Here is a 461,373-nt window from a genome sequence, read left to right as displayed (position 1 = left end):
CGACGTCGTAGAGCGCACTGCGAGACTGATTGCGCAATGGCAAAGCGTAGGGTTCGCCCACGGCGTGATGAACACCGACAATATGTCGATTCTCGGCTTGACCCTCGATTATGGCCCCTACGGTTTCCTCGATGACTACAAACCCGATTTTATCTGCAATCATACCGATAATCAGGGCCGCTACAGCTTTGATAATCAGCCTTCGGTGGCCTACTGGAATCTGCATAGACTGGCGCAGGCACTGTCGGGCCTGATGTCTACCGAAGAGCTGCAATCTGCGCTGGCCGCCTATGAACCTGCGCTGATGACCGAATATGGCCGCCTGATGCGCGCCAAGCTGGGTCTCTTTACCCAGAGCAAAGAGGACAACAATATCCTGACCGGTCTATTGAGTCTGATGGCGAAAGAGGGGCGCGACTATACCCGCACGTTCCGTGCTCTTGGCAACGTCGAGCAGCATCAGACTCTGTCGCCGCTGCGCGATGATTTTATCGATCGCGACGCGTTTGACCGCTGGTACGAGAGTTATCGTCAACGTCTGTTGCAGGAAAACATCGACGACGCGACGCGCCGAAAAGCGATGAATAACGTGAATCCCCGCATTATTTTGCGTAATTATCTGGCGCAGCAGGCGATAGAAAGCGCGCAGACGGATGACATCGAGCAGTTAAAAACGCTGCATGAGGCGCTGCAACAACCGTTTGGCGACGACCCGCGTTTTGATGCTCTGGCGGCACTGCCGCCGGATTGGGGCAAACATCTTGAGGTGTCCTGTTCCAGTTAACGCTGCCTTGAAATGAGACGCTCCCGGTGTGTATGCCCGGGAGCGTTTTTCATTACTGGCGCAGAAAAACTTGCGGCACAGGGCTTTCGGGATGTCTGATAACCCCGAGGTCGGCTCGATACCAGCGTTGTAGCACGTCGGTTTGCAACACTTCCTGCGGCGTGCCGGCTGCGACCAGTTCTCCTTCATGCAGCAGCAGAATTCTATCGGCGTAAAGTGCAGCCAGATTGAGGTCATGCAAGACGCAGCACACGGCGAGCGGAGAGTGTCGCGTAAGCTGATGAAGCAATCGCAGACTGTGTTGCTGATGATAGAGATCCAGCGCCGAAGTGGGTTCGTCGAGAAACAGCCAGCGAGGCGTTGGCGAGGGGCTCCATAGCTGAACCAACACGCGGGCAAGCTGAACCCGCTGCTGGCTTCGCCGCCCGAAAGCTGACGATAGTCGCGGTCTGCCAGCGACAGGCAGTCAGTTTGTTCAAGCACTTGGTGCAATGCCTGATGCAAATGCGTGTTGTTATGCGGCGAGCGGCCCAGACAGATAACTTCGCGCACGCTGTAGCCGAAGGCAAGGTCACTGTTTTGACGCATTACGGCGCGGGTGCGGGCTAGCTCGAGGGGATCCCACTGGGTTAATGGCTGCCGCTGGAGAAGGCAACTGCCTGATTCGGGAAGCAGGTAGCCGGTCAGCAATCTGAGCAGAGTAGATTTTCCGGCACCGTTTGGGCCAATCAAAGCCACCAGCTCACCGCCTGCCAGCTGGAGGGAAATATCTTTGATAAGCCGTTTATCGCCTGCCGAATAACATAGATTCCGTGCTTCGAGCAGCGCATCATGAAGAGGTTCAGCCACGGCGTTGGCCTCCGGCACGTAAAATCAGCCATAGGAAATAAGGGCCGCCGAGCAGTGCGGTCAGCAGGCCAACCGGCATTTCGGCAGGCGCAACCCACGTTCGGGCCAGCGTATCGGCCAGCAATAGCAGACAGGCACCGCCAAGGGCTGAACCCGGCAGCAGCCAGCGGTGATCGGCACCGATTTGCATGCGCAGCAGGTGCGGAATAACCAGACCGATAAAGCCGATAATGCCGCAGACCGCCACCGAAGCCCCGACCAGAAGGGCGCTGAGCAGCAATAGAATGCGCTGTGTCTGGCGCACGTTGACGCCGAGATAATGCGCGTCTTCGTCGCCTAGTTGCAGTAGGTTTAATTTGCGCGCCAGAAATTGCGTGGCGATGCTGGCAGGAATAATTACCGAGGCGGCGACGGTCAGCGTCGACCATTGCGCCTGGCCGAGCGTGCCCATGCTCCACAGCGAAAACTGCCGCAACTGGCTGTCGTTACTGACATAAGTCAGCACGCCAACGGCTGCGCCGCAGATGGCGTTGATGGCGATGCCGGCCAGCAGCAGACGCGACAGGCCGTTGTGTTCCATTCTACTCAGCAGAAATACGATAAAGGATATCGCCAGACTTCCACAGAAAGCCCCCAGCATCTGGCTATAGAGTGCGAAAACGCCGGGCAGCGGCAGAGGAAAGACAATAATCAGCGCGACAAAAAGCGCCGCTCCGCTACTTATCCCCAATAACCCCGGGTCGGCCAGCGGATTGCGAAACACACCCTGCATCACCGTGCCGGAACAGGCAAGCCCGCAGCCGACGACCATCGCCAGCAATACGCGCGGCAGTCGAATCGTTACCCAGATGTCCCACAGTTGCCGGTCGAACGGTTGATGAAAAAGCGTGGTCACGGAAAGGGCGATGGCCCCGCTGTTGGCGGCGACCAGCGCCAGAATCAACAGCAGGGCGACCAGTCCGACCAACACCCACACCTGCGCCGGAATGCGCGTCATTTGCGGCGTGCTGATACTGCTCATTTTACCTGTTCCGCCGCCTGACGCAGTCTGGCGAGCGCTGCGGGAGTCTCGAGACCAAAGCCGAGCAATGCCATATCATCAACAATCAGCACCCGCTTGTTCTTCCCGGCTGGCGTCATGGCGAGTCCGGGTAATTTCCAGACGTTGTCGATTCCGCCCAGAGTCTTGACGCCGTCACCCGTTAGCAGCAACAGATCGGGGGCGGCGGCAACGATGCCTTCCTGCGACAGCGGACGATAGCGGCTGAACCCCTGCATCGCGTTTTGCGCGCCCGCCGAGGTGATGATGGAATCGGCAGCCGTATTTTGCCCTGCCGCCATCGAACTCATCCCGCCATGACTCATGATAAACAACACTTTGGCGTGCAGCGGCGTGCCTTGAATGGCTTTCAATTGATTACGATAATCGGTTATCAATTTCTCCCCTTCGGCCTGACGACCCAGCGCATTGGCGATAACTTCAATTTTCTGCACGACGGTATCGAGGGTAGGACTGCCCGGCACACGCACTACCTTGACATGACTTTGCGCCACCTGCTGTAACGCGAGCGAGGGCTGAGCCAGTTCGGAACTCAGCACCAGTGTCGGCTTTGTGGACAAAATGCCCTCTGCATTGAGCATACGCATGTACCCGACATCCGGCAGTTTGGTTGCCTTATCCGGATGCGTGCTGGTGCTGTCACGTGCGACGAGTTCGTTACCTGCGCCCAATGCATAGACAATTTCGGTCACGTCGCCGCCGATGCTCACAATTCTTTCGGCAGCCTGTGAAGAAAACATGGCGGCAACAAGCAGGCCACCTAATGCCAGTTTCACGCGGTTTTTCATGCCGCCACGCCCTGTGGATCAAGCGCCGAAATCTGGTCACGCCAGACGGTTTGCTCCGGCTGGCCTTCAGTACGTTGTCCGAACAACTGGGCAATCTGACTGCCGTCGGCGGCAAAAAGCTCAAGACTGGTCACGAAACCGTCTTTGGTCGGCTTACGCGTGACCCAGCTTTCGGCAATGGCCGTCTCGACCACGTGCAGGGTAAAGCGCGCGTTGAAGACATTGATCCACTCGCCGTGCGGCATGACCTTTTCGATTTGGCCGGTAAAGATCTGCACACACCCTTTGTTGCTGACGAAAATCATGATTTCGTTTTGCGCCTGATTGGCCTTGTTCAGGATTTCGGTCAGCGCCGAATTATCAACCTGATAGGCTAAATCGTCGCCCACGGCGCGAAATGCCTGCTGGCGCGTCAAATTACGGCGACGCAGAATCTGGAAGAACTGGTGCACATCGGTCATGGCACGCCAGTCGGCATCCAATCCCTGGGTATCGCCCTGAACCGGCTCAGCCGAGTCGGCAGGTTTGATTTCAAGGGGCAACGCCGATTTAGCTGAATATTGTTCAACGAGTGCGTTCCATGCCTGGAGATGGGTTTCATCGGTGGCATAAACCTTGTGCACGGCATTACCCTGCGCATCAAAAAATTGCAGGCTCTGGCCCGGGCCTTTTGGCGAGACTTCATTAAGGGCATAGACGGCGTGCCACTGACTGAGGAACAGACGTAAATCAAGCGCACGCGGATTGAGGACCAGACCGGCGTGTCCATTAAGGTGCTGATTTTTATATTCGCCCTGTTGTTCATGCACAGCAAAGGCATTACGGGTGATGGATTTTGTCCCGCCCACGCTTTCAAGCGCCGTCAAGAGCGTGCGCGCGTCGACATCGAGGCGGATGGCGTCATGATTAACACGTGCGTCGGTTAATTCCGCTTCACTGATGCCCAGAATATCGGCTAAATCGCGGGCATATTTTCCAGGATTTTGCTGTTTGGCTTGCTGATAAATTTCATGGCTGATTGTCGGCATAGAAGGCTTCTCGCGAATAAAAGGAGACACAAGTCTTATTGTTAATGGTAATTAGTATCAATTTGATAATCATTATCAAGTTAACAAAGTCTTTCATCAAGCTCTATTTCATGACCTAACAGGCATTACACCACCGCAGGAGTAGGACTTCGCACAATCTGATAACATTTAGAAAAACAAAAAGGGGCATTGAAGCCCCTTTGCAGACAAAAACTTTACAGAGTTCCCGTTTAAAGCCTGTCTAGGCTTTGAATCGGCTGCGCGCGGCTTCATCAAGCATCGACAGCAAGGTTTCGGTATCTTCCCAGCTCAGGCAAGGATCGGTGATGGATTTGCCGTACACCAGCGGTTCGCCACTGACGATTTTTTGCGTGCCTTCAATCAGGAAACTTTCAGCCATAATACCGGCGATGCCATTGCCGCCCTGTTTGATTTGCTGGCAGATATCGGTAGCGACCTCCAACTGGCGGCGATGTTGTTTCTGGCAGTTGGCATGGCTGAAATCGACAATCAGACGCTGCGGTAAATCAAATTCGGCAAGGTTGTCACAGGCTTTGGCAATATCTTCGGCATAGTAGTTAGGTTTCTTGCCACCACGCATAATGACATGTCCGAAAGGATTGCCCGAGGTGCGGTAAACCGTCATCTGGCCGTCTTTGTCCGGAGAGAGGAACATGTGGCTCGCACGTGATGCCCGAATGGCATCGATGGCAATCTGCGTATTACCATCGGTACCGTTCTTGAATCCGACCGGGCAGGACAGGGCAGAGGCCATTTCGCGATGGATCTGGCTTTCTGTGGTTCTCGCACCGATAGCGCCCCAGCTGATTAAATCTGCAAAATACTGACCAATAACCATGTCCAGGAATTCGGTGGCCGTTGGCATGCCGATTTCATTGATGGCGAGCAGCACTTTACGCGCCAGTTCAATGCCGTGATTCACGCGGTAACTGCCATTCAGGTCCGGGTCCGAAATCAGCCCCTTCCAACCTACGACAGTGCGCGGTTTTTCAAAATAGGTGCGCATGACGATTTCAAGGCTACCCTGATATTTCTCACGCAGCACATTGAGCTTTTTGGCGTAATCGATAGCGGCTTCAATATCGTGAATTGAACAAGGCCCGACGATAACCAGCAGGCGCTTGTCTTCGCCATTGATGATTTTTTCAATTCGCTGACGCGAAGCAGTAACGTTTTCGGCGACGGCGTTGGAAACAGGCAAAGTTTCTGCCAGCGCCCGTGGCGTAATCAGGCTGCCAATGCGCGTAGTGCGCAGTTCATCTGTTTGTGACATGTCTATCTCTGAAATTTTGTTCTTCGCAGCGGCAGGAGTACCGGGAAGTGATGAAAATCACAATAAACCAAAATCAGATCTATTCAACTGTCGTCCGCAGATAATCTGGCTCAAGTCAGTAAATTTCAGCATAACCCGCCTGAGTATTTCTCGCTTTTTAGCGTTATCACGTTAGAACATACGGCGACTCATGCCGAAACTGTCGAGAATTTTTGCCGAAATTTCTTCAACGGAATAGTTGGTACTGTTGAGATAACGTATCTGATTTTTACGAAATAGCGCTTCGACTTCGGCGACCTCCATTCGACATTGTCTGAGCGAAGCATAGCGGCTGTTTTCGACGCGCTCCTGACGAATCGCGGCAAGTCGTTCGGGTTCGATGGTCAGGCCAAAGAGTTTGTGATGATGGGGTTTGAGCGCCGCAGGCAGTTGAATATTATCCATATCGTCGGCAGTAAAAGGGTAATTCGCGGCGCAGATACCAAATTGCAGCGCCAGATAGAGGCTGGTGGGCGTTTTGCCACAACGCGACACGCCGAGCAGAATAACCTGGGCCTGTTCCAGATTACGCAGCGAAATGCCGTCATCGTGCGCCAGCGTGTAATCGATAGCGGCGATACGGGCATCGTACTTTGAGATGTTGCTCGCCGTCAGCCCGTGTGTTCGGTTGGCGATGGGCGAAGGGTTGACGCCGAGTTCATTTTGCAAGGGCGCAACCAGCGCCTGAACGATGTCCTGACAAAAACCTTCGCTGCTGGCAATGATATCCCTTACTGCAACGGTAACAATGGAATAAAACACCAAAGGTCTTACCCCGGTTTTTTCAAAGATGTCATTGATTTGCTGGCATACGGCTCTAGCGCGGCTCTCATTCTCGACAAAGGGCAGGGAGAAGGTCGTGGCATTGACCGGAAACTGTGACAACACGGCATGACCAAGCACTTCGGCGGTGATGGCGGTACCGTCAGAGATATAGAACACGCTTCTGTCCATTTTGATTCCCTGAAAATATGAAATTGGCGATGCATTCATTATTAACGGCTTTTTTTTGAATAAAAAGGCTTCTTCAAGAATGAGTTTTCATTTTCGAGACGTAGCGCATTTATCCTGCAAGACTTGTAACGTTCTAAAATTTCTTCCAGCAATCCTCGAAGCTTTTACCTTATCTTCAGCAAACTATCAGCAAGAGGCTTACAGTCTGTGCATTGGGCTTGAGTACAAGTGATAAAGACTGATTTACAAGAAATTTCCCGAAATTTGTGATCCAGGTTCAATTATGAATTAGGAACAATTCTTAAAGCAGAAGTTAAAGATTAGCTGTAACGATTCACCTATATTTTGGATATGGATCATTATGCTAGGCTGACAAAGTTGAGCACTTCTCAACCATAATTTTAATGACTACGTCTGAAGATACGTACTCTCAAATTTAGCCCTACATTTAAGGATTGTTTCATGGCCAATCTTGACTCTGATTTACGTAATGTTATCTGGTACAACCAGCTTGGCATGCACGACGTTGATAAAGTCGGCGGTAAAAACGCCTCACTGGGTGAGATGATCACAAATCTGACCGATTTAGGGGTATCTGTACCCAACGGCTTCGCCACTTCCTCACAGGCGTTTAACAATTTCCTGGATCAGAGCGGCGTCAATCAGCGAATTTATGCCCTGCTGGATGAAACCGACGTTGATGACACCGTTCAGCTGGCCAAGGCGGGAACCCAGATTCGTCAATGGATTGTCGAAACCCCATTCCTTCCTGAAATGGAAAAGGATTTGCGTGACGCCTATCAACAGTTGTCTGAAGGAGAGCCCGATGCTTCCTTTGCCGTGCGTTCTTCGGCAACGGCCGAAGACATGCCCGATGCCTCCTTTGCCGGTCAGCAGGAAACCTTCCTTAATGTGCAGGGATTTGACGCGGTTCTGACCGCGGTTAAACACGTCTATGCTTCCCTTTTTAACGATCGCGCTATCTCCTACCGCGTTCATCAGGGATATGACCATCGCGGCGTAGCGCTGTCTGCAGGTGTACAGCGTATGGTGCGTTCCGATCTTGCGGCAGCGGGCGTCATGTTCACCATTGATACCGAATCAGGGTTCGACCAGGTGGTCTTTATCACCTCGGCGTATGGATTAGGTGAAATGGTGGTGCAAGGTGCCGTTAATCCTGACGAATTTTATGTGCATAAACCTACGCTTGAAAAAATAAGCCCTCCATTGTGCGCCGCACGATGGGGTCAAAAAAATTCGCATGGTTTATGCCGAGAGTCAGGAACACGGCAAACAGGTCGAGATCGAAGACGTTCCCGAAGCACTCAGCCAGCGCTTTTCACTGACCGATCAGGAGATACAGGATCTCGCTCGTCAGGCCGTGCTGATAGAAAAACATTATGGACGCCCGATGGACATCGAATGGGCAAAAGACGGCCACAACGGCAAGTTGTACATTGTGCAGGCGCGTCCTGAAACCGTTCGCTCCAACGGACAGGTCATGGAACGCTACCAGCTCGGCGGTAAAAGCAAGGTATTGGTAGAAGGGCGTGCCATCGGCCATCGTATTGGCGCAGGCCCGGTCAAAATTATTCACAACATCAGTGAAATGCATCACGTCAAGGCAGGCGATATTCTGGTAACAGACATGACGGACCCTGATTGGGAGCCCATCATGAAAAAAGCCTCGGCGATTGTTACCAACCGTGGTGGCCGTACCTGCCACGCGGCTATCATCGCCCGCGAACTGGGTATTCCTGCTGTGGTTGGCTGTGGCGATGCAACAGAACGTCTTGCAGAAAACCAGAAAGTTACCGTGTCCTGCTCCGAAGGCGATACCGGTTATGTTTATGAAGACGAGCTCGAATTCAGCGTGCAAAGTTCCGAGGTGAATGAACTGCCGACACTGCCGCTGAAAATCATGATGAACATAGGTAATCCGGACCGCGCATTTGATTTTGCCTGTTTACCCAATGAGGGCGTCGGCCTGGCGCGTCTCGAATTTATCATTAACCGGATGATTGGCGTACACCCGAAAGCGCTGCTGGAGTTTGACAAGCAGGAACCTGCCTTACAGCAAGAAATCACCAAGATCATTCAGGGCTATGATTCACCGGTTGAATACTATGTTGCGCGTTTGACGGAAGGTATTGCCACCCTCGGCGCGGCATTCTGGCCGAAACGCGTTATCGTGCGTTTATCTGATTTCAAATCCAATGAATATGCGAATCTCGTGGGTGGCGAGAAGTATGAGCCGCATGAAGAGAACCCGATGCTGGGGTTCCGCGGCGCAGGCCGTTATGTGTCTGAAAACTTCCGTGACTGCTTTGCCCTTGAATGTGAAGCCATGAAACGAGTGCGTAACGACATGGGATTAACCAATGTCGAGGTGATGATCCCGTTTGTACGCACTGTGGCGCAAGCCGAAGCCGTTGTTGCAGAGTTGGCCAATCAGGGACTTAAGCGCGGTGAAGACGGCCTGAAAGTTATCATGATGTGTGAAATTCCATCCAATGCGCTGTTGGCCGAGCAGTTCTGGAACATTTCGACGGTTTCTCCATTGGTTCGAATGACATGACGCAACTAGCGCTGGGCCTTGACCGCGACTCAGGTGTGGTATCGGAATTGTTTGACGAGCGAAATGAGGCAGTGAAAGCACTGCTTTCCATGGCGATTAAAGCCGCGAAGAAACAGGGCAAATATGTCGGTATTTGTGGACAGGGGCCCTCCGACCACCAGGACTTCGCTCAATGGTTGATGGAAGAAGGCATTGATAGCCTGTCATTGAATCCGGATACCGTCGTGCAAACTTGGTTGGCATTGGCCGAGAGCAAATAGCGTTTCGGCAACATACTAGTCACAACATTAAGTCGTGAGGAAATTTTCTTCACGGCTTATACATGAATGTGACCGAAGATGAATATCAAGCTTGGTTAACAATATCTATACGATATATCGGTATTAACCCTACAATTTATTTGAATCATTAAAATAAACTGTAGAAATAATATGGACTGCCGAATTGTAGACAAAAAAAGGCCCGTCATAGAAGACAGGCAAAGACTACACACAGCAATTCTTTGTCATGCAGGCTTATCAAAAGCATGCATATAAATCATGGGGTTGTGAAACCTACTGTTAATAATAGTAGGGTTCATGCCGCTCACAGTCTCTAAGAAAATTCTTAATAGGCAATTATTGAGTATATTTATACTTTTTGTGGAATATATCTGGGCGGGGAATGAAAAGGGGAGCGGGATTTATTTTAGCAAAGATAGCCGCCCGCGTGGCAATTGAATTTCGGGCGGCTTAAAAAACAGGCATTATTCTCCGAGCAGTTTGTTCACTTCTTCAAGATCTTCCTGAGGCTCGGGGGCTTCATTAATCCATAGTGAAATCAGTCGGTAGGAGACAGCAAGTACGACAGGACCGATAAACAGGCCAATAAGCCCGAACGCCACGAGTCCGCCAATAACGCCCGAGAGCACCAACAGCATGGGAAGGTCGGCTCCCATGTGAATCAAAATAGGTCGCAATACGCTATCGAGCGAGCCAACGACACAGCTCCAGATCAGCAGTACGGTGCCCCAGGTATTATCACCCGACCAATACAGCCAGATGATAGCGGGTATCAGTACCAAAAGAGGCCCCACCTGCGCGACACAGCAGACAAACATGACAACGGTTAGCAGCGTGGCATACTGAATGCCCACCACAGCTAGTCCGATACCGCCAAGCACGGATTGCACGATGGCCGTTACCACCACGCCAAGTGCCACGGCGCGAATAGCTTGTCCGGCCAGAATGACTGCGGCATCGCCTCTGCCGCCTGCGAGGCGAATCGCAAAGTGGCGAATGCCCATGCCCACGTTTTCACCGCGGCTGTAGAGCAGGGCGCTAAACAGCAGCATCAGTGAACAGTGCAGAATAAAACGCCCGATATTGGCAGCCTGTGAAACAAACCAGCTGGCGGTCTGGCCCACATAAGGCTGAACTTTGGCCATCAATGCACTGCCGCCGCTATTGATGAGGGTATGCCAGCCGACATAGATTTTTCTGCCGACCAGCGGAATTTCGCGCAGCCAGGCAAAATCGGGCAGGTGCAACTGTGAAGGATTACTGGCGATACGGGCGAGTGGAGCACCATTTTCCACGGCGCTGGTAATAAGGAGAGCAATAGGCAGAACAAACAGCAGAATCAGCAGCAGGGTCATCACAATCACCGCCAGACTACGACGGCCCCAGAGGATGGCCTGAATTCTTATCATCACGGGCCAGGTGGCGATAACAATCATCCCCGCCCACGAGAAGCCCAGTATAAAGGGTTTGACTACCCAAATACTGGCTATGGTCATCAAGGCAATAAACAGCACGCCAAACATGATTTTTGGTAAATCATAATTTTTGTTCGGGAGATTCATGGTGGTTTCTCGTTTTATAAGGCATAGCTGCACAGCCAGAAATTGGCGTCAAACGATCCCTTTAAGCATGGAGTATTATGCGGTGTTTTAGAAGCGCTGGAAAACGAAGTATGTTAGTTTTTAGATTGCTTTAGACAGGGTGGATACGTTTTGCGGATCCAGCGGCCGCCTACAGGCCTGCAAACAACAACAAAGACAGAGTCGTAATCAATGATCCCACAAATTTCTCAGGCACCCGGCGTCATTCAATTGGTGCTCGACTTTTTGGAAGCGTTAAAGAAAGACGGATTTACGGGTGATATGGCAACCAGCTATGCCGATCGTCTGACTATGGCGACCGACAACAGTGTCTACCAACTCCTACCCGATGCCGTGTTGTTCCCACGTGCAACCTCGGATGTCGCCTTGCTGGCTCGTCTGGCAGGGCAGGAGCGTTTCAAAACGCTGGTGTTCTCTCCTCGCGGCGGCGGTACCGGCACCAATGGTCAGTCGCTCAACCGCGGTATCGTGGTTGATATGTCCCGTCATATGAACCGCATCCTCGATATCGATACCGAGGCAGGCTGGGTCAAAGTTGAAGCTGGCGTGATTAAAGACCAGTTAAATGACTTTTTGCGCCCGCTCGGCTACTTTTTCTCACCTGAACTGTCAACCAGTAACCGCGCCACTCTGGGTGGCATGATTAATACCGATGCCTCGGGGCAAGGCTCGCTGGTTTACGGTAAAACCTCGAACCATGTTCTGGGTCTGCGTGCGGTAGTGCTCGGCGGTGAACTGCTCGATACGCGCGCCATGCCTACCTTGCTGGCGGAACAGCTTGGCGAAGAGAAATCTGCCGTCGGCAACATCTATCGCACGGTACTTGAAAGCTGTCGCGACAACCGTCAGCTGGTCATTGATAAATTCCCTAAACTTAACCGCTTCCTCACCGGTTATGATTTACGCCACGTTTTCAGTGACGATCTCCAGACCTTTGACCTGACCCGCATTCTGACCGGTTCCGAAGGTACGCTTGCCTTTATTACCGAAGCACGACTGAATATTACGCGTATTCCCAAAGTCAGGCGTCTGGTCAATATCAAGTATGACTCGTTCAACTCCGCGCTGCGCAATGCGCCACTTATGGTAGAAGCCAAGGCGCTGTCGGTGGAAACGGTCGACTCGAAAGTGCTTAATCTGGCGCGTGAAGATATCGTCTGGCATACCGTCAGCGAATACATTACCGATGTACCTGGCAAAGACATGCAAGGCCTGAACATCGTCGAATTCGCGGGCGATGATTTACAGCTTATTGAAAAACAAACGGAATCGCTTTGCGAGCGGCTCGATGGGCTGATTCGCGATGAAGAGGCCGGCGTCATTGGCTACCAGATCTGTGCCGACCTCGCGGGCATCGAGCGCATTTATAATATGCGCAAAAAATCTGTCGGATTGCTGGGTAATGCCAAAGGCGCGGCCAAGCCGTTGCCCTTTGCCGAAGATACCTGCGTGCCGCCTGAACATCTCGCCGATTACATTGTGGAATTCCGCGCTTTGCTCGACAGCCATAACTTGAGCTATGGAATGTTCGGACACGTCGATGCGGGCGTGCTCCACGTTCGTCCGGCGCTCGACATGTGCGATCCGCAGCAGGAGATGCTGCTCAAGAAAATTTCCGATGAAGTGGTAGCACTGACCGCGAAATACGGCGGCCTGCTGTGGGGTGAACATGGCAAGGGTTTCCGTGCTGAATACAGTCCGGCCTTTTTCGGCGAGGAACTCTTCCATGAATTACGCCGTATCAAGACCGCCTTCGACCCGAATAATCGCCTGAATCCGGGAAAAATCTGTTCGCCCGTTGACTGCGACGAGCCGATGCTAAAAGTCGATGCGCCAAAACGCGGCACGCTTGACCGCAGGATCCCGGTTGAGGTTCGCACCGCCTATCGCGGTGCCATGGAGTGCAATGGCAACGGATTGTGCTTCAACTATGATGTGAAAAGCCCGATGTGTCCGTCATTCAAAATCACCGCCAGCCGCGTGCATTCCCCGAAAGGTCGCGCAGGAATGGTGCGCGAGTGGCTGCGTCTGCTTTCCGAACAAGGCGTAGAGCCGCTGGCGCTCGAGCAGGCATTACCGCAACAGAGCATGAGTTTCAGGACGTTAATCGAGAAGACCCGCAATAGCTGGTACGCCAGCAAGGGCGAGTATGATTTCTCCCACGAAGTAAAAGAGGCGATGTCGGGCTGTCTGGCGTGTAAAGCCTGTTCCACGCAATGTCCTATCAAAATTGACGTGCCCGGATTCCGTTCGCGTTTCCTGCAGCTTTATCACACCCGTTATCTGCGCCCGGTGCGCGATTACGTGGTCGCCGAGGTTGAAAGTTACACTCCACTGATGTCGCGCGCCCCGAAGGTGTTTAACTTCTTCTTTAAGCAGCCGTGGGTGCGTGAACTTAGCCGCAAGAGTATTGGCATGGTCGATCTGCCTTTGCTTTCAACGCCGACACTGCGCGAACAGCTTTCCGGACACCTTGCGGCAACCATGACGCTGGAGCAGCTCGAGAGCATTCCGGCCGCCGAGCGCGCGCAATATGTGCTGATTGTGCAAGATCCCTTCACCAGCTATTACGACGCCAAAGTCGTAGCCGATTTTGTAAGGCTGGTCGAAAAATTCGATCTCAAGCCGGTGCTGCTGCCGTTCTCGCCAAACGGCAAAGCCCAGCATGTGAAGGGTTTCCTGCAACGCTTTGCCAAGACCGCGCGTAAAACGTCGTTATTCCTGAATCGCGTTTCTCAACTCGGCATGCCGATGGTCGGCGTCGATCCCGCCTTGGTGCTGTGTTATCGCGATGAATACAAAGAGATTCTGGGTGATTCGCGCGGCTCGTTCCAGGTTCAATTGGTTCACGAATGGCTTATCAAACTGCTCGAAGATCGTCCCGAGATGCAGCAGAGCGGCGAATCCTGGTATCTGTTTGGACACTGTACCGAGAGCACGGCATTGCCGACCAGCGGCAAGCAGTGGGGCGATATCTTTGCCCGTTTCGGTGCCAAGCTTGAAAACGTCAGTGTCGGTTGTTGCGGCATGGCCGGAACATATGGCCATGAAACGAAAAACATCGAGAATTCGCTCGGCATTTATGAGTTGTCATGGCATCAGTCATTGCAGCGCCTGCCGCGCCAGCGCTGTCTGGCAACCGGCTATTCGTGCCGCAGTCAGGTAAAACGTATTGAAGGAAATGGCCTGCGGCATCCGCTTCAGGCCTTGGTCGAACTCATTTAATGAGAGAATCTGTATAACCCGAGGGAGAAGAGAAACACGTGGCACTTTGGAAACGCGAAACAACGCTCGAAGAGCTGAACCAAACCAGTCAGGGCTGCATGGTCGGCCACATTGGCATCGAGTTTACCCTACTGGCCGAAGACCGGCTTGAAGCGACCATGCCGGTTGATGCGCGGACCACACAACCGTTCAAATTGCTGCACGGCGGCGCCTCGGTGGTTTTGGCGGAATCTTTGGGTTCAATGGCAGGGTATCTGTGTACCCGCGGCGACCAGCAGATTGTCGGCATCGAGGTTAATGCCAATCATCTGCGAGCCGCACACAGTGGTCTTGTCACTGGCGTTTGCAAGGCTCTGCACGTGGGGCGGCGCAATCAGGTCTGGGAGATAAAGATTTACGATGAAAATCAGCAGTTATGCTGCATATCCCGCCTAACGACCGCCGTTATCGACCTCTAATCGTCGATCGGTGCTAAAATAGAGGGTGAGGGTGAAGGAAAATCAGGCCTTCATCCTCTTTTTTTGGGCGGTAAATAGTGAGGGTTGAACCCATGGCCATATTTATCACGCCGAGAGTGAAGGTAAAAAAGTAAATTTTACCGACGCGAATACGCATGAGCTTTATAGGGTTATTGAGCAGAATTTTCCCGAATTGATTTAAATATCTGCATTATTTGGCTCGCAGGAATATATTTCCCGCAATTAACCACAATCTTATTAAGCTTATTATCCGTTCTGGCAGCGATTACGACTGATTTATTTGTCTTTATTCGCGGTTAACGAGTAAATAAAACGACTAAAGTTGAAACGGCACGCGCTTAACAAAGTCAGTTTGAAATGCTGTCGCTTTGTCCCAGATGCCTAACATGGCATAATACTGGCAGATAAGCTTTAGAGTGTGGCGTGCAAAGTGATAGCTCTGTACATGGAACAACTCATTGCGTTTTGGGTTATTAATCTCCAGAATCAAGCGGTTATGCAGTTTGCAAAGTGCATGGAGATAACTGTGGTCATCACCGTTTTGCAGGCACATGTTTGCCATGTCCAGACACAGACTATTAAAGCTTTTAAGCTGGGAAATATCGGCCTCGGGGCGTTTTAACGCCGCGTCAGCCAAATAAAAGTCAACGGTGGCGTCGCGCACGTTAAATTTATATTCGTCGATTTTAGCTTGAAGCCATGCATTTACCGATTGAGCCATGAGCGCATTCCGATTTGAATGATAACTATTATCATAATTAAATTAATCATATTGGCAAAAATGCTGCGGATCAACGTTTTCAAAGACCTTTTTTGTCCCTGTAAAAGGTAGGGGCAAGAGGCAAAAAGAGCCTTATTCGCTTATAGGCGTGAGGAAATGCATAAATAGGTATTTCCGATGGATGAATTATCGTAGTAAAAAGTAGTGATTCACCGTCAACGAATGCCCGAAATGTTTCGGTTTTTAACAAAAAATTGACAACTTATTCAATTAGTTGATGAGGTGACGCCAAAATGCCTTAAAATGGCGGTGTCATCTGGATGGACAAGTAAAAGCAACATTGCGGTCCGTCATAGCGATACCCTCTTAAAACAAGAGGTTGAAGTGATAAGTGTAATCACTAAAATAGAGACCAAAGGGTTGTCTTCACTGACCCGATATTTATCACCCGTATGTTACGAGGTAAACAGATGCAAACCGAAAATGTCGGCACGTTCTCATTGGATGACAACGTTTGGCAAGGCGTGACGCTTACAGATGCTGCTGCCACTCAGGTCAAGAACCTGATGACCCAGGATCCCGAGGTCAAGGGTCTGCAGCTTTCCGTCAAGCAGTCAGGCTGTGCAGGTTTCGCCTATGTCCTTGATCTGACCAAACAGCCAGCAAGCGACGATGTGGTGTTTGAACATCAGGGCGCACAGCTATTTATTCCGTTGAAAGCCATGCCTTTCATCGATGGAACTGAGGTGGATTTTGTCCGCGAAGGGCTGAACCAGATCTTTAAGTTCAATAATCCAAAAGCTCAACATGCCTGTGGGTGTGGTGAAAGCTTTGGCCTGTAATTCTAATGTAATCGAAGCGATGTAACCAACATGTCACGAAGCAACGTAGAAATTCCAGACAACGTGCAGTCTTGGGTCGGCGATGGAAATAAATACAAGGAAGGATTTTTCACCGCGCTGGCAACCGATGAACTCGCATCCGGCATCAATGAAGATGTCGTACGTGCCATTTCCGCGAAGCGTAATGAGCCGGAATGGATGCTGGAGTTCCGTCTGCAGGCTTACCATGCTTGGCTCAAAATGGATGAACCGCATTGGTTGAAAGGCGAGTATAAACCGCTCGACTATCAGGACTACAGCTACTATTCCGCACCTTCATGCGGAAGCTGTGACGATGCCTGCGGTTCCCAGCCTGGCGCAACTCAGCAGTCTACCGCCGATTCACTGGCCCTGCCTGCGCTCGATAAAAACTACCTGACCAGCGAAGTCGAAAAAGCATTCGACCAGCTGGGCGTTCCCGTGCGCGAAGGTAAAGAAGTCGCGGTCGATGCCATCTTTGACTCCGTATCGGTCTCCACGACCTACCGTGAAAAACTGGCGGAATCCGGTGTTATCTTCTGCTCGTTCGGCGAAGCTATCCACGACTATCCCGAGCTGGTCAAACAGTATCTGGGCACCGTGGTCCCTGCGGAAGACAACTTCTTCGCAGCGCTCAACGCGGCCGTCGCCTCCGACGGAACTTTTGTCTACATTCCGAAAGGCGTCCGTTGCCCAATGGAACTGTCGACCTATTTCCGTATCAACGCGGCGAAAACCGGTCAGTTCGAACGTACCATTCTGATTGCCGATGAAGGCAGCTATGTCAGCTACATCGAAGGCTGTTCCGCACCGGTTCGCGATTCCTATCAGCTGCACGCGGCTGTGGTTGAAGTCATCATCCACAAAGACGCGGAAGTGAAATATTCAACGGTTCAGAACTGGTTCTCGGGCAGTGAAGAGAGCAGCGGCGGTATCTTGAACTTCGTTACCAAGCGCGCTATCTGTGAAGGTTCAGGTTCGAAAATGTCCTGGACGCAATCCGAAACTGGTTCCGCTATCACCTGGAAGTACCCGAGCGTTATCCTGAAAGGCGATAACTCGATCGGCGAATTCTTCTCAGTTGCGCTGACCAGCGGTAAACAGCAGGCCGATACCGGCACCAAGATGATTCACATTGGTAAAAATACCAAATCGACCATCATCGCCAAGGGTATCTCTGCGGGTAAAAGCGAAAACACGTACCGCGGTTTGGTGAAAATTCTGCCTTCTGCCGAGAATGCCCGTAACTTCACTCAGTGTGACTCGATGCTGATTGGTGCGGACTGCGGCGCGCACACGTTCCCGTACATCGAAGTACGCAACAACAGCGCACAGCTCGAGCACGAAGCCACCACTTCGAAAATCGGTGAAGATCAACTGTTCTACTGCCTGCAACGCGGGATCAGTGAAGACGATGCCATCTCGATGATCGTTAACGGTTTCTGTAAGGACGTCTTCTCCGAGCTGCCGCTGGAATTTGCTGTCGAAGCGCAAAAACTTCTGGCAATCAGCCTGGAACACAGTGTCGGCTAATCTCGGGATTCTCGAGGTTTATCAGCAGAATGAACTTGAAGAACAACAGATTTACGAGCGCACAGACGCACAATCAAGGATACACATGTTAAGCATTAAGAATTTAAAGGTCCGTGTAGAAGAAAAGGAAATTCTTAAAGGGCTTGATCTCGAGATCAAGCCTGGGGAAGTGCACGCTATCATGGGGCCTAACGGCTCAGGTAAAAGTACGCTTTCCGCTACCCTTGCGGGCCGTGAAGACTACGAAGTCACTGATGGCACTGTCGAGTTTAATGGTAAAGATTTGCTCGAGCTCGATCCTGAAGATCGCGCGGGCGAAGGCGTATTCATGGCGTTTCAATACCCGGTTGAAATCCCAGGCGTCAGCAACCACTTCTTCTTGCAGACTGCGGTAAACGCAGTACGCAAATACCGTGAACAGCCTCCAATGGATCGCTTTGATTTCGCCGACTTTATGGACGAAAAAATCGCGATGCTCAAAATGCCTGAAGACCTGCTGGGTCGTTCAGTCAACGTAGGCTTCTCCGGCGGCGAGAAAAAGCGTAACGATATTCTGCAAATGGCCGCGCTTGAGCCAAGCCTGTGCATTCTGGACGAAACCGACTCCGGTCTGGATATCGACGCCCTGAAAATCGTGTCCAGCGGCGTGAATGCCCTGCGCGACGGTAAGCGTTCCTTCATTATCGTGACCCACTACCAGCGTATCCTCGACTATATCAAGCCTGACTACGTGCACGTTTTGTGGCAGGGCCGCATTGTAAAATCCGGTGATTTCAGCTTGGTTAAACAGTTAGAGGAGCAGGGTTATGGCTGGCTTACCGACGAAGAGTAATGCCCCGGCAGCCGGTAGCTCGCATGCCATGCAGCAATTCTACCGTCTGTTCGAAAGTGTAGGTGGCGAACAGTCTTCCCATGCGCACAATCATTGGCAGCAGGTTCTGCGCCTTGGATTCCCGCATGCCAAGATGGAAAACTGGAAATATACCCCGGTAGCGCCGCTGCTCGGTAATCAGTTTTTCGCGCCTGAACGTCAGACCGTGTCTGCCGAGACACTGAAATCACTGACGCTGCCGCTTGACACTTACCGTCTGGTGTTTGTCGATGGCCGCTTCGATGCCGATCTCAGCGACACCGATACCGGTGACTATGAAATCGAAAAACTGACGCCGACGAGTCAGCAGACCCTGCCCGATGCCATTCAATCGGAAGTGTTCCTGCATCTGACCGAAAGTCTGGCGCAGGAAGGTCTCAAAATCCGTCTGGCGGCGGGCAAGCAGGCTGACAAACCGCTGTATCTGCTGCATATCAGCAGTGGCCGCGTGCAGTCCCGCGAATTGAACACGGCGCATCATCGCTACCATGTGGCGGTTGAACGCGGTGCCAATGCCGAAATCATCGAGCACTATGTGAGCCTCGGCGATGCCGGCCACTTTACCGGTGCGCGCCTGACGGCAGATATCGGTGACAATGCCGATTTCACGCATTACAAACTTTCTTTCGAAAGTCAGGCGAGCTATCACTTCGCCCATAACGATCTGGTCGTTGGCCGTGATGCCCGCGTGGCCAGCCACAGCTTCCTGCTGGGAGCCGGCCTGACGCGCAACAATACCAGCGCCCAGCTCAACGGCGAAGGCAGTGAGCTGAACATCAATAGTCTGCTGCTGCCGATTGATAGCGAAATAGCAGATACCCGTACTTATCTCGAGCATAACAAGGGTTACTGCAACAGCCATCAGCTGCACAAAGTCATCGTCAACGACAAGGCGAAAGCTGTGTTCAACGGCATGATTCAGGTGGCGAAAAACGCTATCAAGACCGACGGCAAGATGACCAACAACAACCTGTTGCTGAGTCCGAAAGCCGAAGTCGATACCAAGCCGCAGCTGATCATTTTCGCCGATGACGTGAAATGTGGACACGGTGCCACCGTAGGCCGCATGGACGACGAGCAGCTGTTCTATCTCCGCGCACGCGGGATAAGCGGTCTGGACGCGCGTAACATGATCATTTTCGCTTTCGCGGCCGAGTTGACCGAAGCTATCGAAAACGAAACGCTGCGTGAAGTTGTGATTGCACGAATTGCAGGCCGACTGAACCGAGGTGAGTAATGAGTTTTCCACTGGAAAGAGTGCGTAATGATTTCCCTCTGCTGAGCCGCGAAGTCAATGGTAAGCCGCTGGCCTACCTTGACAGTGCCGCCAGCGCGCAAAAGCCGCGTCAGGTGATTGAGCGCGAGAGCGAATTCTATCAGCACGACTATGCCGCCGTGCACCGTGGAATTCATACTCTCAGCGTTGAAGCGACAGAACAGATGGAAAACGTCCGCAAGCAGGCCGCCGCATTTATCAATGCGGCATCTGTCGAGGAAATCGTCTTTGTGAAGGGGACGACGGAAGCCATCAATCTGGTTGCCAACACCTTTGGTCGCACCCAGCTTGTCAAAGGCGATCGCATCATCATTACCGAGATGGAGCATCACGCCAATATCGTTCCGTGGCAGATGCTTGCCGAAGAACCGCGGACTGCATATCGACGTCTGGCATTTAACGCCGCAGGGCGAGCTGGACATGGCTCAGTTCGAATCTCTGCTGACGCCGCAGACCCGATTGCTGGCACTGACCCACGTTTCCAACGTGCTCGGAACGCGCAATCCTATCGAAACTATCGTTCCGCAGGCCAAGGCCGCCGGACTTTATGTGCTGGTGGATGGCGCGCAGGCTGTCATGCATCACAAGGTTGACGTACAGGCGCTGGACTGCGACTTCTATGTCTTCTCGGGCCACAAGCTGTATGGCCCGACCGGCATTGGCATTCTCTACGGCAAGGCGGCACTGCTCGACGAAATGCCACCGTGGGAAGGCGGCGGTTCGATGATAAAGCACGTCAGCCTGACCGAAGGCACCACCTATGTCAAAGCGCCCTGGCGTTTTGAAGCAGGTTCGCCAAACACGGGGGCATGATAGGTCTTGGCGCTGCCTTTGATTACGTCAATGAACTGGGTCTGGATGCCATTCACGACTACGAGCAGGAACTGATGCACTACGCGCTCGAGCAGATGGCCGGTATTGCGGATATTCATATCTACGGCCCGGCTACCCGTTCCGGCGTGATTGCCTTTAATCTGGGCAAGCATCACGCGTATGATGTGGGCAGTTTCCTCGATCAATACGGCATTGCTATCCGTACCGGTCACCACTGTGCCATGCCGCTGATGTCGTTCTTTGGCGTGCCGGCCATGTGTCGCGCTTCGTTTGCGATGTATAACACGCGAGAAGAAGTTGACCGTTTAGTGGCGGGACTAAAACGCATTAGCCTGCTGCTGGGTTAAGCCGTCAATTTTGGCGCAAGAAAAGACGCCAACGCCAACAGAGTCAGGATGGTTTTTTATGGCAAATTTGCCAGACAAACAGAAATTAGTCAGAAACTTTTCCCGGTGCCCGAACTGGGAAGAAAAATACCTGTACGTGATCGAACTTGGCGCGCAGCTGGATCCGCTGGCTGACGAAAACCGTCAGGCGCAGAATCTTATCTCCGGCTGTCAAAGTCAGGTATGGATTGTGATGAACAAGGCCGGGAACGGTCAGCTCGAATTTGTGGGCGACAGCGATGCGGCCATCGTCAAGGGCTTGCTGGCCGTTGTCTTCAGCCTGTATCACGGCCTGACAGCCGAAGAGGTGATGGCTCTCGATGTGCGTCCATTCTTTGGCGAGCTCGAGTTGAGTCAGCACCTGACGCCTTCTCGCTCCCAGGGGTTGGAAGCAATGATCCGTGCCATTCGCGCAAAAGCGGCGGCCTTGGTCTGAGAGTCCGTTCAGTAAGGTATTAATCTCGTTGTAAGACGCTGCATCAAGGCCCGGCCCATTAGGAATAATCTGCTAATGAACCGGGCCTTTTTTATTTCCCTCTCTTCCCGCACCTGATTTATTTCTGATTTTTCATTACCTTAAAGTCTGAGTTTTTCCTGAGAATGCCTTAAATCGGTATTTTGTAACTCATTGATTTTCCGTCCGTAAAGCCTCTTTAGGACTAGCACTGCTAGTATTAACTCACGCGATCAACGACTCTTGAGCACGATCAAATCGGGTCAATAACTTGATGAGTAGGAATCTGCATGAAACTTTCTGTACCTCTTATGGGGATGCTTGTCGCCTCGCTATTTACGGGCGCAATGACGGCGTCATGGGCGGCTGAATACCCGCTGCCTGCCGAGAACAGTCGCCTGATTGGCGAGAACAGCACTTACGTGGTGCCAAACGACGGCAAACCGCTGGAAGATATCGCGGCAAAATATCAAATCGGGCTGATTGCCATGCTGGAGGCGAATCCGGGCGTGGACCCGTTGCTGCCAAAGGCGGGCACGGTACTGACTATTCCAAGCCAGATGCTGTTGCCGGACACAAAGCGCGAAGGCATTGTTATCAACCTCGCCGAGCTGCGCCTCTATTACTATCCTAAGGGTGAAAACAAGGTCATCGTCTATCCCATCGGTATTGGCCAGCTCGGGCGCAACACACCGGAAATGGTGACGTCGATAAGCCAGAAGATCCCGAACCCGACCTGGACGCCTACACCCAATATTCGCAAGATTTACCTGAAAGAGCAGGGCGTGACTTTGCCGGGCGTCGTGCCGGCCGGTCCGGATAATCCAATGGGGCTGTTTGCAATGCGTCTCGCGGCCGGACAAGGCCACTATCTGATTCACGGCACCAACGCCAACTTCGGTATCGGCATGCGCGTAAGCTCGGGCTGCATTCGTCTGCGTCCCGTCGATATTGAAGCGCTGTTTAACAGTGTGCCGAAAGGAACCCGGGTACAGGTCATCAATCAGCCGGTGAAATTTGACGTCGAGCCTGACGGCAAGCGTTATGTCGAAGTGCATCAGCCGCTGTCGCGTACTGAAAAGGATGACCCGCAAACCATGCCGATTGCCATCAGCACCGCGCTCAAAAAGTTCAGAGCCAATGATGAAACCAACGCCGAGATGCTGAAAAGCGCGATTATGCGTCGTTCGGGAATGCCGGTTCTGGTTAACAAGGGAACCGAGCAGCCCGATTCCCAGCCTGCCGGCGAAACGATGTAAACAGATTTCGCGCAACGATTGTCGAGTTTGCACGCAGTCAGGCTCGCTCACTGTATTAAATGCTTTTAAACGCCACCAGAACGCTTTGGTGGCGTTTTTATTTGAAAGTCATACGTGAGGGAGGGTAAGCGCGAGAAAAGGTCTGGCAGGCTTTTGAAGCGGATTTGGGAAAGAGAGGGAAAACGGTTGAGTAAAGCGTGACAAAAAAATGGCGCACAATGTGCGCCATTTAGCTATGAGAAGTAAATATTACTTCTTGTAAGCGTGAGCTTGGTTGTCAAGACGTTGGTTAGCACGTGCTGCGTCGTCTTTAGCTGCCTGAGTGTCAGCTTTAACAGCTGCAACGTCGTTGCTCAGCTGATCAACTTTAGAGTTCAGAGTTGAAACGTCAGAAGACAGTTGGTCGATTTTAGCATTGCTTGAACAACCAGCCAGCAGAGTAGAACCCAGGATTACTGCGCCCAGTACCAGTTTAGTGCGATTCATTATAAAACCCTCTAGATTAAGTTAATCTCCATGTAGCGATACAAGTATTACACAAACCTTTTTCTAATGAGAATAAATTTTTACCGGCAAATGCTTTATTTTGTTCATTCGCTCAAAGAAGCATCTTTTTTTACATAAAAGTTGAAAAACGTTATCTAAAACAGACTGATTCCATGAGACTTGTCCCATTTTCAGAACATCGTATTTGACAACCTTTTCTTAAAATTTTCGAAATTGGTCAAAAAAAACGCCGCATTGCGCGGCGTTTTTTAATTGTTTAACTCATCAGAGCTTATAACGTGTGTACGGAAGAGGTATTCGTGGTGCCGCTTGGGACCAATGCGCCCGAAACCATGACCACTTTATCGCCTTTCTGTGCGAATCCACTTTCGAGTGCCGCTTCTTTACCAATGCGATAAAAATCGTCGGTTGAGGCGATTTCTTTCACCAGTTGGGTAATTACGCCCTTGGTCAGGATCAGCTGACGCGCAGTGACTTCATTGGTTGTCAGCGCAAGGATGATGGCGTTAGGGAAGTATTTACGCACCGCAATGGCAGATTTACCGCCCTGGGTCGCAACCACAATCAATGGTGCGTCCAGCTTCTCGGCCATTTCTACCGCACCGCGGCAGACCGCTTCGGTAATGCGCAGTTTGCGGCTGTCGTTCTGACCGTCGATACGGCTCTGCATGACGCGGTCGGTACGTTCGCAGATGGTTGCCATGATGCCAACGGCTTCCAGCGGATATTTACCCTTGGCGCTTTCGCCGGACAGCATCACGGCGTCGGTACCGTCGATGATGGCGTTGGCGACATCGCCCGCTTCGGCGCGGGTAGGGCGCGGGTTTTTGATCATCGAGTCGAGCATCTGGGTCGCAGTGATCACGACTTTACGTGCACGGTTACATTTTTCGATCATCATTTTCTGCGCGAAAATAACTTCTTCAACCGGAATTTCAACGCCGAGATCGCCACGGGCAACCATGATGCCGTCGGAAGCTTCGAGGATTTCGTCGAAGTTGTTCAGGCCTTCCTGGTTTTCGATTTTGGAGATGATCTGAATGTGTTCGCCGCCGTGGGCTTTCAGATGCTCACGGATTTCGATGACGTCCGAACGTTTGCGAATGAAAGAGGCTGCCACGAAATCAACGCCTTGTTCACAGCCGAAGATCAGGTCGCGCTTGTCTTTCTCAGCCAAGGCAGGCAGAGCGATGGATACGCCAGGCAGGTTAACGCCCTTGTTTTCGCCGAGGTCGCCGTTGTTCAGCACTTTACAGGTAACTTCTGTGTCGCTGACGTGGGTGACTTCCATGCCGATAAGGCCATCATCGACCAGAACGGTGTTGCCCACTTTCAGGTCGGCAGCAAAACCGGCATAGGTAACGGCAACACGTTCGTTGTTGCCGATAACGCTTTGATCGGTGGTGAACACGAAAGTCTGGCCCGCAACCAGTGCAGCGTCTTTGCCGCCTTCCAGTTTGATGGTGCGGATTTCAGGACCTTTGGTGTCCAGCAGGATACCGGCTTTCTTGCCGGTGGTAGCCATGACGTTGCGGATGTTCTTGATGCGCTGACCATGCTCTTCATAATCACCGTGAGAAAAGTTCAGACGCATGACGTTCATGCCTGCATCAAGCAGTTTAGTCAGCATCTCTTCGGATTCGGTTTTTGGTCCGATAGTACAAACGATTTTAGTCTTTTTCATGACGATTTTTTCTACAAGTTGTGATGGAAAGGATAAGAGTGCGCAAGGCGGCAAGACGGTCACCGTCGGCGCTGAATGATTTTCTGACCTGGTTTGGGAAACGCTTCAGTTTGTGCAAAACACTTTTAAGGGTAGGCGAGTACGGGAGAAATGCAGTGTAAAGTTCGACGGGCACGCAACTGTCTGGACGCGTTGTCGTCGCTTCGGAGTTGAAGACGCTTGTTATAGGACGATATCGATAGATCAAGGGGCTGAATCCGTTCAATCTAAGAAGCTGTGCCAATTTACGTTGGCGTTAGTATAGAGGTTATGGAGGGGGAAACCAAATAAATATTGGGGACATGCGCAAGAGAACGTATTTATTCGCGCATTTGTTGCGCAAAGGCGAGGAAGTAGTCAAAACGGGCTAACATGTTGTTTTAAGGCATTAACAACCGGAAATAACGGCGGATAACCGGAAACATCTTGCGCTAATCGATACATAAAGTCGCGAAGTTACACAAAGCGGATTACGTATCAGGACAGGAAATAATTAAACGGATTTTTATAAAAGAGGGAATAAAGTCAGAAAAAAGGATGAGGCATAGGGACGTATTCGGGAAGTTTGCATTGGTGCGTCCGAGTGGACTCGAACCACCGACCCCCACCATGTCAAGGTGGTGCTCTAACCAACTGAGCTACGGACGCACATCAAAATGCAATTTACTGCTGTCTGCGAGATTTGGTGCGTCCGAGTGGACTCGAACCACCGACCCCCACCATGTCAAGGTGGTGCTCTAACCAACTGAGCTACGGACGCATCGTTATCTCTGTCTGCCAGTGCTGGCAGCGGGGACGAATATTAACGACCTACCCGATGGCTGGCAAGGGAAAAAATGCATTTTCCTGCGATATTCCGTCTGATTGGTGCGCTAACGCTCATTACGTTGATTTTTTAAACATTAACGGCGGCACGCGCGCCCCTTTTTGCCAGAAATTCGTACAAATTCATTTTCCGCAACAGAGGGGCGCTTGCCTTACATGGTTCAATAATTTTCTTTTTGCAGCTTATCGGCCTGCACGTTGCAGAATGGAAAACGATGATTGCTTCTGGATCCAGCGCATTCTGAGCGACATCATGGTGGCGGCGAAGGTCAGGCCGATGATAAATCCGCACCAGAATCCGCTCGGCCCCATTGCGGGCACCAGAAAATCGGTGAGCGCCAGCAGATAACCAATCGGCAGACCCAGAATCCAGTACGCGGTGAACGTAATATAAAAAATCGACCGCGTGTCTTTGTAGCCGCGCAGCACGCCGCTGCTTATTACCTGAATCGCATCTGAAATCTGGAAGATTGCCGCAAACAGCATCAAATGCGAAGCCAGACTTACCACTTCGGGACTGTCGTTATACAGACGCGCGATATGCTCACGGAAAATTACCGCTGCCGTGGCGATAAAGCAGGCCATGATCACGCCCGTCGCGATGCTGGTATAGGCCGAAACCTGCGCCGCCTGCGGATTCGATTCTCCGAGCCGTGAACCCACACGGATAGTGGCGGCTACGCTTAGCGAAAGCGGGACCACAAACATCAGCGAGCCGACGTTGAGCGCAATCTGATGGCTGGCAACCGCCACAATGCCGAGCGGCGAAACCAGCAGTGCCACCACGGCAAACAGCGTCACTTCGAAGAACAATGCCAGCGCGACCGGCAGGCCGAGTTGTGTTAATCGCTTGAGCACCGCCCAGTCGGGTTTGGCAAAGGGCCGGGTCGCCACAATGTCTTTGAGCCAGTAAGCGCGCTTGGTGTAGATGCGCATCATGATAAACATTACCCAGTAGACCGTCCCGGTGGCGACACCACACCCGACGCCGCCAAGCGCAGGCGCGCCGAACTTGCCGTAGATAAAGATGTAGTTGACCGGAATATTGACCAGCAGGCCGATAAAGCCGAACACCATGCCCGGTTTGGTCTTCGACAGGCCTTCGCACTGGTCGCGCAGCACCTGGAAGAACCAGATAACCGGGCGCGCCCCACATGATGGCACGCAGATAGCCGATGGCCTTCTCCTTGAGCAGCGGGTCGATGTTGTGCATCAGGCCTATCATCAGGTCACAATTGTAGATGACAATCATCACCAGCAGCGACACGCCGCCGGCCAGCCAGAATCCTTGCTGCACCTGATCGCCAATCTTGTCGCGTCGGCCTGCGCCATTGAGATGCGCAACGGTTGGCGTGAGCGCCAGTAATAGCCCATGACCAAAGAGAATGGCCGGTAACCAGATGGATGTGCCGACGGCAACCGCAGCCATATCGGTCGCGCTTACCGATCCTGCCATTATGGTATCGACCACGCCCATGGCGGTTTGCGCAATCTGGGCGAGGATAACGGGGATAGCGAGAGCCAATAAACTACGCGCTTCTGTCAGATACTTCTGCACGCATTACACCTTTTTATAGTAATGAATAAACCAAAAAAGCCACCCGAAGGTGACGATAAACCCGAAGGTCGCAATAATAATTCAGAGGTTGCCTCGTTCAGCCGGAAGTGTATCCGGGCATTCCCGAAAATACCGTCACAATAATATAATGAGGAATTGCCGAAAGATTGTACCTTGTCGGCTTTTTTAAGCAAATCGTAAGCTTAAGTGTCACCCAATCTTCATCCGCTGGTATTTTATACCGCGATGTTGATTTGATCCTGTATTGAATTTGGCTTTCGTGAGGAACTGCGGCAAACTTATCAATATTATCAGTTCTTATTAAATTGAATTTGCGAGGCGCGCCTAATGTTTACCGGAATTGTGCAGGGCAAGGGCACTGTTGTGTCGATTGACGAGAAACCCAATTTTAGAACCCACGTGGTCAAACTCCCCGCCGAGTTGCTGCCGAATCTCGCGCTGGGTGCTTCGGTGTCTCATAATGGCTGCTGTCTGACGGTGACGGCCATCGAAGGTGACCTGGTAAGCTTTGATCTGATTAAAGAGACGCTGCGTCTTACCAATCTGGGCGAGCTGAAAGTGGGTGACGACGTCAATATTGAACGTGCGGCCAGCTTCAACGACGAAATTGGCGGCCACCTGATGTCGGGGCATATTGTCTGCACCGCCGACATCCAGAAGATTTTGACCTCGGAAAATAACCGTCAAATCTGGTTCCGCCTGCCGCATCCGGAATATATGAAATATATTCTGCACAAGGGGTATGTCGGCATTGACGGCATCAGCCTGACCGTAGGCGAAGTGACGCCGACCCGTTTCTGCGTGCATCTTATTCCTGAAACGCTGGAGCGCACCACGCTCGGTGACAAGCGACTCGGCGACAAGATAAATATCGAGATTGACCCGCAGACCCAGGCGATCGTCGATACCGTCGAGCGCGTGCTGGCCAGTCGCGAAGCTGCGCAGGCTGCCGCTGCGGCACTGGCCGAACAGCCTAAATAACCGCAGAATTTCGCCCAGAGAAAAGCCGGAGGCAATGAATATCGCCTCCGGCTTTTTTGTGCGTGCTGCCAATGTGTAGAATCAAGTCCGTATCAAAAATCGCAAGATACGGGAATACAGAAACTTAACGTGGTACGCGAATGCCGCCTTCAACCCCGTTTGGACTCAGGACTACCTGCCATAGCTGAATGTCGCGCGCGCGAAAAGCACCTGCACAGGCGTTCAGATAGTAGGAGAACATGCGGTAGAAACGGCTGGAATAGTTGTCGGCAATCGTTGGCCAGGCTTGCAGAAAACGCTCATACCACGCCATTAATGTGCGGTCATAGTCTGCGCCAATATTGTGCCAGTCTTCCATGACGAACAACCCTTCGGTGTATTGAGCAATATGTTTAACGGAAGGCAGACAGCCGTTCGGGAAAATATATTTATCAATCCACGGATCGACATTGAGATCGGTTTTGTTGGCGCCGATGGTATGCAGCAGGAACAGCCCTTCCGGTTTCAGATTGCGTTTTACCACATTGAAATAAGTCTGATAGTTTTTCGGACCGACATGCTCGAACATGCCTACCGACACGATGCGGTCGAACTGATCGTCGAGATCGCGATAATCCTGCAAAAGAATGGTCACGTCGAGGCCTTCGCAGCGCTGCTGGGCCATCTTCTGCTGTTCTGCGGAGATGGTAACGCCAAAGACGCTGACGCCGTAATGTCGCGCGGCATACTCGGCGAGCCCACCCCAGCCGCAACCGATATCCAGCAGGCGCTGGCCGGGTTGCAGTTGCAGCTTGTCGCAAATCATCTTAAGTTTGGCTTCCTGCGCCTGCTCGAGTGTGGTGGCGTCTTTCCAGTAACCGCAGGAGTATTGCATATAGGGGTCGAGCATTTTACTGAACAGATCGTTGCCGAGATCATAATGCTCTTTGCCCACGATCCAGGCACGTTTTCTGGATTGCAGGTTGGTCAGACGTGCCGCCGCGATGCGAAGGGTGTCCTTTAAATGATGCGGAAGTTTGCTCTCGAGTCCGGCGGCGACCACGCGCTGGAAGAAAATGTCGAGTCTTTCACATTCCCACCAGCCGTCCATGTAACTTTCACCCAGACCCAGTGAGCCTTCCTGCAGGACGCGTTTAAAAAAATCGGGATTTTTTACGGTAATGTCAAAAGGGCGGGATCCATTAACTTCAATACCTGCCATCGATAACATTTCGTTCGCGATTCGGTACCACTGATTGTCTTGAATACTTAAGTCTTCTACACACGATGTACTCATAGCTTCTCCATCACTTTTCTCTTCTGACTTATTAACCTGCTTAAAAAGCATGGGCTATCGGCAGGTCTTATGAGAACAGACGAAATAATCTTCTTGTCTGATATACGACTATGAACAGAGGAAAATACGAAGGACACCTGACGTTGTAGCGCCGCGGTGAAACATCCTTGTACTAATAATGTGACGCGTTTCCCGCGCCCAAAAGTAACTTGTGCTAAAAGTTTTGTAAAAGTGTTATTTTATTATGTTGAATTGAGTATAAGCTCGCCTGCGCGCATTCTCAATAATAAATGTTTGCAGGCGCACCTATTGTTCAAGTTACTGTTTGATATAGCAATTACCGCGATCAGTTAGCATGCTTTGCTTCTGGATGTCTGGACTTCTGTTTAACCACTTTCCGCGTCATGAAATATCCCACTACTGTTAATCCTACCGTCGTTAACATTACCGTGACCGTCGCCAACAGCGGCCGGGCAATAAACGTCGACACCAGCATACTGGCAATAAAACAGAGCCCAAGCTGCAAGGTATTTTGTAATGCTGCCGCCTTGCCGGTATTTGCCGGGAAAGGCATCAGCGCATTCGCCACCACAATCGGATAACAGGCACCATTCACAAAAGCCATGAAACAGAATGGGGTAAGCAATCCTGTTAATGGCGCTGAAGTCAGCGTGGCGACCAGGAACAGCGAAATAACGCTAAAAGCATAGCCCAATAATAGCCACGGGAGCAGGCGGGTGCCGTCAATTTTGCCGATAAGCATTCTGCAACCATATCCACCCAGTAAAAATGCAATAGTTTGAGGGACATAACTCAGACCAATGGCAGAAGGCCCATAACCCATCTCGCCTAAAATAAATGGCGATCCGGTCAGCCATGCAAAGAATCCGGCCGAACTGGCGGCATAAATCAGTACGTTGCCGCTATAGACGGGTGAAGCCAGCATACTGCCAATGCCGTTTTGAGGAGAGCTGGACTGCGCGGCGCTTTTTACCTTTTCCTTGAGGGTCAGGGTAAAGAACAGCAGCAGGGCGCCCAGAATCAGCAGCAACGCAAAGATAACCCGCCAGTTAAAGTGATTCAGCACCCACGCGCCAACCAGCGGTGCGAGAGCCGGTGAAAGCGCCACCAACGGCATGATGCTGGCAAAGGTGCGTCTGGCGACGGTCGCGCTATAGCGATCGACTACCAGCGCCTGCCAGCTTACCGCCGCCGCACAGACGCCGACCGCCTGCACGAAGCGCAGCGCCAGCAGTAACGCCGTACTTTGTACCCAGATCATGCCAAGGCAGCCTGCCGTGAACAGGCCGAGTCCGGCGAGCAGGATAGGTTTGCGGCCAAAACGGTCGGAGAGCGGACCCCAAATCAGCTGCGCCGCCGCGAAGCCGGCAAGGAAGACGCTCAGACTTGAGCTGATGGCACCGGCCGAGGCCTCGAGACTTTCTTGCATCGCGCCGAAAGCGGGCAGGTACATGTCGGTCGCCAGGAATCCGAGCATACTCAGACCGGCTAAATAAAGTAAAAAGCCAAACGTAGGTTTCATGATGTTCTCTTATATTGCTAAAACATAGCCGAAGCTGTTGTAGGGGCATGTTTTGGTAGAGGAAAGCAGTGGCGCAGTTTATCCGCTTGGGGCAAGGCTTGTGAAACGCTAATATTTGCACCATTGATTCAAATATTTTGAAAGCAGAGCGCAGCGGCGTCTGCGGTGGTGAGGAGAGAGGAATGTGGTCGGAATATTCACTCGAAGTCGTTGATGCGGTGGCGCGCAACGGCAGCTTTACGGCTGCGGCTCAGGAGCTGAATCGCGTTCCTTCGGCCATCAGTTATCAGGTGCGCCAGCTTGAAGAGTGGCTGGCCGTGCCGCTGTTTGAAAGGCGGCATCGCGATGTGGAATTAACCCCCGCAGGCCGATTATTTGTCGATGAAGCGCGGGTGCTTATCAAAAAAATGATATCAACGCGCCGCCATTGTCAGCAGGTAGCAAACGGCTGGAGCGGACAGCTGCGGGTTGCCATCGACCGCATCGTCAAACCTGCGCGCGTGCGCCAGCTGGTGGTGGATTTCTATCGCGCCTTTCCCGATACCGAGTTGCTCATTCAGGGCGAGGTGTTCAACGGCGTCTGGGACGCGCTGGCAGACGGTCGTGCCGACGTGGCGATTGGCGCGACCAGTGCCGTGCCGGTTGGCGGCCGCTTCAGCTTTCGCGATATGGGCACCTTGCCCTGGCACTGCGTGGTGAGCGTCTCGCATCCGCTGGCGCAACATCAAGGTCCGCTCAACGATGACGCGCTTCGTCCGTTTCCCGCATTGTGTATCGAAGACACGTCAAGAAATCTGCCGAAACGCGATACCTGGACACTCGACAACCAGCGACGCCTGGTGGTGCCGGACTGGACCTGCGCGCTGGATTGTCTCTGCGAAGGGCTGTGCGTGGGTATGCTGCCGGTGCACATGGTGGAAAGCTGGATTGCGCAACACAAGCTCTGCGTGCTGGATTTAGCCACCCGTTTTCCGCAAAGCCCGTGCTGCCTGACCTGGGATCAGCGCAATCACTCCCCGGCGCTGGACTGGCTGCTGGATTATCTGGGCGATAGCGAAACGTTGAACAGAGAATGGCTGCGTTAGGGCGGAGCATCAATAAAAACGCCTGCAAAAGCAGGCGCTTGAAAGAGCAAGATGAAAAGCTTGCGGTTAACGACGATAGTCGATGAACGGACCGTCGGCGACAGAACGACGTTCGACCAGTTTCGGTTTCACTTCAATCGTCTGCTGAATCTCGCGCTTGCTGATGATGCGGTCAAGCAGCATGGTGAATGCCATTTCACCCAACCGCTCTTTCGGCTGATGCACGGTAGTCAGCGCAGGCGAGAAGTAGCGGGCGTTGCGCACGTTGTCATAGCCAATTACCGAGATGTCCTGCGGGACGCGCAGACCCATTTCGTCGGCGGCGCAAATCGCGCCCATCGCCATGACATCGCCACCACAGAAAATCGCCGTAGGTCGTTGTTTCTGGTTGAGGATTTTCTGCATCGCCTGATAACCCGACTCCGGCTCGAAATCGCCCTGAACCACCCATTCGTCGCGCACGGCGATATTGGCTTCGTTCATGGCTTTCAAGAAGCCGCGATAACGGCCGCCGCCGGTGTTGCGGTTTAACTGACCCGGAATGGCGCCGATGTCGCGATGCCCGCGCTCGATCAGGTAACGTCCCGCCAGATATCCGCCTTCAAAGGCGTTATCGATGATGGAGTCGGTAAAATCATTCTGCGCTTCGCCCCAGTCCATCACGACCATAGGGATGGAACGGTACTCTTCCAGCATCGCCAGCAATTCGGCAGGATATTCGGCGCACATGACCAGCAGACCGTCGACGCGCTTTTGCGCCAGCATCGCCAGATAGGCTTTCTGCTTTTCGAAATCATTATGCGAGTTGCAGAGAATGAGCGTATAGCCTTTGGCGAAGCAGCTGTTTTCAACGGCTTCGATCACTTCGGCAAAGTAGGGCGCTTCGCTGGAGGTGGCAAGCAGTCCGATAGTCTTGGTGTTGTTGACCTTGAGGCTACGCGCCACGGCGCTCGGCGAATAGTGCAGCTCTTTGATGGCGGCACGCACGGCGGCTTTGGTTTCTTCGGCGACGAAACGGGTTTTATTGATGACGTGCGACACGGTTGTAGTCGAAACACCAGCGCGCTTGGCGACATCTTTGATCGTGGCCATGTAAAAATCACTCCTGAACTAACCCTTTTCAGCACGTTAGTTTTTTGTTAATCGTTTGCCTGCGTGCATTCAACTGCTTAAATCATTTTAGGCAGTCAAATCGTTGGGGGTTTCAGGATGGCCTGAAAGAAGCGTCGGACAGCAAAGACCGGGCACACAGCGTGGTAACCGCTAATTTTCTCTTATATCTTAATAAAGGGAAAGCCAAATTTGCGTTTTCGCGCTCTTGGTGAGTGTGAAACGCCTTGGCAGGGTCAAAAAAGGCAATAAAAAGGGCGATTTCCTATTAAAGAAATCGCCCTCTACTATTTTACCCTACGTGCCCGGCACGCTAAGGTTAAACCATTCGTTAAATGCTATTCACAGGTTTCAAGCGAGAAATCATTATTTAACGAATCGTTTTGGGGGTCATGACCCGGCGCGCGCCTACATAGTGGTTTTGCCAGTAGTTGTCGCCCAGATAACTGATTTTTATGTCTTCGCCGGTACGCGGTGACTGAATGAACTTGCCGTTACCTACGTAGACGCCAACATGGTCTGCCGCGCCGCGATTGGAGATGCGGAAGAACACCAGATCGCCCGACTCGAGTTCACCGCGAGCAATTGGCGCGGCATCGCGCAGGTGATACATCTCGTTGGCGGTACGCGGCATGCGAATACGCATTAAATCTTTATACGCGTAATACACCAGACCACTGCAATCGAAACCGGTATTGGGCGAGGTGCCGCCCCAGCGATAAGGTTTGCCAACCTGGTGCATCAACTTGTTCATCGCGGTCTCTTTGGCATGCAGATACTTTTTCTTGTGTGCGGCACTCAATGTTAGTGGGGCGCAGGTATCGGCTTTTGCCTTGTGCTTTCGGTGGCGGCCGTAAGCTTTTTCACGTCTGTCGCGCAGAGCACATTGGTGGTCGAGGCAACAGAACGGGTAATCGAGGTAATCTCTTTCTTCGGCTTTTCGGCTTTGGTTCTGACAAGCTTGGTGCTGGCAGGATGTTTACGAATGATTTTGCTTTTCGCCTGCACCCGGGTTTTGCTTTTGCCATGCTCTTTTGCTTTTGTCTGCTCCTTTACCGGAACAATCTTGGACTTTTTACTGCTTTTGGCGACGACCTTTCGCTTTCGTCGTTCATCAGGTTTTGCCTGATTAATATGTTTTTCCGCCTGCTGCACGGAAACGCGACTGCTTGGCGAAGCATGCGCCAAATTCAAAAAAGCTGGGTAAACAGCAGCACAAAAAGCGTAAACATTAAACGCATGGCGTCGCTACCAATATTAGGCCGAAGTTAAACATCAAAAGATGTCCCAGTATTCCCCAAAAGCGGGTGACAAAACAGCACGAATTGCTTCGATTCTAATTCATATTGTGAGAAAAAGTTAACAACTTTTTTTAGGGCAAAATATGAACTATGATGCTGCAAAAATAACCGAGATTCAGAGGGTTAAATCGACATTCCCTAAAAGATCCCCTCTGGATCCTTTGGGTTAAAGTCACAGAATAAAAATGTTATTCTATATGAATCTTTATTTTTGCACTGTTTTGGCAATCAGGGATACTATCACCGACATTACCGTGATGCATTAACTTACGCGCTAAAGACCCTACAAAAAATGGCGTTTTTATCCGTGGCCTGCCATCGTTACAATGGCAGACAGTTGATCTGGTTTTTCCCTGAATTGAGTAATGACCGTGACAGCCAAATAATGGCTTGAGGAAGCAAGAAAATGACCACTACCATTGAAAAAATTCAACAGCAGATTTCCGAGAACCCGATCCTGCTCTACATGAAAGGCTCTCCGAAACTGCCAAGCTGCGGTTTCTCTGCTCAGGCCGTTCAGGCGCTGTCGGCCTGCGGTGAGCGTTTCGCCTACGTCGATATCCTGCAAAACCCGGATATCCGCGCAGAAATGCCTAAATTCGCCAACTGGCCAACCTTCCCGCAGCTGTGGGTTGACGGCGAACTGGTCGGCGGCTGTGACATCGTCATTGAAATGTATCAGCGCGGCGAACTGCAGCAGTTGATCAAAGAAACGGCAGAGAAGCATAAATCTCAGGAAGAACAGCCGGAATAAGCGGTTTTCTTCCATAAAAAAGAGCGGCCCTTGAAAGCCGCTCTTTTTTTATGTCTCGATTTCGCGAAAAGCGTTACTTTTCGTGCAGGTTGTCGGCGTCTTCGCGCTCTTCCACGGGAAGAGGCAATGGCCAGCCGCCCAGACGTTTCCAGCGGTTGACCAGCTCGCAGAACAGGTGCGCCGTCTGCTCGGTGTCATACAGCGCCGAGTGTGCCTGTGAACTGTCAAATGTCATACCCGCCGCTATGCAGGCTTTTGCCAGCACGGTCTGCCCCAGCACCAGGCCACTCAACGCGGCGGTGTCAAAGGTTGCAAACGGATGGAAAGGGTTGCGCTTGAGGCCCGCGCGTTCGGCAGCGGCCATCAGGAAGCTGTGGTCGAAGTTGGCATTGTGCGCCACGATAATCGCGCGGTTGCAGTCCTGCTCCTTCATGCCCTTGCGAATGGCCTTGAAAATCGCATGCAGCGCATCGTATTCGCTCACGGCACCGCGCAGCGGATTGGTCGGATCGATGCCATTGAAGGCCAGCGCTTCAGGATGCAGTATCGACCCTTCGAACGGCTCGACGTGGAAATGCAGCGTTTCATCGTTTTGCAGCCAGCCATCTTCGTCCATTTTCAACGTGACGGCGGCTATCTCGAGCAGGGCATCAGTCTGGGCATTAAACCCGGCGGTTTCTACATCTATTACCACAGGATAAAACCCGCGGAAACGACCTTTCAGGGCGTTAACGTCACTTTTGTCAGCCATTGGTATCTTTTCATTAAACGAATTCAGCGCGCATTATGGCAAAATTTCAGGCCAGATGCAGGAAGGAGTGCAAAATGAAGAAAGGGCGCAGGATATGCGCCCTTAAGTCATGCGGTCAGGCGCTTAGTTGCCCAGACCGTGACCGACGTGTTCGGACTGAATCAGTTCGATTTTGTAGCCATCCGGATCTTCGACGAAAGCGATAATGGTTGAACCACCTTTTACCGGACCCGCTTCACGTACGACGCTGCCGCCTGCCTTGCGAATGTCTTCGCAGGTTTGCGCGACGTCATCCACGCCCAGCGCCAGGTGACCAAACGCGGTGCCGTGGTCATAGCTGTCAACGCCGTAGTTGTAAGTCAGCTCGATAACTGCACCTTTGCTCTCGTCTTCGTAACCCACGAAGGTCAGATCATATTTGTATTCTTTGTTCTGGCTGGTGCGAAGTACACGCATGCCCAGCACTTCGGTGTAAAATTTGACGGCACGCTGCATGTCGCCAACGCGGATCATGGTATGAAGTAAACGCATAATTTCCTCTGATTCCAGTTTAATTCTATTAATACTAGACTAGCGCAATGAGGCTGCTTTGTCTGTAACAGCACGCCCGACTGCGCAGTCTATAAGCACCTGGCTTACGAATAACGACCTGAATTTACAGGGTCGGATAGTCCGTATAGCCTTCCGCGCCGCCGCCGTAGAAGGTTTCCGGCTGCGGTTCGTTCAATGGCGCATGGCTTTTCAAACGCTCGACCAGATCCGGGTTGGCAATATAGCTGCGGCCAAAGGCGACGGCGTCGATATAGCCTTTATCGAGAAGTTCCTGTGCCTTCTCGGCGCTGTAGGCACCTGCCGCGACGATAACCCCCTTGTAGTGTTCGCGGATCTGCTTGCGAAACGCCTCTTCATACGGCTTGCCACCCGCCCAGTCAGGCTCGGAAATATGCAGATACGCAAGCTTTCGGGTGTTCAGCTCGTCGAGAAGATACAGTGCGGCGGCTTCCTGGTCTTCGCCGTTGTCCAGACCGTTGAACGGACCCAGCGGCGATATACGAATACCCACGCGATCGGCACCGATTTCGGCGATGGCGGCGTCCACCACTTCCAGCGTCAGGCGCGAACGGTTTTCAATGCTGCCGCCGTACTGGTCTTCACGCAGGTTGGAAGCCGGAGACAGGAACTGGTGCAACAGATAGCCGTGCGCGGCATGCAGCTCGATATAATCGAAACCTGCTTCACGGGAATTCGCGGCCGCCTGACGGAAATCGTTCACAATACCCGCGACTTCAGCGGTTTCCAGCGCACGCGGCGTTGAACACTCTTCACGCACCGGATTGCCCTGTGCATCGCGCAGGCTGGTACGGGTTCCGGCTGCTATTGCCGAAGGCGCGACCGGTGGCTGATTGTCCGGTTGCAGGCTGGTGTGCGAGATACGGCCAACGTGCCATAGCTGTACGGCGATGTGGCCTTCCTTTGCGTGCACGCCCGCCACAATTTTCTTCCAGGCCGCAATTTGCTCCGGCGTATGCAGGCCCGGCGCACCGGCGTAGCCTTTTGCCTGGAAGGAGATCTGCGTCGCTTCGGTGATAAGCAGGCCGGAGCTATGGCGCTGCGCGTAATATTCGCCCATCAGCGGAGTCGGGATATCGCCCGGCTCAATGCTGCGCAGACGCGTCAGCGGCGCCATGAAGACGCGATTTGGCAAGGTCTTGTGACCCACGGTAATTGGGGTAAAGAGTGTCGACATAGCGTGAAATTTCCTTGAATTAAATAGACAGGTCGTTCGATAAAACCTGTATTTACGGTAATAGACCGATCGGTCTGGGTCAATGTGGGGAGGCCGTCCACCGCTCATATTGCTACGTTGAACCGCAGGTTTTGCTTAGCTATGGTCTAAAATATAAGCAGGAAAGGGCAGTGTTCACCTATTGGCACCTCATCGCGGAGGCTATTTGGCTCAGCAACTCGAATTTTTTGATATTCCGGTCCCAAGCCCGTGCCGCAATGTCTGCGAACTGGGCCCGAGAGGATATTGCCGCGGCTGTTTTCGCAGTCGACAGGAGCGCTTTGACTGGAACACAATGAGTAACGACGAAAAACGGCATGTGCTTCACCTTTGTCATCAGCGTCTGCTGCGCCTCAGGCGTGCGGAGAAACCAGCGGATGACCCCGGTCCCGAACAGCCTTCGCTGTTTTAAGCCTTACGCAGGTTTGGCGGCCGCGTTCGGCGTGCTGGCCGCGACGTCTTCAATGTTGATGGCCGATTGCAACTGCGACAGCGAACAATAAAGTCGCCAGATAACCCCCGCCAATTCGCGCGCCGATGCATCAGGGTGCCGCGACAGCGCTTCACTGATGCGCTGCAATTCCAGCAGGCTGGCATCCAGTTTCGGATGGCTTACGCCGCGTTCAGTCATGATCCCCTTCAGGCAGTGAATGCAGACATCCCGCACCTTGGCCAGCGGATTGGACCGCGACTCCCAATCGCGCAGTTGCCAGACAATGTGGCTACAGTTCAGCAGCACCACCCCCAGCGCAGCAGCCAGGTGCGCGAAACCTGATCCTTGCTCTGATTGAGCTGGTTTACGCGGTAGTAAATCAGTGACTCGAACTGATGATGCGAAAGCTGGGGGCGACGGCTGAGCTGATCGATAAAATCTCGCCGCAGCGCGCGAATGAGACGACGGCTCTTGCGGCTGTCGGAGCTGGGCCGCAGGACCTGAAAGAACAGCCCCGCCAGCATCACGCCTGCGATTTTCGCCAGTCCGTCATTGATAAAAGATTGATAATCGTAGGTCGGCGGATTGGTCACGGCCAGAAAAGAACCGCCAAACACGATGAGTTGCCCCCACAGCGCGGCGTAGCGTTTATATCGCAGTTTGCACAGCTGCATACTGGCGAGCAGGGGCAGCAGAAAGGCGCAGAACAACCAGAAATCGTTGATTTGTACCATCAGGCCAAACTTGATGACAAAGCAGCCGATAAACAGAAAAATCAGTGATTTGGTCAGCAGGGTAATGCTGTTGATGGGCGAGGCGGTGGAAGAGTAAAGCACGCAGCCGATAGCTGCCAGCGTCACGCCGGCGGCACCTGAATCCCACTGCGTATCAATCCAGTAGGCGCAGGCGAGGACGATACACAAAAATGTTCTTATCCCGCTGTAGGCGGCTTCGTAAGTGTCCGCGTGACGCGTCAGGCGACTGACTTTCGGCGCCTGCAACTGTTCGACGGCCACGAGATTGGCATTTTCTACGCGTTGCAGCAGCCGTTCCGTACGCAGATACAGCCAGCAGAAATCGCGCAATCTCAGCCAGAAAGCATGATGACGATAATCGGCAGGATCGGGTGATTTCAATTTGTACAGCGTCTGTGCCAGCTGATACTTGTTGGTTTCGGGGTCGCGCAACTGCTCGAGCAGGGCGGTCAGCAGCGGCGCAAGATTGTCGGGTTGCGACGGCCAGTTGAGCATCATCCGCCGCAGGCTGGAGATATAACTGGTCAGCCGCAGTTGCTGGTGCAGCAAATAGTTCAGCACGTTGTTTTGCTGTCGCAGGCGATAATGACTCCAGAAACGCCTGAATCCGCAGCAGGTTCAGGGTCAGAATCTGATTGATTACCCCTTCGTGCGACACGCGAATCTGCTGCGTCACCTCGCTGCGCCACAGCAGTTGCGCATGTTCCAGCAACTGCGTGTGCATCTTGCGCAGCGAGGTCAGCAGGGCATCGCCATCGGAGGTGCTCGGCAGCACCATCATCATGAAGGCCCCGCACAGAATGCCGGTTATCACCTCGCAGACACGGGCCTGCGCGATATCGAAAATGGTGGCGGTATCGGTAACATCGACCGTCGAGAAGGCAATAATCGCCGCCGTATACCCCGCCAGCGCAAAGGCGTAGGAAACGTTGTTCTGGTAGAGGTTGGAGACGTAGGTACAGACGCCAAGCCAGGCGGCAATCGCAAAGGTAAACAGCCACGGGTCGTTGAGGCTGTGTCCTGCAATCAGCACGGCGGCAGAAGCCCCCAGCAAACTGCCAAACACGCGGCCGATACTTTTACTGATAACCCCGCCGACGGTCGGGAAACTGACCACCGCCGCCGAGGTCAGCGCCCAGTAGGGTTCGTCCAGTTCGAGCACAAAGGCAATCCACAGCGCCAGGCACATGGCAATCGCATTGCGCATCGCGTAACGCCACTGCCCGGCCGTGGATTTTCCCCACAGCGTGTTTTTCCATTCCAGCCACGAAATATTCACGCCACGCCCTTAATAATGGATGGAAATCGTGCAGGTGGTGCCGGCGACCAGCACCAGACTGGCCGGCAGGTTGGTAATGCGGATCCTCACGGGCACGCGCTGCGCCAGTCTGACCCACGGCACATTCGGCTTGACGTCCAGCAGCAGGCCGGTGGAACTCTCGACGCTCTGGTCGTAGATGGCCCGTCCTACACTTTCGACCTGACCCTTGAGCGGCACATTGCCGTCGTACAGGACAATATCCGCGGCGTTGCCGACCTGAATATGCTTGAGTTTGGTCTCTTCGAAATAACCTAGAACATAGAATGAATGCGCATCGACCAGTGCCACCAACGGCGTTCCGCTTGAAGCATAGTTACCCTTGCGCGCCTGTAAATTCGTGATGTAACCGTCTGTCGGGGCGACAATTTTGGTCTTGCTCAGATTCCAGCGCGCCTGTTCGAGCGTGGCTTTTGACGCTTCAAGCGTGGCCTTCATCGACTTGGCTTCCAGAACGGACTGGTCCAGCGATTCGGTGGAAATCACGTCGCGACCCAGCTTTTGTCGGCGCTGCGCCTCGTGGTTGGCCTTGTCCAAATCGGCCTGCGCCTTGTCGACGGATGCCTGGGCATTATCGACCGCAATCTGGAAAGGCACGGCATCCAGGGTAAACAGCACCTCCCCGGCATGAACATACTGATTGTCGTGAACGGTAATATCGGTAATCCGGCCCGAAACCTCCGGCGTGATATCAACCAGTTCGGCCCGCACTTTGCCATCGCGGGTCCACGGAGACTGCATGTAATAATTCCACATCCACCAGCCTGCACATAAGGCTACGGCAACGACTGCGATGGTTGAAAAATATTTAAGTGTTTTGAATTTCATTTTTTACTCATTCACAATCAAAAACAGCGCAGCACATATCGATATGACAAATAAGGATAAATCCATCAAGGTCGGGTGCCAGATTTCACCGGAATAGATCCAGTCGCGTAATAGGTGATGAATTAACAGCCAAATAAAGAGTCCAAGTAAAAAAGCTTTGAAGATTGGAGGGAAATAGAGGGAAGCACCCAGCACAAGATCGGGAAGAAAAGGGCCGGAATGGAACATTTGGGCAATCACAATATTAATCTCTGCATCGGGTTGTGTTATAAATAACCGGCATTTCGAATGCGTTTTTGCATTTGGGGCACAAGTCTCGGATTAATTGTATAAGGCGTTACAGGTTTAAGTGTAATTTTACGATTAAAAGCTCGAGAACTAAGCTAAACTCTGGGGAGTTATCTTAGCATGCTAATTATAAGGAGGGTGCATTGGAATCGAACCTCGGCTCAGATCTCGCACGTTTAGTTCGCGTCTGGCGCGCATTGATCGACGAACGGCTCAAGCCGTTACAACTGACGCAAACTCACTGGGTGACGTTGCATAACATCAATATTCTGCCGCCTGAACAGTCTCAGATTCAGTTGGCGAAGGCGATTGGCATCGAACAGCCCTCGCTTGTGCGAACGCTGGATCAGCTGGAAGAGAAAAACTTGATTACCCGGCAGACCTGCGCCAGCGATCGTCGTGCGAAGCGCATCAAACTGACGGAAGAAGCGGCGCCTATCATCAACCAGATGGAAACCGTCATTGACGATACCCGTCAGGAAATCCTCTCAGGGATCTCCTCGACCGACATCAAGCTGTTGCTCGACATGCTGGCCAGACTGGAAAAAAACATCGCTGCACTGCAGAACAAATCATAACGATCGCAGCGTAATTAACTGATTGACATTGCGGCACTTATTGGCCCCTGCCTTGGCATGGCCTTTTGAATGTGAACCAGGCGAGACGTGACAGACCACAAAACAAATCGGAACCCTGTTGTCAGGATTCCGATTTTTTTTGCCTGCGCAAACGGGCAGGCCGAAGGAAACGCGGGGATTACACGCTAGGCGAGACGGTAATGCTGCTGCCGCTGCTGGCCATGCTCACGCGCTGGCCGACGTAGTACTTGGTGTTGCTGTCGGCTTTCTGCACCACCATGATGGTGTTGCCGTCGTCTTTGCGAATCTGCAATTCGACACCGTTTGAACGGTTAAGGGCGCTGGACACGCCCTGACCGGCAAGACCACCGGCGACAGCGCCACCGGCCGTCGCGAGGCTGCGACCCGCACCGCCGCCCAGGGTGTTACCCAGGAAGCCACCCAGTACCGCACCACCGATTGCCCCGATAACGTTGTTCTCGTCGCCGCCCTGAATCTGAACCGGACGTACTGAAACCAGTGTACCGTAGGTGACGTTCTGGATTTGTTTCGCCTGCGAGGCAGAGTAGACGTTGCCCGAGAGAGTGTTGTCGCTCACGCAGCCTGCAAGGGTCGACCCGACCAGAGCAACGATGAAAATACGCTTGATCATAAAAAAGCTCCTGTTTATTTACACGCCAACGCGATACCGCCTTCGACGTTTGAAATCGGGACACAGTTCAACATCACTGTGGAACCTGTCAGCTACTATGATAGCTCAAACCTGTAACCATCATATCGACCCGCCTATCAACTAAGAATAAACGTTGATTTAATTTTGCGAGATTATCAGAAAATTAACCTGTCTAAATCATTTCTTTCTGACAGTCTGTTCCATTACCCTCTAGCCTATATGGATTTTTTCGCGGGAGTTAAAGATGTTATCGATGAAATCGGGCCGTTATATCGGCGTGATGTCGGGCACCAGTCTAGACGGTGTCGACGTAGTGCTGGCCGCGATAGATGAAAGAATGGTCGCGCAGCAGGCGAGCTATCTGCATCCCATTCCGGCGGATATCAAGCAGGCCGGTTCTCGGCATGTGTCAGGGGCAGGCGGTAACGCTGGCGCAGGTCGGCGAACTGGACGCGCGGCTGGGCAATCTGTTCGCCGAGGCGGTAAACGGCCTGTTGAGCAAGGCCGGTATCGAAGCCGAAGAGGTGACGGCGATAGGCTGCCACGGCCAGACCGTGTGGCATCAGCCCAGGGGCGACACGCCGTTTTCGATGCAGCTTGGTGACAACAATCGCCTCGCCGCGTCGACCGGCATCACCACCATTGGCGATTTCCGCCGCCGCGACATGGCGTGGGGCGGGCAGGGCGCGCCGCTGGTGCCTGCGTTTCATCAGGCGCTGCTGGCGCATCCCGTCGAGCGGCGCATGATCCTCAATATCGGCGGTATCGCCAATCTGTCGCTGCTGCTGCCAAACCAGCCGGTGCGCGGATTCGATACCGGGCCGGGTAACATGTTGATGGACGGCTGGATAAGCGAGCATCTGGACCTGCCCTACGATAAAAATGCCGAATGGGCCTGTCAGGGGCAGGTTCATCTCGGGTTGTTGCAGCAGATGCTGGCAGATCCCTATTTTGCCGAGCCTGCGCCGAAAAGCACCGGCCGCGAGTATTTCAATAAAGACTGGCTTAAACGCCAGCTCGCGCCGTTTGCAGCGCTTTCGCCGCAGGACGTGCAGGCCACGCTGACCGAACTGACCGCTGCCAGCATTGCGGAGCAGGTTCAGCTGGCCGGAGGCTGCGATCGCCTGCTGGTCTGTGGCGGCGGGGCGCGCAATCCGCTGGTGATGGCGAGACTGTCGGCACTGCTTGCCGGCACCGAAGTCAGCCCGACGGATGCCTTTGGCGTCAGCGGCGACGACATGGAAGCGCTGGCGTTTGCCTGGCTGGCGTTTCGTACCCTGTCGGGTCAACCCGGCAATCTGCCGTCGGTCACCGGTGCCAGCCGCGAAACCGTGCTCGGTGCGATTTATCCGGTTTTCTCAAACGCGCAACGCCCCTAGGCGACGCTTTCGAAACCCAGCCCAACGTTATGGAGATAACAATGAAAAAAGCCGTTCTTGTTCTGAGCGCTCTGACGCTGTCAGGCTGTAGCCTGCTTCACCCTCACTCGGCCGAGCAGAAAAACACCGTGGAACCGCTGCATTATCAGTGCGGCACGACGCCGCTGACCGTCAATCTCGATAAATCCGCGCAGAAGGTCAGCATGATTCTGGACGGCGTCCAGCTGACGCTGCCACAGGTTGAGGCCGCATCCGGAACACGCTACAGCGACGGGCATTACACATTCTGGTCGAAAGGCAATGCGGCGCGGGTTCAGCGCGGTGACGATGTGATAATCGATGACTGTGAACTGCACTAATCGCCCGATGGACGCGCGAATTTAATGGCTCGTTCTGACATTTAACGGCAGTGAGATCATTGTCATCGTTCTCGCTTGAGAGCAGAATGACTTTATCCTTTATTAACGCGTGATGACTCTATATGTCTGAAAAGAATCAGTTTGATGTCGCAGATTTGCGACGTGAATATATTCGGGGCGGCCTGCGCCGCAAGGATTTGTCCGATACGCCTCTGCCGCTGTTCGAGCAATGGCTGAAACAGGCGTGTGAAGCCAAACTGCCCGACCCGACCGCCATGTGCGTGGCGACCGTCGATGAAAACGGCCAGCCTTTCCAGCGTATCGTGTTGCTCAAACACTATGACGAACAGGGCATGGTGTTCTTTACCAATCTCGGCAGTCGCAAGGCGCAGCAGCTGGCGCATAATCCGCGCATCAGCCTGCTGTTCCCGTGGCATATGCTGGACAGGCAGGTCATTGTGCTCGGTCAGGCCGAACGTCTGCCCACGCTCGACGTCATGAAGTATTTCACCAGCCGCCCGAAAGACAGCCAAATCGGCGCCTGGGTGTCGCAGCAGTCAAGCCGCATCTCGGCGCGCGGTGTGCTTGAAAGCAAATTCCTCGAGCTCAAGCAGAAGTTCAGTCAGGGCGAAGTGCCGCTGCCGAGCTTCTGGGGTGGGTTCCGCGTCAAGTTTGACTCGATGGAGTTCTGGCAGGGCGGCGAACATCGTCTCCACGACCGCTTCATTTATGAGCGCGAGCGCAGTAGCGATGCAAATGGAACGACAACTGGCTGGAAAATAGACCGTCTCGCGCCTTAAGCTGCTAAAAGTTGTCTGAAAACCTAGCGCTCGCCTCGCGGGCGCTTTATTCTATAGGCCTTGCAAATCTATGGGCCGTGCAATCTCCGGCTGTTCTTTTTTTGCATCCCTGTCTTTTATGAATGCGTAAAGGCACAAGCGTGTGGACGAGGGTGTCGACACGCTGTTTTGCATAAACGTTTATGCATAAATTATCCCAATAAACGATTTTCCAGAATTGATGGAGTTTTTGATGGCAAGCAGCAACTTGATTCAACAATTGCAGGAGCGGGGGCTTATCGCCCAGGTAACGGACGAAAAAGCGTTAGCAGAGCGACTGGCGCAAGGGCCAATTGCACTCTATTGCGGTTTCGATCCTACCGCCGATAGCCTGCATTTGGGCCATCTGGTGCCTTTGCTGTGCCTGAAACGCTTCCAGCTGGAAGGTCACAAGCCGGTTGCCCTGGTAGGCGGCGCGACCGGTCTTATCGGCGATCCAAGCTTCAAGGCGACCGAGCGCAAGCTGAACACCAACGATACCGTCAACGAGTGGGTCGAAAAAATCCGCAATCAGGTATCGCCATTCCTGGATTTCAACTGTGGCGAGAGCAGTGCCATTACCGCCAACAACTACGACTGGTTCGGCGGCATGAATGTGCTGACCTTCCTGCGTGACATCGGCAAGCACTTCTCCGTGAACCAGATGATTAACAAGGAAGCGGTCAAGCAGCGTCTGAATCGCGACGACAGCGGCATCTCGTTTACCGAATTCTCCTATAACCTGTTGCAGGGCTACGATTTCGCGTCACTGTACGACCTGCACAAGGTCGAGCTGCAAATCGGCGGTTCCGATCAGTGGGGTAACATCACCTCCGGTATCGATTTGACCCGTCGTATGCATCAGCAGCAGGTATTCGGCCTGACCGTTCCCCTGATAACCAAGTCAGACGGCACCAAATTCGGTAAAACCGAAGGCGGCGCGGTATGGCTGGATCCCAAGAAAACCAGTCCTTACAAGTTCTACCAGTTCTGGATAAACACCGCCGATGCCGACGTCTACCGCTTCCTGAAATTCTTCACCTTCATGGACATCGAAGACATCAATGCGCTGGAAGAAGAAGACAAGAACAGCGGCAAGGCCCCGCGCGCGCAGTACGTGCTGGCCGAACTGGTCACCGGCATGGTTCATGGCGAAGAAGGTCTGGCGGCGGCGCGTCGCATTACCGCAAGCCTGTTCTCGGGTTCGGTGAACGACATGACGGAAGCCGACCTGGCGCAACTGGCGCAAGACGGCATGCCGTCTGTGGAGCTTGAAGACGGTGCCGACCTGCAACATGCGCTGGTAACCGCCGAGCTGGAGCCTTCCCGTGGCCGCGCGCGTACCGCAATTTCGTCAAACGCCGTCATGGTGAATGGCGAAAAGCAGGGCGATCCCGAGTTTACCTTCAGCGCCGAAGACCGTCTGTTCGACCGCTTCACGCTGCTGCGTCGCGGCAAGAAAAACTACAGCCTGATCGTCTGGAAATAACGACAGTCTGGAATTAACGTTCCACTCGCGACTGAACCGCCGACGAAATACACCGTGTTTCGTCGGCTTTCTCATCTTACCCGTTGCGCCATCTTGTGGATGACGTCGCCATCGGACCTAGCATGAAAAATATTCTCTCGATTCAATCCCACACCGTTTTTGGTCACGCGGGCAACAGCGCCGCCGAATTTCCGATGCGCCGCATGGGCGCAAACGTTTGGCCGCTGAACACCGTCCAGTTTTCCAATCATACGCAATACGGTCACTGGACCGGTTGCGTCATGCCGGCCAGCCATTTGACCGATATCGCCCGCGGTATCGCCGAAATTAACCGCCTGAAAGACTGTGACGCGGTACTGAGCGGTTATATCGGCTCGGCGGAGCAGGGCGAACACATCCTGCAAATCGTCAGTCAGGTGAAGGCCGCCAATCCCGATGCCTGGTATTTTTGTGACCCGGTCATGGGGCATCCCGAGAAAGGCTGTATCGTCGCGCCCGGCGTGGCGGAATTCCACTGCAAGCAGGCGTTGATCGCCTGTGACATCATTGCGCCGAACCTGCTCGAGCTGGAAATGCTGTCGGGTCACACGGTCAGCAATGTAGAAGAGTCCGTGATTGCCGCACGCGAGCTTATCGCCAAAGGGCCGAAAATCGTGCTGATCAAGCACCTGAGCCGCGCGGGTTATCACAGCGATCGTTTCGAGATGCTGCTGGTGACCGCCGACGAAGCCTGGCATATTCATCGTCCACTGGTCGATTTCGGTGTGCGTCAGCCGGTTGGCGTGGGCGACTTGACCAGCGGCCTGCTGCTGGTGGATCTGCTGAAGGGCGTGGCGCTGGACAAAGCGCTGGAGCATGTCACGGCGGCGGTTTACGATGTGATGCTCACCACCCATTCGATGGGCGAATACGAGCTTCAAGTTGTGGCCGCACAAGACAAGATTGTGACGCCGACCCAGCACTTCCCGGCCGTCAAACTGTAAGCCGCAAACAAAAACGGCTCGCTTCCTGTTACAGAAGCGAGCCGTTTTTTTATTTAACGTTCTACTTTAATCCTTCCGCCGTCAGCGCCGCATCGACCGCCGGTCGAGCCGCGACACGCGCCTTGTACTCTTCCAGTGTTTGCAATCCCGACAAGTCGAACTTGAGGATTTTAGCCCAGCTCAGCATGGTAAACAGGTAGGCATCGGCGACGCTGAAACGGCTGCCGAGCAGAAAATGTTTATCTTCCAGCGAGGCATTCACGTAGGTGAATTTACGCATCAGCCCCTCGCGAGTCAGGGTTTTGAAGTCGTCGGGCGTTTTCGAGTTAAACAGCAGACTCAGGCTGCGGTGAAGTTCGGTGCCGATATAGTTCAACCACTCCAGCGCGTGATAGCGCGCCAGCGTGCCTGCGGCGGGCAGCAGTTGGCGATCGGGCTTTTGATCGGCAATGTATTGCACAATTACCGGCCCTTCGGTCAGTAAGGTGCCGTCGTCAAGCACCAACGCGGGAACCTGACCTTTGGGATTGATATGCAGATAGTCTTCATCCAGCTCGGTTTTCTTGCTGGAGAGATCGACGGCGGTCAGCGTGAAGTCCAAATCGGCTTCACGCAGAACGATATGGGGAGAGAGTGAACAGGCACCTGCTTTGTAATAAAGTTTCATATAACCTCCGTCTGATGGGTGGGCACGTCGGGACCGTATATAAAAGAATAGGGCTGTTCACATTATACGCTATCTGCTTACCGTGTTGAGATAATCGGCAATGGCCTGCTCGACCTCAACCGGCGCAGGCAAAAGCGGCGCACGGACTTCATTTTTCATCAGCCCGTCCAGAGACAGCGCATACTTGATGGCCGCTGGATTAGGTGCCGAGAACATCAGGCGAATCATCGGCATCAGCCGATAAAAATTGGCGCGTGCGGCCGCGAGATCACCGGCTGCAACCTGTTTGACCAGTTGCACGAATTGCGCAGGGAAGAGATGGGCCGACGCGGTAATGGCGCCCGTGCCGCCCATGCACAGGGTAGACAGAATCTGCCCGTCTTCCCCCGACATGATATCAAGCTCGCCATCGGCAATCAGGCTGTAGGTCAGGTCGCTGTCCCCGCCACAGTCCTTGACGGCCACGATGCGAGGATGTTTTGCCAGACGGCGCAAGGTGGCAAGTTCGAGGTGAATACCGCTGCGATACGGCACGTTGTACACCACAATCGGCACCGCCGAATTGTCGGCCAGTTCGGTAAACCACACTTCCAGCGCCGCCTGCGAGGGGCGAATGTAATAGGGCGCAGGCAGGAGAATACCGGCAATCGGACGCTGGCAAATGGCGTTTCTGCATCGCAACTACGGTCGGCATATGGGTACCTGAAAGGCCCATCATCACTTTTTCGCCCGGCACTTTGGCCAGCACGGCGTCGAGCACTTGCAGTTGTTCTTCCTTGGAGAGCATCGGCGCTTCGCCGGTAGTCCCGCAGACCACGACGCCATCGACGCCCTGATTCATCACGTAATCACAAAGCGCATCCAGCGCCGCAAAATCAATTTCACCCTGATTGAAAGGGGTAACGAGGGGAACCCAAATACCGGAAAATGTAGACATAATTCACACGCATGACGCAGAGGTCATCCAAAAGAGTGCAGAGGAAGAGGCCGTTGAAACCGCTAGTTTTCGCTTTTATTCGCTGGCAAACAGTCTGCGTTAAAAACCTTGTGACGGCTAATGGAATGATTTAATAAGCCCGCTGGCATTATTTGTGCGGCTAATGAGGCGCGGTAGCCGAGTCAGTCTGGAAGGATTTTCAGGTCTGAAGGGGAGGCGGCGATTACTTTTGCGGCGGTGGTGGCGCATACTTTTCGCGATATTCACGACGATAGGCGCGGGATTTGTGGCGGCCATGAAGCCAGAGATAGGTACAGACGATGCAGATCCCGCCTGAAAAGACGATATTGCGCATGTCGCGGTCGTAAAAATAGACCAGCAGGCAATCCAGCAGCGCCACAATGGCGAACCATTTGTGTACGTGAGAGAGTTTGCGGGTTTCGGCGTTGAGCCTTTTGAGTTGGCGTCCTTCATCCAGGACTTTTCTCTTTTCCATAATGGCCTTCCTGGTGAGCGTCGGGTTTCAATATAACAAAACCGTTAAGCAAAGAGTGGGCCGTTTTGAAAATTATCCGCATTTTTTGTCAAAATGTGAAAAGGGGAACGCAAGCGCTCCCCTTTTTGCTGTCTGTGGATTACCGGTTGTGCCGGAAAATCGCCTAGACCAGTTCGATCACGTCGAATTTGGCTTCGGCAGAGACATCGGCATCGTAATCAACGCCTTTCAGACCAAAGCCGAACAGACGCAGGAACTCGTCCTTGTAGCCTTGATAATCGGTCAGTTCATAGATGTTGTCATCGTTGAGCTGAGACCAGATAACGCCACAGGTTTTCTGCACTTCATCGCGCAGTTCCCAGTCGTCCAGACGCAGACGGTTTTTCTCGTCGGTATCCGGCACGGAATTGTTGTAAAGCTTGGTCGCGAACAGACGCTGGATCTGCTCGATGGTGCCTTCGTGAATACCCTGTTCTTTCATGATTTTGAAAGCGATGGAGATATACAGTGGCATGACCGGAATAGCGGCAGAAGCCTGAGTCACCACGGATTTCAGTACGGCAACGTTGGCAGAACCGCCCTTGGCTTTCAGCTTGCTGTCGATTGCCTGCGCCGCGCGGTCAAGGTCTTCTTTCGCCTTGCCCAGCGTTCCGTGCCAGTAGATAGGCCAGGTCAGCTCGGTACCGATGTAGGAGTAGGCCACGGACTTGGCGTTGTCGGCCAGTACGCCTGCGTCTTCCAGCGCGTTCATCCACAGTTCCCAGTCCTGTCCGCCCATCACCTGAACGGTATCGGCGATTTCCTGCTCGTTGGCAGGCTCGACTACCGCGGTAACCAGTTTGTCTTTGTTGGTGTCAAGCGCCGTGGATTCGTACGGTTCGCCGATAGGTTTCAGCGCAGAACCGGACCAGCTCGCCGGAGTCAGGCAGTTTACGCACCGGAGAGGCCAGCGAGTAGACCACGAGATCAATCTGACCCAGATCTTCTTTGATAAGCTTGATAACGGTGTCGCGGCATTCGTTGGAGAATGCATCGCCGTTGATGCTCTTGGAGTACAAGCCTTCTTCTTTGGCGGCTTTGTCAAAAGCGGCAGAGTTGTACCAGCCAGCAGAACCGGTTTTGCTTTCGCTGCCCGGCTTCTCGAAGAACACCCCGATGGTCGCCGCATCGGCACCAAAGGCGGCATTAATTCTTGAGGCAAGCCCATAACCTGTGGAGGCACCAATGACCAGGACGCGTTTTGGCCCGTCTTTCAGTTTGCCTTGCGCTTTCACGTATGCAATTTGCTCACGCACGTTGGCTTCACAGCCGATTGGGTGAGTGGTCGTACAGATAAATCCACGAATTTTAGGTTTGATAATCATGACAAGGCTTATCTTGTTGGTTATTAATGGACGGTAATATTACCTTATTTTCTCTCTAAGCTTAACACTCCCGTTTTAACTCGGGGTGAAATGTGGAAATTAATAGAGAAATTAGAGAGTTAAAACAGAGTGGGTGGCGAGGAAATGACCATTTGAAGAGACTGCGCGGCGGGGGATTGCCGCGCAGTTTACTTCCCTGCCATCCGAAAACGGCTGTGACAGGGAAGGCGTGCCAATCAGGAATGCGTTGCCAGTTTGGCTTCCGGCTGCGGCGCATCGCTTTCGCGGTCCAGCGTCATGCGGTGCAGTTTTGGCGCGGTCAGCAGCATCAGCAGGGCAATGACACCGGTAATGACACCAATCTGCATAAACACGTGGCTGTAAATCGCCAGTGAAGCGTGTGCGTCATTGATGTTGCCAGGCACAGCGGTCAGTGCAGCCACTTTACCGGCAATGATCGCGGCCGCGGCGGTGGTCAGATACCATGAACCCATGATGAAGCCCATCAGACGCTGCGGCACGAGCTGCGCAACCATCGCCAGACCCAGACCCGAAATCATCAGCTCGCCAATACTCTGCAGGGCATAGCTCAGCACCAGCCAGTTGACCGACACGATACCGGCTTCATTCGCAAGGCTTGCGCCCCACGGCAGCACCAGAAACGCCAGTGAACACAGCACCATGCCAATCGCAAACTTGTGCGGCATCGGCAGGCTCTTGCCAAAGCGGGCATAAATCATTGCCAGAATCGGACTGGCCAGCATGATAAAGAACGGGTTCAGCGCCTGATACTGCTCAGGCTGGAAATCCATACCCAGCAGGTGATTGTTTACATTGTGAATCGCAAAGAAGTTCAGCGAGGTCGGCATCTGGCTGTACAGCACGAAGAAGACGATAGCTTCCAGCATCAGCAGGAAGGCGACGATCATCTTGCGACGGGCGATGTCCTTCAGGGCGAAAGTCTCTTTGGCGAAGACGATAATGATGCCGATAGACACCACCGCCAGCGCCCAGCGGGCGATAGACTGGTTGTGCAGCAGGAAGCTGGACACTGCAATCAGCGCCACAACGCCGACGACAACCATCAGCAGCTTGCTGTAGTTCACCGGTTTGAAGTCAGGTTTTGAACCGTGATCTTTCACCCAGCGGCGACAGAACATAAAGTTGACCAGCGTAATCAGCATGCCGACTACGCTCAGCGAGAACGCCACGCCCCAGCCAAATTTTGCTGCCAGATAAGGTGTCGCCAGCATGGAGAAGAAGGAACCAATGTTCACGGACATGTAATACATGGTGAACGCGCCATCGAGACGGGGATCATCTTTCGCGTAGCAGGTGGAAAGCAAAGAGGAGGGATTTGCCTTGAACAGGCCGCTGCCGACGGCAATCGTCGCCATGCCCATGTAAACCCAGAAGATATCATGACCCGAATAGGCTACCTGCGCATAGCCCAGCGCCAGCACTATCGCGCCAAGTACTATCACGCGTTTGGAGCCGAGGACTTTATCACCCAGCCAGCCGCCAATCGCTACAAAGCCGTAAACCAGTGCGCTAAAGGAGGAGAACAGGGTAATGGAATCGGCTTCGCTCAGGCCAAGCATTTTGACCAGGTAGACCGCCATGATGCCCTGCAGGCCGTAGTAACCAAATCTTTCCCATAATTCGATGGAAAAAATAAGGTAGAACGCCCGGGGCTGTTTGAAGGCGTTCATGCTGACGCTTTCTTCCTGAGTTGGTGTTGAGTTTGTTTTTGACACAAATACCTCGATTTATTTCTTCCCGCCACGTGGACGGTCAGCACATAAGTAGCGCAGGTAAGCGCTCTCAGCATAGTTATAGGGTGTATTACGGGGAGTAATGTTCCCTATCTTGGCGGGGTAGACAAGTATTTTGACATATTCTGTTACCATTGCCCTCGGCAGCCTGATTAAACTCTATACGATTTGTTATCCAGCATTAACGTTTATGTTTAATAAAATTGTCGAAGGATTGTTCTGTTTGATAATTGCTCAATACGGGCATGGGGGAAAGCGCTATAAAACAGGCGAAATTAAGATAAATGTCGCGTTATTATCGGAATAAACCGAAGGAAGTTTCGATAACAGGGGTTTTAAGCAGTTTTTCGTAAAATGGGTGTCGCGAGGTTTTGCAAGCATTTTTTACGCGACGATTGTAATGTGATATTCGTCACTTTTTAACACTAAATTTTAGATAGGAATTAAGCCAAGTACCAGATACGCAGGTAGATAGCAGAAGGGATAAGCTGAAAAGCCCCATCGCAAAGTGATTTACCCTGCGATGGACGCTAAAACAGCAGGTTAGTTTAAACGAGACTCTCCCAAAGTCTGAATCAGTCTGTTAAGCCAGTTAAACAGCGCGCTGCTGAGCAGAATATCGAGGATCTGCGTGTGAGAATAACCCGCATCCCGCAGAGGTTGCACGGCGGCAGCATCGAATTTTTCCGGCGTCCGGGTCAGGACACAAACCGCCTTGAACAAAGGATCCTGCTGCGTCAACGCCGTGTGCATCTCTGCTACTTCGGCAAATAGCGTATCGATTTGCGTGGATTCTCCGCCCGCCTGCAAATAATAACGGCCATGAATTCCGGCACAGAACAGACAGCCGTTAATGCGTGACGTGGCGGCAGCGGCCCACTCCTTGAGCGCCGATTTTTCATCATTCGGCTGCTGCATGATATGGCCCGAAACCGCAGACAGGGCTTCAAGCGTTGGCGCGTCCTGCGCCAGCAGTCGATAAAACGACGAGTCGCGTGCCTCAGGTGCGCTTGAATCCAGCGCATCCAGTTGCTCTTTGGTGGCCTTCCTGACCTCGACTTCCGCTAGGCGCGACTGCCAGCTGCGCAGTCCGAGCGAGAAACCTTTTTGTTCGCACTCTTCTGGTTGTGGAAAACCGGGCAACACGGTCGCAGGGCGTCCGGCAAGGGCATTGACGACGGCCAGCACCCGCGCCTGAAAGCTGACAAAGCCAATCAGTTGCGAAAACAGGACGATATCCTGAGGACCCAGCCCCACTTCGCCCAACTGCGCCAGCATCGCCGGGGTAATCAGCGTCGGCTGAGTCGCCAGCAGGCGGGCATACTGGGCAAGGTGGGTTTGACGAATGTTGCTTTCGCGCGAGGCGTCGGGGCAGTTGAGCGGGGCGAGACGGGCCGCATAGTGGCTGCAAAGCGGTTGAATGCCGGTGACCTGCGCCACGGTGAGTGCGCTGCTCAACCGGTCGTAGAGCGAGAGCGTTTGCCTGCGCGACAGCGCCACATGTTTGGGAAACAGCTTGTTATAACAGGTTTGGCCCGCAAACAGCAGACCGTTGCGTTGTGTCAGCGTGCGGCGCAGCGAGGGTTCTATTTTCTGTTCAAGACCCAGAAGAAAACTGTCGGAAGAGGGCGTTTGACAGGGATCCAGAGGGGTGTGCCGCAGTGGACTGGTCTGGGTTTCGTGATACCAACCATCCAGTGCGGCCCGGCGCTGTTGTTCCATGATTGAGTCCTTTGCGTAGGGCATTTTCAGACTCTATCCTTGCTTATCGTTCACACCCTATAAAATACTGTTAAGTGATAAATCATAGCTAAAAGGAATAGCGAAATTTAAAACGCCCGGGCGAACGTGCTACGCCCGCGCATCCCGCCGCCAGGCATCGGCGGTCAGCGCCTCGCCAAAGTGGCTTGCCACCAGTCTTTTGGTCAGATCATGAAAGGGCGCCGCCAACACTTCTGCCGTACACCCGCGCTCGACCACTTCGCCATTGTGCATCACCAGTACCTGATCGCTGATGTGTTTCATCATGCCGAGATGCTGGGTCACATAGATGTAGGAGATGCCCTGTTTCTCCTGCAATTCGAGCATCATGTTGATTATCTGCGAGCGCATCGACATATCCAGCGATGCCAGCGCCTCGTCGGCAACAATCACTTTGGGTTGCAGAATCAGCGCCCGTGCCAGCGCCACGCGCTGAACCTGACCCGACGCCAGCATATGCGGATAATAATTGGCATGGTCGGGCAGCAATCCCACCTGACGCAGCGTCTGGTTGAGGCGGATTTCGCGTTCGTGCGCCTCCATATTGCTGGTCAGGCGCAGCGGGGCTTCGAGTATCGCGCCAATCCGCTGACGCGGATTCAGTGACGTCGTCGGATCCTGAAAAATCATGCGCACCGTCTGACTGCGCTGACGATAATCGCCGAACTTCAGCACCTGATCGTCAACCAGAATCTCGCCGTCGGTCGGTTCAATCATGCCCGCCAGCATTTTGGCCAACGTCGATTTCCCGGAGCCAGTTCTCCCCAATAATCGCCAGCGTCTGTTTGGCGCGCAGCGTGAAATTCACCGGCTTCACCGCCTGCAAATTCATTTTGCGAAACAGACCCGTGCGATAACGAAAGGTTTTGCACAGATTTCTGACTTCAAGCAGCGTCTCGGCCATTATTTTTCCTCCATATTCAGCGGAAAGTGGCAGGCATAGGCATGCGTCTTCGCCAGCAGCAGACGCGGGGTTTCGATACATTTTTTCTGCGCATAAGGGCAGCGCGGGCCGAGGCGGCAGCCAATGGGCAAGTGTTCCAGTGAAGGAATGGCGCCGGGCAGCGTATTCAAACGGCTTTTATGCGGCAGCGAACGGCCAAAGTCGGGCATTGCGCGAATCAATGCCTGAGTATAGGGGTGGTGCGGCGTCGCCAGCAGTTCTTCAACCCCCGCGCTCTCCACCGTTTGTCCGCAGTACAGCACGTTAACCCGATTGGCCCATTTGCTCATCATCTGCAAGTCATGACTTATCAGCAAAATCGTGGTGCCGTTGTTCTGGTTCAGACGTGCCAGCAGGCGGAAAATCTGTGCCTGCGTGGTCGGCTCCATCGCGTTGGTCGGCTCATCGGCAATCAACAGCCGTGGCTGATTCGCCAGCGCAATGGCAATCATCACCTTCTGGCATTCACCCTCCGTCAACTCATACGGGAAGCTTGCCATGATATCTTTGTGATCCTTGATACCCACGCGGTGCAACAGTTCGATGGCGCGTTTCCTGCGCCAGCGGAAACGCTGATACCACAGGCCTTTGTAGGTCCAACCCGGAATGGCCTGGGTAAGCTGTTTACCGATGTTTTCCGAAGGATCCAGACAGGATTGCGGCTCCTGGAAGATCATCGAAATGTTGTGACCTATTAATTTGCGCCGCTCGCGCGGGCTAAGGTGCAGCAAGTCGATGCCGTCAAAACGCATCCGGTCTGCGGTGACGCGCCAGTTGTCTTTGGTAACACCGCAAATGGCTTTGGCTATCAGGCTCTTGCCGGATCCGGATTCCCCGACCAGGCCGCGCACTTCACCGGCAGTCAGCGAAAGACTCACGCGATCGACGGCTTTCACCGGCCCTTCGGAGGTCATGAATTCAATGGTCAGGTTGCGAATATCCAGTAATGGCATTATTTCACCCCCGCAATAATCGCGCGGCGTACGCCGTCGCCCAGCAGGTTAATCAGCAGCACGCTGACCAGTATGCAGGCACCGGGGAGCATGACCGTCCACGGCGCGACATACACCAGCTCAAGCGAATCGCCGAGCATGGCGCCCCATTCGGGCGAAGGCAACTGCGCGCCGAGATCAAGAAAGCCCAGCGCGGAGATGTCCATGATGGCCATCGACAGCGCGCGGGTAAATTCGGTCACCAGCACCGCCACAATATTCGGCAGCACCGCATAACGCAGGATCTGGAAAGTGGTCGCGCCGTCAAGACGTACCGCGACCACATACTCTTTCTCCATTTCATCGTGGACCGCGACATACAGCGTTCGCGCCACGCGAGGCAGCAGCGCCATCCACACCGCCAGATAGGCGTGCTCGAGTTTCGGGCCGATAAAGGCCACCACCACAATCGCCAGTAATAAAGAAGGAATGGACAGCAGGGTATCGAACACGTGATTCAGCACCGCCGAGCGCAGACCGCGCGTACTGCCCGCCAGCACGCCGATGATGACCGCGCAGAATGCCGCCGCCAGCGTCACCAGAATGGCACCGCCGATAGTCGGCGCGGCGCCGCTGAGAATACGGCTTAGCAGGTCGCGGCCTAAATCGTCGGTCCCCAGAAAGAATGACACATCGCCATAATGTGACCAGGAAGGCGGCAGCAGTTGATAGCCGAGAAACTGTTGATCCAGCTGGTAAGGGGCCAGCAGCCCGCCAAACAGACACAGCAGGATGAGGGCGACGACGCCATAAAAACCGATCATCGACAGGCTGTCGCGATAGAAAATACGCCAGGTGTAGCGCAGCGGACTGGCAACCTGTTTCTCGCGATACACGTTATCTGAAGGCATACCACTCCTTATGTTTCAGTGGATTCAAAATGGCGCCCAGAATATCGGAAAGCACGTTGACGACGATGACCAGCGATCCTGCGACCATGACGCCCGCCGAAATTGCGGCGTAGTCCTGCTGGCGGATGGCGTTTATCATCCAGCGGCCCAGCCCCGGCCAGTTGAAGACCATCTCGGTTATCATCGCGAGCGTCAGCATGGTAGAAAATTGCAGGCCAAGCTGCGGAATAATCGGCGGCAGCGCGTTGTGCAGCACGTGACGGCGAATGACCGCAAAGCGGGAAAGGCCACGCGTGGCCGCCGCCTTGATGTAATTCTTACCGAGGATCTCGTCGGTTGAAATCCGCATCAGGCGGATGACTTCCGTGGTGGGCGCAACGGCCAGCGCCGCAATCGGCAGAATCATATGTTTTACCGCGCTAACCAGCATTTCGTGGCGATACGGCGAGGTTCGACAGCCACGCGTCGATCAATTCGAAACCCGTGACCGGTTTGAGCTGATAGAGCAGGTCGATACGCCCGGAAACCGGCAGCCAGCCAAGTTGCAGCGAGAAAAACAGCATCAGCAGCAAAGCCAGCCAGAAAACAGGAATCGAAAAGCCGAGCAGGGCGAGGGTGCTGATAGCGACATCCGGCCACTTTCCACGCATCACCCCGGCGGTAATGCCAAGCGGAATGCCGACCAGCAGCGCAAAGATAAACGCCAGAATACACAGCTCCATCGTAGCCGGGAACACACTCAGCAGTTGCCCGTTGATGGCCTCGCCGTTGATGCTCGATACGCCGAAATCAAATTGCAGCAGGCCGGTAAAGAAGAAGCGGTAGGCGTCCCATAGCGACGCGCCCTGCAATGGCGCGTGCGGGGTAAAATAGCTCAGGCTGAACGACACCAGACTGAGCAGAAACAGCGTGATGATAAGCAGCAGCAGCCGACGTAAAATAAAGATAATCACGGCGTTTTCTCCTCCGCTGACCGCGAAATACTGACATCGCTACTGTTGCCCGTGGCATCACGGAACACCCCGGCAAACGACGAGTTGCCAAACGGACTTAGCACCAACCCCTTGATGTCAAAGCGGTAGGCCTGCAATCTCAGCGAAGAGGCGAGCGGCAGTACCGGCAACTCTTTTTCGAGAATATCCTGCGCCTGCTGATAGTAGTCGATACGCTGGGACAGCTGCTGTGAGAGCAGCGCCTGATGCAGCAGGGCATCAAACTGCGGGTTACACCAGTGAGCATAGTTGGTCTGTGACCGAATTGCCGCGCAGCTCAGCACAGGGCGGAAAAAGCTGTCGGGATCGTTGCTGTCGGTCGACCAGCCGGAAAGGGTCAGGTCGTGATTCATTTCCATTAAACGTGCTTCCTGGAAACGCCCCTCGACCGGTCTTATCAGCACTTTAATGCCGACCTGCGCCAGATCGGCCTGAATGAGTTCGGCGGTTTTCAGCGGACTCGGGTTATAGGACTGCGAAACTATCGGCACCCAGAGATGCAGCACGAGATCTTTTTTGCCGAGGCTTGCCAGAATCTGCCGCGCCTTCTCGGGATTGTACTCGGTGACTTTCGCGCCGCTGTCATACGCCCACGAGGCGCGTGGCAGCACAGACGCGGCAGTTTCGGCCGTGCCGTAATAAATGGATTGCATCAGGCGCTGATTGTTGATGGCAAGCGCCACGGCTTCGCGCACGCGGGGATCGTTCAGCGGCGGTTTATTGGTATTGAACGCCAGATAGGCGACGTTCATGCCCGGACGCAACGTCAGGCGCAGGCGCTGATCGTCGCGAAGAATCGACAGCTGACTCGCCGCCGGATAGGCCAGCACGTCACATTCGCCGGTCAGCAGTTTCGACAGGCGTCCGGTACCGCCCACACCCATATCGATAACGACCTGCTGCATGCGCGGAATGCCTTTCCAGTATTTGCCATTGCGCGCAAGGCGCACATATTGTCCGGCACGGAAATCGGCCAGCTGGAACGGACCGGTGCCGACCGGCAAGCGGTCTATCTGTTCTTCGATGCCGCGTTTTTTCAGGTTGGCCGCGTATTCCGCCGACAGCACCGGCGCATAGTGGGTCGCCAGATGCCACAGGAACGAGGCATCAGGATTATTCAGCTTGAATTCAACCGTATAGTCATCGAGTTTTTTAACGCTTTTTACCGTATTGGCGAACTGTAGACTGTCGAAATACGGATAATCCGAGCCATTGACGCCGTGATAGGGATTATTTTCATCAATGACACGTTCGTTGCTGAACACGACGTCGTCGGCATTCATATTGCGGGTCGGCTTGAACCACGAGGTGGTTTGAAACGGCACATCTTTGCGCAGATGAAAGCGGTAGGTCGCGCCGTTGTCCAGCACTTCCCAGCTTTGCGCCAATTCGGGAATAAGACGATAGGTATAAGGGTCGACATCCAGCAAACGGTCGTAAAGCTGTGCCGCGAGGGTGTCGATAATCAGTCCGCTGCTGGCTTTCTGGGGATTGAAAGTGTTGACCATTCCATTGACGCAATAGACGAATCCGCTGTTGCGGATATCGGCAGGCGGCGTGGGCCTTGCGGATGAATGCGTTTTTTCGTTGACGGTATCGGCAGCGGAAGGAGCCGCCGCAAAAGTGGTCACGGCAGAAACATACCGAGGCAAGACCGGCCAGTATCAGCATCCAGGGGGTTATACAACGCATAAGGGCTTCAAATGTAAGTAAGCGATCTGCTAAGTGTACCGCACTCTGTCAGACACCCCAATCCATTGCGTTAAACAGTAGCCGCAAACTTAGTATGGTAATGAGAAAAATTCTCAACAAAGTGCTTTACAGATGGTACTGATAACTATTATCATCTTTTTACCGACTGCATAACGCCCCGCCCGGGACGCTAAACAGTCGGTACGACATTGCTCACATTGCTTCCAGTATTATTTAGCCAGCTCGGGTGCTGGCTTTTTTTGTCTGCTATTTGGCCGTTTTCTCTTCACTGTCAGGCGCATTGACCTGCATGCCGTGCTTCTTCAACATTCCCCGCAGCTGGTGATACGTCAGACTCAACAGGTCGGCGGCGCGTCGCTGGTTAAATTTCGCCTGCTTCAACGCCTGCTCAATCAGCGATTTTTCAACCTCATTCAGAAAGGCCCTGCTGTCTATCGGCAAGGTCGGCAGACCAGCGCCCGTTTGCGGCGTCGCGGTTTGGGCTTCGGGCGGTGCATGGCGGCTAAAGGGATTGAGGACGATATTATCGAGCGGCGTCTCGCTGGTGCCGTGACGGTACATGGAGCGTTCAACCACATTTTTCAGCTCGCGAACATTGCCCGGCCAGCGGTAGTCCAGCAGTGTGTCCTGCGCCTCTTCCGTAAAGCCCGGAAACAGCGGCAGGGACAGCTCGCGGCACATCTGAATGGCAAAATGTTCGGCCAGTAACATGATGTCCTGCTGGCGTTCGCGCAGCGGCGGCAGTTGAACCACATCAAAGGCCAGCCTGTCCAGCAGGTCGGCGCGAAACTTGCCTGCGGCGGCGAGGGCGGGCAAATCGTCATTGGTGGCGCACACCAGACGGACATCGACCTGCAACGGCTGGCTGCCACCGACGCGCTCGAGATGACCATATTCAATGACACGCAGCAGTTTTTCCTGCACCAGCATGGGCGCGGTCGCCAACTCGTCAAGAAATAGCGTGCCGCCGTCGGCGCGTTCGAATCGTCCCAGATGCCGTTTTTGCGCGCCGGTAAACGCCCCCGCTTCATGGCCGAAGAGTTCGGAATCCAGCAGGCTTTCGTTAAGCGCCGCGCAGTTCAACGAGATGAAAGGGCCTTGCCAACGCCCGGAAAGATAATGAAGACGGTGGGCAATCAGCTCTTTACCGGTTCCGCGTTCGCCCGTCACGAGCACCGGTTTGTTCAAGCGGGCAAGTTGCGAGACCTGTTCCAGAACGTCAATAAATGAATTGGCTTCGCCGAGCAAATTGTCGATAGTGTTTGTCATGGTGAAATTTACCAACCCTTGGTTAAAATTATCAGTGCTTTTTAAAGCCTAGCAGAAGTCCAAATTAAAAAAGTGTTTTTATTCAGCGAGATACTCTTTTTTAAAAGTTGGCACGCGTTTTGTAATACCTATATCAGCAAAGACAGGCAGTTAGCCGTCTGTCGATTTAATTCACATTGACCTTATGGGTCATAAACAAGTCAAAGAGGAAGCTTCACTATGGGTATTTTTTCTCGTTTTGCCGATATCGTAAACGCCAACATCAATAATCTGCTGGATAAAGCCGAAGACCCCCAGAAGCTGGTGCGTTTGATGATTCAGGAAATGGAAGACACGCTGGTTGAAGTGCGTTCCACCTCGGCGCGTGCACTTGCCGAAAAGAAACAGCTGAAACGCCGTATCGAACAGGGCGAAGCCCAGCAGAACGAATGGCAGGAAAAAGCCGAACTGGCGCTGCGCAAAGATAAAGACGATCTGGCTCGCGCGGCGTTAATCGAAAAACAGAAACTGGTTGAATTGGTGACTACGCTGAAAAATGAAGTCGCTACCGTTGAAGAAACGCTGGACCGCATGAAGTCCGAAATCGGCGAGCTTGAAAGCAAACTGACTGAAACCCGTGCCCGCCAGCAGGCGCTGACTTTACGTCATCAGGCCGCTTCTTCCTCTCGCGATGTGCGTCGTCAGCTCGACAGCGGCAAGATTGATGAAGCAATGGCGCGTTTCGAGCATTTCGAGCGCCGTATCGACACCATGGAAGCCGAGTCGGAATCTTACAGCATCGGCAAAAAGAAAACGCTCGACCAGCAGTTTGCCGAACTGAAGGCCGATGATGAAATCAGTGCCCAAATCGCAGCCCTGCGCGCCAAGATGCAGGTCGGCAAGGACGCCTGATAATCTTCCTGAAGTCATTCGCCGCCCCGAAAGCGGGGCGCGTTTCAGGCGATTTTTAAGCATGGTTATCCTAAAGGAGTAGAGATGAGTGTTCTGTTTTTAGCCATTCCACTGACCATATTTGTGCTGTTTGTCGCCCCTATCTGGCTGTGGCTGCATTACAGCAGCCGTTCGCAGAACGGCAGTCAGCTCAGTCAGAACGAGTATCAGAATTTACAGCAGCTAACCGGCGAGGCGCGTCGCATGCGCGAACGTATTCAGGCGCTGGAAGAAATCCTCGATGCCGAGCACCCGGGTTGGAGGCAATCATAATGTCAACCACGCTTGCGGAAAGAAAACTGTATCGCGTGCCCGAAGAAGGCATGTTGAAAGGCGTTTGTGCCGGGCTGTCGCATTATCTGGGCGTGCCGGTCAAGTTGCTGAGACTGATTGTCGTGTTGTCGATGTTCTTTGGTCTGTTCATGTTTACCGTCGTGGCCTATTTTTTGCTGGCCTGGCTGCTGGAACCCGTACCGGCCCAAAGTTTCGACGATGAACAGCCTGCCTCCGCCCATGAGTTGCTGGTTGAAGCCGATCGCCAACTTGCGGCCGGCGAGCAACGGCTTCGCGAGGTGGAGCGGTACGTGACCTCCGAAACCTTCGGGGTCCGCAGCCGCTTTCGGGAGCTCTGATCCGGCATTTGTTATACTGTAGTTATCTGTCCGGAAACATTTTGCGTTTTCCGGACGCATTGTGAAAGCGCCTGCGGGCGCTTCACCTATTTCAGTCGTGTCATGGCTTATCATCGGATAAGTTGGGCGCTGGACTCGGGAGGCAATATTTATGCGCTATACACCAGCCGTAACCACGTCGTCTGCACCTCATTCAGCCGCGTCAACTCCGGCAAAAAGTAGCTTGATGAAGAAAGTTTTTAAATTGATTATTACACTGGTGCTGACCTTTGCACCGGCGGGCGTCGCAGCCAGACTGCTTGGCGTATTGGGTCGTGGTCCGCTTCGCTATATTCTGGCGATTGTGCTTGAGCCTTTAATCAGAAGGTTGTTAACCGCCCTGTTGGGGCGTCATGCCAGGGAGAGCGATGAAAAGATTACAAAATGAGTTTGGTTCACTGGTCAACCGCGGGTTGGACCGTCATTTACGTCTTGCAGTCACCGGCTTAAGCCGCAGCGGTAAGACGGCTTTTATTACCTCTTTAGTCAATCAGCTTCTTCATGTTCACAGCGGTGCACGATTGCCGCTGTTTTCCGCCGTGCGCGAAGAGCGTTTGCTGGGCATCAAGCGGGTGCCCCAGCGCGACCTCGGCGTATCGCGCTTTACCTATGATGAAGGTATCGCCCAGCTTTACGGCACGCCCCCCGCGTGGCCCACGCCGACGCGGGGCGTCAGCGAAATACGACTGGCGCTGCGTTACCGCTCCAATGATTCCCTGCTACGCCACTTCAAAGACACCTCTACGCTGTACCTCGAAATCGTCGATTATCCGGGGGAATGGCTGCTCGATTTACCCATGCTGGAACAAGACTATCTGAGTTGGTCACGGCAGATGGCCAGTCTTCTGTCGGGCAAGCGCGCCGAATGGGCGGCGCCCTGGCTGACGCTCTGCCAGCAATGTGATCCGCTTGCGCCCGCCGACGAGAATCAGCTGGCCGCGATCGCGCAGGCCTATACCGATTACCTTGTCCGCTGCAAAGACGAAGGGCTGCATTTTATCCAGCCGGGCCGTTTCGTGTTGCCGGGCGATCTCGCGGGCGCGCCTGCGTTGCAGTTTTTCCCGTGGCCCGAGTTACATCGTTATACCGACACCCAACTGGCGCAGGCCGATAAACACAGTAATCTCGGCATGCTGCGCCAGCGCTTTGACTACTACTGCGCTCAGATCGTTAAAGGCTTCTACAAAGAGCACTTTATCCGTTTCGATCGCCAAATTGTGCTGGTCGATTGTCTACAACCGCTAAATAGCGGCCCGCAGGCGTTCAACGATATGCGCCTCGCACTGACACAGCTGATGCAAAGTTTTCATTACGGCAAACGTACCTTGTTCCGCCGCCTGTTTGCGCCCTGTATCGACAAATTGATGTTTGCCGCCACCAAAGCTGACCATATCACTGGCGATCAGCACGCGAATCTGGTGTCTTTACTTCAGCAACTGGTGCAGGAAGCCTGGCAGAATGCCGCCTTTGAAGGAATAAGCATGGACTGTGCCGGATTGGCCTCCGTGCAGGCGACTGAAAGCGGGCTGGTGGAATATCAAGGACAGTCGATTCGGGCGGTCAAGGGCCAGCGTCTCGACGACGGACAGGCACTGACCGTGTTTCCGGGCGAAGTGCCCGCGCGTTTGCCGGGCAATGCGTTCTGGGAGCAGCAGGGTTTCCATTTCGATGCCTTCCGTCCTCGTCAGATGAATATCGACCAGCCGATGCCGCATATCCGCATGGATGCCGTAATGGAGTTTTTATTGGGAGATAAAATGCGATGAACGCGCCACTCAAGCCAAAAATCAATTTTGAACAGGATATCAAAGCGCCCGAAGAGCCGGTGTTGCGTGCTGCGCAGAGCTTTGAAGGGGAGCAGGGCGAACACTTTCTTGCCGTCCCCGAATCCGACCCGTTATTGCCCGAAGACGGGCAGGCCGAAGCGGTAGTGACGCGCGCGCTCAAACCGCGCCGAAGCCTGTGGAGCAAGATGGTCCGCCTTGGCGCCGCCGTGTTTGCCGTCAGTGTGGTCGGGCAGGGCGTGCAGTGGATCCATCAGGCATGGGTTCAGCAGGACTATATCGCACTGGGAGCCTGTACCGCAGGCGGGCTGATTGTGGCGGCCGGTATCGGCTCTGTGCTGTCTGAATGGCGTCGTTTGTATCGCCTGCGCCAGCGCGCGGAGGAACGTGATACCGCCACCGATTTACTGCACAGCCATGCGCTCGGGCAAGGACGCGCCTTTTGCGAGAAGCTGGCGCGTCAGGCCGGACTCGATCAAAGTCATCCGGCCTTGCAGCGCTGGCAGGCTTCTCTGCATGAAACGCACAGCGATCGCGAAGTGGTCGAACTCTATGCACGACTGGTTCAGCCCGTGCTCGACGGGCAGGCAAGGCGCGAAATAAGCCAGTCTGCGGCTGAATCTGCGCTGATGATAGCCGTCAGCCCGCTGGCGCTGGTCGACATGAGCTTTATCGCCTGGCGCAACCTGCGTCTGGTTAATCGTATCGCCAATCTTTACGGTATCGAACTGGGGTATTACAGCCGTATCCGGCTGTTTCGTCTGGTGCTGTTGAATATGGCGTTCGCCGGCGCGACCGAACTGGTTCGCGAGGTCGGGATGGACTGGGTTTCGCAGGATTTGGCGGCCAGACTCTCCGCCCGCGCGGCGCAGGGGATTGGTGCGGGTCTGCTGACCGCGCGACTGGGCATTAAAACGATGGAGCTATGCCGTCCTTTGCCGTGGCTCGAAGGCGACAAACCGCGTCTTGGGGATTTTCGCAGCGAACTGGTGGGCAAGCTCAAGGCGACAATGAGCAAAAGTGCCAAGCCGAAAGCCTAGTCTCAAGCCTTATATTTCGGTGCCGACAGGGAGGTTGGCATCGGACGAGAACAAACGCGTCTGGGAAGCCGATGGGTTTTAAATAACGAAAGAATACATTGGTGGTGTCAGACAGGATGTTCGGGCTGAAGCTTATTTCGTTGCGTTGAAAATGCTGGAGTAAAGCAGGAGAACGTCAAGACAGGCTAATGCGAGATGGTGGTGGGGGAAGGATTCGAACCTTCGAAGTCGATGACGGCAGATTTACAGTCTGCTCCCTTTGGCCGCTCGGGAACCCCACCACGAAATTCGTGGATTTCTCTTTTTCTTGCAGAGAGGAAAATGACTTTTCCTTTCTCTCTTTCCGCGTGGCTTGTCGCGGTAAGCGGGGCGCATCATATCAAATGAAACGCCGCTGTAAAGTCTTGAAATCGATAATGGAGTTTGAATGCCGATTTTTTAGACTTGCGGGTGTTTTCCTGAACAGAAACACCCGCCATTGCCTACAGAATAACCGTGCGGTTGCCGTAAACAAACACGCGCTGTTGCAGCACTTTATAGATGGCGCGGCTCAGCACATTCTTTTCGACGTCGCGACCCGCGCGCATCATATCGTCTGCGGTATAAGTGTGGTCGACGTGAATCACGTCCTGCATGATGATCGGGCCTTCATCCAGATTGTCATTCACATAGTGCGCGGTAGCGCCGATGATTTTCACTCCACGTTCGTACGCCTGATGATACGGGCGCGCGCCGATAAAGGCCGGCAGGAACGAGTGGTGAATATTGATAACCTGATTCGGATAATGCTGCACGAAGCCCGGCGTTAGCACGCGCATGTATTTCGCGAGCACCACATAGTCAGGCTGATACTGGTCAATCTGTTCCATCATGGCGCTGTCATGCTGCTCGCGCGTCAGGCCTTCATGGCTGACCAGATGGAAAGGAATATCGAAACGCTCAACCAGCGTTTGCAGCGTATCGTGGTTGCCAATGACCGCCGCAATTTCGACATCCAGACCGCCGTAAGCCGATTTCATCAGCAGATCGCCAAGGCAATGCGCCTCTTTGGTCACTAAAATAACAATGCGGCGGCGATCGGTGCTCTGCAGCTCGCGAATGGAGCCTTTTGGCAGCGCGCTATCAAGGTCGGCAAGCAGCGTGTTGTCGTTGAAAATCCCTTCAAGCTCGGTACGCATGAAAAAGCGGCCGGTACGGTGATCCACATATTCGTTGTTTTGCACGATGTTCAACTCATGCTTGTAACAAATATTGGTGATCTTGGCGATCAGGCCTTTCTCATCCGGACAAATGGTGCGCAGAACTTTGGTTTGAACGTTGTGTTGTGACATTTAGGTCTACATCCTGTCGCCTCCACCTCTTTCGGGCGGCGCAGGGGCCACGCGGAATAAGCGGAGGTAAGTTAATTTTATGTTGGTCTATTTATGGCGCATTATGCCGCGTTATCAGCCGCAGCACTTCTTATATTTTTTGCCGGAACCGCAGAAGCAAGGATCGTTTCGGCCAAGCTGAGGTTTGACGCCGTCAATATAATACCAGTGTTTGGCAATTCTCAAAAAACGCGAACGTTCATGCAGGGTGACGATGCTATCCTGCCCGTTTTCCTGATACCGTGCGATAAACTCGACATAACCTTCGTCGGCATTTTTACCCGCTTTGGTCGCGACAATTTGCAGCCCCAGCCACTCGGTAACGGCAAAACCTTCTTCGAGCGCGGCGCGCAGTTCAGGCACACGGCAATCCGGATGCCAGCTGGCAATAAGGTAATCGGCATCCTGGGTGACATAGGCGCTGTAACGCGATCGCATCAAGGCTTCGGGCGTCGCCGCAGGGCGTTCACCGCGGATTGCCGGTTGGCAGCATTGTTCAAATTCGGACTCGCTGCCGCAAGGACATAAAGTGGTCACATTAACTCCGGTAACGGCATCGCCTGGCGTGCGCTATTGAATGCAAAGGGGCGTTATGTTACCTAACAATGTCACCGGGTGACAACGCGCAAACGGCGGCAAAGCGCTCTTTGGTCGTAAATAGTCGATTAAACGACAGAGATAGGAAGAATAATGGCACGACAGCTGAAAATTGGTCTGGCGTTAGGCTCCGGCGCGGCAAAGGGTTGGGCGCATATTGGGGTTATCAACGCGCTGCATGAAATGGGCATCGAAGTCGATATTGTTGCAGGATGTTCGGTCGGATCGCTGGTGGGTGCGGCCTATGTCAGCGGTCGCCTGCCCGCGATGGAAGGGTGGGTACGGTCATTCAGCTACTGGGACGTGTTGCGGCTGATGGATTTCTCGTGGCGTCGCGGCGGATTGCTGCGGGGTGAGCGCGTCTTCAATGCCGTGTCGCAACTCCTGCGCATCGACGATTTCGAGCAGTGCAACCGCAAGTTTGGCGCGGTGGCCACCAATCTAAGCACCGGCCGCGAACTCTGGCTGACCAAGGGCGACCTGCATCAGGCGGTTCGCGCTTCATGCAGCATGCCCGGACTGCTGGCACCGGTGTGGTTCAACGGCTATTGGCTTGTGGACGGCGCGGTGGTGAATCCGGTGCCGGTCTCTCTGACCCGTGCGATGGGGGCCGACATCGTGATCGCCGTCGACCTGCAACACGATGCGCACTTGATGCAGCAGGAGATGCTTTCCGTGCAGGCGACGCCGGATGATATCGGCGACCCTATCGAATTGAACTGGCGTGACAAGATACGTCAAAAGCTGGCGCGTCCTCCCCTGCGCCAGAGCCACCATACACCGACCGCCATGGAAATCATGTCGACCTCGATTCAGGTGCTCGAAAACCGTCTCAAACGCTATCGCATGGCTGGCGATCCGCCCGACGTGATATTGCAACCTTATTGCCCGCAGATTTCTACGCTGGATTTCCACCGCGCGGATGAAGCCATCGAGGCAGGACGATTAGCGGTTGAAAAACAGACCGATCTCCTTTTACCATTGATTAAAAGCAATCATTTCTGAACGGCTTAGCGAGAAACGCGCGTTATATGATAATTCAAACGCGCAAAAGTGCGCGTTATAGGCCACTATTAGGAGTAAGAAATTCTGGGAGACCCTGATGGACAAGCCACTTACAAGCAAGCACATTCTGATCGTCGAAGACGAAGCCGTTTTCAGATCGGTACTGGCAGGCTATGTGAGTTCGCTGGGTGCGACCTTTACTGAGGCTCAAAACGGCCTGGAGGCTTTGTCGCTGGTTGAAGATGTGCCACCGGATTTGATTCTCTGCGATCTTGCCATGCCCGAAATGGGCGGCATCGAATTCGTTGAAAATCTCCGTTTGCAGGGTAACAAGATCCCTGTACTGGTTATTTCGGCCACTGACAAAATGACTGATGTAGCCACAATGCTGCGTCTGGGCGTGGAAGATGTTCTCCTCAAACCGGTTAACGACCTCAACCGATTGAGAGAGGCGCTGCTGAGCAGCCTTTACCCCAAACTGTTTTCTTCGCAGGCCATGGAAAAGAACGATCTTATCCAGGACTGGGAAGCCCTTTGCCGTAATCCTCATGAGGCCGCCCGACTGTTGCAGGAACTGCAACCGCCGGTACAGCAAACTCTGGCTCACTGCCGTATCAACTATCGTCAGCTGACGATGGCACAAAGCGCCGGACTGGTGCTCGACATCGCCGCATTGTCTTCAAAAGACATCGGCTTTTACTGCCTGGATGTCACTCGCGCCAATGAAAACGGCGTGCTGGCCGCGCTGTTGCTGCGCGCGATATTCAATGGGCTGCTGCGCGAACATCTGAGTAATCAGAGTCAGCGTCTGCCGCAAATGTCTGCCTTGCTGAAAGAGGTGAGTCACCTGTTTAAACAGGCACACCTGCAAGGGCAGTTCCCGCTGCTGATGGGATATTACAATTCCGAACAGAAAAATCTGATTCTGGTTTCGGCCGGGCTGCATGCCAATATCAATACAGGCAACAATCAGATTCAACTGAGTAACGGGGTGCCGCTGGGCACGCTCGGCTCGTCTTACTCCAATCAGGTCAGTCAGCGCTGCGAAGCCTGGCAGTGTCAGGTCTGGGGTGCAGGCGGGCGTCTACGACTCATGCTCTCCGCCGAGTAATGCCGGTCGCGTTGATATCGCCTTTTCCAAGCCGGGTGAAGACTCGGTTTTTGTTTTTTCAATATTACCTATACTGCCTGCCGTATTACCTGAAGCAGCGCATGTTCTGCGTCGCCAACCCCGCCTAAGCTGTTATACTGCCGCCCAATAATTGCCGTGCCCGTCCAGAAGTGTCGGGTATCGCGACATCTGCGTAAGAATTATGCGTATCGAATAGTGGAGTAATGCCAATGAAAGTAACCGTCTTTGGAATTGGTTATGTGGGTCTGGTTCAGGCAGCCGTTCTGGCAGAAGTGGGACATGACGTATTGTGTATCGACGTCGATGCCCAGAAGGTCGAAAACCTCAAGAAAGGGCAAATACCGATTTTCGAGCCGGGACTCGCTCCGCTGGTTAAGCAAAACTACGAATCTGGACGTCTGAAATTCAGTATCGACGCCGAAGAAGGGTGGCCCACGCCCAGGTCCAGTTCATTGCCGTCGGCACGCCACCTGATGAAGACGGCTCGGCCGATCTGAAATACGTCACCGCCGTAGCCCGCACTATCGCGCAGTACATGACTTCGCCGAAAATCGTTATCGATAAATCAACCGTCCCGGTCGGTACGGCAGACAAGGTGCGCGACGTAATGAACGCGACCTTGCAGCAGCGCGGCGTCAGCCTGGAATTCGACGTTATCTCCAATCCCGAATTCCTGAAGGAAGGCGCTGCGGTAGCAGACTGCATGCGACCTGAACGTATTGTTATCGGCACCGATAATCCGCAGTCTATCGATCCTATCCGCGAACTGTACGAGCCGTTCAACCGCAACCATGATCGTATGATTATCATGGATATTCGCAGCGCCGAGCTGACCAAATATGCCGCGAACTGCATGCTGGCGACCAAAATCAGCTTTATGAATGAAATGTCCAATCTGGCGGAAATGCTCGGCGCAGATATTGAAAAAGTGCGTCAGGGAATTGGTTCGGATTCGCGCATTGGTTATCACTTTATTTATCCAGGCTGTGGATACGGCGGTTCCTGTTTCCCGAAAGACGTGCAGGCGCTGATTCGCACCGCCGAACAGATTGGCTATCAGCCAAGTCTGTTGCAGGCCGTTGAAAAAGTGAATGCCAAACAGAAATACAAGCTTTCAAGTTTTGTCGAAAAACATTACGGCGCCGATCTCTCCGGCAAAACCTTTGCGCTGTGGGGATTATCTTTCAAGCCCAATACCGATGACATGCGCGAAGCATCAAGCCGAGTGTTAATGGAACAACTCTGGGCGGCAGGGGCGTCAATTAAAGCCTATGACCCCGAAGCCATGAATGAAACTCAGCGCATTTATGGTCATCGCAGCGATTTGGAGCTAATGGGCACCAAGGAAGCGGCATTACAGGGTGCCGATGCGTTGATTATTTGCACGGAATGGCAAAACTTCCGCGCGCCCGATTTTGATTTGATTAAAAATTCACTCAAGAATCCGGTTATTTTCGACGGGCGTAATTTGTATGATCCCGAGCGTCTCGAGAAAAGAGGCATTACCTATTACGGGATTGGCCGCGGTGCTTCCGTGAATCCGGTATTGTAAGGAGAGATAATGAATTATTTAGTAACAGGTGCAGCGGGTTTCATCGGTTATTACGTTTCATTGCGCTTGCTGGCGGAAGGACACCAGGTTACCGGTCTGGATAATCTGAACGATTACTATGACGTCAATTTGAAATTGGCGCGGTTGAATCAGCTCGAAAATAAATCGGGCTTTTCGTTTATCAAAATGGATCTCGCGGATCGTCCGGGCATGGCGACACTATTTGCCGAAGGCCAGTTTGATCGCGTAATTCATTTGGCTGCACAGGCCGGTGTTCGCTATTCAATCGATAATCCTCTGGCGTATGTCGATGCCAATTTAGTCGGTTTTGCCAATGTGCTGGAAGGATGCCGCCATAATAAGGTCAAGCATCTCCTTTATGCGTCTTCAAGTTCCGTATATGGCATGAATCGCAAACAGCCGTTTTCTACCGAAGACAGTGTTGACCATCCTATATCGCTTTATGCGGCGACCAAAAAAGCCAATGAGTTGATGGCCCATACTTATTCTCATTTGTATGGCTTGCCGACAACCGGAATGCGCTTCTTTACCGTATACGGCCCGTGGGGTCGTCCTGATATGGCGTTGTTTAAATTCACCAAGGCTATTATTGCCGATCAGACGATTGACGTTTATAACCACGGGGAAATGCGCCGCGATTTTACCTATATCGACGATGTCGCCGAATCCATTATGCGCCTGCAGGATATTATTCCCGAGGCCCAGCCAACGTGGACCGTCGAGAGCGGCGAGGGCGCAAAGAGCGCAGCCCCGTACGTTGTCTACAATATTGGCAACAGTCACCCCGTGAAACTCATGAGCTACATCGAGGCGCTTGAGCGTGCGCTGGGCATTGAGGCGAAGAAGAACCTGATGCCGATGCAGCCAGGCGATGTCCATGAGACAAGCTCCGACAGCACGCCGCTCTTCGAGGCTACCGGCTTTAAACCACAGACCGCCGTGCAGGAAGGGGTTAAACACTTTGTCGACTGGTATAAGGATTTTTATCAGGTTTAAGGCAATGGAACGGGCATGATGTAAAGCGATAACGGAAAGGCTGCGTAAGCGGCCTTTTTTATGTCTGCAATTTCTTTTTCTATAAGTCGGCTAACTAAAAAAACGACGTAATAAGGTGATTAAATATTGCACGGCCAACGAACCCGCAATAAAAAAACCACCGACTAGGCGGTGGTTTGAGAGCATTATTTTGAGACTGTCGTACAGCCGGAAAACTTACAGCAGGAAATCGTCCAGCTGTTTGCCTTCGTCTTCGATAGCTTTTTTGATTACCGCAGGAGTACGGCCCTGGCCTGTCCAGGTTTTGCTTTCGCCGTTCTCGTCGATATATTTATATTTAGCAGGACGAGCAGCGCGTTTTGCTTTACCCGTTGCTTTAGTTGCAGCCATAGTCTGCAGCAGTTCATTAGGATCGATACCGTCTGCAATCAGCATTTCGCGGTATTGTTGCAGTTTACGAGTGCGTTCTTCATTTTCCGCAGCGGCCTGATTATCTTCATCACGGCGCTCATTAACTACAACTTCTAATTTCTCTAGCATTTCTTCAAGAGTTTCCAGAGTACATTCGCGAGCCTGGGCGCGCAGCGTACGGATGTTGTTCAGAATTTTTAATGCTTCGCTCATTATACAAGTCTCAATTTAATAGGTGGGGGGCGTTTGAGTAATAATAGAATGCTCTACTGTATTCTGCAATAGCCAATTTGTTATGTTGACGGGAATTTACCATTTATAAGCAATATTATTTCACCGTCCGGAAATATAAGTCGGTTAAAATGTCAATTAAGTAAGGCGCAGTAAGGCAAATTCATTAGCCTTTAGTGCGGAGTGTCACAGGTTTTTAAACCTGGCTTTTATAACGCGTGCCGAGCCGTTACAAATATCAATAGGCTTAACGTATAACTGACGAACCGCTGTACCCGATTACCCTCTGCCAATTTAGCGATACGTGCCACACCTTTTGACTTTACGTGTGAAAAAGAGTCAGACGCTTTATAAATACACTTAATAGCTATTTGTTTAATAATTGTTTTATTCGGTCAGTTACGGGCACAGTGTCGCGCGCGGCCGGAGACAATGTTCTAATTAGGATGAACAGTATTCACAATAACCATTGTAAGTATCTGTAATTTTCCTGCATCATTATTGCTGCGCGGCAGCGCGAGGGGCATAACCGTCCCTTCTCATCTGCACGTAGGCGCACTATTATCAGCGAGTATCCTTACAAGACGTTAGCACCGAGAGACGTTACCCGTATTTTATACTGTCGGAGTTTCGAGCGCATGGCTCAGCTTTATTTTTATTATTCTGCGATGAACGCCGGGAAATCCACTTCCCTGCTGCAATCTTCCTATAATTATCAGGAACGCGGTATGCGTACGCTGGTGTTAACCGCAGCCATCGATAATCGCTTCGGAGTGGGTAAGGTAAGCTCGCGTATCGGATTATCGTCGCCAGCCGAGCTGTATGGCCCGCAGACAGACTTACTCGAGTTGATCACCCAATCCCATTACCAGCAGACGCTGCACTGCGTCTTGATAGACGAGAGCCAGTTTCTGAGTCGTCAACAGGTTGAGCAACTGACCGACGTGGTGGATGCGCTGGATATTCCCGTAATGTGTTATGGCCTGCGTACCGATTTCCAGGGCGAGTTATTTAGCGGCAGTCAATATTTGCTGGCCTGGGCAGATAAACTGGTCGAACTTAAAACTATCTGCCATTGCGGGCGCAAGGCAATTCAGACCCTAAGGCTTGATGAACACGGTAACGCGCTGCACGATGGCGCGCAGGTGGTTATCGGCGGTAATGAGCGTTATGTTTCGGTATGTCGAAAACATTATAAAGAGGCCATGGCAAAGTAAGACGGTTCCTAATAACGTATTCTTAACAAAGCTGTTACGCGCCTATTATTTCACTTCACTAATAATTCAGCAAAATGATTAATGGCAGTAATGTTTATCGCAGAAAAAACCCGCCATCAGGCGGGTTTGTTTTTTCAGGCGAAGCGCCGTTAATTTATAACACGGCTTTGGTTGTTGCAGGCGTTTTAGACGTTGATGCGATCTTGATCACCTTTTCCGCTTTCTCTTGCAGAACGATAGACGGCAAATCTTCGCTGAATTTATTCCCGTAATAGGTATCCATCAATATTTGTTTAAGTTCCGAAATGAGCGGATAACGTGGATTGGCACCGGTACACTGGTCGTCAAATGCATCTTCCGAGAGTTTATCTACTTTTGCCAGGAAATCGGCTTCCTGCACGCCCGCTTCGCGAATGGAGGTTGGAATGCCCAGTTCGGCTTTTATTTCTTCCAGCCAGTTCAGCAGTTTCTCAATTTTCTGTGCAGTGCGATCGCCGGCAGCACTCAGCCCCAGATGGTCGGCGATTTCAGCGTAGCGGCGGCGCGCCTGAGGGCGGTCGTACTGGCTGAAGGCCGTCTGTTTGGTCGGATTGTCATTGGCGTTGTAACGTATGACGTTTGAAATCAGCATGGCATTGGCCAATCCGTGCGGGATATGGAACTCGGACCCCAATTTATGGGCCATGGAGTGACAGACACCCAGGAAGGCGTTGGCGAAGGCGATACCCGCGATGGTCGCGGCATTATGCACCCGTTCACGCGCAACCGGATTTTTCGCGCCATCGCGATAGCTTGCCGGCAGAAACTCTTTCAGCAATTTCAGCGCCTGCAATGCCTGACCATCGGAAAATTCGTTCGCCAATACGGAAACATAGGCTTCAAGCGCATGAGTGACCGCATCCAGTCCCCCGAAGGCGCAGAGCGATTTCGGCATATTCATCACCAGATTGGCATCGACAATCGCCACATCCGGGGTGAGGGCATAATCTGCCAGCGGATATTTCTGGCCGGTTGCATCGTCTGTGACTACCGCGAAAGGCGTGACTTCCGAGCCGGTACCCGAGGTTGTGGTAATGGCAACCATTTTTGCCTTCACGCCCATTTTCGGGAACTTATAGATACGTTTGCGAATATCCATAAAGCGCAGCGCCAGATCTTCAAAGTGAGTTTCCGGATGTTCATACAGAACCCACATGATTTTCGCCGCATCCATCGGTGAACCGCCGCCGAGCGCGATAATCACGTCCGGTTTGAAGGAGTTCATCTGTTCCGCCCCTTTTCGCACAATACTCAGGGTCGGATCGGCTTCTACCTCGAAGAACACTTCGGTTTCGATACCGTGGCTTTTCAGCACGCGCGTTACCTGATCGGCATAGCCATTATTGAACAGATAGCGGTCGGTCACGATAAAGGCGCGTTTCGCTCCGTCGGTCGCCACTTCTTCAAGCGCGATAGGTAGAGAACCACGACGGAAATAGATGGATTTTGGAAGTTTATGCCACAACATATTCTCTGCTCGCTTCGCGACCGTTTTCTTGTTGATCAGGTGTTTTGGCCCGACGTTTTCAGAAATTGAGTTACCGCCCCATGAACCACAGCCCAGGGTGAGGGAAGGAGCCAGTTTGAAGTTGTAGAGATCGCCAATCCCGCCCTGTGATGCCGGGGTATTGATCAGAATACGGGCGGTCTTCATTTTGTCGCCGAAGAAACGCACGCGTTCCGGCTGGTTGTCCTGATCGGTATACAGGCAGGAGGTATGGCCGATACCGCCCATGGTGACCAGTTTCTCGGCTTTGTCGACCGCGTCTGCAAAATCTTTGGCGCGATACATGGCAAGTGTAGGGGAGAGTTTTTCGTGCGCGAGCTGGCTCTGACTCATCGACCTTGCTGACTTCACCAATCAACACCTTGGTATTGACCGGCACGGTAATGCCTGCCATTTCGGCAATTTTCGTCGCGGGCTGGCCTACGATATCGGCATTCAGCCCGCCATTTTTCAAAATGATGTCCTGAACCGCTTTCAACTCGTTGCCGACCAGCATGTAGCCGCCATGAGTGCTGAAACGCTCGCGCACGGCGTCATAGGCGGAGTCGACGACGATGACAGACTGTTCGGAGGCGCAAATCACCCCGTTATCAAAGGTTTTCGACATCAGAATCGAGGCGACAACCCGTTTGATGTCTGCCGTTTCATCGACGACCACAGGAGTATTGCCTGCGCCGACGCCGATTGCCGGTTTACCGGAACTGTAGGCCGCTTTCACCATGCCGGGACCGCCTGTCGCCAGGATCAGATTAAGGTCGGGGTGGTGCATCAACTCGTTGGACAACGGCACGCTTGGCGCGTCTATCCAGCCGATAATATCTTTGGGCGCACCGGCTTTCACCGCGGCTTGGAGCACGATATTGGCCGCCTGAATCGTCGCTTTGGCCGCGCGAGGATGCGGTGAGAAGATAATGGCGTTACGGGTTTTCAGGCTGATAAGCGCCTTGAAAATTGCCGTAGAAGTTGGATTGGTGGTAGGAACAATACCGCAGATGATGCCGATAGGTTCGGCGATGGTCAGGGTGCCGTAGGTTTCGTCTTCGGCAACGATACCGCAGGTCTTTTCATCTTTATAGGCATTGTAGATATATTCGGAAGCAAAGTGATTTTTGATGACTTTATCTTCGACGATGCCCATTCCCGACTCTTCAACCGCCAGTTTGGCGAGAGGGATTCGCGCATCGGCCGCGGCGAGGGCGGCGGCCCGGAAGATTTTATCAACTTGCTCTTGTGTGAACTCTGCGTATTCACTTTGCGCCTTTTTAACACGAGCTACTAACTCGTTTAGTTCAGCAACGTTGGTGACAGCCATGGTGTTCTCCTGAGAATGTTAAACTTTTTTAGAAAATATCCGGGCCAAATCAAAGTATAGTCACGGTGAATAATGCTGCCGTTTCCTTTAAAAACAGATTTTTATCATAAGGTTAAAATCTGGATTCCTATATTTTCTAAAAAAGCCAGAGTGCTTGTAGTCTGTAAGGTGACAAATGTTGTCTAAAATCGGTTTTAAACTGACTTTATCCTGTCGTTAAAACTTTCTAAATTTGTTGTCTTGGATAAAGTTTACGCGCAACGCGGGAGGGTGAATTTGATCCAGATCAAGGGATTTTACGAAGCTGACACCATTCAGCTAGGCGATTGTTGCCGGTTTGGTATAAATGTTAGGCAGTGATTGAAGTGAGTACGGAGAAAGTAAAATCGAACTAATCGGAAATTATGCGCTGGTTTATTTCTCTAAATGATTCCTGAAATCTGGTGGTTAATGCTAGATATCTTCATGGCGTGAGGGCAGTGAATCGAGTACATTAGCGCCAGCCAAAATCCCTGTTATCTTCTTTCTTTTACTACCCTTATGCGGAGCACTGCGTGAGCCAGACACTGCTAGATTTTTCCGGTTACATCAAATTTTTTGTCGGCCTGTTTGCGCTGGTGAACCCGATTGGTATTTTGCCCGTGTTTATCAGCATGACTAATTATCAGGGCGCGGTAGAGCGCAATAAAACCAACCTGACCGCCAACCTGTCGGTCGCCATCATCCTCTGTACTTCGCTGTTTCTGGGCGATGGCATCCTGCACCTGGTTCGGTATCTCGATTGATTCGTTTCGCATTGCAGGCGGGATTCTGGTGGTGACGATTGCCATGTCGATGATTAGCGGCAAACTGGGGGAAGATAAACAGAACAAGCAGGAGAAATCGGAAACGGCTATCCGTGAAAACGTGGGCGTTGTGCCGTTGGCATTGCCCTTGATGGCCGGACCCGGTGCCATCAGTTCGACCATCGTCTGGAGTTCACGCTACCACAACTGGGAAAACCTGCTGGGCTTTACTCTGGCGATCGCTTTTTTCTCTTTTTGCTGCTGGTTGCTGTTCCGCGCGGCACCGATGGTGATGAAATTGCTGGGGCAAACCGGAATCAACGTGATCACCCGTATTATGGGTCTGTTGCTGATGGCATTGGGCATCGAGTTTATTGTTGCCGGTGTGAAGACCATTTTCCCTGGCCTGCTGTAATCCTTCTCCAGTCCTGGCTCTCTGCTTAAAGGCTTTTCGACGGGGAATACCTCGTCGATTCCTTTACTCTCTACCGCGTCACTAAAAAGGCCTACGCGATCACAATTTCGCGAATTATTATCTAAACTTATAATGCGTCGCCTTATAATAGTGCATCTAATGTTTCCTGAATGTGCTTCTGCACCCAAATGTGGCATAAAATCCCATCCCGCTTGCAATATTTGTTAAACCGCCTATTTCTATACGTTTTCTTGGCACTTTACGGGCTTTTTTGCGACTTTTATTGCCCGTATTGGCGTTATATTAATCATATCAATCTATAGCACTTGTACATGCTCATTCGAGATGTTATTAGTGTTTACCACGCAGTTAACAGGGCTTTATTCTTAAAAGTAACCAAATATTAACGTATTGTGTCAGCCCGATTTTTACGCCGAAAAAGGTATTTATCAAAAGTTGAATATTTAAAATAATTTTTATAATCAACAGGTTGAGCAGGGTATTTTTAGGTTTAATTGAGCGCTGAGTTACCGTTTTTCGCCCTGAAAATAAAGCGAATGTCACATTTTCGCAAAATTTTCGGCCGCGGAATTAACGTGCCTCTGTGTTGTTGAATGTCTTCCCGAGGGATAAATGTTTCGGCCTCCTGCCGAAGTGAGAACGGATCTTGCAAAGCTTTATCAGCTACGTACTAAAGATTGTCTTAAACCTCTATTCAAGGAGATATTCGCGTGACAACAACGGTGACTCGGCAAGCTGTTTTTCCCGTCCCACGGCGTTATTCCTCTATTGCCTTGGGGGCGGCGAATTCATCATTTTGTATTTCGGGCATGAGGGATTTTAACGTTACCACGTTATCTCCTTGATGCCGTCTTGTCGGAATTTCCTGTTCCGGCGCTCTGCCAATGCACATTTTATGCATTGGTAAGTCTTTAAAAGCTGTAGTCACCGTATTTCCCACACGGTATGGGTAGCACAACTTCCGTACGTAATGACAAGTACCTTTAGCAGGTAAAAAATAACAATTGGAGTTGATAGTAATGACCAACATCACAAAAAAACATCTTCTTGCGGCCGGTATTCTGGCTGCAGTAAGCACAGTAACCCCTTTCAGCAGCTTCGCCGCCGACGTTCCGGCCGGTGTGCAATTGGCCGCCAAACAGGAATTGGTAAAAAATAATGGTTCGGAAGTGCAGTCTCTCGACCCGCACAAGGTCGAAGGCGTACCTGAATCCAATGTCATTCGCGATTTGCTCGAAGGGCTGGTAAATACCTCGCTCAAAGACGGCAGCGTAATTCCGGGCGTGGCAGAAAGCTGGGAAAATAAAGATTTTAAAGTCTGGACCTTCCATCTACGCAAAGACGCCAAATGGTCGAATGGCCAACCGGTTACCGCGGCCGATTTCGTTTATAGCTGGCAGCGTCTGGCCGACCCGAAAACCGCGTCGCCTTACGAGAGCTATCTGCAATACGGCCACATTGTGAATATCGACGATATTATCTCCGGCAAGAAAAGCCCCGACACGCTGGGCGTGAAAGCGGTGGATGACCACACGCTGGAAGTGACTCTGAGCGAGCCGGTGCCGTATTTCGTCAAAATGCTGTCCCACACCGCGATGAAGCCGGTCTATAAACCTGCAATCGAGAAGTTTGGCGATAAATGGACCCAGCCTGAAAATTATGTCGGCAACGGGGCCTATAAACTGAAAGCCTGGACCGTCAACGAACGTATTGTCGTCGAGCGCAATCCGCAGTATTGGGACAACGCCAAAACCGTGTTGAATCAGGTGACTTTCCTGCCTATTTCGTCGGAAGTATCAGACGTTAACCGCTATCGCAGCGGCGAAATCGACATGACCTATAACAACCTGCCTATCGAACTGTTCCAGAAACTGAAAAAAGATATCCCGCAAGAGCTGCACGTCGACCCTTATCTGTGCACCTATTATTATGAAATCAATAACCAGAAAGCGCCGTTTACCGATGCCCGCGTGCGTGAAGCGCTGAAGCTGGGTCTGGATCGTGATATCATCACCAACAAAGTGAAAGCGCAGGGGGATATCCCGGCCTTTGGCTTTACACCGCCTTATACCGACGGCACCGATGGCAAGCTGACACCGCCGGCCTGGTTCAAGGAAACGCAGGAACAGCGCAATACCGAAGCTAAAAAACTGCTGGCCGAAGCGGGCTTCACGGCAGACAAGCCGCTTACATTCAGCCTGCTCTACAACTCTTCCGACCTGCATAAAAAGCTGGCCATCGCCGCTGCCTCCATCTGGAAGAAAAACCTGGGCGTTAACGTCAAGCTCGAAAATCAGGAGTGGAAGACCTTCCTCGAAACACGTCATCAGGGCAACTTCGATGTTTCGCGTGCGGCCTGGTGTTCCGACTACAACGAACCGACCTCGTTCCTCAACATCATGCTGTCAAACAGCAGCAACAACACCTCGCATTATAAAAGCCCGGCGTTTGACAAGCTGATAGTCGATGCGCTGCAGGTGAAAACCGACGAAGAGCGCGCGGCGCTTTACCAGCAGGCGAAACAGCAGCTGGATAAAGACTCGACCATCGTGCCGGTTTATTACTACGTGAATGCCCGTCTGGTTAAGCAGTACGTGGGCGGCTACACCGGTAAAGACCCGCAGGACAACGTTTACGACAAAGATCTCTACATCATCAAGCACTAATCAGGCTCGGCAGCAGGGCGGTTACCCGAGCCGCACTGCTGCCTTATGCACGATGTAGAAACAGTTACAGGTTGAGCAAGGCAGGTACGAGCAATGTTGAAATTTATATTACGACGCTGTCTGGAAGCGATCCCGACGCTCTTTATTCTCATCACGATTTCGTTTTTCATGATGCGTCTCGCGCCCGGTAGCCCCTTCACCGGCGAGCGCAATCTGCCGCCGGAAGTGATGGCAAACATCGAGGCGAAATATCACCTCAATGATCCTATGTACAAGCAGTATTTCCACTATCTCGAGCAGTTGGCGCACGGCGACTTCGGCCCCTCCTTTAAATACAAGGATTACAGCGTCAACGATCTGGTCGCCACATCCTTCCCCGTTTCGGCCAAACTTGGCCTCGCGGCCTTTATTCTCGCCATCGTCCTTGGCGTCTCGGCAGGCGTCATTGCGGCGCTGAATCAGAACACCAAATGGGATTACACCGTCATGGGAATTGCCATGACCGGCGTGGTGATCCCGAGTTTTGTGGTCGCGCCCTTACTGGTGCTGGTATTTTCCATCATGCTGAAATGGCTGCCCGGCGGTGGCTGGCACAACGGCGGATTCAAATACATGGTATTGCCGATGGTGGCGCTGTCACTGGCCTATATTGCCAGCATCGCGCGTATTACCCGCGGTTCGATGATTGAGGTCCTGCACTCGAACTTTATTCGTACCGCACGCGCCAAAGGCTTGCCGCTGCGTCGCATCATCCTGCGCCATGCGCTGAAACCGGCGCTGTTACCGGTTATCTCCTACATGGGACCGGCCTTTGTCGGGATTATCACGGGTTCAATGGTTATCGAAAGCATTTATGGCTTGCCGGGCATCGGCCAGCTGTTTGTCAACGGCGCGCTAAACCGTGACTACTCGCTGGTGCTTAGCCTGACCATTCTGGTGGGTGCCCTGACCATCCTGTTCAACGCGATTGTCGACGTGCTCTACGCCGTTATCGATCCGAAAATCCGTTATTAAGGCTGGGCACGCTTATGATGTTAACCAAAAAGAAAAACAGTGAAGCGCTGGAAAACTTCACCGAAAAGATGGAAATAGAGGGGCGCAGCCTATGGCAGGACGCGCGTCGCCGCTTTATTCATAACCGCGCGGCGATAGTCAGTCTGGTGATATTGCTGCTGATTGCCCTGTTTGTGACCTTCGCTCCGATGCTGGCCCAGTTCCGCTACGACGACACGGACTGGAACATGATGTCGGCGGCACCGGACATGGCCTCCGGCCACTATTTCGGCACCGACTCGTCAGGGCGCGATCTGCTGGTACGCGTGGCGATTGGCGGACGCATTTCGCTGATGGTCGGCGTGTCGGCGGCGCTGGTTGCGGTGATCCTCGGCACCTTGTACGGCTCGATTTCGGGCTATCTCGGCGGTAAAACCGACTCGGCGATGATGCGTCTGCTGGAAATTCTCAACTCTTTCCCGTTCATGTTCTTCGTTATCCTGCTGGTGACTTTCTTCGGACAGAATATCTTTCTGATCTTCGTCGCCATCGGCATGGTGTCGTGGCTGGACATGGCGCGTATCGTGCGCGGCCAGACCCTGAGCCTCAAGCGCAAGGAGTTTATCGAAGCCGCGCTGGTCAGCGGCGTCTCAACCTGGAACATCGTGCTGCGCCACATTGTGCCGAACGTCCTCGGCGTCGTCGTGGTCTATGCCTCGCTGCTGGTGCCAAGCATGATCCTGTTCGAATCCTTCCTGAGTTTTCTGGGGTTGGGCACGCAGGAGCCGCTAAGCAGCTGGGGTGCCTTGCTGAGCGATGGCGCCAACTCGATGGAAGTTTCGCCGTGGCTGCTGTTCTTCCCGGCCGGATTTTTGGTCGTGACGCTGTTCTGTTTCAACTTTATCGGCGACGGGCTGCGTGACGCGCTCGATCCGAAAGACCGCTAAGGAGTGCCATGATGAGCACAATCGAACCTATTTCAGGCACGTCTCGGGCGATCGACAACGCGGGCACGCCGATTCTGCTGGATGTCAAAGACCTGCGCGTCACCTTCGGCACGCCCGACGGCGATGTCACGGCGGTCAACGACCTTAACTTCGACCTGCGCGCCGGTGAAACGCTCGGCATCGTCGGCGAGTCGGGATCGGGCAAATCGCAGACCGCCTTTGCGCTGATGGGGCTGCTTGCCAGCAACGGGCGCATTGGGGGCTCGGCTAAATTCAACGGACGCGAAATCCTCAACCTGCCGCAAAAACAGCTCAATACGCTGCGCGCCGAGCAGATTTCGATGATTTTCCAGGACCCGATGACCTCGCTGAATCCGTATATGAAAGTCGGCGAGCAGCTGATGGAAGTGCTGATGCTGCACAAGCACATGAGCCGCGCCGAGGCATTCGAAGGCTCGATTCGTATGCTGGATGCGGTGAAAATGCCGGAAGCGCGCAAGCGCATGAAGATGTATCCGCACGAGTTTTCCGGCGGCATGCGCCAGCGTGTGATGATTGCAATGGCGCTGCTGTGCAGCCCGAAACTGCTGATTGCCGATGAGCCGACCACCGCGCTCGACGTCACCGTGCAGGCGCAGATCATGACGCTGTTAAACGAGCTAAAGCGTGAGTTCAACACCGCCATTATCATGATTACCCACGACCTCGGCGTCGTGGCGGGTATCTGCGACAAGGTGCTGGTGATGTACGCGGGCCGCACTATGGAGTACGGCAAGGCGCGGGAAGTGTTTTACCAGCCGAGCCATCCGTATTCAATTGGTCTGCTCAATGCGGTGCCGCGTCTCGATGCCGAGGGTGAATCACTGCTGACCATTCCGGGCAATCCGCCCAATCTGCTGCGTCTGCCGAAGGGCTGTCCGTTCCAGCCTCGCTGCCCGTATGCGATGGAAATCTGCGCCGCCGCGCCGCCGCTCGAACGATTTGGCGACGGCCGCCTGCGCGCCTGCTTCAAGCCCGTGGAGGAGTTGGTATGAGTGAAGTCATTAGTCTGTTTCCTTCCAGAGGCGCGGCGCATGTCGATGAAAGAAAGGTGCTGCTCGAGGTCGCCGATCTCAAGGTGCATTTTGATATCAAGGACGGCAAGCAGTGGTTCTGGCAGCCGTCAAAAACCTTGAAAGCCGTAGATGGCGTGAGTTTGCGGTTGTATGAAGGCGAAACGCTGGGCATCGTCGGCGAGTCGGGCTGCGGCAAATCGACCCTGGCGCGGGCGCTGATTGGCCTGGTAAAAGCCACCGACGGCCGCGTGGCGTGGCTGGGCAAGAGTCTGCTCAATATGTCCGATGCTGAATGGCGCAACACCCGCAGTGATATTCAGATGATCTTTCAGGATCCGCTGGCCTCGCTGAATCCGCGCATGACCATCGGCGAGATCATCGCAGAACCGCTGAAAACCTACAATCCCCGGATGTCGAAGTTGCAGGTCAAGGAGAAGGTCAAGGCGATGATGCTGAAGGTAGGGCTGCTGCCCAACCTGATTAACCGCTATCCGCACGAGTTTTCGGGCGGGCAGTGTCAGCGTATCGGCATCGCGCGCGCGCTGATCCTTGAGCCGAAGCTCATTATCTGCGACGAACCGGTGTCCGCGCTGGATGTGTCGATTCAGGCGCAGGTGGTCAATCTGCTGCAACAGTTGCAGCGCGAGATGGGTTTATCGCTTATTTTTATCGCTCACGATCTGGCGGTGGTAAAGCATATCTCGGATCGCGTGCTGGTGATGTATCTCGGGCACGCGGTGGAGCTTGGCACCTATGACGAGGTTTACCATAATCCGCTGCATCCTTACACGCGCGCGCTGATGTCGGCGGTGCCGGTGCCGGACCCCGACAAGGAGCGCAACAAGACCATTCAGCTGCTGGAAGGGGAGTTGCCGTCGCCTATCAATCCGCCGTCGGGCTGCGTGTTTCGCACCCGCTGTCCGATTGCCGGCCCGGAATGCGCCGTGACGCGTCCGCTGCTCGAAGGCAGTTTCCGCCATGCGGTGTCCTGCCTCAAGGTCGACCCGCTTTAACCGCGAGACGCCGACTGACAGACATAAAAAACCCCGCTGACAGTGGCGGGGTTTTCTTTTGTGCCGAGTGGGTCAGCGTCTTACTCTTTCCACAGAATGTGGCACAGCTTGTGGTCTTTCTCGCGACACAGCAGGACACGGGCAAAGACATCGTTGATGGGTTCGCCGTCGGCATCTGCCAGACCAATCACCACTTCGGCAAAGAAATCGGGATTCAGGTCAAAATCGACGTGCTCTACCCAGTCTTCGGCCGGGTCGTAGAGTTCGGCACCGCCACGCTCTTCAAATTGCAGGTTGAAGATCAGGATGTCCGCCGGATCCAGGTTATCTCCAGCCAGTTCGAGGAAGATATCGTAGGCTTGTTCAAGGGTTTCGTCTTCGGTCAGGCGATTATTCAGATCCATAGTCTTCTCATTCAATAGTTTGTGACGTGCAAGGCGGGATTCAGAGTCGCCGCCCGGCACAGGGCCTATTAGAACATTCTCGCTGCCGCTTTTACAGTAACGGACTGAAAAAGTAGAAAAGGCGTTCGACGATACGATGCCAGAACGGGCGCTTGAGCCATTCTTTTGGATCAAGCAGTCTCGAACGGGCCAGATAATCCTCCTGAACCACGGCCAGATCGCTGCCAAAACCGGCATCGTCAATGACCAGCGTAATCTCGAAGTTCAACCACAGGCTGCGCATGTCCAGATTGACCGTGCCAACCAGGCTGAGCTGACCATCGACCAGAATGCTCTTGGTATGCAGCAAACCGCCTTCGAACTGGTAGATTTTAACGCCCGCTTCCAGCAGTTCGTTAAAGAACGCGCGACTTGCCCAGTCCACCATCATTGAGTCATTCTTCATCGGCATGATAATGCTGACGTCAACCCCGCGCTGTGCGGCGGTGCAAATTGCGTGCAGTAAATCGTCACTCGGCACGAAATAGGGCGTTGTCATGACCAGCTGTTCACGCGCCGAATAGGAGGCGGTGAGCAGCGCCTGATGAATCATGTCTTCGGGGAAACCCGGCCCCGAGGCGATAACCTGAATCGTATGGCCGCTCTCCTGCTCGAAAGGCATCTGATTGACCTCGGGTTCGGGCGGCAGAATGCGTTTGCCGGTCTCGATTTCCCAGTCGCACGAGTATACGATGCCCATCGTGGTTGCGACGGGGCCTTCCATACGCGCCATCAGATCAACCCACTGGCCCACGCCCGCGCCCTGTTTGAACAGCGCCGGGTCGACCATGTTCATGCTGCCGGTGTACGCCACATAGTTATCAATCAGCACCACTTTACGGTGCTGGCGTAAATCCATGCGCCGCAGGAACACACGGAAGAGATTAACTTTCAATGCTTCGACGACTTCGATACCGGCGTTGCGCATCATGGCCGGATACGGGCTTCGGAAAAATTGCAGACTGCCTGCCGAATCCAGCATCAAGCGGCAATGTACGCCGCGTCGCGAGGCCGCCATCAGGGATTCCGCGACCTGATCCACGAGTCCGCCGGGCTGCCAGATATAGAACACCATCTCGATATTATGCCGCGCCAGTTCGATGTCGCGCATAATCGCCTTGAGCGTGTCGTCGCTGGTGGTCAGAAGCTGCAACTGATTGCCCTTGACCCCGGCAATGCCCTGACGACGTTCGCACAGCTGAAAGAGTGATTTCGCCACATCGCTGTTTTCGGTAGCGAAAATGCGATGCCAGCCTTTCAGGTCATTCAGCCATCGCGCGGTGGAGGGCCACATCGCCTTGGCGCGCTCTGCTCGACGTTTGCCCAGATGCAACTCGCCGAAAGACAGATAGGCAATAATGCCAACCAGTGGAATAATAAAGATAATCAACAGCCAGGCCATGGCGGAAGGGACCGCGCGGCGTTTCATCAAGATGCGTAGCGTTACGCCGGCAATCAGTAACCAGTAACCGAAAACCATCAGCCAGCTGATTACTGCATAAAATGTCGTCATAGGGGCGAAGGATCCTGTTCGCGTGCAATTTTTGTGAGTTTACGCAGAGTGCGCTTAAGGTTAAACCTTTTAACTATTTTTATCTTCGTCTTCAATCGGCTAGCGCTGAAAGTATTGTCCGCAAACGTCAGTTTTTGCCCTGACGTGTAATTAAGCGTAGCTAAAACTCTCAATCAGGAGAGCGGTTGATCTATAATATTCGCGCTATTTGAACAGAGACCTTGGTAAAGGAATTTTTGTTGTATGAAACGTAGTAGAAATGAAGTCGCCCGCTGGCGTTTAAAGCGTCAGGCTCAGAAAAGAAAGAGCCGATGGCTTGAGGGCCAGTCTCGACGTTACCGACATATATACCGTATTCGAGCTATCCACTCTCTGCAGCATCAGCATCTTGCGTTGTACCATGTTATCCACGGATGGTGAGGGTCTGACATCAGGCGCGTAAGGCGCCTTTTTTTCGCCTGTCATTTCCGTTCTAGCGGTCGTTTACTCGAAACAGTGCGCCACATTTCGGGCAAACCAGCGTCGCGGTTCTTGCGCACCTTGGCACTGATTTGCTCGGTGGAAGCCTTGCATTCGGGACAGACGACTTTGGTGGATTTACTGGTCAAAAACTTCAATCCGTCGAAGAGTGACATAATGGCTAACCTCGCAGGTTGGGGTAAACAGTTTACCACGTACATGCCTGGCTTGGCCGTTAATCTTGTCCGACGCCTTCTTTATGCGGGAGAGCAGGTCAGGAAAAAAGAAGCAGGGCGCGCCTGCTTCCGTGACGGACTTGTATTTAGAGGGTCTGCTTGAAAGGTTTGACGGTGACATTTTCATACACACCGGCCAGCACGTAGGGATCAACCTCGGCCCAGCTTTTGGCCGCTTCGAGGCTGTCGAATTCGGCGATGACCAGAGAGCCGGTCATGCCCGCATCGCCCGGTTCTTCACTGTCGATAGCCGGGAAAGGACCGCCTAGTACCACGCGACCCTGTTCTTTCAGCTTTAGCAGGCGTTCAATATGGGCAGGGCGTGCAAGACGGCGTTTTTCAAGCGAGTCAGTGACATCTTCGGAATAGATCACGTAAAGCATGGTTCACCTTAATAGTGTATTTGCAAAAAAGGGTTGCAAAGAAAGTCTCGAGGGCAAGTCAGGGGTGAATGATGAAAAGCCAATGCCGATTTCAATCATCAAGCCTTCTTACAACACGTACCATAGCGAAACCCTGCGACGAGTGAAAGCGCGTTGTTTGAATCAAAAGTGCAGTATTTGAGAATAGTTTTCATCTCCTTATTGAATATGATTGCTATTTGCATTTAAACTTGCGGATTCACGGGGAAATCGAATTATTATGCAGCCAACAGCGATGTCTTTATCTAATGCTATGCCGTTAAAAAAACAGTCCATCATTCGCAGAGTAACGTTGCCGGCCATCCTGTCTCTCGGGATCCACGGCGCACTTATCGCCGCGTTACTCTATGTCACCATCACCGACAGCGTGAAGATGCCGAAGCAGGAAGAGCATGTCATGAGCGTCAGCATGGTGAATCCGGAAGTGTTTACGCCACCGCCAACGCCGCAGCCCGTCGTGGAACCCGAGCCTGAACCCGAGCCGGAGCCTGTGCCGGAGGTCAAGCCTGACCCGGTCGTGACGCAGCCTGTCGAAGTGCCGCTGCCAAAACCCAAGCCTCAGCCCAAGCCAAAACCGAAACCGGTGAAAAAGGTTGTCGAAAAACCGAAGTCCAAGCCGCAACCGCAGCCACGGCCGGTCGAGAAGACCCAGCAGATGACCAAAGCCGAGTCGTCGCCGTTTACCTCGCAGAAAGCGCCGACTGCGCCCGCGCCTAAACCGGCCGCGCAAACCAGCGGCAGCAGCAGTGGTCCGCGTCCGCTCGACAGAAGCAAGCCGCAGTATCCTGCGCGTGCCTTTGCGTTACGCATCGAAGGGCGGGTAAAAGTGCAGTTTGACGTCGACAGCGACGGGCGCGTTGATAACATCCGCATCCTGTCCGCCGAACCGCGAAATATGTTCGAGCGCGAAGTGAAAATGGCGATGAATAAATGGCGCTACGAAGCCAAGGAAGCCAAAAACCTTACCGTTACGCTGGTATTTAAAATGAGCGGCGGCGGTGGCGTAGAAGATTAATTTAATTACGCCAGTCCCATGAATTAAATAAAGGGGTAAAACTACGGTTTTGCCCCTTTTTTTAAAGTTGATTCATTGCGCGTGTTTTTTTATAGCGAACTCGATTTTATTGTCTATCCTCTAATTGATTGATAGTGAATTATCCTTTTTATTTCCAACTCCAAAGGACAAGTCATTATTAGTATGCCTTTTTATTTCGTATGAATACCGGCTGCCGCTTGCGATTGACTTAGCCTGGTCAACGAGCTGCTTTAACGGCCGTCTGCTGCTTCAAGTCATTAATTTATAGAGGAAATAATTATGACGCATAATGATCCCACTCTGTATCAGTCTCCGGATGGAGTCGTTACGGACGTTTATCGTAATAATAATGCGCGACGTATTTCATGGGGTGCAATTTTTGCAGGTGTAATAATTGCGATTATCACGCACATGCTTTTATCTCTACTGGGTACGGCGATTGGCGCATCAACGGTTGATCCTCTCAAGGAATCAAACCCGCTGGATGGTTTGGGAACGGGCGCATTAATCTGGATGCTGGCCAGCGTCTTAATCTCCTATGCGGTCGGTGCTTATTTCGCAGGACGTTTGGCGCGTCGTGAAGGCGCACTGCACGGGGTACTTTCCTGGGGTGTTGTTACGCTGATTTCAGCCTATATCTTTGTCACCCTGTTTAGCAGCGCCGTAGGTGGCGTGATGAATGTGGCGGGCGAAGGTCTGAAAGCGGCAGGAAGCGGGATTGCCAGCGCGATGCCGCAGGCGGGTAACATGGTCAAGGAGCAGTTGCAGAAAGCCAATTTCAACCTTGATGACCTGCAAAATGAACTGACCACCACACTGCGCCAGACCGGTAAACCTGAACTGCAACCTGAAAATCTGCAACGCCAGGCGCAGGACAGTGCCAACGCTGCCGAACAGCAGGCAGGCAGCCAGCAGGCACCTAGCCAGGATCTGCAACAGTGGTTTAGCGGCGTGATTCAGCGCGGCGACAGCACACTGCAGGCGGCCGATGTCGATGCCCTGAAAAATATCATCAAGGCACGTACCGGTAAATCCGATCAGGAAGTCGATCAGATTGTCGCCAAGGCGCAGCAGTCCTACCAGCAGGCTTACCAGAAGTATCAGCAGCTGAAAGCCGATGCCGAACAGAAAGCGCGTGAAGTGGCCGACAAGGCAGCGGATCAGCTTTCCAAAGCCAGCTGGTTTGCTTTCGTTCTGCTGGTTATCGGTGGCGTTGTTTCCGGTTTTGCGGGCGAGTGGGGTCGTCGTACCCAGCCTCATCATCTGGCCAACGGTGAAACCGTGCACGGCGACAAACACGTAAGACGTTAAGTCTTTAACCGTCGTCAAAAAAATCCGCGGTCAGCACATCGACCGCGGATTTTCTCTTTAAGACCGGATAAATCAGAAAGCGGAATCAGTCGTCGAGGGAACCGGCAGAATCCACGCTGAAGTTACTGCGACCGTCCGGCAACTGACGCGATTTGCCTTCGTTGTCTACCGCGACATAGGTAAAGACCGCTTCGGTGGCGATGTAGCGCTGACCAATCGGCTCGGAAGAGACCTTCTTCACCCAGACTTCAACATTGATGGTAATCGAACTGTTGCCGGTCTTGATGCAGCGTGCATAACAGCACACCACATCGCCCACGGCGACGGGTTTCAGGAAGGTCATGCCGTCGACACGCACCGTAACCACACGGCCTTTGGCAATTTCCTTGGCCTGTATGGCCCCGCCCATATCCATTTGAGCCATCAGCCAGCCGCCGAAGATATCACCATTTGCATTGGTATCAGCAGGCATGGCGAGGGTGCGCAACACCATTTCACCATTGGGTAACTTGTGTTTTTCGTTCATACGATGGGCTTCACATTAAAGTCGAAATATCCAGATCTCCAAACCGCAGTTCGGAGATCTACGTCGGAAATAACTCTCGGTAACGCTATTTTTTTTGTTCTTTTTCTTCTTCAGGCATGTGTCTGAAGATATAAATACCGCTTAACAGCGTGAAGAGCAGGGTCAAGACGGTAAGGCCGAATACCTTGAAATTAACCCAGACATTCTCAGGTAGCCAGAACGCCACATAGATATTTGCAAGCCCGCAGAGCAGGAAGAAAATAGCCCAGGCCACGTTCAGTTTGCCCCACACCGCATCGGGTAGCGTCAGTTCTTTACCCAGCATTCTCTGTATCAGCGGTTTTTTCAATATTAGCTGACTGACCAGCAGCGCGCCCGAGAACAGGACATAAATAACTGTAACTTTCCATTTAATAAACAGGTCATCGTGGAATACCAGCGTCAGCGTGCCGAAGACGGCGACCATGACAAAGGTAATCAGCGTCATTTTCTCGACCTTGCGGTATTTGATCCAGGTCAGGATCAGCGCCAGCGCCGTTGCAGCGATCAGCGCACCCGAAGCCACATAGATATCGTAGAGTTTATAAAAGACAAAAAATACAATCAGGGGAAGAAAATCAAGAAGCTGCTTCATACTTCATTCCATATTGGAGGACGGCACCGACGACGGCGTCTCCTCGTCAACCGGTAAAAGAGCAACCCGTAAAAGGGGCGTCGCGGCGCCCCTCCTGCGAATCACACGATAGGCGTTGCCACCTGACTACGCAGCTTGCTGTACAGGCGGTACAGATAAATAAGCAGGTAGGCGGAAATCAGATTGCTGACCGCACTCAGAACGATAGTGGCCACTTCCGGCCCCAGGAACTTGAGGTGGCTCACAGCCAGTAGAACCAGCATCTTCGCGGCAAGCCACAGCATGATGGCAGGCACGATAACGCGGGTATTGGCAAAGGCCAGTTTGGCACTGAGTTTGATCGACTTGAAAACACCGAGCTTTTCGGTCGAGACGATAATCGGCGAAAGCGAAACCGCCACCGCGATAATCAGACCCGGCACGATAAAGAGTGTCAAACCAAGCTGGACCACCAGCGTGCACAGGAACATGAGCAGCAGAAACGCGGGGCAGGGTCGGTGCCGATGCGCCAATCGCGCGCAGGGCGCTGGTGCGTGCCCCCGCCGAAATCTGCTGGATGAGCATCAGCATGCCGCCGACCAGCAACACATTGCCGACCAGCGCCGAGAAGGTTGCCGCCGCAGAGACCTTGAGCAGCACCATCTGTTGCTCGGGGGACATCTGCTGGATAATCTCCTGAATACTCATGCCCGCCGTATCGGAAAGCGAATCTGAACCGCTGGTCAGCAGGCTGAGCTGATCGGCATCGGGTGTAAAGGTGTGGTTTAAAATGACGGTAATAAATGCGGTCAGCAGGCACATCAGCAAAATGCTGCCCAGCTGGTTACGCAAAAAATTGAAACTGTCACGGTACAACGTACTGGCCGTGATAGGCATGAAGACTCCTAGACTATCTATTATTGTTTCCAAACCGCGATTGTACCCTGTAATTGCGCCGCTGGCATCCTGCCAGAGAGTCTTATCACGACCCTTACGAACTCTTACGCTTGATGAATTTTCAAGCAGGGGGCATTGCGGCCCTTTTTGCATTAATAACAGGATTTTTAAGAAGTAATTCCCGAGACAATTGCAACAAAAAAAGATTCAATGTTTAGATAAATAAATGAAAGATCGCTCTTTTTGCGTAAATTGGCTTGATTGTTTATTTTTGTAAAACTAGGATGCAGGGAGTTTACTTACCTTAGCTGCGAATATGAAAATTCTTTTAATCAGGCGTGACAATATTGGTGACCTTATCCTCACCACTCCTCTTATTGCGACCTTGGCAGGGCAAAAAAATACCACTCTGGACTTACTCGTTAATACTTATAATAAAGATGTTCTCGAAGGCAATCCGCATATTGGTCAAGTCCATCTCTATTGCAAATCACATCACCGCAAGGGCGGTCAATCGCTGCTGAGTGTTTATTTCCAGCGTTTCAAAACCATGATGGCGATTCGATTGGCGAAATACGATGTGGCGATCGTCGCCAGTACCGACAGGCGTCCCTTGCAGTGGGCCAGACTGTCAGGCGCGAAGCGTATCATCGCAACCGGCAAGAATACCCATGAATGGGTCACCGACTTTATTCCGTATCAGGAAGACCAGCATATCGTCCAGCGCCTGAACGCGCTCTCCGGCCCTTTGGGTATCGACGAGATCCCAGGCCCGCTCGAGCTTTATGTCGAGCCGGAAGAAGTGGCGGCGATGGCCGCAAAGTACAAGATTCACCGCGACAGGCCGGTTTACGGCATTCAGATAAGCGCGCGCAAACCGCAGCAGCGCTGGCAGATTGAAAAGTTCATCGAGCTTGCGCATCATCTTGCGTCGCGTGAAACGTGCCAGATTATCCTGTTCTGGTCGCCGGGTGCCGAAGACAACCCCGAGCATCCCGGCGATGACAACAAGGCCCAGAAAATTGTCGAGGCCTGCAAGGGTATCGATCTGGTTCCTCTGCCGACGTGCACCATTCGCGAACTGATGGCGGCGATGTCACTCTGTGACCAGATAATCACCAGCGATGGCGGCGCACTGCACATTGCGGCGGGCGTGCAAAAGCCGGTCGTGGCGCTGTTTGGCAACAGCGACGCCGTATACTGGGCACCGTGGAAGGTTCCGTGCGCGGTTATCAAGGCCCCGTCCGACAATGTCGGTCTGCTGAGTGTCGAACACGTGCTGAACGAGTTCACCGCGCTGCGTGAGAAAGTCCTGACACAGGAATAACCCCTTCCAGCAAGCCTGTTGGTACTCCCTCCAAAGGCGGCATGCCATAACGGGCCCGCGCTCTGTCGCAGGCCTCGTTGGTGACGCCGTTTAATCCGGATTGATCAAACTCGTGACAGGGAGACGGTCGGTTCAGATAAATGGAACATGACACCGCTTTTCCTATCTCGCCTTCAAGCGCCACGCAGCGGGGAGAACGGGAGTGGGTGCCCTGCATACAGCTCAGAAAGGGCGTGACCTGTTCCGTCAATGCCTGGGGCACCACGCCACCGGCCTCTTCAGATTCAGCCCAATAAAACGACACGCGGAAATAGGCGCAGCATGCGCCGCAGGAAATACAGGGATTATCTTTATCGCTCATCTTGGACGCTACCGTAAACGGAGAACTGAAACCAAAACAACCATGAGTGAGCAAAATACGCATTTGCTATTTTTTAAGCAATCGTTATTTCCGTGTTAAAAAAATTAACAAAACAGGACATTGTTTGATCTAGATCAATTCCTTTGTTTTTAATGGCTTGGAATCAATTTAACCCAGTGCAATTTCCCCGCTTTTCCTATAAAAACCTGAACTCGCTACGGCAAAGTATTCGCAGGGTATGGCTAAATACCCGAAGTCATCACAACGAGGGAATGGATAATGAAAGCAGCATATTGGGCACTTTTAGCGGCAGCCGCCTTACCAACGGTCGCCAGTGCCAATCAGGCAGGGGATGTTATTGTTCGCGTAGGGACCGCCACAGTCAGACCGTCGGCCAACTCGCCGAGCGTATTGGGTTCACTCGGCTCGTTCAATGCCAGCAATGACACGCAAATGGGCCTGACGCTGGGCTACATGTGGACCGATAACATCGGCACCGAGCTGCTGGCCGCCACTCCGTTCCGTCACAAAATCGGCCTTAACGGCATGGGTGACATCGCCACCGTGCGCCAGCTTCCGCCGTCGTTGATGGCGCAATACTATTTTCGCAGCAAGGAAGACAAACTGCGTCCGTATGTGGGCCTCGGCGTGAACTACACCACCTTCTACCACGCCCGTTTCAACCAGACAGGCTCCGATGCCGGACTTTCCGATCTCAGCATGAAGCACTCCTGGGGCTGGGCGACGCAGGCCGGCGTTGACTACAACCTCAACCAGAACTGGCTGCTGAATGCCTCGGTGTGGTGGATGGACATCGACACCACCGCGCGCTTCAAGGCGGGCGGTGAACAGCAATCCGTCAGTACCCAGCTGAATCCGTGGGTATTCATGTTTGCCGTAGGTTACAAGTTCTAGCTTTCGCCCACGAAAAAGGCGTCGAATTCTCGACGCCTTTCCTGATATTGCGACAATCAAACAGGGTTATTTGACCTGAGTGTCGTTCTCTACAGATTTAACCCCGGCAACACCACGCGTTACCGATACCGCACGGCTCGCTTCCGCCGGAGAGGTAACGAAACCGCTCAGCTGGACACGACCCTTGAAGGTCTCGACGCTGATTTCACGCGATTTGATATTGTCGTCTGCCAGCAGGGCAGATTTCACTTTGGTCGTGACCACGGTGTCATCAATATAGCCGCCGGTGCCTTCTTTTTTGGCGTAGGCGCACAGGCTGCAAGAGTAGTGACTACGACCGCTGCCATACAGATAGCTGAAAGACTTTTTAAAAGCTTCATATTTTACTCTCCATGCAATGTGTTATTTGAAACTCATAAATTCAACAAAATAGGCAATCTGGTGCTTATTCCAGGGTGCAGACAAGTGCCTGATTAAGAATAATAAACAATGCGCGAAGTAAGTGTGGTTTAAAAATTCAGGATGTACAATTTCAGAGCGTAAAAAAAGAAAAATTTTAAAAAAATAAAGCCCCAATCACAGATGTGTGGGGCTTTGGAGAAGCGGAAATAGGCTTATTTACGCGTCGCGGCTTTCATGTCGGTAACAAAACGAGAAAGTTGCGCCAGCATTTCTGCTGGATTATCAACGTTGTTTTCGATGATGCGGACAATCGCCGAGCCGGAAATCGCGCCTGCCGCACCCGCGGCCAGCGACTCTTTCACCTGTGAAGGTTCGGAAATGCCGAAACCTTGCAGCGGCGGTGCGGCATGGTATTCACGCAGCTTGTCGACCAGATGATTCAGCGGCGTAATCGCCCGCTTTTCGGTACCGGTCACGCCCGCGCGCGACAGCAGATAAGTGTACCCACGGCCGTGCGAGGCAATCTCGCGCAGCAGGTCGTCGCTGGCATTCGGCGGACAGATAAAGATAGGTGCCACGCCGTGACGCATGGCCGCCGCGCGAAACGGTGCAGACTCTTCAAGCGGTACATCGGCGACCAGCACGGAGTCTACGCCCACCTCGGCACAACGGGCATAGAAGGTGTCGAGGCCGTTGTGGAACACCAGATTGGCATACATCAGCAGGCCAATCGGAATATCAGGATGTTTGGCGCGAATTTTTTCCAGCATGCCAAAACACTGTGTTGGCGTTACCCCGGCCGCGAAGGCGCGCAGGTTGGCGTTTTGAATCGTCGGACCGTCGGCCAGCGGATCGGAGAAGGGCACGCCCAACTCCAGCGCATCGGCACCGGCTTCTATCAAGGTATCGATAATCGCCAGCGACAGCTCCGGATTCGGATCACCCAGAGTCACGAAAGGAACGAATGCGCCTTCATTCTGGCTTTCCAGACGCGTGAAAAGTTGTTGATAGCGTTCCATCAGATCTCTCCCCGAGCCGTCAGAATATCGTGTACGGTAAATATGTCTTTGTCGCCGCGACCAGAAAGGCTCACCACCAGAATCTGTTCTTTTTCAGGATTTTCCTTGATGAGCTTCAGAGCATAGGCCAGCGCGTGGGAGGATTCCAGCGCAGGAATAATCCCCTCGAAGCGCGACAGCGCCTTGAAGGCGTCCAGGGCTTCGTCATCGGTAATAGACACGTAGTCGGCACGGCCGATGCTGTTCAGATAGGCGTGCTGCGGGCCGACGGACGGGAAGTCCAGACCGGCCGAAATCGAGTAGGACTCTTCAATCTGGCCTTCGGAGGTCTGCATCATCGGCGCTTTCATGCCGAAATAGATGCCGACCGGCGCGTGTTTCAGCGGTGCGCCGTGCTGACCGGTTTCGATGCCAAGACCCGCAGGTTCGACGCCGACAAGCTTGACGCTGGCATCGTCGATAAAATCGGCAAACATGCCGATGGCGTTGGACCCGCCGCCCACACAGGCTATCACCGCATCAGGCAGGCAGCCTTCGCGTTCCTGCATCTGCGCCTTGGTTTCTTCGCTTATCATGCGCTGGAATTCGCGCACGATAGTGGGATAAGGGTGTGGACCCGCCGCCGTTCCCAGCATGTAGTGGGCCGTTTCGTAGCTGCCGGACCAGTCGCGCAGCGCCTCGTTGCAGGCATCTTTCAGCGTGGCCGAACCGCTGTGTACCGGAATGACTTCCGCCCCCATCAGGCGCATGCGGAACACGTTCGGCGACTGGCGCTCGACGTCCTTGGCTCCCATATAGATGCGGCATTTCAGGCCGAGCAGGGCGCAGGCCAGTGCCGAGGCCACGCCGTGCTGACCGGCACCGGTTTCGGCGATGATTTCGGTTTTACCCATGCGTTTTGCCAGCAGCGCCTGACCCAGCACCTGATTGGTCTTGTGCGCGCCGCCGTGCAGCAGGTCTTCGCGCTTGAGATACAGCTTGGTGCGGGTGCCCGCCGTCAGGTTCTTGCAAAGCGTCAGCGCCGTGGGACGACCCGCATAGTTTTTCAGCAGATCGATAAATTCGGCCTGGAACTCGGGATCGCGCTGCGCATTCACAAAGGCTTCTTCGAGCTGAACAAGCGCAGGCATCAGAATCTGCGGCACATACATGCCGCCAAATTCGCCGAAGTACGGATTAAGTAACGTCATTTGATCTCTTCCTTTAACACGTATTTAGTAAGCGCGCAGCGTGCGGAAGACGGCGGCAATTTTTTCCGCGTCCTTGATTCCGGGTTCGCTCTCGACGCCTGAATTGAAATCCAGACCCGCGCAGCCTTGCTGGGCCGCCTGCACGCAGTTGTCTGCGCCCAAACCGCCGGCCAGCAGGACGTTGTCCAGCTTTTCGCCCTCAAGCTTGCTCCAGTCGAAACGCTGGCCCGTGCCGCCTTTGCCGTTATCCAGCACATAGCGCTGCACGTGTTCGAGGTTGCGGGCAGGCACCGTGTCGGTGACGCTGAGCGCCTTCCAGATTTGACAGCCCTGCGGCAAAATCTCGCGCAGATGCGTAATGTAGGTCTGATCTTCGTCGCCGTGGAGTTGAACGGCAAACAGGTTCAGCGATGTCGCTTTTTCGGCGACGTCGGCGATATCGGCGTCGCGAAAGACACCTACGTATTTCAGCGGTGCACCGCTTTGCACCTGACGCGCCTGTGCGCTGTCGATAAAGCGCGGAGAGGCTTCAACGAAAATCAGTCCGCCGTAGGTGGCACCGGCATGATAGGCGGCGTTGGCGTCTTGCTGACGCGTCAGTCCACAGATTTTGTTCTCGCCAAGCAGGACGCGGCGCACGGCGCTTCTGAGATCCGGTTCGGACATCAGCGCGCTGCCAATCAGGAAGCCGTTGGCGAAACGGCTCAGCTCGCGGATTTGCGCGTAATCGTTGATGCCGGATTCGCTGATGACCAGCGTGCCGTGCGGCACACGCGGTGCCAGCTCGCGCGTGCGATTCAAGTCGATGGACAGGTCACGCAAGTCGCGGTTGTTGATGCCGACGACCCTGGCATTGAGTTTAATCGCGCGCTCAAGCTCTTCTTCATTGCTCGCTTCGGTGAGCACACCAAGCTTGAGGCTGTGGGCGACGGCCGACAGTTGCACGTATTGTTCGTCATCCAGTACCGACAGCATCAGCAGGATGGCATCGGCCTGATAGAAGCGCGCCAGATAAATCTGGTAAGGGTCGATGATAAAATCTTTGCACAGCACCGGCTGTGTCACGGTTGCGCTCACCAGCGGCAGGAAGTCGAAACTGCCCTGAAAATACTTCTCGTCGGTAAGCACGGAAATGGCCGACGCAAAGTCCTTGTAAACGCCCGCGATTTCTACCGGATCAAAGTTGTCGCGGATTTTGCCTTTCGACGGCGAGGCCTGTTTGCATTCAAGAATAAAGGCGGTTCTGGCACCCTGCAGGGCGTCATAAAAACTGCGCTGGCTTGGTGTGATTTCGTTTTGAAAACTGGCCAGGGGTTGCTGTTCTTTACGTGCCGCGACCCAAATTTCCTTGTCGCGAACAATCTTGTGGAGCACGGTTTCCTGCTGCATCACTTATCCTCTTGCTGCCAATGCGGTAACGCGCTGGAATGGTTCTCCGCTGCGCATTACGTCCAACGCTTTCTGTGCGTTTTGCTTTAAATCTTCCTGGCCGAACAGTCGCAGTAACATGGCGACGTTGGCGGCCACGGCGGCCTCGTGTGCCGGCTCACCTTTACCTTGTAACAAGCGTGCCAGAATGTCACGGTTTTCTTCCGGTTCACCGCCGAGCAGTGCGGAGATAGGGTAGTTGTCCAGCCCGAAGTCCTGCGGTGTCAGCTCGTACGTGGTGATTTCACCGTTTTTCAGCTCGGCAACCTGCGTCGGCGCGTGGATGGCGACTTCGTCCATGCCTCCGCCGTGAACCACCGCTGCGCGCTCGTAACCCAGTGTGCGCAGCGTTTCGGCGATAGGGCGCACCAGCTCGGGACTGTAAACACCAATCAGCGCCAGCGGCGGACGTGCCGGATTGATAAGCGGGCCGAGCACGTTGAACAGGGTGCGGGTCTTCAGCGCCTTGCGAACCGGCATCGCGTGGCGAAAACCGGTGTGATACTGCGGCGCAAACAGAAAGCATACGCCCAAATCATCCAGCGCCTCACGAGAACCCTGCGCGGGCATATCCAGCTGAATGCCGAACGCGGCCAGCAAGTCCGACGAACCCGAACGGCTGGAGACGCTGCGGTTGCCGTGTTTGGCAACGCGTGCGCCGCAGCAGGCCGCAACAAAGGCGCTGGCGGTGGAAATATTGATGCTGTTGGTGCCGTCGCCGCCGGTGCCGACGATATCCGCAAACGGGTAGTCGGGACGCGGGAAAGGCTCGGCGTCGGCCAGCAGCGCCTGCGCCGCACCGGCGATCTCCGCCGGTTGCTCGCCGCGCACCTTCATGCTTATCAGCGCCGCAGCCAGCTGGGCGGGTTCAAGCTCGCCCTTGATGATGGCGGTAAACAGGGTTTGGCTCTCTTCCTGAGTCATCGTCTGTGCCTGGTAAAGGTTTTCCAGAATACCTGCAATAGTTTGCGTTTCCATGACTGTTCCTCTTACGCCAAAGCCCAGGCCAGCGTCTGTTCCAGCAGACGGGCACCCTGAGAGGTTAAAATAGATTCCGGGTGAAACTGGAAGCCGCATACGCGGTCTTCGTCGTGGCGCACGGCCATGACCATGTCGCCGAAGCGGGCGTTGACCGTGAGTCCCTCCGGGATCTGGCTGCCTACCAGCGAGTGGTAGCGCGCGACCGGCAGCGGGTTGTTCATTCCGGCAAACATGCCTTGATCGTCGTGGGTAATCGACGAGGCTTTGCCGTGCAGGATTTCGCCCGCCTGACCGACATGACCGCCGTAGGTTTCAACAATCGCCTGATGGCCGAGGCAGATGCCGATAATCGGCAGTTGTCCGCGCAGACGGCGCAGCAGTTCGGGCATGCATCCCGCTTCCGACGGCGTGCCGGGTCCCGGCGACAGCAGCAGTACCGGCCTTTCAAGCTGGCCGAGTTTCTGGATAATGACGTCGGCCGGGATTTGGTTGCGATAAATCACTACGTTATGCCCGCTTGAGCGCAGCTGGTCGACCAGGTTGTAGGTAAAGGAATCTACGTTGTCGATAAGTAAAATGTCGGCCATCTTAAAACACCTCTTTGACATGATGCGCTGTGGCGATGGCACGCAGCACGGCACGGGCTTTGTTACGGGTTTCGTCGGCTTCGGCCTGCGGGATGGAGTCGAGCACGACGCCGCCGCCTGCCTGCACGGTGGCAATGCCGTCTTCAACGTAGGCCGAGCGGATGACGATACAGGTATCCAGATCGCCATGAGCGGTAAAGTAACCCACCGCGCCGCCGTAGCTGCCGCGACGCGACTGTTCGGACTCGGCAATCAGTTGCATGGCGCGGACTTTCGGCGCACCGGTCAGCGTGCCCATGTTCATCACCGCCTGATACGCGTGGAGCACGTCGAGGTCGGCGCGCAGCGTACCCACCACGCGAGACACCAGATGCATGACCACGGAATAGCGGTCAACCTTGGTCAGGTCGGCCACATAACGACTGCCCGGCTCGCAGATGCGCGCCAGATCGTTACGCGCCAGATCAACAAGCATCAGGTGTTCGGCAAGTTCCTTGTGATCGGTACGCATTTCCAGTTCGATACGGCTGTCGAGGTCGGCATCCAGCGAGCCGTCGGCGCGACGCCCGCGAGGACGCGTACCGGCAATCGGGTAGATCTCGATTTGGCGGCTGGTGGCTTCATATTTCAGCGCGCTCTCGGGCGAGGCGCCAAACAGGGTGAAATCGTTGTCCTGCATAAAGAACATGTAAGGACTTGGATTGCTGTTCTTCAGCGTTTCGTAGGCCGCCAGCGGCGCAGGGCACGGCAGGGAGAAACGACGAGACGGCACCACCTGGAAAATTTCACCGGCGCGGATAGCGCCTTTCATCTGCTCGACCACTGTGCCGAACTCGGCATCGCTCTGATTGCAGCTCAGTTGCATGTTGTTCACCGTCTGATGCGGAATGGCATGCGGCGGTTGCTTGAGCTGGTGTTGCAATTGTTCGAGACGTTCAACCAGGCGCAGTTTCTCTTCCTGATTCGGCGTGAACAGGCTGGCCTGCAGGCGGCTGGTTCTTTTCTGGTGATCCAGCACCAGCAGCGTTTCGGCCAGATAGAAACAGAAATCCGGGCAGCGCTGGTCGGCGCGCAGTTGCGGTAAATCTTCGAAACCGGCGACCAAATCGTAGGCAAACAGACCGCCGAGGAACATCGCCTCGCGCTCGTCTTCCGGTGATTCGACCAGGTTCAGCACATTGCGCAGCGCATCGAATACCGATTTGGAACGCAGACGCGCGTCTTCATCCTGCATGGTATCGATGACAGGGAAGGTCAGTTCGCGGCCGTTTGGACGCGCCGTGTTCAGCACGTCCTGCGGCAGGGAGGCGTCCAGCAGAGGCAGCAGAGACGCGCCGTTGGCGGTCAGCGCCTGAATGTTGACCACGCGACCCATCGCCGTAATACGCAGTGCGCTGTCGATAATCAGCAGGCTCTTGAGGCTCTCTTTGGTGTTGATTTCCGCGCTTTCAAGCAACAGGGTGGCAGGACGTGCGCCGCAGAGTTGATGGAAAATGGCAGTAGGATCGCCACGATGACTTCCCTGCGATGTCAACAATTCCAATTTATGTCGTTGATTAATCATGATGTTTCCTAAAATTTATCCACAAAAAAGCCCGCGTTGAGCGGGCTTCGGGTATCTGCAGCGTCTGATGACAGCTATGCGCAATTACACCGCCCGCGAAGGGGAAGCGCGCCACCAGCTGTTGGAAAAGGTCATGTAAGTTTTCATCATCAGTCACTCTTGTCTGTTGTGTTGCTGAATTAGGTTGTCACGTGTCTCGTGAACTTGCGTACTAGTTAACTAGTTCATTGATGTAAAGTCAACCTTCTTTTATCCATTCTTAAGACAAAAAGGGGAGAAAAGTGGCGACAGGGGATTAATTGATTAAAAGCTGTTCAAGGCCGAGTGAATACCGAGATAGCGGTAACGTCAAGATGCCTTACGCGCTATGATAGATACAGTTTTTTATTCAAGGCCTTTCAATCATTATTATGACATCCAGCGTATCCGATAATCCTGCCTTCACCCTTTATGACCTGCACAGCCACACGACTGCCTCCGACGGCTATCTCACGCCCGAACAGCTGGTGGCGCGCGCGGTCGAAATGCGCGTGGGCGTTCTGGCGATTACCGATCATGACACCACCGACGGACTGGCGCGTGCCGCTGCCGCCATCGACGCGCAAAACCTGCCGCTCCAGTTGATAAACGGCGTGGAAATCTCGACGCTCTGGGAAAACCACGAGATTCACATCGTGGGTCTGCGTATCGACCCCGAGCATCCGGCAATGATTGCACTGCTGCAAAATCAGGCGCGACTGCGGGTTGAGCGCGCTCAGGAAATCGGCCGTCGACTGCAGAAGGCCCGCATCGAAGGCGCATGGGAAGGCGCGCTGCGTCATGCCCAGGGCGGCGCGGTCACACGTGCGCACTTTGCCCGCTATCTGGTGGAAATCGGCGTCGCCGACAATATCGCCAAGGTGTTTAAGAAATATCTGGCAAAGGGCAATACCGGCTACGTTCCGCCACAGTGGTGTACACTTAAAGAAGCTATTGATGTTATTCACCAATCTGGTGGACAGGCCGTAGTGGCGCATCCGGGTCGCTATGATCTTTCGACCAAATGGCTTAAACGTCTGCTCGCGTATTTTGCCGAGCAGGGAGGCGACGCGATGGAAGTTGCGCAATGCCAGCAAGCGCCCCACGAGCGCACGCAGCACGCCGCTTTTGCACGCGACTATAATTTACTGGCGTCGCAGGGGTCCGATTTTCATCAACCCTGCTCGTGGATTGAACTGGGCCGCAAGCTCTGGTTACCGGCCAATGTCACCGCAGTCTGGGACCAATGGCCTATCCTGCGTTCTTGACGCGGGAAAAGCCACGCGGTAATCCACCTATTGCCAAAGAAGTGAAGAGGAAATGTTATGAGTCAGTATTTTTATGTTCATCCTGAAAACCCGCAACCCCGTCTGATTAATCAGGCCGTAGACATGCTGCGCAAAGGTGCCGTCATTGTATATCCGACCGATTCGGGTTATGCGCTGGGTTGTCGGCTTGAAGATAAAGGGTCGATGGAACGCATCTGCCGCATTCGCCAGCTCGATGGCAACCACAACTTTACGCTGGTATGCCGCGACCTGTCGGAGTTGTCGACCTATGCCTACGTCGATAACACCGCCTTTCGCTTAATCAAAAACAATACGCCGGGCAACTACACCTTTATTCTCAAGGCGACCAAGGAAGTACCGCGTCGACTGATGAATGACAAACGCAAGACGATTGGCCTGCGCGTGCCGTCCAATCCTGTTGCGCTGGCGCTGCTTGACGTGCTGGGCGAACCGCTGATGTCGACCACGCTGATGCTGCCGGGCAATGACTTTGCCGAAGCGGATCCGGAAGAGATCAAAGACAGCATCGGCAAGCTGGTGGACCTGATACTGGACGGCGGATCGATCGGTCAGCAGCCGACTACGGTTATCGACCTGACTGACTCGGTACCGGAAGTCATTCGCGAAGGCGCGGGCGACCCGGCACCTTTCCGTTAATCGCCGCTTTTCTGGCCTTCCGATAATCATAGGAGGCCAGAAAGCGATCGTAATGCCGATAAACCAGCCGCTGAATCTGCATCCGCGCAAACAGATAAACACGATCGTCTGTCATCATCGACCATACGTCAGCCGAGACGTCGTGAGGTCTGCCTTCTCGCGCCACCCCATATTCCGCAAACACGGCAATAATAAACAGCGCAGGTAATCGCTCGGCCAATGAAGGTTGATGTCTGCTATAGGCTGCCTGCAGCAACGCGCGCTGGTCTGCCTGATAAACAGGCGAAAACGGTCCCGCATTATTCTGCCGGTGTGGCCGATAGACACATTCGGGATGACTAATGTTCAGGGCTGTTTTCAGGTCGCCCAATAGCTGTTGCATAAAGGGCTGTAATAACGAGGCGGTGATACTGGCGAGAAAGTATTGCCCTGCCAGCAGATCATGAATCAGGCCATCGATAACAAAATTCTTATCCCAATCCGCCATGCTGAACAGGCTTAATCGACTCAATACCTCGGCGAGATAGCGACTGCTGACCAGATCGTCTTCAACATCGGGCCGGTAAATGGTCCAGCGAATATCTTGCACCAATTGCTGCATGAAATAGACGAGATGAGCATGAGCGCCGCCATGAAGTCGCTGCATTATTGCCGGTGTCAGCGAGGCATTGTTTCCTGCTTGTACACTGGCAATGATAGCCTCCAGCATCTCGGGCGGAGGAACCTCAATCTGGGCATGCTGCATTAATTGCAGGAGCGTGTCGAAATCGCTGTCCCATAACGGCACGTAGAATTGCTTGAGATAATGAAAGTACGCCTCCATTGACGGGCTGACCGAGATCAGGCTCACCCTGACCGGCACCCAATTTTCTGCAACCTGAAGGTTGACCTGAACATGATGCAGAGCGCGATGCCAATAAACCGGGTTGTCACTTCTAAATAGGCTTAACAATAAAGTCCGATAGAGCGTGCGCCTGATTTCAAGCTGCTCGTCAGAGTCGTAATCGCCTAATCTTACGGGCGTAATCTGCTCAAGGGCGACTAAGTCGCAACGCGAACGCAGACGATTAAAGCTGCATATTTCTTCATTGAAATTAACGTCATAAGGCAGATACGCCTGCGGATTGGAGATCTCCTCGATGATTTCTCCGTGGTGAGTGGCGAGAAGTTCATTGAGAGAAATTTGATATTTTTGTCTGACACTGCGAAAAACTTTGGGGCCGATTTTTTGCCCGAGAAAGCCGACGGCGGGCGCGGCATTGCCCTTGATGCCCTGCGCCAGCGTTTTCAGTAATAATCCTTTGTTCATATTGCTGACCGCATGGAAGAGGCCGGGCATATCCCATTTGAAAAAATTGGGCAGCGGAATGGGAGAGCCTCGGGATATAAAGGTATAGATGCCATCGACGACCAGTTCGGCAATCCCTTCTTCGCTGATTTTATACAGTTCATGACTGTAGAGCGTTTTATAGAGCCGTTTGAATTCGACCCGTGCTTGAGGGGGAACGCCCGGGATCTCGCTGGAAAAAAGCGATCGACCGACTGCATCATCGCGGTTTTTAATGCGCCTCGACTTGGACGCGTTAACTTTCGCGCGCCTTTAATAATAATCCTGACGGGCGCAGTCACTATTTTACCGGCGGGAATAAAATTCAGCCCGCAGGTCAGACCATCAATGGCGGTGATCCAGCTTTTTCTCTGCCATTGGCCAGTCCCGAGGTCAGGTCATAGCATTCGATAAATGGTAACCACGGGCGCAGCGCCAGCCAGCGGGGATCCTGCAATAAATCGCGCTCCTCTGCCGTTTCCGCAAATGCTTTACTTTTCGCATCTCGTCGAGGCTGTAGATTATATTGCCGGAGTTGCGCCATAACCTGCTGCTGCGTGCTGAAATCCATTGTTTCCAGCTCATAGGAATAGGAAGAGATAGCCCACCTGGGAATAGGGCAGCGCTGATGACGATTATTTTCAATAAATAGATGCGGCCGGGCGGACATATACCGTAATAGATAAGCAAGCGTGGTGTTGATATCGGCGTGTGAACTGCATTCGGCGAGACGGCTTATCAGACTGCCTTTGAGCATTTTGAGATAATAGCGTCGATTAAAGGCATAAACCTGCAACCGGGAAGACTTGACGGCAATTACGAGGCTCGCCAGTTTCCAGGTGGCGTATAACTCTTTCCTGTGCCCTTCGGGCTGCGCAAAGAAACTCAATCGGGTATGGGCAAACTTGACCAGATTCACCATGATATAACGGTCCGCCTCAATGAAATATTGCCTGTTTTCCTGACTTAACAGCGCCAGGGACAGCGTAAGGGATTGCTCTATCAGCAGGCTTTCCTGCACGAGATCGTCGTCATATCTGCGGCTGAACAAGATATTGAGTGTCGGCAGCGGAATAATGCTTTTAAGCAGTTGAGCAATATGACGATAAGGAGCGGGAATAGATAGATTGGCGAAAACGTCGGGGTCGACTTCCAGCATGACGGTGAGATTGCCGTTGAGGGCAATATATTGCTCCAGCCAGTTTCGCTGTCTTTCAATGGCGACAAGATGACTGCGCGGAATCACCGCCCCCGGTTCTTCCGCTGCGACTTTCGCGATATTTAAAATCATTATGAATGGTCTTGAAGGCCTGCTCGACGGAAAGATTGCCCGGATAGGGAAGCGTGCTTTTCGCCGTCCACGGCACGCGGCGTTGAGCGCCGAGCGAAGAAATGGCGACGGTAATCATCGCCATTCTATCGATATAGCCGAGATTGCCTATGCTGTTTTCAAGGGCGGCAATGTCGTATTCGACCGCAAATACCATGCGGTGAATATCGGCAATGAATCCCTGTTTTTTAAACGCTGCCGCAAAGACCTCGCTGTGGGTGATCAAATTAATTATCCGTATGTCTTCATTTTTAACCTGATCGATAACGGCATAATAATTGGCGAAGCTCAGCTCATCGCCTCTATTCTTCAAGGCCAGATCGGCATGAATGGCATAGGAATTCTGTTTGCTGATGCCGGGAGCGGTGCCGTTATCAAACAATATGCCGATAGCCACATTGGGCATTTCGAGAAAGACAAGAAACTGGATAAGCCGCGCCACGTCGGCGTTTTGCGCATTATAGGGCGCAATCGCCGCCCGCAATTTATCTTCCAGTCGGTGATTAAATTCGCCCAGTGTCAGATTCGGCGGTTTCACCCGAATAACGGGGCTGGGGCGGTTATTGATATACCACTGATAATAAAGCCCGACGGCATGGTATTTCATCTCGGTCAAACTGTTGATAATGGGAAAGCCATTGCCACTGGCGCGTAACGTAAGGTGCATGAGCAAGGCAAGGGCATCGCGAAGTTCGGGACGGGTTATTTTGCGTGCTGCAATATCCTGGGCGAGATCGATACTCGTTTTAGCAGACCAGATAATTAATCCGGCCTCGGAACTGTTGCCGCGATGATGACCCGAAAACCCGATCTCCTCCAGGCTTCCCGCCTGCATAATGGAGGTGAAAAGCGCATTGATTTGCGGATAGACAAAATCCAGTCGGTCATCGAAGATACGCGCCGCCAATGCGGCAATCAGCGTCATTCCGCAAGATGAAGACAGGGCACTCCGATTTAATAATGTTCTGACCGCCGATAATACCGGCACGTCGATTTCATCGTGCGGCGTAAAATTCGACAGGTGCAAGGTGCGAAAAGGAGCGGGATTAACGGCCTTTCGACTCCGCGTCGCTCGACCATTTTGAAGGAGGAGAATCGTTGCCACCTCATGAGGCGGTGACTGAGGCCGTCGAGTTAAATATATTCCCAGCTGATAACCTGCATAAGTGACGAGCGCCGCGGCTATTGATATCGCGGTGGCAAGGGCGGTTGAACGTGAGGTGGCATAATAGCGACCCAGTTGCCACCCGATATTGGCCGCACCTACGGTGGCAGGCAGCAGGGGAAACATCAGTTTGGAGGTAGCGTCATTACCCGCAGTGACACCTTCCCTGTCATTATATTTTGGCACTTCATAGGTCAGCGCGGGAATACGTCGGGTATCGATTATGGGCGCAGGTCTGGAAAGCAGCACAAGCGGGCCGATAGCCATTAATCGCGAGGTAATCGACCAGAACGCATTGAGCGCAACACAAGTTTGCGGCACGTTCGGTTTAATCCGCCAGAGAACAAGCAGGCAGGCGAGCAGCGTAAATACCGGGTTGAAACACGCATCCTGTCCGGCCCCAAAAACATCAATGTTCCACCCTGACATCAGCCATTGTGCGGCCGAATAAACTTCATCCGAGAGGGGAATTTCCCGATAAACCTGTAGTGCAAGATAAAGCGCCGGTAAGTCCGCGGCCGCCCCTGACAGCCTATTTCCCACAGTGATATCGCTCAGCCGGTTAAAGGCAAAATCCGCCAACTGATACAGCAGGACTTTGCTTTCATACGGCGCGGCCATGAGCCGAAGGGGTTGCATTAGAACGGTATAGATGACAGCGGCCTGATTGCGTCGCCGAAAGGTGTGCAGAAGCGGGCTTATCGTGACGGGCCTGATAGCGGTTTCAAGCGCCAGCGCACTGGTGAGGGTGGTCAGCGGCCGAATCAATACGGCAATATCTTCGGGTATCAACCGATTTTCCAGCAGCGGATTCAGCACGGCGTAGTGTATTTGGGTCAGGGAATCAGCGCCTTTAAGCGCCGCGATGTCCACCAGAAATGCCCGCCCGTTTTGTTGCCAGTCGCTGGACAAACTCGGTGCAGCGAGACTGGATAATCGGGTTGAAACATTGCGCAGTAAAGAAAGGACGAGGTTGAGCGGATTGACGCGGTAATAAAAGGACGAGCAGGGCCGGAATTCCGCACTGGCGATGATGCGCATCATGGCTTATCCGTAGAGTGAGGGACAGGTCTGAATGCTAATCCTAGCGCTGTGACTTTATAAAAACTTCAATATTTCAACCATTATGGGGTGGCAAATTGCGACCTTGTCATTCGTGAGTCGACTATGCAGCGCTGCTTTTCCGCCAGGTCTTCCAGCAAATTAATATAAAAAAAGTGACCCACACTGTGGTAAACTATCTCCCGTTATTCACCTTTGTATCGCGTCGTACGCCTAACCCTTATATCTAATTGATATTCATAAAGATTATTTGGCGTGCCGACTCTATAGTAAAAATGACGCCTGTGAAGGCGACAAAAGAGGCTGCTCAATGAGCGAGAAGTTTAATTCCAGTAAGCAAAAAAACGATAAATTTTCCTCTGACAAGCCGCGTTCATCACGCAGCGAGTCGGATAAGCCGCGCGGCAAAAAGCCCGGCGCCGAAAAATCCCGTATAGAATCTGCCCGTGGTGGAAAATCCGCTGCGGATAAATCAGGTGCAGGCAAAAGCCGTACCGATAAGCCACGTAATGGCCGCCCGCAGGGTGACAAGCCGCGCAGCACCAAGCCGCGTTTCTGAGTCACTGCAGGCAAAAAAGTGACCGACGAAGAAGTAGAAGACGCACCAAAATACGAAAAGCCGAAGAACGCGCTGGACGACGGTGAAGGCCTGCAAAGCGAAAAGCTGCAAAAGGTCCTTGCCCGTGCCGGTCACGGTTCACGTCGTGAAGTTGAAGCGATGATTCAGGCTGGCCGTATCAGCGTCGACGGCAAGATTTCGACCCTCGGCGATCGCGTTGAAATGACGGCGGGCACCAAAATCCGTCTCGACGGGCATGTGCTGTCCGTGCTCGAAGCGGAAGACACCGTATGTCGTGTGCTGGCTTACTACAAGCCGGAAGGCGAGCTGTGTACGCGCAGTGATCCTGAAGGTCGTCCGACCGTGTTTGACCGTCTGCCGAAGATGCGTGGATCCCGCTGGGTTGCCGTTGGCCGTCTTGACGTGAACACCTCCGGTTTGCTGCTGTTCACCACCGACGGTGAACTGGCCAACCGCCTGATGCACCCAAGCCGTGAAGTCGAACGCGAATACGCCGTGCGCGTGTTTGGTCAGATTGACGATGCCAAAATCCTGCAACTGAGCCGTGGCGTTCAGCTGGAAGACGGTCCGGCCGCTTTCCGCACCATTAAATATCAGGGCGGAGAAGGGCTGAACCAGTGGTACAACGTCACGCTGACCGAAGGCCGTAACCGCGAGGTTCGCCGCCTGTGGGAAGCCGTTGGCGTGCAGGTGAGCCGTCTGATTCGCGTGCGCTATGGCGATCTTAATCTGCCTAAAGGCCTGCCTCGCGGCGGTTACAAAGAGCTGGATCTGCCGGACATCAACTACTTGCGTCAGCTGGTCGACATGACCGATGAAACCGTAAGCAAGATGCCGGTCGAGCGCGATCGTCGTCGTGTGAAAGCCAATCAGATTCGTCGTGCGGTGAAACGTCATACCGCCGTGACGCCATCGCGTCGCAGCAACGGTCCTGCCAAGCGTTAATCCGCTTTGCTGGATTGCCGAAACCGCAGCCTGAGTGCTGCGGTTTTTTTGCCTGAAAATCGTTACCAGTCGATGCCCTGCTGCGCCATGATACCGGCATCGAAAGCATGCTTGACCGGACGAAGTTCGCTGACCGTATCGGCCAGTTCCAGCAATGTGCGATGACAACCGCGACCCGTAATGATTACCGTCTGGTGCGCGGGGCGGGCATTGAGCGCATCAATGACTTCCTGCAAATCCAGATAACCAAAACTCAGCATATAGGTCAGCTCATCGAGCACCACGAGATTTAACGAGGCATCGGCCAACATCCGTTTTCCGTGCTGCCATACCGCCTGACAGGCCAGCGTATCGGTCTCTTTGTTCTGGGTTTCCCAGGTAAAACCGGTGGCCATCACCTGAAATTCAACGCCGTGCGGCTCAAGCAGGTTACGCTCGCCGTTCGGCCATTCGCCCTTGATGAACTGGATAACGGCCGCGCGCTGACCATGACCGACCGCGCGCGTTACCGTGCCAAATGCGCCCGTGGTTTTCCCCTTGCCATTGCCGGTCAGCACGATAAGAATGCCGCGCGTTTCATTGGCGGCTTCGATACGGGCGTCAACCTGTTCTTTCAGCTTCTGCTGGCGCTGCTGGTGTCTGTCTTGCGTCATGAAAACCCCTGTTTATTCAGCGGGTCCGGCTTTGCGGCCGGGTTGGGCATCATAGCTGGTGCCGGTTTTACGGCGGCTGTCATCCCCCATCAGATAAAGGTAGAGCGGCATGATGTCGGCAGGGGTTTTCAGCTTCATGCTGTTCTCTTCCGGGAAGGCCGATGCGCGCATGCTGGTGCGCGTACCGCCCGGATTGATGCAGTTAACCCGCAGATTGGTATGTTTATATTCGTCGGCCAGCACCTGCATCAATCCTTCGGTCGCAAACTTGGATACCGCGTAGGCACCCCAGCCGGCACGGCCTTCACGACCCACGCTTGAACTGGTAAACACCAGCGAGGAGCTGGCGGATTTCAGCAAAAGCGGCAGCAGACTTTGGGTCAACATAAAGGTCGCGTTAACATTGACCTGCATGACGTCATGCCAGTCCTGCAGTTTGATTTCGCTGACCGGCACGATTTCGCTCAGCAATCCGGCATTGTGCAACACGCCATCGAGACGCGGCACCCATTCGGCAATGCGCTCGGCCACGTTGTCGCAATCCTGCCGGGACGCGGTCAGTAAATCGAGCGTGATAAACTCGGCAGGTTGTCCGCCCGCTCGGGCAATGTCCTGCTGCACCTGGGCGAGTTTGCTTTCGGTGCGCCCAAGCAGGATAACGCGCGCGCCAAAGCGGGAATAGGTGAGGGCGGCTTCGCGGCCAATGCCGTCACCGGCACCGGTGACAAGAATAATACGCTGGCGAAGCAGGTCGGATTTAGGATGATAATGCACGGGAGAGGCCCTCTAAAAAGTGTCGGAATGCGGTGGACGTTGCCAGCAACGCATCAATTCAAGCCGTTTGCCGGGAGAAAAAACCTCAACCGGTCCAAACGAATTGGCAGAATATTCAATGACAATGGCGTCATGATGGCTGTTATATGCCTGAAATGGGCATCAGTTTCAATGATTAACCCACGGCAAAGCAGATCATTTGTAACAAAAATGGACTTAAGGCGCATCATGTTTAGCGATTTTCACCCGATTATCCTGAAAATACGCGCGCCGTTGAAGAACTTGCCTCTTTCTCGCAAGACGCATCGCCGGCGATTGACTAGAATAGACTTCGTGTCTTATCAGAATGTTAATAGGCGGTATCTGTGGATTTACTCTCTCTATACGGGCTGTTTCTAGCCAAGATTGTCACGGTGGTGGTGGCCATCGGCGCGCTGGTGGTGCTGGTCATTGGGCTGCGCCAACGCAAATCATCATCGAAAGGCGAGTTGCGACTGACTGACCTGGGTGAAGAATACCGCGAGATGCAGCGTGAAATGCGCACTGCGCGCCTGCATCCGGCTGAACAGAAACTTAAACTGAAAGCCTTCAGGAAAGAAGAGAAGGCGCAGGCGAAAACCAAAAAGTTGCAGGCGAAAAACGGCAGCGCCAGCAGCGGAAAACCTTGTTTGTACGTGCTTGATTTCAAAGGCAGCATGGACGCCCACGAAGTGACCTCGCTGCGTGAAGAGATTTCGGCGGTGCTGGCGGTGGCGACCCCGCAGGATGAAGTACTGCTGCGTCTCGAAAGTCCGGGCGGTGTCGTGCATGGCTATGGTCTGGCGGCCTCGCAGCTGGCGCGTTTACGTCAGGGCGGCGTGCGTCTGACCGTTGCGGTCGATAAGGTCGCGGCGAGCGGCGGATACATGATGGCCTGCGTAGCGGATCGCATCGTGGCGGCGCCTTTTGCCATTATCGGCTCCATTGGCGTAGTGGCGCAGATTCCGAACTTTAGTCGTCTATTAAAGAGAAACAATATCGACGTCGAACTGCATACTGCCGGGCAGTACAAACGCACGCTGACGCTGTTTGGCGAAAACACGGATGAAGGGCGCGAGAAATTCCAGGAAGACTTAAACGAAACTCACGTATTGTTCAAGGAATTCGTGCATCAGCATCGTCCTTCGCTGGACATCGACGCGGTGGCGACCGGTGAGCACTGGTTCGGAACCCAGGCGCGTGAAAAAGGGCTGATCGATGCCGTGGGCACCAGTGATGATTTGCTGATTGCCGAGATGAAAAATCACGAGGTCATTTCGGTACGTTTCGCACGTCGCAAGCGCATGATGGACCGCTTTACCGGCAGTGCGGCGGAGAGTATCGACCGGCTGTTTCTACGCTGGTTGCAGCGCGGTGAAAAGCCGTTGCCGTGAAGAAATAACAGGGGGCTTCGGCCCCTTTTTTTATCGCTTTTTTATCCCTCGAAAGGAGTAGGATATTTAATTAATTCCCTAATGAATTCGATTAAAAAAGAAACGGCCTCGACAGCCGGTATTTATCCGAAAAAAGATGGGCAAGATGTTTAAACATATTAAATACAGCGGTTGTTTTAACGGTCGGTAATCCGTCTTCATCCAGGAAGAATTCCCCGCGAAAGACTAAAACCGCCTCTCTTTGTTCAACTTCTGTTGCATTCATACCGGTAAGATAATTTTCGTGCTGGCGAATAACTTTATTTGCTTCTATAAGTAGTGCAGCAGGCGTTATTGTCAGCCGGGAGGTTTGCATGGGGTTTGCCTCGTGTTTTTAGGGTGTCCACGAGTCTACTCCCGTAAACGGCCCGCTCACAACCCGCGTGGCGCAAGGCGGCATGACAGAGATCAAATTATGATCGGCTTGGCAGAAAGCACATTTACACGTTAATTAGGTTGCGCGGCAATTTTTATCAGGTAGAGTGTGGGATTTTCTGGCTTCGGGTGGAATGATTTGTTTACGCTCGAAAATTATTTTGTGCCATGATTGCGGTTTCCTTTTCCCTGTCCGGGCTTACACTCCAACGATTCACTGGGTAGTCCCTCTGGAAGACGGTTGAAAAGGCTGAGCTAAAAAAAGGGTTGATCTCCTGACCGAGTGCCGCAATATAAAAAAAGACATTAAATGTGCCGCGGCATAATCAAGACAAAATCTTCTTTCCGAGAAGAATAATTTAGGTAAAAGGTAATTATGGGCAAAGCTCTCGTAATAGTTGAGTCCCCGGCAAAAGCCAAAACGATTAATAAATATTTAGGAAATGACTACGTGGTTAAGTCCAGCGTCGGTCATATCCGCGATTTGCCAACCAGTGGTTCTGCGAGTAAAAAAAGCGCTGCCTCTCCTGAAGACAAAACAAAGAAAAAAGTTAAAAAGGATGAGAAAACGGCGCTGGTCAACCGCATGGGCGTGGATCCTTTCCATGGTTGGGAAGCACAGTACGAAATATTGCCGGGTAAAGAGAAAGTCGTTGCCGAGCTGAAAGCGCTGGCTGAAAAAGCCGACCACATCTATCTCGCAACCGACCTTGACCGCGAAGGGGAAGCCATTGCCTGGCACCTGCGGGAAGTGATCGGCGGTGATGACAAACGTTTTAGTCGCGTGGTGTTTAACGAAATCACCAAAAACGCCATCCAGCAGGCTTTCGAACAGCCGGGCGAACTGAATATCGACCGTGTCAATGCCCAGCAGGCGCGTCGCTTCATGGACCGCGTAGTGGGTTACATGGTGTCGCCGCTGCTGTGGAAAAAGATTGCCCGTGGCCTGTCGGCCGGCCGTGTTCAATCGGTTGCCGTCCGTCTGGTGGTCGAGCGCGAAAAAGAGATCAAGGCTTTCGTTCCCGAAGAGTACTGGGAACTGCACGCCGATTTGCAGTCCAAAGACAATATCGCGCTGCAAATGGAAGTGACGCACCACCTTGAAAAAGCCTTCAAGCCGGTCAATCGCGAACAGACCCATGCCGCCGTTGCGCTGCTTGAAAAAGCCCGCTTCGACGTGGTGGACCGCGAAGACAAGCCGACCAGCAGCAAGCCGGGCGCACCTTTTATTACCTCTACGCTCCAGCAGGCGGCAAGCACGCGTCTGAGCTTCGGCGTAAAGAAAACCATGATGATGGCCCAGCGTCTGTATGAAGCCGGTCATATCACCTACATGCGTACCGACTCGACCAATCTGAGCAAAGACGCGGTAGACATGGTTCGCGGCTACATCGGCGACAATTTCGGCGAGAAATACCTGCCGAAAGCGCCGAACCAGTACAGCAACAAAGAGAATTCCCAGGAAGCGCACGAAGCGATTCGTCCTTCCGACGTCAATGTGGTTTCCGAGCAATTGAAAGACATGGAAGCCGATGCCCAGAGATTGTACCAGCTTATCTGGCGTCAGTTTGTAGCCTGCCAGATGGTGCCGGCACAATATGACTCCACAACGCTGACCGTGAAGGCCGGTGATTACTCGCTGCGTGCCAAGGGCCGTACCCTGCGTTTCGATGGGTGGACTCACGTCATGCCCGCGCTGCGCAAGGGCGACGATGATCGTACTCTGCCGCCGATTGAAGTGGGATCCACTCTTGATCTGCAACAGCTGTTGCCGACCCAGCACTTCACCAAGCCGCCAGCCCGATTCAGCGAAGCGTCTCTGGTCAAGGAGCTTGAGAAGCGCGGCATCGGCCGTCCTTCCACCTATGCGTCGATCATTTCGACCATTCAGGACCGAGGCTATGTGCACGTCGAAAATCGCCGTTTCTATGCCGAGAAAATGGGCGAAATCGTCACCGATCGTCTGGAAGACAACTTCCGCGAACTGATGAACTACGATTTCACCGCGCGCATGGAAGACGGTCTGGATCAGGTTGCCAACAACAAGGCCGAGTGGAAAGGCGTGCTGGACGACTTCTTCGCCCAGTTCAGCCAGCAGCTCGAAACCGCCGAGAAAGATCCGGAAGAGGGCGGAATGCGCCCGAACCAGATGGTGATGACCAGCATCGATTGTCCGACCTGTGGCCGTCCGATGGGAATCCGTACCGCCACGACCGGCGTGTTCCTCGGCTGTTCCGGTTACGCATTGCCTCCGAAAGAGCGCTGCAAAACCACCATCAACCTGGTGCCGGAATCGGAAGTGCTCAACGTGCTGGAAGGCGACGATGCCGAAACCAACGCGCTGCGCGCCCGTCGCCGCTGTGTCAAATGCGGCACGGCGATGGACAGTTACCTGATTGATACCGGCCGCAAGCTGCATGTCTGCGGCAACAACCCCGAGTGCGACGGTTACGAGATTGAAGAAGGCGAGTTCCGCATCAAGGGGTATGACGGTCCTGTGGTCGAGTGCGACAAGTGTGGTTCCGAAATGCACCTGAAAATGGGGCGCTTCGGCAAGTACATGGGGTGTACCAATGAAGACTGCAAGAACACCCGCAAGATCCTGCGCAATGGCGATGTCGCGCCACCGAAGGAAGATCCGGTGCCGCTGCCTGAACTGCCTTGCGAGAAGTCCGATGCCTACTTTGTGCTGCGTGACGGCGCGGCCGGCGTGTTCCTTGCCGCCAACACCTTCCCTAAATCGCGTGAAACCCGCGCGCCATTGGTGGAAGAGTTGCTGCGATTCAAAGACCGCCTGCCGGAAAAATTAAGCTATCTGGCCGATGCGCCGGTGGCGGATCCCGAAGGCAACAAGTCGATGGTCCGCTTTAGCCGCAAGACCAAGCAGCAGTACGTCTCCTCCGAAAAAGACGGCAAGGCGACGGGCTGGACAGCCTTCTTTGTCGACGGCAAATGGGTCGAAGGCAAGAAATAAGCCCTCGCGCCTCTAATGCTTCACGCTAAAAACCAGCCTTGATGGCTGGTTTTTTTATTGTCATCAGGCCAGGCAACGTGAGACTTTATTGCAAAGTGTTGCGCCGAACAACGGATTCGCTGCCCATATTGATTTTTTTATAATCATTGGCAAGACAAAATTGTTTGATAAATGATACAGTTGGTATATAAAATATCGTTTTTATGCATTATTAGAATTAAACGACACACACAATACTTTAGCCCGCATAATAAGTGCCTGTTCCTTTCTGCCAGCATAGAGAGTGAAAGAGTTTGGTCAGGGTTTGCAACTAGGATGGTATAAGATATGAAATTGCAGCAGCTGCGTTACATCGTAGAAGTTGTTAATCACAATCTGAACGTCTCTTCGACGGCAGAAGGCCTCTACACCTCACAGCCTGGCATCAGCAAGCAGGTTCGCATGCTGGAAGATGAACTCGGGATCCAGATTTTTGCCCGTAGCGGTAAACATCTTACCCAGGTTACGCCCGCGGGACAGGAAATCATCCGCATAGCCCGCGAAGTGCTGTCAAAGGTTGACGCCATAAAGGCCGTTGCCGGAGAACATACCTATCCCGATAAAGGCTCGCTGTATGTCGCGACCACGCACACACAGGCACGCTACGCGCTGCCGAATGTCATCAAGGGCTTTATCGAGCGCTACCCGCGTGTGTCGCTGCATATGCATCAGGGCTCGCCTACGCAAATCGCCGAGGCCGTGTCGAAAGGCAATGCCGATTTCGCCATCGCGACCGAAGCGCTGCATTTATATGATGACCTTATCATGCTGCCTTGCTATCACTGGAACCGCGCGGTGGTGGTTCAGCCCGATCACCCGCTTGCGGGCAAAGAAAAGGTCACTATCGAAGAGCTGGCGGCGTATCCGATTGTGACCTACACCTTCGGCTTTACCGGCCGCTCGGAACTTGATACCGCCTTCAATCGCGCCGGTCTTACGCCTCGCATCGTCTTTACCGCGACCGACGCCGACGTGATCAAAACCTATGTGCGTCTCGGACTCGGTGTGGGCGTTATCGCCAGCATGGCGGTTGACCCGGTACAGGATCCTGATTTGGTCACGGTGGATGCCAGCGATATCTTCACCCACAGCACCACCAAAATCGGCTTTCGTCGCAGCACTTTCCTGCGCAGCTACATGTATGACTTCATTCAGCGCTTCGCTCCGCACCTCACGCGAGACGTGGTCGACAGCGCCATCGCGCTGCGTTCCAACGAAGATATCGAAGCCCTGTTCAAAGACATCAAACTGCCGCACAAGTAACTTCCTCATCGGGCCGCACTATTGCGGCCCGGTTCGCTTTTCCCGTCTCCGCTTTTCGCCTTCTCCCATTCGCACACTGAATACGGGCTGTAATCCCTATTTTCCACAAGGATGAGTTAGCAGTTCGTGTTGTTATAAAAGTGTTAATTCTAATTTGTGTTATCTTTAATAGAACACTTACGGTCTGGCGGGTCTTTCCCGCTGGCTACACTTGAATGTTAGAGCCATACACAAGAAAAGCGCGTGACAAAGGAGAAGCTATGTCGTCCGATCTTCGCAAGAATAGTCAGGATAAGCTGGCAAACCTCGATAAGGAATATCACTTTTACAGCTTGCCGAAAGCCGCGGCCACCTTGGGCAACATTGACCGGCTGCCAAAATCCATGAAGGTTTTACTGGAAAACCTGCTGCGTAATATTGACGGAGATACCGTCACCGAGGACGATTTACAGGCTATCGTCGACTGGCAACAAACCGGTCACGCCGACCGCGAGATTGCCTATCGCCCTGCGCGCGTGCTGATGCAGGACTTTACCGGCGTGCCTGCCGTGGTCGACCTTGCCGCCATGCGTCAGGCGGTTGAACGCCTCGGCGGTGACGTCAATCAGGTTAACCCGCTTTCTCCCGTCGATTTGGTCATCGACCACTCGGTGACCGTCGATGAGTTTGGCGATCGCGAGGCTTTCGGCGAAAACGTAAAACTGGAGATGGAGCGCAACCACGAGCGCTACATTTTTCTGCGCTGGGGCCAGAAAGCCTTTAACCGTTTCCGCGTTGTGCCGCCGGGAACCGGGATTTGTCACCAGGTTAACCTCGAGTATCTGGGGCAGACCGTGTGGCACGAAGAACAGGATGGCAGAGAAGTGGCCTACCCGGACACGCTGGTCGGCACCGACTCGCACACCACGATGATCAACGGTCTGGGCGTGCTCGGCTGGGGTTGTGGCGGTATCGAAGCCGAAGCGGCGATGCTGGGCCAGCCCGTTTCCATGCTTATCCCCGATGTCGTAGGTTTTAAACTCACCGGAAAACTGGGTGAGGGCATTACCGCAACCGACCTGGTGTTGACCGTGACGCAAATGCTGCGTAAACACGGCGTGGTGGGCAAATTCGTTGAATTCTATGGGGATGGGCTTGCCGATCTGCCGCTGGCGGACCGCGCGACCATTGCCAATATGTCACCGGAATTCGGGGCTACCTGTGGTTTCTTCCCGGTCGATGATGTGACCTTGAGTTATATGAAACTCAGCGGCCGCAGCGATGAACAGATTGCATTGGTGCAGGCTTACAGTCAGGCGCAGGGATTATGGCGTCATGAGGGCGATGAGCCGGTGTTTACCAGCACGCTGGAACTGGATATGGCCGAGGTCGAGTCGAGTCTTGCCGGTCCTAAACGTCCGCAGGACCGCGTGGCATTGCCGAATGTGCCGCAAGCCTTTAAAGCCGCGACCGAACTTGAGCTGACCAACCTGTTGTCAAACCACAGTGAAAGTGTCGATTTCACCTACAACAATCAGCAGTTACAGCTGAAAACCGGTGCCGTGGTGATTGCCGCAATTACCTCCTGTACCAACACCTCCAATCCCAGCGTCTTGATGGCCGCCGGTTTACTGGCAAAAAATGCCGCCGCTCGCGGGCTGAAAAGCAAACCGTGGGTCAAAACCTCGCTGGCGCCGGGTTCCAAAGTGGTGACCGAGTATCTCAACGCGGCAGGCCTGATGCCTGAGCTGGAAAAACTCGGCTTCAATCTGGTCGGATACGGCTGTACCACCTGTATCGGTAACTCCGGGCCACTGCCGGACGCAGTAGAAACCGCCATCAAGCAGGGCGATTTAACCGTTGGCGCGGTACTTTCCGGTAACCGTAACTTTGAGGGACGTATTCATCCGCTGATTAAAACCAACTGGCTGGCTTCTCCGCCGCTGGTCGTCGCCTATGCGCTGGCGGGCAATATGTCAGTCAATCTGACGCACGATTCGCTGGGTGATGATGCGCAGGGCAATCCGGTCTATCTGCGCGATATCTGGCCATCGGCCAACGAAATCGCCAAAGCGGTCGAGCAGGTGAAAACCGACATGTTCCACCGCGAATACGCCGAAGTCTTCAACGGCGACAAGGATTGGCAGAATATTCAGGTGGAGGGCACACCTACCTACGCGTGGCAGGAAGACTCGACCTACATCCGTCATCCGCCGGTTCTTCAGCGATATGAAACGCGAACCGGATGCTATTCAGGATATCAAGGATGCACGGATCCTGGCGATTCTGGCCGACTCGGTAACCACCGACCATATTTCTCCGGCCGGTAACATCAAGAAAGAGAGTCCGGCAGGGCGCTATCTTGGCGAACACGGCGTGCAGCCCGGCGATTTCAACTCCTACGGTTCACGACGCGGTAACCATGAAGTCATGATGCGCGGGACTTTCGCCAATATCCGTATTCGTAACGAGATGGTGCCCGGCGTGGAAGGCGGCGTGACTCGCCATATTCCCTCTGGCGACCAGCTGGCAATCTATGACGCGGCCATGCGCTACCAGAGTGAAGGTGTGCCGACCGCGGTAATTGCGGGTAAAGAGTACGGTTCAGGGTCGAGCCGTGACTGGGCGGCCAAAGGACCGCGACTGCTGGGCGTGCGCGTGGTTATCGCCGAATCTTTTGAACGAATTCACCGCTCGAACCTGATAGGGATGGGGATTCTCCCGCTGGAGTTCCCGGAGGGCGTGAACCGCAAAACGCTGAACCTCAAGGGCGACGAAACCATCAGCGTGAGCCAGATGCAGACCTTGAGACCCGGACAGCAGGTGCCGGTGCACATCACCTATGCCGATGGTCACAAAGAGATAATCAACGCGCGTAGCCGAATCGATACCGGCAACGAGCTGACCTATTTCGAGAACGGCGGTATCCTGCACTATGTTATCCGCAAGATGCTGTAATCCTGCATCAGAGGATTAACGCCATAAAAAAAGCACCGAGCTGTCGGTGCTTTTTGTTTTGAGACGCGGCGGAGATTATTTATCCAGCAGGTGGCCCATCTTTGCCGCCTTGGTGGCCAGATAGTGCTCATTCTTGGGATTGCGACCCACAATCAGCGGCACGCGCTCGACGATGTTGATGCCCGCTTCGGACAGGATCTCGACCTTTTTCGGGTTGTTGGTCAGCAGACGCACCGCGTCGACGCCGAGCAGCTTGAACATATCGGCACACAGCGTAAAGTCACGCTCGTCGGCGGCAAAGCCGAGCTGGTGGTTCGCTTCGACCGTATCGTAGCCTTTATCCTGCAACGCATAGGCGCGGATTTTATTCAGCAGACCAATATTACGCCCTTCCTGACGATGGTACATCAGGATGCCACGGCCTTCTTCGGCGATGTGGTTGAGTGCCGCTTCGAGCTGAAAACCGCAGTCGCAGCGCAGGCTGAACAGCGCGTCGCCGGTAAGACACTCGGAATGCACGCGCGCAAGCACCGGCGTATCGCCACTGATATCGCCAAACACCAACGCGAGGTGATCGTGCCCGGTTGCCAACTCTTCAAAACCCACCATCAGGAAATCGCCCCAAGGCGTTGGCAGTTTGGCTTCTGCCACCCGTTTCAGCTGCATGTTACTCTCCAAAACCTGCAATTATTCTTAATTCTTGTGGCGCATCCTACGTAGAGATGAACAGGTTGACCAGAAAAAATCTGCCTATTCCTTCACGCCATTCAACGGCTGCGTAGATAAAGCCCTAAATTTTTGACCAGAGGGTCAAACAATGGGATAACACGAGGCCCGTCCCGTGATGCTCGTCATACACGGCGGGTCGCCCAAATATTATTCGCAAGTATAACATTCACGGCTGGACTGCGTTGCAGGCCGCTGCGTAGAATGCGCATTATACCTTTCATTTTCATGAATCTTTAGATATTAGGGCCATACAATGTTTCAAATCGCTATAAGGACATCCTGCGCAGCGCTGCTGCTCTTGTTGATGCCTGCACTGGTGTGGATAAGCGGTTGGCTCTGGTCGCCCGGTATGCGTGACATTATCTTACGCCCATTTTACATCATAACAGAGACGGTTAGTGCGCCCTGGGGAACGCTGACCAATATTCTGCTGTGCGCGTGGTTCCTGTGGTGCCTGCGTTATCGCCTCAAACCGGCGGTAGTGCTGGTGATTTTGCTGAGCGCGGCGGTGCTGATTGGGCAGGGTGTCAAAACCTACGTCAAGCAGCAGGTGCAGGAGCCGCGGCCTTATGTGCAATGGCTCGGCAAGACGCAGGGCATGGACGTCGCAGCCTTTTACGAGCAAAAGAGCAAGGCGCGGAGCCGGCAGGTTCATGAAGAGTTGATGAACATGGAAGACAAGGCGCAGATCCCGCACTGGCTTGGCAAAAGCTGGCAGGCAGACACCGGCTTTGCGTTCCCGTCCGGCCATACCATGTTTGCCGCCAGCTGGGCGCTGCTTGGCGTTGGGCTGCTTTGGCCGCGTCGCCACTATAAAACGATTGCCGTGCTGCTGGTCTGGGCCGGCGCGGTGATGGCGAGTCGCCTTCTGCTTGGCATGCACTGGCCGCGAGACTTAATGGCGTCGGTGGCCATCAGCTGGATATTGGTCACGCTGTCATGCTGGCTGGCACAAAAACTCTGCGGACCCTTTACTCCGCCCGTGCAGGAACAGCAGGAAATCGAGGCGCGCGAACCCCAATAGCCTTTGGCCTTTAATTTGTGATTGTTGCCCCCATATAATTTTCATGGCCGCACAATAATCTGCCGAAAAAGCCTATAGTTAAGGACGGATAATGGAAGACGGGCAGCAATATTGCCAACGGGTTGGCTGAACTTTCCGCAATCCCCCTTTTATCCGGCCTCAATGTTTCCCTGACGTGTTGGGAAATGCTAACTTATTAGGTTAGGACGTCAGTTTTTGGCATAATTTATCCGGACTCTCCGGCATTACAGGAATGAATGTGAAATATTTGCTGATTTTTTTGTTCGTGCTGGTCATCGTCGTGATTTCCATCACTCTGGGTGCCCATAACGATCAGGTAGTCACCTTTAACTATTTACTGGCACAGGGCGATTACCGCGTATCGACTCTGCTGGCGGTGCTGTTTGCCACCGGTTTTGTGCTTGGATGGGTTATCTGCGGCCTGTTTTATCTGCGACTTCGCCTGTCGCATGCTCGTGCACAGCGTAAAATCAAACGCCTCGAGCAGCAAATTGCACCCGCTTCGACCGAGCCTGCCGAACAGCAGCATGCGGTCAGTAAGGAATAACCTTCTATGTTAGAACTGCTGTTTCTGTTATTGCCCGTTGCCGCCGCCTACGGCTGGTATATGGGGCGCAGAAGCTCACAACAGGATAAACAGCAGAATGCCAACCGTTTATCTCGTGAATATGTAGCGGGGGTAAACTTCTTACTCTCGAATCAACAAGATAAAGCGGTCGACCTGTTCCTCGATATGTTGAAGGAGGACAGCAACACCGTCGAGGCTCACCTGACTCTCGGAAATCTGTTTCGCTCCCGAGGCGAGGTGGACCGCGCGATTCGTATTCACCAGTCGCTGATGGAGAGCGCGTCGCTGACTTTCGAGCAGCGACTGCTGGCTATTCAGCAACTCGGCCGTGACTACATGGCGGCGGGTTTCTATGACCGCGCCGAAGACATGTTCAATCAGTTGGTCAAAGAGCAGGATTTCCAGCTGCTCGCGCTGCAACAGTTGCTTATCATCCATCAGGCCACCAGCGATTGGCAGAGCGCGATTGATGTCGCCGAAAAACTGGTCAAGCTCGGCAAGGACAACAAGAAGCAGGAGATCGCGCATTTCTACTGCGAGCTGGCGTTACAGGCGATGGCCGGAGACGATCTCGACAAGGCCGCCGGTCTGCTCAAGAAAGCCGCTTCCGCCGACAGGCTGTGCGCCCGCGTTTCTATCATGCAAGGTCGAATCCTGATTGCACAGGGCGAATACAGCAAGGCCGCCGATGCGCTGAAACGCGTACTGGAGCAAGATAAAGAAGTGGTGAGCGAAACGCTGCCGATGTTGCAGGAGTGCCATCAGCATCTTGGCAACAAGCTGGAATGGGCCGAGTTTCTAAAACGCTGCGTCGAGGAAAATACTGGCGCGACCGCCGAGCTTATGCTGGCCGAGGTATTGCAGCAGGAAGAGGGGCGTGAAGTCGCTCAGCTGTATATCAATCGCCAGCTGCAACGCCATCCTACCATGCGCGTATTTCATCATTTGATGGACTATCACCTGGCGGACGCGGAAGAAGGGCGGGCAAAAGAGAGTCTGGTGCTGCTAAGAGATATGGTCGGAGAAGCAGATCCGTACCAAGCCGCGCTATCGTTGCCATAAATGCGGATTTACTGCCCATTCGCTGTATTGGCATTGTCCGTCGTGCCGTGCCTGGGCAACGGTGAAACCGATACGGGGTCTCGACGGACAATAAAAAACGTGGGACTACTTCTTTTTGCCGGTGGATTTTGCCGTCGTTTTACCGGCTGACTTATTGATTAACAACCGTAGTTTTTTAAGTTCTTTCTGGGTGAGTGCCGGTTCGGTTTGCTCGCCCAGATGCTGATTATCAATCGCAAATTTCTCCGCTTTACCGTTTTTTTCATCCGTCACCGCAAAGCTTTTTTCCAGTCTGGCGCAAACTTCGGCGCTAAGAGAGTGCTCGCCCGATAACGCCGCATCGCGGATTTGCTCTTTCAGCGCTGCCGGGATCTTGATCGATAGGGTAGAAATCTCGCTCATGGTTAAGTTTCCTAAAATAAAACATCAAATTATGCCAGTCGACATTGACTGTCTAGCCGTTCACAAAAAATTCATAAAACCGTAACATCGTCTCTTTTAAAGTCGCAAACGATTGGCTGGGCTTTAGGCTGGATGCCATGTAGAATGCGGGCGTCAGAATTTTGTCCTACCCTTCTTATGTTGAAAACTTGCAAAAGGTGAAGAAATGAAGTCAGAAAATAACCCTCATAACAACGACTTGAAATCATCGCCTATTGTAGTCGCTCTTGATTACGCCAATAAGTCAGCGGCGCTGGAATTCGTGGATCGCATCGATCCTCGTGATTGCCGCCTTAAAATCGGCAAAGAGATGTTTACCCTGTTTGGTCCGCAGCTGGTAAAAGACCTGCACGATCGCAATTTCGACGTGTTCCTTGATCTTAAATTCCACGATATCCCGAACACGGTTGCCCATGCGATTGCCGCTGCGGCCGATCTCGGGGTGTGGATGGTCAATGTTCATGCCAGCGGTGGCGCGCGCATGATGGCAGCGGCGAAAAATGCCCTGACGCCGTTTGGCAAGGATGCGCCGTTGCTGATTGCCGTGACCGTGCTGACCAGCATGGAAGCCAGCGATCTTGCCGACCTGGGCATTACCCAGAGTCCGGCAGATTATGCCCTGCGTCTGGCGACCCTGACCCGCGATAATGGCCTTGACGGCGTAGTCTGTTCCGCGCAGGAAGCCGTGACCTTTAAATCCCGTTTGGGCGATGCCTTCAAGCTGGTGACGCCGGGCATCCGTCCTGCCGGTAGCGCCGCCGACGACCAGCGCCGTGTGATGACTCCGCGTGACGCACAGCTTGCCGGGGTCGATTACATGGTTATTGGCCGTCCGATCACCCAATCCGCCTCGCCTGCGCAAACCCTGAAGGATATTCGCGCCTCGTTGGCGTGAGAGGAGCCGTGATGAAAAGTGATGACAACAGCCGTCTGGTCTACTCTACCGACAGCGGAAGAATAGAAGAGCCGAAAGCAAAGGTCGAAAGGCCGAAAGGCGACGGCGTAGTGCGCATTCAGCGCCAAACCAGTGGCCGCAAAGGCAAGGGCGTGTGTCTGATAACCGGCGTAGATGCCGATGACGCAACGCTTGAAAAGCTGGCCGCAGAACTCAAGAAAAAATGCGGCTGTGGCGGGGCGGTAAAAGACGGCGTCATTGAAATTCAGGGTGACAAGCGGGATTTGTTAAAGCAACTGCTTGAGGTCAAGGGGTACAAGGTGAAACTCGCCGGCGGCTAACTCCGGCGTCCCTGGCTCGATAACGTTGTTGGCTGCGCTCATTAACCCGAATCACTGAAATTATATTTTTTTCGTGGTAAGCGTCAGGCTTTCACGCAATAAAAAAACGCGCCAGCGGGTAAAATAGCGGGCGCGTTTTATTCAGAGGTGAAAATTTTGGATGTGTACAGTTAAGGAATAAAAGTTAATTAAGCCAAATATAAATTTTCGACAATTATTTACTTTAATTTACTGACGTCGCCCATTTATATTGCAATAAAGTCAAATTCTGGTTTATCGGCTGATCTGGTGACCCACTACGCCGCCAACAGCAGCGCCGCCAACGGTACCCAGAGCACTACCACGCGTTAATACAGCGCCGCCCAATGCACCGGCACCGGCACCTAGAGCAGTATTACGATCTCGATTTGACCAGTGACCACCACAGGCGCTCACAGATAAAGTTACAACGAGAACCAAGCCAATACTGGCAACACGTTTGTTTAATAACATTGTCATACTCCTCTAAAGGATCACTTAAATAACGCTTATAAGTATAGTTAATTTTTGGCTACTTTGCGTAACATCATTAAATTACTCATTACTAAAATCAGTGGATAGGTAAATATTCTTAATTAAACTTTTCGCCAAATGGGCAGCGCACAAAAAGCTACCTGCCTGTCAAAATTGTTATTGCAGCAGAACTGCACGCACTCTTTAGCCATTTCACCCATACCCTCCGATACACAGTGATCCCAGAATAGGTCCAGAGCCAATTCAAGGACATCCCAATGCTTAAGTCACTGAAAGAACAAGTACTCGAAGCCAATCTGGCGCTTCCACAACATAAGCTGGTGACTTTTACCTGGGGCAATGTCAGCGCCATCGACCGCCAGCAGGGATTAATGGTGATTAAACCTTCAGGGGTCGAGTATCAGCACATGGGGCTGGATGACATGGTGGTCGTGGAACTGGAAACGGGCAATGTCGTCGAGGGGAGTAAAAAGCCTTCGTCCGATACCGACACGCACCGTATTCTTTATCAACGTTTTACCGAAATAGGCGGCATTGTTCACACCCATTCTCGTCATGCAACGATCTGGGCGCAGGCTGGCCGTGACATTCCCGCCTGGGGCACCACGCATGCCGACTATTTTTATGGTCCGATACCCTGCACGCGAATGATGACCGACAGTGAAATTACCGACCGCTATGAGTGGCAGACGGGAGAAGTGATTGTCGAGACTTTCTCGCAGCGACAGCTTTCGCCGAATGATGTGCCAGCCGTTTTAGTGCATTCCCACGGGCCGTTTGCGTGGGGAAAAGATGCCGACAATGCGGTACACAATGCCGTGGTGCTGGAAGAAATTGCCTATATGGGGATCTTTTCACAACAGCTGACCCCCGGATTGAACCGATGCAACAGACTCTCCTTGATAAGCATTATCTTCGCAAGCACGGCAAAAATGCCTATTACGGGCAATAGCACGACCTCCCAACCTGCCCATTTTTCTCTGCCCGTGTCGCGCCTGATACGGGTTTTTTTGCCCGCCATCACAAATAGAAACAAGGGATCTTTAAAAAAGAAACGTTGTTTCATTTTTATGTTCCCGATCACTTTTATTCGTTCAAGAAATAGATACTTTGGCATCCATCAGCGAAGTTATTGTCGCTTATCGGCCGAATATCCGGCGCGTTCACCTCAATTGATGCTCTGTTACTCAGGTGGGTACAACATGCAAATAAAACGTGCAATCGAGAAAATCCCTGGTGGAATGATGTTGGTGCCGCTGTTTATTGGCGCAATTTGCCATACGCTGGCACCGGACTCCGGTAAGTATTTGGGTTCCTTTTCAAATGGTCTGATAACCGGCACAGTGCCCATTCTGGCCGTCTGGTTTTTCTGTATGGGCGCGTCTATTAAACTCAGCGCAACCGGTACCGTTTTGCGTAAATCCGGTACGCTGGTGGTCACCAAAATTGCCGTCGCCTGGGTTGTGGCGGCGCTGGCTTCAAAATTCATTCCGGAGCATGGGGTCGAATTTGGTTTCTTCGCTGGATTGTCGGTGCTGGCGCTTGTCGCATCCATGGACATGACCAACGGCGGACTCTATGCCTCCATCATGCAACAATATGGCACCAAGGAAGAGGCGGGCGCTTTTGTACTGATGTCTCTGGAGTCAGGTCCTTTAATGACCATGATTATTCTCGGCACCGCAGGTATCGCCTCCTTTGAGCCTCACGTCTTTATCGGTGCGGTACTGCCATTCCTGGTCGGCTTCGCGTTGGGGAATCTGGATCCCGAACTGCGCGAATTCTTTGGCAAGGCTGTGCAGACGCTTATTCCTTTTTTGCCTTCGCGCTCGGCAACACCATCAATCTGAGTGTCATTTTGCAAACCGGTCTTCTGGGCGTGCTGTTGGGCCTGTCCGTTATCGTGATTACCGGTATTCCACTGATGCTGGCAGATAAATTTATTGGCGGCGGCGATGGTACCGCAGGGGTAGCGGCGTCAGGTTCGGCAGGGGCAGCGGTTGCCACGCCAGTGCTGATTGCCGAAATGGTGCCGCAGTTCAGAGACGTCGCCCCGGCGGCAACCGCATTGGTAGCGACGTCGGTGATAGTGACCTCCGTGCTGGTGCCCATACTGACAGCGATGTGGTCAAAACGTATCAAGAATCGTGCGGTCAAAGGGAAGGTCAATATCGACGATCAGTTGGCGCGCATCAAATAATCTCCTTCTTCTTTTTAACGATGACGGCGTTGGCTTCCTTCATTCACCCCAGTCACTTACTGATGTAAGCTCCTGGGGATTCATTCAGTTGCCGCCTTGTCCTCGCTAAAAAGCTTTTGGAGATGCCTCTCCTTTATTATTTTAACGATGACGGCGTTGGTTTCCTTTACTCACCCCAGTCACTTACTGATGTAAGCTCCTGGAGATTCATTCAGTTGCCGCCTTATTCTCGCTAAAAAGCTTTTGAAGATGCCTCTCCTTTATCATTTCAATGCTTTAATGTGGCTGTCGTAAAACGGCAGCCACTGGTGTAAAAATCAGATCTTTATCAGGTTTATCTCAGACTGAATACTTGCTGATTGGCTTAACAAGGGCATTTCCCCAGTTTTCCGGCTTCACTAGGAAAACGCGCATCCAGACAATATCGATGAAAGGCTTTCTCCGTCATGGGCGTCTGCTCGGGATGATGCAATTGCATATGGCGGACATAATTGGGGTAATCCTGTACCCCGACCATCAGCCGAAAACTCTGTGCGATCCCTTTTCCGATAAAGGCTATCCACTGCCCGAGTGTCTCGGGTCGCGGCGATTGCGGCACCATCGGCTGGCAGCGCGTAATGGTGAGCCGATGAAGCGGTTGATGGCGATAAGGCAATCCATAATCAGACATGACGAGCCTCCCGAGTCGCAAGCGGACTGGTTTCATGCACGGTAGGTTGCGGTGACTTCAGGGCACGACGAATCACGAAAATAGCCGAAATCAGCATCGTGACGGCAACGAGCATAAAGAAACCACACAGCGCGGCGTTGATCTGGTTATTCATGACAATGGTGTGCATGTCGGCCAGCGTTTTAGCCGGTTTAATGACCATATTATTGTCGATACCGTTTGAGAATTTTTTGGCCTGTGCCAAAAATCCAATCGAGGGATTTTGATGGAAGATTTTCTGCCAACCCGCAGTCATGGACGTAATGAACAGCCAGATGGTGGGCAAGATAGTGACCCACGCGTAACGCTGTTTCTTCATTTTAAACAATACAACGGTACCAAGAATCAACGCCATCGAGGCAAGCATCTGGTTACCGATACCAAAAAGAGGCCACAGAGTATTGATGCCGCCGAGTGGGTCGACCACGCCCTGATAAACGAAGAATCCCCATCCTGCGACAGCAACCGTGGTTCCGGCAAGGGTTCCTACCCAGGAGCGGTTATTGGCCAGTGAAGGCACGGCAACACCCACGAGATCCTGCACCATGAAACGACAGGCGCGAGTACCGGCATCGACGGCGGTCAGGATAAACAGCGCTTCAAACAGGATGGCGAAATGGTACCAGAATGCCATCATGGCGCGACTGTTGAACACGTCGGTAATAATGTGAGCCATGCCGACGGCGAAGGTTGGCGCACCACCCGCACGGGAGAGTATTGACTGCTCGCCCACGTCGCGCGCAATGGCCGTCAACATTTCGGGTGTTACGACAAAGCCCCAGCCGTTGATGACCTGAGAGGCATTTTCAACGGTGGTGCCAATCAGCGCCGCCGGGGAGTTCATGGCAAAGTACACGCCCGGATCGATAACCGAAGCGCAAATCAGCGCCATAATGGCAACGAACGACTCCATCAGCATCGCGCCATAGCCGATAAAGCGGATATGACTTTCCTTTTCAATCAACTTTGGTGTGGTACCGCTGGCCACCAGCGCATGGAAACCGGATATGGATCCACAGGCAATGGTAATAAACAGGAAGGGGAACAGGCCGCCGGAGAATACGGGTCCGCTACCGTCGATAAATTTGGTCACGGCGGGCATTTTCATCTCGGGCATGGCAAACACGATGCCGACAGCCAGACCCAGAATCACGCCGATTTTCAGGAAGGTAGAAAGATAGTCACGCGGAGCCAGCAACAGCCAGACCGGCAAGACAGACGCGATAAAACCGTAAATCACTAAAACCCAGGTCAGCGTGGTGCCGTGTAACGTAAAGAACGGCCCCCAATACGGGTCTTGCGCCACATTGCCGCCGTAAATAATTGCAAGCATCATCAGCACAAAACCGATAATGGACACTTCGGCGATTTTACCGGGACGCAGGAAACGCATATAAATGCCCATAAACAGGGCGATTGGAATGGTTGCCGCGATGGTAAATAAACCCCAGGGACTGTCGGCCAGGGCTTTCACCACCACCAGCGCCAGCGCGGAGAGGATGATAATCATCACGCCGAGCGCGCCGAGCATGGTGACTACACCGGCAAATTCGCCGAGTTCCTGCTTGGCGATTTCGCCAAGCGAACGGCCATCGCGTCGGGTCGAGATAAACAGGATAAGGAAGTCCTGCACGGCACCGGCAAGCATGACACCCACCAGAATCCAGATGGTGCCCGGCAGAAAACCCATCTGCGCCGCGAGAATAGGGCCAACCAGGGGACCCGCACCGGCTATGGCGGCGAAGTGGTGTCCGAACAGCACCCATTTATTGGTGGGAACATAATCCAGTCCATCATTTTTTCGAAACGCCGGCGTCGTTCGGCGATCGTCCAGACCAAAGACTTTTTTGGCGATAAACAGACTGTAAAAACGGTAGGCGATGCTGTAGCAGGCGATGGCCGCGATCACCAGCCAAACGGCGTTGACGTGTTCGCCGCGGCGTAGCGCCAGCATACCAAAAGCAAAGGCTCCCACTAACGCCACCACCAGCCAGATAATTCCGGACTTGACGTTTTTCATGTTAAACCACTCCTTCAAGATGCAACCTTGGGGGTCACTATTGTTTTGTCATTTGCGCGGCACGAACGGGACGGGCCCATTACTGCCAGAGGTAACTTGTTGCAGTCATTGAGGATTACAGCGCAAAAATCGGCAATACACAGCCGCAAAATCAAACAGAGGATCAGAAGTGTGATGCAGTAAACGCTTTCAGTGAGTGAGGAAGGCGGGAGATGACATATTCGCGGTACGAGGCTCTGATTCGGGCATAAAAAAACCGGCCCTGAGGCCGGTTCAACACAATAAATGTCAGGTCGGATTACGCAGCAGGTTTGGCATCTGCTTTGTGTTCGCGCTGATGCTCGGCCATTTTTTCGCCGTGTTTTTGATAATTTTCATTAAACTGCTTTTTCTGCTCAGGTGTCAGCAGGTTATACATCTTGTTCTCGACCTTGGCGCGTTCCAGCATGCGAGCCGCCTGGGCCTGTGAAATCTGATCGATTTCGGCTTTCACCTTGGACTCGTCGAAGCTGTTTGACGCGACCAGACCATGCAGGGTATCCATTTGCTTTTTCATATCGCCGCGGTCAGGACGCGGAGAATCTTTCATCAGCGCCTTCATTTGCGTACGCTGCTGTTCGGTCAGGTTCAGACCGGCAAACGGATTATGGTGGCGTGGACCTTTATGGTGGTCCATTTTGCCCTGAGTCTGGGCCGGAGCTGGGGTGGCTGGCGTGGTTTCTGCCGCGAAAGCAAAAGAAGCCGAGCTCAGAGCCAGAGTTGAAGCCACAACCATTGCGGTAAGTTTGCGCATAATTCAATTCCTCATTGTTCTGTTATAGCCAGATTCTAAACCAGCTAGTTTTGTCTTGTTAAGTCGACAAGTGTTATGCCTTGTCGGGTTGACGAAATACAGTCTACATCCTGAAATGAATAGTAGTGCGAGGTACTGTAAATGTCTGAAAGCAGGCGTGTCATAATTACATCGATCGTGGAGGAATTGTTTGGAATTCGTAAGGATTTCGCTGTGGATTACTGAAAAACAAAGGGTTTTAAGATTATTCTCTACCGAGAATTCCATGAGATTTGGCGGCTGGACTTTCCATGAGATTATGATGAACTGCAAATAATCATCAGCGCCAATTTTTGGATACCGTTATCTCGTGCATGAAGCCGAAACAGGGTAACCTTGGAGTAATGCAGGATTAACCTATAACAGTAGGCATAAATATCATGAGTCTGACACGCTATCAGCAACTGGCACAAACGCTGCGTCGACAGATAGATGCCCAGGTCTGGCTGCCCGGCGAGAAACTGCCTTCTTTAAGGGAAAGCTGTAAGCAGTCAGGTTTTAGCCTGATGACCGTCTTGCAGGCCTATCAGCTTCTGGAAAGTCAGGGCACAATCCTTTCCAAACCCCAGTCCGGCTATTACGTTGCGGCCCGTCAGCAGCCGGAGAGGGCGGATAGCGGCTTGCATACGCTGCATGCTGCGGAGCAGATAGACGTTAATGACGCGATTTTCGACATCCTCAAGGCCGGGCAAGACCCCGATATTGTGCCGTTTGGTTCTGCCTTTCCCGATCCCACGCTTTTTCCGCAGCCAAGACTGGCGCGCTCGCTCGCCAGTGCGGTGAGACGAATGTCGCCGCACAGCGCCATCGCCAACCTGCCGCCGGGCAATGACGAACTCCGCCGCCAGATTGCCCAGCGCTATGCGCATCATGGTATGGAAGTCACGCCCGACGAAATTGTCATTACTTCGGGCGCCATGGAGTCGCTGGGATTGAGCCTGCAGGTGTTGACACAGCCCGGTGACTGGGTTGCTATCGAATCTCCTGCCTTTTATGGCGTATTGCAGGCAATTGAACGACGTAAGTTAAAAGCAGTCGCGATTCCGATGGATGAGCAACAGGGCATGGATTTACAGGCGCTGGAGCAGGCGCTGGCCACCTATCCCATCAAGGCCTGCTGGTTGATGTCCAATTTCCAGAATCCGTTGGGTTGTACGCTGTCTGTCGAGAAAAAGGCACGGCTGGTGGAAATCCTGCAAAAGCATCGTGTTGCCCTCATTGAAGACGATGTTTATGCAGAACTTTACTTCAACGGTGAACGGCCCGACCCGTTGAAAATGTCTTCTTACAGCCAACAGATTCTACATTGTTCATCCTTTTCGAAATGTCTGGCGCCGGGTTTCCGTGTTGGATGGGTCGCGGCAGGTGCCTATGCGTCGCGAATACAGAGATTGCAGCTCATGAGCACGCTTTCGGCGAGTGTGCCCGTCCAGCTGGCGCTGGCGGATTTTCTGCATCAGGGAGGGTACGATGCGCATTTAAAGCGCCTTCGCCGCCAGTTGGAACTCCGGCAAATTGCCATGCGCAATGCCATTCTCTCTGCTTTTCCGCCACAGATTCATGTTAGCCAACCGGCGGGAGGATACTTTCTGTGGATCCATCTTGGAGATAACATCGACGCAACCAAAATTTACCAGCTGGCGCTCGCCAAAGGCATCAGTGTTGCCCCTGGCACGATGTTTGCGGTAGACGATCGCTATAAACACTGTTTAAGGCTGAACACCTCCTTTGAATGGAACACACGCGCTGAAAAAGCGCTCATTACCTTGGGTGAGCTTGTGCATTGTGAACTGGAAAATAGCTAGACAGGTAGGGGGTCATTGATGACCTCTTAAAATGAGCGTTTTATAAAATCGGATTCTTTTCCCCTGTGTTATTAAATTATTTTGAATTTATGGCATGAGAGAAACATGAAAATCGAAAGCGCCCAGTCTAGTCCGCATCGGGAAGAGTTCAGGCCTGATGCCGTGAAGCCCCCGAGAATCTTGGGGATGCCGAATCCGGCAACCTCTTTGTCATCGACAGTAAAGACCCTCACTCACCGCAACAAACTGTGCTCGATAAGATGAGTGCGAGCGAAAAATCGTGGATAGGCATGCTGCTCAAGCCTTTCGATATGCTTTACCATCTTTGTAATGGCGCGAAAGAGTCTCTTAATGCCACTTATCAGCAACAGATTACGGCAACCTTGACGCAAGTTGACTCCGCGTTGGAAAGCTCCCGTAAAGAGTTGGAGAAACAGCTTGGCGAATCCGATTTCCTTAAACTGGAAAAGCTCTGCGCGCAAAGGGTCAACATCTGCAATGAGGCAGTAGCAAAGTCGACACTTTCGGAAACCGACCAAATCGTAGTCAAGGTCATCGATGAACAAATCAATCAGCTTCTTTCTCAACACCCGTTGACCTCAACCTGCAAAGCATTACTGCATGTCTTGCAGCAGGGATGCTGTCTTAGAACGCCACTGCTAATGCTGCAAGTCGCTTTTACAACACCGATTCCTGAACTCCCCGGCGGGTATGCCAAGACAGGGCTGCAAATGCAGCTTGTCATTCCTACGATGGAGGTTTTTAAAAGCATATTTAGAGGTCATTCTATAGAAAGCCTTTATCTACAACCTTTTATCCATCTCGAAGGAGGAATAAGCGCGAGTATCGATCTGAATAAGTTTGTCAGTGTGCCTGTGGGACTCAAAGCGAGCACTACGGGCATGCGTGTCAGTCATTTTGGCCTGAATATCAAACTCGATAAATGGAAAGACGAATGGCATTGCGGACAATGCGATTACATTATCGAAACCGTTAACCGACTTGAAGGAAATGTCGAGGTTAACAAGGCGTTGAATACGGTCGTTCCGGGCATCCAGCTTAAAGTTGGCGGAGATACCGTGCGCCAATTTGTCTTCCCCGGCAATGTCTCTGGAAGTCTCAGATTTATCACGCAATTTGCCCTGCGCGCTATCGGCGCGGTGGGATTTGGAAGTCTGGCCCTGGGCCACGGTTTAAGCCTCTCGACGGCGAAAGCCGCGGGTCTTGCCGGACAAGACATGACAGGCATGATCATTGAAATGAGCGGCCTTATACAGCCTGATAAAGTCATTGATATTGTTGAATTGTTTACCCTCGGCATCGATCTCTCCATGACAACAGCGCTTGAGTTGCCTTATTTGGGCACGCTGGACGCCATGTCGATGCATCGGTTCAACGGCAACTATCTGGTCGAGCACCCTCGATCTCAATTGAGCCTCAGAAGCGCAGCAATAAAAACTGAATCAGTCACCGAGCAGCAAGTCAGAAAACGTAAAATATCGCCGAACAATCAGTCGCTTTGATAAGCAGAGCCAGAGGCTGAAAGAAGCGCGGCGGTATTGAGCAGGCCGTTATTGAGTCCGTTCACGAACAATGCAGATAACCTCGTTTTGCCAGCAACCATTTATCCTCATAGCCGTTACTGCTGTCGGCCGCACTGGACCCCGTCGGCCTCACCAGTTTCGAACACATAAGCCGTGTCGTTTTTTCATCATCAAACGTCGCTTCGACCTGAGCACTAAATTTACGGCGGTCAGAGTCACTCAGTGTACTCAACGCCTCACCCGCCAACGTTTTATGTCTTATCCTGCTCGACTCTTTTTTATCGACTAATGATTGATACCAGGTCAACGTGCCGGCTTGTGCATAGAGGAAAGTGGCGCGTTGCGCTTCTCCGGTATGAATACAGTCGATCATTTGTTGATAAACAAGGGCTGGATTTTCACTCATAACGTTTCTGCAAAACACCATGCTGTTGTTTGGCGTCACAGGGGGTGAAATGAGAGATGCACAACCGCCGAGAGCCAAAGTGATTGAACTCATCATGGGGAGCCAGAGTCTGGAGATATTGATTCCTGCTTTCACCACGAAATAGGCTCCTTTTCATCGTCGATTTTTTGCTGTAGTTCCTGAAGAGATTGGTCAAAGATATGTTTGACCAGCTTACGATAACTTTCTTCAAAAGGTGTAAGGGCCGATTCGATGACACTTTCTTTTATGCGCGCCTCCAACGTCATGGGCTGTGCAGATGAATTTGAAGAAAATGAAGGGATTACGCTGATGTTGCCGTTAATATTATTCATCGAGACTCCATGTTTTTTTAATTAATGAGCCTTTTGGCCAATTCACCCAGCAGGTGTTCGACAGCTTCGCGAGACAGCAATGAGAGCTCTTTCATTAACTGTTGCGAGTATTCCGTGGCTACTTTTTGCTGACTTATCCAGGCTTCGGGTGCAAATTCTGCAATCATGTCGTCATGTTTAATGACATAGCGGTTTTCTGCGTGGTGTTTAACCTGTACTTCGCCTTTCCATATCGTTTTGATAAAGGCTACCAAATCAGATTGGGTATTAGGTGAAAGCGCCGGAATCAAAAGAACAAGGGGCTTTTGTCGCTCCTTTTTCTGAATGATTTCGCCTAACCAACCTTCAATCAGTAAACCAAATATTTTTTCGCCGTCTAGAACATGACGTAAATTGTGCTGCATGCTTCGGTTCACTTGCGCATGAAATTGCCGATAAATTTCGTCACTGTTTTGCAGATAATCAGCCACCGTAGTCACCGACAGCATGATCCCTGCCTGATAACCGGCACTAAAAGCTGTATTGCGGATATCACAGGCATCAAGCTCTGCATGTTTTACAATTTTTTTGGCATAGCCCTGCGCCTGCTCAAGAAGCGATTGTGACTTTTTCCTCTCTGATAGAACGTGAGCGGGAACGAGAACGCCATCCAGCGCATCTTTGGGGTCAAAGGGAGGCAGAGTGTTGTGCATATTGAATAGCCAATTTGAAATGCATTGGTGAAAGAGCCTTGGGCGCAGGGGCAAGTTGCCGCAGCATGGCGCTTTCGCTGAAAAGAAGAGAAATGCGTTGTGCAATGACGCGGGGCAGTAACGGAGAAAGGCTCACAAGCATATGCGCGCCACAGGCATCAAGACAGAGGGACATAATGGGGCGGCCAATATAAACGGGTTGAACATCGGCGCTTTCCAGTTTACAGAAATTCTGATCACTGGCGGAGAGATGATTGAATTCTCCCTGATACTGCAACGCCGCACGATATCTTTGACAGGCCAGCATCCGCGAAATACGTGGCAAAGCGAACCAGTGTTCAATAACCATTCCGGTTAAAGAACCTTTCACTATCTTGGGTATTTCTGTTCCTAGACTGTACTGTTTAATCAAAGCCTGATTAATCAGGCCAAGACATTTTTGATTATTGAAATTTTCGGGGATGACCAATCTGTCTTTATGAATCCATGCACAGGGATTGAAGAGAACAGTTTGCAACATAGCCGCATCACGCATCGGTATCCCTTGGAGCAAAGGTTTTACGCCATATAAAAAATCCTGAACAGAGGAGTGTCAAAACCATTAGCAGTGCGGCCCACCAGTATCGCATTAATGAAAATGCAGGCTTGATGGAAGTCGGAGACACAAGAGGAAGTGCCGGTGAAGCAGTGAGTACGACAGAAATATTATCGTAGCTAAGATTGTCGAAACTGTTCTTCAAAAATCTTTTTATATCACTGATCATCAGCGCGGTATCGGCCTGTCGGTCATAACTAATCAGGGCCGCAACATGTTCCGGTTCCTTTTTATTAACATTGCTGCCAGAGTCAAACTGATAACTGACATGAACCTGTACGGCAGTGACGCCCTCAAGGGCCATAATCGACTGTTCGAGTCTCTGCTCTATAGCTGAATAAAGCCTGGCCATTTCAGCAAGGGGCGAAGAAATCAGTGAGTCGGAAGGAAACATCTGCGCAATTTCCATCCGGGGTTTGGACGGTAAGTTATAGATGCCCAGCAGCTCTACGGCAGCGCTAAAATCCTTTTTATCGACCACGACCTGATATCCTTCTTTTGCTAAATCGCTTTTCTCGGCCTGAATATTGTTTCGTTGGAGAAGAGCAATAACTTCGTTGGCTTGGCGTTGATCAAGCCCTTTGAGTAATGGTTGCTCTTTACAACCCGTCACAAGAAGAATGATAAGGGCGATAAAAATGTGGAGAATTTTCATGCCCGCAATAATGTCTCCACGGCACCCGTCGCTTTGCGCGTTAATGCACTGATTAATGACACTTCGATATTGTAATCAGCCGTTTGTTGTTGAATAGCAAACAACGTTTCAGGCGAACTTACCGATCCTGCTGCATTGACCAAGTCAAGGACATGTTGTTTTCTCAAGTCATACTGCTGCACTCCGGCGGCATAAGCCGAGATCATTTTATCTTCGAGCGTAATGTAAGAGTCCTCCTTAAGAGAGAAGTGACTTTTTGTCGAAAAATCATGAACAGCCTGCACATTTTGCATGATATACCCTGTTAATTATCTTTATCTAAAGTTGGAAATTGTCGCTGCCGCGATATCTTTGAATGCTTTCACAGAGCTGGATTGGGCATTGCAAAAGAGGGTATAGGCAGAAAGAGCAGCCTGGTACTCGGCCAGAAGTACGGGGTCGGAAGTATTACTGTTGCCGGAACCCTTGGCACCGGGAGTGCCGCTCCCGCTCAGATTTTCAAGCGCTTTATTTAATTTCGTCTTGAGGCCGGTAACACCCGAGTCGAAGTTACCCGATAACTCCATAATGAACTCTGATGAACCTGCCACTCGTGAGGACCGCGAAGTATTATATTCAGACACAGGAATGCTCCTTTTAAGGTTTATTGACTAGCCAGTGATTGGCTGAAATTTTGATATAACCGCCTTCACCATATTTGAACGACTTATCTATTTTTTTTCATCTTGAAGATTGATGGCAAAATCATAATTTGATGAAAGATATTTATTGCGTAGCTTTTTAATTTGCTCGAGCGTGCCATCATCCAGCTCCCCCTTGAAACTGAACAGGGTCTGATTATTATTACTTTGACGAGTAAAGATAACGTCCATTTGATTGAGAAATTGCTCAATGTCTTCAGGTCTGGTTTTTAGCGTTGTTGTTTTCCTTGTAGGCGCCAAAATAACAGGCTGAGGTGCTGCCGTATTGTTGTTTAATCGTGGAAGTTCTTTAGCGGCTGATGGCGAAGAAAGTAGATTGGCTGCCTTGCCTACTTTAAACCATGCCAACGTTAATCCGAGTAATATAATCGAAGCAAAAAATAGCGGTTTTTTTCTTTGTGACCACTCACCCTTTACCTTTATATTGACAGAGTCAGCGTGCGTAAAATCATAGCTCCACGGCTCGTCAGCCATTTTTAATGCGATAAACAATGAACCGATTGCAATCTTTTGATTAAATATTGCCTGATAGCTTCGCGTGCCTGAATCGCCATGTTCGATAATGTCAACTGAAGGAGAGGTGCTGATGTTATTTAGCATTACTTCAAAATTAACACCGCCTTCATTCATGGGAATAATGAGGGCGTTATCATTTGGCGTGGAACAACGATCCAGGGTATCCTGGTTGGCAACAATAAAAAAAGTACGGTCGTTAGTTAATTGAAATTCACATCCGCATAAGGGACTGTTAATTAATTTTAATGTAATTCTCCTCTCGGAGACTGAAGGAGTGTGCCTTTCATCGGAATTGCTCATAAATTTAGGCTCGCTGAATCCTGGTGCTATAGCGAGAAAGTCTAATAAAACCTTATGATTAGATCTTGATTTCTTTATGAGCAAAAAGGCAGTCTACATTTCATTTGATGATATGAAGGATGAATGCATATGAATTACTATCATATTCACATCAAGATGAACCTGTGGGTTACCGATTAGGATGTCAGCTGTAAATTAAAGCATAAATTCAAGGGATTAACTCTATGCGCCTTGAAACGATCCCGCATATCATGAGCGAGGGTGAACATACCAGAATCACCGAAAAAAACTTTGGCTGGCCGAGGTGTTAGGAGATCAAGGCTGTGAAATCGTCTGCATAATAAGAAATAGTGAACAAGGCACATTAACATTACAAAATGAATGGCGTGGTCTGATTGCCATGGATGCCATGGCATTCAAAATAAATAAGGGGAAACTCCGATTCTTTGAAATTGATTTGATGAAAATGGCCAAGCTTCAGGTTTTTATAGATTACGCACTGGATAAAGTCGAAACGGTCGTCTCCGACGATCTCTGCTGGGCGACTTTCCCTGAAAATATCAAACATCTGAACCCCGATGAAATGGAGTATTGGTTGCTTAATCAAGCCATGCATCCCCATAAGAGCACTTATGCACTAATACAGTTTCTCAGAAAAACAGAGTGCTATAATTTGGTGCATTTTTTACTTTCCGCTACGGATGACAATAATCAGTGTTTACAGAATCTTTGTGTCAGATATGGTCTTTCCGCAGCACATTTTCGGCGACTTTCACGAAACGCCCTGGGTCATACCACCAAGGTGACGTTGCGTGAATGGCGCATGACCAAAGCCGTTACTGGCATTTATCAACGACCCACAAAATATGACAGATGTTGCCTTTGCGCATGGCTATTCTTCACTGTCGCACTTTTCCAATGATGTCAAAAAGATGCTTGGAATGACACCAAGAGCTTTGAGAAAATCAATACTTGATATGGCCATGAAATGAAAAATAACCTCATCATTAACGTTAATTCAAAAATAAAAATAATCATCACGTTAAGTATGTTATTTAACTTTTCAGTTCGTGCCAATGAAATGCCAACTCGCCAGCCTGAGGGCTACGTTGCAAGCAACGAAACTGTTGGTGGCTATTTTAATGCTTTGTCTTCACAGTTGAGAAAACCGATACTGTTAAGTAAGCAGGCATTAAAGAAGAAAATCAGCGGAGAAATGTCTCTTGTCGATCCGCAAATGCAGCTGGAACGGATTGCCAATAACCTTGGGTTAATCTGGTATGACAATCATTCAACCATTTATATCTACGATTCATCCGAAATGTCCAGTCAAATCATTAAAATTAAAAACATCTCTTTTACATTTTTTGTGTCTTATTTAAAAAAGATTGGTATCTATGATAGCCGTTATCCACTGCGTGGTGATGAAGGTAATTCGACGTGGTTTATTTCCGGTCCGCCCATCTATATTGATATGGTCAATGAACTTGCGCGCACGCTTGATGAACAGGAGCCGGTAAGTGATGTCAACGAATCCGTATCTATTATCTATTTAAAGAATACTTTTGTTGAAGACAGGGTTTATAACTACAGAGATAGCCAGATGGTCGTGCCGGGCGTAGCCACCATTCTTTCTCAACTCTTCGCCAATGCAAATGTCAGCAGTGTTCAACCCGATATCACTTTAAAAAATGCGCTACCCGTCAAGGAAGCCACGTTACAGGGACTATTACCCGACGACACAGAAGAGACTGCTTCAGCGCCGGTATCAGGTACCCCTAAGATCGAGAGTTCAGACGTTAAAATTATCTCCAATCCTGGCAACAACAGTCTGCTTTTGAAGGCTGGCGAACAACAAATAATGCATATAAAGAATGTTGTGGCCGCACTGGACAAACCTCGCAGACATATCGAGCTTTCTGTCTGGATTGTAGATTTGCAAAAGAGCGCTCTTGAGCAGTTGGGTGCAAACTGGAAAGGCAGTCTGCATATTGGTGAAAGGCTCGGATTTTCGCTGAATCAGGGGGTAGGCGGTGCCGAAGGTATGAGCGGCATGTCGAGTACACTCGATGGCGGTAAATTTATGGCTGAAATCATTGCACTGAGTAAAGACAAGTTAGCCAATATCATTTCCCGTCCCGTCATTCTTACGCAAGAAAATATTCCTGCCATTTTTGATAACAGTCACAGCCTCTATACCAAACTGCTCGGTGAGCATAACGTTGATCTTCAGAAAATTACTTTTGGTACCTCTGTCAGTGTCCTGCCCCGATTTACCCAAGAGGATGAAATTGAAATGATGCTGAATGTAGAAGACGGCAATGCCAATGAGATGAGCAGTAATGGTGAGAGTTTGCTATCACCGTTACCCGAAGTGGCCAGAACCAATATCAGCACCATTGCCCGGGTTCCACGCGGAAAAAGCCTTCTTATCGGTGGATATACGCGTGATGAAGACAAGAACGAGTACGCAAGTATTCCTGGTTCTCGGAAAAATTCCTCTGTTGGGTGCCTTGTTTCGCTATCGGGTAAGTCAAAACAGCCAAACGGTAAGGGTTTTTCTCATACAGCCTCGTGAAATAAAATCAGAGGACATTTCGGCAGCCAATACCCTCACACGAGACCTGTTCAGCGCAACGCCTCTCAGAGACTGGAAACAAAACCTTTCGATGAGCCTGCTATGAAGATAGGCGGGAGTGAATACGGACATCTTTCTGCTCTCCGGGTCAGAGAACAGCAGCGAGATAAAGCCCAGCTGCAGAAAGAAACCTCCAATGCCAAGGTCAATGATGAAGCTTACCTTGAAGATCAGGCATTGCTGATTCTTGATGAAGACTCATCGGCAGATTTGCTTGCCCGAGCCTCCCAGTCTGTCGATGAGGGGCTGCAGGCCTCATCACAGTTTAGATCCAGACGCGATCTTTCTCTTAAAAGCGGCACCGATGCCGAAAACAACTTCGACTCGATTCTGGATGACAATTCGCTTAAGAAGTTGGAATTGCTGCTTAAGATGGTTTCGGGGGTATCGCGTAGCAGTATCAAAGATATGCTTTTCAAGTTTTTCAAACAGTTTCCTGATGATAGCGACCGGGTCATTATATTGAGAAAAGCCCTGAAAAGGGCGGATATTAACGAAAATCTCAAACCCATCATCAAGCTTTTACTTAAACAGCTTGAGCAGTCATCTGAACCAAAAGCGTTAAAGGCAGGCATCAACGTTGCCTTAAAAGCACGATTGTTTGGTCAAACGTTGGGGGTAAGTCCAGCCCTGCTGAGAAGCACCTATAGAGGTTTTCTTGAAAGCCACGGCGATGAAATAGAAACCTATATGAGTTGGATATCTCTCTTCGGCTATCAAAAAAGACATCACATAATGAAATTTATTGAAGAGGCATTGCTCCAGGATATCGATTCGCTGGTGCCAAGCTGTTCTCCTCCAGAGTTTGGCGAAGTTTTGGCTAAATTAAATCAATTGAAAAAGATGAGAACACTGGAGAACACCTTTATCAGTAGCTTGCTTTCCAGAAATCCCATATTTGATATCAATGGTTCAGAAAAATCATGGTTACTCTTTCTGTTTTGCATCATCAAGGACCCCGCGGGAATAAAAAACTATCTTGCAGACGTAAGTCCGTCATTGGAAGGTAAAAGCGCCAGTATAAAAGCCCAGTTTTATCAGGCTGTTTATTTACTTTGCAAAAATATACCGGAAGAGTTTTTCGCTGATGAAAATGGAAGGCTTGACGTTGAGACCGAACTGAATTCAAGAATAAATGAATTTTTCAAACTTGAATTACTCAACAGTAGAATTTGAGGGTGGGAATTATTTGATGCTAAAAATGGCTGCAAAAATCAAGGAACATCCAGAACTGATCATTCTCTTGTTAATGGTTACCATCATTGCCATGTTGATCGTTCCGCTGCCAACCTATCTGGTGGACTTCTTGATAGGGTTGAATATTGTTATTTCAATGCTGGTGTTTCTGTCATCATTTTATATCAGCGGCATTCTGAGCTTTTCGACGTTTCCTGCCGTGTTGCTGATTACTACTCTGTTTAGGCTTTCGCTTTCCATCAGTACCAGCAGGCTCATATTAAATGATGCCAACGCGGGTGAGATTATTGAAACCTTTGGACTTTATGTCATAGGCGACAATCTTGTGGTCGGATTTGTCATATTTTTCATTGTTACCATCACCCAGTTTATGGTGATTACCAAAGGCGCCGAACGCGTTGCCGAGGTTGCGGCGCGATTCTCGCTGGACGCTATGCCTGGCAAGCAGATGAGCATCGACGCCGATGTCAAAACCGGGATCCTCGATTCCGATCAAGCCAAGGAAAGAAGAAGTATCCTTGAGCGGGAAAGTCAGCTCTACGGTTCATTTGATGGGGCAATGAAATTCATCAAGGGAGATGCCATCGCAGGCATTATCATCATTTTTGTGAATTTTATCGGTGGTATCAGTGTCGGCATGAATCAACATGGCATGACGATGTCCGAAGCATTAAAAACTTATACCATGCTCACAATTGGAGATGGGCTGGTGGCTCAGATCCCCTCGCTGCTGATTGCGGTCAGCGCAGGATTCATCGTCACCCGAGTCAGTGGTGAAGGCGATAACATGGGGCGCAAAATCCTGTCGCAGCTCATCAATCAGCCTTTTGTTATCGCAGTGGCTGCAATACTCACTCTCGGCGTAGGCTTGTTACCCGGTTTTCCCTTATTTGTCTTTGTAACGTTGTCTTTGATGCTGTGCGCGACCTATTTCTACAAGCGTCAGATTATCAGTAAAAAAGCGCATTCTCATAAGGGGAACAGTGCCGAAAAAGCCATCGAAAGTGGAGCTGTTTCGACAGGTCTCGAAAGCGTCATGCGAAGAATTAACCACCTTGATGAAACGAATGCAGAAGCTTTACCGCTCATATTGGTTTTGCCCGATAACCAGTTCAATAAATTGCAGGAACAGGATTTAGCAGGGCACATTCGAAGTCAGTTCTTTATCGATTATGGAATACATCTCCCGGACATCCTTTTACAGTCTGCAAAAGACGGCGGTGATCATTCGGTGACTTTTCTCATCAATGAAATAAAAGTCGAAACCTACAATCTGCATTTCGATAAGCTACGGGTAATCAATAAGCTGGAAGAGCTCGAACTGCTAAATTTGACAAGCTATAAAGAAATAAGCGGTGTTTGGGTCGAAAAGGATCAACGGGAGAATTTGACCTCACTGGGCTATTCAATGAGAACGGCCATCGATGAACTCTATTTCTGCATCTCTTTGCAGTTATCTCACCATATCAATGAGTTTTTTGGCGTTCAGGAAGCAAAATCAATGTCTGATCGACTGGAGCAGACTTGCCCTGAACTCATCAAGGAAGTCTTGCGTCATATGACGATGCAAAAAATCTCTGAAATATTGCAACGTTTACTCTCCGAGAGAATTTCAATCCGTAATATGAAAATGATTATGGAAGCATTGGCTTTGTGGGCACCCAAAGAGAAAGACGTGATTCTATTAGTCGAACATGTCAGAGGGACATTGGCCCGTTATATCTGTAATAAATTTTCAATCAACAATCAGCTGCGCGTAATAATGGTGACCGCCGAAACCGAAGATGTTTTTCGTTCGGGTATAAGAACGACGTCCGGAGGTTCTTTCCTCAATATCGAGCCTGCCGCAGCGGAAGAGCTTATGGATACGTTTACCGTGGCTTTACAAAATTATGATTATGAATTTAAAGATATCGTGATTATCTCATCTGTCGATATTAGACGATTTATCAAAAAATTCATTGAAACCCGATTTAAAGATATTGCTGTCATGTCTTATGGTGAATTATCACAGCACGTAAACGTTGATGTTATTCAAACTATTTAGGCTCAAAGATGACTATTGCCCAATTATTGACTCGCCAGGCGCATCCTGGTGTTATACGCACGCCTATCATTGAGGCCGATTTAACCGATGTAGTTATCGGTGAAATCTGCGACATACATCGTAGTATTTACGATAAAGAATGGGTTGGGCGAGCACAGGTGTTGGGATTTAGTCATGAGCGAGCCATTCTTAGCCTGCTCGGACAGGCCAATGGCTTATCACGTGAATCCGTATTGCATCCTTTGGGGCATGAATTTCGTATTGAAGTTGGACATCAACTGGTGGGTAGCGTAGTCAACGCAGAAGGGAAAATTGTGGGTATGTTGAATGAAACCACAATACCTGCTCTTGATGAAACTCGAGCGATACAGGCTAAAGCACTTGATTGGCAATGCAGAGCCGGGATCCAGCAGGCGCTGCCAACAGGTATAAAAGTTATTGATGCCTTGATGACCTGCGGCGTCGGGCAAAGAATAGGTATCTTTGCTTCAGCCGGAGGGGGAAAACCACATTATTACAGATGTTAATTAATAACATTGAAGCTGATATTTTTGTTATTGGATTGATTGGCGAGAGGGGGCGGGAGGTCGCAGAATTTACAGAAATTCTGAAAAAGTCCGACCGTCAGGATAACTGTATTCTCGTTTTTGCAACATCCGATTATTCCTCGCTGGATCGCTGTAATGCCGTACTGATTGCGACAACAATCGCGGAATATTTTCGGGATCACGGTAAAAAAGTGGTGATGTTTATCGATTCCATTACCCGCTATGCGCGGGCATTGCGCGATTTGGCACTTTCTTCCGGAGAGTCGCCAGCAAGAAGAGGTTATCCCGCTTCTGTCTTTGAGGCTTTACCGCGAATTCTGGAAAGAGCCGGTAACTTCCATACCGGTAGCATCACGGCTTTTTATACCATCCTCCTTGAAGGTGATGAAGAGTCCGACCCCATAGCCAATGAGATTCGTTCGGTATTGGATGGACATATTTACCTCGACCCTAAACTAGCCGCACAGCACCACTATCCTGCGGTTGACGTAGCGCATAGTTTAAGCCGTGTCACGAGTGCTATTTGTAAGGAAGGGCACTTGCAAGATGCTGCATCTTTCAGGCGCAAGCTGGCGATTATCGATGAGATGAAACTACTGATTGATATTGGTGAATATCAGTTTGGCCAGAATATTAATAACGATGTGGCTATTAACCAGCGCCAGCAACTTTATAACTGGTTATGTCAGGCTTCTTCACAAAATTGCGAATATGACCAGACAGTTAAGGAGTTGCGTGAAATTGCATCATAAGTTGCAGGTTCTCATCGCCAACTATCAAGCTCGAGGCATCCAGATACAATTTAAAATAACTCAAGGCATCAACTATAAATGCAGGTTGAGTGACGAAATAGATGAGTTGAAGCGTCAGGAAAATGCCCTGAAAAAAATTATAAAGTTTTATGGCTACGATAACACGGTAGACAGGGCAACCTTGTTCGAAGAAATTAGAAAAGTGGCCGTGTTAAGACGCCAGTTGACTTTATTAAACCAACAAATGCTGCAAAAAATGAAAGATTTTGAAGAAAATAATCTTGAGTTGCAAAAAAATCGTCGCGAGTTATTGTGTATTAATAATAAAACAGAAAAATATTCCTACCTGCATAAAAAAATGAAGGTTGCAGACCGCATAAGAATAAATCATCAGGGCGAAATTGAAATGGAGGAATTATATTCGTGGAAAAAATAAATTGTCGGCCTGTGAATAAAGTGACTGAGAGTCTCAGAGGCGATGAGATCCTTTCACTAACAGAAACGCCTGATTATGATTAAAAAAAATAAACTTAAGAGGGTTAGCGGCGAGGCATGGTTAACAGTTTTGCCGCTGAATTTTTTTTCAAATTTTGAAAGTCATTATAATAAAAATTTTTTTATCAATGAACATCAAGGAAGTATTCATCATGATAAAGACAACGTTATGGTGAAAAATAGAGGTACTGCCAATACAAATGACATCTCCTTACTTTCAAAGCGGCTGAATTTAAAGGAGTGTAAAACGTTGTCACTACTAGCTCCTGAAATCAATTCAAAAGAGAGAGTCGCGCATGAAAGCCAACCCAAAAACACGCATAATAAGGTTATCGAAAGTAAAAAAAATATCACACATGAAGTCTTTCAAGAATCCGCAGGTTCTTTTGGTAATGAAGAGATTCCATTAACACTGGAAAAGAAGGCGATCCTGACCTGCAATGAAACGCTATCATCTTGCAATGAATATAACGATGTGGAAAGAAGTAAAGACTCACAGCAGATTCTCTACCCAAAAAGTGCGCTGCCTGGGGTGAGTTTTTTGCATAATGGTTCGTTGCTAGATAACACCTCTGACAGAAAAGATGACAACGTTAAAAGCCAGTTGCAACCGGGCAAGACGCTTTATAAAAATGCTGCCTTGAATAATCCATTAGAATTCACAAGGGCCGCTGTTATTTATCAATTCCAAAATTTACCCCGTGGGAGTCAGGTGATAATTAGTCATGCTTATACTGGTGATTTATCACTTGTACCTTCAACAGACTATGTCCAGCAGTTGCTAAATCTCAAGCGAAGCCAGCTAATCACAAGTTTCAAATGGTCATCGAATTCAGAGGACTGGGCTTCTGACAACGATTGCAGGGATGACGAACCAATGATATCAAAAGTGCTCCGAAACATGGATTCCCATGCCATCAATGAGCGCTTGGTTGCAGAATATTGGTTCTCCCTCGGTAGAAATATTGAAGCTTCACTACCCAGCCAAGATGGCCTCCCGGTGGAATTATTCTCTGACAGTGGATGGCAAGGGATTATTGATTTATACCAATGGTATTACTCCTTTTTTCCTTCTGAATGCAATTTAAAGAGAGAGACCTGGAGTGATCAGCAGTTGATTGAATTAATCAGTAATTGTTTTAAACCTTTAAACATGCCTTATAGCGAATATGAATCAAACAAGATAATCAAAGTTAGACGGCTTAGCAAAGTCTCGGATATGAGTAAAGCGTTACTCTCAATCGATACCTTGCAAGGCAGGGTTTGGATAACGAAATTCTCTAAATTGCAGCCTTTAATGAAGAGAAAAATCATCCCGGCTGAGCTGATTTATTCAATTTCAATCGCTGTACAGTTCCTGTTAGGTACGAGTCGTTTAAGCATTAACGCATTGGCAAAAATGCAGGTCATGGATGCATTGTTGATTGCATCGCCAGAAAATTCCATTTTAGTTAATGGAGTAAAAGTAGGGTGCTATTTAAAAAGGGGGCAGGGTATGGTGCTCGATAAAAATGCAATAAATGAGTTAACACAATTTAAAGATGATTTATCAAGGAAAGCTAAAAATAATACAAACGTCGATGACCTCCCCATTTCACTGGATTTTGTTCTTCAACACAATACGGTGACCATTGCCGAGCTTGAGAACTTTTTTAGTGGCCAGGTTTTCCCATGTGACATCAATACGCATAAGAATATCATCATTCAAGCCAATGGACTCCCTCTGGCGCGGGGTGAACTCATTTGGATGGACGATCGCCCAGCTATCTTGATAAAAAGTCTGGAAGCCTGCAATGCCGATAAATGATGATCTGCCTCTTATTGGCGTTTTAGCGTTAGCTACCTTGCTACCGGTTCTGATTGCTTGCGGCACTTGCTATATAAAATTCTCCATTGTATTTGTTATGGTGCGTAACGCCCTGGGATTGCAACAAATCCCTTCCAATATGACGCTTAATGGCGTTGCACTTTTGCTGGCAATGTTTGTTATGAGTCCTATTGTCAAAAGTGGTTATGAAAACTATCAAAATTCTAAAACCGAAATTAATAGCGTGGCGTCCATTGTTGATTTTGTCGATAACGGCCTGGAAGGCTATAAAAATTACCTTACCCGTTTCTCCGACCCTTCACTAGTGACATTTTTCGAAAAGCTGCAACATAATGAGGATACGGAAGGTGTGCATCAAGAATTACCTGATAAAATATCGATTATCTCTCTTTTGCCGGCTTACGCATTAAGCGAAATAAAAAGTGCCTTTAAAATAGGTTTTTATATTTATCTTCCCTTTGTTGTTATCGACCTGCTTATCTCCTGTATCTTACTGGCATTAGGAATGATGATGATGAGCCCGGTAACACTCTCTGTTCCAATCAAATTAGTTTTGTTTGTTGTTATGGATGGGTGGACCGTCCTGACTCAGGGATTGATTACTCAATATATGCATTTATCGACGTAGGGTCATGGAATGGGCGAAATGCTTTATGCAGGCAACAAAGTACTTTATCTGGTGTTGATTTTATCGGCGGCACCCATCTGTGTTGCTACCGTGGTAGGATTATTGGTAGGTCTAATTCAAACGGTGACACAGCTTCAGGAACAGACTCTTCCGTTCGGCATTAAATTATTAAGTGTAACGCTTTGCATATTTTTGATGTCAGGATGGTATGGCGAGGTTCTGTTAAATTATTCACGAGAAGTGTTCAGGTTGGCATTGTCATGACATTCTCTTTAAAGAAAAATAAAAATGAGTGTTGATGATTTTTATGAGGTTATTCTAACCATTGCTTTGTCGTCAGCCAGGATTATGCCTGTTTTTATCATGTTGCCCTTTTTGAATAGCAATGTGATAAATAATACTATTCGTGTGCCTGTTGTCATGTTGGTTGGAATGGCTTTAAGTCCCTATGGTTATACTCTTGCTTTTGACCTCTCCCTTTTGCAAAAGTTTGGCCTGATAATCAAAGAGCTTTTTGTTGGTTTGCTTCTGGGGTGTCTCATCTGCACCCCATTCTGGATAATTCACGCTGCCGGATGCATTATCGACAACCAACGAGGCGCTACAATCAGTAGTAGTATTGATCCGGTCAGCGGGGTCGATACCTCGGAGTTGGCCAATTTTTTTAATCTTTTTTGCGCCGTAATTTTCTTGAGTCGCGGTGGATTGACCCTCATGCTTGAAGTCATTCATAAAAGCTATGAGCTTCTAGGCCCCTCGGAGTACAGATTACCTTCGTTAACCTTACTCTTTCCGTTACTGGGCTTTATTGTTATGCAGGCTGTCAGGATTGCCAGTCCTTTAATAACCGTTTTTTTACTCACCGAGGCCATTCTTGGACTATTGTCGCGCTTCGCACCTCAGATGAATGCTTTCTCGCTTTCATTAACGGTAAAAAGCTTCATCGGTTTTTTAATGCTTATCCTTTATTTTCCGGCTTCACTAACTGAAATAGTGAGATCATTAATTTTTATCTCAAGTAAACTTATCCTTTAGAGGAATAGCGCCGATGTCCCTGACAAAAACCGAGAAGCCCACTCAAAAGAAAATTAAGGATGCAATAAAAAAAGGGCAAACCTTCAAATCGAAAGATGTCACCATTTCATGCCTGATTATCATGGGTATTCTCTATCTTCCTTTCTTGGATTTTGTCAATGAAATGGCGAGCGCCTGGGTAATGGCCATTAAAGACGGTTTTCAATTAGGTATCTCTCAATATACGCGCAATGTTTTGACACTGGCATTAAAAATAATACTTCCATTTTTGCTAATTTGCTTCTTTTTTCGGCATTGCCATCGCTTCTGCAAACCGGGTTTGCTATGGCCACCAAGGTTTTTAAATTTAATATCGCTGCACTAAATCCTGTCAATGGATTTAAAAAATTGTTCAGTATGAGAACCGTCAAAGACGCGATAAAGACTTCACTCTATCTCTGTGTATTTATTATCGTCGTTCAATTTTTATGGTATGAAAATAAAACGCTTATTTTTTTGCAAATCAATACGACGGCTCAAGAGATGATATTTACTTGGGGGCAACTTTTGCAACGATTGGTTTTCAGCTGCCTGATAGGTATGTTGGCCGTCATGGTTCTGGATGCCGTTGCCGAATACTTTCTTTATATCAAAGAACTTAAAATGGATAAACAGGAAGTAAAGAGAGAAAGAAAAGACCAAGACGGTAATCCAGAAGTGAAATCTATGCGCCGTGGTCTTCATGCCGAAATACTGAACGAGCAAACCAAACTTGATATTGCCAACTCCAAACTGATTATTGCAAATCCCACACACATTGCGATAGGTATTTATTTCAACACCGACATTGTACCGATTCCCTTTATCTCACTTATTGAAACCAATGGTTGTGCTCAAGCAGTGAAAAGCTATGCAAAAAAAATGGGAGTACCCATTATCGAAAATATCAATTTGGCCAGGCGTATTTATCGCACCCATTCGCGTTACTCCTTCGTTAATCTTGATGAGCTGGATGCGGTCTTGCAAATCCTTTTCTGGCTTGAACAAGTGGATAATCATTGGCGTGAGGACAATGACAAGGATGAAGAGGCTCAATCGCCCATTCAGAAAACAGATTTTCTATCGAATGAGCGATATTTGTAAGTATCGGATGCCTATAAATGATGTAATCACATCCCTTAGGTAATCTTGGCCTGTCTAAAAAGTTAAGGGATTTTCATGAAACGAGATGATATGGCTAATGACCAACACCTTTCTGATATATTTTCAGCATGTCTTAATGAACAGTTCACTTTAAAAGATATTCATCAAATACCCGAAGACATGATGGAAAGCCTTTATGCCCATGCTTATCAATTTTACCGTCAGGGTAAACTCGACAACGCTGAAACCTTTTTTAAATTTCTCTGCATGTATGATTTTTATAACACTGACTATTTTATGGGGCTGGCCGCCGTTTATCAGTTAAAAAAACATTATCAAAAAGCCGCCGATCTCTATGCCGTGGTTTTTGCCATGGATGGGAATAATTATCGTAGCGTGTTTTATGCCGGACAATGCCAGATAATGTTAAAAGAGAATTATAAGGCTAGTCGTTATTTCGAGTTAATCATTGAGCAAAGTGACGATGCTTCTCTGATCGCAAAATCACATGCCTATCTGAAAAATTTAGCGCTTCCCGATGAAGAGAGCGAGGCACCTTTCCCCGTCGAATCGCAAGTGCTTACGGAGAATTAAAATGACTGAAAATATACAGCATTCGTTACGATGGCCTCTTCCAAACTCAGCCTCCATGAATGAGAGCGCTGAAGTCGGAAGCCTTTCCTCTATATTCGTAATCAATAACAAGATGCTGCGCCATTCACTTACTTTGCCAGTATGTAAAGTGGAAAGTCAGAATGTCACGTCAAATACCCTCGAGATGCGGCACAACGTCCCGGAACTTGTGCCACCAAAAAGTTTCGCAGACAACAGTCGAGTGAAGGTGAGGGGGCTTACCGTACTTGTCGGTGAGCTTATGCAAATTCTTGCACAAAACAATACCGATAAACTCAAAAGCAGGTTGAGACAACTCTCTGTTCTTGGCGAATCCAGAGCAGCAAGCCGTCAACTGTTATTGGTGCAATATCAGAAGGCGCTGAAAGAAAGCGAGCTCGCCTGCGCAACGGCAGCCGTCGATAAAAATTCATGCGAGTCTGCGCTAGCTTTACTTGATGAAAGCGCGGCAAAACTCGAGGCGGCGAAAGACAAGCTTGCCAACCTTGATCCCTCAGACAAGGAGTATGCACACGCCAAAAAGCTTATGCCGCGGCTGAGTTGCAGCACGGCATCATTAAATCCAGCGCAGAAACAGGCTCGGCAAAAAGCGCTTGTCTCAGCCCACATTGCTTTTGAAAAGGTGAAGGCCGCCGATTTATGCTGGGAGAAAATGCAAAAAACCGTAGGCATTGAGCCGGAGTCGTTAAGTGCGGCCAATAAACGTCATTTTACCGGACTTGCTGCCATGACCTTGCTGATGAATGAGCTCTCACAGTTGATCGGTAAAAATGCCGATTCCAAGCTCAAGGCTAATGCCGAACTTTCTCAAAAGCTGCAGGAAGCTCGACAAATCGAGATGCTGGAGAAAGCGAAAGAACAAGCCAAAGCCATTGAAAAAGCCGAACGTATCGGCAAAGTCATGGGCTGCGTCGGTAAAATCCTGGGAGGTCTCCTTACCGTTGTCAGTATTGTCGGGGCCGTATTCACTGGTGGTGCAAGCCTGGCACTAGCGGCAGTTGGTATCGCATTGATGGTGGCTGACCCTATCGTCAAAGCCACCACGGGTAAAAGCCTTACCGATCGCATTATGGCGCCCATCCTTCAACATGTTATCCAACCCATGATGAAAATGATTGCCGATGCCATTAATTCTGCCCTCAAAAAATTGGGAGTCAAAGACGATATATCGAACCTCGTCAGCACGATTGTGTCAGCCATTGTCATGGTGGTAATGATTATTGCCATTACTGTTGCTGCCAAGACGGCAGGCAAAGCTCTCTTCAAAAAACTCATGCCCATGTTCAGGAAGGTATTGACGAGAGTGATGACCAAAGTCGTGCCCTCTGTTATTAAAAACGGAGCAAACAAAATCTCGAAAGTGGTGGCGAAAAATTTCGCCAAAATGGGGAACAGTTTAGGTTTGGACGGTGGTCCAGCCTCTTTCCGCAGTTTTGCACGCGGAATTAATCATACTGCTATTGCTGCGGAGTCCATTAAAGTTAGCGTTGACACTTCCAACGCTACTGTCACAGGACTTGCCATAAAAGAAATCACTAAAAAAGAAAGCGAAATCGTCGTTGCAATGGCTGACATCAAAGCCATGAGCAAATACATAAAACTTGCTATCGATGTCTTTGCGGCAGATATGAAAGCCAGCCAGGAAGCCGTTGAGCAGATGTCGGCAATCAATCTCGATAGGCAAAAAGCCAATTTATTTATTTTGAACCCTCGCCAGGCATAAATTAAGGATGACCTATGATGACGCTCAATGCTTTAACGGTTTTGCAACCGCAGCTTTCGACACAATCTGCCGGTGTTGACTATAAGGCTAAAAAACCCTTAGCCAACGATAAACAAAGCAGTGCGACACAAAACACTCTCCAATCTGCTATCGTTATCAGCCCCGATAAAGACGCTAAACCGCTATCCGATTTACCTAAACTCAAAGAGGCCAAAGAGGTCTCGCGTTCAACATATGGGTTAGTCCTGACTGAACTCATTTATCTGCTTAAAAAAATTGATCAGGATGCCTTGAAGATGAGTGCGGATGGCATGGTGGCATCCAAATTATCTGTTGACCGAAAAGCAGCCTCTATCAGGCAAGAAGGTGTCCTTAACTGCGCCTCTCAGGTCACGGGCGCTGTCGTTCAGATGGGGGTCTCATTTTACAGTTTTGCCGGTGCAACCAAGAATCTACGCAAACAAAACGCCCTGGACAAAGAGGGTGTTGCGCCGAATAAAGCTAAAATCGATAACTTGAAGAATAAAAAAATCGAAGACGTTGATAAAGTTGGGAAAGATTACCAGAGCAAACTCGACAGACTGAACGCCAAGCACAATGAAGTTAACCAGCAAACCCTGAAAGCTATCGAAAAGAATAACAATGATATTGCCAATCTGGAAAGAAATACCCGTAAAATAGACGATCCCGATATCACGAAAGTTGATTTGAAAAATCACGATCTGTTAGAGCTTAAAAGAATGGATCGGAAATACCTTAATCGTGAGCATAAAGAAAATTTGGCTTTCCAGAGGGCCGCGAGAGATTCCATTCAGTCAGCTAAAAACGATGATATCAACAGAATTAGTAATAAATATGACAATGAAATGAATGAGCTCTTGAGTGACACTTCACCGATTGATAATCAAAAAGCTTATAACGACGCGGGTAATAAAGCCGAGCAATTTAGGATGATGAGCCATCTCTCACATCCTATCGGTTCTATTTTCTCGTCTTCCATTGCTGTTGCTGCAATGAATGAAAGAGCCGCAGCGACACTCGCCGAACTTGAAGCCTCTGTAGATAATAAAACCACGGATAACAACCGTGAGAGAAGTAACAGTTACAAGAGTACCGCTATTGAACTGTTAAATTCTATCAAAAACATTCTCCAGGATCGCACCAATGCGGCAGGTGAGATAATTCGTAGGTGCTAATTATTTATTGAGGATGTCCTGATGAGAACGTCTATAGTCGAACCCATTATTACTACCATTCCGAGCCGTATTGTACCGGAGTCAAGCCATCATGACTCTGCCGTAACTCGCATTGATTTAAATTTGTTGAGTGGCGATACACCAAGCACTGACCTTAGCGCATTAGATAAAGCGCTGTTTGAATATGTGAAATACAATACGGGTAAAGATAAATCCATTGCCGTATATGCTCAGCACGTGCTTAAAAAGAACCTGGCGGGTCTGGCAGCGCAACTTACCTTTTGCCAAGCAGACACTAATCAATCTTTTGTCGACGAGAAGGCAGCACTAAAATCTGAACTCAAAAGCAGGCTTGCGGCAAGTGGCGTTTCCGTTTCTCTCTCTCCGCAAAAGAGAGTAACATCTCGGATCAAATAGGAGATATCATTGGCATCGTGAAGGAGGATTATTACGATGTTTTCGAAGGTGGTTTAGCCAAATATATACAGTTTTATAAAGAGTTGGGCCTTATTCTTGCTGAAATGGCGAGTCTTATCAAAGATGGTGCCGATGAAGGTAAAATTAAGTACGATTATAAAACACTGCACGATAAGTTAGACACCTTGCTAAAGAAATACAAAGACCCCAACGGCAATCCCAATGGGAAATTGGCGCAACTTTATCCCGTCGATTTTAGTCAGAATACCACGGAGGCGGATGCCCGCAAATGGGCAAAAGATATGGGGTTACCAACAAGCAGTGTGATCAAAAATGCCAGCGGGACTTACTATGTGGCTATCGACCTTGGTCCACTGGAAAACATGAAGAAAAACATCCAGTATCCTCATGACTCAAATAAAGAACCGACGAACACTGAATATCAGGCCTGGTTGACCGGTTTCAACGCCCAGGAAGAACAGATAAAAACAACGATCAGTTCATTGACCGGGCGCTTCAGCAATGCCAATTCAATCTATGATAATGTTGTTAAAATTTTATCCAGCACAATCAGTTCATTGGCAGATATGTCAAAACGCTACTTCTCGATTTAACGTTTTAACGGCTTATCAAAAACTTATCAACATGAATAATTAATTATTTTTACTTAGAATATCAGGTGCGGGCAATAATATTTTAATCTCGATGGCGATATGCTTTTGCCCCGACACATCTAAATATGAGATTCTATTGCCGAAAAGGGTTTCCAGGAAACCCTCGAAGGTCGGGGTCTCATTTATTTTCTCCACCTCTTTTTCCGGGGAAGGTGCCTGATAACTTCTGCTACAAAAATATAGCCTTTAGAGTAAACGGTTTGAATAACAGCGTTGCTTTTGTGTTTTTTAAAAATTTTTCTCAATACATAAATACATCGAGCAAGCGACTCTTCAGAGACAAAGGTTGTCCCCCAGACTTGATCCAGCAATTCGTCTTTTGTCATCAACTTACCTGCGGACTCAATAAGCGCCCTCAGCACTGCTAACTCCTTTGAGCCAGTTCTAATAAAAATGTTGTTACGAATGAGTTGGTTATCTTCAGTTAAAAGGTAATCCAAAAACCGATACTCTGTACTCTTCAATCCTTTCTGGCGATACATAGTCATCCCTTATGCAATAGTCGATTTAATAAATTCATAAAATTTAAAAATTCTTGCACTTGTCTTTATGATGTTTCTTCTTTAATTCAGGATATCTTAATTAAGTTTTAATTGATAAGTGCAAACTGTCTTAATTTATTATCAAGATGGCATCAGAATTTTTATAATACCCATAATTACTGGATAACCGGTATTTTCACTCATCTCATTATAAATTTAAACCGGTATCTCTATTTTGCTCTTAATAAAAGCGGCGTTTTTAAATTAATTATAATTATCGGGATGCTTTTTCCCTGTCAATGGCTCATCTGCTGCAACTTTTTGGGACGTAGATGCCTTGAAATGGTGCAATGGCTTTCTAAAGTCAGGACTTTATGAGCAAGAGATCACAAATCTTGCAGAAATATTTTCCTTAAGGAGTTGCATACTCATTCCGCTGCCGCCTTGTCCAGCAAGGGCTTTTTCATAAATATTCACTTTTTATGCAATTTATGTGAATAGGAGGCGATTATAACTTATTGTTTTTCTGTGATTCTCATTTTTTTATTCACTTTTTCCCGTTGCTGGCACGATGCCTGCACACTATTATCAGTACATCAGGGGACAGAATTTTCGCGTAAAGCGCTAATTTGCGGTAAGGGTGTTCCCACGAAATAACGAACTACCCGATGCCGGTAAGTTCATGCAGTAAAAGTTCTAAATAATCATTTTTCTATTTCCTCTTTAAAAGAGGGAAAGGGAGCGTGCACCTTAAATTCGCACAATCAATTCACCGCCGTACTCGGAATCGCAGCGTTACAGACATCCTTCGAGCGGCTCTTGCAAAAACGATGAGGTTAATATGGAACAGCGTGTAACCCGCCAGCAGTTTGATGACTACATGGTCCCCGTCTATGCACCGGCAGATTTTATTCCGGTCCATGGCGCCGGCTCCTGGTTGTGGGATCAGTCAGGGAAAGACTATGTTGATTTTGCAGGCGGTATCGCCGTCAACGCGCTGGGCCATCGCCATCCTGCCGTTCTGAAGGCGTTGACCGATCAAGCCGATAAAATTTGGCATCTTGGCAATGGCTACACCAATGAACCGGTGCTCCTGCTGGCCAGACAACTGATTGACGCCACCTTCGCCGACAAGGCCTTTTTCTGTAACTCCGGTGCAGAAGCCAATGAAGCCGCGCTCAAACTTGCCCGTCTCGTCGGACACAGCAAAGACGCACAGCATAAAAACGAAATCATTGCGTTTAACAATGCATTCCACGGACGCACGCTGTTTACCGTCAGCGCGGGCGGCCAGCCGAAATATTCCCAGGACTTTGCGCCACTGCCGCCGGCCATTACCCATCTGCCGTTCAATGATTTGGACGCGGTCGCCCAGCACATTTCTTCACGAACCTGTGCGGTCATCGTCGAACCCGTGCAGGGCGAGGGCGGTGTCCTGCCCGCCACGCAGGAATTCCTGCAAGGCCTGCGCGAGTTGTGCGACAAGCACGATGCCATACTGATTTTCGACGAAGTTCAGACCGGCGTAGGCCGCACCGGCGAGTTATATGCCTATCAAGCCTACGGCGTGGTTCCCGATATTCTGACCACCGCCAAAGCTTTGGGCGGCGGCTTCCCGATTGGCGCGATGCTGACTGTCGACAGCCTTGCCAAACATTTCCAGCCGGGCACCCACGGCACCACCTACGGCGGCAACCCGTTGGCAACAGCCGTTGCCGGTAAGGTGCTGGAACTTATCAATACCCCCGAGGTTCTGGGCGGTGTCGCGTTACGCCACCTGTGGTTCACCGAGCGTCTGAATCAGATTAATCATCAGTACAAGATTTTTTCCGAAATCCGCGGCATGGGGCTGCTTATCGGTGCCGTGATGAACGAGCGCTACAGCGGACAAGCCAAACAGCTGACTCAACTCGCCGCGGAAGAAGGCCTTATCGCCCTGATTGCCGGTCCGAATGTTCTGCGCTTCGCTCCTTCGCTGATTATTCCGCAAGAGGATGTTGAAGAAGGTCTCAATCGTCTGGAAAAAGCCGTGGCCCGACTATGCTCCTGATCCTGCGATCGCCTGAAGAAGCGAGGTAATCATCATGATGTTGATTCGTCCCGTGCGGCTCGGCGATATCGCCGATATCCTGCAACTTTCTGCCAAGACCGGCATTGGTTTGACGTCTCTACCCAAAGACGAGGCGCATTTGCGTACGCGTATCGAGCGCTCCGTCGCCACCTGGGAAGGCCGGTTAGACAAGGCCGAGCAAGGCTATCTCTTTGTGCTTGAAGATGTGAGCCAGAAAAAGGTCGTCGGTGTCAGCGCGCTGGAAGTGGCCGTTGGCCTCAGCGAGCCGTGGTACAACTTCCGCTTGGGCACGCTGGTTCACGCCTCGAAAAGCCTGAACATTTACAAGCCCGTTCCCACGCTGTACCTCAGCAACGATCACACCGGATACAGCGAGCTTTGCACCTTGTTCCTGGACCCCGATTTTCGTCATAGCCGTAACGGCCAGCTGTTGTCCAAAGTGCGATTCCTGTTTATGGCGGCCTTCCGCGACAAATTTTCGGCGAAAGTCATTGCCGAAATGCGCGGCGTCTCCGATGACAAAGGCCATTCGCCGTTCTGGGACAGCCTCGGGAAACACTTTTTCGGCATGGAGTTTGCCGAAGCCGACCGTCTCACCGGTCTGGGGCAGAAATCCTTTATTGCCGAGTTGATGCCCAAACATCCTCTTTATACCGATTTGTTGAGCCTCGAAGCGCGTGCCGTTATCGGCGAGGTTCATCCCCAGACCGCCCCGGCGCGATCGCTTCTGGAAACGGAAGGCCTGCGCTATCAGGGCTACGTCGACATTTTTGACGGCGGACCTACGCTTGAAGGCGACGTCGACAGCCTGAGAGCCGTCAGGGAGAGCCGATTGGTCGAGGCCATCATCAAACGCGCCGAACCGCGGGATGATGAAACCTGTTATCTGGTAGCCAATGAAAACTATGCCGATTTTCGTGCCGGACTGGTTACCGGACATGCCGATATGAGCCAGCTGACTCTCGACCCGCACACCGCCGAGGCGCTGGGTATCAAGGCCGGGCATGTCATTCGCGCGGTGCCGCTGTTTCCGGAAGCAGGCCAGAGCGCGTCAACCCGACAACTTTCACAAGCGAGCGAATTATGACCCATCCAGCCCTTTATATTCACGGACAGTGGCGCAGCGGGCAAGGCGTGCTGCTGGAGAAGTCCAACCCGGTCAGCAATGAAAAACTGTGGGCGGCGATGAGTGCCAGCCCCGAAGATGTCGAGTCGGCATGCGAGTCGGCGCGTCACGCGTTCCCAGCCTGGGCGCGTTTTGACCTCGGTGCCAGAGCCGAAATTATTCAGCGCTTTGCCGCACTGCTGGGTGAAAACAAGACGCGTCTTGCCGAAATCATCAGTCAGGAAACCAGTAAACCCCGCTGGGAAACGCTGACCGAAGTGCAGGCGATGATCGGTAAAATCGCCATCTCACTCGAGGCCAATCAGCAACGTACCGGCGAAAAACACACGCCGATGCCCGAAGGCGAAGCTGTTTTGCGCCATCGTCCGCACGGCGTGCTGGCGGTTTTTGGCCCGTACAATTTCCCGGGGCACCTGCCTAACGGCCACATTGTTCCCGCATTGCTGGCCGGTAACACGATTGTCTTCAAACCCAGCGAGCTGACGCCGATTACGGCAGAGGCAACGATTCAACTCTGGGAGCAGGCCGGGCTGCCTGCGGGCGTCATCAATCTGGTGCAAGGCGGACGTTCGACCGGTGAAGCGCTGGCTGCGTCATCACAGATTGATGGTCTGCTGTTTACCGGCAGCGCAGGCACCGGTTATCAACTGCATCGTCAACTGGCCGGTCAGCCTGAAAAAATTCTGGCGCTCGAGATGGGCGGCAACAATGCACTCATCGTCGAGCCGGTAAGCGATATCGATGCAGCGGTCAATCTTACCGTGCAGTCGGCCTTTATTTCGGCCGGACAACGCTGCACCTGTGCGCGTCGTCTGCTGGTCAGAAAAGGCGAGGCGGGCGATGCATTCATTAAACGACTGGTCGAGGTGACCGCCGCACTGCGCGTTGGCGCGTGGGACGATGAGCCGCAGCCGTTCATGGGCGGCGTTATCTCAGATGCGGCCGCACGCGGCATGCTCAAGGCGCAGGATGCACTGCTCAACCTTGGCGCAACGTCTTTGCTGACCCTGACCCGCCCAAGTGCCGACAGCACGCTGCTGACGCCGGGCATCATCGAACTTACCGGCATTGCCGGCGTGCCGGATGAAGAGTATTTCGGCCCCTTGTTAAGCATTATTCGCTATGGCGATTTCGATGAGGCCATCGCGCTCGCCAATCAAACCCGTTTTGGGCTGGCGGCCGGGTTGATTTCCACAGAGCGCGAACAGTTCGACCAACTGCTGCTGGAGGCGCGAGCCGGTATCGTCAACTGGAACAAGCCGTTGACGGGCGCGTCGAGCAATGCGCCGTTTGGCGGCATTGGCGCGTCGGGCAATCATCGTCCGAGTGCGTTTTATGCGGCCGATTACTGTGCGTGGCCGATGGCGTCGCTGGAAAGCGACAAACTTGAACTGCCGTCTGCGCTGTCACCGGGTATCGATTTTGGCGCGCAACGTTAAGCGCCGGGCCTTGTCAGGAGAACATAATGTCAGGATATGAAGTCAACTTTGATGGCCTGGTCGGTTTGACACACCACTATGCGGGCCTGTCTTTCGGCAACGAAGCCTCAACGCGCAATCAGCGCGCCGTCGCCAACCCCAAACTGGCGGCGAAGCAGGGTCTGCTGAAAATGAAAGCGCTGGCCGACCTCGGCTTCAAGCAGGGCGTGCTGCCGCCTCATGAAAGACCGCATCTTGCCACATTACGGCAAATGGGGTTTCACGGCACCGAGGCTCAGGTGCTGGCGCAGGCCAACGCCTATTCGCCCAGGCTTTTGTCGTCATTAAGCTCGGCATCGGCCATGTGGGTCGCGAATGCGGCAACCGTTTCGCCTTCCGCCGACAGCGCCGACGGACGCGTCCATTTCACCGTGGCCAATCTGAACAACAAGTTTCACCGTGCCATCGAAGCGGAGACGACTTCGGCCATACTGCGCGCGACATTTAATCATGACCGGCATTTCGCGCATCATCACGCCTTGCCTCAGGTTGCCAGTCTGGGCGATGAGGGCGCGGCAAATCACAACCGTCTTGGCAGCGATTACGATAAGCCCGGTGTGCAGGTTTTCGTCTATGGCCGCGACGGCCTAATCGCCGGTGAAAACGAGCCGGTGCGTTATCCGGCAAGACAGACGCGACTTGCCAGCGACGCCGTTGCCCGTTTGCATCAACTCGATGCGCAGCGTACCGTGGTTCGTGCAGCAAAATCCGCAGGCAATTGATCACGGCGTGTTTCATAACGACGTGATTTCGGTCAGCAATCGGCAGGTGTTGTTCCATCATCAGCAGGCGTTTGTCAATCAACAGGCCGCTTTCGACGAAATCCGTCGCAAGATGGCCCGTCTGGAATGCGAGTTCCAGCCCATCGAGGTGCCGCAGGCGCGCGTAACCCTTGATGACGCCGTTGCCACCTATCTGTTCAACAGTCAGTTGCTGAGTCGAGCCGACGGCAAAATGACCATCGTCGTGCCCGAAGAGTCGCGCCAGCATGCAGCGGTGTGGGATTACCTGTCGGACCTGCGCGACAGCGGCGGACCTATCGATCAGATTCAGGTCTTCGATTTACGCGAAAGTATGCGCAACGGCGGTGGCCCCGCCTGCCTTCGACTGCGTGTCGCGTTAAATGACACAGAACTTGCTGCCGTCAATCGCGGCTCCCTGATTGACGAAACGCTGTTCGCGCGCCTAAACCTGTGGATAGACAAACACTATCGTGACCGCATGACGCAGGAGGATCTGGTGGATCCCCACCTGTTGCTGGAGGTGCGTTACGCGCTGGATGAACTGACGCAAATCTTGCAGCTGGGCAATATCTATCCTTTCCAGCAAGGATAATTTTCACCACAGGGCAGGGAGCCTGTCTCTCTGCCCGACACTCGCCAATACGCCCCCCTACATAAACTTGCATGTTCCCCGTATTTTAATTGATGCTATGATTTGCTTTCGCGTCGTCTCGCATGAATAAACAACGGTTTGGGAAATAATGAGCTTTAAAGCGTTGCAAAAATCCGATTGGGTCAACCTGCTGATCGCCATTCCCGCCGGGATCATTGCCGCGCTGGTCACCATCGGTTTTCGGCTGGCCATCGGGGGCATCAACGGTCTGATGTTTTATAACGGCAGCGATATTACGCGCGCCTTCAATGAATACCCGCTGATCGTCTGGCCGCTGATAACCGCGGTGGGCGGCGTGGTTGCGGGCTTCATTCTGCATTGGGCGCTGCGCTACGAAGCGCGACACGGCAAAATGCCCGACTACCTCGACGTTATCGATCAACGCCTGCCCGGGATCCCCGTGGTCAGTACACTTCTTCGTTCACTGTCTTCCCTTGCCAGCATCGCCAGCGGCGGTTCCATCGGTCGCGAAGGGGCGATGGTGCAGCTTTCCGCGCTGAGCGGCAGCCTGCTTGGGCGCTTTACCCGTTTTACCTCGCTGCACCAATCCGATATTGTCGCCATGGCGGCGGCAGGCGGGCTGGCGGCGGTCTATCATGCCCCTTTTGCGGGTGCACTGTTTGTTGCCGAAATTGCCTTTGGGGTTACGGCGGTCCAGCGGCTGATCCCGCTGTTTATTTCGGCGTCGGTCGCGGTGTTAACCGTGCGATCGCTCACTCACTATGCCCCGCTTTATCTCTATGCTTCCGCCAACTTTAGTCCAACGCCCGGCGCTATTTTTACCGTGCTGGCAATTGGCGCGGCCACCGGCATTCTCGGGCCGCTGTTTATTGCCTCGATAGATAAAGTGCGCAAGACCCTCAAACCCATCACTCACCCGGCAATGCGGCTGGGCCTCGGGGGATTGGGCGTCGGGCTGGTCGCCATGATCTCCCCGTTGGTTCTGGGCAACGGTTTTGAAGTGATTGACCTTATCCTGAACAACGGCGATTTACATACTTCGCTTGGGTTATTGCTGGTGTTGAAAATAGTGGCGACGGCGATAACTGTCGGTTCAGGCGCGGTTGGCGGGCTGTTCACACCTTCGCTGCTGATTGGCGCGGCAGGCGGGGCGCTGGTGTGTGTCTGTCTACAGGGGTTGGGGCTTGATCCAGGCCCGATGGGACTGTATGCGGCCATCGGCATGAGTGCGTTGCTTGCCGCCACCAGTCACGCGCCGTTAATGTCCATCATGATGGCGTTTGAAATGACGCTGAACAGTTCGCTGCTGTTTCCGCTGATGCTTGCGACGGCCATCTCCTATGTGGTGGCCTCGCGCTTCAGGGCCAGCGGGACATATCCGGTCCTGACACGCCTCAATGCGCGCTATATGGCGAAGAGTGATTTCGAAAACAGCACCGTTGCGTCGCTGATGTGTCCGTGCTCCAAAATGTATGTCGATTCCACGCTGGCGGAAGTGGTTAGCGAAGGGCTAAAGCAGCGCACCCGTTATGTCTATGTGGTGGACCGCGACGAGCGTTTTCTTGGCGTAGTCGCGACCAATGTGCTGGCGACGGGCATCATCGACGGTACGCTCGATAAATCGGGCGGGATAGACGCCTTTCTCGAGCATGAGTTTACCGTGCTGTATCAGCAATCCAGCTTCGAAGAAGCGTGGGCGGTCTTTAGCGCCTCACCGCTTGAACGAATGCCTGTGCTGGAGAATGCCGATTCCCGCCGCCTGTTGGGTGTGATTACCAAGGCGGCGCTGCTGAGCAAGGCGAAAGATTTCCTGTAATGGCGAACTCGACCCGATTTCAGAAAGCAAAACCGAATATTCGAAAATAAAATGAACGATGCCCGTCCAGATTGGGGGGCGCTGATTCCCCAACCCAGCGCCTTGGCGGACCTTTTGCGACAGGATTCTCGTTTTGCACAGGTCATTGGGTAAAAAAGCCTGTTGATAACTGTTATCATTGAGTATTCTCAAGGTGATTAATAAATGTTCGTCGCTAACCCCTTGCTATAAAAGGGGCAATAGCGGCGAATAATTCATTTTCCCTATTGAGGATGCATGATGCTCCGCCGTTTCTTTGCTTATTACGCGCCTTATAAAAAACTCTTTTACCTCGATTTCGGCTGCGCCATTCTGGGTGGACTGCTGGAGCTGGGGTTTCCGATGGCGGTAAAACTGTTTATCGACAAACTCCTGCCCGCCCATGACTGGGTGCTGATCCTGGTTGCGGCGGTGGCGCTGCTGCTTGTGTATCTGCTCAACACGGCGCTGATGGCGATTGTGAACTACTGGGGACATGCGCTCGGCGTCGGCATTGAAACCGACATGCGCGAGCAGGCGTTTAATCACTTGCAGAAACTCTCTTTCCGTTATTTCGACAATACTAAAACCGGTCATATCATTACCCACGTCACCAAGGATCTCGAAGAGGTCGGCGAAGTCGCGCACCACGGGCCGGAAGACCTCTTTATTGCCATCATGACCTTTATCGGCGCGTTTATATTGATGGCGACGGTTCATCTACAGCTGGCATTGATGACGATTATCATTGTGCCGTTTATGGGGTGGCTGGTCGGGCGTTATGGCGCGCAGATGACGGAAACCTGGCGTCGTTTGTTTGGTCAGGTCGGCAATTTCAATGCACGCGTTGCAGAAAGCATTGGCGGTATTCGGGTGGTCAAAGCCTTCGCCAACGAAAAGCATGAAGAGAAACTGTTTGCCAGCGATAACCATAATTATCGCGTCACCAAACTTCGCGCCTACCGCATCATGACCGCAAGTATCACGCTGAGCTATTTGAGCACTCGTCTTGTGCAGTTGGTGGTGATGATTGCCGGAACCTGGTACGTGGTGAACGGTACGTTAAGCTACGGCGGTTTTGTCGGTTTCCTGCTGCTGGTGGAGGTTTTCTTCCGCCCGGTTGCCAAGATTACCTCGGTCATGGAAAGTTATCCGAAAGGGATTGCCGGTTTTAAACGCTTTACGCAGCTAATCGATACCGCGCCCGATATCATCGACAAACCTGATGCTATCAATGTCAGTGCGCTAAAGGGCGACATCTGCTATCGCGATGTGGTGTTTGGTTATACCCCCGCCAGCAAAATCTTGAATGGCGTGAATCTGGCTATCAAGGCAGGCGAAACGCTGGCCTTTGTGGGTCCTTCCGGCGCGGGTAAAACGACGCTATGTTCCCTGTTACCGCGTTTCTATGACATCGACAGCGGAGCGATAACCATCGATGGCATCGACATCCGCGAGATGACCCAGCGCTCGCTGCGCCATCATATCGGTATCGTCCAGCAGGACGTCTTTCTGTTTGGCGGCACTATCCGCGAAAATATCCTTTATGGCCGACTCGATGCCACCGAAGAAGACGTTTGGCTCGCAGCACGTCGTGCCAAGCTCAACGACATGATTGCCGAACTGCCGCAGGGAATGGACACCCTCATTGGCGAGCGCGGCGTGAAGCTGAGCGGCGGTCAGAAACAGCGCCTGTCGATTGCGCGCATCTTTCTGATGAATCCTCCCATTTTGATCCTCGACGAAGCCACCTCTGCGCTGGACACGGCGACCGAGCAGGCGATTCAACAGTCGCTGGCCGAGCTGTCGCAGGGCGAGAACTACGCTGGTTATCGCCCATCGTCTCGCCACCATTCAGAATGCCGACCGCATTGTGGTCGTCGATAAAGAAGGCATTATCGAAGAGGGCAACCTCGACGAGCTGATTATCAAAGGTGGGCGTTATGCCGATTTGTATCGCCTGACAGTTAGAGAGGGCAGCAGAAGCTAATTTCCGCATACCTAAAATGTCCAATTTAATTCCTGCCGTGACTATTCTTGTTTTATAAAAATCGATATTTGGCTTAAAGAAATGATTAACGGAAATTTAGGCCAAATATCCTTTAGCGTAATATTCGAATACCTTGCCCGTATTATTCATAAAATAACCAGTCGAGATAAAAATAGTTACCCTGCTATGCACTTTTTAAAGGCATGGGCGCTATTTCGCATTTAATTTATTTAATGATTGTTAACGGAAAAAAGCTTTAAAAAAGGGGATCTATAGCACATTAAAAACACATTTCTTTAAGGAAGTTGCACCAAATGGACCGCATGCACCGTTTTGGTGCAATGCGTTATGCAAAAAACGCATAAAATCAGTGGGTTACAAACTGCTTTTTGAAATATTAAGTTACAACTGCTTTCGATATTTTAACTAATCGCGCCGAACTTTTTCATTTTAACTTTTCGTGCTTAGTGCTACTGTTCGATTCGTTTTACAGATAGCAGCAATTATAAATATTAAGAAACTCACAGCCCGATATTTAAAATTTGGCATGGGAAAACTCAATAATAAGCATTCTAGGAACTCAAATAATGATGAAGCGCAGTGTTTTGGCCGTAGCGGTCTCCTTAATTGTTGTAACCACTGGTGCCAATGCCGCAGAGATTTATAACAAAGACGGTAACCAGCTGGATCTGTATGGCCGCGTAAATGGTAAACACTATTTCAGCAACGGCACCAGCAACAACGGTGACGGTTCTTATATGCGTCTGGGCTTCAAAGGCCTGACCAAAATCAATGATACGCTGACGGGTTATGGTCAGTGGGAATATCAAAACAACCTGAATAACTCCGAAGGGTCAGACGCCCTTAGCGGCAATAAAACCCGTCTTGGTTTTGCCGGTCTGAAGTTCTCGAAATACGGTTCCATCGATTACGGCCGCAACTATGGCGTAGTCTATGACGCCATCGGCTACACCGACATGCTGCCGGAATACGGCGGTGACTCGGCCAACACCGACAACTTCATGGTTGGGCGCTCTACAGGTCTGGCGACTTACCGTAACAAGAACCTCTTCGGTCTGGTTGAAGGCCTGAACTTTGCCTTGCAGTACCAAGGTAAAAACGAAGCGACCAGCGCGAGCAGCACGTCACGTCCAAACAGCCGTTCAAACGGTGATGGTTACGGCGCATCCTTAAGCTATGAAAATATCGGCGACACCGGCATCAGCGCGGTTATCGCAGGTTCTCGTTCAGACCGCACCAACGCGCAGTCTGCGGCCGCCATCGGTGGCGGTGACGAGGCGTCAGCCTGGTCCGCGGCGCTGAAATATGATGCCAACCAGATTTATCTGGGCGCGATGTACGAAGAGACTCGCAAGCAGACCAGCATTACGGCCAACGGCGTAGCGGGTTATGCCAACAAAACCCAGATTTTTGAAGCGGTTGCCCAGTACCAGTTCCTGAATGGTCTGCGTCCTTCACTGGCTTATGTTTCCAACAAGGCGAAAGATGTTGAAGGTGTGGGTGATGCCTACCTGTACCAGTACGTGTCTGTCGGCGCGACTTACTACTTCAACAAAAACATGTACACCTATGTTGACTATAAGATCAATACTTTGAGCGATAACGACAGCAGCAAGCTGGGTGGCAACAAGAAAGACGTCACCACTGTGAGCCTGACCTACCGTTTCTAAGAGCGGCAGTCGTCGGTATCCACGTATTACCCTTATCTGTGTCTGAAAAAGGTAATCACAAAGGCAGGGCCATCGGCTCTGCTTTTTTTATGGCAAAAAAATCCCCGCAGTTCATGATGTTACTCAATAACCTCACCCTATAGCCTGAGGTTATACCCTGTGGCTAAACAAGTATTCGCCGCCGGGGTGCGCGCATGAAATAGTCATGTTGTCAGGCAACGTTGCGTTGCGACCCCTACAACAATTGACGAGAGAAACTCATGCATCAAATCCCAATGCCATATCTGCTGTTTTTAGGTGACGTCATGGATCCCCTGGCCGCGAAAACCGCGCGCGGGATCCACGTCTGGCGTCCTGATTCCTGCGTAGGCCAGATTCGTCTGGCGACCGATTCCGTTTCTCTGGGCCTTGAAGAGATGGATATCGCGACGGCGAAAGCGCGCGGAGCGAAAACCATGGTATTGGGCACCGCCAATGCCGGAGGCAAACTGCCCGCGCACTGGCTCGAATCCGTTAAAACGGCTATTCGCGCCGGTCTTAATGTGGCCAATGGCCTGCATCAGGGGCTAAACGAGATCCCGGAACTGGTCGAACTGGCCGCCGAGCACAATGTCCAGTTGTTCGACGTACGCCACATGACGCCGGAACTGGACGTCGGCAGCGGTAAAAAACGCAGCGGCAAGCGTATTCTGACCGTCGGCACCGACTGTTCCGTCGGCAAGATGTATACCTCGCTGGCGCTGGAGTCCGCGCTGCGCGAACTCGATATCAAGGCCGACTTCCGCGCCACCGGGCAGACCGGCGTGCTGATTGCGGGTGACGGTATAGCCATCGATGCAGTTATCGCCGATTTTATCTCCGGCGCGGTCGAAGCGCTGTCTCCGGCCAACGACGATGACCACTGGGACATCATCGAAGGGCAGGGTTCGCTGTATCACCCGTCCTACGCGGGCGTCAGCACGGGTCTTATCCACGGCGCACAGGCGCACCTGCTGGTGATGTGTCATGAACTGGGCCGTCCTCACATGCGCCATCTGCCGCATCAGCCAATGCCAACGCTGAGACAATGCGTGGATATCAACCTGCAAGCCGCAAGCCTGACCAGCCCCGACGTACAGCTTGCCGGTTTCTCCCTGAATACCTCCGGTGTCAGTGAAGCCGAAGCACGCGCCGCGCTTGCTGAAATCAGCCGCGAATTCGGGGTGCCGGCGACGGATCCCGTGCGTTTCGGCATCAAGGAACTGGCGCAGTCCATCAAGGATCGCGGCTTATGATTCAACTGAACGTCCAGACGGTCGAGCTGCCACTGGCTCGGCCATTTGCCATTTCTCGCGGCGTAAGAACGGCCGTGACGGTCGTGCGGGTGACGCTGATTGACGGCAACGTCGAGGCGATGGGTGAATGCACCCCCACTGCGCATTATCAGGAGTCGGCCGAAAGCGTCTGTGAGCAACTTGAACGGGTTCGCCCGCACATCGAAGCCGGTATGAACCGCGAGGCGCTGCAACGTGCGTTACCGGCAGGTTCTGCACGAAATGCCCTGGATTGTGCAATGTGGCGTCTCGATGCTGCAAAACAGGGCAAGACGGTTTGGCAACTGCTTGAAATGCAAGCACCTAAAAGCGTCATTACCGCCGAAACGCTGAGTCTGGACAGTGTCGAGAACATGGCGAACGCGGCCAAAAACGCCGTCGCACGCGGGGCAAAACTGCTGAAAATCAAGCTCGATCGCGAGCTGATTATCGAGAAAGTCGCCGCTATCCGTCTCGCTGCGCCGCTGGCTACTCTGGTCATCGATGCCAACGAAGCCTGGGGCGGCCTCGACCTTGAAAGTCTGTTCGAGGCGCTGCACGAATACAACATCGCGATGATTGAACAACCCTTACCTGCGGGTAAAGACAAAGACTTGGTGCGTTGTTTGCATCCTATCCCTGTCTGCGCCGATGAAAGCTGTCATGTCCGTGCCGATATCGCCGGGCTGCGCGACCGCTACGAGATGATCAACATCAAGCTCGACAAGTGCGGCGGATTGACGGAGGCGCTGGCGATGGCCGCTGAAGCCAAAGCATTGGGCCTGCGTCTGATGGTCGGCTGCATGCTGGGTTCATCACTCGCGATGGAAGCCGCGCTGCCGGTGGCGGTACAGGCTGAACGTGTCGATCTCGACGGCCCCATCTGGCTTGCGGCCGACCATCAACCGGCCTTGCGTTACACACAGGGTGAAGTCTGGCTTTAACGCGTTGCCGTAAGTCTGGCACGAAAAATTTGTCCATTTATTGAAACACTGATTAAAGGAGCACGCTTTTGATGACTGAAATGCCCGTGAGTGAGGCGCCCGTAATCGAGTCTGCCGACCCCATGCTGTCGGAAAGCCGCAACCGGCCCATTTTGCAGGTAAAGGATTTATCAGTCAGCTTTGCTGGCCGTCAGGGCAAAACCCGGGCGCTCAAAGGCGTCTCCTTTTCTATTAATAAAGGTGAAGTGGTCGCCGTGGTGGGCGAAAGCGGCTCCGGCAAGTCCGTCACTTCATTGAGTATCATGGGATTGCTGGCCGATTCGGCAAAAATCGACGGCGGCAGTATCGATTTTACGACCCGCAGCGGCGTAAAACATGCGCTGGAAAAGATGGGGCCTGACGCACGCCGCACACTGCGCGGTCAGGAAATGTCGATGATATTCCAGGAGCCGATGACCTCGCTGAACCCCGTGCTGCGCGTAGGCGATCAGCTGACCGAAGGCCTGATCGACCACGGTATCGGCACCAAATCCGAGGCGCTGAACAAGGCGCGTCAATTGCTGAAACAGGTGCGAATTCCGGATGTGGAGCGCATTCTGAAATGCTATCCGCATGAGCTTTCGGGCGGCATGCGCCAGCGCGTGATGATTGCCCAGGCGCTGGCCTGCGATCCGGCCCTGCTGATTGCCGATGAGCCGACGACGGCGCTCGACGTCACCGTGCAGGCGCGCATTTTACAAATCTTGCGCGATTTACAGCGCGGGTCCGATATGGCGGTGCTGTTTATCACCCACGATATGGGCGTAGTGGCCGAAATCGCCGATCGCGTGGTGGTGATGTATCACGGCGAAGTGGTGGAAGAGGGCAGCGTTGAACAGATTTTTGCCCACGCGCAGCATCCTTATACCCGTGCGCTCCTGGCGGCGGTGCCGAAGCTTGGCGATATGCAGGGGCTTCAATGGCCGCGCCGTTTCCCGCTGATTCAACGAGAAGGGGCCGCTCTGCCCGTGGTCGCGCAAGCGCTGGCCGCCGACGACCAAACTACCGCCGACTACAGTAAACCGCCGTTGCTAGACGTGCGCGGGTTGCGGGTCTGCTATCCCCTTCGCTCCGGTATCTTGTCGCGCGTGACGCAGGAAGTGCACGCGGTGGAACAAATCGATTTCTCTATCTGGCCCGGCGAAACGCTGGCGCTGGTTGGCGAAAGCGGCTGCGGGAAATCGACCACCGGGCGCGCCATTCTGCGTCTGGTCGGCAGCGAATCGGAAAGCATTCATCTGGAAGGTCAGGAAATTACCCTGCTGCGCGATACGCCGTTTCAGGCGGTGCGTCGGCAGATTCAGATGGTGTTTCAGGACCCCTACGCCTCCTTGAATCCGCGCCTGACGGTCGGTTTTTCCATTGCCGAACCCCTGCTGCTGCACGGGCTTGCCAAATCGCTGGCCGACGCGACGCCAACCGTGAACAAGCTGCTGAACAGCGTAGGCCTGGATCCCGCCGTGGCGCGCCGTTATCCGCACGAATTTTCCGGCGGCCAACGTCAGCGAATCGCCATTGCGCGCGCGATGGCGCTGCAACCGCAGGTGATTATCGCCGACGAGGCCGTCTCGGCGCTCGACGTATCGATTCAGGCGCAGGTCGTGAATCTGATGATGGATCTACAGCGCGACACCGGCGTGGCGTGGCTGTTTATTTCCCACGACATGGCGGTGGTGGAACGTATCGCCAACCGCGTCGCGGTGATGTATCTCGGACAAATTGTCGAGATTGGCCCGCGTGATGCCATTTTCAGCAATCCGCAGCACCCTTATACCCAGCGCTTGCTCAAGTCCGTGCCGGTCGCCGATCCGCTGAAACGCGCCGTGCGCGATTTCGATGACAGCGAAGTGAAATCGCCGGTGCACCCGGCCGGACTGCAAGTCGAAAAAGTGAAATACCGTCAGGTTTCCGACCACCACTGGGTTGCCTATAACTAAACAAAGCCATTGATTTTCAATCGACATTTCCGGGACATTCACAGGAGAAGTACATGCATTCGATGTTAAATCGCAAGACATTACTGGCCGCCAGCTTGACGCTGTGCTTTGCGACCTCGGCCTTTGCCAAAGATCTCAGCATCTCGATGTATGCCGATGTCACCGGCTTTGACCCGCACGATACCACCGATACGTTGAGCTATTCGGTGCAGACGGGTATTTTCCAGCGTCTTTTCGAATTCGACAACAAGATGAAGGTGATTCCGGTGCTGGCCACCGATTACACCAGCAACGACACGGCTACCGAATTTACCGTGAATCTGCGTCAGGGCGTCACCTTCCAGGACGGTACGCCGTTCAATGCCGATGCGGTTAAAATCAACCTCGAACGTCTGGCCAATCCCGAGAATCACCTCAAGCGTAACGGCTTGTTCAGCATGATCAAATCCGTTGACGTTACCGCGCCGTATCAGGTGAAAATCACCCTGAACAAACCGTTTGGCGCGATGATAAACACCCTCGCGCACCCGTCGGCAGTGATGCACAGCCCGGCGTCGCTGAAAGCCTATCCGAAAGAGGCCGATCTCAGTGTGCATCCGGTCGGAACCGGTCCGTTCAAATTCGTTGAATGGCAGCAGGGCAAAGACGTTAAACTGGTTAAATACGACAACTATTGGCAGAAAGGCTGGCCGAAGGTCGATTCCATCACCTTCTATCCTACGCCGGAAGACTCCACGCAGGTTGCCAAGCTGAAATCCGGCGCGGTACAGGCCGTCTATCCGCTACCGTCGGATCTGGTCGATACCGTGAAAAACGATCCCAAGCTGGATATTCAGCGCGACCCTGGCATCTACCTTTATTACATCGCGTTCAACACGCAGATGAAGGAATTCAAAGATGTCCGCGTGCGTCAGGCAATCAACTACGCCATCGACCGCAACATCTGGCTCAAAGTCGGCTTTGCCGGTCTGGGCGAAGCCTCGACCTCGCCGCTGCCGAAAAACGTCCAGTTCTATCAGAAACAAACCACGCCGGATTACAGCTACAACATCGCCAAGGCGAAGGCGTTGCTGAAAGAGGCGGGGTATCCCAACGGTTTCGAGGTAGAAATGTGGAGTTCGAACAAAACCGACCGTATCCGCACCGGTCAGTTCATCAAGCAGCAACTGGGCATGATTGGCGTGCGCGTCAAGCAGATGCCGATGGACGCGGGCAGCATCAACCAGCGCTTGTGGAGCACGCCGAATCCGGCCGATGCCAAGGTGCAGATGTACTACGGGGCCTGGTCAACGTCGACGGGTGATGCCGACTGGGCGCTGCGTCCGCTGTTTGCTACCGAATCCTTTATTCCGAAAGGTTACAACGTCTCCTATTACAGCAACAAGGCGGTGGATGCCGACATCAGCGCCGCGCTGCAAACCGCCGACATGGACAAACGTAAAGCCGCCTATGACGATGCCCAGAAACTGCTGTGGGCCGATGCGCCTGTGGCATTCCTTGGCTCACCGGACAATCTGGTTGGCAAGACCAGAGATCTCTCCGGCGTCTTTATGCTGGCCGACGGTACGCTTTTGTTCAATCAGGCTCAGTTCAAGTAGTTGATTCAACACGTGTCTTTATACGGCGGGCCGTCACCACGGCCCGCCGTCTTGCCGTCTTTGGTTAAACCCATTTTGTCTTCGGGGTACAGGATTTTATGCTGACATATTTTTTCCGCCGGATACTGGAAATGATCCCGGTTTTGCTGGTGGTGTCATTACTGATATTTGCTTTTATCAAGCTGCTGCCGGGTGACCCTGCGCGTATCTATGCCGGTCAGGATGCGTCTCTCGAGCAGGTAGAGTCAGCGCGGCAACTGCTTGGTTTGAACGATCCTCTTCCCGCCCAGTATTGGCACTGGATTACAGGGGTCTTCAAAGGAGATTTAGGCACCACCTACCGCACGCGTCAGCCGGTCGTCAGTGTTATTGAAGCCGGTTTCATGCCGACGCTGTATCTGGCGATGGCCGGGTTCGCCTGGTCCGTGGTGCTGGGATTGGTAATTGGCGTCTGGTCGGCGCTGAAACGCGGAAAATGGCAGGACTGGACCCTGATGAGCTTTGCGATTGGCGGCATTTCCATGCCGCCGGTTCTGGCTCGGATTGCTGCTGATTCAGTTTGTTGCCATGCCGTTTGGTATTTTTTCCGTCAGTGGATTCAACAAGCCCAGCGACATCATCCTGCCTGCCATTACGCTCGGCTCCTCCGTGGCTGCGGTGATGGCGCGCTTTACACGTTCCGCCTTCCTCGACGTGGCGCAGGAAGATTATGTGCGCACCGCCAATGCCAAAGGGCTGCGCGCGCGGCTGGTCACCTGGAAACACATCATGCGCAATGCGCTTATTCCGGTGATCACCATGCTGGGTTTGCAGTTCGGATTTCTGCTCGGCGGCTCGATTATCGTCGAAGCGGTGTTTAGCTGGCCGGGTCTGGGCTGGTTGCTGATTCAGTCGATTCAAACGCAGGACCAGCCAGTGATTCAGGCGCTGGTGATGCTGTTTGTCTTCGAGTTCATCCTTATCAATACGCTGGTTGACCTGCTGTACGCCGTGGTCAATCCTGCGATTCGACTGAATTAGGAGTCACTATGGTTCAGCCTGTGAATACCTTGCCGCAACAGGAACCCGTTGCGGTCGTGAGCAAGGCGGCGGAGGATATCCGTTCGCCGTGGCTGGATTTTTTCCAGTCATTTATTCGTCATCCCATGGCGGTCGTTTCATCGATTTTCATTCTGCTGCTGATTATGGTGGCGGTGCTTGCGCCATGGATTGCGCCCTATGACCCCCAGGTGCCCGACTGGATGGCGCTCGGCGCGGGTCCGTCTTCGGCACACTGGTTCGGAACAGACGATCTGGGGCGCGACGTGCTCAGCCGCATCATTTTCGGCGCGCGCATTTCGCTGTATGTCGGCCTGCTTTCCGTCACGCTTGGCATGATCCTCGGCGTTTTTCTGGGTCTGCTGGCCGGTTATTACGGCAAATGGCTGGATATGCTTATCATGCGCGGATCCGATGTGCTGTTCGCCTTTCCGGGCGTGATGCTGGCAATTGCCGTGGTTGCCATTCTCGGCCCCGGCCTGAATAACGTGATTATTGCCGTGGCGGTTTTCAGTGTGCCGGTATTTGCCCGCATCGTGCGCGCCTCGACGCTGTCTATCAAGCAAAGCGCCTATGTCGAGGCGGTGCGCTGTGTCGGCGCACCCGATCGAGTGGTGCTGCTGCGCCATATTCTGCCGGGCACACTGTCGAACGTGATCGTCTACTTCACCATGCGTATCGGCACCAGCATTCTGACCGCCGCCAGCCTGAGTTTCATCGGCCTGGGGCCGGAGCCGGACGTCCCTGAGTGGGGCAATATTCTGGCGATGAGCCGCAATATGATGATGGCAGGCAAATGGAACGTCAGCGTCTTCCCCGGACTGGCGATTTTCCTGACTGTACTGGCTTTCAACCTGCTCGGCGATGCATTACGCGATACGCTCGACCCCAAGTTGAAAAAATAAATCATCGTTGTCATTGATGCCGCCGGCGTCGTGGCGGCATCTCGCGCAAGATGCCTGACGCAGGTGACTGGATTGATGGAAGAAAATGAACATGACTGATTTCACCCGGCAGGGCGTGCGCGCACTGTTGACCCGCTGGCAGCAGCAGCGGCAGATTTTTACCCCGCGTTTTGCGATGGGGGCGACCAACAGTCTTGGCGACGTGGCAGGGATTAAGGTCGGACACAGCACGCTTGACGAGGGCGAGATTCAGACCGGCGTGACGGCCATTGTTCCGCCGGGCGACGCGCTCTATACCCATCCCTTGCCCTGCGGCGCGGCGGTGCTCAACGGCTTTGCCAAACCTGTCGGGCTGGTCCAGGTCATGGAGTTGGGCGAGCTGCAAACGCCCATCCTGCTGGGCAACACCTTTGCGGTCGGCACCTTGTTCAATGCCATGGTGCGAAAAAGCTGCATGGATTTTCCGCAGATAGGGCGCGGCAGCGCAACGATAAATCCGCTGGTGCTGGAGTGCAACGACGCCTTTCTTAACGATATTCAGGCCATGGCTATCAGCGAATCCCATGCGCACGATGCCTTGACCGCTGCTGCGCCGCAGTTTGCCCGCGGCAGCGTTGGGGCAGGGCGCGGCATGAGCTGTTTCGGGCTGAAAGGCGGCGTCGGCACCGCGTCGCGCGTTGACGAAAAACGTGGTATCACCCTCGGCGTGCTGGTGCTGGCAAACTTTGGCGTGCTGTCTGAACTGACGCTGGACGGTGTCCGTATCGGCGGTGAAATCGAAAGTCTGCTGCCGGAACTGGCTCCGCAGGTGGATGCCGGTTCCATCATCATCATCATGGCCTGCGATGCGTATCTCGACAGTCGTCAGTTAACCCGTATTGCCCGTCGTGCAGGCGCCGGACTCGGCCGCCTTGGCAGCTACTGGGGCCACGGCTCGGGCGACATTGCCGTGGCGTTTTCTACTCGACGGGAGGAACCGCGCCTGCCCGACGACGAGCTGGAATCCCTGCTGGCCATGGCCGCCGATTCCACGGAACACGCCGTGCTCGATGCCATGCTGACCGCCGAGACGGTGGTCGGTTTCCAGCAACATTATCGGCTTGGCCTGTCCAGCGTGCTGGATGAGTTGTCCGCTCGCCAACCTTTTGACACCTCCCTTGAGAATTCGAAATGAAAGTCTTTATCTCTGCCGACATTGAAGGCATCGCGGGCGTTATGCGCCCCGAGCAGTGCAGTCCGGGCAACGTCGAGTATGAAACGGCGCGAGGATTGATGGAGCAGGAAGTGAATGCCGCTATTGCAGGCGCTTTCGACGGCGGCGCGACGGAAGTAGTCGTCGCCGACAGCCATGCGATGATGAAAAATCTGCGTGCGGCCAATATCGACCCGCGAGCGCGGCTGGTGCAGGGTAAACCTCGGGCGCTGTCGATGCTCGAGGGGTTACAGAACCAGCCCTATGACGGCATGATGTTTGTCGGCTTTCACAGTGCCGCAGGAGAGCACGGCGTGTTGGCGCACACCATTAATGGCAGCGCGTTTTATCGGGTGAAAATCAATGGCAGCGTCATGGCCGAAACCGATTTGTATGCCGCACTGGGAGCCGAATGCAACGTGCCGCTGTGGCTGGTCACGGGCGACGACTGTTTGCAGGCGTGGGTGAATCGCCGCTATCCGCAGGTAGAGTACGTCTGCGTAAAGCGCGCCATTTCGGCCCATGCCGCCGAATCGATAAGCCCGCAGGCCGCGCAGGAAAAACTCCGCGAACGTGCGGCGCAGAGTGTTAAAGCCGCGCCGAATCACATCGAACGCCGCTTCGGCTGCCCCTATAAGCTCGAGTTGATGGTACTCAAACCCGTTCTCGCCGACCTGTTTTGCATGGTGCCGGGCGTCACGCGCCTTGACGCGGTCACCGTCGGCTTTTCCAGTTCTACCATGGCCGGAATTATCAGTCTGCTGGGTGCGTTTTCCTATCTTGCCTCGACGCAAAAGTAATACGTTTTATGGCTAATCTAATGAGGATTTAAGCATTGGATTAGCCAGTAATCCCTTGAGAAATCGGTTTTTTCTCGTAGCATGTTGAGAGTTTTTCAGGCGCTGGAATGCGTGCATGCATCGGCGACAAGTGACAACCCCTAGGAGCAATCATGAGTAGCGAAAATCCTGCGCTGGTGTTATCCGAGCGTATTCAGCGCGTCACGGTATCGGGTATTGCCAAGGCGAAACAGCTTACCGACAGTCTGAAAGAGGCCGGTGTCGATATCCTCGATATGACCACGGGCGAGCCTGATTTCCAGACTCCCGAGCATATCAAGCAGGCTGCCTATGCCGCTATCGAACGCGGCGAAACGCGCTACACGTCTGCCTCCGGCACCAAGGCATTGCGCGAAGCGGTGCAGCGAAAATTACGCCGCGAGAACAACCTTGATTATGACGCCGACGAGATAGTCATTTCCAACGGGGCCAAGCAGATTATCTTCAACGCCTTTACCGCGACCTTGAATCATGGCGATGAAGTGTTGATTCCGGTGCCTTATTGGCCGAGTTTTCCAGATAACGTGCGCTTCAACGGCGGCAAACCCGTGTTTCTCTCGTGTCCACTGGAGCAGCAATTCAAGCTGACGCCCGAACAGCTTGAGCAGGCCATCACGCCGCTGACCCGCTGGCTTGTGCTGAACAACCCGAGCAACCCAAGCGGAGCGGTGTACGACGCCAGCGAACTTGCCGCACTGGCGCAGGTGCTTCGCCGTCATCCGCATGTCTGGCTGATGCTTGACGAGCTTTATGAACATGTACTGTTCGATGAACGCCAGCATGTGAGCCTGTTGAATATCGCCGCCGACTTACGTGCTCGCACGCTCCTGGTGGGCGGGGCGTCGAAAACCTACGCCATGACCGGTTGGCGAGTCGGCTACGGTGCCGGACCCAGAGCATTGACTACCGCCATGGCGCTGGCGCAACTGCAAAATACCTCGGGTGCCAGTTCGGTCAGCCAGGCTGCGGCGGTCGCAGCTTTCGATGGCGGCGTAGCGTTTATCAAGCCGCAGGTGGCGGCCTATCAGTATCGTCGTGACGTGCTGGTCGAGGCTTTGTCGCAGGTGGAGGGATTGGCACTCGCATCACCGCAGGGCGCATTTTTCGTCTTTTGCCACTGTGGCGGACTGCTTGGACGCCAGCGCCCGGATGGACAGACGTTAACGACCGAAGCCGATGTCGTGGCCTATCTGCTGGAAAACGGCGTCTCTGGCGTCGGTGGCAGCACCTATGGCCTGTCGCCGTATTTCCGCCTGTCGATTGCAACCGATAACGCCACCGTCGAAGAAGCCGGAAAACGCATCGCCGCCGCCTGCGCAAAACTTGGTTAGGGAAGGGCAGATAAACGCGAGGGGAGTTCTCCTCGCTTTTTACTGGTTTTTCTTCACCAATGAGTTCAGGTGAGATCACTCGTTATTTTTCAGACATTGAAACTTTGGCATTCGACAACATGACGGCGCGCATTTCGTCACGCGTCATCCGCCTGAATATTTGCATGCGTCACTGCTTCATTTTCATGAAACAACCTAAAACCATAGTTAATCAGTGATTGCAGAAAACAGAGAGAATCATTGACCACTTCCAAAGTTCTGTAAGCAGCATGTTCGTTCCTTGATTAATTGTTGAAATAATTCATCATTTATCAATGAATTATCAATCTATTGTATCAAGGGTCAATGCCTGAAATACAGACAGCGTGTTTTATCGATAAAGCAAATCTACTGTTAATTTGGCAAAGCCAGATTTATCAAAATCTGTCAGGATGTCTTCCCAAACTTTGAGGCCAGTGTCGTTTTCAGGAGTCTAGCTGTATGCGTTTGCGTCATATCGAGGTATTTCAGGCGGTTTTGCAGGCTGGGAGTGTCAGCGGCGCGGCACGGTTGCTGAATGTTTCGCAGCCGAACGTCAGCCGCGTGTTGAATCATGCCGAGCAGCAACTCGGGTTTAATTTGTTTGACCGCACGCCGCAGGGATTGATCATCACGCCCGAAGGCCGCCGCCTGATGCCCGAAGTCGAGGCGCTGTTCAGCCATATTCAGGCCATTGGTTTTCTGGCGGAGCAGTTGCGTCAGGGCGAGGGTCAACACGTAAGAATCGGTTCGGCGCACGCGCTCGGACACAGCGTGATGGCCCCGGTACTGGTTGATTTCCATAAAAAAACACCGGCAGGTACGGTCGAACTGGTGACCGGACATTTTAATACGTTAAGTCAGGATCTGTTGCAGTATAAAATGGATTTCGCGCTGGCGTTTGGCGAGCAGGTTTCGGCCGAACTGGTATCCGAAACCCTTTTCACCGCCAATATGGTTGCGCTGCTGCCCCTGGATTGCCCGATAGACGGCCCGGTTTCCCTACAGTGGTTGAGTGAAAACAATCTGCTGATGCTGCAACAGCAGGATCCCCTCGGACAGGTGTTGAATCGCGTGTTACGTGAGCAGGGACTTACTCCGCGCGCCTCGCTGCACATCAAGACCTATTCGGTTATTGCCGATATGGTGCTGGCCGGTGGCGGCGTGGGGGTCGTAGATACCTTTACTGCCCGCCGCTATCTCCATCAGTTGAAGATTGTGCCGGTGATTGAACCGCTGCCTTTTGACGTGATTTTACTCAGTCGCCGTGACCAACCCCAGTCGCAGGTCGCGCTGGGGTTGCAGCAGCTAATTCGCCACAAGCTGTGGGAATTACAGGGAAATTGATGGCAAGGTTTAAATCTGCGTGGCTTTGAACAGCGCGGTCAGCCCCAGACCGCCCGCAATGCCCAGCATCGCCATGGCAAACGGGGAGTGTTGCTGATTCTGCGCCGCCGTTTGCTGTCTTATCAACTGACTGAAAAGCCGCGTCACCATGATGCCGCCCGAGGCACCATACGGATGGCCCAACGCGATGGCGCCACCCTGTAAATTGATGCGCTGTTCGTCCAGGCCAAGCTGGTCGACAGACCCCAGCACCTGCGCGGCAAAGGCTTCGTTGAATTCAATGGTGCCCACATCATCCAGCGTGAGCGCCTTCTGTCGAGACAATAATTTTTGCGTCGACGGCACCGGACCCAGGCCCAGATAGTTGGGATCGACACCCGCGCTGCTGGCATCGACAAACAGCAACCCGCGCGTGAAGCCGAGTTCCGCGCCTTTTTGCGGCTTAACACCAGGAGCAGCGAGGCACCGTCGTTGACCGGGCAGCAGTTTCCGGCCGTCACACTCCCATCGACTGAAAACACGGGGTTCAGTTTTTCGAGTCCGGCAAGGGAAATGGTCGGGCGCGGACACTCGTCTATCTTCACGGTTTTGCCCTCGACCAAAACGCTGACTATTTCGTCGTCGAACAGCCCTTTGTCACGGGCTGCCAATGCGCGCTGGTGGCTGCGCAAAGCAAAAAGATCCTGCCTTTCTCGCGAGATATTGCCCTGCCGCGCGACATTCTCGGCGGCGAATCCCATATCCGGATCGCCGATTTCGTCAGGAGAAAAACGCGCACGGGCATAAAAACGCGGCATCTGTTTCAGGCTGTGCGGTTTTTCGACCCGCCACGGCGCGGTACTGACACTCTCGACGCCTCCGGCCAGATAACAGTCACCGGCTCCGGCCTGAACCAGACGGCAGGCATGAATCATTGCCTCAAGTCCCGAACCACATTGACGGTCGAGTGTTACGGCGGGCACGGAAACCGGCAATCCGGCATGCAGCGCCGCCAGGCGGGCGATGTTTCCGCCGCCGCCGGTGGCATTGCCGATAATCACTTCATCGATGTGTGCCGCCTCTACACGGGATTCATCCAGTATTCTGGTAAACAGCGGCGCGAGCAGCGCCTCCATACTGACCGTGGCATACATGCCGTAGGCCTTGCCGATGGCCGTGCGGTAGGCCTTGACGATGACGGGTTGCTGATCGTCTTCTGGCTGATAATAGAGTGGAACGTCATTCGAATTCATGATTGATGAACCTCTGCCCGAGCACGGCGCGTTTGATTTTCCCGCTTGGCGTCAACGGCCACTGCGTGAGGGGGATAAAGCGGGAAGGTAATTTATATTTGGCGAGCCGCGCCAGACACAACGCAGGTAATTGCGCCACGTCGAGAGACGGGCTTTCAATAAAGGCTACCAGTGTCTTGCCACGATAATCGTCGTCAATTGCCAGCACCGCGGCTTCAGTGATTCCGGCCAGCGATTTGATAACAGATTCCACTTCCGAGAGGTAAATATTATTGCCCCCGCTGACTATCATGTCCCCACTGCGGCCAATCACCACAAGGCGGCCGGCATCGTCAATATACCCCATATCATGGACCGTCGATCCCCAGGGTTTATTGCAAAACGCCTGGCCATCATCGCCCCATAAATAACCCGAGCAGACCTGTTCACTTTGCAGAAATATCGTGCCTGGCGTACCGTTTGGCAAAAGGTTTCCCTCGCGGTCGTGAATAGACCAACTGACTTCGGGAAAGGGCAGGCCGACGGTCGCTATTTGCGCATCGACATTTTGGTCGGTCAATGAAGACACGGCAATAAAGCCGAGTTCAGACGCGCCATAATATTCCTGAATCTTTGCGTGCGGAAATATCTCTCGGGCCTGACGAAAATGATTCATCTCGAGTTTTGCGCCTGCGCTAAGCAGATGCGTGACCGTGCCGATGCTCGCCGTTTCCAGCCGCGCGAAGGCGCTCAGCATCGTTGGCACCAGCACCAGACGAGTAATTTCATCTCGGGCAAGCCGTTCTAGCGCCGTGGCGGCATCCCATTTCTGCATGCAATAGAAGGTATGACCGGCGTCCAGCGCTTCATTGAGACAATATAGCCCGATGCCATGAAATAGCGGACCCGGAAAAAGGGTGGACGACGTGGAAGCCAGGTCGAAAATCTGCCGGCCATTTCTAAAACTCACCCGCCACGAGTGTCGAGAACGGCTAAATGCCTTGGGCGTGCTGGTGGTACCCGACGTGAAGTTGACCAGAAAAGGCGTGGCGGCATCCATCTGGGCAATAAACTGCCGGCGCGCCGCGTTATCTGCCTCGGTCGAAAGATTATCGACATCCAGCACGGCAATATTCAGGGCTTTCGCCAGCGTTATCAAGGAAGTTTGGGAGCTTCTCACCAGCAGGAGGTCAGGCAAAAGACGGCCAAAAACATCCGAAAGCTGTTCGCCCGGCAAGTGCGGATCGATAACCGCGCACGTGTAGGTATTGGCGGTCGCCGCCAACCAGGCCGGAGCAAATGCCAAATCGTTGCCCAACGCAACGGCGATCACTGACGCCTTTGGCTCGGGCGAAACGGGCAGAACGTCATTAATTGCGCAGAAAATCGAGAGTGATTGCTGCCACAACTGTTGCCAGTTCAGCGTTTGCCCCTCCATATTAATGGCAATACGCGAACCCTGCGTTTCAGCGTGCTGTTTGACCTTGTCATGAACCGGCATAAATTATACCGCCTCGATAAACGAGAAATTAGCGGTTAGCCGTTCACGTGTTTCTTCAGGAATAGGACGCGGTTTATTATCATCAATATTTACACACACCCAAACCAGTTTCCCTTCGGCGCAAATAACCTTTTTATCTTTAATTTCCAATTTGATATTAAAGATTAAACTGCTATTTCCGAGCTTCTCGATAAAGACAGCCGGAATTATCATATCGTCGACCGTCAACGGGTGGAGAAAAATTGCCTCGCATTTTTTGACATGGTAGGATACGCCGGACGTTGCCGGTCGGAAATACGGGAGCAGGTCATAGGCGCGTAATTGATTGACGACCGCATCTTCGAAGTAATCCAGATACACGGAATTATGCACGTGACCATTGAGATCAATATCTCGCATTGACACTCGAAACGCATCGATCTCATGATGTTGACTCATTAAAACTCATACCCCTTAGCGGTTTTCTCTGAAGAAAATGTTACATGAAAGATAAAGCGCTCACCAGAGCAATAGTCAGAGAGTTCGGGCCAATTCAGGACGTGGTACAGCTTGAGCAACTGCCGTTGCCGCCCCTCGCGGCAGGCGATGCCCGCGTTAAAATGGTCTATGCCACCATTAATCCTTCAGACATCATTACTATTTCCGGCGCGTACCGCTCGCGGATTTCCGTGCCCTTTGTGCCGGGTTTTGAAGGGGTTGGCGCTATCATTCAGGCACCGGACGGCGCACGTCTTCCCGTCGGCCAGCGTGTGTTGCCTATCGGCAGCATGGGCAACTGGCAGACCTTCAAAGATACCAGACCCGAGTGGTGTTTTACGCTGCCGGACTTTATCAGCGACCGCCAGGCGGTGAATAGCTATGTCAATCCGATGACGGCATTGCTGATGTTAACGGAAGCGCTGGATTTCAGGCCGGGTCAACGTATTCTCATCAATGCGGCCAATTCCGCTATTGGCAAGATGTTGATTCGTATCGCCAATACGCTGCGCCTTACCCCGATTGCCGTGGTGCGTAAAGCCGAAAACCTTGCCCTTTTCGACGATTTTCAGGTTGAATCGGTTTTAAATTCCGGTGGTCAAGATTATTCGCAGGCGCTGGAGCGCATCAAGCGCAGCGGCGGCGTAGACGCCATTTTCGACTGTATTGGCGGTGAAGAGTCGCTGACCTTTGCCGAGGTCTTGATTCCGGGCGGCCAGTTTATTCATTACGGATTACTGTCTGGAAAGCCCGTGCCGCCGCAGTTCTGGCGTACGCGTCCCGATATTCGCTTTATGAATTTCCATCTCCGCCAGTGGATCCACAGTCAGGAAAAACCGGTGGTGCAGCGGAAAATCGATGAGGTAATGGCGTTGATTCGTGATGGCATTGTTCACACCGATATTGCCACCGCATTCAGGCTCGAGAATATTGCCGATGCCATAGACGCCGCACTTTCCGGCGAACTAAAAGGCAAGATTCTGATCGAAATATAAAACAGAGTATGCGTCAATAAAACAGCGGCCGTCATCCACGAGCCGCTTTTTTTATGATTTGAGCAACAGGGTTTTTGTTATTTACGCGCCGTCAAGGTCGGATAAGCTTTACGAACCGGTCTGACGATAAGCACGGCAAGAATAACTTTAACAATATCGCCTGGAATAAAGCCCATCGCACCTATTGCCGCCTGGCTCAACGTAATTTTAGCAAAGGCGGCAATCCACGGAATGCCGGAAGAATAGATAATTACGATACCGCCAAGCGTAATGAATAACGCCTCTTTGGCGACAGACAATGAACGGATATTCTTCTCATACAAATAGCCTATCACGAGTGCGGCAATCGGCCATGCCAAGATAAATCCGCCACTCGGGCCCATGAAAATACCCAGACCGCCGCGTCCACCGGCCAGCAGCGGCAAGCCCACCATGACCAGCAGGTCAAACAGCACCATCGCCAGCGCGCCGCGTTTTGCTCCGGCAATCGCACCGGCCAGCATTGGCCCCATTGATTGTGCGGTAATCGGCACGGCAATAATCGGCAATGTGAAGGCCGGAAACAGGCCCATCGCGGCCGTGATTGCAGCGAATAAGGCAATATAGACAATATCTTTCGTCGACATCTTAATTCTCTTTTTTGGCGGAGTGTTTACGGCGATAGGGTGACTGCGGGTCGTAGGCACGCGCTTCGAGCGCGGCGGCAATGCTGTCGGCCATTTTCAACGTGCGAATAATTACCGGAATTGCCACGGCAATGACACTGTGATTCAGGCCGCGCGCTTTCTGCGCTTCACGCACTTCCTGAGTGATGGCGGCCAGCACCGGAATAAATCGCAGCGCCAGAGACAGCGCCAGACTTATTTTTGCCGGATTGATACCGACGAAATATAACCAGGTCAGCCTTTTTTCCAGCGCCTCTATCATATCTGAACTGCGCGTCGTCAGTGTAATCAACGAAGCCATCAGTAATAACGCACTAAGCCTTAAGACAACCAGTAACCCCGATTGCGCATTGACGATTAACCACTGCACAACAAAGAGCACCAGCAGGATGACCAGCATCGGTTTTATTTGTGCCAGCATCACTTTCAGCTTGATTCCGGCCAGTGGATAAAGCAGCACGATAACGGCAAGACTAACTCCTGCAATGCGCCAGTCAGGATACACAAACAGCAGGGTACCCAATACCGCTAATAAGATAAGCTTTAATCCGGGCGGCGTGCGGTGAATCCACGAGCGGCCGGGAATATAGTCGCTGAGGGTCATGACATCATCCGTACATAAGCCGCAAGCGCCACGGAGGGCACATCGTCGACCACAATTTTTCCGCCTTCAAATACCAGCACCCGATCAAATCCCTGCAAAAAATCGAGATCATGGGACACCACAATGATTTTCTGTTCCATCTCGTCTATGGCCTGGGCAATGCGTTTTTTATTACGCAGATCCAGAAGGGTCGTCGGCTCGTCAAACACGATGTAATCAGGTTGCATGACCAACACGCCCGAAATCGCCATCAACTGTTTTTGTCCGCCGCTCAGCAAATGCGACGGATGTTCTCGAAAGGATTCCATATCGTAGCGCGCCAAAGTGTCATCGATACGCTGTTGAATCACCTCTTTCGGCAGGCGCAGGTTTTTCATGCCGAAGGCGAGATCTTCTTCCACGATAGGGAAAACGATTTGATTGTCGGGATTCTGAAAAACGAAACCGACCTTGCGGCGCACGGCTTTGCCTTCATCACGGGTATTCAGGCCGTCGACAATAACATCGCCACTGTCGGGGATTAGCAAACCGTTGAGCAGGCGCGCGAACGTGCTCTTGCCACAGCCGTTGCTGCCCACCACGCCGATGCGTTTTTCAGAAAGTTGCAGGCTGATATCCCTGAGCACCTGACGGTCGCCAAAGGCGTGCGACACCTGTTTTAATTCCAGCATGGGCTGATTTCTCACTGTGAAGGCGGCTTAAAGAGTGCGGATGATATCGATATCGCCAGCATTGTAACGTGTCACGTTGCCTTCGCCGTCGGCGAGACAAAGATGCCCCTCGGGCGTTACCGCCGTGCAGACACCTGAACCCCATTCGCTGCGATCGCGGTCGAGCGAAATACGCAGCTTGTCGCCGCGTCCGAACAGGTGGCGATTATAATTTTCGCAAAGCGGCGCGAAACCGGATTCCAGCCATTGCGCAAGGTAGTGGCTCCAGCGAACCGGTAATGGCCTGCGCCAGCGCTTCCAGCGAAATATCAACCTCATCGGCCAGCGAAAACGTCTCGTAAGGCACATTTTCAGGGCGGCTGACCAGATTAACACCAATGCCGACGTAAAGAACTTTGCCGACCAGTTCGATCAAAGTGCCAGAAACTTTGTGACCATTAATTAGCAGATCGTTGGGCCATTTTATTTTTGCCGTGGCCCGTGCTGAAAGCAGGGGTTGAATCACGTCATGCAGGGCAAGACCGGTCATTAACGCAAGCGTCGCCAGATCAGGGCGAGAAAGCGGGGCGGTGATGGCGAAGGTCAACGCGAGGTTGCCGTCAGGGGTTTGCCACACGCGGTCAAAGCGCCCGCGACCTGCCGTTTGTCTGCCCGAAGCAATGGCAAAGCCGGGTGCCTTGCCGCCGTCGACCTGTCTTTTCGCTTCGCTGTTGGTGCTGTCGACTTCTTTGTAGAAACTGATTTCCATTTATTTTCTTACTCGTCCAATGGTCAGTTGTTCAACCATTGCTGCCGGTGATAAAGACATAACAAATTCAATTGCCCGACAAATATCTGCGGTTTCAATCATCTCCTGAGGGCTCAAACCCGAACCCTGCGACATGTCCGTATCGACCACATCCGGGCACAGCACCGTGACGCGAACATTTTGCGACGCCAGTTCACGACTTAACGACAGACTGTAGCCGACCAGCGCATGTTTGCTGGCCGCGTATCCGGCAATGCCGCCAAAAGGTTGCAGGCCGCTGACGGAAGACAGGTTGAAAATACGCCCCGGTGCCGCGCGGGAAAGTGCGGGAATACACAGTTGACACAGGTGATGAATCGCGGTGACGTTAATGTCCAGCATCGCGGAAAAATCACTCAGCGTCGCGCGGCTTGAACCCGGGCGAAAAATACCGGCGGCATTGACCAGCACGTCCAACTGAGGCAATGCGCAAAGCAGCGCGCTCACCTGCTGCGCGACCGCCGCGGCATCGCAGAGATCGACCGCCAGTGTCTGCACCCTTTGAGACGCGTGCAACGACAGCGATTTTGCAACGGCATCCAGCTTATTGGCATCCCGCGCCAGCAGAATCAAGCTATAACCTTGCTGTGCGAAATGATGCGCTACCTGTCGCCCAATTCCTCGGCTCGCCCCTGTTATCAGCGCTACTCGTTGAGTCACATTAACCCTTTAATTTATAAGTAATTGATATTTATGGTGATGCTATTTTTTGCTGCGCTACATTATTCCGCGTTTACGTGCGAATTACAATTTGGCAGGCGGGGTAATTAATGTGCCTCGCCGGGGAAGGGCCGGAGGTGTTTATCGTGGGTTTTCAATCCCGATGACGAAAGAGACCAACGGTAAGCAGAAAAACCCCAATAAAAACGGGTTTGCAAAGCATAAAAGGGTTGATTATGTTAATGGGAATAATAATCATTTGTGATGCCATTAATGACGAATGGTGAATTCTATGTTTAAAGACATTCATATCAACGCGCTGGCGGCCTTTCAGTGCGAAAGCGAAACGCTTGCACCTTTTATCATGTTGCAAGTGCTGCATCGTCTGGAGTTTGTCATACAGGAGAAGTGGCAAATTGCACCGGCGATACAGGCACTGCGCATCGACAGCTGTTTCACGCCGCTGATTACCCGCTGGCATCATATTCTTCATGAAGAAGGACTGTTGGACTTTGAGCAGGGAGAGTGGCAGCTTGGCGACTGCGCGCCGTGTGAAATGCAGCTCGACCAGCGGATAGATGACGGTAAACATAGGCTACAACATTTTCTTGATGGCTGTAGCGGCGGCGGGCTTTATGCCGATGGTCTCCATGCAACCAGCGAGACAATAAGCGACGTGCTCAAAACTCCGCAAATGGCGCAGACCCTGCTGTTTTCCCCACTTTCTTCGACGTGTCGCTTATTGATTATCGAGGCGCAGCAAAGGCTGACATGGATATCCGCAACCTGCCTCCTTCAACATGCTGTAAAGGATGAAACGCCTACAAAGGTGTCGACTCTGCGCTGGCAATCAAGTCTACAGGACGCCGGTTTCGAGATAGTCGAAACTCCCGTTCCGACCGTGTCTTCGCTTGCTGAACACGGACAACGGATGTTTCTCGTCAGGCGGCGAACCTCATCCGACTCTTGACCAGAGAACCATCATTTTTAAGAGGCTAGTCTTGAGCATCAATATAATCCTGGTTGTTGCCAGAGGGATTTGTTCTATTACCGATAAGATTACATCAGCAAATTGTTCGCCAGAATAAATATTTGCTCACTGCATCCTGCGGGGACTCCGTCATCGAACCGAAATGACCCCACATCACACCACCCATCTTTCCCGATGCAGAGGAATAACTAAAAATGCATCGGGAAATGTTTTCACAGCTGTAGCAGGTGCAACCCGCTAAAAGCAAAAAACCCGCTTAAGTTGCCTTAAGCGGGTTTTTCTAATTTGGCTCCTCTGACTGGACTCGAACCAGTGACATACGGATTAACAGTCCGCCGTTCTACCGACTGAACTACAGAGGAATCGTGTGAACGGGGCGCATGATATCCAGAGGGTGCCGAGGTGTCAACGCTAAATTTCACGTTATCGTCCGACTGCTCATCAACTGAGCGAAAGCGGCGAGGATCGGGCTTTTTCGAGCAAATTCTGGTAGGTAGCGAGCCTTTCAGCCGTCGGAATGTTTGCCGCGAGTCTGGCGCATCAAGGGGTCTTGGCGGTAAAAACGGCTGAAATGTCCGTACACCAGAGGGAAACGTCCAGACAAAAGCTCGGGTGCGCTGAAAAAATATTCGGAAAGCACGGCGAAACACTCGGCGGGATCGGTGGCGGCATAGGCGTCCATGCTGGCGGCCTCTTCGCCCACCATATCGATTTCGTCCTGCAAGTTTTCCATTGCGGCCTGCAAATCATGTTCCCAGGCGACAACTTCACGCAGCGGAATAGGCGGAATACCGGTCGCTTCGCCGCCGTTTCTGACATCCAGTTTATGCGCGGTTTCATGAATGATCAGATTGAACCCGGATTTGTCGAAGGAGTCCTGCACGTCCAGCCAGTTGAGAACAATAGGGCCTTGATCCCAGCTTTGCCCGGATTGCACCTGCGAGCCGGAATGCACCAGCCCGTTGTCGTCCTGCCACGGGGTATCGACGATAAAAGGCGTGGGATAAAGCAGGACTTCGTGAAATCCATCGAGCCAGTCTGCACCGAGTTCCATCACGGGCAACGCAAAAATCAGGGCGACTCTTGCCTGAAGCGCCTCATCGAGTTCTACGCCCTGAAGCTGCATCAATCTTTTTTGCTGTAAAAGTTGCCCGGCGACGTGGATTAAACGCTGTTGTTCAAGTTCATTAAAATCGGAGAAAAGCGGGATCGCCAGCGCCTGTTGCCAAACGTCGCTTTTATCGAGATTGGGTTGAGTGTTTTTCCACGGCCACTTGATCATTATTTCGCTCGCAAGGTCAGAACATTCATGATGTTATGAAATTCAGTCGCCTAAAAATCCGAGGTAGGGTATCAGCATTGACAGCTTATGCCACTCGCAGATCCTTCTTATCAAACGTAGCTCACGTAAATGCTTTCGTCCCGAGACGGGCGGACTATTTTGCGGAGTTGCTGTGGCTAAGCGTCGAAGGAATAAACAAAATGTCACCATTTATCATTCAATCCTTTCAATAAACCCCTTACTATTCTTCTTTTATGTCGCACAGTGGCGATTTTTCGGGGATTCACGATGCTCTTTTCAGCTAAAAAATGGCTTACCTCATCCGCGTTGGCGTTGGTACTGGCGTCCGGCGCAGCAATGGCGGCCGATGCGCCATCCTATGGTCCGCAGCTTCAAGGCTTTGATTATCCGTACCCGCTTCAGCATTTTTCCTTTAACTCCCAGGGCGTTCCACTGCAAATGGGGTATATGGACGTGAAGCCGCAGGGGAAAAGAAACGGGCAGACAGTGGTGCTGATGCACGGCAAAAATTTCTGTGGCGCAACCTGGGGCGATACCGTCAAGGCGTTGCTGGGACAAGGGTATCGCGTTGTGGCACCCGACCAGATTGGTTTCTGTTCGTCTTCCAAACCCGAGCATTATCAATATACGTTCCAGCAGTTGGCCACCAATACTCACGACCTGCTCAAGAGCCTGAAAATCGACAAGGCCGTGATTGTGGGCCACTCCACGGGCGGCATGCTGGCGACACGTTATGCGCTGATGTATCCGCAGGAAACCTCAAAACTGGTGTTGGTCAACCCTATCGGGCTTGAAGACTGGAAAGCAAAAGGTGCGCCTTACCGCACGGTGGATCAGTGGTATGACCGCGAGTTAACACTGTCTGCGCAGAGCATTCATGATTACGAACTGAAAACCTATTATGTCGGGAAATGGAAACCGGAATACGATCGCTGGGTCGATATGCTGGCGGGGTTGAACAACGGACCGGGGCACAAGCTGGTGGCGTGGAACTCGGCGCTGATCTACGACATGATCTTCACGCAGCCGGTATTCTATGAATTCAAGGATTTGCGTGTGCCGACAACGCTGATGATTGGGACGTCGGATACCACCGCCATTGGCAGCGATATTGCGCCTCCGGCCGTGAAAGCCAGACTGGGGCATTATAATGTGCTCGGCAAGCAGGCGGCAAAGTTGATTCCGCATGCGAAACTGATTGAGTTCAAGGGGTTGGGGCATGCGCCTCAGATGGAAGAACCGGAGAAGTTTAATCAGAGTCTGATTAACGTGCTGCGTTAAATGATGACGCCCCTCGTCATGTGGGGCGTCATATGGCTGTTTAGCGTAGATTTTGCGGGAAGTTTTCGGGAAGTTCGCTGGCGGCACAGTCAATGACGTCTTCGTTGTCGGCTCCGCAATCGCGAACGAAAGTAATAGTCGCAAATTCGTCAATAATTTCGGTAGGGTAGGCCGGACCTGCATCGCGATAAGCTTCCATCTGTGCGATGTGCTCGTTTTGGAAACACACGGTTCTTTCCGGATGATTGATGACCCAGCGCGGGAAGAAAATCGTGCCGTGGAAGACCTTGTCTGCCAGATTCACGATCAGGCTGACGTCGGTGCCGGTCGGCTCGGTCCATGAAATTTTATAGACTTCACGCGCGACGCGAACCGATGTAGGCGTGCTGGCTTTTGACCCAGCGATTGCCTACGATGCCGCTGTGAATGCGATAGTCGAGTGTGGTGGCATTTTTGACATAAATTTCGTAGTTCCAGCCGTTATCGTAGGTGTAAACCACATGCTTGCCGACAAATCCGCTTAAATCTTCTTTATCAAAACCGCTCATTCTCTGTCTCCCTTTGTTGCAATCATTTGGGTCGCAAGGCGCTGCCCGTGGCGACATCTGTGTTAACAATAGATGACGGGCAGCCAACGAGATGAGGAGATTGTGCTAATAATCAGGGGCTTCCGGCACTACACCGCCGTTGCCCCCTGTTGATTATTGTGCCGTCCTGCAGGCTTTAAAAATATCGAGTGTCGGATCAAGCGCCGAAGTTTTAACGTCCATCGCATCTAAAACGGTGTGGAACAGGTTGTCTTGCGAAAACTCCCTTTCTCGGCGGCCGTTTGCAGGCAACTCATCGAAATCCCTTCTGCGGCAGCGTATTGCGGCGAAAGCCAGAACATCATCGGCACATGGGTTTGCTGTGGCGGTGCCACGCTGTAGGGCGTTCCATGCAGATAAAGGCCATCTTCACCAAGCGATTCGCCGTGATCGGACAGATAAATCATCACCACGTTATATTTGTCTTCATATTGCCTAGCCTTGGCGACGACCTGGCTCAACACGTAATCGGTATAGCGCACCGTGTTGTCGTAGGTATTGACCAGTTGCTCATGACTGCAATTTTCTATATCGCTTCTTTCACAATCGGGCGTGAAGTAACGGAAATTATCGGGATAACGATGATAATAGGCAGGGCCGTGACTGCCGATGAGATGGAAGGCGAGCAGCTTGTTTTTGCCGTCGTCGACAATCTTGTCGTCTATGTTTTCCAGCAGGGCCGCATCGAGACACGTGTCGCCGTCGCAGAATTTGCCGTCTTTTTTGGTATCGAGTGTGATGTTCGGAACGCGATCGCACACGCCTTTGCAGCCTTCATCATTATCTTTCCAATAAACCGACACGCCGGCGCGCTGCAGAATGTCGAGGAAGCTGTCGCTGCTGTGCGCACGGGCATTATCGAAATTGACCCGTTTCATATCGGAAAACATGCAGGGCACCGAGACAGCGGTTGCGGTACCGCAGGAGGTCATGTGTTTAAAGAACACCATATCCGGTATCTGTTGGGTAAAACCGTTGGTCGGTTTCTCATAACCGTTGTAGGACTGATTCTGGGCGCGGCCGGTTTCTCCAATCACCAGCATCATCAAGGTCGGTTTTTGACCCGCTTTTTGCACCAGTTTGGCGTCCGTTCCTACCTGTTCAAAAGGCAACGGCTTGATGAAATAGGTATGGTTAATGTATTGGAAAGCGCTATACAGGAAGTTGGTTGGCAGAATTTCGAGGTTCAGCGTGCGGTTGTTGCGTCCTACCGAGGCGTAATCCTTGTAGTAAAGCGCAGCGACACCGCCTATCAACGCCAGTGAAATCACCATCGACAGCACGCGCACACCTAAACGTTTGACCGCCGTCTGATTGTAGACCACCGGAATTTTCAGCAGCAGCAGGGCGGGCAGCAGACCGGTAATCACAAACCAGCCAACGACTGAGGCATTCAAATAGGACGACGCCTCGCTTTGCTGGGTTTCGGCAATATTTTCAATCATGCCACGGTCAAAAATGACGTGAAAAACCAGTTGGGCGTAGGCGGCGAGTGCGCTCACGATCAACAGGATGACAAAAAACGGTTTGAAGATCGGTTTAAAGGTAAACGGGGTAAATACCACATTCAACGCTGCAAACAGCACCAGCGGAATGGAAAGGGCAAAGCCCATTTTAAAGGCCGACAACCCATGAAGGATCCGATAAAAATGGACCAGAATCGGAAAGTTGACCACAAAGGTGAAGTACAGGCTCAGCAACAGGGTGAGTTGAAAGTAACTCATTCCTGGCAGGCTGAACGCGGAAATTTTCTTGAACAAGGCAGACTCCAGAATTCGGATGGCAACAAGCACTGACATTGTCGGCCGCCGTAAGTCAGGCGTTTAGCCGATCGCGCCTATCCTGAATCGCAGAGCTTAAATTAGTCTTAAGCCGCTACTGTCCGCTTAAGAATTAAGTGATATCAGCCATTTTCAGGCTGTGCCAAGTCGAAAAAAACAATTTTCCTTTCGAGAAGCTGGACCGCCCATGTGATGTCGAGACGGCTGTCAGGCCTTCGAAGTTAATTTATGTTTAATCACACCCGTTGAGGAAGGCATTTATGAAGCAAAGAATTTTGGGACAGACAGGCCAGAGTGTTTCGGAAATTGGATTCGGTGCATGGGCCATCGGCGGAACTTGGGGCGAAGTCAGCGTGGAAGATGCCAAGGAGGCGCTGAATGCCGCGCTGGATGCCGGAATAACCTTTATCGATACCGCCGATGTCTATGGAGATGGCCGCTCTGAAAAAATCATTGCCGAAGTGCTGAATGCGCGCGGCGGAAAGCGGCCGTTTGTTGCCACCAAATTGGGTCGCCGTCTTTCTCCGCATGTGTCCGAAGGTTACACGGCAGAAAATCTCAATGCCTTTGTCGAACGCTCCTTACAGAATCTGCAAACCGACACGCTGGATTTGGTGCAGTTGCACTGCCCGCCAACGGAAATTTACTATACGCCGGAAGTCTTTGACGTCATGGACGACATGGTAGCCGCCGGAAAAATTCGCCACTACGGGGTGTCCGTCGAAAAGGTGGAGGAGGGGCTGAAAGCGCTGGAGTTTCCCAATGTCTCTTCTATTCAGCTGATTTACAATATTTTCAGACAGCGTCCGGCAGAACATCTGTTACTGGAGGCGAAACGTCGCAACGTCGGGATTATCGCCCGCGTGCCACTGGCTTCGGGGTTGCTGACCGGCAAGATGAAAGCCGACACGTTTTTTTCGGCAGACGACCATCGCGCCTTCAACCGCAACGGCGAAGCATTCGATAAGGGCGAGACGTTTTCGGGCGTGCCGTTCGAGGTTGCGCTGGATGCCGTCGAGGATATTCGTCGGTTCGTTAAGGGTGACGTCACCATGGCGATGCTGGCCTTACGTTGGATATTAATGAACGAGAACGTTACCGTGGTGATCCCGGGCGCGAAAAACAGGGCGCAGTCCGAAGCCAACGCGCAGGCGAGTCAACTCGATGCGCTTTCCGAAGACACGATGCTTGCATTGAAAGGTATCTATCAGCAGAAAATCGCCCCTTGGGTGCATCAGCGCTGGTAATTTCAGGTACAGGCCGTAACAGGCCATCCTCAAAGGATGGCCTTTTTTAACAAGCATTTATCCTCCGACTATTGATGCGGGAAGCTCGCGACATCTCTAACCATGTCATCAATGGCAGATTTCACGTCGGCGGCGGTAATCGGCGCGCTGTTGTTGGCCACCTGTTTGCCGGTGCCTTTGCGCACAACTTTGATTAACGGTTTGCCGGTGGTGACATCAATGGCTTCCAGCTCGAGAAACAGCTCCGAATTCTGACTCCGATGCCCCGAAACCGCCATTGCTCCGGCAATAACCGCACCCACCGGGATCACTTCATAAAACTGTACATCCTTGTTGCTGGCCGTAACGGCGGTGATAGCGGTTTTGACTCTTAATCCGCCCGGTTGTGGCTGATTGACGATGGTCATTCGCTGTCCCAGCGCCGCTTTGAGACGTTGCTCGGTATAGAGGCGAATTTGCTCAAGCGTGTCGGCGCTCACTCGACTGTCGGGCGCGGCGCGCGGATAGTAGATGACCGGGTCGAAGGAGAGAGTCTTGTAATGGCTTTCGTGATAATCAGGCGAAATCCAGCGCAATGTCTGATGTCCGCTTGCCGTTTGCACGAATTGCAGATCATCATAATTGCCTAAAAATCCAGAGTATTGATGCTTTTCGGCGACTTTCGAGGCGCAGGCCGCCAGCAGGCCGACCGCCAGAAGTAACCCAATTCGCGAAACGGCATTTAACGATCGCATAAGCTTGTATCCTTATATTTTTTATAATCAGGGAATGCTCCGCGCAACCTAGGCCGCAGCGGGGCTGAACGTGGGTTATTGTCATTTGAGTACCAGCAAATGATAAACACCCGCCTCATTTTCAATTCCGTGGGTATCGTGCGTGAATCCCGGGAAAGAGGTATCGAACTTCTCCAGAGCCTTGAGATAGGCGAGTAACGGACCTTCCGCATCGCCGGTATTTTCTCCGGGCATCAGCAGCGGAATGCCCGGTGGATAAGGCACAATGCCGGTCGCCACGATACGATTGGCGGCCTCGCTGAGCGGGATGAGCTCAACCTCGTTTCTCACCAGTTTTTCATAGGCTTCGACGGGGCTGAAGACGGCTTGCGGCAACATGCCGAAGGCTTGGGCCATCGTCGAGGTGGTTTTATGAATTTTCATCGCATTGAAAATCTGCACCGTGAGATCTTTCAACCCCATATCGCCATAGCGTTGACTGTTCACGGCCACCAAGTCCGGCAGACACATTTCCAGCTCCAGATTGGCATCGTAATCACGTTTGAAATCCAGCAGGGCATTGACCAGCGTGCCCCATTTTCCTTTGGTAATGCCGATGGAAAACAGGAACAAAATCGTAAAATCGGTGGTTTTCTCAACCACAATGCCTTGCCGACTTAGATACGCGCTCAATACACAGGCGGGAATGCCGTGCTCGAGCAACTCGCCGTCGTCGCCCATGCCCGGCGTGAGCACCGAAACTTTAATGGGGTCCAGCATGCAATAGCCGTCTTCAATGAGGCCGAAGCCATGCCAGATTTCGTCAGGATGCAAGACCCAGCAATCAGGCTCGCTTTTTAAAATGGCGGGATCGACCTCATGAAAAGGCAGTGATTGCTGCCCGACTTGTACAACGGGAGGCTGCCAGCAGGTAAAGAACCAATCGCCTTTTTCAGTTAAATCGCTGTGCATCCGCGAAACCACCTGACGAAACGAGATGGCCTCCTCGATGGATTCGGTGGTGAGGATTTCGCCGCTGGGCGACTCCATCATCGCCGAACCGACGTCACAGGAGGCCATAATGGCGTAATTAGGCGAGGTCGATGCATGCATCATGAAGGATTCGTTGAAGCGTCCATGAGGAATTGGATTGCGGCCGTCTCGCACGTGAATCATTGAAGCCTGTGATAATGCCGCGAGCAACTTATGGGTCGACTGGGTAGCAAACACGGTAGGGCCGGACGGGTCATGATCTTTGGGATTGCCGTGCATCGCAAAGCGGTCGCGATACAACGGATTAAAACGGGCATAGCCGTACCAGGCTTCATCAAAATGCAGGCGATCGACACTTTGACCCAGCAACTCTTCAACCCGCGTGACATTGTAAGTCAGGCCGTCGTAGGTCGAATTGGTGATAATCGCGTGAATCGGCGTCGGATCGATACCCTCTTTTACCAGCGGATTACGGGCGATTGCCGCTTTAATGCTTTCGCTGCTCAGGGTTTGCGGCAGAATCGGGCCGATAATGCCGAAGCGGTTGCGGGTGGGCACCAGATAGGTCGGGATCGCGCCCGAGAGGGTCATGGCGTGTTCGGCCGACTTGTGGCAGTTGCGATCGCAAAGCGCTATCTGATTACGCGTCACGCTCGCCATTAAAATAACGCGGTTGGAGGTCGATGAACCGTTGGTCACATAATAGGTGCGATGCGCCCCGAACACCTTGGCAGCGTAGCGTTCGCCCTGACCAATCGGGCCGCTGTGATCCAGCAGCGAACCCAGTTCGCCGACGGAAATCGAGAGGTCGGATCGGAAAAGATTTTCGCCAAAGAAGGCATAGAAGGCGCGGCCCGCCGTGCTTTTAAGAAATGCCGTGCCGCCTGCGTGACCCGGTGTGTGCCAGGAATATTCATAAGAGCGCGCAAATTTCAGCAGCGCGCCCAGCATCGGCGGCAATACCGCCTGACGATAACGTTCGATGGCGGCCAGAATACGTCCGCTGATAAAGCGGCTGGTGTCTTCCGGTAGCCAGATAAAATCGTCGGCATTTTGCATGACCACCAAAGGAATAGTCGAGGCGGTGCTGCGATCGCTTATCAGAAACACCGGCAAACGGGTGTTGCGTTTTCTGAGATCGGTGAGCAGCTTGATGCACTCCTCGTGCTCTTCGCTGCTGTCCAGGTTCCCAGCTCAATAAAACACATTGAATCGCCGGATCCGAATGCAGAATCGATGAGGCATCGCTTAAGGTTTCGGCAAGCGTAACGGTGATCAATCTCTCTTCAACATCATGAATCAACTGGTTTAAGCCACGTCCCAGCACCGTATGCTTATCCGGTGAGCTACTGATAAGGAGTGCCAACATGCCTAGCGGTTGTCTGGTCGCCGTCATTTTCAAGACCTCTTAGTCATTTGCACAGAATTCACGGGGATAGGTTTTTCCGACAAGTGTTGCGCACTCACCGTTTGTACCGGCACGCTGTTGTTGTGTTCTTCGAGACGGATAAGCCGGTTATTGACGAAGCCGAACAGGGTATAGCCGAAAATGGTCGCCACGCCGCCCAGCATCAAGGCCTGTTCGCCGGAACTGTACAGCGCCAGATAGCTGTAGGCTGCGGCTATCCAGGCGATGATGTTGCTGACCAGCGCCTTGCCCGGCGGGACATGAGACACTTTTTGCATCGTCATCAGGGCTGCCATGGACAGGATGTAAGGAACGAGATTGGTGACCACGGCGAGATTGACCAGCGTATCGAACTGCTTGGTCAGGTCGGGGCTGATGGTGAGCAATCCGAGGGCGGTTTGACCGGCCAGAAGAATGAGCATGCCGACAATCGGGGTTCCGGCCTTGTTGGCTCTGGCGAAAATCGGCAAAAAATAACCCGTGTCGGCAGAGCTTTTGAATACCTGGGCGATAGTGAATTGCCATCCAAGCAACGATCCGATACAGGCAATGACCATCAATGCCATTACCGCGTCACCCACAAATGGGGTAAACATCTTGGCAAACACCAGTCCAAACGGCGCGGTCGAGGCGGCCAGTTCAGGATTGGCGACAATACCGGCGATGACATTGGTAGAAACGATATAGATAACCGCTGCGCCGAGGGTGCCGCCCAAGACGGCAATAGGCACGTTTTTCTCGGGATTTTCAACGGCATCCGTATTGGCGCAGGCCGATTCCAGCCCTAGAAATGCCCAAAGCGTAATGGCGACGGACGCGCCCGCGGCATCTATCCATCCTCGGTTATGCGGGTTCCAGCCTGCGGCGTAAACGCTGCTGTCGAACCAGAACCATCCGACGGTCGAGACAATGACGACGGGGGCTATGACTCCCCATACGGTCACGGCGCCGATTTTGCCCGTAATACTCGCGCCGCCGAAATTGGCGAACCGTGGTAATCCATAGCAGCGCAATGGTGGCTAACCCCACCTGGAGACTGCTTAGGTGAATATGGAACAGTTCTTCGATATAGCCGACGGCCGTAATGCTGATGGCGACATTGGCGATGAGCAGGGAAACGCCGTAGGTATAGTTGGTAATATAATTCCCACCCTTGCCAAAGGTATATTCGGCATAACCGCCCATACCGCCCGTTTTACGGCTCAGCATGCCGCAGCGGGCGAATGCATAGGCCAGCGCCAGCGAACCTGTTGCCGTAATAAGCCACGATAAAATCGAGATAGCGCCGACTTCCGCAAGCTTGGTCGGCAATAACACAATTCCTGACCCTAACATATTTACTGCGGTTAGCATGGTGAGTTGTACCACGGTCATCTTTTTTGCGGCTGGCATACGCGTTTTCCAAAAAATAATGAAGGTTAAATAGATATAGCTTTAATCCTAAATTCATCAAGCAAATAATAATCTTTAAAACATGCACAATATCAATTAATTAAAGTTGCGTGATATTTATTAGTGTGCAAGTTAAGTTAATTTAATCCTCATGATTTTATTAACCCGCTGTAAAGCTTGTTAAATAATAGTGGCGGTGTAAGGGGTGCAATTAATTTGAGAAGGAAAAGTTAACGGCATTTTTATTTTTTTATTTTTTCTGTTTTCGCCGGGAGGCCTTTGCCAAAAAACCGCGTAACAATACGAAATAAAGAGATTAAAGATGGCTTTGCTTTGTAATGTATTGAATGCAATGGTATTTTGTTTTTTAGCTTTTGATTGTTTGGGGTTTTATTAATTTATTAAAACAAATTGAAGGGGGTGCTTTCTTTAAGGAGTTGTAATATATCGAGAATAAATGAGTGGAAGGTATAAATTCTCAAGAATGGCTAATGATATTTAACTTTCGAAGCCTTGAAGGTCGGCGGTAGAGAAATGCGAAGTAACCGAAGAAGATTAAGCGGATTTTTTGAGGTGGCTCAACTATTATTTTCTGCCATTGTGATAAGTGTCGAATCCAAAAATAAATCACATTTATGCAATCGATAAAAAACCAGAGCTTCACCATAGAGTCAAACTCTGCGGGAAGGTTCAAATAATATATAAATTAAATGCTGCTGGGTTGGCGCACTTTTTTCTTTATGCTGTCGGCGGGATGGGCTTAAAGGTTTTTCCTGAACCTATGCCTCATCCGGAGATTCTTCTACGTGATTCATCCTTCTGCAACAATTGCCAAAAACAGTATTATTGAACACGGCGCGCGCATTGGTGCGAACGTGCGCATCGGGCCGTTTCTGTCTGATTCAAAAAGATGTGGATATCGGCGAGGGCACGGAAATCGCCTCTCACACGGTTATCAACGGCCACACCCGCATCGGAAAACACAACCTTATAGAGCGATTCTGTTCGATCGGTGAAATCAATCAAGACCTTAAATATGCCGGAGAACCCACACGTCTGGTGATAGGCGATTGTAATCATATTGGTCAATACGCCACGCTTCATCGAGGTACGCTGCAAGGCACCGGCATTACGCAGATAGGCGATAACAATGTTTTTCATGACAAGGTCCATATCGGCCATGACTGCGTCGTCGGCAATTCCGTGCGATTCGGTATCCATAGCATATTGGCAGGGCACGTCGAGGTTGACGATAACGTCGAACTTGGCGCGCAGTCGGCGGTGCATCAGTTCTGCATTTTGGGTCTGGGTGCGAAAATTCTGGCTCAATCCTGCGTAGTGCAGGATATCCCGCCGTTTGTCTGTGTGCAGGGGAATCGCTGCAAACCCGTTGGCATTCATGAACATGCCTTGATACAGCGCGTTGAAGAGGACATTCTGCGTAAAATTATCCATTCGCTTTATCAACGTTTGTATCACTGCGCAGAGGCGCTGGAAGTGGTGAGAGAAGAGATTGCCCGCTTGCAGCAGGAATATCCGCTGCTGGGCTGTTATGAGCACTTCTTTGCACGTTCAGTGCGCGGGATTATCCGCTAACGCTGTCGCAACGCACGCTGCGCTGCGACAGGAGGTCGTTTAGGCTTCGAGCGCCAGCAGGGCAAAGGTCGCGAGCCAGTGCTCACCGGTATAGTCGCTGTCGAGATGATCGAGAGCGCTATGCAAATGACTGTCAGCGGCAGTCTGGAGCAGCAAAACCCGCGGATCGCCCGCGGGCAGGGCGGCCGCCAGTGACCGCTGACACCACGCCCGACTCAGATTCAATCCATCCAGATGACCAATTTTGCCATCGGTTCTGTCCGTGACGGTCGCCGGTGTAAACAGAGTCTCGGGTTTACCGTGCGCCAACTGCGGCAGAAAGCGGCCAAACCAGGTCACAAATGCCTGTGGCGGCAGCACGCGACGCATCAATTCAGCCTCCATTAAGGAAGGCGACAGGAACTCGTCACCGCCCGGTTCCCAGGCCTGACAGTTCACGTCTTCAAGATGCCAGCGTAGCGCCGTCTCTTCAATCAGCGAGGCGAGCTTGTTGCGCGACGCGCTTCGGGCATAGTCCAACGTCAACGCCAGCGCGAAGGCGGTATTGAAATGGGTCCCGACGCGCAGGGGATAGGTCGCTTTAGGCAGAAACTCGCAGAAACTTTTGACGAAAAATTCCGTCATCGGCGACAACGTTTTCACCCATTGCGCCGCCTGCGGCAAGGGCAGGGCTTCCAGTTGCTGAATCAGTGCCAGGAACCAGGCCCAACCATAAGGGCGTTCGAAACCGCTGTGCTGCTTTTGCTGAAGATAGCGCATCTCGCCCGCCACATTTTCCGGCGTGAAATGCGTGGAGACCACGGCGATAATCGCGTCGGCTTCGGGCAATGCCGGATACCGCCCAAGCAGGCGCAGCAGCAGCCAGTAGCCATGCACGCAGGAGTGCCAGTCATAACTGCCATAAAAAATAGGATGCAGCGCGCGCGGGCCTTGAACATCTTCCGGCCCGGCAAGCGCATGGGTCAGCTTGTTCGGGTATTCACGAGTTAAATGATTCAACGCCAGCGAGGCGAAGCGTGACGCCATTTCTGGCGTCAATTGCATAGGGCTTTCCGAGCTCGACATAATTTCTCCTTTGGCGCACCGTTAGAAACGGAACACAAAGAAATACAGGAATGCAGTGTTGACCAGCAACAACAAGATGCCCGTCATGGCCTGCGCTTTGATGACGCCATATTTATCTTTAAGCTCAAGCAGCGCGGCGGGAACAATATTGAAGTTGGCGGCCATTGGCGTCATCAGGGTTCCACAGAAGCCCGACAACATGCCGATAGCGCCCATAATTGCCGGGTTGCCGCCCAGTTGATGGAAGATAAGCGGTAAACCGATACCGGCGGTCATTACGGGGAAGGCCGCGAAGCCGTTGCCCATGATCATGGTAAACAGTGCCATGCCGAAAGTATAAGCGATGCAAATGGCCAGCGGCGATCCCATCGGAATGATGTCTTTCACCAAGTCAGCAACCACGGTTCCCACGCCCGCCAGCGCAAACAGTCCGCCCAGCGCGGCCAGCATTTGCGGCAGAATCGCCGCCCAGCCAACCGTATCCATCGTGTGTCCACCTGCTTTAATCGCTTTTAACGGCGAGTCGCGCAGCATCACCAGCGCCACGATAAAGGCCACAACGGTGCCGAGCACCAGGGAAATCAGCGTGACATTTTTGGTTTCCACAAGCGGCGTATATTTCAGCGTAAGGGTGCCTATCAGGGTCACGAGTGGAATAAGCAGGGCCGGAATAAACAGTTTGTTGCCAAAACGTTTGGCATTGGCTTCGCGCCGGGCCTTGATTTCCGGCTGGCTGGCATCGTGTTTACCTTTGCCCAGTTGGCCCGTACCGGCAATAACGGCCAGCAGAATCGCCATACAGCCGGTCACAAAATGCGGCAATTGCGTACCAATCAGGAAGGTAAGGGCGTAGATTCCCCAGAACCAAGGCATTGATTACGCGCTTGGGATTGGTTTTATCGCCAAGGTTGAAAAGGGCAAACGCGGCAAACAGCAGGCCCGCGAGGATATAAACGGTATTAAGGGTAATCATTTTGCCGCCTCCGCCCATTGTGCATCAAAACGTTTGGCCAGAGAGCGGTCGAGCAACCATAAACGGAAGAAATGAATAATCAGCGCGGCGATGGCCGTCGGAATAGCCCATACGGAAAGCTGCAAAGGTTCGACAAAGACGCCGTTCTGGTCGAGGAAACCTTTAATCAACAAAATCGACTGCACTGCAATAAAGATGTCTTCGCCGAAGAATACGGCGATGTTATCGACGGCCGCGGCATTGGCGCGAATTTTCTGGCGCACCTCGGCCGGTAAGTCACCGTATTTGCTTACCGCTGCGGCTTCGGCCATCGGGGCAATAAGCGGGCGGACCATCTGCGCGTGTCCGCCAAGTGACGTCAGGCCCAGTGCGGCAGTCATCTGACGAATAAAGAAGTAGAGCATCAATACGCGACCGGTGGTGGCAGCGTGAATTTTGGAAATCAGATGCTGCGCCTGTTCTCTTAAGCCGCTGCGTTCCAGAATCGCGATGACAGGCAGCGTCAGCCAAATCAGGCCCATGTAGCGGTTATCAATAAACGCTTTACCGAACGCGCCGACAATCTCGACCGTCTGCATACCGCCCGCCAGGCCGGTTGAAATCCCGGCGATAGTGACGACGAGCAGCGGATTGAACCGCAACGCAAAGCCGATCACGACGATCGGAATGCCAATCAATACCCACATAGTATTACCCCTGTTGTTCAAAAATAGACGTGTGACGTTGTGATGTTCTTATGTATTGCTTTGATTTATAGGTATATATTTTTTATAAGTCGGATTAGTACGAAAAGCATAAGAAATGCCAGAGTCGGAAAGTACCAAGCACGAGCGCGTTAAGCAAGTTTGAATGTGGTAGAAAAAAGCGGCGAGGTGGAAAATGTGAGCGGGATAAAGCTTAAGAGATTAGCCCGATGAAAATCGGGCTATTGAAAGGATATTGCCGGTTATTCGTCGTCTTCGTCGCCGTAATATTTTACGCCGAGTTTAATTAACGGACGACCCTGCGCCTTGCGATGCAGGTTGGTGTCACGCAGGGAATACACGCAGCCGCAATATTCCTGCTGGTAAAAGTGCTCGCGTTTGCTGATTTCGACCATCCGCGCCGCGCCGCCCTTTTTGCGCCAGTTATAGTCCCAGTACACCATGCCAGGATAAGGCGCCGCCGAGCGATGGCCGCAACCGTTGATCTGCTGCATGTCCTTCCAGCGCGAAATGCCAAGCGAGCTTGAAATGGCCGTGTAGCCATGCTCGAACGCATAGAGCGCGGTGCGTTCGAAACGCATGTCGAAACACATGGTGCAGCGAATGCCGCGCTCCGGCTCTTTTTCCATCCCGCGCGCGCGTTCGAACCAGTTATCGGTGTCGTAATCGGCATCGATAAAGGGAATATTGTGCTGTTCGGCAAAGCGGATATTTTCCTCTTTGCGCAGCAGATACTCTTTTTGCGGATGAATATTGGGATTGTAGAAAAATATCGCATACTCGATGCCCGAGGCCTGAATCGCCTCCATCACCTCACCGGAACAGGCGCGCAGCAGGAGTGCAGCAATAATTTGTTGTGCCCATCGGGTAGGGCGAGTTTGTCGCGTACTAAATCGTTCATGATTGGGCCTGTCAGTTCACATTGCTCTCGTTATGATAGGGAAGCAAAATCTCCTGTCAAAGACTCGTGCTTTTCTATGCCGTTGATACTTCGGTGCTATGATGGAAGTAAGCCGATGTCTTAACGGCCGAAACGGGTAAAACGCGCTGTAGAAACACAACGATCGCCGCTTGTTGATCAAAAGTAAGGATGCAGCAATGCAAATAATGAGACCGCATCAAATTCGCTGGTTTAGTCTGCTGATTGTCATTGGCGGATTGTTTCTGGTTTTGCCGCTCCATCTGCTGGGGTGTTTTATCGCCGGTTTTGTGGTTTATGAACTGGTCAACGGACTGACGCCCTATTTTCAGAAAGTCATTCGGGGCGATCGCGCCCGCTGGCTGGTGGTCGCCCTCATCAGTACCATTGTAGTAGGTGGTCTTATTCTGGCGGTCATGGGCATCGTCTCTTTCCTGCTGCACGACATGCGTAATCCCGAGGCGTTCAACATCAAGGTCAGTCAACTGCTCAGTGATGCACAAAGCCGTCTTTCACCGGTCATGCTGCATTATCTGCCCGAAAACTTCGAAGAGTTGCAGCGCGAATTTATTCAATGGATGCGCGAACACGTAGTAATGATCCAGACCGCCGGTAAAAATGCCGCGCACACCTTCGTCACGATGCTGGTCGGCATGATTCTCGGTGCCATCATTTCTCTGCAAAAGCAGGTCGGCGACGACCAGCATGCGCCCCTCAAGAACGATTTGATGCAGCGCATGAAACTGCTGAGTCAGTCTTTCCGGAACGTGGTGTTTGCCCAGTTCCAGATCTCGCTTATCAATACGGTGCTGTCGGGCATATTTCTGTTTGGCATTTTGCCGCTGTTCGGCATTCATTTGCCGCTGTCGAAAACGCTGGTGGTCTTTACCTTTGTCTGCGGCTTGCTGCCGGTGGTGGGCAATCTGATTTCCAATACGGTTATCTGCATCGTCGGGCTGTCTATATCCCTCTGGGTCGGCGCGCTGGTGCTGGCGTACCTGATTATCATTCACAAGGTCGAGTATTTCCTGAATGCGCGAATTGTAGGAACGAGCATCAATGCCAAGTCGTGGGAAGTGCTGCTGGCGATGCTTATTTTCGAATCCGCCTTTGGCCTGCCCGGGGTTGTAGCCGCGCCTATCTACTATGCCTATCTGAAAAGTGAGCTGAAATCCGCCCGTTTGATCTAGCGGTCAGCGTCTTGCTTCCGCTCGATTTCCTCCCCCTGATTAGGCGCTGCAGGTTGCACAGCGCTTAATCAAAATTCCGAAAAAAACAGATTTAGGCAAGCACTCGCGAGGATCGTTATAACGATTTTCCGACGTTTGCCTGCATACTTTGCACCGGTGGCGCTCTGAGGATCGCTACCCCGAATTCTTTCGTTAACCCTCAGGAGAAAACAGATGACACTTAACGTCCGAGGATTTGCCGCGCAGTCCGCAGAGACCGAACTGGCACCCCACACTTTCGTACGTCGCGATCCGCGTGATACCGATGTTGTTATCGACATCAAATATTGCGGCGTTTGTCACTCAGACATTCACCAGGCACGTAACGAATGGCATCAGAGCGTCTATCCTCTGGTTCCGGGCCACGAAATCATTGGCTATGTCACGCACGTCGGCGCCAAAGTCACCCAGTTCAAGGTCGGCGATTCCGTCGGTGTTGGCTGTATGGTGGATTCCTGCAAAGCGTGCTCGTCCTGCAAGGCCGACCTCGAGCAGTACTGCGAAGAAGGTCCGACCATGACTTACAACAGTCTGGATCGCCACGACGGCATGATGACTTACGGCGGCTACTCCGAGCAAATCGTGGTGTCCGAGAAGTTCGTGCTGCGCGTCCCTGAAGCGCTGGACTTCAAGGCCGCGGCACCGCTGCTGTGTGCCGGTATCACCACGTACTCGCCGCTTAAGCATTGGGGCGTGAAGCCGGGCCACAAGGTCGCTATCGTAGGTTTGGGCGGTCTGGGCCACATGGGTCTGAAATTTGCTCACGCCATGGGCGCAGACGTTACGCTGTTTACCCGCTCTGCCGGTAAAGAGCAGGAAGCACGTCGCCTGGGTGCAAACCACGTGGTGCTGTCTACCGATGAAAAACAAATGGCTGACGTTAAAAACCATTTCGACTTCATCCTCGACACCGTTCCGCATCAGCACGACCTGAACCCGTACCTTGATACGCTGAAAGTCAACGGTGTGCACATTCTGGTGGGGCTTATCGAGCCGGTCGAGCCTGCCGTTCACGCAGGTAAACTGATCGGTGGCCGCAAGAGCCTCGTGGGTTCCCTGATTGGCGGTATCGCAGAGACTCAGGAAATGCTGGATTTCTGTGCCGAAAACAACATCGGTTGTGACGTCGAGATGATCAATATGGATCAAATCAACGAAGCCTACACCCGTATGCTGAACAGCGACGTGAAATACCGTTTCGTCATCGATATGGAATCACTGAAAAACGCATAACACCAAGGTTCGCCTCGGGTTTTGACGTTTACTGCGCCCGTCCATGCTTGTGGACGGGCGCTTTGCGTTTAAATTTCACCTTTCCCGCCTTGCCGACTTCTCGCCATCTTGCCGCAGTGGTATTCTTCTGCTTTCGCCGAGCGAAGGAAAATCAGTGGCCAAGAATTTTGATGAACTAATCAGAGACATCGATCTGATTATCGAACATGTTGATAACCTGAAGAACCTGCCACCGCGTGAGAAGCAGAGCCCTAACCATCCACCGGCCGAAAAGCTGGCCTATGATTCGTTCTCTGAAATTTTTGCGCTCAAGGCCGTGATGCGGGCTTTTATCTCCTCCGTTGATACCATCGTAAAGGTACAGATTGCTCACAAGGTCGAGCAGGACATTGGTCATCTCGAAAACCGCGTGCGCTCCATAGGCGGCGACAGCGCGAAAGCCGAAGACCTGGCGCAAATCAGCGCCTATGTCCGGCACGCCGTCTCCGAGATGATGGAGTAGGCGGGCAGGAAGGATGCAAGCCCCTGATGCTGGCTGTTTTTCTCGTCGTGCCGACGAGCAGAGGCATCCAGCATTTTTTTTATTTTCGATTTACGTGCCGCATTCCACAGCATCTTATTTAAAATCAGTGGCCTGGATGTCGATAAATCAAGCTAATCGTACGATAACTCAACATAATTGGGTAATTACCTTAGGTAACCGTTAAAAACAGTTGCTATTGAAATGCAGTCATGAGTAAATAGCTCTCGGCCTGTGGTACAGACCTATTTATGCACGACATCCTGAGTAAAGTTGTTCCAATTTAATGCGTTATCCTTGATAACACTGATCTGACGAATTTCCTTCTTAGTGCCTCCATAAGTAACGACTGAAATCCGGCTATAACATGCCCATGGTGGCAAAATTTATATTTAAAAGGTAATTCGCATGTCTAATATGATGAAAGGTCAAGTTAAGTGGTTCAACGAGTCTAAAGGCTTTGGCTTCATCACTCCTGCAGACGGCAGCAAAGATGTATTCGTACACTTCTCTGCAATCCAGGATCAAGGTTTCAAGACCCTGGCTGAAGGCCAGAACGTATCTTTCTCTATCGAGAACGGTGCTAAAGGTCCGTCAGCGGCTAACGTTACCGCTATCTAATCTCACTTGTCCGCTGTTTTACAGCTGATAACGTAGATTACAAAAACCCGCCAAGGCGGGTTTTTTATTGCCTGTCATTCCTCGCCTCCTCTTTGCGCCGCATCATGTTTTATCCCCTGTAAACTAGAATACACTTATCGAAGACAACGCAGGGCGCTGGGCTTATCCCAGGCTATTCACATTCCGGAGCAGCATATGCAGGTTGACGATCTTGTTACGGTAAAAACCGATGGCGGTCCTCGTCGCGAGGGCAGGGTACTGGCGGTAGAAACATTCTACGAAGGGGTGATGTATCTTGTGTCTCTGGAAGACTATCCGGCGGGTATCTGGTTTTTCAATGAAACGCAAAGCAAGGATGGAACCTTTGTAGAGCCACGAGAGGGCCGTTAAGCCCCTTCGCTGTAAACTTGCTGTCAGCTACGCCACTTCGATACCCGTGAAAGGGTGGAAGCTCCCGTCTCTACGGCGAGGCCGTGCGAGAGGAGAGCTTGTTGAGTTTTAGCTAACAAAGATACCTTCAGTTAGTGAATCACTAAGTCGTACTACGTGGTAGATGATGTGCTTGGTTCTGCGTTTTGATTTTACGTTTGATGCTGCCTTTATAAGACGACACCGTTTTGACCTTGATCCTCAGTTTGTCGGAAATCTGAATCGTGCCTTCGCCCGACATCCACATCTTCAACATATTCGATTCGCTACGGCTCAAAACTACTGGTGAATTATCCAGCATGGTGGTTCCCATACCGGCTAAATTAAACTTACAAATATGACTGCTTAACAACTGATTGAGTGAAGATGTTTTTATTGATTTAGACGTAATAATCACATTTTCGCGAACGTGCACGTATTCATCGAAATGATTGCGGGTACTCGACATGAAAATGATAAACAAAGTCTTGGGATGTTCAACTATCAAATTACGTAATTGCGAAGACTTCGTGGCCTGGGAAGACAAACAAGCCTCATTGATAAAAACAATTCTTGGTAACTGCATTTGGCAATGTTGTTCGAGGTCTTCTATATCACTGGCATAAATAATATCGCGGGTATTAATCCCATTTAACGACAGGGAATGTATTAAACCCAAGCGTGTAAAACGACATAAATCCAGGATTATCGTTTGCATGATTATGGTCCTTATTGGACGTCCATGTGTGCATGTCTGATTATTAGGTTAGAGGGCTGTGACAATGAAGGTGGTTAACAGTTAGCCAACCTTGCGGATCCTTTTTGCAATAAATCGGCGCAAAATACAAAGTTAATTTTTATCGGTAAACCCGTTTACTTTTGCCGTATCAATTTCGCTTATGGACCTGTAAAATTAATGTAAGCGTCATGCGTGTATCTTAAAGCCATGATCCTCAATCTTTGCAGGGACATAGCAACAAAAAGTAATTGCACTTAACATTAATGTGAAGGGTGAATTATTAGTTTTAAAGCTAAACATCAAGTTGGTTATTAAAAATTATTCACCGATTTTATTCGGGGTGTAACCTCGGGTAACGAGGTGTTACTTACGGTTTTAAAAGAAAAAATTAGGAATAGGTCGAATTCATAAGCGGTATCGAAGGCTTGGCTTATCTAATCATTTCGCGGCAATTAAGCAGAACATCAATTTATTTGACCTATCAAGGCCAGATTGCTCTTAAAAATTAATGAAGATTGAAGCCTCTCGTCTGTTGCTTCCTTATACAATGGCACTGAAAGCCCGCGTATGCCCGTCCACGCCCGTCATTTAACCTTTTACCCTCGCGCGTTCGAGGGGCTTTCCTGTCGATATGCTTTCAATTTTTTGATACTCGTTATGTGAATTATACGTTAGCCTTGTGGTCGTAAAAGTTAACACCGACTCCACGGATGCCCGATGATGCGGCATCGCTCCAAGCAAAGAGCATTGTGGTCGGATTCATACACTTGCTAAGCCAAAGGAAACCTTTTCGGCATGGAACGAAGAGCATTTATTAAAGCTTCAATGGCATTTGCTGCTTACTGTGGTGTGCCTGCGATGGCATCCCTGTTCACCGGTTCAGCCGAAGCGGCACAAGGGAGTGTGGCCGACGGCGGCGCGACCTCCTTTGACTTCTCTACTTTGCAGAAGTTGGCTGCTTCACTCGCTAAACAGCCTTATGGCGGCGCTCCCGAGCCTCTGCCTGAAACCCTGGCCAACCTTACGCCACAGGCTTACAACAGCATTCAGTACGACCACGCGCACTCTCTTTGGCATAACATCCCGAATCGCCAGCTGGACGTCGAACTGTTTCACGTCGGCATGGGCTTCAAACGTCGGGTGAAAATGTTTGCTCTTGATGGCGACAAGCATCAGGCGCGCGAGATTCACTTCCGCCCCGAACTCTTCAACTACCATGACGCCGGTGTCGATACCAGCCAGCTCGAGGGTAAATCCAACCTCGGCTTTGCCGGATTCAAGGTCAACAAGGCCCCTGAGCTGACCCAGCGCGACGTGGTTTCTTTCCTGGGCGCAAGCTACTTCCGCGCAGTAGACGACACCTATCAGTATGGCCTGTCTGCCCGTGGTGTAGCGGTCGATACCTTTACCGACCATCCTGAAGAGTTCCCCGACTTCGTCTCCTTCTGGTTTGAAACGCCGAAAGCCGACTCCACCACCTTCGTGGTCTATGCCCTGCTTGACGGCCCGAGCATTACCGGCGCGTACCGCTTCACCATTCGCTGCGAGCCTACGCGTGTAGTCATGGAAATCGACAAGCACCTTCATGCCCGTAAAGACGTCAAGCAGCTCGGCATTTCGCCGATGACCAGCATGTTTAGCTGTGGTACCAACGAACGGGGCCGCTGCGACACCATTCACCCTCAGATTCATGACTCCGATCGCCTGGCCATGTGGCGCGGCAATGGCGAATGGGTATGTCGTCCGTTGAATAACCCGCAAAAGTTGCAGTTCAACGCCTTCGCGGATGAAAACCCGAAAGGCTTCGGACTGTTGCAGCTTGACCATGATTTTGATGATTATCAGGATGTTATCGGCTGGTATAACAAGCGTCCCAGCCTGTGGGTCGAGCCGAAAGGTAATTGGGGCAAGGGTTCAATCAATCTGATGGAGATCCCGACGACCGGCGAAACGCTGGATAACGTGGTGTGCTTCTGGCAGCCGGAAAAGGCTATCAAGGCCGGGGATTCGCTGGACTTCAGCTACCGTCTCTACTGGAGCAATGAGCCGCCAATCCGCAGTCCGATGGCGAAAGTGCTGGCAACGCGTACCGGCATGGGCGGCTTCCCGGAAGGCTGGGCGCCGGGTGAACACTATCCGACCGTCTGGCAGCGCCGTTTTGCCGTAGACTTCATCGGTGGCGAGCTAAAATCGTATGCAGATAAAGGTATCGAGCCGGTCATCAATGTCTCGTCCGGCAAGATTAGCAACATCGAAATCCTTTATGTTCAACCGTTTGACGGTTACCGCATCCTGTTCGACTGGGCACCTACCAGCGATTCGGTCGAACCGGTCGAACTGCGCATGTTCCTGCGCTCGCACGACCATGCCCTGAGCGAAACCTGGCTCTACCAGTATTTCCCGCCTGCGCCGGACAAACGTAAATACGTTGACGATCGTCAGATGAGCTAAATCATTCAACAAATTGCAACGCAAAATGGGGCCATCGAGGCCCCATTTTTTTATTCAGGATAAAAGCGAGAAAAGAAGAAAGTGTATTAGAAAGCTTTACTTACCAATCCGCGTGTCACGTCATGGCCGTGACGTAACAGTCCGTCGAACCTTTGTTCAGTCTTTTTTAATTGTTCGAGAAACTCTTCCGGCGTGTAGTTGTGCGTTTTCCCGCTCATATAGGCAAGGGCCAGCTCTTTTGCATGGTAGCGTTGAAAGTTATACATAATATTCCTTGTTGATCATAAATAATTAAACAGATAGCTCACAACGTGCATAAAACGGCAACTCGCACTTCTGTATATAATGGGCTTATTCTTATAAATTAATAACGACGAGTAAATGCGTTTCTATAAATAGATTTGATAGCCAATCCCGTGCATAAAAATAAAGGCTCGCGCGTTAAGTGATAGTGATCGGCTAAATGGGTAAGTTTTAATAATGGGTAAATGAAGGGTGAATGACGAGTCATGAATTCCCGACGCATAGTCATTCAAAACAGCTAAAACACAATCCCATGATTTAATTCATATGTGCGTGTTAAGGAATGAATAGATTCCTTATGGGAATGTCCGCAATTGTTCAAAAAAATTTAGCCGTTGCGATGCTGGCGCTGGCGAGGAGTTTTCAGGTTGGCAAGCCGCGTTATTAAGAAATTACTCAGATTATTGCGATAATTATCAGGGTTTACTCAGGCCACCTGAGGGAAATATGAGATTTCTCTTAGATGGCCAAAGCATTCTTTCTGCATAATTAATCAGTGCAGCCTTTCCCATATAAACGGAATAAAGAGAGGAAGTTGTGAAATCACATACAGAATCAGGCCGATACCCGCGCCGACCAGCGTGCCGTTGATGCGAATAAACTGCAAATCTTTACCGATATTCAGTTCTATCTGCCGCGACATATCTTTCTCGTCCCAGCCCTTAACGGTATCGCTGATATGGCGGGTCAGGAACTGGGCAAAATCCGGTGCCATCTTCTCGGCCAGCGTTTCCATTTGCAGGTTCATCGACTTGCGCAGGGCAGGGTCTTTGCTCAACATATTGCCCAGCCACAGACCGGCTTCGCTGACTCGCGCATGCAGTCTGGAGTCGGGTTTTTCAAGATCATCCTTCATCCACTGACGTAAATCGCCCCACAGGCCGAGAATATAGCCGTTCAGACTCGGGTCATTTTTCAGGTAGCCTTTAATCTCTTCAGCTTTGGCTGCCATTTTGGGGTCGTTCTGCAGGCGCTGGATAAACCGCGCAATCACACGGTCGAAACTCAGACGAAAAGCGTGGCCCCGATCGCTGCCAATATCGTCCAGCAGCGAGTTCACGGCATTCGACACCATCTGCGCGCCGTTATCTCCCAACCATTCGGTTGGCAGCATTTTGGACTTGATAGGATGCTCGCGCTTCACCCAGCGGACAATCTGCGTGGCGATAAACTCGCGGCTTGCAGGCTGCTCCAATAACACCACCAGTTTTTGCATCACCTGATCCAAAAGCGCCTGATGGCGTCCGTCTTTGGTCAGGCTTTCAAGCAGGGTCGCCACGGACTGGGAGAGGTCGACTTTATCGATGGCCGTGTGCAGCGCATCTTTGACCAGTTTCTGAATTCGCGTGTCGTCGGTGATATCCAGAAAGTTGCGCATGATGCTCACCAGATAACCGCCAAACTGCTCGGCGTTCTCTCTGGCAGTCAGCCATGTGCCCATGGCCTGGGCGGGATCGTGCTGGCGTATCAGCCGGACCAGCGAACCCGGATCAAGGAATTTTTCCTGCACGAAGATGGCAAGATTGTCGGCAATCTTGTGTTTGTTTTTCGGAATGATGGCGGTATGGGCGGCAACAAACGGAATCGGAACACGCTTGAACAGGGCCACGACCGCAAACCAGTCGGCAAGCGCCCCGACCATGGCCGCCTCGCTTATCGCCTTCAGGCCGTTGACCCAGAATCCCGGCGGCAGAAAGAGGGTGAGGAGAAACAGCGCAGCGGCCACGAGGAGCAACAGCAGCGCATTACGTTTACTTCTTTTGAGTTCATTTTCTTTGTTCATTACATGAGTTTAGGACGGAGAGGGCGGGATTGTCAGTTTTTTCAAATCCTGAACGGGTGGATAAAGTGAGAAATATTCTTGATCTCATTCAGGCGACCATTACACTGCGTCCAGTTTATATAATTCGAGAATTAATCTTCATGGAGCTTTTGCGCGTTGTTTTCAGGCAATACCGTTGGCCGTTTATCGGGGTTATTGCATTGACGCTCGCCAGTGCGGCGTTGGGAATCGGGTTGATTGCCTTCATTAATGTCAAGCTTATCAGAACCACGCAGGCCTCAATGGCGGTACTTCCGGAGTTTCTCGGCTTTCTGCTGTTGCTGATGGCGGTCACGCTGGGTTCGCAACTGGCATTGACGGCGCTCGGACACCATTTCGTCTTCAAGCTGCGCAGCCAGTTTATCAAACGCATTATGGATACCGATATCGAGCGCATCGAGCAGATTGGCAATGCGCAGTTGCTGGCGAGCCTTGGCAGTGATATTCGCAGTATCACGCTGGCATTTGTGCGCTTGCCCGAACTGCTGCAGGGCATTATCCTGTCGATTGGCTGCACAGTTTATCTCGGCTGGTTGTCGCCCAAAATGCTGGTGGTGGTGGTTATCTGGCTGATTGTGACGATTGCGGTGAGCTTTAAACTGGTTGGACGCGTTTATGGTCATCTGAACCACGTGCGCGAAGCCGAAGACAGTTTGCAGAAAGATTATGAAACGGTAATAACAGGGCGTAAAGAGCTGGCACTCAACCGTCAGCGCGCGCAGCAAGTCTTCGAGCAGGAGTATCAGCGCGACGCCATGCACTATAAAAAGCACATTATCGGCGCAGACACTTTTCACCTGAGCGCGGTGAACTGGTCGAATATCATGATGCTGGGTGCGATTGGCATGGTGTTTTACATGGCAAACTCGCTCGGCTGGTCCAACAATGCCGTCGCCGCGACCTTTTCCCTGACGTTGCTGTTTCTGCGTACCCCGCTGTTGCAGGCAGTAGGCGCGCTGCCCACGCTGCTCAGCGCGCAGGTGGCTTTCAGAAAACTCAAACTTCTGCGTCTCGCCGAGTATCACGCCGATTTCGTGCCGCCTGCGCCAAACCGCGACTGGCAGCAGCTTGAACTGCGGGACCTCTCTTTTGAGTATGAAGGGCAGCAATTCGGCATTGGTCCTATCAATCTGACTCTTAAACGCGGCGAAATGGTATTTCTGATTGGCGGCAACGGCAGCGGAAAATCGACGCTCGCGATGTTGCTGACCGGCCTGTATGTGCCGAAATCCGGGCAAATACTGCTCGACGGCAGGGCGATTGAAGCAGACAACGTCAACGATTATCGTCAGCTTTTCTCGGCAGTCTTTACCGATTTTCATCTGTTTGGCAAGATGATCGGCCCCAATGGCGCAGCCCCCGATGCGAAACTGGTCGCCGAATGGCTCGACCAGCTGAAAATGGCCGAGAAGCTCGAAATCGAAGACCAGCAGATAAAAAACCTGCAGCTGTCGAAAGGTCAGCAAAAAAGGGTCGCGCTGCTGCTGGCCGCCGCCGAAGGGCGAGACTTCCTGCTGCTTGACGAATGGGCGGCGGATCAGGACCCCCAGTTTCGCCGCACCTTCTATCGCGACCTGCTGCCGCGTCTTTCCGCCATGGGCAAAACGGTGCTGGCAATCAGTCACGACGACCATTACTTCCAGCATGCCGACCGTCTGCTGGAAATGCGTCAGGGCCAGCTTCGTGAACTGACCGGTCAGGATCGCGAAGCCGCCTCGCGAGACGCCGTGGCCGCCATCAACTAAGCCTCCGGCATCATTGCGTCGCCCATCGACGAAACAGGGCGGAAGTGCCTGCTTCCGCCCCGCGTTTTCGAGGCTTTTCAATTTTTAAGAGTTGCCTGACATGGCGTCCTCGTCGTTAACAGTTTAAGATTCGTATAACCATCATCGACCTTCTCCGAAAATTTTACGCGTTTTCGATTCATGAAACTTTGGGTAATCCACTTTATGCAAAAGCTTTTCCGGGCACCGTTTAACGTCGCTCTGTTATTGGCGTTGTTGTTTTCCCCACTGCTGGTCAGCGCGGCCCCCGATGCCACCGCCGATCAGGAACAGACGACCGAAGCGGCCAAGCCGATTGACGCCCCGGCGGCGCTTTCTGCCTTGCAGAAACGTCTGGATAACATCAAACAGCAGGTGTCCACCGCTAAAAATAATAATACTCTCGACGACCTCAACGATGCCGCGCAAAAACTCTCAAGCGATGCCGATGCGCTGGGTGTTGCCCTGCAGCCGTTGCGCCAGCAGGTTCAGGCCGGACTGGATGTGTTGGGACCTGCGCCCGCGCCGGGTGCCTTGCCCGAGACACCGCAGGTTATCAAGCAGCGCAAGGATCTCAATGCCAGCAAAACCGCGCTGGACAATCAGATTGCCCAGGCGGGCACGATTAAAACCAGTGCCGCCAACCTTTCTGCTCAAATCGCCGGACTTCGCCGCGATGCGCTGAAAACCCAGATTGCGCTCAATACGGGCAGTATTCTGGGTAAAAATTTCTGGACACCGCTGATTCATCCTACCGACGATGACAGCGAATTGTTCAACGATTACCGGGCGCAACTCTCCGATGCCTGGCATCTGGCCTGGCAGCCTGATAACCGGATTGTCAGCGGGTTACTTCTGGTCGCGGCACTGCTGCTCGGCTTCTTCGGCAGTCGCGTGCTCGACACGCCGCTGGCCTGGCTGACACCGCGCTGGCTGCCCGTCGGCCGCTTGCGCCGCAGTTTCTTCGCCTTCGCCACGACAATGATAAGCGTACTGACGCTCGGCGGCTGTGCCGAGCTGTTTGCTCTGACCTTTACCCGCATGCCGGAAGTCAGCGACTGGGTAAGAGAAACAGGCGAGCTTATCGTCAAGCTGTCTATCTTCTCTGCCCTGATTGTCGGATTGGGCCGCGCACTGCTTTCAACGCTGCACCCAAGCTGGCGTTTGCCGGCAATGGCGGATTCGGTCGCCAAAACGTTGGTCAGTTTCCCGAGAATGCTGTCGATCTTTATCCTGATCTTCGGCCTGATTGAGGGGATGAACAACCTGATTGGCGCGAGCGTCGCCGTCACGCTGTTTGGTAACGGCATGTCGTCTTTGCTGGTCGCCATCAGCGCCAGTATCGCGCCTATTCGCGTTAACCGTCTGCGCCGCAAACTGCTGGCCAACGGCGAACCAGCCGGAGGTGCGCTCGACGCTGGCGGGGCTTTTGCATCTATGCATCAGCGTGATGGCGTTCGCCATTTTCGTCGCCCTGCTTATCGGTTATGTGCCGCTGGCCCGCTTCCTGACCTATGAATTGCTGTGGGTCGGTATTGTCATCGCCTGTCTGTATATCCTGATTCATCTGGCCGTCGACCTGTGCGAAAGCATCTTCTCGCCCAATACCGCGTCCGGCAAGTTGCTGAAACACTCGCTGAGTGTGGGCGATCGTCATCTGTCACTGGCCGCTACGCTGTTTGCCGCGCTGTCTAAAACGTTGCTGCTGGTGTTTGCCGTAACTCTGCTGCTGGGCGGTAACTTTGGTACGACCACGCCGCTCGAACTCTTCAGCAAGGTCGTCGACCTTTGGGGCGGCAAAGGGCTTGAACACCTGAATATCGTGCCGGCGCACGCGGTCAATGCCGTTATCTTCCTGATTGTCGGCTGGTATGTGCTGCGCTCCGCCCGACGTTGGCTGGATGTCGATTTCCTGCCAAAAACCAATATGGATCAGGGGATGCGCGCCTCGCTGGTGACACTGTTTGCCAATGTGGGGCTGGTGCTGGTGGTGCTGGTGACGCTTTCGGTGCTCGGCATCGAATGGAATCGACTGGCGTGGATTGTGAGTGCGCTGTCGGTCGGTATCGGTTTTGGCTTGCAGGAAATCGTCAAGAACTTTATCTCGGGTGTGATTTTGCTGACCGAACGTCCCGTCAAAGTGGGTGATTTGGTCAGTATCGGCGGGGTAGAAGGGGATATTCGTCGTATCAATGTCAGGGCGACCGAATTGCAGCTTGGTGACCGTTCCACCGTTATCGTGCCAAACTCGCAGTTTATCTCGCAAAACGTTCGCAACGCCACGATGGGCAATGCGCAGGGCGTCGCGACCATCGCGCTGACGTTCCCGCTAGATATCGACCCCGAAGCCGTTCGCAATATTCTGCTGGACGCCTACACCGCGCACGAGTCGGTGCTGGATACGCCGGAACCTTCCGTGACGTTCAGTCAGCTTGGCCCGGACGGTATTGTGCTCAGTGTGACGGGTTATGTGAACAGCCCGCGCGTGGTGTCGCGAACCAAGAGCGACCTGCTGTATGAAATCCTGAAAAAACTGCGCGAAGCGAATGTGTCGCTCAGCCGGACGCAAACTATGGTCTGGGCGAATGCACCGGAAAAGGCGTAAGGTCTTCTAGCGCAAGCCTCAAGCGGCAAACCGCCGAGCAAGGTTAACTCCGGCTCGGCGGTTTTTTTGCGTATTTCAAGGCCGCCTGTGGGGTCAACGCAGGGGCGGCGCCTCCCTGACGGCATCAGGGTGCTTTTACAGCCATCCGGACTTTTTCAACTTGATATAGAGCGCGATACAGGCCACGACCGTAATGCCGAGTGTCAGCGGATAACCCCAGCTGTCGTTGAGTTCGGGCATATCCTTGAAGTTCATGCCGTAGAGGCTGAAAATCACCGTCGGGATCGCCAGTATCGCCCCCCAGCCAGCCAACCTCTGAACCACTTCATTCTGGTGCACCGACACCAGCGCCAGATTGACGTGCATGGCGTTGGACAGCATCTCGCGCGTGTCGTCGGTCGTGGTCAAAACCTGATTGGCATGGTCGTGAACGTCGCGCAGATAGGCACGCAGCGCATCGGGAATAATCGATTCATGGTGCTGCATCAACTGATTGCAGATATCGCCCATCGGCAGGGCTGCATTGTGCAGTGACAACAGCTCGCGACGCAGGCGATACACCTGGTGCACCGCGCTCTGATTAAACTCGGATTTAAACATCTGCGATTCAATGTGCTGAAAACGCTGGGTATATTGATGCAAGATAGCCAGATAGTTATCGACAATCATGTCCAGAATGGCATAGAGCGCATAACCTGGCCCCATCGCCAGCAGGTCAGGGCATTCCTGCGCGTGTTTACGCACGTCGGCATAGCTGGTGGACGCACCGTGACGCACGGTAATCAGAAAGTTTTTACCGACAAAGAGATGCGTTTCGCCGTATTTAATGGCGTCGCCCTTGAGCTGGGCGGTTTTTACCACGATAAACAGCGACTCGCCGTACTGCTCGATTTTAGGACGCTGGTGAGCGGTGAGCGCATCCTCGATGGCCAAATCATGCAGCCCGAACTCCTGCTGAATACGTCGCATGTAATCGGTGTCGGGCTGTACCAGTCCCAGCCAGATAAAGGTGTCCGGCTCTTTGATAACCTCACTGATATCGTCCAGCGTCACTTTTTTGACAATCTTGCCTTTACGGTAGGCAACGCTACAGATCTCGGAATCATCGAGAGGATTTTTTCTTGAGTGACGTCGTTCATGCGGATAACCAGAATAAGAGTCGTGCGTGGGAAAAGAATAAAGGCCGGAGAACGTCTCCGGCCTGCCTGACAAGTCGATTACTGGTCTTTGACCGTCTCTGCCGGACCAAATACGCTGTAATGAGGCAGATTGACGTTTTGATACGGCTCCCAGCCTCCGCCCAGCGATTTATAGAGCATCACCAGATCGGTGCTGGTCTGAACCCTGGCCTCGGCGCTCTGTTGACGCGCCTGCGCCAGCTGGCGTTGCGTGTCCAGCACGGTAATAAATGAAGTGAGGCCTTTACGATAGCCATCGCTCGCCAGCTCGAAGCTGGTTTGCAGCGCATTGGCCGAGTCTTCCAGACCATTCACCCTGTCCTGATCGGTACGGTAGCTCACCAGCGCGTTATCGACATCCTGCAAGGCGGTCAACACGGTCTGACGATAGCTCAGCACGGCGTTGGCCTGCTGCGCGCGGGAAAGACGCACGCTTGACACCAGTCGGCCGCCCTGGAAAATCGGCAGCGAAACCTGTGGCCCGAAGGAGTAGAAATGGCTGCTCCAGTCGGTCAGATATCCGGAATCAGAGTTGCGCATCCCGAACTGACCCGTGAGCGAGAGGCTGGGGAACAGCTGCGCCACCGACACGCCGATATTGGCGGTCGCAGCGTGCAAATCGGCCTCGGCTTTACGCACATCCGGACGACGACGGGCCAGCTCGGACGGGATCCCGACCGCGACCACCGCCGGAATGACCGGCATGGCTTTGACCGGCATCAGCTCGGCATCCAGCGATCCCGGCACCTGACCCAGCAATACCGCCAATCCGTTCATCGCCTGACGTTGCTGCGACTGATATTGCGGCAACTGCGCACGCAGAGAACCTAACTGCGCACGGGCATTCTCGACGTCGGTTTGCGGTGCCAGGCCATGCTCTGCCTGACTTTGAGTGAGTTCCAGCGTCTGTTGGGCGACATCAATCTGGGTCTGGATAGCCGCCAGCACGGTTTGCGCGCCGCGCAGTTGCAGATAGCTGCGCGCCACTTCGGCCTGGAGCGAAACCAGCGCATCGTTGCGGCTTTCGATTGAAGACTGATTCTGCGCGCGGGCCATTTCGACCGAACGTCGCGTGCCGCCGAACAGGTCCAGCTCCCAGCTTGCATCGAAGCTGCCCTGATAGATATTGACCGGATCGGTCGCGACATCTATCGCGCTGGCGGCCTCTGGGCTCACCGACTCGAGCCTGTCCTGAATGCCGTTGGACTCAAGCTCGCCACGCAGACCCAACTGGGTGCGCGTCGCCTTGGCGCTGGCGTTGACCGACGGCAGCCAGGCTCCCTTGGCCTGGGTTATCTGGTTCGCGCGCCCCGGCGATGCGCAGCACCGCCTGTTGCAGCGAGAGATTGCCCGCGATGGCGCGATCGATAAGGCTGTCGAGCTGGGGATCCTTGAACGACTTCCACCACTGTGGATTTGGCTGAGAGGCGAGGGCGATGGAATCGCCCGGATTTTTCTTCGGTTGATTGAGGTCATTAAACGCCACCGGCGTTTTGGCGCGGGGCGCCTGATAATCAGGGCCCACCGAGCAGCCAGCCAGCGCCAGTGCCAGCGCGGAAACAGTTAAACGTGATACAAAGGCCGACATATTAATGGGCTCCGGCACTGCCTTCGCTCTTGACTGGCGAAAGCAGGAAACAAAGGGGAATTAAAATACAGGCAACGATGGCGCAGTAGCTGAAAACATCGATGTAGGCGAGTATTTTCGCCTGCGACACCATCTCCTGATACATGCGACTGGTCGCAAGCGTAATGGGGTCACCCACAATCGACGTGTAATCTCGAATGGCCGCCGCGCTCTTCTCCACCGCCAGATTAAACTGCTCGTTCAATGGCGTCATGTTGTGCACAATGTGCGCGCTGTTGGCCTGCGTGCGCTCGGTGACACCCGCCGTCGACAGCGAAATGCCTATCGACCCGGCCACATTGCGGAACATGGTAAACAGCGCCGCGGCATCGGCGTTCATGCGCTGTGGCAGCGTAATAAACGCGATGGTCGTCAGCGGGACAAACAGGAAGCCCAGCCCCATCGATTGCGCACTGCGGAACATCATCAGCGTTTCGAAATCGATATTCGGCACCAGCGTCATCGAATAGATAAACGACATCATCATCAGCGCAAAGCCGAAGGCGATAAGATAACGGGTCTGCACCAGCGGCATCAGTTTAAGCACGATCGGAATGCTGAACACGACCAGAATCGCGCCCGGCGTCATCACCATGCCCGAAAGGGTGGCGGTGTAGCCGAGTTGCTGCTGGGCGAGCTGCGGAATGACCACGGAGCTGGCGTAGAGGATCATCGCCATACCGGCCATCAACAGGCTGGATACCGCAAAGTTCTTGTCTTTCAGACAGCGAAGATCAACCACCGGTTTCTTGGTATAGAGCAGCCAGTAGACGGCCCCTACAATCCCTATGACAGCGAGCACCGCAAAGGTGACAATAAAGCCGGACTGGAACCAGTCATCGTCTTCGCCGCGGTCCATCATCACCTGCAAACAGCCTAATCCCAGAGTAATCAGGGCAATACCGATGTAGTCGATGCTGAGTTTATCTTTCGATTTCTGTTCCCACGGCGGATCTTCGAGCAATTGGTAAATCGCGATAAGCGCGATAACCCCGACGGGAATGTTAATCAGGAACACCCAGCGCCAGCTGTAGCTGTCGGTAATCAGACCGCCAAGGGTAGGGCCGAGGATAGGGGCCACGATAATGGCAATGGAAGACAGACCAAACGCCTTGCCGCGATCTTCTTTCTTGAAGTAGTCCAGCAGCACGGACTGCTGTACCGGCTGCAAGCCGCCGCCAAAGAATCCCTGCAACAGGCGGAAAAGGATCATCTGCCACAATTCGGTGGCAATCCCGCACAGGAAGGAGCAGACGGTGAACATCAGGATACAGATCATGAAGTAGTTTTTGCGGCCGAAGGTGCGGCTCAAAAACGCAGAAACGGGCAGTACAATACCGTTGGCCACCAGATACGAGGTCAGTACCCAGGTGGATTCATCGTAGCTCGAGGAGAGCGACCCCGCGATGTGCGGGAGCGCCACGTTGACAATGGTGGTGTCGAGGATCTCCATAAACACCGCGATGGTGACCACAATGGCCACCGCCCACGGATTGCTTTTGGGGACCCAACTGCTGTTGTCGGCACTCATTCAACGGTTACCGACGGGTCGACCGACAGGCCGAGCGGCAGAGGTTTTTTCGGATCCAGACCGCTGTCGACGACAATCTTGACCGGTACGCGCTGAACAATCTTCACATAGTTGCCGGTCGCATTTTCAGACGGGAAGGCCGAGAAGCGGGAACCCGTTCCCTGCTGAATACTGTCGACATGGCCGTGCAGTTCGATATCGGGATAGGCATCGATTTTAACGACCACCTTGTCACCCGGATTCATGCGCTCAAGCTGGGACTCCTTGAAGTTCGCGGTGATCCAGATGTCTGGCGAAACCAGCGAGAACAGCGAAGTGCCGGCCTGAACCAGCGTACCCAGTTGAACGTTACGCTTGGTCACGTAACCATCAAACGGCGCACGAACGTCGGCATACGACAAATTCAGGTTGGCGGTTTCCAGCTGGGCCTTGGCCTGCTGGACCTGCTGCTGGCGCGCTTCGACGTTGGTTTCGGCATTGCGAATCTGCAGCTGAACCTGCGCGGCAACCTGCACCTGCGCCTTGGCGTTTTCAACTTCCGCACTCGCAGAACGCAGCTGCGCATTGGCGGTATCGATGTTTTGCTGTGAAGTCGCGCGTGGGTCAACGCCGCGCTGACGACGATAATCGGAGGTTGCATTCAGCAAGTTGGCTTCGGCACGCGCCTGCTGGGCTTTTGCCTGCGCAAGCTGCGCCGGGTATTGCACTTTCGCCAGGTCATACTGCACCTGCGCCTGGTGCAGCTGAGACTCCGCCAGACCCAGCTGTGCGCTGGCCTGATCGCGCTGCGCCGTGGCGTCACGCGGGTCAATCTGAACGACCAGCTGGCCTTTCTTCACGAACTGGTTGTCCTGAACCGCCAGATTCACCACATAACCGGCAATCTTTGGTGCCACAGTCACGGTATTGCCTTCGGTGAAGGCGTCGTCGGTGGTTTCCAGATTACGATTCAGGAACCAGAAAATCGCGGCCACAATAATGATGACAAGCACCACGATGCCCAAAATGATCAGCGGCTTTTTGCCCGGGCCTTTGCCCTTTTCATCATTTTTATCATTGCCGTCCTGCTGCTGCCCATCTTTGTCCGCATCAGGATTGCTATGGCCTTCGCCGGATTTTATGTGTGAAGAGTTGATCGTGGAATGGTTGTTTTCGGAAGCATCGTTGCTGTGCTGGGTCGGTTCTTTTTTGTTGTCAGTCATAAAGTTATGATCGCTAGTAGTGTTGCTCATCAAAAAGTCGGCATGGAACATGCCTGGACGAGGATCTAAAAGAAGCTCGTTTTACCCTAGAAGAATTTGATGTAAAAGCAAGTAAATTTAAGTCAGTACGTTTACCTTTTAGCCAATCTCATAAGGTTTATTTATCCCCCTTTGAAAAATTCTTTTAGGCAAGAGCAAAAAGTGGCAAAGTGGCGCTCTCGGCAGCAAAATTTCACCTCCAAAAGTGCGCCGTTTTATAGGGTTAATTCCTATCCGCTGCCATTGTGAAACAGCCTCTCATCATAATTAGAAAGTTATAATTCAGGATACGCGTGTGGCAAATTCAGTGACTTCTCCCGAAAGTCAAAACATACCCCATAGAAAGTTGACGCGTATGGCGTCGATGGTCTCGCTCGTCGTGGCGCTGGTGCTGGTCGGCATCAAAGTCTGGGCCTGGGCGGCAACGGGTTCGATAGCGCTGCTGACTTCGGCGGCCGACGGTCTGGTCGATGTGCTGGCGTCGCTGGTCACCCTCATCGGCGTGCGCTATGCCGGACGTCCGGCCGACAAGGGGCACCGTTACGGCCACGGTAAAGCCGAGGCGGTGGCGGCCTTTGTGCAGGCGCTGCTGTTGGGCGGGGCAGGTCTAGTATTGGGTGGCGAATCAATTGGGCGAATCATTCACCCGCAGCCGCTGGCGGAGCTTGGGCTTGGCATCTGGGTCATTATCTTCAGTTCACTGGCCGCGACGGGGCTGGTCCTGATGCAGAGCTTTGTGGTGAAACGTACCGCCTCCACGGCCATCGCTGCCGACCGGGCGCACTACATCACCGACGTCGCCGTCAATGTTGCCGTGCTGGTCGCGCTGGTGCTCGAGCATTATCTGGGCTGGACCCGTTCCGACTCCGTAGGCGCGTTGCTTATCTCTTTCTATATGTTGTGGAACGCCAGAGGCATGGCGGCGGATGCTTTAAAACAACTGCTGGACCGCGAGCTGGACGTCGAAGACCGCAGGCGGGTACGCACTGCCGTACTGAGTTGCGAAGGGGTCAAAGGGGTGCACGACATCCGCACCCGTAACGGCGGCGATCGTGTTTTCGTCGAGTTTCACGTAGAGGTTGACGGAAAATTGTCGGTGGATGTCGGGCACGATATCGGCGACGCGGCCGAAGCCGCCGTGCGCCTGCTGTTCGTCTCCGCCGATGTCACCGCGCATCTTGAACCGGCGGGCATCGACGACGACAGGCTGGATAATCTGTTCAAGTAAGGCACGGACGATTAGCCCTGCAAAATCCCTTCACACAGTAAGCGCGCGCAGCCCAGACTGAGTTCCCGGCGGTGATGGGCATCGCCCGGAATGCGCGCCATCTGGTCCAGCATGCCAACATAACATTGGCCGAGCTGTACGGCGTTGATGTCCTTGCGAAAAAGACCGCTTTGCTGCTCCTTCGCCAGATTCTGCGTAATCCAGCACGCCAGACCCGCTTTGGTTTCCGTGCAACCCGGCGGCTGAAAGAATCCAATCTGGGTCAGTTCAGGGTCTTCGGCCAGAAAATCGAGGAACTTGCGAAAACTCAGGGCGACGCGGTCCAGCACTTCTTCGGCCGGAATCTCACCCTCAATCAGCAAGGTCAACGTCAGAGCTTCGAGGCGCGCGCGGAATTCGCACATCAAGTCGTCGTAACACATCTCCTTGCTCTCGAAATAGCAGTAGAACGTAGGCTGCGACACGCCGGTGGCTTTTACGATGTCGCTGACTTTGGTGTTGTGAAAACCTAAACGGGCAAACTCCGCCGCCGCATGGCGACGAAGTTTGGCGTGGGTTCTTTCACCTTTTGTCAGGGCCGCCTCCGAATTCTTCGCGGCCCCTTTCTCCGGGGAAGTGTTGTTGTGCATCACGACTTTTTTACCGTCTCTCTCGCGTCAATCTATTCAGGAAATCATGCGCCTTCGCCGGCGAGTTCACGGCGTGAACCGCGACTCGCGGCTACCAGAATCAGGCCAAGCACCGCCAGTACCGCGCCTGCAGGCGGGATCCAGGCAAAGGTCAGGCCGGAGCTCAATACGCCGCCGCCCAGTGCCGCACCCAGCGCATTGCCGAGGTTGAAGGCACCGATATTCACGGAAGACGCCATGCCCGGCGCTTCGTGCGCTGCATCCATTACGCGCATTTGCAGCGGTGAAATCAGACCAAACGACATCATGCCCCAGAGTACCATCGAAATCGCCGCGCCGATGTGACTGGTCGCAGTAAACGGCAACACAAACATCGACACCGCCAGCAGCGAGAAGAACAGCATCAGCGTGCCGTCAACGGAACGGTCAACCAGCTTGCCGCTGATATAGTTGCCGAGCGTAAAGCCCACGCCAATCAGCATCAGCATGGCGGTCACAAACTCGCCCGAGGCATGGGTCAGCATCTCGAGAATCGGCGTGATGTAGGTATAAAGGGTAAACATCGCCCCGGCACCCAGCACCGTGGTTGCCATCGAACGCAGCACGACAGGGCGCACCAGTACCGCCAGCTCCTTTTTCACTTCCGGCATTTTCCCGGCTTCGCCCTGAGGCAGTGAACGGGCAAGGGCGATGAGGGTTATCACGCCGAGCAGGGCAGTAATCGCGAAGGTGGTGCGCCAGCCAATGGTTTGACCAATCCAGGTCGCCACAGGCACGCCGCCGATATTGGCGATGGTCAGACCCATGAACATGATGGCGACGGCACTCCCGCGTTTATGTACCGGCACCAGACTGGTGGCGACCAGCGCGCCAAGGCCGAAGAATGCACCGTGCGACAGACTGGTAAAGACGCGGGAAAGCAACAGCAGCGTGTAATTTGGCGCGATGGAGGAGAGCAGGTTTCCGGCAACGAAAATGCCCATCAACATCATCAGCGCGGCTTTGCGGCGATAGCGGCTCATGAACAGTGTCATCAGCGGTGCGCCTACCATCACGCCGATGGCATAGGCGCTGACCAGTAGACCGGCCGTTGGAATGGAAACCTCAACGCCGTTGGCAATCGTCGGGAGCAGTCCCATAGGCGCAAACTCGGTGGTCCCGATACCAAAGGAACCCAAAGCCAACGCCAGAAGTGGCCATTTGGACGACATAATCTCAACCCTCAATTAGTATTATTGCTGTAATTAGCTGTGGTGTAGAACAGTGACGAGGCCACAAAAGTTGACCTCGATCACACTAAGGTAAAGGTTACTGAGGGATAAACTTACTTGCAAGTAAGTTTTTACTCCGAGATAGAGCAATATGTGCTAAACGGACGTAATTACTGGGTGACACTGTCACTTATCGCGGTTGCGAAGAAACGATCTCCTCATTGACCCACAACAATAGCTGTTTCACCGCTTTCGACAGGGTCTGGTTCTGACGCAAGATATAGCCGAGCCGCGTAGCCGGAAAATGCGGCAATGGCGTAACCCGCGTGGTGAGATGAGTCTTACTGCCTAATGAAAACTCCGGCACAATCGCCACACCGAAACCGGCTTCGGCCCAGTCTATCTGCGCATCCACACTGCCCACTTCCATGACACGATAGGGCGGCAGATCAAGAAGGGGCAGTGCTTGATCCAGCAGATCACGGGTGCGGGTGTCATGCCCGAGAAGAATAAGCGTCGGCTGATCGGCATGCATGGCATCCTCTCCGTGGCGCTGTTGCTGCCAGGCCTGAAGGTTGTTGCCGAGCGCGCACCATTTGATTTGCTGCAATTCGGTGAAATAAAGCGGCTGACTCTCTTTCTGCTCGATAACAAAACCCAAATCCGCCTTGGCACTTTTAACCAGCTCCGACGCCTGTGAAGACGTTGTATTCAGCAAGGTAAAGTCGATGCCCGGAAATGCCTTTTTGAATAGCTGAAACGGCTTGATAAGCAGCAGGCGGGAAATAATATCGCTGGCGGCAATCGTCAGCGTGCCACGACTCTGGTCATTGATGGCGTTGAGATCCGCCTGACAGACCTGCAACTCCATCAGCGTGCGCTGGCTGGTTTCCAGTAATCGAAACCCTGCCTGGGTTAATCGAAACGGATTCCGCTCGATCAATTTCACCCGTGTGGTTTGTTCAAGCTGCTTGATGTGCAGGCTGACATTGGGCTGCGTCATATGCAGCGCGGCCGCCGCCTTGCCAAAATGCTGAAGTTCGGCAAGGGTCACAAACGTTTTTAGCCAGTTGATATCGAGCATTATGTTTAACCCTGATGCGAGTTTTATGAAGTGCATTTGCTAAAACTGACGCCTGAAAGGCCCCGTTTTTAGCTCTACGCTCATATGGAATCCTTATTGAGATGATAATTATAATTAATTTCTCATATTTGTGATAGCGCCGTAGCATGTCCCCTTAACCAATGAGGAGAGTTGAGTATGCCGTCGATTGTGGTTGTAGGTGCAAACTGGGGCGATGAAGGCAAAGGCCGCATCGTAGATTTTCTGGCAGCAGATGCCGCAGCAAGCGTCCGTTTTCAGGGCGGTAACAACGCCGGTCATACCGTCGTCAACGACTTTGGTACCTTTAAACTGCACCAACTGCCGAGCGGTATTTTCAACAAGGACTGCGTAGCGGTTCTCGGCCCGGGCATGGTTATCAGCCCTGCCGCGCTGACGCAGGAAATCGCCGAAGTTCAGGCGGCGGGCGTTGAAGTCAAACTGCACATCTCCGACCGCGCAACCCTGTGCCTGCCGCTGCACGCATTGGAAGACACTCTTGAAGAACAACGCCTTGGCGATGCAGCTTATGGCTCCACGCGTCAGGGTATCGCGCCTGCCTATGGCGATCGCGTAATGAAAAAAGGCATTCTGGTGGGTTGGTTGAACCAGCCTGAAGTTCTGCAGGAACGTATTCAGTTCATGCTCGACTGGAAAATGCCCCAGCTGAAAGCGCTGTATCCAAGCTGCGATTTCGAGCAGACGGCGGCCGAAATGACCGCATGGTTACTGGACGTGACCGCGCCATGGCGTGAATTTATCTGCAACGTAACCGAGCCGTTGAAGGCTCTGCAGAAAAAAGACGCCAACATGCTGTTCGAAGCCCAGCTGGGCGCGGGCCGTGACCTGGTTTACGGCGAATACCCGTGGACCACGTCTTCCAACGTGACCGCCGCTTATGCCGGTATCGGCAGTGGTTTGCCGGCACTGCGCCCAGAGCGCGTGATTGCCGTGGCGAAAGCGTTCAGTTCTTCCGTGGGGACCGGCACGCTGGTGACCGCCATGGAAGAGCAGGACAACTTCCGCGAAAACGCCAACGAGTTCGGCGCAACCACCGGTCGTCCGCGCGACATGGGTTACTTCGATGCCGTCGCCACCCGTAATGGCGTCGAGCTGCAGGCGGCGACGGAAATCGCGCTGACCAAAATCGATTGCCTGTCAGGTCTGGCAGACTTGAAAATTTGTGTCGCCTACGCCGGTGAGCACACTGAAAACCCAATCTGGCCACAAACTGCCGCACTGACCGCCGTATACGAGCAGATGCCATCCTGGGAAGAAGACATCACCGGTTGCCGCACCTTCGAAAGCCTGCCGACTGCTGCACAGCGTTATGTCGAGCGTATCGAAGAACTGATGGGCGTGCGTGTGAGCATGGTATCCGTCGGTCCCGAGCGTGACCAGATGATCATTCGTTAATTACGGATTATCTCGAAACATCAAGCCCTGTGCGCATCACGCGCGCAGGGCTTTTTTATGCCAGGCGTTTATGCAGGAACAGCCTTGGTGCCGATGCGTATACCGATTGAGGTTTTAATCAGGTTTACACCAGACACTGACAGTTTTCGCAGTGGGCCGGCGCAGGGCCGCCCAGTACGCGCCTGAGGAAGTCCTGTGTGCGCACTTCCTGCGGATTACCGAGCACGCTTTCTGCCGGTCCTTGTTCGACTATGGTGCCGCTGTGCAAGAAACAGACACGGTCGGCAACTTCGCGGGCAAACTGCATTTCGTGCGTGACCACCACCATCGTCATACCTTCCTTCGCCAGCGTGCGCATCACTTGCAGCACTTCACCCACCAGTTCGGGGTCCAGGGCCGACGTCGGTTCATCGAACAATATTGCCTGCGGCTGAAGCGCAAGCGTTCGGGCGATGGCCACACGCTGTTGCTGTCCACCGGAAAGTTGCGCGGGCCATGCGTTTATCTTGTCGGCCAGACCGACAAGCGCCAGCAGATCTTTACCCCGTTTTTCGGCCACGGCGCGAGATTCGCCGTTCACATGAATCGGGCCTTCCATGACGTTTTCCAAGACGGAACGGTGCGGAAAAAGATTGAAGCGCTGGAACACCATGCCAATCTGACGACGCAGGTCGTTAATGCTCTTGTCGCGATTGTTTACCTTTTTATCCAGTACGCGGATCTCGCCGCCTTCGTAGGTTTCAAGGCCGTTGATGCAGCGCAGAATGGTCGATTTACCGGAGCCGGATGGCCCAATCAGACAGACCACCTCGCCTTTGCTGACGTTGAAACTTACGCCTTTCAATACCTCGACGTGACCAAAGCGCTTGTGGACTTCATTAATCTCGATCATCTCAGGCTCCTTTCAGCCGACGGGTTTCCAGCCGTTTCGTCAACGCCATCAGAGGCAGACACAGCACCAGATAGAGTACGGCGACCAGCGTATAAACCGTTGTGTTATCAAACGTCGAGGCGGCAATCAGCTGTCCCTGACGGGTCATTTCCGTCACGGCAATGGTCGATGCCAGTGCAGAGTCTTTCAGCATCATCACCAGCGTATTGCTGTATGGCGGCAGCGATACGTGAAACGCCTGAGGCAGCACCACGCGGCGCATCGCCTTGCCGAAACTCATACCCATGGAACGTGCGGCTTCAAACTGACCGCGGTCGATAGATTCGATTCCCGAACGAAATATTTCGGCAATGTAAGTGGAGAAACAGAAGGCAATACCAATGACGCTGGCCTGGAAGGAAGACAGGGTAATGCCGATGTCCGGAAACACGAAGTAAATGTAAAACAGCACCACGATCATCGGCAGGCCGCGCGTGACGTTGATAATGAAGGAAACCGGCCAGGAGATGAATTTCCAGGGACACATTTTTCCGGCGACCCAGACAAGGCCCAGCGGGGTGCTGATGACCAGCGAGATCAGCGTGATATAAATCGTGGTTTCAGCCCCTTTCAATAGGAAGGGGACATAGGTGCCTACGCTACTCCAGTCCATCCTGCATTCTCCTTTTCAGTGCATTTGGGGAGACTCAAACATGCGTTTCTTCATTCTATTGAATATCCAGAGCAGGGCATCGCCTGTCAATCTCTTTCCCTTCCCGAGGTCATAGGGCTTTCTTATGATAGAAAAACGGCTGGTTTATAATGTTAATTTACTGTATTTAAAGGTTTTATTTCCAAACGGCGTTTTTTTGCAATTTTTAAGGATTAGGGCTTGACAGAGAAGGGTGAAAATTCATTATATTGAACAGCGGTCAAATCCTGACCCATCCGAATTTCACATCCAGAGGAGACAGCCATGCAGAAATCAAAGGTTTCATTCGCGAGTGTCAGCCGTGGTATGGCTGTTGCATTGTTGATGGCGACAAGTGTGGCGTCCCACGCGGCGATGTTGACCGCCGGATCTCCCCCAACCAGCGCACCCTCGACCTATCTGGATACCAAAACCGGCAAGATTGAAGGCTTTATGCCCGATGTGGCGCGTGAAGTCGCCGGTCGTGAAAAGCTGGATGTCAATTTCTCTGCGGTGCCGTTTCCCACGCTGATTCAATCCGTGATTTCCGGCAAAATCGATATGATAGTCGCCGGCATGACGCCAACTCCCGCGCGTGAAAAGTTCATTTCCTATTCTCAGGAAGTCACCGCTTTTGGCGATGGGTTGATTGTTCGAGATGACAACAAACAGAAATACACTGACTGGAAGGATTTCAAAGGGCAGATCATCGGCAGTCCTTCCGGTACCGATTACTCGCAAAAGCTTATCGACAGCGGCGTGGCCAAAGAGGTCAAACTCTATGACAGTCCGGCCGATATGGCGCGCGACCTCCAGTTAGGCCGCATTGCAGGCGGGCTGAGCGATTACCCTATCCTCAAGGCGCAGGAAAAGGCAGGCAAGCTGAAAGGGCTGCATGTGGTCGAAGGTTATCATCCGATGGCCGTTTCCCCGATGGCGTTTGGCGTCAAAAAGGGCAATGACGCACTGCTGGAGAAGATCAATACTGCGCTGACGGCAATGAAGGCAGACGGTACACTGGCCAAGCTGAAATCCAAGTGGAACATGCCACAGTAATACCGTCACAGGATGAACCGAATGACCCGAAGCAATCTCAAGCCCGTCGAGCCCGATATCAGTTCGCTCGAAGCGGATATTGGCCTGCGCTTAAAGAAAATGCGCAAAGCCCGTAATCTGACCATCAGCGAACTGGCGGCGCAGGCCGGTGTTTCTGCGGGAACCATTAGCCAGATTGAACGCAATCTGACCAACCCCACCATTCGGATGCTGGAACAGCTGCGGCAGGTGTTCAACGTGCCGCTCACCTACTTTCTGGAAGGGGAAGAGGCCGCCACACCGGGCATTGAGCACTTTATTCGACGCGAAAACGATCGCCCGCATTTCCATGTCGGCACGAGCGGCATTGCCAAATCGCTGCTTTCGCCGCCGGGCGACTACGATGTCAAATTCATGATTATCGATGTGCCTGCGGGCGCGCGTTCCGAACAGATGCTGGTGGGGGAAGGCGAAAAGGCCGGTCTGCTGCTGAGCGGCGAGTTGACGCTTGAAATCGAGGACGAAAAATCCGTGCTCTATCCCGGTGACAGCTTCCAGTTCAAAAGCCATCTGCTGCATAACGTTTTCAATCATACGTCATTGGAATCTCAGGTGTTGTGGGTCATGCTGGTGCAGACTGACAAACATCTCTGATTTCGACATTTACAGATTTTCGACCTCGGCAATAAGGTTGTCTTATGCGCGTAAAAATAGATGCGGTACCCAATAGTCCCATTTTCCCGAAGGAAGTCGATGTCGTCGTGATAGGCGGCGGAGTGATAGGCACCGCAACGACTTATGAGCTGGCAAAGCGCGGCGTTTCCGTCGCCTTGCTGGAAAAGGGTGTTATTGCTGGCGAACAGTCGAGCCGCAACTGGGGCTGGGTCCGCCAGCAGAACCGTGATCTCTATGAATTGCCGATGGCGATGAACAGCTTGCAGCGCTGGAGCGAACTGGGCGAAGAGATTGGCATCGATTTGGGTTTTCGCCGTACGGGCATTCTTTACTGCACCAGCCGCGAAACCGATGTGGCGAAATGGGAAGCCTGGGGCAAGAAAGCCGAGGTCATGGGTTTTCACAGCCAGCTGCTGACCGGTAAGGAAGCCGCGCAACGCAGCGGCAGCGCCTCGTCGTGGGTGGGCGGTATCTGGTCACCGACCGACGGCCGCGCCGAACCCTCGAAAGCGGTGCCGGGGATGGCGATAGGCGCTCAGCGACTCGGCGCCAATATCCAGCAGCAGTGTGCGGTTCGCGGACTCGAAATCAGCGCTGGCCGGGTGACGGGCGTGTGGACCGAGCATGGACTGGTCAAGGCTAACAAGGTTATCTGTTGCGGCGGGGCGTGGAGCGCACGTTTCTGTCATCGCCATGGCATCGAATTACCCAGCGCCAATATTCTGGGTACGGCCTTCAAAACCACCGTCGCGCCGCAGGTGGTTGAAGGTTGTCTGAGTACGCCGAATCTGGCGATGCGCCGCCGCATCGACGGCAGCTATACCGTTGCCGTGCCGGGATTGGGCCGAATGGATCTCGCGCCGCAAAACCTGCGTAACGTCGCTAAATTCTTGCCGATGTACCGCAGTAAAGTAGCGAAGAAGCTTAAATTCCGCGTTAACGGTTCTTTCTTTAACGGCCCTGAAGCCGCAGGGAACTGGACCTTCGACAACGTGTCGCCGTTCGAGAAAATCCGTACTCTGGATCCCGCCGCCGATAAAGACATCCTGCGCATGGCGATCGCCGAAATAGAGAAAGAGTTTCCGCAGTTGAAGGGGATTGGCATTGACCACGCGTGGGGCGGCTGGATTGATACCACGCCCGATCTTGTGCCGGTCATCGATGAAAGCGAAAAAATTCCGGGCTTTATCATCGCCTCCGGCTTTAGTGGACACGGTTTCGGTATCGGCCCCGGCGCGGCAAGGCTTATCAGTCAACAGGTCATGAATGAGCGGCCCTACACCGATATGTCGGCGTATCGTCTGAGCCGCTTCAGTGACGGCAGCGCCATTCGCCAACCGCAGATGATGTAACATACGGCCACGGGGAGTTTTGCAAGCCGACGTGGGCATGGCCCCGAAATTCCATCGGGGCCATGTGTTGGACCTTTACACGGCCGCGACGGCGCGCGTATCGGCATTGAAACCGAACAGGGCTTCCGGGTTGTCGACCAGAATCTTTGCCCGGAGGCTGTCGTTGGGTGCCCATTCTGCCAGCAGGTTAAACAGGTTCATGTCATCGGGCAAGGGGGTTTCACCCGCCTGTGCCGCTGGATGCGGCCAGTTGGAACCCCAGACTACCCGTTCCGGCGCTGCGGCGATAAAGCTGCGGGCAATCGCCGACGTGTCTGGATAATGCGGCGGACCGATTTTGGTATCCATATAGGCACCCGAAAGTTTCACCCAACCGTTGCCACTGTCCAGAATCCGGCGCATCGCCTTGTAGGCCTGCGAATTTTCACCCTCCGGTTGTGGAATATGCCCCATATGGTCAATCACGATAGGCGTGGGCAGTTTCACCAACCGGTCGGCCAACGAAGCGAGTTGTGCCGCAGGCATATAGAATTGCATCTGCCAACCCAGCGGTTTGATACGTGCGGCGAGGGGTTCAATTTCTTCGGGTGTTACTGGATTGGTTCGACCAAACAATACGCGAATCCCGCGCACGCCGTGGCGATGCAAGGTTTCGAGTTCTTTATCCGTAACCTGTGAATTGATGACCGCGATGCCACGCGACTGGCTGCCCATCTGCTGTAGCGCATCAAGCAGGCAACGGTTGTCCGTGCCGTAGGCCGAAGGCGTCACAATGACGTTGCGCGTCGTGCCAAGCCGATGTTGCAAAAGACGATAATCCGAAACGGTGGCCGGCGGCGGGGTTAATGTTGCGCCGGGTACCGTGGGAAATCGGGCGTCATAAATATGATGATGGCAGTCGCAGGCACCCGCAGGCGGCGTGAAGCTTCTGCCAAGGGGGATTTTTCGGGAGACGCCAATGCGTGTCGGGTGATTCCTGCGAAAGCGCCGAGGGCAGCCATTCCCAGTACGAACGAACGTCGGCTGAGATTATTATGCGCGTTATTGTTCAATGTTCTCTCCATAACAGATTATTGGTATGAGCATTCGGGTGTAGGGTCGAAGCCATTGCCAAGTATTGATAGGAAGAACGATAACTGCCACGCCTCTTTGTTAATTGATCGATTCCTGTTTGGAAAGTATTTTGCCGAGAAAGGGGGATGACGAAATAGAGGAAGGGAGCCGGACGGCTAGATTGCGCAGGGTACAAAATGCACAGCGCCCTCGGATTAATAAAAATCAACGAGGGCGCAATGGGAAGCCATAAGATCGGACTTAGCTCAGCAAGCCCAGATGTTCGACCAATATGGATGAGCCGATGCCGATAAGCACCACGCCACCCAGGATCTCGGCCCATTTTCCAATGGCCGCGCCCAGGAAGCGGCCAAGCAGCATGCCGGTGGTGGCCATAATCGTGGTGGCTGCGCCGATGGTCAAGGCCATTGCGAGAATGTTCACCTGCAAAAATGCCAGACCCACGCCGACGGCCATTGCGTCAAGGCTTGTGGCGATCGCGGTTGTCACTAACAGCCAAAAACCGTGGCGACGCGGCACGTCGCACTCTTCGACTTTCTCTTTTTTCACTCCTTCGATAATCATGCGCACGCCCAGCACCAGCAGCAGAATGAAGGCGACCCAATGGTCCCAGCTCATGATGAACTGACTGGCAGCGAGGCCGATACCCCAGCCGATAATCGGCGTGATGGCTTCAATGACGCCAAAGATAAGGCCGGTCCGCAATGCTTCTCTTAACGGTGGGCGATGCAGTGCGGCGCCTTTGCCAATTGCGGCAGCAAATGCGTCCATCGACATACCAAACGCTAAAATCAGAATTGCATAAGTGTTCATAAAACAGACCAATTAAGCCTTCGAAGGTGAAAAAAGGCTATTAGTGAAAAGAGGCGGCTATACTGCCACAAAAGATTGAATAAAAAAACCATATTTTTCATGCACTTATAGCAAGTGGTAAGATACTTAGCACAGGCTATACTTGGGCAAAACATCCTCAATAGTGGTGAAATTTAACCAACTGAGACGGTAAAACATTGAGGGAATAGAGAAAGTTAGTCGGGAAGGCGATATCCCCTGCAATTGTGGGGAATGCGGGATTCGGCCTGATTTTGGCGATACCCCCAAACTTTGTACAGGTACAAAATTTTGAAGATAATTGCCCGTTCGCCGTTGCGTGCGGGCATTTTTACACGCCTGCCGCCATCAGGCGCGCGGGTGCAAGGATGCGCCGAGGGGATAAAAACAAGAGAAAGTGCCTCGAGTGCGTTGCAACATCTGCTCGGGCGGAATTTCAAACATCGCAAATTCACCGGCCTTTCTTGCCATGCCGGGCAGCATATTGCGTCGCATGTGTTGGGCTTCGGAGAGGTCGACCTCGCCGTTGGGCATGATGGTCGCCTGTCCTTTCGGCCCTCTGTAATGCACGAAATGACTGCGCACCCGATAAACTTCCCCGTTGACATCCTGCATGGGCACTTCTACCGCGCTGGTGGTTTCCGTGACCCGTATTTTAAGCGGATTGCCGGTACCGATAAGATGTGAAAGCCTCTCGGCGTCGAAAGGGGTATCGGCGGCTTTCACCAGACGAGATTTCCCTTCGACATAGGTCTTTTCCAGACCGAATGGGTCGAGATAACGTAAGCCGTAGTCTTCCTGGGGAGCATTGGCCCGCACCGTCGCAGGCGTAATACGGGAGATTACGACATTCGCCAAGCGCATAATTAAGTGCAAACGGGCTGACGGGCGGGAAGAGTCGGTTGGTAGAACAGAGGGTCGTGAACAAGAACTCGATATGCCAACGTTCATGAGAATAGCGCCTGATAGTTAAATAACATTTAATAACAAGGATTTATAAATAGTATCTTATCAGGAGCTATCCTCATCATCCGAGAGCGAGGTAACAGAATAAGGATGACCGCTATCGACGATTCCAGAAGTTCAGCAACGGCGTGACCGTAATTCCGTGTATCAACACACTGGCGGTAATAATTGTCAGCGCATAGTTGGTCATGGTGTCGGCTTCATTTCCCTGCATGCCATGCATATAGGCGTAGGCAATATAGTTAAGGCTACCGATGCCGCGAATACCCAGCCAGCCAAACAGCAATCGCTGCTGCCTGGAATAACTGGAACCTATGGTCGAGATATACACTGCCAGCGGGCGAACAATGCAGAAAAGAATAAACGCCAGAATCAATGCCGACGGATCCCAGTGCAGCGCAAGCGTAACCCCCAATACGATAACGATGGCCGCCGCCATCAGGCGCTCGATGGTGTCGCCAAAGGACAGGGCATCGCCAATCACCAACCCGACGGCTTTCAGCGGACTGCGTTCCTGAATCGCGTGGCGAAGATGCGGGTTGATCATCATTTCGGCCGGCGGATTGTCGTCTTCCTCTTCATCCGTCGGATTTCTGCGCTGAACCTTGATTTCCGCACTGCGCAGGCCGACACCGGCGGCAAAGGCCGCGAGAAAGCCTGACGAATCCACGGCAAGCGCAATCGAATAGCTCAGGCAAATCAGCGCCAGCGCAATGAAATCACTCGGCGCGTCTTCGCCCTGAATATGACGCCAATGGGTTGAAATAAGCCCGACGATGCGCCCAAGCCCATACCCGATGCCGATACCGGCAAACAGCGCCCAGATAACGTCGATGGAAAACCAGTGCAGCAGTTCTGTTCCTGAAACCCCACCTTCGGCGTTGTGCCACAACAAGGCCAGCATCAATAGCGGCAGGGCGGTGCCGTCATTAAGACCCGCTTCGCTCGACAATGACAGCCTCAGGGTATCGTCATCGCGAGAGTCATTGACCGCAATCAGGCTCGCCAGAACGGGGTCCGTTGGCGCGATGATGGCCGCGAGCGCGAGCGAAATGGGCCACGACAGACCGGCAAAAAAGTGGGCAATCAACATTAACCCGCCCACAGTCAGGATCATGGCGGGCACGGCGAGCCGAAATCCTATCTTCCAGATGCTGGCCCGCAACGGCACGCGGATTTTTAATCCGGTGATAAACAGCGAAGTGGCGATGGCGAATTCGGTGATGTGGCTGACCAGCGTCGAGTGGGCAGTAATATCAAGATGCAGTAAATCCAGCCCCCAAGGGCCACAAAGTACGCCGACCAGCAGGTAAATCCCGAAAATAGGGATCGGTGTGCGATTAATCCAGCCAAATGACAGCGACATAAGCAGCAGCAAACCACCGACTCCGGCAGTCCATGCGAGATAATTCATAATTCCCCTAGGCTAAAATGTAAAAAAAGTAACAACCAATCCAACCTATTATAGTACAGGCAAAAAAATACCCGCACAGGGCGGGCAAAGTCGCTTGGAACACAGGGGAAATTACGCATAAAAGTTAGCAGAACCTTTTTGTTTCGCCACTCACAAAAAAAGAATTTTGCGATATGAGAGCATTCTGAACACGCCCCTTCTGGAAACCCCTCGTCAGCGGCTACGCTTTAATAACAGAAGTTTACCTTCAATAAAAAATAAGCATAAAAAGCGTTTCAACCTTTAGCGTAGCAATGTCGAGTGGTGATCTTGAATGAGCAATGAAACCTGCACAATTATTTTCAATGGCAACAGAATTACAGGGCGCAGCGGGCAACCGTTAATCGATTTTCTGGACCAGCACGGCGAAAAACTTCCGCACGTGTGTTATCACGAAGCACTTCAACCGCTACAAACCTGCGATGTTTGCTGGGTCACCCACCAAGATGAACTGGTTCGCGGCTGTACGCTGCAAACTTACGAGGGAATGACGGTATCGAGTCTCGACACCCATGCAAAAGCCGCGCAGGAAGAGGGCATGGATCGCGTGCTCAACCGGCACGAGCTGTATTGCACGGTATGCGAACACAATACCGGCGACTGTACGTTGCACAACGCCGTCGCCGACATGCACATCCCGATTCAATACTATCCCTATGAGCCAAAGCCCTCGGCCAAGGATTTTTCCAACCCCTTTTATACCTATGATCCGGATCAGTGCATTCTCTGCGGCCGCTGCGTTGAAGCCTGTCAGAAACGTTGAAGTCAACGAAACCCTGTCCATCGACTACACCAGCGACCATCCCCGCGTATTGTGGGACGGCGGCGAGCAGATTGCCGGTTCGAGCTGCGTAAGCTGCGGGCACTGTGTGACCGTGTGTCCGTGTAATGCGCTGCTGGAAAAGACCATGCAGCCAGATGCCGGCCCCTTTACCTCCGCGCCGCCCGATTTGAAACGCCCGATGATAAACTTTGTAAAATCGCTCGAACATTCGATTGGCATGGGGCCCATTACCGGCATCTCTATCATGGACATGGCGATGCGCCAGCATGAGATAAAGAAGACCAAAACGGTATGCACTTACTGCGGCGTGGGTTGCAGCTTCGAAATGTGGACCCGCGACCGCCATATCCTCAAGGTTCAGCCGGTGGCCGATGCGCCCGTCAACGGTATTTCGACCTGCATCAAGGGCAAGTTTGGCTGGGATTTCGTCAACAGCGAGAAGCGGCTGACCACGCCGTTGATTCGTGAAAACGGCCGTTTTCGTCCGGCAAGCTGGGACGAGGCGCTGTCTCTGGTCGCCAGTCGATTAACCGACATCGCCCATCGACACGGCGGTGACAGCATCGGGTTTATCGGCTCCAGCAAGGCCAGCAATGAAGAAGCCTACCTTACCCAAAAGATTGCCCGCCTGATTTTTGGCACCAACAATGTCGATAACTCGTCGCGTTATTGCCAGAATCCGGCGACGGAAGGCCTGTTTCGCACGGTAGGTTACGGCGGCGATGCGGGCAGCATCGGGGACCTCTACCAGTCGGAGCTGATTGTGATCGTGGGCAGTAATCTGGCTGAAAATCATCCGGTTATCGCCACACGTATCAAACAGGCCCACAAGCATAACGGCCAGAAACTGCTGGTGGTCGACCCGCGCGCGCATGAGATGGCCGAGCGCGCCGACTGCTATCTGCGCATTCGTCCGGGTTCGGATATGCTCTGGGCCTCGGCGATGTCGCGCTATATGTTCGATGCAGGCTATGCCGACGAAGCCTTCCTCGCCGCGCGGGTGAATGACGTAGCGCGCTATCGTGAAAGCCTCGAACCCTTCACGCTGGAGTACGCCAGTGAACATACCGGCCTGACCGTCGAGCAGTTGCGTACGGCAGGCGAGATGATAGGTCAGGCAGGAAGTGTGTGCATCCTTTGGGCGATGGGTATTACCCAGCACAGTCACGGTGCCGACACCAGCACCTCGCTGTCCAATCTGCTGCTGGTCACGGGCAACTATGGCCGTCCGGGAACGGGAGCCTATCCGATGCGCGGACATAATAATGTGCAGGGTGCCAGCGATTTTGGCTGTCTGAGCAACATGTATCCGGGTTACGAGAAAGTGACCGACGCCAAAATGCGGGAAAAGTGGGCCAAAGCCTGGGGCGTTGCGCCGGAACACCTTTCCGACAAGGCCGGTGCCGACAACTTTATGATGGTGCAGAAAGCGCACAAGGGTGAAGTGAAGGCGATGTTTGTGATCGGTGAAGAAACGGCTTTCGCCGATGCCGATTCCACCACCGTTCACGAAGCCTTTAGTCGGCTGGAGTTTATGGTGGTGCAGGATATTTTCATGAGCCGCACTGCCGAATTTGCCGACGTAGTGCTTCCCTCGTGCCCAAGCGTTGAAAAAGAGGGGACCTTCGTCAATACCGAACGCCGTATTCAGCGATTCTACGAGGTCATGCCGCCGCTTGGCGACAGCCGCCCTGACTGGCGCATTCTTACCGAACTGGCGAGTCGTCTGGGGCATCCGTGGTATTACACCCATCCTTCGCAAATCATGGCCGAAGCGGCGGGCATCGCCGAGGCATTTGCGGGCGTGAGCTATCCACGTCTAAGCAGCTGGCAGTCACAGCAGTGGCCGGTCAACGCCGAGGGCACCGGCACGCCGCTGCTCTATACCGAGCAATTCAAGTTTCCCGACGGCAAGGCCAGGCTTCACGTGCTGGAGTGGAATCCGCCGCAGGAGCAACCCGACAACGACTACGATTTAACCCTCAACAACGGCCGAATGCTCGAGCACTTCCAGTCCACCAACCAGACGGGACCGGGAGGACGCATTCTGTCGATATCGCCTTACTGGTTCGTTGAAATCAGCCCGCAGTTGGCGGACGAACGCGCACTGCAAGAGGGCGACTGGGTCACATTGACATCGCGTCGCGGTTCTATAGAGGTGCCGGTACTGATTACCGATCGCGTGGCCGGTAACGGGCTGTTTATTCCTATTCATTTCGGCGAAAACGGCGTGAATGCCCTGACTGGCGAGCATCACGATCCTGACGTCAACACGCCGGCCTATAAAGAGTTGGCGGTGAAAATGAGTAAAAGCGGACAACCCAACAACGGCAGTCCGCTGCCCGCGCATAACTTCCGCTACGGCAAACGTACGCCACTTTCCCACGTTCCGGTCGAGGAGAAATGGCAACAGGAGGGCTACACCTTGCCGCCCGAACATACACCGCATCCGGAGAAATTCTAATGGCCGAGAAGATGAGTTACGACGTTCCGCCTACCCAGACGCAGCCCGACGCCAGCGAGGCATTGGGTACACTGCTGGAGAATCTGCACAAGCACGGGTTTTTGCGCCTGGCCAACGATTTGGTGTGCGCCAATACGCAGATTGCCAAAGTATTGGTCGATGGCCTCTCGCAGCCCGGCTCGCAAACCACCGTACAGAACTTATCGCTGCTGCTGATGGCGCTGTCGCGCGTGCCTCCCGAGCGGTTCAATCAGCTGTTGATGGCGCTTACCGACGGAGCCAATGCGCTGAGTACGGCATCTCAAGACAAACAGGAGAGCAAGGCACCCGGTATTCGCGGAGCCATCAAGATATTGCAGGATGACAAGCTGTGGGGCGCAATTTCGCCGTTGCTGCAGGGCATAAAGTCATTTTCGCAGGGGATGGCGCAGGAGCCGGAGAAACCGATTACCCGCTACAGCGGCAAGAAAACACAGGCCTGAGGGGCTGTCAGGGAGTCTGCGCCAGCGCGTAAGCTCCCTGACAGCTTGAGATGGGTTAGTCGGCGTGAACCGCATTCACCTCGACATACATGTGGTCGTGGTCTTTTTTCAGGTGGCCGTTAATGTTGACCAGTGTATTGGGTTTAACCGTGTGTCCGCGCCATTTGTCGTGCGGAATAATCAGGTCGATCGAGCCGGTTTTATCTCTGAATTGATAGGTGTTGTCACCGGTTTTCTTGATGATATTGCCTTCCAGCGACACCCAGGCGTTTTCGCGCTGCGGTTTGGACATCAGTTGGCGGACGTTGCTGCCAATGCGGGCATCATCGGCACCTTTAACGCCGCTTTCCTGCTTGTGAGGCGGCGGTGGCGCGGCAGAAGGATCAAAACCGCCATCGGTCGGAGGGGCTGCCATGGCCGAGAGACTAAACAGTGCTGCAAACAGTGCGAGTGAAGCCTTTTTCATGTTGTCATCCTTTTACAAAACGGTCTAAATCAGGCCAAGCCCAAAATCGTTGGTGCCAGAGTGCCAATACCGACGCCATTTCAAACAGCCTGAAGGTAACGATGATTTTAGGTCAGTATGTGATATTTGGCTATTATATGAGGATAAATAAGGACTTTCGTGCAACCAAGTTCACATTTGAGAGAAATTTATCGGCCGTGACACCGTGGCATAGGCTCCCTATAATCGCAGCATTCACGTATTTCACCGTTCTCGAATTCAAGGATACTCAATGGCGGGTTATCAGCCTCCCTTTTCCATAACGCCTTTGATCCTGAATCAGGTCATCACGGTAGGTGAACTGCTGGGCCGGTGGGCGGCACAGGCCGAGCGCGCCTCCCCTTTATTGCGAAAAGAGAATCGTATCCGCACGATCCAGGCCTCTCTAGCCATCGAGCAGAACAGCCTTTCAACGCAGCAGGTCACCGATATCATTGAGGGCAAACGGGTTCTGGCGCCACCCAAAGATATTCAGGAAGTGCGTAATGCACTGCTGGCTTACGAAAAGCTCCCGACGCTCGACAGCACAAGCCGGAAAGATCTCCTTGCGACGCACCAGATATTGATGAAAGGACTGGTGGATTATCCGGGCGTTCTTCGTCAGGGAGAGGTAGGTATTTACCGCGAAAAGCAGCTGATTCATATGGCACCTCCTGCCAATCAGCTTAATCGTCTCGTCAATGAGCTTCTTGACTGGCTAAAACACACGGATTTACATCCGCTCATCGCCAGTTCGATTTTCCATTACGAGTTCGAATTCATACACCCCTTCGCGGACGGCAATGGCCGAATGGGGCGCTTATGGCAAACCCTAATGTTAAGTCAATGGCGTTCGGAACTGGCATGGTTGCCCGTTGAAACGCTGATTTTCAAACAGCAGCAGGATTATTATCGCGTATTGGGTGAGTGCGATCGCGCCAGTGATTGCACTGTTTTTATCAGCTTTATGCTGGAGAAACTCATTGAGGCACTTAATGAAGGGATTAACGAGCAAAGCGCCAAAACCGACAAAATGTCGGTCAATATGTCGGTCAAAATGTCGGTTAAGCCTGAACAGGGAATCACTCGCACGGCCGCCATGCTACTCACAGTCCTCAAAGAACAGCCAGCCGCCACGCGCAGTGAATTAGCGGAGCATTTGGGCATCAGCTTGAGAACCATTGAGCGTAATTTAAAATTACTTCAAGAAAAGAACAAAATCGAGCGTATCGGCACACCTAGAAACGGACACTGGATAATCACTTAATGATCGCCGCCACCCTGTTAACTTCAGGGCGACGGCGAATTGACAGGTTTATCACCACTTCACGGCGCTTTGCTGCCAGGCGAGTACGCGGTCGCGTACGGCAAACAGGAGAGTGATGAGCGACGAGAACAGCAGCGCCATCACGATCAACGCGCCATACATGTTGGCATAGGCAGCCCAGCCTTGCGCCCACTGCAAATACCAGCCCAATCCGGATTTCACCCCCATCATTTCTGCGGCGACCAGTACCGAAAACGACGCGCCCAATCCCATAAACAGCCCGACAAATACATGCGGCAGCGAAGCCGGGATAGCGACGCGCAATATCAGAAACAGATTGCCCGCACCCAGCGTTCTTGCCACGTCGTAGTAACGCGAATCGACGCTCGAGACACCGGACCACGTCAATACCGTCACCGGGAACCAGGTCGCCAGTGCGATAAGAAAGATGGCGGCCGAAAAGCTCGACGGGAAGAAATACAAGGAAAGCGGCAGCAGGGCGGTAGAGGGCACCGGCCCCAGGAAGCGGAGAATGGGATGCACCCAGTAACCCAATCCACGCGACCAGCCGATGGCAACGCCGGTCACAAACCCGCTTAAGCTGCCAAAAATAAAGCCCAAAGCCAGCAGGCGCAAGGAGTTGAGCACGCTGTCGCCAAGCCGTTGCCAGTCAGTGGCATAGGCTTCGACCAGCGCTCTCGGCGGGGCGAAAAATGGTGCGGGCAGCAGCGCCAGTTTTGCCGTCACTATCTCCCAAATGCCTATCAGGACTGCCAGCGCAATAAGCCAGCGGGCAGCGCGTTGCAGCGGCGAAAACAGCACGCGCCATTGCAGCACGCGGCCAACCAGCGCCGCAATTGTCAAGGCAGCGGCTACCCCCATAAATAACCGATGCGTTTCGCCAACAAACCGGGGCGGGGCGAAGCCGACCGGTTTGTCCGGCCAGAAGACCATCAAGGCCACCAACGCCCACCACGCAAGCAGCGCGATTGTCAGCGCAGGGGTTATTCCCTGTTTTTGGCGAACAGCGGCAGGATTTAACCTGTCGAGCGTTTCACTGGACATCGGCACTCCTTATCAGCTCATTTTCATGGTGTCGTGTGCGGCAGGCAGCAAATTCGGCACATAATGGTCGGCAAATTTCTGTGCATCCGTATCCGGGCGGATAACATTGATAAGTTTCAACTCGTTGACATACGTCGCCACCTCGCCGCGCAGTTGTTCGCCGGTTGAATGGTGGTTATGCGTGTGCTCCTTGAGCATCGCGGCGATGTCATCGATAGGCACGTTGCCCGGCACAAACGGCGCGAAGATTTTAGCCGTTTCTTCGGGGTTATCTGCGGTCCACTGCTGTGCATCGACAATCGCCTGCGTAATGGCCTTGGCAACCGCCGGATTGTCGCGCACCAACGACCCCCGCAACCCCAGTACGCAGCAGGTCATCATGCGATATTCGCCGTTCATGTTGTTATCGACCTCAATCAGATCGTAACGCTTCTTGATGAGCCAGCCCTGCGGATCGTCGCTGGCAATCGCCTGCACTTCGCCCTTGCGCAATGCTTCGCCAAACAGGTCGGCGGGATATTGCACCCAATTGACCTGCTTGTCGGGATCGATGCCCTGTTTCGCGAGTTGTATCGCAAAGAAATTACGCAACGGGCTGGCCTGATCGCTCACCGCGACATTCTTGCCGACCAGATCCCGCACGCTGTTGATGCCCGCATTCTTTGGGGCAAGTAATCTCATACAGCCGCCGTGCGTGCCGACCGTAAGATCAACATCAAAACCCTGTTCCAGCGGTTTTAGCCAGCGCAGCGCCATGCCGATGCCGCCGTCGGCCTGACCGGTGGCTATCGCCTGCAATAAAGAGTCGGTCGGGCCGCTAAAGTTGACCGGCTCGACATCCAGCCCGTATTTTTTGAAGAAACCCTGTTTAAGCGCGACGGAAATCGGTGCCTGACACACTGCGGTCTGTCCCCAGGCCAGCTTGATAGGGGTTAATGGGACGCTGTCCGCCGCGGTATTGGCAGCCCATGCAGGCAGCGCCGAGGTCAGACCAAGGCCTGCGCCCAATAAACCTGCGCGTTGAATAAATGCACGCCGTGAAGAGTCGGTAAATCCTGCCATCGAACACTCTCTTATTAGTTTATGAAAAAGGAAAAATATACGTCAGGCTGTTTGTAAAGATTTGTTAGTTGACTACTGTGACAAAAACAGCGAACGGGCTGAAATAACAAATGCGCATTTATAATTGCGTCTCAGGCTTATTCAATTTCGGGATTAGCTTTGCTGGTATTGAGCATTTACCTTTGCCCGGAAACGCGGAATATTTTATTCATAAATATGATGGATGAGGTAAGCCATGCTTTCAGGCGACACAGTGAATTCCGCTACGGGATTAGCATTGAATATTGATAGGGTCAGTCACGCCTTTTATCTGGAAGGCAAAACGCTGCCCGTTCTGGATGATGTTTCGCTCAACGTCGAGCCGGGCGAGTTTGTGGCGTTGCTTGGACCTTCAGGGTGCGGAAAATCTACGCTGCTGCGTCTGGTGGCCGGACTCGACAACCCGAGTGTGGGCGACATCTACGAAGACGGTCGTCCGCTGCTGCAACCCGATCCCAGCCGCGTGGTGGTGTTTCAGGACCCGACGCTGTACCCGTGGCGCAGCGTGTGGGGCAATGTGTCGCTGGGTTTACAGACGCGGGGGAAGCTGACGCAAGCGAGCCGCCAACATATTGATAATACTTTGAATAAGGTAGGTCTTGCTCAATTCGCCAATGCCTGGCCGCATCAGCTTTCAGGCGGCATGGCGCAGCGTACGGCCCTGGCGCGTGCGCTGGTTAATCATCCCCGCCTGCTGATTCTCGACGAACCGCTCGGCAAGCTGGACTCGTTGACCCGTATCCGCATGCAGCAGGAGTTGGTGTCGCTGTGGCGTGAACAGCAGTTCACGGCGCTGATGGTTACGCACGACGTGGAAGAAGCGCTGCTGATGGCGAATCGCGTCGTGATTTTCAGCCCGCGTCCGGCGCGCATTATTCACACCATCGACGTGCCCCTGGCTTATCCGCGCCGCCGCGACGATCCGCGTTTGGTTGAATTACGCACAGAGGCGCTGCAATTACTCGGCGCCGATGTGCCCGTTGCCTAATTAATGGAGTTCATCATGACCATCAATAACAGCATTACCGAATTGGTAGGCAGCACGCCATTATTACGCCTTAACCGTTTTCGCGAGCAATATAACCTCGACGTCGATCTTCTGGCCAAGCTGGAATATTTTAATCCGAACCACAGCATTAAAGACCGCATTGCGCTGGCGATGATTGAAGAAGCCGAACGCACCGGGAAATTAAAGCCGGGCGTGACGCTGGTGGATACCACCAGCGGAAATACCGGCATCGGTCTGGCGGCCATTGCGGCGGCAAAAGGGTATAAATTTCGCGTCTATCTGCATGACAAGCTCAGCGATGAGCGTTTTGCAGTGTTAAGCGCGTTCGGCGCAGAAATCATCCCGTTTAGTCAGGTGCCGGGCTTCGATAAAATTCTCGAAGAGAGCGACGGAGATTTCGTGGCCGCCGCCAAGTGGCTGGCTGACAACGTGATCCGCAAGGAACCCAATATCTATTTCACCTATCAGCTGGAAAATCCGGCCAATCCGCGGGCGCATTATCACAGCACGGGACCGGAAATCTGGCAGCAGACCGCAGGCCGGGTCGATATTGTGATTGCGTCGGTCGGCACGGGCGGAACGTTGTCGGGTGCCGGAAAATATCTGCGACAGCTTAACCCCGATGTGCAACTTATTGCCGTGGAACCGGGCGTTCATTCGATTCCCGACAGGGATAATCCCGAAGCCAAAGAGATAACCGGCGTGCATGCCTTCAGTACCGTGACCCCGGAAAGGGTGCCGTTGACGCTGGACCGCGAACTGTTTGACGAGGCCTACGCCGTCGAGAGTTGGCAGGCGGTGCAGGTGGCACGAGAGGTGGCAGTGACGGACGGCATTCTGGTCGGGGAATCTTCGGGTGCGGTCCTGTTTGCAGCGCGCGAGATTGCCCGTCGACCGGAAAACAAAGGCAAGCGAATTGTCACGATACTGGCCGACAGCGGACTGACCTATCTCTCCACCGGCCTCTTCAACCCGCAACTCAGCGTCGAGCAGATAAAAATTTCGGCCCTGCTGAAAAGTCAGGTTCCGGCCTGACCCAAAGTGTTTCGCTGCCCCGCAGAACGTGGCGGGGCAAGGTTTAATTGATATCCGCTATTTTTTGTCGAGAGACCAGGTCGCGCTGCTGACATTGACGGCGACCGGCAGTAATCCCACCTTTTTGAACTTGTCCGCCAGTACCTGCTGCTCCTGGAACACCTCGGGCGTCATGCGCTGCGCGCCAAACGGCATTCTTGCCAGCGCCTTCGCCCAGATAGCCTTGTCCAGTCCGGTCGATTTCGATTGAATGTCGGCGGTTTCATCCGGATGGGCATTTGCCCAATCGCTGGTGGTCTTTAACTCATCGACCAGCTTGACCGCCGTTTGCGGATAGGTGTCGGCAAACTTGCGGCTTGCAAGGAAGAAGGTGTAGTGCGGCACCAGTCCTTCGGCATTGGTGACTTCGCGGGCCTTGGCGTTGGTTTCCACTTCGGACAGGAACGGGTCCCAAATCGCCCAGGCATCAATCGCGCCACGCTGGAAAGCGGCACGGGCATCGCTTGGCGTCAGGTAAACCGGGGTAATGTCTTTGTAAGTCAGACCGGCTTTCTCAAGTGCGGCGACCAGCAGATAGTTGACGTCGGAGCCTTTGTTCAGCGCCACGCGTTTACCCTTGAGGTCGGCAACGGTTTTCACCGACGAGTTTTCCGGCACAACGATAGCTTCGGTTTTCGGACTGGCTGGCGAGTGCGCCAGATAGACCAGATCAGCCTGCGCCGCCTGCGCTATCACAGGGGGCGCATCACCCGTTGCCGCGAGATCGATACTGCCGACATTCAAGCCCTCAAGCATCTGTGGACCGGCGGTGAACTCTACCCAGCGCACCTCGATACCCTGTTTTTTGAAATCAGCATCCAGCGTGCCGCGATATTTCAGCAGGGCAAAAATATTGGCTTTCTGATAGCCGATATTCACCACCTTAGGCGCGGTTTCGGCAAATGCAGAGGCCGTGGAACCCAGCATAATCGCGGCGGTCAGGGCGCTCAGAATCAGCTTTTTCATCTTGTTTATTCCTGAAAGACATTAAGTGCACAAAACATAACAAAAGTTGTAATAAGCGTTTAATAGATAAAATTCATAACTTAGACGAAAAGTTACTCGGCCCACACCGCATCGCGCACCTTGATGGCACGTGGAATCAGGCCCAATGCATAGAAGCGATCGGCGATTGCCTGCTGGTAGCGAATGATAGTCAAGTCCATGCGCTGCGTCTGATGGCTGCGACGGGCAAGCGCGTGGGTCAAGGATTCGGTCGGCAGGCCAAGCTCGGCAGAGAGCAGGCTGGCGGCGTCGCTGCGGTTGGCATCGATAAAGCGGCCGGTTTGCACCAGCGCCGCCATTAATTGATGCAGCAGATCCGCCGAATGCGCGGCGAAATCGCGATGCGCCAGATAAAACTGATGATTGTTCACGCGGCCACTGCCGTTGGCTATCACACGTAATTGCCCGCAGCGCTCGGCATCGCTGAGCAAGGGGTCCCACATCATCCAGGCATCGACCGCGTGATGATCGCTTGGCGTCAGCGGGTATTTCGGCGGCGAATACACCACGCGGACATCGTCCAGAGTCAGCCCGGCTTCATCCAGAATCTGCACCAGCAGGTAGTGCACGTTGGAACCTTTATTCACCGCTATCCGCTTGCCGCGCAGGTCGGCTATCGTCGCAATGGGGCTTTCGCTGGCGACCAGCAAGGCCACACTCTGCGGCGCGGCGGGTTCCCACGCGACATACAGCAGCCGATTGTCATTGGCCTGGGCAAACAGCGGCGGTACTTCGCCGGTGGTGCCGAAATCTATCTCGCCATTTCCGAGCGCATGCAGCAATTGCGGTCCGGCCGGAAACTCGCTCCACAACACGCTGATGCCGCTGCCGGCAAACTGCGCCTCCAGCAATTGACGCGCCTTGAGAATGCCCAGATTGCCGAACTTCTGATAGCCGATACGCAGTTCGCGTTCATGGGCAGCATGCGGCGTAGCGCATCGCTGCCCGTTGCCGCCCACACTGCGGCGCGGCCTGATGACGCCAAGATGACCCAGATGGGTACGCAGGGTATTTCGGCTTATCCCGAGCCGTGCAGCCGTCTGCAACTGATTGTTGCCGCTGAGTTCAAAGGCGTTGCGTACCAATGCGTCCGTCATGCGCCGATATAACTGTGATTCGCCGCTTTGCAGTTGCTGGCGCATGAAGGTGTCTAGCGCCGCCTCGCCGAGCGGCAGCGTTTCTGTGCTCATCGGCGTCAATCGTAGCTGGTGCGGGGTGATGACCGGATCTCGGCTCAGCAATACGGCATTGTGCAGGGTATTTTCCAGTTCGCGTATATTGCCGGGCCACGGATAGTCCATCAGCGTTGCGAGCGTCTCTTCGCTGAGCTGCAACTGCGGACGTCCGAGACGGCGGCCGTAAAGCTGCAGAAAATGCGCGGCCAGAACCGGAATGTCTTCCCGGCGCTGTCTAAGCGGCGGCAGGGTAACGGCGGCGACATTGAGCCGGTAATAGAGATCTTCACGAAAGCGCCGTTCACGAATGGCCTGCGCCAGATCCACGTGGGTGGCGGCGATGACCCGCACATTGACCTTCACCGGCTTGTGCGAACCCACGCGCGTGACCTCACGCTCCTGCAACACGCGCAGCAGTTTGACCTGCAAGGGCAGACTCAACTCGCCGATTTCGTCAAGCAGCAACGTGCCGCCTTCCGCCGCCTCGAACCACCCTTGATGCCGGTCGCGCGCGCCGGTAAAGGCGCCTTTCTCGTGGCCGAACAGTTCGGATTCGGCCAGACTTTCCGTCAGTGCGCCGCAGTTGACGGCCAGAAAAGGCTGCTGACGACGCGGGCTATGATGATGCAGATAGCGCGCCACCAACTCCTTGCCCGTTCCGGTTTCACCCACAATCAATACTGTGGCATCGGTGGGGGCAAGCCGGTCGAGCACGCTTTGAAAAGCAAGGGATGCGGGGTCGATAAGCGTAGGGCCGTGATGTTGCATAGCAATGACTCCGAGGCAGACTGAGGAGAAACCATACCGTTAAGCCGCGTTGACCACGAGAGGGCAAAACGCGGAATTGCTGCAAATGCAGCAGCGTGGCGTCATGGTCTGCTGCATTTGCAACAGTTTTAAGTCAAAGAGAAAATTCTAATTCATTGAAAAATATCACATTAATGTTACCGCTTCGTTGGCATGCATCCTGCTTACTCTCATATAACCAAAGTTTAATTTTCTATCTATTAAATTAAGATATCGTTATATAGGAAAGTGATAATGAGCGAATCAGCACAGGGCAACATCAACGTTTTCTGGTTTTTGCCCACCCACGGCGACGGGCGCTATCTAGGTACCACAGAAGGCGGTCGCCCGGTCGATCTTGCGTATTTACAGCAGGTTGCGCTGGCAGCCGACAACCTCGGCTATTACGGCGTACTCATTCCCACCGGAAAAAGCTGTGAGGATTCCTGGTTGATTGCCTCGGCCCTTGCGCCGATTACCCGCAAACTGCGTTATCTGGTCGCCGTTCGTCCGGGCCTGCAACCGCCCACTCTGGCGGCGCGTATGGCGGCGACACTGGATCGTCTCTCCGAGGGGCGATTGTTGATAAACGTGGTGACCGGGGGCGATCCTGTCGAGAACAAAGGCGACGGCATCTTTTTGAGTCACGCGGATCGTTATAAGGTCACCCGCGAGTTCCTCGAGGTTTATTCCCGCCTGCTGAAAGGCGAGAAGGTCGATTATCACGGCGAACACATTCGTGTCGAAGGTGCCGAGGTACTGTTCCCGCCGGTTCAGCAGAACGGTCCGCCGCTCTACTTTGGCGGTTCTTCCGACGAGGCGCTTGAGGTGGCGGCCAACCAGATTGATACCTATCTGACGTGGGGCGAACCGGTTGAACAGGTGGCCGAAAAACTGGCGGTGGTGCGCCAGCGTGCCGAAGCCCGTGGCCGCACGCTCGATTACGGCATTCGCCTTCACGTCATCGTGCGCGAAACCGAGGAAGAAGCCTGGGCTGCCGCCGACAAGCTTATCGCCCATCTCGACGAGGACACCATCGCCGCCGCACAGAAAATTTTTGCCCGGATGGATTCCACCGGTCAGGCACGGATGAGTGCGCTGCATGGCGGCTCGCGCGACGGCCTGCGCATCGGGCCTAATCTGTGGGCGGGTGTCGGTCTGGTTCGCGGCGGCGCGGGCACGGCACTGGTTGGTAATCCGCAGCAGGTGGCGGCGCGTATTCGCGAATATCAGGCGCTCGGCATTGAAAACTTTATCTTCTCGGGATATCCGCATCTCGAAGAGGCCCACCGCTTCGCCGAACTGGTCATGCCGTTGCTGCCCCTTGCGTCGAACGCGGAAAAACGCCAGCGCACGGTGAATACCGGCCCGTTCGGCGAAACCATTGGCGGCGATCGTCGTCCCGAAAAGTCGTCATCTACGCGTTAAGGAGTTCGTCATGAGCCAATCGATAACGGATCAACCGCTGCAATTTGCCTATTGGGTGCCGAATGTTTCCGGTGGACTGGTCATCAGCAACATCGAGCAGCGCACCCAGTGGGACTTTGACTACAACCGCAAGCTGGCGCAAATCGCCGAACGCGCCGGTTTTGACTACGCCCTGACGCAGATTCGTTTTACCGCCGGTTATGGCGCAGACAATCAGCACGAGTCGGTCAGTTTTTCACACGGACTGCTCGCCGCGACCGACAGGCTCAAGGTGATTGCCGCACTGTTGCCCGGCCCGTGGAACCCGACACTGGCGGCCAAGCAAATCGCCACCATCAGCCATCTCACGCAGGCGCGGATCGCGGTCAATATCGTCAGCGGCTGGTTCAGGGGCGAGTTCAAGGCCATTGGCGAACCCTGGCTTGACCACGAAGAGCGCTATCTGCGCTCCGAGGAGTTTATTCGCTGTTTGCGCGGGATTTGGCAGGAGGAAACCTTTAATTTCGCCGGAGATTTTTACCGCTATCGCGACTATGTAATGAAACCGAAACCGCTGGACCCGCTGCCGGAAATCTTTCAGGGCGGCAGTTCGCGGGCGGCGCGGGACATGGCCGCGCGAGTTTCGGACTGGTATTTCACCAACGGCAACACCGTAGAGGGCATTCGTCAGCAGGTGGATGATGTTCAGCAAAAAGCGGCGGCCAATCAGCATCAGGTCAAAATCGGGGTGAACGGCTTTGTAATTGCCCGTGAAACCGAGCAGGAGGCGCAGCAGGTGCTGCATCAAATCATCGCGCAGGCCAATCCGGATGCCGTTAAAGGTTTTGCCCACGAAGCGAAGAATGCCGGTAATGCCTCACCGGAAGGCGAAGGTAACTGGGCGAAATCGAGTCTTGAGGATCTGGTGCAATATAACGACGGATTCAAAACCAATCTGATTGGCACGCCGCAGCAGATTGCCGAACGCATCATTGCGCTCAAGAATGCCGGTGTCAGTCTGATGTTGCTGGGCTTTCTGCACTTTCAGGAGGAGGTCGAGTATTTTGGCCGAGAAGTCATCCCGTTAGTCCGCGAACTTGAAAGACAGCAGCAGCGGGAGTTGGCGCATGGCTGAACGGCATATCGTGATTGTGGGCGGAGGATTCTCCGGCACGGCGCTGGCTATTCATCTGTTACGTCACGGCAACGCGGAGCTGAATATCACGGTTGTCGAACCCCGCGAGCAGCTGGGACAGGGTGTGGCCTACGGCACCCGGGATCCGGCGCACCGCATCAATGTGCCGGCCGAACGCATGCAGCTTTCGGCGGCGGAAGAGGGCGATTTCGACCGCTGGTATCGCACAACGGCCGCTTACGCTCAGGATACGGCCGCGCGCCGGGAGGACGGCAGGCTGTATCCGCAGCGCAGTCAGTTTGGTGTGTATATGGCCGAGCGCTTTGCCGAGGCAAAAGCCGCATCGTCGGCCCGCATTCGGCATGTTCGCGACCTTGCCGTGGCATTTGACGAGGGCAGTGTGGTAACGGCAGGCGGAAAACGCTATCAGGCAGACGACCTGGTGCTGGCGATAAGCCATCCGCCGCCCGCGCTGCCTTCGGCACTGAGGCCGTTGGCAGAAAACCCGGCCGTGATCGGCAATCCGTGGCGGCGTGGCGCACTCGACGGGGTAGGCAAAGAGAGCCGCGTCGCGATCATCGGCAGCGGTCTGACCATGTCGGATGTGGTCGCTTCGCTGCATCGGCGGGGGCATCGCGGGGATATTCTGGCGTTTTCGCGGCGGGGTCAACTGCCGCGCGCCAATCTGGTGGGGCAATATGCGCCGCGCGTCCTCGACTCTTCCGTTCTGCAAACGACGACCGTGCGCGCGCTGCTGCGCCGAATCCGGCAGGAGGTCGCGCTGGCCGCCACACAGGGTCTGCCGTGGCAATTGGTGCTTGATGACATTCGTGGAAACGGCCAGCGCCTGTGGCAGCAGTTGTCGCTAAAAGAGCAACGGCGTTTTTTGCGCCATTTACGCCCGTGGTGGGACGTGCACCGCTATCGAATTGCGCCACAGGTGAGCGCGGTGCTGCAACAGGGGCAGGAGGAAGGGCGTTTGCAGGTGAACGCGGCACGACTGCTACAGGCCTCCGCCGTGGGGCAGCAGCTTGCGCTCACGCTGCAACAGCGCAACGGACAGACTCGTCATATTCTGGTCGACAACATCATTGTTACCACCGGACCCGCACACGGCGCACTGCTCGACAGCGACCCGCTGTTAAATCAACTGGCGCGGCAGGGCATGATTCAGGCCGACCCGCTCGCACTCGGCATTGAGGTCAATGCTCTTTCACAAACCCTGAATACTGAAGGTCAGGCCAATCCGCATCTGCGGGTTGTAGGGCCGGCAGCACGCGGACGATTTGGCGAACTCATGGGCTTGCCGCAGGTCGCCGAGCATGCCGAGTCGGTAGCAAGACAGTTATTGAGTGAAACAGCGCGTCGGCTCGATGAGCGATGTCCGGCCTCACTGAAATCAATCTGATATTTTCCTGATTTTTTCATGAATAGATAAGCGTAAAGCCTGATTTATTTCTGATTTTCAAATTTTTACAGGCTGAGGATGCGCGTCAACCGCCCTCGGCTTAGGGAGTCGCCATGTCTTCACAACGAGAAATACGTCTTAATGCGTTTGATATGAACTGTGTCGGTCATCAGTCACCGGGCCTCTGGGCGCATCCGCGCGATCGCTCCTGGCAGTATAAAGATCTGGAATATTGGACCGATCTGGCGCGCCTTCTCGAGCGCGGCAAATTCGATGGCCTGTTTATTGCCGATGTGCTTGGCGTATATGACGTGCTGGATGGCAATAACGAGGCCGCCATTCGCAACGCTACTCAGGTACCGGTCAACGATCCGCTGGCATTGATTACGCCGATGGCGCTGGTCACCGAGCATTTGGGTTTTGGTCTGACTGCTTCGCTGTCTTTTGAACATCCTTATCCTTTTGCCCGCCGACTCTCGACGTTGGACCATCTTACCAAAGGGCGAATAGGCTGGAATATCGTGACCTCGTATCTGGAGAGCGGTGCGCGAAATATTGGCTACAAGGCGCAGACCGATCACGATGCCCGCTACGACTATGCCGACGAATATTTGCAGGTGGTGTACAAACTGCTGGAAGGAAGCTGGGAAGAGGAGCGATTCTGCGCGACCGCGAGCGGCGCATCTTCTCCGATCCCCGCAAGATCCACCCGATCAATCATCAGGGAAAATTCTTTCAGGTGCCGGGTATTCATCTGAGTGAACCTTCGCCGCAGCGCACGCCGGTGCTGTATCAGGCCGGTGCGTCGAGTCGCGGAAAACAGTTTGCCGCCGAACATGCCGAATGCGTGTTCGTGGCCGCGCCGTCGAAAGTCCTGTTAAAGAAAACCGTGGCGGATATTCGCCGTCGTGCCGCCGAAGCCGGACGGGATCCGCGCAGTGTACTTATCTTTAATCTGCAAACGGTCATCGTCGCAGAAACGGATCGGGCGGCGCAGGCAAAGTGGCAGGAGTACACCTCCTATGTCAGTTATGAAGGCGCGCTGGCGCTGATATCTGGCTGGACCGGCATCGATTTTGGTCAGTACCGGCCCGATCAGGTGCTTGAACATCTGCATACCAACGCGATTCAATCGGCCGTTGAAACCTTCTCCACGGCCGATCCAAATCGCCAGTGGACCGTGCAGGGTCTGGCCGACTGGGTTGGCATTGGCGGCTTTGGGCCGCTGCTGGTGGGCAGCGCCGAGACGGTAGCCGATGAGTTGCAGGACTGGGTCGAGGAGACGGATGTGGACGGATTCAATCTGGCCTATGCGGTCACGCATGAAACCTTTACCGACGTGGTGGAGCTGCTGGTGCCCGAGTTGCAAAAACGCGGCGTGTACAAGCAGGCGTATAAAGAGGGCACGCTGCGTGAAAAATTGTTGGGGCAGGACGCGCGTTTGCAATCTCCGCATCCGGGCGCGAGCTATCGCCGCCAGCCACAGGCGCAAACGGTTTCGAAAACAGAAGCCGTAACCCCGCGTTAATTCCCTGTTTTCTCCCTCTCGAAAGACTGGAAAGGCTGTGGCCAATCCAGTCCTCGTGTTGCGCGAAATATAAATTAACTTATTGATAATTAACAAATTAATAGCAAATTTTGTTGTTTGTTATTCGCCGTGCCGCGCTCTATAACAGAGGCTATTCCTGTACGGGCTTCCATAAAATATTTGAAACATCAGAGGGGACTATGAGCACACTTAATCTCGACGACGGCATCGTTGCGCCGCCGTCTCATTCAGCACCCATAGGATCGGTCGGCGATGTCGCCAAACTTATCAACACCAGCACCCGCAAGAACAGCTATGCACGATGGATTGTCTTTCTGGCGCTGGGCGGCGTGTTCCTCGACGCCTATGATCTGACCACCTTGTCCTACGGCATCGATGATGTGGTCAAGGAATTTGCCTTGACGCCTACGCTGACCGGATTGGTGACCTCGTCGATCATGATTGGCACCATTATTGGTAACTTGATAGGCGGTTGGTTGACCGATAAATACGGCCGTTATTCCGTGTTCATGGCCGACATGCTGTTCTTCGTGGTGTCGGCGATTGCCGCCGGTCTGGCGCCCAATGTCTGGGTCTTGATAGGCGCGCGCTTTATGATGGGCATCGGCGTGGGCATCGATTTGCCCGTAGCGATGGCTTACCTGGCCGAATTTTCCAAGTTTTCGGGCAAAGCCAACAAAGCGTCGCGCCTCGCCGCCTGGTGTCCGATGTGGTACGCCGCGTCATCGGTCTGTTTCTTCATCATCTTCGCGCTCTATTTCCTGTTGCCAAAAGAGCATCTTGACTGGCTATGGCGCGCCTCACTGCTGTTTGGTGCCTTTCCGGCCCTGCTTATCATCGCCGTGCGCAGCAAATTCATGAACGAGTCACCGCTGTGGGCCGCCAATCAGGGGGATTTACAGGGCGCGGCACGCATTTTGCGAAATGCCTACGGCATTGAAGCCCACGAAGCGCCGTCCGCCGCGCAGACAGCCAAAAAAGCCCTGCCCAAGGTGAGTTTTCGCGTGCTGTTTCAGAAACCCTACCGCGAGCGCACAGTGGTGGCGGGCGTAATGAATGTCTGCATTTCCTTTGAATACACCGCGATTGCCTTCTTCCTGCCGTCGATTCTGGCGCAGTTTCTCGGCGCTGGCGTCTTTGAAACGATTTCGGCCTCACTCGGCCTGAATGCGCTGTTCGCCTTTACCGGCGGCCTGCTGGGGATGCGGCTGGCATGGAAGTTTCCGTCGCGCCATGTCGCCATCGCCGGTTTTGCGCTGCAATTTATCGCTCTGGTTTCGCTTGCGCTCATCGGGCATCCGACCGCGCTCATCGGCATCCTGTTTGCCATCGCGATGTTGGGTCTGTGGCTGTTTGCCGAAGGTTTTGGGCCGGGCGCGCAGTTGATGATCTATCCGGCGCTCTCGTACCCCACGCATATCCGCGCCACCGGTGTCGGCTTCAGTCGTTCGCTTTCCGGCATCGGCAGTGCGCTGGCGCTGTTTATCCTGCCAATTTTACAGGCATCGTTTGGCACCAACATGTTCTGGATTGTTTCGCTGAGCGCCATTATCCCCATTATTTTCCTGCTGGCTGTGCGCTTTGAACCCACGCATCAGGATATCGACGACCAACCTTCTTCTGGAGAACACCATGTCTAACGCCTCTTTAGCCCCTGATTACGAGACTTTGGCCGCCCGTTTTCGTCCGTTGTTTGCCCGTATCGCCGAAGGCGCGGTTGAACGCGAGCGCGAACGCCAACTTCCCGTCGAGCCCATTCGCTGGCTGAAAGAGGCGGGGTTCGGCACGCTGCGCATTCCCGTTGCACAGGGCGGATTGGGCGCTTCGCTGCCGCAGCTGTTTCAGTTGTTGACGGAGCTTGCCGAAGCGGATTCGAATCTGCCGCAGGCCTTGCGCGCGCACTTCGCGTTTGTCGAAGACCGTCTGAATCAGCCTGACAGCGATGAGAGACAGCGCTGGTTCCGTCGGTTTATCGACGGCGAACTGGTCGGCAGCGGCTGGACCGAAATTGGTAACCTCAAACTCGGCGACGTCATCACCCGCGTCGCGCCCGCCGAACACGGCTGGACCCTGAACGGTCACAAGTTTTACAGCACCGGCACACTGTATGCCGACTGGATTGACGTCTACGCGCAGCGTGACGACAACGGACGCGACGTGATTGCTCTGGTGAGCACGCATCAGCCCGGCGTGATCCGCGAGGACGACTGGGATGGTTTCGGCCAGCGGCTGACAGGCAGTGGCACGACCCGTTTCGAGCAGGCCCGGGTCGAGGCCGCCCACGTGTACGATTTCAGTGAACGTTTCAGATACCAGACCGCTTTCTACCAGCATGTGCTGCTGTCGACGCTGGCCGGAATTGGCCGGGCCATAACTCGCGATGCGGCGCAGGGCGTAGCATCGCGCAAGCGGATTTACAGCCACAGCAATGCAAGACGGGTCAGGGAGGATGTGCAGGTACTGCATGTGGTCGGCCAGATTTCGAGCTGGGCCTACGCGGTGGAGGCGACGGTGCAGCAAGCCACCCATGCATTGCAAACCGCGTATGACCTTCACGACAGCGGCAATGAAACGCTGATTGCCAAGGCCAATGTGCAGGCTGAAGTCGATGCCGCCAAGGCGCAGGTCGTGGCGAGCGAGGCCATCACCCGCGCGGCGACGGAGTTGTTCAATGCGCTCGGCGCTTCCGACACGCGTACCAGCAAGGCGCTGGACAGACATTGGCGCAATGCGCGTACCGTTGCGTCGCATAATCCCGTTATCTACAAGGCACGCAACGTTGGTGACTGGGAGGTCAACGGCAACGAGCCGACCTTTATCTGGCAAATTGGCAACGGCGAGTAGGGGGCAGTCATGAGCTATACGCAAGAGAGTGTCTGGCAGGCCTGTGACACGGCGCAAGTACTGACCACTGAACAGCAGGCGCTGGAGGCGGCCCATACGGTCGCGGCGCTGGCGATAACCGAGGCGGCGCATCGCGACCGCGAACGCATTTATCCGCTTGAAGCGCTGGCCCTTTTTAGCCGTTCGGGTCTGGGCAGCATTTCCGTACCGCGTGAGTTTGGCGGGGGCGGGTTGTCATATCGTACCGTCGCCGACGTGTTTCGCATTATCTCTGCGGCGGATCCTTCACTAGGCCAGATTCCGCAGAATCATTTCGGCATTATTCAATACCTGCGCGATGAAGGCACGCTCAAACAGCAGAAGGCGTTGTTTGCCAAGGTCGTGGCCGGTCAGCGATTTGGCAACGGCGGGCCGGAGAAAAATACCCGACATACCCGCGAGATAGCGGCGCGGCTGCATCGACACGGCGACGCGCTGCGCCTCACCGGCGAGAAGTTCTACTCCACGGGCGCGCTGTTTGCCCACATCGTGGTAACCACGGCGCTCGACGAGCAGGGCAAGGCGCAGATGGCGTTTATTGCGCGTCCCGCCGAAGGGCTGAACATTGTCGATGACTGGTCCGGAATGGGACAGCGCACCACGGCAAGCGGGACGGTGCATTTACAGGGTGTCGAAGTGGACCCACGCTGGCTGATTGCCGTGCCGCCGACGGACAAACCTTCGCTGCGAGGCCCCGTTTCGCAGCTGATTCAGGCTGCCATCGACGCCGGTATTGCGCGCGGCGCTTTTGACGAAGGCTGCCGGTTTATCCGCGAACAGTCGCGACCCTGGATTGATGCCGGTGTCGAACGCAATGCCGACGACGGGCAACTCCAGGCCGATGTCGGGCGGGTTTACGTCGAGTTGAAAGCGGCCGAGGCGTTACTCCGTCGTGCCGCTACGTTGCTTGATGGCATCGATGCCACGCAACTCGATGCCGCCACGGCGGCGCGTGCCTCTATTGCCGTGGCCGAAGCCAAGGTATTGACCACCACCATTGCGCTCAAAGCCAGTGAAAAACTGCTGGAATGGGGCGGCAGTCGGGCCACGCTCGCCAAACACGGGCTGGATCGCCACTGGCGCAACGCCCGCACCCACACGTTGCATGACCCCGTGCGCTGGAAATATCACGCTATCGGCCACTATTACCTGAACGGCGTTTATCCGTTACGCCACGCCTGGATATAAGGACATCGCCATGACGACACAGGTTAAGCCCAAAAATCCCGCGGCACGCATCACCTCGCAGCAGCAGGCGCGAGATGAGGCGATTCGGCTGGCGCAGGCTTTCAAGCTGGAAGCTTCGCACCGTGACCGCGACAGGACACTGCCACACAGTCAGCTTGAGGCGCTTTTTGCTTCGGGGCTGGGCGCGATAACCGTGCCCGCAGCCTTTGGCGGCGCGGAAATATCAACGGCGGTTCTGGCGGAAATCATCGCAATTTTAAGCGAGGCGGATGCCGCCATCGGACAGGTGCCGCAAAACCATTTTTATGCGCTTGAAGTTCTGCGCATCAACGGCAGCGAAGCGCAGAAAAGACGGCTGTATCAGGAAGTGCTCGACGGGGTGCATCTGGGCAATGCGCTGGCGGAATTCAGCGCGTCGGCAGCGCATCAACGCAGCACCGCCGTGCTGCCCAACGGTGAGCATCATCTGCTGCACGGCAGAAAATTCTATGCCACCGGCGCACTGTTCGCCGATCGCATCCCGACGGCGGCCCGCGATGAAAAGGGCGTGGAGCAACTGGTTTTCGTGCCGCGCGATACCGATGGCGTCAGTGTTATCGACGACTGGTCGGGCTTCGGACAGCGCACGACAGGCAGCGGCAGCGTGCTATTTGAAGAGGTCGCAGTGGATGAAGACGATATCGTGCCGTTTCAACGCGCCTTCGAACGTCCCACAACGGTCGGACCTTTCGCGCAGATTATGCATGCGGCCATCGATCAGGGCATCGCCCGCGCCGCCTTTAATGACATGCTGCACTTTATCACCACGCGCGCGCGGCCGTGGCCGGACTCCGGACTGGAACGCGCCAGCGATGACCCGCTTATTCTCGACCGGACCGGCCAACTCGCCGCCAAACTGCAGGCGGGCGACGCGCTGTTGCAGGAGGCGGGGCAGGCGGTCGATGACGCGCAGCAACATTCCACCGCCGAAACGGTGGCCGCCGCCTCCATTCAGGTGGCCGTGGCTCGCGCGTGGACCACAGAAGCAGCGCTCGAGGCCGGAAATCTGCTGTTCGAACTCTCCGGCACGCGTGCCTCACTGCGTGAACACAATCTGGATCGCCACTGGCGCAACGCCCGCACGCATACCCTTCATGACCCCGTGCGCTGGAAATTTCCCATTATCGGCAACTATATCTTGAACGGTGTTTTGCCGCCGCGAAGAGGAACATTATGAGCCATTCCGGTAAAAAGGTGCTGCTCAACGCCTTCAACATGAACTGCGTCGGGCATATTCATCACGGCATGTGGACCCATCCACAGGATCGCTCGACCGAATTCACCTCCCTGAAATATTGGCTGGACCTCGCGCGAACGCTGGAACGGGGCCTCTTCGACGGGCTTTTTATCGCCGACATTCTCGGCGTTTACGATGTTTATCAGCAGGGCATTGGCCTGACGGCAAAGGAGTCTATCCAGTTACCGGTCAATGACCCCCTGATGCTGGTGTCGGCAATGGCCAGTGTTACCGAACACCTCGGCTTTGGTCTGACCGCCAATCTGAGCTATGAGGCGCCATACCCTTTCGCCCGCCGATTTTCAACGCTGGATCACCTGACGGAGGGGCGCGTGGGCTGGAATATTGTGACCGGTTATCTGGATAGCGCCGCGCGCGCAATGGGTCAGACCGAACTGCTTAGTCACGATCGCCGCTACGATCAGGCGGATGAATTTCTGGATGTCAGCTATAAACTTTGGGAGGGAAGTTGGGAGGATGACGCGGTAACCGCCGATCGTGAGCGGCGACGCTATGCTGATCCGCACAAGATCCACGCCATAGATCATCAGGGCGAATTTTATCAGGTGCAAGGCTACCACCTTTCGTCGCCGTCGCCGCAGCGCACGCCGCTGCTGTTTCAGGCCGGAAGCTCGGCACGCGGAATTCAGTTTGCCGCGCGACACGCCGAATGTACCTTCGTCAGCGGCAGTACGCCACAGGCGACCCGAGCCCACGTGGACAGACTGCGGCAGGCGGCAAAAGAGGCGGGCCGTCATCCGGATGACTTAAAGGTGTTTATGGGGGTTTCAGTCATCGTTGCACCCACCGAACGCGAGGCGCGCGAGAAAGAACAGGAGTATCTGCGCTATGCCAGCCCCGAGGCGGGCGTCGCGCATTTTTCCAGTTCGACCGGCATCGATATCTCACAGTTTGAACTGGACCAGCCAATTCAGGCAGGTCCGACACGAGCCATAGAATCGGTCAGCCAAGCCTACAGTGGCTGGACCCGTCGACGCCTGCTCGAACAGCACGCGATGGGCGGGCGCTATTCGCTTATCGTCGGGGATCCCAAACAGGTCGCCGACGCGTTGCTTAAATGGGTTGATGAGAGCGATATCGACGGGTTCAATCTTACCCGCATCCTCAATCCGCAGAGTTATATCGACTTTATCGATCTGGTTGTCCCCGAGTTGCAAAGCCGTGGGCGGTATAAAACTGCCTACCAACCCGGTTCACTCAGAAAAAACTGTTCAACGATGACAGGCTGCCATCGAGACATCCGGCAGCACGCTGGCGACGATCCTGATACCGACAGACCGGTTAATCCGCGCGGATATCCTGTGATTTGTGCGTACTGCGTCACTCGGCAGGGGGCAAAACCATCACCCGCGGTTTCAGGCGCGGGTTTTTATGATTTGGTCTTCCCGATGACGGAAGTTAGAGACCGGTGTTTTCGCGAATAAACTGTCTGGCCCTGAGCGCGTACTCAAAGGGATTGGCGAGGGCGGGATCCTGTTCCGCTTCCACGACCATCCAGCCGCGATAATCACTCTTCTCAAGCAAGGCGAAGACCGGCGCAAAGTCGAGCACCCCATCGCCGGGTATGGTAAACATTCCCTTGCGAACGCCGTCCATAAAGGAAAATCCCTGAGCCTTCACCTGTTGCAGCACCTCTTTGCGGCAATCTTTCAGATGGACGTGGCGAATGCGGGCGAGATGTTTTTCCAGCACGTCCATGACTGACTGCGGGTTCAACTCGGAAGCATACACATGACCTGTATCAAACAGCAGCGAGACATTTTGGTCGACCAGTTCCATAAAGCGGTCTATCTCGGCAGGGGTCTGGATTCCGGTGCCCATATGATGATGCAGACACACTATCATGTCCTTCTCGGCCGCCAATTCGGCAAGCAGGTTATAGCCCTGCGCGACCCGCTGCCATTGCAGGTCGTCAAAAATGACCTTGTTGCCATAAATGGGCTGCGGTAATCCCTGAATACTGCCGCTCTGTTCAGAACACCCGATGACCCTGGCTCCCATGCTGTGCAGAAATGTCAGCGTTTCCCGGAAATCCCGCACCGTCTGTTCCTTGCGACCGTCGGCGAAATAGGTACTGAACCAGGCATTGCAAATCTGCAAGCCGCGCAGCGCCAGAGCCGGTTTCAGCAGTGCCGGATCCCGTGGATATTTGCTGCCCACCTCGCTGCCCGTAAAACCGGCCAGCGCCATCTCGCTGATACATTGCTGGAAGCTGTTTTCACTTCCCAATTCCGGCATGTCGTCATTGGTCCAGCCAATTGGCGCGATCGCCAGTTTTACATGATCACTGTTCATGGTTCAGTCCCTGAGGCAGATTACTTTTTGCTGTTGAGATAATGCGTGATGCCGTGAATGACCAGGGCATGATCGTCTTGAGACGGCAGTCCACTTACACTTACAGCCCCAAAGACTGCGCCCGATTCGGTCAATAGCGGGAAACTGCCGCCGTGGTCACAGAACTCCGCCTGATTGATAAAGGGTTGTTGTTCCATGCGCTGACCATTTTTTTCATAGTTCAAACCGGCATACAGGGAGGAATGCGCCAAACGCAAGACGGTGTTTCTTTTTCGCTTCATCCATTCCAGATTATCGGCGCTCGAACCGGGTAGGGCAGAAAGAAACAGCGTTTGTCCGAAGGCATGGACTTCAATCGCCACGGGCGCGTTGGCTTCTGCGGCTTTCTGATGAATGGCGCTGCCGATTTGCCATGCGGCATTGAAGTCAAAGGCAATATGGGCAAAGCGATAGTCGCGTTCCTGCTGAAGCAGTTCGTCAAGGGTAGGCATAGTGCTCATGAGTTAACTCCTGTAATGAAAATGGGCTTTCCAAAAGCGGATGCAAAACGTCTTCAGAGGCTATGCCAAAGGAATGAAAGTTTCAATATCATTTATTTTTGAAATAAAAATGTCGCTATTGGTTTCATCCCTTTGTTTTTAATGAAAAATAGCGGCATCTTGACGGTAGGTTGTTCAAACGTAAGCGCAAAGAGAAATCACGTTTTGTGATAATTATCACTAAGGGTTGATCTTAAATTGAAATGTTATAACATAACAAAATTAGGGTTATGTGATTACTTACTGTGAGGTCAGGCCAATGTCGACATCTTTTATTCCTTCTTTCTTTCGTGCTCGCGACAAACGTCTGCCGGTTACCGTGCTTTCGGGTTTTCTGGGCGCAGGAAAAACCACGCTGCTGAACCATATTCTGAATAACCGCCAGGGGCTGCGCGTGGCCGTCATCGTCAATGATATGTCCGAGGTCAATATCGATGCGGCACTGGTGCGTGACGGCGGTGCCGAACTGTCGCGAACCGACGAAAAGCTGGTGGAAATGAGCAACGGCTGTATCTGCTGCACGCTGCGCGAAGACTTGCTGGTTGAAGTCGACAGGCTTGCCAAGGCGGGGCGTTTCGATCATCTGGTGATTGAATCGACGGGGATTTCCGAGCCGCTGCCGGTCGCCGAAACCTTTACCTTTGCCGACGATGAAGGGCAAAGTCTGTCTGAAATCGCCCGCCTCGATACGATGGTGACCGTGGTCGATGCCTATAACTTTCTAAAGGATTATCAATCGGATATCCAGCTTCATGAACGCGGCGAATCGCTGGGGAACACGACGAGCGCACCGTCGTGGATCTGCTGATTGAACAGATTGAATTCTGTGACGTGTTGGTGCTCAACAAGACCGACCTTATCACCCCCGAACAGCAGGACACCCTGTTTGCCATTTTGCACAGCCTGAATCCGCGTGCAAAAATCGAGGTGTCGACCTTTGGGCAGGTGGCGCTCGAGAAAGTGCTGAATACGGGGCTGTTCGATTTTGATGCGGCAGCGCAGGCGCCGGGCTGGCTGAAAGAGTTGCGGGGCGAGCACCTGCCCGAATCCGAAGAGTATGGTATCGGCAGTTTTGTTTATCGTGCGCGCAGGCCCTTCCATCCACAGCGGTTTGCCGAGGTCATCAATGGCGAACTCTCGGGCGTAGTGCGTTCGAAAGGCTTTTTCTGGCTCGCGACGCGGCCCACGTTTGCCGGCTCGTGGTCGCAGGCCGGTGGGGTGTCGCGACAGGGAAAAGCCGGAAGGTGGTGGGCCAGCGTGCCTAAGGCGCAGTGGCCGGAAGATCCGGATACCCTGACATTTATCCTCGATTACTGGATTGACGGCATTGGCGATGCGCGTCAGGAACTGGTGTTTATCGGCATCAAGATGGATGAGGCAAAACTTCGTGCGCAACTCGATAGCTGCCTGCTTGACGATGAAGAAATGGCACAGGGGCCGCAAGGATGGGCGACATTTAACGACCCGCTGGAGGCATGGGACGCAGAATGATTCCCTCATCGGCTAGAACGCCACTGACTATTCTCAATGGATTTCTCGGCGCGGGAAAAACCACCCTGCTGAAAAGCCTGCTGTATAAATTGCAGGACAACGCGGTAAAGCTTGCGGTAATTGTCAATGATATGAGTGAGTTGGACGTTGACGGTGTCATCATTGCCAACACAGAACTGGTCAGTAAAGCGCAGCTTAACTTTGTGTCGATTTCGGCCACCTCTATCAGCAGCGAGGAAGGGCTGGCAAAACTCGATGCCGCGCTGCACCAATTATTAGAGAATTTTCAGCCGGATATACTGTTGCTGGAAACCTCCGGCAGCAGTCATCCAGCCCCGCTTTTACGCTATTTCCAGCACCATCCGAAAGTGGCACTCAAAGGATTTCTGACGCTGGCCGATGCCGTGATGCTGAAAGAGGATTATCTGTGTGGCGAAACACTCATCGACACCTTCAAGGCGCATCTGGCCGAGGGCACGCAGAGTGTTGAAACGCTGTTGGTCGAACAGCTCATGCTTTCGAGCAAAGTCTTGCTGACCAAAAGCGATAGGCTGACCCACCCATCGATACAGCAAATCGCCCGTCATGTGCACCCGCTGAATCCTTACATCGATATTTTGGCTACCCAATGGGGCGAGGTGGAGTTGTCGATGCTGACATCGATGCCCGACTATAATTTTCAGTTGGTCGACACGCTGCTGCAGGAGATGGCGCAGCGCGACAACAGACTTTCGGAAAATCCGCAGGCGGCGTTTCAATTGCAAACACGCGTATTGGACGACAGGCGACCGTTTCATCCGCAACGTCTCTGGGATGCATGCCAACGGTATCTGGGCAAGGGTGTGCATCGCAGTAAAGGCTTTTTCTGGCTGGCGAGCCGCGATGATTTGGCTTTGCTCTGGAATCAGGCGGCGGGAAGCATCAATCTGGAATTTGTCAGTTACTGGAAAGCGGGAGTGCTGGCGCATGAAGATAGCGGGCTGAGGCCGGAAGAACCGGCAAAGGCTGGAGCAACAGCTAGCCAGTCAATGCGCAGAATTCGGCGATCGCCGCTGTCGTATTACCGTCATCGGAGAAGAGATGGAGGTGGACGACTTTACCGCCGCGTTGCAGCGCTGTTTTTGCTCCGAAGAAGAAATCGCGTACTGGAAACAGGGCGGCACCTTCCTCGACCCTTGGCCAACGCGGGTGGCACGACTCAAGTCAGGCGACTGACACAACCCTCTCGTGCGGCTAAGGGCAGAGAGGGTATCTCCTTTTGCTTCTCTGGCCGCAAAATAATCCTTAGGAGGCCAATTTTTGACGCGGCGACGGGCCCGCTGACGGGGCAAGGTTTTCACGGCGTCTGGCGTGTTGCTCTGCGACAGAGAAAATTTCCAGCAAATCGCCTTCATCGATATCCACCATCTCGCCCCGTGCGCTCAGAGCCAGATGGATATCCTGCGCAGTCAGCGTCACCGGTTGAAGCGGGTTGAGGGTGGCGACATTGTCCGCTTTTTTAACCGGTTGCGAGGCGGTTAAAGGGTGTGGATAGCGACGCTTCAAGGCGTTGTTGAAAACCAGCGCCACGGCCGTCAGCAGCAGCGAATTGATTAACACGGGATACAGCACGAAACCATAGCCTAAACCCGAGATCACGGGGCCGCCCAATACCGCGGTTACGGCCACCGCACCGCTTGGCGGGTGAATGCAGCGGAGCGGAAACATCAGCGCAATTGACAGGGCCACGGCCATCGCCGCCGCTACGCCGGAATCGGGAATCCACTGGGCGCACGTCACGCCAACCAGCGATGCCACTAAATTTCCACCGACAATCGCCCAGGGTTGCGCCAGCGGGCTTGCCGGAATCGCAAACATCAGCACCGCAGAGGCTCCCATTGGCGCTATCAGCCACGGGATCTCCACGCCAAAACCGTACCGACACAGACATTCAGTGATAAAAATACCGATGGCTGCGCCCAGGCAGCCCACAAAACGTTCACGGCGGCTTGCGAGAAGAGGGTGAGGCCAAAAGTGTCTACAGCTGCGTAGGAATTTGTTAAACAAGGAATTCATTGAAAGATGGGCATGGCCGTTTGAAATATTGGCGTCATGATATGATATAAATTGAATTGCTTTCAATGTTATTCCCTTGAGGAGCTTTAAGGGAGACGGCGGGCAACGCTGAAAAAGACCCTATCTTAAGCGCGGTCAGAGTGCTGCTCTCTGCGCCGTTTATTTCTCGCGTATCACACTCAAATCGGGCTGAAAACTAAGAAAAAATGAAGGTGAAGATTTTGCGCAAAGGGAAATGAGGGCGATATTGCGTTAATAATCGCGATTTCATTAAAAAGGCACCACCTTTCAGACGTTTGGGCGGCGGAATGCTCAATCATTGTCTATTCTTTAATTTTGCCCCCTTCGTTGAGGGCTTTTTTAACTTTGTTCAATTCATGAAAAGGTGGTCTTATGAAGAATATTTCAGCAGCACTTCTGGTGGTCGCAACACTTACCGCGCTGGTAGGGTGTCAGCATCGTAGCCCGGCCGTTAAATCAGATGGTCGTCCTCATGCGCCAAGCGGTCAGTCCTCTCCGGGCGGACCACTGGGCAAAGGTCCTGTCGGTCAGCCACAGGCCTGATGTGTCAAGCCCCGACCACCGTGTCGGGGTTGTTTCTTTACTCCGCTAACTTGATACTCTTCTCATAACTTCCTCAATTTTCCCCTTGAACACTCCTTTTCGATCACCTTCCTTCGCAAGGCGTTGCACCAAGTGTAGACATTTACTGCCCAATCATGGTGCGTACAATTTGCATCTGCAACATTAGTTTCAATGTGGATTGTATACAGCGATTGTATACAAGGGCTTTCGGGCAGCAGCACATAACTATCCAATCTGGTATGGAAATTGCTTTTCTCCCTTATGACTTTAAGGAGAGAACAATGAAAGCTATCGTGATTGGTGGGGGAATTGGGGGCACATGCGCGGCGATAGCGCTTAAGCGATTTGGTATCGAAACGGAGGTTTTTGAAGCCGTCAAAGAGATCAAACCGGTAGGCGCTGCGATTTCCATCTGGCCGAACGGCGTAAAATGTCTGAACTATCTGGGCATGAAAGAGGCGCTGCGCGAGTTGGGTGGCCAGATGCGTTACATGGCCTACAACGATTTCGCAGAGGGCAGCACATTAACGCGCTTTAGCATGGAACCGCTGGTGAAAAGCGTGGGCGAGCAGCCTTACCCGGTCGCGCGTGCCGAACTTCAGGCGCTTTTGCTCGACACCTATGGTCGCAGCGAGGTGCATTTTGGCAAACGCCTTAGCCATGTCGAAGAGGCCGCCGACAGCGTGACCGCGTGGTTTGAAGACGGCACTTCGGCGACGGGTGACCTGTTGATTGCCGCCGACGGCACGCATTCTGTTGTCCGCAAACAGGTGCTCGGCTATGCGCCCGAACGCCGTTACGCGGGTTACGTCAACTGGAACGGGCTGGTGGACATCGACGAATCGATAGCGCCTGCCGATCAATGGACCACCTTTGTTGGCGAAGGAAAACGTGTTTCGTTGATGCCCGTCAGCGGCAATCGTTTCTATTTCTTCTTTGATGTGCCCTTGCCAAAAGGTCTGGCGCAAGACCGCAGCACGGTTCAGCAGGACCTGCAAGGTTACTTCGCAGGCTGGGCCGCACCGGTACAAAAGCTGATTTCGATGATCAATCCGGAAACCACCAACCGCGTGGAAATCCATGATATCGAGCCTTTTATGCAGTTGGTGAAAGGCCGTATCGCGCTGCTTGGCGACGCGGCGCACAGCACCACGCCGGACATTGGTCAGGGCGGATGTGCGGCGATGGAAGATGCGGTCGTGCTGGCGACCATGTTGCAGACCCATTCACTTGGCATAGAAGATGCCTTGTTGCGCTATCAGGAAAGACGTGCGCCGCGGGTAAAAGATCTGGTACTGAAGGCGCGCAAACGCTGTGACGTCACGCATGGCAAGGAGATGGCGATCACCGAACAGTGGTATCAGGATCTCAGACAGGAAACCGGCGAACGCATTCTCGGCGGCATGTGCGAAACCATTCTGGGCGGGCCGCTGGAATAACCTCGAGCTACCCGCCGTGTAAATCGAAGGGGAGATGTCATCGGCATTTCCCCTTTTGCATTTTTAGCGCTTTCTTTGCAATAACCGCCGAATATCCTATGGAAGGAAAGGGTATCGCCTGCCATGCTTATGCCTTATTCAAGGGAGAAAGCGATGCGCAAGTTTATATTTTCCATTTTTTCGAGTCCTGAGTCTTTATTGCAGGTCATGAGCAAGCGTGACGTCGAAGAGGCCATTCAGGATGGCGAACGTATTATTATCGATGAGGACGGCATTACTTCGGTCAACATCAACAGTAAAGAAGTGAAAGAAGATTTTGCCCGCCACGTTCAAGCGCTGAGGAGAGCATAGTATGGGAACGGCGGTCTTTATGGTGCTTATGGTCTGCGGTTACTGGTACACCAGTCGCGACCTGTCTACCCGTTTCAAATACAAGCGGACATTTGGCTGGGACGTCTATTTTCTGGTCGCGCTCTATGGCTGTATTTTCGTTTTGCAGGGGCTGGTGGCTACCGCATTAATCTGGGTCGTGCTGCTTGTTATTTCGACGATCTCCAATCTGACGTCCTACTCGCTGGCGAACAATTATCACCATTTACAGATGGATTTTATCAACTGGAGTTTCCTGGGTATTCAGGCTCCGGTGGTTATCATGCTGTCTCTGGCGGTGCTGTTTTGCCTGTATCGCTCGAACTGGGCCGGAAGTTCGCGGCTGAACGGCGCAGGCAGGAAAGAACTTTATAAAAGTCTGACCCATTCCAACGGCGTCGAGGGCATTCTTTTCCAGTGTATGGAAGAGGGGCATCTGGCGTGGATTACGTTGAAATCTCGCCGCATTTATATCGGCATGGTGCATACTGCCGCATTCGAAAATACCTCGACGGCCAATGTGGTATTGATTCCGATGCTGAGTGGTTATCGCGACGGTAAAACCATGAATCTTTGCATCGAGCATAATTACAGCGCCTGGTATGCCAAACACGATATTACGCTGGATTCGACGCCGCGCTCGGCCTTTGATTTTCGCAAAGTGATTATGGTCGATCAGATTGAGAGTCTGTCGTTGTTTGATGCCGCCAGCGCAACGGCATTATCGTTGAGCAAAGACGAAATCGAAGCCGAAGATTTCTAATGCCGACATTGCCCATAAATAGGCAATGTCGGTTTAGGACAATATTTAGTAAGGCCATTTCCACGTTTGCACTTCCGGCAGATCATCACCGTATTGACGTACATAGTGGTAATGCTCCTCCAGCTTGTCTTTAAACAACTGTACCGCTTCGGCTGCCGATGTTTCCAGCCCTGGCACTTTCTCGATGGCAGAGAGTGCCAGATGGTAGCGGTCCAGTTCGTTTAACACTGTCATGTCGAATGGCGTGGTGGTGGTCCCTTCCTCGTTAAACCCATGCACATGAATTTGCTGATGATTATTCCGCTTGTAGGTCAGGCGGTGGATCAATGCCGGATACCCGTGATAAGCAAAGATCACCGGTTTATCGCGGGTGAACAGATCATCGAAGTAGGCATCGGTGCGCCCGTGCGGGTGCTGATCCTCTGATTGCAGCGACATCAAATCGACAACATTAATCACGCGAATCTTGAGGTCCGGGACATGCTCACGCAGCAGACTGACCGCTGCCAGCGTTTCGAGAGTCGGCACATCGCCCGCACAGGCCATCACCACGTCGGGTTCTGAAACTTCCGTTTCAGTGCCGGCCCACGCCCAGATCCCGAGTCCGGCTTCGCAGTGTTTTACTGCCTGTTCCATCGATAGCCATTGGGGTTCTGGCTGTTTACCGGCAATGATCACGTTGATGCGGTCGTAGGTATTCAGGCAATGATCGCCGACCCACAACAGGGTGTTGGCATCGGGCGGCAGATAAATGCGCACGATATCGGCTTTCTTGTTGGCGACTACGTCCATGAAACCGGGGTCCTGATGGCTGTAACCATTGTGATCCTGACGCCAGACGTGTGAGGACAGCAGATAGTTCAAGGAGGAAACGGGTTCGCGCCACGCCAGTTTACGGCTGACTTTCAGCCACTTGGCATGCTGGTTAAACATCGAGGTAATAATATGAATAAAGGCTTCATAGCAGGAAAACAGCCCGTGGCGGCCGGTGAGCAGGTATCCTTCGAGCCATCCCTGACAAAGATGTTCGCTTAACACCTCCAGTACGCGGCCCTCGGATGCCAGCGATTCATCGTAGCTGCGGATCTCCTGCATGGTCATGCGTTGGGTGGCATCGAACACGTCGCTCAGGCGGTTTGAGGCTGTCTCGTCAGGGCCGAAAAGCCGGAAGTTTTTCTCGTCATCGTTGAGGCGGAAAACGTCGCGCAAATATTTGCCGAGCACGGCGGTGGAACCCGCCGACTCGCCGCCCGGTTTTTCAACCTTGAGTGCATAGTCATTAATATTCGGCAGCTTGAGCGTTTTACGCAGTTTACCGCCGTTGACATGCGGATTGGCCCCAAGTCTGCATTCTCCTTGCGGTGCCAACGCTTGTAGCTCGGGAAAAAGCGCGCCGTTATGGTCAAATAATTCATGAGGACGATAACTTTGCAGCCAGTTTTGCAGGATTTCGCGATGCCCGTCGTCCTCGCGGCAATTGGCGACCGGCACCTGATGAGAGCGCCAAAAGCCTTCGGTTTTCTTGCCGTCGACCTCTTTCGGACCGGTCCAGCCCTTTGGACTGCGCAGGATAATCAGCGGCCAATGGGGCACTTCATGCGCGGCCGATTCGCCAGAGCGCGCCCGCAGCTGAATATCTTTAATCAGGGCGATTGCCCTGTCGACGGCATCGGCCATATCACGATGCATCGCTTCAGGCTCGGAACCTTCGACAAAAATCGGTTGATACCCATAGCCGCAGAACAGTTGTTTGAGGTCGTCGTCACTGCTACGCGCCAGCAAGGTCGGATTGGCAATCTTGTAGCCGTTGAGATGCAAAATGGGCAGCACTGCGCCATCGCGCTGCGGATTGATAAACTTGTTCGAATGCCAACTCGCCGCCAGCGGGCCGGTTTCGGCTTCGCCATCGCCAATCACACAGGCAGCAATTAAATCAGGATTATCGAACACCGCGCCGTAGGCATGAACCAGCGAATAGCCTAGCTCGCCACCCTCGTGAATCGACCCCGGCGTCTGTGCGGCGGCATGGCTCGGGATCCCGCCCGGAAAGGAAAATTGGCGGAACAGCTTTTTCATGCCTTCCGCATCTGGCGAGATATCCGGGTAAATTTCGCTGTAGGTGCCTTCGAGCCAGGTATTGGCGACCATTCCGGGGCCGCCATGTCCCGGCCCGCAGATATAAATCATGTTGAGATCATGGGCTTTAATCACACGATTGAGGTGAACATAGATAAAGTTTAACCCCGGAACGGTGCCCCAATGTCCGAGCAGGCGCGGCTTGATATCTTCGGGCTTAAGCGGCTCCCGCAGCAGCGGATTATCCATCAGATACACCTGTCCGACCGAGAGATAGTTTGCCGCACGCCAATACCGGTCCATTAGCGCTAGCTGCTGGTCATCAAGAGGAGGTTTCTGCGTTGTCTGGTTCATAAGAAAAGAGTTTCCTTTAAACGTGATGCGGATGCTCTGTCTCGTTTCTAAAAAAGCATCAGCCTGAGTCAAGATAGCGAGTCAGCCATAAATTTATTCACTAAGCCTAGTTGCCATTGACACTTTTTGCGCAGGCAGCAAGGCTTAAGCTGCTGATATACTGGTAAGAGAATCTTTCAATGGCAGGGAAATCAACATGTCCGAGGGCAATCGTTTTAAAGTTGGCAACGCCGTAATCAGCAAAGTTTATGAAACCTCGCTGGCGTTCGAGGCAACGACGCTGTTTCCGAAATGGCAGCAAGCGCCGCAAAAGGTTTACCTCAGCGTTCATAGCTGGTTAGTCAGGGATGAAGGCAAAATTTACCTCATCGATACCGGCATCGGTAAAGATAAGCCGCGCGCTTCGGCATTATTTAACCAGCAAAATCATCCATTTCTACAAGAACTAGCCAAACACGGTGTGGAGCCAGAGCAGGTGGATTATGTATTAATCACCCACATTCATACTGACCATGTAGGCTGGAATACCGTGCTTGAAGAGGGAGAATGGAAAGCGACGTTTCCGAATGCGCGCTATATCATTCCCGAAGGGAGCTATCAGTTTCAGCTATCGGAAAAGGGTAAGGCGACCTCCGCGCAGCCCTGTTTTAAAGACAGCGTTTTGCCTCTGGTTGATGCTGGGTTAGTTGATTTTATTCCTGCTGCGGGGGGATTCTTCGACGGGAAATTTGAATACTTTCCGACGCCGGGTCACTGTACGGGCCATATGTCGATACGTTTAACCTTAGAACATCAGACTGCGCTCTTTGCCGGCGACGTCATGCACGCGTTAGAACAAATTACCGACCCACAGATGGGTTCAATGTTCTGCGAAGATAACCCGCAGGCCGAACTGACCCGCATAGAAATCCTGAATCAGGTCGCTGACAGCCACGCGCTTTATTTTAGCTCGCATTTTGGCGGCAGCTCGGTTGGGCGCATTAATAGAGAAAGTGCAGGTTTTGTCTGGCATCCGGTAATCGATTAAATAACTTGATGCAGTGAGATAAGTTTGAGAGGCCCTGCCTTTTACAGGCAGCCTTTCAAACTTGGCATCTATTTAATAATCAAAAAACGGTGAAGCTCGCTATGCCATTCATTTCAAGATATATAAACACCCAATCAGCCAATTGAATAAAGCAGATATAATAAATAATGTCAGCCGGGAGATATTATCAACTAGGATTATGCTTAGGTAATGTGAGAGGGACGCTTCTCCTTACTTATGCAGATGTTCTTATAAACGATTCTATTAGCTGAGGATTACAGTTTATGAACAGTTCAATCCGTGAAATCAATGTTGATGAAATTGCACAGGTTAGTGGGGGAGGGTTGTTTGACCCAGCGATCAACCTTTTTAATGGGGTTGGAGATACAGCAGAACTTGTGGCACCTGTACTTACTCAAGCTGTACAAGTCATTGCAGAAGTGTTTTATGATGCTGGGACAGCACTGGGTACTTAATAGAGATCAATTTTTCTTTTTACATTGATTTATAAGTAACCCCTAAATTATAGCTCTTGAATTTCAAGGGCTATTTTACCGAGTGAGTGACAACTTAAATTCCAGGCTCAAATATTTCCAGGGTATTCACTTCGTTGGGATAAAGGAAAGAAATCATGTTGGAAATATGGGGTAGGAAGACATCTTCAAACGTGCAGGCGTTAATGTGGTGCGTCGGAGAATTGGGTCTGGCGTATCGGCGTTATGATATCGGTCACCGGTTTGGCGGCAACGATACCCCTGAATTTCTCGCCATGAATCCAAATGGTACAATTCCCGTGCTTCGCGACGACAAGTGTGAACCGATGTGGGAAACCGGGGCAATATTGCGCTATTTGGCGGCGAGCTATGGCAATGAAGACTTCTGGCCGATAGAGGCTCGACGGCGAATAAAGATTGACCAATGGGCCGAATGGTCCAAATTAAATATTGCCGCTAATTTTACGGCGCCGATATTTTGGCGTGTAGTACGAACAGCCGCGAAAGAGAGGGATGAGCAGGCTATTACGCAGGCGCTTCAAACGCTGCACAAGTTTTTGTTGATAGCCAATAATCAGCTCGAACAGCACCCATATATTGCGGGCAAGGCATTTACGCTGGCCGATATCCAGTTTGGGCATCTGTTGTATCGTTATTTTGATATCGCTATTGAACGCGAAAATCTGTCAGCCCTCGAACGCTATTATCAGCGACTTCAACAGCGCGAGGCATTTGTAGAACACGTGATGGTCTCTTATGAAGAGCTACGGGTGATTTAGTCATCAGGACAAAACGGTAGAATTTTTTGCTGTAGTTCGGATAAACTTGAGTTCGCTATATAATTTAATATATAACGATGAGTGATGTGTAACCCAAGTTTTCAAAAGGAGAAAGGGCGTGTATTTATATATGTTTTACGTAGGTGGAAATGCCGGAAAATCTAATATTGAGGTTCATGATATTCAGTTCGCCGCCGCCGAACCAGCCTGAACATGCTTGGCCAGCCTTACGAGAAGCCTGGTTTGGTGATGCAGACAAAATCCATGTTGATGGCTACGCAAGAATTATGTGGGCCGACGGTTATGCCATTTCATTATCCTCCACGCCACCTGCACATAATAAAAAGCTGTTTTTCGTTAATGCCGGTGCTTATGATCCTTCCTCACTTGCCGAACTTCATGCCTTTGATTTGTTTGTCGTTGAAGATGCCAAAGAGGCGAAAAAACGCGCAATGGAAACCTTGTTAAAAGGCGTTTTCCATCAGCATAAAGATAATCTTAAAGATGTTGATGACTGTATTCTGCTTGATAAGGTGGGTGATCTTTATATTCATCTTACCCCAAGCAGTAGTGGTAAGCGTTTTGCGCCGGAGTGGCAGGGTTATCAACCTATTGGTATTTGAATTATAAAATCTTAAAGCCACCCTTCTTGCGCTGCCTGGGAAAAGAGTCCGGAAAGATTATTCTTCAGGACTCTCTTCACCTATTTATTGCTGTGCGGCGATCACATCTACCACGACCAGCGGCTCTTTGCCGCTGTTGGTCAGACCGTGAGATTGGCCTTTGCGCACGATGGTAATATCACCCGCTTTTACCGGATAATCTTTACCGTCGGCATCTTTAAAGGTGCCGGTGCCGGAAACAATAATGTAGGCATCTTCGTTATCTTTGTGCTGATGATAACCGATGGAGTCGCCCGGCTTGATGGTCAGCCAGCTCAACTCTTTAATCGCCTCATCGGCTTTTGCCTTGTCACGTGTAAAGGCGAAGGCCGCATCCACGGTTCCCTTGCCGCCGCCGAGGCCTTTTTCTCGACCTGTTGCTGTTGTTCTTTGGTAATAACCTGTGCATTGGCCCATGAGGCAGGGAGTAAAGCCCCGACACACAGTAATGTTGTTGTTAGTTTGCGCATAATCAAAATGACCTATTTATAGTTTTAATCCATGATGTTACAACTCATTTGCATGTCAATGAGCAGCGCATGTTTATGCCATAAAAATGTTAGTAATTCATTGCTAAAAAGTGACATTAAATAAAAACACCGCGCGAAAAGTTCAGGCGCGGTGTTTTAAGCTAAATTTTGTCTTTATTGATTAGCCTGGATAGATACCGCGATCTTTACGTGCCATCAGAATTCGTTCGCAGGCGACGATATAGGCCGCCGTGCGCAGGGAGCATTGTTTGTCGGCGGCTTTGTCCCAGACATGCACCATGGCTTCGGTCATGATTTTGTCCATGCGGGCGTTGATTTCGTCTTCGCTCCAGAAGAAGCTCGCCATATCCTGCACCCATTCGAAATAACTGACCGTGACCCCGCCTGCGTTACAGACTACGTCCGGCACAATCATCACGCCGCGCGCGGTCAGAATGTCGTCGGCTTCGGGATAAGTCGGACCATTTGCCCCTTCGAGCACCAGTTTGCACGACAACTTTTGTGCCCGCTCTTTGGTTATCTGGCCTTCAAGCGCCGCCGGAATAAGAATATCCATGGGCGTGGTCCAGAACGCTTCGCTTTCTATTTCCTCTGCGCCCGGGAAACCGGCAATCTGTTTATGTTCAATCTGCCAGGCGGATAACGCCGCCATATCGATTCCGCTGTCGTTGAACAGCGTCGCCGTGTGGTCCTGAATGGCCACGATGCGTGCGCCGATTTCGGCAAACAGACGGGCGGCTTCGCTGCCGACGTTACCAAAACCTTGCACGGCTACACGTGCGCCTTCGGTTTCGATACCGGCTCGACGCGCCACTTCACGCCCCGTAACAAACACGCCACGACCCGTTGCCTTTTCACGACCCAGCGAGCCGCCGAGATGAATCGGTTTGCCCGTTACTACGCCGGTAATCGTGGTGCCCTGATTCATGGAGTAGGTGTCCATCATCCAGGCCATGACTTTACTGTTGGTGCCGACATCGGGGGCCGGAATGTCTTTTTGCGGCCCGATAATCACGCCGATTTCGCTGGTGTAACGGCGAGTCAGGCGTTCCAGTTCACCTTCTGAAAGAGCAAAAGGATCGACGCGAATGCCGCCTTTTGCGCCGCCATAAGGCAGATTCACGGCGGCGCACTTGATGGTCATCCAGGCGGACAACGCCATCACTTCATTAAGGTCAACGCCTGGATGGTAACGAATGCCGCCTTTGCCCGGTCCGCGCGAAAGATTGTGCTGTACGCGATAGCCTTCGAAATGGCGAATGGTGCCGTCGTCCATTTGCAGCGGGATATCCACGATCAATGCCCTTTTGGGATGGCGCAGGGTATCAATCCAGCGCGACAGGTCGCCGAGGTAGGGGGCGACGCGGTCAATCTGGCGAAGATAGGTTGTCCACGGAGAGGTAATGCTGTCTGAAGCGTAGGATAACTTTTCCATAAAAAGCCTTATTTAAATAAAGTCATTTATTTTGTGAAGCAGAGGAAGAGAAGTGCTTTTCACTAATCGAAGATGATTTTATCAGCTTTTGGAAAAAGGGAGAGGGGGTGAAAAATCGCCACGCACTGTTTTGGGGCAACCCCGGCAAGGTTTAATGAATAATTAGTCACAAAAAACACCCCTATATAGGTGAATTTATATTCAAATTGTATTCATTTTAGTGCATAAAAATAATTTTTCCTCTAATATTCAGAACTTTGAAATAGGTCATAAAGTGAATGAAATGCTGTTTTTTCGTGTTGACTTTGTTAATTGCCGACGCCAGCATGCTCCCTCATCCCGCCGCTCCATGACTTTCACTGCAAGGCTAAAGGAAATGCAATGACATTAAAAACCACGGAACGGCAGCGACCGCCTGCCAAAGCGTCTGAAAATACAGAAAAACTCCAGCGAGGCTTGAGCGAAAGGCATATCCAGATGATAGCTCTGGGCGGTGCAATCGGGACTGGCCTGTTTATGGGCGCAGGGAAAAATATCGCCATTTCCGGAACCTCCATTCTAATCATCTACATGTTGGTCGGCTTTTTCATGTACATGGTGATGCGGGCAATGGGCGAAGTGCTGCTGTCGAAACTCGACTATAAATCCTTCGCGGATTTCGTGGCCGATTACATGGGACCCCGCGCCAGCTTCTTCCTGGGCTGGTCCTACTGGTTGAGCTGGGTGGTCACCTGCATCGCCGACGTGGTGGTCTGCGGCGGCTACATGCAGTACTGGTTTCCGGAGATGTCGGCGTGGATTCCGGCGCTTGTTACGCTTGGGGTGCTTTGCCTGTTCAACCTGCTGTCGGTGAAGATGTTTGGTGAGGCGGAATTCTGGTTTGCCCTGATCAAGGTGGTGACCATTATTGCCCTGATCCTGACGGGCGGCTGGATGGTGGCAACGGGATGGACCTCGCCGGACGGCGTACGTGCTTCAATGCACAATCTGACCGATCCGGGCGTATTTATGCCGCACGGCATCGCCGGTTTTCTGGCCGGTTTCCAGATTGCCATTTTCTCCTACACGGGGATCGAGCTGCTGGGCACCATGACGGCGGAAACCAAAGATCCGCAGCGGATTCTGCCGAAAGCCATTAATGCCATTCCACTGCGGATCATTATTTTCTACATGCTCTCAATGATTGTCATTATTGCCGTGACGTCCTGGGCCGCTATCTCGCCCGACGTCAGCCCGTTTGTGTTGCTGTTTGCCAAAGCAGGCCTGCCGGCGGCCGCTGCCGTAATCAATTTTGTGGCGTTAACTTCCGCAATGTCGTCGGCCAACAGCGGCGTCTATTCCAGTACGCGCATGCTTTACGGCTTGTCTATCGAGAAACACGCCCATTGGCAGTTCCGTATTCTTTCGAAAACGTCTTCCATACCGGTACGCAGTCTCTATTTTTCCTGCTTCTGCATGCTGAGCGGCACACTGCTGCTGTTCCTGGTGCCGAACGTGATGACGCTGTTTACCATCGTCTCCACGCTTGCCGCGATACTGGTCATTTACAGCTGGGCGATGATTCTGGTTGCCTATCTTATCTACCGCAAACAGCGGCCGGACCTGCATGCGCAGTCCAACTTCAAGATGCCCGCCGGGATCCTGATGTCATGGCTGACGTTGGCGTTCTTCGTCTTTACCGTGTTTATCATGCTGTTTGATCCAGATACGCTGGCTGCGCTGGCCGTTTCGCCACTGTGGTTTATTCTGCTGTTTATTTTCTGGAAAATTAAGCAACGCAAAGCCCAGCTGAAAACGGCCGACCTGCACGTTTAGACAGGCCGCACTCTCACCCCGTTTCTGTTTCCGTTATGCCGGAAACGGGGTGTTATAACAGCGCGTCGATTTCCGCCTTGCACTTTCGCAGGGCGGCTATCAACTCTTCCGCCTGTTCCTCAAAACGCAGCGCCGGAACAGCCAGTGAAATAGCGTACACCTCGTTGACGCCACTTCTAAAACTCACCCCTATACCGCATACGCCGCGCGCGTGCTCTTCGTTGTCCACCGCATACCCTTGACGCTGTGTACGGGCGATGTCTTCAAGCAGCGCAGCAGAATCAACCAGACTTTGCCGAGTGCGCGCTTCCAGTTTTCCGGAAATGGCTTTCATTACCGCCTCTTCTGGAAGCGAAGCAAGCATGGCTTTTCCGTGGGCGGTGCAATGCAGCGGAAATGCCGTGCCGACGGCCGAGACCACGCGCAGTTCCCTGTCTGATGCGTATTGATCAACAGAAATCGCGTGATGGGGGCGGTATACGCTGACATCCACCGTTTCACGGGTTCGTCTGCCCAATGCTTCGATGGCGGGGCGGGCGACTGTCACAAAATCGGTGTGCGCTGCGGCCGCCATACGGGCCAGCGCAGGGCCGAGTTTAATGCCGTCGTGGCCGTTTTGAACCAGCTGCTGGGCCTCAAGCGCGCTGACCAGCCGATGCACGGTGGTACGGGGCAGCGCCGTCTCTCGTGCCAGTTGCGCCAGGGTCATCCCGACTCTGGCCTGTTCCAGCGCTCTCAACACTTCCGCCGCGCGTGCGATAACCTGCTTTCCATTGTTTTCAGACTCTTTTTGCACCCTGATTTCCCTTCATTGTTCATTGGTCTTAACGCAATCCTAACATTAGCACAATTCGCCGGTAAATATATGACCGTATATCGGATAGTATTTCCGTATAACGGTTATTTATTTTGGGGGATTTATGCAGACGTTGTCCAGAATGGGGGCCTTGACCCTACTCACTGTTGCCTGTCTGACCATTATGGTTGGTTGCGTTATCGTGCCGGGACTGCCGTCCATTGCCCGCGAGCTGGGCGTCGACAATGCCGCAGGCTGGCTGGTCACCTTGCCGTCTCTTGGCGTGGTCATTTTCGGCCCGTTGGCCGGGCGGATTATCGAGCGAGCCGGGCTGTATCGTTCGCTGTGCGGCGGCCTGTTTCTCTATGGCCTGCTGGGTGCGGCAGGGGCGTTTCTGCACGGCTTCTGGCTGGTGTTCGCCGACCGTATACTGCTCGGCGGCGCAACGGCGCTGGTCATGTCGACCGGCACCGGCCTTATCTCGTCGTTTTATAACGGTGAACAGCGAATGCGGATGATTGCGAAACAGGGCATGTCAATCGAACTGGGCGGCGTGGTGTTTCTGTTTATCGGCGGATTATTGGCGACCGTCGGCTGGCGATGGCCGTTCAGCCTCTATCTGTTTGCCTGGATTTTATGGGCAATGGTCGTGGTATTTGTTCCGAAAACAGCGCCTGAAACCGCGTACGCCGGGGAAGCGGAAGCCGAGGCATCGAGCCCTTTGCAGGCGCTCAGGCTCACCTATTTTGCGGCGCTGTTTTCCATGATTATCTTTTTTACCGCCGTTATCATGCTGCCGCTGCATTTTCAGCAGAAAGGCGTTTCCGAAGCGCAGACGGGCTATTTTCTCTCTTTTGTCTCCCTGGTTGCCGTGTTTGCCGCCGGACTGATGCCGAAACTGGTTCAAACACTATCGGCTTTCGGCACGCTTTGCGTTGCCTTTCTGTTCTATCTTCTGGCCCATTTGCTCTTTGCCTTTGCGCCGTCCATGCCGCTGTATTGGGTGGGAGCTATTTCGCTCGGCTGTGGATTCGGCTTTTCCGTGCCGCTGGTCAACCATTTGCTGGTCGAGCTTTCTTCTGCGGCGCAGCGCGGACGTAATCTGGCGCGGCTGTCGATGGCCATTTTTCTCGGGCAATTTCTCTCGGCCTTCATGAGTTATCTGCCCGGCAACGGCAGGGCGATTTTTATCGCCGCCGCCGCGCTCTCCGCCGTCGTTTTTGCCATTGTCGCCCTGAGTCAGAGGCGAATTACCCGTTTGCCTCGCGCACAAAATCAATAAACGCCCGGAGGGGGTCGGAATCAGACGGCGGTCGGGGTAATACAGATACGGGCCGGGAAAGTGCGGCCACCAGGGCTTGAGCACGGCCTCAAGCGCTCCGTCTTCAATCGACGGGCGCAGCCACTCCTCGAACAACTGGATAACCCCGCCGCCCGCGATCGCCGTCGCCACCGCTAAATCGACCGCCGCGCCAATGCTGACCACCAGCGGTCCGTTTGGCTGAATCCGCACTACTTCGCCGTCACGCTCGAATTCCCAGTCAGGGATAACGCCGCTGGCGAAGCGTCCGCGAATACAGCGATGCGCGAGCAGTTCGCGAGGATGCTGCGGACGCCCGTGTTCGTCCAGATAGCCGGGTGAAGCCGCCACGGCAAAGCGCTGTCGGCGTGCACCGATGGGAAGGGCAATCACGTCCTGTTCAAGACATTCGTCGTAACGGATGCCCGCGTCACAGCCTTCGCGAAAGACGTCCTGCACATTACTTTCGGCGACCACTTCTATCTGAATATCGGGATAACGTTTTAGAAACGCGGGAACAAGAGCGGGCAAGACCAGTCGCGCCGCGCTGACCGGGACATTGAGTCGCAGCGTGCCGGAGGGCGTATCGCGAAAACGATTGACGACATCCAGCGCCGCATCGACTTCCGTCATGGCCGGCAGCAATCGCTCCATCAGCGCGCGCCCAACCTCCGTCAGTACCACGGTGCGCGTGGTGCGATGAAACAGCCGCACGCCAAGTTGCTGTTTCGGCGCGGCGCACGGCATCACTCATTCTTGACGGGTTACTGCCGGTAATGCGCGCCGCCTCGCGAAAACCGCCTGCCTGCGCCACGGCAACCACCGCATGAAGCAGGGCGATATCCATTGTCATTGTCCGTCACCTCGTACAGTTTGTCGTCATTTTGCCCGATAGTTGCACACTCGGTCTGGGGATACAATCACACTCACATTCACTCAGGAGGTGCTTTATGTCGTTATCTACCCAGACTTATCGGCTTGGCGATCGTGAGGTTCCGCGAATCGGCTACGGGGCCATGCAGCTGGCCGGTCCCGGCGTGTTCGGCCCGCCCGCCGACGAACAACGGGCGCTCCAGGTGTTGCGCGACGCGCTGGCGGCAGGCGTGCGCCATATCGATACCAGCGATTTTTATGGCCCGCACATCACTAATCAACTGATTAAAAAAGCGCTGCATCCGTACCCTGAAGATTTATGCATCGTCACCAAAGTGGGGGCGTTTCGCGATGACAAGGGCGCATGGCTCCCTGCCTTTAGTGCGGGTGATCTCAGACGCGCGGTGGAAGACAACCTGCAAAACCTCGGGCTTGAGGTGCTGGATGTCGTTAACTTGCGCAGCATGTTCGACGTGCATCAACCGGCGGAAGGCTCGCTTGAGGCACCGCTCGACGCGCTGGTCACCATGCAGCAGGAGGGGCTGATTCGCCATATCGGGCTGAGCAATGTGACCGCCCGGCAGGTCGCCGACGCGCAAAAGATCACCCGCATCGCCTGTGTGCAGAACCTCTACAATCTGGCGAATCGACAGGATGACGCGCTGCTCGACCACCTTGCCGAGCAGGGCATTGCCTGGGTGCCGTTCTTCCCGCTGGGCGGATTTACGCCGCTGCAAAGTCATCAGCTCGATGAAGTGGCGCAGTCGTTGAATGCCACGCCGATGCAGGTGGCGCTTGCCTGGTTGCTCCAGCGCTCGCCGAATATTCTGCTTATCCCCGGCACCGGTTCACCTGAACATTTGCGGGAAAATCTCGCCGGTGCGCAGTTGATTCTCCCGGCCGACGCGCTGGCCAAACTGGAGACACTTGGCAAGTAAACCCGTTGCCGATAACACAAAATGACGGTCGGGCATGCCAATCCTTTGCTAGCTTTATTGTTGAATATCAAACAAAAGCGCTACGCAGACGTAGCCTCAACAGGAGACAGCGAGTGAAATACAGTTGGCAACGTGAGGGCCTGACCGCCTTTCAACAAGCAGAACTTGTACTTAACGAGATGACCGAAGAGGAGAAGTTTGCCTGGCTTTCCGGTCCGATGGCGATACCGCTCGGCGATGAGCCGCTGCCCGAAGGCGCGATAGGCTCCGCGGCCTTTTATCCGGGTATTCCTCGACTGGGCATTCCACCGATTCAGCAGAGCGATGCCAGTCTTGGCGTTACCGCACTCGGCGGGGTTCGCCCGGGCGACAATGCCACCTCACTGGCGTCGAGTCTTTCTCTGGCCGCCTCGTTTAATCCGCAACTGGCTGAACAGACCGGCAGAATGGTCGGCAGCGAAGCCTTTGCCAAAGGTTTTAACGTGCAGCTGGCGGGCGGCGCGAATCTGGTGCGCGAACCGCGCGGAGGCCGCAATTTCGAATACCTGTCTGAAGACCCGCTGTTGACCGGCGTGATGGCAGGGCATTCTGTACGCGGTATTCAGTCGCAACACGTGGTGTCTACCGTCAAGCATTTTGCCGTCAATGCGCAGGAAACGGGACGGGTGGTTGTGAGTTCAGATATCGACGAACCTGCTCTGCGCGAATCCGATCTGCTGGCGTTTGAAATCGCCAATGAGCTGGGCCAGCCGGGTTCGGTGATGCCGGGTTACAATCTGCTCAATAATGAATGGGTTTCCGAAAACGCGTTTCTGTTAAATGGCGTGCTCAAAGGCGACTGGCAATATCCGGGATGGGTGATGTCCGACTGGGGGCGACCCACAGCGCCGAGAAAGCCGCGCTCGCCGGTCTGGACGTCCAGTCCGGTGCCAATCTTGACGAAAAAGTCTGGTTCGATGGCCCGCTCAAGCAGGCCGTTGCCGAAGGAAAAGTCCCGCAAAGCCGTATCGACGACATGGTAATGCGAATTTTACGCAGTCTGTTTGCAGTCGGCGCGATAGCCCATCCCGCCACGCCAAAAGGCGATATCGACTATTCTGCGCATCGATTAATCGCCCAACGCGAGGCGGAGCAGGGCATTGTGCTGCTCAAGAACGAACGCGATATCTTGCCGCTAAAACGGGGAGCGAAGAAATTGCTGGTGGTCGGTGCCCATGCGGATCACGGCGTATTGGCGGGCGGCGGTTCGTCGGCCGTCACGCCGGTGGGCAGTCTGCGCCTGCCGGGCATCGACTTTATGGGCATCGAAACGCAGAAAGTGTATCAGCCTTCCTCGCCTTTATGGGCGATTCGCGCAGAATCTACCGCCGCCGAGGTGGCCTATGCCAGCGGGGAAGATGTTGACGAAGCGGTAGAACAGGCAAAAGAGGCCGATGCCGTTATCCTGTTTGTCGAAGAGTGGCGTTCCGAAGCGCTGGACGCGCAGGGGCTGGCCTTGAGCAAGGAGCAAAACCAGTTAGTCGAGGCGCTCGCCGCCGTGAACCGCCGCACGATTGTGGTGCTCGAGACGGGCGGGCCGGTAACACTGCCCTGGCTGGACCGCGTACCTGCGGTGCTCGAGGCCTGGTATCCGGGGTCGGGCGGCGGGGAAGCCATTGCGGGTGTACTGTTCGGGCGGGTCAATCCCGGGGGCGTTTACCGGTGACCTTCCCGGCCGATGACAGCCAGTTGCCGCAGCCTGAACAGGTGGATCCCGAGACCACGACGTCGCTGCCGGGGAGTCCGGTCAAAGGCGGTATTATTCATGTCGATTATAATGTCGAAGGTTCAGATGTCGGGTATCGCTGGTATGCGCGGCAAAAGCTGACACCGCGGTTCCCGTTTGGTTTTGGTCTTTCCTACACCACCTTTGACTATGCGGATTTGCAGGTCGAAGAAAAAGACGCCGTCATTCAGGCCAGGCTGACGGTGAAAAACAGTGGCGAACGCGCAGGCGCAGAGGTTGTGCAGATTTACATACAACCGCAGGACGGGCGCTATGTCCCCAGGCTTGCGGCCTTTGAGCGGGTGGAACTGGAGGCGGGCGAATCGCGAGACATCACGCTGACACTGGAACCCCGTGTTATCGCCAGTTGGGACAGCACCCGTTCCGGCTGGGCTATCAAAGGCGGCCACTACCAGATTCGTGCCGCCAAAAACGCCGAAGATGCAGGGCTCGCCGCCGGTCTGGACCTCAAGGCGCGTGAGTTCGGCTATTAATTCAAGCGCGCTTCGGGCGGAGAGGCTAGTCGAAGTTCTCCGCCGTCATAATCGTGAAGTTCACTTTGCCGTCGGTATAAACGTCGGGCCGATAGGCTTCCTCCAGCGCCCGCAGCATCAGGCTCATGGCCCGCTGCGCGTGCTGGCGGGCGTTTTGGTCCAGTGTAAAGGAAAGCACATCTTTCTCCAGCAGGCGCTGCGTCAGGTCATACAGTTCGTGGGTGATGTAAACGCATTTTCCCTGTAGCTGATGCCGCGCCAGCGCCTCGCTCACTTCTTTGTTCACATCGCCGGTGTTATAGATGCCGACAATGTGGCGATTTCTTGTCAGATTCTGCTCCAGCAGGCGGCGCAATGTTTCCGGACTGTCTTCTCCCGCCAGCGCCTCGCTTAACGAGAGATGGGGCGCACGCTGCGCCAGCACGCTCCTGAAACCCGCAATGCGGTGACGGTGCGCACTGTAGTCGACTCGTCCGCTGACCATCAAGACTTCACCTTCCCGACCCAGCATCTTCGACATCAGCAGTCCGGCGGTGCGACCGGCCTGCAACTGGTTGATGCCCACATGACAGAGTCGCGGCGCATCGGGGAGATCGTTGACCACGGTGATAACCGGAATGCCGCGCGCCGCGCAGTGCGCCAACGCCTCATAGACCTCGGGATGGTTTTGCCCGAAAACGATGATGCCGTGCCGTTTGGTACTACAGTCCACGAGATGACGCGCCAGCTTTTGAGGTTGCGATTCCGCCATCAGCGTTCTGTGCAAGGTGAGGCGACGATAGCCCAGCGCATTCGCCACTTCACCAAAATCCACCGCCAGTTTCCTGAAAAAATAGGTGTCGTTCGAGCTGAGGATCACCTCTATCTGCCACGGGTTTCGCCGCTCTTCGGGCAAGGTGCGGTTTAATCCGGCTTCACGGGCGGCGCGCAATACTTTACGCGTCGTTTCGGGAGAAACGCCACCCCGTTCATTCAACACCCTGTCCACCGTGGCGACACCCACGCCGGCCATTTTCGCCACTCTGTCGAGGGTGAGCTTTTTCATGTGGAGTTCCTGCTGCCAAGAGAATCAATTTTTCGGCAAGTGTAATCGCCCATAAAAGTTTGGCAATCGTCTTTGCGGTTTATCGGGATGTTTTTTTATTTTATGGAATGCGTGAATCGTTAATTGATTATTTGTTGATATTTTGTAGCCGTTTGAGGGAAAACCATCAAGGGAACAGTACCCGCACTTCCGCGATGGGATTATTATTCTTCGCGTTTATCTCCGTATTTGTTAAGGCCATTGAAGATTTGTTTTCAATCACGTTACGGAATATAGCCCTTCCATAAGGCAATTATTAAACAGTCGAATTCCCTGTCAGGGATATTCAAGCACACTGATTTTGGCGACTTATTATTTTATTTAATAGCATTGTGTAGCAGGGGAAATAATGAAACGCAGAGAGTTTTTATCGTCGATTGCCGTATTGGGGGTCAGCACGACGCTGCCGCTGGCAAAAGCGCAGGAGGTCACGGGCGGACAACCCTGGGAACCCGGCAAGGTTGATATTCGCCCGCTCGCCCAACCGCGTAAAGGGGGACTGCAATACCTCACCCAGCATGAATTCGATACGGTGGGTGTGATTGCCGAGCGCTTTATTCCTGCCGATGAACTCAGCATCAGCGGCATGGAAGCCGGTTGTGCAGTGTTTATCGATCGCCAGTTGGCGGGGGATTTCGGGCAGGCGGCCAGCGTCTATCGTCTTGGGCGCTTCGTGAAAGGCACCGCCGAACAAGGTCCGCAGGAGCCGCACACACCCGCCGAACGCTATCGCCACGGGCTTGCCGCACTGGATGGCGCAACTCGGCAGCAGTTTGGTAAAAAGTTTATCGATCTCGACGAAACACAGCAGAAAGTTGTATTACAGGCGATGGAGAAAGGGCAATTTAATTTAGGCCCTGCCGTCGAAACCAAAGTCTTCTTCGAATTGTTATTACAGAATGTCCGAGAAGGTTTTTTGGCCGATCCTATTTATGGCGGAAATAAAGACATGGCAAGCTGGAAAATGATTGGTTTTCCGGGCGCGCGCTATGACTTCCGTGATCTTCTGAGCAAGAAAGGGCAGAAGATTACTATTATTCCGACCAGCCTGATTGATAACAGTCTGTGAGCTGCCATTCCCTGTCATTAAGTCATAACGAGTTCTGAAATGAAAAATAGTCGTCCTAAAGCTGACGTTGTCGTCGTCGGCCTGGGTTGGTGTGGGTCTTTGATAGCCGAAGAGCTGACCCGCGCGGGCCTGAATGTGGTTGCCATCGAACGTGGCCCGTGGTTTGAAACCGCCACCGATTTTCCTCCCTCTATCGATACCGACGAACTGCGCTGGGATACGCGCCGCAGCATGTTGCTGCCGCCCGCCATCGAAACCACTACCTTTCGTAATAATATCGGCCAGAAAGCGCTGCCGACCCGCGAGTGGAACCTCAACGAGCTGGGCTACAACGTAGGCGGGTCAGGAACGCACTGGGCGGGAATGGCGTGGCGCTTTACACCGTTTGACCTGCAACCTTATACCCGGACCGTGCAGCGATACGGCAAGCAGCAGATAGCCAAGGGCCTGATTTTGCAGGATTGGGGCGTAACCTACGACGAACTCGAGCCGTTTTATGACCGCTTCGAGAAGATAGCCGGTGTTTCCGGAAAGGCGGGCAAGCTGAATGGCGAAGTCATCGAAGACGGCAATCCGTTCGAAGGCAATCGCAGCAGCGAGTATCCGCTGCCGCCGCTTGAGGGGATGCGCCTGACCGACCTGTTCCGCGATGCGGCTAAGTCTTTGGGGCAGCACCCGTTTATGGTGCCCGCAGGACAGGCCTCCAAAGCCTATGTCAATCCACTCGGCGTGCGGATGGGGCCTTGCACCTACTGCGGCTACTGCCTGTATTACGGTTGTGGAAATTTTTCCAAATCGAGTCCGAATGCCTGCGTGATCCCTGCGCTGATGCAGCGGGAAAACTTCACCGTGCTGACCGAGTCGGCGGTGGTTCGCGTCAATAAAGCCGAAGACGGCAAAACCGTGACTGGCGTGACCTATCTCGATCGCAACGGACAGGAGTGGGAACAACCGGCGGATATCGTCGTGCTGTCGGCTTTCCAGATGCAAAACGTTCGTCTGCTGCTGCTTTCCAAAATTGGTCAACCTTATGATCCGGTGAGTAAAACGGGCGTAGTCGGGCGCGCCTACAGTTTCCAGACCGTTTCCGGTGCCAGCCTGTTTTTTGAAAACGAAAACCTTAATCCTTACATCGGCGCGGGCGCGCTTTCCCAGCAGGTGGATGACTGGAACGGCGACAATTTTGACCATACCGGCATGGACTTTATCGGCGGTGCGGGCATTCTGGTAGTGGCACGCGGTGCGCGGCCTATCGGCAATGCCGACGTGCTGGAACCCGGCACGCCGCGCTGGGGTAAAGCATGGAAACAGGCCTACACCCACGCTTTCCAGAACGGCACCTTTATCTTCGGGCAGGGCACCAGTTTCTCGCATGAAGACTACTACCTCGATCTCGACCCGGAATACAAGGATGCCAACGGCAACGCGCTGCTCCGCGTCACCTTCAATTACAACGACAATGACCGCCAGTCGGCCAGATTTATCGAGCAGAAAAGTGTGGAACTCGGCAAGGCCATGGGCGCGAAAACGGTCATCGGGACCAATTCGGCGTCTGGCGACTACTCTCCCTATAACTTCGCAAGCGATCACACCATCGGCGGTGCGGTGATGGGCGAGTCTCCGAAAACCAGCGTCCTCAACCGTTATCAGCAAAGCTGGGATGCCCACAACCTGTTCGTGCTTGGCGCGTCGTCGTTTCCAAATAACGCCGGTTACAACCCGACCGGAACCATTGGCGCGCTGAGCCTGTGGACGGCTAAAGCCATTATCGAGCAATACCTGCCAAATCCTGGCCCTCTGGTGAAGGTGTAAGATGAAAAAAATAAAAATAGCGGGTGGGCTGGTGGCGGTCGCGGCAGTGATAGCCGGTGTGATGCTGTATCAGAACGGCAATACTTCGGCGGACAATGTGGCCGACAATCAGATAAAAATGAAGCAACCGCTCACCGGTGAAGAAAAGAAGGCCCTGGAACGAGGTCGCTATGTGGCGATTGCCGGTGACTGCGTAGCCTGTCATACCGCACCCGGCAGCAAAGAGGCGTTTTCCGGCGGATATGCTATCAGCACGCCTTTTGGCGGCATTTTTGCCAGCAACATCACGCCGGACCCCAAAACGGGGATCGGCAACTGGACGGAGCGGGAGTTCTACCGCGCGGTGCGTCACGGAAAGGGCATCGACGGCGAAAATCTGTATCCGGCGATGCCCTACAACGCGTATGTGAAGGTCAGCGATCGCGATATGCACGATCTCTGGCTCTATATGCGTTCCGTAAAACCCGTGCACAACAGCGTGCCTCCTACCCAGCTTCCGTTTCCGTATAATATTCGTCTGGCGATGATGGGCTGGAATCTGCTGTTTTTCGAAAACAGCGGTTTTACCCCGGATTTGACAAAATCGGCGCAGTGGAATCGCGGCGCCTATCTCGTCGAGGGCCTTGAGCACTGCGGTGCCTGCCATACGCCGAAGAATCTGATTGGCGGGGATACCGGAGATTATCTGCAGGGCAGTAATCTCGGCGAATGGTGGGCGCCCGAAATCACCGGCAATACCTATACCGGAATCGGAGGCTGGAGCGAGCCTCAAATCGTTGAATACCTGAAACTCGGCAGCAATCACGTTGCAGTGGCTTCGGGGGCTATGGCCGAAGCGGTGACTAACTCGACCCAGCATCTGACGGACAAGGATTTGCACGCCATCGCCGCGTATCTAAAAGCGCAACCCGGGTCACGGCGCACGCAACCCGCAGCGCTGGCGGCCGGGAATGCCCAGATGAAGATGGGAGCCAACGTGTATGAGGCGAACTGCACGGCGTGTCATAACAGCGACGGCAAGGGGATCCCGCATCTGGCGGCGAGTCTGGCGGGGAATCCGGCCATTCTGTCACCCGATGCGTCGTCAATCCTGACAACGGTGATGCAGGGCGGGCGCGGCGCGGTCACGGTCGGCAATCCAACCAGTGGGGCAATGCCGAGCTTTGCCTGGAAGCTGTCGGATGAACAGACAGCCGCGGTGGCTACCTACATCCGCAATAGCTGGGGAAATGCGGCGGATGCCGTGCCGGTGGAAGATGCGGCGCACACTCGCCAGCTTCTGTCACTGCCTGCACAACTCGGCCAGCATTAAACGCGGCACACGGGCGGGGACTTTATGACTTCGTCTGTCTGATTACTGGAATACCTGTAAAAAATAATGCCTTATTTCTCAGTGAATAAGGCATTTTTTTATCAAATTTTAGGCATTGTTCGGTGGACGTTGCGGTCAGAACTACACTCTATACAACAGAATTATATTCTGTTAACTCGTGAGCTCACTCGACTATTTCAGTGCATCCGTATAGGAGTACACGCAATGAAAGCATCTTATCGAGAATTGTCTGAGTCCGAAACGCTGGAAGTATCAGGTGGCACTCTGGGGCTTCTGGCCGCCGCACTATGCTGCGTCACCAATACCGTGGGCAGCACCGTCAATACCGTCGCCGCACCGGTCGTAGAAGATGTTGTCGCACCCGCTACCCAGCCGGTGAGTCAAGTCATGACCATCGTTTATGACACGGCGGGCAATGTCGTTTCTTCTACTATTGGTTGATTAGGTTCGTCACTCTCATCCCGCAGGGGATGAGAGTCGTCTCTTGCGTTAACGGCCCAGATATTTTTCCATATTTTCGCGACAGCGGGTGGCTATCTCGTACAGGTCATCTTCCCAGTGATTCGGGCTAAAGAGTTCGGCCGACCACAGACCGTCATAGCCGGTTGCCTTGACAGCGTCGGTCCAGGCCTGAATATCCAGCTCACCCTCGCCGGGCATAAAGTTTCTCAACACCAGCTGATCCCAGTCTTCACCCACCTTCGGCAGACGACCATCGCAAAAATGCACGCCGTAAATCAATGATTTGTCTAATTTGGCGATGTCGGCAGGCGTGGAACCCGACGCATAAAGATGCCAGAAGTCGATGACCATTCCCACGTTGTCGCGGCCCACGCGACGTATGACCTCCAGTCCCTGTTGCAGCGTCTTGAACTTGGTGAAGGCAATCACTTCTATCTGGTAACGCACGCCGTATTGCTGGCCAATCCGGGCGATGGCATCGACATTTTCGGTGATAATGTCCATTACCGTTTCATCCGATAAATGGTCGATACCGTCCAGCGCCAGAATCTGCACGGTGGGGCAGCCAAGCTCAGCCGCCGCGCGGGTCAGGCGGGTGGCTTCGGCAAGCATTTGCTCTCTGGCCGCGCCTTGATGACGTTCGATTTCAAGCAGGGCATTCACGCAGCCCACGGATAACCCGTATTCCTCGACCTTTTGCCGCAGGGCAGAGGTCGTACCGCCGTTATCCAGATAACGCACCAGCTTGCTGCTCAGCAACTCAAGGCTGTCATAACCCGTTTCTTTGGCAATCCGCGCATCGGTCAGCACGTTAGAGTAATGGGTAGAGATTCCATGTAAGGCCTTTTGCATGTGTAACTCCTTTCTCATTATGATTTTTATATGAAATCAATAGGGGATATCAGAGGAAATCCTGAAGATTGTCTGAGAAAGGCTAGCGATATGGAACGTTAATTTCAATTTATCGCGAATGGAATTTTTGATTGATTTCAATCAGGGCGGTCAAGATGCCAGGAATTTTCCATGACTTATAGCTTATTTTTGAAGAAGTCATGCCAAAGTTGCCGAGGGCTATTCGCTAACAGGAGAGGGTTGCGGTGAAGCGCAGAGAGGTGGGACCCAAAAGCAGACAGAAACTGAAGAACCGGCCCTGATGTCTCGAGGGCCGATTTAAGAGAACCTGTTATACCGCTAAACGACGGATAATGGCGTCGGTGAACTCTTGAGTGGTTGCAGAGCCTTTAAGATCGCCGGTACGCACGTTGTCTTCGTTAAGCGTTTCATAGATTGCGGTACGCAGACGGGTAGCCAAATCGCCCAGGCTGACGTGATCCAGCATCATGGCCGCTGCCAGCAGCAAGGAGATCGGGTTCGCGAGGTTTTTACCTGCGATGTCCGGCGCGGTGCCGTGCACGGCTTCGAAGATAGCCACGTCTTTACCAATGTTGGCACCTGGAGCCATGCCCAGACCGCCGACCAGACCTGCGATTTGGTCAGACAGAATATCGCCGAACCAGGTTGGTACACAGCAGCATATCGAAACGCCACGGGTTCAGAACCAGTTGCATGGAGCAGGCATCGACAATCATGTCGTCCACTTCCACGCGACCTTCGTACTCTTTGGCTACTTCACGCGCCGCTTCCAGGAAAATACCGGTCAGTGCCTTGAGGATGTTGGCCTTGTGCACGATGGTGATTTTCTTGCGGTTGTTCTTGATTGCGTATTCAAACGCATAACGAGCAATACGTTTGCTGCCTTCGCGGGTGTTCATCCCTGTGGAAACGGCCACCGCTTTAGGGTCATCACCGACCGGAATGTAGTATTCATGGGAAACATAGAAGCCGCCCAGATTTTCGCGGAACAGCACCAGATCGATGTCTTCGAAACGGCCCGGAACCAGAGTGCGGGCAGGGCGTACGTTGGCATAAAGTTCAAACTCTTCACGCAGTCTGACGTTTGAAGAGCGGAAACCGCCACCGATTGGCGTGGCCAATGGACCTTTCAGCGCCAGACGATTCTTGCGAATGCTGTCGAGGGTAGCCTGTGGCAGTGGATCGCCCGAAGCTTCGACGCCCGCAACGCCTGCCTGCTGAATATCCCACTCGAACGGCTGACCCAACGCATCAAGAATTTTGACAGTTGCTTCAACGACTTCCGGTCCGATACCGTCGCCTGGAATCAGCGTGGCGGGAATTTTATTGTCTAGTTGGGCCATAGTGCTTTTCTCTTTTAAGTAAACGGGAAAACTCATCAGGTTACTACAGGATAGCGCTACCGTTCAGGACGTTATTCAGAAACCTGAATCGAAACTGAGTTTCTAACATAGCCGACTGTGCGCCTTCATGCGTTAGCCCAAGATGCTAAAGTTCAAAACGTCCGCCGTCACCCTTTAATTTCTACTTTCGAGAAAATTTTCAGTCAGATGCTAGGCTTATGGAATGGAGTGAATATTTCAAGTTACGCACTTCACACTTTCAGGAATTTTTTTTGACAGAAGGAATACTGTGTGACCGATAAAAACTATCCGAGTGAACCTCGAGACAGCGATGGCTTCTGCGATACAGGCGATTATGCCGTGGTCGGAGAAGGGCGCACCGTGACTCTTCTTGCTCCAGACGGCTCGGCGGATTGGTGGTGTGTACCGCATCTGGATTCCCCCCGCTGTTCGACCGCTTGCTCGACGCCGAAAAGGGCGGCTATTTCCAGATTGTCCCGAGCGAACCTTATCGTATGACGCGGCAGTATCGTGAAAACAGCAACGTGCTGGAAACGTTATACGAAACCGAAAACGGCAAAATTCGCGTGACAGAATCGGTAAACAGTACATTGGCAGGCCGTCTGCCGTGGAACGAACTGGCGCGCCGTATCGAAGGGCTGGAAGGTTCTGTCGCGGTCTATCTGAAACTGCGTATCGGCACTGCGGGCGATTCCCGTATGCCGTGGATGCACGATTCCGCGCACGGCACGGTGTGGCACGTCGGGAAACTGCATTTGATGCTGCGCCTGCACGAGGACATTTCGCTTACTTCTTGCAGCGATGAAGGGGTGGAAGCGACCTTTACCGTCAGTGCGGGTGAGCGCCAACTCGCGGCGCTACTGGTGACGGAGAATAAACCGTTGGCGGTTCCGTCGCTTGACAGGATAGACAAGCACATCGACACCAGCGATATCGCCTGGAAAAGCTGGGTCGATAGCCTGAGCTATGAGGGCGACTATAAAGAACACGTGTTGCGTTCTGCGCTGGCGCTGAAATTCCTTTGGTATTCACCGACCGGCGCGCTCGCGGCGGCGGCAACCACCAGCCTGCCCGAAGGCAAGGGCAGCGGCAAAAATTATGATTATCGCTATGCCTGGGTGCGCGACGCCTGCATGATAATCAAATCATTCCTCTACACGGGCGCACTCGATGACTGTCAGGCGGCTTTCTCCTGGCTTACCGAGGCGCTGAATGCCAGCGGCGGGGAAATGCGAACCTGTTTCCGTCTGGATGGCTCACCGGTTCCCGAAGAGACGATGATCCCCGTTCAGGGATATCGTGGTGAACAACCTGTTAGACGCGGCAACAACGCCGCCTCCCAGTTGCAGCTTAGCAACTACGGCGACGTGCTGGACACCGCCGTGCTGTTTACCAAAGCGGGGCATGTTCTTGATCTCGAAACCTCGCGCCTGCTGGGGCAGTTGGCTAACCACTGCGCCGACACCTGGCGGCAGAAAGATTCCGGGATATGGGAACTGCCCGAACTTCAACATTACACGCAGTCGAAAATGGCCTGCTGGATGGCGCTGAATCAGGCAGTCGCGCTGGCTGAATGCAAACACATCGAGCCGACCTGGGTTGGACGTTGGGAGCGGGAACGCGATCGTATTCGTGACTGGATTGAAACGCACTGCTGGAGTGAAGAACGCCAGAGCTATACCTTCTGGGCGGGATCCAAAGGGCTGGATGCGTCGGTTGCCTTGATGCATCAATACGGACAGGAAGTCTCGCCAAAACGCATGTTAAGTACGTTAAAGGCGATTCGTGACGAGTTGGGTGCAGGGCCGGAAATGATCTATCGCTATACCGGCGTTGATAAAGAAGAAAATACCTTTATCGCCTGCGCCTTCTGGATGGCTTCTGCGCTGGCAACCCTCGGACGTCAGGAAGAGGGCGAAGCAACCCTGAAATCCTTGCTTGAAACGCTGAGCGGGGGCAAAAGTGCCGGTATCATGGGTGAAATGTACAATGTTCATCAGCACAAATGCTGCGGTAATCTGCCTCAGGGCTTGAGCCACCTTACCGTTATCTGCGCGGCTCATCTGGTGTCCGAGCATCGTAAACAGTAGGCTCGACCAGATATTTCTAGGGCGTTGAAATGACGCCTATTTACTTAAAGGCGCTGAGTGTTCAGCGCTTTTTTTATCACTCCAGAGCTTTGCCCCTAGAAGTCCAGACGTAACCTCGCCCACGCCGTTCGCCCCGGTTCATTGACCGGCGTAAAGGCCGAATAACCCAACGCGCTGTTACCCGCCAGATTAAGATGCTCACTGTATGCACGGTTGAAAAGGTTATCCATGCCCAAGCTTAGCTGAGTGTCTTCATTGAACTGATAGGCCGCGTTCATTGAGACGATATAGAAACCGGTGCTCTGGTCGAAGTCTTTGCCTACCACGTTTCCCTCGTTCAGGGCGACGCGATTCTGGCTGCTGACCATTCTAAGTAATCCGCCCGCACTCCATTTTTTATGCTGCCAGTTGAGAGCAACGCGGGCTTCGAGGGGTGGTATTTGGGGTAGCGGGCGATGCGCCGTAGTGTTTTCACCCAGGGCATAGGCCAAACTGATGTCTGTGGAGAGCGTTTGCGTGAGGGTAATGCCTAACCCTGCCTCCGCGCCTGCGATCCGCGCATCGACAGAGGCGACCCGACTCAAGCGGGGATTGTTGGCGTCGTAGTCAAAGAGAATGAAATCCTCAACCTGACCCAGATAGGCCGACATCCAGCCGTTAACCTTTTCGCCAGAATATATTACGCCGACATCCCACTGTGTGGTTTTTTCGGTTTTGACGGTATCAAAAGCGCTTGAATGGCCATCGGCGCCGTAGGTAAGAGAGAAAAGCTCCCAATAATCCGGAAAACGCGTGGTGTAGCCTACTCCGCTATACAGCATTAAGGGCAGATTGTCTGCCGTGTGTTCAAGGCGAAGAAAACCGGCAGGCAGCACACTGCTCCGTTCATTCGCGCCTCTCGCGGTGCCATTATTGACGCCGGCTTTGTCAAGCCGGGCGCCGCCGACCAGCTTATTGGCCGAATTCGCGTTCCAGGTTAATTCACTGAAAATTCCAACGTCATGAAAACGGGCATCGCGCTGCCATCCTGCGGTTTTTTTACTGCGAGGGTCGCTGGTTTGAAAGTCGGCCCCGCTTTGAATATGCAAGTTTGGCAGCCGCCATTGCGCAGCCATACGCCCGCCATAGGTGGTGCGGTCGAGCTGCATTTTCATTTTCATGGGCATATCGGCGGGCATTGCGCTGTGTAGGGAAAAGGGCCGCAGGCTATAGTTATCCATGATGTGGTCGGCATGATTGCGATAAACGCTGGCTTCGAGCTTGTCGAGAGTCTCACCGATATTCGATTTTTCAATGCGCAGGCCAAGGCTGTCGCGTTTGAATTGTGCACCATCCATGCTTCTTCCGGCGTATCGCGCTTCGCCATTGCCGCGGCCCGCCGTGATTTCAAGCAGCGTGTCGCTGTCTGGTGTCAAACCGAGTGCGAGATCGCTGTTCCATTTGCGCCAGCGCGAAGGAACCCTCATGCCGTTTCCGTCATGGTAATCCTCCGCGCGTGAGCGATTGCCCGTTATGCGTAAATACCCTGTCTCGTTACCTACGCTGATATCGCCCTGGGTATCTGTGCGTCTGTTTGAGGCCGTGAGCAAGCCAAGGCTTCCATCGACGCCTGCCTGCGCAAACTGTGGCGGTTCGCGGTCAAAGCGGAGTGTGCCCGCCGAGTTGCCCGGCCCCCAGAGAACCGTCTGAGGCCCTTTGATAATGCTCAGGACATCGTAATTTTCAGGAGAGATATAGGAGGTCGGGGCATCCATGCGCGAAGGACAGGCTCCCGGCATCTCGCCGCTGTTGGTGAGAATTCTCAGGCGGGAACCAAACATGCCTCGAAAAACGGGATCGCCATTTGTGCCGCCGTTACGTATCTGCGAAAAGCCCGGAAGGGTTTTCAGATAATCGGAGCCGTCGCTGGCAGGGACGGGCTGGCGGGGCGACTTTGGGGACGTTAATATTTCCAGCGGAGAAGCGCTGGGTGAAATAATGGTAATGACGGGGTCATCTTTTATTATTTCAATCGGTTTGGTTTTATCGGTGCTCATACTGGCCGCCAGCGGTGAAACAAATAATAGCGTGGCCAATAAGAGCAGCAGCGTTAACAGGCGGCTCTTCATATTCCATCCATTTAAAATGACTGCACCATCGGGATGGCCGCAAGTTTATCGATGTTTTTCAGAAGAGGTAAAAGACTATTTTTATAATTAGGAGCGTTTGCAGAATATAATCAAAAACCCGCAAAAGTCGTCGGTTATTAAGGGTGTGGAGATGGCAAATTTTATTAACTATTTCGTTAGTAGGCGACGTTAATATAAGGAGTTAAGGAAATCCTTATTGAAATCGGGATGATATAAATAATATTTAAATTGCCGGGTAGGTTTAATTTGTCATTATTTAAGCGCATAAAAAAGCGGTCTGGGGAGGATCCCGCAGACCGCGTTTGAAGGGCAGCTTAAAACCGCTTAATTTACGGCAGGGGTAGCCAGTTTCTCACGGGCATGGGTTTGCTTGCGCAGTGCGGCGACCTCCTGTGCCGTTACCTCGCTCGCCTGATTGCCCCATGAATTACGCACGTAGTTCAGGATGTCGGAAATCTGCTGGTCGTCCATCTTCCAGTCGAACGACGGCATGCCCGCCGCGGTTTGACGATCGGCAGTGTGGGGTGCACGCGCGCCGTTGAGCATGGCGGTTATCATGTTGGTCGGGTTATTCAGCATCGAACTATTGCCTGCAAACGCCGGCACCATCCCCGCAATGCCTTCGCCTTTTTCGCCGTGGCAGGCCGAACAGTTGACTTCGAAGGTCAGCGCGCCCTTGCTGCGGGCCGCGTCATCCATCGCCAGGGCCTTCGGCGCGGGGGTGTTTGATGCCGGAAGGCTCTTGAGATAAGCCGCGACGGCCTGCAAATCGCTGTCGGTGAAATACTGCATCGAGTGCTCGACGGCTTCCGCCATCGGACCCGCCGCCACGCTTTTGCCGTCAGAACCGGTTTTCAGGTACTGCGCAATCTCGTCGTTGCTCCATGTGCCGATACCGGCATGCGGATTTGGCGTGATGTCGGGCGCGTACCAGTCACCCAGATTGCCGCCCTGCAAATACTGGCTGCCGATTTCGCCGCCGAGCGCGTTGCGCGCCGTGTGGCAGACGCTGCAGTGCGCCGGACCGTCGACAATATATTTGCCGCGGTTAATAACCTCTTCCGCGCTGGCGTTTTCGGCATGGGTGGTATTGCTGGTGGTCTTGAGATTCTCCGGCCTGAAGCCGCTGTTGTCGAAGAACAGCAGGTTCCAGCCCGCCATCGCCAGGCGAATGTTGTACGGGAAGTTCATGCCGCCGTTTTCGTCGACCTTGTTGCTGACCGGTTTCAGGGTCGACATGTAGGCCCACAGGTCGTGCATGTCCCGGTCGCTCATCTTGGCGTAGGCGGTGTAGGGCATCGCCGGATACAGGAAGCCGTGGTCGCCGCGCCCCAGCCGCACCGCGTTGAAGAAGTCGCGCTCGGTCATGTTGCCGATACCGGTTTCGCGGTCGGGGCTGATGTTCGAGGTCTGCAACTCGCCAAACGGGGTGTTGATTTTATAGCCGCCCGCGAAGCTCTGCTCGTGGCAGGCGGCGCAGTCGCCGAGCCGCATGGCGTATTCGCCGCGCTTGATGGCGGCGGCGTCGGTGCTGTGGAAGTCCGCCAGTTTGGTGGTGTTGTCGGCCACCTCGGAGCGCGAGCTGTCCATCACCATCCACAGTCTGCCGAACACCCCAATCCCGGCCACGACGGCCAGGGCTGCGAGGCTATAGCCGATTTTCTTTTTTGCACTCATGATTTACGCCTTCACCAGAGGGGCCGGATTTTTAATGTAGGTCTGATGGATAGCCTGGGCCGCGCGGACGGCCAGCGCGCCGACGGTAATGGTCGGGTTGTAGCCACCGTTGTTCGGGAATGCCGACGCGCCGACCACGAAGACGTTGTGCACGTCCCAGCTTTGCAGGTAGGTATTCAAGGCCGAGGTCGTCGGATCGGTACCCATCACCGCGCCGCCGATGGTGTGCGAACTGTCCTGCGCATACGGGTTCCAGCTCTGATCAGTCTGGTTTTCGAAAGTGATGTCTTTGCCGCCCGTTTCTTTCATGATGGTTTTGGCCTTGTCCATGATGTAGCGCGACATATTGATGTCGTTCTGGTTCCAGTCAAAGGTCATGCGCAGCAGCGGTTGGCCGTGTCGGTCCTTATAAACCGGATCGAGATCCAGATAGGCCTCGCGCACCGGCATTGACGTCCCCTGACAGAAAATCGTCGCGGCGGTCTGATAGTCCCGCGCGTAACCGGCTTTCCACTCGCTGCCCCAGCGCTTGGTGCCCGGACGCAGGCTGTTCATGTGCTGGATAGGGCGGCCGTCGGTGGAGAAGCCCATGATGCCCGCGCCGCCGATGAAATCGAGGTTGCTGTGGTCGAAGTTGTCGCCGTTGAAGTCGTCAATCTGCACCGCCAGCGCGCCGCCGCCGATGAACGGGTTCATGAATTCGCCGTCGAAGAAGCCGGTAACGGTGCCGCAGGTTTGATAGTTATAGTTGCGGCCGATTGTGCCTTTGCCGGTTTTCGGGTCGTACGGCTCGCCGATTTTCGACAGCAGCATCATGCGCACGTTGTCCATCTGGTAGGCCGTGATGCACACCACGTCGGCAGGCTGGAAGCCTTCCTTGCCGTCGCGAGTGATAAAACGTACGCCCTTGGCGGTCTTGCCGTCGTCGTGCTTGATGACCTGCAATACTTCGGTTTCGGTCAGCACGGTGAAGTTCGGGCGGCGCATCAGCGCGGGGATGATACAGGCCTGCGGCGAAGACTTACTGAAGTTGCCGCAGCCGTGGAAGTCGCAGAAACCGCAGTAGGTGCACGGCCCCATGGTCACGCCGAGCGGGTTGACGTAGGCCTGCGAGATATTACCCGCCGGAATAGTAAACGGGTGGTAGCCCATCTGCTCGGTCGTTTTACGGTATTTGCGCATCCAGTTGGTGTCTTTCAGCGGCGGCGTAGGGTAGTCGCGGCTGCGCGGCCCCTCGAACACGTTACCGTTCGGCTGCGGTTTGCCGTTTAAATTCCCGGCGATACCCGAGGTTCCGGCGATGCGCTCGAAGCGGTCATAAAACGGTTCCATCTCGGCGTAGGTAACGCCCCAGTCCTGCAACTGCATGCCTTTCATTTTGGCCGCGCCGTAGCGTTCACGGGTTTGAGTGGCGACCTCGAAGTCCCACGGGGTAAAGCGCCAGGACATCCCGGCCCAGTGGGTGCCCGCACCGCCGACGTTCCAGCCAAACTGGAAAGCCGACCAGTCACGCACCGGCGCGGCATCCTGACTGCTGTTGTTGCGAAAGGTGGTGGTCTCGACGCTCATCGGTTGCAGGATTTCGCGGCGGGTGTGCCAGCGCAGTTCGTCGGGGTCGACGGCGACCGGGAAATCGGTCGAGGTATCGCGCCATGCGCCGCGCTCAATTGCCACCACGTTAAGTCCCGCGCGGGTCAGTTCTTCGGCCATGACGGAACCGGCCCAGCCTAGTCCGACAATCACGACGTCGGCTTTATTTCTTATTTCTGACATTTACTCTGCTCCGACAATCAATCTTTTGGAATAAGGCTTACGGGAATTAATTTTAAGTTTTCGCCGCGACGGTCAATATATTGACGGTAGTCATAACGCGCACCGGGGAAGCCAATCATTTTCCAGCCCGCCATGGTTTTATTGCCGCCGTAAATCGGGTCGGCCAAATAACTCTCACGCACGTTTTGCAGCATCAGTTCGAAGAAGGCCTGACTGTTGACGTCGGCACCGAGATTGATTTTTCCGGCTTCCATGTCGGTGAGGAATGCGTCGAGCTGTTCTGCCGTCAGCGTATGCAGCGAGGCCTTATGATTAACCTGCGCCCAGGCTTCGAGCGCTCTGAGGCCTGTCATGTAACGTTCGCGAGGAGAGGTAAGAAACTGGGGCGCACCCATGATTTTTTCTTCGTTTTCCGGACGCAACGGACCGACCAGATACATTGCAGATCCTGCGCCGTAGTTGCCTGCGAGCTGATCGTCGATAAACTCGATGGCGCCTTCCTGACTGGCGGAAGGACCATGTTCGTCGGCCGGGATCAGCCGGTCACAGATAGCGGCCAGATTCTTTCTGTCTGTCTCGTTGGTCAAAACGCGATAGCCGCCCTGCATGGCGGAACCGGGCACGCCATCGGCATTGAGTTTGGTTTCGAGCGGAACATTGTGCAGCTCTTTGGCATTCAGCTTTGGCGCGACGGTTAACGTCGCCACCAGTGAACTGATGGAAAAGAGCGCTTCTCTTCGGTTCATGTTTATTTCCTTCGATAACACGATATTAACTGCCAGCACTAATTGAAATCGTTTATTTATAAATAAACGACGACCCTGGAAATTGGCAAAACAATGCCAACCCTGTTTAAAGACACGGTTATTTATTTGGCAGTATTCAGACGTGACGGTATATCAACGCAATAGGAATGGCGCTGTTTAATTAAGATTGATTCGTCACTGCCGTAATAATAAAGCCTGATTACGATTTAACGGGAAGAGGGTAGAGGTAATGTCAGGACATGAATAAGGTTCACTTAACGCATTAACCCTGCCTGCTACTTTCCTTGCCGTGGCAGCAGGCGGATTCCACTCGTTCTTCTCTCGTCAAGAACGTTTCAAATGAGAACGTCGCACCTTGAGTTCTCCCTTACGCCAATCACCGAGTTCGTCACTTTCGCTGTCGATCAACCGGTTAAGCGCTTCTGTCATCAGTTTGTCGAGCTGCTGGCTGTAGGTCGTCAACTGCCAGGAGGCGGAATCGGCCTCGTCGATGTCGTCAAAGCCGACAATGGCGAGGCTGTGCCCGTTGTCCTGACTCCGCAGTGCTTCGAGCGCGCCGAGCGCCAGTATGTCGTTTTCGCAAAACAACGCCTCGACACGATTCTGTGGAGCCGTAGTCTGCAAATAGTGCTGCATGGTCTCGAAGCCGAGTTTGCGGTCGTAATGCCCGGCAATCAGCAGGGTGTCGAGTTGCCTGCCGGCCTTACCCAGCGCATCGCTGTAGCCTTCAAGTCGCATAAGCTGTGCCGATTCGGTATCCGGCCCTTTCATGTAACCAAAACGCTGATAACCTTCGGCGAGCAGCAGGGCGGCGATATCTTGTCCTGCACGATAACCGTCGATATTCACCACATCGATTTCCCGCTGGTCGCTGTTGTTGCGACACACCTGAACAAACGGGATATGGTGCAGACTGTGGGCCACGGCGAACAGTTCATCGGTCAGGATGTTACCTAAAAACAGGATGCCATCGACCTGCAACTGATCCGCCATGGCCATCACGGCCTGATAGTTCTCGCCTTCCGTTATATTGAGCAGCAGCGCCATGTAACCGCGCGCCTGCAACTCTTTGGTCGCTGCATCGAGCATTTTCATTGAATGCGGATTTTTTAGTTCATCGATTGCAACGCCGATAATGTGTGTATTTTTTTAGTCAGACTACGTGCCAGCAAATTAGGGCGATAACCCAGCTCTGCTGCGGCGGCCAACACTTTCTTTTGTGCCTTGCCAGAAACGGATGCGCCGGGAGTAAAGGCTCTCGACACCGTCCATTTCGACACACCCGCCAATTTTGCTACGTCACTGGCGGTTGCTTTCTGCTGTTTTGGCGCACTCGAATCTTTCGTCATAAGCCCGTATTTTTAGTGGTTTACCGTACAGACTGCCATTGAACGTTAAACGCCGACGAAAAGAAACTCTCACAACCAAAAACCTGCGGCATACTTTGCGCTTTCGTATGCGGCGGGAAGAAAATGTTGAACGCGATAAACCCGTATTAAATCAATGTTGAGATTATGTTAACTCTTGCACCCGATTGCAAACTGTTTTTGCACCCGATTGCAAAAAACCACAACATAGGTAAGTGCGTTAAGTGTTTTGCCTTGTTAAAACAGCGGGATAGACATGATTCGCGAAAGAATGACGAGCAGATCAACGCAGCAAAGCCGGTATTGGCCTTCACCTCTGAAAATGAAAGGTGCGACTCAGGCAGGAGGCCGAGCAACGCGGCTGCAACAGTTTTGTCGGGCGAAAAATGCCTGGCAACCTGTCTCGGGCGCGCCGGCCGATTATCCATTTTCCTGAGGTGCTTAGCATTTTTGTTGGTAGTGCGCGTTTTCGCCTTATGTAATGCTCTGAGTTATAACAGAAAAACGTTCAATTTCTTGCTGCGGATTTGTCTTGCAGGAGTTGGAAGGGGGTTCTGCCGTTATCATTGCCAAGATCATTACAGGGAATTCACCATGCTGAAAAATGTGTTACGCCTTACCGCTGCGGCGGCGCTGATAGCGTCTGTCTCTGCCCACGCCGCCGATGCCCTGCGCGTTGCCGCCGACCCCGTGCCGCACGCCGAAATACTGGCGTATGTCCAAAAGATCGACCCCGATCTGAATCTGAAAGTGATTGAAATACCGAATGGGGTCAACTCGAACGAGTTATTGGCGCACGGTGATATCGATGCCAACTACTTCCAGCATCGTCCTTATCTGGCGACGCAGGAGAAGGCACTGGGCGTCAAGTTTGCCGTTGCGGCCGAGGTGCATATCGAGCCACTGGGCATATATTCCAGCAAGCACAAGTCATTCGCCGACGTGCCGCAGAAACGCGAAAGTGGCGATCCCCAATAATGAAACCAATCTGAGTCGCGGGCTTTATCTGTTGCAGGATCAGGGGCTGATTACCCTGAAACCGGATCTCAAGGGGCTGGCTACGCCGCTGGATATCGTGGGCAATCCCAAGCATCTGAAGATTCTTGAAATCGAATCGCCACAGATCCCGCGCGCCCTGCCGGATGTCGATTTAGCCATTATCAACGGTAACTATGCGCTGGAAGCCGGGCTGGATCCGGCCAAGGATGCGCTGGGTCTCGAGAAGGCAAAAGGGAATCCTTATGCCAATATTCTGGTCACGACCCAGAAACTGGCGACCGATCCGCGTATTTTGCAACTGGCGAAAGATTTGCAATCCAGACAGGTCGCCGATTTTATTATCCAGAAATATCATGGTTCCGTGCTGCCGGTGAGCGCGGCCAAAGAGTAATCCCTTCTTTTATCCCTTCCGCCACGTCTGCGGAAGGGCATTCACTTTTTCTCAAGCCGCAATCACGCTCGCCAACAATGTCTGCGTATAAGGATGTTTCGGTGAACCCAGAATTTCCTCGGTCGTGCCTGTTTCGACAATTTGCCCGGCCTTCATCACCGCAATTCGGTGACTCATGTGCTGCACCACGCCCAAATCGTGCGAGATAAACAGCATGGCCAGACCCAGCTTGCGCTGTAACGCGATAAGCAAGTCCAGCACCTGCGCCTGCGTGGTGACATCCAGCGCCGAAACCGGCTCGTCACAGACCAGAATCTCGGGATTGGACGCCAGCGCCTGCGCGATAGACACCCGCTGCCGCTGACCGCCCGACAACGCCTGCGGCCGCCGTTTGAGCAAGTCCACATTCAGGCCGACCAGGTTGACCAGCTCCAGCGTTCTGGCCCGCAGCGCCGAGGAAGACAGTTTGCCGCGCAGTTTAAGCGGCTGCTGGATAATCTGCTCCACCGTATATTGCGGGTCAAACGAGCCAAGCGGGTCTTGGGTGATGGTCTGAATACGGCCACGTACAGGGCGGCGCTCCGCCTCGCGCAGACGGCTCCAGGGATTTCCGGCCAGCCAGACCTCGCCGTGCTGCGCCTTTTGCAGTGCCAGCACCACTTTGCCCAAAGTCGTTTTCCCTGACCCCGACTCGCCGACCAGACCCAGCGTTTCGCCCCATGCGAGCTGCAACGAAACATGATTGACGGCGTTGTGTTTCACGCCGTTCGGAAGACTGAAATCCACGGAAACATTGCGCACATCCAGCGCACTGACAAACGGATTGCGGCGACGCTGATTGTCATTTTCCTGAGCGGTCAACGGCACATCGGGCAACGGCGACTCACCGGCCAGCCAGCGACCTCGCGTGTCGGCACCGGGAATGGCCGCAAGCAGACGGCGCGTATAAGGGTGCGCAGGCGAGGCCAGCACCTGCGCCGCCGGACCGCTCTCAACCCCTTCGCCCTGTTGCATCACCACGATTCGATCGGCGACCTGCGCCACGACGGCGAGGTCATGAGTGATAAGCAGCACGCCGTGACCCGCCTGCGCAAGTTGGCGAAAAATATCCAGAATGCGCTGTTGTACGGTCACGTCCAGCGCGGTGGTTGGTTCGTCGGCAATCAGCAGTTGCGGACCCGCCGCCAGTGCCGAGGCAATCAGCGCCCGCTGGCGCAGGCCACCCGACAGCTCGTGCGGATATTGCTGCATGCGATTTTGTGGGTCGGGTATGCCGACCTGATGCAGCAAGGCCTCGACGCGAGAAGTAATTTCGCCGCGTGGATGACCTTTATGGATAAGCATGGGTTCGGCGACTTCGCGGCCAATGGTTCGCAGCGGGTCCAGCGACACCAGCGCATCCTGCAACACAAAGCCGATTTCACGGCCGCGCAGTTTTTGCCAGTCGGCCGCCTCCTGTTTCAGCAGATCTTTTCGCGTTCCGTCGTGACAGGTGAGCGACAGGCTGCGTGCCGTGACACGAGCGGACTCGCCCGCCAGCCCGACCAACGTGCGGGCCGTGACCGATTTCCCCGAACCTGATTCGCCGACCAGCGCGACGATTTCACCCGGATTCACCTGAAACGAAATGTTTTTCACCGCAGCGACGGTGCCTTGAGGCTGAAGGAAATCGACCTGCAGATCCTCGACGACAAGCAGCGCAGAGGGGGCATGAGAATTCAAGGTCATCAGGTTAGGCTCCTTTAGCCAGAATGGTTTGCAAACGACGACCCAACAGCGTCAGCGCAATGACCGAAAGCGCCACGACGGTCGCGGGCAACAGGCTTATCCAGGGCGCGACGTCGAGATAGTCGCGGCCATCGGCCAGCAGCGCGCCCCATTCTGCGGTTGGCGGCACCACACCCAGCCCCAGAAAGCTCAGCGACGAGGCGGTCAGCACCGATTGGCCGATGCCGAGCGTGGCAAGGATAAGCAGGGGCCGCAGCGTGTTGGGCAGAATATGGCGAAAAATAATGCGCAGCGACGACTCGCCGAGCGCCACGGAATGCTCCACATAACCGGAGAGCTTGACCTGCAACACCTGTGAACGCAGCAGTCGCGCATAACTGGCAATGCCTGCCAACCCGACGGCTATCAGCGTATTGGTCGGGCCGCGCCCCAGAACGGCAATCACCAGCAGCGCCAGCAGCAGTTCGGGAAAGGCCAGCAGAATATCCAGCAGCCTGACCAGCACGCGGCGAAGCGCGCGTGGCGCAAGCGCGGAAAGCAGGCCGAGCGCCATGCCGCCGACACAGGCAATCAAGGTTGCGCCCAATCCGATACTGAGTGACAGCGCCGAACCGTAAATGACCCGCGAGAAGACGTCACGCCCGAGAGAATCGGTTCCAAAGAGGTGACGCAGAGTGGGCGCGGATAACACGGCGTCCATATCCATGTCATCGGGTTTCAGCGGCGTAAACCACTGCGGGGCGATGACGGTTACAATCAGCAGCAACACAAAGGCCGCCGGGATCAGGGTTTTGGGCAGCAACCACGGATTGCCGCCGCGCCGTGAGACGGGCGGGTGAGTGCGCACCAGAAGGGGATTGCTGCTCATCAGGAACTCCTCTTGCGCAGGCGGGGGTCTATCAGTAAATAGGCAGCGTCCACCACCAGATTGATAATCACGAACAATAGTGCCGAGAGCATCACAATGCCCAGCACCAGCGGCATATCCCGACTGGCGATCGCCTGAAGGGTGATTTTGCCGATACCTGCCCGGCCAAATACGGTTTCGGTCAGAATGGAGCCGCTAAGCACATTCGCGAGCATAGTGCCGGTGAGCGTAGAGGCGGCAAGCGTGGCGTGGCGAAGGCCATGACGCAGCCGAAGCCGAGTCTCGCCCGCTCCGCGCGTGCGCACTGTCAGCGCAAAGGGTTGTGACAGCGCCTCTTCCAGCCCGTCGCGCAGAATCTGACTCAGGATGGCGGCCAGCGGTAGACTCAGAGTGATAATCGGCAACACCAGAGACTGCCAGCCTTCGTTGCCCATCACCGGGAACCAGTGCATTTTAAAGCTGAACAGACTCAGCAGGATAATGCCCAGCCAATACACCGGCGTACTCAGCAAGCAGAGTTCCAGCCCGGTAAAGAAGGTACGCAGATAGCGCCAGCGGCCCGCCGTTGCCAGGGCGTTGAGCACCGCGAGAGCGAGAGCCAGCGCCAGAGCGCCCACGGCCAGCACCAGCGTCTGTTTCAACGCGGAAAAAATCACCGCGATAACCGGTTCGCGATACTGATAACTCTGACCAAAATTGCCGATCAGCGCATGGCCGAGGTAGTGCAGATATTGCAGCCACAAAGGCTGATCCAGACCAAACTCATGGGTAAGTTGCGCGCGAAAGGCATCGTCGACCACATTCGCACCGCCGCTGAGAATGGAAACCGGATCGCCCGGTATCAGTTTCAGGGCGACAAAGGTGAGGGTGGCCGCGCCCCAGAGCACGGCCAGAATGGTGAAAAGTCGTTGAATTCCTGTCCACAGCATATTAGTGACTCAACCAGACATCATAGAAATTCGGTTTGGCGTTGGTGGCCCAGCTGATGCCGTGCACCTTTTTGGAGATCCCGAGCTGATAGGCAGGTACGGAGAGCGGCACCACATAAGCCTGCTCAATCACTTCGCGCTGAATTGCGGAGTAAAGCTGCTGGCGCTGCGCATCCGGCGCGCCGACGGCCTGTGTCAGTTTGTCGTCCAGCGCACTGATATGGCTGTAGTTGGAGCCTTTCGGCGGCGCGTAGCTCGAGTGGAAGACGGTGCGCAGAATATCCGGCTCGGCGCGCACATAGAAACTCGACACCACGTCGTATTGATTGTTGTTGGTGCGATCGGCAAAGCCTCCGGAATCCACGGGATCAAGCTTTAAGTCGATTCCGGCTTTCTTGACCTGAAACTGTACCGCCTGGAAGAGGGTGACATCCGAGGTTTCGAGCGTCGACGGGTCATAGACAAAATCAACGGTTAACGGCTGACCGTCTTTGGTACGAATACCGGCCGCGTTTTTGGCGGTCCAGCCTGCGTCATCCAGCAATTTGTTGGCTTTGTCGAGATTGAAACCGCCCAGTTTGGCAACGGAAGGGTCGTAGTATTGAGTCTGCGGACCCAATACGTTATCGGCCGCTTTCAGGGTGCCGAAGAAGGCCACCTTGACCGCCGAGGCCGGGTCGGTAGCGCTCAGAAACGCCTGACGCACCTTCACATCGGTAAACGGTCCTTTGGAGGTATTAAGGTACAGCACGCGCACTATCCCCGGATTCTCTTTGGTTTTCACCTCGAGCGCCGGGTTGTTTTTTACCGATTTGGCGTTGACCGGCGGAATAGCGTCGATGGCCTGAATCTGTCCGCTGGTGAGTGCGCCCAGACGCACGGAAGACTCCGGCAGGTATTTGAAGTTAATCGCCTCGAGATAGGCAGGCCCGGTGTGTGCGGCATAGCCCGGCCCCCAGTGATAGTCTGCGCGGCGGGTCAACTGACTGCCGCTGCCCTTGACAAAGGACTTGAGGATAAACGGCCCTGAACCCACGACGGTGTTGCTGGTATTTTGCGTCTTCTTCAAATAAGTCGGTGATTGAATGCCCAGATACGGCAGGCTCAGACCCTGCAATAGAGGCGCGAACGGCGAGTCATAATGAATGGCAACCGTGTAGGCATCAGGCGTGGTGATGCTCTTGATAGGCCCCAGCAGGGATTTCGAATAACTCGAGGTGGTTTTGGGATCCAGAATACGTTCCAGATTGTATTTCACCGCCTCGGCATCGAGCGGGGTGCCGTCGCTGAACGTGACATCCTTGCGTAGATGGAACACGTAATCGGTGTGATTGTCGTTGACCTCCCAACGGCTCGCCAGCCACGGCGTGAAGCGGTTGTCCTCTGCCTGTCCGACCAGCGAGTCGACCACGTTGCGGTCAATCAGTGCCGTGACCGACTGACCGGTAATGGACGGGTCGATGATAGGCGTATCGCTGCCCAGGGCAACGTTCAGGGTTCCGCCCTGGACCGGCGTTTCTGCTGCGTTGACGCTAAAAATCTGCCCGGAAGCCATCACCAGCATCGCGGCGGCAAGTGCTCTGACGAGCGGACGTTTTTCCCATTGATTTGTTTTTTTATTCATTACTGATTCCCTTTTTACAAGACGTAGACCCTGAGTTTTTACTGATTTTTTTCTGAAATTATTCTGAGTTTTGCTGATTTCTCCGAAATGCTAAGACGGGATAAAAGGTTCACCCAGCGTCAGCATCAGCCGGTTGGCCCACGCAAAGAATGCGGTGGATTGCACGAGATCCAGCAACTCAAGATCAGACAACCCGAGTTCGCGCAGCCCGGCAATGTGGCGTGCATTGGCATTGGCCGGTGTTGCCGATAACGCGGCCGAGAATGCGATTTCGGCCTGCCATCTGGCTTCCTGGTCGTGGCTTGGAATGTCGCCGGGTGCGGTGTCGAGCAGGCGCTGCACGGCCTGTGGATTTTTGGAGAGCTGGGCCGCCTTGCGGGCATGAACCGACGCGCAGAAGATGCAGCCGTTGATTTTACTGGCTACCGCAGCGGCCAGTTCCCGGTCTTGACGCGGCAACCCGCCCGAAGTGAAGAAAATGCCCTTGTCGGTTAACGTGCGTTGTTCAAGCACCGGCAGATTACGGCCCAACAGACGGAAATAATCGGAGTCGGCGTGACCAAATCGAGTGAGAGTTGCCTGCTGCTCGGGGGTGAACGCGGCGAACGATTTGGGTGCTATCCAGGGCTCCCACGACAGTTCATCCTGGGTAAAGGCTTTCGGTGCCTGTTTGCCGGAATGGGTGGTGGCGTCGGTACGCCAGAACGAAGCTCCTACCGGAAAATCGCCATTATCTACAACGGTATGGCCGTTAATCAGGCGATATCCCCGCAGCAACCGGCTTTGAAAGGCAACAAAAGCCACAAGTTGTGACAACGTCACGATGCCGTCCAGTGACCAGCCTGCTTCCACCAGTTCCTGTAGATGCCCGGCCGTAGCATGCGCCGGTTTGAAGCTCAGACGCTCCGCATGGGCCAAGGCTGCGCTATAGTGGCCGCGCGGAGTATCATTCTGCGATTTCAGGGCATTCAGCCGTTCGGCGTAATGTGCGCCCAGTTGAATGTCGTTGTGCCAGCGTGCAATCTGCTGCGCCAGCAACAGGCGTTCGGCCAGCGGAAAGTCTTGCAGATTCTCGTTGCTGTTGAACAGCGCGTCATAGCTGCCCTGCGAATGTTCGGTGGCAGCCTGTCGGGTATGGCGTGCCCGGGCCAGAGAGGAATCCGGCGCAATGTCCGCGAGCGTGGCCAGTAAATCGACTGCCTGAGGTGAAGAGGTCATAGCGTTTCCTTTGAAAGTTCATAATGAAGCGGTTGCGGTTTGGCTATCTTTTTTGGCGTCTGGCGCACCCAGCCGAGTGCGGGGGCCACATGTCTGGCGATAAGTTCTATCGAGCGCAGAATGTAGGGATGCGGCGGGTCGATGGAGTGCACCTGAAAGGCGAGATCGGTTACGCGGGCAAGCGCGGTATCGCGTTGCAGCGATGCCGTCACCTGCGCAGGCGTGCCGAGATGCACGTCGAAGGTGGCGATCAGGTCGTCCAGCGAGTCGCCGACCTCGCGATTGGCCAGCGCACGCGCGGTCGCCGCCTGCTTCTGCAATCCCCTGGCCGCCAGACGACGCGCCTCGTCGGCATCGTCACTGACAAACGCGGTGCGCGAGCCGAGAATGCGCGGTTCGACGCCGTCCGGCAGCGCCTCGAGATAGGCATCGATAATGCGGTTTTGCAGCACGTCCAGCGGCAGATGAGGTTGCCCCTGCGGTCGTGGCTGTGTGCGCGACAGCATCAGGCCGTCGCCCGCCGCCCCGGCGCGTGCACCGCCTTCGGGGGAAAAGGTCGCCTGCCACAGACGGCGGTTGAGTTGCGCCGCAGGGGGTAAAGCTGATTGCCTTCGCCTTCCAGCGCCTTGCCTTGCCATGCGTGGCGTAAAATCTCGAGGTTTTTGGCAAAGGCCTCACCGCGCGTATCGATATTTAATCCGAAAGGGACAAATGAAGACGGCGTGCCGCCGGAACCCAGACCGATATCGAGACGCCCATTGGACAGCAAATCCAGCACCGCTGCGTCTTCGGCTACGCGCAGGGCGTTTTCCATTGCCAGCGTAATGATGCCGGTGCCGAGGCGGATATGGCGCGTGTGCGCGGCGACATAGGCCAGAAACACCAGCGGCGCAGGCAGGCCGCCTTCGTCACGGTGAAAATGGTGCTGCGCTATCCACGCCGAATCGAATCCCCATTGTTCGGCATGGGCAATCTGTTCGGTCGCGAGACGGTAACGCTCCTGGGGACTGGTATCGTCAAGCAGGCGGGTAAAAACCCGAGGCGCTTTGGACGCGGGGTCGAGGAAGAAACAGCGGAGGCGTTGAGGCTCATACAAACTCCTTGGTGGCCGTCGGTTTTGGAACACGCAAATGCGTAAAGTCGGGGATGGCGCCGAGCAGTTCCCGTGTGTAGGCATCCGTCGGAGAGGTAAACAGGGTTTCGGTGTCGCCATAATCGACCTGCTTGCCCTGATTCAGCACGGACACGCTGTGCGAAAGTTGGCGCACGGTCGCCAGATCGTGCGAGATAAACAGATAGGTCAGGCCAAGCGCCTGTTGCAGGTCCTGCAATAGCCGCAGAATTTGCGCCTGAACGGTGACATCCAGCGCCGAGGTGGCTTCATCGAGCACTAAAATCTGCGGCTCGAGAACCAGCGCGCGGGCCAGTGCGACCCGCTGACGCTGGCCGCCGGAGAGTTCGTGCGGCCTGCGTTGCAGCAGGTCGACGGGTAACGCGACACGCTCGGCCATCGCGTACACCTTGGCCCGCCGCGCCTCGCCGCTCAGCGAAAAGTAGTTCTTCAATGGCTCTTCGATGATTTTGAACAAGGTCTGTGAAGGATCCAGAGAGGCAAACGGATTCTGATAGACCAGCTGGATTTTGCGCCGGGCCTGCCGTAGCGCCTCGCCCGAAAGCCGCGCGATGTCCACGCCGTCGACCAAAAGTTGACCGCTGTCGGGGCGCTGAAAGCCCAGCAGCAGACGGGCCAGCGTGGTTTTACCGGAACCGGATTCACCGACCAGCGAGTGGGTGGTGCCGCGCGTGACTTCAAACGAGACGTCGTCCAGAGCGCGAAATGTCTGCGCCGCGTTCTTGCCGCCGAGTGAAAAATGTTTGCCGACGTTGCGCACCACAATCGCGCTTTCACCGCCAACGGGCTGACGCGGCAGGGCGCGGCGCGGCGTCAGGGCAGGGGCGTCGGTAAACAGCTGGCGGGTATAGTCACTCTTCGGCGCGCGCAACACGTCGGCGGTAATCCCCTGTTCCTGTACCTTGCCTTTGCGAAACACCAGCAGCCTATCGGCGCGTTCTGCCGCCAGTGCCAAATCATGGGTAACGAACAGCACGGCGGTACCAAATTCATGACGCAGTTCATCGATAAGATCCAGAATGCGTTTCTGCACCCTGACGTCGAGTGCGCTGGTGGGTTCGTCGGCAATGATAAGCGCAGGCTGCAATGCAATGGCTATCGCAATCAGCACGCGCTGCTTCATGCCGCCGGAAAGCTGATGCGGATACTGTTTTACCCGCTGCTCGGGGTGGCTCAACCCCACGCGGGTCAGCAGTTCGACCACGCGGGCCTCACGGGCCTTGCGCGGCATACGGCGATGAATTTCCAGCACTTCGGACACCTGGTCACCCACGGTTTTCACCGGATTCAGCGAACTGGTAGGATCCTGCGGAATAAGGCTGATGCTCTTGCCGCGCAGGCTGTCGAGGCGGCGCGGCGACCAGCGGCTGATGTCGGTGCCGTTGAGCAGAATACGGCCCTGCTCGATCTGCCCGTTCTCGGCAAGCAACCCGATAATCGACTGCGCGGTAGTGGTTTTCCCGGAGCCGGATTCGCCGACCAGCGCCACGACTTCGCCCGGTTGAATCGAGAAGGAGACCTGCTCGACGACGCGGGTGGCCGTGTGTCCGCTGCGATAGACGATGGAGACGTCCTGCAATTCCAGAACCGGGTGCGGCGCGTGGGCAATGGCCGGTGAAAGGGATTCGTTCATGCGCGCTTCCTTCTCAGTGACTGGCTGATGCGATTGGCGGCCAGCACCGTGAGAATCACCACGATGCCCGGAAAGGTGGTCAGCCACCATGCGGTTGAAATGTAGTTACGTCCTTCGGCAATCAGCAGTCCCCATTCCGGCGTTGGCGGCGGTGTGCCGTATCCGAGAAAACTCAGGGTGGAAATTGCCAGAATCGCGCTGCCGAATTGCAGGGCGGAGAAGGCTATCACCGAGGTCAGCGAGTTGGGCAGGATATGCCGCCATAGCACGCTTAAGAAGGTGCCGCCGCTGCCGAAAGCCGCCTCGACATAGTCGCTTTGACGCACCAGCACCGCCTCGGCGCGCGCAAGACGCGCAAAGTTGGCGACCGAGGTGATACCCACCGCAATCGCCGCATGCACTGTGCCGAAGCCGAGCAGAATGATGACGCTCAGGGAGAGCAACAGACCGGGAATGGACAGCAGCACATCGACGATGCGCATGATAATGGTGTCTGTGATGCCGCCGACCGAAGCGGCCGCCAGACCTAGCGCACTGCCGAACAGCAGGCCGAGAAACACCGCCACCAGCGCACCGGAAAGCGAATGGGACGCGCCATAGACGATACGGGCGTAGAGGTCGCGACCAAGTTGGTCGGTGCCCAGCCAGTGTCCCGCGCCCGGCGCCAGACGCTGCGCACCCGCAATACCTTCCGTGCCGCTGTAGTCGGTGAACAGTTGAGGCGCAATGGCCCACAGAATAACCACCAGCATGATGGCCCAGGCGAGGACCAGCGTGGGTTGAATGCGCGTGAAGCGGCGGCGCGAGGCAGCAGGAAACGCCGCCAGCTGCGCATTTTCGGCGCTGTCATGTTTCGATAGGGGCAGGCTGCTCATGAGCGGACTCCGACAGAAGGGTTAAGGCGCGGGTCGAGCAGCGGATAAATCAGGTCGACCAGCAGATTGATGCCGACATAGGCCGCGGCGGAGATAACCACGATAGCCTGCAATACCGCCAGATCCTGATTGTTCACCGCCTGCTGCGTCAGCTGCCCGATGCCGTTGAGGCCAAACACCGTTTCCGTGACCAGCGCGCCCGCAATCAGCTCGCCAAACAGCAAACCCGCAATCGTCAGCGCGGGCAGGGTGGCGTTGCGCGCCACGTGACGCCACAGCACGCGGCTGCGGCTGGCCCCTTTGGCGCGTGCTACTGCCACAAACGGCTGGGTCTGCACCCTGTCGATACTGCGAATCAAAATTTGCGCCAGCGGTGCGCTAATGGGGACAGCCAGCGTGATGACCGGTAAAATCAGCCCCAGCCATTCGCCGGGATTGATAACCGGGATCCAGCCAAGGCGAAACGAAAACACCTGAATCAGCGCAATCCCGAGCCAGAAAGTGGGCACCGAGATAAAAAGCGAAGGCAGGCTCAACAACGCCGATTTCAGCCAGCGAAGCGGCAGTAGATGGGAGACGAAAGCAATCAGCACCGCCAGCACCACGGCGAGTGAAAACCCGAGCACCGCCAGTCTTAACGTGGGCGGAAAGTTGCTGACCAGCAATTTGGTCACCGGCACGCCAGCCTGAATCGAAAAGCCGAAATCACCGCGCAGGAAACTGCCAAGTTGATGCAGATAAGCCTGCCACAGCGGCAAATCGGCACCGTAGGCTGCACGCATCTCGGCGATTTGCGACGGACTCAGCCCCATCGACGGGTCCTGAAACTTGATGAGGATGGCATCGCCCGGCAGCGCTTGCAGCAGCACAAACGACAGCGTGAACGCGGCCCACAGCACCAGCAGGGCCTGACCGATACGTCCGCTTAGATAGTGGTTCATCGCCCGCTCCCGAAATTAATGTTTAGCCAGCCACGCGCTGTAGAAACTCGGACGGCCGACCGCTTCGAAGGCCTCGTCATGCAGATAGGGCGCACCGGCAAAGACCTGTGGCTCTTCGAAAATCGGAATATCGTAGGCTTGGTCCAGAATATAGCGCTGCGCCTCACCGGCGAGTGTCAGGCGCTTTTGCGGGTCGACTTCGGCCGAGATATCCACCAGTAACGCATTCAACTTGTCGTCCTTGAAGGTTTTGGTTTTACTGCTCAGGCCGCCTGCTTGCAGCAGCGCATCGCGGTTGGTCGGATAAAATTCGCTTTTGATGACATCCGGGTCGGCGCGGCCCACTTCCACCACATTGACCGGGGTCTTGAATGGGTCGAGGCTATCTGCCACTTTGCTGCCCGCATCGCCCGCCAGTATCGTCAGCTTGACGCCCAATGCGTTCCACTGCTGCGCGACCAGTTGCAGGACCTCTTTGTTTTGCGGCTGCGGCAGGGATTCATAGATAGTCAGCGCCAGCGGCTTGCCGTCTTTCTGGCGAATGCCGTTCGGACCCGGCTTCCAGCCTGCCTCGTCGAGCAGCTTTTTCGACAGCGCAGGATCGTACTTCAGCTTGTCGCTCAGATTGACGTAACCCGCCGCCGAGGCGGCAATCACCGACGTCGCCTGCGGATAGTTTGGCGAGAATAGCGTGCTGACAATTTGCTGGGCATTGACGCCGTGCAGCAGCGCCTGACGCACCTTGAGGTCGGCGACCAGCGGATTCTCGGGGCGGAAGGAGATGCCGTCGTTTACTCCACGGGTTGAAGGCGCATAAATCGGGAATTTCTTCTCTTCGGCCTGCTTTTCGTCGTACGCCTGAACCTGGCGAATAAAGTCGGCCTGACCGGCCAGCAACGCGCCGATACGCACGCTGTCTTCGCCGGTAACGATAACCTTGATGGCATCGAGGTTGGCGCGACCCTGCTGTTTCAGGTTTTTGGGTCCCCAGTTGTAGTCCTTGCGCGCCGTCAGGTCGACTTCACGACCCAGGGTTTCGCCACTGACCACAAACGGCCCCGAACCAATGATGTGACGCGCATCGCCGAGCGCATCGAAATTACGCGCAAGCGTCGAGAGTGAAACAAGCCCCGAACCAATGGTGGCGGTGCCTTGCAGGAAGCCCGGAGAAGGCTTTTTGAAATAGAACCTCACCGTGAGCGGATCGATGACTTCGCTGTGATCGTAATTGTTGATGACTTCGGAAATCGGCAGGTGATGGGCTTTGTCGCCAAGGCCGTAGGTGTCGAAGTTTTTCGCGACGGCATTGGCGTCGAGCGGGGTGCCGTCGGAGAACGTGATATTCGGGCGAAGTGTGAAGGTGTATTGCGTCTTGTCGGCGTTGGTGGTCCACGACTCGGCAATCCACGGTTCTATCTTAAGCGTCTGCGGATTTTGATAGGTCAGCTTGTCGGTAATCTGATTAAGAATGCCGCCGTTGGGGTAAAAACCACCGGCAGGCGGATAGAGATTGGTGTGTGCCTGCTGCTCGAGATATATCAGCGTACCGCCCTTGACCGGCGTATCCCCTGCGGCCTCTGCGGACGCACTCCCTGCTGACAGGGCGAAAGACAGCCCCAGCGCCACGGCGCCAACTCGGCGAATTTTACCCATTTCAGTTTCCTTTTTATTTTGATTTGAGGCGCGCACCGGCCCGAAAAATGCCGCCAGACCAAGGCAGCAGGGACGCGCATGAACTCATAACAAACCAAATCAAAAGGAAGATGAAATAACGAATTTAGCTATTCATAGCAATAAATGGTCAATGTCCATAATCCCTGACTTATTATTTTTTGTGGTATCAAAATGCTTTTTTCTTCGTAGATTAAAAATTCCTGCGCTCTATTTTGGACACTACTTTTGCATGGAAAAAGGAGTTCAGTTTGACCAATCAAACTCGCAGGCGGTTAAAGACGCTGGTAGGCGCAGGGAGCGTAGTTTATGCCTCGAACGATACCCGACCGCAGACCGGTATCGAACGCGCCGCCGAACTGGCGAAAATAGCCGAAAAAGAGCGCATTACCGGTTTATTCACCGCCGATCTGCTGCAGGCCGATCCCGACGGTCTGGCGGGCAGCACGGGCAGTCAGGATCCAATTGTGGCGCTTGCGGCATTGAGCCAGCTCACCTCGCATATCGGGCTTATCGCCACGGTGTCGACCACCTATCATCACCCGTACAATCTGGCGCGGTTGATTGGCACGCTGGACCACGTCAGCGGCGGTCGAGCCGGATGGAACGCGGTGACCTCGTCGGTGGGCGAAGAGAATTTCGGCGACCACGGCTTGCCGAATCCGGCCGCGCGCTACGCCCGTGCCACCGAATTTATCGAAGTCATCAATGCGCTGTTCGACGCCAACGACTCGGGTGCCGTGCGCCGTGCCGCCAGCGGGTCCGTCAGTATCGATCCACGTAAATTGCATGCGATTGACCATCGCGGGGAGTTTTTTCAGGTCAGGGGACCGCTAAACGTACCGCCGCCGCCGCAGGGTCGTCCGGTGCAGTTTCAGGCGGGGCAATCCGACGAAGGGCTGATTCTCGGCGCGAAGTATGCAGAAGTCATTTATACCTCGCAGCCTACGCTCAACGATGCCCTCTCTTTTGTCGAGCGGGTGCACCAGCATGCCAATGCCTATGGCCGACACGACAACAAGCCGCTTATCATGAACTCGTTCCATTCGGTGATTGGCGAGAGCGCCACCGATGTGTCGCGCAGGCTGCGGGAAAAACATGAACGCATCGACTATCAGCAGGGCCGACTCAAGGTCGCCGACATGCTGGGCGGCGAGATTGATCTGCGTGATTTTGCCCTCGACCAGCCTATTCCGCCAAAATTCCTGCCGGAAGTCGGACTGATCAATCGCCGTCGTGGTAGAGCAGACATCTTCAAGCGCTTCGCGTTGCAGGGGCTGACGCTACGTGAATTAATTATTCAGGCGCAGGAAACGGGGCACTGGTATGTGGCGGGCACGCCGGAAACACTGGCCGATGCGATTGAAGAGCGTTTCAACGCGGGCGTTCTGGACGTGATTTCGCTGCATGGTCTGGGCCAGCCCGATCAGCAGGATTTACTGCTGAACGGACTGCTGCCTGAACTGCGTAAAAGGCAATTAATCGACGAAGAATATCTCGGAGAAGATTTTCGCGCCAATCTGCAATTATCGCCGATTAAAAAAGCCAGTTTAGTGTTTTAATTCCAGACATTTTTCGTAAAGAAGAGCTGATAGCAGTGACAATTATCGTCACTGCTGCCAGTGCTTGACGTGCATATTAATGCCGCCTCGTTATTCGTCCGAAATAGAGAGCTTACGCGCCGATGTGGCTGCATTGATATTGTCGGTAAGCAAGCTTTGCAGGCTATTTCCAGAGTGGGGCAGATTATCGTTCAAGGTATAAACTTCGCCTGTACAGTTGACCAGAATATCGAGCCCGCCAAATATTCCGGGAGAATATTTTACCAGCATGGCGGCCTGCGCAGGCTCGTTGATATCTACGGCAACCGCAATCGCGCGCCCGCCCGCATGTCGAATATCTTCGGCCGTTTGTTCTGCCTGATTGAGGTCGTTGTCGGCCACAATCACCGCCGCCCCTTGCGCCGCAAGAAAGAGCGCCTGAGTTTTGCCTGCTCCGTGGCCACCGTAACTTACCAGCGCGGTTTTTCCTTTTAACGGCTGATTCTGTGCCGTAAGAGGCGACGCGTCCTGCGAAAATGCCGGGGCAGGTTGATAATGCGTTTTCATATTCCATTCCTGAATGATCAAAGGGTAGGGTCTTTATTAAGGGGACCCGTAATGTAGGGTAATCGAGGAATATCGGTAAAATAACAAAACTGTACCGTTCAGTACAGTATTACATTATTTTTTTCTATCCCATTGAGGATTTGTGGAATAATCCGTGCAACGCCGTGCCCGTTATTTACGGGCGAAACGTGCCTGCAACCAGTGAATAAATACCGTTACTGCGCGCGGTGTCTGGCGATTATAGGGGCGAAGGATCCAGATTTTACTCGCAAAGGCATCAATGATTTTCCAGTCGGCCAGAACTTCCTGCAATGTCCCCTCACGAATCGCCACGCCGGCGCTGAAATCCGGCAGCATGGCAATGCCCATGCCCGAAATGGCCGCATCACGAATCGACTCGCTGTTGTTGGTCGCAAGCGGCCCTCTGACATTGACGCTGACGGCCTGGCCCGGAGCGGCAGCCTTTTCGAATACCCAGCGCGGAAGTTCGGTGCCGCGCGGATAATACAGGCAGTCGTGGTCGATGAGCGCCTCGGGATGACCCGGCACGCCGTGAGTGGCAAGGTAGTGGCCGGAGGCGACCAGCATGGCGCGCGTCTCGCAAAGGGGCAGCGCAATGCTGGTATCGGGCAGCTTGTCGCTGTGGCGGATGGCGATATCAAAGCCTTCGCTCACCATCGGCACGATTCTGTCTTCCACTTCGAGTTGAATCCGCACCTCGGGATAACTTTTCAGGAAATCGTTGAGATGCGGCAGCAACTGCTGGCGGGCAAAGGCTACCGGGGCCGTGATGCGCACCAGACCCCTGACGGAGCCGGTCATATCGCGCAGGCCGACAAAGCTTTTTTCGATGTCTTTGAAGGGCTGAGTGATTTCCGACACCAGCTTTTCCCCGCTGGCGTCAATCTTACGCTGCGGGTTGTGCGCGAGACGAGTGCAACACCCGCCTGGGTTTCCAGTTCCTTGATTCTCTGGCTAAACGCCGACTTGCTGACTTCCAGCCGTTCCGCTGCCTGAGTGAAACTTTTTTGTTCGGCCAACACAGTGAGCCAGTATAAATGATGCCATAACGCATCGGGTTTCAGGTCTTTCATCGTGATTGTTCACTATAGTGAATAATGATTTCAACTATAGCGCTTTTTCCATGGTCGTTAACATGTAAAAGTGACGGTGTCGAACAAGAAACCCCTTTTCAACTGGAGTCACTATGCCACTACTTCAATTCGATTTAATCCAGGGCCGCACGGCCGAAGAAGTCCAAACCTTGCTGGACGTTGCCCATGAGGTTGTGCTTCAGGCGTTTAACGTGCCGCCGCGCGATCGTTATCAGATTGTTCACGAAAATCCTGCCAACTTCATGGTATTTCAAGACACGGGACTGGGTTTTGAGCGCTCGAACAAGCTGGTGGTGGTGAGAGTCTTTACCAGTCCGCGCAGCGAGGAGCAAAAGACCCTGTTTATGAAACTGCTGGCAGAGCAATGGGCAAAACATTGCGATATCGATGGCCGTGATCTGTTTATCTCCTTTATTACCAACAGCAAGGGTGACTGGAGTTTCGGCTTTGGCGAGGCGCAGTACCTCACGGGTGCCCTCTAGTTAAGTAAGTTTTAGTGAACAATGGCGGGGTGTGTTGGGCACAACCCCAATACCCCGCCTGCGCATTAAATCGTCAAAATCCTGAGGCATCTCCGCCTCTTAGCACAGCCCCTTCCTTACAAATCTGAGTAATTCCGTTAAATTGAGCTAATATTAGTCGGTTCCAAATTTGGTGATATTGAACGATGACATCCGACTGCAATAGGGGGCCAGGATGAGAACACTGACGGAAGCACGAAGGCAGGCCATTATCGATACTGCGACGGAGCTTTTTCAGGAAATGGGTTACGAAAGAACCTCAATGAATGAAGTAGCAAGAAGGATGGGGGGATCCAAGGCAACGCTTTACAACTATTTTGCTTCCAAAGAGGCATTGTTTGAAAAAGTGGTGCGCACGTACAGCACGCACCTGCTGACCGCCGCCGCCGATGAACTTTCGTCCTATGGCAATGGCGATGTGACGTTCGAGCAGAAGCTCACGCGATTTGGCGAACCGGATGCTCGGCGTGCTGGTTAAGGATAACAAGGCGATTAAAATTTATCGCTGTGTGCTGGGCGAGGCGGGGAATTCCAATATCGGCGAACTGTTTCGCGCTGCGGGTCCGAAGGAGAGTATGGAGAAGCTGGCGGATTTGATGACACGGGCCATGCAGGCGGGCGAACTGGCGCAATCTGAAGCCATGTTGCGCGCCGAGCAGTTTACTGCGCTACTGAAGGCAGAAGCCAACGTCATGTTATTACAGCGTGAACCGGTTCCATGCTCTGATGAGCAAGTGAAATCCATGGTCGCGCGAGGCGTTAAACTTTTTTGTATGGCGCAGTGCCAACATCGATGACGTGCCAATAAAGACTGAACGATCATAAAGGTAAATCTGATTTTTTCTGCGTGATAAGCGCAATAATTCACACACAGTAGGTAAACTCCGGCAACGCTTTCTCGAAAGCGCCAAAAAAATCCCCCTGCATGACAGGGGGACTCATCAAGATTCAACGCACTGAAAACTATTTCGCTTCCTGCGCATCCAGCTCGCCATAGCGTTCACGCATATGGTTCTCTATCTCTTCCAGACTCTTGCCGCGCGTTTCCGGCAGCATGAACATCACGAACAGCAGCGAACCCACGTTAATGACCGCAAAGACAAAGAAGGTCTTGTTGCCTGTCACGCTCAGCATCGCCGGGAAACCAAAGGCGACGATGGCGTTGCAGATCCACTGGAAGGCTACGGCGGTGCCGGTCAGCACGCCACGCAGCTTCTGCGGGAACAGCTCGGACATCAGCAACCAGTAAACCGGCGCAATGAACATCTGCATGAAGAACAGGAAGACCAGAATGCAGGCCAGCGCCAGATAGCTTTGCAGCATGCTCTGCGGCATAAACGACAGCACCATGCCGAGCGAAACCTGCGAGATAATCACGAAGGTCAGGCCCGTCATCAGCAGTTGACGACGTCCGTAACGGTTTACGCTCCATAGACCCATTACGACCGCAATCACCGACACCACCCCGTTACCAATCGTCGCGGCGATGGAAGCATTGGTTCCAAGCCCCGTGGTTTTCAGAATGATAGGTGTGTAGTACATAAAGGCATTGACGCCGGTAAACTGGCAGACAAAGCCCAGACCCGCGCCGACCATCAGCAGTCGCAACACCCACTTTTCGCGGATAAGCTCCCCCGCAGACGGCCCTTTATGGGCTTCCGCAGACTGGCGTTTCATATCCGCCAGCTCTTTGCGCACCTCTTTGGGCGTATCACGCAAATGTTTGAGGATCTTCTTTGCTTCCTTGAAACGACCTTCGGCAACCAGCCAGTGAGGCGAAGCTGGAACAAAGAAAGTACCCAGAAACAGCAGGAAGCCCGGCACCATCGCGATCGCAAGCATATAGCGCCACAGATGCGCGTCGTGCAGCAGATAGCTCAGCAGCGTACTGGTGGTGTAGGCAACCAGCTGACCGGAAACAATCATCAGTTCGTTGCGGCTCACCAGCGGTGCACGGCGTTTAGGCCCGGCAATCTCGGCGATAAACACGGAACGGTCGAAGAACCGCCGCCCACCGCAATCCCGAGCAGGAAGCGCATCGCCACCATGATGTGTACATCCGGGGCCAGCGCGGTGCCGAGCGAGCCCAGAACAAACAGCACGGCCAGACTGCGCAGCGTAATGCGACGCCCAAAACGGTCAGAGAAGTATCCGCTGAGGAAGGAACCGAATGCAGCACCAAAAATCAGTGACGACGAAACCAGACCTTCGGTGAAAGGGGTCAGCCCCAGTCCGCCTTGTGAAGCGGGTAAGGTCATGAAAGGCAAGGCACCCGAGATAATTCCGGTGTCATAGCCAAAAGCCAGCGCTCCCATGGTGGCCACCAGTACAATCAGGAAAATACGCTGCCTGACCGTATCGGGGGTCTGCGGTTGTTGATCGCTATCCGCTTGCGTAGAAATGTTCGTCATTCTTTATCTTTCCCTAAATTATTGCCAAAGAAACCCCTTCCTTCTGAATCGAGAAGGAAGTAAATCAGTAGAAACAGAGAGATATTATGAGTATAGACGGTAAAAGTGTGATCTAGATCAACTCGGGAAAATCTTAGACCCTGCATTGCATTTAGGCAATGCAGGACAACATTTAAATATTGCGGGGTGAAGGCAGGCGAGACAGGGCGGTGAGAAGGGCTTCGGTCCTGCCTGCGGCACAGACGCGGATCCAGCCTTCTCCCGCAGGCCCAAAGGCCACGCCCGGCGCGACGGCAACCCGCTGGGTTATCAGGAAATGCTCGGCCCAGGCGGCGACGTCGCCTTCGCTTGCATGCGAAACATCAATCCAGATATAGAACGCGCCCTGCGGTCGCTGATAGTGCAGGCCCAGCTTGTCGAGCACCGCGCAGGCGGCCTCGATATTGTTGCCGTAGTGTTCGCGCGCCTGGTGCACGGCATCCTGGGGACCTTCCAGAGCCGCCAGCACGGCAAGCTGCGCGGGCGCATTGACGCAGCTGACGGTCGCCTCCTGAGCGGCGCGAAACGGCGCGGCGACGCCGGGCGGAGTGACCAGATAACCTACGCGCGCACCGGTCAGGCCGTAGGTTTTGGACACGGAATAGATGCTGAACACGCGGTCATCGGTATCCAGCGCCGCAACGCTCGTAAAGGCGCGCGTCGAGGTAAAATATTCATAGACTTCGTCGCTGATGACCCACAGGTCGTGGCGCGCGGCGAAGGCTAGCAGCTCGGCAATTTTCTCGGCGCTGTACACCACGCCAAGCGGATTCGACGGGCTGTTAATCAGTAATACTTTGGTGTGCGGGGTGACGCAGGCCTCGAGGTTGGCGATTGACGGCTGGAACTCGTCTTCGGCCTTGAGGTGATAGGCCACCGGCACCGCGCCGAGCAGCGTCGGGATCATCGAAAAGGTGGCATAGCCCGGATCGGGGATCAAAATCTCGTCGCCCGCGCTTAACGTCAGGGACATCGCCATGTGCAGCGCCTGCGAACCGCCTGCCGTAACGTGGATACGCGAGTCATCCACCTGATACCCGTTATCGCGCACAAGCTTGGTGGCAATCGCCGCCCGCAGCAACGCCATGCCGCTGTTTGGCGTGTAGTGAGTAACATCGGCGAGCCAGGCGTCGGCCCCGGCCTGCAGAATATGTTCGGCCACGGGTCTTTCCGGCTCGCCCACACTGAGCTGGATGACATCATCGAGTTCGGATGCCAGTTCATAGATACGACGAATGCCGGAGGCAGGGATTGCCAGTGCGTTGGCAGAAAGTTGCGGCATAAAAGCTCCTGATGTCGGCGCGGTTGAAGGTGAAATGAACATCCCGTTTTACTGAAGAATAAAAAATAAGTAAAGCCGTAAGCAGGCCGGGGATGAGCGGGGCGAGTGGAAAGGAGGAAGGCGGGAGGAAGCAGGCAATAATAAAGCCCTCGCGGCAGAACCGGGAGGGCCGAGAGACCACGGGCTAAATTAATTGACCTGCGTTGGCATACCTGAGCGCAGTTCGATAGCCTTGTCGAGCACTTGCTGGTTGACGCTCGGGTCAGCCATCAGCGTGGCATTGCCACCGGCAAGGGTAATAGGCAGCGGCTGCTGGGAGTCGAACTCTTCCTGGTTGGCCGACAGCGGGTTGTGCACTTCGACATAGCGCGCGCCGTTTGGCTCCACGGTCGTTTTCACCGGCTCGTTGATGAACTGGACGCGGGTGCCGACCGGCACGTTTTCGAACAGCCATTTGATGTCGGCATCACGCAGACGCACACAGCCGTGGCTCACACGAAGACCGATGCCAAAGTTGGCGTTGGTGCCGTGTACCGCGTACAGACGACCCACATACAGGGCATAAAGACCCATCGGGTTGTCAGGACCGGCCGGGAAGGTCGCCGGCAGCCATTTGCCTTCGGCGGCGTACTCTTCATGCATCTTGGCGGTTGGCGTCCAGGTTGGACCCGCTTTCTTGCGCTGTACCGAGGTAACCCAGTTCAGCGGGGTGTCTTTGCCCAGTTCGCCGATGCCGATAGGCAGCACGACGACCGTGTTGGTGCCTTTCGGATAGTAGTAAATACGCATCTCGGCGCTGTTGATAACCAGACCTTCGTGAGGCGTGTCCGGCAGGATAAGCTGCTGGGGAATGGTCAGCACGGTGCCGGAGGTCGGCAGGTAGGTATCAACACCCGGATTGGCTTCCAGCATGTTTGACAGGCCCATCTGGTACTGGGCAGCAAAATGCTCGAGCGGCAGTTTGTTATCTTGTGGAACGACGACGGTGATGTTTTCACCCACCAGACGACCGTTTTTTGCCGGCAACGGATAGACGACGGCGAATGCCGCCTGGCTATACGCAGCAACAGCCAACACCAATGTTAAGATCGCGCGAATGCTCATTTTCATATTTTTTTAATGTTACTCTTGCCGCAGGGGCACTAGTTTATGGGATTTTGACCGGGAGGATTCTGCCGGGATGACCCTTATATTGTATGTACACAATTGCTTGAAGGTGAATCAAGATGTGTAACCAATCACTTTTCAGGGCGAGTAATTATAAAGAAATATTTCAATCAGGCCAAAACTTTCGCAAAAATTAAACAAATATTGAACTTTTTGCCTGTCCGGCAAAAGCGGGTCGGGGAGAGGCCCGGCTTGTCATCTAACCGGGCCTGGCAGGAATTAGAAGTCGTAACCGACCGTCGCCACGACAGTACGCTCCTGACCCCAGTAGCAATAGCTAGTGCCGTAGCAGGCAGCCACGTACTTCCTGTCCGTCAGATTATTGACGTTGAGCTGCACGTAAGCGCCCTTTAGCGAGGGGGTAAACTCGGCAAGATCCATCCGTACCGAGGCATCGAAGAGCGTGGTCGAGGCAATGCGCTGGGTATTGGCATTATCCGCCCACTGCTTGCCGATAAACCGCGCGCCGCCGCCCAGATTAACGCCCATGCCCGCCGCGTATTGCGCCCACAGCGACGCCATCTGGTTCGGCGTGATATACGGCGTATTGCCGTTGCTGCCGTCGATGGCATCTTTAAACTTCACGCGATTATAGGTGTAACCCGCGATAATATTCAGGCGGTCCGTTACCTTGCTGCGCGCTTCAAGTTCGATCCCCTGAGAGTGAATTTTGCCTGCCGGTTCATAATAGCTGCCCACTACCACGCGGTTGCCGACATCCTTTTGCGTCAAGTCATACAGCGCCACGCTGTAGAGATTGCTGCTGCCCACCGGCTGATATTTAAGCCCGGCTTCGTACTGTTCGCTGGTCATCGGTTTCAGCAGCGTGCCGTCGGCACCGGGCAGCGCCGACGGTGTCATCGCCTGGCTGTAGCTCACGTAAGGCGAGATACCGTTTTCAAAGGCATACAGCAGCGAGGCGCGGCCGCTGAAGTGTTTATCGCTACGCTCGCTCAGGGTTTCGCTGTCGTACAGGCTGTCATACTGATTGCTGCGGGTCTTCAACGTGTCGTAACGCCCGGACAAGGTCAGATGCCACAGGTCGTAGATCATTTCGTCCTGCAAATAGACGCCTGCCTGCTGGTAGCGGCGCTTGCCCTGCGTCGAGCCATAAAGGTCCACCGCATCGCCCCCGAAACGCCGGTATAGGGGTCGAGGTCGCTGGCGTAACCGTTCTGCGCGGTCAGCGAGTTGGTGTAATGCTGGAAATCAAAGCCCAGCACCATTTTATGTTGCAGGGCCGCGGTGGCGAAATCCGCCTCAAGCTGGTTGTCGATGGCGAAATAGTCCAGCGATGACTGTTCTCCCGAATAGTAGCGGTTCAACAACGTGCGATCTGCATTCCATCCGCCCTGATAGACCTGCTGCAACGACGTGTTGGAGTGGGTGTAATTGGCGTTTCTGGCGAAACGACCAGACGTCATTGAAGCTGTGCTGGAATTCATAGCTGTAGATTTGCTCCCGGCGTTTGAAGGCGTTGCGTGCGCTTTCGCCATCAAAGAAACCGCGTCCGAGCTTGTCGCCACGCAATGTGTAAATACTGCCATCCGCCGGTACCGCTGAGTGAAAGCCGCCCGACGGATCCTTTTGCAGATAGGCGCGCAGCAGCAGCGAGGTATTTTCATCGGGTTGCCACAGCAGTTGCGGTGACAGCGAATAGCGCTCTTCGCGCTGGTGGTCATATTGCGTATCACTGCTGCGGGTCAGTCCTGTCAGACGGTAGGCCCATTGGTCGTCAATGGCTCCCGTGGTGTCGAATGCGCCGCCACGGGTATTGAAGTTACCGCCCGAAAGCTGGAGATGATTTTCGCTGGCAAACTGCGGTCGCTTGCTGGTTTCCATCACCAGTCCGCCCGGAATACTTTGTCCGTACAGCGCAGAAGACGGGCCTTTGATGACGTCGATACGTTCGAGGAACCACGGGTCAACCTGCACGATATTGTAGCTGCCGCCGTCGGTGGGCATGCGCAGGCCGTCGAGGAAGATATTATCGACATCTCCGCCGTGGAAACCCCGCAGCGAAACGGTGTCGTAGCGCGTGGCTCCTCCGGCAAAGTTGGTGAATACGCCCGGCGTGTAATTCAGCGCGGCGTTGACCGTCGTGGCGTGCTGGTCGTCAATCTGTTGACGGGTAATCACAGAGACGGCCTGACCCGTTGTTATCAACGGGGTGTCTGTCTTGGTGGCCGCCTTGCTGCTTTTCGCGGTATAGCCCTGCGTTGGGGCATCGGCCGTTTGCGACGGCGCAGCGTTGACGACCAGGGTGTCTTCGGCAAACACGGTCAGCGGCAGGCACGTGGCTATTGCACAAAGCACCGCTGAGCGTTTGAGAGTAAAAGCCGGCATCATCATGATTCCTTTTATAAATTTTTTTATGGTGTCGTCGCTCATCACCCAGAAGACGCAACCTCCCGATGAGCGCTTTTGTCAGGGTTGTATCGGGAAAGCGTAAGGATGATAAACGAAATGATAATGAGAGGCATTTTCTTTTTAAGTGAAATTAAAACCAACGACGTGGGCGCCTGGGTAGGGGCGTAAAAATTTAAAAATCGGTTTGCCATTAAAAAGTCAAAATCTCGTCTATTACTAATTATCCCCACCAACGATGAAAGGTCATAAATGGAAAATCCAACGCTGTTGCAGTTTTTTCACTGGTACTATCCGGAAGGCGGAAAGCTTTGGCCTGAAGTGGCCGAAAAAGCCGAATGGCTGGCGAATACGGGCATCACCATGGTGTGGCTTCCACCGGCCTATAAAGGCGACGGCGGGGCTTCTTCCGTAGGCTATGACACTTATGACCTGTTCGATCTGGGCGAGTTTGACCAGAAAGGCACGGTAGCCACCAAATACGGCGACAAAACCCAGCTTGTGGCCGCGGTTGAAAAACTGCGTGCGCACAATGTGGGCGTGCTGCTGGATGTGGTACTCAACCACAAGATGGGGGCCGACGAGAAAGAGCAAATCCTCGTCAATCGTGTGAAGGAAGACAACCGCGAAGAGATTGAAGAAGAAGTGGTGCAGGCCGAAGCCTGGACCAAATTCACCTTCGCCGGACGTCAGGGCGAATATTCCAAATTCATCTGGAATCATCAGTGTTTCAGCGGCGTCGATCACATCGAAAATCCCGACGAAAACGGCGTATTCAAGATTGTGAATGAATACACCGCCGAAGGCTGGAACACGGAGGTCGACGACGAGTTCGGCAACTTCGATTATCTGATGGGCGCCAATATCGATTTTCGCAACAACGCCGTGCGCGAAGAACTGCACTATTGGGCGCGCTGGATTATGGAGCAGGTGCCGTGCACCGGTTTCCGTCTGGATGCGGTCAAACATATTCCGGCCTGGTTCTACAAGGAGTGGATCGACAAGCTGCAGGAGGCCGCGCCGCACCCGATGTATCTGGTGGCCGAATACTGGACCTTCGAACTCGAGCGACTCCAGCAATATATTCATCAGGTCGATGGTAAAACCATGCTGTTTGACGCGCCGCTGCTGCTGAACTTCCACCATGCGTCGAAGCAGGGCAAAGACTACGACCTGACCAAAATTTTCGACAACACGCTGGTGCAGGCAGACCCGTGGCACGCCGTGACCATTGTCGCCAACCACGATACCCAGCCGCTGCAATCGCTGGAAATTCCGGTCGAGCCGTGGTTCAAGCCGCTGGCCTATGCGCTGATTCTGCTGCGCGAGCAGGGCGTGCCCGCCGTATTCTATCCTGACCTGTTCAGCGCCAGCTACGAAGACAGCGGCGACGACGGCCAGACGCATCAAATCGATCTTCCAGCCGTTGATGTATTACCTACGCTTATCAAAGCCCGTCAGGATTATGCCTGGGGTATTCAAACCGATTATCTGGATGATGCCAACTGTATCGCCTTTGTGCGCAGTGGCACGGCCGAAAAACCGGGCTGCGTGGTGGTGATGTCCAACGGCGACGAGGGATTCAAGGACATCATTCTCGGCGACAGCTTTGCCGGCAGTCAGTGGAAGGACATCACCGGCAATGCGGATTATCAGGTCGAATGCAATCAGGAAGGCAGTGGGCATTTTGGCTGCAAGGCGGGCAGCGTTAGCGTCTGGATTAAGGAGTAAATGCTTTTTTGGCACTTTCCAACGGCGAAATCGTTAAAAGTTACTACACTAGGTAAATGTTAGATAATTTTCAATTTAAGGAAGAAACTCATGAAAAAATCAATGCTTGCCGCCCTGGTGCTGACCACACTTTCCGTCGTAACCCTGACCGGATGCTCCTCCAATCAGTCGATCAAGACGACCGATGGCCGCACTATCGTGACCGACGGTAAACCGCAGGTCGACAGCGATACGGGTCTGGTGTCCTATAAAAATGCCCAGACCGGTCAAACCGAGCAGATCAATCGTGACCAGATTAGCAACATGAGTGAATTAGATAACTAACCAAAGGAGTTGACTATGAAAAAGGCAATGTTGTTACCGCTTGCAGCTGTGCTGTCTGTTGTTGCCCTGACAGGATGTACCCGTACGAGTTATGCGATTCATACCAATGATGCACGAACGATTGTCAGCGATGGCAAGCCGATGGACACGGAAGCCGGCATGCTTGGCTATACGGATGCCTGGGGCATGAAGAAGCAAATCAACAAGGCAGATGTCAAAGAAGTGTCTGAAATTCCAAACTGATCCTGCCGATACCCTCATTGCAAAAGCTGCCCTCGGGCAGCTTTTTCTTTTGGGCGCAGGGAAAAGATAAAGGAAGGGGTCAACCGACAAGCGCTTCTTCCATGAGGCTACTTGTCGATTGTCGCAACGCGGTGAAAAACTGAGTCTATTGTTAAAGGCTCGTCATGTATTCAGGCAAAGAGGAGGCCGAGCACGGCTCCGATAGCCAGCACCCACAGGGGATGCAGTTTTTTGTTCATCGCCAGCAGGGTGCAAAGAAGGATAATACCTCCGAGTGCCAGACTGGTCGCCGAGGCTTCGGCGATGAGCAGGCCGCTGGACACCACCAGCCCGACGGTCACCGGCACCAGTCCGCTCTGCACAATGCGCCGCCACGGCTTGTCTTTGTAGCGTTTCCAGCTGCGCATCACGATAAGCGTGATGATGGAAGACGGGCCGAACTTGGCAAGCGAAGACACCAGCAGACCCGCCCATCCGGCAACCTGCCAGCCCACCAGTGGAACAATCATCATGTTCGGGCCGGGTGCCGCCTGCGCCAGCGCAAACAGGGCGCTGAATTCCTGCGCGCTCATCCAGTGATGATTCTGCACCACTTCGCGCTGCATCTCGGGCAAAATCGTATTGCCGCCGCCAAACGCCATGACGGAAAGCTGGGTAAACAGCAGCGCCAACGTGATTAATACACTGATCATTTCTGACTCTTCCAGTACAGCAGGATGCTGATGGGCGCAAGAACCAGCATCACCAGCAGCATCGGCAGGCGTAGTCCGGCGATGGCGACAATCCCGACGGCAACCAGCGCCAGCGGCAGCCATTTGCCTTTCAGGGGTAGCAGCATCTTGATGCCGGTGGAGAGCAGCAGCCCGGCAGCCCCGGCGGCCAGACCGGCAAACAGATGCTCGACGATGACGTCGTTCTGATAGCGGGCATACACCAGACCCAGCCCGACGACGATGGCCGTGGGGGCGCAAATCAGCCCAAGCAATGCCGCGAGCGCCCCGCGCAGTCCGTGAAATTCGTTGCCGAGCGCCACCGACAGATTAATGATGTTGCCGCCGGGCAGAAATTGACACAGGCCCAGCAGTTCGGTGAACGCATCCCCGCTTAACCACTGTTTTTTCTCGACGATCAATCGTCGCGCCATCGGCAGGACGCCGCCGAAACCGGTCAGGCCGAGAATAAAGAAACCAAAAAACAGCGCGCGGCAGTCCGGCGTTACGCCGTGGTGTTGCAACGTCTGTTCACTGTTCATCTGGCTTTCAACGGGTGCGGGCATGAAGGTGCTCGATAATTGTCTAAAGTTAATTGAGGTATGTTTTTAACTATGATGCCTGCGGTGTATGCTGCTGTCTAATGCATTTGAAGAACATAAAGGATACCTGAAAGGTATGGCAACGATCGATTTACGACGACTGAAGGCCTTTGTCACGGTCGTGGAAGAGGGCAATATCACCCGCGCCGCCCAACGGCTTTTTATCCAGCAGCCTCCGCTGACGCGGTTGTTGCAGAGTCTGGAGGATGAATTTGGCGTCAAGCTGCTGTCGAGATACCCGCGCGGCGTGGAACCCACCGATATCGGCAAGGTATTGTTCAAGGAAGCAAAAGCGTTGCTCGCGCAGGCCGATAGCCTGGGTGCCACCATGCTGCGCGCCACCGAAGGCAAGCAGGGCGATATTCGCATCGGTTTTACCAGTTCGGCAGCACTGCACGCCTTCGTGCCCAACGTGTTGCGCCGTTATCGCGAAGTGTATCCGCAGGTGACGGCGCAGCTCGAAGAGTCGGGCAGTACCGAACTGTTGCAGGCGCTGGTAAATCGCACGCTGGATGTCGCCTTCGTGCGCACGCCGGTGCTGGGTATGCCGGAGCTTAAAATCGAGCGCATCTTGCAGGAGCCGATGATGGTGGCGCTGCCCGACGGACATCCCCTCGTGCAGCAGCATAGCGGGCCAGTCGCCCTGAATACCTTGATCAATGAAGGGTTTATTCTCTACCGGCGACCCGCAGGACAAGGGCTGTACGACGCCATTCTCGCGGCCTGCTATCGGGCGGGATTCAGTCCGCGCATCGTGCAGGAAGCGCCGCGGCTCACGTCGTGCCTCAGTCTGGTCGGTGCGGGGCTGGGCGTCTCGATTGTGCCCGCCTGCATGGTGCGACTGGGCGGTGACGGCGTGGTCTATTTGCCGCTGTCGGAACAGGCCGAGCTGCACGCGCCGCTGTATCTGGCCTATCGAAAAGGGGGACAGCGCAAGGACAGCCAGAGTTCGGCGATGATCACCACGTTTTGCGAGCTGGTAAAAAGTCAGCTCGAGGAGGGAGATAACCAAAGGCTGGATTTTTATGGCCGATAACAGAAGGCGAACAGAACCGTCTACCTGTCTTCACGCAGATGGCGTGCGGTGGATTCAACGGTAATGCTGTCGTGCTCGACCGCATGAAGCAGCGAGTCCAGCAGTCCCGGAAAGCGCGCATCGAGATCTTCACGGCGCAGCGACAGCAGATTCGCCCGCCCGTCCGGACGCTGCCAGATAACGCCGCTTTCGCGTAGCACACGCCAGTGGTGGGTTAGCGTCGATTTTGACAATCCTTGCAGCAACGTGCCGCAGGCGTGTTCGCCGCCGTTGGCCAGAATCTGCACCACCGCCAGACGCAGCGGATTACCCAGTGCATTCAGCACATTTTCGAGGCGGATTTGTTCACGTTCGGGGTGATTGGCGATCATCGGTTCTTAATGAGTTTCCATAAGGGGGAGACACAAGGCACGGTGGGCCGCCTTCTTTGATTGCCGAGGATAGTTGCAGCTTATAAAGGGTAAGTCAAGAATACCGGGATGGCGGGCCACGCCTCAAATCTCGGCCCGCCGTTCGTGAATTAATCGCCGAAGATGCTTTGCAGCGACGCCTCTTCGATGGCGGCATAGAGAGAAAACTCGTTGATAACCGCCCGACCCAGTGCGGCTTCAAACGCCGCCTGATTCGGGTTGCCGCTGCTGACCGCGCCTTTGTCGCTGCCCAGATTCGACTGGAAAATACCCGCCGCGCTGACCGGCAGGAAATCTTCATACACGATAGGCTCGAACGTGACGACCCGCGCGTGAATCAGATCTTCAAGATTGTCGCGCGAGACGTTGTGTTCGGGAATGGTGGCACCCGGCGTCAACCGATAGCGGAAATACCCGAGCTGTTTAGCCCGCAGCGCCTCTTTGTCATCCGGAAAATCGGCAAACGCGGCTTCAATATGGCGCTGGTGGCTGTCGTTGTCCTGTGCGTTTCCGCTTGCCGATGCCGCCAGCAGCAATTGGTCATACAACGCGCGTCCTTTCGGCGTGAGCGCCAACCCGCGCTGCTCGATTTCACCAAAGCGCGCGGTATGTTTGCCAGTTTCATCATCGGTAAAACGAATCTGTTCACTGAGCGCCTTGAAACTGGTTTGACGTAATAGAATCGGCACCTGACGACGCGGCGGCCCTTCAATCACCTCTTTTGGCGTAATACCGTAATCCGGCATGATCCGCTGTACGTGGTCGATGTCCAGCGTGCGCGGCGTGAGATGATTGATATGGGGTCCCTTGAAGCACACCACGTCGGCTATCAGTCGGTGATGGGCGAGCAGGGCGTTGTAAGTCTCGAGATTGACCTGTGCTTCGCTGTGCCAGCGGAAGGTCTTTAGCGCCTCCGAGACAAAATCGTCGGCCTGATTTGTAGTAAGTCCGCCTGCCTGCTGCGCCTGCTCGATGAGTTCGCGCACGCGGGGCGAGAAAATCTCCCGCTGTTCGAGGATGCGCCGCGCCGTGTCGCGCAGGTCGGCGTTATCGATAAGCTCCAGTCGCAACAGCGACGTGAAGACGCGGAAGGGGTTAAGCAGCAGCGAGGCTTCGTCCACCGGACGAAACGCCGTGGAGTGAACGGGCACGCCCGCCGCCGAGAGGTCGTAATAGCCGACCGGCGACATGCCCATCACGGCAAACAGGTCTTTCATGGTCGCCAGTTCGGCCGCCGTGCCGAGTCGAATCGCGCCGTGGCGCTCGACGTCCAGTCGATTGCGCTCTGACACCTCGAGATCCGCCGTAAAGGTGTTCGGGTGCCGGTTCAGATAGGCGGCATTCGTCTCTTTGACAATCTGCAACAACGTACCGTACTGCGGCACTTCCTGCTGATACATCTGCGACATGGCCTTTGAAAACCGGTCGCGAATCTCGTCGGGGGAGATCAATACATTGCTCATCGTTATGCCTCTGCCTGTCATCATTTATTCCCTTGATCACTCAAGCTTAGCGAATGCCTGATAAATCAGCATCAACCGGCGTTCAAGGATGATGAGGAGCGCACACTTTGTTCATGAGCGACGCAGCGCCGGCGCATTTTTCTGGCTGCCGACAATCTTGACCACATCCTGCGCCTTGCGATTGCGTGTGACATACAGACTACAGGCCACCATGATGAGTGTTACCAGCGACGACATCAGCGTCTGATAGCGGTAGTCCGGCGAGATAATCATGTAGCCCAGCACCGCGACGATGATAAAGATCGCAAACCAGGTCAGCCACGGGAACAACCACATCTTGAATTCGGGCGACATGCCGTTGCGTTCAAGCTGCGAGCGCATGCGCAACTGCGAAATCGCGATAACCAGATAGACAATCAGCGCAATGGCCCCGGTGGTCGACAGCAGGAAATCGAACACCTGATTCGGGAAGGCATAGTTGGCGACGCAACCGGCAAAACCTGCCAGCGTCGAGGCGAGCACGGCCATCGCGGGAACCCCGTTGGCTGAGATTTTTTCACCTGCGAAGGCGCATCCCCGCGCTGGCCCAGCGAGAACAGCATGCGCGAGGCGGTATACAGACCCGAATTCATGCAGCTGCAAACGGCGACAAACACCACGATATCGACAATCAGCTTCGCGCCCGGCAGGTTTAGCGAGGTCAGCATGAACTGGAAGGTTCCCTGCGCCTTGAGCTGAGGATCGTTCCAGCTGACGAGAGACACCACCAGGAAGATGGAAAGCAGATAAAACAGCGCAATGCGCCACACCATCAGATTGGTCGAGCGGCGGATCTGCTGCGCCGGATTTTTCGACTCGGCTGCGGCAATGGTAACGATTTCAGCGCCGAAAAAAGAGAAAATTGTGACCAGTACGCCGCCCAGCACCGTGCCGAAGCCGTGGGGCATAAAGCCGCCTTCACTGTAGAGGCGCGAAACCCCGTGAACGTTGGCGAGAGGCCAGTAACCGGTTACGGCCACCATGCCAATCACGATAAAGGCAATGATTGCCGCCACTTTGACTATCGAGAACCAGAATTCGAACGCGCCGAAACTTTTGACATTGGCGAGGTTGGTCACGGTGAGCAGCACCATGATGGCGACAGCGAATTCCCAAGACGCAACGGCAGGGAACAGGCTGTGCAGAATATCGGCACCGGCGATGGCTTCGACCGGGATGGTCAGCACCCAGAACCACCAGTAAAGCCAGCCGATGGTGAATCCGGCCCAGTGGCCGATGGCGCGCGTGGCGTAGGTTGAAAACGAGCCGGAATCAGGCTGTAGCACGGCCATCTCACCCAGCATGCGCATGACCAGCATGACCAGCAATCCGGTGAGGGCATAAGAGATAAGTATCGCTGGACCGGTTGTCGCGATGGCGTTGGAGGATCCGATAAACAGGCCTGCGCCGATGATACCGGCGATGGAAATCATGGTGACCTGGGGACCCGAGAGTGTGTTACCAAGGGAGGAGCGCGCTGTAGAAGATTGATTCATAGATAATCCTGCCAAATGTTTGAGATGGTTACATCCTGTGCCTCATTGCGTGCTCTTGATGGTGTGACCGAGCCTTATTGTTTTTTGTATTTTCCAATACTGTGTGGTTACAGACCGAATTCAATATAAGGAAATAATTTTCGTTATGGTCATATGTTTTTCTTATATCTATGATTTGCTGGACTATTTGATTCTGTGAGTGTCTTGTCTGGCGGCGCTATACTCAAGTAAACGCGCAGAAAGAGGCGAAGGGAAATTTTTTCCGGCCTGTATTGCGTGGCGAGTCGTCGATGACTTCGATAGCAAGAAACTATTGTTCGAATATACTCGTACAGTTGTAGTATGTTGCTGTCCCGGGAACGGGACTCGTCGACGGGACACGTTTCCCGCCTCCTCTTCGGCCATCCTCTATTAAGGACATTATATGGCTCGCAAAACGCCCATCGAGCGCTACCGCAATATCGGTATCTCGGCCCACATCGACGCCGGTAAAACCACGACCACCGAGCGCATCCTGTTCTACACCGGCATGAACCACAAGTTGGGTGAAGTGCATGACGGCGGTGCGACCACGGACTGGATGGAGCAGGAGCAGGAGCGCGGCATCACCATTACCTCGGCGGCGGTCACCTGTTTCTGGCGCGGCATGGATCACTCGTTTGACGAACACCGGATCAACATCATCGACACGCCCGGTCACGTGGATTTCACTATCGAGGTGGAGCGCTCGATGCGGGTGCTGGATGGCGCGGTCATGGTCTACGACTCGGTCGGTGGCGTGCAGCCACAGTCTGAAACCGTATGGCGACAGGCGAATAAATATCGCGTGCCGCGGTTGGCGTTCGTCAACAAGATGGACCGGCCGGGCGCGGACTTCTTCCGCGTGCGGCAGATGATGATCGACCGCCTGAAAGCCAATCCGGTGCCGATAGTGATCCCTATCGGCAGCGAAGAGCACTTTATCGGCGTGGTTGACCTGCGCAAGATGCGGGCGATTTTGTGGGACGACGCGACGCAGGGCATGACCTTCAGCTATGCGCCGATACCGGCGGCGTTGCAGGCCAGTGCCGAAGCCTGGCGCGAAAAGATGGTCGAAGCGGCGGCGGAGGTGTCCGATGAGCTGATGAACAAGTATCTCGAAGGCGGCGAGCTGACCGAAGACGAAATTACCTTTGGCCTGCGTCAACGCACGGTAGCCGGAGAAATTCAGCCGATGCTGTGCGGCAGCGCGTTCAAGAACAAGGGCGTACAGCGGATGCTGGATGCGGTGGTGGAACTGATGCCGTCACCGCTGGACATTCCGCCGGTGCAGGGCACCGACGATGCCGGCCACGAGGTGCATCGCGAGGCGGATGACGACGAGAAATTCTCGGCGCTGGCCTTCAAGCTGATGACCGACCCGTACGTCGGCCAGCTGACCTTCGTGCGCGTCTATTCGGGCGTGCTGTCGAAAGGGGACAGCGTGTACAACCCCGTGCGCGGCAGGAAGGAGCGCATCGGGCGAATCGTGCAGATGCACGCCAACGTGCGCCATGAGGTGGACGAGATCCGCGCCGGTGACATCGCCGCCTGTGTCGGGCTGAAAGAGGTGACCACGGGCGAAACCCTGTGCGACCCGAATGCGCAAATCACGCTGGTGAAGATGGAGTTTCCGGAACCTGTTATCTCGCAGGCTATCGAGCCGAAAACCAAGGCCGATCAGGAGAAAATGGGTATCGCGTTGCAGCGGTTGGCGTCGGAGGACCCGTCGTTTCGTATTCGTACCGATGAGGAGTCCGGGCAGACGATTATCTCCGGCATGGGCGAGCTGCATCTGGAGATCATCGTCGATCGCATGAGGCGCGAGTTTGGCGTGGAGGCAAACATCGGTAAGCCGCAGGTTACCTACCGCGAAACGGTGCGCAGCAAAGTCGAAGACGTAGACGGCAAGTTCGTGCGCCAGTCGGGCGGTAAGGGCCAGTATGGCCATGTGGTCTTTACGCTGGAGCCGCAGGCGTCGGGCACGGGGTTCGCCTTCGTCGATGCCACCAAAGGCGGCGTCGTGCCGCGAGAATTCATTCCTGCGGTTGAAAAAGGCGTGGTCGAGGCGCTGAGCAGCGGCGTGCTGGCCGGATATCCGGTGGTCGACGTGAAGGTGACGCTGACGTTTGGCTCGTCACACGAGGTTGACTCCTCCGAGATGGCGTTCAAGATGGCGGCTATCTTTGGGTTCAAGGAGGCGGCAAGACTGGCGAGTCCGGTCATTCTCGAGCCGATGATGCATGTCGAGGTGGAAACGCCGGAAGACTACGCGGGCAGCGTAATGGGCGACCTCTCTTCCCGTCGGGGTACGGTGCAGGGCATGGAGGAAATTCTCGGCGGCGGCGGCAAGCTTATCAAAGCCGAGGTTCCGCTTTCCGAAATGTTCGGCTATTCGACCGTGCTGCGCTCCATGTCGCAGGGACGTGCCACCTACACCATGGAGTTTCATCACTACGCCGAAGCGCCGCGCAACGTGGCGGACGAGATTATCGCGTCTCGCGGTCGATAGCCGCGTGCCCAACGCGCCATATAATCCCTAAAGCGCTGTAAAAAACAGGCCCCGAAGTGGATAACTCCGCCTCGGGGCCTTTCTCTTTTGTCAGGGGACTCTACTCTACAAGGGAAGAAACACATTATTGCCATCAACTTTAGAAAAATATACTATACCCCCTATAGTATAAAGGACGTCGCCATGCCAAATTCAGCAGAAGACAAGAAGAAGGTGTTAACCCGTATCCGTCGCATTGGCGGTCAGGTCGAAGCCCTTGAACGCGCGCTCGGCAGTGATACGCCGTGTGTGGCGATGCTACAGCAAATTGCCGCCATTCGCGGCGCGGCAAACGGCCTGATGGCCGAAATGATGGAGATCCATCTGCGCGACACCCTGTTGTCCGAAGAGCCGTCGCTGAAAGAACGAACCCAATACACGGATGAAATCTCCACGCTCATCCGCTCATACTTGAAATAGCCTTTTCTGCCGTTGGCGAAAGGTCATCTGTAAACTCTTCATTAGGAAGCATTATGAAATCACGTGCAGCCGTAGCATTTGGTCCTGGCAAGCCGCTGGAAATTGTCGAAATCGACGTTGCTCCGCCGAAGAAAGGCGAAGTGCTGGTAAAAATTACCCATACGGGCGTATGTCATACCGATGCCTTCACTCTGTCCGGCGATGATCCTGAAGGCGTGTTCCCGGCGGTGCTGGGCCACGAAGGGGGCGGTATTGTGGTCGAAGTCGGCGAGGGCGTGACCTCCCTGCAAGTGGGCGACCATGTCATTCCGCTTTATACCGCCGAGTGTCGCGAATGCAAATTCTGTAAATCGGGTAAGACCAACCTGTGTCAGGCCGTACGCGCCACACAGGGTAAAGGCCTGATGCCGGACGGCACCACCCGTTTCTCCTACAACGGTGAGCCTATCTATCACTATATGGGCACCAGCACCTTCAGCGAATACACCGTGGTCGCCGAAATCTCGCTCGCCAAGGTCAACCCTGAGGCCCCGCTCGAAAAAGTCTGCCTGCTGGGCTGCGGCGTGACCACCGGCATCGGCGCGGTTCACAATACGGCAAAAGTGAAAGAGGGCGATAACGTCGCTATCTTCGGTTTGGGCGGTATCGGGCTGGCGGCTATCCAGGGTGCGGTGCAGGCCAAGGCGGGGCGCATCATTGCCATCGACACCAATCCGGGTAAATTCCAGCTGGCGCGCGAAATGGGTGCCACCGACTGCATCAATCCCAATGACTTCGACAAGCCGATTCAGGACGTGATTGTCGAGATGACCGACGGCGGCGTGGAGTTCAGCTTCGAATGTATCGGCAACGTGAACGTAATGCGTGCCGCGCTGGAATGCTGCCATAAAGGATGGGGCGAAAGCGTAATTATCGGCGTGGCCGGTGCGGGTCAGGAGATCAAGACGCGTCCGGTTCCAGCTGGTTACCGGTCGCGTTTGGCGTGGTTCCGCGTTTGGCGGCGTGAAGGGCCGCACCCAACTGCCGGGCATGGTAGAAGATGCCATGGCCGGGAAAATCAATCTGGACCCGTTCATCACCCACAAACTGCCGCTGGAAAGCATTAACGAAGCCTTTGATCTGATGCACGAAGGCAAATCGATTCGTACAGTGATTCACTTTGGTGATAAATAACTCAAGGCTTGCCTGAAAAAGCCCCATAAAAAAGCCGGTTGGCATTGTGAGATGCCAACCGGCTTTATTTTTTATATCGTCAGTAAAACCGTTATTTATTCGCTGAGCGGTGAATCGGTAACCGGTTTAATAACGCGATGGCGTTTCAGTTCTCGTCGATAGAGGAAATAACGAAGCGCATGCAGAACTATCAGACCCAGGAATACGCGGATATTCCAGGCGATGGCCGCGCCGATAATGCCGTATTTGTGTGTCATCCACGGAAGGTAGATAACGTACAGGATAAGGTCGACAATCATGCTCACCGCCATAATCCACGGTTTGCCACAGGCCTGAATCCAGATAAAGGCCGGTTGCACCAGGCCGTGAATCAGATAACCGACCAGGAACATCGAGAAGATAATCCATGAATGCTCGGCAAAATCAGGGCTTATCCACGCCGACAGGAACCACTTCGACAGAAATATCCCCGCGACCGCAGGGATAACCAGTACCGCAAATATGCCCAGCATCACTTTGTTGAAATAGCTGTTGGCGCTGCGAACATCGGTCGATATCTTGGACACCAGCACAGGGAACAGAACGCCACAGGCGCTTACCGTGACAATCGCCACGCGGGAAACAACATCGTAAGGCGTGGTGTAGTAGGCAAAGACACTGGCGCCCACGATGGATGCCACAAAGAAGCGGTCAATATACAAGATGATGGGCGCAATGATATTACCCACCGAAATCCAGCCGCCGTATTTCACCAGTTCGAGCGTGATGGCTTTTGACATCGACACGCCAAAAATGCTGATAGGCGTGACTTTGCGGATTTCGCTGCTCATCATCATATAGAAGACCACGGCCATGATGCAGCGCAGCAGACAAAGCGACAGGGTTAACCAGAACAGGCTCGGCGTGTAGAAAGAGATAATCACCGGAACTAGATACATCAGGATCGAAAAGGGCGCTTTGCCGATACTGATCTTCTTAAAGGCGCCAAAGGCTTCCATGACCCCGACAAACACCGTCTGTGCAATGACGAAGGGCAGGCTGAAAGCGATAATCTCCATGCTGCCGGACACCTCGTCACGTATTTCCTGCGTCGAGACATTGAACAGGTGCAGGGCAATCCACTGGCTTTCCACCCAGAAAAGTACAGAGATAATCAAAATAACGGCGGTAATAATAAACCAGCCCGTTTTTATCACGGTCAGCATCGACCGTTCATTTTGCTCATCAAGATACTTTCTTACCGAGTTGGTGACCGAACGGGTGATCCCGAAATCGAAAATGGTCACGGAGCCGATAATCACGATGATTAGCGATAATACCCCAAATCGTTCAAGACCAGTGTGACGCAACAGCACCGGGATCATGACGATAGCGACAAGCACCGGCAGGGCATAACCTAGAAAATTCCACGAAATATTCCGTAAAAACGCGCTGCTAAATAACTTATCTATATATCGTTTCATCGTTAACGTTCGATTTGTGGTCTAGAGGGTAAAAAAATGCCAGTACCGAATACATTTTACTTCCCGTCACCCTCGTCTTCGAAGGGCAGCGGGCATGTATTCAGCCTGGCTCTTTTAATGTCTTAACAACTCGGTCAGAACTTAAAGATTATCTGACGACTAGTCTTTATCGATATGACGTTTGTACTCGTAAGTGTAGAACGCGTCATAGCTGTAGTTCTGGCTGTAGTAGTTTGCAGAGCGGCGAACGATGGCGTTCAGGATACAGCCCTTGACTTCAACACCACTTTGTTCCAGACGTTTGATACTGACTTCCACTTCTTTAACGGTGTTAAGCTCGAAACGCGCAACCATCAAGGTGGTGCCGACCAGCTGACCGATGATGCTGGAGTCGGTAACAGACAGCACTGGCGGGGTATCGATAACCACCAGGTCGTAGTTCTGGTTGGCCCACTCAAGCAGATCGCTGAAACGCTTGCTGGTCAAAAGCTCGGCCGGGTTTGGCGGAGTGCGACCACGGGTCAACACGTGCAGACTCGGGATTTCGGAGGTATGAATCACTTCCGAAATGTCTTTCTGTCCTGCCAGTACGGTAGACAGACCCACACGCGGGTTGAAACCGAAGTAGTCGTGCGCCGAGCCACGACGCATGTCGCCATCGATCAACAGAACTTTTTTGCCGGTCAGTGCGATAACGCTCGCCAGGTTGACGGAGATAAAGCTCTTACCGGCATGCGGTACGGCACCGGTAATCATCAATACGTCGTTCTTGGCTTCGATCATCGCGAAGTGCAGGCTGGTACGCAGGCTACGCAGGGATTCGACGGTCAAATCGGCCGGGTCGGTAATGGCCAGCACTTCCTTGGTTTTCTGCTCGTACTTGTTCTTGCCCGTCAGCGAACCGATAAACGGTATAGACGCCAGGCGTCCCTGATTCATGGCAAACGGTACGTTGGCGTAAACAGTAATGCCTTGCTCTTCCAGCTCACGTGCGCTTTCGATACCACGACGCATCATGATTTTGGTAATGATGAAGATAATCGCCATCATTGCGCCAAGAATCGCGGCCATGATTTCAATCAGAGGCAGTTTAGGGAATACGGCACCAATTTCAGAGGTTGCATAGTCGATGATGCGGACATCGCCTACGGTACTGGCTTTATTGATGCTCAGCTCTTGCTGTTTACGCAGCAATTGCACGAAGATTTCCTGTTGCGAATCAACATCACGGGTCAGACGCATCAACTCTTGCTGAGTCTGTGGCAGAGAGTTGATTTTGCCGTTCAGCTTGGCTTTTTCGTCTTCAAGGATTTTACGCTGCTCGAGCAGAGCGCGGTAAGTCGGGTGAGACGGGGTATAAAGCTGGGAAACTTCGGCTTCCTTGAAGGTCAAATCGTTGATTGATTTATCGAGGTTGACCATGGTGTCGAGCGCAGAACGGATTTCGAGGTTCATGTCCACGGAATCGCGTTTCTGACGATACGCATTCAGACGATCTTCAGAGCGGTCCAGTTCACTACGTACCAGCGGCAGCTGCTCTTTCAGGAAGGTCAGGCTGTTGGCCGCTTCCTGAGAGTTGCGCTCCACGTTTTGCAGCAGGAAGTTGTTGGCAATGCTGTTCAGAACTTTCTGGTCCTGAATCGGGTTTGCACCGTTCATCGATAGTTCGATAATACCGGTATCAACCCCTGAGTCCATGGCTTTCAAACGGCCAACCAGCTGATCGTAGGCAGCACGCATCGGGATTTTACTGACGGTGTAGGTGGTGCCGACTGCCGCGTTCATTGAATCGACATGCAGGGTAATCGGGCCTTTAACCACTTCCTGACCCACTTTACCTTCCAGCAGAACGGAATCTTTGTTGCTCAGGCTATAGCTGTCCGGGCCGGTCACTTTAAGAACAAAAATCTGACCGAGCTGGGATTCCGGGACTTCAAGTTTGCTCACATCGATCTCGTTGACCGGTTTGTGAGTCATGCGCGCCCATCCCTTACCGAAGAACGGGAAGAAGTGCTCTTGTACCTGAATGTCCAGATGGAGATCACGGATGGTTTTGAACTGAACGAGTTTAGACTCGATTAATTTCAGTTGAGCGCCCGTTTTAGTCTGACCACTTGGCATCAGTTTGGAAATATCGTTCAGAATGGTTGAGCTTCCATTGCTCTCAATCTGAACCATCGCATCCGTACTATAGACCGGAGTGGCGAAAAGATAATAAACCACGCCAAATGCCATCATGACTATGACGGTAATAATCACCAGCCAGCGGTCATCCAGGATCCCGCCATATAAGCGCCCTAAATCCAGGTTATTGGAATTTGTTTCTATCTTGGCTAATGTTGCGTCTCGTTTCTCTGACATTGTTAATCCCGCAATCAATGTGGTTATGGAATTTTGCTTAAAAGAATTTCTGTATAAACAAGTGTTAGCAGCTCAAGGGTCGCTAAACAGCCCCTTCGGCATAGGCCGTTTGCTTCAATGATGTAGGTCGATATGCGGGTTCCTTGTTGTGTCCTGCACTGGCCGATAAAGTCGAACACCTGTCCGAGATTACTGCTTTATATCAAAAAAGGCACGTTTTTCAAATATGTAAGGGTCTTCTAGACGCGAAGAATGTTCGCGACAAAATGCATTTCAGGCATGGCATCCTGGCGGACCTGAAAGTTGTTGCCGGACACTCGCCACGCAAAAACGCTCTCATTGTAAATGATAGGTTGAGCAACCATCGGCTCCTTTGCAGAAGCGTCCGAAGACAAACTAATCAAAAATTCGCCTGCTACACCCAGCACATTCGTTTTGATATAAACCTTATAAAGGTTTAATTCTTGAATGTAACGATCTTCCGAAGATTCTTCCAAAGAAAAAAGGGTCGTAAATTCCGATGCAGAGCGGCCAATTATTTGCGCAACCCCAATACCTTCATAGAGTCGCGCCTGCATATACAGCTTTTTCTTAAAATTGACGAAGTCTGCATTTACATTGGCAAAAGGCGCATCGCTTTCCGCTTTATTATAAAGAGAGAGCATAGTGCCGGAATTGGTAATACCTAATCCACGGAGGTTATCGGTGGTGGCAGAAAAGCTGCTTTGACCGGTAATGAAGGAGGTGTACATCAACGAGCCAAAGATTCCGCTGCAATAACCCATGACGGCCTGAACCTTGGCGAAAGGTTCACCTTCGAAGTCATGAAGGATATCCACGAAGTTCGAACCCGACCCGTTGTCGCCGCAGCGATGCACCGCCAGCACTTTGCGGTTTGCCGCACCGGCGCTGGAAGAGGACAGGGTCTGGCCTTTACTGAAGCTGCTGTTCTTGCCCTGGCCCACGGAAACGTCTTGCGCTTCCATCAGCATGACGTAGAACTTTTGCTGATCTTCGAAGGCCATCAACACTTCACAGCGGCCGCGACCACTGTTTATGGCCATGCCTCTGCGTAGCCCCTGCAGACTGTCAACCTGAAGCATCGACAGATAACGACCGTTGAAATCATGATCGCCGGCTATCTGGGTATATTGCGAACCACCGCGTAGAAGAATGCCGCCGTAACGGTTATTGGCGATGAATTTGACGTTAATCTTCCAGGCTTCGGAAATCGGCGTAGTGCCTTTGGTGCCTCTGGAAAGATAAATACCCATCCAGTTTTCGGTCCAGAAATCGCCGGTAATCTGTACCGAGGCGTTTGGCCAGGTCTGTTCACCGTTGGCCACCACGCGAATACAGTTGCGGGCATCGCCGATGTGCAGATGAGACAGCGAGAACCCGGCATCGCGTGCATTTATGCCGTCGGCCCGACCGCCGCCATTGAGCATATTGATACGCAGATTAAGACCGGTGATATTCGAAGACTTGTCACCAATGACAATCATCGGCGTGGCATCCCAGAGCGAGTTATGGGACGGCCAGTCCTTGTTGGCAATCAGGTGCGAGAGACTGATGTTCAGGCCATTGCTGGCAAGCTCGCCGGTAATGACAATCGGACGGCTCAGCGTATAGGTGCCGGTGCCGTAGACATCGTGGATACCCGCCTGAATGGCGTAATCGATAGCGGCCCGAATGGCCGAGCTCCAGTCTCCGGCGGCACTTTGGTCATCGGCAAAATCTTCAATGGTAATGAAATGATTGAGTTTTGCACCGACGGTGCCACGGGTATATTTCTGACGAACGGCGTAACCGGAAAGGCCCGCGCCCGTATTGGAATTCAATTGTTGCACCGTGGCCGAGGCATTGGACTGTGCAGCCTGTGCATGTTGCAAGGGTTCGCGCGTCTGCGCCTGGGCCTTGCCTCCCATCCATCCAACTACGGCTGAAGGCACGAGCCAGCCAAATAAACGTCTGCGGGATAATGACATAATTCTGTACGACCTCTGGTTAGAGCCAGAATCGATCCGGCAGTATCACTCTGCATGGCAGACTGGTCGGGATACTCGGGATCCGAGATGCATAAGACGCGTGTCAGGGCGACACGCGTCTTAATCAGAGGAAAAGGCTTCGCCGAGAAACCAGATTAAACGGAGAACGTGTTACAGGCGTCGATAATGGTTTGAACGTCTTCATCCGACAACGACGGATCGGCTGGAATACTCAGGATCTCGTTGTGCAGCGTTTCGTTCAACGGGAAGCTCAGATGATTCATCTCCGCGTAGGCCGGTTGTTTATACGGCGGAAGAGGGTAGTGAATTATCGTATCGATACCTTTTTCATACAGGAAGCTTTTCAGCGCGTCACGATGTTGCGTACGCACTACGAAAAGGTGCCAGGTATGTTGTTCGCGCTGATCGAACTGCGGAAGTTTGAGCAGCGGGTTGGTAATTCCTGCCAGATAACGCTCTGCAATACTGCGGCGCGCTTCCACTTCTTTCCAGAAGTACTTAAGCTTGACGCCAAGCAATGCGGCCTGCATCTCGCTAAGACGGCTGTTAACACCTTGATAGATATTGTAATAACGTTCCTGAGAACCGTAGTTGCGCAGGGCGCGCAGCGTGGCTTCAAGTTCGGGGTCGTTAGTGGTGGCAGCACCCGAGTCGCCAAGGGCGCCCAGATTTTTGCTTGGGTAGAAACTAAAGGCGGCAGCATCGCCCCAGTAACCCGCACGTTTGCCATCAATTGCCGCGCCGTGAGACTGGGAACAGTCTTCCAGAACCAGCAGGTTGTTATCACGGGCAATGTCCATGATTTCCGGCATCGGTGAGCAGTAACCATAGAGGTGAACCGGCATGATAACGCGGGTTTTCGGGGTTATTGCATCACGGATTTTGGTCACGTCGATATTGTAGCTGTCTGCATCCGGTTCAACGAACACCGGTTTCAGATTGTTTTCAGTGATGGCCAGTACGCAGGCAATGTAGGCATTGGCCTGAATAATGACTTCATCACCGTCCTTGATTTTGCCGAGCAGTTTCCATGCCCGCAGCACCAGCACCAGTGCATCAAGACCAGAGGCCAATCCGATGCACGATCTTACCCCACAAAATTCAGCAAATTGCTGTTCGAAAGTGCGAACTTCAGGGCCAAGAATGTAATAACCGGAGTCGATTACACGCGCACTGGCTGCTTTAAGCTCATCCGCATAAGGCGTATTAATTTGCTTTAAATTGAGGAAATTGATCATTTACGCGTCCTTTTCTGGAGCATCGGGCGTGATGTATTGAATGTTTTCTTGATAGAAAGTACTCAGCATGACCGGAATGTCGATTTCGTAATATTCATTCGTTTCATCTTCGCTATGGAAGCGATGAGAAATTTTCTTGATAAAACGCAGCGCCGGTCTGTTGTCTTTACGGGCATCGACAATAATGATTTTGAAGCCCATTTCATTCATGGCATCAACCATCAGCAGGATGCTTTCCACCGCCGAGGTCATGGTTTTATTTTCGTTCAGGATCCAGCTGCCGCATTTAACGACGCCGGCTTCCTTGTCAACACCGTAGGCACGAAGCGAACCCACTGGCTGCTGATTATCCTGCCGCTGAATGATGTAATAGTATTCCGACCCTTCGGATTCACGATTTTTATACTCTTGCAGCCAAGCTTTCTGCTGCAGAGGATCGTTATCGACCGGAGTAAGAAACTGAACACTTTTTGGCGCAACGCGCAGGCTGTGTACAAATTCATAATCACTGACTTCTACGGGACGTAGCAAAATGGTTTTACCATATTTATTTTGCATATTTCGCCTGTGCCTCTTCAAGGAAAGCATCGTAGTCGTGGATATAATCGCCGCGGTCGTATTTCTCGCTAGAGAGCACAACCAACGCACAGTCTTTGCTGAAATCGTGCATTTCAACCCAAACCAGATCATTGACCAGCAGGCCTTTTGACGGGCTGTCCAGCCAGTGATCGCTAATCTTGTGACCATCGTTCAAACGCACACGCAGTTTGCCGACCAGACAGATAAGGAACATCTTGTCGCGGCGATGGGCATGGAATCCACGGTTCTGGTTGGAATTGGTGTTGAAGATATAGAACAGTCGCTTTATCTCGAAAGGGACCTGGTTCATGGATTCCACGCTGACCAGACAGCCACGGTCGTCGGTGAAAGTAACCAGATCAATCACCGAGTGCTGTGGCGGTTGCAAGGAGTCTGCTTCATCAGTGTGTGTAAATAAATTCATAATAACGCCTCTAACCTTCTGATTAGTTATGTTTCTAGGCTTAGAATCAATGCTCATAAGCCTGTATTAGCATCAATGTGTACTACATCGCTACTCGCGTCATGCTTACCCGAGAGATAAGCATCCGTTATTTGGGAACCCTGGAAAAAAACGCTAGCAATCGTCCTCATGTATTTTCTGAGGATCTTTATTTACAATTTTCTTGCTTACCTTAAAGATAAATCTGATAGACCAATAATATATGATTTTTTGGAGTTAAATAAACTTTAAAATGGAAATGGGCGACTTTTAGGATTACTGCAACAGCCTGACAATTTTTGACCTGTTTTGGCGACCCTTTGATGTCACGTCATTTTTTTTTGACGGCACCTAATGTCGTTCGGGCAAAGGCCTTGAGACGGTTCAGGGTGAAATAGGTTTTATTAAAAAGCGAGAAGTGCAGATATATATGCCAGAATAGTTTCCTGTGGTGAGTATATACGTACTGCATCACCTGCGGATAAACCGGCATAAATATGCTGTTGCGCACGCGCAGATAATCAGTATCACCCGTCCACGGCACCAGGGTTTCCATATCCAGTGTGCTCTTTTCATTGTCATATAGGCACGCAAGATAGCGCTTTTTCACCGCTTCATAGCCATTAACTGCGATAATTTCTTCGAAAACGCCCTCATCACGATAATCCTTGATCGTCTGAACAACCTCTTCGACATTTCTTCTTTTCAGTTTATCGGCAGGTGAATAACCTTGTACGCTGGACGTTAAACCAATCCCTCTCTTGCCGGCCAGAACCTGCTCGGCAAAAGCCGTACCGCCCGGGAAAGGGTAGCTGTCGACATAGAAATCGGCTTCACGCGAACGTGCAATAAACTGGTCATAAGGCAGGAGGCGCAGTACCTGCAACCTCTTTCCAAAACGAAGCTTGAGGGGCCAGAGCCACACGTTACCGGCAAAGTTGATGCCGACCAGTGTGAAGGTTGAATTCGGCGCTTCATTCAGCAAACGGGTGATTAACGGACTCATGTTTGCCCCGCGGAAAGGACGGAACTTCATGGCCGAGCCCGAGCTGAAAAAGTGAAGCGCCGGATTCAGCGCCGTCGTCTCGGCCCTGTTTTCGGGTTTTACATCCGCAATCGGAATGCCGAGGAACGACGTCTGACCCATAATCTGCTTTTTGAGATCCAGTCGCGCGCCAAAGCTGCTCAACTGGAAATAGTAATCGGCAACCGAGCTGCCATAGGTAAAGGCATGGTCGGCATGGTTCAGGAAATACACTTTCGAATGACGGCGCTGTTTGACCAGGGCGCAGGCGATCACCGCCGCGATGTCATCAAAGTGAATATGCAACACAATGCGCTGATATTGCGCCGCGATGTCACGAATCTTCACCACGGCATCAAGCAGCGTGTCGGGCGCTATCTCATGAACGACGGCAAACATATCCTTGAAACGAAGCTTGGCTTTTTCATCGGCCTTGCGGGTTACGAGCACATCGGGCGAGCCTGGATGCATCTGTCCAAGCTTCTCCATGAGGCGGGTATGCCCCCCGATAATAAAGGCCTCGGAAATAATATGCAGGCAGTCTTTTTGCGGTTCACCTTCAGGCAAAGGCGGCAAAACCGCCTCTACGCGCTGAGTGAGCCTGATTTCAATGTCCGGATCGTCATACTGGCCGGTGTCTATCATATGCAGCAGAGATCCGTAGATCTCCGCGGCTTTCAGGCTGGCATTCAGGTCTTGGTCGGACAACACGCTGTCGCGTAAGGGCTTAAGCCGTGTCTTCATGGGGTTTCCCGCTCCAGTACACCTTCTGGTATCGACTCTGCCTTATAGTGATTGAGCACCGCATGGTGTCGTGCACAGAAGAACAGAATGGCCCCCCCGACGCACCAAAGAGCAGGGGGTTGAACATTCCGCCCGCCATCCACAGCGCCAGGAAGCCAAAGGTCAGGGCAATATTGATAAAGCGGGTTTCAAACCGGTTATAACACGAGCCAAAGATAACCAGCGCAATAACCAGCAGATAAATGGCACCCCCGACAAAGCCCATATCCATCAGCATTGACTGCGTCTGGTTCTCGTAAACATAAGGAGACTCGGGAGAGCGGATCAGGGTCGGAATAAAGTAGCCGATACCATGACCTAAAATCGGGCTGTCGAGATAATGGTGACTCATCGCATTGCTCTGCATATCACGCACGACGTCGGAGGAGGTGTTAATCGATCCCCCGATACGTGTTTCAAGGATTTTATCCACCGAATCCCCGACGGGAGTAAATGAATAAAGCACCCAGCCAATGAGAAAGGCGACTATCACATAATAAATCTTGGTCGATAACTTGGCGTTGAACAGCAGGCTCAAGCCGATAGCCACGACGCTGACGGCCCAGAAGAAACGGGAGAACCGTCAGCAGCGTGGAAATAATCAGTACAATCAGACAGACGTTGTTCAGGAATTTCTTTTTCTTGCTAATCAGAATCTGGCCCATCAGCACGTAAAGAATATATGGCGTAACAGAGTCCATCGGGATTTGCAGACGGGTCAGGAAACTGTCCTGTACCCCAAGGGTCATCAACTGAATGTTCCAGACTTTGGATACTGCTTCGATAATCTCGCCGGTAGGCATACCGGTCGCGGCACTGATGGTCAGAATGGCCATCTTGCCGAAACCAATGACCACTGCCCCGTTTCTGACGGTATTGTAGGCAAGATGTTCACCGCCCATACGCGCAGGAATGGAAGAAAGAAAACCGAATACAACAAAGGTTAGAAGCATGTCTCGCGATTGGCCGATGACATTCGCGAATTCGTTTAATTGGCCGAGTGAATATATGGCATAAACGAATATCAACAACGCCAGCGGCCAGACCAATTTGAAGAAACGTGCCATGGCTTTTGAATCGCAAAGCAGGTGCAATCCAATCATCGGAATAATCAAAAAGCTGCGGGCCATGATGAGATAAATGGCAAACTTGGCCAGAATCTTCTTGGGCTCATTAATCGTCAACATTCTAATAACCTTTTACCCTGAAAGGGCAGTGCGTAATCGCGCCATCAGCAATGGCGCAGACAGAAAGACTCACAATAACGTTCGCAACCTATCAGGATCTACAAACCCAGCACATAGAATACGAAGAAAGAAGCATTACGCAGGAAACCGGTTTTATGAACGCCTTTACTGCTGAACAGCTTAAAGCGGGCAACCATACCTTTCTCGAATGATTCAACGTAGTCGGTAAGCAATTTTCGGTCTTCTGGTTTTAACGCAGGGCTAAAATCATCGAGGAACAATTGAGCTTGAGTGCGAGTGCGTCTAATGATGTCACGCGCCTTCAGGAATCGGGTCTTGAATGAAACGTTCAACAACGCACCCAGCGAAGCAGACTGCGCACCCAACACGTTATTGCCGTGCTGACGGTAAAGAATAAGCGAGTTATCGATAAAGCCAACGCGTCCGATAGCCTGGGCCAGCATCGCCATATACCAGTCGTGCATGATGGACTCGCCGATACGGCTGTTGCGTGCCTTGTCGAACAACTCGTGATTACAGGCCATGACGCAACCCGTTACCGAATTATTGACCATCAGCTTGCCGAGACCCGGATGGCGGGCAAGATTCTGGTAGGTAAACATCGAAATATGGATAGGCGACAGATTCTTGTCGGCGACACAGAGATCGGAGTGCAGGAGGATAGGGCCTGCTTTCTGCTGTTCCATTTCCACGAAACGGTCCATGAACAGACGCATCTTGTTTGGCAACCACAGGTCATCCTGGTCGCTAAAGAAGGTGTAATCAGCCGCAGTGTGCATGATCAAATGGTTAAAGTTTTCACGAACGCCGCCTTTCTTGCCGTTATCCAGCAGTTCAATGCGCGAATCCTGTTCATGAAAGCGATGAATGATGGCCGCCGTTTCATCTGACGAACTGTCGTCGGAAACCAGAATGCGGCACTCGTATTCTGGTAAATGCGTAAAATTGAGTAAGATGGATTGAATCTGCTCTGTTACATATTTCGCACCGTTATATGTAGCCAGAATAACGTTTATTTTTTTCATAGTGTCTCAACGTTAGAAGATTGACGAGCCTACTCACCGGGTTTGCCCCGTCAGTAAACTGTAAGCCCTATAGACTGTGCCTCGCTCTGCCATTCCGGTAGCTCGCGAGACACAGACTAAATTAAAACTTGCTGATAATGTCTTTCAGGGCCGAATCCCAATCAGATAAAGCGACACCTAAAGCTTTGATCTTTTCACCATCAAGAACCGAATACGCCGGGCGTTTGGCCGGCGTCGGGTACTCTTCGGTGGTCACACCTGTCAGCACCGGTTTATTCGCCAGTCTGCCTTCGGCAACGGCAACATCGAAAATACGGTCGGCAAACTCGAACCAGGAGACTTCGTGGTCGCCGCCATAGTGATAGATGCCACCTTGCGCCTGAACCTGCAACAGAGTGATAAGGGCCTGCGCCAAATCACCTGCATAGGTCGGGCAACCACGCTGATCGCTGACAATTCCGAGCGCATCGCGCTTTTCGGCCAGATTCACCATGGTTTTGACAAAGTTGTTGCCGTATTCGCTGAAGACCCAGGCAGTACGCACGATGGCCGCATCCGGTAAGACCGCCAGTACGGCTTTTTCGCCATCCAGCTTGGTTTTACCGTAAACGCCGAGCGGATTGGTGGTATCCGTTTCCAGATACGGGCGAGTGCCCTGGCCGTCAAACACGTAGTCGGTGGAAACATGAATCAGTTTCGCGCCGCTGTCGCGGGCAGCCAGTGCCAGATTTTCCGGCCCCTGAGTATTTACTCGAGCCGCAGCTTCCGGTTCGCTTTCCGCTTTATCGACGGCGGTATAGGCACCGGCGTTGATAATGGCATCAGGTTGATAGGCGCGAACGGCCTGCTCGACCTGCGCCTTGTCGCCGATATCCAGTTGCGCAGACCCGACGGCGTGGATCTCCCAGCCTTCAGGAAGACGATCCTGGATACAGCGGCCAAGTTGGCCGCTAGCTCCGGTCAGTAAAATTTTCATTTCACCAGTTCCCGCAATGTCTTGCCGAGCTTGTCTTTTTCAGACAGCAGCGGATTGTCGATAGGCCAGTCGATGCCTACCTCAGGGTCGTTCCACAGCAGGCAGCCTTCGAGGTCAGGTGCATAGTAATCGGTGCACTTGTATTCGAAGTCGGCTACATCGGACAGCACCACGAAACCGTGGGCCAGACCCGGTGGAACCCAGAACTGGGTCTTGTTCTCTTCGGACAGCAGCACGCCGTACCACTTGCCGAAAGAAGGAGACTCCGGACGGATATCCACGGCAACGTCATACACTTCGCCACGCACGACGCGCACCAGTTTGCCCTGAGGATTCTGGGTCTGGAAGTGCAGGCCGCGCAGTACGCCCTTGCTCGAGCGCGAATGGTTGTCCTGTACGAAATCCAGATCGATGTTCAACATCTCCTGATAACGTTTTTTCTCGAACGTTTCCAGAAAGAAACCACGACTGTCGCCGAAAACCTTGGGCTGGATTATCTTGACGCCTTCAAGGGGTGTATCGATGATTTCCATGTTAGATTTCCTTTGATTCAATCAGCTGAGTCAGGTAGCTGCCATAGCCGGTTTTCTTAAGGATTTTAGCCTGTTCGGCAACCTGCTCGTGAGAGATCCAGCCTTTGCGGAAGGCAATCTCTTCCAGACAGGCGACTTTGAAGCCCTGACGTTTCTCGATGGTGTGAATGAACTGGGAAGCTTCCAGCAGGCTGTCATGAGTCCCGGTGTCCAACCAGGCGAAGCCGCGACCCAGCTGTTCTACTTTCAGCTTGCCGGCATCCATGTACATCTGGTTGAGGGTCGTGATTTCCAGCTCGCCACGGTGAGAAGGCTTGATTTGCTTGGCCATCTCTACAACGTGATGGTCGTAGAAATACAGACCGGTGACCGCCCAGTTGGAGCGAGGCTTTTCCGGTTTCTCTTCGATAGAGATAGCGGTGTTGCTCTCGTCGAACTCGACCACGCCAAAACGCTCCGGGTCCAGAACCTGATAACCGAAGACGGTTGCGCCTTCTGCGTTGTTCTGGACTGCGTGTTCCAGCTTGCGGCCAAAGCTTTCGCCGAAGAAGATGTTGTCACCCAGAACCAGCGCACAGCTCTGACCGTCGATGAACTCTTCACCGATGATGAAGGCCTGAGCCAGACCGTCCGGGCTTGGCTGAATCGCGTAGCTCAGTTTGATACCGAACTGCGAACCGTCACCCAGCAGACGAACGAAACCTTCGTTGTCTTCAGGGGTGGTGATGATCAGAATGTCCTTGATACCCGCCAGCATCAATACAGATATCGGGTAGTACACCATCGGCTTGTCGTAAATCGGCAGCAACTGCTTGGAGACACCCTGAGTGAGCGGGTATAAACGCGTACCTGAACCGCCAGCTAAAATAATACCTTTCATGATTCCGTCACCTTAAATTATTTAGAAAGACCGAGACGTTTCTGTCCAGGTACCTGCCTTGATGGTATTTACCCACTCGAAGTTCTGCAGATACCATTCCACTGTTTTACGAATCCCGCTTTCGAAGGTTTCATCCGGCGTCCAGCCCAGCTCGCGTTCAATTTTGCTGGCATCGATAGCGTAACGCTTGTCGTGGCCAGGACGGTCGGCAACCCAGGTAATCAGGTCACGGTAATGCGCGATACCTTCAGGTTTCTGCGGTACCAGCTCTTCCAGCAAATCACAGATGGTGTGAACCACTTCAATGTTCTGACGCTCGTTGTGGCCGCCGATGTTGTAGGTCTCGCCGACTTCACCCTTGCTGACAACCTTGTGCAGAGCGCGTGCGTGGTCTTCCACATACAGCCAGTCACGGATCTGGTCGCCTTTACCGTAGACAGGCAAGGCTTTGCCCGCCAGCGCGTTCAGGATGATGAGCGGGATCAGTTTTTCCGGGAAGTGGTAAGGACCGTAGTTGTTCGAGCAGTTGGTCACAAGTGTTGGCAGGCCGTAGGTACGTTTCCACGCGCGAACCAGGTGGTCACTTGCCGCTTTGGTCGCCGAATACGGGCTGCTTGGAGAGTAAGGGGTCTCTTCGGTGAACAGGTCGTCAACACCGTGCAGATCGCCATACACTTCATCGGTAGAAATGTGGTGGAAGCGGAAAGCCGCCTTCTTCTCGTCGGACAGGGCATTCCAGTAAGCGCGCGTGGCTTCCAGCAGCGTATAGGTCCCGACAACGTTGGTTTGCACGAAAGCAGCAGGGCCGTCGATTGAACGGTCTACGTGGCTTTCGGCTGCCAGATGCATGACGGCATCCGGCTGGAATTCGGCAAATGCCTTGTTCAGTGCATCTGCATCACAGATATCAACCTGGGCAAAATGATAACGAGGATCGTCACTGACCGGAGCCAGGGAGGCAAGGTTGCCTGCATAGCTTAGGTTATCGATAACCAGAACCTCATCTTGAGTGTCCTGAATAATGTGTCTCACGACGGCTGAACCAATAAAACCGGCACCACCTGTAACGATAATTTTCATTGTATCCTCAACAAATAAAGTTAGAGCAACGGGGGAGTGATTATTTCCAGTACCGCTTGTGCATACTAAAAGAACGCGTCATGCCGAGGGGTAGGGTCTTGTAATTTTTCCCTAACTTGTAGCCGACAATCTTCATGGCATTGTTAATGCACGCACGGGGAGGGTCATCACGCCATTTTTGAGCAGAAATCGCAGCTCAGAAAAAATAAATTTCTTGCCTTCTCCACCGGCACCGCCGAACTTCTCATGGATCCAGGATTCCTTGCCATGGAAAACACCAATATCGAAGTAGCGCTTGAACTCTTCGATAGGGGAGTAGTTATGAGAATGTCGGGCTTCGGCGTCGGCAGCGTAAGCCACTTTGTAGCCGGCCAATACCGCTCTCGCCGCAAAGTGCATGTCTTCACTCAGGATGGTGTCGGACGGAAATCCGCCGAGTTCCTGAACACCGAAATGCGATAGGCAGCAAACGAATTGGAGGTAAACACGGTTTTCAAACCCACCCGTGGCGCATCTGCCAGCGAGTAGACGTGACTTTTAGCCGTATAGTTAAAGCTGCGTGCATGGCGGGCAATCGGTGTCGCATCTTTATGCGGCAGCTGACGGCCGTAGGCGCAGGCAACTTTAGGATCGTCAAAGGCGGCGACCAGACGTTGCAGGCTGCCTTCTTCGATAATGGCGTCCTGGGTGATAAAAATCACGACATCACAATCGGCAGGCGCTTTTTCAACCGCCAGATTCCGAGTTCCGCCGTGATTAAATTCCATAGAACTGATACTCATGACATTGAACCCTGCCTGTTCCGCAAGGGTAGCCGTGCCATCTTTACTTCCCGAGTCAATCACCTGCACATAAAGATCGGCAGGCGCATACTTGCGTATGTTGGCAATTGACTCTTTCCACACTTCACCACCGTTGTAGGTGGGTATTGCCAAAAAGTATTTCATCTACTTTTCTCGTTTGAGCCAGAGATGAGTAAATTATCCCCACACACACCCGGCTCATCGCCGGGAGAGAAACGTGTGGGGACGCAGTATTAATTCCAGTTACGAATGAATCTTGCACTTTCACTGACGTTGTAGACGCCGGTTATCGTAGGAACTATCTGGCTGATAACGCGGTTCCAACGCACGATAGGCGCTGTGGTGACAAAGACGATGTCATAAGGTTGCAGCTGGAAGTTGCTGCTCAGCACCATCGCCGAGGCATCTTTCGCCTTGAGCTGATAGATATCGGCAATCTTGCCCTTGTTGACGCCGGTGCCGTCATGAACGGCGCGAATGACAAAGATACCCTGCGCATCGCCCAGTTCTGGGACATTCCACTGGCGCTGCCCAGTGCTTCGGCGAGCGTCATGCCGCTGCGGTCCATCTTCAGCGTGCTCTGCTTGCCGACTTCACCCATTACGAAGACTTTCAGGTCATCGTTGCGCGGTACGTAGAGAATGTCGCCCGGATAGAGCAGACGGTTCTGCGTCAGGTCGCCGTTTTGCATCAGGGCTTCAAGCGAAATTGTCTCGTCGTGACCGTTATGGGTCAGAACCACGTTGCGCCAGTCGGCATCAGCGGTAAGACCGCCGGCGGCATTGATGGCATCGACGATGGTAAGAGGAATATTGGTAATGGCCTGCTGACCCGAGGTAGCGACTTCGCCCGTGATATACGCTTTTTGCGAACGGAAAGAGGCCACACTCACATCAACCTGAGGACTTTCTACGAAGCGGTTGAGACGCTGGGCGATAATGCTGCGGATCTCCTCGATAGTCAGGCCAACGACGTGCACCTTGCCTATATAAGGATAGAAAATATCACCGTCGGCACCGACCCAGTTACCTGTATCGCTGGCGCTACGATATTGGCCTGCCGGAGTGGTCAACTCGGGATGGTCATAAATAGTTATCATCAACACATCACCAATACCGACATGATATTGATAACTTTTAAGCAGGTTGCTCAGTTGCAGGTTAGTGCGGGCAATCGCCGGGGCCGGTTGTAACTTGTCAACCACGGAAGGCGTAATCGGATAAATGTTTACCAGTTTATCCAGATCATAATCGCTGTCAGGGACCTTGACGACATTTTTACCCCCAGTCGATAAGCCTTGCCCCGGTATAACTGTACAGCCGCCTAAAATACCTACAGCAAAGAATAGCGCAGAAAGTTTAAACAGATTTTTGTGCATAGGTTCCAGACCATTTCGGTTTTTTAAGAGTCACTGTCTACATCATTTTCCGGGTACATAAGCATAAGAATCAAAGGGGAAGTGCCGATCCGTTTGTCCGGAAAATTGTGAGAAATCACGCGTTGTTTTTGAAGTCGTCCGACAGCCAATGTGAAACAGGTATGCTACCGCCCTTGGCTCATAGCTACCAATACACTAGGAAACGATGTATATAATCTCAGTACGGACGTCAGGCTACAGACAATAACAGTCCTGCACCTGCAAATAAAATAGCTCGGCTAAATTATTTCCGGGCTTATAGTCCGTTATTGTTCTCGACATAATATTATTCCCCACGGCTCTTGATGTTTTCACACCTTTGCACTATGAGGGACACGATTATGCCGAAGGGGAAAAACCTGAAATTGATATTAGGTCGCCATCAGCTTTCCCGCACTTCTTCTGCTACAGTGAACTTCTTTTCAAATTCACTTTAACAGAAGGGGTATCACAATAACTATTCACAATGTTTTGTTCACGGCCTCTTTAGGAATTTACCGACTCAACAAGGCATCAATATTTCAAAAAACGAGTTTTTATTGTTCAGTAAATCGTTTTTACCCACCTGAATACGCCTGACTTTATTTAAATAAGGAACATTATAAAAAGACGCGCGTACGGATCCAACGAATGGGCGAAGGTCGATTCGCAGACGATAAAAAGCGTTTACGCAGAAAAAAGGGCGGTAATTAAGAGTAACCCTGGTTTGAAACATGGCGATCGGCAGGCGGCAAAAGCCCGTTTTGCCGGAATTGATTCCATGCTTTGCTCGCAAGGGAGTACGCGCCTTTGACTGGGATAAAACAATATCGGTCTTGAACGGACTGGCGTCCGCCTCATACCCCTTCGGCACAGGCACAACCAGAGCAGATTTTGGATGAAAAACCATATTTTTCAAGGATTTTTAACAGCATTATTTTCTAGTCCGGCCTTGGAATCTATGTTGTGTATATATATAACGAATGCCTTTAAATCGCAACACATTAATGCATGGGGAATCGAGGTTTTTTTAACGAAAGTATTCAATTGTCCGCATGTAACTCGGCTTTTTATAATAATAACTTATGACTAAATTAGCGGGTCCTTGCCTGGGCTTTCCGCGACTGGCGCGCGTTGACGTGCAAGTCAGGCGGGAGGCAGGGCCGATTGCTGCGGAGTGGCGGGAATGAAATCCGCAGAATGGATGATGCGTTCGACCGGTTTCTTTTTATGCAATAGTCGCAGCGTGAAACCATAGCCCGGCGAAGCACTTTTATTTCTAGACAATCGGTCAAAAACAATTCTTTATTAACTCGTCTGGGTTAATGCTTTTAATTTGAACGGAATTTGACTTTGTCATGCTAATAAATAGTCACACTCTTTACCGAAAAATGAAGGTTGGAAATAACCGTCAGTATTATTCCCTTTTGTCACATGCTGAAATGGCATAGCGTTTTGCCTAATTGGCAATTAAGAATGAAGTTATCGCAAGAAGCCAACGCGAAGCAGAACGACGTTCGTGACTAAAGGCCCGGCGGTTGTGTGCCGCTAAGTTCTGGCATCACCTTGCGGATCAGTTCAAGAAATCTGAGCAGGCGCGTCGGATAATAACTGGCATACGGATAAACCAGATAAACCGGCAGAGGGGTTGCACGCCATTGCGGTAAAATAGGCACCAGCCTGTCTTCTTTAATCGCCTCATTGACCAGCCACGAAGAAACCAGCGCCAGTCCCAGCCCGTTTTCAACCGCTTTACAGGCCGCATATAGACTGTCGGTGCTCATTTTTGGCTTTATTTCGAAACGATATTGGCGGTCATCCTTTTCATGACGCAGGGTGATTTCATTGCGGTAAAACGTACTCAATGCCACCCACGGGAAACAGGCGAGGTCGTCAATCTCCCTGATGGCAGGAAAGCGGGCGAGCAGGGCGGGCGAGGCCACCACGATGCGCGGCACCTCGGCGAGCAGCACGGCGACCATCGACGGATCGGTAATCTCGCCGACCTGAATCATGCAGTCGATATGCTCGGCAATAAAGTCCGGCGTACGGTCATTCAGCATCCAGTCGACCGACATATTGTTGTAGCGCTGCAAATAGGCCGTGAGCGGGGCAATCAGCTGGTCCTGACCAAAGGCGTGAGGTGCCCGCACCCGCAAGGTGCCTTCCGGCTCGTCTTCCGCGCCATGCAGTTCGTCTTCCAGGGCGTTCCAGCGCTCGACAAGCAGTTTGGCATGGCGATAGCAGCGCTCGCCATCGTCGGTCAGTTTCATGGCGTGCGTAGTGCGCAGAATCAGTTTTGCGCCCAGCAGCCGTTCCAGCGTCTGTAAACGCCGTGACACGGTAGGTTGACTGGTCTGCATCTGCTGGGCCGCGGCCGACAGACTGCCACTCTCCTTGATGCGAATAAAGGTGCGCATCAGGTCTATGCGGTCCATGCCGCCGGATGAAGTTTTGCTCATACGAGTAACGTATAACAGTTTTACCTGCCCACTGGCTACCACTTGTTAACGGGTTGATGAACAATGCCGACATCAAAACAACAAACAGGGCATTCCACCATGTCAGAATTATCCAACACCCAGAATATTACGGCCGCCGACGAACCTGCGCTGCCCGGTAAAATGATTTTCACCCTGGCCGCCGGGGCCGGTCTCAGTGTCGCCTCTATTTATTACAGCCAGCCGATGCTGAGCATTATGGGGCCGCAACTCAACGCCAGCCTCCCAGAAACCGGCATGGTGCCGACGCTGACCCAAATCGGTTATGCGCTCGGCATTCTGCTGCTCGTCCCGCTTGGCGACCGCTTCGACCGTCGCAACATTATTCTGCTCAAAAGCCTGTTGCTCACGCTGGCGCTGCTGATGTGCGGTTTTGCGCCGGGCATTCACAGCCTGCTGCTGACCAGCCTGCTGATAGGCGCAGCGGCAACGCTGGCGCAGGATATCGTGCCTGCTTCGGCGGCACTGGCTCCGCTGGCCCAGCGCGGAAAAACCGTTGGCACCGTGATGACCGGTCTGCTGGTCGGGATTCTGCTGTCGCGGGTGGTCAGCGGGGTAGTCGCCGAATACTTCGGCTGGCGCGCCATGTACCAGTTGGCGGCGCTCAGCGTCGCGCTGATAGGTCTGGCGCTATGGCGCGTGCTGCCAAAATTCACGCCGGGAAGCGAGTTGAGTTATCCGGCCCTGCTGCTGTCGATGCGCCAACTGTGGCTGCGTTACAAGACGTTGCGTCGTGCGGCGCTCTCGCAGGGGCTGCTCTCCGTTGGATTCAGCGCCTTCTGGTCTACGTTGGCTATCATGCTTAGCGAAACCTATCATCTGGGCAGCGGTATAGCGGGCGCGTTCGGACTGGCCGGGGCAGCGGGTGCCCTTGCCGCGCCGCTTGCCGGAAAACTTGCCGACAAACAGGGGCCGGGCGTGGTCACACAACTCGGCTCGGGTCTGGTGATGCTCTCTTTCGCCGCCATGTTCGCGCTGCCATTTCTGTCGCCGCATGCCCAACTGGTGTTGATTGTCCTGAGCGCCGTCGGTTTTGACCTGGGCGTGCAGGCGACGCTGGTATCGCATCAGACGCTGGTGTATGGACTCGACCCCGCCGCCCGTGGCCGTCTCAACGCCCTGTTGTTCACCGTGGTGTTTATCGGCATGGCCGTCGGTTCTGCGCTTGGCAGCAAGGCGCTGGAACTCGCAGGCTGGCAGGGTGTGGTCGCCCTGGCGACGCTGGCCGGTGCCGGCAGTCTGCTGGTGCGAATTTTCAGCCGCAAACTGTAATCAGCGTGAGGCGGGTTAGCGCGGTGTGCTATCGCCGGAAAACTGCCCGTCTGCCCACTGGTTGCATATACTTTAAAAGTGTAGCCTGAAGACAGGGTGTGACTCCCACCGCCAAAACAGCGGTTAATGGAACATGAGGACATAAACATGACTATCGAATATGCAATCGTCGCGGGCGGCTGTTTCTGGTGTACCGAAGCGGTCTTCAAAGACGTCATCGGCGTGGAAAGCGTCGAAAGCGGGTATATCGGCGGGACGACCGACAATCCTACCTACGAGCAGGTCTGCAACGGGGATACCGGCCATGCCGAGGCCATCCGCATCGGTTTTGACTCGGACAAGCTCAACTACGGCGACCTGCTGGACATCAGCTTTGCAACGCACGACCCGACACAGCTTAACCGTCAGGGGAATGACGTCGGTACGCAGTATCGTTCCGCCATTTTTCCGCTAAACGATCAGCAGAAAGCCGAAGCCGCCGCCGCCATCGAACGGGCGCAGGAAGACCATCGCGACCCGGTGGTGACCACCATCGAGCCGCTGGCCACCTGGTATCCGGCTGAAAACTATCATCAGGATTACTGGGAAGGTGCCGGTCAGCGAAATGGCTACTGTCTCGCAGTGATCCCGCCTAAACTGCAAAAATTGCGCAAAAGCTTCGCCAACCGCACAAAATCCTTGCAGAGCTAAGCAAAAATCCGCAGAAAATTTCAATTTTCTTGATTGAGATCACGCACGCCCCCAGAAACTTTGGGGGCGTTTTGCTTATTAAAGCAGCGAAACGGCAAAATATTGTACTGAGAAGATGAATTCTAACGATTTAAAATGAGGTTTTTTTGCCACGCTCCAAGAGAATGAGGTAGCATCTTGCGCCATTGCTGATGTTAACCCTCCGTTAACCCCAGTTGGTCAAGAATAATACAGTGGCGAAAAGCCACGATAGGCGTCAGCAATTGCAATCGTTTGCTCATGTTGAAGGCCAGGCGTGAAAGATTTCTTTTGGAGAACAGGTAAGAAATGAAACGACATAAAAAAACTGCGGAAGAACTTGAGCATCACAAGAAACACGCGGCCAAAAGGCGTTGGCTGGACTCTCACGAGGAAGGCTATCACAAGAGCATGGGCAATCGTCAGGTTCAGATGATTGCAATCGGTGGCTCTATCGGTACCGGCCTGTTCCTGGGTGCCGGTGCGCGTCTGCAGATGGCTGGTCCGGCGCTGGCGCTGGTGTATCTTGTCTGCGGCATCTTCTCCTTCTTTATCCTGCGTGCGCTGGGTGAACTGGTTCTGCACCGCCCGACCAGCGGCAGTTTCGTGTCCTATGCCCGTGAATTCCTGGGCGAGAAAGCCTCTTACGTCGCAGGCTGGATGTATTTCCTCAACTGGGCGATGACCGGTATCGTCGATATCACCGCCGTAGCGCTCTATATGCACTACTGGGGAACCTTCGGGGATGTGCCACAGTGGATGTTTGCTCTGGGTGCGCTGGCCATTGTCGCGACCATGAACATGATTGGCGTGAAGTGGTTCGCCGAAATGGAATTCTGGTTTGCGCTGATCAAAGTCGCCGCTATCGCCATCTTCCTGGTGGTCGGTGTGGTGTTCCTCGGCACCGGTAAAGAACTGGCGGGCCAACCGACCGGTCTGCATCTGATTACCGACAACGGCGGCATCTTCCCGCATGGTCTGCTTCCTGCGCTGGTGCTGGTGCAGGGCGTCGTCTTCGCCTTTGCGGCCATCGAACTTGTCGGTACCGCCGCCGGTGAAACCAAAGAACCTGAAAAGATTCTGCCAAAAGCCATCAACAGCGTTATCTGGCGTATTGCCCTGTTCTACGTGGGGTCCGTGCTGCTGCTGGTTCTGCTGTTGCCGTGGAATGCCTATCAGGCGGGGCAGAGTCCGTTCGTGACCTTCTTCAGCAAGCTGGGCGTGCCGTATATCGGTACCATCATGAATATCGTGGTGCTGTCTGCCGCGCTATCGAGCCTGAACTCGGGTCTGTATTCGACCGGCCGTATTCTGCGTTCCCTGTCGATGGGCGGTTCTGCGCCGAAGTTCATGTCGAAAATGAGCAAGCAGCAGGTGCCTTACGCCGGGATTCTGGTGACCGTTGCGATTTATATCGTGGGCGTAGTGCTGAACTACTATGTGCCGACGCAGGTGTTTGAAATCGTTCTGAACATCGCATCGCTCGGCATTCTTAGCTCATGGGGCTTCATCGTGGTCTGCCAGATGAAACTGCGTCAGGCAATCAAGCAGGGCAAGGCGAAAGATGTTTCCTTCAAGATGCCGGGCGCGCCGTTCACCTCCTGGCTGACGCTGCTGTTCCTCGCAAGCGTGCTGGTGCTGATGGCATTTGACTATCCAAACGGCACCTACACCGTGGCAACGATTCCGGTGCTGGTGGTCTTGCTGGTGTTTGGCTGGTTCGGCCTGCGCAAGCGCGCCGCAGAAGTGAAAGCGCTCGAGAAAGAGCATGCCGAGAACTTCGAGCTGAAATAAGCCTGCAAGTCGAGTCATGAAGAGCCTCCGCCTCGTAAAGAGACGGGGGCTTTTTTTCAGGTTTTCTTTTTCTTTTCGGGGATTGCCGTTACCGATTCGACAGGCTTGCTTTCGAAATCTGCCTCTTTTGGCAAGGGCGCATGATGCGGATAAACATCCGCCGTCGCCGTGGAAATACCCACAAAGGTTTCGCTGTTGCCGGTTTCAGGGATCAAGATAGGCACCGTCACCTCATAGCTCAGGCACAGTCTGGGCCGCTGTTTCAAAGACTGCCAGAAGTTGCTGATACTGTTCATCTGTTCCGAGTTGTGGATGAACCTCGCCTCGTAATCGACGAAATGCGAGAATTCCTTGATCTTGTCGATGTGGTAGGTGTTAAGCAGCGCCGTGACAATCCGGCTGGCAATAATGGCGTTCTGATTATTGGGCAGAATCTGTTGAGACGTTTTGTCCCAGAAGATAATCAGATAACTGCATTGCACGTTGAAATAACCGGGATGCGTGGTCGGCCCGGTTTTGGCAATCTCATAACCGCGCTGACCGGTCTGGCCGTGGCGCATTGTGGTATTTTCTTTAACATCATACAGATAAAGACATATGGTCGGACCATCGGGCGTCTTGTCATCGTTTTCGGGCAGGTCGTACCAGATATCGATATTACTGTCGGCGAGCACTTTATCGTTTCGCAACAGCGCCATGACCGCCGAGGATATTAATCAGGGTAGGATGATTGTTAAAGTGGGGATGGCGGCGGTGAAACCCGCTGAATTTATCATTCTCGAATTCTCGCAAAAACAGATCTAATTCTGTCGTACCGGGTTTTGCTGGGGCAGTAAAAGTCCCGGCATGCCTTTTAAAATGCTCAAAAAGCACAAAGCCCGCCTGATAAGCGGGCTTTTTTATAGATTTATGACTAAATCAGGGTTTTGCGCCCAGCGTAAAGCTGAATTCACCGATGCCATCAATGCCGCCGGTCACGACATCACCGGGTTGTAGCGCACTGACGCCAGACGGTGTGCCGGTGTAGATAATGTCACCCGCTTTAAGCTCGACCGCTTCGGAAAGATAGCTAATTACCTCCGCGACCTGCCAAATCTGATCGTTCAGGTTGCCGGTTTGACGAGATTCGCCGTTCACGGCCAGCCAGATTTTGCTTTCGGTCGGATGACCCACCTGACTGACCGGCAGCAGGGCCGTAGTCGGGGCGGAATAGTCAAAGCCTTTGGCAAAATCCCACGGACGACCCATTTTCTTGGCGCTTGCCTGCAAATCACGACGGGTGAGATCTACACCCACGCCATAACCCCAGACATGCTCCAGCGCCTGTTCAGGGGCGATATTCTTGCCGCCTTTGCCAATCGCCACCACCAGTTCGACTTCATGATGCAGGTCCGAAGTCAGCGTGGGATAGGGGATTTCGCCCTGCGCAGGGACGACGGCATCGGTCGGTTTGCCGAAGAAAAACGGCGGCTCGCGGTCAGGATCGTGTCCCATTTCACGGGCATGTTCGGAATAGTTGCGGCCAACGCAATAGACGCGGCGCAGCGGGAAGCGAGCGTCCTGCCCATCAATTGCCAGTGAAGGTACCGCCGGTACGGGGATAACGAATTCAGTCATTTTCACTCTACCCTTTGTGGTTCAAAGAAATGCGGATGTTAAAAAACTGTGACTTTCGATTTATCCAATGTAACCAGTGTCGGCACGGCTTGCAACGAGGGCAGTCAGCATTGCTTCACAAATCAAGGTTTAACGATAACGCGGGGCGGCACGCCCCTGAAGAAATTCCGGCACCAGCGATTTACGAATCTCTTCAAATTGCCGCCATTTTGCCTCGTCTTGCAGCGGAGGAATGGTAACAGGCTCGCGTTTGTCGAAACCGGACAGCGCCGCATCGACCAACTCGCCGACTTCCATCATGCCCGGGATCTCCTCGATATTTTTCCCGCTTTTATGCCAGATATCGGTGCGCGTCGCGGCGGGCAAGACCACCTGGAAATACAGGCCACTGTCGGCGAGTTCGGTTTGCATGGACTGGGTAAAAGTCAGCACAAACGCCTTGCTGGCGGTATAGACCGGATCGCTGATTTCCGCCGCCAGCGCGAGCACTGAGGCAATATTGACGATAGCGCCGTGCGGGTGTTTGCGCAGTCCATCGAGTGCGACGCGTGACAGGCGTGCCACGGAGGTGACATTAAGGCGAATCAACCGGTCGATGTCGTCGACGGCGGAATCTTTGAAGCCGCCCGGCAAGATGGTACCGGCATTATTGACCAGCAGCGAGAGAGCGGGCGTGGCTTCAATCAGCTCTTCGAGGCGTTTGAGGTCGGCGGAATCGGTTAAATCGGCCGGGAAGACACGCACGTTTACATCGGAATGGCGGCCAATTTCGGCGGCCAGTTGGTCGAGTTTTGCGCCGTCGCGGGCGACCAGTATCAGGTCATAGCCGCGTTTTGCCAGACGTTCGGCGTAGGTTGCGCCAATGCCGGTGGAAGCGCCGGTGATTAAGGCGAGAGGGGTGGACTGAGTGGCTGGCGTCATGATGTTATCCTCGCAGGAGTAAGTGGTTTCATTATTAAACCAGATGATTTTTAGCACCACCGGTTTTATAATGCAACCAGATTAATCGCCACAGCACGGAGTGATAAATGAAACGCACCAGCCTGAATGACAGCCTTTGTCCGGTCGCACGCACGCTGGATTTGATAGGCGATTGGTGGACACTGTTGATTGTGCGCGATGCGCTTGGCGGCGTAAGGCGCTTTAGCGAGTTTCAGCGCAGTCTGGGTGCCGCGAAGAATATTCTCAGTTCAAGACTGAAGATTCTGGTTGCCGAAGACATCATGACGCTGGAACCGGCGTCCGATGGGTCGGCGTATCAGGAATATCGGCTGACTCAGAAGGGCAAGGATCTGTACCCGGTACTGATTGCGCTCGGACAGTGGGGTCATCAGTATATGTTTGATGAAAACGAAACCTGTAGCCGCGCCGTGGAGCGCGATACAAGGCAGCCGCTTGCGGCACTCAAGATTCGGGCGCAGGATGGCCGTGAATTGAGTGCCGACGAGATTGAAGTGATTCCGGGCCGCCCGTAAAGCGGCCTGCCTTACGCCATCATCATCATCTGGTTAATCATCTCACCCACGCGCTTTATCGCCGGTTCATGCACTTTCTCGTCAATCTGGGCATAGTTGAGCCGCAGACAGTTGCGATACTTGCCCGAGGCCGAAAAGATAGCGCCGACCGAAATCTGTATCTGATCCGGTTCGAGCAGGCGGTTAAGCTTTTGCGTATCGATTTTTTCGTCAAGCTCGACCCAGAGCAAAAAGCCGCCCTGCGGACGACTCACGCGCGTGCCCTGCGGAAAATAGCGGTTTACCCAGCCGGTCATTACGCACAGATTCTGCTGATACTGATGGCGCACGCGGCGGAGGTGAGTCTGGTAATGCCCCTGTTTGATAAACTCGGCGATGGCGATTTGCGGCTGGGTCGCGCTGGTGCCGGTACTGATGTATTTCATGTGGATAGCGCGGTCACGGTAGCGGCCGGGCGCAATCCAGCCAATGCGCAATCCCGGTGCCAGCGTCTTTGAAAACGAACTGCACAGCAAGACGCGGCCATCATCGTCAAAAGAGGTGATGGTGGCGGGGCGAGGATATTGATACGCCAGATCACCATAAACATCGTCTTCGATAATGGCGATATCATAGGCCTGTGCCAAACGCAGCAACGCCTTTTTGCGATCGTCCGGCATGTTGTAGCCGAGCGGATTATTACAGTTGGGCGTTAACTGTATCGCCTTGATAGGCCACTGCTCGAGCGCCATCTCCAGCGCTTCTATACTGATGCCGGTAACGGGGTCCGTCGGGATCTCAAGCGCCTTCATGCCAAACCCTTTCAATGTCTGCATTGCGCCATGAAAACTCGGCGAATCCACGGCCACGATGTCGCCAACCTGACAAACGGAGCGAATCGCAATCGACAACGCCTCGTGACAGCCGGTGGTGATGACGATGTTTTCGGCATCCATATGACTGCCGCTGTCAATCAACAGGCGGGCAATCTGGTCGCGCAAATCTTTGCAGCCGTCGAGACTGTCGTAATACAGCGCACTGAGATCGGTGCGCTGTGCCACGCGGGCCATTGCGCGACTCAGGGGTTTTAGGGTGGGGAGAGTCACATCGGGCGTGCCGCCGCCGAGCGCCAGTCTGTCGACATGAGCACGGCTGTTAAGCTGGGCCAGCACCAGATCCCACTGCGAAATATCCACGGGGCGCTGCGGATTGCGGCACACGGCGGGTAATTCGGCGCGGCGTTTCAAGAGCGAAACGAAATAGCCCGACTTCGGGCGCGCCTCGACCAACTGACGGTCTTCGAGCATTCGATACGCCTGCTGCACGGTGCTGACACTGACGCCGTGCTCCGTGCTCAGCACGCGTACCGACGGCAGGCGGTGGCCGGCGGGGTACAGACCCTGCTCGATACGCTCGCCCAATACATTGGCCAGATTCTCATAGCGGTTCATGAATTTTGTCCGATAGCAGTACAGATGACCCTAATTTACACCCGAAACTGTACATTTCGCCACATCTGTATGGTTAAAATAATTAAAAATTGCATCTGTATTGCCCGTGGCCTTTGCGTGATTCTATGTGCAAGGGTTAACAGGAGACAAGACGATGAGACGAATCAGTGATAGCGAACAATTTATCAGTAATGTGAAAGACATTTCAGTTAGCCGGTCGGCAAAAACGGGTCGCCGCTGGAACCTGCTGTTCACCGCCGTTGTACGCTGGTGGGAGCAACGTAAAACCCAAAGATTGCTACAGGGTTTGAGCAATGAACAGCTAAAAGATATAGGTCTGGGGCGCAAGGACATCGACAAGCTTTACGGCGCGCATCAGGATGAACGCACGTTCTGGCCTCACTGGCCGAAATAGGCGGCGGCCGGTTAAAACCCTGACCTCTACCATGAAAAGCGGCATGGGCAGGCCCTCTGCCATGCCGCTTTTCGTTGACGTTTTCTTGAGATACTCCCTTCCTGGCAAACCAGCCCGTTTGAATTAAAAACAGAGAGATGCTGTAATTCGAGCATCCTTCACAACCTTATCCAGACCATGCTGACTCCGCTGATTGCCGTTCCCCATTCTCGAAGCGCGTTTATTCGTTCCCTGCAGCAGGGGACATTGCGTGAATTGCCCTGGCTGATGTGGACGGAGGTGCAATTTGATCTGTCGCACTATGACAACGCGCTGTTTGCACAATACAGTTTGAATCAACCTGCTCATCTGCACCGCGCCGTCGGCAAGCGGCGAGGGGAGTATCTTGCCAGTCGTCTCGCGGCCCGCACGGCGTTGCAATGCTACGGCATTGCCGATTTTTTCTCGAGAATGATGCCGATCGCGCGCCCGTCTGGCCTCAGGGCATTGTGGGTTCGTTAACGCATACGGCAACACGCGCGGTGATTCTGACCGCGCGGGCCGACTGTCGGCATCATGTGGGCGTCGATGCCGAAAATCTGTTGAAAGCCAGTTCCGCACAGGAGTTGGCCAGCATGATTGTTGGCGAAACGGAGGAGGCGTTATTGCAGCGCTGCGAAATGCCGTGGGCAGCGGCCCTCACGCTGGCTTTTTCATTGAAGGAAAGCCTGTATAAAGCGCTGTATCCGCACCTAAAACAGTTTATGTCGTTTCATTCGGCGCGAGTTATCGAACTGAACGGCGAAACGGGTCACGCCTTGTTACAACTGACCAGCACGCTGGATGAAGATTATCCGGCCGGTAGGGTATTTCGGGGTTATTTTGCGTGGCAGGAAGAACATGTGCTCACCGTAGTCGTGAATCATTCCAATCCCTAACTCCCCTATCAACGAATAGGGGAGAATACGTCGCTACGGAGCAAACTTATTGATGACGGGTTAATTGGCAATCGCCAATTGTTTATAGCGCAAATAGATAATATAGGCGCGCAGAGAGAAAAAGCCGACCACAAAACCTGATGATACCGCCAGCAGCATAATCAGTGCGCCACTGAGATGATGATCGCTGACGGTCGCCTGCTGGTAGCCGATATAATAGCGAAGCGGGAAATAAAGCAGGAAAATAACGATAATCGAATAGGTGCCCGGTACCGTGATGGTGCCCTGTTTGCGCCCGAGACTGTAAGGTCTGGAGGCGAAAATTCTTGTCGCCGTCGTTCCCCGATGACGCAGCCCATTAACCAGGTCAAACTTGAAATCAAAATGTCACCTTGCTGTAGCAAAGAGACGAAAGAAAAAATCATAAAACAAAGTGGAATAAGTAATAAAAGCTTAATGCTGACGTCTTTTTTAAAACAGAAAGTGAGGCAATATCCTGTCGCGCTAATCAAAAGTACCATCACCCAAATCGGTGTTCCCGAAACAATTTCTAACATAATTATTCCCATGTCCAGATGTCGATAATTACTAATGAATATGCAGAGTTTCTTATAACAGAGACAAGAAAATATCCGCGCCAATAACGATACGGCGTGAAATCATGCAGCAAATCTAATGTGTTTGCATCCTAGCGTAGAGATTTAATAACTACAAGTAGGCATTGCCGCCTTCCTGTTTTGTGTCATCAAAAATTCAATATTCCTTTTTCTATGTTCAGCCAATAAGCCTAATCAATGTTGGGGCTTTATAAATGCATTTCTGTCCGCCGTGTCCGCTGTGCGGATATTTTTGTACGCTGTCTTTTTTCAAGGAAGACAATTCCTTGAAAAATCCCTAACAAGATTATTTATGTATATTATTGAAAAATAATATTTTTATTGTGATTTTTGGGCGATTTTTCCAGGTGCGAGTGCGGGATTTTAATTTTTAATTTACCCATGAAATTAATTTTCACTGCCTTCAAAAGCCCGTTTTCGGGAATATTATTTATTAACATCGGTTAATTATTTAAGGTCGGTGTCGTTATTTGTTTGCTGCGCGTGGGCTATTTCGGCGCGTGCTCGGATAATGCTTAGATATTTTTTCATAATGTGAATATATGAAATACACAGATATTTACAAATTGAAAGATTAAATTATATAAAGTGTAGAATTCTTGTTGTAGTAACAACGCTAATGTGTTTAATATCGATGAATTGTTGATTTCTATTAAAACCTATCGATGTGCCAAGCGTTCTAGAGGCGATTTGGGAACTATAGCGACATCAATTTACGAGAATAAAAAAACACATGGATATTGCAATTATAGGCGTTTCTTGTCGGCTGCCTGATGCTGATAATTATTCTGAATTCTGGGGCAATATCGTTAATCACCGTAATTCGGTTGTGAAGATTTCCAGTGCCGAACAGGGCGAATTTTCTCTGCCTCGCGCCACGTTAAAATGGCCCGCTGAACATGAAAATCGCTTTGCCGCATTAATTAATCGAATTGACGGTTTTGATAACCAATTTTTCGGCATTATTCCAAAAGTCGCGGAAACAATGGATCCGCAGCAGAGGATTATGCTGGAAAATACCTGGACCTGTCTTGAAGACGCAGGGATCCCTCCGTCTTCCCTACGCGGGAAGAAGGTCGGGGTTATTATTGGAGTCTTCAATAATGATTATAAAGAGCTTCAGGAAAATACGGATAATCCTATCGAAGCCCATCATTCGACAGGGACCGCGACGTCTATTATTGCCAATCGAATATCCCATTTTTTTGATTTTCACGGCCCGAGTCTGGCGCTGGATACGGCATGCTCAAGCTCTCTGAATGCTATTCACGCGGCGGTGCAGGCCATAAGGAACGGCGACTGCGAAATAGCGTTGAGCGGCGGCGTAAATCTTATTTTGACTTCCACGCGTCATCAGTCCTTTGCCAAGATGGGCATGTTGTCGCCAAGCGGGGCGTGTCACTCTTTCGATGACCAGGCGGACGGCTATGTGCGCGGCGAAGGCGCTGCGGTGTTACTGCTCAAACCTCTCGACAAAGCGCTGGCCGACGGCGACACCGTGCATGGCGTTATCAAGGGCAGTGCGGTCAACCACTGCGGCAACTCCTACACGCTGACTTACCCGAGTGCCGACGCGCAGGCCGACGTTATCATTGCCGCCCATCGGCAGGCGGGTGTACCGATAAACTCGATTGGCCTGATTGAAGCGCACGGCACCGGAACACCCAAAGGCGATCCGATTGAATTTGCAGGCTTGAAGCAGGCGTTTAGTGCCCTTGCGCAACAGCAGGATATCGCGCTGGAGGACGGTTTTTGCGGCGTGACCTCCGTCAAGAGCAATATCGGTCACCTCGAAGCCGCCGCAGGCGTTGCGGGCGTTATCAAGGTGTTGCAGGCCTTCAGGCACCGCCAGTTACCGCCGCTGCGACACTTTTCCGCCATCAATCCAAAGATTGATTTACAGCAAAGCCCGTTCTTTTTCGTCGACCAGACCACCGCGTGGCCGCGCATCGACGACGCGACACCGCGCCGCGCAGGCGTCAGCTCCTTTGGGTTCGGCGGCACCAATGCCCATGTGGTGCTGGAAGAAGCCCCCGAACCGCTGCGTCGTCGCACGCGCAAGAAATCCCGCCCGACCTCGGGGTCGGCATCTCTGATAGCGCTGTCGGCGAAATCGCCCGAGGCCCTGTTGCAGCGGCAAATGCAGCTGATTCAGTGGTTGCAAGCCCATCCCGATGCCTCGCTCGATGCCGTGAGCGCAACATTGCTGACCCGCCGTGACCATTTCCCGTACCGTTTTGGCTGCGTTGGGCATGAGGTTCAAAGCCTTGTCGCCACCCTTGAAACTGCGGTGGCGCAAGGCCTTCTGGTGATGCAGGCGCACGAAGACGCCGAGGCGGAAGAGGCCGGTATGCAAGCTCGCGCGCTGCTCGAGCACCTTGCCCGAGCAAAATCTCCGGCGTCTGAAAGCCAGTTGGCGCAACTCGCCGACTGCTATCAGCGCGGCGCTCGGTTCGAAGGCTCGGCGTTGTTCGCGAACACCGATGTTAAGGCGGTATCACTGCCGACCTATCCCTTTATTCATCAATCATTCTGGATAACCCCCCGAAGACGGTTCTCTCGACGCCCAGCGTCATCGGGTGCTGAATGTGGGCAGCACACGTTATCAGGCGGTGCTGCAAGCCGACGAATTCTTTGTTGCGGGTCATCGCATGGGCGGTCAGGCTATTTTGCCGGGTGTGATGTATCTCGAGCTGGTGCGCGCAGCCTTTACCGATTCGATACGTACCCATGACCTGTCCTGCGTGCAGTTTTCACAGGTGCGCTGGTTGCAGCCGCTTGAATTTACTGAGCGTGCCCGCGAAATCGAGATTCATATCCACCCCCTCACCGCAGGGCAAAGCGCGTCTTTCGAGGTGAAAGGGGACGATAACATCCTGTATTGCCGTGGCGCCCTGAGTCTGGCGGCAGACACCGCCGCGATACCGGCCGCACGCATCGCCGGTGCCGCCAACACCCTGAGCGGTGCCGATTGCTATCAACGGCTCGATGGCGTGCAGATGGTCTACGGTGCCGGTCTGCAATCCATCGCACAGTTAACTTTCGATGCGCAAACCTGTATCGCGCAACTGCAATTATCCGCAGGTCAGGACACAGACTTCGTGATTCATCCGTCATTGGCAGACGGCGCATTGCAGGCCGCCGTGGTGTGGATTAATCAGTTGTTGAACGCCGAAGCGCCTGCCAACGACAACGGCGCGATGGTCATTCCGTTTATGCTGGAAAGCCTCGAGTTACGCACCCCCTGTGTGGCCGATATGACCGCGACCCTGACTCTGGCTGCGGAGAGTTCGCTCAAGGATGGCGTGATCACGGTAGATATTCAGCTTGCCGATGCCCGCCAGCCAGAGCGGGTTGCGATGTCTTTCCGTGGGTTGAGCCTGCGGGTGCTTGACGAGGGCTTTGCGGCGAAGGCGTTGCCGAAAACCGCACGCCATGCGCTGTCTGAAACCGTGAATCTCTATCAGCCGCACTGGATTGAAAAAGCGGTAGACGAGGCCGATGTAGCACTTGAGCAGGTGGTGCTGGTAGGCGCCGCGCAGGATATCGCGCCTGTCGCCATGCTGTTTGCCGAGAAAGAAAATCCGCCTGCTGTCTACCGCCTTGTACTCGACGCGGCCGCTGCGCCGTTTTCAACATCAGGCGCGGTTCGACCGGCCAATATCGAGGATTTCTCGGCGGCTGTCGATGCGCTACTGGCGCAGGGGGCGACCTTTAGGCAGGTGCTGTGGGTCAACGGTGGGCAGAGCAACGAGGACAGTGTCGCGCGCCTGACGGCCGGGCCTTCGAGCCTGTTTGCCTTGACCAAAGCCTTGATGCGCAAAGTCAGGCAGGTTCGTTTTGTTCATCTGCATCACGCCTGTGAAAGTCCGGCAGATATTCTGGGCATCAGTGGTTTTTACCGCACGCTGCGGGTCGAGAAACCGGATTATATCGGCCGCGTCGTGCAGGTGGATAACGACACAGAGGCAATGCATCTTCCCGCATTAATCGCCCGCGAATTCAATGACCTGTCGAAAGATGCCGATGTGCGCCACGTTCAGGGTACGCGTTGGGTCCGCCGCTTTGCCTCGGCGACAACGCCGGAAGCCCGCGCCGATGCGCCGAAGATCGACACCGCCTCGCTGCGTCGACACGGCATTTATCTAATAACCGGCGGAATGGGCGCATTAGGCCTGATTTTTGCCCGTTACCTGTGCGAACACTATGCGGCGACGGTGTATCTGAGCGGACGTTCCGCGCTCGACGCCGCGCGTCGCCAGCAGCTTGACGCCCTCTGCGCGTCCGGCGGTAAGGCGCATTATCTCGCCTGCGACATCGGCGATGCCGCGAGCGTTCAGCAGATGATCGACACGATTTCCACGTCGGAGCAGACGTTGAACGGCGTTATTCATTCTGCCGGCGTTATCGAAGACAACTTTATTTTGCGCAAGTCCCCCGAGGCATTTGCCCGCGTTATCACGCCAAAAGTGCTCGGCACCACGCTTCTGGATTCGGCCACCCGCCACCTGCCGCTCGACTTTTTCGCGCTGTTCTCATCCGTCACCGGCGTGCTGGGCAACATGGGCCAGTGCGATTATGCCTTCGGCAATGCGTTTGAAGACTACTTTGCACACCAGCGTAACGCGCAGCAGCAGCGCGGGGAACGTGTCGGCAAGGCGCTTTCCATCAACTGGCCTTACTGGCAGGACGGCGGTATGCGCCTGACAGAAAAAGAGGCGGGCTTTCTGAAAAGCCAATTCGGGATTGTGCCGCTGCTGACGGAAGACGGCATTGCCGCGTTCGATTTTGCACTGCAAAGCAGGGCGTCGCAGACGGTGGTCATGCCGGGCGATGCCTCGCGCATCGAAGCCGTGCTGGGTGTAGTCGAAACTACCCGTGCGCCGACAATCGACGCCCCGTCGCCCGCACAGGATCGTGTTTCGTCACAGGAGGCGGTGATTGGTTTTCTTTCCGCGTTGTTCGCCCAAAAACTGCAAATTCCGGCGCATTTCGAGCGCCACGCATTCTTCCGCGATTACGGTTTCGACTCAGTCGTAGTCATCGACCTGGTCAATGCGCTGAAAAAGACCTTTGGCAACGCCTTGCCGATGACGCTGTTCTTTGAATATCAGACCATGGAGGAGCTGAGTCGTTATCTGCTGGACCACCATGCCGAAGCGGTCGCAGCGCTGCAAGGCAAGGCGGCAGTGGTCGATGTGCTGCCACAAGCCGCGTCACCGGCAGCGGATTACGTGCGAGTAACCCCGTCGGCACAGCCCGCTTTTGCCTCTCGACGCGACGTGAAAGAGGACGATATCGCCATCATCGGCATTGCCGGACGTTATCCGCAAGCCGACAACCTCGCGCAGTTCTGGGACAATCTGGCCGCCGGACGCGACTGTGTTACCGAAGTGCCCGCCGAGCGCTGGGACACGCGCTGGTTCCAGCCGGGCGCGGCAACGCCGGGTAAAAGTTACAGCCGCTGGGGAGGTTTCCTGTCGGGCGTCGAACGATTCGATCCGCGTTATTTCAATATTTCGCCGAAAGAAACCGAAATCATGGACCCCAACGAGTGGCTGTTCCTGGAGACGGTGACGCACGCCATTGAAGATGCCGGTTATACCGCCGATAAACTGGCGGCGCACGCGGCGGGCCGCGAAAATCGCGTCGGCGTTTATGTCGGTATGATGTGGGGCGACTATCAGCTCAACGCGATCACCACGCCCGTTGACGAGTGGAACACCTCACACTCCTCTTACTGGTCCGTGGCGAACCGCGTGTCGCATTTTTATAACTTCTCCGGCCCGAGCATGGCGGTCGACACCGCCTGTTCTTCCTCGCTGACCGCCATTCACGTCGCCTGCCACGCCCTGCGCAGCGGCGATGTGCCGGTCGCGATAGCAGGCGGCATCAATCTGTCGCTGCACCCTTATAAATATCATCTGCTGTCCAATATGCATTTTCTCTCCTCCGACGGCCGCTGCCGCAGTTTCGGCGAAGGCGGCACGGGCTATGTGCCGGGAGAGGGCGTGGGCGCGGTGGTGCTTAAACCGCTGTCGCTGGCGCGGGAGCAGGGCGACCATATTTACGGCATTATTCGTGGCACCGCCGTCAACCACGGCGGAAAAACCTCGGGCTTTACCGTGCCGAACGCCAAACGTCAGGCCGAGTTGATTACCGATGCGCTGGCTAACGCCCAGGTCAACCCGCGTCATATCAGCTATGTCGAGGCGCACGGCACAGGCACCAAGCTCGGTGATCCTATTGAAATCAGCGGTTTGAACAAGGCGTTCTCCCTTGCGGGTGACAGCGCCAAATATTGCGCCATCGGATCGGTCAAGGCCAATATCGGGCATCTGGAAGCCGCCGCCGGGATGTCGGCGCTGACCAAAGTGTTGCTACAGATGAAACACCAGACTCTGGTGCCGTCGATTCAATCCGACACGGTCAATCCATTTATCGATTTCGAAAACGGTCCGTTTCGACTGCAACATGCGCTGGCGTCGTGGCCGCGTCCGGTGCTGCCCGTGCAGGAACAGGGCGCGACGGTTGCGACCGAGATCCCGCGAATGGCGGGCATCAGCTCCTTTGGCGCAGGCGGCAGCAATGCGCATCTGATTGTCGAAGAGTACAGCGAGCCGCCGCGCCTCACCAATGACCCCGGCAAACCCGCGTTAATCGTGCTTTCGGCCCGTCGTGAAGCGGCGCTGCAAACCATGGCCGGGCAGCTTGCCACTTTTATCGAGCAACATGGCGAACTCTCGTTGCAGGACATCGCCTATACCTTGCAAGTAGGCCGTGTGGCGCACGAACACCGTCTGGCGTTGGTGGCCGACGTGGCGGCGGACGCCGTCGCGATGCTGCGCGCCTTTGGGCAACAGCCTCAACGCCCTGTTTCGGGGCTGATTACCGGCCATCGCGATACGGCGCGCAATACCGCAGAAACCCCGCCGCTGGCCGATTGGCTGACGCTCGGCCGATTGGGCGCGCTGGGCGAAGCCTGGGCCAAAGGGCATGAGATTGACTGGACGCCGCTGCACAGCGCGCATGCCCGTCGCCGCGTGTCGCTTCCGGGCTACGCGTTTCAACGCCAAAACTGTTGGGCACCGACCTCGCCGGTCGAGAGCCACACTGTTTCGCGAGCCGCCGCGCTGCATCCGCTTATCGATGCCAATATTTCTACGCTGGCCGTACAGGCCTTTCGCAAGACCCTGCGTGCCGACGAGTTTCTGGTCAACGATCATCGGCTGGGTGATAACCGCATTCTGCCGGGTGCCGCCTTTATCGAAATGGCGCTTGGCGCAGGCGAACTGGCGCTGCTCGGCAAGGCCTTGCCGCAGGCCGATGCCAAACCGGTGCTGGCGCGGGTGCAGGATATTACGTGGCGTCAGCCTGTTCGGCTCACCGGCGCTACGCTGGACATTGACATCGCGTTGACGCCGTCGCAGGGCGGGCTGAATTTCGAGATTTATCAAACTCTCGACGAGAAACGCCACCTCTTCGGCAGCGGCCGTCTTACCGAGGAAACGGCTTCGCAACCCGCGCCCGTGAATCTTCAATCGCTGGTAACCCACGGGCAAAGCTATGAGCGCGAAGCCGTCAATGCCGCCTTTGCCGAGCGCGGATTTACCTTTGGACCCGCGTTTCAGGTTATCGAGCGGCTCTATGCCCATGCCGACGAGGCGCTGGCCGAATTGACACTGTTGCCCGAGGTTAACGATGCGCAGGTGATTCAGCCCTTTATTCTGCCGCCTTCGTGGCTGGATGGAGCCTTCCGCACGGCGCTTGGCATCGGGGGTTTCGACGCCGCAACCCCAACGCTCGAGGTGCCGGTTGCGCTTTCGGGCGTGCAGATTTATGCGCCGATTCACGGAATTTGCTATGCCTATGCGCGTCGTTGTGTGCAGGGCGATAACGGCAATACGACATGCTATGACATCGATCTGCTGGATAACCTCGGCAATGTGGTGGTCCGCGTCGAGCAGTTGCAAACGCAGGCCGTGCCGCATCTGGGCCTGAAATCGTCGGCGGTGGCCAACCGTGCGGGACAGGCTGAACGTTTCACCGCAAGCTTGGTTGCCACACAACCCACCGTGACAGCCACGGTTATCTCCGAGGTGCTCAACGGGCAGCAGAGCGGTGCGGCCTCGCGTGAAGCGCTGATAAATTCCCTGATTGCGCAGGTCATCGAGGTCACGCGACTGGATGCGGGCGAGGTCACCGCTACTGCGCCGCTGGCAGATTTTGGTCTGGATTCGATGATGATTCTGGCGCTCAACGAAAAGCTGTCGTCCACTTTCAGCGACCTGTCGCAAACCCTGTTCTATGAGCACGAGTCGCTTGCCTCGCTGGCGGACTGCCTGCTCGAGCACTACCCGCAGCAGGCCATGCCTTCCCACGAAGTCATTCCCGCGTTGAATGCGGTTCACCCTACGGACGCGCGCTCGCTTCGTGACGGTGTCACCGATTTCCTGACGGCAGGCATTATCGAGGTGACCAAACTGGATGCGCGTGAAGTGCAACCGGCGACACAACTGGCCGATTACGGCCTCGATTCGATGATGATCCTGGCGCTCAATGAAAAGCTCGCCGCGACGTTTGGCGAGGTATCGCAAACCCTGTTTTATGAGTATCAGGATATCGACGCGCTGGCCGAATTCCTGTGTGAAAGCTATCCGGGGCCGGCCGCCGCACTGCAACCCGCCGTACTCCAACCGGTCGCCGCGCTGCCGCCCGCACAGCAACCGCAGGTTTCCCGCTCGATTGCTACGCCCGTTACCGCGAACGACCCTGCGCGCAAACCCGATACCGTTTCGGCAACCTGCGATCTGCTGGCCGAGAGCCTGACTGTGGCAATTACCCCGAATGCGGCGAACGTCTCGACGCTGATGCCGCTGCATCAGTGGCCGCTCGACCCTGTGGTGCTCCTGCGCTTGCAGCACGAACTGGACGCACGCTTTACGGGCGTCAAGGCTACGGCGGTGTATCACTATCAAACGCTGGTGGAGTGGGCCGTTGCCCTGTGTGCAGGCGAGACGCAACCCGTCACCGCCTGCGCCCCGCAACCCGTTACGCCGTCCCTTTCGGCGCTGTTGAAGGGCGGGCGATTCGATGCGCTGCAAAGCCATGCCGCACCGCAGGACGAGCACGACGCCATTGCCGTTATCGGCCTCAGCGGGCGTTATCCGGGGGCGAAAAATGTTGATGAATTCTGGGCCAATCTTACGGGCGGCGTCGATAGCGTAAGTGAAATTCCGTTGTCGCGCTGGGACTACCGTGATCATTACTCTCCCGAGCGCGGGCCGAAAAACAAGGTGTACAGTAAGTGGGGCGGCTTTATCGACGATATCGATCAGTTCGATAGCCACTACTTCTCCATTTCTCCGCGTGAAGCAGAACTGCTGGACCCGCAGGAGCGACTGTTCCTGCAAACCGCGTGGGAGTGCGTGTCCGATGCCAGCTACTCGCGTCAAGCGCTGAACCAGCATCCTGTGGGCGTGTTTGTCGGCGTGATGTGGGGACACTATCAGTCGATTGACACCACGCCTGCGCAGTACGAAACCGGCTATCCGATGTCGCTGCACTCCTCGGTCGCCAACCGCGTCTCCTACTATTTCAATCTCGACGGCCCGAGCGTGGCGCTGGACACTATGTGCTCGTCTTCGCTGACTGCGCTGCATCTGGCCTGTCAGGCAATCCGCAGCGGTGACTGCAAGATGGCGATTGCGGGCGGCGTTAATCTGATAGTTCACCCAATGAAGTATTACCAGCTCGGCCAGAGCCAGTTCCTGTCCAGCGACGGGCGTTGCCGCGCCTTTGGTGAAGGCGGCGACGGCTATGTGCCGGGCGAAGGCATGGGCGCGGTGCTGCTCAAACCTCTCCAGCAGGCCATCACCGACGGCGACCAGATTTATGGCGTGATCAGGGCAACGGCGATTAACCACGGCGGCAAGACCAGCGGCTTTACGGTGCCGAATCAGGCCGCGCAAAGTCAGGCAATCAGCACGGCGCTCGAGCGCGCAGGCTGGGAACCGGCGTCTGTCGATTATATCGAAGCGCACGGCACCGGCACTCTGCTGGGCGACCCCATCGAAATCTCGGGGTTGAGCAAGGCCTTTGCCCGCGTGAATGCACAAAAAGGCCTCACCCCGCCTTTAATGGCGGGTCACTGCCGCATTGGATCGGTGAAAAGCAATATTGGTCATCTCGAATCCGCCGCCGGTATTGCCGGGCTGACAAAAATTCTGCTGCAAATGCGCCACCGCAAACTGGTGCCGTCGCTGCATTCCCAAACGCTGAACCCGAAAATCAACTTTGCCGCCTCGCCGTTTCGCGTGGTGCAGACGCTTGAAGACTGGGCATCGACAGCGGGCAAAACGCGTCGCGCCGGGCTGAGTGCCTTTGGCGCAGGCGGGTCGAATGCGTCGGTATTTATCGAAGAAGCGCCGCCGCGCGCCTTAAATGCCTTGCATCACGGCGAGCCATGTCTGTTTGTGCTGTCAGCGGACACCGATGAACGCCTGTCGCGTTATGTCAGCCGGATGATGACCTTCCTCGAGCGCGTCATTGCTGAACCCGAGACGGCACCGGCGCTGGCGTCGCTGGCGTATTCCTCCCTCGTGGGGCGCGACGGCCTGGCCGAACGTCTCGCCGTTGTCGCCACCAGTCTCGGCGACTTGCTCGACAAACTCGCGAATTATCGCGATCAGGGCCATGCGCCCCAGTTGTTCCGTGGTCGTATTGCGGGCAGTCAGGACCGTCTGGATTCCATTCTCGACGCGCAACAGCTTGAAGCGCTCATCGACGGGCTGGTGCAGGGCCGCGAGCAGGTGCGACTCGGCCGTTTATGGGCCACCACGCTTGACGTGAACTGGCAGCGTGTCGCCCGACAACTGTTTGACGCCAAGGCCGATTCCGTGCGCCGCGTGTCCTTCCCGCCGCTGCCGCTAATGCCGCGCAAACATTGGCTGGCGCGGCCGGACGCACAGACGTCGGCAAGCCGTGCCGCGTCGCTGCATCCGTTGATCGATGAAAATATCTCGACGCTGTCGCAACAAAAATTCGCCAAGCAATTCTCCGGACAGGAATCCTACCTGCGCGACCACGTGGTCGGCAGCGACATGCCGCGAAAAATTCTGCCGGGTTCCGCCTATCTCGAAATGCTTCATGCCGCAGGACAACGGGCTATCGAAAGCGAGTGGCAGGTCGGTGCGATTCGTCATCTGATGTGGATGAACACCCTAGACGTGAATGACGAGCCGGTGAATGTTGCTGTCGAGCTGGCGCATCGCAAGGGCGAAAGCGTCGGCGCGGTGGTGAACCTGCGTGACACCGGCGTTACGGCCGTGGAGGCCGAACTGGTTTATCGGCCGAAAGACGTCGAAATAGCCGATGAATGGATAGACATCCAGGCCCTGATTCAACGCGGCAGGCGGGAGGACGATAGCGCCGCGATGTATCGCGAATTTGCCGGGATGGGGTTTGCCTATGGGCCCAGTTATCAGGTGACCCGCGCGCGTTACCGTTTCAATGATGCGGCGCTGAGTCATCTGCAATTACCCGAAAGCGCCTTGTCTGCCGATCACTTTATGCTGCATCCGTCACTGCTGGACGGTGCACTGCGCACCTGTCTGGCGGTCGGGCTGGAACCTGTCGCCCATTCGACGCCGATGGTGCCGTTCTACCTCGGCGAGCTGACATTCCGTCATCCGCTCGGCCGCGAGTGTTATGCCTATGTCACCCCTGCGGCTTCGGGTCAGACTGACAGCCACATTCAAAAGCACGACATTACGCTGCTGGATACGCAGGGCCGCGTGCTGGCGCGCCTTACCGATTTCGCCGCACGCAGGCTGGAGAAATCTGCGGATGCCGCGCCACCTCACGCGCAACAGGATGTTCAGTTCTATGGCTACGCGTGGCAACCTTCGCCGCTCGCGGCGGCGTCAGCGCAGACAACCGCCGAAGCAGAAAGACTCACCATGCTGGTGCTCGGCGATGACGCCGCACTCGCAGAAGCCCTGACCGCGCAGTATGGCGAGGCGGCGCGCGTTGTCAGTGTCACGCAGGGTGCCGAATTTATTCGCCACGACGCCACGCATTTTAGCGTCGATACCCAGTCTGCCTCGAGTGTCCACAGGCTGTGCGAACAGCTCGATGCTGCCAGCCTGTGGCCCTCGCACATCGTGCAGGCCATTGGCGCGAGCCGCCGTTTCGACGACCTGCCGCACCGTGGGGCGGCAACCACGCTCAATGCCGGGCTCAAAGCCTTCCACCACCTGTTTGTCGCGCTCGACAAGCAGAAACCGCGGCAGGTAATGCGCTGCGCCACCGTTTATTGCGCACCTTCCGATGACATCGAACCGCAACTGGATGCCCTAAGCGGTTATGCGCGCTCACTGCTGACGCTCAATCACCGCTTCGAGCTGTTTACCTTGCGCAGCGACGCGCATGACGCGGCCGCGCTGGCCGCACAGATTTCGCAAGAATTCTCCCTGCGTAACACCGCGCTGCCGGGCCTTGAAGTGGCGTATTTCAACGGCACGCGTTTCCAGCGTCAACTGGCTGAAATCCCTTCGGCTCCGGTTGACGCGGGCAGCACGCTGCCGCTGGTACAGGAGGGGCATTATCTGATAACCGGCGGGGCGGGCAAACTCGGCATGGTGATGGCGCAGTATCTGGCCTCTCGCTGTCAGGCGCATCTGGTGCTGACAGGGCGATCCTCCCAGCCGGACGACGCCGCGCAGCAGCAAATCGACGCACTGCGTGAGCAGGGCGCAGAGGTGCGCTATCTTGCCGCAGATATCGCCGAAGACGGGCAGGCCGAGCAGTTGGTAGCACAGGCGAAAGCCGCCTTTGGTCCGCTGGACGGCGTGCTGCACTGCGCGGGTGTGGCGAGTGCCACGCCGATGAATGCCTTGCAGGACGCCGAATTCATGGCGCTGGTCGGGCCGAAAATCGCGGGTCTGGTTGCACTCGACCGCGCAACTGCGCTGGAGCCGCTGTCGCTGTTTGTCAATTTCTCATCCGTGTCGGCGGTGCTGGGTGACTTGGGTTCCGGCGCGTATGCCGCGGGCAATCGCTTTATGGACAGCCACGCCGTGTGGCGTCGGCACCATGTTGCCAGAGGGGCGCGCTCGGGGCTAAGCCTGTCCGTCAACTGGCCGCTGTGGGCCGACGGGCAGATGAGTATCGCCGGGGAAGACGCCACGCTGTTAACCTTCTCCGGCATGGCGGCCTTGCAGCAACAGGCCGGAATCGCCGCTTTTGAGCGCGCACTGCGTGAACAACGTGCCGAACTGCTGGTCATCGTCGGCGATCGTGCCAAAGTTGCCCGCGCGCTGCGTATTCAAAACGACGCACCAACGGATACGACGACGCCACAAATTGCCTCGTCCGAAACACAGACTTCGCAGCCACTCAAGAGGAATGGCGACAGTGAGGCTCCAAAGGCCAGCGACATCGCGCTCAAACAGCATATCGCCCACGTCACCAAGATTCCGGCTCGCGAGATAGATGTCGAAGCGACTTTCGAGCAACTGGGCATGGATTCGGTCATGCTGATGGAACTGCGTGCGGAACTGGAGAAAGAGTATGCCGGGCTGTCGAAAACCGCACCGTTTGAATACAACACCACCGCCAAACTCGCGGCTTATCTGCACAAGCGCTACGGCACCGCGACGGTAATCAACGATGCCGCGCCGCTGTCGGCGGCGAACGCCGCACCAATCGGCCCGGTTTCCTTCAAGCGCGAGCAGGCAAACGCCGCACAGCCGGATTGCGCGCAGTTCAGCCCTGCCCGTGCATCCTTGAAGTCAAGTCGCGCCTCGGCGACACCGTTTACTCGCACCATTTCTACACCGCCGTCCACTGCCGCCGAAAACGAACCGGAAGGCGTGGCTATTATTGGCGTGGCGGGCGAATTCCCGGGCGTCGACAGTCTGGCAGAATTCTGGACCGCGCTTCAGGAAGGCAAGGAGAATCTCACGCCAATCCCTGAAGACCGCTGGACTTTGGGCGATGAACAGCCGGGCAATCCGCGCTACGTGAATCGCGGCGGGTTCCTGAAACATGTCAATGATTTCGACCCTCAGATGTTCCGTATGAGTCACGACGAGGCAAGCCGTCTGGATCCGCAGGTGCGTGTGCTGCTGCGCTCCGCCTGGCACGCCATGGAAGACGCCGGATACACGCCTTCGGCACTGAATGCCCAACAGGTGGGCGTGTATGTCGGGGCAATGAATGAAGACTTTACCTGGGTCATGTCCGATCACTTCGCGCGTACCGGCCATTATCCGGGCGCGGGGGCGGTTATCAGTGAACTGGCGAATCGCATCTCCTACCTGATGAACCTGCGCGGCCCGAGTTTCACCCTCGCGACCACCTGCGCGTCTTCGCTGACCAGCGTGCATATCGCCCGCAAGGCCATTCTCGGCGGCGAGTGCGACATGGCGCTCGCGGGCGGCGTGAATCTTAGTCTGCACCCCAGCAAATACATGCTGTTGCAGGACATGAAGGTGCTGTCTGCCGACGGCAAAGAGCATACCTTCGATGAGCAGGCCAGCGGGCTTATTCCGAGTGAAGGCAGCGGCATGGTGGTGCTCAAGCGTCTGAGCACGGCGCTTGCGGACGGCGACACGATTTACGGCGTGCTGCGCGGTTCCAGCCTCGGCCACGCGGGCACGGGTGCGGGTCAATATCTGCCGAACCTCTCCGTGATGGAAGAGACCGCCGTGCGGGCATTGAACGAAGCGCGTATCGACGTCAACGAGCTGAGCTATATCGAAAGCCACGGCGCGGCGACGGAGTTGGGCGATCCTATCGAACTCAAGGCGCTGTCCAACGCGCTGCGCCGCCATACCGAGGCGGCACATTTCTGCGCGCTCGGCACCAAGGCCAATCTGGGGCATATGGAAGCCGCGTCGGGAATCTGTTCGCTTATCAAGGTGTTGCTAAGTATGCAGCACGGTCGCCTGTCGCCGTGCGTCAATTTGAATCGCGTCAATGCGTCGTTCGAGCAGGAAGCCTCTCCGTTCCTGTTCCCGACCGAGGCGCAACCGTGGAATGCCAATGCGCGCGGCACGCGTCTGGCGGGCATCAACGCGTACGGCATGGGCGGCTCCACGGCTTTTGTGGTGCTGGAATCGCCCGAGGCGGCGCAGCCCGCTGCCCGCATCGAAGGCAGTGATGTCGAGCCGCAAATCGTGGTGCTGTCAGCGCGACGTGCCGATCGTCTGGCGGCCTACGCCGTCGCGCTGCACGAATTTGTCGGCCAGCCGGGCCGTCACGTGAATCTCGCCGACCTTGCCTATACCAGCCAGCTCGGACGCGCGCCCTTCGAGTATCGTCTGGCAATCGTGGCAACCAGTATCGAGAGCCTGCAAACCAGACTCGCGCAGTTCATTGCGCAGCCAAACAGCGAACAGGGCAGCAATGACCTCTATTGCGGCAACGTTTTCGACAACAGAGAAGTGACGCAGTTGATAGCCGGTGAAGCCGGAAAAGGCTTTATCCAGACGCTGCTGCACACCCGTCAGCTCTCCCGCCTTGCCACTCTGTGGTGCCGGGGCTGCGAGATTGACTGGACCCAGTTGCATCTTCAGGCGGCGCGTCGTCGCGTGGCCTTCCCGGGGTATCCGTTTGCTCAGGAGCCTTGCGACCTGAACGCGGCGCTCAAGCGCGATGCCGAGCGTCGTCTGGCGCTCGGCCGCGAACGGGCCGCGCAGGCACCCGCCGAAGACCGCGCCTTACCGCCGGTGCCGCAGGCATGGTTTGCCGCAACTCTTGAGGTGCGCAAGGCCAAGACGTTGAGTCAGAAGCAGTTACAGGCGTTCTGGAGCGAACAGGTTCAGGCGCAGGATGACGTGGGTTCGCTGATTGCTTCCGCCTTGCTCGACGGCGCAGAGGCACGGGATGGCGAAACCGCCGATCAGCCCCTTGTCAATGTGCAACGCGCGCTGTGTCAGGAGACAGTCGACGCTCTGCAAGTGTGCACCCAGCGACAGGGCATTACGCTCGAAACGCTGATGGTGGCCGGATGGGCGCTGCTCGCCAACCGTCATGTGCGCAGCAAATATGCCCAGCTAGGGGTGATTCGCCAGCTCGACTGCGATGAACCGCAGGCTATTCCGACGCGTATTCAAACTGTAGGCCGCCAGAAGGTCGCGCCGTGGCTGAGCGAGGTCGAACAGCAGCTCGAAAAATGCCTCGACCATGCCGGGGCCACGCTCGACCAGATTCAGCACTGGGTCGACGATGCGCCGCTGTTCGACAGCGCCATCGCCGTCTTGCCCGTCAGTCAGACGCGGCCATTGCCGGAAGTCGTGGCCGCACTCTTCGCCGCGCAGCCCGAGCTGCCGCTGGCGCTGGTGGCGCAGGTCGAGGCACACGGCGTGCAGCTGCACCTTGACTGCCGGGGGCGCGAAACCTCGCAAGAACAGCTGGATCAGTTGCTCGAACAGTTTGTCACGCTGCTCGACGGGCTGGCCCACCATCCCCTCAAAAACCCGGCGGCGCTGCCGATGCGCAGCAAGGGAGAAGGACGCAAGGCCTTCTGGAAAACGCTGGAACAACTCAATCAGCAAGAGCAAACATCATGAAAGTATTGATAACCGGAGCCAACGGCTTTGTTGGACTGAACATTGTAAACGCCTTGCTGGCGGCGAAGCATCAGGTCACGGCCTATGTGCGCGCCTCGTCCAATCTGGGCTTTCTCGAACCGCTGGGCGTGACGCTGATACACGGCGAACTCAACGACAGCCACAGTCTTCGCGCGGCGATGACCGGTCAGGACGCCGTTATTCATACGGCGGGCAACACCAGCAGCAATCCGCGTGACTGGCCGCTGCTCGAGGCGGTCAACGTCGACGGAACGAACCGTGTCATCGAGGCGGCGCTGGACAGCGGCATAGCGCGGCTGGTGTACACCAGCACCAGTTCGACCATCGGCGCGCCCAACGACCCGCTCGACGAGGCGACAGAACCAGACCCGTCTGCGCGGTTTTCGGGCCAGGAATCCGTATGCCAGAAGCAAGTTGCTGGCCGAGGAGCTGGTTTACCGCGCCTGCGACCGTGGCCTTTCCGCCGTGATCCTCAATCCGGCGGAAGTGCTGGGGGCTTATGACTATTCGATGCAGTGGGGACGTATGGTGCTGGCGGTGAACTACAACCAGCTGCCGTTTATGCCGCCGGGCGGAGCCAGTTTCTGCGGCGCGGCCGAAGTCGGGCACGCCCACGTCAAGGCGCTTACGCAGGGGAAAACGGGTGAACGCTACCTGCTTGCCGGTGCCAATGCGCGCTACACCGAGCTTATCGACACCATCGAGGCGGTATTGCAGTGCAAGGTCGAACGACCGCAAACCCGCTATTCACGTTTTTACTTCAAAACCCTGCTTCAGGAAAAGTTTCCGAGGCTGATGCGCGGCGAACCGGTGCTGGATGCCTATCGTCTGCGGGTCTTCGGCGGAACCTATTACTTCAGCAGCGCCAAGGCGGAACGGGAGCTGGGCTACACGCCGGCTCCTCTCGGCCAGATGGTGAATGAGTGCGCCTCCTGGTATAGGGCCAACGGTTTTATTGCTTCCTGATAATCAGACTTTTATCTGTAACAGAATAAACAACCAAGGGGGTTTTACGATGGATTTTCATGAGCTTATCGAGCTTGAGCGCAAACCTTTCAAAGAGCGCGTCAAGCTGCGTTACAGCACCTATCTCAAGGAAGTCGAGAAGGGATTCATGTTTGGCCGCGAAGGCAGCGGCCCGGTTGACGCGCAGATGCAGTACAAGGATCTGCACAGCGACACCTTCAACAATGTGCTGGTATTCGGCTCCAACAGCTATCTCGGGCTGGCGAATCACCCCTATGTGAAAAACAGGGTGATCGAAGCCGTCGAGCAATACGGAATCGGCACCGGCGGTTCCCCGGCGTTTTCGGGCTATACCCATCAGCATAAAGTGCTGGAAAAACGTCTGGCGGCGCTGGCCGGTCACGAGGATGCCGTACTGCTGCCAAGCGGGTATATGGCCAACCTCTGCTGGGTCAACGGGCTGATGAACCGCAACGATATCATCGTCTATGACCAGAACAGCCACGCCAGCGTCATCAACGCCATCAAGATGACCAATGTGCCGTTCTACACCTTCGACCCGGAGCGTCTGGACGAATTCGACGCCATGCTGCATAAAATCCGCGCGCGCGCCAAGCCGGGCACGCAGATTTTCTCAACCGTCGAAGGCGTGCGCTCGACCGACGGGTCGATTATCGACCTCAGACGCTACATCGACATCTGTCGAACCCACGACATCATCACCATTCTCGACGATGCGCATGGACTCGGCACTGTCGGACCGACCGGGCGCGGCACGCTGGAACACCTCGACCTGCTGGGTCAGGTTGACCTGCGCATGTCGACGTGCAGCAAGTCGCTGGGCGCGCAGGGTGCCTTCGTGTCGGGCAGCAGCGAATACATCTTCATGCTGCGCAACTTCTCCTACCCGTACCTGTTCACGTCGGGACTGGCGCAGCCGACCATCGCCGCCATTTCCGCCGCGCTGGATGTCATGGAACGCGAGCCGGAGCGCATCGAGCAGCTGCACGCCAACGTGCGTTACATGCAAGACCGGCTCGAGGCCCACGGGTTCAATATTCTGCGCGGCCAGACCGGCATCATTCCTGTTTTCTTCAGGCAAAACGCAGTAGTGGGCAACATCAATCGCCGTCTTTTCGAGCGCGGGCTGTTTGCCAACATCATGGAGTATCCGATGGTGCCGCCGGACAAGGAGCGCCTGCGCCTGTCGGTGATGTCATCCCATACCCGCGAAGAAATCGACCAGGCCGTAGGCATTATCGTTGACGTTGCGCGTGAATTCGACGCGCTGTAATTCGATTGAATGAGAGAAAGAGACATGGCGACACAACAAGACATTCTGGCGGTGGTGCTCGACATCATCAATGACATCAAGAACACCGGTTTTACCCCTGAAATCGTGGATCTCGACGCCTTTATCGGCGGCGAACTGGGCGTGGATTCGGTCGAAATGCTCGAGTCCTGGTACGAAATCGAAAAGCGCCTACATATCAAGGTCAATGACAGCGACAAGCGCGGAATTTACACGCTGGGCGATCTCGTTGCCAAAATCGAGGCGCAGATGCCCGAGCTTGCCGAAAAGTCCTGAACGGGTCACAACCTGCGGGACAGATAACTCACGAAACGTGTCATTTTGGGAAACAGTAAAAGGCGATTTATGTCTTCTTCAATTTGGGTATTTCCTGGTCAGGGATCGCAGTACAAAGGGATGGGAAATGAACTGTTTGAGCGTTTTCCCGATCTCGTTAAACAGGCCGATGCAGTGCTTGGCTATTCGGTTCGCGAAATGTGTGTGGAAGACCCGCAAGGGTTGCTTGGAGAAACGCAATTCACCCAGCCTGCACTGTTTGTGGTTTCGGCACTGGCGTTACTGGCCGAGCGCGAGGACGGCCGCGCCGCGCCGGAGTGTTATGCAGGCCACAGCCTCGGCGAGTTCGTGGCGCTGTTCGCGGCCGGTGCCTTTGATTTCGCGACCGGCGTTGCGCTGGTAAAAGAGCGCGGCAGGCTGATGGCGAGCGCACCGCGTGGCGCGATGGCTGCCGTGCTGGGTCTGGGGCAGTCGCGCGTAGCCGAATTGCTGGCCGCCTCGCCGTTTACCGGCATTGATATCGCCAATATCAACAGTGCGCAGCAAATCGTGATTTCGGGGCTGCGTGATGACATCACGGCGGCGCAGACCCTGTTTGCCGAGGCGGGCGGGCGTTACATCCTCCTTAACGTCTCTGCCGCTTTTCACTCCCGCTATCTGCGCGACATCGAACAACAATTCAACCAGTTTGCGCAGGGTTTCACCTTTAATCCGCTGACTTCGCGGGTTATCTCCAACTACACGGCACAAGACTATCCGACGACCGACTATCTCGACCTGCTGACACGCCAGATAAGCCATCCGGTGCGCTGGTATGAAAGCCTTTCCTCTCTGCTGGCGCAGGGCGAAGTCGAACTGCGAGAAATCGGTCCGGGACAGGTATTGACCAACCTGTTCAAGAAAATCCAGGCACAGCCGTTTGTGCCCGAGAAAAGCTCAGGTCAACGCCCCGTGGTCTTTATGTATGGCGGTCAGGGCGCACAGTATTACGGCATGGGGCAAGAATTCTATCGTCGTCACGAGGTTTTTCGCGCGCAGATGGAACATTGCGACGCGCTGTACCGCAAGCACACCGGCAACAGTCTGCTCGAGGCGCTGTATGACGACACCCGTCGCCAGATGCCGCTTTCCGACGTCGTGCTGTCCAGCGCGGCGCTGTTGAGTCTCGGCGTCAGCCTGACCGGCCTGCTGAAAGCCGAAGGCATCCAGCCCGGCGGCGTGATGGGCTATAGCCTCGGTGAATGTATTGCGGCGGTCGTGGCCGGGGTGCTGACGTTGGACGATGCAATGAAGCTTGTGGTGAGTCAGGCGCGGATGCTGAGTGAACAGACGGCGGGCGGCGGCATGATGAGCGTGCTGGCCCCGATCGAACACTTCCATGCGAATGCCGCGCTGTATCAGCACACGGAACTCGCCAGCCTCAATTTCCAGAAAAACTTTGTGGTCAGCGGCAGTCTGGCCACGCTGTCGGCGCTCAAGGAGCAACTGTCGCAGCGCGAGATTATCTCCATGCTGCTGCCGGTCGAGCAGCCGTTTCATTCTGCCGGTATCGACATCATCGAACCTGAGTTCCGCGCACTCGTCGAGACTCTGCCGAAACAGGCGGCCAGCCTGCCGGTTTATTCGGCGATGTCGGGAAAACCGGTCGCAGAATGGGACGGCGACTATTTCTGGCGCGTGCTGCGAAATCCCGTGGATTTTCATGGCTTGATGACGTCGCTTGCCGGGAAGGACCGCGCCTTTTATGTGGATCTCAGTCCGACCGGCACGCTCTCGACCTTCCTTAAATACGGTTTTGCCGAAAAGCTCTGCCACGGCGCCGTGATCAACCAGTTTGGCCGCAATGTCGAGAGCCTTTCCAGCCTGCTGACGGCACTGGAAAAACACGCTGAACACCCTGTGATGGAGGGCGCATCATTATGACGTTGATGCAGGAAGAGACTCGCCTGTCGCGCAAAGACGCGGCCCGCAAGTACTGGCAAACCTATCTTGCCGGTGCGCAACGAACCCGTAATGCCGCGCTGCAAGGCGTGGGTGACGAGGTCGATTCTTCGTCGCACGAGGCGGGCAGGGTCACGGTGGACATGGCACCGGATGTAAATCGTGCGCTGCTGGCCCTCGTCAAGCAGGCGTCAATCACGCTCGATGTGCTGTTAAGCGCGGCGTGGAGCCTGCTGCTGGCTAAATACAGCGGGGAAGACGAGGTGCTGTTTGGTCAGCGCATTGTCAGCAGCCTCACGGGGGAACGTCAGGCGCTGCCGCTGCGCATCGCCATTGACGGCCATCTCGCGCTGGGTGAATGGTTTTGCGCCCTGACGACCCGCCTAGACGCGCACCGGGACCATGCCGAAATCGATGAGCAGGATTTGCTTCGCGCAGCGGGAAAAACTGCCGAACAACCGCTGTTTGACTCGCTGATCGCCGTGAGTGAAACACAGGAACGCGACGCTATGGACGATGCGCCTGTGCAACTTACGCTGCATGCAGGCGTGACGTTGTCACTTGAGCTAAGTTATCGCGCCGGGGAAATTTCCCATCATGATGCGCTCGAGATTCTGCACCGTCTACAACGGCTGCTGACGAGCTTCACCCAAGGCACGACGCGCACCTTGCGCGAACAGACAATGCTCGACACTCATGAAATCGATCGTGTGCTTCATCACTGGAATGCGACCGCGTTAGAGCTGGATTTGCAGCGCTCTCTCTATGCGCTGTTCGAGGATCAGGTCGCTGCCAGACAAGACGCGCGGGCGCTGGTGGCCGAAGACGCCTGCCTGAGTTATCGCCAGCTTGCCGACCGCGCCGCGCAGATAGCCGCAGGCTTGCAGCAGGCGGGCGTCGCGCAGGGGGATCGCGTGGTGCTCAGCATGGAGAAAACGCCCGACCTGATCGCCGCCATGCTTGGCATTATCAAACTCGGGGCCGCCTATGTGCCGATCGCGCTGGATGCGCCGCGCGAGCGCCGGGCATTTATTCTTGAAGACGCAGAGGTTCGCTGGACCTTAACCACGCAGGCCTCGCGGGCAAGCTTTGCCGAAGAAGAGAGCGGCAATCTGCTGTTCGTCGATGATTTTATCGCGAACGACCGGACGGACGAAACCCACGTGGCAACGGCGGCTGTGGATTCGCAGACCATCGCCTATATCATTTACACCTCCGGCACGACGGGCACGCCAAAGGGCGTGGAAATCAGCCATCGTAATCTCATTAACTTCTGCGGCTGGTGTGAAGACCTCGGGATTTTCAGCGCAGGTCAGCCGATCATGCAGTTTGCGCCCTATACCTTTGATGCCTCGGCGGGCGAGATTTTCGGCACCCTGACACGCGGTTGTGAACTGCATCTGTTATCGAACGCGCTGATTCAGAACCCTCCGGCGTTGAGCGAATACCTGAATGCACACGACATCCGCTTCGCTGCGTTTCCACCGCCTTATCTTGCACATCTGGATCCGTCGCGCGTGCCGGAGGGCATGACGCTGCTGACCGCCGGTTCCGCGCCAACCCCCGCGCTTATCGAGCGCTGGAGTGAGCGCTGCCGCTACATCAATGGCTACGGGCCGACAGAAACCACCATTATGTCGTCGGCGTGGATGCGCGATGCCGAGCCGCAGCAGGATAATCGCCTGAGCATTGGCCGGCCGATTGCCAATACCCGCATGTACGTGGTCGACACGCTGGGCCAGCTCTGTGCGCCGGGCATGGCGGGTGAAATCTGGATAGGCGGCGAGGGCGTGGCGGTCGGTTATGTCAATCGTCCCGACCTGACGGCCAAACATTTTATCGCCGATCCCTGGGTAGCGGGCGGCAGAGTCTATCGCACCGGGGACATTGGACGCTGGTTCGAGGACGGCCGCATCGAGTTTCTCGGCCGTCGCGACCATCAGATAAAGCTGAGTGGATACCGCATCGAACTCGGCGAGATAGAATCCCGTCTCGCCGCGCTGCCGCAGGTAAAAGAAGCCACGGTGGTCGGACTGACCGTCGACGGCGGCGAACCGCGTCTGGTCGCCTATGTGGTGCCGCACGAGGTCTGCGGCAATGAGGTTATCGGCCCGTGGCGTGAAATCCTCGCCACGCAACTGCCGAGCTATATGATCCCGGCCGCCTTTGTGATGCTGTCTTCGCTGCCGCTGACTGCCAACGGCAAAATCGATCGCAAGGCATTGCCGCAGCCTGACAGCCGTGCCTATCTGCAACGTGACTTCGACGCGCCGCATCGCGGAATCGAAACCACGCTGGCGCAACTTTGGCAGGAGATGCTGGGCGTTGGCGAGGTAGGGCGTCAGGACAACTTCTTCGAGCTGGGCGGCAGTTCGCTGCTCGCGATGCAACTGCGGATAAAGTTGCGCGACCTGAATCTGTATACCGATGTGCCGACGCTGTTCGCATATCCGGTGCTGGCCGACCTGGCGACCCACATCGCCCTTGAACCGCCGGTTTGCGCCGAAAAAGCCGTACCGGCCACGCTGCTGACCCCCGAAACCCCCTCGCTGCATCCGGCGCTGTTTCCGCTGGTGTCGTTGACTCAACCCCAGCTCGACAGCCTGGTGGCGCGCGTCTCCGGCGGTCTTGGCAATATTCAGGATATCTACGCGCTGGCCCCGATTCAGGAGGGCATACTCTTCCATCATCTGCTGGAACAGCAGGGTGACCCTTATCTTCAATGCGGTCATTTGTCCTTTGCGCAGCGCACTACGCTCGATAACTATCTAGACGCCGTGCAGCGGGTGATTGAACGTCACGATGTGCTGCGCACCGCGTTTATCTGGCAGGGGCTGGAGAAACCGGTGCAGGTGGTATTGCGCCACGCCTGTCTGCACGTCGAAGAGGTAAATCTCGATGCGGCCCAGGGATCGATAGTCGAACAACTCAAGGCGCGTCATGCACCCGAATCTCACCGTATCGATCTGGCGCAGCCGCCGCTGCTGAAGATGGTCGTGGCCTATGACCGCGAACCAGGATGTCTGGCAGGCGCTGATGTATCTGCATCATCTGGTCGAAGATCTGGCCTCGCTGCAGATTCTGCTCGCCGACATTCAGGCGTTTCTGACCGGCAAGGGCAGCAGCCTGCCGCCTGCGGTGCCGTTCCGCCACCATGTCGCCGCGTTGCAGGGACAGGATAATACCGATGCGCAGCGGGCATTTTTCGGCGCGATGCTGGCCGATGTCAGCGAACCGACGGTGCCTTTCAATCTCAAGGGCGGGCATCTTCAGGGGCTGCGCATTATCGAAACCCGTCAGACGCTGGACGCCACATGGGTGCAACGGCTGCGCTATCAGGCCCGCCGTCTTGGCGTGGGCGTCAGCTCTCTCTGTCATCTGAGCTGGGCGCGGGTGATGGGCGCGATCAGTGGGCGCGAAACGGTGGTCTTCGGCACCGTGTTGTCGGGGCGTATGCAGGGCGAGGGCAGCGAGCAGATTCTAGGGCCGTGCATCAACACGCTGCCACTACGACTGGATGTGGGGCAAGGGGCTGTCGAAGACGCCGTGCGTCTCACCCATCAGCGCCTGAGCGCCCTGATAAAACATGAACATGCGACCTTGTCGCTGGCCCAGCAGTGCAGCGGTATCGTGTCGCCCACGCCGATGTTCAGCGCGGTGTTGAACTATCGACACAACCGCCCGACCGATATCGATGTGCTGGGTCCCATCGAGCAGGATGGCGTGACGTGGCACGGCTTCGAGGAGCGCACTCACTATCCGGTTACCGCCTCGATAGACGAGGTCGGCAACCAGCTCGAGGTCGGTATTCAGGCCGTCGAATCACTCTCAAGTGCGCGCATTGCGGGCTATTTCACCGAAAGTATTCACAGTCTGGTAGCCGCGCTCGAAGCCGCGATGCCGCCTGCTTCGGCGTCGATTTCACTCCATCAGCTGAACGTGCTGCCCGCCGACGAGCGCCAGCGGTTGCTTGGCGACTTCAATGCAACGGCCTTGCCTTTCCCGAACGCGGCGACGATTCACAGCCTGTTCGAGCAGCAGGCGGAAAAACAGCCTCACGCCGTGGCGCTGCGAATGGGCGAGGTGCGCCTGAGTTATGCCGAACTGAATCAGCGGGCCAATCAACTGGCGCATCGACTGATTGCGCTGGGCGTCGGGCCGGATGTGTGCGTCGCGGTCTGCATCGATCGCAGTGAAACCCTGCTGATTGCCTTGCTGGCGACCCTCAAGGCTGGCGGGGCCTATGTGCCGCTTGACCCCGACTATCCCGCAGCACGGCTGGCCTACATTCTGGAGGATGCCCGTCCGAAAGCGTTGCTGGTCGACGCCCGCGGCAGTCAGGTCTTGACGGCGGAAAGCGCACCTTCGCTGACATGCCTGAATCTGGACGACGAGGCGCAGTCTCTGGCGGTTCTGCCTGCGACCAATCCGCGCGTGGCGGCGCTGACCTCCGCGCATCTGGCCTATGTCATTTACACCTCGGGCTCCACCGGTCAGCCGAAAGGCGTTATGGTCGAGCATCGGCAGGTTGGCAATTTCCTGACGGGCATGCAGGCGCTGTTCAACCTGACGCCGAAAGACTGCCTGCTGTCGGTCACCAGTATTTCCTTTGATATCGCAGGGCTGGAGCTGTATCTGCCGCTGATGACCGGCGCTTCCATCCTGCTGGCGAGCCGCAGTCAGGCGAGAGACCCGTATGCGCTGCTGGTGCTGTTGCAGGACGCGGCCATCAGCATCATGCAGGCCACGCCGACCACGTGGCGTGCGCTGGTCGATGCCGATGCCACGCCGCATCCGCAGCTGAAAATTCTCTGCGGCGGCGAAGCATTGCCAAGCGATTTGGCGCGACGTCTGCATGTTTTTGGCGAGTCGCTGTGGAACCTCTACGGCCCGACCGAAACGACTATCTGGTCAACCTGCCAGCGGGTCGAGGCCGACGACGTCGACCGCTACAACCAGGCGATTGGACGTCCTGTTGCCAACACTCAGGTGTATCTGCTGGACGCCAACGGCCATCCCGTGCCGCTGGGCGCTATCGGTGAGTTGTATATCGGAGGTGACGGTGTCACGCGTGGCTACCACGCGCGCCCCGAGCTCACTGCCGAGCGGTTTATCGCCGATCCCTTCTCCCGCGACCCCGAGGCGCGGTTGTACCGCACCGGTGATTTCGCGCAGTTTATGGCCGACGGACGGCTGATTTACCTTGGGCGTACCGACAGCCAGTTGAAACTGCGCGGTCATCGCATCGAACTTCAGGAGATTGAAGCCCGTCTGCAAAGCCATGCGCTGGTGCGGGAGGCCGTGGTGGTCGCTCGCGACGATCTGGCCGGTGCGACCCGTCTGGTGGCCTATGTGGTGCCGCGCTCCCTCGAAGAGAGAGCCGAGGATCACGCGCCTGCCACAGACAATCTCGATTTCAGCCTGTTCTTCTTTGGCGCGACCAGCGATGCCCGTCAGGGGTATCAGGATTTCGCCGAGGCGGCAGAGTTTGGCGACCAGCACGGCTTTACGGCGATATGGACGCCGGAACGCCATTTTCACAGCGTGGGCGGCCTCTACGCCAACCCTGCGCTGCTTCATGCCTCGCTCGCCAGTCGTACGCGCAACATCCAGCTGCGCGCCGGGAGTGTGGTGCTGCCGCTGCACGACCCTGTGACGATCGCCGAAAACTGGTCGATAGTCGACAACCTGTCAAATGGCCGCGTGGGCGTGGGAATTGCGTCGGGCTGGAATCAGCAGGATTTCGTGCTGGCTCCGCATAACTATCGCGCGCGCCGAGACGTGATGCGCCAGAGCATCGACGCGTTGAACACCTTGTGGCAGGGCGGCAGCGTGACGCGCCTGGACAGCCACGACAATGAGATTGCCGTGGAGATTTACCCGAAACCCGTGCAGAAGAGCCTGCCTCTGTGGATAACCGCGGCGGGCACGTCCGAAACCTTTGCCTATGCGGGCAGTACGGGCGCGAATGTACTGACCCACATGCTCACCCAGAACATGCAGGGGCTTGCCGACCACATCGATATTTATCGCGCCGCGCGGGAAAAGGCCGGTTATGACCCGCTGACCGGCACGGTAACCGTGATGATCCACACCTACCTCGGGGCCGACCACGACGAGGTATTGCAGCAGGCCAAAGGTCCGTTCCTGGACTATTTGCAGGGGCATCTCAGCCTGCTCTCCTGCTGGCTGAAAGAGCAGGATATCAACCTCGAGGCGCTTGGCGAAGACGATAAACGAAGCCTGCTGGAGTTTGCCTTCAAACGTTACACCCGCGAGCTGTCGTTTATCGGCACGCCGGAATCCGCCTTGGCCGTGGCCGAACAGCTGCGTGAAATCGGCGTCAACGAAGTGGCCTGCCTGGTGGACTGGCTGGTGCCCGAGAATGCGCAGTCGGCGCTGACACATCTCGCGACCTTCAAGAGCAGGGTGCAAAGCCTGTTTGGCCGCAAGACTCTGCGCAGGCATCTTCAGGAGACCTTGCCCGATTATATGGTGCCCGCCGCCTTCGTGATGCTCGACGCCCTGCCGCTGACGCCCAACGGCAAGATTGACCGCAACGCGCTGGTGGCACCCGACGACGTGGCATTCGCCCGTCGCGCCTACACCCCGCCGCAGGGAAGCATCGAAACCACGATGGCATTGCTGTGGGAGGAGTTGCTGGGTGTTCCGCAGGTCGGGCGTCAGGACCATTTCTTTGAACTCGGCGGTTATTCGCTGCTGGCCGTGAGGCTGATTGAACAGCTGCGCCGTAAAGGGCTCAGCATCGAAATACGCACCTTATTTGATACGCCCGTTTTGGCAGACCTTGCGGCCAAAACGCTCGAGCTTGCGGAGACACGACTTTGAACACTTTACGTCCAGAATGGCAGCACCACGACCTTACGCGTTTCGTGGCATTACCTTATCAACAATATCAGGGCTTACCGGCTTTCATCACGGAGATTACAAAATGAGCGATTTCGAACAGTTACTGCTGACCCTTGAAGAGGCAAAAATCTCGATCTCGCTGGATAACGAGGATTTGGTTATCACGGCTGCCAAAGGGGCGCTGACCAGCGAGATTAAAAGCGCACTGCGCGAGCACAAGGCGACGATGGTCCATGCACTGCGCAACGGCCGTCGTCTGTCGAGCGCCTTCGAAGTGGTGGTTCCGGCCAATAAAATTACGCCGCAGACCACCGCCATCACCCCGGAACTGCTGCCGCTGATTGACTTCACCCAGAGCGATATCGACCACGTGGTGGAGCAGGTTGCCGGCGGCGTTGCCAATATTCAGGATATCTATTCGCTGGCACCGTTGCAGGAGGGCATTCTGTTCCACCACATGCTGGCAAGCAAGGGCGACCCATACCTGCAAACGGGGCAGATGAGCTTCGACAGCCGCGAAAAAGTCGATAACTATCTCGCCGCCGTGCAGAAAGTGGTCGATCGTCACGACATCATGCGCACCGGATTTTACTGGGAAGGCGTATCGACGCCGTGTCAGGTGGTGCAGCGTCAGGCCAGCCTTCACGTGCTCGAGGTCGAACTGGACCCTGCCGACGGGCCTGTCGCCGAACAGCTTGCGGCACGATTCGATCCTTCACACTACCGCATCGATCTGGCCAAACCACCGCTGCTGCACGCCTTTATGGCCTATGACAGGCAGGCAGAACGCTACGAGATGTTCCGCGTACTGCATCATATGATTGATGACATTACTTCGGTGCTGATCCTTTCTTCCGAAATCCATACCTTCCTTGCGGGTCGCGGACATCAACTGCCCGAGGCGCAACCTTTCCGCCGCCTGATTGCGCAGGTGCGTCTCGGGAAAAGCCCGCAGGAGCACGAGCGCTATTTCCGCTCGACGCTGGGCGATATCGAGGAGCCGACCACGCCGTACGGGCTGGTGAACATGCTCGACGACGCCGACATCATCGAAGTCACCCGCAAGGTGCCGCAGCGCCTCAATGATGTGCTGCGCGCCTATTCGCGCCGACTGGGAGTGAGTCTCGGCAGTATCTGCCACCTGGCCTGGGGACAGGTGCTGTCCTGTCTCAGCGGGCAGGATTCCGTGGTGTTCGGCACCATTCTGTTTGGCCGCATGCATGCCGGTGACGGTGCCGACCAGATTATGGGGCCGTTTATCAACACCTTGCCGCTGCGTCTGGATATGGCGGGCGCCACCGTCGAAGAGAGCGTCCGCGCCACCCATAAGCGTCTCGCCGAACTGTTGAGTCATGAACATGCTTCGCTGGCGCTGGCGCTGCGTTGCAGTGGCATGACCGGCTCGACGCCGCTGTTCAATACCCTGTTCAACTATCGCCACAATCGCGAATCCGAAAGCAAGTCGCTGGACTTTGTGGTTCCCGAAGCAGACCAGTGGGACGGCTTCGAGGAGCGCACCACGTATCCTATCACGCTGTCCGTGGACGATTACGGCAGCGCGCTGGGCCTGAACATTCAGGTGGTCGAGTCGCTGGATCCGCAATTGCTGTTTGGCTACATGCAGCACGCCCTCGAAAACATCGCGAAGGCGCTGGAGGAAGCCCCGCATACGCCGATGGAACAGATCAATATTCTGCCCGCCGCGGAGCGCCATCTGCTGCTGAACCAGTGGAACGATACCGCCCGCGTTTATCCCGAGGTGGCCTACACGCACCAGATGTTCGAGCAGCAGGTGCAAAGGACGCCGCAGGCACCGGCGCTGCGCTTTGGCAGCCGTACCCTGAGTTACCGCGAGCTGGACGCGGTGTCGAACCAGTTGGCGCACCATCTGCATCGTCAGGGCGTCAAACCGGATGACCGCGTGGCGCTGTGTCTGGATCGCAGCATCGAGATGGTGATTGGTCTGATGGGGATCCTCAAGGCGGGCGGTGCCTATGTACCGCTGGACCCGGATTATCCGCAGGAAAGACTGGCCTATATTCTGCAGGACGCCGCTCCGGCGCTGCTGCTGCTCGACCCGCGCGGGTGTGAAGTCACGGCCGGGCTGGATACCGCAGGCGTCGCGACCTTCGAGCTGAATGCCGAATGGCTGGCGAATTCCGACTTGCCGACCACGCCGCTGTCTGCGGACGAGCTAGGCCTGACCGCCCGCAATCTGGCCTACGTGATTTATACCTCCGGTTCCACCGGCAAGCCAAAAGGCGTCGAGAACGAACATCGCGGATTAATCAACCGCCTGCAATGGATGCAGGAAGCCTATCAGCTCGACGCCAGCGACGCCGTGCTGCAAAAAACCACCTTCAGCTTTGACGTGTCGGTGTGGGAATTCTTCTGGCCGCTCTCCGTCGGTGCGACGCTGGTCGTGGCCCCGCCGGGCGCGCACAAAGACACGCGTGCGCTGGCGCAGGTTATCCAGACCCATAACATCACCACGCTTCACTTTGTGCCGTCGATGCTCAACCTGTTCCTGGCAAGCGATGACGCAACCGCCTGCCGCAGCCTGCGCCGAATCGTCTGTAGCGGCGAAGCGCTGAGTTCCCAAAGCGTGGCGGCCTGTCATAACGTGCTGCCGCTCACCGTGGTGCATAACCTCTATGGACCGACCGAAGCCGCCATCGATGTGACGTCGTGGACCTGTCCGCAGGATTTGCCCGCCACGGCAACGGTGCCGATTGGCCGCCCGATTGCCAACCTGCGCATCTATCTGCTCGACCAGCATAGGCGACCGGTTCCGGCGGGCGTGGTCGGTGAACTGTACATCGGCGGTGTAGGCGTGGCGCGCGGTTATCTTAATCGTCCCGACCTTACCGCCGAGCGTTTCCTGAAAGATACGTTTGTCTCCGAGGCCGGGGCACGCATGTACCGCACCGGCGATCTGGCGCGTTACCTGCCCAACGGCGATATCGAGTATCTCGGCCGTAACGACAATCAGGTCAAGATTCGCGGATTCCGTATCGAGCTGGGTGAAATCGATGCGGCGTTGCAGAAACAGCCGTCCATCAGGGACGCCGTCGTGGTGGCCCGCGAAGATGCGCAGGGCGATCTGCGGCTGGTCGCCTATGTGGTGGTGGCAGCCGCTGCCGAAGGATTGAGCACTTCCGAATACATTGCCGAATGGCGCAGCAAGCTGGCCGCCCGGTTGCCTGACTATATGGTGCCCGCCGCCTTCGTCAAACTCGACGAACTGCCGCTGACCGCCAATGGCAAGCTGGACCGCAAGGCGCTGCCGCTGCCCGACGATGCCTCTTTCTTTCGTCGCACCTACGCCGCGCCGCAGGGCGAGGTCGAAATCGTGATGGCCGAACTGTGGCAGCAGTTGCTGGGCGTGGAGCGCATCGGTCGTCACGACAACTTCTTCGAGCTGGGCGGTCATTCGCTGCTGGCGGTGCAATTGATGGAGCATTTGCGTCAGCGCGACATGAGTATCGAAATCCGTGCGCTGTTTGAAAGCCCGACGCTGGCCGAGCTGTCCGAACGCACCGTTGAACTGGACGAGATGAGAATATGATGGGATTCGATGACCTGTTAACCACGCTTGATGATGCCCGCATCGCCCTGACGCTGGAGGGTGAATCTCTGGTCATCAAGGCAGCAAAGGGGTCGTTGACCCCGGAAATCAAGGCGGCATTGCGTGAGCACAAACCTTCGCTGGTTGCCGCCCTGCGGGAGGGCAACCTGTTCTCCGCGTCGGGCGGACAGGGTGCGAACGCCCCGGCCAATCGCATTACGCCGCAAACGCGCGCCCTGACGCCTGACATGCTGCCGCTGATTACGCTGACCCAGCCCGATATTGACGCCATCGTCGCCAGGATCCCGGGCGGGGTCGCCAATATTCAGGATATCTATGCGCTGACGCCGTTGCAGGAGGGGATCCTGTTTCTGCATCAACTGAGCGACAAGGGCGACCCTTATTTGCAGTTTGCCAAGGTGTCGCTCGCCAACCGCGAGGTGATGCAGCAGTACGTCGAGGCGGTTCAGCAGACCGTCAATCGCCACGATATTCTGCGCACCGCATTCCTGTGGCAGGGCTTGTCGACCTCGGCGCAGGTGGTGCTGCGCGAGGCCAGGGTCCGGCTTGTCGAGGTCGAGATAGACCCGGCGCACGGGCCGGTGATGCAGCAACTGGTACAGCGTTATGACCCGGCGCATTACCGGGTCGATCTGACGCAGGCTCCGCTGCTGAGCCTGTTTACGGCACAAGACCCGCACAGCGGACGCTGGGAAATGGTGATGCTGCAACACCATTTGATAGACGATATCGCCTCGTTACAGATAATGATTCAGGACATTCGCGCCTTTATGCTGGGGCAGGGACATCGCTTGCCTGCCGCGCAGCCGTTTCGTCGCCTGATTGCCAAAATACGCACCGAACAGTCAGAGGCGCAGCACGCGCAGTTTTTCCGCGCGATGCTGGGCGATATCGATGCACCCACGCAGCCGTTCGGGATTGCGCAGCGCGCGGTGGACAACGCCAACGTGGTCGAACGGCGTCAGGACGTCGACCCGGTGCTGGTCGCCAGTCTGCGCGCGCAGGCCCGCCGTCTTGGCGTCAGCATGGGCAGCCTCTGTCATCTGGTGTGGGGACAGGTGATGGCGCGCGCCAGCGACAGCGACACCGTGGTCTTCGGCACTATCCTGCTTGGCCGTTTGCAGGCAGGAGAAGGGGCCGATCAGATTATGGGTCCGTTCATCAATACGTTGCCTCTTCGTCTCGACCTGGGTTCTGTCGGCGTTGAAGAGAGTGTGCGCATCACGCATCAACGTCTGGCCGCCCTGCTGAGCCATGAGCATGCGTCGCTTGGACTGGCGCAGCGTTGTAGCGGCGTTGCGCCGCCGACGCCGCTCTTTAATGTGCTGTTCAACTATCGCCACAACCAACAATCCGCCGAGGAGCAGATTGATACCTCGGGTGAGCGCGACGCGGTGGAATGGCACGGTTTCGAGGAGCGCACCGATTATCCGCTGACCGTATCGGTGGATGATTTCGGTGAGACGCTGCGCCTGAACGTGCTGGCGGCAGAACCTCTGTCGGCCGAGCGTATCCTGGGTTATCTCCAGCAGACGATGCGCAGTCTGGCGCAGGCGCTAGAGAGCCAGCCGGACAAACCGATGCACGCGCTGGATATTCTGCCTGCCGCCGAACGCCGACAACTGCTGACAACGTGGAATAACACGGCCACGGATTATCCAGCCCATGACACCGTGCACCGTCTTTTTGAACAACAGGTTGCCCGCACGCCCGACGCCATCGCGGTCATCGACGATGCCTCTAAGCTCAGTTATCGCGAGCTGGACCAGCGGGCAAATCAGCTGGCACACAGGCTGGTGGCTGAAGGCATCAAGCCGAAGGATGTCGTGGCGCTGCTGTTGCCGCGTGGCAGTGCCTTGCTGGCGGCGACGCTGGCTGTCCTGAAAGCGGGGGCAACCTACGTGCCGCTGGATCCACTGGCACCACCCGCGCGATTGAACGGGATCCTCGACAACTGCGCCGCGCGCCTGCTGCTGACGGACGCCGACCAGACGTTGGCCGACGACGTGGCGGTACCGGTGTTGGATGTCGACAGCGTCGAAGTCAAGGCCGCAAGCCGTGAAGTGGTGACCGCCTCGAGCGAGGCCACGGACCCGGCCTACATTATGTATACCTCGGGTTCGACCGGCATTCCAAAAGGTGTGGTTGTGCCGCATCGGGCCATCGCGCGGCTGGTGATAAACAGCGGCGTCGGCGATTTTTCCCCAAACGATCGCATGGCGCTGGCCGCCAACACGGCTTTCGACGCCAGCACGCTGGAAATCTGGGCACCGCTGCTGTCGGGAGGTTGCTGCGTGGTGATAGCGCAGGATGTCTTGCTGTCTCCGCCTGCGCTGGTTCGCGCCCTCAAGCAGCACCGCGTAAACCAGATGTGGCTGACCGTGGGACTGTTTAATCAGCTTTATAGCGAGCTGGCACCGGTTCTGCCGCAGTTCAAGACGCTGTTTATCGGCGGCGATGCACTGGATTCCAATATTATTGCCCAGGTTTTGCGCGCGCATCCCGAGGTCAGGCTGGTCAACGGGTATGGACCGACCGAAACCACCACGTTTGCCACCACCTTCCCGATAGCGGGCGTCTCGACGCAGGGCGGCAGCATTCCGATTGGTCGTCCGATTGGCAATACCCGCGCCTATGTGCTCGACAAACATCGGCATCCGGTGCCGCTGGGCGCGGTGGGTGAGCTGTATCTGGGCGGTGACGGCGTGGCGCTTGGCTATCTCGATGCGCCCGAACTCACCGCCGAGCGCTTTATTGCCGACCCGTTCGCGGCCGACAGTTCGGCGGCCAACCGCCTGTATCGCACGGGAGATCTGGTGCGATACAGGCCGGACGGCAATCTGCTGTTTATGGGGCGTAACGATCAGCAGGTCAAACTGCGCGGTTTTCGCATCGAGCTTGGTGAAATCGAAAGCCATTTAGCCGCACACCCCCTGATTGAAAAGGCGCGGGTGTTGGCGGTGGACAACGGGGGCGGTAAACGGCTGGTCGCCTATGTGGAGGGCACCGCGACGGAAGCGGCATTGCTCGAGCATCTCGGCGAGCGTCTGCCGGATTACATGGTGCCTGCGCGTATTATCACGCTGGCGGCGTTTCCGCTCACGGCCAACGGAAAAGTCGATATCAAGGCGCTGCCAGCGGTGGAATTTAATGACACGGCTCACTATCGCGCGCCGCGCGATGCGCAGGAACTCGCGCTGTGCGAGCTTTATGCCGAGCTGCTGCAAGAGCCGCAGATAGGGATAGACGACGATTTCTTTGCGATGGGCGGTCATTCGATTCTGGCGACCGGCTTGATTGGCCGGATTCGCGCCAGACTGGGCATCGAGCTGCCGGTGCGTGTGCTGTTTGAAAATCCGACCGTTGCCGGACTTTCGAAACAGCTTAATCCGCAACAACGGGTGCGCAAGCCGTTGGCCCGTATCGCACCGCGCCCGCAACCGCTGCCCGTGTCCTACAGCCAGCATCTGATGTGGGTCGGGCAGAATACGCGCGGCGACAACGCCTCGCTCAACACGCCCATCGTGGTTTCGCTGCAGGGCGAGCTTAACCTGGAAGCATTGACGGCCGCGCTCAACGATCTGGTGGCACGCCACGAAACGCTGCGCACCCGCTTTGCGGTGGTGGAAGGGCAGCCGGTTCAGGTTATCACCCCTTTCGAGCAGGTCGAGCTTGAGGTGCCGTGTATCGACGTCAGTGCCGAACGGGTTCGGGAGACGGTGTTCGACGCCATTACCCGCGTCTTTGATCTGGCGGTCGATCTGCCGTTTCGTCCGTCCATCCTGCGCGTCGGACCCCAGTCGCACGTGCTGGTCATGCTGTTCCACCATATTGCCTGCGATGCCTTCTCGCTGGCACCGCTGACGCGCGATCTGACGCTGGCCTACCAGTCGCGTCTGGCGGGGCAGGCTCCGCCGTTTGCCGCGCTGCCGGTGGATTATGCCGATTATGCCGTGTGGCACCGCGCGCTGCTGGGCGACGTCAATCAGCCCGACAGCCTGTATGCCGAACAGTTGGCTTACTGGAAAAAGACGCTCGACGGGGTGCCCGCGACGCTGGCGTTGCCGCAGGACAGACCGCGTCCGCCAACACCGAGTTATCGGGGCGAAGTGGTGCCGCTGCGCATCGAGGCCGGTTTGCATCAGCGTTTGAGCGCGCTGGCGCGTGCGCACACCATGACGCTGTCGATGGTTTTGCAGGCGGCGTTGGGCATTTTCTACACCCGTCTCGGCGCGGGCGAAGATATTCCGCTGGGCGCAATTCTGGCCGGGCGCAGCGATCAGGCACTGAGCGAGCTGGTGGGCTGCTTCCTGACGCAGTGGGTGATGCGCGTGGATACTTCCGGTAATCCGCGTGTCGACGAGGTGCTCAAACGCGTGCGCGCGCAGGCGCTTAACGCCTACGAAAATCAGGATATTCCCTACCTAAAGCTGGTGACGGAGCTGCTGCCGGTGCGCTCGCCCGCGCATTATCCGCTGTTCCAGACCATGCTTATCCTGCAAAACACGCCGTCGGAAACCTTTGCGGTGCCGGGGCTTGATGCGCAGGTCTATCCGGCGCACAGCGGTAATACCAAGTGGGATCTCTACTACATGCTGTATGAAAAATACGGCGAACACGGCGAGGCGCTTGGCATGGACGGCATTCTGGAATATGCCGTGGATCTGTTTAACCGCGACACCGCCGAGCGGATGGTCGAAGGTTATCTCGCGACCCTCGAGGCGATGGTCAGCGCGCCACAGGCGTCTATCCATCAGTTTTCACTCACTTCCAGCGCGTTGCAGACGGAGGTGAACTGCGCCGAATCGCCTGCTTCGACCCCTCCGGTCGCAGATTTCAACCCGCTTATCCTGCTGCAAAAAGGCGCGGCGCATCTCCCGCCGCTGTTTTGCATCGCGGGTGCCGGGTCTACCGTCACCGACTTTCTGCCGCTGGTGCAGGCTCTCCCTGCGAATCAACCGGTCTATGGCCTGCTTGCCAAAGGTCTCGACGGCGTTGATACCCCCGAACAGTCGGTGCAAGCCGCCGCCGCGCGCAATCTGCACGCCTTACGTCAGGCCGGTCTTGGTGGCGAACACCCCGTTCATCTGCTCGGGCATTCGTTTGGCGGTCAGGTGGCGTTCGAGATGGCGCGACAGAGTGCTTCGCAGCAGGTGCGCATAGCATCGTTGATGCTGGTCGATTCCGAAGCGCCGCTTGGCCCGGATGAACCTGCTTCAACGCCTGCGCTTGCCGACTGCATGCGCGAATACGTCGAGAGTCTGGGTTATACGCGGGGTCAGTCGCTGACAATCGACGCGGATATTTACGCCCGTCAGGATATCGACGCGCTGCTCGCAAGCCTTCATCAACATCTCAAAGAAAACGGCAGAATGCCGACCCCTGCCTCGCCGCCGTTATTGACGGGGCCGTGGCAGACCTTCCTGGCTGCAAGACAGACTGCCTATCGACCTGCCTCGCGCTATCACGGACAGGTCAATCTGGTTCAGGTGCGTGATCCGTCGATGACGGCCGAGACCAGGACCGCGAACGTCGGGATATCGATGCCTCCGGATGGGCAAACTGGGCGGAAAAACTCGAGACCGTTTCGGGGCCTGCGCAGCACTTTAGCGTGCTGAAAGCGCCTCACGTCTCCGAACTTGTGCAATGTTGGCTTCACTTGTGCGGTAACACCGTGGAAAAGAGAGAGGGTGAATAAGATGGCTGAACTGACCCACGTCGAGATTGAAGATATTCACACGCTGCCGCTGGCCGAGCTTAATCCTGCACGTCGCGACCGTTTTGCCAAGGCAACCGAGCTGCCGGTTTTCGCGCGTCTGCGCCGCGAAGATCCGGTGCATTTCACGCCCGACAGCGAATTCGGCCCCTATTGGTCACTGACGCTGTGGGAAGACATTCGCGCCGTCGGCAACAATTATCGCGATTTCACCTCGACCGAAAATATCGACCTCAAGTCGATTGAAGAGAAGATAAAGCTGGACAAGGCGCTGAAGGCGCTGGGTCATGAACGACGTAAAAATGTCGGATTTATCACCATGGACCCGCCGGAGCACACGCAGCATCGCAAGGCGGTGACGCCCGCAATGGGGCCGTCGAGCCTCGCTCGCATGGAACCGTTGCTGCGCGAGCGCGCGGGGATGATTCTCGATGGCCTGCCTATCGGCAAGCCGTTTGACTGGGTGGAACACGTTTCCAAAGAGCTGACGGCCACCGTATTGGCGACACTGTTCGATTTTCCCTTCGAGGATCGCCGCAAACTGACGTATTGGTCCGACATGCTGATGTTCGAGCCGGGACGAGGGCCGGTGAAAAGCTGGGAGCATAAAGCGCAGGAGACCATCAAATGCTATCAGGCGTTTGAAGCGCTATGGGAAAAACGCCGTCGAGGCCCGCCGGGGCACGACCTGATTTCGATGCTGGCGCATCACCCCGAAACCTGCGACATGACGCTGGAGCAGTTTCGCGGCACCATCGTGCTGCTGATTATCGGCGGTAATGACACCACGCGAAATACCATCTCGGGCAGTGTGTACTGGCTGGACAAATACCCGCAGGAGTTCGCCAAGCTCAGAGCCAATCCGAAACTCGTGGCTTCCATGGTGTCTGAAACCCTGCGTTTTCAGACGCCGATAAGCTTCATGAGCCGCGTTGCAAATCGGGATGTAGAGATCCGGGGCAAAACCATCAGAGAGGGCGACCGCGTGCTGATGTGGTATCTGTCCGGCAATCGCGATGCCACCGCAATTGATGACCCGGATACCTTCTGCATCGATCGTGACCGCGCCCGTCGGCATCTCTCCTTTGGCGTGGGCGTTCACGCCTGTGTAGGAAGTCGAGTTGCCGAAATGCAGCTGGCGATTATCTGGGAGGAGATCCTAAAGCGCTTCACCGCGATAAACGTGCTCGACGAACCCGAACGCAACTATTCCAACTTCCTGCATGGTTTTGAAAATCTGAATGTCATTATTCCTGAACGATAACCGGCCTCGCCCCGCAGAAGGACGGCGGTTTCATCCCGGCCATTCAAGGGGCGAGCAATGAAAGTGTCTATGATAACCGCCGGGTCGATGGGCGATATTCGCCCGTTTATCGTGCTGGGCAAGCGGCTGCAACAGATGGGGCATCAATGCTCCATCATGTCGGGCGAACGCAACGCGCAGTTTGTTATCGACGAGGGGTTGGGGTTCGACCGCTGGGATCTGGATTTACCGGAGGCGATGCAGGTGGAGCAGGATCTGATGGACGGCGAGTCGGTGCGCAAGGCGGCCAGAAAGATGTCGGGTGTAGTCGAAAAACTGATGTCGCTATGGGTGGAGCAGGGAACGGCCGCGGCGAGCGGCAGCCGACTGATCATCGCCGCCAATCAGGCGGTACCGCTGGCAATGTCGATTGGCGAAAAGTTCGATATTCCGGTGGTCACCGCCTATTTTGCGCCGCTGACGCCGTCGCGCACCATTCCGCCGTTTTTCCTGAATAAAATCATCAGGCTGCCGGGGGTTGTCAACCTCGCGGTCTGGAAACTGCTGCGCCTCGTGATGTGGCGCTTCGTGGCGAAATCCTTTAGCGCCTGCCGCGCCAGTCTGGGGCTGAATGACTGGCGCTGGAGCGGGCCGTGGGCGGATAAACGCAACGATGCGCGGAAAATTCTCTATGCCTTTAGCCCGCATCTGGTGCCGCGTCCCGCCGAATGGCCTGAGGAGAGCATTAAAATCACCGGCAGCTGGGAGGGCGCTGTCACCTCGACCCAGACCGTTTCACCGGCGCTCGAGCGTTTTATAGCCGAAGGCGAGGCGCCCATTTATATCGGTTTTGGCAGCATGGTCAGCTCGGATCCCGTCGGGTTGACGCAGAAAATCATCGCCGTGCTTCGCAATATGGGGGTGCGGGCTGTCATTGTGCGCGGCAGCGGCGCGCTGGTGGCGGAAATGATTGCGGCGGCCACTCTGCCGGGCGTTATCTGTGTTGATCACGTCTCGCACGCGTGGCTGTTTCCGAAAGTGAAAACCGTGTTTCACCACGGCGGCGGCGGTACGGTTGCCGCCGCCGCAAGGGCCGGTACGCCGCAGGTCATCATGCCGTTTATCTATGATCAATTTTACTGGGCGTGGCAGCTCGAGAACCTCGGCGTCAGCGGCGGCAGCCTGTCCCTTAAACGCGTCGACGAAGCCGACATCGAAACGGCGCTCATCAAAAGCTTTTCTGCCGACGTCGTGGAACGTGCGAAACGGCTCAGGCAGCAAGTAGGGCAGGAAAACGGCGTGGAAACCACCATAAAAACGCTACAGCATTGGGGATACCTGTGAATTCATCGCAAGAGATCACCGTGACCACGCTGAAAGTGAGTCAGGGGCGATTTATCAACAACAACTATCTGGTGGTGAATCGCCGCACGGGAAAAGCGCTGCTGATTGATCCCGCCTGGGAAAAGGCCCGACTGGAAACCGCGCTGCACGAAGCGAATGCCGAACTGGCGGGCATTCTGCTGACGCACGCCCACGCCGACCATACCGATCTCGCCGCGAGTCTGGCCGACATTCACGGCTGTCCGGTGTGGATGTCCAGACAGGAAGCGCAATTTTCGGGCTTTGCGATTGCCGCGCTGCAAACCTTCGAAGAGCAATGCTTTGAAGTCGGCGGCATGATGATCCGCCCGGTCATTACACCCGGCCACACCCCCGGGAGCACCTGCTACTGGATAGGCCCGCATCTGTTTACGGGCGACACGCTGTTTATCGAAGGCTGCGGACTCTGCCCCGACCGCGCGGCGGCCAAAAGCATGTTCGCCAGTCTGGAACGGCTCAAGGCGCTTCTTTCGCAGCAGGTGCGTATCTATCCCGGACACAGCTATGTGCAGCCGCCGGGGTTGACGCTGGAACAGGTCTTTCGTTTCAACCTTTATCTGTCGCTGGACGACGAAGAGGTATTTATCAATTTTCGAATGCGCAGTGGGCAGGCCAGGGCCAATTGGCTGGCCTTTTCCTGAAAGCAGGCAAGACATTGTCATGGCCGACAAGAGCGTACAACACCAGGCGATATTGCGTCGGCAAACAGGCTCAAAAATAACAAGGTGCTTTTTACAATGTATGAAGAAAATGCTGCGAATGATTATTTACACGGTGCCGAGGAATATGCGGCCCCTCAGACTCTATCGGAGTCTTCGCCCGCTGCGCTGCATTTAGACGGCCTCGCGGTGGGTCAGATTTTTCATAGCCCTGAATATTATGTCTCGGCACAGGAGATAACCGAATTTTCGAGTAAATACGATCCACAGCCGTTTCATATGGACGACGAACTGGCGAAAGATTCCATCTTTAGGGGGCTGGCGGCCAGCGGTTGGCATACCGTTAGTATCACCATGAATCTGCTGGTAAAAAGTCTGCCGCTGGCGCAGGGGATTATTGGGACCGGCGTAGAGAAAATCAACTGGCTGCGGCCTACGCGCCCGGGCGATATTCTGCGAATCCAGGCCCGAATCACCGAGATTTCGTCATCCCCCGCCAGACCCGACCGGGCAAAGGTCAGTATTCAGATAGGGACTTTTGGTCAGGATAATAAATTGCGTCAGGAACTCATCGGCAAGCTGCTTATTTTTCGGGCAGGCAAACCCGTTGACACACTGTAATTGCCGTTCAACCGGCGATAAAAATAAAGGCATTCATTGCCGCACATAATAAGGAAAGTTTCTTGGCAACTGATATTTCCGCTGGCACAGCCAACGTATTGTTACAGGGTTCGATATTGCGCTCTCTGGCAAAGATAGGGATTCCCGTGATATTGGCCAATCTTCTTCAATCGGGTTATATCATGATTGATGCCTTCTGGGTCGGGCGACTGGGTGACACGGCCGTGGCGGCGATATCGGTTAGCCAGCCTATTATTTTTCTGGTTTTTGCGCTGGGCATTGGCGTGAGCGTTGCGGGTACGACTATGGTGGCGCAGTGCATCGGGGCGAAGTTACATCAGGATGCCAACCAGTTAGCGGCGCAGTCATTCATGCTGTCACTGCTGTTTGCGCTGCCCATTGCGCTCGTGGCCTATTGGCTGGCTCCGTGGATGTTGCACGCACTTGGCACACACGACGAGGTACTGCCTTCGGCGCTGAGCTTCTCGCGGGTGCTGATTGGCGGCTTGATCTTTACCTTCGGCTTTTCGATGCTGCAATCCTTGATGCGCGGCTCCGGCGAAGTGCGAATTCCGCTGATGATAACGCTCGGCACGCTTATCCTGAACGCCCTTATGGATCCGTTGCTGATTTACGGCTGGGGCGTGATTCCGGCGTTTGGCGTGACGGGGGCCGCGATCGCTACCGTGTTCAATCAGGGCATCGCGATGGTGGCGGGATTGCTGGTGCTGCGTTTTGGTCGTGTGGGGCTGAACCTCTATTTTGGGGCGATGATGCCACGACTGAAGATTGTCAAATCCGTAGTGCGCCTTGGTTTACCGGCTTCCATCGAGCTTTGCGCGCATGCACTGAGTGCGAGCGGCATGATGGCGCTGGTGGCCGTGCTGGGTACGGTGGTGACGGCGGCTTACGGGGTAGTCAACAATATCAATGCGCTGGTGATTGTGCCTGCAATAGGGGTATCCATCGCGACGGCGACGTTGGTGGGCCAGAATGTCGGTGCGGGCAATTTTGCGCGGGCAAGGGCCATCGGGCGCGTCAGCGCTGCCATCGCCTTCGTGGTTCTGACGCTGGTCGGGCTGCTGGCGTACGGATTTGCCGAAGACATTGTGGCATTCTTCGCGCCGGGACAAACGGCGGTTATCGATAATGGCCGCCGTTTTCTGCAAATCATCGCGCCAAGCTACGGCCTGATTGGGTTACAGATGGCGCTAAGTGGCGCATTTCGGGCCACGGGCCGCACCATGACCACCATGACGCTGGCGCTGGTGTCGCAATGGCTGGTGCAAATCCCGCTGGCGTGGGGGATGTCCCGCTATACCTCGCTTGAACTTTCGGGTCTGTGGTATGCGTTCCCTGTCACCAACCTGTTACTCGCCATCGTGACTCTGGTTCTCTATGAGCGCATTGACTGGCAGCGCACCTGTCTGGTCGAGAAGCCGCAAGACGGCGCGCCGGAGACGTTGAATGTGGTGACCGATTAGAAAGCCGAGGCGATTAATACCTCAACGCCTACCGCTTCGAAAGCGGCCTTGGACTCGGCGCTAATGCCGCTATCGGTAATAAGATAGTGAATCTTCGACCACTCGCACGGCAGGGCAAACATCGACACCTTGTCGATTTTGCTGGAATCCGCCACCACATAAACCTGATTGGCCGACTGGATCATCGCACTTTTGACCTTGATGTCCGTCTCGCTCGGGAAGCTCAGCCCGACGCGTGGTGAAATGCAGGCCGTGGCGAGAAACAGCTTTTCGGCCAATACATTTTCGAAAAAGCTGGCGGCCTTTTCACCCGAAGTCGAAAGCGTCGGGAACTTGAAGGTGCCGCCGGTCAGCAGGATATTTACGCCGGGTTCGCCGCCCAGCTGCAAGGCGATATTAACCGCCGTGGTAATAACCGACAGTTTCTTGATATGTCCCAGATTGTTGGCAATGGCCGTGGTGGTGGTGCCCGAGTCAAGAATCAGCGTATCGCCCGCCTCGATAAAACTCGCCGCCAGCCTGCCAATCGCCTCTTTCTCTTTCATCTGCGTCTGTCTTTCCAACAGCAGGGCGTGTGTGTTCTGTTTGCCGTCCATCAGCGTGGCGCCGCCGTGATAGCGCTGCACGTGTCCCTGCTTTTGCAGCACGCGCAAATCGGTGCGGATCGTGGCTTCGGTCAACTCAAAGGCGTCAGTAAGCATTTTCACTGTGACAGTGCCATCTTCCCTGATCATTTCCAATATCTTGTCGCGACGGTGTTGCATGTCCGCCAACTGTTCGCTTTTGCTTTTCAATTGAAATCCCCTTTAACGACCTATGCCTACATCTTAGCGCCTTAAACCGCTAAATATCGGCAAATAAGCCAAATTCTCGCGGCATGCTGGAAATCTTAACTGTGAGTCCACGTGAAAGCGAGGCGGATAAAATTGTTTTTACGTTTTCATATGAAAATCAAAAGCGGGTTTTAAAGGCTTTAGTTTCGATAAAACAATGGCTTGTCATGATTAAGAATAATGCCATTAATTTTAATATATTGATTTTTATGAATTAAATTGCATTGCAGCGAATTGTACAAAACTTGATCGGCCGCGCATTTTTCCCCAAAACGATAACCTATAGTTTTATTCGAAAATGAGTTGTGCCGTAAACGATTCTGTTCATGGGAACAGACGAGCGTAAACGGCAAGGTCTAGACGAGGTAAAGATGGACGCTCAGGCAACCCCTACGTTTCAGGATATAAAAACCGTCGCCCGACAGGCACGTCGTTATGTTTTGCAGATGAACCACCACGCGGGCAAGGGCCACACCGGGGCCGATCTTTCAGAAGTCGATATTATCTGCACCCTCTATATGTCGGTCATGGATCGCGGTGAACAGCGCCCCGATCAGGACCGCTTTATTCTCTCCAAAGGGCACGGCGCGGGGGGATTGTACTGTAGCGCAGCGGCGATGGGTTTGCTGGACCCAGCCGTGCTCGACCAGTTTATGGGCGATGACACCTTGCTGGCCGGTCATCCGGTGCATCAAAAGCTGCCCGATCTGGTCGAGATAAATTCCGGCGGTCTGGGGCACGGCCTGCCGATTGCCGTCGGTCTGGCGCTCGGTAACAAGATAAGTGGCCGTTCGCATCGTCGCGCCTTCGTATTGCTGGGCGACGGCGAACTGGCGGAAGGCTCCAACTGGGAAGCCGCGATGGCGGCCAGCAAGTTCAAGCTCGACAATCTGGTCGCTATCGTCGACCGCAACCGTTTACAGCTTGCGGGCAAAACCGAAGAGATCATGCCGCTCGAACCGTTGGCCGACAAATGGAAGGCATTCGGTTTCGAAGTGCTGGAGTGCGATGGCCACGACCCCGAAGCCATTCACGCCGCCGTCACGCAGCCGATGCAGGGCAAACCCCGGGTCATTCTGGCCAATACCGAAAAAGGTCACGGTATTTCGTTTATGGCCAACGTTCCCGCCTGGCACCATGCCGTGCCCAACGATCAGCAACTGGCCCAAGGGCTGGCCGAGCTGGAGGAGTGATCATGCAAGACTTACGCGACGCCGTCGTTTCGACACTCATTGAACAGCAGGAGCAGGGGGCCAATATCAGCGTGATGGTCGCCGACTCGACCTCCACGTCCAAAATCGCGCCTTTCGAGAAAGCCTTTCCGCAGCGGGTCATCAACGTCGGCATCGCCGAACAGAATATGGTGGGGATGGCGGCCGGTGTGGCCTTGAGTGGTCACGTGGTATTCACCGCCAATGCCGCGCCGTTCCTGTTCGCCCGTTCCAATGAACAGATGAAAAACGACGTCTGTTATTCGGAAACCAACGTCAAGATGCTGGGCCTTAATGCCGGTTTTGCCTATGGTCCGCTCGGCGCTACGCACCACTGCACCAACGATATCGCCATCGCCCGTACCCTCGGCAATCTTCAGGTGTTTGCGCCTGCCGACGCAAGCCAGGCGCAGGCCATCGTCAAACATGCCATTCAGCATCAGGGGCCGGTGTATATCCGCATGGACAGCGACAAGCTGCCGGTGCTGCACGACGAGAACTGGCGTTTTATTCCGGGTCAGCCCGATGTGCTGGCCGAAGGCGACGACGTAGTGGTCTTTACTCTCGGCACGCTTGCGCATGAAGCGCTGGCGGCGCGTGAGCAGGATTGCAACCCGACCGTCGTTTCCCTGCCTTCCCTGTGGCCGCTCGACGAGTTGGCGGTGGTCGAGCTGATTAAATCGCACAAAAAAGTGATCACCATGGAAGAACACGTATTAAGCGGTGGCCTGGGCACCATCATCGGTGAGTTAATCCTTAAATACCGTTTAACGCAGCCGCTGCAGGCCTTCGGTATTCCGGCCTACGAATTCACTCACAGCAGCAGCCGCACCGCGCTGCGCCGTCAATTTTCCATCGATACATCCGGACTGGTCGCCGCACTCAAGGGACCCGCCATTGCCGCTGCTCGGGAGGCCGCGAATGAGCACTAATCAATATGACGTCAACCTGCGTTACGGCGTGGATATCACCCAGTCGCTGGCCGGAAAAGTGGCGGTAATCACCGGCGGGCTGGGCGGCATCGCGATGGCCAGCAACCGCATGATGCTTGAAAAGGGCGCGCATCTGGCGCTGCTATACCCGGCATTCGAAAGTGCAGTCAAAAATCAGGTAGTTGAGGAGCTGGGTGACGAGCGCGTCAGTTATTTCGAGTGCGATGTTACCGATCCGGCGCAGGTCGCACGCGTATTCCAGCAGGTCGAACAGGAATGCGGAAAAATCGACATTCTGGTCAATTGCGCGGGCTATGTGCATCTCGAACCGGCGGTAGAGACCTCTTTTGATCAGTGGCAGAAAAATCTGGCAGTCAATTTGACCGGGCCTTTCCTCTGCTCCCAGGCGGCGGCGCGCAGCATGATTGCTCGTGGACAGGGCGGCAAGATTATCAATATCGCTTCGCAGGCCGCATCGATTGCTATCGATAATCACTGTGCCTACACCTCGGCGAAAGCCGGTTTGCTCGGCATGACCAAAGTGATGGCCAAAGAGTGGGCGGCGCACCAGATTACCGTCAACACGCTGTCACCGACCGTGGTTCTGACGCCGATGGGCGAGAAAGCCTGGCGCGGCGAAAAGGGCGAAGCCATGAAAAAGCTTATTCCACTGGGGCGTTTCGCCTACACCGATGAAATCGCCGCCGCCATTCTGTTCTTCTCGAGCAACGGCAGCGACATGATTACCGGTGCAGACCTGATGATCGATGGCGGATTCACGATTTGGTAAGTCGCAAGACACAAGAAATGCAGTCATAAAAAAAACGGCGTCCACCCTACACATCGACGCCAACACCTTTCCGGTAATCTTTTAAAAACAATAACATTGAGAGAACATCACCATGAAAAAACATCTTGCCCTGTTATCGGTTCTTGCCACGCTGTGTGTTCCTCCCGCCTTTGCCGTTGAAAAAGGCACGCTCGCCATTTTAGTCAACTCGCTGGATAACCCTTACTACTCTGCCGAAGCAAAAGGCGCGCAGGCCAAGGCGGAATCCATGGGATATAAAACGCTGGTGCTGTCTCATGGCGAAGATGTCAAACGTCAGGGCGAGTTGATGAGCCTGGTTATCGGCCGCAAGGTTCAGGGGATTATTCTGGACAACGCCGACTCCCAGGCAAGCGTCGCCGCAGTGAAACAGGCCAAGGACGCCGGTGTGCCGGTTGTGCTCATCAACCGCGAAATTCCGGTCGATGGCGTGGCGCTGGCGCAGATTTCCCACAACAACTTCCAGGCAGGGTCTGACGTCGCCAACGAGTTCGTCGAGAAAATGGGCGAAAAGGGGCCGTATGTCGAACTGACCTGCAACCTCGCCGACAACAACTGTGTGACCCGCTCCAAATCCTTCCATAACGTTATCGATCAATACCCCGATATGAAAATGATCGCCCGTCAGGATGCCAAAGGCACGCTTATCGACGGCAAACGCATCATGGACAGTATTCTTCAGGCGCATCCCGATGTGAAAGGGGTGATTACCGGCAACGGTCCGGTGGCGCTCGGGGCGATCGCTGCGCTGAAAGCCGCCAACCGCAATGACGTGACCGTCGTGGGTATCGACGGCAGCAACGACGAACGCGATGCGGTAAAAGCCGGCACCCTTTACGCCACGGTAATGCTGCAGGCGCAGGCTATCGCGGCACAGGGCGTTGAAATCATTGACCAATACGTGCAGACAGGCAGCTACAGCGGCAAAGAGCGCATCCTGTTCCGCGGCATTCTCATCAAAAAAGACAATGCCGACAAGGTGAACAATTTCAACTATCAGAAATAGCCTTACGGCACGCGCGACCTGCGGCTTTTCATGCGCCGGTCGCCTGTTCAGGATCAAGCCCCGCCGCGACGGGGCTTTTAGGAGAAGCGCAATGTCTAGTCGCTTGATGTGGATAGTGATGGCCTCGCTGATGCTGTGTAGCTGCCGGATCGTGTCTGAAAAAAGCTGGCGGAGCTGAAGAATCCCCCAAATCCTCATATGGCGCAGGCAGCGATGCTGTTTGACCAGAAAATTGCCCCGGAAATAGCCAGCCATGCCAAGCCGTTGTCCGGTCTTTTGGCCCAGATCGACGGCGCGAAAGACTTTGATACGGCCTGTCAGCAACTGGGTTATCGCAGTCAGGCGGAAAACCCGTGCGTGTTTAGCACCACAGTCAGCGGCACGGTGAGCGAAGTCAATACCGAGTCCCGCAACGGACAGGTTGTGGTGAAAAGTGACGACCCGAAAGTCGGTGAAGTCAAAGTGCAGATTGGCCCGACCTTCCGTGGTACCGAGCTTCGCGACAGCTATCGCGGCCTGAGCTACGGCGATTTCAACGATCAGAATATGTTTGGCGATTTTGGCAAGGCCATCAACCAGCGCGCCATCGCGTCGCTTGGCAAAACGGCCTACAAGGTGGGCGACAAGATTACCGTTACCGGCGTATTCAGCGCCTATGACACGCCGCAGCCGCCTATTTTGCTGACGCCCGCCAAGATTGGCCCTGAACAGGCTACACAGTGAGGAGGCGCGATGTTTGAACCACGCAGCAGTAGCCTGGAGCCTGAACCCTTTGTGAACCCTCTGCTTCAGGGGTCGCCGGTGATTATCGAAACCCAGGGCGTATCACGGGTCTATCCGGGCGTAACCGCACTCGACAACGTTAACTATCGCGTTTATCGCAACAAGGTCAACGTGTTGATCGGTGAGAACTGGGGCCGGTAAATCGACCATGATGAAGATGCTGGCGGGCGTTGAAACGCCGTCCAGCGGGCACATTCTGCTCGACGGCGAGCCGGTGTCGCTCACCTCGACGCATCAGGCCGAAAAGCACGGCATCAGTATCATCTTTCAGGAGCTGAATCTGTTTCCGAACATGACGGTGATGGACAACATCTTCATCGGCAACGAGTTTTTCCAGCGCGGCCGTATCAATGTGGACTATCAATATCAACTGGCGAAAGCGCTGCTGGAACGGCTGGAGCTGGACGTCGATCCGATGACCCCGCTGGAAGAGTTGGCTATCGGCCATCAGCAACTGGTGGAGATTGCCCGCGCACTTTCGAAAGACACCCGTGTGCTGATTATGGACGAGCCGACTTCGGCGCTGAGCCAGTCCGAGGTCAAGGTGTTGTTTAACGTAATTGAACAGCTAAAGCGCCGTGGCGTCACCATTATCTACATTTCGCATCGTCTGGAAGAGTTGATGGAAATTGGCGATCACATCACCGTATTTCGCGACGGCAAGTTCGTGGCCGAGCAGGAGGTCAGTCAGGTCAATATTCCGTGGATTATCAGCAGTATGGTTGGGGAAAAAGAGAAGCATTTTGACTATCGCTGCGCCGAAAAAGGCGACACGGTGCTACAGGCGAGCGGCCTGACGCTGTTGCATCAGAACGGCGGTTATTCGTTGAACGATGTCAGCCTGACCCTGCATCAGGGGGAAGTGGTCGGCGTCTACGGGTTGCTGGGCGCAGGGCGAACGGAGCTGTTCAAGACCCTGATTGGCCTGATGAAACAAGATAGCGGTGAAATCCGTCTCAAGGGCAGCAGGATGGAACACACGCCCTTTGCCTATCGTCTCGAACACGGCATGGCGCTGGTGCCCGAAGACAGGCAGGCCGAAGGCCTCATTCAACTGCTGTCGATCAAGATAAACATGACACTGTCACGTTTATGCAGCAAAAGCTTTCTCAAGACCCTGCTGCCTATTCGCGAACAGCCCGAGAATCAGGCGGTACAGCAGATGATAGGCAAACTGTCGATCAAGGTCGGCGATGCCGATTTACCCGTGACCTCCATGAGCGGCGGCAATCAGCAAAAGGTAGTGATTGCCAAGGCATTGATGACCGACCCGAAAGTGGTTTTCCTGGATGAGCCGACCCGTGGCATCGATGTGGGGGCCAAAACCGACGTTTACCACTTGATTGGCGCAATGGCGCAGCAGGGTCTGGCGGTGATGTTCTCCTCCTCCGAACTGGATGAAGTGATGCAACTCGCCGACCGGGTCATCGTCATGGCGGACGGCAAAATCACCGCCGATATCCCGCGCGCCGAGGTGGACAGAGAAAAACTGATCCGCGCCTCGACTCCCCACGATTAAGATTAAGGACAGGCTATGCAAAGTCAAAAATATCTTGTTTACATGTACTTACTCAAGGCGCGCACCTTTATTGCCTTACTGATCGTGGTCGCGTTCTTCAGCACGATGGTGCCGAACTTTATCACCACCTCCAACTTGTTAATCATGACCCAGCACGTGGCGATTACCGGTCTGCTGGCAGTCGGCATGACGCTGGTCATTTTGACCGGTGGCATTGACCTCTCGGTCGGGGCAGTAGCCGGGATCTGCGGGATGATTGGCGGCGCGCTGCTTTCATTCGGTATTCCGCTATGGGGCGACAACCTGCTGTTTCTCAACGTGTTCGAGGTAATTGGCGTGGTCGCCATTGCCGGTATTCTTATCGGTACGGTCAACGGGCTGGTCATTACCAAACTCGGCGTCGCCCCCTTTATCTGTACTCTGGGCATGATGTATGTCGCGCGCGGTGCATCGCTTTTAACTACCGACGGCAAAACCTTTCCGAATCTGAACGGCGTTGAACCACTCGGCAACACCGGTTTTTCGCTGCTGGGTTCCGGCACCTTTCTGGGTGTTTACAACCCAATCTGGCTGATGGTGGCCGTCGTACTGCTCGGAATTTACCTGACCAAGAAAACGCCGCTTGGCCGCTATATCTATGCGATTGGCGGCAATGAATCGGCGGCGCGACTGGCCGGTGTGCCGATTTCGAAAGTGAAGATTTTCGTTTATGCCTTTTCCGGTTTCTGTGCCGCACTGGTCGGGCTGGTCGTGGCTTCGCAGCTGCAAACCGCGCACCCGATGACCGGCAACATGTTCGAAATGGACGCCATCGGGGCCACCGTGCTCGGCGGGACGGCGCTCGCAGGCGGGCGCGGGCGGGTCTTTGGCTCGATTATCGGGGCCTTCGTGATTGTGTTCTTGGCCGACGGGCTGGTCATGCTCGGCGTCAGCGAATTCTGGCAAATGGTTATCAAAGGTCTGGTTATCGTGACGGCGGTAGTTATCGATCAGTTCCAGCAACGTCTGCAAAGCAAGGTTACGCTGATGCGTCGCCACGAAAAAAGTTGCAGGCGGCTCAACCGCTCTCTGAGGTGAAGCATGTCTGAACCCCGTGACGTGATTGTGGCCATTGATGAAGGCACCAGCAATGCCAAGGCGGTAGCGATTGACGGGCAGGGCAAAGTCATTGCCCAGTCGTCGCGGCCCTTGCAGGTGCAGACGCCGCAGGCCGGTTGGGTCGAGCAGCGCGGCGAAGTGCTGATTGACGCCTCGCTGACGGTACTGCGCGAAGTGATAGCCAATGTCGGCGCAGAACGTATTGCGGCACTTGCGATAAGCAATCAGCGCGAAACGGCGATGGGCTGGTATCAGAGCAGCGGCGAACCCATTGGTCCTGCCATCACCTGGCAATGTTCCCGCAGTGCCGCGTTTTGTGAACAGTTGCGCAGCGATAATCAGGAACAGAAAATTCGCGAAGTGACCGGGCTGCCGATAGCGCCGCTGTTTTCGGCCTCGAAAATGCGCTGGCTTCTCGACAGTTTACCGGACGGCTATCGGCAGGCGGAGGCGGGGGAAATCTGCCTCGGTACTGTCGATGCCTGGCTATTGTGGAATCTCACGGGAGGCAGGGCTTTTCGATGTGATACTTCAAATGCCGCCCGCACCCAACTCCTGAACCTGCACAGCGGCGACTGGGACAGCGAGATGCTCGAGCTGTTTGGTATTCCGCGTGCGGCGCTGCCGGAAATCTGTCCTTCCAGCGGCCTGTTTGGCACCACTTATCATCTTGACGGCATTCCCGACGGCATTCCGATTCTCGCCATGGTCGGCGATTCGCACGCCGCGCTCTATGGGCACGGATTGGGCGAAGCCGGGGGCGTAAAGGCAACCTACGGCACCGGTTCGTCGGTCATGGCACCCATCGCACAACCCGAAAGCAGCATCACGCAGCTGGCCACTACCGTGGCCTGGCACGACGGACAGCGCGTGGTGTACGGGCTTGAGGGCAACATTCCTCATACCGGCGATGCGGTGGCGTGGATGGCGCAGATTACGGGCCTGACCGACGGCAAGGGGAAACCCTGGCGCGGGCGCTGAACGAGTTACCGGCCAGCGTGGAGTCAACGCTCGGGGTCTATTTCGTTCCGGCGCTGACCGGTGCGGGTGCGCCGTGGTGGGACGGTCAGGCGCGCGGGGCGATAAGCGGGTTGAGCCGAGGCGTTGACCGTGCGCATCTGATTCGTGCGGCGCTGGAATCCATTGCCTACCAGATTGCCGACGTCATTGATGCCATGCGCCTGCATCCCGACTTTCATCTGGCGTCATTGATGGTCGACGGCGGCCCGACGCGCAACCCGTGGCTGATGCAGTTTCAGGCGGATCTGCTCGGCTGCGAGGTCTTGCGCAGCAATACGCCGGAGCTGTCGGCGCTGGGTGCTGGCCTGCTGGCGCGTCGCGCGCTCGATAATCTGGATGACGCCCAGCTGCTGGCCCTGTTACCGCAGCACGATGTCTTTACGCCCAATGCCGAACGGCATGCGCTGCTGCAACGTGAGTGGCAAGGCTGGAAAACCGCCGTTGCCCGCACCTTGACGACTTCACGCCCCCCATTTTCAGGAGAATAATAATGAACAGAGATTTCAGTGGTAAAACCGTGGTGATTACCGGAGCCTGTCGCGGCATCGGTGCGGGCATCGCCGAGCGTTTCGCCCGCGACGGCGCAAATCTGGTGATGGTCTCCAATGCCGAGCGCGTATTTGACACGGCCGAGGCGCTGCACGAGAAATACGGCGTGGCCATTCTGCCGCTCCAGGTGGATGTCACCGACGAGCCGCAGGTGCAGAGCCTCTACCGTCAGGCCGTGGAGAAATTCGGCAGGGTGGATGTATCGATACAGAAACGCAGGGGTGATAACCATCGATCACTTCGACAGCATGCCCAAGGAGGATTTCGAACGCGTGCTGGCGGTCAATACCACCGGCGTATGGCTGTGCTGTCGCGAGGCGGCAAAAATCATGGTCAGACAACAATCCGGCAGTCTTATCAACACTTCGTCGGGGCAGGGACGTCAGGGCTTTATCTATACGCCGCACTACGCGGCAAGCAAGATGGGCGTCATCGGCATTACCCAGAGTCTGGCGCTGGAACTCGCCCCCTACAATATAACCGTCAACGCGTTCTGCCCCGGCATTATCGAAAGCGAGATGTGGGACTATAACGACAGGGTGTGGGGCGAAATCCTCGGTACCGAGGAAAAACGTTATGGCAAAGGCGAGTTGATGGCGGAGTGGGTGCAAAATATTCCCCTGAAACGTGCGGGACAGCCGGACGATGTCGCAGGACTGGTGGCCTTTTTGGCCTCTGACGATGCACGGTATCTTACGGGTCAGACGATTAATATCGATGGCGGCCTGATTATGTCCTGAGAGTAATATTTCTTTAATAGCGGCAGACAATCCATCGCCCCCGCATTCCAGCGCGAGAATGCGGGGGCGATGGCTATTATGCACGATGAAATCAGGACATCGGCACCTGCATCTGTTTGTATTTATCGAGAATAGGCGAGCGGCTGTCGGCGCTGTTTTGCAATTGCCACAGATTGCGATCGATACCGTCATTAATCATGTAAATGACGCCCGTTTCAATCGCCGACATGAGACACAGCATGACAGGTTCATTGGTTGTGAAACCGACTTCGCCCTCCAGCAGTCGCTGATAATCGACAAAGCGGAAGACCCCGGCCTGAAACTCGTAGGAAAGAATGGTTTTGCTGGTGTTGACGGAAGAGAGCACTTCACCAGTATTAATATCCACCGCACGCAGGTTTACGGCTATCTGATCCAGTTGATATTGCGTGCTGGCACCGATGCCGAAATAACGCGCACCGGCACCGCCCGATTTCACATTGCTCTCGTAACCAATAATCGAACCTTCAATCAGAATATTGGCGGCAATCAATGACGACAGCGGACGGGCATTATTGATAGCCACGCTGCCATTTTCCTGGGCGGCACGAATAATCTTTCTCTCGTTCAGCAGGTTTTGCAGTCCCTGACGTTCCAGCGGAATAAACCATTTCGAATCTTTAAGTGCCGTCACCAGCATGGCCGTGGCGCTCTGCGGAACGGCGGTTGAAAAGTTGCTGGCGGGATAAGGTTTGAACTGGCCGGTTTCATCCTGAATATTATAAACCGACACAAAAATGCGGCCTTTTGCCGGTGGCAGATGAGTCAGGTCTTTATAACTCTGCGCACGCGGTAACAGAGTCGGCTTTGCCGCTTCCCTGGGCGCAGAGGTCACACAACCGCCAAGCAGTAAAGCGGCAATCAAGAGGTAAGCATTACGCATATTCTTATTATCCTGTGGTGAGTCAATTGGTCGCCGTAAGACCTTGAACCTGAATGGTGGAGGTTTTGCCGGTGGAGCGGTCGGTCACGTTCATGACCAGTTGGCCGTCGGTATTTTGCACATCGACAATAAAGTCCTGAGTGACCAGACGGCCCGGTTTGCCCTGACTGATATTGCCCATCAACCCGCTCAGTAATTGAGATTGCAGTGCGGTACTGAAATTATCCAATGCACTGGGCGTTGAAGTATCAAAATCGTAGGCGTCAGGATCTTTATAAGAGTTCTGGGCATTGGCCTCATTAAGCAGAAAAGAACCGTTATTAGGATTACCGCCGAAATTGGGGTTTACGAACTGAAAGACCATATTTCCTCCCCACGACAGCGGAGAAAAGAGTAGAGCCGATAGTGCTATCAGGAATATTTTCATGATGTTCCCCTTAAAATTCATCACCGGACAAATCGCCGGTACCCAGAAGTGTTTTATCTATTTGCCGTCTCGATAATGCCTCACCGACGCTTTGCACGGCGGTGTCGACCTCTTTGCCAAAATTATGCCGGTTCGGAAATAACAACGTTTGATACAGTAAATCCTGACCGACTTTTATGGTTATCCAACTGCCCCAACGTGCGCTGGGCCGTTCGCTTATCGTCATGGTTTCCGGAAGATTTTTTCCCAGCGGTCGGTAAAAAGTCGATAGAAATCATGACCCACCGCGCTTACGGTATGGTCGGTGATGAGTCCGGGGTCGCGAATGTCCTTGATATTCGCCGCCTGTGCGCCCATGCCGCTTAATAGTCCCCACAGCAACAACATGATTACGCTGCTTTTCATGAGCTACCGCCTGAGATTTTCATTGGCCCAGGTCACGGCCTGCGTACGGTTTTTAACGGCTATTTTTTTAAACAGGTTATAGAGGTGGGTTTTTACCGTGTTTTCACTGATAAACAGCAGTTGGGCGATTTCATGGTTCGACGCCCCCATGCGCAGTTTATTCAGGATCTCGCTTTCACGTTGGGTAATACCGGTCTGTTCATAATTGATATAGCGGTGCTGCCCCGATTGATTGACCAGATAGCGGGTAAAACGGGGCGAAAAGTAGCATTCGTCACGCAATACACTGCTAATGCCATCCGTCAGCTGCGTTTCGCCCGTCGAGGGATAAAATACGGCGCTGATGGTGGGCCAGCGTTCGATTTCATAAAAGGGGTAATCCTCCGGCGCATTCAAAAGCAATGTTTTCACCTGCGCGTGATATTGCGAAAGCGCCGTTTGCCAGTGAATCGCCATTTTTTTGTCTGCCTGCGCAATATCAAAAATAACCAGTATTTCATCCGTTATCGGAACATCCAGAGGTTTATTGATATGGTGTAACTTCGTATTAATGCCGAGTTTATAGCTTAACTGGATCAACAAGGCCGAAGACTGAAGAGAAGGTTTGGTGACCAGCAGCAATACTTTATTCGACGGTGTCGTTTCTGGAGTCATCATTGCGTGTATCCTAATTAGATAAGTCATCGCTTTCTCGAATGCAGGAAAAAGACGATGAGTTATCTGCTGTGTAAATTCCCTGGTGCAAGCGTCTTTCTATCTTGTTATTGCGCATTGGGTATTCATACCCGCCGCTGTCTTATCAATTTAGCGCGGCTGTATTTGAAATCAAGAGGGGGCAGGCAACCGATAAAGATTAACTCATAAGCCCTTTTAACGTGTAAAAAGCGACCGGCAAGGAAAGGGTGAAGGTAAAATGAGAGGCTAAGGTTTTATTCCCTTGAATTTAATGCGTATTTATATTTTAAGTGTTCTTTTTTTAAATCTTTTTCTTTAGGATTTATTCGTTTGGTTAATCGTCTATGTTCAGTAATATTAAAGCGCTGGCAATATTCCTAAGCTGATATTTTTGACCGTAATCACAAATAAATTTTCTTGAATCATCAGTGGGAGTTATAAAAGAGGCGGCTTTATTCTGACTTGGGCTTAATTACTTTGCCTGGTAATGATTTAATCGAATTATTCCTAACAAAAAACAGTGGCATTATTCTCATGCTTTCGTATGAGTAACTATAAAAAATACCACTTAACGATGAGTTTATTTTTTATGGCGCTATGCATAATGTCATTAACGACCCGAAATAATATAGGCGGGAGTCATGAAAGGTATAAACGAATACATGATAAAAGGCAGGGTGACGGCACTTTTTTTAACCGCCAGTCTGTTCGCGCCCTCTGTATTTTCCCAGCAAAGCGATTTGGCCTCTTCGGAGACATTTACGCAGCAAAACGAAATGAGCAATCCGGGCTTTGAAAAACTCGTGGCAGGTTACGGCAACCAGGCGCTTATTGGCCAGCGAGGAAATGATAATACGGCCGTCATTAGTCAAAGAGGCAGTGGAAATACTCTCGATATTCATCAGTCCGGTGACGATAACACAGCGCTGGTTGCTCAGGGCGGCAGCGGGAATTCGGCATCGGTGGAGCAGCAAGGATTTGGCAACACCGCGTTAATCGCCCAGAAGGGCAGGAGAAACGTGGCGCAAATAAGCCAAAGTGGTACGGACCGCTCGGCCGGGATCGTACAAAACGCGTCAGGAATGGCAATAAAAGTGACGCAGCGTTAGTCGTCAAGGCAGTCCAACATAACCATCAAATCTCAAACCTATGGGGTAGCATCATGAAACTGTGGAAAATAATGGCAGTATCCGCGCTGGTCTTTAGTGGTACAACGATGGCGGCAGAATTCGGCGGACCGGGCGGCGGTTCTTCGGCACCGGTATTCCAGGCGACCTCCTGGGGCTCCGAATTGCAGATTTATCAGGAAGGCTCGCACAACGTGGCTAACGCAGCGCAGACTCAGGCGCAGAAACTCGCTGACCGATATCAATCAGTACGGCAATCACAATACCGCCTCCACGGCACAGCAGGGCGACAGAAGCATTCTGACCGTCGACCAGCACGGTAACTATAACTACGCCGATGCCCTGCAAACCGGCGACAAGAGCAAACTGCTGATTAGCCAGAGTGGTTCCGGTAACTTTGTGACCTCGACACAAAGCGCCAACAGCAGTCTGGTCAATGTCGAGCAGGTTGGTAATGGCAACAGAGCCTATGCATTGCAACGCTAATGCGCGTTCAACGTAACTAAAAAAACAGGGCCACGCCCTGTTTTTTTATGGAGGTTACCCGATGGTTTCAATGTTGATAGCCGCCGTATTGAGCCAGCCTTTGTGGTTTGTTCATCAACAGCAGGGGCAGCGGTACACAGTGACACCTATGGCGCATCTCACCACAGAGTGCGCCTGCCGGGTGCTTGTTCGTTTTAAAAAACAGACGCAGGCGGGCAGCAGTACCAGCCAGCAGCAGGGCAATATCGTGATAGCCGCCAACAATGATGTGGCCCTGTCGAACATGCAGTTTAGGCTCGAACAGGGCGATACCGCAGAAATTACCGTGTCCATTACAGACGGCAGACAGGTGGCCTTTGAACAACGCCTCCGCCTGCCGCAGTAACGGCGAGGTTTATGCGGCTCAATAGCTCAGTGTCAAAATGGTTTTGGCGCGGTCGAAATCAATATCTTCCCGCTCACCCATCGGCAGCATATCGAAGCGCTGGAGATTCTCCAGAATATCGTCGATTGCGGTTTTAGGGTGACCCAGCGCACCAAGCTGCGTTTTCAGGCCCATCAATTCAAAAAATTCGCGCGTTTTGGCAATCGCGGCATCGATGCGGCTGTCCTCGTCGCCCGTCTGGATATTCCACACCCGCTCTGCATATTGCAGCAGTTTTTGCCTTTTCCCGTCGCGCTGAACCTGCAACAGGCTGGGGAGCAAAATTGCCAGCGTCTGGGCGTGATCGATGCCGTAAAGCGCGGTGAGCTGGTGGCCGATACGGTGCGTGGCCCAGTCCTGCGGCACACCGACGGCAATCAGACCGTTGAGCGCAAGCGTGGCGGACCAGGTAATGGCCGAGCGCACGTCATAGTTTTCAGGATCGTGCAGCGCCTTCGGCCCTTCTTCGAGTAGAGTCAGCATAATGCCTTCGGCGAAACGGTCCTGCACTTTGCCGTATACCGGATAGGTCAGATACTGCTCGATAACGTGGATAAAGGCATCGACGACGCCATTGGCGACCTGCGTGACAGGCAGCGTGTAGGTTTTGGTCGGATCCAGCACGGAAAATTTCGGGAACAGCAGCGGGTCGCTGTAACCGGTTTTCTGACCTAGCCCGGTGTGGGTCACTACGGCCACATGGTTGGTTTCGGAGCCGGTTGCGGGCAGGGTCATGACACAGCCCAGCGGGAGCGCCCTGGCGAGAGGCTGACGTTTCGACCAGAGTGGCCAGATATCGCCCTCATAACAGGCCGCCGCCGCGATAAACTTGGTGCCATCCACAACCGATCCGCCGCCGACCGCCAGCAGAAAATCTATCTTGTTCTCTTTTACTACCTCGACGGCCTTCATCAGTGTATCGAAATGCGGGTTCACTTCGATACCGCCAAATTCAAACGTGACGCGGTCACCCAATGCGGCCTGCACTTCATCCAGCGTGCCGTACTTTTTGGCGCTTCCGCCGCCGTAGGTGATTAATACCCGGGCATTGGCGGGAATATGCTTGCCGATGTCGCCAATACGATTGGCCCCAAACAAAACGCGAGTGGGATTATAGAAATCAAAATTGAACATGGCCGACTCCTGTTAAATGGAATGCAATATTGTCGACCATCATAATGCCGCAGGAAAGAAAAGACCGGTGCGATTACCCGCTTATGGCCGCACAAACTGCTTATGTCTCGGCGGCAAGTTGCGGATTATGCCGAATGCCGAAAAAGCGCGGAATTCTGCGCTTTCTGCCATATTCGGCCATCTCACTGTCTATACTGACAAAAGCCTCCCCGCATTGTGCCCGAAGGCGTTTTCATGGAGTGGTGAATGAGAAGCGTACGCTTTTATCCTGAAGCCTGGCCGCTACATACGGCTTTTGTTATTGCTCGCGGCAGTCGTACCGAAGCGCGCGTTATCGTGGTAGAAATCGAAGAAGACGGCGTGGTGGGCATCGGCGAATGCACGCCGTACCCGCGCTATGGAGAAAGTGAAATTTCGGTGATGGCAGAACTTGAGGCCATAAGTGGGCGGATCCAGCAGGGCGTTGACCGCCAGACCCTGCAAACGCTGCTGCCTGCGGGCGCCGCGCGCAATGCCATCGATTCGGCGCTATGGAGTCTTGAGCAGCAGCAGCGCGGGCAAACCCTGTGGCAGCTTAACCAGATGACGCCGCTGGCGTGTATCAGCATGGCGCAAACCCTGAGTATCGATACCCCCGAGGCTATGGCGCAGGCCGCACTTGCCCATCAGCAAAATGGCGTGACCCTGCTCAAGGTCAAACTCGACGATCATTTCATCACGGAAAGAATGGTCGCCATTCGCAGCGTTGCGCCCAATGTCTCGCTGATTGTCGATGCCAACGAATCCTGGCAAAGCGAAGGGCTGGCGTCACGCTGTCAGTTGCTTGCGGATCTTGGCGTGCTGATGCTCGAGCAACCGCTCGCCGCCGGACACGACGAGGCGCTGGCCAACTTTATTCATCCGCTCCCCATCTGTGCCGACGAAAGCTGTCATACGGTTGATGATTTGGCGCAGCTGGTCGGGCGCTACGACATGGTCAATATCAAGCTGGATAAAACCGGAGGATTGACCGGGGCGCTGGCGCTGGCGTCGGCGGCGAAGGCGCAGGGTCTGGAGGTGATGCTGGGCTGCATGTTGTGCACCTCGCGTGCGGTGCGGGCCGCACTGCCGTTAACCGTAGGCGCGAAGTTTATCGATCTCGACGGGCCGACCTGGTTGTCGAAAGACGTGGTGCCCGGACTAGCGTTTCATGCGGGGGTCATTGATCTTCAGGCAACGGGCGATTAACCGGCCTGCGGCAACAAGCCCCTGTCAAACACGGAAGGGGCTTGCGCGTCGAAAGTGGGAATTACTTCTTGGCCAGCGGATCGAAAACGGTATACGGCGTGCAGCTATATTGCTGACCGGCCATCGTCAAATGATACAGCTCTGCGCCCTTGCTGCCCGCAGGGCTTTCATTGATACCGAAATTGACCGTAGTGTTGGACGGGTCCGGCGTGAAGGTTTTGGTGTCCGCATTATACGTCGACAGGGTGTACTTCACTTTGTCGCTTTCGTCTTCGGTACGGTTTCCAAAGTAGATTTGGCTGGCGTTGGTTTTCGGATCGGTGATTTGCAGCACCATGGTATCCTGACTGGTTATCGCGCTGGTCAGCACTTTCATGCCGCCGCAGTGGGTATAACCCGCCGCCGTGTAATTTCCGATCATCTCGGCCGCGTGGACGGCCTGGGTCATTGATCCCAGAACCAGCAATGACAGAAGCATTTTTTTCATTTTATTGTTTTACCTGATAGAAAAGGACAGTTGTGTCGGCAATGAGCGAAACCTCATGGCAGTAGTGTATGAATTAGTAACTCAGCGTCTATTTGTTCAATGAAAGAAAATATGTCAGAGCCCGCCGCATGCGACTTCTCATGCGCATTTCGTTTTGTCTTTCCCTAATCTCGGCCTGACCTCTTTTCGCGAAACAGCCCGCCATGTCCGCACATTTTGATACACTCTCGCCCGCGCGGCACACCACTTATCGGCACGGGCATGGCATCATTATGGCCTCTGTCTGCCGCCTCATGCAGGAGGCGGCATCGCCGATGTATTGGTACTTCAAAGAGTTACCGCTAAACTGATAATAATTAAACGGGAAAGTGAGAAATATTGTGGATGTCATCAAGGGTGAAGAACTGCAAGTGTCAGACGCCGTATACGCGTATCAACTGGACGGAAAGGGCGGGGTCAACGAAATAAATCAGCAATGCGTGGCCAGCGCCGAAAAACCTTGCTGGCTGCACCTCGATTACTCCCTGCCGGAAAGTGAAAAGTGGATTAACAGTACGCCGGTGCTGCCCGACAACGTGCGCGAAGCGCTGGCCGGAGAGAGCATTCGGCCAAAAGTGCTGCGCATGGGCGAAGGGACGCTGGTAACGCTGCGCAGCATCAATCTCAACGCCAACGCCCGCCCCGACCAGCTGGTCACCATCCGCGTCTATCTGACCGACAAGATGATTATCTCGACCCGTCATCGCAAAGTGTTTTCGATGAATGACATCATCAACGACATGCAGCACGGCAGTGGTCCGACCGATACCGGCACCTGGCTTGTGGAGATGTGCGACGGTCTGACCGATCACACCAGCGATTTTATTGAAGACCTGCACGACAAGATTATCGATTTCGAAGATGCCCTGATGGAGCAGCAACTGCCTGAACGCGGGCAGATGGCGCTGCTGCGTAAGCAACTGATTGTCCTGAGGCGGTATATGTCGCCGCAGCGCGATGTGTTTGCGCGTCTGGCGAGCGAGAGACTGCCGTGGATGACGGACGACGAACGACGCCGAATGCAGGAGATTTCGGACCGACTCGGACGCGGGCTCGACGATCTTGACGCCAGCATTGCGCGAACCGCCGTCCTGTCCGACGAAATAAGCTCCCTGATGGCCGATGCGCTCAACCGCCGCACCTATACCATGTCCCTGCTGGCGATGGTGTTTCTGCCGACGACCTTCCTGACCGGACTTTTCGGGGTCAATCTGGGCGGCATTCCGGGCGCAAGTCATCCTCTCGGCTTCTCGATTTTCTGTGGGATTCTGGTGATGCTGGTGGGAGGCGTGGCCTGGTGGATGAAGCGCAGCAAGTGGCTGTAACGTTTGGCCCGATAAAATTCGAATAAAAAAAGCCGGTCAAAGACCGGCGTTGTTCGAATTCATTGCAAGCAAGAATTCTAAACCAGGAAGAAGTAGAACAATTATGGAGCACAACGCCCATCGCTTGACGTTGCATTCACCTGCGAAATAGATAGTGCCTTAGTTCATCATTAAATTTATTGATTTAGCGCAAGGGTTACGCGTTTAACGCACTCTCTCAACCCCCGCCTGCCCGTTTTTGCTTTCACCCCTCTATCCATAAAGATATCTAGACATCCAAACGCGTGTTTTGTAGAGTGTCATCCACCTTGATTTTTTAAAACCTTATAGACACCCCCTAACGGTAAACTGCGGACAATCTTATAAAAATGAGCAAAAAAACAGTGATTCTGGATGGCGGTATGGGCCGCGAACTCGCGCGTATGGGCGCACCTTTTCGTCAGCCCGAGTGGTCCGCGCTGGCCTTGATGGAGGCACCGCACTTTGTGCGTCAGGCCCATGATGCCTTTATTGCCGCGGGTTCCGAGGTTATTTCCACCAACAGTTATGCCGTGGTGCCTTTCCACGTCGGCGATGACGTCTTTGCCGGGCAGGGCGCAGAACCGATTGCCCTGTCAGGCAAGCTCGCCCGTGAAGCGGCCGATGCCGCGCCGGTGCCGGTAAAGGTGGCCGGTTCGCTGCCGCCGGTGCTGGGTTCCTATCGCCCCGATCTGTTTGAACCGACGCAGGCGAAGCGTCTGCTTACCGTGCTGGTCGACAATCTGAAAGACAGTGTTGACCTGTGGCTTGCCGAAACGCAAAGCGCGGTGGTGGAAGTCGAATTGGTGCGCGAAGTGCTTGGTAACGATCCGCGCCCGCTGTGGCTCTCCTTTACCCTTCAGGATGCGCTTGGCGACGACGGCAAGGCGGTGCTGCGTTCGGGCGAATCCGTTACCGAGGCCGTGAACGCCGTGCTGCGTCTGGCGGGCAGCGCTATCTTGTTCAACTGCAGTCGTCCGGAAGTGATGGCAAGCGCCGTGCATGAGGCGCGGGAAGTGGCGACCCGACATGGCTCTGCGCTGGACATCGGCGTTTATGCCAATGCCTTCGAGCCTTCCGACAATAAACGCGGGGCCAATGAAGGCCTCAGCGAAATGCGCAAAGATACCGATCCTCAAGGTTACCTGCATTTCGCAGAAACCTGGGTCGAAGCAGGAGCCACGATGGTCGGCGGCTGCTGCGGTATCGGTCCGGAGCATATTGCCGCGCTGAAACAGTCCTTGGGCCGTTAAAAAAAATACGCATTACTCCATTTTAATTATTGAGAGGCATTGCCTCTTGCTAAGGGAAACTCATGATAGATCGTCGTTCGTTTATCAAAAGCGCAGGGGCTCTCTCTGTCGCTGCGGCTACCGGTTCGCTGTGGCCGTTTTCCAACGCTCTGGCCGCAGACAGCGCCGTGCCGAAAAAGGGCGGTCATCTGGTCGTCGGGATCGACAATGCTTCCAGCACCGATCGCCTGGATCCGGCGTTCTGGTTTGAAACCTACATGTATTTCGTCGGCTCGCAGATTTTCAACAGTCTGGTCGAGATTGACGAAAAAGGGCAGCTCGCGCCTTCGCTGGCCGAATCCTGGTCTGCTGCCGACGGCAGCAAGACCTGGGTTCTGAAGATTCGTCAGGGCGTACAGTTCCACGACGGCCGTTCGCTCGGCGCGAAAGACGTGGTCTACTCGCTGAATCACCACCGTGGCGAGAAATCGACTTCGCCGGTAAAAGGTTATCTGGATCCGGTTGCGTCAATTACCGCCACCGGCGAGCATGAAGTTACCCTCAAGCTGAACTCGCCGGATGTGGAATTCATCTGGCTGCTCTCTGCCGTGCACTTTGTTATCACTGCCGAGAACGAAAACTTCGACAAGGGCATCGGCACCGGCGCGTTTATTCTCGAAAAGTTCCAGCCGGGTGTGACGACGCTGACCAAGCGCAACCCAAATCACTGGAACAGCGCGCGAGGCCATGTCGATTCCGTGGAAACGCTGGCGATGAACGACTCTACCGCCCGCGTGGCGGCACTGGTCAGCGGTTCCGCGCAGCTTATCAACCGGGTTAATCCGCGCATCGTCGGGCGTATTCAGCGCATGCCGAATATTCAGCTGGTGCGCGCCAAAGACAGCGCTATCTACACCTTCCCCGGCCTGTCGAATCTGGCTCCTTTCGATAATGTGGAAGGCCGTCTGGCGCTGAAATACGCCATCGATCGCAAGCAGATTATCGACACCGTGCTCGGCGGTTTCGCAAGCGTGGGCAACGACAACCCGTTCTTCCCGTCGAATCGCTACTTCGCCAAAGATATTCCGCAGCGTCCCTATGATCCCGAGCAGGCAAAATTCCACTGGAAGAAGTCAGGCTTTACCGGGCCATTGACCCTGTCGGTCGCCGATGCGGGCTTCCCGGGGTCGGTCGACGCCGCGCAACTTTATCAGCAGTCGGCGGCCAGGGCGGGTATCGACATCAAGGTCGATCACGTACCGGACGACGCCTTCTGGAACGATACCTGGCAGAAAAAGGTCTTTGTGTCCTCCAACTGGGCGAGCCGCCCCACCGCCGACGCCATGCTGTCACTGGTGTTTACCAGCCAGTCCTCCTGGAATGAGTCTGCGTGGCACGTACCGGCCTTCGATGCGATGGTCAAAGCCGCACGTGGCGAACAGGACGAAGCGCGCCGTAAACAGATTTACCACGACATCCAGGTCATGCTGGTGGATCAGGGCAGCGAAATTATTCCGCTGTATGCCGATGCGCTCGACGGCTGCTCGACCAAAATCAAAGGCTTTACTTCTGTGCCGGGCATGCCGCTGAGCGGGAACCGCGCGGCCGAAAAAGTCTGGATAGAAAGCTAGGCGGAAACTGTTTATGTCTGAACTCTCTACACAACGGCCTGCGGGCCGTTCATCGTTGGCGGGGCTGGTGCTTCGTCGACTCGGCTATGGCGTATTGATGGTGCTGGCCGTATCGGCCCTTATCTTTGTCGGCGTACAACTGCTGCCCGGCAATGCCGCGACCGCCATTCTCGGGCAAAGCGCCACGCCCGCCGCCATTCATGAACTTAATCTGCAACTTGGTCTGGACCAACCCGCACTGGGGCGTTATTTCAGCTGGTTGCTGGGGATTCTGCACGGCGATTTCGGCATCAGCTATACCAGCCGCGAAGCCATTGCGGGGCCGCTGTTCAGTCGTCTGGACAACACGCTGTTTCTTGCAGGCTGTACGGCGGTTATTGCCGTGCCTCTCGCGCTGCTGATTGGGTTTCTGTCTGTTCGCTATCAGGGCGGGCTGGTCGATACGCTGCTTAACGGTCTTGCGCGTGCGGCGGTGGCCTTGCCCGAGTTCTTCTCCGGCTATCTGCTTATCCTGGTGTTCGCGATTACGCTTGCCTGGGCGCCGAGCAACAGTTCGCTGTCCGACGCGATGTCTCTTTCGGCCAAACTTTCCGCCATTGCCTTGCCCTGTGCCACGCTGGTGCTGGCGATCGTCGGCCATATGAGCAATATGACGCGCGCGGCGCTTATTGCCGCGCAAAGCGCCGCCTATGTCGATACCGCACTGCTCAAGGGACTGACGCCCGCGCGCATCCTCTGGCGTCACGTGCTGCCCAACGCGCTCGGCCCCATCATCAACGTGGTGGCTATCAATCTGGCCTACCTGATGGTCGGCGTGGTGATTGTCGAAAACGTCTTTGTGTATCCGGGACTGGGGCAATACATGGTCGATAGCATCAGTAAACGCGATATCCCCGTCATGCAGGACTGCGCACTGTTGCTGGCCGGTGTTTATATTTTGCTTAATCTGCTGGCCGACGTGTTGGCGCTGATTGCCAACCCGCGCCTGCGTCATTCACGCTAGGCGGCCGCTGAGGACTTTTTGACATGCCCGCATTAAAACCCACCGCCATTCTGGGACTGACAGGATTGCTCCTGTTCGTGCTGGTTGCCCTGTTCGCGCCGTGGCTGGCGCCTTACGCACCCGATAAAGTCATCGGCATGGCGTGGCAGGCGCCTGACGCCGCGCTGCGCCTCGGCACCGATAATCTGGGCCGGGATTTGCTGTCGCGAATGATTTGGGGCACGCGTGTCTCGCTTGGCGTGACCGCGCTCGCCGCACTGGTCGCCTTTGTTGTCGGCTGCACCCTCGGCTTTATTGCCGGCGTCAGCGGCGGCTGGCTGGATCAGACCATTTCACGCATCAATGACATGATCATGGCGATCCCGACGCTGATTTTCGCGCTTATCGTGCTTGCCGTTCTCCCGAAAACCATTCTGACTCTGACGCTGGTGCTGGGCCTGCTCGAATCGACCCGCGTGCTTCGCGTGGCGCGAGCCCTGGCGGTGGAAATCGGCGTGATGGAGTTTGTCGACGTGGCGCGCCTGCGCGGCGAAAGCCTTGGCTGGATCCTCTGGCGCGTGGTGCTGCCCAATGCGCTGCAAACGCTGATCGCCGAGTTTGGCCTGCGTTTTATCTTTATTTTACTGTTCCTGTCGGCGCTCTCCTTCCTCGGGTTGGGCATTCAACCGCCGACCGCCGATTGGGGCGGATTGGCGCGTGACAACAAGGACGGCATTCTGTTTGGCGTGTGGGCGGCCCTAATCCCGGGCGGAGCGATTGCCATTCTGGCGCTGGCTATCAATGCGGTCGCCGACTGGCTGATGAGCGGCAGCTCACGTTCGTGGGGAGGTCATCATGGATAAGTCAACGGCTTCACCGCTGCTGCGGGTAGAAAAACTGGTCGTGCGCTCGACTGACAAGGCGCAGCGTCGGCTGGTCGATGAAGTCTCTTTCGAGTTGCAGGCGGGCGAGGTGCTGGGTCTGATTGGCGAATCGGGCGCAGGCAAGTCGACGATTGGACTGGCGATTCTTGGGCATTGTCGTCACGGCATGCGCATCGAATCGGGCCGGATCCTGTTCAACCAGACCGATATCTGCCGCCAGTCGCAACGCCAGCTGCGAGTGTTGCGCGGTAAACGCATTGCCTATGTGGCGCAGTCTTCCGGCGCAGCGTTTAATCCGGCGATTACGCTGGGTGAGCAAGTGATAGAAGCCACGCTGAAACACCGCATCCTGCCGCGTCAGCAGGCGCAGGCCAAGGCCATCGAGCTGTTTACCCAGCTTGGGCTGCCGGAACCGGCGCAGTTTTATCATCGCTATCCGCATCAGGTCTCGGGCGGGCAACTCCAGCGCGCCATGATTGCCATGGCGTTGTGCGCGGGCCCTGAACTGCTGATTTTCGACGAACCGACGACGGCGCTGGATGTCACCACGCAGCTCGGCGTGCTGAAAGCCATTGTCGATGTCATTCGCCTGACCGGCGTTGCGGCGATTTATATCAGCCATGACCTTGCCGTAGTCGCGCAGGTGAGCGATCGCATCATGGTCTTGCAGCATGGCAAAACCGTCGAGCAGGCCGCAACGGAGCAACTGTTGCACGCACCGCAGCAGGACTACACCCGACGCCTGCTGACGGCGCACGGCGAGGATCGCAAGCCTCTGCCGATGGATCAACCCGAGCTGCTGCGAATAGAGAACATCAGCGCCCGCTATCATCATCAGCCCGTATTACAGAATCTGTCGCTGTCTATTTCGCGCGGCAGGACACTGGCCGTAATAGGCGAATCCGGTTCCGGGAAATCCACGCTCGGTAAAGTGATTTGCGGCTTGCACAAACCCGAGAGCGGGCAGGTGAGTCTCGACAAACAGCCGTTGGCGGCAGGGCTTCGCGCGCGAAGTCGCCAACAGTTGCGCGACATTCAGCTGATTCATCAGATTCCCGACACCGCGCTGAATCCCAGGGAGCGGGTCGGCAGTCAGATTGCGCGTGTGCTGGCGTGTTTCGGCACGTTGAATCGTCAGCAGCGTGAGCTTCGTGTCGCGGAGTTACTGGCGCAGGTCGGGCTTGATGCCGAGATGGCGACGCGTTTTCCGGCCGCCTTGTCGGGTGGGCAGAAGCAGCGCGTCTGTATCGCCCGCGCGTTGGCGGCGGAGCCAAAACTGATCATCTGCGACGAACCGACTTCCGCGCTGGACCCGCTGGTGGCACGCGATGTTCTGGCGCTGCTGCGCCGAATTCAGCAGCAGACCGGCATCTCCTACCTGTTTATTACCCACGATTTGCAGGTGGTGCGCGAAGTGGCCGACGAGGTTGCGGTATTGCTGAAAGGGCAGATTGTCAGAAAGGGATCGGTAAATACCACGCTTGCCGAAACCGCTCGACACTTATACCCGTGAGCTGCTGCGTTCGGTGCCGGAAATGCGTATTGGCTGGTTGCAGGAACAAACCGCCTGATTCACGGCTTACCCTAAAAAAACGCGCTGATACGAAATGTCTCAGCGCGTTTTTATTTTCTAGAGATAAAACTTATTTAATCTGCAACACGTCCAGACGCTCGATAGCCAGCTCTTCGTCTTCCGCCTGCCAGCCGACCGGCTGCATGGGAATGTCTTCACGGTCGAAGGCCAGATCGCCGCCGTCCACCACATCGCTGCCGTGATGAATCGCCTTGAAGTCAAACAGGCTGGTGTCATTGAGATGGGACGGCACAATATTTTGCATCGCGCTGAACATGGTTTCGATACGGCCGGGATAACGTTTGTCCCAGTCTTTCAGCATATCGCCTATCACCTGACGTTGCAGATTCGGCTGTGAACCGCACAGGTTGCAAGGGATAATCGGGTACTGACGGGCAATCGCAAAACGCTCGATATCTTTTTCGCGGCAGTAGGCCAGCGGACGAATAACGATGTGCTTTCCGTCGTCGCTCATCAACTTCGGGGGCATGCCTTTCATCTTGCCGCCGTAGAACATGTTCAGGAAAAGGGTTTGCAGAATGTCATCGCGGTGGTGGCCGAGCGCAATCTTGGTACAGCCCAGTTCGGTGGCCGTACGATAAAGAATGCCGCGACGCAGGCGCGAGCAAAGAGAACAGGTGGTTTTGCCTTCAGGGATTTTGTCCTTGACGATGGCATAGGTGTTCTCTTCGACAATCTTGTATTCCACGCCCTGTTGCTCAAGATATTCCGGCAGGATATGGGCAGGGAAGCCGGGTTGTTTTTGGTCCAGATTTACGGCAATCAGCGAGAAATTAACCGGTGCGCTCTGCTGAAGATTGCGCAGGATCTCGAGCATGGTATAGCTGTCTTTGCCGCCGGACAGGCAAACCATGATGCGGTCGCCTTCTTCAATCATGCCAAAATCGGCGATAGCTTTGCCGACGTCACGACGCAGACGTTTTTGCAATTTGTTCAGGTTGACCTGTTCTTTCTTTGTAACTTCTTGTTTTTCAAACATTGTATCGACGCTCGAGATCTAAAAAGGGCACCAGAAGGGCATCACTGCCTTGGCGCGAGCCTGTAAAAGCTGCATAAAGATAATTGGCGTGTATGTTACGGATTACCAGCGCGAATGCCAACACGTTTTATAGCGACTTTCCAGCAGGTTTGGGCACCACCATCGCCAATACGGGCTCCTGTCCCGGCCATGTCCAAGCGCTGAAAAGGGGCAACGCGGACAAGGCAATAAATCTGTGACCTGTGTTGCCACCCTTTTAAAGGCGTAAAACGGCAACGCATTGATGTTGCGATTAAAAGAATACAGTTATTGTCGATTATTGTGGAAGAGGTCAAGGAAAAGAGTAAACAGGTTAGCGGGTAAAATAAATAAAATTGAAATTTTAGCAATAAAGTGATGCGCTGATTGTTCGATAAGGCTTAAGTTTTATTTTTTATTTAGAGAAAATTAAATAAAACTTAATTTTATGCTAATTCCATCAATTAAATGGATTTTTTGATTTTTTTCAGAAAAAATTTGTTATGCATCTAACAAAAATACGCTTTTATTTGCGAAAAGCCTTTCCAATACAGTCATGGGCGTTATATAAAATACTGCCTAATAAATAAAACTCTCCCATTTTACTTCATGCCCGACGGTTTATGGAGTTCGACAATGATACACCGTGCGACAGTGAGTCCAGGTAATGCATTTCCGTCAGACGAAGACAACGTTCGGGATAACGTCAGTAATAAAACTATCGACAGTATGAAGCTGATTTTTGCTGTGACGGTTGTCATGATGCATGGCTTTCTTTTTGATATTAAAGACCCGGGCTACTGGATCGGATTTCTGGTAAACGGTTTTTTAAAACCGCCGTGCCTTTTTATTTTATTGCCAGCGGATATTTCTTTTTCAAGACAGTGCAGAAAAACAACGTTAAAAAGTGGTTCTATCATATCGGGAAAATATACCTACTCTGGTCTGTTATGTACCTGTATGCATTGAAGAGTATTTTCATTCTTGATGACGTGGGCCTGATCCGCAAGCTGTACCTGATGTTGCGTGCCGAAATCACCGGGGTCGTGCATCTGTGGTTTATTCCTGCCTTGCTCATCGCTGCACTGCTTTGCTACCTGACACGTAACGTGCTCAAGAAAAATACCCGCGCCGGGATACTCGCCTGTGTCGTTTTATGGATTATAGGAACAACTCTTAATTGGGCACTTATCTCCTCGGACAGCCAAAGATTATTTTTATGCAGAAATGGGCTCTTTTATGGCGCGCCCATGTTTATCCTGGGTTTTATTGTCGCTCGGCACCACGATAAACTTGTGCGCGCCAAATTAAAATTCACCGCCATCATTTTCGCCTGTTCATTGATTTTGCTTATTGAATCAGGGTTGTCGACCCATGCTTTGCAGGGAATGCAAAATAAATTCATTACCTCGATAGACATGATGTTGTCGACACCGCTTCTGGCGTTAACCATTTTCCTGCTTTGTCTCAAAAGGCCCAATATCAATCTGCTAGGAAGCAATACGCGCGTTACTTCTACATTTATGTACTACTCGCACATTATTTTTCTCGATTTTACTTTCTTGATCCTGCAAAGCGCATGGAGCAACTCTATTCTTCAATCAGGCATCCTATCGTCACTTATCTCGATGGCAGTCATCATCGTTTTGAGCTTTGTTTTTAAAAATAAAGTTGAAAAGCTGATTTAACACATGCAGGAAAATTGCATGATGCCGAAGGCCTCCGCCGATAATGTGCGGGACCCCACGGCGTTTTATTTGACCATTACTGTGATCCACAGCGTTATTGCTGTTTATATTTCATTTTTGAAATCGCGTTCTTTAATTTGATGTGAAATACCAATATTGGAAAATAAAATTATATTTGACAGGTGAAGGAGAGTAACTAGATTCAAGGGGTAAGGATTTATTCCCCTGCAAAATAACATTAGGAATATTTATGAGACTATCATTGAATTCCGACCTGCCGGAACTTGAAAATCTTCTTGCCGAATATGAAGAGGATGACGTCATTTCAAACATTGAGGTGATTAATTTCAGTCAACTGGCAGATACCTATATGGAAAGAGTGGAAAGTAGCTATCTTGCTGAAAATAAGGGATTGTTTACCAAAGCCGTAGACGATGTCTCTCAGGCGCTGCAAAAGATGGCCATTGCTATCGAGAAAAACAAGGCATCGCAGGAAGATAGAGATAATGCCAATCGAGCGGTTCAGTTTCAGATTGCGCAGATAATTGTCAATTATAATCGAACAATTGGCAAAGAGAAATTCAAGACAGGTTATATCAAAGAGAGCAAGTAAGTTGACTATATTGACCTTCCTCGTGGACACATGGCTAATAAAGTATTTTATTAGCCATGATGAATCGCCTTGCCTCGTCTGCAAATAACGCCTCTCCACGCGAATTTATTCTAATTCCATTGCCGTTTCTGGGTATCGACCCAGCTTGCCTTTGAATCTGGTATCAGGTGACGCAGTATCTTCTCAAGACACATCCTTATGGCGAGACATTTGCTCGCAGGCTACCCTCAAGGGAACACAAATTTGAAAACACATAAACTTGGCGAGAAGTTCTTCAAGCCAGGCGCAGGTTTTTATTTTCGATCGCGGGGCGTAAAAATCCATGTTCAGCTTAAGCAGGTCTTTCTTCACGGCCTCACTATGGCGATGGCGGCAGAGCACGCCGCAGTTTGGCGACATATTATGTGCCACGCTGATGTTTCTCATTATCCTGTTTTCAAGCCGGGTATTTGCCGCCGAAACACCGCCTGAACTGGCATTTCTTAAACCTGCTGACCTGTCACGCGTCAAGCGGCAACTCCAGCATGGACATGCCGCCGCAGAGACGCGTGAAGCCTATCGATTACTGCTTGTGGCCGCCGATCGCGCACTTCAGCAACCGGATTTAACTGTCACCGAGAAAGGCATGACCCCGCCAAGCGGTTCGAAACACGATTACCTCAGCTTAAGTGCCTATTGGTGGCCGGATTCGGCTTCATCGCAAGGGCTTCCCTGGGTACGGCGTGACGGCAAAATCAATCCGGCGAGTAAAAATAACCAGAGTGACGGGGTACGATTGGCGAGTTTTACCGCACGGGTTCAGGAACTGACGCTTGCCTGGTATTTTTCGGGGCAGCAGCGCTATGCAGACAAGGCCGCCCAGATGCTTCGGGTATGGTTTATCGCGCCCGCCACGCGAATGAACCCGAATCTGAATTATGCGCAGGGCGTGCCGGGAAGGGCCGCAGGCAGAAATTCGGGCGTGCTGGATGGACGCTATTTTTCGACACGCATTATCGATGCTTTGGTGCTGTTGCAGGGCAATCCTGCGTGGCGTCAACACGACGCCAGCGCGATGCGCCAGTGGTTGCAGGCGTATCTGCACTGGTTGCAGACAAGCCCGCTGGCGCTTAAAGAAAGTCGTGCCCTTAATAATCATGGTAACTGGTATGCCACGCAGGTTGCCGGAATTGCGTGGTATCTGCGAAAGCCCGACATCGTCGAACCAGATGGTGGCATTAACGCAAGGCAAGCTTTCGGAGCAACTCACGCCCGACGGTGCGCAACCGCTGGAGTTGGCTCGAACCCGTTCGTTTCATTACAGCTATTTCAATCTACAGGCGGTGACGCTTCTGGCCAGGCTTGCCGAGAATCAGCACCTGGATTTATGGCACTATAAAACCGCCAATGGCAGCGGGATAGTCGCTGCGCTGGACTTTATGGCTCCGTACACCGATGACACGCACCCTTGGCCCTATAAAAGTCTGGACCGAATTGGGGTGCGATTGATCCCGCTCTTATCCTCGGCCGATAACGCCCTGCATACTTCGCGTTATCGCCAGCAGATTGACCGCGCTTCCTTTACGCTTGGGTCAACAGAAAAAGCGGGCAAAGATCCACGACGCGGCGCGATAATTGACGCGCAGAGAGAGACGTGGCTGTTGTCGCTGCCACAGTGAGGGGCGTGACATTACGCTTTCCCTCTGCTCTCTGCTTTATCCTAAATTTAACAAGAAAAGCGGGTAATAAACCTAAGCTGTATGAGCGGAATAAATAACAATCAGAAATAGTCCGTGTCTGAATATAAATAATTTAAGAAAACAGGCTATTTACTTCCGAACAGGGGTCGACGTCAGCAGAAAAGCTCGGCTATGATGGCTTTCGTTAAAATTATCCAAACAATCATCCGGGAGCTGGGTAGATGAAAACAGCGTTACGCGTTCTACTTGCGGGTGCCACATTGGTGCTTGCAGCATGCAGCAGCAGTAGAGAAACCGCAGAAGTTCCTCAGCAGGGTAACAGCTTCAATATTGCCCACCGTAACCTGAATAACAGCCCGGCCGCCGCGGCCTGTTCTCTGGCAGGCGGCAGCCTTCAGCTCTCGCGTCAACTAGACGGAACCTCCGTCGGCATGTGTCAGATGTCCAACGGACGCCGCTGTGCCGAAAATGCGGTGTTGAGTGGCATCTGCTCCTGAGATTCGCACCTGGTAGGCCTGAGTGTGGTGTCTGCCCCGACGCGAAGGGATCCTTCCAGAAGCTGCACCTCGAGAGCCGGTTACGCCGTGACCTGATTGGCGCAATGTTCGCCTTTCGAAATCTGCGCCAGATTGTCGAGCGTAGTTTCCGAAATACTGATCAGCGCCTCGCTGGTCAAGAACGCCTGATGACCGGTGAACAGCACGTTATGGCAGGATGACAGGCGACGGAATACGTCGTCCAGCACCACTTCATTCGATTTATCTTCAAAAAACAGGTCGCGCTCGTTTTCATAGACGTCCATGCCCAGTGCGCCAATCTTTTGCTGTTTCAGTGCCTCGATGGCCGCACTGGCGTCGAGTAGCGCGCCGCGGCTGGTGTTGATAATCATCACGCCGTCTTTCATCTGGCTAAACGATTCTGCATTGAGTAAATGATGGTTGTCGGCGGTGAGAGGACAGTGCAGCGAAATGATGTCTGACTGTGCATAAAGCGTAGCCAGGTCAACATACTCGACGCCGATTTCCAGCGCCAGCGGGTTGGGATAAGGGTCAAAGGCCAGCAGTCGCATGCCGAATCCTTTAAGTATCCGTAATGCGGCGACGCCAATCTTGCCCGTGCCGATGATACCGGCGGTGCGTTGGTACATATTGAAACCGGTCAATCCTTCGAGCGAGAAATTGGCTTCACGCGTGCGTTGATAGGCACGGTGAATATGCCGGTTCAGACACAGCATCAATCCAACCGCGTGTTCGGCTACCGCCTCGGGAGAGTAGGCCGGCACCCGCACCACATCGATGCCCAGCTCCTTGGCCGCCTCAAGGTCGACGTTGTTGAATCCGGCACAGCGCAACGCCAGCGTCTTGACTCCCACGGCCGCCAATTCTGCCAGCACCTCGCGACTGCCGTCATCATTGACAAAGATACACACCGCGTCACAGCCTGCGGCCGTTTTTGCCGTAGGTTGACTCAGCATAAAATCAAAAAATACCAATTCAAAACCGTAGCGCTGATTGACCAGCTCAAAGTATTTGCGATCGTAATTCTTGGTGCCATAGACGGCGAGTTTCATGCGGTGTACTCCGACAGGTTGTGATTCCGTTAAACGCTGATGCGTGACCAGGTCTTCCCGTTAAAACTAGCACTGTGGCCTGCCCGAAACAAAGGGTAAGAGGATGTAACACCGCTTTTTATGATATCGTGCAGAAGTTAAGAAAATATCAGGATAATTCATGAGGAAAGGACTAAAAAACTCGGCGTGATCCTGTTGGTGTCGGCGCTCGTGCTTCTGCTGGCCCTCGCTATTCTCTGGCGAACTCTGCCGCAGTGGCTCTCGCCGCTGGCCGGGCATTGGCTGCCGCAGGGCACCGAATTACGCATTTCCTCAACGCCGGTCTGGTCGCAGGGCGCATGGCACTTGCCCGAGGTCCGCTATCAGGCGCAGGATTGCCTGCTGGCCACGGCCAAAAACGTTCGACTGGCGCACGGCGTCACCGGCTGGGATCTGCAAATGGACCAGCTCGACCTCGACACCGCCTGCCTCGCCAAACTGCCTGCCTCGCAGGGCGACAGCACAGCGCTGTCTCTGCCCGAGATCCAGAAGACGCTCCCCGCTGGCCGAGTTCACATCGGCAATCTTGCCATCACGCCTTATCAGCAGTATGCCGGTGCATTTACCCTTGAGAATCAAGGCGAAAAGCCGACTCTCGATTACCGGGGCGAGGCGCTGAGCTTTAAAGCCAGCCTTGACCCGCAGCAGCAGCTTGTGATTCAAAGCCTGACGCTGACGCCGCCGGGCGGAAACGAACCCATTGCCCTGACCGGCAGGCTCGTGCTGCCCGCCGCACTGAACACGCTTCCGCAAAGTGGCGAGATACACGGAGAGATGCGCAGCGCGGCGGTGCCGAATCCGCTGGATATCTTACTTCGCTGGCAGCAACAGCAGGGCGAATTGACGCTGGCGGAAAAAGGGCAGACGCAGCCGCTGATGAGCCTGCCGTGGCACCTCGGCGATAAAACGCTTCAGATTGTCGGCGGACAGTGGCGCTGGCCTTACGCCACCCAACCGCTTTCGGGCGGCATTAGTCTGACGCTGGACAACTGGAACAGCAGCTTTAATCAGACGATGCTGACCGGCCGCTTAAATGTGCTGACACAGGGACACAACGGCAAAGCCAACGCCGTATTGTCCTTGGGGCCGGGCAAGATAGGTCTGCTCGACAGCGATATTCCCTTCCAGCTCACGGGGCAGGCGAATCTGCCGAAAATGTCGTTGAGCGCCTCGTTTCCGGCCACATTGACCGGCTCGGTGCTGAATCCTGAAATCGCCCTGCACAGCGGTGCCTTGCTTCGCGCGTGGGGTCGGCCGTCGCCGACGTTGACGCTGCGCGATGCCCGCTGGCCGCTGGCCGGTGTCAAGGTCAGTGCAAAAGGAGTCAGCGGACCGCTTCAGGCGATTGTGCGCGGCGAAGACAACTACTGGGGCGCATTCGATGTGCATCTCAACGGTAAATCGCAGGATTTCTGGCCCGATCGGGGCAACTGGAATTTCAACTATTGGGGCAACGGCAATCTGCCGCCGCTCGGCGGAAAATGGGACGTAGCCGGAAAAGGTCACTGGCAGGATGCAAAGCTTTCATTAACCCGGCTCTCCGCCGGATTTGACCGCCTGCAATACGGGCTGGTCAGCGTCGATGCGCCAAGATTGACCCTGGTAAAACCGCTTGAATGGCAGCGCCCCGTGCCTGCGAGCTATGCGGATACGGAACCGGCATCCACGCCTGATTTCAGGGGCGAGCTAAAATTGGTGGCGAAAAAATCGCTCTCGAGAACAACGGCTATCTGCCGCCCACGACGCTGACTCTGGCGTTCAGGGGCGCGGACCCTATGCACATCAATCTCGGCGGTCAGCTTGAAGCTCTGCCCATCGGCCCGATTCGTCTCTCGGGTCGCTGGGACGGTGAACGTCTGCGGGGTCAGGGCTGGTGGCCGAAACAGGATCTGACGGCGTTTCAGAGCCTGCTTTCTCCCGATCTTGATATCAAGCTGCGCGGCGGTGAATTCTATGCCCAGTCGGCCTTCTCGGCGGCACGCGGGCAGGGCTTTATGGCGGGCGGCCACTGGGTGGTGAAAGGCGGCAGTCTGTGGCTCAAAGACGGCGATCTCGACGGGCTGGACTTCTCTCTGACCTATCGCCTGAAAGACAGCGTATGGCAGTTTGGCACCCGGTTCTCCCGTCTCGTTGCGCATTGGCGAGTTGAATAACCTGTTTCCGATGCAAAACATCACCGCCGAATTGCAGGGCAGCTATCCCTGGAGCGAAAAATCGCCGCTACGACTGACCAATGTCGGTATGGATGCCTTGATGGGTCACATCAGTCTTTCGGCGCTGCGCCTGCCCCAGCACGACGCGGCGGTGCTCAAGCTGCAAAAAATCAGTCTGAGTGCGCTGTTTACGGCCCTGAAACCCAAGCAGATGACCATGTCTGGCTTGGTCAACGGAGAGTTGCCGCTGTTTGTCGATAACCCGAAATGGCTAATCCACGAGGGCTGGATAGCCAATGACGGTGGCCTGACGCTGCGGCTGGACCCTGATTTTGCTGCGGCGATGGGCGGCGGCAATGTCGCCAACCGGCTGGTTATCCAGCTTTTGCAGTATCTTGAAATTCACCGCTCCTATGCCAAGGTCAGCCTCGATAACCTGGGTGAATTAACGATGGCGGCGGAAATCAACGGGGTTAACAATACCCAAAATCAAAAACGGGAAATTCGGCTAAATTACACCCATCAGGAAAATGTTTACCAGCTGTGGCGCAGTCTACGCTTCGGCGACAGCCTGCAGGAATGGCTGCAACAACAGCTTTCTGCACCCCAGCAGACGGCGGTCGGCAAGGATAATGCATTGAGGAAGGATAAATGAAGTCGAGAACGGCCTGTATCACGATGAACGCGCTCTGTCTGGCGGCAGTGGCGCTGCTGCTTGAAGGCTGCGTGCCGCGCATTGAGATAGCCACGCCCACGGCACCTATCACCATCAACATGAATGTCAAAATAGAGCATGAAATTCATATCAAGGTGGATAAAGATGTCGAAAATCTGCTGAAAAACAACAGCGATCTGTTTTAGGGAGCGGACCATGAATCTCATCAAAACCAGAGGACGTTGGCTCGCAATGCTGCTTTGCGGCTGGCTTTTTTGCGGGTCGGCACTGGCGTTGACGCTCGAAGAGGCCAAGCAGCAGGGGCGAGTAGGCGAGACGCTGACCGGTTATCTGGCGCCAGTTAAATCGGATGACGAAACGCAGGCGCTGGTCAAACGTATCAATCAGGGACGTGAACAGCAGTATCGGCAGGTGGCGAAAAGCAATCAGGTCAGTACCGATGACGTGGCGAAGCTTGCCGGACAAAAACTGGTGGCTCGCGCCGCAGCCGGAGAGTTTGTACGCGGTATCAATGGTCAGTGGCTGCAAAAATAGGCAAAAAAAGCGCGCTACAGTGAGCGCGCAAGCTTTACACTTTATTACCGGTACACACGACGATTCTAAAGAGAGTTAGCCGATAACAACGTTATTACAACAGGTTACGCCGCAGCAACCTGAGCAATGGCGGCATCGATTGCCGCTTTGGCGTCAGCCTGAGCTTTGGCTGCCACTTCCGGGCCGTAGGCAATCCCTTCGGCGAAGATGAACTCGACGTCGGTCATGCCGAGGAAGCCCAGGAACAGGTTCAGGTAAGGCGCAACCAGATCACTTGGGGTATCTTTGTGAATGCCGCCACGGCTGGTCAGAACCACAACGCGTTTGCCTTTGATCAGGCCTTCGGGACCTTTTTCGGTGTACTTGAACGTCACACCGGCACGTGCAACCAAGTCGAAATAGTTTTTCAGCTGGGTAGGAATGTTAAAGTTGTACATAGGGGCTGCCATAACAATCACGTCATGCGCCTGCAACTCGTCGATAAGCGTATTGGACAATGCCAGCGCTTCTTCCTGACGTGGAGACAGAGGCGCATCGGAAGGACGCAGTGCGCCAACCAGCTCGCCGTCAAGCACAGGAATCGGGTCAGCAGCCAAGTCACGAACCAGTCACATGGGCAGCATCGCTTGAAGATTGGAATTGTGAAACAAAGTAGTCTGCCAGTTGGTTAGTCTGAGAGAAGTTAGCCAGAATACTTGATTTCAGAACCAGGACTTTACTCATTAGTCATTCCTTCACAGATTGGGGATCAAACAGGGACAAGGCTGTCCCGCGAATGTTGAATACTGTAGAGATAAATGTTGATGAGTGATAGTGCAATATTTCGAGTTGTACATCCAAAAAATTTGAACAACCTTTTTAGCCTTCGCCATTGACGCCGTAGCATCGTTGGCTTCCTTCACTCACCCGAATCACTGACCGGTGTCAGCTCGTCGGGACTCACCCGAATCACTGACCGGCCGCAGATAAAATCCCTGTCGATTTCGGCAACCTTAATCGCTTGTGATAACATAGTCTTATTGAGGTAAGGCCTTAGCCTACCCGCCATCAAGGAATCTCGAACGTGAAATCACCGCTCGCGGCACTATCAGCACAACTTGACGGGCTGATGCTACGTGACCGACAACGTCTGCAACGCCGTTTGCAGGGCGCGAAAAAATCAACGATCCGCAGGCTTTGCAAGGGCTGACTCAAGAGCTGGAAACGGCAATTCAGCAGGGTCTGCTAAAAGTGGGCGCGCGTGAAGCGTCTCGCCCTCACATTACCTATCCTGAAAACCTGCCGGTTAGCCAGAAAAAAGACGATATTTATCAAGCAATTCGCGATAATCAGGTCGTGATTGTGGCCGGGGAAACCGGTTCGGGCAAAACCACGCAGATACCCAAAATCTGCATGGAGCTGGGCAGGGGCATCAAAGGGCTGATTGGCCATACCCAGCCGCGTCGTCTTGCTGCGCGCACCGTCGCCAATCGTATTGCCGACGAGCTGGAAACCAGCCTCGGCAATACCGTCGGTTACAAGGTTCGTTTCAACGATCAGGTCAGTGACAACACTTTAGTCAAGCTGATGACCGACGGGATTTTGCTGGCCGAGATCCAGCAGGACCGCATGCTGATGCAGTACGACACCCTGATCATCGATGAGGCGCATGAACGCAGCCTCAACATCGATTTCATTCTGGGATATTTGCGCCAGCTGCTGCCGAAACGCCCGGATCTGAAGGTGATCATTACCTCGGCGACCATCGATCCGCAGCGCTTCTCCAAACACTTCAACAATGCGCCGATTATCGAAGTGTCTGGCCGAACCTATCCGGTGGACGTGCGCTATCGTCCGGTAGTTGATAATGCCGACGACGTCGATCGCGATCAGCTGCAGGCGATTTTCGACGCGGTGGATGAACTCGGCCGCGAAAGTCGTGGCGATATTCTTATCTTCATGAGCGGCGAGCGCGAGATCCGTGATACCGCCGACGCGCTGAACCGACTGGACTTGCCCCATACAGAAATCCTGCCGTTGTACGCCCGCCTGTCGAACAGCGAACAGAACCGCGTGTTCCAGTCGCATTCGGGCCGTCGTATCGTGCTTGCCACCAACGTTGCCGAAACCTCGCTGACGGTACCCGGTATCAAATATGTCATCGACCCCGGCACCGCGCGTATCAGCCGTTACAGCTTCCGCACCAAAGTGCAGCGCCTGCCCATCGAGCCGGTGTCGCAAGCCTCGGCCAACCAGCGTAAGGGCCGCTGCGGACGTGTCTCCGAAGGTATCTGTATCCGTCTGTATTCGGAGCAGGATTTCCTCTCGCGACCCGAGTTTACCGACCCCGAGATTCTGCGGACCAATCTGGCCTCCGTCATCCTGCAAATGACGGCGTTGGGCCTCGGCGATATCTCGGCGTTTCCGTTTGTGGAAGCGCCGGACAAACGCAACATTCAGGACGGCGTGCGCCTGCTTGAAGAACTGGGTGCGCTAAACAACGCCGAGAGCGGCCGCTACACTCTTACGCCACAGGGGCGCAGTCTGGCGCAACTGCCGGTTGACCCGCGTCTCGCGCGGATGGTGCTGGAAGCCGAGAAAAACGGCTGTCTACGCGAAGTGATGATTATCACCGCTGCGCTGTCGATTCAGGATCCCCGCGAACGTCCGATGGACAAAAAGCAGGCTTCCGACGAGAAACATCGCCGCTTTGCCGATAAAGACTCCGATTTCCTGGCCTTTGTCAATCTCTGGGACTTTTTGCAGGAGCAGCAAAAAGCGCTGTCTTCGGCACAGTTTCGCAAGCTGTGCCGCAGCGATTTCCTTAATTATTTACGGGTGCGCGAGTGGCAGGACATCTATACCCAGCTTCGTCAGGTTGTGAAGGAGCTTGGCCTGCGCATCAACAGCACCGCCGCCGACTATCGCAGCGTACACTGCGCGTTGCTGACCGGCCTGCTGTCGCACATCGGGCAGAAAGATGTCGAAAAGCAGGAGTTTACCGGTGCGCGTAATGCCCGCTTTGCGATTTTCCCGGGGTCCGGATTATTCAAGAAACCGCCGAAATGGGCCATTGTCGCCGAATTGGTGGAAACCAGCCGCCTTTGGGGGCGTATTGCCGCGAAAATTGAACCCGAATGGATAGAGCCGCTGGCTAAACATCTGGTCAAATACAGCTACAGCGAGCCGCATTGGGAAAAAGCGCAGGGTGCCGTGATGGCAACGGAAAAGGTAACGCTGTTTGGCCTGCCCATTGTCATGGCAAGACGCGTCAACTACGGCAGTATCGATCCGCAGGTCTCGCGCGAGCTGTTTATCCGCCATGCGCTGGTGGAAGGCGACTGGCAAACCCGCCATGCCTTCTTCCGTGAAAACCTGCGTCTGCGCAGCGAAGTCGAGGAGCTTGAGCACAAGTCACGTCGTCGCGATATTCTGGTCGACGAAGAGACGCTGTTCCAGTTTTATGACCAGCGAATCGGACATGAGGTGGTGTCAGGCAGGCATTTCGACACCTGGTGGAAGACCCAGCCTGCTGACAGTCTGAACTTTGAAAAGAGCATGCTTATCAAAGAGGGTGCGGGTAAAATCAGCGCCCACGACTACCCGAATTTCTGGCATCAGGGCAACATCAAGCTGCGCGTCACCTATCAGTTTGAACCCGGTACGGAAGCCGACGGCGTCACCGTACACATTCCGCTGCCGCTGCTCAACCAGATTGAAGAAACCGGTTTTGACTGGCAGATTCCGGGCATTCGTCGCGAACTGGTGATGGCGTTAATCAGGTCTCTGCCAAAGCCCGTGCGCCGCAACTTTGTGCCTGCGCCAAACTATGCCGATGCCTTCCTCGGGCGCGCCACGCCGTTCGAGTTGCCACTGCTTGAGTCCATGGAGCGCGAATTGCGCCGCATGACAGGCGTGACGGTGTCACGTGAAGATTGGCAGTTGGCACAGGTGCCGGACCATCTGCGCATGACCTTCCGCGTGGTTGATGACAAAAACAAGACGCTGCGCGAAGGCAAAAGCCTGACGGCGTTGAAATCGACGTTGAAGGAGCAGGTGCAGCAGACGCTGTCGGCGGTTGCGGATGATGGAATCGAACAGAGTAATCTGCACGTCTGGAGTTTCGGAACGCTGCCGGACTGCTATGAGCAAAAGCGCAACGGGTATCAGGTCAAGGCGTATCCGGCGCTGGTCGACGAAAAAGACGCCATCGCCATCAAGCTGTTTGACAGCGAACTGGAACAGTCGCAGGCGATGTGGCGCGGCACACGCCGCTTGCTGCTGCTGAATATTCCTTCGCCTATCAAATATCTGCACGAGAAACTGCCGAACAAGGCCAAGCTTGGGCTGTATTTCAACCCTTACGGCAAGGTGCTGGATTTGATTGATGACTGTATTTCCTGCGGCATCGACAAGCTTGTTGCTGAATTCGGCGGGCCGGCATGGACAGAGGAAGGTTTCGCCAAACTTCATGAACACGTGCGAGCCAACCTTAATGATGCGGTTGTTGAGATTGCCACGCAGGTCGAGCAGATTCTGACGGCGGTATTTAGTATCAACAAGCGCCTGAAAGGGCGGATTGACATGACGATGGCGCTGGCGCTGTCCGATATCAAGGCGCAGATGTCGGGGCTGGTCTATCGCGGTTTCGTGACGCAAAACGGCTGGAAGCGCCTTGGCGACACCCTGCGTTATCTTCAGGCTATCGAAAGACGCATGGACAAACTGCCGGTTGATCCGCACCGCGATCGCGCCCAGATGCTGAAGGTCGACAGCGTGCAGCAGAAATGGCAGCAGTGGTTTAATAAACTGCCGCCAGTACGTCAGGCCAGCGAAGAGGTGCAGGAAGTCCGCTGGATGATTGAAGAGCTTAGGGTTAGTTACTTTGCCCAGCAGCTCGGCACGCCGTATCCGATTTCAGATAAACGCATCGTGCAGACCATGGAGCAGCTAGGCTAACTGCCGGATTTGACTCTGCATCAAAACGGTAGGAGGAGGAACTCAGAGTTTCCCTCCCACCGTTTTTTCAAATATTCTGGCGCTGAGGGGATTCACGGCGTTGGTCACGACACTATGAATATTCTTGTTCTTTCTTGACGTCGCAATGGACGCCAGCAGGGATATCGCCGTTCCCAACCCTTTGACATCGTATTTGCCGATGGAAATGCCGAGATGCGTTTCCACTTCCTGTCGTTTATCCGGCTCAAGCCGCGCGAGCATTGCAGAAGGATGTATCGCGACGCCTCGCACATTCATGACTCCGTCGTAATCCGAAATCACGGCAATGGCAAAAGGGTCGCTGTCTTTTTTCTTTTTCAGCATATAAAAATGCGCCGTCTCTCTTTCACTGTTTTTTTGATTATAAATATCGGCGACTTTCTTAATGTAGTCGTTTATTTCCTCAGATTTGCGAATGTTCACCTTCACGCCGTCATCGATATTCTGTGTCTGCAACCTTGTTCGGTAACTCGTGGCCATGGCAGCATAACCGCTACTTATCTTCACGGCATCGGCGGGCGAAATGCTTTTGATTTTAAAATCGCCCGAAGACTTGTAGGTGTTGCCCGCGGGCACTTTTGGCCGCACCTGCAGTTTGGTGAAATATTTTACCAGTCGGCTGTTCATCAGTTTCATCGGCAGATTTTGACGAAGAAACCCGCGTAGACCGCTTTTAGGTAACGGCGAGGCGTGCGTTTTTCTTCCTGGTCGGCATCGTCGTCTTGAGTCTGCGCGGGAGAGGGTGACACCGGCGTGCCAACATGCGGTTGCGGCGTCTGCGGTTGGGCGCTCATCAGACTATTAAGCAATTGCCGGGTTCGATGCTCGGCAATTTCTTCCGGTGAAAGCCCATACAGACTGCCTTGCCGACGCCGTCTTCTTTCGAATTCCTCCTGAGAAATCATCCCCTGAGACGACGTCGAAGAACGCCTTGATGAAGAGGCAGGCAGTGGCATGGGGCGTGCATAGGCTGGCATGGCGCTCTCCCGACAGGTCATTCATGTGATGCTTTGAGCCTAATCGAGTTACGTGAAATTCAGTAGGGAGGAAGTTTTCCGCCAAAACGGCAGAGAAAATGAAAAGGAATGTGTTGTCACGCAGCGCCCGCAATAATCGATGAGCGAGTGTATAAATTAACGTAGGAGGGGAAGAGACAGGAGCCAAGAGAGATTGGCCGCCCGAGTGAGCGGCCAATCTTTGAAATCAATGCACCAACTGGTTATCGCTTAACTCAACCAGTGCATCTTTGATGGCCGGCACCGCCAATGCGCGGTTGTCGGCCAGATAGCGGTCCTGCGCGGCGGGCGCGGAACTCTGAATGCCAATCAATGACCAGACGCCGTTTTGCTTGAGCAGTAACGGTGAACCGCTGTCGCCCGGAAGCGTGTCGCAGCGGTGCGACATCACGCCAGGCTGCGCCCAGCCGGTAATCAGACAATCCTGATGACTATAAAGGTCATCGAGATGATCTTCAGGATACCCTGCCTGCGTGACCTTGCGGTCATTGGCTTTCAAGGCGGCGGTCAGTTCGTCTCGGGTGCCGTCCCAGAGGGGCAGGGGCTTGATAGGTAACTTGCGTTTCATATCCGTGATACGTATCAACGCAAAATCATAGGCGGCGGCTTTCGGCGGCACAATCCAGCCTTCGCCGTCGGCTTTCAGTTTCCTGCCCAGTGCCGGATCAACCAGTGTTTCGACATGCGTAATCTGATATCGCCATTTTTCATGCTGGGAAACGAAACGCAGCGCGATAACTTTATCCAGATTTCCCGGCGGTGCCAGCACACAGTGGCCGGCAGTCAGAACGAGATGTTCCGAAATCAGTGTTGCGGTACAAAGGTTGCCGCTGGCGGTTTCAATCTGACCAATGGCCTGCCATGGCCAGCTTTTGACATCGCTGACATGGGTGCGGTGATCCTGACCAAAAAACAGCGCGGTTTTTTCCTTGAGACTCATCACAGGACTATCCGAATCGTTGTCAGCGGCGGAAGAGTCGGCGTGAGCGGGAAGCGCGAAGCAGAAAAAGCACAAGACGAGCGGTAAAGCGATGCGCATATCGTATTGACCTTGAGTGCGGGGAGTGACTGAATTTAATAATTATGAAGATGAGTATAGCTATAAAAAACGTTCAGGTAACCGGAGGTTGAGTTAACTCATTGTATTTAAGTTATCTGAGGAGGCAGCCAAGTGGGTATAGCGTCTTAAAAGTAGAAAAAGAGTGTAATGAGGCCGCATAAAATCAGAGAGCTCAGGGTGATTTCGAACAGATAACGTCGCAGCATCGTCCATCAATACCTCAAGATTGCCTTTCTATATCGCCCTTGCGAGAGGAGTTCTGCGGGGGAGCGGGCCGGTTAAAAAAACACCCGGCGAACCGGGTGTCAAATAATCAGTCTAGATACAAGTGAAGCCAGTGGCTCACAAAGACTTATTACTTAGCTGCTGGAGCAGCTTTTTTAGCGTGTTTCACGTGTTTTTTAGCAGCCTGCGCTTTCTGGGCAACTGGCTTTTTAGCGTGCTTTACGTGCTTTTTGGCAGCCTGTGCTTTCTGAGCAACTGGTGCTTTGGCAGCGTGTTTCTTGGCGTGCTTTTTAGCCGCCTGAGCTTTCTGTGCAACTGGCTTTTTAGCGTGTTTCACGTGCTTTTTGGCAGCCTGAGCTTTCTGAGCTACGGGTGCTTTGGCAGCGTGTTTCTTGGCGTGCTTTTTAGCCGCCTGCGCTTTCTGTGCAACTGGCTTTTTAGCGTGTTTTACGTGCTTTTTAGCGGCTTGAGCTTTCTGAGCTACAGGCGCTTTGGCAGCGTGTTTTTTAGCATGCTTTTTGGCAGCCTGCGCTTTCTGGGCAACTGACTTCTTGGCAGTGTGCTTTTTAGCGTGTTTCTTGGCAGCCTGTGCTTTTTGAGCAACGTGCTTTTTGGTGTGCTTTTTAGCTACGTGAGCTTTAGCTGCTGGAGCAGCAGTTGTTGTAGTGGCAGCAGGCGCAGCGGTAGTGGTTTCAGCAGCGAAAGCCACAGAAGACAGGCCCATTGCAGCGGCAACAACCAGAGCTAATACTTTTTTCATCAATTAATTCCTCAGAATTTTAATTTAAGTGTCAACCCCACTGCGGGGCCGGTAGGAGAATACTAGGCCTGTTCGTCATGCTTGTCCGTGAGTGATTGGTTTCGGCGTGTAACGGTATGTACAAAGAACATATCTTTTTATTATCAAGTGATTAACTTTATTTCAGGGTGAGTGTGTACATCCCTGAACCCTTCTTAGTTACAACATACTGTTACCTGTTTAGTTTATCGATACCTGCAAGCACATAAATAACTGAAAATCGGCGGGATCTATCGGGCGATTCAGGGATTTTTCGGGGCGGCAGTGCCAGGAGTTGCGGCATCGACAAACAGTCGACGCGCGATAAAAGTAAACCGGAGGCGAATGTTTTATTCGCCCCCGGTTGAAGTGATAAAAGGGTTAATTTTACCTAAGGGTTGGCAGCTCTGGTGGCCAACGCGTGTGCCAACAGCAGTCAACGATCACCCTTAGAGATAACGGCTTTCCAGATGTTTGCGGAAATAATCGGTATTTAGCGTCTCGCCGGTGGCGTTTTTCATCAACTGATCGGTCGAGAAACGGCTGCCGTGCTGCCAGATATTCTGATTCAACCACTGGAACAACGCGGTGAGGTCGCCGCGGCTGATGTCATCCTGCAAGGTCGGAATCGCCTTGTTGGCGGTCTGGAACAACTGCGCCGCGTACATCGCGCCCAACGTATAAG

General features: G+C 54.0%; 334 protein-coding genes, 4 tRNA genes, 1 other RNA gene, 67 pseudogenes and 1 other annotated feature (2 of these 407 only partly in view). Of the genes and pseudogenes, 212 read left to right on the top strand and 194 right to left on the bottom strand.

From position 1 onward, the window contains the following. Window positions 1–784 carry the 3' portion of a protein adenylyltransferase SelO gene (locus O1V66_RS09820; protein ID WP_045046587.1) on the top strand. Its footprint begins 659 nt before the window's first position, so the window shows 784 of its 1,443 coding nt (coding positions 660–1,443); the start codon falls outside the window, past its left edge; its stop codon occupies window positions 782–784. 52 nt (window positions 785–836) lie between these two features. On the opposite strand, the pseudogene O1V66_RS09815 reads toward O1V66_RS09820, so the two are convergent. From O1V66_RS09815 to ppsR, 6 genes and pseudogenes are all read right to left on the bottom strand, one after another. Further along, window positions 837–1,633 (bottom strand): annotated as a pseudogene (locus tag O1V66_RS09815) (heme ABC transporter ATP-binding protein). Next, window positions 1,626–2,630, bottom strand: a complete 1,005-nt coding sequence (locus tag O1V66_RS09810; RefSeq protein WP_241481365.1) for a FecCD family ABC transporter permease — start codon at window positions 2,628–2,630, stop codon at window positions 1,626–1,628. Before O1V66_RS09810 ends, O1V66_RS09815 begins: the two are co-directional and overlap by 8 nt. A gap of 20 nt (window positions 2,631–2,650) precedes the next feature. Beyond that, entirely contained in the window at window positions 2,651–3,433 is a 783-nt protein-coding gene (locus O1V66_RS09805; protein ID WP_414058479.1) for a heme/hemin ABC transporter substrate-binding protein, read from the bottom strand. Between the two features lie 44 nt (window positions 3,434–3,477). After that, window positions 3,478–4,509, bottom strand: a complete 1,032-nt coding sequence (locus tag O1V66_RS09800; RefSeq protein WP_045046590.1) for a hemin-degrading factor — start codon at window positions 4,507–4,509, stop codon at window positions 3,478–3,480. Between the two features lie 241 nt (window positions 4,510–4,750). Continuing rightward, the gene (locus tag O1V66_RS09795) at window positions 4,751–5,803 is read right to left on the bottom strand and encodes a 3-deoxy-7-phosphoheptulonate synthase (protein ID WP_045046591.1); all 1,053 of its coding nucleotides are present in this window, start codon (window positions 5,801–5,803) and stop codon (window positions 4,751–4,753) included. Between the two features lie 171 nt (window positions 5,804–5,974). After that, window positions 5,975–6,796, bottom strand: coding sequence for a posphoenolpyruvate synthetase regulatory kinase/phosphorylase PpsR (ppsR, locus tag O1V66_RS09790; RefSeq protein ID WP_045046592.1), 822 nt, complete (start codon window positions 6,794–6,796; stop codon window positions 5,975–5,977). A 462-nt stretch (window positions 6,797–7,258) separates the two neighbouring features. On the opposite strand from ppsR, the pseudogene ppsA reads away from it, so the two are divergent. Continuing rightward, window positions 7,259–9,634 (top strand): annotated as a pseudogene (gene ppsA / locus O1V66_RS21890) (phosphoenolpyruvate synthase). Window positions 9,635–9,824: 190 nt separating this feature from the next. On the opposite strand, the gene rprA reads toward ppsA, so the two are convergent. Next, window positions 9,825–9,934, bottom strand: an RNA gene (rprA, locus tag O1V66_RS09770) — antisense sRNA RprA. 185 nt (window positions 9,935–10,119) lie between these two features. Further along, window positions 10,120–11,217 carry an AI-2E family transporter YdiK gene (gene ydiK, locus O1V66_RS09765; RefSeq protein WP_045046594.1) on the bottom strand — a complete coding sequence of 366 codons (1,098 nt, stop codon included), beginning with the start codon at window positions 11,215–11,217 and terminating at the stop codon, window positions 10,120–10,122. 210 nt (window positions 11,218–11,427) lie between these two features. Between ydiK and ydiJ the strand changes: the two genes are divergently transcribed. Then, window positions 11,428–14,481 (top strand): D-2-hydroxyglutarate dehydrogenase YdiJ, encoded by a 3,054-nt coding sequence (gene ydiJ / locus O1V66_RS09760; RefSeq protein WP_045046595.1) that lies wholly within the window; start codon window positions 11,428–11,430, stop codon window positions 14,479–14,481. Between the two features lie 38 nt (window positions 14,482–14,519). Next, the gene (locus tag O1V66_RS09755; RefSeq protein WP_045046596.1) at window positions 14,520–14,939 is read left to right on the top strand and encodes a hotdog fold thioesterase; all 420 of its coding nucleotides are present in this window, start codon (window positions 14,520–14,522) and stop codon (window positions 14,937–14,939) included. A 337-nt stretch (window positions 14,940–15,276) separates the two neighbouring features. On the opposite strand, the gene O1V66_RS09750 is transcribed toward O1V66_RS09755, so the two are convergent. Then, window positions 15,277–15,681 carry a hypothetical protein gene (locus O1V66_RS09750; RefSeq protein ID WP_045046597.1) on the bottom strand — a complete coding sequence of 135 codons (405 nt, stop codon included), beginning with the start codon at window positions 15,679–15,681 and terminating at the stop codon, window positions 15,277–15,279. Window positions 15,682–16,151: 470 nt separating this feature from the next. On the opposite strand from O1V66_RS09750, the gene sufA reads away from it, so the two are divergent. The 7 genes and pseudogenes from sufA (at window position 16,152) to O1V66_RS09705 (ending at window position 23,154) form a co-directional block, all read left to right on the top strand. Further along, window positions 16,152–16,523, top strand: coding sequence for a Fe-S cluster assembly scaffold SufA (sufA, locus tag O1V66_RS09745; RefSeq protein ID WP_045046598.1), 372 nt, complete (start codon window positions 16,152–16,154; stop codon window positions 16,521–16,523). Between the two features lie 30 nt (window positions 16,524–16,553). Continuing rightward, entirely contained in the window at window positions 16,554–18,074 is a 1,521-nt protein-coding gene (gene sufB, locus O1V66_RS09740) for a Fe-S cluster assembly protein SufB (RefSeq protein WP_045046599.1), read from the top strand. 85 nt (window positions 18,075–18,159) lie between these two features. Further along, a complete protein-coding gene (sufC, locus tag O1V66_RS09735; RefSeq protein WP_045046600.1) occupies window positions 18,160–18,906 on the top strand; it encodes a Fe-S cluster assembly ATPase SufC in 747 nt (248 codons plus the stop codon). Then, window positions 18,881–20,182 (top strand): Fe-S cluster assembly protein SufD, encoded by a 1,302-nt coding sequence (sufD, locus tag O1V66_RS09730; protein ID WP_045046601.1) that lies wholly within the window; start codon window positions 18,881–18,883, stop codon window positions 20,180–20,182. The genes sufC and sufD overlap by 26 nt, the downstream gene beginning before the upstream one ends. Next, window positions 20,182–21,402: pseudogene (gene sufS, locus O1V66_RS21885) on the top strand (cysteine desulfurase SufS). Before sufD ends, sufS begins: the two are co-directional and overlap by 1 nt. A gap of 58 nt (window positions 21,403–21,460) precedes the next feature. Further along, entirely contained in the window at window positions 21,461–21,877 is a 417-nt protein-coding gene (sufE, locus tag O1V66_RS09710) for a cysteine desulfuration protein SufE (protein ID WP_045046603.1), read from the top strand. Window positions 21,878–22,185: 308 nt separating this feature from the next. Next, window positions 22,186–23,154 carry a L,D-transpeptidase family protein gene (locus O1V66_RS09705; RefSeq protein WP_045046604.1) on the top strand — a complete coding sequence of 323 codons (969 nt, stop codon included), beginning with the start codon at window positions 22,186–22,188 and terminating at the stop codon, window positions 23,152–23,154. A gap of 249 nt (window positions 23,155–23,403) precedes the next feature. On the opposite strand, the gene O1V66_RS09700 is transcribed toward O1V66_RS09705, so the two are convergent. The 5 genes and pseudogenes from O1V66_RS09700 to O1V66_RS09680 all read right to left on the bottom strand — a co-directional run bounded on the left by O1V66_RS09700 (window position 23,404) and on the right by O1V66_RS09680 (window position 27,767). Continuing rightward, on the bottom strand, window positions 23,404–23,640 hold the full coding sequence (locus O1V66_RS09700) for a major outer membrane lipoprotein (RefSeq protein WP_009635919.1): 237 nt from the start codon (window positions 23,638–23,640) through the stop codon (window positions 23,404–23,406). A 292-nt stretch (window positions 23,641–23,932) separates the two neighbouring features. Then, complete coding sequence (gene pykF / locus O1V66_RS09695; protein ID WP_045046605.1) at window positions 23,933–25,345, bottom strand: pyruvate kinase PykF; 1,413 nt, start codon at window positions 25,343–25,345, stop codon at window positions 23,933–23,935. 610 nt (window positions 25,346–25,955) lie between these two features. Then, window positions 25,956–26,032, bottom strand: a tRNA-Val gene (locus O1V66_RS09690). A 35-nt stretch (window positions 26,033–26,067) separates the two neighbouring features. Continuing rightward, window positions 26,068–26,144, bottom strand: a tRNA-Val gene (locus O1V66_RS09685). A gap of 248 nt (window positions 26,145–26,392) precedes the next feature. After that, window positions 26,393–27,767, bottom strand: a pseudogene (locus O1V66_RS09680) (MATE family efflux transporter). Between the two features lie 348 nt (window positions 27,768–28,115). Here O1V66_RS09680 and O1V66_RS09675 point away from each other — a divergent pair. Further along, window positions 28,116–28,769 carry a riboflavin synthase gene (locus O1V66_RS09675; RefSeq protein ID WP_045046607.1) on the top strand — a complete coding sequence of 218 codons (654 nt, stop codon included), beginning with the start codon at window positions 28,116–28,118 and terminating at the stop codon, window positions 28,767–28,769. Window positions 28,770–28,893: 124 nt separating this feature from the next. Here O1V66_RS09675 and cfa read toward each other — a convergent pair whose 3' ends face one another. Both cfa and punC read right to left on the bottom strand, forming a co-directional pair. Continuing rightward, window positions 28,894–30,045, bottom strand: a complete 1,152-nt coding sequence (gene cfa, locus O1V66_RS09670) for a cyclopropane fatty acyl phospholipid synthase (protein WP_045046608.1) — start codon at window positions 30,043–30,045, stop codon at window positions 28,894–28,896. 346 nt (window positions 30,046–30,391) lie between these two features. Beyond that, entirely contained in the window at window positions 30,392–31,588 is a 1,197-nt protein-coding gene (gene punC, locus O1V66_RS09665) for a purine nucleoside transporter PunC (protein WP_045046609.1), read from the bottom strand. A 182-nt stretch (window positions 31,589–31,770) separates the two neighbouring features. Between punC and punR the strand changes: the two genes are divergently transcribed. Then, the gene (punR, locus tag O1V66_RS09660; RefSeq protein WP_045046610.1) at window positions 31,771–32,673 is read left to right on the top strand and encodes a DNA-binding transcriptional activator PunR; all 903 of its coding nucleotides are present in this window, start codon (window positions 31,771–31,773) and stop codon (window positions 32,671–32,673) included. A 66-nt stretch (window positions 32,674–32,739) separates the two neighbouring features. On the opposite strand, the gene purR is transcribed toward punR, so the two are convergent. Next, window positions 32,740–33,765 (bottom strand): HTH-type transcriptional repressor PurR, encoded by a 1,026-nt coding sequence (purR, locus tag O1V66_RS09655; protein WP_045046611.1) that lies wholly within the window; start codon window positions 33,763–33,765, stop codon window positions 32,740–32,742. 388 nt (window positions 33,766–34,153) lie between these two features. Then, window positions 34,154–35,024 (bottom strand): annotated as a pseudogene (locus O1V66_RS21765) (C40 family peptidase). Window positions 35,025–35,490: 466 nt separating this feature from the next. Between O1V66_RS21765 and O1V66_RS09640 the strand changes: the two are divergent. Next, window positions 35,491–35,838, top strand: coding sequence for a Grx4 family monothiol glutaredoxin (locus O1V66_RS09640; protein WP_045046613.1), 348 nt, complete (start codon window positions 35,491–35,493; stop codon window positions 35,836–35,838). A gap of 73 nt (window positions 35,839–35,911) precedes the next feature. Here the strand turns inward: O1V66_RS09640 and rnt are convergent, their stop codons facing one another. The 3 genes from rnt to nemA form a co-directional block, all read right to left on the bottom strand. After that, window positions 35,912–36,589 (bottom strand): ribonuclease T, encoded by a 678-nt coding sequence (rnt, locus tag O1V66_RS09635; protein WP_045046614.1) that lies wholly within the window; start codon window positions 36,587–36,589, stop codon window positions 35,912–35,914. A 123-nt stretch (window positions 36,590–36,712) separates the two neighbouring features. Further along, on the bottom strand, window positions 36,713–37,120 hold the full coding sequence (gloA, locus tag O1V66_RS09630) for a lactoylglutathione lyase (RefSeq protein ID WP_045046615.1): 408 nt from the start codon (window positions 37,118–37,120) through the stop codon (window positions 36,713–36,715). Window positions 37,121–37,244: 124 nt separating this feature from the next. After that, window positions 37,245–38,336, bottom strand: a complete 1,092-nt coding sequence (gene nemA, locus O1V66_RS09625; RefSeq protein ID WP_045046616.1) for an alkene reductase — start codon at window positions 38,334–38,336, stop codon at window positions 37,245–37,247. 205 nt (window positions 38,337–38,541) lie between these two features. Here nemA and O1V66_RS09620 point away from each other — a divergent pair, with 205 nt between their 5' ends. Further along, a complete protein-coding gene (locus tag O1V66_RS09620) occupies window positions 38,542–38,787 on the top strand; it encodes a DUF1289 domain-containing protein (protein WP_045046881.1) in 246 nt (81 codons plus the stop codon). Window positions 38,788–38,790: 3 nt separating this feature from the next. Here the strand turns inward: O1V66_RS09620 and O1V66_RS09615 are convergent. The 3 genes and pseudogenes from O1V66_RS09615 to O1V66_RS09605 all read right to left on the bottom strand — a co-directional run bounded on the left by O1V66_RS09615 (window position 38,791) and on the right by O1V66_RS09605 (window position 41,949). Then, a pseudogene (locus tag O1V66_RS09615) lies at window positions 38,791–40,842 on the bottom strand (FUSC family protein). 9 nt (window positions 40,843–40,851) lie between these two features. Then, window positions 40,852–41,709 carry an efflux RND transporter periplasmic adaptor subunit gene (locus O1V66_RS09610; RefSeq protein WP_045046618.1) on the bottom strand — a complete coding sequence of 286 codons (858 nt, stop codon included), beginning with the start codon at window positions 41,707–41,709 and terminating at the stop codon, window positions 40,852–40,854. Window positions 41,710–41,712: 3 nt separating this feature from the next. Continuing rightward, window positions 41,713–41,949, bottom strand: a complete 237-nt coding sequence (locus O1V66_RS09605; protein ID WP_072045049.1) for a DUF1656 domain-containing protein — start codon at window positions 41,947–41,949, stop codon at window positions 41,713–41,715. A gap of 191 nt (window positions 41,950–42,140) precedes the next feature. Here O1V66_RS09605 and slyA point away from each other — a divergent pair, with 191 nt between their 5' ends. Then, window positions 42,141–42,575 (top strand): transcriptional regulator SlyA, encoded by a 435-nt coding sequence (gene slyA, locus O1V66_RS09600; protein ID WP_045046619.1) that lies wholly within the window; start codon window positions 42,141–42,143, stop codon window positions 42,573–42,575. Between the two features lie 178 nt (window positions 42,576–42,753). Here slyA and O1V66_RS09595 read toward each other — a convergent pair whose 3' ends face one another. Beyond that, window positions 42,754–43,227, bottom strand: coding sequence for an outer membrane lipoprotein (locus O1V66_RS09595; protein ID WP_045046620.1), 474 nt, complete (start codon window positions 43,225–43,227; stop codon window positions 42,754–42,756). Window positions 43,228–43,501: 274 nt separating this feature from the next. On the opposite strand from O1V66_RS09595, the pseudogene anmK reads away from it, so the two are divergent. The 5 genes and pseudogenes from anmK to pdxY all read left to right on the top strand — a co-directional run bounded on the left by anmK (window position 43,502) and on the right by pdxY (window position 48,276). Next, a pseudogene (anmK, locus tag O1V66_RS09590) lies at window positions 43,502–44,627 on the top strand (anhydro-N-acetylmuramic acid kinase). A gap of 41 nt (window positions 44,628–44,668) precedes the next feature. Further along, window positions 44,669–44,986: an MliC family protein gene (locus tag O1V66_RS09585; RefSeq protein ID WP_045046622.1), complete on the top strand. Its 318-nt coding sequence runs from the start codon at window positions 44,669–44,671 to the stop codon at window positions 44,984–44,986. Between the two features lie 122 nt (window positions 44,987–45,108). After that, window positions 45,109–45,786: a pyridoxamine 5'-phosphate oxidase gene (gene pdxH, locus O1V66_RS09580; RefSeq protein ID WP_045046623.1), complete on the top strand. Its 678-nt coding sequence runs from the start codon at window positions 45,109–45,111 to the stop codon at window positions 45,784–45,786. 232 nt (window positions 45,787–46,018) lie between these two features. Continuing rightward, window positions 46,019–47,293 (top strand): tyrosine--tRNA ligase, encoded by a 1,275-nt coding sequence (tyrS, locus tag O1V66_RS09575; protein WP_045046624.1) that lies wholly within the window; start codon window positions 46,019–46,021, stop codon window positions 47,291–47,293. Window positions 47,294–47,415: 122 nt separating this feature from the next. Continuing rightward, window positions 47,416–48,276: a pyridoxal kinase PdxY gene (gene pdxY / locus O1V66_RS09570; RefSeq protein WP_045046625.1), complete on the top strand. Its 861-nt coding sequence runs from the start codon at window positions 47,416–47,418 to the stop codon at window positions 48,274–48,276. Window positions 48,277–48,337: 61 nt separating this feature from the next. On the opposite strand, the gene gstA is transcribed toward pdxY, so the two are convergent. The 12 genes and pseudogenes from gstA to pspF form a co-directional block, all read right to left on the bottom strand. Continuing rightward, window positions 48,338–48,943 (bottom strand): glutathione transferase GstA, encoded by a 606-nt coding sequence (gstA, locus tag O1V66_RS09565; protein WP_045046626.1) that lies wholly within the window; start codon window positions 48,941–48,943, stop codon window positions 48,338–48,340. Window positions 48,944–49,012: 69 nt separating this feature from the next. Continuing rightward, window positions 49,013–49,880, bottom strand: a pseudogene (gene dapA / locus O1V66_RS09560) (4-hydroxy-tetrahydrodipicolinate synthase). Between the two features lie 223 nt (window positions 49,881–50,103). Next, window positions 50,104–50,376, bottom strand: coding sequence for a hypothetical protein (locus O1V66_RS09555; RefSeq protein WP_045046628.1), 273 nt, complete (start codon window positions 50,374–50,376; stop codon window positions 50,104–50,106). Between the two features lie 163 nt (window positions 50,377–50,539). Further along, window positions 50,540–51,740, bottom strand: a pseudogene (gene fabV / locus O1V66_RS09550) (enoyl-ACP reductase FabV). A 236-nt stretch (window positions 51,741–51,976) separates the two neighbouring features. Then, complete coding sequence (dtpA, locus tag O1V66_RS09545) at window positions 51,977–53,497, bottom strand: dipeptide/tripeptide permease DtpA (RefSeq protein WP_045046630.1); 1,521 nt, start codon at window positions 53,495–53,497, stop codon at window positions 51,977–51,979. Between the two features lie 561 nt (window positions 53,498–54,058). After that, window positions 54,059–55,237: a CMD domain-containing protein gene (locus O1V66_RS09540; protein WP_045046631.1), complete on the bottom strand. Its 1,179-nt coding sequence runs from the start codon at window positions 55,235–55,237 to the stop codon at window positions 54,059–54,061. Between the two features lie 129 nt (window positions 55,238–55,366). Beyond that, a pseudogene (gene sapF, locus O1V66_RS09535) lies at window positions 55,367–56,180 on the bottom strand (putrescine export ABC transporter ATP-binding protein SapF). Further along, complete coding sequence (gene sapD / locus O1V66_RS09530) at window positions 56,180–57,172, bottom strand: putrescine export ABC transporter ATP-binding protein SapD (RefSeq protein WP_045046633.1); 993 nt, start codon at window positions 57,170–57,172, stop codon at window positions 56,180–56,182. The pseudogene sapF and the gene sapD overlap by 1 nt, the downstream one beginning before the upstream one ends. Next, window positions 57,172–58,062: a putrescine export ABC transporter permease SapC gene (sapC, locus tag O1V66_RS09525; RefSeq protein ID WP_045046634.1), complete on the bottom strand. Its 891-nt coding sequence runs from the start codon at window positions 58,060–58,062 to the stop codon at window positions 57,172–57,174. The genes sapD and sapC overlap by 1 nt, the downstream gene beginning before the upstream one ends. Continuing rightward, a pseudogene (gene sapB, locus O1V66_RS09520) lies at window positions 58,049–59,015 on the bottom strand (putrescine export ABC transporter permease SapB). Before sapB ends, sapC begins: the two are co-directional and overlap by 14 nt. Beyond that, entirely contained in the window at window positions 59,012–60,685 is a 1,674-nt protein-coding gene (sapA, locus tag O1V66_RS09515) for an ABC transporter substrate-binding protein SapA (RefSeq protein ID WP_414058458.1), read from the bottom strand. Before sapA ends, sapB begins: the two are co-directional and overlap by 4 nt. A 328-nt stretch (window positions 60,686–61,013) precedes the next feature. Continuing rightward, a complete protein-coding gene (pspF, locus tag O1V66_RS09510; protein WP_045046637.1) occupies window positions 61,014–62,036 on the bottom strand; it encodes a phage shock protein operon transcriptional activator in 1,023 nt (340 codons plus the stop codon). A gap of 219 nt (window positions 62,037–62,255) precedes the next feature. Between pspF and pspA the strand changes: the two genes are divergently transcribed. The 6 genes from pspA to O1V66_RS09480 all read left to right on the top strand — a co-directional run bounded on the left by pspA (window position 62,256) and on the right by O1V66_RS09480 (window position 66,461). After that, window positions 62,256–62,927: a phage shock protein PspA gene (gene pspA, locus O1V66_RS09505; protein ID WP_045046638.1), complete on the top strand. Its 672-nt coding sequence runs from the start codon at window positions 62,256–62,258 to the stop codon at window positions 62,925–62,927. A gap of 84 nt (window positions 62,928–63,011) precedes the next feature. Beyond that, a complete protein-coding gene (gene pspB, locus O1V66_RS09500) occupies window positions 63,012–63,239 on the top strand; it encodes an envelope stress response membrane protein PspB (protein ID WP_045046639.1) in 228 nt (75 codons plus the stop codon). Further along, the gene (gene pspC / locus O1V66_RS09495; RefSeq protein WP_045046640.1) at window positions 63,239–63,598 is read left to right on the top strand and encodes an envelope stress response membrane protein PspC; all 360 of its coding nucleotides are present in this window, start codon (window positions 63,239–63,241) and stop codon (window positions 63,596–63,598) included. Before pspB ends, pspC begins: the two co-directional genes overlap by 1 nt. Before the next feature lie 226 nt (window positions 63,599–63,824). Next, on the top strand, window positions 63,825–64,025 hold the full coding sequence (locus O1V66_RS09490) for a phage shock protein PspD (RefSeq protein WP_045046641.1): 201 nt from the start codon (window positions 63,825–63,827) through the stop codon (window positions 64,023–64,025). Beyond that, the gene (locus O1V66_RS09485; RefSeq protein WP_045046642.1) at window positions 64,006–65,403 is read left to right on the top strand and encodes a YcjX family GTP-binding protein; all 1,398 of its coding nucleotides are present in this window, start codon (window positions 64,006–64,008) and stop codon (window positions 65,401–65,403) included. The genes O1V66_RS09490 and O1V66_RS09485 overlap by 20 nt, the downstream gene beginning before the upstream one ends. After that, entirely contained in the window at window positions 65,400–66,461 is a 1,062-nt protein-coding gene (locus O1V66_RS09480; protein WP_045046643.1) for a YcjF family protein, read from the top strand. The genes O1V66_RS09485 and O1V66_RS09480 overlap by 4 nt, the downstream gene beginning before the upstream one ends. Before the next feature lie 196 nt (window positions 66,462–66,657). On the opposite strand, the gene O1V66_RS09475 is transcribed toward O1V66_RS09480, so the two are convergent. The 3 genes from O1V66_RS09475 to O1V66_RS09465 all read right to left on the bottom strand — a co-directional run bounded on the left by O1V66_RS09475 (window position 66,658) and on the right by O1V66_RS09465 (window position 68,368). Further along, window positions 66,658–66,742, bottom strand: a tRNA-Tyr gene (locus O1V66_RS09475). A 201-nt stretch (window positions 66,743–66,943) separates the two neighbouring features. After that, entirely contained in the window at window positions 66,944–67,792 is an 849-nt protein-coding gene (purU, locus tag O1V66_RS09470; RefSeq protein WP_045046644.1) for a formyltetrahydrofolate deformylase, read from the bottom strand. Window positions 67,793–67,906: 114 nt separating this feature from the next. Beyond that, window positions 67,907–68,368 carry a YchJ family protein gene (locus O1V66_RS09465; RefSeq protein WP_045046645.1) on the bottom strand — a complete coding sequence of 154 codons (462 nt, stop codon included), beginning with the start codon at window positions 68,366–68,368 and terminating at the stop codon, window positions 67,907–67,909. A gap of 153 nt (window positions 68,369–68,521) precedes the next feature. Between O1V66_RS09465 and rssA the strand changes: the two genes are divergently transcribed. The 4 genes and pseudogenes from rssA (at window position 68,522) to O1V66_RS09445 (ending at window position 73,134) form a co-directional block, all read left to right on the top strand. Then, entirely contained in the window at window positions 68,522–69,433 is a 912-nt protein-coding gene (gene rssA / locus O1V66_RS09460; RefSeq protein ID WP_045046646.1) for a patatin-like phospholipase RssA, read from the top strand. Between the two features lie 97 nt (window positions 69,434–69,530). Further along, a complete protein-coding gene (rssB, locus tag O1V66_RS09455; protein ID WP_045046647.1) occupies window positions 69,531–70,544 on the top strand; it encodes a two-component system response regulator RssB in 1,014 nt (337 codons plus the stop codon). 230 nt (window positions 70,545–70,774) lie between these two features. Beyond that, a pseudogene (locus O1V66_RS09450) lies at window positions 70,775–72,117 on the top strand (UDP-glucose dehydrogenase family protein). A 9-nt stretch (window positions 72,118–72,126) separates the two neighbouring features. Then, on the top strand, window positions 72,127–73,134 hold the full coding sequence (locus O1V66_RS09445; protein WP_045046649.1) for an NAD-dependent epimerase: 1,008 nt from the start codon (window positions 72,127–72,129) through the stop codon (window positions 73,132–73,134). Between the two features lie 216 nt (window positions 73,135–73,350). Here O1V66_RS09445 and hns read toward each other — a convergent pair whose 3' ends face one another. Beyond that, window positions 73,351–73,758 (bottom strand): histone-like nucleoid-structuring protein H-NS, encoded by a 408-nt coding sequence (gene hns, locus O1V66_RS09440; protein WP_045046650.1) that lies wholly within the window; start codon window positions 73,756–73,758, stop codon window positions 73,351–73,353. Window positions 73,759–74,414: 656 nt separating this feature from the next. Between hns and O1V66_RS09435 the strand changes: the two genes are divergently transcribed. Further along, window positions 74,415–74,993: a thymidine kinase gene (locus O1V66_RS09435; RefSeq protein ID WP_045046651.1), complete on the top strand. Its 579-nt coding sequence runs from the start codon at window positions 74,415–74,417 to the stop codon at window positions 74,991–74,993. Window positions 74,994–75,147: 154 nt separating this feature from the next. Here the strand turns inward: O1V66_RS09435 and adhE are convergent. Further along, window positions 75,148–77,851: pseudogene (gene adhE, locus O1V66_RS09430) on the bottom strand (bifunctional acetaldehyde-CoA/alcohol dehydrogenase). A 554-nt stretch (window positions 77,852–78,405) separates the two neighbouring features. Here adhE and O1V66_RS09425 point away from each other — a divergent pair. The 6 genes and pseudogenes from O1V66_RS09425 (at window position 78,406) to oppF (ending at window position 85,746) form a co-directional block, all read left to right on the top strand. Next, a pseudogene (locus O1V66_RS09425) lies at window positions 78,406–79,051 on the top strand (YchE family NAAT transporter). 1,040 nt (window positions 79,052–80,091) lie between these two features. Next, window positions 80,092–81,738, top strand: a complete 1,647-nt coding sequence (oppA, locus tag O1V66_RS09420) for an oligopeptide ABC transporter substrate-binding protein OppA (RefSeq protein ID WP_269128280.1) — start codon at window positions 80,092–80,094, stop codon at window positions 81,736–81,738. 93 nt (window positions 81,739–81,831) lie between these two features. Then, a complete protein-coding gene (gene oppB, locus O1V66_RS09415; RefSeq protein WP_045046655.1) occupies window positions 81,832–82,752 on the top strand; it encodes an oligopeptide ABC transporter permease OppB in 921 nt (306 codons plus the stop codon). A 14-nt stretch (window positions 82,753–82,766) separates the two neighbouring features. Beyond that, window positions 82,767–83,678 (top strand): oligopeptide ABC transporter permease OppC, encoded by a 912-nt coding sequence (gene oppC / locus O1V66_RS09410; RefSeq protein WP_414058457.1) that lies wholly within the window; start codon window positions 82,767–82,769, stop codon window positions 83,676–83,678. Between the two features lie 11 nt (window positions 83,679–83,689). Then, window positions 83,690–84,712, top strand: a complete 1,023-nt coding sequence (gene oppD / locus O1V66_RS09405) for an ABC transporter ATP-binding protein (RefSeq protein WP_045046656.1) — start codon at window positions 83,690–83,692, stop codon at window positions 84,710–84,712. After that, window positions 84,709–85,746 carry a murein tripeptide/oligopeptide ABC transporter ATP binding protein OppF gene (gene oppF / locus O1V66_RS09400; protein WP_045046657.1) on the top strand — a complete coding sequence of 346 codons (1,038 nt, stop codon included), beginning with the start codon at window positions 84,709–84,711 and terminating at the stop codon, window positions 85,744–85,746. The genes oppD and oppF overlap by 4 nt, the downstream gene beginning before the upstream one ends. Window positions 85,747–85,826: 80 nt before the next feature. Here oppF and O1V66_RS09395 read toward each other — a convergent pair whose 3' ends face one another. Then, window positions 85,827–86,150, bottom strand: a complete 324-nt coding sequence (locus O1V66_RS09395) for an HI1450 family dsDNA-mimic protein (RefSeq protein WP_045046658.1) — start codon at window positions 86,148–86,150, stop codon at window positions 85,827–85,829. A gap of 91 nt (window positions 86,151–86,241) precedes the next feature. Further along, window positions 86,242–87,702: a cardiolipin synthase gene (cls, locus tag O1V66_RS09390; RefSeq protein ID WP_045046659.1), complete on the bottom strand. Its 1,461-nt coding sequence runs from the start codon at window positions 87,700–87,702 to the stop codon at window positions 86,242–86,244. A 243-nt stretch (window positions 87,703–87,945) separates the two neighbouring features. Between cls and O1V66_RS09385 the strand changes: the two genes are divergently transcribed. After that, window positions 87,946–88,122, top strand: coding sequence for a YciY family protein (locus tag O1V66_RS09385; RefSeq protein ID WP_152623567.1), 177 nt, complete (start codon window positions 87,946–87,948; stop codon window positions 88,120–88,122). A gap of 41 nt (window positions 88,123–88,163) precedes the next feature. On the opposite strand, the gene O1V66_RS09380 is transcribed toward O1V66_RS09385, so the two are convergent. Together O1V66_RS09380 and O1V66_RS09375 are read right to left on the bottom strand one after the other, a co-directional pair. After that, on the bottom strand, window positions 88,164–88,337 hold the full coding sequence (locus O1V66_RS09380) for a YnfU family zinc-binding protein (protein ID WP_330873483.1): 174 nt from the start codon (window positions 88,335–88,337) through the stop codon (window positions 88,164–88,166). A 146-nt stretch (window positions 88,338–88,483) separates the two neighbouring features. Then, entirely contained in the window at window positions 88,484–88,780 is a 297-nt protein-coding gene (locus tag O1V66_RS09375) for a YciI family protein (protein ID WP_045046660.1), read from the bottom strand. Between the two features lie 292 nt (window positions 88,781–89,072). Here O1V66_RS09375 and O1V66_RS09370 point away from each other — a divergent pair, with 292 nt between their 5' ends. Then, window positions 89,073–89,834, top strand: a complete 762-nt coding sequence (locus O1V66_RS09370; protein WP_045046661.1) for an energy transducer TonB — start codon at window positions 89,073–89,075, stop codon at window positions 89,832–89,834. Between the two features lie 300 nt (window positions 89,835–90,134). Then, window positions 90,135–91,166: a TIGR04086 family membrane protein gene (locus O1V66_RS09365; protein ID WP_052673373.1), complete on the top strand. Its 1,032-nt coding sequence runs from the start codon at window positions 90,135–90,137 to the stop codon at window positions 91,164–91,166. An 85-nt stretch (window positions 91,167–91,251) separates the two neighbouring features. Here the strand turns inward: O1V66_RS09365 and yciA are convergent, their stop codons facing one another. The 3 genes and pseudogenes from yciA to O1V66_RS09350 form a co-directional block, all read right to left on the bottom strand. Further along, window positions 91,252–91,692 (bottom strand): acyl-CoA thioester hydrolase YciA, encoded by a 441-nt coding sequence (gene yciA, locus O1V66_RS09360; protein WP_045046662.1) that lies wholly within the window; start codon window positions 91,690–91,692, stop codon window positions 91,252–91,254. Window positions 91,693–91,777: 85 nt separating this feature from the next. Beyond that, complete coding sequence (locus tag O1V66_RS09355) at window positions 91,778–92,326, bottom strand: septation protein A (protein WP_045046663.1); 549 nt, start codon at window positions 92,324–92,326, stop codon at window positions 91,778–91,780. A 101-nt stretch (window positions 92,327–92,427) separates the two neighbouring features. Further along, window positions 92,428–93,202: pseudogene (locus O1V66_RS09350) on the bottom strand (YciC family protein). A 316-nt stretch (window positions 93,203–93,518) separates the two neighbouring features. On the opposite strand from O1V66_RS09350, the gene O1V66_RS09345 reads away from it, so the two are divergent. After that, window positions 93,519–94,529, top strand: a complete 1,011-nt coding sequence (locus O1V66_RS09345; protein ID WP_045046665.1) for a glycosyltransferase family 9 protein — start codon at window positions 93,519–93,521, stop codon at window positions 94,527–94,529. Here O1V66_RS09345 and O1V66_RS09340 read toward each other — a convergent pair. Then, the gene (locus O1V66_RS09340) at window positions 94,492–94,890 is read right to left on the bottom strand and encodes a YkgJ family cysteine cluster protein (protein WP_072045050.1); all 399 of its coding nucleotides are present in this window, start codon (window positions 94,888–94,890) and stop codon (window positions 94,492–94,494) included. The two genes, O1V66_RS09345 and O1V66_RS09340, sit on opposite strands and share 38 nt — an antisense overlap. Before the next feature lie 279 nt (window positions 94,891–95,169). On the opposite strand from O1V66_RS09340, the gene ompW reads away from it, so the two are divergent. Further along, the gene (gene ompW, locus O1V66_RS09335; RefSeq protein ID WP_045046666.1) at window positions 95,170–95,805 is read left to right on the top strand and encodes an outer membrane protein OmpW; all 636 of its coding nucleotides are present in this window, start codon (window positions 95,170–95,172) and stop codon (window positions 95,803–95,805) included. Between the two features lie 66 nt (window positions 95,806–95,871). Here the strand turns inward: ompW and O1V66_RS09330 are convergent. The 6 genes and pseudogenes from O1V66_RS09330 to O1V66_RS09305 all read right to left on the bottom strand — a co-directional run bounded on the left by O1V66_RS09330 (window position 95,872) and on the right by O1V66_RS09305 (window position 102,976). Beyond that, window positions 95,872–96,185: pseudogene (locus O1V66_RS09330) on the bottom strand (BON domain-containing protein). A gap of 234 nt (window positions 96,186–96,419) precedes the next feature. After that, window positions 96,420–97,226: a tryptophan synthase subunit alpha gene (gene trpA, locus O1V66_RS09325; protein WP_045046668.1), complete on the bottom strand. Its 807-nt coding sequence runs from the start codon at window positions 97,224–97,226 to the stop codon at window positions 96,420–96,422. Continuing rightward, window positions 97,226–98,416 carry a tryptophan synthase subunit beta gene (gene trpB, locus O1V66_RS09320; RefSeq protein ID WP_045046669.1) on the bottom strand — a complete coding sequence of 397 codons (1,191 nt, stop codon included), beginning with the start codon at window positions 98,414–98,416 and terminating at the stop codon, window positions 97,226–97,228. The genes trpA and trpB overlap by 1 nt, the downstream gene beginning before the upstream one ends. Window positions 98,417–98,440: 24 nt before the next feature. Next, on the bottom strand, window positions 98,441–99,805 hold the full coding sequence (gene trpCF, locus O1V66_RS09315) for a bifunctional indole-3-glycerol-phosphate synthase TrpC/phosphoribosylanthranilate isomerase TrpF (protein WP_045046670.1): 1,365 nt from the start codon (window positions 99,803–99,805) through the stop codon (window positions 98,441–98,443). Between the two features lie 3 nt (window positions 99,806–99,808). Beyond that, window positions 99,809–101,412: pseudogene (gene trpD / locus O1V66_RS09310) on the bottom strand (bifunctional anthranilate synthase glutamate amidotransferase component TrpG/anthranilate phosphoribosyltransferase TrpD). A 1-nt stretch (window position 101,413) separates the two neighbouring features. Next, window positions 101,414–102,976, bottom strand: a complete 1,563-nt coding sequence (locus O1V66_RS09305; protein ID WP_045046673.1) for an anthranilate synthase component 1 — start codon at window positions 102,974–102,976, stop codon at window positions 101,414–101,416. Window positions 102,977–102,997: 21 nt separating this feature from the next. Next, window positions 102,998–103,099: a sequence feature (Trp leader region), on the bottom strand. Between the two features lie 287 nt (window positions 103,100–103,386). Between O1V66_RS09305 and rnm the strand changes: the two genes are divergently transcribed. After that, window positions 103,387–104,262 carry an RNase RNM gene (gene rnm, locus O1V66_RS09300; protein ID WP_045046674.1) on the top strand — a complete coding sequence of 292 codons (876 nt, stop codon included), beginning with the start codon at window positions 103,387–103,389 and terminating at the stop codon, window positions 104,260–104,262. A 57-nt stretch (window positions 104,263–104,319) separates the two neighbouring features. Next, a complete protein-coding gene (locus O1V66_RS09295; RefSeq protein WP_045046675.1) occupies window positions 104,320–104,940 on the top strand; it encodes an L-threonylcarbamoyladenylate synthase in 621 nt (206 codons plus the stop codon). On the opposite strand, the gene O1V66_RS09290 is transcribed toward O1V66_RS09295, so the two are convergent. The 3 genes from O1V66_RS09290 to O1V66_RS09280 form a co-directional block, all read right to left on the bottom strand. After that, window positions 104,900–106,249 (bottom strand): hypothetical protein, encoded by a 1,350-nt coding sequence (locus tag O1V66_RS09290; protein ID WP_269128279.1) that lies wholly within the window; start codon window positions 106,247–106,249, stop codon window positions 104,900–104,902. The genes O1V66_RS09295 and O1V66_RS09290 overlap by 41 nt on opposite strands. A gap of 355 nt (window positions 106,250–106,604) precedes the next feature. Continuing rightward, window positions 106,605–107,558: a hypothetical protein gene (locus tag O1V66_RS09285; protein WP_269128278.1), complete on the bottom strand. Its 954-nt coding sequence runs from the start codon at window positions 107,556–107,558 to the stop codon at window positions 106,605–106,607. After that, a complete protein-coding gene (locus O1V66_RS09280) occupies window positions 107,482–109,806 on the bottom strand; it encodes a hypothetical protein (protein WP_269128277.1) in 2,325 nt (774 codons plus the stop codon). The genes O1V66_RS09285 and O1V66_RS09280 overlap by 77 nt, the downstream gene beginning before the upstream one ends. Window positions 109,807–110,134: 328 nt before the next feature. Between O1V66_RS09280 and O1V66_RS09275 the strand changes: the two genes are divergently transcribed. Beyond that, window positions 110,135–110,383, top strand: a complete 249-nt coding sequence (locus O1V66_RS09275; protein ID WP_269128276.1) for a hypothetical protein — start codon at window positions 110,135–110,137, stop codon at window positions 110,381–110,383. 72 nt (window positions 110,384–110,455) lie between these two features. Then, window positions 110,456–111,349, top strand: a complete 894-nt coding sequence (gene rluB, locus O1V66_RS09270; protein ID WP_269128347.1) for a 23S rRNA pseudouridine(2605) synthase RluB — start codon at window positions 110,456–110,458, stop codon at window positions 111,347–111,349. A gap of 62 nt (window positions 111,350–111,411) precedes the next feature. Here the strand turns inward: rluB and cobO are convergent, their stop codons facing one another. Further along, window positions 111,412–112,002 carry a cob(I)yrinic acid a,c-diamide adenosyltransferase gene (gene cobO, locus O1V66_RS09265; RefSeq protein ID WP_045046678.1) on the bottom strand — a complete coding sequence of 197 codons (591 nt, stop codon included), beginning with the start codon at window positions 112,000–112,002 and terminating at the stop codon, window positions 111,412–111,414. Window positions 112,003–112,014: 12 nt separating this feature from the next. Next, complete coding sequence (locus O1V66_RS09260) at window positions 112,015–112,776, bottom strand: YciK family oxidoreductase (protein WP_045046679.1); 762 nt, start codon at window positions 112,774–112,776, stop codon at window positions 112,015–112,017. Window positions 112,777–113,141: 365 nt separating this feature from the next. Between O1V66_RS09260 and sohB the strand changes: the two genes are divergently transcribed. Beyond that, entirely contained in the window at window positions 113,142–114,188 is a 1,047-nt protein-coding gene (sohB, locus tag O1V66_RS09255; RefSeq protein WP_045046680.1) for a protease SohB, read from the top strand. A gap of 91 nt (window positions 114,189–114,279) precedes the next feature. Here sohB and O1V66_RS09250 read toward each other — a convergent pair whose 3' ends face one another. Further along, window positions 114,280–114,543: a DUF2498 family protein gene (locus O1V66_RS09250; RefSeq protein ID WP_045046681.1), complete on the bottom strand. Its 264-nt coding sequence runs from the start codon at window positions 114,541–114,543 to the stop codon at window positions 114,280–114,282. Window positions 114,544–114,978: 435 nt separating this feature from the next. On the opposite strand from O1V66_RS09250, the gene topA reads away from it, so the two are divergent. The 3 genes and pseudogenes from topA to acnA all read left to right on the top strand — a co-directional run bounded on the left by topA (window position 114,979) and on the right by acnA (window position 121,815). After that, on the top strand, window positions 114,979–117,576 hold the full coding sequence (topA, locus tag O1V66_RS09245) for a type I DNA topoisomerase (protein ID WP_045046682.1): 2,598 nt from the start codon (window positions 114,979–114,981) through the stop codon (window positions 117,574–117,576). A 327-nt stretch (window positions 117,577–117,903) separates the two neighbouring features. Further along, window positions 117,904–118,878: an HTH-type transcriptional regulator CysB gene (gene cysB / locus O1V66_RS09240; RefSeq protein ID WP_045046683.1), complete on the top strand. Its 975-nt coding sequence runs from the start codon at window positions 117,904–117,906 to the stop codon at window positions 118,876–118,878. 260 nt (window positions 118,879–119,138) lie between these two features. After that, window positions 119,139–121,815: pseudogene (gene acnA, locus O1V66_RS09235) on the top strand (aconitate hydratase AcnA). A 75-nt stretch (window positions 121,816–121,890) separates the two neighbouring features. Here the strand turns inward: acnA and ribA are convergent. Then, the gene (gene ribA / locus O1V66_RS09230) at window positions 121,891–122,481 is read right to left on the bottom strand and encodes a GTP cyclohydrolase II (protein WP_045046685.1); all 591 of its coding nucleotides are present in this window, start codon (window positions 122,479–122,481) and stop codon (window positions 121,891–121,893) included. 316 nt (window positions 122,482–122,797) lie between these two features. On the opposite strand from ribA, the gene pgpB reads away from it, so the two are divergent. The 3 genes and pseudogenes from pgpB to lapB all read left to right on the top strand — a co-directional run bounded on the left by pgpB (window position 122,798) and on the right by lapB (window position 125,313). Beyond that, on the top strand, window positions 122,798–123,568 hold the full coding sequence (gene pgpB, locus O1V66_RS09225) for a phosphatidylglycerophosphatase B (RefSeq protein ID WP_045046686.1): 771 nt from the start codon (window positions 122,798–122,800) through the stop codon (window positions 123,566–123,568). Window positions 123,569–123,827: 259 nt separating this feature from the next. Further along, the gene (locus tag O1V66_RS09220) at window positions 123,828–124,136 is read left to right on the top strand and encodes a LapA family protein (RefSeq protein ID WP_045046687.1); all 309 of its coding nucleotides are present in this window, start codon (window positions 123,828–123,830) and stop codon (window positions 124,134–124,136) included. A 6-nt stretch (window positions 124,137–124,142) separates the two neighbouring features. Further along, window positions 124,143–125,313 (top strand): annotated as a pseudogene (lapB, locus tag O1V66_RS09215) (lipopolysaccharide assembly protein LapB). Between the two features lie 11 nt (window positions 125,314–125,324). Here the strand turns inward: lapB and O1V66_RS09210 are convergent. Beyond that, window positions 125,325–125,621 (bottom strand): hypothetical protein, encoded by a 297-nt coding sequence (locus O1V66_RS09210; RefSeq protein ID WP_045046689.1) that lies wholly within the window; start codon window positions 125,619–125,621, stop codon window positions 125,325–125,327. 205 nt (window positions 125,622–125,826) lie between these two features. On the opposite strand from O1V66_RS09210, the gene pyrF reads away from it, so the two are divergent. Both pyrF and yciH read left to right on the top strand, forming a co-directional pair. Beyond that, entirely contained in the window at window positions 125,827–126,555 is a 729-nt protein-coding gene (gene pyrF, locus O1V66_RS09205) for an orotidine-5'-phosphate decarboxylase (protein WP_045046690.1), read from the top strand. 11 nt (window positions 126,556–126,566) lie between these two features. Then, window positions 126,567–126,896 carry a stress response translation initiation inhibitor YciH gene (gene yciH / locus O1V66_RS09200; RefSeq protein WP_045046691.1) on the top strand — a complete coding sequence of 110 codons (330 nt, stop codon included), beginning with the start codon at window positions 126,567–126,569 and terminating at the stop codon, window positions 126,894–126,896. Between the two features lie 273 nt (window positions 126,897–127,169). On the opposite strand, the gene osmB is transcribed toward yciH, so the two are convergent. Further along, window positions 127,170–127,388 (bottom strand): osmotically-inducible lipoprotein OsmB, encoded by a 219-nt coding sequence (gene osmB / locus O1V66_RS09195; RefSeq protein WP_414058455.1) that lies wholly within the window; start codon window positions 127,386–127,388, stop codon window positions 127,170–127,172. 278 nt (window positions 127,389–127,666) lie between these two features. On the opposite strand from osmB, the pseudogene araD reads away from it, so the two are divergent. Both araD and kdgT read left to right on the top strand, forming a co-directional pair. Beyond that, window positions 127,667–128,361: pseudogene (araD, locus tag O1V66_RS09190) on the top strand (L-ribulose-5-phosphate 4-epimerase). A 250-nt stretch (window positions 128,362–128,611) separates the two neighbouring features. After that, window positions 128,612–129,609, top strand: a pseudogene (kdgT, locus tag O1V66_RS09185) (2-keto-3-deoxygluconate transporter). 364 nt (window positions 129,610–129,973) lie between these two features. On the opposite strand, the gene O1V66_RS09180 reads toward kdgT, so the two are convergent. From O1V66_RS09180 to spy, 3 genes are all read right to left on the bottom strand, one after another. After that, window positions 129,974–130,279, bottom strand: a complete 306-nt coding sequence (locus O1V66_RS09180; protein WP_045046694.1) for a YbdD/YjiX family protein — start codon at window positions 130,277–130,279, stop codon at window positions 129,974–129,976. Continuing rightward, window positions 130,272–132,338 (bottom strand): carbon starvation CstA family protein, encoded by a 2,067-nt coding sequence (locus O1V66_RS09175; protein WP_045046695.1) that lies wholly within the window; start codon window positions 132,336–132,338, stop codon window positions 130,272–130,274. The genes O1V66_RS09180 and O1V66_RS09175 overlap by 8 nt, the downstream gene beginning before the upstream one ends. A 298-nt stretch (window positions 132,339–132,636) precedes the next feature. Then, window positions 132,637–133,131, bottom strand: coding sequence for an ATP-independent periplasmic protein-refolding chaperone Spy (spy, locus tag O1V66_RS09170; protein WP_045046696.1), 495 nt, complete (start codon window positions 133,129–133,131; stop codon window positions 132,637–132,639). A 419-nt stretch (window positions 133,132–133,550) separates the two neighbouring features. On the opposite strand from spy, the gene O1V66_RS09165 reads away from it, so the two are divergent. Both O1V66_RS09165 and O1V66_RS09160 read left to right on the top strand, forming a co-directional pair. Continuing rightward, window positions 133,551–134,975, top strand: a complete 1,425-nt coding sequence (locus tag O1V66_RS09165) for an aminotransferase-like domain-containing protein (RefSeq protein WP_045046697.1) — start codon at window positions 133,551–133,553, stop codon at window positions 134,973–134,975. A gap of 290 nt (window positions 134,976–135,265) precedes the next feature. After that, window positions 135,266–136,498: a hypothetical protein gene (locus O1V66_RS09160; protein WP_269128275.1), complete on the top strand. Its 1,233-nt coding sequence runs from the start codon at window positions 135,266–135,268 to the stop codon at window positions 136,496–136,498. Window positions 136,499–136,559: 61 nt separating this feature from the next. Here O1V66_RS09160 and O1V66_RS09155 read toward each other — a convergent pair whose 3' ends face one another. The 8 genes from O1V66_RS09155 to O1V66_RS09120 all read right to left on the bottom strand — a co-directional run bounded on the left by O1V66_RS09155 (window position 136,560) and on the right by O1V66_RS09120 (window position 140,737). Then, window positions 136,560–137,063 (bottom strand): hypothetical protein, encoded by a 504-nt coding sequence (locus tag O1V66_RS09155; RefSeq protein WP_045046699.1) that lies wholly within the window; start codon window positions 137,061–137,063, stop codon window positions 136,560–136,562. After that, a complete protein-coding gene (locus O1V66_RS09150; RefSeq protein ID WP_045046700.1) occupies window positions 137,057–137,278 on the bottom strand; it encodes a hypothetical protein in 222 nt (73 codons plus the stop codon). Before O1V66_RS09150 ends, O1V66_RS09155 begins: the two co-directional genes overlap by 7 nt. 17 nt (window positions 137,279–137,295) lie before the next feature. Beyond that, entirely contained in the window at window positions 137,296–137,970 is a 675-nt protein-coding gene (locus tag O1V66_RS09145) for a hypothetical protein (RefSeq protein ID WP_045046701.1), read from the bottom strand. Further along, the gene (locus tag O1V66_RS09140) at window positions 137,945–138,505 is read right to left on the bottom strand and encodes a hypothetical protein (RefSeq protein WP_052673374.1); all 561 of its coding nucleotides are present in this window, start codon (window positions 138,503–138,505) and stop codon (window positions 137,945–137,947) included. The genes O1V66_RS09145 and O1V66_RS09140 overlap by 26 nt, the downstream gene beginning before the upstream one ends. Further along, window positions 138,498–139,220 (bottom strand): EscJ/YscJ/HrcJ family type III secretion inner membrane ring protein, encoded by a 723-nt coding sequence (locus O1V66_RS09135; protein WP_045046702.1) that lies wholly within the window; start codon window positions 139,218–139,220, stop codon window positions 138,498–138,500. Before O1V66_RS09135 ends, O1V66_RS09140 begins: the two co-directional genes overlap by 8 nt. Continuing rightward, complete coding sequence (gene sctI, locus O1V66_RS09130) at window positions 139,217–139,513, bottom strand: type III secretion system inner rod subunit SctI (RefSeq protein ID WP_045046703.1); 297 nt, start codon at window positions 139,511–139,513, stop codon at window positions 139,217–139,219. Before sctI ends, O1V66_RS09135 begins: the two co-directional genes overlap by 4 nt. Before the next feature lie 21 nt (window positions 139,514–139,534). Beyond that, entirely contained in the window at window positions 139,535–139,843 is a 309-nt protein-coding gene (sctF, locus tag O1V66_RS09125; RefSeq protein ID WP_414058453.1) for a type III secretion system needle filament subunit SctF, read from the bottom strand. 87 nt (window positions 139,844–139,930) lie between these two features. Beyond that, on the bottom strand, window positions 139,931–140,737 hold the full coding sequence (locus O1V66_RS09120; RefSeq protein ID WP_045046705.1) for a PrgH/EprH family type III secretion apparatus protein: 807 nt from the start codon (window positions 140,735–140,737) through the stop codon (window positions 139,931–139,933). A 304-nt stretch (window positions 140,738–141,041) separates the two neighbouring features. Here O1V66_RS09120 and O1V66_RS09115 point away from each other — a divergent pair, with 304 nt between their 5' ends. The 18 genes and pseudogenes from O1V66_RS09115 to O1V66_RS09040 all read left to right on the top strand — a co-directional run bounded on the left by O1V66_RS09115 (window position 141,042) and on the right by O1V66_RS09040 (window position 157,610). Beyond that, window positions 141,042–141,659, top strand: coding sequence for a hypothetical protein (locus tag O1V66_RS09115; RefSeq protein ID WP_269128274.1), 618 nt, complete (start codon window positions 141,042–141,044; stop codon window positions 141,657–141,659). Continuing rightward, window positions 141,604–141,729 carry a helix-turn-helix domain-containing protein gene (locus O1V66_RS21880; RefSeq protein ID WP_414058452.1) on the top strand — a complete coding sequence of 42 codons (126 nt, stop codon included), beginning with the start codon at window positions 141,604–141,606 and terminating at the stop codon, window positions 141,727–141,729. The genes O1V66_RS09115 and O1V66_RS21880 overlap by 56 nt, the downstream gene beginning before the upstream one ends. Then, window positions 141,726–143,315: a type III secretion system outer membrane ring subunit SctC gene (gene sctC / locus O1V66_RS09110; protein WP_269128273.1), complete on the top strand. Its 1,590-nt coding sequence runs from the start codon at window positions 141,726–141,728 to the stop codon at window positions 143,313–143,315. Before O1V66_RS21880 ends, sctC begins: the two co-directional genes overlap by 4 nt. Further along, window positions 143,242–143,421 (top strand): hypothetical protein, encoded by a 180-nt coding sequence (locus tag O1V66_RS21875; RefSeq protein ID WP_414058451.1) that lies wholly within the window; start codon window positions 143,242–143,244, stop codon window positions 143,419–143,421. The genes sctC and O1V66_RS21875 overlap by 74 nt, the downstream gene beginning before the upstream one ends. Then, window positions 143,418–144,551, top strand: a complete 1,134-nt coding sequence (gene sctW / locus O1V66_RS09105; RefSeq protein ID WP_052673375.1) for a type III secretion system gatekeeper subunit SctW — start codon at window positions 143,418–143,420, stop codon at window positions 144,549–144,551. The genes O1V66_RS21875 and sctW overlap by 4 nt, the downstream gene beginning before the upstream one ends. Before the next feature lie 13 nt (window positions 144,552–144,564). Then, entirely contained in the window at window positions 144,565–146,619 is a 2,055-nt protein-coding gene (locus O1V66_RS09100; RefSeq protein WP_045046708.1) for an EscV/YscV/HrcV family type III secretion system export apparatus protein, read from the top strand. A gap of 8 nt (window positions 146,620–146,627) precedes the next feature. After that, a pseudogene (sctN, locus tag O1V66_RS09095) lies at window positions 146,628–147,919 on the top strand (type III secretion system ATPase SctN). Then, window positions 147,903–148,355: a hypothetical protein gene (locus O1V66_RS09090; RefSeq protein WP_045046710.1), complete on the top strand. Its 453-nt coding sequence runs from the start codon at window positions 147,903–147,905 to the stop codon at window positions 148,353–148,355. The pseudogene sctN and the gene O1V66_RS09090 overlap by 17 nt, the downstream one beginning before the upstream one ends. Window positions 148,356–148,430: 75 nt before the next feature. After that, window positions 148,431–150,221 (top strand): FliM/FliN family flagellar motor switch protein, encoded by a 1,791-nt coding sequence (locus O1V66_RS09085; protein ID WP_269128272.1) that lies wholly within the window; start codon window positions 148,431–148,433, stop codon window positions 150,219–150,221. Continuing rightward, a complete protein-coding gene (locus O1V66_RS09080; protein WP_269128346.1) occupies window positions 150,214–150,870 on the top strand; it encodes an EscR/YscR/HrcR family type III secretion system export apparatus protein in 657 nt (218 codons plus the stop codon). The genes O1V66_RS09085 and O1V66_RS09080 overlap by 8 nt, the downstream gene beginning before the upstream one ends. 9 nt (window positions 150,871–150,879) lie before the next feature. After that, window positions 150,880–151,134: an EscS/YscS/HrcS family type III secretion system export apparatus protein gene (locus O1V66_RS09075; protein ID WP_045046713.1), complete on the top strand. Its 255-nt coding sequence runs from the start codon at window positions 150,880–150,882 to the stop codon at window positions 151,132–151,134. Between the two features lie 24 nt (window positions 151,135–151,158). After that, window positions 151,159–151,905 carry a type III secretion system export apparatus subunit SctT gene (gene sctT, locus O1V66_RS09070; protein ID WP_045046714.1) on the top strand — a complete coding sequence of 249 codons (747 nt, stop codon included), beginning with the start codon at window positions 151,159–151,161 and terminating at the stop codon, window positions 151,903–151,905. 13 nt (window positions 151,906–151,918) lie between these two features. Beyond that, window positions 151,919–153,027: pseudogene (locus O1V66_RS09065) on the top strand (EscU/YscU/HrcU family type III secretion system export apparatus switch protein). A 75-nt stretch (window positions 153,028–153,102) separates the two neighbouring features. Then, on the top strand, window positions 153,103–153,621 hold the full coding sequence (gene sicA / locus O1V66_RS09060) for a type III secretion system translocator chaperone SicA (RefSeq protein ID WP_045046716.1): 519 nt from the start codon (window positions 153,103–153,105) through the stop codon (window positions 153,619–153,621). A 1-nt stretch (window position 153,622) separates the two neighbouring features. Beyond that, entirely contained in the window at window positions 153,623–155,383 is a 1,761-nt protein-coding gene (gene sctE, locus O1V66_RS09055) for a type III secretion system translocon subunit SctE (RefSeq protein ID WP_269128271.1), read from the top strand. A gap of 14 nt (window positions 155,384–155,397) precedes the next feature. Further along, window positions 155,398–156,579 (top strand): hypothetical protein, encoded by a 1,182-nt coding sequence (locus O1V66_RS09050; RefSeq protein ID WP_045046718.1) that lies wholly within the window; start codon window positions 155,398–155,400, stop codon window positions 156,577–156,579. Window positions 156,580–156,600: 21 nt separating this feature from the next. Then, the gene (locus O1V66_RS09045; protein WP_269128270.1) at window positions 156,601–156,996 is read left to right on the top strand and encodes a hypothetical protein; all 396 of its coding nucleotides are present in this window, start codon (window positions 156,601–156,603) and stop codon (window positions 156,994–156,996) included. A 17-nt stretch (window positions 156,997–157,013) separates the two neighbouring features. After that, the gene (locus O1V66_RS09040; RefSeq protein WP_269128269.1) at window positions 157,014–157,610 is read left to right on the top strand and encodes an IpaD/SipD/SspD family type III secretion system needle tip protein; all 597 of its coding nucleotides are present in this window, start codon (window positions 157,014–157,016) and stop codon (window positions 157,608–157,610) included. 182 nt (window positions 157,611–157,792) lie between these two features. On the opposite strand, the gene O1V66_RS09035 is transcribed toward O1V66_RS09040, so the two are convergent. After that, the gene (locus O1V66_RS09035; RefSeq protein WP_269128268.1) at window positions 157,793–158,152 is read right to left on the bottom strand and encodes a winged helix-turn-helix domain-containing protein; all 360 of its coding nucleotides are present in this window, start codon (window positions 158,150–158,152) and stop codon (window positions 157,793–157,795) included. 841 nt (window positions 158,153–158,993) lie between these two features. On the opposite strand from O1V66_RS09035, the gene O1V66_RS09030 reads away from it, so the two are divergent. The 17 genes and pseudogenes from O1V66_RS09030 (at window position 158,994) to O1V66_RS08950 (ending at window position 182,178) form a co-directional block, all read left to right on the top strand. Continuing rightward, window positions 158,994–160,202, top strand: coding sequence for an aspartate aminotransferase family protein (locus O1V66_RS09030; RefSeq protein WP_045046720.1), 1,209 nt, complete (start codon window positions 158,994–158,996; stop codon window positions 160,200–160,202). A gap of 34 nt (window positions 160,203–160,236) precedes the next feature. Next, complete coding sequence (gene astA / locus O1V66_RS09025; RefSeq protein ID WP_045046721.1) at window positions 160,237–161,310, top strand: arginine N-succinyltransferase; 1,074 nt, start codon at window positions 160,237–160,239, stop codon at window positions 161,308–161,310. After that, the gene (gene astD / locus O1V66_RS09020; protein ID WP_045046722.1) at window positions 161,307–162,788 is read left to right on the top strand and encodes a succinylglutamate-semialdehyde dehydrogenase; all 1,482 of its coding nucleotides are present in this window, start codon (window positions 161,307–161,309) and stop codon (window positions 162,786–162,788) included. Before astA ends, astD begins: the two co-directional genes overlap by 4 nt. A gap of 26 nt (window positions 162,789–162,814) precedes the next feature. Then, window positions 162,815–164,162, top strand: a pseudogene (gene astB / locus O1V66_RS09015) (N-succinylarginine dihydrolase). Between the two features lie 163 nt (window positions 164,163–164,325). Then, on the top strand, window positions 164,326–165,999 hold the full coding sequence (locus O1V66_RS09010) for a chloride channel protein (RefSeq protein ID WP_269128267.1): 1,674 nt from the start codon (window positions 164,326–164,328) through the stop codon (window positions 165,997–165,999). A 279-nt stretch (window positions 166,000–166,278) separates the two neighbouring features. Then, window positions 166,279–168,007 (top strand): annotated as a pseudogene (locus O1V66_RS09005) (ABC transporter ATP-binding protein). Window positions 168,008–168,594: 587 nt separating this feature from the next. Beyond that, the gene (locus O1V66_RS09000) at window positions 168,595–169,698 is read left to right on the top strand and encodes a porin (RefSeq protein ID WP_045046726.1); all 1,104 of its coding nucleotides are present in this window, start codon (window positions 168,595–168,597) and stop codon (window positions 169,696–169,698) included. A gap of 260 nt (window positions 169,699–169,958) precedes the next feature. Further along, entirely contained in the window at window positions 169,959–170,972 is a 1,014-nt protein-coding gene (dgcN, locus tag O1V66_RS08995) for an N-acetyltransferase DgcN (RefSeq protein WP_045046727.1), read from the top strand. After that, window positions 170,969–171,934 carry an N-acetyl-D-Glu racemase DgcA gene (dgcA, locus tag O1V66_RS08990; protein WP_045046728.1) on the top strand — a complete coding sequence of 322 codons (966 nt, stop codon included), beginning with the start codon at window positions 170,969–170,971 and terminating at the stop codon, window positions 171,932–171,934. Before dgcN ends, dgcA begins: the two co-directional genes overlap by 4 nt. 122 nt (window positions 171,935–172,056) lie before the next feature. Then, entirely contained in the window at window positions 172,057–173,910 is a 1,854-nt protein-coding gene (locus O1V66_RS08985; protein ID WP_045046888.1) for an ABC transporter ATP-binding protein, read from the top strand. 53 nt (window positions 173,911–173,963) lie between these two features. Next, on the top strand, window positions 173,964–175,508 hold the full coding sequence (locus O1V66_RS08980; RefSeq protein WP_045046729.1) for a glutathione ABC transporter substrate-binding protein: 1,545 nt from the start codon (window positions 173,964–173,966) through the stop codon (window positions 175,506–175,508). 98 nt (window positions 175,509–175,606) lie between these two features. Next, window positions 175,607–176,528: pseudogene (locus tag O1V66_RS08975) on the top strand (ABC transporter permease). Between the two features lie 8 nt (window positions 176,529–176,536). Beyond that, window positions 176,537–177,451 (top strand): ABC transporter permease subunit, encoded by a 915-nt coding sequence (locus O1V66_RS08970; protein ID WP_045046731.1) that lies wholly within the window; start codon window positions 176,537–176,539, stop codon window positions 177,449–177,451. A gap of 91 nt (window positions 177,452–177,542) precedes the next feature. Beyond that, complete coding sequence (locus O1V66_RS08965) at window positions 177,543–178,625, top strand: P1 family peptidase (RefSeq protein ID WP_414058449.1); 1,083 nt, start codon at window positions 177,543–177,545, stop codon at window positions 178,623–178,625. Then, window positions 178,622–179,443 (top strand): M55 family metallopeptidase, encoded by an 822-nt coding sequence (locus O1V66_RS08960; protein WP_045046733.1) that lies wholly within the window; start codon window positions 178,622–178,624, stop codon window positions 179,441–179,443. Before O1V66_RS08965 ends, O1V66_RS08960 begins: the two co-directional genes overlap by 4 nt. Window positions 179,444–179,595: 152 nt before the next feature. Next, a complete protein-coding gene (locus tag O1V66_RS08955; RefSeq protein WP_045046734.1) occupies window positions 179,596–180,813 on the top strand; it encodes an aminotransferase class I/II-fold pyridoxal phosphate-dependent enzyme in 1,218 nt (405 codons plus the stop codon). A gap of 480 nt (window positions 180,814–181,293) precedes the next feature. Next, entirely contained in the window at window positions 181,294–182,178 is an 885-nt protein-coding gene (locus tag O1V66_RS08950) for a LysR family transcriptional regulator (protein ID WP_045046735.1), read from the top strand. 9 nt (window positions 182,179–182,187) lie between these two features. On the opposite strand, the pseudogene O1V66_RS08945 reads toward O1V66_RS08950, so the two are convergent. From O1V66_RS08945 to O1V66_RS08935, 3 genes and pseudogenes are all read right to left on the bottom strand, one after another. Continuing rightward, a pseudogene (locus O1V66_RS08945) lies at window positions 182,188–183,410 on the bottom strand (thiolase family protein). Next, window positions 183,397–184,890 carry a class I adenylate-forming enzyme family protein gene (locus O1V66_RS08940; RefSeq protein ID WP_045046737.1) on the bottom strand — a complete coding sequence of 498 codons (1,494 nt, stop codon included), beginning with the start codon at window positions 184,888–184,890 and terminating at the stop codon, window positions 183,397–183,399. The pseudogene O1V66_RS08945 and the gene O1V66_RS08940 overlap by 14 nt, the downstream one beginning before the upstream one ends. A gap of 3 nt (window positions 184,891–184,893) precedes the next feature. Then, entirely contained in the window at window positions 184,894–185,328 is a 435-nt protein-coding gene (locus O1V66_RS08935; protein WP_045046738.1) for an acyl-CoA thioesterase, read from the bottom strand. 44 nt (window positions 185,329–185,372) lie between these two features. Here O1V66_RS08935 and O1V66_RS08930 point away from each other — a divergent pair, with 44 nt between their 5' ends. Next, on the top strand, window positions 185,373–186,362 hold the full coding sequence (locus O1V66_RS08930; protein WP_045046739.1) for a zinc-dependent alcohol dehydrogenase family protein: 990 nt from the start codon (window positions 185,373–185,375) through the stop codon (window positions 186,360–186,362). A gap of 77 nt (window positions 186,363–186,439) precedes the next feature. Here O1V66_RS08930 and O1V66_RS08925 read toward each other — a convergent pair whose 3' ends face one another. The 5 genes from O1V66_RS08925 to O1V66_RS08905 all read right to left on the bottom strand — a co-directional run bounded on the left by O1V66_RS08925 (window position 186,440) and on the right by O1V66_RS08905 (window position 189,749). Next, a complete protein-coding gene (locus tag O1V66_RS08925; RefSeq protein WP_045046740.1) occupies window positions 186,440–186,988 on the bottom strand; it encodes a biotin transporter BioY in 549 nt (182 codons plus the stop codon). Window position 186,989: 1 nt separating this feature from the next. Further along, window positions 186,990–187,631, bottom strand: coding sequence for an energy-coupling factor transporter transmembrane component T family protein (locus O1V66_RS08920; protein WP_045046741.1), 642 nt, complete (start codon window positions 187,629–187,631; stop codon window positions 186,990–186,992). Continuing rightward, a complete protein-coding gene (locus O1V66_RS08915; RefSeq protein WP_045046742.1) occupies window positions 187,628–188,302 on the bottom strand; it encodes an energy-coupling factor ABC transporter ATP-binding protein in 675 nt (224 codons plus the stop codon). Before O1V66_RS08915 ends, O1V66_RS08920 begins: the two co-directional genes overlap by 4 nt. 205 nt (window positions 188,303–188,507) lie before the next feature. Next, window positions 188,508–189,050 carry a biotin--[acetyl-CoA-carboxylase] ligase gene (locus O1V66_RS08910; protein ID WP_269128265.1) on the bottom strand — a complete coding sequence of 181 codons (543 nt, stop codon included), beginning with the start codon at window positions 189,048–189,050 and terminating at the stop codon, window positions 188,508–188,510. Beyond that, window positions 189,051–189,749 carry an SDR family NAD(P)-dependent oxidoreductase gene (locus O1V66_RS08905; protein WP_045046744.1) on the bottom strand — a complete coding sequence of 233 codons (699 nt, stop codon included), beginning with the start codon at window positions 189,747–189,749 and terminating at the stop codon, window positions 189,051–189,053. Between the two features lie 292 nt (window positions 189,750–190,041). On the opposite strand from O1V66_RS08905, the gene O1V66_RS08900 reads away from it, so the two are divergent. Then, a complete protein-coding gene (locus O1V66_RS08900; protein WP_045046745.1) occupies window positions 190,042–190,719 on the top strand; it encodes a hypothetical protein in 678 nt (225 codons plus the stop codon). Between the two features lie 307 nt (window positions 190,720–191,026). Here the strand turns inward: O1V66_RS08900 and O1V66_RS08895 are convergent. Next, a tRNA-Asn gene (locus O1V66_RS08895) sits at window positions 191,027–191,102 on the bottom strand. A 143-nt stretch (window positions 191,103–191,245) separates the two neighbouring features. Beyond that, entirely contained in the window at window positions 191,246–192,022 is a 777-nt protein-coding gene (gene mtfA, locus O1V66_RS08890; RefSeq protein ID WP_045046746.1) for a DgsA anti-repressor MtfA, read from the bottom strand. 288 nt (window positions 192,023–192,310) lie between these two features. Here mtfA and O1V66_RS08885 point away from each other — a divergent pair, with 288 nt between their 5' ends. After that, a complete protein-coding gene (locus O1V66_RS08885) occupies window positions 192,311–193,324 on the top strand; it encodes an alpha/beta fold hydrolase (protein ID WP_045046747.1) in 1,014 nt (337 codons plus the stop codon). 40 nt (window positions 193,325–193,364) lie between these two features. Here O1V66_RS08885 and O1V66_RS08880 read toward each other — a convergent pair. Next, a pseudogene (locus O1V66_RS08880) lies at window positions 193,365–193,872 on the bottom strand (phenolic acid decarboxylase). Between the two features lie 153 nt (window positions 193,873–194,025). Further along, window positions 194,026–195,635: pseudogene (locus O1V66_RS08875) on the bottom strand (phosphoethanolamine transferase). Between the two features lie 317 nt (window positions 195,636–195,952). Here O1V66_RS08875 and O1V66_RS08870 point away from each other — a divergent pair. Then, entirely contained in the window at window positions 195,953–196,939 is a 987-nt protein-coding gene (locus tag O1V66_RS08870; protein WP_045046749.1) for an aldo/keto reductase, read from the top strand. A 68-nt stretch (window positions 196,940–197,007) separates the two neighbouring features. On the opposite strand, the gene O1V66_RS08865 is transcribed toward O1V66_RS08870, so the two are convergent. From O1V66_RS08865 to potE, 3 genes and pseudogenes are all read right to left on the bottom strand, one after another. Further along, window positions 197,008–197,673 carry a DUF3313 domain-containing protein gene (locus tag O1V66_RS08865; RefSeq protein WP_045046750.1) on the bottom strand — a complete coding sequence of 222 codons (666 nt, stop codon included), beginning with the start codon at window positions 197,671–197,673 and terminating at the stop codon, window positions 197,008–197,010. A gap of 81 nt (window positions 197,674–197,754) precedes the next feature. Then, window positions 197,755–199,755, bottom strand: coding sequence for an Orn/Lys/Arg family decarboxylase (locus tag O1V66_RS08860; RefSeq protein ID WP_414058478.1), 2,001 nt, complete (start codon window positions 199,753–199,755; stop codon window positions 197,755–197,757). Between the two features lie 288 nt (window positions 199,756–200,043). Next, window positions 200,044–201,445: pseudogene (gene potE, locus O1V66_RS08855) on the bottom strand (putrescine-ornithine antiporter). An 806-nt stretch (window positions 201,446–202,251) separates the two neighbouring features. Between potE and lpxA the strand changes: the two are divergent. Then, window positions 202,252–203,041, top strand: a pseudogene (gene lpxA / locus O1V66_RS08850) (acyl-ACP--UDP-N-acetylglucosamine O-acyltransferase). A gap of 39 nt (window positions 203,042–203,080) precedes the next feature. On the opposite strand, the gene O1V66_RS08845 reads toward lpxA, so the two are convergent. From O1V66_RS08845 to O1V66_RS08830, 4 genes and pseudogenes are all read right to left on the bottom strand, one after another. Beyond that, entirely contained in the window at window positions 203,081–204,085 is a 1,005-nt protein-coding gene (locus O1V66_RS08845; protein WP_206540478.1) for a DUF2891 domain-containing protein, read from the bottom strand. A 42-nt stretch (window positions 204,086–204,127) separates the two neighbouring features. After that, window positions 204,128–205,079: pseudogene (locus O1V66_RS08840) on the bottom strand (DUF979 domain-containing protein). Next, a complete protein-coding gene (locus tag O1V66_RS08835; protein WP_045046756.1) occupies window positions 205,076–205,765 on the bottom strand; it encodes a DUF969 domain-containing protein in 690 nt (229 codons plus the stop codon). The pseudogene O1V66_RS08840 and the gene O1V66_RS08835 overlap by 4 nt, the downstream one beginning before the upstream one ends. A 260-nt stretch (window positions 205,766–206,025) precedes the next feature. Beyond that, window positions 206,026–206,684: pseudogene (locus O1V66_RS08830) on the bottom strand (epoxyqueuosine reductase QueH). 197 nt (window positions 206,685–206,881) lie between these two features. Between O1V66_RS08830 and O1V66_RS08825 the strand changes: the two are divergent. From O1V66_RS08825 to dsrB, 5 genes are all read left to right on the top strand, one after another. Further along, window positions 206,882–207,892: an AI-2E family transporter gene (locus tag O1V66_RS08825; RefSeq protein WP_045046758.1), complete on the top strand. Its 1,011-nt coding sequence runs from the start codon at window positions 206,882–206,884 to the stop codon at window positions 207,890–207,892. Between the two features lie 213 nt (window positions 207,893–208,105). Continuing rightward, on the top strand, window positions 208,106–209,164 hold the full coding sequence (locus tag O1V66_RS08820; protein ID WP_045046759.1) for an NAD(P)-dependent alcohol dehydrogenase: 1,059 nt from the start codon (window positions 208,106–208,108) through the stop codon (window positions 209,162–209,164). A gap of 154 nt (window positions 209,165–209,318) precedes the next feature. Continuing rightward, window positions 209,319–209,666: a hypothetical protein gene (locus tag O1V66_RS08815; RefSeq protein WP_045046890.1), complete on the top strand. Its 348-nt coding sequence runs from the start codon at window positions 209,319–209,321 to the stop codon at window positions 209,664–209,666. 426 nt (window positions 209,667–210,092) lie between these two features. Further along, the gene (gene cspE / locus O1V66_RS08810) at window positions 210,093–210,305 is read left to right on the top strand and encodes a transcription antiterminator/RNA stability regulator CspE (protein ID WP_045046760.1); all 213 of its coding nucleotides are present in this window, start codon (window positions 210,093–210,095) and stop codon (window positions 210,303–210,305) included. Window positions 210,306–210,500: 195 nt separating this feature from the next. After that, on the top strand, window positions 210,501–210,695 hold the full coding sequence (gene dsrB / locus O1V66_RS08805) for a protein DsrB (RefSeq protein WP_045046761.1): 195 nt from the start codon (window positions 210,501–210,503) through the stop codon (window positions 210,693–210,695). Window positions 210,696–210,803: 108 nt separating this feature from the next. On the opposite strand, the pseudogene rcsA reads toward dsrB, so the two are convergent. Further along, window positions 210,804–211,431 (bottom strand): annotated as a pseudogene (rcsA, locus tag O1V66_RS08800) (transcriptional regulator RcsA). Window positions 211,432–212,247: 816 nt separating this feature from the next. Between rcsA and O1V66_RS08795 the strand changes: the two are divergent. Beyond that, on the top strand, window positions 212,248–213,903 hold the full coding sequence (locus O1V66_RS08795; protein WP_045046763.1) for a glucan biosynthesis protein D: 1,656 nt from the start codon (window positions 212,248–212,250) through the stop codon (window positions 213,901–213,903). Between the two features lie 86 nt (window positions 213,904–213,989). Here the strand turns inward: O1V66_RS08795 and O1V66_RS08790 are convergent, their stop codons facing one another. Together O1V66_RS08790 and O1V66_RS08785 are read right to left on the bottom strand one after the other, a co-directional pair. Further along, entirely contained in the window at window positions 213,990–214,169 is a 180-nt protein-coding gene (locus O1V66_RS08790) for a hypothetical protein (RefSeq protein ID WP_045046764.1), read from the bottom strand. Window positions 214,170–214,699: 530 nt separating this feature from the next. Then, window positions 214,700–215,989, bottom strand: coding sequence for a DUF445 domain-containing protein (locus O1V66_RS08785; protein WP_045046765.1), 1,290 nt, complete (start codon window positions 215,987–215,989; stop codon window positions 214,700–214,702). 140 nt (window positions 215,990–216,129) lie between these two features. On the opposite strand from O1V66_RS08785, the gene O1V66_RS08780 reads away from it, so the two are divergent. Both O1V66_RS08780 and O1V66_RS08775 read left to right on the top strand, forming a co-directional pair. Further along, window positions 216,130–217,773 (top strand): multidrug ABC transporter permease/ATP-binding protein, encoded by a 1,644-nt coding sequence (locus O1V66_RS08780; RefSeq protein ID WP_045046766.1) that lies wholly within the window; start codon window positions 216,130–216,132, stop codon window positions 217,771–217,773. 204 nt (window positions 217,774–217,977) lie between these two features. Continuing rightward, window positions 217,978–220,396: pseudogene (locus tag O1V66_RS08775) on the top strand (DUF3772 domain-containing protein). Window positions 220,397–220,531: 135 nt separating this feature from the next. On the opposite strand, the gene corA reads toward O1V66_RS08775, so the two are convergent. From corA to O1V66_RS08755, 4 genes and pseudogenes are all read right to left on the bottom strand, one after another. After that, entirely contained in the window at window positions 220,532–221,491 is a 960-nt protein-coding gene (gene corA / locus O1V66_RS08770; RefSeq protein WP_269128344.1) for a magnesium/cobalt transporter CorA, read from the bottom strand. A 122-nt stretch (window positions 221,492–221,613) separates the two neighbouring features. Continuing rightward, window positions 221,614–223,162 (bottom strand): annotated as a pseudogene (locus O1V66_RS08765) (efflux transporter outer membrane subunit). A gap of 1 nt (window position 223,163) precedes the next feature. Then, entirely contained in the window at window positions 223,164–224,732 is a 1,569-nt protein-coding gene (locus tag O1V66_RS08760; RefSeq protein ID WP_045046770.1) for a DHA2 family efflux MFS transporter permease subunit, read from the bottom strand. Next, window positions 224,729–225,964, bottom strand: a complete 1,236-nt coding sequence (locus tag O1V66_RS08755) for an HlyD family secretion protein (RefSeq protein ID WP_045046891.1) — start codon at window positions 225,962–225,964, stop codon at window positions 224,729–224,731. The genes O1V66_RS08760 and O1V66_RS08755 overlap by 4 nt, the downstream gene beginning before the upstream one ends. 364 nt (window positions 225,965–226,328) lie before the next feature. On the opposite strand from O1V66_RS08755, the gene O1V66_RS08750 reads away from it, so the two are divergent. Then, window positions 226,329–227,201: a cation diffusion facilitator family transporter gene (locus O1V66_RS08750; protein ID WP_045046771.1), complete on the top strand. Its 873-nt coding sequence runs from the start codon at window positions 226,329–226,331 to the stop codon at window positions 227,199–227,201. A gap of 11 nt (window positions 227,202–227,212) precedes the next feature. Here O1V66_RS08750 and O1V66_RS08745 read toward each other — a convergent pair whose 3' ends face one another. From O1V66_RS08745 to O1V66_RS08735, 3 genes are all read right to left on the bottom strand, one after another. Then, the gene (locus O1V66_RS08745; protein WP_045046772.1) at window positions 227,213–227,830 is read right to left on the bottom strand and encodes a TetR/AcrR family transcriptional regulator; all 618 of its coding nucleotides are present in this window, start codon (window positions 227,828–227,830) and stop codon (window positions 227,213–227,215) included. 44 nt (window positions 227,831–227,874) lie between these two features. Beyond that, window positions 227,875–229,041: an MFS transporter gene (locus O1V66_RS08740; protein WP_045046773.1), complete on the bottom strand. Its 1,167-nt coding sequence runs from the start codon at window positions 229,039–229,041 to the stop codon at window positions 227,875–227,877. A 190-nt stretch (window positions 229,042–229,231) separates the two neighbouring features. Then, window positions 229,232–230,125: a LysR family transcriptional regulator gene (locus O1V66_RS08735; protein ID WP_045046774.1), complete on the bottom strand. Its 894-nt coding sequence runs from the start codon at window positions 230,123–230,125 to the stop codon at window positions 229,232–229,234. A 177-nt stretch (window positions 230,126–230,302) separates the two neighbouring features. Here O1V66_RS08735 and O1V66_RS08730 point away from each other — a divergent pair, with 177 nt between their 5' ends. Continuing rightward, window positions 230,303–231,559, top strand: a complete 1,257-nt coding sequence (locus O1V66_RS08730) for an adenylosuccinate synthase (RefSeq protein WP_045046775.1) — start codon at window positions 230,303–230,305, stop codon at window positions 231,557–231,559. A gap of 124 nt (window positions 231,560–231,683) precedes the next feature. Here O1V66_RS08730 and O1V66_RS08725 read toward each other — a convergent pair whose 3' ends face one another. Further along, the gene (locus tag O1V66_RS08725) at window positions 231,684–232,451 is read right to left on the bottom strand and encodes an amino acid ABC transporter ATP-binding protein (RefSeq protein ID WP_045046776.1); all 768 of its coding nucleotides are present in this window, start codon (window positions 232,449–232,451) and stop codon (window positions 231,684–231,686) included. Window position 232,452: 1 nt separating this feature from the next. Next, window positions 232,453–233,103, bottom strand: a complete 651-nt coding sequence (locus O1V66_RS08720; RefSeq protein ID WP_045046777.1) for an amino acid ABC transporter permease — start codon at window positions 233,101–233,103, stop codon at window positions 232,453–232,455. Window positions 233,104–233,406: 303 nt separating this feature from the next. On the opposite strand from O1V66_RS08720, the gene O1V66_RS08715 reads away from it, so the two are divergent. Genes O1V66_RS08715 through O1V66_RS08705 form a run of 3 tightly spaced genes read left to right on the top strand, consistent with a single transcriptional unit; the run spans window position 233,407 to window position 236,183 of the window. After that, window positions 233,407–234,177, top strand: a complete 771-nt coding sequence (locus tag O1V66_RS08715) for a substrate-binding periplasmic protein (RefSeq protein ID WP_045046778.1) — start codon at window positions 233,407–233,409, stop codon at window positions 234,175–234,177. Between the two features lie 21 nt (window positions 234,178–234,198). Beyond that, window positions 234,199–234,810: a helix-turn-helix domain-containing protein gene (locus O1V66_RS08710; protein WP_045046779.1), complete on the top strand. Its 612-nt coding sequence runs from the start codon at window positions 234,199–234,201 to the stop codon at window positions 234,808–234,810. A 44-nt stretch (window positions 234,811–234,854) separates the two neighbouring features. After that, complete coding sequence (locus tag O1V66_RS08705) at window positions 234,855–236,183, top strand: NAD(P)/FAD-dependent oxidoreductase (RefSeq protein ID WP_045046780.1); 1,329 nt, start codon at window positions 234,855–234,857, stop codon at window positions 236,181–236,183. Window positions 236,184–236,258: 75 nt separating this feature from the next. Here the strand turns inward: O1V66_RS08705 and O1V66_RS08700 are convergent, their stop codons facing one another. The 4 genes from O1V66_RS08700 to O1V66_RS08685 all read right to left on the bottom strand — a co-directional run bounded on the left by O1V66_RS08700 (window position 236,259) and on the right by O1V66_RS08685 (window position 240,468). Further along, entirely contained in the window at window positions 236,259–237,068 is an 810-nt protein-coding gene (locus O1V66_RS08700; RefSeq protein ID WP_269128343.1) for an amidohydrolase family protein, read from the bottom strand. Window positions 237,069–237,497: 429 nt separating this feature from the next. Next, window positions 237,498–238,070: a manganese efflux pump MntP gene (gene mntP / locus O1V66_RS08695; protein ID WP_045046782.1), complete on the bottom strand. Its 573-nt coding sequence runs from the start codon at window positions 238,068–238,070 to the stop codon at window positions 237,498–237,500. A 366-nt stretch (window positions 238,071–238,436) separates the two neighbouring features. Next, window positions 238,437–238,952, bottom strand: a complete 516-nt coding sequence (locus O1V66_RS08690; protein WP_045046783.1) for a hypothetical protein — start codon at window positions 238,950–238,952, stop codon at window positions 238,437–238,439. Between the two features lie 199 nt (window positions 238,953–239,151). Continuing rightward, on the bottom strand, window positions 239,152–240,468 hold the full coding sequence (locus O1V66_RS08685) for a cation:proton antiporter (RefSeq protein WP_045046784.1): 1,317 nt from the start codon (window positions 240,466–240,468) through the stop codon (window positions 239,152–239,154). 313 nt (window positions 240,469–240,781) lie between these two features. On the opposite strand from O1V66_RS08685, the pseudogene fdhF reads away from it, so the two are divergent. Together fdhF and O1V66_RS08675 are read left to right on the top strand one after the other, a co-directional pair. Beyond that, window positions 240,782–243,755 (top strand): annotated as a pseudogene (gene fdhF, locus O1V66_RS08680) (formate dehydrogenase subunit alpha). Next, window positions 243,755–244,237: a hypothetical protein gene (locus O1V66_RS08675; RefSeq protein WP_045046786.1), complete on the top strand. Its 483-nt coding sequence runs from the start codon at window positions 243,755–243,757 to the stop codon at window positions 244,235–244,237. The pseudogene fdhF and the gene O1V66_RS08675 overlap by 1 nt, the downstream one beginning before the upstream one ends. A 55-nt stretch (window positions 244,238–244,292) precedes the next feature. On the opposite strand, the gene O1V66_RS08670 is transcribed toward O1V66_RS08675, so the two are convergent. Continuing rightward, window positions 244,293–244,703: a YgiW/YdeI family stress tolerance OB fold protein gene (locus O1V66_RS08670; RefSeq protein WP_045046787.1), complete on the bottom strand. Its 411-nt coding sequence runs from the start codon at window positions 244,701–244,703 to the stop codon at window positions 244,293–244,295. Window positions 244,704–244,974: 271 nt separating this feature from the next. Between O1V66_RS08670 and O1V66_RS08665 the strand changes: the two genes are divergently transcribed. After that, a complete protein-coding gene (locus tag O1V66_RS08665) occupies window positions 244,975–245,988 on the top strand; it encodes a Fic family protein (RefSeq protein WP_045046788.1) in 1,014 nt (337 codons plus the stop codon). 51 nt (window positions 245,989–246,039) lie between these two features. On the opposite strand, the gene O1V66_RS08660 is transcribed toward O1V66_RS08665, so the two are convergent. Both O1V66_RS08660 and O1V66_RS08655 read right to left on the bottom strand, forming a co-directional pair. Then, entirely contained in the window at window positions 246,040–247,053 is a 1,014-nt protein-coding gene (locus tag O1V66_RS08660) for an ABC transporter permease (RefSeq protein ID WP_045046789.1), read from the bottom strand. A 12-nt stretch (window positions 247,054–247,065) separates the two neighbouring features. Further along, window positions 247,066–248,115, bottom strand: a complete 1,050-nt coding sequence (locus tag O1V66_RS08655) for an ABC transporter substrate-binding protein (protein ID WP_152623569.1) — start codon at window positions 248,113–248,115, stop codon at window positions 247,066–247,068. A 235-nt stretch (window positions 248,116–248,350) separates the two neighbouring features. Between O1V66_RS08655 and O1V66_RS08650 the strand changes: the two genes are divergently transcribed. Next, window positions 248,351–249,142, top strand: coding sequence for an ABC transporter ATP-binding protein (locus O1V66_RS08650; protein WP_045046790.1), 792 nt, complete (start codon window positions 248,351–248,353; stop codon window positions 249,140–249,142). Window positions 249,143–249,157: 15 nt separating this feature from the next. Beyond that, window positions 249,158–250,198 (top strand): PLP-dependent cysteine synthase family protein, encoded by a 1,041-nt coding sequence (locus O1V66_RS08645; protein ID WP_045046791.1) that lies wholly within the window; start codon window positions 249,158–249,160, stop codon window positions 250,196–250,198. Between the two features lie 57 nt (window positions 250,199–250,255). Here O1V66_RS08645 and O1V66_RS08640 read toward each other — a convergent pair whose 3' ends face one another. Both O1V66_RS08640 and O1V66_RS08635 read right to left on the bottom strand, forming a co-directional pair. Next, window positions 250,256–251,164, bottom strand: a complete 909-nt coding sequence (locus O1V66_RS08640; protein WP_187329786.1) for a sulfonate ABC transporter substrate-binding protein — start codon at window positions 251,162–251,164, stop codon at window positions 250,256–250,258. A gap of 131 nt (window positions 251,165–251,295) precedes the next feature. Beyond that, window positions 251,296–253,185 carry a sigma-54-dependent Fis family transcriptional regulator gene (locus O1V66_RS08635; RefSeq protein WP_045046793.1) on the bottom strand — a complete coding sequence of 630 codons (1,890 nt, stop codon included), beginning with the start codon at window positions 253,183–253,185 and terminating at the stop codon, window positions 251,296–251,298. 273 nt (window positions 253,186–253,458) lie between these two features. On the opposite strand from O1V66_RS08635, the gene ssuD reads away from it, so the two are divergent. The 9 genes and pseudogenes from ssuD to O1V66_RS08590 all read left to right on the top strand — a co-directional run bounded on the left by ssuD (window position 253,459) and on the right by O1V66_RS08590 (window position 265,337). Further along, window positions 253,459–254,631 (top strand): FMNH2-dependent alkanesulfonate monooxygenase, encoded by a 1,173-nt coding sequence (gene ssuD / locus O1V66_RS08630; RefSeq protein WP_045046794.1) that lies wholly within the window; start codon window positions 253,459–253,461, stop codon window positions 254,629–254,631. 10 nt (window positions 254,632–254,641) lie between these two features. Beyond that, window positions 254,642–255,745: a dimethylsulfone monooxygenase SfnG gene (gene sfnG / locus O1V66_RS08625; protein ID WP_045046795.1), complete on the top strand. Its 1,104-nt coding sequence runs from the start codon at window positions 254,642–254,644 to the stop codon at window positions 255,743–255,745. Continuing rightward, entirely contained in the window at window positions 255,738–257,153 is a 1,416-nt protein-coding gene (locus O1V66_RS08620; RefSeq protein WP_045046796.1) for an FAD/NAD(P)-binding protein, read from the top strand. Before sfnG ends, O1V66_RS08620 begins: the two co-directional genes overlap by 8 nt. 113 nt (window positions 257,154–257,266) lie before the next feature. Beyond that, a pseudogene (locus O1V66_RS08615) lies at window positions 257,267–258,681 on the top strand (LLM class flavin-dependent oxidoreductase). A gap of 200 nt (window positions 258,682–258,881) precedes the next feature. Further along, entirely contained in the window at window positions 258,882–260,342 is a 1,461-nt protein-coding gene (locus O1V66_RS08610) for an MFS transporter (protein WP_045046798.1), read from the top strand. Beyond that, entirely contained in the window at window positions 260,335–261,546 is a 1,212-nt protein-coding gene (locus O1V66_RS08605; RefSeq protein WP_045046799.1) for an acyl-CoA dehydrogenase family protein, read from the top strand. Before O1V66_RS08610 ends, O1V66_RS08605 begins: the two co-directional genes overlap by 8 nt. 9 nt (window positions 261,547–261,555) lie before the next feature. After that, window positions 261,556–262,773 (top strand): SfnB family sulfur acquisition oxidoreductase, encoded by a 1,218-nt coding sequence (locus tag O1V66_RS08600; RefSeq protein WP_045046800.1) that lies wholly within the window; start codon window positions 261,556–261,558, stop codon window positions 262,771–262,773. A gap of 10 nt (window positions 262,774–262,783) precedes the next feature. Continuing rightward, on the top strand, window positions 262,784–263,989 hold the full coding sequence (locus O1V66_RS08595) for an SfnB family sulfur acquisition oxidoreductase (protein WP_045046801.1): 1,206 nt from the start codon (window positions 262,784–262,786) through the stop codon (window positions 263,987–263,989). Next, window positions 263,986–265,337: pseudogene (locus O1V66_RS08590) on the top strand (LLM class flavin-dependent oxidoreductase). The gene O1V66_RS08595 and the pseudogene O1V66_RS08590 overlap by 4 nt, the downstream one beginning before the upstream one ends. 131 nt (window positions 265,338–265,468) lie before the next feature. On the opposite strand, the gene iolE reads toward O1V66_RS08590, so the two are convergent. Together iolE and O1V66_RS08580 are read right to left on the bottom strand one after the other, a co-directional pair. After that, entirely contained in the window at window positions 265,469–266,365 is an 897-nt protein-coding gene (gene iolE / locus O1V66_RS08585; RefSeq protein ID WP_045046803.1) for a myo-inosose-2 dehydratase, read from the bottom strand. A gap of 20 nt (window positions 266,366–266,385) precedes the next feature. Beyond that, on the bottom strand, window positions 266,386–266,865 hold the full coding sequence (locus tag O1V66_RS08580; RefSeq protein WP_045046804.1) for a heme-degrading domain-containing protein: 480 nt from the start codon (window positions 266,863–266,865) through the stop codon (window positions 266,386–266,388). A 298-nt stretch (window positions 266,866–267,163) separates the two neighbouring features. Between O1V66_RS08580 and zigA the strand changes: the two are divergent. Both zigA and O1V66_RS08570 read left to right on the top strand, forming a co-directional pair. Further along, window positions 267,164–268,395 (top strand): annotated as a pseudogene (zigA, locus tag O1V66_RS08575) (zinc metallochaperone GTPase ZigA). Next, a pseudogene (locus O1V66_RS08570) lies at window positions 268,380–269,291 on the top strand (CobW family GTP-binding protein); the annotation flags it as partial. The pseudogenes zigA and O1V66_RS08570, both read left to right, overlap by 16 nt. Window positions 269,292–269,679: 388 nt before the next feature. Here O1V66_RS08570 and O1V66_RS08565 read toward each other — a convergent pair. Beyond that, window positions 269,680–270,450, bottom strand: a complete 771-nt coding sequence (locus O1V66_RS08565) for an HPP family protein (protein ID WP_045046893.1) — start codon at window positions 270,448–270,450, stop codon at window positions 269,680–269,682. 393 nt (window positions 270,451–270,843) lie between these two features. Between O1V66_RS08565 and O1V66_RS08560 the strand changes: the two genes are divergently transcribed. The 4 genes from O1V66_RS08560 (at window position 270,844) to O1V66_RS08545 (ending at window position 273,606) form a co-directional block, all read left to right on the top strand. Next, window positions 270,844–271,014 carry a hypothetical protein gene (locus tag O1V66_RS08560; RefSeq protein WP_045046807.1) on the top strand — a complete coding sequence of 57 codons (171 nt, stop codon included), beginning with the start codon at window positions 270,844–270,846 and terminating at the stop codon, window positions 271,012–271,014. A gap of 302 nt (window positions 271,015–271,316) precedes the next feature. Continuing rightward, on the top strand, window positions 271,317–272,474 hold the full coding sequence (gene hpxO / locus O1V66_RS08555; protein WP_045046808.1) for an FAD-dependent urate hydroxylase HpxO: 1,158 nt from the start codon (window positions 271,317–271,319) through the stop codon (window positions 272,472–272,474). A gap of 153 nt (window positions 272,475–272,627) precedes the next feature. Further along, complete coding sequence (locus O1V66_RS08550) at window positions 272,628–272,825, top strand: hypothetical protein (RefSeq protein ID WP_045046809.1); 198 nt, start codon at window positions 272,628–272,630, stop codon at window positions 272,823–272,825. A 1-nt stretch (window position 272,826) separates the two neighbouring features. Next, complete coding sequence (locus tag O1V66_RS08545) at window positions 272,827–273,606, top strand: hypothetical protein (protein WP_045046810.1); 780 nt, start codon at window positions 272,827–272,829, stop codon at window positions 273,604–273,606. 45 nt (window positions 273,607–273,651) lie between these two features. On the opposite strand, the gene O1V66_RS08540 is transcribed toward O1V66_RS08545, so the two are convergent. After that, the gene (locus O1V66_RS08540) at window positions 273,652–276,036 is read right to left on the bottom strand and encodes a phosphoketolase family protein (RefSeq protein WP_045046811.1); all 2,385 of its coding nucleotides are present in this window, start codon (window positions 276,034–276,036) and stop codon (window positions 273,652–273,654) included. Between the two features lie 196 nt (window positions 276,037–276,232). Between O1V66_RS08540 and O1V66_RS08535 the strand changes: the two genes are divergently transcribed. The 4 genes and pseudogenes from O1V66_RS08535 (at window position 276,233) to O1V66_RS08520 (ending at window position 278,959) form a co-directional block, all read left to right on the top strand. Beyond that, window positions 276,233–277,063 carry an MBL fold metallo-hydrolase gene (locus tag O1V66_RS08535; RefSeq protein ID WP_045046812.1) on the top strand — a complete coding sequence of 277 codons (831 nt, stop codon included), beginning with the start codon at window positions 276,233–276,235 and terminating at the stop codon, window positions 277,061–277,063. A gap of 284 nt (window positions 277,064–277,347) precedes the next feature. Further along, entirely contained in the window at window positions 277,348–277,539 is a 192-nt protein-coding gene (locus tag O1V66_RS08530) for a hypothetical protein (RefSeq protein WP_152623570.1), read from the top strand. A gap of 155 nt (window positions 277,540–277,694) precedes the next feature. Beyond that, window positions 277,695–278,336, top strand: a complete 642-nt coding sequence (locus tag O1V66_RS08525) for a glutathione S-transferase family protein (RefSeq protein WP_045046814.1) — start codon at window positions 277,695–277,697, stop codon at window positions 278,334–278,336. A gap of 118 nt (window positions 278,337–278,454) precedes the next feature. Next, window positions 278,455–278,959: pseudogene (locus O1V66_RS08520) on the top strand (DUF1543 domain-containing protein). A gap of 84 nt (window positions 278,960–279,043) precedes the next feature. Here O1V66_RS08520 and O1V66_RS08515 read toward each other — a convergent pair. Next, on the bottom strand, window positions 279,044–279,415 hold the full coding sequence (locus O1V66_RS08515; protein WP_269128263.1) for a cupin domain-containing protein: 372 nt from the start codon (window positions 279,413–279,415) through the stop codon (window positions 279,044–279,046). 234 nt (window positions 279,416–279,649) lie between these two features. Continuing rightward, window positions 279,650–280,924 carry a Glu/Leu/Phe/Val family dehydrogenase gene (locus tag O1V66_RS08510; protein ID WP_045046817.1) on the bottom strand — a complete coding sequence of 425 codons (1,275 nt, stop codon included), beginning with the start codon at window positions 280,922–280,924 and terminating at the stop codon, window positions 279,650–279,652. 381 nt (window positions 280,925–281,305) lie between these two features. On the opposite strand from O1V66_RS08510, the gene O1V66_RS08505 reads away from it, so the two are divergent. After that, complete coding sequence (locus O1V66_RS08505) at window positions 281,306–282,739, top strand: amino acid permease (RefSeq protein ID WP_045046818.1); 1,434 nt, start codon at window positions 281,306–281,308, stop codon at window positions 282,737–282,739. A 52-nt stretch (window positions 282,740–282,791) separates the two neighbouring features. Here the strand turns inward: O1V66_RS08505 and O1V66_RS08500 are convergent, their stop codons facing one another. Continuing rightward, entirely contained in the window at window positions 282,792–283,535 is a 744-nt protein-coding gene (locus O1V66_RS08500) for an IclR family transcriptional regulator (protein WP_045046819.1), read from the bottom strand. A 124-nt stretch (window positions 283,536–283,659) separates the two neighbouring features. Between O1V66_RS08500 and O1V66_RS08495 the strand changes: the two genes are divergently transcribed. Further along, a complete protein-coding gene (locus O1V66_RS08495; protein ID WP_045046820.1) occupies window positions 283,660–284,817 on the top strand; it encodes an MFS transporter in 1,158 nt (385 codons plus the stop codon). On the opposite strand, the pseudogene O1V66_RS08490 reads toward O1V66_RS08495, so the two are convergent. Then, window positions 284,786–285,688: pseudogene (locus O1V66_RS08490) on the bottom strand (LysR family transcriptional regulator). The gene O1V66_RS08495 and the pseudogene O1V66_RS08490 overlap by 32 nt on opposite strands. 97 nt (window positions 285,689–285,785) lie before the next feature. Between O1V66_RS08490 and O1V66_RS08485 the strand changes: the two are divergent. From O1V66_RS08485 to O1V66_RS08470, 4 genes are all read left to right on the top strand, one after another. Further along, window positions 285,786–286,646: an aldo/keto reductase family oxidoreductase gene (locus O1V66_RS08485; protein WP_045046822.1), complete on the top strand. Its 861-nt coding sequence runs from the start codon at window positions 285,786–285,788 to the stop codon at window positions 286,644–286,646. A 179-nt stretch (window positions 286,647–286,825) separates the two neighbouring features. Then, window positions 286,826–287,668 carry a glycoside hydrolase family 3 protein gene (locus O1V66_RS08480; RefSeq protein WP_269128262.1) on the top strand — a complete coding sequence of 281 codons (843 nt, stop codon included), beginning with the start codon at window positions 286,826–286,828 and terminating at the stop codon, window positions 287,666–287,668. Next, window positions 287,668–288,351, top strand: a complete 684-nt coding sequence (locus O1V66_RS08475) for a glycoside hydrolase family 3 protein (RefSeq protein ID WP_269128261.1) — start codon at window positions 287,668–287,670, stop codon at window positions 288,349–288,351. Before O1V66_RS08480 ends, O1V66_RS08475 begins: the two co-directional genes overlap by 1 nt. Further along, window positions 288,348–288,905, top strand: a complete 558-nt coding sequence (locus O1V66_RS08470; RefSeq protein ID WP_269128260.1) for a fibronectin type III-like domain-contianing protein — start codon at window positions 288,348–288,350, stop codon at window positions 288,903–288,905. The genes O1V66_RS08475 and O1V66_RS08470 overlap by 4 nt, the downstream gene beginning before the upstream one ends. 25 nt (window positions 288,906–288,930) lie before the next feature. Here the strand turns inward: O1V66_RS08470 and O1V66_RS08465 are convergent, their stop codons facing one another. Further along, on the bottom strand, window positions 288,931–289,950 hold the full coding sequence (locus tag O1V66_RS08465) for a LacI family DNA-binding transcriptional regulator (RefSeq protein WP_045046824.1): 1,020 nt from the start codon (window positions 289,948–289,950) through the stop codon (window positions 288,931–288,933). A gap of 388 nt (window positions 289,951–290,338) precedes the next feature. On the opposite strand from O1V66_RS08465, the gene O1V66_RS08460 reads away from it, so the two are divergent. The 4 genes from O1V66_RS08460 (at window position 290,339) to O1V66_RS08445 (ending at window position 294,644) form a co-directional block, all read left to right on the top strand. Next, window positions 290,339–291,058 carry a gluconate 2-dehydrogenase subunit 3 family protein gene (locus O1V66_RS08460; RefSeq protein ID WP_045046825.1) on the top strand — a complete coding sequence of 240 codons (720 nt, stop codon included), beginning with the start codon at window positions 290,339–290,341 and terminating at the stop codon, window positions 291,056–291,058. A 39-nt stretch (window positions 291,059–291,097) separates the two neighbouring features. Next, window positions 291,098–292,870 carry a GMC family oxidoreductase gene (locus O1V66_RS08455; protein WP_045046826.1) on the top strand — a complete coding sequence of 591 codons (1,773 nt, stop codon included), beginning with the start codon at window positions 291,098–291,100 and terminating at the stop codon, window positions 292,868–292,870. A 1-nt stretch (window position 292,871) separates the two neighbouring features. After that, entirely contained in the window at window positions 292,872–294,182 is a 1,311-nt protein-coding gene (locus tag O1V66_RS08450) for a c-type cytochrome (protein ID WP_045046827.1), read from the top strand. 225 nt (window positions 294,183–294,407) lie between these two features. Further along, on the top strand, window positions 294,408–294,644 hold the full coding sequence (locus tag O1V66_RS08445) for a hypothetical protein (protein WP_045046828.1): 237 nt from the start codon (window positions 294,408–294,410) through the stop codon (window positions 294,642–294,644). Window positions 294,645–294,692: 48 nt separating this feature from the next. On the opposite strand, the gene O1V66_RS08440 is transcribed toward O1V66_RS08445, so the two are convergent. The 3 genes from O1V66_RS08440 to O1V66_RS08430 all read right to left on the bottom strand — a co-directional run bounded on the left by O1V66_RS08440 (window position 294,693) and on the right by O1V66_RS08430 (window position 296,881). Beyond that, a complete protein-coding gene (locus tag O1V66_RS08440; protein WP_045046829.1) occupies window positions 294,693–295,517 on the bottom strand; it encodes a sugar phosphate isomerase/epimerase family protein in 825 nt (274 codons plus the stop codon). A 331-nt stretch (window positions 295,518–295,848) separates the two neighbouring features. After that, window positions 295,849–296,127 (bottom strand): isocitrate/isopropylmalate family dehydrogenase, encoded by a 279-nt coding sequence (locus tag O1V66_RS08435; protein WP_269128259.1) that lies wholly within the window; start codon window positions 296,125–296,127, stop codon window positions 295,849–295,851. Window positions 296,128–296,158: 31 nt separating this feature from the next. Then, the gene (locus tag O1V66_RS08430; protein ID WP_269128258.1) at window positions 296,159–296,881 is read right to left on the bottom strand and encodes an isocitrate/isopropylmalate family dehydrogenase; all 723 of its coding nucleotides are present in this window, start codon (window positions 296,879–296,881) and stop codon (window positions 296,159–296,161) included. A 291-nt stretch (window positions 296,882–297,172) separates the two neighbouring features. Here O1V66_RS08430 and O1V66_RS08425 point away from each other — a divergent pair. Continuing rightward, window positions 297,173–298,992 (top strand): annotated as a pseudogene (locus tag O1V66_RS08425) (glycoside hydrolase family 15 protein). Window positions 298,993–299,087: 95 nt separating this feature from the next. Here the strand turns inward: O1V66_RS08425 and O1V66_RS08420 are convergent. The 5 genes and pseudogenes from O1V66_RS08420 to O1V66_RS08400 all read right to left on the bottom strand — a co-directional run bounded on the left by O1V66_RS08420 (window position 299,088) and on the right by O1V66_RS08400 (window position 306,687). Further along, the gene (locus O1V66_RS08420; RefSeq protein WP_045046832.1) at window positions 299,088–301,100 is read right to left on the bottom strand and encodes a TonB-dependent copper receptor; all 2,013 of its coding nucleotides are present in this window, start codon (window positions 301,098–301,100) and stop codon (window positions 299,088–299,090) included. A 345-nt stretch (window positions 301,101–301,445) separates the two neighbouring features. Beyond that, entirely contained in the window at window positions 301,446–302,798 is a 1,353-nt protein-coding gene (locus O1V66_RS08415; RefSeq protein ID WP_269128257.1) for a c-type cytochrome, read from the bottom strand. A 3-nt stretch (window positions 302,799–302,801) separates the two neighbouring features. Next, entirely contained in the window at window positions 302,802–304,571 is a 1,770-nt protein-coding gene (locus O1V66_RS08410; RefSeq protein WP_045047627.1) for a GMC family oxidoreductase, read from the bottom strand. A gap of 17 nt (window positions 304,572–304,588) precedes the next feature. After that, entirely contained in the window at window positions 304,589–305,317 is a 729-nt protein-coding gene (locus tag O1V66_RS08405) for a gluconate 2-dehydrogenase subunit 3 family protein (protein ID WP_269128256.1), read from the bottom strand. A gap of 345 nt (window positions 305,318–305,662) precedes the next feature. Beyond that, window positions 305,663–306,687 (bottom strand): annotated as a pseudogene (locus O1V66_RS08400) (LacI family DNA-binding transcriptional regulator). 612 nt (window positions 306,688–307,299) lie between these two features. Here O1V66_RS08400 and O1V66_RS08395 point away from each other — a divergent pair. After that, window positions 307,300–308,095 (top strand): annotated as a pseudogene (locus O1V66_RS08395) (MetQ/NlpA family ABC transporter substrate-binding protein). 51 nt (window positions 308,096–308,146) lie between these two features. Here O1V66_RS08395 and O1V66_RS08390 read toward each other — a convergent pair. From O1V66_RS08390 to O1V66_RS08345, 10 genes and pseudogenes are all read right to left on the bottom strand, one after another. Further along, window positions 308,147–309,823 (bottom strand): dipeptide ABC transporter ATP-binding protein, encoded by a 1,677-nt coding sequence (locus O1V66_RS08390; protein ID WP_045047631.1) that lies wholly within the window; start codon window positions 309,821–309,823, stop codon window positions 308,147–308,149. A 4-nt stretch (window positions 309,824–309,827) separates the two neighbouring features. Further along, on the bottom strand, window positions 309,828–310,691 hold the full coding sequence (locus tag O1V66_RS08385) for an ABC transporter permease (protein ID WP_045047632.1): 864 nt from the start codon (window positions 310,689–310,691) through the stop codon (window positions 309,828–309,830). After that, window positions 310,691–311,620 carry an ABC transporter permease gene (locus O1V66_RS08380; protein WP_045047633.1) on the bottom strand — a complete coding sequence of 310 codons (930 nt, stop codon included), beginning with the start codon at window positions 311,618–311,620 and terminating at the stop codon, window positions 310,691–310,693. The genes O1V66_RS08385 and O1V66_RS08380 overlap by 1 nt, the downstream gene beginning before the upstream one ends. 1 nt (window position 311,621) lies before the next feature. Next, window positions 311,622–313,244: an ABC transporter substrate-binding protein gene (locus tag O1V66_RS08375; RefSeq protein ID WP_045047634.1), complete on the bottom strand. Its 1,623-nt coding sequence runs from the start codon at window positions 313,242–313,244 to the stop codon at window positions 311,622–311,624. A 90-nt stretch (window positions 313,245–313,334) separates the two neighbouring features. Beyond that, window positions 313,335–314,462 (bottom strand): alkylhydroperoxidase domain protein, encoded by a 1,128-nt coding sequence (locus tag O1V66_RS08370; RefSeq protein WP_045047635.1) that lies wholly within the window; start codon window positions 314,460–314,462, stop codon window positions 313,335–313,337. Next, window positions 314,459–315,486 (bottom strand): annotated as a pseudogene (locus tag O1V66_RS08365) (putative FMN-dependent luciferase-like monooxygenase). Before O1V66_RS08365 ends, O1V66_RS08370 begins: the two are co-directional and overlap by 4 nt. A gap of 64 nt (window positions 315,487–315,550) precedes the next feature. Further along, window positions 315,551–317,227, bottom strand: a complete 1,677-nt coding sequence (locus O1V66_RS08360) for a dipeptide ABC transporter ATP-binding protein (RefSeq protein WP_045047637.1) — start codon at window positions 317,225–317,227, stop codon at window positions 315,551–315,553. Continuing rightward, a complete protein-coding gene (locus tag O1V66_RS08355) occupies window positions 317,224–318,102 on the bottom strand; it encodes an ABC transporter permease (RefSeq protein ID WP_045047638.1) in 879 nt (292 codons plus the stop codon). Before O1V66_RS08355 ends, O1V66_RS08360 begins: the two co-directional genes overlap by 4 nt. Next, window positions 318,099–319,043 carry an ABC transporter permease gene (locus O1V66_RS08350; RefSeq protein ID WP_045047639.1) on the bottom strand — a complete coding sequence of 315 codons (945 nt, stop codon included), beginning with the start codon at window positions 319,041–319,043 and terminating at the stop codon, window positions 318,099–318,101. Before O1V66_RS08350 ends, O1V66_RS08355 begins: the two co-directional genes overlap by 4 nt. 15 nt (window positions 319,044–319,058) lie before the next feature. Further along, complete coding sequence (locus tag O1V66_RS08345; RefSeq protein WP_045047640.1) at window positions 319,059–320,696, bottom strand: TIGR04028 family ABC transporter substrate-binding protein; 1,638 nt, start codon at window positions 320,694–320,696, stop codon at window positions 319,059–319,061. 269 nt (window positions 320,697–320,965) lie between these two features. Between O1V66_RS08345 and O1V66_RS08340 the strand changes: the two genes are divergently transcribed. Further along, window positions 320,966–322,276: an NtaA/DmoA family FMN-dependent monooxygenase gene (locus O1V66_RS08340; RefSeq protein WP_045047641.1), complete on the top strand. Its 1,311-nt coding sequence runs from the start codon at window positions 320,966–320,968 to the stop codon at window positions 322,274–322,276. A gap of 90 nt (window positions 322,277–322,366) precedes the next feature. On the opposite strand, the gene O1V66_RS08335 is transcribed toward O1V66_RS08340, so the two are convergent. Both O1V66_RS08335 and O1V66_RS08330 read right to left on the bottom strand, forming a co-directional pair. Continuing rightward, on the bottom strand, window positions 322,367–322,822 hold the full coding sequence (locus O1V66_RS08335) for an SDR family NAD(P)-dependent oxidoreductase (RefSeq protein ID WP_045047642.1): 456 nt from the start codon (window positions 322,820–322,822) through the stop codon (window positions 322,367–322,369). 171 nt (window positions 322,823–322,993) lie between these two features. Further along, a pseudogene (locus tag O1V66_RS08330) lies at window positions 322,994–323,916 on the bottom strand (LysR family transcriptional regulator). Between the two features lie 113 nt (window positions 323,917–324,029). On the opposite strand from O1V66_RS08330, the gene O1V66_RS08325 reads away from it, so the two are divergent. The 3 genes from O1V66_RS08325 (at window position 324,030) to O1V66_RS21865 (ending at window position 325,255) form a co-directional block, all read left to right on the top strand. Continuing rightward, a complete protein-coding gene (locus O1V66_RS08325) occupies window positions 324,030–324,419 on the top strand; it encodes a tautomerase family protein (RefSeq protein ID WP_045047644.1) in 390 nt (129 codons plus the stop codon). A gap of 214 nt (window positions 324,420–324,633) precedes the next feature. Further along, window positions 324,634–324,936, top strand: a complete 303-nt coding sequence (locus O1V66_RS21870; protein ID WP_414058446.1) for a TetR/AcrR family transcriptional regulator — start codon at window positions 324,634–324,636, stop codon at window positions 324,934–324,936. Beyond that, window positions 324,917–325,255 carry a TetR/AcrR family transcriptional regulator C-terminal domain-containing protein gene (locus O1V66_RS21865; RefSeq protein ID WP_414058445.1) on the top strand — a complete coding sequence of 113 codons (339 nt, stop codon included), beginning with the start codon at window positions 324,917–324,919 and terminating at the stop codon, window positions 325,253–325,255. The genes O1V66_RS21870 and O1V66_RS21865 overlap by 20 nt, the downstream gene beginning before the upstream one ends. Window positions 325,256–325,421: 166 nt before the next feature. Here the strand turns inward: O1V66_RS21865 and O1V66_RS08315 are convergent. The 4 genes and pseudogenes from O1V66_RS08315 to O1V66_RS08300 form a co-directional block, all read right to left on the bottom strand. Further along, window positions 325,422–326,869: pseudogene (locus O1V66_RS08315) on the bottom strand (sugar porter family MFS transporter). 172 nt (window positions 326,870–327,041) lie between these two features. Beyond that, window positions 327,042–328,190, bottom strand: a complete 1,149-nt coding sequence (locus O1V66_RS08310) for a pyridoxal phosphate-dependent aminotransferase (protein ID WP_045047647.1) — start codon at window positions 328,188–328,190, stop codon at window positions 327,042–327,044. A gap of 189 nt (window positions 328,191–328,379) precedes the next feature. Next, window positions 328,380–329,300: a L,D-transpeptidase family protein gene (locus tag O1V66_RS08305; protein ID WP_045047648.1), complete on the bottom strand. Its 921-nt coding sequence runs from the start codon at window positions 329,298–329,300 to the stop codon at window positions 328,380–328,382. A gap of 276 nt (window positions 329,301–329,576) precedes the next feature. Next, window positions 329,577–331,709: pseudogene (locus O1V66_RS08300) on the bottom strand (TonB-dependent siderophore receptor). A 267-nt stretch (window positions 331,710–331,976) separates the two neighbouring features. Here O1V66_RS08300 and amyA point away from each other — a divergent pair. The 3 genes from amyA (at window position 331,977) to O1V66_RS08285 (ending at window position 334,022) form a co-directional block, all read left to right on the top strand. Beyond that, the gene (gene amyA, locus O1V66_RS08295) at window positions 331,977–333,455 is read left to right on the top strand and encodes an alpha-amylase (protein ID WP_045047649.1); all 1,479 of its coding nucleotides are present in this window, start codon (window positions 331,977–331,979) and stop codon (window positions 333,453–333,455) included. 90 nt (window positions 333,456–333,545) lie between these two features. Further along, the gene (locus tag O1V66_RS08290) at window positions 333,546–333,779 is read left to right on the top strand and encodes a YgdI/YgdR family lipoprotein (protein WP_045047650.1); all 234 of its coding nucleotides are present in this window, start codon (window positions 333,546–333,548) and stop codon (window positions 333,777–333,779) included. 15 nt (window positions 333,780–333,794) lie between these two features. Further along, window positions 333,795–334,022, top strand: coding sequence for a YgdI/YgdR family lipoprotein (locus O1V66_RS08285; RefSeq protein WP_045047651.1), 228 nt, complete (start codon window positions 333,795–333,797; stop codon window positions 334,020–334,022). A 170-nt stretch (window positions 334,023–334,192) separates the two neighbouring features. On the opposite strand, the gene O1V66_RS08280 is transcribed toward O1V66_RS08285, so the two are convergent. Continuing rightward, window positions 334,193–334,714, bottom strand: coding sequence for a chromate transporter (locus O1V66_RS08280; protein WP_045047652.1), 522 nt, complete (start codon window positions 334,712–334,714; stop codon window positions 334,193–334,195). After that, window positions 334,711–335,274, bottom strand: a complete 564-nt coding sequence (locus O1V66_RS08275; protein ID WP_241481414.1) for a chromate transporter — start codon at window positions 335,272–335,274, stop codon at window positions 334,711–334,713. Before O1V66_RS08275 ends, O1V66_RS08280 begins: the two co-directional genes overlap by 4 nt. A gap of 136 nt (window positions 335,275–335,410) precedes the next feature. On the opposite strand from O1V66_RS08275, the gene O1V66_RS08270 reads away from it, so the two are divergent. Further along, window positions 335,411–336,370 (top strand): LysR family transcriptional regulator, encoded by a 960-nt coding sequence (locus tag O1V66_RS08270; RefSeq protein ID WP_269128255.1) that lies wholly within the window; start codon window positions 335,411–335,413, stop codon window positions 336,368–336,370. Window positions 336,371–336,390: 20 nt separating this feature from the next. On the opposite strand, the gene O1V66_RS08265 is transcribed toward O1V66_RS08270, so the two are convergent. From O1V66_RS08265 to O1V66_RS08255, 3 genes and pseudogenes are all read right to left on the bottom strand, one after another. Next, on the bottom strand, window positions 336,391–336,741 hold the full coding sequence (locus O1V66_RS08265) for an ArsR/SmtB family transcription factor (protein ID WP_045047654.1): 351 nt from the start codon (window positions 336,739–336,741) through the stop codon (window positions 336,391–336,393). Between the two features lie 149 nt (window positions 336,742–336,890). After that, window positions 336,891–338,243, bottom strand: a complete 1,353-nt coding sequence (gene hglS, locus O1V66_RS08260) for a 2-oxoadipate dioxygenase/decarboxylase HglS (RefSeq protein ID WP_045047655.1) — start codon at window positions 338,241–338,243, stop codon at window positions 336,891–336,893. Window positions 338,244–338,354: 111 nt separating this feature from the next. Next, window positions 338,355–339,778 (bottom strand): annotated as a pseudogene (locus O1V66_RS08255) (amino acid permease). 424 nt (window positions 339,779–340,202) lie between these two features. On the opposite strand from O1V66_RS08255, the gene fusA reads away from it, so the two are divergent. From fusA to O1V66_RS08240, 3 genes and pseudogenes are all read left to right on the top strand, one after another. Continuing rightward, window positions 340,203–342,308 (top strand): elongation factor G, encoded by a 2,106-nt coding sequence (fusA, locus tag O1V66_RS08250; protein ID WP_045047657.1) that lies wholly within the window; start codon window positions 340,203–340,205, stop codon window positions 342,306–342,308. A gap of 183 nt (window positions 342,309–342,491) precedes the next feature. Next, entirely contained in the window at window positions 342,492–342,767 is a 276-nt protein-coding gene (locus O1V66_RS08245; RefSeq protein WP_045047658.1) for a metal/formaldehyde-sensitive transcriptional repressor, read from the top strand. Between the two features lie 53 nt (window positions 342,768–342,820). Continuing rightward, window positions 342,821–343,940: pseudogene (locus O1V66_RS08240) on the top strand (S-(hydroxymethyl)glutathione dehydrogenase/class III alcohol dehydrogenase). A gap of 95 nt (window positions 343,941–344,035) precedes the next feature. Here O1V66_RS08240 and O1V66_RS08235 read toward each other — a convergent pair. From O1V66_RS08235 to O1V66_RS08150, 18 genes and pseudogenes are all read right to left on the bottom strand, one after another. After that, on the bottom strand, window positions 344,036–345,403 hold the full coding sequence (locus O1V66_RS08235) for a flippase (protein WP_045047660.1): 1,368 nt from the start codon (window positions 345,401–345,403) through the stop codon (window positions 344,036–344,038). 159 nt (window positions 345,404–345,562) lie between these two features. Next, on the bottom strand, window positions 345,563–347,764 hold the full coding sequence (locus O1V66_RS08230; RefSeq protein ID WP_045047661.1) for a polysaccharide biosynthesis tyrosine autokinase: 2,202 nt from the start codon (window positions 347,762–347,764) through the stop codon (window positions 345,563–345,565). Window positions 347,765–348,003: 239 nt separating this feature from the next. Next, window positions 348,004–349,752, bottom strand: a complete 1,749-nt coding sequence (locus tag O1V66_RS08225) for a hypothetical protein (RefSeq protein WP_045047662.1) — start codon at window positions 349,750–349,752, stop codon at window positions 348,004–348,006. A 155-nt stretch (window positions 349,753–349,907) separates the two neighbouring features. After that, a complete protein-coding gene (locus O1V66_RS08220) occupies window positions 349,908–351,011 on the bottom strand; it encodes a DegT/DnrJ/EryC1/StrS family aminotransferase (protein ID WP_045047663.1) in 1,104 nt (367 codons plus the stop codon). Next, entirely contained in the window at window positions 351,012–351,569 is a 558-nt protein-coding gene (locus O1V66_RS08215) for a GNAT family N-acetyltransferase (protein WP_045047664.1), read from the bottom strand. Next, window positions 351,559–352,014 carry a sugar 3,4-ketoisomerase gene (locus O1V66_RS08210; protein WP_082050999.1) on the bottom strand — a complete coding sequence of 152 codons (456 nt, stop codon included), beginning with the start codon at window positions 352,012–352,014 and terminating at the stop codon, window positions 351,559–351,561. The genes O1V66_RS08215 and O1V66_RS08210 overlap by 11 nt, the downstream gene beginning before the upstream one ends. A gap of 349 nt (window positions 352,015–352,363) precedes the next feature. After that, window positions 352,364–353,800, bottom strand: a complete 1,437-nt coding sequence (locus O1V66_RS08205; RefSeq protein ID WP_045047665.1) for a hypothetical protein — start codon at window positions 353,798–353,800, stop codon at window positions 352,364–352,366. Further along, a complete protein-coding gene (locus O1V66_RS08200) occupies window positions 353,784–354,272 on the bottom strand; it encodes a hypothetical protein (protein WP_269128254.1) in 489 nt (162 codons plus the stop codon). Before O1V66_RS08200 ends, O1V66_RS08205 begins: the two co-directional genes overlap by 17 nt. Next, a complete protein-coding gene (locus tag O1V66_RS08195) occupies window positions 354,265–355,026 on the bottom strand; it encodes a hypothetical protein (RefSeq protein ID WP_269128253.1) in 762 nt (253 codons plus the stop codon). The genes O1V66_RS08200 and O1V66_RS08195 overlap by 8 nt, the downstream gene beginning before the upstream one ends. A 98-nt stretch (window positions 355,027–355,124) precedes the next feature. Then, window positions 355,125–356,072, bottom strand: a complete 948-nt coding sequence (locus tag O1V66_RS08190; RefSeq protein WP_045047667.1) for a glycosyltransferase family 2 protein — start codon at window positions 356,070–356,072, stop codon at window positions 355,125–355,127. A 121-nt stretch (window positions 356,073–356,193) separates the two neighbouring features. After that, the gene (gene rfbD, locus O1V66_RS08185) at window positions 356,194–357,048 is read right to left on the bottom strand and encodes a dTDP-4-dehydrorhamnose reductase (RefSeq protein ID WP_045047668.1); all 855 of its coding nucleotides are present in this window, start codon (window positions 357,046–357,048) and stop codon (window positions 356,194–356,196) included. Beyond that, window positions 357,045–357,581, bottom strand: coding sequence for a dTDP-4-dehydrorhamnose 3,5-epimerase (gene rfbC / locus O1V66_RS08180; RefSeq protein ID WP_045047669.1), 537 nt, complete (start codon window positions 357,579–357,581; stop codon window positions 357,045–357,047). Before rfbC ends, rfbD begins: the two co-directional genes overlap by 4 nt. A gap of 1 nt (window position 357,582) precedes the next feature. Further along, entirely contained in the window at window positions 357,583–358,461 is an 879-nt protein-coding gene (rfbA, locus tag O1V66_RS08175) for a glucose-1-phosphate thymidylyltransferase RfbA (protein ID WP_045047670.1), read from the bottom strand. Window positions 358,462–358,478: 17 nt separating this feature from the next. Beyond that, window positions 358,479–359,541 (bottom strand): annotated as a pseudogene (rfbB, locus tag O1V66_RS08170) (dTDP-glucose 4,6-dehydratase). 40 nt (window positions 359,542–359,581) lie between these two features. Continuing rightward, window positions 359,582–360,488 (bottom strand): annotated as a pseudogene (locus O1V66_RS08165) (glycosyltransferase family 2 protein). Window positions 360,489–360,577: 89 nt separating this feature from the next. Then, window positions 360,578–361,722, bottom strand: a pseudogene (locus O1V66_RS08160) (polysaccharide export protein). A gap of 541 nt (window positions 361,723–362,263) precedes the next feature. Next, a complete protein-coding gene (locus O1V66_RS08155; protein ID WP_152623614.1) occupies window positions 362,264–362,659 on the bottom strand; it encodes a hypothetical protein in 396 nt (131 codons plus the stop codon). Between the two features lie 604 nt (window positions 362,660–363,263). Beyond that, the gene (locus O1V66_RS08150) at window positions 363,264–364,202 is read right to left on the bottom strand and encodes a LysR family transcriptional regulator (protein ID WP_045047675.1); all 939 of its coding nucleotides are present in this window, start codon (window positions 364,200–364,202) and stop codon (window positions 363,264–363,266) included. Between the two features lie 99 nt (window positions 364,203–364,301). Here O1V66_RS08150 and O1V66_RS08145 point away from each other — a divergent pair, with 99 nt between their 5' ends. The 3 genes from O1V66_RS08145 (at window position 364,302) to ansP (ending at window position 368,015) form a co-directional block, all read left to right on the top strand. Next, window positions 364,302–365,513, top strand: a complete 1,212-nt coding sequence (locus tag O1V66_RS08145) for an MFS transporter (RefSeq protein ID WP_045047676.1) — start codon at window positions 364,302–364,304, stop codon at window positions 365,511–365,513. 147 nt (window positions 365,514–365,660) lie between these two features. Beyond that, on the top strand, window positions 365,661–366,203 hold the full coding sequence (gene msrA / locus O1V66_RS08140) for a peptide-methionine (S)-S-oxide reductase MsrA (RefSeq protein ID WP_045047677.1): 543 nt from the start codon (window positions 365,661–365,663) through the stop codon (window positions 366,201–366,203). 327 nt (window positions 366,204–366,530) lie between these two features. Further along, window positions 366,531–368,015, top strand: coding sequence for an L-asparagine permease (ansP, locus tag O1V66_RS08135; protein ID WP_045047678.1), 1,485 nt, complete (start codon window positions 366,531–366,533; stop codon window positions 368,013–368,015). A 56-nt stretch (window positions 368,016–368,071) separates the two neighbouring features. On the opposite strand, the gene O1V66_RS08130 is transcribed toward ansP, so the two are convergent. The 3 genes from O1V66_RS08130 to O1V66_RS08120 form a co-directional block, all read right to left on the bottom strand. Then, window positions 368,072–368,707, bottom strand: a complete 636-nt coding sequence (locus tag O1V66_RS08130) for a Pvc16 family protein (protein ID WP_241481415.1) — start codon at window positions 368,705–368,707, stop codon at window positions 368,072–368,074. A 226-nt stretch (window positions 368,708–368,933) separates the two neighbouring features. After that, a complete protein-coding gene (locus O1V66_RS08125) occupies window positions 368,934–369,632 on the bottom strand; it encodes a fumarylacetoacetate hydrolase family protein (RefSeq protein ID WP_045047680.1) in 699 nt (232 codons plus the stop codon). Between the two features lie 129 nt (window positions 369,633–369,761). After that, on the bottom strand, window positions 369,762–370,553 hold the full coding sequence (locus tag O1V66_RS08120; RefSeq protein WP_045047681.1) for an SDR family NAD(P)-dependent oxidoreductase: 792 nt from the start codon (window positions 370,551–370,553) through the stop codon (window positions 369,762–369,764). 107 nt (window positions 370,554–370,660) lie between these two features. On the opposite strand from O1V66_RS08120, the gene O1V66_RS08115 reads away from it, so the two are divergent. Beyond that, a complete protein-coding gene (locus tag O1V66_RS08115) occupies window positions 370,661–371,107 on the top strand; it encodes a winged helix-turn-helix transcriptional regulator (RefSeq protein WP_045047682.1) in 447 nt (148 codons plus the stop codon). Window positions 371,108–371,118: 11 nt separating this feature from the next. Here O1V66_RS08115 and O1V66_RS08110 read toward each other — a convergent pair whose 3' ends face one another. Further along, window positions 371,119–372,537 (bottom strand): aminotransferase-like domain-containing protein, encoded by a 1,419-nt coding sequence (locus tag O1V66_RS08110; RefSeq protein ID WP_045047683.1) that lies wholly within the window; start codon window positions 372,535–372,537, stop codon window positions 371,119–371,121. 154 nt (window positions 372,538–372,691) lie between these two features. On the opposite strand from O1V66_RS08110, the gene O1V66_RS08105 reads away from it, so the two are divergent. The 20 genes and pseudogenes from O1V66_RS08105 (at window position 372,692) to solL (ending at window position 417,144) form a co-directional block, all read left to right on the top strand. Next, window positions 372,692–372,952 (top strand): DUF1127 domain-containing protein, encoded by a 261-nt coding sequence (locus tag O1V66_RS08105; protein ID WP_045047684.1) that lies wholly within the window; start codon window positions 372,692–372,694, stop codon window positions 372,950–372,952. A gap of 177 nt (window positions 372,953–373,129) precedes the next feature. Beyond that, window positions 373,130–373,425 (top strand): annotated as a pseudogene (locus tag O1V66_RS08100) (hypothetical protein); the annotation flags it as partial. A 15-nt stretch (window positions 373,426–373,440) separates the two neighbouring features. Continuing rightward, complete coding sequence (locus O1V66_RS08095; RefSeq protein ID WP_269128251.1) at window positions 373,441–373,869, top strand: 4'-phosphopantetheinyl transferase family protein; 429 nt, start codon at window positions 373,441–373,443, stop codon at window positions 373,867–373,869. A gap of 177 nt (window positions 373,870–374,046) precedes the next feature. Then, window positions 374,047–374,454 carry a hypothetical protein gene (locus O1V66_RS08090; protein WP_269128250.1) on the top strand — a complete coding sequence of 136 codons (408 nt, stop codon included), beginning with the start codon at window positions 374,047–374,049 and terminating at the stop codon, window positions 374,452–374,454. Between the two features lie 765 nt (window positions 374,455–375,219). Then, window positions 375,220–377,220 (top strand): type I polyketide synthase, encoded by a 2,001-nt coding sequence (locus O1V66_RS08085; RefSeq protein ID WP_269128249.1) that lies wholly within the window; start codon window positions 375,220–375,222, stop codon window positions 377,218–377,220. Further along, on the top strand, window positions 377,102–391,063 hold the full coding sequence (locus tag O1V66_RS08080; RefSeq protein ID WP_269128342.1) for an SDR family NAD(P)-dependent oxidoreductase: 13,962 nt from the start codon (window positions 377,102–377,104) through the stop codon (window positions 391,061–391,063). The genes O1V66_RS08085 and O1V66_RS08080 overlap by 119 nt, the downstream gene beginning before the upstream one ends. Next, entirely contained in the window at window positions 391,060–391,587 is a 528-nt protein-coding gene (locus O1V66_RS21755; protein ID WP_330873474.1) for an NAD-dependent epimerase/dehydratase family protein, read from the top strand. The genes O1V66_RS08080 and O1V66_RS21755 overlap by 4 nt, the downstream gene beginning before the upstream one ends. Continuing rightward, a complete protein-coding gene (locus tag O1V66_RS08070) occupies window positions 391,499–392,050 on the top strand; it encodes a Rossmann-fold NAD(P)-binding domain-containing protein (RefSeq protein ID WP_330873473.1) in 552 nt (183 codons plus the stop codon). The genes O1V66_RS21755 and O1V66_RS08070 overlap by 89 nt, the downstream gene beginning before the upstream one ends. A gap of 49 nt (window positions 392,051–392,099) precedes the next feature. After that, the gene (locus O1V66_RS08065; RefSeq protein ID WP_045047688.1) at window positions 392,100–393,344 is read left to right on the top strand and encodes an aminotransferase class I/II-fold pyridoxal phosphate-dependent enzyme; all 1,245 of its coding nucleotides are present in this window, start codon (window positions 392,100–392,102) and stop codon (window positions 393,342–393,344) included. Between the two features lie 24 nt (window positions 393,345–393,368). Then, a complete protein-coding gene (locus O1V66_RS08060; RefSeq protein WP_045047689.1) occupies window positions 393,369–393,638 on the top strand; it encodes an acyl carrier protein in 270 nt (89 codons plus the stop codon). 69 nt (window positions 393,639–393,707) lie between these two features. Further along, entirely contained in the window at window positions 393,708–395,561 is a 1,854-nt protein-coding gene (gene fabD, locus O1V66_RS08055) for an ACP S-malonyltransferase (protein ID WP_072045079.1), read from the top strand. Next, window positions 395,558–398,761: a non-ribosomal peptide synthetase gene (locus O1V66_RS08050; protein WP_269128248.1), complete on the top strand. Its 3,204-nt coding sequence runs from the start codon at window positions 395,558–395,560 to the stop codon at window positions 398,759–398,761. The genes fabD and O1V66_RS08050 overlap by 4 nt, the downstream gene beginning before the upstream one ends. Continuing rightward, window positions 398,643–402,428 (top strand): amino acid adenylation domain-containing protein, encoded by a 3,786-nt coding sequence (locus O1V66_RS08045; RefSeq protein ID WP_269128340.1) that lies wholly within the window; start codon window positions 398,643–398,645, stop codon window positions 402,426–402,428. The genes O1V66_RS08050 and O1V66_RS08045 overlap by 119 nt, the downstream gene beginning before the upstream one ends. A gap of 103 nt (window positions 402,429–402,531) precedes the next feature. Then, window positions 402,532–406,017: a solanimycin non-ribosomal peptide synthetase SolG gene (gene solG, locus O1V66_RS08040; protein WP_045047691.1), complete on the top strand. Its 3,486-nt coding sequence runs from the start codon at window positions 402,532–402,534 to the stop codon at window positions 406,015–406,017. Further along, the gene (locus O1V66_RS08035; protein WP_269128247.1) at window positions 406,014–411,656 is read left to right on the top strand and encodes a non-ribosomal peptide synthetase; all 5,643 of its coding nucleotides are present in this window, start codon (window positions 406,014–406,016) and stop codon (window positions 411,654–411,656) included. The genes solG and O1V66_RS08035 overlap by 4 nt, the downstream gene beginning before the upstream one ends. An 81-nt stretch (window positions 411,657–411,737) precedes the next feature. Next, window positions 411,738–413,018, top strand: coding sequence for a solanimycin biosynthesis cytochrome P450 SolI (gene solI / locus O1V66_RS08030; RefSeq protein ID WP_045047693.1), 1,281 nt, complete (start codon window positions 411,738–411,740; stop codon window positions 413,016–413,018). 57 nt (window positions 413,019–413,075) lie between these two features. Further along, the gene (locus O1V66_RS08025; protein WP_045047694.1) at window positions 413,076–414,341 is read left to right on the top strand and encodes a glycosyltransferase; all 1,266 of its coding nucleotides are present in this window, start codon (window positions 413,076–413,078) and stop codon (window positions 414,339–414,341) included. After that, window positions 414,338–415,021: a solanimycin biosynthesis MBL-fold hydrolase SolJ gene (gene solJ, locus O1V66_RS08020; protein ID WP_241481397.1), complete on the top strand. Its 684-nt coding sequence runs from the start codon at window positions 414,338–414,340 to the stop codon at window positions 415,019–415,021. Before O1V66_RS08025 ends, solJ begins: the two co-directional genes overlap by 4 nt. Window positions 415,022–415,117: 96 nt before the next feature. Beyond that, window positions 415,118–415,660: a MaoC/PaaZ C-terminal domain-containing protein gene (locus O1V66_RS08015; RefSeq protein WP_052673406.1), complete on the top strand. Its 543-nt coding sequence runs from the start codon at window positions 415,118–415,120 to the stop codon at window positions 415,658–415,660. A gap of 62 nt (window positions 415,661–415,722) precedes the next feature. Further along, a complete protein-coding gene (gene solL, locus O1V66_RS08010) occupies window positions 415,723–417,144 on the top strand; it encodes a solanimycin export family MATE transporter SolL (RefSeq protein WP_045047695.1) in 1,422 nt (473 codons plus the stop codon). Here the strand turns inward: solL and O1V66_RS08005 are convergent. Further along, a complete protein-coding gene (locus O1V66_RS08005) occupies window positions 417,141–417,938 on the bottom strand; it encodes a DeoR/GlpR family DNA-binding transcription regulator (protein WP_045047696.1) in 798 nt (265 codons plus the stop codon). The genes solL and O1V66_RS08005 overlap by 4 nt on opposite strands. 410 nt (window positions 417,939–418,348) lie before the next feature. On the opposite strand from O1V66_RS08005, the gene O1V66_RS08000 reads away from it, so the two are divergent. The 9 genes and pseudogenes from O1V66_RS08000 (at window position 418,349) to O1V66_RS07960 (ending at window position 427,664) form a co-directional block, all read left to right on the top strand. Further along, entirely contained in the window at window positions 418,349–419,170 is an 822-nt protein-coding gene (locus O1V66_RS08000) for a transketolase (protein ID WP_045047697.1), read from the top strand. Window positions 419,171–419,172: 2 nt separating this feature from the next. After that, window positions 419,173–420,120 carry a transketolase family protein gene (locus O1V66_RS07995; protein ID WP_045047698.1) on the top strand — a complete coding sequence of 316 codons (948 nt, stop codon included), beginning with the start codon at window positions 419,173–419,175 and terminating at the stop codon, window positions 420,118–420,120. Beyond that, a complete protein-coding gene (locus O1V66_RS07990) occupies window positions 420,110–420,910 on the top strand; it encodes a GolD/DthD family dehydrogenase (RefSeq protein ID WP_045047699.1) in 801 nt (266 codons plus the stop codon). The genes O1V66_RS07995 and O1V66_RS07990 overlap by 11 nt, the downstream gene beginning before the upstream one ends. Before the next feature lie 112 nt (window positions 420,911–421,022). Continuing rightward, complete coding sequence (locus tag O1V66_RS07985) at window positions 421,023–421,955, top strand: D-ribose ABC transporter substrate-binding protein (RefSeq protein WP_045047700.1); 933 nt, start codon at window positions 421,023–421,025, stop codon at window positions 421,953–421,955. A 91-nt stretch (window positions 421,956–422,046) separates the two neighbouring features. After that, a pseudogene (locus O1V66_RS07980) lies at window positions 422,047–422,678 on the top strand (DUF2291 family protein). Window positions 422,679–422,687: 9 nt separating this feature from the next. Further along, a pseudogene (locus O1V66_RS07975) lies at window positions 422,688–424,257 on the top strand (sugar ABC transporter ATP-binding protein). A gap of 15 nt (window positions 424,258–424,272) precedes the next feature. Beyond that, window positions 424,273–425,345: pseudogene (locus tag O1V66_RS07970) on the top strand (ABC transporter permease). Further along, window positions 425,338–426,863, top strand: a pseudogene (locus O1V66_RS07965) (FGGY family carbohydrate kinase). The pseudogenes O1V66_RS07970 and O1V66_RS07965 overlap by 8 nt, the downstream one beginning before the upstream one ends. Window positions 426,864–426,865: 2 nt before the next feature. Further along, window positions 426,866–427,664: pseudogene (locus tag O1V66_RS07960) on the top strand (SDR family oxidoreductase). 91 nt (window positions 427,665–427,755) lie between these two features. Here O1V66_RS07960 and csgG read toward each other — a convergent pair. From csgG to csgD, 5 genes and pseudogenes are all read right to left on the bottom strand, one after another. After that, complete coding sequence (csgG, locus tag O1V66_RS07955) at window positions 427,756–428,586, bottom strand: curli production assembly/transport protein CsgG (protein ID WP_045047706.1); 831 nt, start codon at window positions 428,584–428,586, stop codon at window positions 427,756–427,758. A 22-nt stretch (window positions 428,587–428,608) separates the two neighbouring features. Continuing rightward, window positions 428,609–429,013, bottom strand: coding sequence for a curli production assembly/transport protein CsgF (gene csgF / locus O1V66_RS07950; protein WP_152623615.1), 405 nt, complete (start codon window positions 429,011–429,013; stop codon window positions 428,609–428,611). A gap of 10 nt (window positions 429,014–429,023) precedes the next feature. Further along, window positions 429,024–429,268: pseudogene (locus O1V66_RS07945) on the bottom strand (CsgE family curli-type amyloid fiber assembly protein); the annotation flags it as partial. Next, entirely contained in the window at window positions 429,236–429,418 is a 183-nt protein-coding gene (locus O1V66_RS21860; RefSeq protein WP_414058444.1) for a CsgE family curli-type amyloid fiber assembly protein, read from the bottom strand. The gene O1V66_RS21860 and the pseudogene O1V66_RS07945, both read right to left, overlap by 33 nt. Before the next feature lie 3 nt (window positions 429,419–429,421). Next, window positions 429,422–430,072 carry a biofilm master transcriptional regulator CsgD gene (gene csgD, locus O1V66_RS07940; RefSeq protein ID WP_045048184.1) on the bottom strand — a complete coding sequence of 217 codons (651 nt, stop codon included), beginning with the start codon at window positions 430,070–430,072 and terminating at the stop codon, window positions 429,422–429,424. Between the two features lie 662 nt (window positions 430,073–430,734). On the opposite strand from csgD, the gene O1V66_RS07935 reads away from it, so the two are divergent. The 3 genes from O1V66_RS07935 to csgC all read left to right on the top strand — a co-directional run bounded on the left by O1V66_RS07935 (window position 430,735) and on the right by csgC (window position 432,091). Further along, a complete protein-coding gene (locus tag O1V66_RS07935; RefSeq protein ID WP_052673407.1) occupies window positions 430,735–431,202 on the top strand; it encodes a hypothetical protein in 468 nt (155 codons plus the stop codon). Window positions 431,203–431,298: 96 nt separating this feature from the next. Then, window positions 431,299–431,706, top strand: coding sequence for a VCBS domain-containing protein (locus O1V66_RS07930; RefSeq protein ID WP_269128246.1), 408 nt, complete (start codon window positions 431,299–431,301; stop codon window positions 431,704–431,706). A 61-nt stretch (window positions 431,707–431,767) separates the two neighbouring features. Beyond that, a complete protein-coding gene (gene csgC, locus O1V66_RS07925) occupies window positions 431,768–432,091 on the top strand; it encodes a curli assembly chaperone CsgC (RefSeq protein WP_045047710.1) in 324 nt (107 codons plus the stop codon). A gap of 18 nt (window positions 432,092–432,109) precedes the next feature. On the opposite strand, the gene O1V66_RS07920 is transcribed toward csgC, so the two are convergent. Further along, the gene (locus O1V66_RS07920; protein WP_045047711.1) at window positions 432,110–433,264 is read right to left on the bottom strand and encodes an iron-containing alcohol dehydrogenase; all 1,155 of its coding nucleotides are present in this window, start codon (window positions 433,262–433,264) and stop codon (window positions 432,110–432,112) included. Between the two features lie 246 nt (window positions 433,265–433,510). On the opposite strand from O1V66_RS07920, the gene ycjG reads away from it, so the two are divergent. Continuing rightward, window positions 433,511–434,491, top strand: coding sequence for an L-Ala-D/L-Glu epimerase (gene ycjG / locus O1V66_RS07915; protein WP_045047712.1), 981 nt, complete (start codon window positions 433,511–433,513; stop codon window positions 434,489–434,491). A gap of 61 nt (window positions 434,492–434,552) precedes the next feature. On the opposite strand, the gene O1V66_RS07910 is transcribed toward ycjG, so the two are convergent. Then, window positions 434,553–434,978, bottom strand: a complete 426-nt coding sequence (locus tag O1V66_RS07910) for a hypothetical protein (protein ID WP_045047713.1) — start codon at window positions 434,976–434,978, stop codon at window positions 434,553–434,555. Between the two features lie 380 nt (window positions 434,979–435,358). Here O1V66_RS07910 and zntB point away from each other — a divergent pair, with 380 nt between their 5' ends. The 6 genes and pseudogenes from zntB (at window position 435,359) to O1V66_RS07880 (ending at window position 442,660) form a co-directional block, all read left to right on the top strand. Next, on the top strand, window positions 435,359–436,342 hold the full coding sequence (gene zntB / locus O1V66_RS07905; RefSeq protein WP_045048186.1) for a zinc transporter ZntB: 984 nt from the start codon (window positions 435,359–435,361) through the stop codon (window positions 436,340–436,342). A gap of 368 nt (window positions 436,343–436,710) precedes the next feature. After that, the gene (locus O1V66_RS07900) at window positions 436,711–437,613 is read left to right on the top strand and encodes a homocysteine S-methyltransferase family protein (RefSeq protein WP_269128245.1); all 903 of its coding nucleotides are present in this window, start codon (window positions 436,711–436,713) and stop codon (window positions 437,611–437,613) included. A gap of 65 nt (window positions 437,614–437,678) precedes the next feature. Next, window positions 437,679–439,223, top strand: a complete 1,545-nt coding sequence (locus tag O1V66_RS07895; RefSeq protein WP_187329808.1) for an ABC transporter substrate-binding protein — start codon at window positions 437,679–437,681, stop codon at window positions 439,221–439,223. A 13-nt stretch (window positions 439,224–439,236) separates the two neighbouring features. Further along, window positions 439,237–440,226, top strand: coding sequence for an ABC transporter permease (locus tag O1V66_RS07890; RefSeq protein WP_045047716.1), 990 nt, complete (start codon window positions 439,237–439,239; stop codon window positions 440,224–440,226). A gap of 23 nt (window positions 440,227–440,249) precedes the next feature. Continuing rightward, window positions 440,250–441,068, top strand: a complete 819-nt coding sequence (locus O1V66_RS07885) for an ABC transporter permease (RefSeq protein WP_045047717.1) — start codon at window positions 440,250–440,252, stop codon at window positions 441,066–441,068. Then, a pseudogene (locus tag O1V66_RS07880) lies at window positions 441,061–442,660 on the top strand (ABC transporter ATP-binding protein). Before O1V66_RS07885 ends, O1V66_RS07880 begins: the two are co-directional and overlap by 8 nt. A 72-nt stretch (window positions 442,661–442,732) precedes the next feature. Here O1V66_RS07880 and ttcA read toward each other — a convergent pair. Continuing rightward, complete coding sequence (gene ttcA / locus O1V66_RS07875; RefSeq protein ID WP_045047719.1) at window positions 442,733–443,662, bottom strand: tRNA 2-thiocytidine(32) synthetase TtcA; 930 nt, start codon at window positions 443,660–443,662, stop codon at window positions 442,733–442,735. Between the two features lie 654 nt (window positions 443,663–444,316). Between ttcA and O1V66_RS07870 the strand changes: the two genes are divergently transcribed. The 5 genes and pseudogenes from O1V66_RS07870 to O1V66_RS07850 all read left to right on the top strand — a co-directional run bounded on the left by O1V66_RS07870 (window position 444,317) and on the right by O1V66_RS07850 (window position 448,157). Then, a complete protein-coding gene (locus O1V66_RS07870) occupies window positions 444,317–444,649 on the top strand; it encodes a hypothetical protein (protein ID WP_269128371.1) in 333 nt (110 codons plus the stop codon). Further along, complete coding sequence (locus tag O1V66_RS07865; RefSeq protein WP_330873491.1) at window positions 444,535–445,368, top strand: acyltransferase family protein; 834 nt, start codon at window positions 444,535–444,537, stop codon at window positions 445,366–445,368. Before O1V66_RS07870 ends, O1V66_RS07865 begins: the two co-directional genes overlap by 115 nt. A 250-nt stretch (window positions 445,369–445,618) precedes the next feature. Next, on the top strand, window positions 445,619–445,981 hold the full coding sequence (locus O1V66_RS07860) for a hypothetical protein (protein WP_045047721.1): 363 nt from the start codon (window positions 445,619–445,621) through the stop codon (window positions 445,979–445,981). A gap of 415 nt (window positions 445,982–446,396) precedes the next feature. Then, window positions 446,397–447,639, top strand: a pseudogene (locus tag O1V66_RS07855) (alginate lyase family protein). Window positions 447,640–447,881: 242 nt separating this feature from the next. After that, complete coding sequence (locus tag O1V66_RS07850) at window positions 447,882–448,157, top strand: putative hemolysin (RefSeq protein ID WP_045047722.1); 276 nt, start codon at window positions 447,882–447,884, stop codon at window positions 448,155–448,157. Between the two features lie 80 nt (window positions 448,158–448,237). Here O1V66_RS07850 and O1V66_RS07845 read toward each other — a convergent pair whose 3' ends face one another. Next, entirely contained in the window at window positions 448,238–449,230 is a 993-nt protein-coding gene (locus O1V66_RS07845; protein WP_045047723.1) for a 2-hydroxyacid dehydrogenase, read from the bottom strand. Between the two features lie 156 nt (window positions 449,231–449,386). Between O1V66_RS07845 and O1V66_RS07840 the strand changes: the two are divergent. The 3 genes and pseudogenes from O1V66_RS07840 to O1V66_RS07830 all read left to right on the top strand — a co-directional run bounded on the left by O1V66_RS07840 (window position 449,387) and on the right by O1V66_RS07830 (window position 452,632). Further along, window positions 449,387–452,077: pseudogene (locus O1V66_RS07840) on the top strand (YdbH family protein). Window positions 452,078–452,100: 23 nt separating this feature from the next. Beyond that, window positions 452,101–452,283, top strand: coding sequence for a YnbE family lipoprotein (locus O1V66_RS07835; protein ID WP_152623626.1), 183 nt, complete (start codon window positions 452,101–452,103; stop codon window positions 452,281–452,283). A 46-nt stretch (window positions 452,284–452,329) separates the two neighbouring features. Continuing rightward, window positions 452,330–452,632: a YdbL family probable chaperone protein gene (locus O1V66_RS07830; RefSeq protein WP_414058477.1), complete on the top strand. Its 303-nt coding sequence runs from the start codon at window positions 452,330–452,332 to the stop codon at window positions 452,630–452,632. Between the two features lie 104 nt (window positions 452,633–452,736). Here the strand turns inward: O1V66_RS07830 and O1V66_RS07825 are convergent. Further along, window positions 452,737–453,355: pseudogene (locus O1V66_RS07825) on the bottom strand (FMN-dependent NADH-azoreductase). Between the two features lie 385 nt (window positions 453,356–453,740). Between O1V66_RS07825 and hrpA the strand changes: the two are divergent. Then, a pseudogene (hrpA, locus tag O1V66_RS07820) lies at window positions 453,741–457,570 on the top strand (ATP-dependent RNA helicase HrpA). Between the two features lie 42 nt (window positions 457,571–457,612). Here the strand turns inward: hrpA and O1V66_RS07815 are convergent. From O1V66_RS07815 to O1V66_RS07795, 6 genes are all read right to left on the bottom strand, one after another. Beyond that, window positions 457,613–458,245: a hypothetical protein gene (locus tag O1V66_RS07815; protein WP_269128244.1), complete on the bottom strand. Its 633-nt coding sequence runs from the start codon at window positions 458,243–458,245 to the stop codon at window positions 457,613–457,615. Next, on the bottom strand, window positions 458,242–458,586 hold the full coding sequence (locus tag O1V66_RS07810) for a hypothetical protein (protein ID WP_269128243.1): 345 nt from the start codon (window positions 458,584–458,586) through the stop codon (window positions 458,242–458,244). The genes O1V66_RS07815 and O1V66_RS07810 overlap by 4 nt, the downstream gene beginning before the upstream one ends. 226 nt (window positions 458,587–458,812) lie before the next feature. Further along, window positions 458,813–459,664 (bottom strand): trypsin-like serine peptidase, encoded by an 852-nt coding sequence (locus O1V66_RS07805; protein ID WP_045047730.1) that lies wholly within the window; start codon window positions 459,662–459,664, stop codon window positions 458,813–458,815. A 146-nt stretch (window positions 459,665–459,810) separates the two neighbouring features. Beyond that, window positions 459,811–459,891 (bottom strand): small membrane protein YdgU, encoded by an 81-nt coding sequence (gene ydgU, locus O1V66_RS21990; protein ID WP_462127722.1) that lies wholly within the window; start codon window positions 459,889–459,891, stop codon window positions 459,811–459,813. A 149-nt stretch (window positions 459,892–460,040) separates the two neighbouring features. Further along, entirely contained in the window at window positions 460,041–460,670 is a 630-nt protein-coding gene (gene asr, locus O1V66_RS07800; RefSeq protein ID WP_045047731.1) for an acid resistance repetitive basic protein Asr, read from the bottom strand. A gap of 467 nt (window positions 460,671–461,137) precedes the next feature. Beyond that, window positions 461,138–461,373, bottom strand: the 3' end of a protein-coding gene (locus O1V66_RS07795) for a carboxypeptidase M32 (RefSeq protein ID WP_045047732.1). It continues 1,246 nt past the right edge of the window; 236 of the gene's 1,482 nt are visible here — the last part of the coding sequence; the start codon falls outside the window, past its right edge; it ends in the stop codon at window positions 461,138–461,140.

Source organism: Rouxiella chamberiensis, from assembly GCF_026967475.1.
In the GTDB taxonomy this organism is placed as follows: domain Bacteria; phylum Pseudomonadota; class Gammaproteobacteria; order Enterobacterales; family Enterobacteriaceae; genus Rouxiella; species Rouxiella chamberiensis.
This window is presented reverse-complemented; position numbering and strand designations above follow the sequence as displayed.

Bases quoted from the DNA above. Each gene is read 5' to 3' on its own strand.
- O1V66_RS09810 (WP_241481365.1), bottom strand. From the start codon at position 2,630: ATGACGCGCATTCCGGCGCAGGTGTGGGTGTTGGTCGGACTGGTCGCC.
- O1V66_RS09805 (WP_414058479.1), bottom strand. From the start codon at position 3,433: ATGTTTTCTTCACAGGCTGCCGAAAGAATTGTGAGCATCGGCGGCGAC.
- O1V66_RS09800 (WP_045046590.1), bottom strand. From the start codon at position 4,509: ATGCCGACAATCAGCCATGAAATTTATCAGCAAGCCAAACAGCAAAAT.
- O1V66_RS09795 (WP_045046591.1), bottom strand. From the start codon at position 5,803: ATGTCACAAACAGATGAACTGCGCACTACGCGCATTGGCAGCCTGATT.
- ppsR (WP_045046592.1), bottom strand. From the start codon at position 6,796: ATGGACAGAAGCGTGTTCTATATCTCTGACGGTACCGCCATCACCGCC.
- ydiK (WP_045046594.1), bottom strand. From the start codon at position 11,217: ATGAATCTCCCGAACAAAAATTATGATTTACCAAAAATCATGTTTGGC.
- ydiJ (WP_045046595.1), top strand. From the start codon at position 11,428: ATGATCCCACAAATTTCTCAGGCACCCGGCGTCATTCAATTGGTGCTC.
- O1V66_RS09750 (WP_045046597.1), bottom strand. From the start codon at position 15,681: ATGGCTCAATCGGTAAATGCATGGCTTCAAGCTAAAATCGACGAATAT.
- sufA (WP_045046598.1), top strand. From the start codon at position 16,152: ATGCAAACCGAAAATGTCGGCACGTTCTCATTGGATGACAACGTTTGG.
- sufB (WP_045046599.1), top strand. From the start codon at position 16,554: ATGTCACGAAGCAACGTAGAAATTCCAGACAACGTGCAGTCTTGGGTC.
- sufC (WP_045046600.1), top strand. From the start codon at position 18,160: ATGTTAAGCATTAAGAATTTAAAGGTCCGTGTAGAAGAAAAGGAAATT.
- sufD (WP_045046601.1), top strand. From the start codon at position 18,881: ATGGCTGGCTTACCGACGAAGAGTAATGCCCCGGCAGCCGGTAGCTCG.
- sufE (WP_045046603.1), top strand. From the start codon at position 21,461: ATGGCAAATTTGCCAGACAAACAGAAATTAGTCAGAAACTTTTCCCGG.
- O1V66_RS09705 (WP_045046604.1), top strand. From the start codon at position 22,186: ATGAAACTTTCTGTACCTCTTATGGGGATGCTTGTCGCCTCGCTATTT.
- O1V66_RS09700 (WP_009635919.1), bottom strand. From the start codon at position 23,640: ATGAATCGCACTAAACTGGTACTGGGCGCAGTAATCCTGGGTTCTACT.
- pykF (WP_045046605.1), bottom strand. From the start codon at position 25,345: ATGAAAAAGACTAAAATCGTTTGTACTATCGGACCAAAAACCGAATCC.
- O1V66_RS09675 (WP_045046607.1), top strand. From the start codon at position 28,116: ATGTTTACCGGAATTGTGCAGGGCAAGGGCACTGTTGTGTCGATTGAC.
- cfa (WP_045046608.1), bottom strand. From the start codon at position 30,045: ATGAGTACATCGTGTGTAGAAGACTTAAGTATTCAAGACAATCAGTGG.
- punC (WP_045046609.1), bottom strand. From the start codon at position 31,588: ATGAAACCTACGTTTGGCTTTTTACTTTATTTAGCCGGTCTGAGTATG.
- punR (WP_045046610.1), top strand. From the start codon at position 31,771: ATGTGGTCGGAATATTCACTCGAAGTCGTTGATGCGGTGGCGCGCAAC.
- purR (WP_045046611.1), bottom strand. From the start codon at position 33,765: ATGGCCACGATCAAAGATGTCGCCAAGCGCGCTGGTGTTTCGACTACA.
- O1V66_RS09640 (WP_045046613.1), top strand. From the start codon at position 35,491: ATGACCACTACCATTGAAAAAATTCAACAGCAGATTTCCGAGAACCCG.
- rnt (WP_045046614.1), bottom strand. From the start codon at position 36,589: ATGGCTGACAAAAGTGACGTTAACGCCCTGAAAGGTCGTTTCCGCGGG.
- gloA (WP_045046615.1), bottom strand. From the start codon at position 37,120: ATGCGTTTACTTCATACCATGATCCGCGTTGGCGACATGCAGCGTGCC.
- nemA (WP_045046616.1), bottom strand. From the start codon at position 38,336: ATGTCGACACTCTTTACCCCAATTACCGTGGGTCACAAGACCTTGCCA.
- O1V66_RS09610 (WP_045046618.1), bottom strand. From the start codon at position 41,709: ATGAAATTCAAAACACTTAAATATTTTTCAACCATCGCAGTCGTTGCC.
- O1V66_RS09595 (WP_045046620.1), bottom strand. From the start codon at position 43,227: ATGATCAAGCGTATTTTCATCGTTGCTCTGGTCGGGTCGACCCTTGCA.
- O1V66_RS09585 (WP_045046622.1), top strand. From the start codon at position 44,669: ATGAAAAAAGCCGTTCTTGTTCTGAGCGCTCTGACGCTGTCAGGCTGT.
- pdxH (WP_045046623.1), top strand. From the start codon at position 45,109: ATGTCTGAAAAGAATCAGTTTGATGTCGCAGATTTGCGACGTGAATAT.
- tyrS (WP_045046624.1), top strand. From the start codon at position 46,019: ATGGCAAGCAGCAACTTGATTCAACAATTGCAGGAGCGGGGGCTTATC.
- pdxY (WP_045046625.1), top strand. From the start codon at position 47,416: ATGAAAAATATTCTCTCGATTCAATCCCACACCGTTTTTGGTCACGCG.
- gstA (WP_045046626.1), bottom strand. From the start codon at position 48,943: ATGAAACTTTATTACAAAGCAGGTGCCTGTTCACTCTCTCCCCATATC.
- O1V66_RS09555 (WP_045046628.1), bottom strand. From the start codon at position 50,376: ATGGAAAAGAGAAAAGTCCTGGATGAAGGACGCCAACTCAAAAGGCTC.
- O1V66_RS09540 (WP_045046631.1), bottom strand. From the start codon at position 55,237: ATGGAACAACAGCGCCGGGCCGCACTGGATGGTTGGTATCACGAAACC.
- sapD (WP_045046633.1), bottom strand. From the start codon at position 57,172: ATGCCATTACTGGATATTCGCAACCTGACCATTGAATTCATGACCTCC.
- sapC (WP_045046634.1), bottom strand. From the start codon at position 58,062: ATGCCTTCAGATAACGTGTATCGCGAGAAACAGGTTGCCAGTCCGCTG.
- pspF (WP_045046637.1), bottom strand. From the start codon at position 62,036: ATGACAAACACTATCGACAATTTGCTCGGCGAAGCCAATTCATTTATT.
- pspA (WP_045046638.1), top strand. From the start codon at position 62,256: ATGGGTATTTTTTCTCGTTTTGCCGATATCGTAAACGCCAACATCAAT.
- pspB (WP_045046639.1), top strand. From the start codon at position 63,012: ATGAGTGTTCTGTTTTTAGCCATTCCACTGACCATATTTGTGCTGTTT.
- pspC (WP_045046640.1), top strand. From the start codon at position 63,239: ATGTCAACCACGCTTGCGGAAAGAAAACTGTATCGCGTGCCCGAAGAA.
- O1V66_RS09490 (WP_045046641.1), top strand. From the start codon at position 63,825: ATGAAGAAAGTTTTTAAATTGATTATTACACTGGTGCTGACCTTTGCA.
- O1V66_RS09485 (WP_045046642.1), top strand. From the start codon at position 64,006: ATGAAAAGATTACAAAATGAGTTTGGTTCACTGGTCAACCGCGGGTTG.
- O1V66_RS09480 (WP_045046643.1), top strand. From the start codon at position 65,400: ATGAACGCGCCACTCAAGCCAAAAATCAATTTTGAACAGGATATCAAA.
- purU (WP_045046644.1), bottom strand. From the start codon at position 67,792: ATGTCACAACACAACGTTCAAACCAAAGTTCTGCGCACCATTTGTCCG.
- rssA (WP_045046646.1), top strand. From the start codon at position 68,522: ATGGCACGACAGCTGAAAATTGGTCTGGCGTTAGGCTCCGGCGCGGCA.
- rssB (WP_045046647.1), top strand. From the start codon at position 69,531: ATGGACAAGCCACTTACAAGCAAGCACATTCTGATCGTCGAAGACGAA.
- O1V66_RS09445 (WP_045046649.1), top strand. From the start codon at position 72,127: ATGAATTATTTAGTAACAGGTGCAGCGGGTTTCATCGGTTATTACGTT.
- hns (WP_045046650.1), bottom strand. From the start codon at position 73,758: ATGAGCGAAGCATTAAAAATTCTGAACAACATCCGTACGCTGCGCGCC.
- O1V66_RS09435 (WP_045046651.1), top strand. From the start codon at position 74,415: ATGGCTCAGCTTTATTTTTATTATTCTGCGATGAACGCCGGGAAATCC.
- oppA (WP_269128280.1), top strand. From the start codon at position 80,092: ATGACCAACATCACAAAAAAACATCTTCTTGCGGCCGGTATTCTGGCT.
- oppB (WP_045046655.1), top strand. From the start codon at position 81,832: ATGTTGAAATTTATATTACGACGCTGTCTGGAAGCGATCCCGACGCTC.
- oppC (WP_414058457.1), top strand. From the start codon at position 82,767: ATGATGTTAACCAAAAAGAAAAACAGTGAAGCGCTGGAAAACTTCACC.
- oppD (WP_045046656.1), top strand. From the start codon at position 83,690: ATGAGCACAATCGAACCTATTTCAGGCACGTCTCGGGCGATCGACAAC.
- oppF (WP_045046657.1), top strand. From the start codon at position 84,709: ATGAGTGAAGTCATTAGTCTGTTTCCTTCCAGAGGCGCGGCGCATGTC.
- O1V66_RS09395 (WP_045046658.1), bottom strand. From the start codon at position 86,150: ATGGATCTGAATAATCGCCTGACCGAAGACGAAACCCTTGAACAAGCC.
- cls (WP_045046659.1), bottom strand. From the start codon at position 87,702: ATGACGACATTTTATGCAGTAATCAGCTGGCTGATGGTTTTCGGTTAC.
- O1V66_RS09385 (WP_152623567.1), top strand. From the start codon at position 87,946: ATGAAACGTAGTAGAAATGAAGTCGCCCGCTGGCGTTTAAAGCGTCAG.
- O1V66_RS09380 (WP_330873483.1), bottom strand. From the start codon at position 88,337: ATGTCACTCTTCGACGGATTGAAGTTTTTGACCAGTAAATCCACCAAA.
- O1V66_RS09375 (WP_045046660.1), bottom strand. From the start codon at position 88,780: ATGCTTTACGTGATCTATTCCGAAGATGTCACTGACTCGCTTGAAAAA.
- O1V66_RS09370 (WP_045046661.1), top strand. From the start codon at position 89,073: ATGCCGTTAAAAAAACAGTCCATCATTCGCAGAGTAACGTTGCCGGCC.
- O1V66_RS09365 (WP_052673373.1), top strand. From the start codon at position 90,135: ATGACGCATAATGATCCCACTCTGTATCAGTCTCCGGATGGAGTCGTT.
- yciA (WP_045046662.1), bottom strand. From the start codon at position 91,692: ATGAACGAAAAACACAAGTTACCCAATGGTGAAATGGTGTTGCGCACC.
- O1V66_RS09355 (WP_045046663.1), bottom strand. From the start codon at position 92,326: ATGAAGCAGCTTCTTGATTTTCTTCCCCTGATTGTATTTTTTGTCTTT.
- O1V66_RS09345 (WP_045046665.1), top strand. From the start codon at position 93,519: ATGAAAATTCTTTTAATCAGGCGTGACAATATTGGTGACCTTATCCTC.
- O1V66_RS09340 (WP_072045050.1), bottom strand. From the start codon at position 94,890: ATGAGCGATAAAGATAATCCCTGTATTTCCTGCGGCGCATGCTGCGCC.
- ompW (WP_045046666.1), top strand. From the start codon at position 95,170: ATGAAAGCAGCATATTGGGCACTTTTAGCGGCAGCCGCCTTACCAACG.
- trpA (WP_045046668.1), bottom strand. From the start codon at position 97,226: ATGGAACGCTATCAACAACTTTTCACGCGTCTGGAAAGCCAGAATGAA.
- trpB (WP_045046669.1), bottom strand. From the start codon at position 98,416: ATGACGTTACTTAATCCGTACTTCGGCGAATTTGGCGGCATGTATGTG.
- trpCF (WP_045046670.1), bottom strand. From the start codon at position 99,805: ATGCAGCAGGAAACCGTGCTCCACAAGATTGTTCGCGACAAGGAAATT.
- O1V66_RS09305 (WP_045046673.1), bottom strand. From the start codon at position 102,976: ATGATTAATCAACGACATAAATTGGAATTGTTGACATCGCAGGGAAGT.
- rnm (WP_045046674.1), top strand. From the start codon at position 103,387: ATGACATCCAGCGTATCCGATAATCCTGCCTTCACCCTTTATGACCTG.
- O1V66_RS09295 (WP_045046675.1), top strand. From the start codon at position 104,320: ATGAGTCAGTATTTTTATGTTCATCCTGAAAACCCGCAACCCCGTCTG.
- O1V66_RS09290 (WP_269128279.1), bottom strand. From the start codon at position 106,249: ATGAACAAAGGATTATTACTGAAAACGCTGGCGCAGGGCATCAAGGGC.
- O1V66_RS09285 (WP_269128278.1), bottom strand. From the start codon at position 107,558: ATGATTTTAAATATCGCGAAAGTCGCAGCGGAAGAACCGGGGGCGGTG.
- O1V66_RS09280 (WP_269128277.1), bottom strand. From the start codon at position 109,806: ATGATGCGCATCATCGCCAGTGCGGAATTCCGGCCCTGCTCGTCCTTT.
- O1V66_RS09275 (WP_269128276.1), top strand. From the start codon at position 110,135: ATGAGCGAGAAGTTTAATTCCAGTAAGCAAAAAAACGATAAATTTTCC.
- cobO (WP_045046678.1), bottom strand. From the start codon at position 112,002: ATGACGCAAGACAGACACCAGCAGCGCCAGCAGAAGCTGAAAGAACAG.
- O1V66_RS09250 (WP_045046681.1), bottom strand. From the start codon at position 114,543: ATGCAAACCTCCCGGCTGACAATAACGCCTGCTGCACTACTTATAGAA.
- topA (WP_045046682.1), top strand. From the start codon at position 114,979: ATGGGCAAAGCTCTCGTAATAGTTGAGTCCCCGGCAAAAGCCAAAACG.
- cysB (WP_045046683.1), top strand. From the start codon at position 117,904: ATGAAATTGCAGCAGCTGCGTTACATCGTAGAAGTTGTTAATCACAAT.
- ribA (WP_045046685.1), bottom strand. From the start codon at position 122,481: ATGCAGCTGAAACGGGTGGCAGAAGCCAAACTGCCAACGCCTTGGGGC.
- pgpB (WP_045046686.1), top strand. From the start codon at position 122,798: ATGTTTCAAATCGCTATAAGGACATCCTGCGCAGCGCTGCTGCTCTTG.
- O1V66_RS09210 (WP_045046689.1), bottom strand. From the start codon at position 125,621: ATGAGCGAGATTTCTACCCTATCGATCAAGATCCCGGCAGCGCTGAAA.
- pyrF (WP_045046690.1), top strand. From the start codon at position 125,827: ATGAAGTCAGAAAATAACCCTCATAACAACGACTTGAAATCATCGCCT.
- yciH (WP_045046691.1), top strand. From the start codon at position 126,567: ATGAAAAGTGATGACAACAGCCGTCTGGTCTACTCTACCGACAGCGGA.
- osmB (WP_414058455.1), bottom strand. From the start codon at position 127,388: ATGTTATTAAACAAACGTGTTGCCAGTATTGGCTTGGTTCTCGTTGTA.
- O1V66_RS09180 (WP_045046694.1), bottom strand. From the start codon at position 130,279: ATGTCTGATTATGGATTGCCTTATCGCCATCAACCGCTTCATCGGCTC.
- O1V66_RS09175 (WP_045046695.1), bottom strand. From the start codon at position 132,338: ATGAAAAACGTCAAGTCCGGAATTATCTGGCTGGTGGTGGCGTTAGTG.
- spy (WP_045046696.1), bottom strand. From the start codon at position 133,131: ATGCGCAAACTTACCGCAATGGTTGTGGCTTCAACTCTGGCTCTGAGC.
- O1V66_RS09165 (WP_045046697.1), top strand. From the start codon at position 133,551: ATGAGTCTGACACGCTATCAGCAACTGGCACAAACGCTGCGTCGACAG.
- O1V66_RS09160 (WP_269128275.1), top strand. From the start codon at position 135,266: ATGCTGCTCAAGCCTTTCGATATGCTTTACCATCTTTGTAATGGCGCG.
- O1V66_RS09150 (WP_045046700.1), bottom strand. From the start codon at position 137,278: ATGAATAATATTAACGGCAACATCAGCGTAATCCCTTCATTTTCTTCA.
- O1V66_RS09145 (WP_045046701.1), bottom strand. From the start codon at position 137,970: ATGCACAACACTCTGCCTCCCTTTGACCCCAAAGATGCGCTGGATGGC.
- O1V66_RS09140 (WP_052673374.1), bottom strand. From the start codon at position 138,505: ATGCGTGATGCGGCTATGTTGCAAACTGTTCTCTTCAATCCCTGTGCA.
- O1V66_RS09135 (WP_045046702.1), bottom strand. From the start codon at position 139,220: ATGAAAATTCTCCACATTTTTATCGCCCTTATCATTCTTCTTGTGACG.
- sctI (WP_045046703.1), bottom strand. From the start codon at position 139,513: ATGCAAAATGTGCAGGCTGTTCATGATTTTTCGACAAAAAGTCACTTC.
- O1V66_RS09120 (WP_045046705.1), bottom strand. From the start codon at position 140,737: ATGAGCAATTCCGATGAAAGGCACACTCCTTCAGTCTCCGAGAGGAGA.
- O1V66_RS21880 (WP_414058452.1), top strand. From the start codon at position 141,604: ATGACAGATGTTGCCTTTGCGCATGGCTATTCTTCACTGTCGCACTTT.
- sctC (WP_269128273.1), top strand. From the start codon at position 141,726: ATGAAAAATAACCTCATCATTAACGTTAATTCAAAAATAAAAATAATC.
- sctW (WP_052673375.1), top strand. From the start codon at position 143,418: ATGAAGATAGGCGGGAGTGAATACGGACATCTTTCTGCTCTCCGGGTC.
- O1V66_RS09085 (WP_269128272.1), top strand. From the start codon at position 148,431: ATGATTAAAAAAAATAAACTTAAGAGGGTTAGCGGCGAGGCATGGTTA.
- O1V66_RS09075 (WP_045046713.1), top strand. From the start codon at position 150,880: ATGGGCGAAATGCTTTATGCAGGCAACAAAGTACTTTATCTGGTGTTG.
- sctT (WP_045046714.1), top strand. From the start codon at position 151,159: ATGAGTGTTGATGATTTTTATGAGGTTATTCTAACCATTGCTTTGTCG.
- sicA (WP_045046716.1), top strand. From the start codon at position 153,103: ATGAAACGAGATGATATGGCTAATGACCAACACCTTTCTGATATATTT.
- sctE (WP_269128271.1), top strand. From the start codon at position 153,623: ATGACTGAAAATATACAGCATTCGTTACGATGGCCTCTTCCAAACTCA.
- O1V66_RS09050 (WP_045046718.1), top strand. From the start codon at position 155,398: ATGATGACGCTCAATGCTTTAACGGTTTTGCAACCGCAGCTTTCGACA.
- O1V66_RS09045 (WP_269128270.1), top strand. From the start codon at position 156,601: ATGAGAACGTCTATAGTCGAACCCATTATTACTACCATTCCGAGCCGT.
- O1V66_RS09035 (WP_269128268.1), bottom strand. From the start codon at position 158,152: ATGTATCGCCAGAAAGGATTGAAGAGTACAGAGTATCGGTTTTTGGAT.
- O1V66_RS09030 (WP_045046720.1), top strand. From the start codon at position 158,994: ATGGAACAGCGTGTAACCCGCCAGCAGTTTGATGACTACATGGTCCCC.
- astA (WP_045046721.1), top strand. From the start codon at position 160,237: ATGATGTTGATTCGTCCCGTGCGGCTCGGCGATATCGCCGATATCCTG.
- astD (WP_045046722.1), top strand. From the start codon at position 161,307: ATGACCCATCCAGCCCTTTATATTCACGGACAGTGGCGCAGCGGGCAA.
- O1V66_RS09000 (WP_045046726.1), top strand. From the start codon at position 168,595: ATGATGAAGCGCAGTGTTTTGGCCGTAGCGGTCTCCTTAATTGTTGTA.
- dgcN (WP_045046727.1), top strand. From the start codon at position 169,959: ATGCATCAAATCCCAATGCCATATCTGCTGTTTTTAGGTGACGTCATG.
- dgcA (WP_045046728.1), top strand. From the start codon at position 170,969: ATGATTCAACTGAACGTCCAGACGGTCGAGCTGCCACTGGCTCGGCCA.
- O1V66_RS08985 (WP_045046888.1), top strand. From the start codon at position 172,057: ATGCTGTCGGAAAGCCGCAACCGGCCCATTTTGCAGGTAAAGGATTTA.
- O1V66_RS08980 (WP_045046729.1), top strand. From the start codon at position 173,964: ATGCATTCGATGTTAAATCGCAAGACATTACTGGCCGCCAGCTTGACG.
- O1V66_RS08970 (WP_045046731.1), top strand. From the start codon at position 176,537: ATGGTTCAGCCTGTGAATACCTTGCCGCAACAGGAACCCGTTGCGGTC.
- O1V66_RS08965 (WP_414058449.1), top strand. From the start codon at position 177,543: ATGACTGATTTCACCCGGCAGGGCGTGCGCGCACTGTTGACCCGCTGG.
- O1V66_RS08960 (WP_045046733.1), top strand. From the start codon at position 178,622: ATGAAAGTCTTTATCTCTGCCGACATTGAAGGCATCGCGGGCGTTATG.
- O1V66_RS08955 (WP_045046734.1), top strand. From the start codon at position 179,596: ATGAGTAGCGAAAATCCTGCGCTGGTGTTATCCGAGCGTATTCAGCGC.
- O1V66_RS08950 (WP_045046735.1), top strand. From the start codon at position 181,294: ATGCGTTTGCGTCATATCGAGGTATTTCAGGCGGTTTTGCAGGCTGGG.
- O1V66_RS08940 (WP_045046737.1), bottom strand. From the start codon at position 184,890: ATGCCGGTTCATGACAAGGTCAAACAGCACGCTGAAACGCAGGGTTCG.
- O1V66_RS08935 (WP_045046738.1), bottom strand. From the start codon at position 185,328: ATGAGTCAACATCATGAGATCGATGCGTTTCGAGTGTCAATGCGAGAT.
- O1V66_RS08930 (WP_045046739.1), top strand. From the start codon at position 185,373: ATGAAAGATAAAGCGCTCACCAGAGCAATAGTCAGAGAGTTCGGGCCA.
- O1V66_RS08925 (WP_045046740.1), bottom strand. From the start codon at position 186,988: ATGTCGACGAAAGATATTGTCTATATTGCCTTATTCGCTGCAATCACG.
- O1V66_RS08920 (WP_045046741.1), bottom strand. From the start codon at position 187,631: ATGACCCTCAGCGACTATATTCCCGGCCGCTCGTGGATTCACCGCACG.
- O1V66_RS08915 (WP_045046742.1), bottom strand. From the start codon at position 188,302: ATGCTGGAATTAAAACAGGTGTCGCACGCCTTTGGCGACCGTCAGGTG.
- O1V66_RS08910 (WP_269128265.1), bottom strand. From the start codon at position 189,050: ATGGAAATCAGTTTCTACAAAGAAGTCGACAGCACCAACAGCGAAGCG.
- O1V66_RS08900 (WP_045046745.1), top strand. From the start codon at position 190,042: ATGTTTAAAGACATTCATATCAACGCGCTGGCGGCCTTTCAGTGCGAA.
- mtfA (WP_045046746.1), bottom strand. From the start codon at position 192,022: ATGATCAAGTGGCCGTGGAAAAACACTCAACCCAATCTCGATAAAAGC.
- O1V66_RS08885 (WP_045046747.1), top strand. From the start codon at position 192,311: ATGCTCTTTTCAGCTAAAAAATGGCTTACCTCATCCGCGTTGGCGTTG.
- O1V66_RS08870 (WP_045046749.1), top strand. From the start codon at position 195,953: ATGAAGCAAAGAATTTTGGGACAGACAGGCCAGAGTGTTTCGGAAATT.
- O1V66_RS08865 (WP_045046750.1), bottom strand. From the start codon at position 197,673: ATGCGATCGTTAAATGCCGTTTCGCGAATTGGGTTACTTCTGGCGGTC.
- O1V66_RS08845 (WP_206540478.1), bottom strand. From the start codon at position 204,085: ATGCAATTGACGCCAGAAATGGCGTCACGCTTCGCCTCGCTGGCGTTG.
- O1V66_RS08835 (WP_045046756.1), bottom strand. From the start codon at position 205,765: ATGTGGGTATTGATTGGCATTCCGATCGTCGTGATCGGCTTTGCGTTG.
- O1V66_RS08825 (WP_045046758.1), top strand. From the start codon at position 206,882: ATGCAAATAATGAGACCGCATCAAATTCGCTGGTTTAGTCTGCTGATT.
- O1V66_RS08820 (WP_045046759.1), top strand. From the start codon at position 208,106: ATGACACTTAACGTCCGAGGATTTGCCGCGCAGTCCGCAGAGACCGAA.
- cspE (WP_045046760.1), top strand. From the start codon at position 210,093: ATGTCTAATATGATGAAAGGTCAAGTTAAGTGGTTCAACGAGTCTAAA.
- dsrB (WP_045046761.1), top strand. From the start codon at position 210,501: ATGCAGGTTGACGATCTTGTTACGGTAAAAACCGATGGCGGTCCTCGT.
- O1V66_RS08795 (WP_045046763.1), top strand. From the start codon at position 212,248: ATGGAACGAAGAGCATTTATTAAAGCTTCAATGGCATTTGCTGCTTAC.
- O1V66_RS08790 (WP_045046764.1), bottom strand. From the start codon at position 214,169: ATGTATAACTTTCAACGCTACCATGCAAAAGAGCTGGCCCTTGCCTAT.
- O1V66_RS08785 (WP_045046765.1), bottom strand. From the start codon at position 215,989: ATGAACAAAGAAAATGAACTCAAAAGAAGTAAACGTAATGCGCTGCTG.
- O1V66_RS08780 (WP_045046766.1), top strand. From the start codon at position 216,130: ATGGAGCTTTTGCGCGTTGTTTTCAGGCAATACCGTTGGCCGTTTATC.
- O1V66_RS08760 (WP_045046770.1), bottom strand. From the start codon at position 224,732: ATGAGTGCCGACAACAGCAGTTGGGTCCCCAAAAGCAATCCGTGGGCG.
- O1V66_RS08755 (WP_045046891.1), bottom strand. From the start codon at position 225,964: ATGAGCAACACTACTAGCGATCATAACTTTATGACTGACAACAAAAAA.
- O1V66_RS08750 (WP_045046771.1), top strand. From the start codon at position 226,329: ATGGCGTCGATGGTCTCGCTCGTCGTGGCGCTGGTGCTGGTCGGCATC.
- O1V66_RS08745 (WP_045046772.1), bottom strand. From the start codon at position 227,830: ATGCACAACAACACTTCCCCGGAGAAAGGGGCCGCGAAGAATTCGGAG.
- O1V66_RS08740 (WP_045046773.1), bottom strand. From the start codon at position 229,041: ATGTCGTCCAAATGGCCACTTCTGGCGTTGGCTTTGGGTTCCTTTGGT.
- O1V66_RS08735 (WP_045046774.1), bottom strand. From the start codon at position 230,125: ATGCTCGATATCAACTGGCTAAAAACGTTTGTGACCCTTGCCGAACTT.
- O1V66_RS08730 (WP_045046775.1), top strand. From the start codon at position 230,303: ATGCCGTCGATTGTGGTTGTAGGTGCAAACTGGGGCGATGAAGGCAAA.
- O1V66_RS08725 (WP_045046776.1), bottom strand. From the start codon at position 232,451: ATGATCGAGATTAATGAAGTCCACAAGCGCTTTGGTCACGTCGAGGTA.
- O1V66_RS08720 (WP_045046777.1), bottom strand. From the start codon at position 233,103: ATGGACTGGAGTAGCGTAGGCACCTATGTCCCCTTCCTATTGAAAGGG.
- O1V66_RS08715 (WP_045046778.1), top strand. From the start codon at position 233,407: ATGCAGAAATCAAAGGTTTCATTCGCGAGTGTCAGCCGTGGTATGGCT.
- O1V66_RS08710 (WP_045046779.1), top strand. From the start codon at position 234,199: ATGACCCGAAGCAATCTCAAGCCCGTCGAGCCCGATATCAGTTCGCTC.
- O1V66_RS08705 (WP_045046780.1), top strand. From the start codon at position 234,855: ATGCGCGTAAAAATAGATGCGGTACCCAATAGTCCCATTTTCCCGAAG.
- mntP (WP_045046782.1), bottom strand. From the start codon at position 238,070: ATGAACACTTATGCAATTCTGATTTTAGCGTTTGGTATGTCGATGGAC.
- O1V66_RS08690 (WP_045046783.1), bottom strand. From the start codon at position 238,952: ATGCGCTTGGCGAATGTCGTAATCTCCCGTATTACGCCTGCGACGGTG.
- O1V66_RS08685 (WP_045046784.1), bottom strand. From the start codon at position 240,468: ATGAATTATCTCGCATGGACTGCCGGAGTCGGTGGTTTGCTGCTGCTT.
- O1V66_RS08675 (WP_045046786.1), top strand. From the start codon at position 243,755: ATGGCCGAGAAGATGAGTTACGACGTTCCGCCTACCCAGACGCAGCCC.
- O1V66_RS08670 (WP_045046787.1), bottom strand. From the start codon at position 244,703: ATGAAAAAGGCTTCACTCGCACTGTTTGCAGCACTGTTTAGTCTCTCG.
- O1V66_RS08665 (WP_045046788.1), top strand. From the start codon at position 244,975: ATGGCGGGTTATCAGCCTCCCTTTTCCATAACGCCTTTGATCCTGAAT.
- O1V66_RS08660 (WP_045046789.1), bottom strand. From the start codon at position 247,053: ATGTCCAGTGAAACGCTCGACAGGTTAAATCCTGCCGCTGTTCGCCAA.
- O1V66_RS08655 (WP_152623569.1), bottom strand. From the start codon at position 248,115: ATGGCAGGATTTACCGACTCTTCACGGCGTGCATTTATTCAACGCGCA.
- O1V66_RS08650 (WP_045046790.1), top strand. From the start codon at position 248,351: ATGCTTTCAGGCGACACAGTGAATTCCGCTACGGGATTAGCATTGAAT.
- O1V66_RS08645 (WP_045046791.1), top strand. From the start codon at position 249,158: ATGACCATCAATAACAGCATTACCGAATTGGTAGGCAGCACGCCATTA.
- O1V66_RS08640 (WP_187329786.1), bottom strand. From the start codon at position 251,164: ATGCTGGGTTCCACGGCCTCTGCATTTGCCGAAACCGCGCCTAAGGTG.
- O1V66_RS08635 (WP_045046793.1), bottom strand. From the start codon at position 253,185: ATGCAACATCACGGCCCTACGCTTATCGACCCCGCATCCCTTGCTTTT.
- ssuD (WP_045046794.1), top strand. From the start codon at position 253,459: ATGAGCGAATCAGCACAGGGCAACATCAACGTTTTCTGGTTTTTGCCC.
- sfnG (WP_045046795.1), top strand. From the start codon at position 254,642: ATGAGCCAATCGATAACGGATCAACCGCTGCAATTTGCCTATTGGGTG.
- O1V66_RS08620 (WP_045046796.1), top strand. From the start codon at position 255,738: ATGGCTGAACGGCATATCGTGATTGTGGGCGGAGGATTCTCCGGCACG.
- O1V66_RS08610 (WP_045046798.1), top strand. From the start codon at position 258,882: ATGAGCACACTTAATCTCGACGACGGCATCGTTGCGCCGCCGTCTCAT.
- O1V66_RS08605 (WP_045046799.1), top strand. From the start codon at position 260,335: ATGTCTAACGCCTCTTTAGCCCCTGATTACGAGACTTTGGCCGCCCGT.
- O1V66_RS08600 (WP_045046800.1), top strand. From the start codon at position 261,556: ATGAGCTATACGCAAGAGAGTGTCTGGCAGGCCTGTGACACGGCGCAA.
- O1V66_RS08595 (WP_045046801.1), top strand. From the start codon at position 262,784: ATGACGACACAGGTTAAGCCCAAAAATCCCGCGGCACGCATCACCTCG.
- iolE (WP_045046803.1), bottom strand. From the start codon at position 266,365: ATGAACAGTGATCATGTAAAACTGGCGATCGCGCCAATTGGCTGGACC.
- O1V66_RS08580 (WP_045046804.1), bottom strand. From the start codon at position 266,865: ATGAGCACTATGCCTACCCTTGACGAACTGCTTCAGCAGGAACGCGAC.
- O1V66_RS08565 (WP_045046893.1), bottom strand. From the start codon at position 270,450: ATGAATTCCTTGTTTAACAAATTCCTACGCAGCTGTAGACACTTTTGG.
- O1V66_RS08560 (WP_045046807.1), top strand. From the start codon at position 270,844: ATGAAGAATATTTCAGCAGCACTTCTGGTGGTCGCAACACTTACCGCG.
- hpxO (WP_045046808.1), top strand. From the start codon at position 271,317: ATGAAAGCTATCGTGATTGGTGGGGGAATTGGGGGCACATGCGCGGCG.
- O1V66_RS08550 (WP_045046809.1), top strand. From the start codon at position 272,628: ATGCGCAAGTTTATATTTTCCATTTTTTCGAGTCCTGAGTCTTTATTG.
- O1V66_RS08545 (WP_045046810.1), top strand. From the start codon at position 272,827: ATGGGAACGGCGGTCTTTATGGTGCTTATGGTCTGCGGTTACTGGTAC.
- O1V66_RS08540 (WP_045046811.1), bottom strand. From the start codon at position 276,036: ATGAACCAGACAACGCAGAAACCTCCTCTTGATGACCAGCAGCTAGCG.
- O1V66_RS08535 (WP_045046812.1), top strand. From the start codon at position 276,233: ATGTCCGAGGGCAATCGTTTTAAAGTTGGCAACGCCGTAATCAGCAAA.
- O1V66_RS08530 (WP_152623570.1), top strand. From the start codon at position 277,348: ATGAACAGTTCAATCCGTGAAATCAATGTTGATGAAATTGCACAGGTT.
- O1V66_RS08525 (WP_045046814.1), top strand. From the start codon at position 277,695: ATGTTGGAAATATGGGGTAGGAAGACATCTTCAAACGTGCAGGCGTTA.
- O1V66_RS08515 (WP_269128263.1), bottom strand. From the start codon at position 279,415: ATGGGCCAATGCACAGGTTATTACCAAAGAACAACAGCAACAGGTCGA.
- O1V66_RS08510 (WP_045046817.1), bottom strand. From the start codon at position 280,924: ATGGAAAAGTTATCCTACGCTTCAGACAGCATTACCTCTCCGTGGACA.
- O1V66_RS08505 (WP_045046818.1), top strand. From the start codon at position 281,306: ATGACATTAAAAACCACGGAACGGCAGCGACCGCCTGCCAAAGCGTCT.
- O1V66_RS08495 (WP_045046820.1), top strand. From the start codon at position 283,660: ATGCAGACGTTGTCCAGAATGGGGGCCTTGACCCTACTCACTGTTGCC.
- O1V66_RS08485 (WP_045046822.1), top strand. From the start codon at position 285,786: ATGTCGTTATCTACCCAGACTTATCGGCTTGGCGATCGTGAGGTTCCG.
- O1V66_RS08480 (WP_269128262.1), top strand. From the start codon at position 286,826: ATGACCGAAGAGGAGAAGTTTGCCTGGCTTTCCGGTCCGATGGCGATA.
- O1V66_RS08475 (WP_269128261.1), top strand. From the start codon at position 287,668: ATGCGAATTTTACGCAGTCTGTTTGCAGTCGGCGCGATAGCCCATCCC.
- O1V66_RS08465 (WP_045046824.1), bottom strand. From the start codon at position 289,950: ATGAAAAAGCTCACCCTCGACAGAGTGGCGAAAATGGCCGGCGTGGGT.
- O1V66_RS08460 (WP_045046825.1), top strand. From the start codon at position 290,339: ATGAAACGCAGAGAGTTTTTATCGTCGATTGCCGTATTGGGGGTCAGC.
- O1V66_RS08455 (WP_045046826.1), top strand. From the start codon at position 291,098: ATGAAAAATAGTCGTCCTAAAGCTGACGTTGTCGTCGTCGGCCTGGGT.
- O1V66_RS08450 (WP_045046827.1), top strand. From the start codon at position 292,872: ATGAAAAAAATAAAAATAGCGGGTGGGCTGGTGGCGGTCGCGGCAGTG.
- O1V66_RS08445 (WP_045046828.1), top strand. From the start codon at position 294,408: ATGAAAGCATCTTATCGAGAATTGTCTGAGTCCGAAACGCTGGAAGTA.
- O1V66_RS08440 (WP_045046829.1), bottom strand. From the start codon at position 295,517: ATGCAAAAGGCCTTACATGGAATCTCTACCCATTACTCTAACGTGCTG.
- O1V66_RS08435 (WP_269128259.1), bottom strand. From the start codon at position 296,127: ATGGCTCCAGGTGCCAACATTGGTAAAGACGTGGCTATCTTCGAAGCC.
- O1V66_RS08430 (WP_269128258.1), bottom strand. From the start codon at position 296,881: ATGGCCCAACTAGACAATAAAATTCCCGCCACGCTGATTCCAGGCGAC.
- O1V66_RS08420 (WP_045046832.1), bottom strand. From the start codon at position 301,100: ATGAAGAGCCGCCTGTTAACGCTGCTGCTCTTATTGGCCACGCTATTA.
- O1V66_RS08415 (WP_269128257.1), bottom strand. From the start codon at position 302,798: ATGAGTGCAAAAAAGAAAATCGGCTATAGCCTCGCAGCCCTGGCCGTC.
- O1V66_RS08410 (WP_045047627.1), bottom strand. From the start codon at position 304,571: ATGTCAGAAATAAGAAATAAAGCCGACGTCGTGATTGTCGGACTAGGC.
- O1V66_RS08405 (WP_269128256.1), bottom strand. From the start codon at position 305,317: ATGAACCGAAGAGAAGCGCTCTTTTCCATCAGTTCACTGGTGGCGACG.
- O1V66_RS08390 (WP_045047631.1), bottom strand. From the start codon at position 309,823: ATGACCTTGAATTCTCATGCCCCCTCTGCGCTGCTTGTCGTCGAGGAT.
- O1V66_RS08385 (WP_045047632.1), bottom strand. From the start codon at position 310,691: ATGAGCAGCAATCCCCTTCTGGTGCGCACTCACCCGCCCGTCTCACGG.
- O1V66_RS08380 (WP_045047633.1), bottom strand. From the start codon at position 311,620: ATGCTGTGGACAGGAATTCAACGACTTTTCACCATTCTGGCCGTGCTC.
- O1V66_RS08375 (WP_045047634.1), bottom strand. From the start codon at position 313,244: ATGAATAAAAAAACAAATCAATGGGAAAAACGTCCGCTCGTCAGAGCA.
- O1V66_RS08370 (WP_045047635.1), bottom strand. From the start codon at position 314,462: ATGACCTCTTCACCTCAGGCAGTCGATTTACTGGCCACGCTCGCGGAC.
- O1V66_RS08360 (WP_045047637.1), bottom strand. From the start codon at position 317,227: ATGAACGAATCCCTTTCACCGGCCATTGCCCACGCGCCGCACCCGGTT.
- O1V66_RS08355 (WP_045047638.1), bottom strand. From the start codon at position 318,102: ATGAGCAGCCTGCCCCTATCGAAACATGACAGCGCCGAAAATGCGCAG.
- O1V66_RS08350 (WP_045047639.1), bottom strand. From the start codon at position 319,043: ATGAACCACTATCTAAGCGGACGTATCGGTCAGGCCCTGCTGGTGCTG.
- O1V66_RS08345 (WP_045047640.1), bottom strand. From the start codon at position 320,696: ATGGGTAAAATTCGCCGAGTTGGCGCCGTGGCGCTGGGGCTGTCTTTC.
- O1V66_RS08335 (WP_045047642.1), bottom strand. From the start codon at position 322,822: ATGAAAACGCATTATCAACCTGCCCCGGCATTTTCGCAGGACGCGTCG.
- O1V66_RS08325 (WP_045047644.1), top strand. From the start codon at position 324,030: ATGCCACTACTTCAATTCGATTTAATCCAGGGCCGCACGGCCGAAGAA.
- O1V66_RS21870 (WP_414058446.1), top strand. From the start codon at position 324,634: ATGAGAACACTGACGGAAGCACGAAGGCAGGCCATTATCGATACTGCG.
- O1V66_RS21865 (WP_414058445.1), top strand. From the start codon at position 324,917: ATGCTCGGCGTGCTGGTTAAGGATAACAAGGCGATTAAAATTTATCGC.
- O1V66_RS08310 (WP_045047647.1), bottom strand. From the start codon at position 328,190: ATGCCGCAACTTTCTGCCAACGCACTGGCAATCCCTGCCTCCGGCATT.
- O1V66_RS08305 (WP_045047648.1), bottom strand. From the start codon at position 329,300: ATGAAAATGAGCATTCGCGCGATCTTAACATTGGTGTTGGCTGTTGCT.
- amyA (WP_045047649.1), top strand. From the start codon at position 331,977: ATGGAAAATCCAACGCTGTTGCAGTTTTTTCACTGGTACTATCCGGAA.
- O1V66_RS08290 (WP_045047650.1), top strand. From the start codon at position 333,546: ATGAAAAAATCAATGCTTGCCGCCCTGGTGCTGACCACACTTTCCGTC.
- O1V66_RS08285 (WP_045047651.1), top strand. From the start codon at position 333,795: ATGAAAAAGGCAATGTTGTTACCGCTTGCAGCTGTGCTGTCTGTTGTT.
- O1V66_RS08280 (WP_045047652.1), bottom strand. From the start codon at position 334,714: ATGATCAGTGTATTAATCACGTTGGCGCTGCTGTTTACCCAGCTTTCC.
- O1V66_RS08275 (WP_241481414.1), bottom strand. From the start codon at position 335,274: ATGAACAGTGAACAGACGTTGCAACACCACGGCGTAACGCCGGACTGC.
- O1V66_RS08270 (WP_269128255.1), top strand. From the start codon at position 335,411: ATGGCAACGATCGATTTACGACGACTGAAGGCCTTTGTCACGGTCGTG.
- O1V66_RS08265 (WP_045047654.1), bottom strand. From the start codon at position 336,741: ATGATCGCCAATCACCCCGAACGTGAACAAATCCGCCTCGAAAATGTG.
- hglS (WP_045047655.1), bottom strand. From the start codon at position 338,243: ATGAGCAATGTATTGATCTCCCCCGACGAGATTCGCGACCGGTTTTCA.
- fusA (WP_045047657.1), top strand. From the start codon at position 340,203: ATGGCTCGCAAAACGCCCATCGAGCGCTACCGCAATATCGGTATCTCG.
- O1V66_RS08245 (WP_045047658.1), top strand. From the start codon at position 342,492: ATGCCAAATTCAGCAGAAGACAAGAAGAAGGTGTTAACCCGTATCCGT.
- O1V66_RS08235 (WP_045047660.1), bottom strand. From the start codon at position 345,403: ATGAAACGATATATAGATAAGTTATTTAGCAGCGCGTTTTTACGGAAT.
- O1V66_RS08230 (WP_045047661.1), bottom strand. From the start codon at position 347,764: ATGTCAGAGAAACGAGACGCAACATTAGCCAAGATAGAAACAAATTCC.
- O1V66_RS08225 (WP_045047662.1), bottom strand. From the start codon at position 349,752: ATGTCATTATCCCGCAGACGTTTATTTGGCTGGCTCGTGCCTTCAGCC.
- O1V66_RS08220 (WP_045047663.1), bottom strand. From the start codon at position 351,011: ATGATCAATTTCCTCAATTTAAAGCAAATTAATACGCCTTATGCGGAT.
- O1V66_RS08215 (WP_045047664.1), bottom strand. From the start codon at position 351,569: ATGCAAAATAAATATGGTAAAACCATTTTGCTACGTCCCGTAGAAGTC.
- O1V66_RS08210 (WP_082050999.1), bottom strand. From the start codon at position 352,014: ATGAATTTATTTACACACACTGATGAAGCAGACTCCTTGCAACCGCCA.
- O1V66_RS08205 (WP_045047665.1), bottom strand. From the start codon at position 353,800: ATGAAGACACGGCTTAAGCCCTTACGCGACAGCGTGTTGTCCGACCAA.
- O1V66_RS08195 (WP_269128253.1), bottom strand. From the start codon at position 355,026: ATGTTGACGATTAATGAGCCCAAGAAGATTCTGGCCAAGTTTGCCATT.
- O1V66_RS08190 (WP_045047667.1), bottom strand. From the start codon at position 356,072: ATGAAAAAAATAAACGTTATTCTGGCTACATATAACGGTGCGAAATAT.
- rfbD (WP_045047668.1), bottom strand. From the start codon at position 357,048: ATGAAAATTTTACTGACCGGAGCTAGCGGCCAACTTGGCCGCTGTATC.
- rfbC (WP_045047669.1), bottom strand. From the start codon at position 357,581: ATGGAAATCATCGATACACCCCTTGAAGGCGTCAAGATAATCCAGCCC.
- rfbA (WP_045047670.1), bottom strand. From the start codon at position 358,461: ATGAAAGGTATTATTTTAGCTGGCGGTTCAGGTACGCGTTTATACCCG.
- O1V66_RS08150 (WP_045047675.1), bottom strand. From the start codon at position 364,202: ATGAGCAAAACTTCATCCGGCGGCATGGACCGCATAGACCTGATGCGC.
- O1V66_RS08145 (WP_045047676.1), top strand. From the start codon at position 364,302: ATGTCAGAATTATCCAACACCCAGAATATTACGGCCGCCGACGAACCT.
- msrA (WP_045047677.1), top strand. From the start codon at position 365,661: ATGACTATCGAATATGCAATCGTCGCGGGCGGCTGTTTCTGGTGTACC.
- ansP (WP_045047678.1), top strand. From the start codon at position 366,531: ATGAAACGACATAAAAAAACTGCGGAAGAACTTGAGCATCACAAGAAA.
- O1V66_RS08125 (WP_045047680.1), bottom strand. From the start codon at position 369,632: ATGACTGAATTCGTTATCCCCGTACCGGCGGTACCTTCACTGGCAATT.
- O1V66_RS08120 (WP_045047681.1), bottom strand. From the start codon at position 370,553: ATGACGCCAGCCACTCAGTCCACCCCTCTCGCCTTAATCACCGGCGCT.
- O1V66_RS08115 (WP_045047682.1), top strand. From the start codon at position 370,661: ATGAAACGCACCAGCCTGAATGACAGCCTTTGTCCGGTCGCACGCACG.
- O1V66_RS08110 (WP_045047683.1), bottom strand. From the start codon at position 372,537: ATGAACCGCTATGAGAATCTGGCCAATGTATTGGGCGAGCGTATCGAG.
- O1V66_RS08105 (WP_045047684.1), top strand. From the start codon at position 372,692: ATGAGACGAATCAGTGATAGCGAACAATTTATCAGTAATGTGAAAGAC.
- O1V66_RS08090 (WP_269128250.1), top strand. From the start codon at position 374,047: ATGATGATCGCTGACGGTCGCCTGCTGGTAGCCGATATAATAGCGAAG.
- O1V66_RS08085 (WP_269128249.1), top strand. From the start codon at position 375,220: ATGGATATTGCAATTATAGGCGTTTCTTGTCGGCTGCCTGATGCTGAT.
- O1V66_RS21755 (WP_330873474.1), top strand. From the start codon at position 391,060: ATGAAAGTATTGATAACCGGAGCCAACGGCTTTGTTGGACTGAACATT.
- O1V66_RS08065 (WP_045047688.1), top strand. From the start codon at position 392,100: ATGGATTTTCATGAGCTTATCGAGCTTGAGCGCAAACCTTTCAAAGAG.
- O1V66_RS08060 (WP_045047689.1), top strand. From the start codon at position 393,369: ATGGCGACACAACAAGACATTCTGGCGGTGGTGCTCGACATCATCAAT.
- fabD (WP_072045079.1), top strand. From the start codon at position 393,708: ATGTCTTCTTCAATTTGGGTATTTCCTGGTCAGGGATCGCAGTACAAA.
- O1V66_RS08050 (WP_269128248.1), top strand. From the start codon at position 395,558: ATGACGTTGATGCAGGAAGAGACTCGCCTGTCGCGCAAAGACGCGGCC.
- solG (WP_045047691.1), top strand. From the start codon at position 402,532: ATGAGCGATTTCGAACAGTTACTGCTGACCCTTGAAGAGGCAAAAATC.
- O1V66_RS08035 (WP_269128247.1), top strand. From the start codon at position 406,014: ATGATGGGATTCGATGACCTGTTAACCACGCTTGATGATGCCCGCATC.
- solI (WP_045047693.1), top strand. From the start codon at position 411,738: ATGGCTGAACTGACCCACGTCGAGATTGAAGATATTCACACGCTGCCG.
- O1V66_RS08025 (WP_045047694.1), top strand. From the start codon at position 413,076: ATGAAAGTGTCTATGATAACCGCCGGGTCGATGGGCGATATTCGCCCG.
- O1V66_RS08015 (WP_052673406.1), top strand. From the start codon at position 415,118: ATGTATGAAGAAAATGCTGCGAATGATTATTTACACGGTGCCGAGGAA.
- O1V66_RS08000 (WP_045047697.1), top strand. From the start codon at position 418,349: ATGGACGCTCAGGCAACCCCTACGTTTCAGGATATAAAAACCGTCGCC.
- O1V66_RS07995 (WP_045047698.1), top strand. From the start codon at position 419,173: ATGCAAGACTTACGCGACGCCGTCGTTTCGACACTCATTGAACAGCAG.
- O1V66_RS07990 (WP_045047699.1), top strand. From the start codon at position 420,110: ATGAGCACTAATCAATATGACGTCAACCTGCGTTACGGCGTGGATATC.
- O1V66_RS07985 (WP_045047700.1), top strand. From the start codon at position 421,023: ATGAAAAAACATCTTGCCCTGTTATCGGTTCTTGCCACGCTGTGTGTT.
- csgG (WP_045047706.1), bottom strand. From the start codon at position 428,586: ATGCGTAATGCTTACCTCTTGATTGCCGCTTTACTGCTTGGCGGTTGT.
- csgF (WP_152623615.1), bottom strand. From the start codon at position 429,013: ATGAAAATATTCCTGATAGCACTATCGGCTCTACTCTTTTCTCCGCTG.
- O1V66_RS21860 (WP_414058444.1), bottom strand. From the start codon at position 429,418: ATGAAAAGCAGCGTAATCATGTTGTTGCTGTGGGGACTATTAAGCGGC.
- csgD (WP_045048184.1), bottom strand. From the start codon at position 430,072: ATGACTCCAGAAACGACACCGTCGAATAAAGTATTGCTGCTGGTCACC.
- O1V66_RS07935 (WP_052673407.1), top strand. From the start codon at position 430,735: ATGAAAGGTATAAACGAATACATGATAAAAGGCAGGGTGACGGCACTT.
- csgC (WP_045047710.1), top strand. From the start codon at position 431,768: ATGGTTTCAATGTTGATAGCCGCCGTATTGAGCCAGCCTTTGTGGTTT.
- O1V66_RS07920 (WP_045047711.1), bottom strand. From the start codon at position 433,264: ATGTTCAATTTTGATTTCTATAATCCCACTCGCGTTTTGTTTGGGGCC.
- ycjG (WP_045047712.1), top strand. From the start codon at position 433,511: ATGAGAAGCGTACGCTTTTATCCTGAAGCCTGGCCGCTACATACGGCT.
- O1V66_RS07910 (WP_045047713.1), bottom strand. From the start codon at position 434,978: ATGAAAAAAATGCTTCTGTCATTGCTGGTTCTGGGATCAATGACCCAG.
- O1V66_RS07900 (WP_269128245.1), top strand. From the start codon at position 436,711: ATGAGCAAAAAAACAGTGATTCTGGATGGCGGTATGGGCCGCGAACTC.
- O1V66_RS07890 (WP_045047716.1), top strand. From the start codon at position 439,237: ATGTCTGAACTCTCTACACAACGGCCTGCGGGCCGTTCATCGTTGGCG.
- O1V66_RS07885 (WP_045047717.1), top strand. From the start codon at position 440,250: ATGCCCGCATTAAAACCCACCGCCATTCTGGGACTGACAGGATTGCTC.
- ttcA (WP_045047719.1), bottom strand. From the start codon at position 443,662: ATGTTTGAAAAACAAGAAGTTACAAAGAAAGAACAGGTCAACCTGAAC.
- O1V66_RS07870 (WP_269128371.1), top strand. From the start codon at position 444,317: ATGATACACCGTGCGACAGTGAGTCCAGGTAATGCATTTCCGTCAGAC.
- O1V66_RS07860 (WP_045047721.1), top strand. From the start codon at position 445,619: ATGAGACTATCATTGAATTCCGACCTGCCGGAACTTGAAAATCTTCTT.
- O1V66_RS07850 (WP_045047722.1), top strand. From the start codon at position 447,882: ATGAAAACAGCGTTACGCGTTCTACTTGCGGGTGCCACATTGGTGCTT.
- O1V66_RS07845 (WP_045047723.1), bottom strand. From the start codon at position 449,230: ATGAAACTCGCCGTCTATGGCACCAAGAATTACGATCGCAAATACTTT.
- O1V66_RS07835 (WP_152623626.1), top strand. From the start codon at position 452,101: ATGAACGCGCTCTGTCTGGCGGCAGTGGCGCTGCTGCTTGAAGGCTGC.
- O1V66_RS07830 (WP_414058477.1), top strand. From the start codon at position 452,330: ATGCTGCTTTGCGGCTGGCTTTTTTGCGGGTCGGCACTGGCGTTGACG.
- O1V66_RS07815 (WP_269128244.1), bottom strand. From the start codon at position 458,245: ATGAAACTGATGAACAGCCGACTGGTAAAATATTTCACCAAACTGCAG.
- O1V66_RS07810 (WP_269128243.1), bottom strand. From the start codon at position 458,586: ATGCCAGCCTATGCACGCCCCATGCCACTGCCTGCCTCTTCATCAAGG.
- O1V66_RS07805 (WP_045047730.1), bottom strand. From the start codon at position 459,664: ATGCGCATCGCTTTACCGCTCGTCTTGTGCTTTTTCTGCTTCGCGCTT.
- ydgU (WP_462127722.1), bottom strand. From the start codon at position 459,891: ATGCTGCGACGTTATCTGTTCGAAATCACCCTGAGCTCTCTGATTTTA.
- asr (WP_045047731.1), bottom strand. From the start codon at position 460,670: ATGAAAAAAGTATTAGCTCTGGTTGTTGCCGCTGCAATGGGCCTGTCT.